Source organism: Variovorax sp. DAIF25, from assembly GCF_050711835.1.
GTDB lineage: Bacteria > Pseudomonadota > Gammaproteobacteria > Burkholderiales > Burkholderiaceae_C > Variovorax.
In genome coordinates, this window is record NZ_CP136636.1 from 2,757,091 (window position 1) to 3,201,156 (window position 444,066).

A 444,066-nucleotide genomic window follows, 5' to 3' on the forward strand; every position below is an offset into this window, starting at 1 on the left:
CGCGTTCGAGCGCCCCTTCACGCCCGAGGACATGGCCGCGATCGAGGCGCGCATGCGCGAGCTGATCGCGCAGGACTACGACGTGGTCAAGAAGATGACGCCGCGCGCCGAGGTGATCGAGGTCTTCAAGTCGCGCGGCGAGGACTACAAGCTGCGCCTGGTCGAGGACATGCCCGACGAGCAGGCCATGGGCCTGTACTACCACCAGGAATACGTCGACATGTGCCGCGGCCCGCACGTGCCTAACACGCGCTTCCTCAAGGTCTTCAAGCTCACGAAGCTGGCCGGCGCCTACTGGCGCGGCGATGCCAAGAACGAGCAGCTGCAGCGCATCTACGGCACGGCCTGGGCCGACAAGAAGCAGCTCGACCAGTACATCCAGCGCATCGAGGAAGCCGAGAAGCGCGACCACCGCCGCCTCGGCAAGGAACTCGACCTGTTCCACATCGACGAAGTGGCGCCGGGCGTGGTGTTCTGGCATCCCAAGGGCTGGGCGATCTGGCAGCAGGTCGAGCAGTACATGCGCGGCATCTACCGCGACACGGGCTACTGGGAAGTGAAGGGTCCGCAGATCCTCGACAAGAGCCTGTGGGAGAAGACGGGCCACTGGCAGAACTACCGCGACAACATGTTCACGACGGAGTCGGAGAAGCGCGAGTACGCGCTCAAGCCGATGAACTGCCCGGGCCATGTGCTGATCTTCAAGAGCGACCTGCGCAGCTACCGCGACCTGCCGCTGCGCTACGGCGAGTTCGGCCAGTGCCATCGCAACGAGCCGAGCGGCGCGCTGCACGGCATCATGCGCGTGCGTGGCTTCACGCAGGACGACGGCCACATCTTCTGCACGGAGGACCAGATCCTCGACGAATGCATCGCCTACACGGCGCAGCTGCAGAAGGTGTACGCGGACTTCGGCTTCACGGACATCCTCTACAAGGTCGCGACGCGGCCCGAGAACCGCGTGGGCTCCGACGAGCTCTGGGACAAGGCCGAGCACGCGGTGATGGAGTCGCTGCGCCGCTCGGGCGTGGAGTTCGTGATCGCCCCGGGCGATGGCGCCTTCTACGGACCGAAGATCGAGTACACGCTGCGGGATGCGATCGGCCGCCAGTGGCAGTGCGGCACGATGCAGGTCGACTTCAACACGGCCGAGCGCCTGGGCGGCGAGTACGTGACGGAGTCGAGCGGCCGCGCGCACCCGGTGATGCTGCACCGCGCGATCGTCGGCAGCCTCGAGCGATTCATCGGCATGCTGATCGAACACCATGCCGGCGCGATGCCCGCCTGGCTCGCGCCGGTGCAGGTGGCGGTGCTCAATATCAGCGAAGGACAGGCCGACTACGCTGCGCAAGTTGCGAAAACGCTGCAAAATCAAGGGCTTAGGGTCCAGCTTGATCTGCACAACGAGAAGATTACGTATAAAATACGCAAGCATTCGTTGCAAAAGCTCCCTTACATCGTTGTCGTGGGTGACAAGGAAAAGGAAGCTGGCGCCGTCGCAGTGCGCGCCCGGGGCAATCAAGACCTCGGTGCAATGTCCCTCGAATCGTTCGTGCAACGGGTCGTTCAGGACATTGCTGACAAGCGTTGATTTGTCGTCGAAACACCCCACATGTTTCTGTGCCAAATATACCGCTTGCCCGCGAGGACTGAGCGGCTTTCGCTACTTTTTTTGTAGCAAAACTTAGAGGATACCAACCATCGCTACTGCATTTCGCGACCGCCGCCACCGCGAGGAACGCCAACATCGCCTGAACCGGGAAATCATGGCCCCGGAAGTCCGCCTGATCGGCCCGGATAACGAGCAATTGGGTGTTGTGAGTCTTGCGGAGGCCTTGCGTCTCGCCGGTGAGCAGGACGTGGATCTGGTGGAGGTCGTCGCGGCGGCCAATCCGCCGGTGTGCCGCCTGATCGAGTACGGCAAGTTCAAGTACCACGAGCAGAAGAAGGCGGCCGAGGCGAAGTCCAAGCAGAAGGTCATCGAGGTCAAGGAAATCAAGTTCCGGCCCGGTACCGACGATGGCGACTACAACATCAAGATGCGCAACATCCGGCGCTTTCTTGAGGATGGCGACAAGTGCAAGATCACGCTGCGCTTCCGGGGGCGCGAGATCACGCACCAGGAACTCGGTCTGGCCCTGCTGCAGCGCATCCGCGACGAGCTCGGCGACACGATCCTCGTCGAGCAGTTTCCGAAGCTCGAAGGCCGGCAGATGATCATGATGATCGCGCCGGGCCGCAAGAAGCCCGGCAGCGCTCCGGCAAAGTCGGCGACGGAAGCCGCCGCGGCACCGACCACCGTCGGCGCCTGAGCGAAGGATCCGGCCGGGCCCGGCGGCGAAAGCCCCGGGTGCCGACGGAAGTGAGAATTTGAAGGGATTTCGCCGATCGCCGGCGCGCGCCGAAAGGCAAGCGCAGGCGGTGGCGGGATGAAGAAGTGTCTCGGGGCCAACAAGTCCATGGAGTTCATCCAAGGCGCCTCACGAGCACAAATTAAAGGAGCATTCACATGCCCAAAATGAAGACCAAGAGCAGCGCGAAGAAACGTTTCCGCGTTCGTCCCGGTGGCACCGTCAAGCGCGGTCAAGCCTTCAAGCGTCACATCCTGACCAAGAAGACCACCAAGAACAAGCGTCACTTGCGTGGTGCAGTGTCGGTGCACGAAACCAACATGGTTTCGATGGCCGCGATGCTGCCCGGCATGGGCATTTGATCAACTGACGAACAAGGAGTAATCACATGCCTCGCGTCAAACGTGGTGTAACGGCTCGCGCCCGCCACAAGAAAGTTCTCGCACTCGCCAAGGGTTTCCGCGGTCGCCGCGGCAATGTCTTCCGCATCGCCAAACAGGCGGTGATGAAGGCGGGCCAATACGCCTACCGTGACCGCCGCACCAAGAAGCGCGTGTTCCGTCAACTGTGGATCGCGCGTATCAACGCCGCCTCGCGTGAACTGGGCCTGACCTACAGCCAGTTCGCCAACGGCATCCGCAAGGCCGGGATCGAGATCGACCGCAAGATGCTTGCGGACATCGCCGTGCACGACAAGGCCGCTTTTGCGGGCATCGTGGAGCAGGTCAAGGCCAAGCTGGCTGCTTGATTCTGCACAGCGGGAGACTGTCCCCGGACAGTTTCCTGCGCCCACGGTACAAGGGCTGGCGCTTGAAAGAGCACCAGCCCTTTTTTATTTTTCCCCGAAGAAATCTGTTGTTGCTATGAACGAGTTGGACTCCCTGGTCGACACCGCACGTGCCGCCTTCGCGCAGGCGAAGACCCCCGCTGAGCTCGAGAACGCCAAGGCCCAGTTCCTGGGCAAGTCGGGCCGCATCACCGAGCTGATGAAGGGCATGGCCGCACTGAGCGTCGACCAGAAGAAGTCGCGCGGTGCCGCCATCAACGTGGCCAAGCAGGCGATCGAGTCCGCCCTCAACGAACGCCGCCAGCAACTGGCCGACGAGGAGCTCTCGCAGCAGCTGCGCGCCGAGGCGCTCGACGTGAGCCTGCCCGGCCGCCGCCGCATCCCCGGCGGCCTGCACCCGGTGAGCCGCACCCTCGAGCGCATCGAGGAGATCTTCTCGAGCATGGGCTTCGACGTGGCCGACGGCCCCGAGATCGAGAGCGACTGGCACAGCTTCACCTCGCTCAACAACCCGCCGAACCATCCGGCGCGTTCGATGCAGGACACCTTCTACGTCGACCTGAACGGCGAGGACGGCATCCCCTACAACCTGCGTCCGCACACCAGCCCGATGCAGGTGCGCTACGCCCACCAGCACATCAAGAAGTACGCGGCCGAGTTCGCGGCCGCGGCCGCCGACACCACCGGCACGGTCAAGGCGCCCGAGATCCGCGTGATCGCGCCGGGCCGCACCTATCGCGTCGACAGCGACGCCACCCATTCGCCGATGTTCCACCAGTGCGAAGGCCTGTGGCTCGGCGAGAACGTGAGCTTCAAGGACCTCAAGGTCGTCTTCACCGACTTCTGCCGCACCTTCTTCGAGCGCGACGATCTCGTGCTGCGCTTCCGGCCGAGCTTCTTCCCGTTCACCGAGCCCAGCGCCGAGATCGACATCCAGTTCCAGAGCGGTCCGCTGGCCGGCCGCTGGCTCGAAGTGTCGGGCTCGGGCCAGGTGCATCCGAACGTGGTGCGCAACATGGGCCTCGACCCCGAGCGCTACATCGGCTTCGCCTTCGGCATGGGCCCCGACCGCCTCACGATGCTGCGCTACGGCGTGAACGACCTTCGCCTGTTCTTCGACGGCGACCTGCGCTTCCTCTCGCAATTCCAGTGATCGGCTGACGCGCGAGACGAAACGAGACCTTCCACACCAGAAAAACAGATCGAGATCGAAGAGATGCAATTCCCGGAATCCTGGCTGCGCGAGTTCTGCAACCCGCCCATCGACAGCGCCGAACTGGCCGAGACCCTCACCATGGGCGGCTTCGAGGTCGAGGAGCGCCGGCCGGCGGCGCCGCCCTTCACGCGCATCGTGGTGGGCGAGATCAAGGAAGCCGTCCAGCACCCGAACGCCGATCGTCTGCGCGTCTGCCAGGTCGACGCGGGGCAGGGCGCCTTGCTCAACATCGTGTGCGGCGCGCCCAATGCGCGCGTCGGCATCAAGGTGCCGTGCGCGCTGGTGGGGGCCGAACTGCCGCCCGGCGAGGACGGCAAGCCCTTCCTCATCAAGCTCGGCAAGCTGCGCGGCGTCGAGAGCCAGGGCATGCTGTGCTCGGCGCGCGAACTGCAGCTGAGCGAAGACCATGGCGGCCTGCTCGAACTCGCGGCCGACGCGCCCATCGGTGTCGACGTGCGCGAAGTGCTCAAGCTCGACGACACGCTGCTCACGCTGAAGCTCACGCCCAACCTCGCGCACGGCCTCAGCGTCTACGGCGTGGCGCGCGAACTCGCCGCGCTGACCGGCGCGCCGCTCAAGCCGCGCACCGTGGCGCCGGTCGAGGTGGCCTTCGCCGACAAGCTGCCCGTGAAGGTCGAGGCGCCCGAGCTCTGCGGCCGTTTCTCGGGCCGCATCGTGCGCGGCGTCGACACCCAGGTCGCCACGCCGGCCTGGATGGTGGAGCGCCTCGCGCGCTGCGGCCAGCGCAGCGTCACGCCGCTGGTCGACATCTCGAACTACGTGATGTTCGAGTACGGCCAGCCCAGCCACATCTTCGACCTCGACAAGATCCACGGCGGCCTCACCGTGCGCTGGGGCAAGGCTGGCGAACAGCTCAAGCTGCTCAATGGCAACACCATCTCGGTCGACGACAAGGTGGGCGTGATCGCCGACGCGCGCGAAGTCGAATCGCTCGCGGGCATCATGGGCGGCGACGCCACCGCGGTCTCGGACGACACGCGCAACATCTACGTCGAGGCCGCGTTCTGGTGGCCCGAAGCGGTGCAGGGCCGCTCGCGCCGCTTCAACTTCTCGACCGACGCCGGCCATCGCTACGAGCGCGGCGTCGACCCGAGCCGCACCGTCGAGATCATCGAGCGCATCACGCAACTGATCGTCGAGATCTGCGGCGGCCAGGCCGGCGCCATGGACGACCAGATCCTGCGCGTGCCCGAGGCCCTGCCCGTGACGCTGCGCGTGGCGCGCGCCGCGCGCGTGATCGGCATGCCGCTGACCCAGGCCCAGTGCGTGGACGCGCTGCGTCGGCTGGGCTTCGCGCTGACCGAGGGCGATGGCACGCTGACCATCGCGCCGCCGCCGCACCGCTTCGATCTGCTGATCGAGGAAGACCTGATCGAAGAGGTCGCGCGCCTGATCGGCTTCAACAACCTGCCGACCACCGCGCCGCTCGCGCCGATCACCGCGCGCGTGCGTCCCGAGGCGCAGCGCAGCCGCTTCGCGGTGCGCCGCGGCCTCGCCGCGCTGGGCTACCAGGAAACCATCAACTTCAGCTTCGTCGAAGCCGACTGGGAAAAGGAGCTTGCAGGCAACGACAACCCGGTCAAGCTGCTGAACCCGATCGCGAGCCAGATGAGCGTGATGCGTTCGTCGCTGCTCGGCTCGCTGCTGCAGGTGCTCAAGTTCAACCTCGATCGCAAGGCGCCGCGCGTGCGCGTGTTCGAGGTGGGCCGCGTGTTCCTGCGCGACGACAGCGTGGCCACCACCGACAGCACCGTGCGCGGCGTGCATCAACCGATGCGCGTGGCCGGCCTCGCCTGGGGCGATACCGACGAGGCGCGCTGGGACGGCAAGGCGCAGCGCGTCGATTTCTACGACGTGAAGGGCGACGTCGAGGCGCTGCTCGCGCCGCTGGTCCCGCGCTTCGAGCCTGCCGAGCATCCGGCGCTGCATCCGGGCCGCTCGGCGCGCGTGACGATCGACGGCAAGGCCATCGGCTTCGTCGGCGAGCTGCATCCGCGCTGGCGCCAGAAGTGGGATTTCGCGCAGCCCGCCGTGCTGTTCGAACTCGACCTCGATGCGGTCACCGCGCGGCCCGTGCCGGTGGCGCAAGCCGTGCCCAAGCACCAGGCGGTCGAGCGCGACATTGCGGTGGTGGTGGCGGAAGCCGTCACGCACGATGCGCTGATCGACGCCATCCGTTCGACAGGTGCCGCGCAAGGCCTGCTGCGCGACGCCGTGCTGTTCGACATCTACCGTCCGCAGCCCGCGCGCGACGGCACGGTGGCCGCGGCCGGTGGCCTGCAACCCGGCGAGAAGAGCATGGCGGTGCGCCTGAGCTTCCAGGGCGACAGCGCCACCCTGACCGATGAGCAGGTCGAGCCGGCCGTGCGCGCCATCGTCGATCAACTGGCCGCGAAGGTGGGCGGACGCCTGAGAGGATGACCCGAATGAATGCCGTCGAATTCACGCTCGAAGCACTCGAGACGCCCGCGCTCACCAAGGCGCATCTGGCCGACCTGCTGTTCGAGCAGATCGGCTTGAACAAGCGCGAGTCCAAGGACATGGTCGAGGCTTTCTTCGACCTGGTCGCCAACAGCCTGATCGAAGGCACGGACGTGAAGATCTCGGGCTTCGGCAACTTCCAGATCCGCGTGAAGGCGCCGCGCCCCGGGCGCAATCCGCGTACCGGCGAAGCCATTCCGATCGGTGAGCGTCGCGTCGCGACCTTCCACGCGAGCGCGAAGCTCAAGGAACAGATTCACGGAAACATCGATCCGAACGCCGCACCCGAGGTCGAGTGGAGCCTGGGTTCCGAATAGGGCTTGTTCGTGCGCGCTTCCGTGGAGTAACCTCTGAGGTTTGCCGCGCGCAGACTTGATTTCAATGGAGAACATGGCCGACAAGGCACTCCCGCCCATTCCCGTCAAACGCTACTTCACCATCGGTGAGGTCGGCGAACTCTGCGGGGTGAAACCGCATGTGCTGCGCTACTGGGAGCAGGAGTTCACGCAGTTGCGCCCGATGAAGCGGCGCGGCAACCGGCGCTACTACCAGCATCACGAGGTGCTGATGATCCGCCGCATCCGCGACCTGCTGTACGACCAGGGCTTCACGATCAGCGGTGCACGCAACAAGCTGCAGGAACTGGTGCAGCACGAACGCGACCGCCGCAAGGCCGGCGAGGTTCCGCTCGAAGGCATGGAGGCCGTCGAGATCGATCACGAGGAGTTCGAGGCCGCGCTGCACGACGAAGAAGCTGCACCGAACGCGGCCCGCAGTGTCGACCTGTCGCAGTTGTTGCAGCTTCGCCGCGAGCTTTTTGAAATTCGTGAGTTGCTGACTGTCGGACGCTGAAAAGAGAAGGCTATAATCGAGAGCTTCGGTGTGTGGCGCAGCCTGGTAGCGCACTTGCATGGGGTGCAAGGGGTCGAAGGTTCGAATCCTTTCACACCGACCAACAATCATCGTCAGATGGAACAACGGGTCAGAGCCACAAGCTCTGGCCCGTTTTTCTTTGGTGCTTCCGAGAGGCGTGCGTTTCGCCAAGCCCGATCAGGCGGGCGATGAGTCCGGCGCGCTCAGCTCGCCGTTCCACGAATTGAACAGGTAGCCGCCCGTCGCATCTTGCAGCGTCGCCTGGACCTCGATCAGCGTGTTGATCTCGTCGAGCGTTTCGTCGAGGTCGTCGATGTCGATCTCGAAGCGTGCATTGCACCTGCTCATGCCGGCGGCATGCGCCGTGCCTTCGGCGATCTCGACGGCCTTCGCATTCACGTGCGGCGCGGCGGACAGCCTGATCCGAAGGGCGGGCCCGTCGTCCTCCCATTGAACGACGAGCGCCTCGCCATCGGCGGCGACATCAAGGCCTTGCTCGGTCAACAGGCGCGCGGCCTCGTTCAGATCGGGGCTGGAGGCGCTCGATGCGAAGAAGACCATGGAGACGTCGTCGGCCATAGGCGGAGGTTCCTCGGGACTGGGATGGGAGGTCATTGTGCCGGGCCGACCGAGCCCATCCCTCGAGCGCTATGCCGTCGCCCGAACCTCGAAGAACGCTTCGTCCGTATCGCCCAGATCGCGGAAGCCTGCTGTCCTGGCCGTGTCGTAGGCCTTGGCCCAGCGGCGCGCGAGCACGATGTCGGCTTTCGAGAGTTCGTTCTCGCTCGATTCGCTCGCGTTCTGGAAGGCGCGCAGCGCCGGCAGCACGTCGCTGCCCAGTTGCCGCTCGAGCTCGCGCTGGAAACGCCGCTGCGCCAGGCCGATGGCTTCGTCGCTGGCGTGGGCATAGTCGGCCAGGAGCACCTCGTAAGCGGCGGGAGGCTCGGTGTCGAGTTCCGTGGAAGACGGCGCGGGCCCGGCTTTCTGCCGCGCTGGCGGTGCTTCTTCGAAGGGCTCTGGAAGGGCGCCATCGACGATGGCCGGTTGATGGAACAGCTCAACTTGGGTCATGGGAAGAATCGGCGTGGAAATACTGTTTGAATATACAGTGATTTCGCGACGAACAGGTGTCTGAACGCGATAGGCCAACCCTTGCCGCCTGAAGCCGCGCGCCCGCGCGATATCGCCGCCAACCCTTTACCGACCGTCACAACTCCGCCGGCGCCTGACATGTTCCTGAGACCTTGTCGCGAGAATAATCCCGCACTCAAGAAAAAAATGGACATCCGATGCAGCACATCGAAATCCTCAAGAAGGGCGGCTTCGTTGCACGCCGCCACATCCAGGACCGAGAAAATGGCGAATGGCCCGCGTGGGTGACTTTCGAGAAGGAAGGCCAGGCCACTCGGCGCATCCGCCACGGCATCGGCACCTTCAGGTCCGAAGAAGAGCTTCTCTCGAATTGCGTCGCCTTTGCCCATCGCATGATCGACGAAGGAAAGACGGGCTTTCGCCTCTGAACCGCGGGGCCTCGACGCTGGGCCCTCGCACTCTCAGGCGGCGCGCAGGCTCACAGCGCCGCGTTTGACGCTCACCGAACCGCCGCCGGGCCTCTCAGAGGCTGCCGAAGCCGGTCTGGCCGATGACGACATGCTCGCGTTCGACCCGAGGCTTCGGCTGTCGTCGCGGCTTCTCCGCCCGCAGGATGGCCAGCATGGCCATGAGGGCAGCGCCGGCACCGATGCCGGCTATGAAAACGAAAGCGATAAAGAAAGGGTCGGATGCTCGCATGCGGTCCTAACGTAAGTTCGCACCCCACGGTTTACAGGGGGTTACACATATACGTTTGTACCGCAAGCCAGCAGGGACCGGAAGAGCAGAGCCCCCACCCGTGACGGGCGTGCTACAGAACCCTGGCCCGCTTGGGTGGGCCCCGGCGCGCAGGCTTCCTGCTGCTCAGGCTGGCGAGGGCCCGTTCCACGTCCCGCTGGGGCAGCAGCTGCGATTTGCCGCAGTTCTTGCAGCGGTAGGGTTTCAGCCACGGAAAGAAGCGCATCCAGGCCTGCTGCGGGCTGCTGTCCAGATGCTCGATGCTGCAGGGGCAGGGCGAAAACGGGTTGGCCATGAAATTCCCGGCGCGGGCGCGATGTTGCGTGGTCCCTGGGAGGCTCTCCGGCCATCCGCCGAGAATTGTTGCAGTGCATTGTTAAATCTCTCTTAGAGGCGCCCGCCGACATCAGACCTGTCCTTCCCGCTTCGAGCGCATCGGTGCTATGCGCCCCTGCACCAGGCTGCGCCAGGCCCATTCCAGGGGGCCGAGCCGGTAGCGCCGCAGCCACCAGCAGCTCGCGGCCGCTTGCAGTGCCAGGATCGCCATGCAGGCCACGGCGAGGCCCGCCACGCCGAACTTCGGGCACAGGCCCGGGCCGACGCCGTAGAACAGGCTCAGGCCCACCAGCATCTGCACGAGACCGTTGCTCCATGCCATGCGCCCCAGCGGTGTCAGCTTGCGCAGCCGGCGCCGCCAGGCGGCATGCTGGAACAGCAACACGAAGGCCGCGATGCAGAAAAGCCCCTGGGCCAGCGCCGCCGCCGCGTGCGGCAGGCCGGTCGTGAATCGGCCCGTTGGAACGTGCAGTGCGAGCAGCAAACCCGTCGCGAGGCTCGCCAGCAGCAGCCGGCGCCAGAACCGCCGATGAGCCACCGACTGCCGCAGCACCTCCGCATGGCCGAAGACAAAGCTGGTCAGCAGTGCCCCCAGCACGAGGAGCGGCCACGAGACGGCGGCGCCCGTGAAGTCGAGCGGCGAGAGGCCGCGCAGGTCCACGACCGGCACGCCGAACAACACGAAGCCGCGCAAGGCATCGACGAGTTCGAGCCGGCGCGGCCTGGCGGCTTCCGCGGTGGCGGCAGTGCGGGTCATCGGCCAGGTCGAGGAAAGAGGAAGAGGCGGCGTGGCGAGTCCGAGGGTCATCGATGTGCGGCAGGGTCTGCGAAGCGATGGAGGGAACCCGGCATGGCGCGGCAGGCCGCCAGGTGCGAGACGCCATGGCCGTGGGCGATGCGCGTCGGCCACCGATGCTAGGCCGGCGCATTGCCTCAACATTACGCAGGCTGCGTGGGGTCGTCGCCGCGTGGTAGAAACCGCCGCCCGCATCGCCTTCCGGTGCGTCCATCCCCTTGCCACACCCACCCGCTTCGTCCGCCTCTTTGCCCGCAGACCGCATCGGCCGCGCAGGGCCGATGCTCGTCCTCTGGCTCACGCTCGGTTTCGCGCTGCTGCTGGGCGGTTGCGCGGGCCTGCCCACCGAGGTCGCGCGCCGGTCGTCGGTGACGATCCCGAACGGCGCCGACACCACGCTCGGCCGCCTCGTGGCGGCGACCGCACCGCGCAGCGAAGACGAGCCGCTCAGCGGTTTCCGTCTGCTGCCGATGGCGCAGTTCTCGCTGCATGCGCGCATCGAGCTGATCCGCCGCGCCGAGCGTTCGATCGACGTGCAGTACTACCTGGTGCAGAACGACGAGACCGGCCGCTACCTGCTGCGCCACCTGCGCGACGCGGCGAAACGCGGCGTGCGTGTGCGCCTGCTGGTCGACGATCTCTACACGGCCGGTGCCGATCCGCTGTTCCGGGGCCTGGCCGCGTATCCGAACGTCGAAGTGCGGATGTTCAATCCGTTCCCTGCCGGGCGCGAGCACTTCGGCACGCGCTGGACCGCGTCGCTGCTCGACTTCAACCGCGTGCACCGCCGCATGCACAACAAGCTGTTCGTGGTCGACGACACGATGGCGGTGATGGGCGGGCGCAATATCGCCAACGAGTACTTCCTGCGCGACGGCGGCTCGAACTTCATCGACATCGACACGCTGGTGGCCGGGCCCGTGGTCCACAAGCTGTCATCGCTGTTCGACATCTACTGGAACAGCCCCTACGTCTATCCGATCGAGTCGCTGGTGTCGGCGGACGGCGCATCGCTGCAGGCACTGCGCTCGCGCTTCGACGAACTCACGAGCGGGCCGGGCACGCCCGAGCCCGAACAGCCCTCGGCCACCGACCTGCTGGGCCACCATCCGCTGGCCGCCGACCTCGACGCAGGCCAGCTGCAACTGGCCTGGGCGCGCGCCGAGGCTTACGCGGACGCGCCCGCCAAGGCGCTGGCACCCGAGGAGAGCCGCGGCGCGCCGGCCGACGTCTCGCCCGACAGCGTGCAGTTCAACCTGCAGCGCCACTTGCGCGGCGCGCGCACCGAGATCATGCAGACCACGCCCTACCTGATCCCGGGCCGCGGCGGCATGGAAACCATCCGGCATGTGCGCGGCAACGGCGTGGGCTACATCATGGTCACCAACTCGCTGGCGGCCACCGACGAGTCGCTGGTGCACATCGGCTACCGTCGCTACCGCGCCGAGATGCTGCGCCTGGGCGTGGCGCTCTACGAGCTCAGCCCCAAGCGGGTCGAGCAGAGCCGGCGCTTCGGCATGTACGAGACCTCGAGCGGCCGGCTGCACGGCAAGTCGGCGGTGATCGACGGGCGCACGGTCTTCATCGGCTCGATGAACTTCGATCCGCGCTCGGTGCTGCACAACACCGAGATCGGGCTCTTCATCTTCAGCCCGCAGATCGCGCAGCAGCTCAACAGCCTGATCGGCTTCATCCGGCTCGACGGCGCCTACCAGCTGCAGCTCGGGCCGCGCGGTGGCATCGAATGGGTGAGTCCGGCCGCGGGCGATGGTGCCGACACCATCCTGCACACCGAGCCCGAGACGAATTTCTGGGCGCGCTGGCGGCTCGAGCTGCTCGCGCCGCTGGTGCCCGAGAGCCTGCTGTGAGGCTCGCCTACTGCTGCAGCCGGCCGCTCAGGTAGGGCTCGGGATCGACGGCCACGCCGTTCTTGCGGATCTCGAAGCGCAGCTTCACGCGGTTGGCATCGCCGCCCGATCCCATCTCGGCGATCTTCTCGCCCTGGCGCACCACCGCGCCTTCCTTCACGAGGATGGTGCTCGCGTGGGCATAGGCGGTGAGGAAGGTCTCGTTGTGCTTGATGATGACCATGTTGCCGTAGGCGGCCAGCTCGTTGCCCACGTACACCACGCGGCCGTCGGCCGAGGCCACGATCGGGTCGCCGAGGTTGCCGGCGATGTCCACGCCCTTGTTGCGCACGCCGTCGAAGCGGCCGATGGTGGTGCCGGCGGCGGGCCGGATGAACATGGCCTGGCGTTGCGGCAGGGCCGTCGTGGTGCGACCGGGCTGCTGCATGGGCGGCAACGGCGTGGTCGTGCAGGCGGCGATGCCGGCGGCGAGCAGCGCCGCGGCGCCGATTCGGAAAACGGAAGTCTGAAGGTGCATGGCGCTCGGTTGGAACGGGGGCGTTCTGAAGGGTTCCTTCGGATCTCGGGGCCGGGTGGTCCCGGCCGGTCGATGCTAGCAAAGTCGCCGGCACGTTCCCATCGGGCCGGCAGGGACTTCCCGCGCGCGGAGGGCCGCGCGGCTTCAGGCGATCACTTCAGCGGGATCGGCGTGCCGCGGTCGATCGGCACCGCGGTGACGCTGTTCTTCGGCGAGCCGTCGATCAGCAGGTCGGAGTAGGTGAGGTAGACCAACGTGTTGCGCCGTGCGTCGACCATGCGCACCACGCGCAGCCGCTTGAACAGCACCGACAGCCGCTCGCTGTAGACCTCCTCGCGCTTGGGCAGCGGCTGCGTCACGTTCACCGGGCCGACCTGGCGGCAGGCGATCGAGGCCTCGGCCTTGTCCTCGGCCACGCCGAAGGCGCCCGCGATGCCGCCGGTCTTGGCGCGCGAGACATAGCAGGTCACGCCGTTGACCTTCGGGTCGTCGTAGGCCTCGATCACGATCTTGTGGTCGGGGCCGATCAGCTTGAAGGCGGTGTCGACCTCGCCCACGGTCTCGGCATGGGCCGCGGAGGCGGCCAGCAGGGCGGCGGCGAACGCGAGCGCCGCGCCGCGTCGAAGGGAGATGGCGTGCTTCATCGGTTCAGACGATGTCGATCGTGTGGACGCGGTCGAAGCTGCCGCGGCGCCGATCCTCGAAGTAGTGCTGCAGCGCCTCGCGCACCGTGCGGAAGGCGATCTCGTCCCAGGGAATCTCCTCTTCGGCGAAGAGCTTCGCCTCGATGGTCTCGTGGCCCGGATCGAAGCGATCGTCGAGCAGGCGCGCGCGGTAGAACAGGTGCACCTGTCCCACGCGCGGCACGCTCATCACCGCGAACAGGCCCTCGATCTCGAAATTCGCACCGGCTTCCTCGTCGGTCTCGCGTGCCGCGCCCTGGGCCGTGGTCTCCTCGAGTTCCATGAAGCCCGCCGGCAGCGTCCACTTGCCCCAGCGCGGCTCGATGTTGCGCTTGCACAGCAGCACCTTGTCGCCGAGCACGGGGATGGTCCCCACCACGTTGAGCGGGTTCTCGTAGTGGATCGTGTTGCAGGCCGGGCAGACGGCGCGTTCCTTGGTGTCGCCGTCGTCGGGCACGCGGTAGACCACCGCGGTGCCGCAGTTCTTGCAATGCTTGATGGGGATGCGCAGCAGCATGGGGCGGGCGTGCTCGCGGCCTCAGACGATCTTGACGGTCAGCACGGGCAGGCCGGCGACCTCGCCCACCAGCGTGTCGCCCGCGACCACCGCCGCCACGCCTTCGGGCGTGCCGCTGTAGATCAGGTCGCCGGGCTGCAGCTCCCAGGCGGCCGACAGGTGCTCGATGGTCTCGGCCACGTTCCAGATCAGCTTGCTCACGTTGCTGCGCTGGCGATCGCTGCCGTTCACCTGCAGCGAGATCTCGGCCTTCTCGGCGTCGCCGGCCTGCGCCACCGGCACGATCGGGCCGATCGGCGCGCTCTGCTCGAAGCCCTTGCCGATGTCCCAGGGGCGGCCCTGCTTCTTCATCTCGTTCTGCAGGTCGCGGCGGGTCATGTCCAGGCCCACGGCGTAGCCGAAGATGTGCTTGTGCGCGTCGGCGGCCGCGATGTTCTTGCCGCCGGTGCCGATCGCCACCACGAGTTCGATCTCGTGGTGCAGGTTCTTGGTCAGCGTGGGGTAGTCCACGGTGCCGGTCTGGCCGGCCTCGACCACCACGGCGGCGTCGGCCGGCTTCATGAAGAAGAACGGCGGTTCGCGGCCGGTGAAGCCCATTTCCTTGGCGTGATCTTCGTAGTTGCGGCCCACGCAGTAGATGCGGTGCACCGGGAAGCGGGCGGTCTGTCCGACGACGGGAACGGAAACGGTCGCAGGCGGGGCGAAGACGAACTCGGAGGCCATGGAAAAGTATCCTTTGGAGGCGAAGCGGGAGAGGGGGAAGCCGGCAGTGTGCCAGAGGCGCCGGCCGGCCGCCGGGCACCGGGGCCGGCCCATCGGGGTATGCGGGCCGAGGTGCCGCGTTCAGGGCGCAGAATACGGCCCGTTTTCCGCCCCGCCACCGCTTCGCTCCTCCCCATGCCCCTTCGATTCGGAAAAGCCGGCAAGGCCCAGGCCTGCAACGACCTCGGCAACACGCGCCAGGACGACGGCGACGAGGACGGCGCGCTGCAGGCCTATGCCGAGGCCAGCAGCCACCGTCCCGACTGGGCCGTGCCCTGGTACAACGCCGGCCTGATCCACAAGTACCGCGGCGACTGGGCCGCCTCGCTCGAGGCCAATGCGCGCGCCGTGCAGTGCGATCCGGGCAACGAGGGCGCGGTCTGGAACCTCGGCATCGCCGCCACCGCGCTCGGCGACTGGACCACGGCGCGGCGCGCCTGGCGCCTCTACGGCATCCCGCTGGCCGAGGGCGAGGGCCCGGTCGACCACTTCGCAGGCCTGACGCCGATCCGCGTGCACGGCGACGAGGCCAGCGAGGTGCTGTGGGCCGACCGCATCGATCCCGCGCGCGCCATCTTGCGCAACGTGCCGCTGCCGGGCTCGGGCCACCGCTACGGCGACCTCGTGCTGCACGACGGCGCGCCCAACGGCTACCGGCTGCACCAGGGGCGCGAGGTGGCGGTGTTCGATGCGCTCGCGCTGATCGCGCCTTCCGACTACGCCACCTTCGAGCTCTGGATCGAGGAGGCGTCGCAGGACGAGATCGACACCCTGATCGCGCGCTTCCACGCGGTAGGCGACGGCGCCGAGAACTGGAGCCTCGGCATCCGCATGCTGTGCGCGGCCTGTTCCGAAGGCCGGCCCTACGGCGACGGCGAGGGCCACGAACATCCGGCCGACCAGACCGTGGGCCCGCGCGGGCCCTGGCGCCTGGGCCTGGCCACGCGCGGGGAGGCTGCGGCGCGCGCCCTGCTCGACGTCTGGCAGCGGGAACATCCCGCGGCCGCCCCGCGCGACCTGCGCTGCGTGCTTGCCGCAGCGTCCCGCTCATGAATCGCACCGACGCTATCCTCGAAACCATGACCATGAAGCTGCACAACTACTTCCGCTCCTCCTCCTCGTTCCGCGTGCGCATCGCGCTCGAGCTCAAGGGACTCGACTACGAATACATCCCCGTGCACATCGCGCGCGGCGAGCACCGCACCGGCCCGTATGCGGCCATCTCGGCCGACAAGCTGGTGCCGATGCTGGAGGACGACGGCGAGCGCTTCTCGCAGTCGCTGGCGATCATGGAGTACCTCGACGAGGTGCATCCCGAGCCGCCGCTGCTGCCCAGCGATCCCGCGGGCCGCGCCCATGTGCGCGCGCTGGCGCAGTCGATCGCCTGCGAGATCCATCCGCTGAACAACCTGCGCGTGCTCAAGTACCTCGTGAAGGAACTCAAGCTCGACGAGGAAGCCAAGAACGCCTGGTACCGCCACTGGGTGCGCGACGGCATGCTGGCCTTCGAACGCCAGCTCGCGCTGCAGCCCGCCAGCACCTTCTGCTGGGGCGAGAAGCCCACGCTGGCCGACTGCTGCCTGGTGCCGCAGGTCTTCAACGGCCGCCGCTTCGACTGCGACTTCAGCGACCTGCCGCGCAGCATGGCCGCCTTCGACGCCTGCATGCAGCTCGACGCCTTCCAGCGCGCGCAGCCCTCGCAGTCGCCAGACGCGGAGGCCTGATGGCGCAGCCCTGGCTGGTGCCCGACTGGCCGGTGCCGGCCCATGTGCGCGCCGTCTGCACCACGCGCGAGGGCGGCGTCTCGCAGGGGCCTCAGGGGCGTTACGCCAGCTTCAACCTCGGCGACCACGTCGGCGACGACCCGGCCCATGTCGCGGCCAACCGCGCGCGGCTGCGCGAGGCGATCGGCACGCGGCCGGTGTTCCTGCAGCAGGTGCACGGCACGGGGCTGGTGTCGCTCGACGCGCCGGACGTGGCCGACGGCACCGCGGCCGATGCCTGCACTGCCACGGTGCCGGGCACGGCCTGCACGATCATGGTCGCCGACTGCCTGCCGGTGCTGTTCTGCGACAGCGCGGGCCACCGCGTGGCGGCCGCGCACGCGGGCTGGCGCGGGCTCGCGGGCGGCGTGCTGGAGCAGGCCTTCCGCGCCTTCCAGGACGACGGGCAAGCCGGCAGCGAGGTCATCGCCTGGCTCGGCCCCTGCATCGGCCCGTCGGCCTTCGAGGTCGGCGCCGAGGTCAAGGCCGCCTTCGAGGCCCATGTGCCCGAGGCCGCCGGCTGCTTCCGGCCGGGCGCCGCGCCGGGCAAGTGGCTGGCCGACCTGCCCGCGCTCGCGCGCCAGCGGCTGCGCGCGCTCGGCATCGATCGGGTCCACGGCAACGACGGCGGCGACGCCTGGTGCACCGTGCGCAATGCCTCAGGGTTCTTTTCGCACCGTCGCGACGGGGTCAGCGGGCGTTTCGCCGCGCTGGTCTGGAAGGTCTGAATGCCCGGCCTGCGCCGCCCGTTCCTCGGCGGCCGCGCGCCGCGCCGCCTCCTGCGCGGCCAGTTCCTTTTCCTTCAGCGCCCGGCGCCGCGCGGGCGTGCTCATCAGGTAAACCACCAGTGTCACGGGGGCGAGCCCGTACAGTAGAAAGGTGATGATGGCGCCGAGCACGGTGCCGGTGGTGTTGGTGGCCTCGGCCACCGCCATCATCAGCACCACGTAGAGCCAGCCGATCACGACGAGATGAATGAACATGGGGAAGGAGAGCGGGGCGAACGAAAGAGGAAGTAAAGCGTGTTTCCACACCGGCCGTGCGATGACGGCCACCGGGGTCCGGACCGCGCCGGCGCGGCGTTGTGAGCGTCTTGCGAATGCAGCATACTCAAACGACGCAAAGCCATCCGGATCGATTTCAGGCGAGGAGCAGGAGACACCATGACGAAAGCAACGGGGGCCGACGCGTTCGAACCCTTTCAACAGGCGCTCACCCAGGGGTGGCGCAAGGCGCTGGAGTCCTTCCAGCAGCCGGCCGGGCAGGGCGCCTGGACCGGCAATGGCAAGCCGCTGTGGCAGATGCCCGAAATGCCCGGCATCCCCGGCATGCCCCCCCTGGGCACGATGCCGGAACTGCCCAAGTTCTCGATCGATCCCGCGGCGCTGCAGGCCATCCAGCAGCAGTACATCGCCGAGGCCACCGCGCTCTGGGGCCAGGGCTTCCAGGCCAGGCCCGAGGGCGACCGGCGCTTCGCCGGCGAGGCCTGGAGCGGCAACCCGCTGTCGGCCTTCTCGGCCGCGATCTACCTGCTCAACGGCCGCACGCTGCTGAAGATGGCCGAGGCCATCGATGCCGATGAGAAGACCAAGGCGCGGCTGCGCTTCGCGGTCGAGCAGTGGATGGCGGCCTCGTCGCCGAGCAACTCGCTGGCCTTCAATGCCGAGGCGCAGAAGAAGGCCATCGAGACCCAGGGCGAGAGCATCGCCAAGGGCATCCAGAACCTGCTGCACGACGTGCGCCAGGGCCACCTGAGCATGACCGACGAGAGCGCCTTCGAAGTGGGACGCAACGTCGCCACCACCGAGGGCGCGGTGGTGTTCGAGAACGCGTTCTTCCAGCTGCTCGAGTACAAGCCGCTGACTGCCAAGGTCTACGAGCGCCCGTTCCTGCTGGTGCCGCCGTGCATCAACAAGTTCTACATCCTCGACCTGCAGCCCGAGAACTCGCTGATCCGCTATGCCAACGAGCAGGGCCACCGCGTGTTCGTGGTGAGCTGGCGCAATCCCGACGAATCGCTCGCGCAGGCCACCTGGGACGACTACATCGAGCAGGCAGCGATCGAGGCCATCCACCGCGTGCAGGAGATCAGCGGCAGCCCGCAGATCAACACGCTGGGCTTCTGCGTCGGCGGCACCATCCTGTCGACGGCGCTCGCGGTGCTGGCCGCGCGCGGCGAGAAGCCGGCCGCCTCGGTCACCTTGCTGACCACCTTCCTCGACTTCAGCGACACCGGCATCCTCGACATCTTCGTGGACGAACCCATGGTGCAGTACCGCGAGATGCAGCTCGGCAAGGGCGGCCTGCTGCCCGGCGGCGACCTGGCCTCCACCTTCAGCTTCCTGCGTCCCAACGACCTGGTCTGGAACTACGTGGTGGGCAACTACCTCAAGGGCGAGACCCCGCCGCCCTTCGACCTGCTCTACTGGAACAGCGACGCCACCAACCTGCCGGGCCCGTTCTACGCCTGGTACCTGCGCAACACGTACCACGAGAACAAGCTGGCCGAGCCCGATGCGCTCACGGTCTGCGGCGAGAAGATCGACCTGCGCCGCATCGACATCCCGGCCTACGTCTACGGCTCGCGCGAGGACCACATCGTGCCGATCGGTGGCGCCTACGCCTCGACCCAGATCCTGCCGGGCAAGAAGCGCTTCGTGATGGGCGCCTCGGGCCACATCGCGGGCGTGATCAACCCGCCGGCCAAGAACAAGCGCAGCCACTGGATCCGCGCCGACGGCAAGCTGCCGAAGACGCAGGCCGAATGGCTGGCCGGCGCGCAGGAGCATCCGGGCAGCTGGTGGACCGACTGGTCCCAGTGGCTCAAGGGCCACGCGGGCAAGCAGATCCCCGCGCCCAAGACCTACGGCAAGGGCAAGGCCTACCAGGCCATCGAGCCCGCCCCAGGCCGCTACGTCAAGGCCCGCGCATAACATGGCTCGCCCCCAGGCTTGCCCACTTCGTGTGGCCTCCAACCCCCTTCCGGGGGCAACACCAGCGGCCCGGCAAAGCCGGTTCCGCGGTGTTCCTGGCCTGAGGCCTTTGTGTGGCGTGGTTTGCGCCTGAAGCCGGCAAGCGATTTTTTATTTAGTTACCTCAACGGAGAACCTCATGGAAGACATCGTCATCGTTTCGGCCGCGCGCACCCCCGTCGGCAAGTTCGGCGGCTCGCTCGCCGGCATCGCGGCCACCGAACTGGGCGCCATCGTCATCAAGGAAGTGATCGCGCGTGCCAACCTCACGCCCGAGCAGGTCGGCGAAGCCATCATGGGCCAGGTGCTCGCGGCCGGTGCCGGCCAGAACCCCGCGCGCCAGGCGTGGCTCAAGAGCGGCGGCGCCAAGGAGACGCCCGCGCTCACGATCAACGCCGTCTGCGGCTCGGGCCTGAAGGCCGTGATGCTCGCGGCCCAGGCCGTGGCCACGGGTGACAGCGACATCGTCGTGGCCGGCGGCCAGGAGAGCATGAGCCTCGCACCGCACGTGCTGCCGAACTCGCGCAACGGCCAGCGCATGGGCGACTGGAAGCTGGTCGACACCATGATCGTCGACGGCCTGTGGGACGTCTACAACCAGTACCACATGGGCATCACGGCCGAGAACGTGGCCAAGAAGTACGGCATCGACCGCGCCGCGCAGGACGAACTGGCGCTCGCCAGCCAGACCAAGGCCGCCGCCGCGCAGGACGCCGGCAAGTTCAAGGACGAGATCGTTCCCGTCACCATCCCGCAGAAGAAGGGCGACCCGGTCGTCTTCGACAAGGACGAGTTCATCAACCGCAAGACCAGCGCCGAGGGCCTGGCCGGCCTGCGTCCCGCCTTCGACAAGGCCGGCGGCGTGACCGCGGGCAATGCCTCGGGCCTGAACGACGGCGCCGCCGCCGTGCTCGTGATGACCGCCAAGAAGGCGGCCGCCCTCGGCCTCAAGCCGCTGGGCCGCATCGCCAGCTACGCCACCGCCGGCCTCGACCCCGCGATCATGGGCATGGGCCCGGTGCCCGCCTCGACCAAGGCGCTGCAGCGCGCCGGCTGGAAGGCCGCCGACCTCGACCTGCTCGAGATCAACGAAGCCTTCGCCGCGCAGGCCTGCGCCGTGAACAAGGAAATGGGTTGGGACATCAACAAGGTCAACGTCAACGGCGGTGCCATCGCCATCGGCCATCCGATCGGCGCGTCGGGCTGCCGCATCCTGGTGACGCTGCTGCACGAGATGCAGCGCCAGAACGCCAAGAAGGGCATTGCCTCGCTGTGCATCGGCGGCGGCATGGGCGTGGCGCTCACCATCGAGCGCTGACCCCTCGGCGCGCCGTCGTCGTCGCTCAGAGCGACATCGACGGCCGCTGTGCCATCGCCGCGCGCCAGCGCACCAGCTCGGGGTGCTGTTCCCCGGGCTTCACGCGCACGATGCGCGCGAAATCCACCGCCACCACGGCGGTGATGTCGGCCAGGCTGAAGCGGTCGGTCGCGATGAACTCGCGGCCGGCCAGCCGGTCGTTCAGCGTCTCGAAGAAATGCTGCACCCGCGCCAGCCCGCGCTGCGCGAGTTCGGGGATCTGCGCGTAGTTCACCGGGCCCGGCAGCGCACGGTCGGCCATGGCCGGCGAGCCGTTGCGCAGGGTCTCGGCGATCGCCAGCAGCCCCTCGAATTCCACGCGCCAGTGCCAGCTCGCGACCTCGGCCTTCTCGGCCGGCGTGCGGCCCATCAGCGGCGGCTCGGGATGGCGCGCCTCGGCCCAGGCCGCGATGGCGGCGTTGTCGGTCAGCAGGCCGTCTTCCTCGGTGCGCAGCGCCGGCACCGTGCACTGCGGATTGATCGCGCGGTAGGCCGCGCCCATTTGCTCACCACGAACCAGGTCGACCTGCACCGTCTCGTGAGCAATGCCCTTCTCGGCCAGCAGGATGCGCGCGCGGCGCGGACTCGGCGCTGTGGCGCAGTCATAGAGAATGATCATCGTCTGTCCAACTCCTGGAACGCATTGCATGAATGGCACGACCGCCTATACGCCGCCCACCGTCTGGTCCTGGAGCAAGGAAAGCGGCGGCCGCTTCGCGAACATCAATCGCCCGATCGCGGGTGCCACCCATGAGAAGGACCTGCCGGTGGGACGGCATCCGCTGCAACTCTATTCGCTGGCGACGCCCAATGGCGTGAAAGTGACGGTGATGCTCGAGGAACTGCTGGCGCTGGGCCATGCGGGCGCCGAGTACGACGCCTGGCTGATCCGCATCAGCGAGGGTGACCAGTTCGGCAGCGGCTTCGTGGCCGTCAATCCCAACTCCAAGATTCCCGCGCTGCTGGACCGCAGCGGCGCCACGCCGATCCGCGTGTTCGAGTCGGGCGCGATCCTGCAGTACCTGGCCGAGAAGTTCGGCAATGCCTTCCTGCCGACCGAGCGCGCGGCGCGCGCCGAATGCCTGTCGTGGCTGTTCTGGCAGATGGGCAGCGCGCCCTACCTGGGCGGCGGCTTCGGCCACTTCTATGCCTATGCGCCGACCAAGATCGAGTACGCGATCGACCGCTTCGCGATGGAGGTCAAGCGCCAGCTCGACGTGCTCGATCGCCGGCTGGCCGAGAGCCGCTACCTCGCGGGCGACGACTACACCATCGCCGACATCGCGGTCTGGCCCTGGTACGGCGCGCTCGCCAAGGGGCAGCTCTACGAATCGGGCGAGTTCCTGCAGGTGAGCGAATACAGGAACGTGCTGCGCTGGAACGACGAGATCGCGCAGCGCCCCGCGGCGCAGCGCGGCCGCATGGTCAACCGGGCCTGGGGCCAGCCCGAGAGCCAGCTGCACGAGCGCCACGACGCGGGCGACTTCCAGACCCGCACGCAGGACAAGCTCGGCGCCAACCCGGGCTGAGCCTGTTCATCTTGTACACCGCCCGTTTTTTGAGCAAAGTGTGGAATTCCTTTATAAAACAATGACTTAAATTCGTTTTACAAGGCTCCACATGAGTTGTCCCCAAAGTTGTGCACAGAAAGTGGGGATGAAGCGGCGGAACTCAGGAGTCGCGCGCAAGTAGGCGCAGTCCCACGGAAAACCTCCCTCAGGCGCCGGCCGCATCGGCCGCGTAGTGGCGGCACAGCGTGTCCACCAGCGCCTGCGCATACACCGGCAGCGCCGCGCGCTCGCGCACCAGCAGGTAGCGCTCGCGCACGCACCAGGCATCGCTGAGCTCGATCAGCGCGAGCTTCATGCCCTCCTGGTTGCGGCGCGCGGCCGACTCGGGCACGACGCCGATGCCCACGCCGCTGCCGATCATCCGGCACATGGCGTCGAAGCTGCCGAGCTGGATGCGCAGCTTCTGGCGCTTGCCGATGCGGTCCGTGACCTGCCCCAGGAAGGCCTGCAAGGTGCTGCCCTGCTGCATGCCGATGGCGTCCTCGTCGAGGGTCTCGGCGAAGGCGATGGTGCGCAGGTGCGCGAAGCGGTGCTGGCGCGAGGTCACGAGCACCAGCCGGTCGGTGCTGAAGTGGATCGATTCCAGGCCCAGGGTGTCGACGCTGCCCGCGACGATGCCGATGTCGGCGCGCCCGTCGCGCACGCCGCGCGGGATCTGAGCGTTCGGTTTTTCTTGAAGGTCGACGTTGATGCGCGGATTGGCGGCGAGGAAGGCCGGCAGGATCTCGGGCAGGAAGTCGGTCACGGCCGTGGTGTTGGCGAACACGCGCAGGTGGCCGCGCAGGCCGCCGCCGTATTCGAGCAAGTCGGTGCGCAGCTGGTCGGTCTGGTTCAGCAGCAGCCGCGCGTGATGCAGGAAGGCCTCGCCCGGCGGCAGCAGGCGCACGCCGCGCGCCTCGCGCTGCAAGAGTTGAAGGCCGGCCTGGTTCTCAAGCGCCTTGATGCGCGCACTGGCCGCGGCCAGCGACAGGTGCTGCCGGTCGGCCGCGCGCGTGAGGCTGCCGAGCTCGGCCGTGGCCACGAACAGGCGCAGGTCGGTGAGGTCGAAAAGCATGGCCCGATGGTAGCAAGCGACCGCGAGGCTTCGGCAAGGCCGAAGGCTGGGTTCCGAAATCGGAGATTGCGCCGAGGTGGAGGCGCGGCGCACCATGCCGCCATGGCCGGGGAGCACCGCGGCCCTTACAACACACCGGAGACAGGCATGGGTTCTCGCGCAACGGCGCTTTCTTCTTCTCTTTTCTCGTGGTTCGCGGCGGCATCGATCGCCGTGCTGTCGGCCGGCGCCTCGGCGCAGCCGGCGGCCAGCACCTATCCCACGCGCCCGGTCACCTTGATCGTGCCGCAGGCCGCGGGCGGCACCAACGACATCGTCGGCCGGCTCGTGGGCCAGAAGCTCGGCGAGCTGCTCGGCGTCGGGGTGGTGGTCGACAACCGCCCGGGCGCGGGCGGCAACATCGGCACGCAGCTCGCGGCCAAGGCACCGAAGGACGGCCAGACCCTGTTGATGACCATCAGCAGCAGCCAGGCGATCAACCCCGCGCTCTATCGCAACCCGGGCTTCGATCCCGAGAAGGACTTCAAGCCCGTGGGCCTGATCGGCGCCGTGCCCAACGTGCTGCTGGTCAACCCCGGCTTCGCCGCCAAGACCCTGCCCGAGCTGCTGGCGCTCGCGCGGCAGAAGGGCGCGCACTACCAGTACGCCTCGGCCGGCAACGGCACGCTCAACCACCTGCTCGGCGAGATGCTCAACAGCATGGCCGGCCTTTCGCTCGAGCACGTGCCCTACAAGGGCGTGGCACCGGCCATCAACGACGTGCTCGGGGGCCAGCTGCCGATCGTGTTCGCGAGCCTGCCCTCGGCGCTGCCGCACATCAAGGCCGGCAAGCTGCGCGCGCTGGCCGTCAGCGGCGCGAAGCGTTCGCCGGCGCTGCCCGACGTGCCCGCCATCGCCGAGGCGGTGCCGGGCTATGACGGCACCCTGTGGATCGGCCTGTTCGCGCCCGCCGGCGTGCCGAGCGAGGTGCTCGCGAAGCTGCAGGACACCATGCACAAGGCGCTGGCCGCGAAGGACCTGCGCGAGAAGCTCGAGCAGCAGGGCGTGGAGGTCGCGCCGCCGACCTCGCCCGAGCAGTTCGCGGCGCTGCTGCACGACGACCTCGGCAAGTGGGCGCGCATCGTCAAGCAATCGGGCGCCTCGGTCGATTGACCCGGATTCAGGAGAACGGATGACCCCACACGACACCCCCGCCATCGACGCCGCCGCGCTCGCCGGCCTGCAGGCCTGGCAGGGCCGCAGCGAAAGCCTGCACGACCAGATCGTCGCGAGCCCGGTGCGCGCGCTCTCGGCCACGCTCGACCGCGACGATCCCGCGCCGACCGCCGGCACGCCGCTGCCCGCGCTGTGGCACTGGCTCTATTTCCTGCCGCACCACCGGCAGTCCGAGATCGGCCCCGATGGCCATGCGAAGCGCGGCGGCTTCCTGCCCCCGGTGCCGCTGCCGCGCCGCATGTGGGCCGGCGGCCGGCTGCACTGGGAGGCCGGCAATCCGCTGGCCGTGGGCGACACGGTGGAGCGGCGCTCGACCATCGTCTCGGTCGAGCACAAGACCGGCCGCAGCGGCGAGCTGGTGTTCGTGCTGGTGCGCCATGAGGTGCACAACGCGCGCGGCCTCGCGCTGACCGAGGAACACGACATCGTCTACCGCGCCGCGCCGCAACCCGGCGAGGCCGCGCCGGCGCCCAAGGCCGCGCCGAAGGACGCCGCCTTCAGCCGCGACATCGTGCCCGACGACGTGCTGCTGTTCCGCTACTCGGCGCTCACCTTCAACGGCCACCGCATCCACTACGACCGGCGCTACGTCACCGAGGTCGAGGGCTATCCGGGCCTGATCGTGCACGGCCCCCTGATCGCGACCCTGCTGGTCGACCTGCTGCGCCGGCACACGGGCGATGCGCCGCTCGCGCGCTTCGAGTTCCGCGCCGTGCGGCCCACCTTCGACATCGCGCCGTTCCGCGTGCATGGCAAGCCCGGCGCCGACGGTGGGAGCTTCGCGCTCTGGGGCGAGGACGCCGAGGGCTGGCTCACGATGCAGGCCACCGCGGTGTTGGCCTGAGCTTCTTCTTTTCTCGGGAAATCAAGCAATGACAAGACCCCTCGACGGGATCACGGTGGTGTCGCTCGAACATGCGATCGCGGCGCCTTTCTGCACCCGCCAGCTCGCCGACCTCGGCGCGCGCGTCATCAAGGTGGAGCGCCCGGGCGTGGGCGACTTCGCGCGTGCCTACGACCAGCGCGTGGCCGGCGAGGCCTCGCACTTCGTCTGGGTCAACCGCTCGAAGGAAAGCATCTCGCTCGACCTCAAGCAGCCCGCCGCGCTCGAGGTGCTGCAGGAACTGGTGGCCGGCGCCGACGTGCTGGTGCAGAACCTCGCGCCGGGCGCCGCGGCGCGCATGGGGCTGGGCGCGCCAGCGCTGCAGGCGAAATATCCGCGGCTCGTCGTCTGCGACATCTCGGGCTATGGCGAGGATGGCCCGTACCGCGACAAGAAGGCCTACGACCTGCTGATCCAGAGCGAAGCCGGCTTCCTCTCGGTCACCGGCACGCCCGAGGAGCCCTGCAAGTCGGGCAACTCCATCGCCGACATCGCCGCGGGCATGTATGCCTACACCGGCATCCTGGCCGCGCTGCTCCAGCGCGGCAAGACCGGCAAGGGCTCGCACATCGACGTCTCGATGCTCGAGTCGCTGGCCGAGTGGATGGGCTTCCCGATGTACTACGCCTACCAGGGCGCGACGCCGCCGCCGCGCAGCGCCGCCTCGCACGCCACCATCTATCCCTATGGCCCGTTCCCCGCGGGCGACGGCGGCACGGTGATGCTGGGGCTGCAGAACGAGCGCGAGTGGAAGCTGTTCTGCGAGAAGGTGCTGCTGCAGCCCGCGCTGGCCACCGATGCGCGCTTCGACAGCAATGCGCGGCGCAACGAGCACCGCGAGGAGCTGCGCGCCATCATCGTCGGCCTGTTCGGCGCGCTGAGCACCGCCCAGGTGCTCGAGCGCCTCGACGCCGCCCAGATCGCCAATGCGCGCATGAACGACATGGCCGGGCTCTGGGCGCATCCGCAGCTGCAGGCGCGCGAGCGCTGGCGCCAGGTGGACTCGCCGGCCGGGCCCATTCCCGCGCTGCTGCCGGCCGGGCGCCAGAGCGCCTTCGACTACCGCATGGACGCCATCCCCGCCGTGGGCGAGCACACCGACGCGATCCTGCGCGCGCTGGGCCGCAGCGAGGAACAGATCGCGGCGCTGCGCGAGGCCAAGGCCGTATGAGCGCCCAGGCCCTGGGGCTCGCGCGCACCTTCCTGTTCGTGCCGGCCGACCGGCCCGAGCGCCATGCGCGCGCGCTGGCCAGCGGCGCGGGCGCGGCCATCGTCGACCTCGAGGACGCGGTCGCACCCGAGCGCAAGGCCGCCGCGCGCGAGGCCTTGCCCGAGGTCTTCGCCGCGCTGCCCGCGGCCGACCGCGCGCGTCTGCTGTTGCGCATCAACGCGCCGGGCACGCCCTGGCATGCCGACGACCTCGCGCTGGTCGCGCGGCTCGCCGCGGCGCGCGCCATCGCGGGCGTGGTGCTGCCCAAGGCCGAAGGCGCCGACCAGTTGGCACGGCTGGCCGAGGCCGCCGGCCCTGAGGCCGTGCTGGTGCCGCTGATCGAATCGGCCGCGGGCCTCGCGGCCATCGATGCGATCGCCGCCGCGCCCCGGGTGCTGCGGCTGGCCTTCGGGCACCTCGATTTCCAGGCTGACCTCGGCATGGCCTGCGACGCGCAGGAGGCCGAGCTGGTGCCGGTGCGGCTCGCGCTGGTGCTGGCCTCGCGCCGCGCCAACCTGGCCGCGCCCATCGACGGCATCGCGACCGACTGGCGCGATACCGAGCGGCTCGCGGCCGAGGCGGCGCGCGCGCGGCGCGGCGGCTTCGGCGCCAAGCTCTGCATCCATCCCGCGCAGGTCGCTGCGGTGCATGCGGCGCTCGGGCCCGGCGCCGAGGAACTGGCGTGGGCGCGGCGCGTGGTCGAGGCCGTGGCGCTCGCCGGCGGCGGGGTCGTGAACCTCGACGGCCGCATGGTCGACGCGCCGGTGGTCAGGCTCGCGCAGCGCCTGCTCGCGCTCGATGCGCAGGCCTGAGCCTTCCCAGGACATTCATTCGTTCATCAACCCAAGGCAAGAAGAAGGAGACAAGAGACATGAATGCATCGAACCCCGCGCGCCAGCGCCGCCCCCTGCGCCTCGCCGCGGCCGCCGCCCTGGCCATCGGCCTCGTGGCCGCGCCCTGGAGCGCCTCGGCCCAGGGCGCCTGGCCCGACAAGCCGATCGTGATGGTGGTGCCGTACTCGGCCGGCGGCCCCACCGACGTGGTGGCGCGCATGCTCGCGGTGCCCATGGGCAAGTCGCTGGGCCAGACGGTGGTGGTCGAGAACACCGTGGGCGCGGGCGGCACCATCGCGCCGACGCGCGTGGCCAAGGCCGCGCCCAACGGCAACACCATCCTGATCCACCACATGGGCATGGCGACCGCGCCCGCGCTCTACAAGAAGCTCAACTACGACCCGCTCAAGGACTTCGAGTACATCGGCCAGGTGATGGACGTGCCGATGACCCTGCTGTCGCGCAAGGACTTCCCGGCCAACAACTTCCAGGAGCTGCTGGCCTACGTGAAGGCCAACCGCGACAAGGTCTCGCTCGCCAATGCCGGCATCGGCGCGGTCTCGCAGCTGTGCGGCATGCTGTTCGCGCACCAGATCGGCGTGCAGCTCACGACCGTGCCCTACAAGGGCGCCGGACCCGCGCTCAACGACCTGATGGGCGGGCAGGTCGACCTGCTGTGCGACCAGACCACGCAGACCGCGCCGGTGATCAAGGACGGCACGCGCGTGAAGGTGTTCGGCGTGACCACGCCCAAGCGGCTGTCGAGCATGCCCAACCTGCCCACGCTCGACGAGCAGGGCCTCAAGGGCTTCGACGTGAAGGTCTGGCACGGCATCTACGCACCCAAGGGCACGCCGCCGGCGGTGCTCGAGAAGCTCAACGTCGCGCTGCGCGCGGCCCTGCAGGACGACATGGTGAAGCAGCGGCTGGCCGAGCTGAGCTCGGAGATCGTGCCGCTCGACAAGCAGACGCCCGAGGGCCTGCGCACCCATCTGGTGGCCGAGATCGACAAGTGGGGCAAGGTGATCAAGGCGGCCGGGGTGCAGGCCGACTAAGGCATGAGGTAGGTCAGCCCGCGCGCAGCACCTGCTCGAACAGCGCGAGCAGGTGGCGCGCGAACAGGTCCATGTTCGCGGGCCGGTCGTTGCCGCCGGTCTCGATGGTGCGGCTCCGGGACACCGCGTCCGGCCCGCCGACCACCGCGAGGCACACCCGCCCGGGCGGATCGCCATAGGGGCTGCCCGAGGGACCGGCCGCGCCGCTCTCGGCGATGCCCCAGCCCGAATGGTGGTTGTCGCGCACGCGCTGCGCCACCAGCAAGGCATAGGGCTCGGTCTCGCCGCGCAGTCCGGTCATGTCCTCGGCCGTGAGCCCGAGCAGCGCGCGGCCCGCGCGCCGCGAATAGACCACCGCGCCGCCACGGAAGTAGGCCGAGGCACCGGGGATCGCGAGCAACGCGGCCGACACCAGGCCACCGGCCGAGGACTCGACCACGGCCACCGTCTGGCCGCGCTCGCGCAGCAACGCACCGACGCGCGCGGCGAGCACCGCGAGCGGCTCAGGGTTTGCCGCCTCGGGACTTACGCTGACATCGCCATTCATACTTTGGAACTCCTTCGAAACGAAGCGAACGCAAGAGCGTATCTGCCCGCGTGGAGAATGGATGGAACGCCGTACCGCGAATACATCGTGACACCCGATAAACACGGCGGGTCAGTGTTTTTCCCGAGACGGAGGGTGGTCCGAAACTCGCTAGAGTGAAGGCGGCCGTTCAAAGGCTTTCGACAAGTACACACAAGGAATTTCTCATGAGCAAGAAAGTTGCATATGTCACTGGAGGCATGGGTGGCATCGGAACAGCCATCTGCCAGCGTCTCCACAAGGACGGCTTCCGCGTCGTCGCCGGTTGCGGTCCCACCCGCGACTATTCGAAGTGGCTGGCCGAACAGAAAGCCCTGGGCTTCGAGTTTCACGCCTCGGTCGGCAATGTCGGCGACTGGCAATCCACGGTCGAGGCCTTCTCGGCCGCGAAGGCGGCGCACGGCGCCATCGACGTGCTGGTCAACAACGCCGGCATCACGCGCGACCGCATGTTCCTCAAGATGACGCCCGAGGACTGGAGCGCGGTCATCGAGACCAATCTCAACAGCATGTTCAACGTCACCAAGCAGGTGGTGGGCGACATGGTCGAAAAGGGCTGGGGCCGCATCATCAACATCAGCTCGGTCAACGGCGCCAAGGGCCAGGCGGGCCAGACCAACTACTCGGCGGCCAAGGCCGGCATGCACGGCTTCACGATGGCGCTGGCCCAGGAGCTCGCGGGCAAGGGCGTGACGGTCAACACCGTGAGCCCCGGCTACATCGGCACCGACATGGTGAAGGCCATCCGCCAGGAAGTGCTCGACAAGATCGTCGCCACGATCCCGGTCAAGCGCCTGGGCGAACCGAGCGAGATCGCTTCCATCATCGCGTGGCTGGCCACCGACGAGGGCGGCTACTCGACCGGTGCCGACTTCTCGGTCAACGGCGGCCTGCACATGCACTGAGCGAGCTTCGCGAGAAAACACAAACCCGCTTCGGCGGGTTTTTTCATGCCCGCAGCTTCCCAAGCGGACCACCGGAGCACAGCGCTTCCCGTGCACAGGGCACCGGGTACTCCCCGCAGCGAAATCAAGGAGGAGCCCGAAGGGCGGGGGACATTCGCGGAGGGGAGTACCCGGTGGCCTGTGCACGCGCCCCCGCCATACCCCGAGAAATGCAACCGCCTTGCATACGTGTAATGAAAGAACCTCCCACGTTCCTGCAAAATCGGCCGATGCCCCACAGCGTCTCACTCATCAACACGATCGCCGCCGGCCTCGGCCTGGCCCTGGTGTTCGGCTTTCTCGCCGCGCGCCTTCGCCTGCCGGCGCTGGTCGGCTACCTGCTGGCCGGCGTCATCATCGGTCCCTTCACGCCCGGTTTCGTGGCCGATGCCGGCATCGCCGCGCAGCTGGCCGAGATCGGCGTGATGCTGCTGATGTTCGGCGTGGGGCTGCATTTCTCGCTCGACGACCTGCTGGCCGTGCGCAAGATCGCGCTGCCCGGCGCGCTGGCGCAGATCACCGTGGCCACGCTGCTCGGTGGCGGGCTCGCGCTGTGGTGGGGCTGGAACCTGGGCGCGGCGCTGGTGTTCGGGCTGGCACTCTCGGTCGCTAGCACCGTCGTGCTGCTGCGCGCGCTCGAGAGCCTGGGCATCCTCGATTCCTTCACCGGCCGCGTCGCCGTCGGCTGGCTGGTGGTCGAAGACCTCGCCATGGTGCTGGTGCTCGTGCTGCTGCCCCCGCTCGCCGAAACCCTTGGCGGCCGCGCCGCCGGCACCGACGCCTCGCCGCTGTGGCAGACCCTGGGCCTCACGCTGCTGCAGGTCGGCGGCTTCGTCGCCCTGATGCTGATCGTCGGACGCCGCGTGTTCCCGTGGATCCTCTGGCAGGTCGCGCGCACCGGCTCGCGCGAGCTGTTCACCCTGTGCGTGGTGGCCGCCGCCGTCAGCATCGCCTTCGCCTCGGCCGCCCTGTTCGGCGTCTCCTTCGCCCTCGGCGCCTTCTTCGCTGGCATGGTGATGCGCGAGTCGCAGTTCAGCCACCGCGCCGCCCAGGAGTCGCTGCCGCTGCGCGACGCCTTCGCCGTGCTGTTCTTCGTCTCGGTCGGCATGCTGTTCGATCCCTCGGTGCTGATCGAGCGCCCGCTGCAGGTGCTGGCCGTGGTGCTGGTCATCGTGCTGGGCAAGTCGCTCGCGGCCTCCGCGCTGGTGCTGGTGCTGCGCTATCCGCTGGCCACCGCGCTCACCGTCAGCGCCAGCCTGGCGCAGATCGGCGAGTTCTCGTTCATCCTCGTGGGCCTAGGCGTCTCGCTCGGGCTGATGCCCGCCGAGGGCCAGAGCCTGATCCTGGCCGGCGCGCTGATCTCCATCGCCACCAACCCGCTGTGGTTCAGCCTGATCGCGCCGCTGCAGAAATGGCTGCATGCCCATTCCTCGTTCGCGCGCCGCCTCGAGGCGCGCGACGACCCGCTGGCCGAGCTGCCGATGAGCACCGAGGCGCGCTACCTCTCGCGCCAGGTGGTGCTGGTCGGCTATGGCCGGGTCGGGCGCCGCATCGCGGCCGAGCTCAAGGCGCACGACATCCCCTACGTGGTGGCCGAGCAGAACCGCGAGCTGGTCGAGAAGCTGCGCGAGGAGGGCGGTGCCGCCGTCTATGGCGACGCGGCCGATCCCGCCGTGCTGATCCAGGCCCACATCGCGCGCGCCCGCGTGCTGGTGGTGGCCACGCCGGCCGCGCTCAACGTGCGGCAGATGATCGAGACCGCGCGCACGCTCAACCCCAGCATCGAGACCGTGATCCGCAGCCACAACGAAGCGGAAGCCGATCTGCTCACGCGCGAGGTCTCGGCCACCGTGTTCCTCGGCGAGCACGAGCTGGCCCAGGCGATGGCGCGCGACGTGGTGCGCCGCGCCGTGGCGCCGCCCGCGCCCCATGGCGCGAACGGCGCGCCCACCGTGCCGGGCGCGCCGGCCTGAACGTGCGCTAGTTAGAGGTCCTCGATCACCAGCATGCGATAGCGCTGGGCGATCGAGTACGGCACCGTGCGCACCACCTCCATCATGCGTTCGGCATCGTCCTGTTCCTCGGTGCGCACCAGCAGTGCCGTGTGGCCTTCGCGCGCCAGCTTGGTGTAGGCACGCACCGTCGCGCCCTCGGTGCCCGCGGAGGGCAGGGGGTTGTCCGCATCGGCCACCGTGGGCGTGATCTCCGCCAGCACCGTCCGGGGCGGCAGCAGGAAGATGTCGTCCGCGCTCACGCCCTGCTCGACGAGCTGGCGGCCGACGCGCTCGGCGTCCTCGGCGCTGGCGAACATCACCACCGAGTAACCGGTGGGATAGAACGCGCCGCCAATGGTCGCTCGCATCGAGGGATCCAGGGTGAATCGCTTCATGGGGCCTCCTGTCGTCTGGGCTTGCGGCGTGCCGCGGGTGTTTGATCCATGGGCAAAACTTAGGTCGCGCACCAACGCCCGCCTGTAGGAGAAGCCCGGAAGCTGGGAACGGTCGGGGCCACCGCCTGCCGCAGGAAGCACACAGGGTTTTCGCCGGCGGTGAACGTGATGAAGTGCCCGCGCGTTGTGACAGGGCGTGTCTACGATTCCGGCGCTGCGCCGCTTTCGCCAACGCCCACCTTCCAGAGCTTCGCGTGAACACCATCCCCGCCACCCTGTCGCCGTCGCCCCGCAACCTCGCGCTGACCGTCCACGAGCTGGAGCCCGGCGAGTTCTACTGGGTGCTGATGGAGGCGGTCGACGATGCCGCGGGCGAGGGCGCGGTGCATTCCTACCTGCCGCTCGAGGCGGCCATCGAGCCGCATTCCAGCTATTCCAATGCGCTGGTGGCCGGCGTCAGCGTGCTGCGCCGGCTGTTCGGCACCGAAGGCCCGGGCCGGCCGCAGGACACCCGCACGCCGGACGTCCCCGGCGGCACCCGCTCCCTATAATCCCCGCCGTTCGGTGCAGTCTTTCTTCTAAAAACAAAGACCGCATCGGCACCACGGTTCGAAGGTGCCCCGCCAGCCATGCATGCCATGGCCACGGGGTTAAACGGGAAGCAGGTGCGACGCGTCGGTTCACGGATCGACGCCTCCATTCCTGCGCTGCCCCCGCAACGGTCAGCGGATCTGGAAGTCCTCACGCCATGCCTCCAGGGCATCGGCAGCCACTGCGCCCCCAAGGCGTGGGAAGGCGAGGGCTTCCGCAACGGCGCTGCAGTTTCGACTGCGCGCCGCTGCGCTCCGCGAGCCCGGATACCGGCCTTCGTCACCGCCTCGGACGCTGCGGGAGTGCGTGTCCGGGCCGCCGGCCGGCGAAGCGCTTGCTTTTCCCGCCGCCGGTCCCGGCCATCGAATGACTTCCCGCCGTGTCCACGTTCGGTCAGAGAGCCTGCGGGGACGCGGGCCGGAGGAGAAGTCACATGGATCACGCATCGCCGTCGGGCGATCGCGCGGGCGCGGCCGGCCGCCGCCCGCACCGCCACCGGGGTCGCCCCGCCGCCCGCCGCCTCGGCGGCATGTCCGCCGCCATCGGCCTGGCCTTCGGCGCCGGCAGCGGCTTCGCGCAGCAGGCCGCCACCAGCCTGCCGCCGGTGCAGGTCGAGGCCGGTGCCCAGGCCGCGCTGTCGCTCGCCGAGCCCACGCAGACCGGCAGCCGCCTCGGCCTCACGCCGCTCGAGACGCCCGCCAGCATCGAGGTGCTGACCGGCGAGACCATCCGCGCGCGCGGCGACGTCTCCGTCATCGAGGCCGCCACCCGCGCCACCGGCATCACGGGTTCGCCCGCGCCGGGCAACGGCAGCACCTCGATGGCCGCACGCGGCTTCTCGGGCCATGGCTCGGTGATGCAGCTGTTCGACGGCACGCGGCTGTTCGCGGGCGCGGGCACCGTCACCTTCCCGTTCGACACCTGGTCGGTCGACCGCATCGAGGTGCTGCGCGGCGCGGCCTCGGTCATGTATGGCGAAGGCGCGATCGGCGGCGCGATCAACGTGGTGCCCAAGAAGCCCACGCGCGGACCGATCCACAACGAGGCGCTGCTGAGCTACGGCTCCGACGCCACGCGCCAGGCCGCCTTCGGCAGCGGCGGCGCGATCAACGACAAGCTTTCGTACCGCTTCGACATCAGCCACCGCGCCACCAACGGCTTCATGGCGCGCGGCGAGGGCGAGAGCCTGGCCGTCGGTGGTGCGCTGCGGCTGGACGTCTCGCCCGAGCTGCAGTTCACCCTGTCGCACGACGAGGGCCGCCAGTCGCCGCAACGCTACCAGGGCGTGCCGCTGATCGACGGGCGCCTCGACGGCCGGACCCTGCGCCAGAACTACAACGTCGACGACGCCGAGCTCAAGTACGACGACAAGTGGACCCGCCTCGACGCGCTCTGGACGCCCAGCGATGCCGTCACCGTGCACAACCAGCTCTACCGGCTCGCGAGCCAGCGCCACTGGCGCAACAGCGAGACCTACACCTTCAATGCCGCCACGCGCCGCGTGACGCGCGGCGACTACCTCGAGATCGGCCACGACCAGGAGCAGGTCGGCAACCGCACCGACGCCACCTTCCGGCACGAGCTGTTCGGCATGAAGAACCAGGTGCTGGTGGGCTTCGACGTGAACCGTATCGACTTCCTGAACTCGAGCGACTCGCCCTACGGCGGTCGCTCGGTGGTCGATCCCTTCGTCTTCCTGCCCGGCTACTACCAGTCGCCGTCGCCCTACCTGCCGCGCTACCGGACCCGCACCAGCACCTATGCCGTGTTCGCCGAGGACAAGCTGGCCTTCGACGAGCGCTGGTCGCTGGTCACCAGCCTGCGCTGGGACCATGCCAAGGTGGCGCGCACCGACCTGTCCAACGCGGCCAACAGCCTCACGAAGACCTTCGAGTACGCCACCGGCCGCATCGGCGCGGTGTATGCGCCCGATGCCTCGCAGTCCTTCTATGCGCAGCTGGCGCACGCGGCCGATCCGCTGACCTCGCTGATCAGCACCTCGACCACGCAGGCGCCGTTCGACCTCAGCACCGGCAACCAGGTCGAGGTCGGCTACAAGCGCCAGCTGGCCGACAACCGCGGCGCCTGGACCGTGGCCGCCTACCGCATCGAGAAGAAGAAGCTGCTGTCGCGCGATCAGAACAACCCCACCGTCTCGCAGCAGGTCGGCAAGCAGTCGTCCGAGGGCATCGAGGCCACGCTCGACCTCGCGCTGACGTCCACGCTGCGGCTCGAGGCCAATGCGGCCAAGCTGCGCGCGCGCTACGACGACTTCAACGAGGTCGTGAGCGGCCGGCTGGTCTCGCGCGCCGGCAACACGCCGTTCGGCGTGCCCGAGGAAGCGGCCAACCTGTTCCTGCACTGGCATTTCCTGCCGCAGTGGGAGGCCGAGTTCGGTGTGCGCTACGTCGGTTCGCGCCAGGTCGACGCGGCCAACTCGCGCAAGATCGGCTCCTACACCGTGGCCGACGCCTCGGTGAGCTGGCAGGCCAACAAGTCGCTCAAGCTCGCGCTGCGCGGCTACAACCTCGGCGACCGCCGCTATCCGCTGTCGTTCTCGAACAGCGGCAACCAGTGGCTGCTGGGCCGTCCGCGCTCCTTCGAGCTGTCGGCGCTGGTGAACTTCTGAGATGACGCACGCCGCGCGCCGCGCCCGCGCCGACCGCACTGCCTGGCAGCGCGCGTGGCCGCTCGTGCGCCACTGGCTCTACTGGACCCACCGCTGGCTCGGCATCGGCGGCTGCCTGCTGTTCGTCATGTGGTTCGTCTCGGGCGTGGTGATGATGTACGTGGGCTATCCCACGCTCACCGAGGCCGAGCGGCTCGCGGGGCTGCGCGCGCTCGACGTCGGCCAGGCCAGGGTCTCGCCCGTGGCCGCGCTCGAGGCCCTGCCCGAAGCAGCGCGCCAGCAGCCGCCGCGCCGCGTCGCGCTCGAGATGCAGGGCGGCGCGCAGCCGCAGCCGGTGTGGCGCATCGTCGATGCGCGCGGCGGTCGCCATGCGGTGTCGGCGCGCGATGGCCGGCTGCTGGCCGGCACCGACGCCGCGCAGGCCGAGGCCGTGGCGCGCGACTTCTCGGGCCAGCCCGCGGCGCGCTGGGCCGAGACGCTCGAGCGCGACCAGTGGACCGTGCCGCAGGGCCTGAATCCGCTGCGCCCGCTGCACCGCATCGAACTGAACGACGCGGCGGGCACCGAGCTCTACGTGTCGGCGCGCACCGGCGAGGTGGTGCGCGACACCACGCGCTCCGAGCGCTTCTGGAACTGGCTCGGCTCGGTGCCGCACTGGATCTACTTCACGCCGCTGCGCGCCGACCCGCCACTGTGGCACGACGTGGTGGTGTGGCTCTCGGCCGCCTGCATCGTCTCGGCCGTGACCGGCATCGTGATCGGCATCCTGCGCCTCCGGCTGCGTCGGCGCTTCCGCAACGGCGCCGTCACGCCCTACACCGGCTGGATGGCCTGGCACCACATCGCGGGCCTGGTCGGCGGCTTCTTCGTGCTGACCTGGATCGTGAGCGGCTGGCTCTCGATGAACCCGAACCGCTGGTTCGAGCGCAACCCGGTCGACGCGGCCGCGATGACGCGCTACACCGGCGGCGAGATATCGACCTTTCCGTGGCCGCCCGCCATGCCGCCGGCAGGCGAGGGCGCCGCGGCACCGCGCGAGGCGCTGCTGCAATGGTTCGACGGCCGGCCGCTGCTGCAGCTGCGCGATGCGCAGGCACGCGTGCGCGTGGTCGATGCCGCGAGCGGCACGCCCGCCTCGATCGCGCGCGAGGACATCGTGCGCGCAGCCGCCCGGCTGCGCCCCGGCGCCACGGTGAGCGAGGCCGTGCTGCAGACCGCCTACGACTTCCACTGGTACGGCCACCACCGCGAGCGCGTGCTGCCGGTCTGGCGCCTCGCGTTCGATGACCCCGCGCGCACCCGGCTCTACATCGACCCCGCCAACGGCCAGCTGGCCGGCAGCAGCGACCGCAATGCGCGGCTGCGGCGCTGGCTGTTCAACGCCGCCCACAGCCTCGACTTCCCCTGGCTGATCCAGTACCGGCCGGCCTGGGACCTGGTGGTGTGGCTGCTGTCGATCGTCGGCGCCGTGGCCTCGGCCAGCGGCGTGGTGATCGGCTGGCGCCGGCTGCGGCCGCGCTCGCGTTCTCCCACCGTGGCGGGCGCGCGGCGCCTGCCGCAACGTTCATGACGCGGACCTGCCATCGCGGGTCCATGATCCAATCCACTTTCGCACTGCGGTGCCTTTCAGGAGCTGTCCCATGCACATCGAACCCGGTCTCGTCGACGGATCCAAGATCTTTCTCAGCTATGCCACCGGCGCCGCGGCGCTCGCCTACACCGGCAAGGTGGCGTTCGACACCCTGCTGAAGGACGGCCTGGCCGCCCTGGCATTGCGCTCGGCGATCGCCGTGGCGCTGGTGTTCTGCTTCTTCGAGGTGCTGCCGCACCATCCGGTGGGTGTGTCGGAAGTGCACCTGATCCTCGGCACCACCTTGCTGCTGGTGTTCGGGCTCGCGCCCGCGGCCATCGGCCTGGCGGGCGGGCTGCTGGTGCAGAGCCTGTTCTTCGAGCCGCAGGACCTGCCGCAGTACGGCATGAACGTCACGACCCTGCTGGTGCCGCTGTTCGCCACCGCAGTGCTCGCGCGCCGCATCATTCCCGAGAAACTGGCCTACGTGGACATCGGCTACCGCGAAGCCTTCAAGCTGTCGGTGGCCTACCAGGGCGGCATCGTGGTGTGGGTCGGCTTCTGGGCGCTCTACGGCCGCGGCACCGGGCTCGCGAACCTCGGCGAGATCGCCAGCTTCGGCGCCGCCTACATGACGGTGGTGCTGGTCGAGCCGCTGGTCGACCTCGGCGTGCTCGCCGGTGCCAAGGCCTGGCGCCGGCTGCAGGGCTCGGCCTTCGTCGAACGTCGCCTCTACACCGGCGCCTGAAAGAAATAGAAATCTCCATGACCACCAGCAACGCAAAAATCCCCGTCACAATCGTCACGGGCTTCCTCGGCAGCGGCAAGACCACCTTGATGCGCCACATCCTCGGCAACGCCGAAGGCCGCCGCATCGCGGTGATCGTCAACGAGTTCGGCGAGCTCGGCATCGACGGCGAGATCCTGCGCGGTTGTGGCATCGGCTGCGACGACGAGGGCAACGAGCGCGAGGGCGCGCTCTACGAACTCGCCAACGGCTGCGTCTGCTGCACCGTGCAGGAGGAATTCCTGCCCGTGATGCTGCAGCTCGCCGAGCGCCGCGACCAGCTCGATGCCGTGCTGATCGAGACCTCGGGCCTGGCGCTGCCCAAGCCGCTGGTGCAGGCCTTCCAGTGGCCCGACATCGCCAACGTCTTCACCGTCGACTCGGTCGTGACCGTGGTCGACGGCCCGGCCGCCGCGGCGGGCCAGTTCGCGGAGAACCCGGTGGCGGTCGACGCGCAGCGCCGCGCCGATCCCAACCTCGACCACGAGTCGCCGCTGCACGAGCTGTTCGAGGACCAGCTCTCGGCCGCCGACCTGGTGGTGCTCAACAAGGCCGACCTGCTCGACGAGGCCGCGCGCGCGCGCGTCGAGGCGCTGGTGCGCGAGGAGCTGCCGCCCGAGGTCAAGATCGTGACGGCCACCGAGGGCAAGCTGCCGCTCGCGCTGCTGCTGGGCCAGGGCCGTGCCGCCGAAACCACCATCCACCTGCGCGAGAGCCACCACGACCACGAGGAAGACCACGACCACGACGAGTTCGACTCGCTGGTGATCGACCTGCCCGCGATGGACCGCGAGCGGCTGCTGGCCGCGCTGGCCGCGCTGGTCGAGCGCCACACCATCTACCGCGTCAAGGGCTTCGTCGCCGTGCCGGGCAAGCCGATGCGCCTGCTGGTGCAGGGCGTGGGCCGGCGCTTCGACCATCACTTCGACCGCCGCTGGCGCGACGGGGAGGCGCCGCGCACGCAGCTGGTCTTCATCGGCGAGGACCTGGACGAGGCCGCACTGCGCGAGGTGCTCGAGGGCGCGGCGCTGCCGGCCTGACGATGCACCTGCTGAGCACCCAGCCCGGACGCTTCGTCGAGGACGATCCGGGCGTCGTCACCCGGCTCGACCAGACGCCGGGCGAGATCGTGGTGCTCAGCTCGGCCGATACCACGCTGGCCCTGCTGTCGGCCGCGCGCGGCGCGCTCGCGGCCAGCGATCCCGGCTATCCCTCGCTGCGGCTGGCCAACCTCATGTACCTGCGCCAGCCGGCCTCGTTCGACCTCTATGCCGACGAGGTGCTGCGGCATGCGCGCGTGGTGGTGGTCGACCACCTGGGCGCGGCCTCGGCCTGGCCCTACGGCCTGCAGCAGCTCGAGAAGCTCGCGCGCCGGCACGGCCAGCAGCTCGCCATCTTCTCGGGCGACCTGCAGGAGGATGAGGACCTGCTCGCGCGCAGCACCTCGCCGCGCGCCGTCTGTCACCGGCTGTGGCAGTACCTGCGCGCGGGCGGGCCGGCCAATGCGCTGCAGTTCCTGCGCGCGGTGGCCTTCCATGGCCTGCGCCATGGCGACGAGCCGCTGCCGCCGCGCAGCCTGCCGCAGGTGGCGCTGCATGTGCCGGGGCTGCCCGCCACGTCGGCCGTGCCCGGCATCGACGACCTGCGCGCGCGCTGGCGGCCCGGCGCGCCGGTGGTGGCGCTGGTGTTCTACCGCTCGCACCTGCTGTCGGGCAACACGGCCGCCTTCGATGCGCTGGCCGAGGCGCTGTCGGCCGAGGGCCTGAACCCGCTGCCGCTGGCGCTCGATTCGCTCAAGGACCCGCTGTGCCTGTCGGCGCTGCGCGAACTCTGCGCCACGCATGCGGTGCAGCTGGTGCTCAACACCACCGCCTTCGCGGCGCTGGGGCATGACGGCGGAGAGGGCGGTGAACCGGCGCTGGCCGGCGACGCGCCCGTGCTGCAGGTGATCGTGAGCGGCGGCAACCGCGAGGACTGGCTGGCCGACAGCCAGGGCCTGCGGCCGCGCGACATCGCGATGCAGGTCGCGCTGCCCGAGATGGACGGCCGCATCGTGACGCGCGCCGTGAGCTTCAAGGGCCTGCTGCATCGTTGCGAGCTGACGCAGACCGAGGTGGTCGGCTACCGCGCCGAGCCCGACCGCGTCGCCTTCGTGGCCGAGCTCGCGCGCCGCTGGTGCCGCCTGCGCAGCCTGCCGGCGGCCGACAAGCGGCTCGCGCTGGTGCTCGCCAACTACCCGGGCAGCGAGGGCCGTATCGGCAGCGGCGTGGGGCTCGACACGCCGGCCTCGGTGATCGCGATCCTCCAGACCTTGCGCGCCGAAGGCTATGCGCTCGGCGATCCGAAGGCGCTGCCGGCCGATGGCGACAGCCTGATGCAGACCCTGCAGCAGGGCATCGCCAACGACCCGCGCGAATGGCCCGCGCGGCCCGCCTGGCAGAGCTACGCGCTGGCCGACTACCGCGCGCGCCTGGCCGCGCTGCCCGAAGGCATGGCCGCGGCCATCGACGAACGCTGGGGCCCGCCCGAGCAGGACCCGATGCTGCGCCAGGGCCGCTTCATGATCGCGGGCCTGCGGCTGGGCCAGGTCTTCGTCGGCATCCAGCCCGCGCGCGCGCTGAACCTCTCGGGCTCGCAGGACTACGCGAGCTACCACGACGCCGAGGCCGTGCCGCCGCACGGCTACCTGGCCTTCTACTTCTGGCTGCGCGACATGTTCGGCATCGATGCGGTGGTGCATGTGGGCAAGCACGGCAACCTCGAATGGCTGCCGGGCAAGAGCATCGCGCTGACGCAGGCCTGCTGGCCCGACGCGGTGCTCGGGCCGCTGCCCAACGTCTATCCCTTCATCGTCAACGACCCGGGCGAGGGCGCGCAGGCCAAGCGCCGCACCCAGGCCGTGATCGTCGACCACTTGATGCCGCCGCTCACGCGCGCCGAGAACCACGGCCCGATGCAGGACCTCGAGCGCCAGGTCGACGAGTACTACGACGCGCTGCTGGTCGACGCGCGCCGCGCGCGCGTGCTGCGCGCGCAGATCCTCGCGGCCGTGCGCGCCCAGCACCTGGTCGACGAGCTCGACGCAGCGGGCGCCGAGGACGATGCCGTGCTCGCGCGCGTCGATGCCTACCTCTGCGAGCTCAAGGAAACCCAGATCCGCGACGGCCTGCATGTGTTCGGCGCCTCGCCCGAGGGCCGGCTGCGGCGCGACACGCTGCTGGCGCTGGCGCGCTATCCGGCGGGCGACGGCAGCGGTGCGGACGCGGGGTTGCTTGGTGCGCTGTCGCACGACCTGCTGCCCGGCGAGCATTTCGATCCGCTCGACATCGAGCCCGCAAAACCCTGGCAGGGCGCGCGGCCCGCGCTGCTGCAGGCGGTGAGCGACGACCCCTGGCGCCACCAGGGCGACACGCGCGAGCGGTTCGAGCTGCTGGCCACGCAACTCGTCGAAGCGGGCGAATGCCCGGCCGGCATGCCGCGCACCGCCGCCGTGCTGGGGCGCATCGCCAAGCGCCTCGCGCCCGCGCTCGATGCCTGCGGCACGCAGGAGCTGCTGCAGCTGTCGCGCGCGCTGCAGGGCCGCTTCGTGCCGCCCGGGCCCAGCGGCTCGCCTTCGCGCGGCCGCCCCGACGTGCTGCCGACCGGGCGCAACTTCTACGCGGTCGACACGCGCGCCATTCCCACCCCCACCGCCTGGATGCTGGGCCTCAAGTCGGCCGCCCAACTGGTCGAGCGCCACCTGCAGGAGCATGGCGACTATCCCGCGGGCATCGGCCTGTCGGTCTGGGGCACGGCCACCATGCGCACCGGCGGTGACGACCTCGCGCAGGCCTTCGCGCTGATCGGTGTGCGGCCGAAGTGGGCCGCGGGCAGCCAGCGCGTGGTCGACTTCGAGGTGCTGCCCACGGTCGGCCTCGGGCGCCCGCGCATCGACGTCACGCTGCGCATCTCGGGCTTCTTCCGTGATGCCTTTCCGGCCGCGGTGCAGATGTTCGACGCGGCCGTGCAGGCCGTGGCCGCGCAGGAGGACGAGGATGCCGAGCGCAACCCGATCCGCGCGCGCATCCTGCGCGAGGCCGCCGCGCTCGAGGCCGGGGGCCTGCCGGCCGAGGCCGCGCGCACCCAGGCCGGCTGGCGCGTGTTCGGCTCGGCGCCGGGCCATTACGGCTCGGGCCTGCAGCCGCTGTTCGACAGCGGCGACTGGCAGAGCGACGACGACCTCGCCGGCGCCTATGTCGGCGGCAGCGCGCATGCCTACGGGCAGGACAGCGAGGGCGTGCCCGCCACCGAGGCGCTGGTGCGGCGCCTCGGCGAAATGAACGTGGTGCTGCAGAACCAGGACAGCCGCGAGCACGACCTGCTCGACTCCAACGACTACTACCAGTTCCAGGGCGGCATGGCCGCCGCCGTGCGCCACCTGAGCGGGCGCCAGCCGGCCATGTACCACGGCGACCATGGCAATCCGCAGGCGCCGCGCGTGCGCACGCTCAAGGAGGAGATCGGCCGCGTGGTGCGCGCGCGCGTGGTCAATCCCAAGTGGATCGCGGGCGCGCGCCGCCATGGCTACAAGGGCGCCTTCGAGATGGCGGCCACGGTCGACTACCTGTTCGGCTTCGACGCCACCGCGCGCGTGGTCGGCGACCACCAGTACGCGATGGTGGCCGACGCCTACGTGCTCGATGCCGATAACCGCGATTTCGTCGACACGCACAATCCACGCGCGCTGCACGACATGCTGAGCCGCCTGCTCGAGGCCATGCAGCGCGGCCTCTGGCAGTCGCCCGGCGACTACCGCGAACGCATCGAGAACCTGCTGCTCGCGCACGAGCAGCGGATGGAAGGACATACGCGATGAACACACAGGCCGCGCCGCTGCCGGCGTCGTTCCCCTTTTCCGCCATCGCCGGCCAGCCGCTGCTGCGCGAGGCGCTGCTGCTGGCCGCGGCCGATCCCGCGCTCGGCGGCGTGCTGATCGAGGGCCCGCGCGGCACCGCAAAGACCACGGCCGCGCGCGCGCTGGCCGAGCTGCTGCCCGGCGCGCCCTTCGTCACCCTGCCGCTGGGCGCCAGCCTCGAGCACCTGGTCGGCACGCTCGACCTCGGCCAGGCGTTGGCCGGCCATGCGCTGAAGTTCGCGCCGGGGCTGCTCGCGCGCGCCCATGGCGGCGTGCTCTATGTCGACGAGATCAACCTGCTGCCCGATGCATTGATCGATTCGTTGCTCGATGCGGCCGCCAGCGGCGTCAACGCGGTCGAGCGCGACGGCATCTCGCACCGCCATGCCGCGCGCTTCGTGCTCGTGGGCACCATGAACCCGGAGGAGGGCAGCCTGCGCCCGCAACTGCTCGACCGCTTCGGCCTCTGCGTGCAGCTGCGCAACCTCGAGGACCGGGCCGAGCGCCAGGCCGTGGTGCGCGCGCGGCTGGCCTTCGACAGCGATCCCGAGGGCTTTCGTGCGCGGCATGCGGCGGCCGAGGCCGAGCTCGCCGCGTCGCTGCGGCGCGCGCGCGCGACGCTGGCCGATGCCACCGCGCTGCCGTATGGCGATGCGGTGCACGAGGCCGTGGGCGCGCTGTGCATCGCCGCGCAGGTCGATGGCCTGCGCGCCGACCTCGTGATGCTGCGCGCGGCGCGCGCGCTGGCCGCGCTCGAAGGGGCGGAGGCCATCGGCGAGCAGCATGTGCGGCGCGTGGCCGAGGCCGTGCTGCTGCACCGGCGCAAGCCGGGCGTGGAGGCGGCGCCGCCCGCGCAGGCGCCGAGCGCGCCGCCGCCCTCGGCCGCCGAGGGCGAGAGCGCCATCGATAACGGTGCCCATTCCGGTGACGGCGGCGACGGCGGCGACGGTGACTGGGGCGCGCTGCCGCCCGAGCCCGTCGGCGTCGCCCGCGTCAAGCCGCTGCGCCCGCTGATCCCGGCCGCCTCGCTCGCAAAAAAAGCCTGAGCCTCCGGAACACCGCACCCGCTGGCGCGCGCCAGGGTGACCGGAGGCAGGCGTCATCGGGACCGGGCCGCGAGGCTTGGCACGGCATCGCCGCCGCCGACGCGGCGCTCGACTGGCCACGCACGCTCGCCGCGCGCGGCGCCGGCCCGCTGCGCCGCGAGCACCTGCGCCGCCGCCCGCGCGAGACGCGCGAGGGTGCGCTGCACTGCTTCCTGCTCGATGCCTCGGCCTCGATGCGCAACGACGGCGGCCTCGCGCGTGCCAAGGGCCTGCTGCTCGCGCTGATGGACGAGGCCTACCGCCGCCGCGACCATGTCGCGCTGCTGTGCTTCGCGGGCTCGGTGGTCGAGCTGCGGCTGCCGCCGCGCCGCGCCAGCGCCTGGAACGACGACTGGATCGCGCCCATCGGCGCCGGCGGCGGCACGCCATTGGCGCTGGGAGTGCGGCGCGCCGACGAGCTGCTCGAGCGCCATGCCGATCGCCGGCGCTGGCTCTGGCTGCTGACCGATGGTCGCAGCGCCGAATCGCCCGCGCGGCCCGGGTCGGCCGACGTGGCCTGCGTGGTCGGTTTCGAGACCGCGCGCGTGCCGCTGCATCGCGCGCAGTCGCTGGCCGCGGCGTGGGACGCGCGCTACCTCGACGCGGCCGCGTTTGACCCGGCCCAGGCCTAGCGGCTAGGATGCCGGCCATGTCCACCCGTCCTTCCCTCCACATCGCCGGCACCTGCTGTCGCGCTCTGCCATGGGGAGATGGCGGCTAGAGCGACTTCGCGCGAACCCGCATGCCCGATGGCCACCCGTTGCAAGACCGGTGGCCTTTTTGTTTTCTGCAACGACCTCGAGAGTCCACACGCATGTCCCTCGTCCTCCACGACACCTGGTCGCGCTCCCTGCGCCCCTTCGTTCCGCGGCGCCCCGGCCCGGTGGGGCTCTACTGCTGCGGTCCCACGGTCTACGACCATGCCCACATCGGCAACCTGCGCACCTACGTGTTCGAGGACCTGCTGCGCCGCGTGCTCGAATTCGGCGGCCACGAGGTGCGGCACGTGGTCAACATCACCGACGTCGGCCACCTGGTCTCGGACGCCGACGAGGGCGAGGACAAGATGGAGAAGGGCAGCCGGCGCGCGGGCGAGTCGGCCTGGGCCATCGCCGAGCGCTTCACAGCGGCCTTCCGCGCCGACTGGCGCGCGCTGAACCTGCGCGAGCCCGCCGAATGGCCGCGCGCCACCGACCACATCCCCGAGCAGCTCGCCTTCATCGCCGAGCTCGAGCGCAAGGGCTTCACCTACCGCACCGCCGACGGCATCTACTTCGACACCTCGAAGCAGGACGACTACGGCCACCTCGCGCGGCTGGACAAGGCCGGCCTGCGCGCGGGCCAGCGCGTGGCGATGGGCGACAAGCGCGAGGCCACCGACTTCGCGCTCTGGAAGTTCAGCCCGCCGGGCACCCAGCGCCAGATGGAATGGGACAGCCCCTGGGGCCGCGGCTTCCCGGGCTGGCACATCGAGTGCTCGGCCATGTCGGCCCGCTACCTCGGGCCGTGGTTCGACATCCACTGCGGCGGCGAGGACCACATCGGCGTGCACCACAGCAACGAGATCGCGCAGACCCAGGCCTGCCATGGCACGCGCCTGGCCAACTTCTGGCTGCACGGCCATTTCCTCACGCTAGACGACGACGTGAAGATGTCGAAGTCCGACGGCGACTTCGTGCGGCTGCAGACGCTGGTCGACCGCGGCATCGATCCGCTGGCCTACCGCTACCTGTGCCTGGGCGCGCACTACCGCAGCAGCCTGCGCTTCAACGAGGCCGCGATCGCGGGCGCGCAGTCGGCGCTCGACCGGCTGCGCCGCGCCTATGCGGGCTGGCCGGTGGGCGGCACGGCCGACGCGGGCTTCGTCGCGCGCTTTCGCGCCGAGGTCGAGCAGGACCTGAACCTGCCGCGCGGCCTGGCCGTGCTGTGGGAGCTGGTGCGCAGCGACCTGCCGGCGGCGACGCGGCGCGCCACGGTCGATGTGTTCGAGGCGGTGCTGGGGCTGCGGCTGGCCGAGTGGCGCGAGGAGGGCGAGGTGGTGCCCGAGGCGATCGCGGCCCTGGCGCGCGAGCGGCTCGAGGCCCGTGCGGCCGGCGACTGGGCTCGGGCCGACCGCCTGCGCGAGGCCTTGCGCGCGCAGGACTGGCAGGTCGAGGACGGCGCCGCCGGGCCCCGGCTCAGCCGTGGACGCGGGTGACAGCAAGGCGACGCCCGCGGACCGACAATCGCTTCCCATGAACGCCACGCCGCCCAAGCCACGCCCGATACGCACCGCCGCCTCGCTGATCCTGTTGCGCGACGGGCCCGGCGGCCTCGAGGTGCTGATGCTGCGCCGGGCCGACAAGCCCGACGACCAGAACAGCGGCGCCAGCGTGTTCCCGGGCGGCGTGGTCGATGCGCACGACCGCGAGCTGCACACGCGCTGCGCGGGCCTCGACGATGCGGCCGCGAGCGCGCGACTCGCGCTGCCCGCAGGCGGCCTCGACTACTACGCCGCCGCGGTGCGCGAATGCTTCGAGGAGGCCGGCGTGCTGTTCGCGAGCGACGCCGACGGCGCGCTGGTCGCGCTCGATCGCGTCGATCCCGAGCGGCTGGCCGCGATGCGCGCCGCCGTGGCCGACAGCACCGAGGCGCTGCTCGCGCTGTGCGACGCTCAGGGCTGGCGGCTCGCGGTCGACCAGCTCGCCTACTTCAGCCACTGGCTCACGCCGCCCGGCATGCCGCGCCGCTTCGACACGCGCTTCTTCGTCGCGGCCATGCCCCCCGGGCAGGAGGTGCAGGTCGACGGCTTCGAGATCGTCGAGCACCGCTGGCTGCCGCCGGCCGAGGCCGCGAGCCCGGCACTCGGGCTCAAGCTGATGAACGTGACGCGGCGCGTGCTGCTGGAGCTCGCGGGCTTCGCCTCGGTGGCCGATTGCCTCGCGCAGGCGCGTGCCCGTGCGCGCGTGCGGCTCGACATGCCGCGGCTGGCCGACGGACCCGAAGGCCGGCGGCCCGTGAACGTGGACGAAGCGCCCTACGACGAGGTGGCGCTGGTCGATCCCGACGGGCAGGGCGGCGGGCGCTATGCGCACGAGGCGGGGCTGTCGATGCGGCTGTCGGCGCGCGTGTGGCGCGTGACGGGCGGCGATGGAACGCACAGCCATTTCGTGGGGGGCGACGAAGGCTGGGCGCTGATCGATCCGGTGCCGGGCGAGGCGCTGCGGACCGCGGCGCCGGGGCCGGTGCGCTGGGTGCTGGCCACGCGCGGCGAGGCAGCGGCCGCCGGCTGGCCCGAGGCGCGTGCGGTCGCGCCGAAGACCGGGGAGTCGCTGGACCTCGGCGGCGCGACGCTGCGGGTGCTGGGCGGCGACGAGGCCGCAGCGCGGCGCTTCCTGCTGGTCGAGGAGCGCCTGCTGTTCTCGGGCAGCGCGCAGGGCGCGGCCGTGGCGTGGCCCGAGGATGCGGCGGTCGAATGGATCGCGCCCGTGCGTGGATTCGTCGTGCGCCACGCGCCCGACTGAGCGCGACCCGCCGTCTCAGGAGCGCGGATCGCCGAGCCGCAGCAGGCAGTCGACGACCGCATCGGCCGCCTCGTCCAGCCGCGGACCGGGCCGCATCATCAGGTCGAAGCGCGCCGACGCGAAGCTGCAGACGCGGCCGCGCTTGATCGCGTTCATCGCCGACCAGCCGGGCCGCGCGGCCATCGCCGACAGCTCGCCGAGCGCCGACACCATCAGCACGTCGGGGTCGGCGCGCACCACGAACTCGGGGCTCATCTTCGGGAACGGCCCCAGCGTGCCGGGCACCGCGTTCGCGAGGCCCAGGCGCGCGAGCGTCTCGCCGATGAAGGAACTCTCGCTCGCGGCCGCCATGCCGCCATGCACCTCGAAGTAGACGCGCCGGCCCTGCCAGCCCGCGGGCACGCGCGCGCGCGCCGCGTCGAGACCGGCATCGAGCCGGCGCCAGTAGGCCTCGCCCTTGCCGGGCTGGCCGGTGGCGCGCGCCACGGTCTCCATCACGCGGCGCATGTCGGCATGGGTCTTGGCGTCGAGCGCCAGCACGCGGATGCCGAGCCGCTCGAGCGGTTCGGCGGCACGGCTGCGCGGGCGCAGCAGCACGAGGTCGGGCTTGAGCGCGACGATGCGCTCGATGTTCGCGTCGTCGATGCCGCCCACCTGCGGCAGCCGCTGCACCGCCGCCGGCCAGTTGGCATGGCGGTCGATGCCTACCAGCCGGTCGCAGGCATCGAGCGCGCAGACGGTCTCGGTCAGCGAGGGCATCAGCGAGACGATGCGCCGCGCGGGCGCCGGCAGCTCGAGCACGCTGCCGCGGTCGTCGTCGAGCCGCACGCCCGCATGGACCAGCGCCGGTCCGCCGAGCGCGAAGGCCGCGGCCAGCGAGAGCGCCGAGGCGAAGTGGCGCGCGGGACGCGGGGAGGGCGCGAGGTCGGGAGGCTGGAACATCGTGGAGGAGGGGGGCCGTGCTGCGCCGATTGTCGCCGCGGGGCTCAGGGCTCGCCCCGGTTCGCCAGCCGCTCGCGCCGGAGCGCCTCCTCGGCGCGCGCATCGTTGACCGCGCGCAGCACCTCGCCGAGGTCGACCGGCCCGGTGTCGCGCGGCGGCGCGCCGCTGAGCTGCGTCTCGGGCCGCAGCAGGCCGCGCTCGTAGAGATGCCAGATCTCCTCGCCATGGCGCGTCTGGTGCAGCTCGGGCGCGAAGCGGCCGAAGAACTCGCGCAGGTTCGCCAGGTCGCGCAGCAGCATGCGCTGCGCATGGTTGTTGCCCGCGGCATCGACGGCCTGCGGCAGGTCGATGATCACCGGGCCGCCGGCGCCGAGCAGCACGTTGAACTCCGAGAGGTCGCCGTGCACGATGCCCGCGCACAGCATGCGCATCACCTCGCGCACCAGCGTGGCGTGATGGCGCCGCGCATCGTCGGGCGTGAACTCGACGTCGTTGAGCCGCGGCGCGGCCGTGCCCTCGGCATCGGTCACGAGCTCCATCAGCAGCACGCCTTCCCAGAAGCCGAAGGGTTCGGGCACGCGCACGCCCGCGTCGGCCAGCCGGTGCAGCGCATCGACCTCGGCGCTCTGCCAGTGGCTCTCGGTCATGCGGCGGCCGAAGCGCGTGCCCTTGGCGATGGCGCGGCGCTCGCGCGAGTTGCGGATCTTGCGGTTCTCGGTGTAGTCCACGGCCTGGCGGAAGGCGCGCTTGTCGGCCTCCTTGTAGACCTTGGCGCAACGGGCTTCGTCGCCGCTGTGCACGACGTAGACCATCGCCTCCTTGCCGCTCATGAGCTGGCGGCTGACGCTGTCGATCAGGCCTTCGTCGACCAGGGGTTGGAGCCGGGGCGGGATCTTCATGGGGCCACCTCCTTCCTTGCGTGGGCGGGGAGGATGGCGATGCGGACGGTCGAGAGAAAAACGAAACGATGCCGCGCGTGGGCGGCTGCTGTATCGAGCATGGGTGTGGGCACCTTGATTCGGAAACGAAAGACCGGGCGCCGCACGCGATGGCGCGCGCGGCGGGCTTGGCGAATCTCGGGCGGGGCGGCGTCGCGTGCAGCGCGGGGGCTGCGACGCTCAGCGAGGCGAAGGCCTCAGCGGCGTGTGCGCAACGCGATCGAGCGGCCGGGCACCGAGACGGTGGTGGGGGCAAGGACTGGCTTGTTCATTGCGTACCTCCTATGGTGCGTGGTTGTCGAGGGATGCGAATGTAGTCGCATGCGCGCGAACTGTGAAGCCCATCGTTCGCGCGGGGCCGGCGCTGTGTTCGGCGCGCGACAGCGCCACTTAACGCACGCGGCTTAAGGATTCGACAAGGAATGCATGGTGCAGGCGCTTGAAAGCATCGTCTTCGCAGCAGGCAATTGCTAAACTGGCCGCGACAAGAAGATGCATGAGAAAGCACCGTCGCGTGCCACTTCTCCCGATCCGATCCGCATTGCTTTCGAGATCTTTTCAAATGACGCCTGAACAACGACTGGACCTGTGGCTCTCCGAGGAACGCGAGGTAGTCGAACTGCTTAATTCGGGTCCCGGTGTCGGTGTGGCACGGCCCGCGCAGCTCGTCGGCAAGAGCGGCCTCGAAGTGATGCACGCGATGATGAACGGCCAGCTTCCCTATGCGGAGTTCGCCAAGCACCTGACCTTCTATGCGATCGTCGCGCGCCCGGGCTCGGCCGTGTTCCAGGGCACGCCGCAGCGCGAGTACCTCAATCCCATGGGCACCATCCACGGCGGCTGGATGACCTCGATCCTCGATTCGGCGCTGGGCTGCGCGGTGCTCGCATCGCTGCCGCCGGGGCAGGTCTACACCACGGCCAGCCTCGAGACCCGTTACCTGAAAGGCCTCACGCTCGATGTGCGGCGCGTGCGCGCCGAGGCCACGGTCACGCGCATCGAAGGCCGCGTGGCGCTGGCCGAAGCCAGCCTCGTGGGTCCGGACGGCACGCTGTATGCCAAGGCCACCACCGAGTGCCGGCTGTTCGACATGCGTGCGCCGGCGCAGGCGCAGGCACCCGCGGTGGCATCGCGGCCGTCGACATCGGCCGCGTCCTAGAAGCGAATCGCCCTTCGGGGCGATTCTTCTTTTGGGGCCGGCCTTTTCAGGACCACATCTTGCGCAGCACCGCCGAGAGTCCAGAGCCGGCGATCAGCGCGATGAAGAAGCGCATCCAGCCGGCTTTGCGCTGGTAGATGTTGGCGACCCAGATCGCGCCCGTCACGAGGCCGATCAGCCAGGCATCGCGCAGCGACAGCAGGAAGCCCAGCACGTAGGTGCCCTGTATCGCGATGCTGACCCACAGGCCCAGCAGCGACAGCGCGCTGCGCGGCTTCGCGGGTTGCGCTGCCGTGGCGGGCTCGGCGGCGCGCGTGTCGTTGCGTGGCGGTGCCTGTTCGCGCCGCTGCGTGTCGTCGAGCGCGCGCTGGCGTTCGCGCTCGGCCTCGCGCTTCGCCTTCTTCTCGGCCGCGATCTGCTCGGGTGTCTTCTCGAGCACCGGCTCGGGCGCGCGCGCGGGCTGCCACCACGTGGGCAGGGGCGCGAGCCCGGCGGCCGACTGCTGGCGGAAGTGGCCCGCGGGCAGCGGCGCGCGGGCCGGTGCCGGCGCGACGGTGGGCGTCGACGCATGCTTCGCGGCCAGCGCCTTCACGCGCCGCAGATAGGGCTCGGCGCGCGCCGGGTCGGCCATCGCGATGAAGTTCGCATAGCCGCGCAGCGCGGCGATCAGGTCGTGCTGGCCGTTCCAGTGCAGACCCTGCGGGCCGTGGCGCTCGGCCTGGTGCAGCACGGCGCGAAAGCGCCGCAAGGTGTCGCGGTCGGTCGAGAGCTTGTCGTTGACCACGATGCCGGTCACGTGCTGCTGCTGGTGGCGGCGCATCACCTGCTGCTTCTCGGGATGCACCACGAGGCCTTCGCTGGCCACGATCTGCTTGGCGCGCCACAGCAGCTTGCCGACATCGCGGCCATGCTCGGCATCGGCCGAGAAGCTCAGGTCGTCGGCATAGCGCGTGTAGCGAAAGCCCAGCTTGGCGGCGCAGGCGGCCAGCCGCGCGTCGAGCCGGCGGCACAGCACGTTGGTGAGCATCGGGCTGGTGGGCGCGCCCTGCGGCAGCACGCGCTCGCCGCGCGCGACGAAGTAGCGCTCGCCGTCGAGCTCGACCTCGTCGGTCGGCGCCTCGGTCGCGAGCAGCGCGAACAGGGTCGCGACCTGCGGCGAGTAGCCGAGCTGGCGGAACACGCCGCGCACGCGGCGCAGGCCGATCGAGGGAAAGAAGTCCTTGAGGTCGAGGTTGACCACCACCGCCTGCCCCACGTGCGGCGCGGCATTGCTGAGGATCGAGCGGCCCGGCAGGAAGCCGTGCACCGCTTCGTGCACCGGCACCTTGGCCAGCACGTTGTCGAGCACCCAGTACTGCGCGCGCTTGAGCCGCGGCATCGGCGCCGAGATCCGGCGCTCGCCGCCGGTCTTCTTGGGCACGGTGAAGCGCTGGTAGTGGCTCACGCGCGCGACCTCGCGGTGCCAGGCCAGGAAGCGCAGCTCGCCCAGCTCCAGGCCCATGGCGCGCGCGAGGTCGGTGGCGTCGTGCAGCGCCGGCAGCGCATGGCGCGCGAGCGCCTGCTCGTCGCTGCGCGCCGCGTTGAGTCCGCCCGAGACGCCTTCGCCCAGGTACAGCAGTTCGCGCTGGCGCCGGCCATGCCAGTCGAGCGCGCGCGCATGGCGCTGTTGCGCGAGGCGCTGGCGGGTCTCTTCGCGACGTTCGCGCGCCCGCGCCATGCGCTCCTTGCGCATGGCCTTGAGCGCGGTCTCGCGGTCCTCGATGCCGCGCAGCTCGTCGCCGAGATCGCGCAGCGCGGTCTGCAGCTCGCCCTCGCGGCGGATCAGTTGCGCCTCGACCGTGGGCTGCGCCGTGTCGCGCGGCCAGAAGCCCAGGCGCTGCATCTCCTCGAGCACGACCTCCTGCTTGGAGCTCCCGCGGATGCGTGCGTAGAGTTCCTCGCGCGTGAGCGCCGAATCGGGTACGGAAGAGGGAGAGGGTGGGGTCATGGGCGGTGTGCGCCGCATGGACCGATGCACTGGAAGAAAAAGATGCGAACGGGACGGGAATCTCGTCGAAGAGCCTGAAGACTGGACAGCTCCACTCGACGCCGTACGCGCATGGTGGCGCGATGAGCTTCGAAGAAGCCGCACCGTCATCGCGCCACCATGCGCGTACGGCACAGTGAAGAGATGTCCAGTGAAGCCTGGGAAGTGCTGAGATCGAGGATGGCGATGCGCCATCCGGATTGCAAGAGCCTTCCCGCCCCGTTCGCAAAACCAGTGTATCAGCCGATGCTTGCAGTCCTTTCTTCCGAGTCGGTCGCGGGCGTCGGTACGCCCGCGGTGGTGCCAAGGGCCAGCGCGGCCGAGGCCGTGGCCAGGCGCAGCGCGAGCATGTGTTCGCACGGCCCCTTCGTCATGCGCAGGCGGATGAAGTGGTCGCACTGGCATTCGCCGGTGGCCACGCGCTGGTCGGCATCGAGCTGCAGCCGCACCTGGTACTGGCGCGAGGACTTGGTGCCGCACAGGCCGCTGAGCAGCAGCCCGCCATCGGCACGGGCCTCGACCTTCGTGTCCTTCAGGCGCCCGGCCTGCACCAGTTCGGCCGCGGCCGCTTCCTCGGGGCTGGCATGGCGCAGCCGTTCCATCGGCAGCGGTTCGCGGCTCAGCTCGCGCAGCCGCCACACGCCGTGCGCGATGTCGTACACCACGCGCCCGGCCTGCACATAGCCGCCGAGCGCCGACTCGACCGTGAGCGGCGAGAGCCCGGTGGCCGCAGCCAGTTCGGCGGTGGTGGCGCGCCAGCGCTCGCCGAGCGCCGCGAACACGCGCAGCAGGCTGTCCTGGTCGACGTCATGGCGCGGCTGCAGCAGCTCGAAGTGGCCGTTGCGCGACCAGTCGTTGGCGGTCCAGCCCGACAGGCCCAGCGTGAACTCCATGTCGGGCAGCCGCGCGACCCAGAAGCTCGGCATGCCGGTGCCCAGCAGGTGCACCGTGAAGCCCTGCGCCACCGGCACCAGCCGTTCGAGCTGCAGCAGCCGGCGCCGGCCCCAGACGCGGATGTCGATGTCGGCGGGCGCGTCGTGCGAGGAACGCGGGCACACCAGTTCATGGCCCCAGGGCTCGAACAGGATGCGCACCGGCTGCCCGGGCCGCAGGATGAAGCGCAGCGAGCGCGGACCCGCGCGCTCCTTGCGCCGCCTCAGCACCAGGCAGATGTTGTGCACGTCCATCGGGTGCAGCTGCAGCCTGTGCGCGGGCAACAGCATCGCGCTGCTGACCTGCAGGAAGCCGCGCACCCAGCTGTCGGGCACCTCGATCTTGGGTTCGTGGAAGGCCGGGTCGTTGCCGCTCTGTACCTGGAAGCCGCCGGGATCGATCGCCAGCCGCGTGGCCTTGTAGTCGCGGATCTTCTGGAACTCGTCGTAGAGCGACTCGGAGTAGTCGACGTTGGTGGTGCCGAAGGCATGGTCGCTCACGCGGTCGAAGACCTCGTGGCCGCAGGAGAACATGCCGTAGCTCGACTCGTCCTGGCTGAAGCACTCGAAGAACACGCGGTCGGGATGCACCGTGATCACCGGGTCGAGCACGAACCAGGCTTCGCGGTTGACCTTGTAGAGGTGGTCGAAGTAGCGCTTCTGCGCCTTGTAGAAGGGCTGCAGCATGGCCGACTTGCGCTGGCGCAGCACGTCGAGCTCCTCGCGCAGCGGCGCCATGCGGGCCTTGAGCTCGTCGCTGCGCGCCATGTATTGCGCGAGCAGCTCGCCTTCCTGGCTCGCGAGCCATTCGAGGTAGGCGCTCTTGTCGCGCGGCTGGAAGCGCAGGTCGCCCACCACCACGTCGTGCAGCGCCGACATGCCTTCGCGAAACGGCAGGTGCCGGTTGACCTCGCCGATGAAGTGCACGGGCGCGCGCAGGGTGTCCGGCGCGAACTGCAGCGCGGTGCTGGTGGGCGTCTGCTGCGCGCCCGAGTGGCCGAAATAGCGGTACTGGAACTTCATGCGGCGGGACCTCCGGCGACGGCGGCCCGGCGCGGCGCGACGGCGCGCACGGGCGCGGCCTGCAGCGGGTTCTCGAGCGCCGGATAGCGTTGCTGGATGCTGCGCAGTCCGGCCACGTAGCGGGCGCGCTCGGTGATGGCGCCGCTCACGGCCTGGCGCGCGAACACGCGCGCGACGATGCGCGCCGCCTGTTCGGACTGCTCGGCCTGCGCCGCGAGGAATTCGCTCACGCGCGCCTTTGCGAGCCGGCCGCGGTTGGCCTGCGACAGCACGGTGAGGAAGTAGGGCTCGAGCCGCGCCAGCACCTCGGGCTTGCCGCCCGCGGCGGCCGCCAGCCAGTTGGTCACGAACAGCTGCATGCCGCTCGAGGGATGCTGGCTCAGCTGCAGCATGTAGGTGGTGACGTCGGTGAGTTCGAAGTGCGCGGTCAGCAGCTCGCGGCCCAGGCGCTGCGCGCCGGGATCCTTGTGGTCGCACAGGCGCACCAGCAGCGCGGGCGTCCATTGCGGCGACTGGCCCTGCGCCGCGAACCACTGGCGCGCCCAGGCGAGCGCGTCGTCCCAGCGGCTGTCGAAGATGCGCAGCGCGTCATCGAGCTGCGCGAGCGTGCGTTCGGGCCGCGCGGCGAGCCGTTCGCAGGCCCATTGCCGCGCGGCGGCGGCATCGACCAGCCCCAGGCTCGCGGTCTGCAGCACGTCGAAGGCCTCGGCCGGCTGCTGCGGCAGCAGCCAGACGCCCAGCCGTTGCGCGCCCTTGCTGCGCGCCTCGAGCAGCCGCACGGTGGTGGCGCTGTCGCCCGCACGCGTGTGCTCGGCCAGCGGCCCGCACAGCCACTGCAGCAGCGAATCGAACACGCCCTCGGCGGCCTCGCTGCGGAACAGCTCGTCGCGCAGCATCGGCATCAGCGCCGCGCCGAAGTCCGGATGGCTGGGCAGCAGCTGCGCGAGCTTGGGCGCGACCGCGCTGCGCACGCGCGGCATCGGGCTGGCGCAGAACACGGCGAACAGCGCCGGCTGCGCGAGCAGCGTGTCGTCGGGCAGCGCGGTGAACAGGCGCACGCCGGCGCCGCGCAGCCGCTCGTCGTCCGACTGCAGCAATCGCGTCAGCACCTCGATCGGCAGGCCTTGCACGGACGCCGGATGCAGCAGCAGCCACTCGGCCGCGAGCGCCACCACGTCGGGGCTCGCGTGGTCGAACAGGGCCAGCAGCGCGGCCAGCGGCGCCTTCGCGCCGGCTTCGCGCAGCGGGTTCTGCAGCGCCCATTGCAGGTTCTCGCAGATGGGGGCGAGCTCGGGCGCCTGCGCATCGCAACGCGCGAGCCAGCCGAGCAGCGCGGTGCACAGTGCCTCGAAACCGTCGGCGGCCTCGGGCTGGCCGGCCGCGGCCTGCAGCAGCAGGCGCGAGGCGCGGCGCACCTCGGCGTCGGCCGAGACCAGCAGGCGCAGCAGCAGTTCGACGTCGCGGCTGTAGCGCGCCGGGTCCTCGGCGATCAGGTCGAGTGCATGGCGACGTGCTTCATCGAGTGGCGAATCGATCAGCGGCACGAGCCACGGGCCGGCCGGCTCGCCGGCCTCGATGCGCTCGCGCACCAGCGTCAACGCGAAGCGCGCCGTGTCGTTCCAGGCGCTCGCGAGCAGCTCGCGCAGGACTGCGCCATCGAGTGCCTGGCAGAAGGCGCGGTTGTCCTGCAGCGCGCGCGCCGCGAAGGCATGCACGCCGGCGCAGCGCGACTGCTGCATCAGCTGCAGCAGCGCCTCGGGATGGCGGTCCCAGCGTTCGGGCCAGGCCTCGCCGCGTTGCGCGCGGTGCTCGGCCGGCGGCGTCTCGCGGCGCCAGTAGAGGCCGCCGGCCAGCGCGGTCCATTCGGGGTCGTGGCGGTGCAGCAGCTGCATCACGACCAGCCAGCGGCTGTAGGGACCGCTGTGCCAGACGCGCGTCTCGCGGTTCCAGCCCGCATCCTCATGGCGCGCCGCGACGGCCGCATTCGCATCGTCGGCCGCGAGCAGCACGCCCATCGCGAGCCGCAGCCAGTCGCGCTCGTCGGCCGCGCCGCGCAGCGCGAGCCGGCGCAAGGTGCGCCAGGTGCGGCGGCGCAGGTAGTCGTGCGTGCGCTGGCTCAGCGCGAGCCGGCTGTCGGGGCGCACGATCTCCTTCGCGATGTCGACGTAGCGGCCGTTGAGCATGGCCCATTGGCTGGTGCCGCGAAAACCCGCGCGCTGCGTTTCGAGGCGCTGGTTCAGCAGGCCCAGCAGGCGGTAGTCGCCCGCGAACTCGGCACCCTTGTAGAGCCGGCGCCAGGCGCGGAAGCTGCCCGCGGCCAGCGACAGCTGCTGCGCCACGTCGTGCAGCGCACTGCGCGCCAGGCCGGCGGGCTGGTCCTCGTCGAGGCCTTCGAGCAGCGCGAGTTCGAACAGCTGTTGCGTCCAGTCGGTGTGCGCGAGGCTCTGCCAGTGCGCGGGGTCGGCGAGCCGCTCGCGCAGCAGCGCGGCGGCTTCGGCCACCGGCACGACCTGCGCGTCGGTCCAGGCGCGGCGCAGCGAGCCGGGCCAGTCGTCGACGATGCGCTCGGCCTCCGCGGCACGCCGTTCGGCCGGCCACAGTGCGAGCGCGGCCCAGCGCGCGATGCGCGTCACCTTGGGGTCGGTCGCGCGGCGCGAGAGTTCGACCATCGCCTCGAAGGCGCCCGCGTCGCCGCAGCGGCCGATGGCCCAGGCGATGCAGTAGTCGAGCATCGCGTCGCCGGTCTCGATCAGTTCGACCAGCCGCGGCACCGCCTGCGCGAGCCGGCGTTCGCCGAGGCGCCACACGGTGCGGCTGCGGCGCAGCGGCGGGAGCAGGCGCCAGGCATCGGGCGCGATGCGGTCTAGAAGAAGGGTGTCGGCAGGGGAAGGGGAAGCGGCGGCGATGGGCGCGGCCGGTGCCGATGCAACGATCGGCGCGCCTTCGAGCGCGAGGCCGCGCGCGAGCTGCGCGGCGAGCGCATCGCCGAACACCGCCATCGCCTTGTCGAGCGCGAGCGGCGCGGGCGTCAGCACGGTCTCGCGCCACTGCAGTCCGTCGCGGCTGCTGCTCAGGTGCACCACGTGCCCGGCATCGGCGGGCAGCTCGAACAGTTCGATGGTGACGTGTTCCGTGACCGTCGATGTCCCCGGTCTCGTTCGTGTGAGTTTCTCGGATCGAATGCGCTTCACGCGGAGGCCTCCCTGCCTTCGGTTGAATGCCCTCGATCACGCGGTGTGGCCGATCGGGGCATCCGCCTATCTTAGGCCCTGTGCCCGCATGCTTCGATGACGCGCGAATGAGCGGCGGCTCACCACGCCATCTGCCGCCAAGGGCTGTGCTCGTGCGAGAGCAGGTGGGCCGTGGCGCGCTGGAAGGTGTCGGTGTCCTCGGCGATGCGGTCGAGGTCGTGGGTGGCGAGCCAGAACGCGCGCCCGACCACGAAGCTGTCGCCGAAGTCGCGCCACGACTGGTAGGCGGGCTGCGCGAGGCGCGCCGCGCTCGCGATCGCGTTCCACGATTCCTCGGCGCGCAGCAGCCGTGCGTCCTGGATCAGCCGGTGCAGTTGCACCAGCCGGCCCATGTCCCAGGCCATGATGCTCGCGGGCAGCGGCCGCGGCAGCTTGTCGAACAGGCCTTCCTCGGCGGCCTCGTGCCAACTTTCGTAGTAGTCGCGCGTGCTCTCGAGATCGAGGCCGCGTGCCACGGCCTCGCCGGGCAGCGCCGCGAGGTTGGCTTGCGCGACCGCCGCCGCGTCGCTTCGGCTGCCGCGGTGGAGGCGCTCCACGCGCGGGTTCACCACCGCGTAGTGGGCGCGATGGCCTTGCGAGAGCAGCGACTCCGTGACCTCGCGCGCGCTGCCGGCACCGGTGACGCCCCAGGCCGAGGCCAGCAGCGCCACGGCGGTGGCGCGGTCGGATTCCGCGGTGAGCGCGTTGATCGGCAGGTAGGACTCGGCCGCATAGACCGCGCCGAGCGCGAGGCCGCGATGCTGCGCGGGCGTCAGCGGCGTGCCGTCCTCGAGCCGATTGAAACTGAATGAAAAAAGCTTGCGGACCTTGTCCAGAAATCCCATGGCGCCGTCCCCTTGTGTTCGCCTGTGCGGGCGTAGGCTAGGTGCGCCGGGCGCGCGGCACCAGTGCCTAAAGTCATTCGGCGGCGCGGCGCGTGCTGTGTAGCATCGCAGCGTCGTGCAATGCCACGGCGCCGTTCGTTCCATCGCATCCGCCGCCATGTCCAGCACCGAACCTCTCGCGCAATCCAGCTTCCTCTACTTCACGGGCCAGGGCTCCGACAAGGTCTACCAGGTCCACCTGCGGCCGAAGGACGAGGGCTGGGTGGTCGACTACGGCAATGGCCGGCGTGGCGGCACGCTGGCCACCGGCACCAAGACCAGCAGCCCGGTCGGCTACGAGGCCGCGCTCAAGATCTACCAGAAGGTGGTGAAGGAGAAGACCGGCAAGGGCTACACCACCGATGCCTCGGGCGCGCTCTACACCGCGTCCGAGTTCGCGGGTCGCAGAAGCGGCGAGCTGCCGCAACTGCCGACCCTCATCGCAGAGACGCAGCTCGCGCGCTACCTCGACGACCCCGGCTGGGGCCTGCAGGAAAAGGCCGATGGCGAGAACCGCATGCTGCTGATCGAGGAGGGCGCCGTGCGCGGCACCAACCGCCGCGGCCTGTTCGTCGACATCCCGCAGGCCTGGGTCGCGACCGCCGCGCTGCCGGCGGGCCGCGCGGTGATCGCGGGCGAACACGTGGGCGACGGCTTCCTGGCCTTCGACCTGCTCGAGGCCGGTGGCGAGGATCTGCGCGCGCAGGCTTTCGTCGAACGCTTCCGGCGGCTCGAGGCCTTCGCGACCGCATTGCCATGGATGGCCGTGCTGCCGCTCGAGACCGAGGCTTCGGCCAAGCACCGGCGCGCGGCCGAGCTGCGTGCCGCGCATGGCGAGGGCTTCGTGCTCAAGGCGCTGGCCGCGCCCTTCGCTGCGGGGCGCAGCAACGCGAGCCTCAAGTTCAAGTTCCAGCAGAGCGCGACCTGCGAGGTGCTGCGCGTCAATGCGCAACGCTCGGTGGCCGTGGGCCTGCGCGACGAGGCCGGCGTGCTGGTCGATCTCGGCAACGTGACCGTGCCGCCGAACGAGGCGCTGCCCGCGCCCGGCACGCTGGTCGAGGTGCGCTATCTCTATCGCTATGCGGGCGGCAGCTTCGAGCAGCCGGTCTATCGCGGGCAGCGGCCCGACATGGCGGCCGAAGATGCACTGCTGTCGCAGGTCACGCGCATCAAGGACCGTAGCGCCGTCGCGGAAGAAGAGCGCGACGACGGGAGCGAGGCCGCGTGAAGGGCGCGCATCGCATCGCCTGCGGCCTGGCCCTAACCGTCGCGCTCGCGGGCTGCGAGAAGCCCGCGCCGCCGCCGCCACCGCTGAGCAAGGAGGCACAGATCACGCGCGATGCGCCGCCCGAGCTGATGTTCCGCGGCACCTTTGCCGGGCGGCCGATCCACCTTGTCGTGAACGACTGCGAGGTCTACAGCGTGCGCAGCCTCGAGGGCGGCGAGGTCGAATGGACCTCGGTGCTCAAGCCCGACTTCTATCCCTTCTTCAGCGTCTGCCAGCGCGAGTCGCTGCAGGTCGAGGGCAGCGTGATGACGGCCCGACTGGGCCGCATGGCGGTCGGTGCCGGCGGTTGCTGCGCCACCGGCGGCACCTACCGTTCCACCGACGGCATCGCCTGGAAGCGGACCGGGTACTGACACCCGGCAGCCGCGTCGCGCCTCAGGCCACGACGATGCGGCCCGGGTCCGCCGAGCGCAGGATCTCGGCGCGATCGCCGGTGGGCGGATAGATCCACTCGGTGTTGATCTGGTGCTTGAGCGCCTTGGCCTCGGCACCTTCCATCTTCACTTCGCGCGACCAGCCTTCGGTGTACACGGCGCCCCAGGGACCGAGGTCCAGGCAGGTCACGTACTTCGGCTGCGAATAGGCGATCTTCGGCAGGCCCAGCAGATCGGCCGCGACGTTGTGGCCGGCCGAGCGGCCCAGCGCCATCGCGTGCTGGCACGACATCATCGCGACGTTGCCCTCGTCGTCGGTGGCGGCACGCGCTGCATCGCCCGTGACGAAGACGTGCGGAACGCCCGGCACCTGCAGGTTGCGGTCGACGAGGATCCGGCCCGCGGCATCGCGCTCGGCGGGGATCTGCTGCGTCAACGCGGTCGCGCGCATGCCGGCGGTCCAGATCACCGTCGCTGCCTCGATGCGCTCGCCGCCCGAGGTGGTGATTCCCTCGGCGTCGATGCTCTCGACCTCCACGCCCAGCCGCCAGCTGACGCCTTGCGACTTCAGCGCCTTCTCGATCACGGGCCGCGGGCCCGGTCCGAGGTCGGGGCCGATCGCATCGGCGCGCTCGACGACGATCACGCGCGGCTCGATATCGCTGCCCATGATCTCGCGCAGCCGCGCGGGCATCTCGGCCGCGGTCTCGATGCCGGTGAAGCCGCCGCCGACCACCACGATGGTGTTGCGCGCGAGCGAGGAGGGTTGCCTGGCGAGCGTGCGCAGGTGCGCATCGAGCGCCACGGCGTCCTCGTACTGGTCGACGCTCAGCGCGTGCGCATGCAGGCCGGGCACCGGCGGGCGGAAGAGCTGGCTGCCGGCCGCGAGCACCAGCCTGTCGTAGGAGAGCGTCTGGCGCGCGCGCGCGGCGTCGACCACGTCGACCTCCTGCGCATCGGTGCGGATGTGGTCTACGCGGGCCGCGAGAAAGCGCACGCCGACGGTATCGAACACGGACTGCAGCGGCGCCTTCATCGCCTCCTGCGGCACTTCGTAGAGGCGAGGGCGCACATGCAGCGTGGGCTCGGGCGCGACCAGCAGGATCTCCACGCCGTCGTTCGCATGGCCTGCCATGTCGAGGGCGCGCGCGGCGCTCAAGGCGCTCCACATGCCGGCAAAGCCGGCGCCTACAACCAGGATTCGTTGGGTCATTTGGGATGGTTCGGTTCTGTGAGGTTCACGTCCCGCGGCGCATCGCGAAGGGTGCGGTGCGCGCGGGGTCTTCAAGACGATCCGGTGTAGATCGCTTAACTACGACTATACTGGTCGTAGTAAAAAATTCAATCGCCGATTTCATGAACCGACCCCTCGCCATGCTGGGCGCGTACACGAACATCCTTCGATGCGAGTCCGCGATCGCGACGGGCGACGAGACCTGGCGCGCGATCGCCGCGCTGATGCTGCCGTGCTATCGCAACGTGCTGAAGGTGTTGGCCCAGGGGCTGAGCCCCGAGGAGCAGCGAACGTTCGAACGGCTGGTCGTCGATGTCCATGTCGACGGCGAATCCATGCGGGTCGCCGCCAACGACCCGAGTTAGACGCACGGCATCGGCTCGTGCATATCCGCAACGCCAACCCAAGGAAGACCTCTCATGAAAACTGCATCGCTCGCACTCGCTCTCTTCGCCTTCACCGCAGCAAGCACAGGCACCGCCGTCGCGGCACCGCCCGAGCCGCAGCGCGAAGTCATCGTTCCGGCCTTCGCCCACGCGATCGCCAACGTGCCCGGCAAGACGCTCACGGCGCTGGTCGTCAGCTATGCACCCGGCGCGAAGACGCCCGCGCATCGCCACGGCCAGGCCTTCGTGGTGGGCTATGTGCTGGAAGGCGCGATCCGCAGCAAGCTCGACAACGGCCAGGAGGTCGTCTACCGCGCGGGCGAGAGCTGGACCGAGCAGCCAGGTGCCCACCACGCGGTGAGCGACAACGCGAGCGCCACCGAGCCCGCGAAGCTGCTCGCGATCTTCGTGGCCGATTCGAAGGAGAAGAACCTGGTCACGCTCGACAGGAAGTGAGCGCCGCCGCGCGTCGCGCAGCGCGAGGGGTGGCTCAGTTACGATCCGCCCCTCCATTCCCACGGGAGCCAGCTTGAGCCACATCAGTGCCGGTGTCGAATACGGACTGCATTGCCTTCTCTATCTGTCGGGGCCTCCCACCGGAGGCACCGAGGCCAGCGTGCGCGACCTCGCCGAGCTCCAGGGCCTGTCGGTGGAGTTCGTGGCCAAGCTCTTCACCAAGCTGCGCAAGGCCGGCCTGACCGAGGCGACCGAGGGAAAGAACGGCGGCTTCCGCCTGGCCAGGCCCGCCGACCGGATCAGCGTGCTCGACGTGGTGGAAGCCATCGACGGACCGAAGGCGCTGTTCGAGTGCCGCGAGATCCGCGGACGCTGCGCGGTCTTCGACGGCGCGGCGCCGCGCTGGGCGATGGACGGTGTCTGCTCGATCCACGCGGTGATGCTCGAGGCCGAGGAGCGGATGCGCCAGGTGCTGTCCTCCCAGACGCTGGCCGACCTGGCCCGGCGCGTCGGCGCCAAGGCACCGCACAGCCATGCGGGCAAGATCGTGCATTGGATCGAGACGCGCAAGGAACAGGCTTGATGCCTTCCCGCTGAGTCCCCGGAAGAGAACCGGCGACCGAAGCCAGGCCCCCGCGAAAACGCGCTCCCCGCGCGCCGCACCGTGTCGCACAATGCGGGCCGACACGCCCCCAAGATCTAGGAGACACCCCGTGGGAGAACTTCTCTCGCTCCTGCGCTTCAGCGCCGGCTCGGGCCATATCTGGCTGGACGAGCAGCGCATGCTGCTCCTGCACGCGCGCGCCTTCGCCGAGCTGCGCAAGGAACTGCTCGACTCGCTCGGCATCGAGCGTGCGCGCGGCCTGCTGGTGCGCATGGGCTTCGCGTCGGGCCTGCGCGACGGCGAGGTGGCGGTGCGCGAGCGCCGCGCCGGCATGCGGGCCGAAGACGCCTTCATGCTCGGCCCGCGCCTGCATTCCATCGAGGGCATCGTCTCGGTGCAGAAGACGCAGCTCGAGTTCGACATCGCGACCAGGCAGTTCTATGGCGAATTCCTCTGGGAGAACTCGTGGGAGTGCGAGGCCCACGTGGCCGACTTCGGCTATGGCGAGGACCCGCAGTGCTGGTCGCAGATCGGCTATGCCTCGGGCTACACCACGGCCTTCATGGGGCGCATGGTGGTGTTCAAGGAGGTCGAGTGCACGAGCATGGGCGACAGCCGTTGCCGCATCGTGGGCCAACCGGCCGAGGACTGGCACGACGACCACTATCTCGACTACTTCCGCCAGCACCACGTGGCCGAGAACCTGATCGAGTTCAACCTCGGGCTGCAGCACATCCGCCGGCTGCAACCGCGGCGCGAATACGACCAGAAGCTGGTGGGCGTGTCGCCGGGCTTCCGCGCCGCCTTCGAGCTGATGCGCAGCGCGGTCGACAGCGCCATCACGGTGCTGCTGCTCGGCGAGACCGGCGTGGGCAAGGAGGTGTTCGCGCGCTGGCTGCACGACAACGGCCCGCGCGCGCGCCAGCCCTTCATCGCGGTGAACTGCGCCGCGATCCCGGCCGAGCTGATGGAGGCCGAGCTGTTCGGCGTGGAGAAGGGCGCCTACACCGGCGCCCACCATGCGCGCGCCGGCCGCTTCGAGCGCGCGCACGGCGGCACGCTGTTCCTCGACGAGGTCGGCGACCTGCCGCTGGCCGCGCAGGTCAAGCTGCTGCGCGTGCTGCAGACTGGCGAGGTCGAGCGCCTGGGCGCCGAGCAGCCGATCAAGGTCGACGTGCGCATCGTCGCCGCCACCAACGTCAATCTGCAGCAGGCGATGCAGGCCGGGCGCTTCCGCACCGACCTGTTCTATCGGCTCAACACCTTCCCGATCTCGATTCCGCCGCTGCGCGAGCGCACGGCCGACATCCCGGCGCTGGTGACGCGCTTCGTCGAGAAGTACAGCGCGCTCTATGGCAAGAAGCTGCGCGGCTTGACCGACAAGGCCGCGCGCGACGTGCAGAAGCACGCGTGGCCCGGCAACATCCGAGAGCTCGAGAACGTGGTCGAGCGCGCCGTGCTGCTGGCACCCGACCATGGCGACATCGAGGCCAGCCACCTGTGGATGTCGCCGCCCGGCACGCCCGACGGCAGCGGGCTCGATGCCAAGGGCCAGGTCGGCGCGCCGGCCGAGGCCGCGGGCGAGGGCAGCGAGCTCGACGCGCTGTGCCAGCGCGTGCTCGAGCAGAACATCGACATCGCCTCGCTCGAGCGGCGCCTGATGCAGACCGCGATGCAGCGCGCCAAGGGCAATCTCTCGCAGGCCGCGCGCCTGCTGGGCATCACGCGGCCGCAGCTGGCCTACCGCCTCAAGAAGGAAGGCCTGCCGGCCTCCTGAGCCGTTCGCGGCGTTTTCACCATTTGATCAAGCTGCACCGCAGCAAATGATCAAACGAGCATCCGGGACTACCCGGTGCTCGCGGCCCGCCGGCATCGTGGGCCTTTTCAAATCAATCACTTAGCCGTGCTGGCACGCCCGTTGCCCCTATAGGCACGGGCGGCGCCGTTGTCGTCCACCAAGTGATGGATTGAACAAGTGATGCCTTCGATGCCTGCGAGCCACCCCAGCGACAGCGCGGCCCGGATGACCGGCCAGCCCTGTTTCGTGCGCGTGACCGGTACCCGCGACGCCCGCTTCGTCGAGTTCGAGTTCGCCATCGGCGACCCCGAGCTCGCGGTCGAACTGGTGCTGCTGTTCGACCAGTTCCGCGAGTTCTGCGCCCGCCACGAGGTGCGCCACCTGACGACCGAGGAGGGCGCGCGCCTGGACTTCGAGCGCATGAAGTGGCGCTTCGGCGCGCCCGGCATCGAGCACTGACACGCCCACCCACCGTTTTCCCGAAGACAACCCAAGGAGACCCCACCGTGCAAGTCGACATCAAGACCTCGGACATCCGGCCGATCCGCCAGACCTTCTCGCACGTGGCGCGGCGGCTCGGCGACAAGCCGGCCTCGCGCTACCAGGAAGCCACGCTGGACATGCAGCCCACGGCCAACTTCCACTACCGGCCGCTGTGGGATCCGCAGCACGAGCTCTACGACAAGCGCCGCACCGCGATCGTCATGGCCGACTGGTATGCGTTCAAGGACCCGCGCCATTTCTATTACGGCGTCTACACGATGACGCGCGCGCGCCAGCAGGAGGGCGCCGACCGACAGTTCGAGTTCGCCGACAAGCGCCAGCTGCTGGCGCAGGCCGATGCCGGCGTGCGCGAGTCGCTGCAGCAGGTGCTGGTGCCGCTGCGCCACTACGAGTGGGGCGCCAACATGAACCACAGCTACTGCTGCGGCTACGGCTACGGCACCGCGATCACGCAGCCCTTCGTCTTCGCGGCCATGGACCGGCTCGGCATCGCGCAATACCTCTCGCGCATCGGCCTGCAGCTCGACGGCAACTCGGGCCAGGCGCTCGACGCGGGCAAGGAGGCCTGGATGTCGCACCCGGCCTGGCAGGGCGTGCGCCGCACGATGGAGAACCTGTTCGTCACGAAGGACTGGTTCGAGCTGTTCGTGGCGCAGAACCTGGTGTTCGACGGCCTGCTGTACCCGCTGGTCTATCGCCACTACGTGAACGCGCAGGGCGCGGCCACCGGCTATGCGCTGGCGATGCTCACCGAGTTCATGAACGAGTGGTTCGAAGAGAACGCGCGCTGGGTCGATGCCACGCTGAAGACCGCGGCCGACGAGTCGCCGGCCAATGCCCGGAAGCTCGCGACCTGGTACGCCGACTGGCGCGCGCAGATCGCCGAGGCGCTTGCGCCGCTGGCCGCGCTGGCGCTCGGCGCCCAGGGCGCACCGGCGCTGCAGGAACTCGCCACGGCGCTCGACGCCCGCTTCGCGCGCTCGGTGCGCACCGCCTGAATCACCACCGCAAGGAGACCCATCCCCATGACCACCGCCACCGCAGAACTCTCCCGCACGCCGGTCTTCATCGCGCTGCAGATCAGCGAGAGCGCCCGCGCCATCGTCGAGGCCATCGTGGCCGACAACCCCGAGGCAACCGTCAGCGAGTACCCCGCCATGGTCAAGATCGACGCGCCCGGCCGGCTCACGCTGCGCCGCGCCACGGTCGAGTCGCTGCTCGGCCGCCGCTGGGACCTGCAGGAACTGCACCTGAGCCTGATCTCGCTGTCGGGAAGCATCGAGGAGACCGACGACGAGTTCACGCTGCACTGGGGCGCCTGAGCGCGCGCACCCCGACGACCACCGCACCCACAACGACAACGCACAGGACGACAACGCCATGACGACCCCCAACAGCAGCACCGGCAAGCGCCTCGGCCTCAAGGAACGCTACGCCATGATGACCCGCGGCCTCGGCTGGGAGACCAGCTATCAGTCGATGGACGACGTGTTCCCCTTCGACCAGTTCGAGGGCATCAAGATCCACGACTGGGACCAGTGGGAGGACCCGTTCCGCCTCACGATGGATGCCTACTGGAAGTTCCAGGGCGAGAAGGAGAAGAAGCTCTACGCGATCATCGACGCGTTCCAGCAGAACAACGGCCAGTTCAACATCAGCGACCCGCGCTACCTGAACACGCTGAAGCTGTTCCTCACGGGCGTGTCGCCGCTCGAGTACGCAGCGCACCGCGGCTATGCGATGGCCGGGCGGTCGTTTCGCGGCGTGGGCGCGCGCGTGGCCTGCCAGATGCAGTCGATCGACGAGCTGCGCCATGCGCAGACGCAGTTCCACACCATCAGCCACTTCAACAAGTACTTCAACGGCCTGCACGATCCGCAGCACATGCACGACCGCGTGTGGTACCTGTCGGTGCCCAAGAGCTACTTCGAGGACGCGATGAGCGCCGGGCCCTTCGAGTTCGTGACCGCGATCTCGTTCTCGTTCGAGTACGTGCTGACCAACCTGCTGTTCATGCCCTTCATGAGCGGCGCCGCCTACAACGGCGACATGGCCACCGTGACCTTCGGCTTCTCGGCCCAGAGCGACGAGTCGCGCCACATGACGCTGGGCCTGGAGGTGGTGAAGTTCATCCTCGAGCAGGACCCGGGCAACGTGCCGATCGTGCAGAAGTGGGTCGACAAGTGGTTCTGGCGCGGCTATCGGCTGCTGACGCTGGTGTCGATGATGATGGACTACATGCTGCCCAAGCGGGTGATGAGCTGGTCCGAGGCCTGGGAGATGTACTTCGAGAAGAACGGCGGCGCGCTGTTCCAGGACCTCTCGCGCTACGGCATCCGCATGCCCAAGTACCACGAGGTGGCGAGCAAGGAGAAGGGCCGCCTCTCGCACGAGGCCTGGGCCATCTTCAACAACTACGGCCACGCGGCCAACATCAACGTGTGGGCACCGCGCCCCGACGAGATGGAGTGGCTGTCGGCCAAATACCCCGACACCTTCGATGCGCTGTACCGCCCGCGCTTCGAATGGCTGGCCGCGCAGGAGCAGCAGGGCAAGCGCTGGTTCAACAACACGCTGCCGATGCTGTGCCAGACCTGCCAGATCCCGATGGCCTTCACCGAGCCCGACGACCCCACGAAGATCTGCTACCGCGAGAGCAGCTACCACGGCATGAAGTACCACTTCTGCTCCGACGGCTGCAAGGACGTGTTCGACGGCGAGCCCGAGAAGTACGTGCAGGCCTGGCTGCCGGTGCACCAGATCTACCAGGGCAACTGCTTCCCCGAGGGCACCGACCCGACGGTCGAGGGCTTCAACCCGCTCGCGGCGGTGCTCGACTACTACCACATCAACGCGGGCGCGGACAACGGCGAGTTCAACGGCTCTCCGGACCAGGCGAACTGGGATCGGTGGACGGGACAGGACACCTCGACAGAGCGCCGCGCCCCGCCCGAGCAAGAGGCGATCGTCGCTTGAGCCACAAGGCGAAGCCGCGCTGCCGAAGCCGTCATTCATCCAGGAGAAAAAACATGTCCGTCATTGCACTCGCCCCGGGCTACACCGGCACCGTCGCCGATGCCGAGGAGCGCTTCCACGGCAACCGCCTGCTCTACATCGGCTGGGAAGACCACCTGCTGTTCTGTTCGCCCGTGTGCCTGCCGCTGCCCGCGGCCATGCCCTTCGGCGCGCTGCTGTCGCAGGTGCTGCCCGGCGTCTACGGCAGCCATCCCGATTTCGAACAGATCGACTGGACCACGGCCGAGTGGTTCGACTCGGGCAAGCCCTTCGTGCCCGATGCCGCGAAGTCGCTGGCCGACAACGGCCTGGTCCACAAGTCGGCGATCCGCTTCCGCACGCCGGGCCTGCGCGGCATCGAGGGCTCGTGCAGCTGAGGCCGCACACCGAGCAAGGAGCGATGCCATGAGCTTCCAGATCATGATCGAGCCGCTGGGCCAGGGCGTGGCGGCGCGCGACGGCCAGACGGTGCTCGATGCCTGCCTGCGCGCGGGCGTGTGGCTGCCGCACGCCTGCGGCCACGGGGTGTGCGGCACCTGCAAGGTACAGGTGCTCGAGGGCGAGTGCGACCACGGCGAGGCCTCGAACTTCGCGCTGATGGATTTCGAGCGCGACGAAGGCAAGATCCTGGCGTGCTGCGCGATGGCGCAGGCCGACCTGGTGATCGAGGCCGAGATCGACGAGGACCCCGACGCGCGCTTCCTGCCGCTCGAGGACTTCGACGCCGAGGTGGTGGAGGCTCGCATGCTGACGCCCACGATCCGCGGGCTGTGGCTGCGCACGGAACGCGCGGCCTCGTTCCAGGCCGGACAGTACGTGATGCTGCAGGTGCCGGGGGTGGAAGGGGAGCGCGCCTTCTCGATCGCGAATGCGCCAGGCGATGACCTGATCGAGCTGCACATCCGCCGCGTGCCCGGCGGCCGCGCGACGGGCTGGCTGCACGACGAGCTGCAGCCGGGCCAGCGGCTGCGCTTCACGGCCCCCAACGGCCGCTTCTTCGTGCGCAAGTCGGCGCGGCTGCCGATGATCTTCGTGGCCGGCGGCTCGGGGCTGTCGAGCCCGAAGTCGATGGTGCTCGACCTGCTGGCCGAGGGCTGCACCTTGCCGATCACGCTGATCCAGGGGGCGCGCAATGCCGAGGAGCTGTACTACCGCGAGCTGTTCGAGCAGCTGGCCGATGCGCATCCGAACTTCACCTATCTGCCGGTGCTGTCGGACCTGCCCGAAGGCTCGGACTGGGCCGGTGCGCGGGGCTATGCGCACGAAGCGTTGAAGGCGCATTTCGCGAACGACTTCCGGGGGCACAAGGCCTATCTGTGCGGTCCGCCGCCGATGACCGAGGCCTGTATCGCAACGCTGATGCAGGGGCGGCTGTTCGAGCGCGATATCTATACCGAGAAGTTCTTCACGGCGGCGGATGCGGCTTCTGCCGCGCCTCGCAGTCCCCTGTTCAAGGCGCTCTAGATGCCGTGGCTTCGTTTCATCGAGGAGACGTCGGGGCGGGCGCACGCCGACGGGGTACTCCCCTCCGCGAATGTCCCCCGCCTTCGGCTCCTCCTTGATTTCGCTGCGGGGAGTACCCCATCGACGTGCGCCTGGACGCGCCGGTTGTTGAACCGCCCGCACCACCGCAACGCCCACGTGCACAGGGCAGTGGGTGCTTCCCGCAGCGAAATCAAGGAGGAGGCCGAAGGCCGGGGGACATTCGCGGAGGGAAGTACCCGCTGTCCTGTGCACGCGCCCCGGCCTACCTCAAAAGAACAAGGACGAAAGATGGCAAATCCAGCGAGCTTCTCCGTAGCCATAGGCAACACCGGCGAACGCTACCCCTGCAAACCCGACCAGACCCTGCTCGGCGGCATGGAGCAACTGGGCCGCAAAGGCATCCCCGTCGGCTGCCGAGGCGGCGGCTGCGGCGTCTGCAAGGTCCGCATCGAATCGGGCCACGTGCGCCACGACCGCATGAGCCGCTGCCACGTCAGCGCCGCGGAAGAAGCCCAGGGCTACGTGCTCGCCTGCAGGGCCTATCCGCAAAGCGACCTCGCCTTGCGCGCCGTCGACAAGTTGGCCCGCTGCATCGAGCGGCATGCGGCAACGGCAACGGCTTCCAGAAATTCCAGTTCCCCCACCTGAAATCTTTTCAACCACCAAGGAGACTCTCATGGCAATCACCGGCGTCATCCGTCCCGGACACGTGCAACTGCGCGTGCTCGACATCGAGGCCGCGCTCAAGCACTACCGCGACGTGCTGGGCCTGATCGAAACCGCTCGCGACCCGCAGGGCCGCATCTACCTCAAGGCCTGGGACGAGCACGATCACCACAGCGTGGTGCTGCGCGAGGCCGACGAGGCCGGCATGGACTTCATGGGCTTTCGCGTCGACTCGCCCGCCACGCTCGAGAAGCTCGCGGCCGACGTCAAGGCCAGCGGCCTCGCGACCGAGCCGCAGTGGATCGAGGCCGGCGAGCACCTGCGCACCGGCCGGCGCTTCCGCTTCACCGTGCCCACCGGCCATGCGATCGAATTGTTCGCCGAGAAGGAGAAGGTCGGCAACGGCATGTCCTACGAGAACCCCGAGGTCTATCCCGACGATCTCAAGGGCATGGCGCCCTCGCGCTTCGACCATTGCCTGCTGTACGGCGACGACCTCGACGGCACCATGAAGCTGTTCATCGACGTGCTGGGCTTCCAGCTCGCCGAGAGCGTGGTGGCCGGTCCCGAGCGCATGTACATCGCGGCCTTCCTGACCTGCTCGACCAAGCCGCACGACATCGCCTTCATCCGCCATGCCGAGAAGAACAAGTTCCATCACGCCTCCTTCCTGCTCGACAACTGGGGCGAGGTGCTGAAGGCGGCCGACATCATCTCGAAGAAGCGCGTGTCGCTCGACATCGGTCCCACGCGCCACGGCATCACGCGCGGCGAGACCATCTATTTCTTCGACCCGAGCGGCAACCGCAACGAGGTGTTCTCGGGCGGCTACATCTACTACCCCGACAAGCCGCCGCTGGTGTGGACCGACGACGAGCTCGGGCGCGCGATCTTCTATCACGACCGCAAGCTCAACGAGAACTTCCTGAGCGTGCTGACCTGAGGAGCGGGCGATGAAGCAGTTCATGAACTTCATCGGCGGTGAGTTCGTCGCCGGCGCGAAGACCTTCGAGAACCGGGCGCCGGTCGACAACCGCCTGATCGGCCTGGTGCACGAAGCCGGCGCGGCCGAGGTCGATGCTGCCGTGCGCGCGGCCCGCGCCGCGCTCGACGGCGAGTGGGGCCGCATGAGCGTCGCGCGCCGCGTCGAGCTGCTGCATGCGGTGGCCGACGAGATCAACCGGCGCTTCGACGACTTCCTCGCCGCCGAGATGGCCGACACCGGCAAGCCGCATGCGCTGGCCTCGCATGTCGACATCCCGCGCGGCGCGGCCAACTTCAAGGTGTTCGCCGACATCGTGAAGAACGTGCCCACCGAGAGCTTCGAGATGGCCACGCCCGACGGTGGCCAGGCGCTCAACTATGCCGTGCGCTCGCCGCTGGGCGTCATCGGCGTCGTCTGCCCCTGGAACCTGCCGCTGCTCCTGATGACCTGGAAGGTCGGCCCCGCGCTGGCCTGCGGCAACACCGTCGTCGTCAAGCCCTCGGAGGAAACGCCCGCCACCGCCACCCTGCTCGGCGAAGTGATGAACGCCGTCGGCATTCCGCCGGGCGTCTACAACGTGGTGCACGGCTTCGGACCCGAATCTGCCGGCGAATTCCTGACCCGGCATCCGGGCGTGAACGGCATCACCTTCACCGGCGAGACCCGCACCGGCGAGGCCATCATGGCCGCGGCCGCCAAGGGCGTGCGGCCCGTGTCCTTCGAGCTCGGCGGCAAGAACGCCGGCATCGTGTTCGCCGATGCCGACTTCGACAAGGCCGTGGCCGGCATCACGCGCTCGGCCTTCGAGAACTGCGGCCAGGTCTGCCTCGGCACCGAGCGGGTCTATGTGCAGCGGCCGATCTTCGACAGGTTCGTCGCGGCGCTCAAGGCCAAGGCGGAGGCGTTGAAGCCAGGTCCTTCGGAAGAGCCCGGCGTCGGCCTCGGCCCGCTGATCTCGCGCGAGCACCAGCGCAAGGTGCTGTCGTACTACGAGAAGGCCGTGCAGGAGGGCGCCACCGTCGTCACGGGCGGCGGCGTGCCGGCCATGAAGGGTGCGCTGGCCGAGGGCAACTGGGTGCAGCCGACCATCTGGACCGGCTTGCCCGAAACGGCCGCCGTGATCCGCGAGGAGATCTTCGGCCCCTGCTGCCACATCGCGCCCTTCGACACCGAGGAGGAGGCGATCGCGCTCGCCAACGCCACCGACTACGGCCTCGCCACCACCGTGTGGACCGAGAACCTCGGCCGCGCGCACCGCGTCGCCAAGCGTGTCGAGGTCGGCATCTGCTGGGTCAACAGCTGGTTCCTGCGCGACCTGCGCACCGCCTTCGGCGGCGCCAAGGCCTCGGGCATCGGCCGCGAGGGTGGCGTGCATTCGCTGGAGTTCTACACCGAGCTCCGCAACGTCTGCATCAAACTCTGAGGACACGGCAGTGACCGATCCCGAGATCGCCCACAGCGTGCGCACCGGCGGCTTCGCCACCAACGTGCACGACCTGGGGCAGGGCGCGCCCGTGCTGCTGATCCACGGCTCGGGCCCGGGCGTCAGCGCCTGGGCCAACTGGCGGCTCGTGCTGCCGGTGCTGGCCGCGAGCCGGCGCGCGATCGCGCCCGACATGGCCGGCTTCGGCTTCACCGAGCGCGTACCGGGCGCGCGTTACGACATGGACGGCTGGGTGCGCCAGGCGCTCGACCTGCTCGATGCGCTCGACATCGAACGCACCGACCTGATCGGCAATTCCTTCGGCGGCGCGCTCGCGCTGGCGCTGGCCATCCGCGCGCCGCACCGGGTGCGCCGGCTGGTGCTGATGGGCAGCGTGGGCGTGCCCTTCGCGATCACGCCGGGCCTCGATGCCGTCTGGGGCTACACGCCCTCGTTCGAGAACATGCGCCGCATCATGGACGTGTTCGCCTTCGACCGCACGCTGGTCAGCGACGAACTTGCGCAGCTGCGCTACGAGGCCAGCATCCGGCCCGGCTTCCAGGAGTCCTTCGGCGCGATGTTCCCGGCGCCGCGCCAGCGCTGGGTCGATGCGCTCGCCAGTCCCGAGGCCGACATCCGCGCGCTGCCGCATCCCACGTTGCTGATCCACGGCCGCGAGGACCGCGTGATCCCGCTCGCCACCTCGCTGACCTTGTCCCAGTGGATCGCCGACAGCCAGCTGCACGTGTTCGGCCGCTGCGGCCACTGGACCCAGATCGAGCATGCCGCGCGCTTCGCGCGGCTGGTCGGCGACTTCCTGGCCGAGGCCGACTGATTTCTTCCATCCCAACGCAAAGAGAGACCATGGACCCCACACTGATCCAGCAGCTCGGCGACGAGCTCTACGAGGCGCTGCGCGCGCGCGGCGTCGTCGATCCGCTCACCAGCCGCCACGAGGGCATCACCGTGGCCGATGCCTACGGCGTGCAGCAGCGCATGATCGCGCGCCGCCTCGAGGCCGGCGAGCGCATCGTCGGCAAGAAGATCGGCGTGACCTCGCGCGCCGTGATGAACATGCTCGGCGTGTTCCAGCCCGACTTCGGCTACCTGCTCGACGGCATGATCGTCGGCGAGGGCGAGTCGATCGACAGCACCACGCTGATCCAGCCCAAGACCGAGGGCGAGATCGCCTTCATCCTCAAGCGCGACCTGATGGGCCCGGGCATCGGCAATGCCGACGTGCTGGCCGCCACCGAATGCGTGATGCCCTGCTTCGAGATCGTCGACTCGCGCATCCGCGACTGGAAGATCAGGATCGCCGACACCGTGGCCGACAACGCCTCCTGCGGCGTGTTCGTGCTCGGCGACAGCGCGGTCGATCCGCGCCGCGTCGACCTCTCGACCTGCGGCATGGTGCTCGAGAAGAACGGCGAGATCATCGCCACCGGCGCGGGCGCCGCCGCGCTCGGCTCGCCGGTCAATGCGGTCGCGTGGCTGGCCAACACCCTCGGCGCGCTCGGCATCGGCCTCAAGGCCGGCGAGGTGATCCTCTCGGGCGCGCTCGCCGCCATGTTCCCGGCCCAGGCCGGCGACAACTTCCGCGTCTCCATCGGCGGCCTCGGCGGCTGCTCGGTGCGCTTCCATTGACGGAGAAAAACCCATGACGAACAAGATCAAGTGCGCGCTGATCGGCCCGGGCAACATCGGCACCGACCTGCTCGCGAAGCTGCAGCGCAGCCCGGTGCTCGAGCCCGTGTGGATGGTGGGCATCGACCCCGGGTCCGATGGCCTGAAGCGCGCCCGCGAGATGGGCCTGAAGACCACCGCCGAGGGCGTGGACGGCCTGCTGCCGCACGTGAAGGCCGACGGCGTGCGGATCGCCTTCGATGCCACCAGCGCCTACGTGCATGCCGAGAACAGCGCCAAGCTCAATGCGCTCGGCGTACTGATGATCGACCTCACGCCCGCGGCCATCGGCCCGTTCTGCGTGCCGCCGGTGAATCTGCAGGCGCTGATGGCCGATGCCGGCGAACGGCCCGCCAACGTCAACATGGTCACCTGCGGCGGCCAGGCCACCATCCCGATGGTGGCGGCGGTGTCGCGCGTGCAGCCCGTGGCCTACGGCGAGATCGTGGCCACGGTGGCCAGCCGCTCGGTCGGCCCGGGCACGCGCAAGAACATCGACGAGTTCACCCGCACCACGGCCGGCGCGGTCGAGCGCGTGGGCGGCGCCGCGAAGGGCAAGGCGATCATCATCGTCAACCCCGCCGAGCCGCCGCTGATCATGCGCGACACGGTGCACTGCCTGACCGAGGACACGCCCGACGAGGCGCGCATCACCGCCTCGGTGCACGCCATGATCGCCGAGGTCCGGCGCTACGTGCCGGGCTACAAGCTGGTCAACGGGCCGGTGTTCGACGGCAAGCGCGTGTCGATCTACCTCGAGGTCGAGGGCCTGGGCGACTACCTGCCCAAGTACGCCGGCAACCTCGACATCATGACCGCCGCCGCGGCGCGCACGGCGGAGATGTTCGCCGAGGCGATGCTCTCCGGCGCCCCGCAACCCGAAGCCGTCGCGGCATAGGAGCACCCCCCATGAACACCAACACCCTCAAGGGCCGCCGCGTCACCGTGCACGACATGACCCTGCGCGACGGCATGCATCCCAAGCGCCACCTGATGACGCTCGAACAGATGAAGCACATCGCCACCGGCCTCGACGAGGCGGGCGTGCCGCTGATCGAGGTCACGCATGGCGACGGCCTGGGCGGCAGCTCGGTCAACTACGGCTTTCCGGCCCACTCCGACGAGGAGTACCTCGGCACCGTGATTCCGCTGATGAAGCGCGCCAAGGTCTCGGCGCTGCTGATCCCGGGCATCGGCACCGTCGACCACCTGCGCATGGCGCACGGCCTGGGCGTGCACACGGTGCGCGTGGCCACGCACTGCACCGAGGCCGACGTGTCGGAGCAGCACATCGCGATGGCGCGCAAGCTCGGCCTCGACACGGTTGGCTTCCTCATGATGGCCCACATGGCCTCGCCCGAGCTGCTGGTGCGCCAGGCGCTGCTGATGGAAGGCTATGGCGCCAACTGCATCTACGTGACCGACTCGGCCGGCCACATGCTGCCCGAGGACGTGAAGGCGCGGCTGGGCGCGGTGCGCGCGGCATTGAAGCCCGACACCGAGCTGGGCTTCCATGGCCACCACAACCTCGCGATGGGCATCGCCAACTCGATCGCCGCGGTGGAGGCGGGCGCGAACCGCATCGATGCCGCCGCCGCGGGGCTGGGCGCGGGCGCGGGCAACACGCCGATGGAGGTGTTCGTCGCGGTCTGCGACCGCATGGGCATCGAGACCGGCGTCGACGTGTTCGGCATCCAGGACGTGGCCGAGGACCGCGTCGTGCCGATCATGGACCACATGATCCGCGTCGACCGCGACTCGCTGACGCTGGGCTATGCGGGCGTGTACTCGAGTTTCCTGCTGTTCGCCAAGCGCGCCGAGAAGAAATACGGCGTGCCGGCGCGCGAGATCCTGGTCGAGCTGGGCCGGCGCGGCATGGTCGGCGGGCAGGAGGACATGATCGAGGACACGGCGATCACGCTGGCGCGCGAGCGCCGGGCGCCGGTGCCGGTGCCGGTGCCGGTGGCCGCCGAGGTCGTGCAGGAGGTGGCGGCATGAAGCTCGATGCGAAGACCATCGCCGCGCTCGCCGAGCACCTCGAGACCTGCGAGCTCGAGGCGCGCGACACGCCCAAGATCACCGACGAATACCCGCAGATGGACTGGGACGACGCCTATGCGATCCAGGACGAGATCCGCCGCCGCAAGACGTCGCGCGGCCTGCGCATCGTCGGCCTCAAGGCCGGCCTGACCTCGCACGCCAAAATGAAGCAGATGGGCGTGACCACGCCGGTCTTCGGCTTCATGGCCGAGAACTACGCCGTGCCCGAGGGCGGCGAGTGCCGGGTGAGCGAGCTGATCCATCCGAAGGTCGAGCCCGAGATCGCCTTCGTGACGAAGCGCGCGCTCAGGGGCCCGGGCTGCCACATCGGTGCGGTGCTCGCGGCCACCGACTTCGTGCTGCCGGGCATCGAGGTGATCGACAGCCGCTACCGCGACTTCAAGTTCGACCTCAAGAGCGTGGTGGCCGACAACACCTCGGCCTCGCGCTTCGCGGTCGGCGGCCGGGCCGTGCCCGCGAGCGAGGTCGACCTGCGCACCACGGGCATCGTGCTCGAGAAGAACGGCCAGCCCGTGGCCTTCGGCGCCGGCGCGGCGGTGCTCGGCCATCCGGCCGCGGCCATCGCGATGCTGGCCAACCACCTGGGCGCGCGCGGCGAGGAGATTCCTGCCGGCACGCTGATCCTGTCGGGCGGCATCACCGAGGCGGTGGCCGTGCAGGCGGGCGACGCGGTCACGCTCAAGGTGCAGGGCATGGGCAGCGTCGGGCTGCGCTTCGTCTGAACACGGAAGGAGCCGGACCATGCCGTTTGCACAGATCTACCTGATCGAAGGCCGCACCGAGGACCAGAAGCGCGCGCTCATCGAGAAGGTCACGGCCGCCATCGTCGAGGCCGTCAACGCGCCGAAGGAGAACGTGCGCGTGTGGCTGCACGACGTGCCGAAGGAGAACTGGGGGATCGCCGGGGTTTCGGCGAAGGACCTGGGCCGCTAGCAGCCTCGTCGTTGCCGGCGAGGGCACGGCGCAGCGCCGGCGCCTCGGCCTCGATGTGGGCCCAGAGCCGGCTCGCGACCGGCCCCGGCGAGCGGTCGCGCCGGCGCGCCGCCACCAGCTCCTCGACGCTGCCGGGCAGGTGGCGGCCCGCGATGGAGCGCAGCCGGCCGTCGCGCAGTTCCTCTTCGATCAGGAAGCGCGGCATGTGGCCCCAGCCCAGGCCCAGCAGGATCACCTCCTTCTTCATGAGCTGGTCGGCCACGGTGCACTGGTGCGCGCCCTCGATCAGGAAGTGGTCTTGGGGCGGCGTGTGGCGCGCGGTGTCGCGCATCACGCACTGGGTGTAGGCGCGCATGCGCTCGGGCCCCGGCGCGCGCGGCAGCGGCTGGGCCAGCAGGGCCGGCGCCACCACGGGCACGAAGGGCACCTTGCACAGGTCGATCCATTCGAGCCGCGGATCGCGCTTGTCGATGCCGTGCAGGATCAGGTCGGCCTCGCCGTCGAACAGCCGCTCGGCCGGACCGGCCACCGCCTCGAAGTACAGCGCGAGCCGCGTGCCCGGGCACTGCGCGAAGAAGCGCGCCAGCATCGCCAACACCTGCGGCCGCGGGCACAGGTCGCCGATCACCACGCGCAGCTCGCTTTCCTCGCCCACCGCGAGCTGGCGCGCATGGCCGCGCAGGCCCTCGAGCTCGCGCAGCAGCGACTGCGCGCGCGCATGGAAGGAGCGCCCGGCCTCGGTGGGCTGCACGCGGTAGCCGCCACGGTCGAGCAGCACCAGGCCCAGTTGCCGCTCTAGCTTGGCCACGGCCGCGAACACCGCCGGGTGCGAACGATGCAACTGCGTGGCGGCGGCCTGGAAGCCGCCCGCGCGCACCACCGCGTCGAAGCATTGGAGGTCGTGCAGGGTGAATTCGCTCATGTTCGATTTGCTGACAAGGATTGATCGAACTTTGTAATTTCTTTCGCCAAGGGGCGCAACTACGATTTGTGCCACGGTGATCGCCGTTGCAGGGGCCCGAGGCTCCGAAGCCATGCCAAGGAAAGCACGCCATGAGCCACTTCACCCACACCACCACCGCCGGCGACGGCGCCCGCATCGCCTACCGCTTCGATGGCGATGCCGGCAAGCCCGTGCTGCTGCTGTCGAACTCCATCGGCACCACGCTCTCGATGTGGGACGGCGAGGTCGAGGCGCTGGGCCGGCATTTCCACGTGCTGCGCTACGACACGCGCGGCCATGGCGGCTCGGGCGTCACGCCGGGCGCCTATTCGATGGACCGGCTCGGCCGCGACGCGATCGAGCTGCTCGACGCGCTGAAGATCGAGCGCGCGCATTTCCTCGGCCTCTCGCTCGGCGGCTTCATCGGCCAGTGGCTGGGCGTGCATGCGCCCGAGCGCATCGATCGGCTGGTGCTGGCCAACACCTCCTCGTGGCTCGGCCCGGCCAGCGTGTTCGACGAGCGCATCGTCGGCGTGCTCGCCGCCCCCGACATGAAGGAGACGGCCGAGGGCTTCCTGCGCAACTGGTTCCCCGAGCGGCTGCTGACCGAGAACGGCCCGGTGGTGCAGGCCTTGCGCCAGGTGCTGCTCGAGATCGACCCGCAGGGCCTGGCCGGCGCGCTCGCCGCCGTGCGCGACGCCGACCTGCGCCGGCCCATCGCGCTGATCGAGCGGCCCACGCTGGTGATCGCGGGCGAGTTCGACCCGGTCACGGCCGCGAGCCATGGCGAGCTGATCGCGGCCACCGTGCCGGGCGCGCGGCTGCTGACCTTGCCCGCGGTGCACCTGTCGAACGTGGAGTTTCCGAAGGAGTTCGTGGGCGCGGTGGTCGATTTCCTCGAGGACCGATGAAGAGGAGGCAGGAGGGGGCAGGCGGGGCGCGGGCGATCGATTGTTTCCTTCCCGTGAACGCCGCGGTTCCATTTGCCTAGGGTTTTTACCTAGGTTCGAGGCGCACAATTCATCTCACGGACCAGCCGCAGACTCCAAGACAAGCAGAAGGCAGCGACTGATCTGGGTGAACAGGCACTGACGAGGTGGCCGCCCCCGAAGGGACGGCGCCCCACCAAGACCGGTTCGAATCATCCAAAGTCAAGTCACAAGAATTGAAGGAATACTCAAATGAACGCCTCGAAGCTCCTCTCCGCCGTTGCCCTCTCCCTGCTGGCCGCTGCCGGTGCAGCCCATGCAGAAACCTATGAGGGTGTGCATCCCCTGACCTCGGCCGCCAGCCGCGCCGAAGTCGCCGGCCAAGCCGTCATCGCCGCTCGCAGCGCCGATCCCTATGCCGAAGGCGCCAACGCCGGCCCGGCCCAGGTGATCGTGTCGCAGACCAGCCGTGCTGCCGTGCGTGCCGAAGCCGTTGCCGCCGCACACAGCGACAACCCCTACGCCGAAGGCGCTTCGTCGGGCGTGGCCCCGCTGGTCGCCAGCACCGTGGACCGCAATGCCGTGCGCGCACAAGCCCGCGCTGCTGCCCGCGGCGACTCGCTGCCGCTGTAATCGGCGCATAGACCCAGGTCGCATCGCGGGGTCAGCCCCGCGTGAGGCCCGCGGTTCAGCCAACAAGAAGCCGGCCCTTGCGAAAGCAGGGGCCGGTTTTTCATTGGAGGCGCCCGCGCGCCGTGCGATTCACGCGCCCAGCTTGCGCGCGATCAGGTCCTTCATGATCTCGCTGGTGCCGCCGTAGATGCGCTGCACGCGCGCATCCGCATACATGCGCGCGATCGGGTACTCGACCATGTAGCCGTAGCCGCCGAACAGCTGCAGGCACTCGTCGGTCACCTTGCCCTGCTGCTCGGTGCACCACAGCTTGGCCATGTAGGCGGCCTCCTGGTCGAGGGTGCCGTCGACCAGGCGCTGGATGCAGTCGTTGACGAAGCTGCGCACCACGTGCGCGATGGTGGCGCACTCGGCGAGCTTGAAGCGCGTGTTCTGGAAATCGAACACGCTGTGGCCGAAGGCCTTGCGCTGCTGCGTGTATTCCACCGTCAGTTCCACCGCGCGCTCGATCACCGCTGCGGCCGGCACGCACAGGAACAACCGCTCGTACGAGAGCTGGCTCATGAGCTGGATGAAGCCGTCGCCTTCCTTGCCGCCGAGCAGATGGTCGGCCGGCACGCGCACGCCGTCGAAGAAGATCTCGGCCGTGTCCGACGCATGCTGGCCCAGCTTCTCGAGCCGCCGTCCCACGCGAAAGCCCGGCAGGTTTTCGGTCTCGAGCACGACCAGCGACACGCCGCGGCTGCCCGCCTCGCAGGTGCGCACCGCTACCACCAGCAGGTTGCCCGAGAAGCCGTTGGTGATGAAGGTCTTGGCGCCGTCGATCACGTAGTGCTCGCCTTCGCGCCGCGCGCGGGTGCGCAGCGCCTTGAGGTCCGAGCCGCAGCCGGGCTCGGTGAGCGCGATGCCGGCCAGCAGCTCGCCGCTCGCGAGCCGCGGCAGCCAGCGCTGCTTCTGCGCCTCGGTGCCGTAATCGAGGATGTAGTGCGCGGCGAGGTTGTGCACGCCGGTGTTGGCGGGGAACTCGGCCTTCGCCAGTTCGTCCTGCACCACCATCTGGTAGGCGAGCGAGGCACCGGCGCCGCCGTAGGCCTCGTCGATCTCGGGCAGCAGGAAGCCCATTTGGCCGAACGGGCGCCAGACCTCGCGCGGAATGAAGCCCTGGCGGCGCCAGCCTTCCAGTTGCGGCGAGAGCTCGGCCGCGATGTAGCGGCGCACCTGTTCGCGAAAGGCATCGATGTCTTCGTCCATCCAGCGATGGCGCAGCAGTTGGGGCAGCATGGTTCTTTCGGGTGTTCGTTCAGGCCCTGGCGCGCGCGAGGAAGCGCGCGCAGGCGTCGTTGAAGAATTCGCCGGCCACGTGCCGGCGCTGGGCCTCGCATTCGCCGGCCAGTTGCTCGGCCAGCGTGCGGTCGGTGGCCGCGTCGATCAGCTGGCGCGTGTCGCGCAGTGCCGCGGCCGATGCGTTGCCCAGCCGCCGGGCCAGCGCATGCGCCTCGTCGAGCAGGTCGGCATCGTCGACGCAGCGCCAGATCAGCCCCCATTGCTCGGCCCGCGCCGCATCGATGCGTTCGCCGAGCAGCGCGATGCCGAGCGCCCGGCTGCGCCCGACCAGCCGCGGCAGCGACCAGGTCGCGCCCAGGTCGGGCACCGCCCCGAGCTGCGCCACCTGCGGCACGAGGAAGTAGGCCGAGCGCGCCGCGATCACGACGTCGGCCGCCAGCGCGATGCCGACGCCCGCGCCCACGCAGGGCCCGTTGACGGCCACCACCACCGGCACCGCGCTGTCGGCGATGGCCTGCGCGATGGGGTTGCCCACCTGTTCCATGCCGCGGCCGATCTGCTCCTGCGCATGCTGCGGACCACCGGCCAGCACGTCGCCGAAGTAGCCGATGTCGCCGCCGCCCGAGAAGGCGCGGCCCGCGCCGGTCAGCACGATGGCACGCACCTGCGCGTCGACCTGGCAGGCGCGCAGCGCCGCCAGCAGCGCGTCGAGCAGCGGCGGGCCCAGCGCGTTGAGGGCCTCGGCCCGGTCGAGCACCAGGGTCGCGATGCCTTCGCGCACCTCGCTGCGCACAGCGGCAGCCATCGCTCAGAACCCCGTGAGGCCGCCGCTGCACACCAGCGTCTGGCCGCTCACGTAGTCCGATTCCGGAATGCACAGCAGGTACACCGCGCCGGCCGCTTCCTCGGGCGTGCCGCCGCGGCCCAGCGGAATGCCGCGCTCCATCGCGGCCATCAGGTCGGGGTTGACGCCCACCTTGATGTCGCGGCCGTCGATATGCGCCGTGCCGCCCTCGGCCGCATTGCCGGTCAGCCGGGTCTTGATCAGGCCGTAGGCCACGCAGTTGACGGTGACGTTCATGCGGCCCCATTCCTTGGCCAGCGTCTGCGTCATGCCGACGATGCCGGCCTTGCCCGCCGCGTAGTTGGTCTGGCCCGGGTTGCCGAACAGGCCCGCCATCGACGAGATGTTGACCACCTTGCGCATCACGCGCTGCCCGGCCTCGGTCTCGGCCTTGCCGAGCGCGCGGATCACCGGCTGCGCGGCGCGCAGGATGCGGAACGGCGCCGTCAGGTGGCAGTCGATCATCGCGTACCACTGCTCGTCGGTCATCTTCTGGATCACGTTGTCCCAGGTGTAGCCGGCGTTGTTGATGACGATGTCCAGGCCCTTGAATTCGCTCACCGCCGTGCCGACGAAGCGCTCGGCGAAGTCGGGCGCCGTCACGTTGCCCACGCAGGCCACGGCCTGGCCGCCAGCCTCGCGGATGGCCTGCACGGCCTCCTGCGCGGGTTCGGCGTCGAGGTCGTTGACGACGATGCGCGCGCCTTCGCTGGCGAGCTTGAGCGCGATCGAGCGGCCGATGCCGCGGCCCGAGCCGGTGATGAGGGCGACCTTGCCTTCGAGTTTGCGTGTCATGGTGTTCTCTTTTCTTTGCGGGGGATGGGATGTCAGGGCAGGGCGACGAAGGCTTCGCCGACGATCCTGGTCTGGCCGAACTGGTTGGTGCTCTGCAGCTCGATGCGCACGCCGCGTTCGCCGTTGCGCTCGGTCTTCTCGGCGATGCGGCCGCTGCAGCGCATGGCGTTGCCCAGGTGCGTGATGCCCTGGAAGCGCGCCTCGAAGTGGCGCAGCCGGCTCTGCGGCGCCCACTGCGTGAGCACGCGGCCGAGCCAGGCCATGCCCAGCATGCCCTGCGCGAACACGTCGGGCATGCCCGAGCGGCGCGCCATGTCGGTGTCGATGTGGATCGGGTTGTGGTCGCCCGAGGCGCCCGCGAACAGCGCGAGCGTGGTGCGGTTCACGGCCGGCAGCTGCACGGCGGGCAGCGCGTCGCCGACCTGCACGGTGTCGAAGGTGGGGGAGGTCATGGGCGTGTTCCTTCAGTTGCGGCAGACGATGACGGTGCGCAGTTCGGCCACCAGTTCGTTGCGCTGGTTGGTGGCGCGCGAGGTCTTCACCACGAACTCGAGCGCGCCGTTCTTCTTGTCGTAGATGTCGCCGATGGTGGAGCGCACCGTCACGGTGTCGCCCACGCAGGCGGGGCGGTGGTAGCTGAAGCTCTGCTCGCCATGCAGCAGCTTGGCCAGCGGAATCTGCAGGTCGGCCAGCAGCCGGTCGGACGCACCCGAGTCGAGTTCGGCCGCGAACAGGAAGGTGGGCGGTGCCGGCAGGTCGGGGTAGCCGGCATCGCGCGCGGCGGCGGCGTCGGTGTAGACCGGGTCGGTCTCGCCGATCGCCTTGGCGAAGAACTGCAGCCGGCTGCGCTCGATCGGCAGCACCGAGGCCGGCAGCTCGTGGCCGATCCATTTCTTGTCGATCATGGGAAGGTCTCCTTTGTCGTTGAGGGGGTTCAGACGCGTTCGTAGAGCGTGACCACGCAGGCACCGCCCAGGCCCAGGTTGTGCTGCAGCGCCAGCCGCGCGCCTTCGACCTGGCGCTTGTCGGCCGTGCCACGCAGTTGCTCGACCAGCTCGGTGCATTGCGCGAGCCCGGTGGCGCCCAGCGGATGGCCCTTGGACAGCAACCCGCCCGAGGGGTTGGTCACGACCTGGCCGCCATAGGTGTTGTCGCCATCGACCACGAACTTCTCGGCCCCGCCCACCGGGCACAGGCCCAGCGCCTCGTAGCTGATCAGTTCGTTGTGCGCGAAGCAGTCGTGCAGCTCGACCACGTCGATGTCCTGCGGGCCGACGCCTGCCGCCTCGTAGACCTTCTGTGCCGCCTCGCGCGCCATGCTGAAGCCGACCACTTCGCGCATGTCGCGCGCCTCGAAGCTCACCGGCTTGTCGGTGGTCATGGCCTGGGCCTTGATGCGCACGCTGCGGTTCAGACCATGGCGCTGCGCGAACTCGGCCGAGCAGACGATGGCGGCGGCCGCGCCGCAGGTCGGTGGGCAGGCCATGAGCCGTGTCATCACGCCGGGCCACATCACGGGCGTGGCGAGCACCTCGTCCTCGCTCACGACGTTGCGGAACAGCGCCACCGGGTTGTTGGCCGCATGGCGGCTGGCCTTGGCGCGGATCTTCGCGAAGGTCGAGAGCTTGGTGCCGTACTGCTGCATGTGGGCCAGCCCCGCGCCGCCGAAGTAGCGCAGCGCGAGCGGAATGCCGGCTTCCTCGACCAGCTCGTCGGTGGCCCGGTCGAAGCGCTCGAAGGGACTGGGCCGGTCCTTGAACACCGCGCCCAGCGCGCCCGGCGTCATCTGCTCGAAGCCCAGGGCCAGCACGCAGTCGGCGGCGCCGCTGGCCACGGCCTGGCGCGCCAGGAACAGCGCGGTCGAGCCGGTCGAGCAGTTGTTGTTGACGTTGACCACCGGGATGCCGGTCATGCCGACCGCGTAGAGCGCGCTCTGGCCCGCGGTCGAGTCGGCATAGACATAGCCTACGTAGGCCTGCTGCACCAGCTCGTAGCCGATGCCGGCGTCGGCCAGCGCGCGGCGCGTGGCTTCGGCCGCCATCGCCTGGTAGGACTCGCTGGCACCGGGCTTGGTGAAGGGGATCATGCCGACCCCGCTGACGAACACATCGTGATGCATGGAGATTTCCTGAAAGTGGAGAGGAAGGGGAGGGGTGAAAAGGCTCAGGCGACGTTGCGCTGGCGGCCTTGCCAGAACGGCTCGCGCAACTGGGTCTTGAGCACCTTGCCGGCGCCCGACATCGGCAGGGCATCGACGAAGGCCACGCTGCGCGGGCACTTGTAGCCCGCGATCAGCGCCTTGCAGTGGGCGATGACCTCGTCGCCGGTGACGCCGTGCCCCGGCTTGAGGATCAGCGCCGCGTGCACGCTTTCGCCCCACTCGTCGCTGGGGATGCCGATGACCGCGCAGGCCGCCACGGCCGGGTGCTGGGCGATGGCGTTCTCGACCTCGGCCGAGTAGACGTTCTCGCCGCCGCTGATGATCATGTCCTTGATGCGGTCGACCACGTAGATGTAGCCGCCGTCGTCCATCCAGGCACCGTCGCCGGTGTGCATCCAGCCCTCGCGCACCGCCGCGGCCGTCTGCTCGGGCTTGCCCCAGTAGCCCTGCATCACATTGGGACCGCGCACCGCCACTTCGCCCACCGTGCCGCGCGGCACCTCGATGCCCTCGGGGTCGAGGATGCGCACTTCCATGCACACGCTCGCGCGCCCCGCGGAGCGATGGCGGCCCATCGCGTGGCCCTCGGCCGTGTAGGAACTCGGCGGATTGATGGTGGCCAGCGGCGCCAGCTCCGTCATGCCGTAGCCCTGCACGAAGGCCACGTGGGGCAGCGCGGCCATCGCGCGTTCGAGCACGGCCTCCTGCATCGGCGAGGCGCCGTAGAAGATGCACTTGAGGCTCGAGAGGTCGCGCGGCTCCTTCATGCACGGGTGGTCGACCAGCATCTGGATCATGGTCGGCACCAGCAGCGTGTTGGTCACGCGGTCGCGCTCGATCGCATCGAGCACGCCCTGCGGGCTGAACATCGGGATGATCGTGTGCGTGTTGCCCGCGGGCCAGTGCGGCATCGCGAGGCCCATGTCGCCGAGGTGGAACATCGGTGCCGCATGCAGGTAGTTGCCGCCCGATGCCGCCAGCCCTTCGGCCTGCATCGCCATCGCCGAGCTGCACAGGTTGGCATGGCTCAGCATCACGCCCTTGGGAAAGCCCGTGGTGCCGCCGGTGTAGAAGATGCCGGCCAGGTCCTCGTCGCGCCGGACCGCGTCGGCGACGGGCGAGGCCGCCGCCAGCAGCGCCTCGTAGCCATGCATGCCGCGCGGCACCTCGCCGTCTTCCACGCCGCTGCCGCAATAGATCACTTCGCGCAGGCTGCCGGACTCGGCGCGCATCTTCTCGACCATCGGGCGGAAGGTCTCGTCGACCAGCAGCAGGGTCGAGCCCGAGTCCTCGAGCGAGTAGAGGATCTCCGCGGCCGACCAGCGGATGTTGCAGGGATTGAGCACGCCGCCGCCCCAGGGCACGGCCATCTGGTATTCGAGGTAGCGGTCGGAGTTGAGTGCCAGCATGGCCACGCGGTCGCCCGGCCGCATGCCGAGCTGCTGCAGCGCACCGGCGAGGCGGGCGACGCGCTCGACATAGGCGCCGAAAGTGCGCGTGCGGCCGGCGAAGCGCACCGCCACCTTGTCGGGGTGCTGCTGCACCGCGCGGTGCAGTGCCTGGGTCACGTACATGGCATCGTCTCCTTCTCGTGGGTCTTCGTTCGCGGGCTCATGCCCATGCCGCCAATGCTAGGAATCGATCGCCGTTTGCACGATGCCGCTTTGCGTTGTTCGGATGTCGGAAGACCTCAATCCGATGTCGCCCTCGTGCCCTCGTGCGGGTCGCGGCGCTTGCCTCGGCGGTGCCTGCCGGTGCACAGTCGATGCCGTTCCGTTCCAGCGCCTTGCCCTCGATGCTTCATCCTCCCCAGACGGTCTCCATCAGCTTCGTGCACGGCATGCTGTCGGGCGTCCGCGCCAGCGGCCGGCCCTGCGAGCCCTTCCTCGCCGCGGCCGGCATCGCCCCCGAACTGCTCGCGCAGGCCGATGCGCGCGTCACGGCGCAGCAGTACGCGAAGCTGTTCCGTGCGCTCACCGAAGGCCTGGACGACGACTTCATCGGCTTGCTGAGTCGCCCCCTCAAGCGCGGCAGCTTTGCGCTGATCGCGCGCTCGACGCTGGGCGCCCCGACCCTGGAGGTCGCCATCCGCCGCGCCACGCGAACCTTTCACCTGCTGCAGGACGATGTGGTGCTCGAGGCCGTGTGCAGGGACGACCTGGCCGGCGTGGTGATGCGCTTCAACGGTCCCGCCGCCCTGCGGACCGTGTTCCTGCAGGAGGTGCTGCTGCGCACCACCTGGCGCCTGATGGCCTGGGTGGTCGGCGGCCAGCTGCCGGTCGTGCGCTTCGACTTCGCGTTCGGTCCGCCCGCGCATGCCGGCGGTTACGGAAAGATCTTCCCCGCGCTGCAGCAGTTCGACAGCGAGCGCTCGGCCTTCTGGTTCGATGCCAGGCGCCTGAACGACGCCGTGCGCCGCGACGAGGCCGCGCTGCGCAGCTTTCTCACCGATGCGCAGCTCCACATGCTCGTGCCGCGCCGGGGCAGCGACGCGGTCAGTGCGCGCGTGCGGGCCCATCTTCAGTTCATGCAGCCCGCATGGTCCGACCTCGTGGCCACGGCGAACGCGCTGCATGTCACGGTCTCCACCCTGCAGCGGCGGCTCGCGCTGGAGGGGACTTCGTTCCAGGCGCTGAAGGACGAGCTGCGCCGCGACACGGCCATCGTCCGGCTCAGCACCAGCGCCGTTCCGCTGGCCGAGCTGGCCGACGAGCTTGGCTTCGCCAACAGCTCGGCGTTTCAGCGGGCCTTCAAGGTCTGGACCGGGAGCGCGCCGGGGGTCTATCGGCGGGGTGGGGGCGCGTGAGCCGTGCTGCGCGCTAGAAGATCGAGGAAGGTGGTCGGTCAGGACTTCGGGTAGTGTTCAAACCCGAACTTGGCCCCGTATTCTTCCGCAACCGTCTGCGCCAACTGGAAAAAGCGAAGCGCTTGTTCCGTGGGCTCGAACTTGCAGTAGACATCGATGGCAATGGGGTGGCCGATGGCCTGCGGATAGGCCTCTTCGATTTCGCCGTGTTCGATGAACCCGAGGTAGCGGTTGATCTTGTCCTGCAGGAGACGGAGGCTGTGCTCGCTCCAGGGCAGGTGGTTGAAGATGCTGAGACAGACATGCCCCGTCTTCTCGTTCATTCCGATGGCATCGATGATCGATGGATTTTCTATGGTCATACGGTGGATGAGCGCTGCTTCCGGCCTTGATCGTATGGGAATGCCTCAGCGTTTCCGGCTCTCGCAGCGTCTGGACGGCCCATTGGCACTGGCGAGCTGGGATGACCCTGCTGGTGGCTCACGCACGGCTTTGTCCACGGCGCTTGCTGTGGGTGATACGGTCATTCGCTGCTCCGAGAGCCGGACTTCTCCCTTGGCGTCCGGAAGGCGTTGCCCGCATCTGCGAATCTCCAGGTCTTTCATGTCGAACGTTCCTTCGAGAGCAGGCACCTCGAACTCGTAGATCGCATCCTGTTCGTAGACCGTGAAATCGAATGGCAAATGGGAACTGCCGGTCGACCACGAAGTTTCTCGGATTTCGACGACATGACCGCTTGCCATCTTCGGTCGCACGAACGCTTCGCGATCCAGGGTCTTGCCAGCTCTGAAAAAACACCCGCCAAGCATGAGGGCCATCGACAGCATGGCAAGGAGCGCGGCGCGTGAGGAGAAAGGGTTCACGAGATTTTCGTTTCCATGGGAATTGCTTGTCTGCCAGTGCTCAGGCTCCAACCGCGAGCTTGATGCAAACGGTGTGCTCGGAGTAAAGGGAGATACCTCCTCGCGCCGTTCCGGGTTCCTAGTCTCTGATGACGGCCCTCAGTTCCAACTGATGGCAGCGCTCGATGGCCGCCAGGGAACCGGAGAAAGGTGCCCCCATGTGACCCCTGTCTCGAGCGTTGTAGACGCCTTCGAGCCGGACATAGGTCATGCCCGGGCAGTCGATCGATGCGGTCGACGTTTTCCAGTTCGCGGGAAGGTGCAGGGCGATGCCATTGGACGGGATGCTCGCCCGGAAGTCGTCCACGTGAAGGTACAGGGCATGGCCTTCGAACTCAAGGCTGAGAAAACCCGCGACGACAACGCGTTTTCCGTCGAACTGCTCCGAGTTGGCGATCAGATCCACCAGCGATACGTTGTACCGGGTGCATGTGCCTTCCTTGGGCAAGAAGTCGGCGCAACGCGGGGCGGCGATGGCACTGCTTGCGAGCCACCCCGACAGCAGTGTCATGGCGATCCACTTGGCGGCCCGGCGCAGGGTCGAGGGTGCTCTGAGCGAGGGCGGGCGTTCCGGCTCAGGAGGCAGGGACGCGGTGCGACGATTCGCCCATGCCCCAGTGGATGAAACAACCGCCGCCTCCCTGGTGCACATGGCACGTCCTCCCTTGTTCGTGGCCCCGATGCTGGCTCATCGCCGGGGTTTTGCACAAGGGGGACGTTGCGGATCAGGCGAACAACTCAGCCCGCCCGCTCCTCGACCCCATCCACCCGATCCACATAAAACGCCACGTGGTCCTTGATCCCCGCCACCGCGTCATACGGCGACTCGTAGGTCCACACCGCGTTGACCGAGCGCTCCCCGCCGGCCGGGATGCTGAAGTAGTTGCACTCGCCCTTGTACGGGCAGTAGGTCGTGTGCGTGCTGCGCTCGAGCAGCGACATGTCGACGTCGGCGCGCGGGATGTATTGCACGGCCGGGTACGAGGCCTCGCGCAGGGTGAGGGCGGCGCGGGTGTCGGCGATGGTGCGGCCGCCAAGGGTCACGACCACGCGCGCGGGGTTGGGCGCGACGGTGATCGGATGGTCGGGGCCGGGGATCTTGATGCTTCGGGGGCTGTTCATGGGGCGGGCTCCTGAGGATGGCCGGCCATCTTGCCGCCGGCCGGGCGCGGGCCGCGCCGCCCGCGCGAATCCACCTGCCCGCGCCAAGGTCAAGGCGCGGGCCGCGAGCGCGCGCCGCTCAGGCTGCTGTGGCCGCCGCGTTCGCGTAGCGCGCCGCCGGCACGCTGCGCGACAGGTTCGGGCCCAGCGCCTGGCGCGCGGCGTCGAAACGCTGCCAGTCTTCCACGTCGGGCAGCGAGGGAATGGTGATCAGCTCGCCCGCGTCGAAGCCGGCCAGCGCGCTGTCGACCAGGTCCTCGGCCGACATCACGATCTCCTGCGGCAGGTGCTCGACCGGCACGCCCGCGATGCCCCAGAAGTCGGTGCGCGTGGCGCCCGGCAGCACGGTCTGCACCTTCACGCCCTTGGCGCCGAGCTCGTGGTGCAGCGACTGGCTCAGGTTGACCACGTAGGCCTTGCTGCCGCTGTAGCTGCCGTTGAGCAGCTCGGGCGAGAGCGCGACGATCGAGGCGATGTTGATCAGCGCGCCGCCGCCGCGCGCCACGAAGCCCGGCGCCACGGCGCGCGTGAGGCGCGTGAGCGCGACCACGTTGAGCTGGATCATGGTGTCGATCTGGTCGGGGTCGGAATCGAGCAGGGTCGCGGTGGCGCCGAGGCCGGCGTTGTTGAGCAGCAGGGTGATGCGTTCGTCGGTACGCAGCCGCTCCTCGACCCGGCGCAGGTCGGCGGTGGCCGTGAGGTCGGCCGCGAGCACCTCGACGCGGCGGCCGGTCTCCCGCACCAGCCGTTCGGCCAGCGCCTCGAGGCGCTCCTTGTTGCGCGCGACCAGCACGAGGTCGTGGCCGCGGCGCGCGAGGCGCTCGGCGTAGACGGCGCCGATGCCGGTGGAAGCGCCGGTGATCAGCGCGGTGCCCTTGCCGGGGGCGGAGATGGCGATGTCTTGCGAGCTCATGGGAAAGGTCCTTGGATGTCGAAGGGGATGAGGAAAGGTGGTTTGACAGCCAGGAGTTTGGGTCGGACACTGATGTCTCAAATGACATGTTTCCCTCCTTTAAAGACATCATGACCCAGCGCATCGGCCTCGTCGTCTTTCCCGGTTTCCAGATCCTCGACCTGGTGGCGCTCTCGGTCTTCGAGCTCGCGAACGCCGAGGCGGGGCGCACGGTCTACGAGCTCGAGGTGCTGTCGGAGCACGGCGGCCCGGTGGCCAGCACGGCCGGCGTCACGGTCGATTCGCGCGCCTTCGACCGGCGCCGCTTCGACACCCTGCTGGTCGCGGGCTCGACCACGGTGCCGCCGAGTTCGGGCGGGCTGCTCGATTTCCTGCGCCGCGCGCTGCCGCGCACGCGGCGCCTGGGCAGCATCTGCACCGGCGCCTTCGTGCTGGCCGAGGCCGGCCTGCTCGACGGTCGCCGCGCCACCACGCACTGGCATTTCGCGCGCGAGCTGCAGCGCGGCTTCCCGGCGATCAAGGTGGAGGAGGACGGCATCTTCATCCAGGACGGCCCGGTCTGGACCTCGGCCGGCATGACCGCCTGCATCGACCTCGCGCTCGCGCTGGTCGAGGGCGACCTGGGCCTCGAGCTGTCGCGCGCGGTGGCGCGCAAGCTGGTGATCTACCACCGGCGCGCGGGCGGGCAGTCGCAGTTCTCGGCGCTGCTCGAGCTCGAGCCGCGCACCGACCGCATCCAGCAGGCGCTCGACTATGCGAAGAAGAACCTGCACAAGAACCTCTCGGTCGACCAGCTCGCCGAGGTGGCGCACCTGAGCCCGCGCCAGTTCAGCCGCGCCTTCCTGGCCGAAACCGGCCAGTCGCCGGCGCGCGCGATCGAGAAGCTGCGCGTGGAGACCGCGCGCATCCTGATCGAGGAGGGCGGCCAGTCGGTCGATCGCATCGCGGCCCAGACCGGCTTCTCCGATCCCGAGCGCATGCGGCGCGCCTTCCACCGCGCCTTCGGCCAGCCGCCGCAGAGCCTGCGCCGCGCGGCGGCGCGCACGCACGCACCCGCGATGTAGATCGCGGCATCCGAAGCGCCGCGGCGCGCGTACCTGTTGCCATGACCGCCGTTCGGATCGCCAATTTCGTCGTGTTCCAGCTCGCCTGGTTCGCGGCCGTGCTCGGCGCGGCGCATGGCCATCCGCTGTGGGGCACGGCCTGCGTCGCGGCGGCGATAGCCTGGCACCTGTGGGTGTCGGCCCGGCCCGCGCAGGAGGCTTGGCTGGTGGCCATCGCCTGCGCGCTGGGCGTGGTGATCGAGACCGGCCATGCGCTCGGCGGGCTGGTGCGCTATCCCTCGGGGCAACCGGTCGCGCAGCTCGCGCCGTACTGGATGGTCGCGCTGTGGGGCCTGTTCGCGATCGCGCTCAACGTCACCTTGCGCTGGCTGCGGCGGCGCTACCTGCTCGCGGCGGTGCTGGGCGCGGTCTGCGGGCCGGCGTCGTTCGTGGCGGGCGTGAAGCTGGGCGCGGCCCAGTTCGTCGACCGGGGGCCGGCGCTCGCGGTGCTGGCCGTCGTCTGGGCGGTGGCGATGCCGCTGCTGGTGTGGCTCGCGCAGCGCTTCGACGGCGTGGGCGAGCCGCCGCGCTAGAAGTCGCGCGCGAGTGCGTCGGCTCGCGCCCTGGCGCGCGCGAGGGTGGCGGCCACCGCCTCGGGCGGCGCCAGCGTCGGCGCCACGGCCAGCTCCACCACGTCGACGATGCCGAGGAACTCGAGCCAGGTGCGCATGTACGGCTTCTGGAAATCGCGCGCATGCGAAGGCAGGCCCACCGGGTAGTCGCCCGCGCTCGAATAGATCAGCGCCGCGCGCTTGCCGTGCAGCAGGCCCGTGTAGCCCTCTTGCGCCGACCAGCGCCAGTTCTCGCCCGGCAGGGTCACGACGTCGATGTAGTGCTTCAGCCGGTAGGGCAGGCCGAAGTTCCACATCGGCAGGCTGAACACGTACTTGTCGGCCGCGTTGAACTCCTGCGCGAGGCGCACGGCGCGCTGCCAGTGCAGCCGCTGTTCGTCGGTGGCGGCTTGCGCGCGCAGCACCGCGAACTTGGCGTCGATCATGGTGGCGTCGAAGGGCGGCAGGTCGAGCGCCCAGACGTCGAGGGTGCGGATCTCGGCCGCGGGGTCGTGCTCGCGCAGCCGCTGCAGGAAATGTTGCGCCGTGTCGATCGAGCGCGAACGCGTGCCCGAGGGCGAGGCCTGGATGTGGAGGATCGTCGAAGCCATGCCGCTCAGCCCTCCAGCGTGCGCAGGCCGACGGTGCCCGCCACCACCAGCGCGATGCAGGCCATGCGCGGACCCGACAGCGCCTCGCCGAAGGCGAGCACGCCCATCAGCACCACCCCGACCGAGCCGATGCCGGTCCACACCGCATAGGCCGGGCCCAACGGCAGATAGCGCAGCGACCTGGCGAGCAGGAAGATGCTCAGCAGCGCGCTCGCCACGCCGACGACCGAGGGCCAGAGCCGGGTCCAGTCCTCCGAGCGCTTGAGCGCCGCGGCCATCGCGATCTCGACCAGGCCGGCCGCCAGCAGTAACAACCATCCCATGATCCGTTCCTCCGTCGTGTGCAGGGTTGATGTGGAAACGGATAATTCCGGCCCAGGCACCAAGCCACAAGTACGCACCTTCTGGTAACCATGGGAATCGCCATGCCCGCATCGAAGAAACCCGCCGCCGTGGCAGAGTCCGCGCCCGCCGACGTCTGGAGCGCCGGCTGCCCCTCGCGCCGCGTGCTCGAGCTCGTCGCCAACAAGTGGGCGCTGCTGATCATTCCGCTGCTGCGCGACGAGCCGCTGCGCAACAACGAGCTGCTGCGCCAGGTCGGCGGCATCTCGCAGAAGATGCTCACGCAGACCCTGCGCGATCTCGAGATCAATGGCCTGGTGCTGCGCGAGGACCACCAGACCGTGCCGCCACACGTCGAGTACCGGCTGAGCCCGCTGGGGCTGTCGCTGAGCCGCACGCTGATCGCGGTCGACCGCTGGGCCGAGGCCCACCATGCGGAGATCGACCGCGCGCGGCAGGCCGCGATCGCAGCGCTCTGAAGCTGGCGTTCAGAAGGTGTGAAGGAACCGTCGCGAGCGCCCCGAGGTCGCGTCGAGGACCGGAGCCGTACTCACGTACGGCGAGGACCGCAGATGCGAGATCGGGGCGCGCAGCAGGTTCATTCACTCCTTCTCAGTCGAGCGTGATGCCCACGCGCTTGATCACGCCGCCCCATTTCTCCGATTCGCTGCGCATCAGCCGCGCGAAGTCCTCGGGCGTGCCGGGCATCACGTCGCCGCCCGCGCCGGCCAGGCGCTGCGCCACGTCGGGCGCGGCCAGCACCTTCTGCAGCGAGGCATTGAGCCGCTGCACCACAGGCTGCGGCGTGCCCTTGGGCGCGAGGATGCCGAACCAGCCGATGGCCTCGAAGCCCGGGTAGCCCGACTCGGCCACGGTCGGCAGCTCGGGCGCGATCGGCGAGCGCGTGGCGCTGGTGACCGCCAGCGCATGCAGCCGGCCGGCCTTCACCAGCGGCATCGAGGTCACCATGGTGTCGAAGGCGAAGCTGACCTGGCCGCCCATCAGGTCGGTGAGCATCGGGCCCGCGCCCTGGTAGGGAATGTTCGAGACCTCGATGCCGGCCTGCGCCTTGAAGGCTTCCACCGCCAGGTGCGTGGTGCTCGCGCGCACGCCCGAGCCGTAGTTGATCTTGCCGGGCGCGGCCTTGGCGGCGGCCACCAGCTCCTTCATGTTCTTCGCGGCGAAGCGCGGATTGGCCACCACCATCAGCGGCGTACGCGCGGCCGTGCCCACGGGCACCAGGTCGTTGAACACGTCGAAGCGCATGTCCTTGTAGAGGAAGTGGTTCACCACCACCGCGGTGCTGCCCATCAGCAGCGTGTAGCCGTCGGCCGTGCTCTTGGCCACGTAGTCGGCCGCGATGTTCTGCGAGGCGCCGGGCCGGTTCTCGACCAGCACCGGCTGGCGCAGATCCTGCGCGAGCTTCTCGCCGACGATGCGCGCCGCGAGGTCGGCCGGCCCGCCGGGCGGGAAGCCCACCACGAGGTGGATCGGCTTCGAGGGATAGGCACCTTGCGCGATGGCGTGCAGGGGCGCGGCCAGCGCGAGGCCGGCGGCGAGCAGCAGCGCGCGGCGCGGCGAGGAAGGGCGATGGCGGAAAGTCATGGCATGTCTCCAGCAAGAGGGCGTGCGGATGCGCCCTCGGGTTCGTGTTCAGGGGATGTGGCTCGGATGCGCGGCGCTTGGCGAAGGCCAGTGCGCGCGCAGGAAGGGCAGCAGCTCGGCCAGCACCGCCTCGGGCGCTTCTTCCATCATCAGGTGGCCGCAGTCGATCTCGCCGCCGCCCACGGGCGTGCCTTCGGCCGCCGCGTCGCGCCAGATGTGGACCGGCGTGCGTTCGGCCGGGAAGCGCCCGCGCTCCCACAGCACATGCACCGGGCAGCGCACGCGCTCGCCGGCGGCACGGCCATGCTCGTCGTGTTCCAGGTCGATCGACGCGGCGGCGCGGTAGTCCTCGATCATCGCGTGGCGCACGCTCTCGCGCGAAAAGGCGCGCAGGTACTCGGCATGGGCCTCGGGCGTCACCGCGTCGAAGCGCCGCACCATGTTGCGCAGCGTCCAGTCGAGGAAGTAGCCCGGGTCGGCCGCGAGCAGGCGCTCGGGCAGGTCGAAGGGCTGGGCCAGCATGAACCAGTGCCAGCTCTTGAGGCCGAAGTCCTTGTTCGCGCGCGCCCACATCTCGACGGTGGGAATCACGGTGATCGAGCCGAAGGCCGCCACGCGTTCCGGATGGTCGAGGCACAGCCGGTGCGCCACGCGCGCGCCGCGGTCGTGGCCGATCACCGCGAAGCGCTCGAAGCCCAGCGCGCGCATCAGCGCCGCCTGGTCGGCCGCCACCGCGCGCTTGCTGTGCGCCGCGTGCAGCGGATCGCCGGGCGGCCCGAGGCTGTCGCCATAGCCGCGCAGGTCGGCCGCCACCACCGTGTAGTGGCGCGCGAGCACCGGCGCCACGCGGTGCCAGGCCGCATGCGTCTGCGGGTAGCCGTGGAGCAGCAGCAGGGGCGGGCCCGAGCCGCCGATCTCCGCGAAGATCCGGGCCTCGCCCACGTCGACGAGGCGCGGCTCGAAGCCGTCGATGAAGGCGCGCGTCATGCCGCCACCTCGAGCCGCTCGGGCGCGATCGCGAGGATCGCGGGTTCGAAGAAGTCGGCCATCAGCCCGAGCTGACGCTCCATCATGTGGCGGCCTTCGTGCGCGATGCAGCCGCGCTCGCGCGCCACCTGCAGCAGCGGCGTGACGGCCGGCGCCATGATGACCTCGGCCACCCAGAGGCCGGTGCGCAGCGCGCTGGTGGGCACGGGCAGTGGATCGTCCGCGCGCATGCCGACGGGCGTGGCGTTCACCAGCAGTTCGGCCTCGCCGGGCTCGCGGCCGTTCCAGGTGCCGGCTTCGGCGCCATGCAATTGCAGCTGCCGCGCGAGCGCCTCGGCCTTTGCCGCGTCGATGTCGCACACGCGCACCGAGCGCGCGCCGGCATCGGCGAGCGCGAAGGCAATGGCCGAGGCCGCGCCGCCCGCGCCCGCGATGCAGGCCGCGCGTCCGCGCGGATCGAAGCCCGCGGCGCGCAGTCCCGCCACGAAGCCGGTGCCATCGAGCAGTTCGCCCTGCCAGCCGCCCTGCGCGGTGCGGCGCACCACGTTGGCGGCGTTGGCACGCTCGGCACCGAGCAGCAGGCCGTCGCCGAGCAGGTCCGCCACGCGCTGCTTGTGCGGCACGGTGACGATGAAGCCCGCGAGGTTGTGCAGCGTGAGCAGTGCGGGCAGCAGGGCGGCCACGTCGTCGGCGCGCACATGCATCGGCACCAGCACGGCATTGAGGCCCACCTGCTGCAGCCGGGCCGTGAGCGGCGCGGGCGCCTTCACCTGCGCGACCGGGTCGCCGAGGATGCCGAGCACCGCGGTGCGGCCGTCGAGCCGCAGCGCGGGTTGAAGAGAGACGTTCGTGTCATTGGAGGGCATGTGCGTGTTCCTGCTGCGGTCGTGCGACGGCATCGAGCCAGCGCCTGGCCGTGGTGTACGCCAGTTCGGCGCGCCTTGCCATGCCGAGGTGATGGCGGCGCACGGCCGAGGGCGCTTCGATCGACAGCACGGCATCGGCCGCCACCGCATCGAGCACATCCGCCAGCGGCAGCGCGCCTTCGCCCGGCAGCAGGCGGTGCGCGCGTGCCTCCTCGCCGGGCGACAGTGCCGGATGGCGCCGCGCGGGCGCATCGCTGAACTGCGCCCAGCCGCGCGCGATTTCCGGCGTGGGCGCGATGCGATCGGCCGCCGCGCCGCTGCGAAAGAAGTGCAGCGTGTCGACCAGCACATGCACGTTCGATCGCCCGCTTTCGCGCACCAGCCGCAGCGCGGCATCGAGCGTGGGCACGGCCGTGTAGACCATGAACTCGAGCCCGAGCGAGAGGCCGTGCGCACCCGCGATCTCGCCGAGCGCCGCGAGGTGGGCGGTGGCCCGCGCGTGATCGTCGTCGTCGCCGTTCACCACCAGCCAGCGCGCGCCCAGCGACGCCGCCACCGCCAGCATCGGCTCGAAGCGCCGCGCCTCGAAGCCGGCCGACAGCCGCACCACCTCGACGTCGTGCACCGCCACGTCCAGCGCGTTCATCAGCGCGCGCGTCTCGGCCAGCATCGGCGAGCCTTCGTGCATCGGATGCGGCGCCTCGCCCGGCCGGGCCGGATGCAGGCGCAGGCCGACCGAGCGGAAGCCCGCCTCGCCGGCCGCGCGCACCAGCTCGGGCGGCGTGGCGTCGAGCAGGCTCAGGTGCGCGAGCGACAGCGTGCGGCCCACTACAGCGTCCCCTCGAGCACGGCGCCGTCGGCGATCAGCGTGCGGCGCAGTCGTGCGCGGTCCACGTCGCGCACGTCGCCGCTCCAGCCGTCGTCGAGCGCGCACAGCGCCGCCGCGGTGCCGGCGGCCTGGCCCATCGCCATGCAGGTGCCCATCACGCGCACCGAGCTCTGCGCCTCGCGCGTGCTCGAGATGCAGCGCCCCGCCACCAGCAGCCGGCGCTGGCCGCGCGGCACCAGGCATTCGTAGGGGATGTCGTAGGAGCCGCCCTCGGCGATGGTCTCGTGCCGGTGGCCGTCGACCGCGAGGATGTCGAGCTCGTGGCCGCCCTTGGCGATGCCGTCGGCGCGCTTGCGGCCCTGCATGATGTCGGCCTCGTCGAGCACGTGCTCGCCGAGGATGCGCCGCGTCTCGCGCACGCCGATCTTCGGCGCCACCGCGGCCAGCGCCGCCCGCTCGAAGCCCGGCACGCGCCGGCGCAGGAAGGCCAGGCCCTGCGACACCTGCGCCATCAACTGCGGCAGCGCCTCGCTCAGCGAGGCCGCGCGCGTGCCGTCCACGCCCGCGAGCTGGGTCGAGTTGATGCTGACCTCCTTGCGCGCGGTCGAGGTCGGCACGATCGCGAGCACCGAGGTCGGGTACATCTCGCCGGCATCGATCGCCTCCTTGAGCAGGCCCTGCGTGCCGCGCAGCAGCACCTTGGGCTGGCCCTGGGCGTACAGCGCCTCGGCGCACTGGCGCGCATCCATGCCCAGGCCCGGGTAGTCGCCGAGGCCGAAGTGCGCGGGGTTGTCGCGCACGAAGCGCAGCAGCGGCTCGGTCTCGACGCCGCACACGCGGTAGACCAGGCTCGGCGGCTGCAGCGCGCCGCTGCCGGGCGCGCCTTTCTCGCTCGGTGCGCCCGCGGCCACGGCCACGTCGCCGTCGCCCGAGCAGTCGATCACCACGCGCGCCGCGTACCAGGCCTCGCCGCCCTTGTGCATCAGCCGCACGCGGGTTTCATCGCCACCGGTCTCGATGCCGCAGAAGAAGGCTTGCACGCGCAGGTGCACGCCGGCCTCGGCCACGGCCTGCATCACGGCGATCTTCATGAGCTCGGTGTCGAAGCACACCAGGTGCAGCGCGCGGTAGTCGAACACCGGGCCGATGTAGCCGCCCAGCGGCTTGAGCCGGTCGAGCAGCTCGGTGACCACGCCGCCCACGATCCAGTCGCCGCGCGTCGAGAGGCAGCCGAGCATCGAGATGCCGCTGATCAGCTCGCCGCCGATCATCGGCGCCGATTCGACCAGCAGGGTGCGCGCGCCGCCGCGCGCGGCCGAGATCGCGGCCGCCACGCCGGCGCTGCCGCCGCCGATCACGATCACGTCGAAGCGGTTCTCGCCGGGGATGTCCTGTCTTTGCGTCATGCCTTCTTTCATTGCTTGGGAGCCGGCAGCGCCGGGAAGATCGTTTCCATGCCCATCGCGATCGCGAGCAGCGCGCGGTCGCTGTTCCACAGGCCGTCGATGGCCAGGCCGATCGGCAGGCCCTCGTCGGACAGCGCGATCGGCACCGTGACGCCCGGCAGCACGGCCGTGCTGGTGGGGCCGGTGTTGGCGATGTAGGCGGCCAGCGTGCTGGTGGTGCGGCCGTTGATCGTCACGCTCATCTCGGTGCCGCGGATCGGCAGCGCCGGCGCCAGCGTCACGGGGTAGAGCAGGGCGTCGAGCCGGTTGCTCTCGAACGCGCCGCGCAGCAGCGCCTGCAGCTTCGGCCGCTCGACCTTGAGCGCGGTCTCGTAGGCCTCGCGCGTCGGCGCGCTGGCCGACACGATGCGGTTGCGAAAGCCCGCTGCCACGTCGGGGCTCGCGATGTCGGCCACCAGCCGGTCGAGGCTCACGCCGGTCTTGTACTTCGCGAGAAAGGCGGCGATGCCCACGCGCGCCTCGTAGTCGGTGACCGGCGCGACCCTGGCCGCGACCTCGCGCAGCAGCGGGATCTCGATCTCGACGATCTGCGCGCCCGCGCCCTTGAGCTTGTCGAGCGCGGCGTCGAAGGCGCGTCGCGTCGCCTCGTCGGCGTTGTCGTAGAAGGCCGCGCGCGCCACGCCCAGGCGCAGGCCGGCGGGCGGCTTCGGCTGCACCTCGCCGCGGCTGCCCGAGAGGATTTCGTCGAGCAGCGCCAGGTCGGCCACGCTGCGTGCCAGCGGGCCGATGGTGTCGCGCGCGGTCGAGACCGGCAGCACGCCTTCGCCCGAATAGCGGCCCGCGGTCGGCCGCAGCCCCACGATGCCGTTGAGCGCGGCCGGGATGCGCACCGAGCCGCCGGTGTCGGTGCCGAGCGCGGCCGGCACGATGCGCGCGCCCACGGCCGCGCCCGAGCCGCCGCTGGAGCCGCCGGCGAAGCGGCTCGGGTCGTAGGCATTGCCCACCGCGCCATAGGCGAAGTTGTTGCCGGTGGCGCCGAAGGCCAGCTCGTGCAGGTTGAGCTTGCCGATCACGATCGCGCCCTCGGCGCGCAGCCGCGCCACGGCCGGCGCGTCCTGCGTCGCCACATAGCCCTGCAGCGCGCGCGTGCCGCCGGTGAAGGGCAGGCCCTTGACGAGGATGTTGTCCTTGATCGCGACCGGCACGCCATGCAGCCGCCCGAGCCTGCGGCCCTGCGCCACGGCGCGGTCGGCCTCGGCGCAGGCGCGGCGCGCGCCGACGCGGTCGATGGTGATGAAGGCGTGCAGGTCCTGGTGCAGGTCGGCCGCGTGCAGCGAGCGCTCGACCAGTTCGCAGCTGGTGGTGGTTTTCTCGCGGATCGCGGTGGCGGCCTCGAGCAGCGTGGGCATGGGCGCGGGCTGCGCGTGCGCGGCGCCGGCCAGCGCCAGGCAGGCGATCGCGGCGGCGGGTTGGGGAAGGAACTTCATGGGAGCAAGAGAAGGAGGTGAGGGGAATCAGGCATGCGCATCGAGCAGCCGCGCGATCGTGTCGGCGTGGTCGACCATCGCGTCGTGGCCGCCCTGCACCTCGACGAAGGTCCAGGCCGGGTCGTTGCGCAGCCGCGCCTTGTGCGCGTCGAACACCGGCATGGCGGGCGCCGAGGCCGCGATGTAGAGCCGCTTGCGCGCCGCCGCGCCGGGCGCGGCGCGCAGCGAGATCGGCTGCAGGTAGGTGCCGTTCGGGTGGTCGGTCAGGCGCGCGTCGACCCAGGCGATGTCGGCCGGATTGCCGAGGCCGAAGGCCTTGGCCGGCAGCTTGGGCCAGCGCGGATTGCCCGCGCGGTACGCGGCCTGCAGCTCGGCCTTGCCGGTGGCGTCGAGGTAGTCGAGCATGCGTTCGCCGTTGTGCGGCGCGAAGGCATCGAGGTACGCCATCGTGTCGATGCGGCGCTCGGCCGCGAGCCGGTCGAGCGCGCCCGTGATCGGGTAGCCGCCATAGCTGTGGCCCACCAGCACCACCTGGCGCAGGTCCTGGCTGCGGATGAAGCCGGTCACGTCGGCGATGTGGGTCTCGAGGTCGATCGCGGTCGAGATCTCGCCGATGCGTTCGCCGACGCCCGCGAGCGTGAGCACGCGCACCTCGTGGCCCCGGGCGCGCAGCAGCGGGGTCAGCCGCTCCCACGACCAGGCGCCGTGCCAGGCACCGTGCACCAGCACGAAGGTCTTGCCCGAGGGGCGCGGTGCCGGCGCGGCGCTGCTGCAGCCGGGCAGGGCGGTCGCGGCCGCCGAGGCGACCGTGGCCGCCGCCGCGGCACCGAGCGCGCCGCTGCTTTCGAGGAATCGTCTGCGTTCCATTGGGTTGTCTCCAGGTTCGAAGGTCATGAAAAAAGAAAAGGGGATTCAGCGCAGCGGCGACCAGTCGGCCGGCCGCAGCACCAGGCCGGTGTGCGTGCGTTCGTATTGCCGCGCGGCGCGCGCCCAGTCGGCCCAGCCGGGCACCGCATCGGGCCGCGCCTGCAACGCCGCGAGCGCGGCGAAGTCGTCGAAGGCCCACAGCACCAGCGCCTCGCTGCCGTTGCGCAGCGCGGTCTCGTAGGCGCCGAACAGGCGCGGCGCGCCCGGGCCCTCGATGCGCGCGGCGGCCTCGCCGAGCCGCGCGAGGTAGTCGGATGCGCCGCCGGCCTCGAGGCCGATGGTCTGCTGCAGCACCACCGGCGCGCGCACGCCCTCGGCCAGCAGCCGCGCGCGGTCGATGCTGTAGTCGGCCGCCACCAGCACGCGGTCGAAGCCGCCCGTGCGCTCGCCGTAGAAGCGCTCGAGCGGCTCGTGGAACAGGTCGGGAGTGGCATCGAAGTGGCGCCCGAAGCCCTCCCAGCCGCCCTGCATCTCCCAGAAGGTCACGATCTCGGGCCAGCGGCCCGTGAGGAACACCGGCACCCAGGCCGCCATGCAGCCGTTGCTGGCCGAGCCGCGCGCATTGCCCTCGGTGCGCACCAGGCGGCCCAGGGTCTCGAGGTAGCGGGTGTGGGCGCCGGGCTGGCGCACGGGGTCGAGGATCTCGTGGAAATAGAGGCGCTGCATAAGACGGCGAGGTGTTTCGATGCTTGAACGCGAGGTGGCCTGGAATCGGTGTTTGTTCATGTATATGAACTGTTCCAGAATATAAACACGCAAGTCGCGGCTGTCAAACACCCGGCGCATCGATCGATGGGACGCGGGCCGCGCGCTTCCTAGAATCGGCGCACCTCACAGCACAGGCACCCATGGACGCAGCAGACAGCAAGCCCCCCGAATCGGCCGCCGTGAAGTCGGCGGACCGGGTGCTCGACATCCTCCAGCTCCTCGCGCGCCAGGGCGGGGCGCTGACCCATCACGAGATCGGCATCGCGCTCGGCATTCCCAAGAGCAGCCTCACGCACCTGCTGCGCAACCTGGTGGCGCGCGAGTTCCTCGGCTTCGACGGCGCGCAGAGCACCTATGCGCTGGGCCCGGCCGTGTTCGAGCTGGTGCGCGGCAGCGGCCTGCGCGAACGGCTGATGGCGCAGGCGCGGCCCATCGTCGACTGGCTCGCGCGCACCGCGGGTGAGGCCACCTCGTTCTCGGTGCTGCGCGGCGACGAGGTCGAGCGCGCCTGCGTGGCCGAGTCGCGCGCGCCGCTGTCCTACCGCATGGCGGTGGGCGACAGCTTCCCGCTCTACTCGACCTCGGCCGGCAAGGCGATCCTCGCGGCCATGCCCGCGGCGCGGCGCCAGGCCTACCTCAAGAACGTGCGGCTGCAGGCCCAGACGCCCGCCACCGCCACCACGCTCGCGGTGCTCAAGCGCCAGCTCGACGAGGTCGGCGAAAGCGGCATCGCCTATTCGCGCGGCGAGCACACGCCGGGCGTGGTGGGCATCGCCATCGCCATCGATTCGGGCGACCCGGCCGCGCCCGCGGCCTTCAACATCGTGGTGCCCGACGTGCGCTACACGCCGGAGTTCGATGCGCGCTGCGTCGAGCTGCTGGGGCAGGCGCGCGAGCGCTTCCACGCGGCGTCGCCCGCGCGTTGAGACTGCCATGGCCCGCTTGCTCCACCGCCTCGCCGCGCTGCTGTGCGCCTGCACGCTGTCGCTGGGCGCGCAGGCCCAGGACTGGCCCGTGAAGCCCGTGCGCATCGTCGTGCCCGCGCCCGCGGGCAGCTCGCTCGACCTCATTGCGCGCACCCTGGCCGACCGCCTGCGCACCGTGTGGAAGCAGCCGGTGGTGGTCGAGACCAAGGCCGGCGCGGGCGGGCTGATCGGCATGGACGCGGTGGCGAAGGCGCCGCCCGACGGCCATGTGCTGGGCATCGGCTTCAATGGCCCGATCGCCTTCGGCCCCTACATGTACGCGCGCATGCCGTACGCACCGGCGCGCGACCTGCTGCCGATCGTGCTGACCACCTCGCAGCCCAACGTGCTCGCGGTGCAGGCCAGCAACCCGGCGAACACGCTGCCCGAGTTCATCGCCTGGGTGAAGGGGCAGCGCGACCGCTTCAGCTATGCCTCGGTGGGCGCGGGCAGTTCCTCGCACCTCACGATGGAGCTGCTGCGCAGCGTCACGCACATCGAGGCGGTGCACGTGCCCTACGCGGGTTCGCCGCCGGCCGGGCTCTCGCTGGCCTCGGGCGACACGCAGGCGCTGTTCACCGTGGCGCCCGCGCTGCTGCCGCTGATCCAGGGCCAGCGCGTGAAGCTGATCGCGATCACCAGTGCGCAGCGCTTCGAGCTCATGAAGGAGTTGCCGACGGTCGCCGAGTCGGGCTACCCGGGCTTCGAGTCGCTGGCCTGGAACGGCCTGTTCGCGCCCGCCGGCACGCCGGGCGAGGTGGTGCGCCGCATCAATGCCGACGTCAACGCCGTGCTGCGCGATCCCGCCGTGCGCGAGCTGCTCGCCAACCAGGGGCTGGCCGTGGGTGGCGGCTCGCCCGAGGAATTCAGGGCCTTCATCGACAGCGAAGGCCGCAAATGGGGCGCGATCATCGCCAAGGTCGGCATCCGGCTCGACCAATGATGGCGGCCCCCGATCCGTTTCCCCACCGCATCACGAACAACGAACAAGAGGAGTGCCCCATGGCCGATTTTCCGCAGGACATCTACACCGAACCCGAGCCCGATCCGCACACGCTCGCCAACCTCGGCCCGCTGACCGGCCTGGCCGGCATCTGGATGGGCACCATGGGCCACGACGTGAGCCCGAAGGAGGACGGCCCCGAGGCCGAGGCCTTCATCGAGCATGCCGAGTTCCAGCCGATCGACGCGCAGACCAACGGCCCGCAGATCTTCTACGGCCTGCGCTACCACCTGCGCATCGTGAAGCCCGACGATGTCGAGACCTTCCACGACCAGGTCGGCTACTGGCTCTGGGAGCCGGCCACCGGCGCGCTGGTGCAGACGCTGTCGATCCCGCGCGGCCTCACGGCCATGGCCACCGGCCAGGCCGCGCCCGATGCGCGCAGCTTCCGCCTCGAGGCCGTGCGCGGCGGCGACACCAACGGCATCGTCGCCAATCCCTTCCTCGAGCATGCGTTCAAGACCCTGCGCTACACCATCGACGTGACGATCCACGACGACGGCAGCTGGTCGTACGAGCAGACCACGCTGCTCGACGTGCGCGGCAAGCCCGAGCCCTTTGCGCACACCGACCGCAACACGCTGCGCAAGATCGGCGACCCGACGCCGAACCCGACCGCGCAGGCGGCGCTGGCCGAGGCCGCGGGATCGGTGGCTTCGGCGGTCGCTGCTGCCGAAGCAGGGGACACGATGATTCCGATTCCGCCCGCCGACGACAGCGTGAAGCCCGCGGTGCCGGGCGTGCCCGACGCGCTGGCCTGATTCGGCTAGGCCGTCGGCATCCGCTCGAAGGCCTGCAGCGCGGGATCGAGCGCATCCCACGCCAGCCCGCGCACGCGGTACGTGAGCACCTGCGGCGCGAAGCGTTCGGGTTCGTCGAGGCTGCCCGCATGCACCGCGATCAGCTCGGGCATGCCCGAGAAACGCACGAACAGCGGCGTGCCGCAGACCGGGCAGAAGGCATGGCGCTTCTGCTGGCCGCTGTCGGCCGCGATCGCCCATTCGCTGGCCGCGCCGGTGATCGCCATGTCGGCGCGCGCCGGAAAGGTCAGGTACGAGCCATGCCCGGTGCCGCTGCGCCGCCGGCAGTCGCTGCACTGGCAATGGTTCTGGAAGATCGGCGCATGCGGCGTGCTGTAGCGGATCGCGCCGCAGGCGCAACCGCCGGTGTAGGGCTGGGTCATGGCGTTTCTCCGGGTGCGCGGCCTCAGGCCGCCTTGGGCTTCGCGAAGACGTCGATGCCCTCGCCGGTCTCGAGCAGCGACTTGAGGCTCGACAGCACGATCGGCCAGCCCTGCTGGATGCCCTTGGCCATGCCGCTGCCGGCCTCGAGCTCGTCGTGCGTGACGGTGAGCCGCACCATGTCCTCGTACGGCACGATGTCGAAGGCCACGCGGCTGTAGGCCTGGGGATCGGCCGCCTGCGAGGCGCCGGCCCAGGTGATGACCAGCCGCGTCGGCGGCGCGATCTCGACCACCTGGCCCACCAGCTCGACCGGGCGCTCGTCGTTGGCGCGTACGTGCTGCCACGGCGAGCCGGGTTTCCAGTCGGAGACGTTCTCGTGGCCCCAGTAGCGCCGCGCGATCTCGGGCCGGGTGATGGCCTCGAACACCTTCTCGGGCGTCGAGCGGATGTAGGTCACGTAGACATAGCTGATCTTCTCTGGCTTCATCGTCACTCTCCTTCGAGTTCCTTCTTGAGGTCGTGCAGCAGCGTGAGCCGCTGATGTTCGAACTTGCGCACCCAACGCTCGTAGACCTCGTGCAGCGGCACCGGGTTGATGAAGTGCAGCTTCTCGCGGCCGCGCCAGACCGTGGTCACCAGGTTGGCCGCCTCGAGCAGCCCGATGTGCTGCGTGACCGATTGCCGCGCCATGTCCAGGTGCTCGCAGAGCTCGCCGAGCGTCTGCCCGTTGTGGTCGTGCAGCAGATCGAGCAGCTTCCTGCGGGTCGGGTCGCCCAGTGCCTTGAAAACCTTGTCAGCGTCCATTCGTCGTTGTTCGTGCGTGAGCGGATGATATGCAGGCAAATACCTGCATGTCAAGCCGACCCATGCCGCGACGATGGCCGAGGGGTTGTCTCAGGCGATCGCCGCTTCCACGTCCGCGTGGAACTTCGCCGAGCAGCACTCGGTCGCGCCGAGGTACAGCGAGGACTGCGCGCCGCTCGCGAGCGTGGACTGCACCGACACGCCGAGCGCGAAGTCCTCGGCCAGCGCGCCCCAGTACGAGTCGAGGTTGCGGCGCCAGTGCCGCTGCGCCTTCTCGTTCGCGGGCGGCTCGGGGATCAGCATGGTCGCGATCACGCGCGAGCGCTCGGGGGCCTCGGGCAGCACGGTGAAGGCGTTCGCATGGTCGCCCTCGTGCAGGATGAAGGTGGCCGGAAAGAAGTAGTAGATGACGTTCGAATGCGGCCCGAGCTGCCACTGGTCCTCGGGCAGCTCGCTCAGCCGCTCGATGCCGCGCTTGGGCAGGAAGAGGCGCTGGTGCGCGCCCTCGTGGTCGGCGATCAGCAGGTTGTCGTGGAACATCTGCGCGATGCTGTCGCGGTGCGCGTACTGGAAGTGGTAGGTCTCGAGGTTGGCCTCGAACGGGATCTTCCAGTTGGCGGCGTTCGCGAACTCGCGCTGGTCGAACGGCACCCAGCGGTCGTAGCCCCAGTGGCGCAGGTCGGCGCCGAAGCGGCCGAGCCAGCCTTGCATGTCGATGCGCGCATCGTCCTCGCCATCGGCCACGCGCGGAATCGCCCAGACGAAGCCCAGCGCCTCGGCCACCGGCACGCGCGCGAGCTGGCAGTCGGCGGCCGGCGCATGCGGAAAGTCGGCCTCGCCGGGCCGCCCGCGCAGGCTGCCGTCGAGCCCGTAGGTCCAGCTGTGGTACGGGCACACGAACACGCGCTGGTTCGACGCGCCGGCCGGCCGCAGCCGCGCGCCGCGATGGCGACAGGCGTTGACGAAGCCGCGCAGCTCGCCCTCGCGCGTGCGCACCAGCAGCAGCGGCATGCCGGCCGCGTCGATGGCCAGCGTGTCGCCGGGCCGCGCGAGCGCGGCCGAGGGGCACAGCGCCAGCGGATGGCGGCGGAAGATGCGCTCGACCTCGCGCGCATGGCGCTCGGGGTCGAGGTAGCGCGACACCGGGCTCAGCGAGGGTTCGCCGCGCTCGCTGCCGCCGCTGGCGATCAATGCCAGCGCGCGCCGGATCAGCGCCTTCTGTTCGTCATGCTGCATGCGCCTGTGCCATCGATGCGGCCTCCACGGGTGGGGGCTTCATTGTGGCCAGCGGTGGGCGGTTCGGCTTGTCTCAACTGGTCGAGGCTTCGTCGAATCCCTCGAAGCGCGCGAAGTCCTCGACCGCGCGCCGCGGCATCGCCATCCGGTTGACCTCGGCCGACGGATCGCCCCAGCCCATCGACATGCCGCAGGCCGTGACCTCCTCGGGAGGCATGCCCAGCCGCGCGGCGATCAGCGCATGGAAGGGCGCGAACGAGACCTGCGGGCAGGTGTCGATGCCGCGCGCCTTGGCCGCGATCATCACGTTCTGCACGAACAGGCCAAGGTCGAGCCAGCTGTGGCGCGCGAGCCGCGCATCGATGCCGAAGATCAGCCCGACCGGCGCGCCGAAGAAGCCGTAGTTGCGCCGCGTCTGCCGCGCGCGGGCCGCGGCGTCCGCGCGGTCGATGCCCAGCGCGCCGTAGTAGCACGCCGCGAAGGCCGACTGGTGATCGCAGAAGGGGCCGGGCAGCGGATCGGGAAAGTGCGCGGGCGCCTCGAAATCGCCCGCCACGAAGGCCGCGTCGAGCGCATCGCCGAGTGCCTTCAGCGGCGCGCCGGCGAGCACGTGCACGCGCCAGGGCTGGGTGTTCGAATTGCTCGGCGCCGTGGCCGCCACCTGCAGGATCTCGCGCACCAGCGCCTGCGGCAGCGGCCGTGGCGAATAGGCGCGCACCGAGCGGCGCGCGCGCAGCACCGCGTCGACATGGCGTGCGCTGGCGGTGGGAGCGTCGGCCCGCTGCATCGCTCAGTCCCGTGGCGCCGGGTGGTAGGCGATGCGCCCCGCCGGCAGGAAGAACAGCGCGATCACCGCGCCGCCGCGCGCCTCGGGGTAGTGGTGGCTGCCCGGCGCGGGCGCGGTCCAGCCGGCTTCGCACCAGCCGTTGGGTCCGTTGAGCGCGGCGCCGTCGTCGAGCGGCACCACCATGTTGAACTCGCCGTAGGGATGGGCGTGGTACTGGCCGCGGTAGGCGTGGCCGGGGTTGCCCTGCGTGTTGCCGGTGCTGTCCATGTAGACGGCCGTGATGCTGAAGCCCAAGGTGCGCTCCGAGGGCTCGGCGATGCGACTGCGGCGGTAGACCGGGCCGTCGAGCTCGACATTGGCGGCCCAGCCGTCGCGCACGCCTTGCCTCACCAGCCGCGCGAGCGACCGGTAGAGCGCGCTGTCGGGGCCATGGGTGCGGTTGAGCCACTGCTCGACCTCGGTGCCCGTGGTCATGTCCTTGATCTCCTCGAGGAAGGGAAGGCTTCGCTCGATCAGTGCCTCGCGGTCGGTGTGTGTCGTGCTCATGTCTTTGCTCGTGGGGTTGGAGGGTTCATTCATCCGAGCGGAAGCCCGAGGCCCGCACCACGGGTCCCCAGGCTTCGCGCTCGCGCCGGATCTGGCGTGCGTAGTCGTCGGGCGCCAGCGTGTGGACCTCGAGCCCGACCTGGTCGAAGGCCGCGCGCAGGCCCGGGTCCTTGCTGGCCACGACCATCGCCTCGTGCAGCGCGCGCACGCCGGCCTCGGGCGTGCCGGGCGGCGCGAACACGCCGTAGTTCTCGGCGCCGCGGATCTGCGCGAAGCCCTGCTCGGCGAAGGTGGGCACGGCCGGCATGAAGCGCGAGCGCTGCTCGCCGCTCACGGCGAGGATGCGCAGCTTGCCCTGCTGCAGGTAGGGCAGGAAGTCGGCCACGAAGCCGAGGTAGGCCGGGATCTGGCCGCCCAGCAGGTCCTGCATCGCCGGCGCCGAGCCGCGGTAGCCCACGTGCTGCAGCTTGAGCCCGCCGGCCTCCGACAGCTGCCAGCCGAGGAAGTGCGCCACCGATCCCGCGGCCGGCGAGGCGTAGCTGGCACCCGTGGGCGTGGCGCGCACCCACGCCACGTAGTCCTGCAGTGTCTTCACCGAGGCCGGCACCGCTGCGCTCACCGCGAGCGCGCAGGTCGCGATCACCAGCGGCGAGACCGGCACGAAGTCGGTGGCCGGGTCGTAGGCCAGCTTGCTGTAGACATGCGGGTAGATCGTGAGCGCCGAGGCCTGCGTGCACAGCAGCACGCTCGCATCGGGCTTCTCGCGCTTGAGCTGGCCACTCGCGATGCGCCCGGCCGCGCCTGCGCGGTTGTCGACGATGTAGTGCCGGCCCTGCTTGCGCCAGGCCTCGGCGAGCTGCCGCGCCGTGGTGTCGAGCGTGCCGCCGGCCGGGTAGCCGACCAGCAGCTTGCCCGGGCTGCCCTGCGACTGCGCGAAGGCGCGCGGCAGCCAGCCGGCGGCCGGAAGGGCGAGCGCGGCCTGCGTGAAGCGGCGGCGTGTGAGTGCGTTCATGGCGGGCCTCGTGGTGTGAAGTGGCTGAATGATCGGCCGGCCCCGAATTGAATGGAACTGGCGCTTTTGCAAGCGCAAAATGCACGGCATTCAACTCACGAAGAAGCGCGCCATGAGCATCGGACGCATGGACCTCAACCTGCTGAAGGTCTTCGACGCGGTCTTCGAGGACCGCAATCTGATCCTGGCCGGCCGCCGGCTCAACCTCAGCCAGTCGGCCGTGAGCCATGCGCTCACGCGGCTGCGCGAGCTGGTGGGCGACGAACTGTTCGTGCGCACCGGCAAGGGCATGCAGCCCACCGGCCGCGCGAGCGCGATGGCGCCCGCGCTGCGCGATGCGCTGCGCCGCATCGAGGCCACGCTCGGCGTCGAGCCCTTCGAGCCCGCGCTGTCGTCGCGCCGCTTCACGATCGCGGCCAACGACCACATCACGGCGGTCATCGTCGCCGGCCTCACGCGCGCGCTGCAGCAGGCCGCGCCCGGGGTCGACCTGGTGATCCGGCCGTCGACCCGGCTCGACCTCGCCGAGCAGATCGACCTGGGCCGCATCGACCTCGCGATCGGCACCTTCTCGCAGGTGCCGGCGCGGCTCAATGCGCGCACGCTGCTGTCGCAGGGCGAGGTGATCCTGATGCGAAAGGGCCATCCGGCGGCCAGGCGCAAGCTCGCGGTGCGCGACCTCGCGAAGTACGCGCTGGTCACCACCTCGCTCGGCGGGCAGGAGGAGGGCGCCGTCGACGGCTTCATCCTCGAGCGCGGCCTCGCGCGCCAGTCCGAGATGTTCGACCGCTCCGCGCTCGCCGAGGCCCTGGCCGCGATCGGCCAGGCGCCGCGCCTGCGCGTGACCGTGCCGCATTCGCTGGCCATTCCCGCGCTGCTGCGCGAGAGCGACATGCTGTCGATCGTGCCGGCCTCGCTCGGCGCCTACCTCGCGCGCGCCGGCGAACTGCTGCAGCGCCAGCCGCCGTACCGCGCCGCCACCGTGGTCACGCGCGCGGTCTGGCACGGGCGCAACGACCACGACGCCGCGCATGCCTGGCTGCGCGAGATGGTGGCCGCGGCGGCCAGGGCGGCCGGCGGCGAGGGCTGATCAGAAGTCGTCGAGCTTGAGCTTGCCCAGCCGCGCCACGATCAGGTCGTGCAGCGTCTGCGCCGCCACCGACAGGCTGCCCTCGCTGCGCTGCACCAGGTAGACCGTGCGCGTGAGCGCGGGCAGCGGCAGCGGCCGCGTCACCAGCGTCTCGCGCCGGAAGTGGAACAGCGTGAGCGCCGGCACCACGCTGATGCCGAGCCCGGCCTCGACCAGCCCCATCACCGTGGCCAGGTGCTCGACCTCGAACACCGCGTTGAGCCGCAGCGGATGCAGCGCCACGTCGAGCGCCTGCCGCACGCTGCTGTTGCGCGCCATCTGGATGAAGGGCCAGGGCGCGAGCTTCTTGGCCGTGAGCCGGGTCTCGCGCGCGAGCGGATGGTCGGTGCGGCACACCAGGTGGAAGCGGTCGGCGCACAGCCGCTGGCCGCGCAGGTCGCTGTAGGCCGCCTCGCCCGCGCCCGAGGCCGCGAGCGCAAAGTCGGCCTGGCCGCTGCGCACCAGCGCGATGCAGGCGTCGGACAGCGCATCGTCGAGATCGATGCGGATGCCGGGCCAGGCCTGCATGAACTCGGCGAACACGCTCGGCAGCCAGCCCGCGGCCAGCGAGGGCAGGGCGGCCACGCGCACCCGGCCCTTGCGGCGCTCCACGTGGTCGGCCAGGTCGGCCATGGCGCCGCCCATGTCGTCGAGCAGCCGGCGCGCCGAGCCCTCGAACAGCCGCCCCTCGGGCGTGAGCTGCACGCTGCGCGTGTCGCGGTCGAACAGCCGCGTGCCCACCGCGTCCTCGAGCGTGCGGATCAGCGCGCTGAAGGCCGGTTGCGACAGGTGGCTGGCCTGCGCCGCGCGCGTGAAGCTGCGCAGCTCGGCCAGCGCGAGGAAGGCGCGCAACTGGCGGGTCGAGAGATCGGGTGTCTTGCGCGCGGTGGCGCTGCTGGTGCTCATCGCTTGTCTCCGGGGCTCGGCCGTTGTTATTCGAAATCCAGATCAATCGATCTGAACTTTCGATTTTACGGATCAGGTACGGGTGCCTACAGTCGCCGGCCATGGACTCCCCCGCATCGCCGCCCCTCCTGATCGGATGCGCCGCCGGTTTCTCCGGCGACCGCACCGACGCCGCCGGACCGGTGGTCGACACCCTGATCGCGCGCCTGCGCCACGGCCCCGCCGGGCAGCGCGCCTTCCTGATCTTCGAGACGCTGGCCGAGCGCACCCTCGCGCTGGCCCAGCTGCGCCGCCGTGCCGACCCCGAGGCCGGCTACGAACCGCTGCTCGACGCCATGCTGCGCCCCGTGCTCGCGCGCTGCCTCGCCCACGGCATCCGCATCGTCAGCAACTTCGGCGCCGCCAACCCGCGCGCCGCCGCGCGCCACATCGCGCGCATGGCCCGCGAGCTCGGCGCGCCGGTGCCGCGCATCGCGGTGGTGGAGGGCGACGACCTCTCGGGCCCGGCCCACCGCGCGCTGCTGCGCGAGGCGCTCGGCGCCGCGATGGACGGGCTGCAGGTGGTCAGCGCCAATGCCTACATCGGCGCCGAGCCGATCGCCGCCGCACTCGACGCGGGCGCGCAGGTGGTGGTGTGCGGCCGCGTGGCCGATCCCTCGCTGACCGTCGGCCCCGTGCTGTCGCACTTCGGCTGGCGCGCCGACGACTGGCACCGGCTCGGCCGCGCGACCATGGCCGGGCACCTGCTCGAATGCGGCGCGCAGGTCTGCGGCGGCTATTTCGCCGACCCCGGCTACAAGGACGTGCCGGGCCTCGCGGCCGTGGGCTTTCCCATTGCCGAGATCGATGCCGATGGCCACTGCACCATCGGCAAGGCCGACGGCACCGGTGGCCTCGTGAGCGAGGCCACGGTGAAGGAGCAGCTGCTCTACGAGGTGCACGACCCCGCCGCCTACCTCACGCCCGACGTGGTGGCCGACATCGCCGAGGCCGAGGTGCATGCGCTGCCCGGGCCCGACCGCGTGGCATTCTCGGGCGTGCGCGGCCATGCGCGGCCCGCGCACTACAAGGTCAACGTCTGCCACGAGGGCGGCTGGCTCGCCGAGGGCGAGATCTCCTATGCCGGCCCGCGTGCCGAGGCACGGGCACGGCTCGCGGCGCAGGTGCTGCGCGAACGGCTCGAGGGGCTCGCGCTGCGCGTGGACCTGATCGGCGCGCTGAGCATCTTCGGCGACGACGCCGGCCAGGCGCTCGCGGCCACGCCCGACAGCGGATTGCGCGACGTGCGGCTGCGCGTGGCCGCCACCCATGCCGAGCGCGCGCAGGCCGAGCGGCTGGCACGCGAGGTCACGGCCCTCTACACCTGCGGGCCCGCGGGCGGCGGCGGCGTGCGCACCGCGCTCACGCCGCGGCTCAACACCATCTCGTGCCTGCTGCCGCGCGAGGCGGTGCCGGTGCGCTTCGAGCTGCTCGATGAAGGAGAGGGCGCATGAGCAAGCCCGTGTCTTTCTCCCTCCCCCTCTGGGGGAGGGCCGGGGTGGGGGCACCGGGCCTTCGCGACCGCCGTTGCCTCTCCACCGCCCGCTGCCCCCATCCCGACCTTCCCCCAGAGGGGGAAGGAGCCAAGCCATGAACCTCGAAGTCCCTCTTTACCGCGCCGCCCACGGCCGCACCGGCGACAAGGGCGATCGCTCGAACATCAGCGTCATCGCCTGGCATCCCGCGCTCTATCCCGTGCTCGCCGAGCAGCTCACGCCCGAGCGCGTGGCCGAGCAGTTCCGCCACCGCGCGCCCTCGCAGGTGCAGCGCTTCCTGCTGCCGAAGCTGCACGCCATGAACTTCGTGCTCGACGCCGTGCTCGACGGCGGCGTCAACGATGCGCTCAACCTCGACACCCACGGCAAGGCGCTCTCGTTCCTGCTGCTCGACATGCCCGTGCGCGTGCCGAGCGAGCTTGCGCACCATCTGGCCGGCCCCTGAGCGCCGAAGCAACCCTTCACCGAATTTCCAACCATCGATCCCGGAGACAACAAGACCATGAACCGACGTTCCCTCACCCTGCTCGGCGCCGCGCTGGCCCTGGCCCCGCTGCTGGGCCAGGCGCAGTCCTTCCCCGAGAAGCCGATCACCTTCGTCGTGCCCTTCGCGGCCGGCACCGCCACCGACCAGATCGCGCGTGCCCTCGGCAACGTCATCACGGCCGAGACCAAACAGGCCGTCGTCATCGACAACCGTGCCGGCGCCAGCGGCTTCATCGCCTCGCAGTTCGTCGCCAAGGCGCCGGCCGACGGCTACACCGTGCTCATCACCACCAACACCACGCACGCGGCCAACGAGCATCTCTACAAGAAGCTGCCCTACGACCCGGTGAAGGACTTCGCGCCCGTCGCCGGCCTGGGCAAGGGCGGGCAGATCATGGTGGTGAACCCGTCCTCGAACGTGAAGAGCGTGGCCGACTTCATCGCGCTCGCGAAGAAGGAGCCGGGCAAGCTGAGCTTCGGCAGCGGCAGTTCGTCGAGCCGCATGGCCGGCGAGTTGCTGCAGCAGATGGCCGACATCAAGCTGCTGCACGTGCCCTACAAGAGCAACACCCTGGCCGTGACCGACCTGCTCGGCGGCCAGATCGACATGATGATCACCGACACCGCCACCGGCCTGCCGCAGGTCAAGGGCGGCAAGCTGCGCGCGCTCGGCATGTCGAGCGCCAGCCGCTCGCCGCTCGCGCCCGACGTGCCCACCATCGCCGAGGCCGGCGTCAAGGGCTACGAGATGGGCTACTGGTTCGCCGCCTACGCGCCCGCGAAGACCCCGCCGGCCGTGGTCAAGCGCCTCAACGAACTGCTGGTGAAGGCCGCGAAGAGCGACAGCGCGAAAACCACCTTCTACGAGCCGAGCGGCACCGAGGTCTTCACCACCTCGCCCGAGGAACTGGCGAAGTTCCAGGCCGGTGAATCGCAGAAGTGGGGCCGCATCGTGAAGGCGGCCGGCATCGAGGCCGAGTAAACGAGTTCCAGGGCCGGGGTTTTCTTCCCCGGCTCCACGACACCCGCCGACCGGCTTGCCGGCCGCGCGGCGGCGGCGCGCATCGTGCCGCACACAGGCGCCCGGCGCCGATACATCACAACCACAGGAGACAGACATGAATCGATGGAGCCTCGCGGCTGCCAGCGCGGTCACGGCCGCGCTTTTCCTGACCGCCTGCGGCGGCAGCGGTGGAGGCGGCGGCGGCCTGCTGCTGCCCCCGCCCGCCAGCAACCCGCCCGCCAGCAACCCACCGCCCGCGGCCAGCGCGCCCAAGTACACGCTCTCGATCGCCAGGACCGAGGACGTGCCCGGCAGCTTCGGCAGCGCCGGCGCCTACGAGAAGATCACCGGCACCTTCACCGGCGAGGTCGACCCGAAGGACACGCACAACGCCATCATCCAGGACCTCGCGCTCGCGCCGACCAATGCCAACGGCAAGGTCGAGTACAAGTCCGAGTTCGTGCTCTTCAAGCCCAAGGACATGAGCAAGGCCAGCGGCGTGCTGCGCTACGACGCGCCCAACCGCGGCAACATCGTCAACCTCGATCCCTACTTCGCCTCGCGCGGCTACGTGTTCCTCACGGCCGCCTGGCAGGGCGACGTGCCCGCCGCGGCCGGCAAGGTCACGCTGACCGTGCCCGTGGCGAAGAACCCTGATGGCAGCACCATCACCGGCCCGTACCGCGCCGAGCTGCTGCCCACCGTGGCCACCGGCGATTCGCTGCCGCTGCCCGGCGGCCCGTTCAATGCCGCGATGCAGGCCTACGCCACCGCCAGCCTCGACAACACCAAGCCGGGCTACGTGCTCACGCGCCGCATCAACGAGGAAGACGCGCGCCAGCTCATCCCGGCCAGCGAATGGAAGTTCGCCAAGTGCGCTGCCGGCAACCCGTTCCCGGGCACGCCCGACGAGACCAGCGTGTGCCTCAAGGCCGGCTGGGACCCGGCCTACATGTACGAGCTCGTCTACGTCGCCAAGGACCCCAAGGTCATGGGCCTGGGCCTCGCGGCGCTGCGCGACATGATCGCCTTCTTCCACCACGAGGCCAGCGATGCCGCCGGCACCGCCAACCCCGTGGCCAGCGCCATCCGCAACACCATTGCATCGGGCGTGTCGCAGTGCGGCAACTTCATGAAGACCTTCGTTCATCTCGGCTTCAACGAGGACCGCGCGGGCCGCAAGGTGTTCGACGGCGTGTTCGCGCAGATCGCCGCGCGCCAGACCAACATCAACACCCGCTTCGCCATTCCGGGCGGCGGCGGTGGCGTGCGCAGCGACCACACCGCCTTCGGCCAGGCCGGCACGCGCGGCCTGTCGAAGGACTACGTCGACGACGTGGCCCAGCGCCGCGGCGGCATCCTGTCGCGCTGCGAAGCCACCGGCACCTGCCCCAAGCTCTTCATCGGCTTCAGCGGCACCGAGTTCTACGTGCTGCAGGGCTCGCCGCTCCTGACCGACGCCTGGGGCACCACCGACCTCGCGCAGCCCGCCAATGCGCGCGTGTACTACTACGCCAGCAGCCATCACCTGCTGGGCCTGCCATCGATGCCCGGCAGCGCGGCCGGCGCGCTCTACGCCACCAACGGCAATGCCGGCGTGATCCCGGTGGTGCGCGCGCTCTACCAGAACCTCGAGGACTGGGTCGTGAAGGGCACCAACCCGCCCGACAGCCAGGTGCCCAAGCTCGCCGACAGCACCCTGGTGCGGCCGCACCAGGTGAAGTTCCCGGCCATTCCGGGCGTGGGCTACACCGGCCTGGTCAACACCTTCTCGCTGCTCGACTGGGGCCCGAGCTACCGTCCGCAGGACGAGAGCGGCATCCCCAACCAGGTGCCGCCGGCCTACCTGGGCCGCGACTACGCCATCCTCGTGCCGCAGGTCGATGTCGACGGCAACGACATCGCCGGCATCCGCAGCCTCGACGTGGCCGTGCCCCTGGGCACCAACACCGGCTGGAACTACACCAGCAAGCCCGCCACCATCGACCAGGCCGGCCTGTTCGGCGCGTACTTCCCGTTCGCCAGGACCACGGCCGCGCGCACCGGCAGCGGCGATCCGCGCCTGTCGCTGCAGGAGCGCTACACCGACCAGGCGGGCTACGTGTCGGCCGTGACCGCCGCCGCCAACGACCTCGTCGCCCGGCGCTTCATGCTGCGCGTGGATGCCGACGCGGCGATCGCCGCAGCGGCTGCGACCCCCGTGCTGCCCTAAGCCTCGGCGGCAGCCTGGGTTTCGGCCGGTGCCTGGTGCACCCCGAAGCCCGAGCGGCCCGGCGCGATGTCGGGCCGCAGGGTGAGGGCGGGAATCTCGTAGTCGCCATGGTTCTGGCGGCGAAACGGGATCGGCGCCGTGCTGAACAGCGTGTCCATCCTCGCCCCCAGTTCCTGCTCGATGCGCGCATAGGCCGCCGCGTCGACCTTGCCCGTGCGATGCACCACGTAGGGCGGCAGCACCTCGAAGCCCGGGTAGTAGAGGATCCCGTGGTGGATCGGGAACAGCAGGTCGTCCATCGGCCCGTTGATGCCGCGCGGGGCGTAGTGCGAGGCCCAGCCGCCCGTCGTGGTGACCACCATCGCGCGCTTGCCCGCCATCGAGCCTTCGCCGAAGCGGTCGCCCCAGTGGCTGTCGGAATGCTCGCCCACCCCGTAGGCGAAGCCATAGGCATAGATGCGCTCGATCCAGCCCTTGAGGATCGCCGGCATCGAATACCACCAGAGCGGAAACTGCAGGATCACCGCGTCGGCCCACAGCAGCTTCTGCTGCTCGGCCTCGATGTCGGCCGCCTGCTTGCCGGTTTCGAAGGCGCGCAGCGAATCGAGCGCGGGGTCGAAGGGGGCGGCCGCGTCGCGTGCCGGAAAGTCCGCCGCTTCGAGCGTCGGCTTCCAGCGCATCGCATAGAGATCGGAAGTGCGCACCGAATGACCCTGCGCCTCGAGCCGTTCGCGCATGAAGCGATGCAGCGAGCCGTTGAGCGAGGCGGGTTCGGGATGCGCGAGCACGAGGAGTACGTTCATGGATTCACCTGAGGTCGGAAGAAAGGAAGAGGAGCGATGACCGCAGGTTAGGCAGCGTGGCGATATATTGGAAATGAATAGTTCGAATTCCAGGAATTGCCATGAACAATTTGAGCCGCCTCGACCTCAACCTGCTGCTCACCCTCGACACCCTGCTGGCCGAGCGCAACGTCACCCGCGCGGCCGAGCGACTGAACCTGTCGCAGCCTTCGGTGAGCGTGCAGCTCGCCAAGCTGCGCGAGGTGTTCAAGGACCCGCTGCTCGTGCCCGCCCAGCGCGGCATGCGGCCCACCGCGCGCGCCGACGAGTTGCGCGAGCCGCTGCGCGAGGCCCTCGAATCGCTGGGCCGCGCCGTCGCGCCCAGCAAGCCCTTCGACCCCGCCGAGGCCACCACCACCTGGCGCGTGGCCGCCGCCGACTATGCCGAGTCGGCCATCCTGTTGCCCGCGCTCGCCGCCATCCGCGCCGCCGCCCCCCACACCCGTCTGGCCGTGGTCGAGGCCGTGCCGCTGCGCATGGCGCGGCAGCTGGAGCAGGGCGAGGTCGACCTGTTCTTTCACACCAGCGTAGGAGCGCCGCCGGGCCTGCACCGGCGCGTGCTGTTCCACGAACGCTATGTGCTCGCCGGCCGCGCCGGCCATCCGCGGCTGAAGCGTCGCCCAACCCTCGCGCAGTTCTGCGCGCTCGAGCACGTCGTGGTGTCGCTCGGCGGCGGCGGCTTCAGCGGGCCCACCGACGAAGCGCTGGCCGAGAAGGGCCTCACGCGGCGCGTGGCGCTCTCGGTGCCGCACTTCCTTTTCATGATCTCGGTACTGCAGACCACCGACATGGTCGCGATGCTGCCCGAGCGGCTGGCGCGCGGGGCCGCGGGGCTACGCGTGGTGGAGGCGCCACTGGAGGTGCCTGGGTATGAGATGGCGATGCTTTGGCATGAGAGGAAGCATCGGGATGCGGGGCATCGGTGGGTGAGGGAGAGGGTGGTGGAGGGGGTGGGTGGACGGTGACGTGGGTTGCGCACCGACGAATCAGCATCAGTCGCCAGCGGCAAGAAATGGTCGATGGCCTCGTGATCAACGACGGAAAAAGGCGTGACGCATTTCTGATGCATGAAGACAGAATGTCGTGAGGAACAGCTCTTTCTGATCTACTTGGAGCTTCGAAGAAGCGATAGGAAAACCGTAATGCTGGCGAAGCTCCACCGGTCTCGAACGGGACTACATCTCATCTTTTCAATATGTCTGGCAGGTCTGGTGGCCGCATGCACCGGAGTCAACCCCGCTTCTCTGCGTAGACCCAGCTCTCCGAACGAGATGCTTCTGACGAAGCCTGCGGAGTGGACATACCAAGAGGCCCCGTTCCGCCCCCTCACATTTCGAGGAACGATTGCTTCGGGAAGCTACGTCGCCGAATACGAAAGCGCAGAGGGAACCTACTTCAAAGGGCCGCCAGGGTGCTTCAGCTACGAAGCCATCGCGGTTTCTGCGGATGATCAACGCATCGCGCTTGGAAAGATCTTCGAGCAGCCGTGCGGAATTTTTGTCTCTAAGGCGGGAAGCCCTGAAATGCAGTTTTACGTGTATCAGGGAGCGCAGCTAAAGCTCAGGAACGGGATCACTCAGAATTCAGCCCCGCCAGATCCAGGACTTATCGGAACTCAGTTGGCCTTGAATTCGCCTGCCGCCACTCCTTCATCTGTTGCAGGTGGAGCGATCGCCGGGGTCATGGTGGGTGCGCTCATTGACGCCGAACGAGGCAACCTCCGCATCTATCATCGGCAGCCACCTTCGGGGGTCCTGAATGAATCAATGCGTCGAATTCAAGCAGATACTTCAAAGTGACTGCTCGGTGTCGTGCTTCGAGATTTTTTTCTTTTTCCAACTCTTCTTTAACGAGCTTAGACAGGAAAAATTTGTCGGAAGTCGAAGAGCAAGAAGTGTTCGACGTTGGCGGCTGAGGATACGTGCGGCTGCCGGCCAGAGTTGGATGGTCGTCAACGAGATTCGGTTGGGCCGAATGGTTGTTTGGACTCACGAAGTGACTGAAAGGAGCGCCGGCCTTGCGAGCGGAACCTTTGAATGAGATTTCCGCCCTTCTGGAAGAACTGGACGCTTGCCAGGAGGACGGTTCGACACGATCGGCGCTCTTGATACGTCTGCTGGTCGAGGAGGGGCACGACCGGCACGAGGATATTGTGTTTGAGCTAGGGCTCATCGGTGACTCGGCTGCAGTGCCCGCCATCGCAAAGGCGGTCCATATGCCTTTTCCGGAACTGGTTCGCTGGCATAACCTTCACGCGTTTCAACGGAAATGTGCCTATGCGCTGGCCCGAATCGGGACGGAGGATTCGCGTCGAGTTTTGGAAGAGCTCGCAGCAGATGAGGATGAGTACCTTCGAGAGTACGGAAAGGAAGGGCTGGAGCACTGGCCCATGCCGTTCAAGGAGTGAACTTCGCTTCGGGCCGCTGATGGTGCGTCGGCTGCAGCCGGCTCCAACCAGACAGCCGCCTGCACCCATCGTTGCAACGTGATCAGGTTTCCGATCGTTGAAACAACTCCCTCGCTTCCCGGGCCAGCTCATAGGCCAACCAGATCACATTGTTGAGATGCGCTCCCTCTGCATCTTCACGCCACCGATTCCCACTTCCATGGCAGGACCAAAGCAGCGAGTTCAACTGCTCCAACTTGTTCTCCAGAAGATCCTTCGGCCCCGGTCCGGTGTAGGCGGGTGCTGCCGCGCTGCGAGATACCGGCGTGCGACGCCGGGCCATAATCCGTCTAGCCATTTGGTGTGCTCTCTTTCCAAAGTTGTGCACGTCATGTGGTTAGACGGCCAGGGTGTGTCAGCACCTTGGCCGTCGCCTTTTGTGCCCCACGTTCGCCGCGATGCCCGATGCATCGACGGCCCGCCGCGAGGCGAAGCGGTTGATTCGTTCATCCATCCGTTCAGCGTGTCGTGTGTGCTGCCTTCCTTGCCCACATAGCGGGTCGTTGGGGGAGAAGGGCATTTACTGTAGAGATTTACAGCGCGGAGAAGGTGGCCGAATGCAAACTCGGGGCGAAATTGCAAGAGTGGCTTGAAGGTAAGCGGGCCTCGCTCGGCAACGCACCGAGCCATCGCTGCGGCCGGAAGGAGTCGCATCGCCAGACCAGTGTCCGGCGCTTGGCCCCGGACTACCTGCTTGGTCGAAACGCCCCGTAGGTTTGGAGCATGTACGACTCGAACTCCTGCGGTCCTGTGATCTCCCAGTATGAGGAATCCACTGCCACAAGCTCGAAGATCGGCTTGCCGTCTCTCAAACCAACGAATTCCCCATCCACGGTTTGGTAGATGTCGCAATACAGGCTTCGGAACTCGGCATGGGACAGGGAAAGGCCTTGAGAAGACGCCGTTTCGATCTCTTCGGCTCTTGGCCCCATGCACCAATCCACGCAGATGTGCCAAGCCTCCGGCATACACAGTCTCTCGATGTCTGCGAAGAAAGCCGACAGGTCGAATAGCTCGCCCGCGGGTCCATGTTGTTGAATTGTCACCATCGAAAACTGGCTTCCATGTGGGTTGCGGTCTCGGGCCACCAGTGTCGGGTGGATTCGCCTGGACGGATTTGCAATCCGCCAATCCGCTCCGCGGTGCTGCAGGCTACGGCCCTTGGCGCGCTTCGTACTCAGCAACGTAGTAGCCGAGGAGCGGTGCGGTGCTGGTATGCAGTACCTCGCCTGAGTGGCGATGGACGATCAACGGTGCGTTGCCCTCGGAGCGCATACACGATATTGCCAGTTTCTCGGTGTAGACGAAAACCCAGCCGAAGGGCCGCTCGATGACCTTGCCCCTGGAATTCGTATCCCATAGCCGAGCTCATGAGTTGGCCTGCCTTGGCTGATTGGCAAGCCAGCCCTGCTCGAGCCGCAGAACAGCGCCTCGCTGCAAGCGTTGTCCCAGCAGTGAGTGGATCGTTGGGGGAGAGGGGCATCTACGGTAGAGACCTACAAGGCGGAAAAGGTGGCGGAATGCAAACTCGATGCGAAGTCACAAGATGGTCTGAAGGTCAATGGATGTGGTTCCATGAAGGCAGGCCTTCATCGCGTCTAACAACGCAGGAGCGTCAGCCGCGTACCCGTATCGCCTCTTTCGCGAGGTTGTAGAGTTCTTCGAGGGCGGAGTGCGCTTCCGCACCGTGGGTGGGAAGCAATGCTCTGTAGTGCGCAAAGTCATCCTCGAGCCAATCCATTCTTCCGCGAAGCACGTCGATGGCGAATGACACTGCCCGGTAGAGGTGGGCGCCAGATGCATTGCCCGGATGATTCAGAAGCGTCTCTCGAACATGTTCGGGGTGCTCGTGACGCGCAAGGTACGGCAGAACAATGTCTTCGACGACAGCAGCGATCTCCGGCCCAGCGAGCTGCAAGCCTTCGGAACCCGTGATGGGCCAGATCGCGTGTTCAGGTTGTCGCCATCGCGTGCTGTCCAGTCCCATGCTCCCGGTTCTCAGCCATATGGTGTTGGGGCTGTTCTTGACCTGAGTGCATGAAAAAAGGTGCTTCCTGATGTCCTCCACTGCATCGATGTTCGTGCCGAACTCGAGGGTCAGGACCATCTTGGAAACGCCGAGGATGATGTAGCTGGTTCCACCTTCAAATGGCCGTCGGTACTGGGCCATGCTGCTCATGTAGCGGAAGTCCGGGAGCACCCGCTCCAGCGCGGCCGGGATCGACCGCAATATGTGCTTCTTGCCGACGAATTCGCCACCGCTGTAGCGATCGAAGCTTGCGTCCACAACGCCGGGTGGATCGTTGCCCGGAACCCCTTGGGGGAGGACTGGCATTAAAAACCTTCCACTCGACCGCTCGACCGAACCGCATCGGGGAGGGTATCGCGTTCGATGTCGTAGACCACGGTCGAAGCCGAGCCGGGCAGCTCCTTCTGCATCTTCTCGAGACATGCCCGGAGCAGCTCGGCATCGAGCGGCAGGCGGTCTTTGAGAGTCTGCCATCCGAGCAGTCGTAGCTGATGCGGCATGTCCACCAAGCCGGTGATGGCGTCCCAGAAAGCGTCCCAGTTCTTACCGTACCAGTCCGGAAACTCGAGAGATCTCGAGAGCCGTTGCTGGAGTTCGAGTGGACTGGCTACGTCGCTCAGATCTATCGTCACTTCGCTCTTGCGATCATTCATCGTTGCTCCTGTTGGGCTCGGCTCCAGAGACCGCGGATCAATTCCAGGGACCATCATGGCCGAGTTTGCCGCCAGCGCGAACGGCTACTCTTGGCTGAGCTCCCTTTCGCAGCGGGGTAAGCGTCCCGAGAAGTCATGTTGACGTCTTCTGCCGTGGGTGGGTAGCGGTCGCACAATGGTCGCTCTCAAACGGTCTGATACGTGCAAATGCTTGATCTCCACGCCCCACTTGTACCCGGAACATCTGCCGCGGGATTCGAGATTGGGCAATCGCTGTCAAGTGTTGAATCCTTGCTGCATGGTGCAAGCAGGAAGGACCATGTACCGGGCTTTCACCTCGTGGCCGCGCTGGCAGAGAACAAGGGAGCTCTTGTTCTTCGGAACTTTGGCGACCCTGGGGAAACCGCCATATTCTTTGGTTCAGACGTCGTCCGGCTAGTGTTCTCTCCCGGTGGGGTGCTCAGGTGCATTTACGTCTTCGAGGGCTATCTTGGCGCCTACGAAGGAGTGCGGGTCGGTGACATGCTGTCGCTGCTGTCACCGACTATGGAGCTCGACTTCGACGGCGGAGACGAGATGTATTACCGCCTCGATGGCGAGGGCGAGTACATCCCAGGAATCGCGATAGTCGCTGTGGAGGCCGACGTGTCACAGCACGCCTCTACACCGGTCGTCGGTTACTGCGTTCACGACTGGACGATCTTCCGAACCCAAACATGACGGAGAGTTGCCTCCGTCACCACAACTACGCCTTGCCGTGACTAAGCCGCGTCCCAGCGATGTGGCAGGAGTTCCGCTATGTCGCGCGCCCGATGCGTTGGCAATCGCGTCATGACGTCCTTGAGGTAGGCGTAGGGGTCGTGGCCGTTGAGTTTGGCGGTCTGGATGAGGCTCATGATGGCGGCGGACCGCTGCCCGGCACGAAGGCTTCCGGCGAACAGCCAGTTGTTGCGGCCTACGGCGATCGGCCGGATCTGGTTCTCCACCCAGTTGTTGTCTGCAGGCAAGTTGCCGTCGTCCAGGTAGCGCGTCAGCGCGGCCCAGCGCTTCAGGCTGTAGTTCAGTGCTTTGGCTGTCCCTGAACCTTCTGGAACCTTGAGCCGCTGCGCGATCATCCAGGCATGCAGCGCCTCGGCGATCGGTCGACCCCGCGCTTGGCGTATCCGACGCCGCTCATCGGGGTCCAAGTGTTTCACCTCACGCTCGATCTCGTAGAGCCGAGTGAAGTACTGGATTCCGGCCTCGGCGATCTGGCTCTTGTTGGCTGTGTGCAGCTCGACGAACTTGCGCCGCGCATGGGCCAGGCAGCCAGCTTCGACAACGCCCTTGGCCAGCAGGGCCTTGTAGCCGGAGTAGTCATCACAGACCAGCGCGCCGCGCCAGCCGCCCAGGAAGTTCTGCGCATGCTGGCCAGCCCGGCTGTCGGCGAAGTCGTAAACCACCGCCTTCATGTCTTCGAAGGCGCCGGGCGTGTAGGCCCACAGATACGCACGGTGAGTCTTGCCGGTGCCGGGCTTGAGCATCGCTACCGGTGTCTCGTCGGAATGCAGAACGCGGTGAGCGAGGATCGCTTCCTTGAGTGCGTCCACCAGCGGTTGCAGGCGCACACCACAGGCGCCGACCCAGGCTCCGAGCGTTGAGCGAGGGATGGCCAGGCCAGCGCGCCCGAAGATCGCTTCCTGCCTGTACAGCGGCAGATGGTCAGCGTACTTGGCGACCATCACCTGTGCCAGGAGGCCGGCTGTCGGGATGCCCTTGTCGATCACCTGTGCGGGCACCGGCGCCTGGATCAGCGTCTGGCACTTCGCGCAGGCCCACTTACCTCGAACATGCCGCTCGACGGTGAACACGCCGGGAACGTAGTCGAGCTTCTCGGCCACGTCCTCACCGAAGCGCTTGAGGGCGCAGCCGCATGCACAAGTAGTCGACTCGGGTTCGTGGTGAATGTCGACGCGCGGCAGGTCTGCCGGCAGCGCCGTGCGACGCGGCTGCTGCTTGTCCTCAGTCTTGGGTGGCGGGCGGAGCTGCTTCAGCTCCTCTTCAATGGCGGCCAGGTCGGCATCGAGCGTCTCATCCAGAAGGCTGGCCTGCGCCGCGTCGAGCTTCTCGCTGCTCTTGCCGAAGCGCAGGCGCTTGTACTGCGCGAGTTCGTGGGTCAGCTGATCGACCTTGGCGGTCTTGAACGTGACCTCGCGCGTGAGCGTCTCGATCGAGCGGTCCTTGGCCTCAAGCTGGCTTTGCTGCTTTGTGCGGTCCTTGATGAGCCGGAGGGTCACCTCGCGCAGTTGCTCTGCGTTGAGGCCCTTCAGTTGTTCGGCATCCACCATGAGCACGTATGGTGCTGACCGAGCGCACGAATGTCATCGGCGTTTGCAGCAATTGCACCGCCGCCTGCGATCACACCACGGTGATGACGCCCGCTGCACCGACACGCTGCCAGGGCAGTCCAAGCACGAGTGCGTCAAGCTGCTCACGCGTCATAGCCATCTGCGTGCCCAGACTTGCGTTAGCCCAGAGGAAGCGGCCGTGGTGCAGCCGACGGGCACACAGCCAGATGCCGATGCCGTCGTGGACGAGGACCTTCATGCGGTTGGCCCGCCGATTGGCGAACAGGTACGCATGGTTCGGATGTGCGGCACCGAACACCTTCACGACACGCGCCAGCGCCGTCTCGGTGCCAGCACGCATGTCGATCGGCTCGGTGGCCAGCCACACCGCATCGATGCGGATCAACGCAGCCACTCGCGCAGCCAGGCTGCGCACGACGAGGCCGACTCCACTGGCCAGTGCACCACCGCAGTGGCGCTGCCTCTCTTAAGCTCGATGCGGATGTCGCGAATCGGCCTCTCGGCTTCGGGCTGCACATCGAGCGCGACAAAGGCTGGCGCCGGCAACTTGGGAACCTCAAGCGCCTTCGGCGCCGCTGCCTTGCGATCGTCGGCGCGCCACCTGTGCACCACGTTCGCGTTCAGGTTGTACAGCCTCGCGATCGCCGCAGCAGACGCATCCGGTTGGCGGCATGCCTCCAGAACCTCCGCCTTGAATCTCGCGCTGTGCTTGCGACGGGTGGCCCGCTTAACCACCCCATCTATTGCGTCCACATCATTCATCGCGGACACGATGCCTGCCGACTCTCAGGCTATCAAGATGACTTCACTGCGTGCTTACGCAGCGGGTTTCAAACGCGCCAAAGCGCACGAGGAAGAGACGCGACGCACATGGGCGTTGGAAAATGGCATTCGTCATGCAGTCTGGCCGGGTGCGCAAGCAGCCGAGCCGTGCCTTGGCCAGATTGAAGTCGTCGCGCTGGCGAAGATGAAACGGCGTCCAGCGGATCTTGCGATGGGCTCGCCGCGGTCGTCTCAACCGGCGATTCGAACCCGCACCCGTACCACATTGGACGAAAGCGCGCCTCTTTCGACATGCACCCGGTAGTCCGCATTCCTCTGGGGTAGGCGAAGTACCGCCATCAGGTCCAGGTCGAAGCGCATCTGTCCCGTCATTCCGGAAACCTCGTGCGGCTGCCGGGACGGGCGCTGCATGGGATTGGGTATCTCGCTGTCTTGCGGTGTCGGCGCGGGAACGGGGCCGGCGTAGCGCTGGCCGGTGGTGCTGTCCACCGCAACAAGCCTCATCTCGGGCGGGGTGGGCACGACGATGGGCATGACTGCCAGCCCGCACACCGACACCACGGCGGCCTGTCCAGGCTTCGTCCGGACCAGGGGAGGTGCGTCGATGACGATGCCTTGCCACCCCGGATCGCGAGGGGCGGCCGGCGCGCACGCCGATGTCTGGGACAACGGCATGCCCGTGATGCCCAGGCATATGGCTGCCAGAAGCCATCGGAATCTCTTGTGCGATGTCACAGCGCGTCACTGTGCGCACGGCGACCGTCGTGCGCCAGTATCGAAAGTCACACCGGCCTTTGCCGCCTAGCTGTTGCCTGAGGCCCAACGTGAGCAATGGCTGTAGGCCGCCGTTTTCAGCTTCGAGCCCAAGCGATGAGCTTCCATACCGCGATTGCCGCCGACACGACGAGGAGGGCGAGGGAGACCAGTGATGTCGTGATCAGCGCGCTGCCATAGCCGGAAACGGGATCGTTGCACTGAAAGCCACCGAAGCCGAAGGCGCAGTAGCGCTCGTAGATCGTGTTGGATGCGGTGAGAACGACGGCCAGGACCACCGTCACCGCAATGCTTATCGTGGGGAATCGCTTTGCACGCATCGGTGTGTGGCGTCAGTGCTTTCTTGTACTTGGCGCGAGGAATGATCGCCGCATCGGAACCATCGGACAAGGCCAACCGTGGCAGAACTCGCGAGTCGCACAGAGGAATGACTTTAGGCACTGGGAGGCTCATGAAAAAGAAGCTAGCTTCGTTGGTGCCCGAGAAGAGCGGGCTGCCTGAAGGTCCGCGGGGCGGCTGCCGCCTATGTCCGATCTGGCGAGAACATCGAGCCCGCCTTGCGCATCGTCAAGAACAGAGAGGATGAGGAGTTGGACGTCGACCCCGTGCCGCCGGCCCCATCTGGCGATGGGCTTGTCCTGTCGATGGATTCGATACGGCTGCAGACGCTGCCGCACGGCAACATGTCTTCGGCGATCAAGAGCATCGTTCTTTTTCTGGGGCTCATGCCGCTGGGGATCGCGGCGTGGTTCTGCTCGATGCTCGCCGACGCATTTCGACAAGACACGGCCGACACGGCCTTCGTGCTCATCATGTCGGTATCGATCGCGGTGTTTGCGCTGATTGCAGTTGCCGCGCTGGTGCAGGCAGTGACCGCGCCCTATGCGTTTCCTACGCTCTTCAATCGGGCGAACGACAGGGTCGTTCAGCTCAGGGGCAGAGAGCGCATCGAGGCGCCGTGGGCGCAACTGGTTCCCCAGGTGGACTCAATCACGGTGGGCGGCGCGCTGCGCTACCGTCTTTGCCTGAAGGGGCCAACGGAAGTCGGTGCCGCGCAGGTGCTCCTCGTGAGCAACGCAAACAACAGTCCCGCCGATTGCCTGGCGCACTACGAGTTTCTGCGCAGGTACATGGCAGGCGACTGGCAGTGGCTGCCGAAGGTCGAATGCCTGGAAGGCACCAGAAGGCCGCTGCTGCAGGAGTTCGGCAACAACCTGTGGACGCAGATGACGAACTATCTGCCATGGGATGAAAGATCCGTGCTGGGAAAGGTGCTGTCTTCGGCCGCGTTGCTGTTGATCTCGCTGCTCTGGTGGCCGATGCTGCTGCTGACGCTGATCGGCTCTGGTCTTGGAAGGCTGCCTCGCTTATCGGCGGCCGACCTGGGTACTTGTTCGGAGTCGCTGCAAGACGTTGCGCAAGAACCTCTCCCGGTGTGCATTCTTCCGGCGCCTGCATTGGGGGGCATGGAGCGGGCGGTCTATGTCGCGATTGCAGCGATCTCCACGGCGGCGTGGTGCTGGCCTGGTGCGGGTGTACTGGCGAGAATCGCGGACATGGCCCGCGCGCTGTAAGGTACTCGACCCACTGTCCACGCCGAACATGAAAACTCGCAAGCTTCTCGAGACCGACCTGCCAGCGTTGCTCGATCTCTACAAGCACCTTCACGAGACGGACGATCCACGGCCCGCCCCGGTTGTCGTCGAAGCAGTCTGGCAAGAGATCCTGGCAAGTCGTCACTTCCACTACTTCGGTGGATTCGAGGGCGCCGAGCTGGTCTCCAGCTGCAATCTGACCTTGATTCCCAACCTCACGCGTGGCTGCAGGCCCTACGGGGTCATCGAAAACGTGGTGACGCATGCGGGGTACCGCGGCAGAGGTTACGCAAAAGACTTGTTGGCCCAAGCACTCGACACGGCCTGGGCTGCAGGCTGCTACAAGGTGATGCTGATGACCGGTCGCAAGGACGAGGCGACGTTGAAGTTCTACGAATCGGCCGGCTTCGATCGACACGGGAAGCAGGCCTTCATCGCGAAGCCTCCTTGGAAGGCCGGTTAGTCTTCTCACGCAAAGTGCCGGCGGCCATCGCAGGTGTCTGCGACCCCACCTAGGTCAGATTCAACCCGCCGTCCGACAGCAGCACTTCGCCGGTGAGGTACTCCGAGGCAACCAGCATGGCCACGGCGTGCGCAATGTCGTCCGGGCTGGCGGCCCGGTGCATGGGCGCACGCTCGCGCCACAGCGCCTGTGCGGCGGTCCAGTCGGCGGTGAGCGGCGTGTCGACCAGACCTGGCGCGACGGCGTTGACGCGAATGTCCGGCCCCAACGACAGTGCGAGCAGGCGGGTCATGTGATTGAGCGCAGCCTTGCTGACTGCATAGGGAATGGATGCGCCCTTGGGGCGAACGCCCGCGTGTGAGCTGATGTTGACGACGCAGCCTGCTTGACAGCGCCGGGCGGCGTCGCGCAAGGCCGACTCGGCCAACGCAACCAGATGGAACGGCGCCACGACATTGACCTCGTGGAGTTCGTGCCACACCGCGGAAGTGGCGGCGGCGAGGTCTGCGTGCGGAATGACTCTGCTGATGCCGGCGTTGTTGACCAGCACGTCGAGTTGGCCCCACGCGGCGATTGCTTCGCTGACGAGCCGCACCCTGTCTGCTTCCGAGGAAAGGTCGGCTTGTACATAGATGGCCTGCTTCATCTCGGCAGCCATTGCGCGACCTGTCTCCGCGGAACTTCGAGAGTGAAGGACCACGGCGTAGCCCGCGTGATTCAGCTTGCGCGCGATGGCGGCACCGATGCCGGAAGTGGATCCGGTGACCAGCGCGACACGGAGCGTGGGGTCAGTTGTCGGATTGACGTTCATCTGGAAAACCTCAGTCTTGTTGCGATCGAATGCACCGCTGCCGCCGCTCCGAACGAGCGATGAGCACGGCGATGCCCAATGAGAGCAGCGACGTGGTCGACATCGCCGCGAGCAGGGCAGTGCGTGGATGGGCTTCGTCGACGAACAGCCCGGCCGCAAAGGCGATGGCACCGGCACCGATGGCCGTCATGGCCGAAGCCAGGCCCAAGGCGGTGCCTGCGAAGCCCGCGTGGAGCGACAGCACCCGGCCGTTGGCCGCGGGCATTGTCAATCCATTGCCGAGTCCCACGCACACGCAGGGACCGAAGAACGCGAGCGGATGAGCAATCCCCAGCACCGCCAACGCCACGGCCGCCAGCAGGCCAGCGCAGGTCAGCAACCGCCCGGCAACGATGAACCGGATGGGCTGCCACCGGTGCCCGCAGCGCGCGAGCGTGAAGCTTCCGACGATGAAGCCCGCGGGAACCAGTCCCATGTAGGCACCCACCATCGCGGCGGAGGTTCCATAGGCCTGCATGGCCACGGCAGGCGCGCCGCCGATGAAGACGTAGAGCGTGCCGATGGAAGAGGCCATGCAGAGCCCATAGGCCCAGAGCTGCGCGGAGCGAAGCAACTGGCCGTAGCCGCCGAGCTGCTTCGACATCGCCGTGGAGCGATGGTGGTGGGTCTCCGGCAGGTAGCGCAGCGCCAGGCAAAACGCCATGGCGCCCATGAGCGCGAAAGCGGCGAAGTTGGCGCGCCAGCCCAGCCAGCTGTCGAGAACGCCGCCCACGGTGGGGCCGAGCATCGGGGCGATCGCCCACGCGGAGGAGACATAGCCGATCTGACTGATCATCCGCTCGCCTGCCGTGTCCCGGATCGCGGCCAGCGACATGGCGTATCCGGCAATGGCGCTGCCCTGCAGCAGCCTGCAGGCCAGGAACACTTCGATGCTGTGCGCGAAGAAGCATCCGATCGAGCCGATCACGAAGACGAGCAGCGCGACGATCAGAACGGGCTTGCGCCCGAACCTGTCGGACAGCGCGCCGGCGATCAGGTGCGTCAACGCGGTGACGACGGCGTAGCCGGCCACGGCGACATTGACCGTCGCGAACTCGGCGTCGAACTCCCTCGCGATGCTCGGCAGGGAAGGAACGAACATGTTCAGCGGCAGAACGCCGAGCGCCGACAGCGCAATCAGCAGCCAGAGGGGTGGGGCGTTTCGATGATGAGGGGGCACGGGGCAACTCCTTTGCGCGCATTCCTCTTGCGGGGATGCGGTGACCTGACAACAAGAGCCATCCGTCGAGGATGGGTACGTGGTGGCTCTCGTCGGGTCAACAGGAGCTGGGGTTCATCGGGCCTTTGGGGCTGGATGAGGGTGCGTGCGATTTGCAGCGCGTCGAGTTTGTGGACTCGGGTGGGGGGACTCTACACGACGCGGGCGCGCTTGTTTCCCATCGTGGGCGTGCGCGGCCGGCGTCGGTCATCGCCGTCGAGCCGGACTACCGCCGGGTTGCGATGAATGTCGCAGGCAGTATCAACATTCATCTGTCCGCTCGCGTGGTTCGTACGCGGCGGGGATTACGTTCCATGAACCCGGACCATTGGGTTGCCAGGTCAGAAGGCCGATCAGGTCGCCTTCTTCGCTGTAGACACGGATGTTCGCGGGGTTCAGCGCAGTCGGTGCCCTATAAACTCCACCACCGATGAATCCCCATGATTCGATGAACCCGAAGTCGCATCCCTCGTGCTTGAACAAGGGCTGCGGGACATCCATGAACAAGTAGTTGGTCCCGCCGCAACAGAGCGAACGAGGTGGATGGCGGCGGAGAAGTCGCCACCGTAGATACGTTGCGACTTGCTCCTGCACAAGTGGCGGGTCCAGATGTCCTGTCTCGAGAGGGAACTCCACCGGCCGACCCGCGCGGACTGCTGCATAGGCCTCCTCGAACACGCGCACCGCTGGAATGTCCTCGGCAAATGCAACCGCTGCGCAGTCCTTGCACCAGCACGGCCTGACAGGGACCCTGTACAACTCGCTGGATGGAATCTGCGAGCCAAATGGAGTGCGATCGAAGTTGAAGTGATAGCAGCCGTCGCTAGGCGCGACATCGAACCGCTCGCGACAACTGCTGCATTGATAGAAGCTTCGTAGCATCATGAGGTTGAGCGTTGTGTCGGATCGTAGGTTTTCTCTCGGCGGACTCTATTCGAGCGAGACCCGTCAGCAACCTCAGCGGGACGTCTTTTCGTTGCTGCGGCGCGTACGCAACGCTCCAATTGCCGGCTTTCTAAAGCAGTGTTAGCCTTCGGTACCCAAACATTGATTCGCCATTGCGTTGCGGTAGGAAAAGCCGCACCAGAACACCATGAAGCAGTTCCCAACCACCGAACAAGCACCGAAGACCCGCGAAGCCGCGGCCGTCTCACTGCGTGCCGAATTCGCAGAACTGCTTTCCTAGAGCCTTTCACACCTGGAGGCTCGGCCTCCGTGTTCCACAAGACCCGGTAGGCCTCGAGCCACCGGGTTTTTTGTTTTTCGCCTGCCCCTTTTGGAGATCCGGACATGAGCCTCGAACGAGAACGTCTTCTTTCCGCCGCATTCGCTGCCGGCGCGGTGTCGTGCGTCGAGTCCGTGGAGTGGTTCGTGTAGAGCTTCCAGGCCCTCGTGTGCCTGGAGGTCCATCCTTCAGGCCGAAAAGAAAGCCTGTCGGGTGGTCCAACCCGGCAGGCTTTTTTTCGCCCGCATGGCGGGCATCGCGAGTTTGGTGCGCGCGCACCGACAACCCGCCGAGCGTTTCGCCTGGCCAGCGGATCGCATCGGCTTTTCAACTCTGAAAACTGGAGAAAAACATGATGAACAACAAGGTTCATGTGAATGTCGGAACCATCGGTCACGTCGACCATGGCAAGACGACGCTGACGGCTGCGCTCACCTTCGTGCAGGCCGCTCGTATCGGCGGCCGTGCGCTGTCTTACGGGCAGATCGACAACGCGAAGGAAGAGCGCGAGCGCGGCATCACGATCAATACCTCGCACGTCGAGTACGAGTCGGACGGCCGCCACTACGCACACATCGACTGCCCCGGGCATGCCGACTACATCAAGAACATGATCACCGGCGCCTCGCAGATGGACGGCGCGATCCTGCTGGTGGACGGCACCGAAGGCGCCGCGCGGCAGACCATCGAGCATGTGCTGCTGGCGCGCCAGGTGAACGTCGGCCACATGGTGGTGTTCGTGAACAAGATGGACCTGGTGGCCTCGAGCGACCGCGCGGAGATCGAGCAACTGATCGAGATGGAGATCGGCGCGCTGCTGGCGGCGCACGGTTACGACGATGCCCGCTTCGTCTTCGGCAGCGCGCTGAAGGCGCTGGCCGCCGCCGAACGTGGCGACCTCGCAGGTGCCGACGTGCAATGCATCGTCGAGCTCGTGAACGCGCTGGACTCGCGCATTCCGGATCCGGTGCGCGACTACGCCGCGCCGTTCATGATGCCCGTCGAAGGCGTGCACACGATCACGGGCCGCGGCACCGTGATCAGCGGCCGTGTCGAGCGCGGCGTGATCCGCGTGGGCGACAGCCTGGAGATCGTCGGGCTCAGCTCGGTGGGCGACGAGAAGGTGGTCGTCACCGGCGTGCAGTCCTTCCACAAGGACGTCGCCGAGGGGCGTGCCGGCATGAACGTCGGCCTGCTGCTGCGCGGGGTCAAGCGCGACGATGTCGTGCGAGGCCAAGTGGTCGTGAAGCCCGGTGCGCTGAAGCCGTACCGGACGGGGCGTGCGCAGGTCTTCGTGCTGAGCAAGGACGAGGGCGGCCGTCATACGCCGTTCGGTTCGGGCTACCAGCCGCAGTTCTTCTTCGGCACGACCGACGTGACGGGTGTCATCCGCGTCGACACCGAAACCGGCCTGGTCGAGCCGGGCGCGCAGGCGCAGATCAGCTTCGAGCTGAACAAGCCTGTGGCGATCGAGAACGGCATGCGGTTCGCGATGCGCGAAGGCGGCAAGACCGTCGGCGCGGGGATCGTGACCGAGGTGCCGGGCTGAAAGGCTGAGGCCTGTTTACCCCTGTCGTCCGCTTGGCGGGCGGCAGGGGGTTTTTATTTGGGCGCGCGTTGCGCCGCGACTACCCGAGCTGCTCGGCCAGCCCCACGATGATGCCCTCGGGCCCGCGAATGTAGGCGAGCCGGTACGACTCCCCGTACTGCATCTGGCCGATGACTTCGGCGCCATGGGCCTTGATGCGCGCAACGACATCATCGAGGCCATCGACGGCGAACATGACGCGGCGAAGACCCAGGGCGTTCACCGGCGTTGCCACGGGCCCGAACCTCACGGCCTCGGGCGTGTGGAACTTGTCGAGCTCGATGCCTTGCCCATCGGGCGTGCGCAGCATCGCGATGGTGGATTTCACGTCACCGAGCCCGACGAGCTTGCCGACGTCGGGCCCTTCCACCGTGGTCTGGCCCTCGAGCGCGAGGCCCAGTTCGATGAAGAAGGCCTTCACGGCTTCGAGATCGTCGACGACGATCAGGACGTTGTCCATTCGCTTGATGGTCATGGCTGGGGTTCCTTTGTCAGGCGTGCGCCTGTCTGGCGCGGTTCAGTTCGCTCAGGTAGGAGCCGGGCTTCTGCTCGATCTCGCTCTCGGGCCCCAGCACGGCGATGACGGGCCCGTTGATGTAGACCTGAAGGTCCGCCGGAACGGCGAAGAACTTCACCAGGTCCGGCCGGTCGATGGCCAGCTGATAGAGCGGGGTCTTCGTGAAGCGTGACGGGTCTTGAGAACCTTCCTTGTCGTCGAGATCGCTGAGCCACCAGCCCGAGTCGTTTGCGTCATCAGGCTCCGCGCGCGTGAGCAGGATGCGCGATGCGGTCTTGTATTGCACGTGCACCACGACGCTCTTCTGCAAGGAAGGGAAGTCCGGCGCGATCTCCGCGGCGAGGCTCTCGACGACGTCCTTCTGGTTGCGCAGGTGCATCAAGGTGCTGTCCACCGAATCGATGAAGCGCACGGGGATCTGCTGCATGTCCGGCTCGGTGATCCGCAGGAAACCGTCGTCGGTCTCCTCGATCATCGTGTACATCCAGCCGACCTGAAGGCTTTGGCCGCCGCTGAACTTCTCTCCCTCCGCCACCCGACTTTCGAGGAAGTGGAGGAACCAGGCGACGTCCGCATCGGGAATGGCCTTGTTGCCGACGCGAATGCGGAATTCGGGGTGGCCGAAGCGTTGGCAGCCTTGGGTCGTGTGAACCGCCTCGGCTTGGGGTTCGATGGGTTTGTTCTTGCCGAGCGATGAGAAGAGGGAGCGCAGGGACATGGGGATCTGTTCGGAGCGGGTGGTGCCGGCGCGAGCGCGGCAGACCAACGAATGAATCTCATGGTTTTCCGAGCCATGGCGCCCTCGGGAGGCGTTCTGCATCCTAGCTGACTCCACGCGCCGGATGACCATGTCGCCCGGTGCCGCGCGCTCGCGCATCGTGCGATGTCCGCTGGCGCGCCCCGTTCTTCGAACCTTCTTATTACCAACAACGTCGTCGCCTTTCAGGAGCACCGAGCGCTAGACTGCTCCTCCCTCTTTTTGCAGGAGACGACAGCATGTCCCGATTGCTCGTGCGCAGCTTCGGCGTTTCGCTCGACGGTTTCGCCGCCGGCCCCGATCAGAGCTTGCAGAACCCGCTGGGCGTTCGCGGTCCCGAACTCATGAGCTGGTTCATGCCCACGCAGGTCTGGCAGCGGATGCAGAAGGGGAGCGAGGCCAGGGGCGAGACCGGCGTCGACAACGAGATCGCCGAACAGGGCTTTGCTTCGATGGGCGCCTGGATCCTCGGGCGCAACATGTTCGGGCCGGTGCGCGGTCCCTGGCCCGACGAGAACTGGAAGGGCTGGTGGGGCGACGAGCCGCCGTACCACGTGCCGGTCTTCGTGCTGACCCACCATGCGCGCGCGCCGCTGACGATGCAAGGCGGCACCACCTTCCACTTCGTGACCGGTGGCATCCACGAGGCGCTGGCACTGGCGCGCGATGCGGCGGGCGGGCGCGATGTGCGTGTGGGCGGCGGTGTTGCCACCGTGCGCGAATACCTGAAGGCCGGGCTGCTCGACGAACTGCATCTGGCCGTGCGGCCGGTGCTGTTGGGCCAGGGCGAGGCGCTGTTCGAAGGGCTGGATCTTCCGGCGCTGGGCTACAGCTGCGAGCGGCAGGTGGCGGGGGAGCGGGCTACGCACATGTTTTTGCGGCGCAAGGCGGCTTGAGGCGGTCGAGCAATGTCTGTTCGCCAGCCAATATGAACGTCTCCAGGGGCAGTCAGGACTGCACCCCGTGGTACGTCGAGACCTCCACCCGCACCTCGAAGCCCAACTGCCGCGCAAGCTCCGCCGAGCGCTGGTTGTCGGACCAGCAGTCCCAGTTCGGGGTCAGGCCATGCTGCACGCAGTGATCGATGAAGGCGCGCGCCACCCGCGTGCCGAGCCCTTGGCCGCGATGGCCGTCGGCGGTCAGGATGTCGATGTCGTGGTGGCCATTCCAGGCAAAGGCCGTGTAGCACATGCTGACGATGGCATCCTGGTGCAGCACGCAGAAGCCCAGGCCGTGCTGTTCGAAATCCGCGGCGGACCTCCAGTAGCTGCGACTGTAGGGATTGGCGACGTCGCGTATTTGCTGCATCAGGGGTTCGTCGATGCGGCGAAGTTCGTAGCCTGTCGGCATCGGATTCTCCCGACGCTCGATCCCTGCAAATCTTGCGCGATCGAAATCGAAGTCGAGGCGTCGTCGTTTTCTCACCGAGTTCCCGAAGGTGCTGTCCAGCGCCGCCTCCCATGCCTGCGGAAAGGCGTAGAGGATGAAGTAGTCGGAGCCATGAAACTCGAGCAGCCACTGGCACGCGCGCTGGACGAAGACACGATCGTTGGCGCTCCCGGCGAGCGTGCAGGCGCCGTTGTTGTAGACGAGGGCGGCCGTCGGTCGTACCAGATCGTTCGCGAAGACCCTTCCATGGCCGATGCCGGCAATGACGGAGTTCGGGATGCTGGGGCCGTACGGAAGACTGGCGAAGAGGGGAGCGACGCGGTGGAATTCCGAGGGCTTCAGTTCGAGCATGGTTGCGATCGAGTCGGTCGGTTGAACGGTACTGCTAGCCCGGAGCCCTGCAGTAGAAGAATGACTCTTCCGCTCACGCTGCGTCTGTCGTCATCGCCTGCAAGCCGCATAGATGAGGCAGTCGCGCGGCTCGACATCGATGTTCGGATGAACCGTGAAGCGGGCGAGCCGGCCTTCCAGCAGGAAGCCGCTTTTCTCCAGCACCCGCGCCGACGCGCGGTTGTCGACATCGCAGGTCGCCTCGACACGGAATATCTCTGGCAGTCCTAGCGCCTCTGCCGTCAAGGCACGAACGGCTTCCGGCATCAGGCCCCGACCCCAATGATTGCGTGCAAGCACGTAGCCGACGTTCACGATGTGCCCCTTGGTACGCGCCTCGAGCATGCCCACGAGCTCACCGCTTGTCTTCAGGGTGATGACGTAGGGACGGGCTGAACCGGTGTGCCAATGAGCGACGCATGCAGCGACGAAATCGCGCGTTGCATCCTCGGATGCGTGGGGACGCCACACCATGTACCGCGCGACTTCCGCATCCTGCGTGTACGAGGCATACATCGCCGATGCGTCGGAAAGCTTGGGGGCACGGAGTTCGAGGCGCGCGGTCTGGATGCGGTCGGGAAGCGCGGGAGGAGTCGGGGTCATCGGTCATGCTCGCTGGGAGAACGGCAAATGGGTCAGTCGACCGCCTGGAACGGTGGGAACGCAAACCGTTTCTCGTGATCGTGGTAGTGGTTCCACATGAAAGCCTCGAAATCAACGTTGCAAAGATGAATGTCCGAGGCATCGAAGTCGTGCTCGTGGTTTCTCGCAAAGAGTTCTGGCGTTGCGTAGAGCGCGTCGGTGTAAGAAGCATCGGCCCACACGATCTCGTACGTTCTGCTCCCGGGCGTGAGATGCATGAGATAGAAATGGCAGTACTGCTGGTCCGATATGAATGGGATCAGATAGCCATGGGTCGTCGGACACCTGACGGGTTGCCGGCGAAGATCGAAGAAGCCGCCGTTCACGCTCCTGAATTTCTTCCACAGGCTGGGAGAATCCATGAAGAAGAGGAAACCCTGGGGCAACTCGAGTTGAAGCGCAGAACAGGATGCGCGAAGTGACTGCAGGTCGGCCGCCAACGTTTCTTCCCGTTCTGCTCCCATGTGATGCGCTTGAGTGGCGCTCTCTTTCAACCAGAAGTAGGGCGGCCCCTTGGGCAGCGGGGGGTGATCCGTTGGCCACGTGTCGAGCTTGAATGGGCTCCCGGCCATCTTTCGGAAATGGTGCGCTTCGTCGGGATCCGCGCGCCTGGCATCGAGCTCTGCGCTGAGGATGACCTGTGCTTCTTCCGCGAGGTCGTCGAGCTCGAAGCTCAGCAGCTCCTCGGTGGCCAGTTGCGCATAGTGCTTTCTCAAATGGGCGGTGTCTGCCACATGTCCTCCAATCGTCGAGCAAGACCCGCGTGATATCGGTGAGCGCAAGGTCTGCAATGGGCCGCATTGTGCCGGCACCGCGAACGACAGGCCGTGAGAGCCAGCAGCCCCGCGGGCTGCCGTCGATACCGTGATGGCCGATTCGCACTCGCGAGCCGCGCATCACATCCGTTGGGCGCTCGTCACACAACACCCCCGACAATCCGCCAACCCTTCACCACCCAGACTCGGAACCATGCGCCTCCCGCCCAAGTCGCTCCGTCCTCTCCTGCTCGCGGCCCTGCTGCTGTGCGCTCCGGCGCTTGCACCGCTGCCTGCGTTCGCACAGGCACAACAGGCCGCCGCACCCGCCACTCCCCCCAAGCCCGGCACCCCCGTACCCGCAGGCTCGCCGCTGCAAGCCGGCCCGGTCCACGCGCAGTTCGCGATCTACTACGCGCCGCGACCCAAGGCCGATCCCATGGCCGCGTTGCGCAGCCGGCTTGCCAAGCTCGGCGACGCTCCCAAGCTGCTGGCATCGATGCCGAAGCCTTCCGAGGTCGCCGCCCCCGTGCTGTTCGCGAACTGGAACACCACGACCGTGCAACAGACCTATCGCGCACCCGAGATGGAGATGCTGCAGCGCTTCGGCCATGGCATCACGCGTGAGCAGGCCGAGGCGCTGCAGGGCAGCAGCCAGGCGCTGATCATCGATTTCGCGCATCCCTCGAAGCTGGCGCTGTCGGCCATGCGCAAGGCGCTCGAACTCACGCTGCAGGTGGCGCGCGACACCAACGGCTTCGTCTGGGACGAGGAGACGCGCGAGCTGTTCACGCCCGACGAATGGCAGAAGCGGCGCGTCGACTCCTGGGCCGGTGGCATTCCCGACATCGCCTCGCAGATCGTGATCCATGCCTACCAGGCCGACAACAAGCTCGCGCGCGCCATCACGCTCGGCATGGGCAAGTTCGGCCTGCCCGATGTGGTGGTGAGCCAGTTCTCGTGGTCGATGAACGGGCCGATGGGAACGCTGGTCAACGGCTTCGCGCAGGCGATGGTGGAGGGCGCGCAGATCGCGCGGCCCGGCCAGTTCGACCTGGACCTGCGCACGCTCAAGCAGGGCGGCCTGCGCGACCCGAAGGACAAGGAGGCCAAGGGCACCACGCCCGCCAGGCTGTCGCTGGTGGCGGGCACCTGGGAGAGCGGCGATCCGCGCAACCGTCTCTACGAGATCGGCTTCGACCGCTACCCGGGCCCCGACCGCTCGGCGCAGCAGGTGGCCCTGCTCAAGAGCACCTTCGGCGCCGCCGACGATTCGGTGTCGCGCATCAAGCACAACGAGGAGATCCTCGCGGCCAGCAAGCTCGCCCGGGCGCAACTGCCCGCACTGCGCGACGCGTTCGCCAAGGGCCTCGCGCCCGGCGAATACATCCTCGTGAAGGCACCCTTCGTCACCCGCAGCGGGGGCAACGAGTGGATGTGGGTCGAGGTCACGGGCTGGAAGGGCGACGCGATCGACGGCATGCTGAAGAACGAGCCGGTCGAAGTGGCCGACTTGCACGCGGGGCAGATGGTGAAGGTGTCGCAGGCGAAGGTGTTCGACTACATGCGGCGCTATGCGGATGGACGGGAGGAGGGGAACGAGACGGGGAAGGTGATTCAGCGCGGGGCGGCGGGGAAGCGGTGAGCGCAGGCGCGCCCTACACCCGCCCCGCCTTGAACGCCTGCAACCGCTCCCGCCGCTCCGCATCGAACGACCCACTGAGCCGCGCAGACAGTTCCTCCCGCCGCATCTCCTTCCCGCACGACTGACAGGCCGGCCCCAGCCCCGGGTCCTGCCCGCAAGGGATGTGCGTGTAGCGAATCGCGACCTCCTCGTGCTCGCCCTTGCACCATGTCTCGCCCCAGGCGCGCAGTGCGAGGAACACCGGATGGAACGAGATGCCCATCGGCGTGAGGTGGTACTCGTGCCGCGGCGGGCGCTCGCTGTAGAGGCGGCGCTCGATCAGTCCTTCGGCCTCCAGTTTCTTGAGACGGCTCGCCACCATCTGCGGCGTGGCCTGGGTCTGCACCTGGATCTCCTCGAAGCGGCGATTGCCGAGGAACAGCTCGCGCAGCACGAGCACGGTCCAGCGGTCGCCGACGATGACCTGCGCGCGCGCGATCGGGCACAGGGTCGAATGCGCATGCGTCGCCTCGTGCTCGGCGGACGCGGGTGGGGGCGATTTCTTGGTCATTGCCGGCATCATACCGCTTGTAACTATGAAAATCATAGGTATATTCGCCACCGTTCGCGAGGCGACTTGAAACCGCCTCGCGCACCGCGGAGTCGATAGGACTTCCGCGAATGCAATCGACCCCATCGAAAGGCTTCTCATGTCTGAACCTGTCAAGTTGGATCTCGCTGCCATCGCCGATCGCTACGCCTCGGCCTGGCTCTCCCACGACCCCGAGGCGATCGTGGCGCTGCACGCGCCGGACTCGACCTTTCAGGCGCACGGCCGCGGCACGGCGGTGCGGGGCAACGACGCGTTGCTGAAGGAATTCACCGAAGTCTTCGAGCGCTATCCGGGCTTCGGCGTGGAAACGCGCCGCCTGCTGCTCGGCGACCGGCACTGGACGCTCGACTGGACGCTGACCTTCCAGCCGCCGGGCAAGGAGCGTCGCGGCTTCCATGCGCTGGACGTGGTCGAGGTGGACGGCGACGGACTCGTCACGCGCAAGGACACCTTCTTCGACTACGCCGAAATCAAGGCTGCCTTGAGCTGACCCATGAGCGCCATCCTCCACAAGCAGCCACTCCTCGAGCAGCCGTTGTTCGAAGCGCTGCCGATCCGCCATCTGTGCGACCTGCGGGTCGACCTCGAAACGCCGATCGTCGTGCCCACGCCGCGCGGCACGCTGGTGCCCTACATCGGCAAGGGCGGCCGGCTCGACGGGCCGAAGCTGCACGGCCAGTTCCTGCCGGGCAGCGTCGACTGGGTCGTGATCGGCGCGGATGGCATCAGCCGGCTCGACATCCGCGGTGCCTTGCGCACCGACGACGGTGCGCTCATCTACTTCGAGAGCAAGGGCATCGCCAGGCTGCCGCCCGACGGCAGGGCGCGGCTGGCCAAGGGCGAGCGGCTCGCTTTCGGCGAGACCTACCTGCGTACCACGCCCAAGCTCGAGACCTCGGACGAGCGCTACACGTGGGTCAACGACCTGGTGCTCGTGGGCTACAACGAGCTGTCGGCAGGGCGGGTCGACTTCCGCATCTATCAGCTGCTTTGATGCGTGCGGCCCCGCGCGAGCCATCGCACGGGGCCTTCGGCGCGGGCGCGCTACTTGCCGTCCGCAGTACCGAGATGGGGCCGAAGCTCCTTGACCCTGGCATCGAGGTTGGCCGGCGTGACCTGCCAGCGCCGAGGATCCTCGTACTCGAAATCCGCGCGGACCCGCCGCGTCTGCCGGTTGAATTGAAAGAGCATCTTGATGAGGCCCTTGTCGCCTTTCCTGCCCCCGTGCAGCAGCCAGTCGCGATAGGCCTTCACCTCGCGCTCGATCGGGTCCTCGAGAAAGGCGGCCGCATGGGCCTGGCCCTGGGCGTCGTAGACATAGCCGTAGCTGCCGTTGACATCGCCATCGGCATCGAGAGAGAAGATCGCGCAGACCTCGACCCAATCGACGCCTTGCGGCTCGCCGCTGTTCACGATCTCGCGGGCGATGGCGCCCATCAGTTCCATGTTCTGCGAGACAGGCTGAGCGGGCGCTGGCGCGACCATGCCGGCCACGGTGATTGCCGCGGTCAGGAATTTGGAGAAGGGGAGTTTCATGCGTCGATGCGTGCTGGCGGGTGGTGATCGCGAGGCAGGCGATCAGGTGTTCGAGGGAGGTCGTGTCTCGTACCGAGGCAAGGTGTCGGTGATCTCGAACCACGGCGCCTTCGACCCCACGTACACATGGCACAGCGGCCGCACACCCGGATCGCCATCGAGCACACCGAGCGCGACACCCAACACGGCCGGCTTCGCATCGAGCTTGCTGATCAGGCTCGAGCCGCACACCGAGCAGAAACCGCGGTGGTCGCCCGGCGAAGACTCGTAGAACCGGACCAGTTCCTCACCCCTGAGCCAGCGGAAGTCCTTCGCCAGGATCTTGCCGCGCGTGCCGCGCGCGCGAAAGGCGGTGCCGTGCGCCTTCTGGCACATCGAGCAGTGGCAGTACAGCGGGTCCTTGATCGTGCCGTCGATCTCGAACGCGACACCTTGGCAAAGGCAGCTTCCTCTCAGCATCGGTCACTTCCTTTGAACGCGTGTTTGGAGGTGGCGGTCAGTATAGGGATGGTGAACCTGCCCGGTCGCGTGCCGATGGCGCTCGGTTGAAATCTGAGAGACTTCGAAATCGCTCGAAATGGCATGATCGTTTTCAATGAGTTCCAGATCGTTTGGGAGGGATCATTTGATGTCAAAGGCCGATCCTCATCTTCGTGATCGACGAAAACTGTTCGCCGTCGTGGGCGCACTTTTCGTTGCGGACCTGCGCATTGCGCGAGCTGAAGAGGCAAAGAGCTTCTCTCGCACCGTGGCGGGCGCCGAGATCTCCTTTCCGGTGTTGCCGGGTTTTTCCAGTCCGGACTCGGTACCGTTGTACAAGCAACAATCCATTGCGCAGAACTATCGGGGTGCGCGACTGCTTGCTTTTTACCCCGCAGAGATGGATCTCAGTGGCGTGAGCCCTGCGGGGCGATTCATCTCAGTCATCACCAAGGTCGAACCTCCGACGTCGATCTCGGTTGCCGATGCCCGCAAGATGAGCGCAATGCTTCGACAGGCTGCGATGGACACCGTTCGCAAAGACTTGCGGCCGGATGCAGCGGAGACCGAGGTTCTGGCGGAGATGAAAAGACGCTTCGACGAGCCGATGCTCAAGATTCAGGATGGGGGCGATCAGATCCTGGGCGTTTTTGACGAGCAGCCATCCGCGAGCACGTTGGTTGTCGTCCAGAAAGCGCCTGGCGGGCAGCCCATCGCCATGGCGATGACCCAGGTCGTCAAGAAGGGCGGTCTGCTCAACGTCTATGCGACCTCACCCTATCGATCTCAACGGGACGTGCGCTGGGTATTGAATGTCACGCAGACCTGGCTTTCTCAATTCGAGGATCTCAATCCGGATTGAGGCGGGGCGAAACTGCTGTGGACCGGCAAGCGGGCCATGTTGGCGAGCCGAGGAATCTTCGGGCCGGAGCGACCTGCTACGGCCGAACGGCTCGTCATCCCGCAATGTCTGCCCAAAAGGCCGATAGCAGGCGCACCAACTCAGCGGGCTGTTCCTCGGGAATGAAGTGTCCGCAGTGGGCCACCACGCCACCCCGGACGTTCCCGGCGACGGTCGTCAGCAGTTCGCGCGTCTTGTCGCCAAAGCTCGCATCGCCTCCGAGGGCGAGCACCGGAACGCGAACCTTGTCGCGCATGAAGGGCTCGGTCTGCAACTGCGTTTCGAAGATCGCCCGGTAGACGCCGAGCACGCCGCTCACGCCACCTGGCGCGGCGAACGTGCGCATGGTTTCGTCGAAAGCCTCCTGCCCGATCGCGCGGGGATTGGCACTGTAGTTCTCGTAGAACCAGGTGAGCACTTCTCGCTCGTGTCCGGAGAACAGCATCTCCGCGAGTCCGGGCGCGAATGCCATCGGCCACCACCACAGGCCGCCCCGTACGGTGCCTTGGGGCGTGAACTGCATCAGCCGTGCGAGGCACTCGCCGGTGATGATGGGTTCGTCGAGGTAGGCCAGCGTACGAACTTCCTCGGGATGCTCGCCGGCCCAGACCAGCGCCGCCGGTGCACCCATGTCATGGGCCACGATGTGGAGCGGGCCGACGCCCAGATGCCGCAACAGCGCGCGGAAGTCCGCCGCCAGCGTGCGCGCGTCATAGCCTCGAGCCGGTTTGTCCGAATCGCCGAAGCCGCGCATGTCGGGCACGATCACGGTGTGGGTCTGGGCGAGAAGCGGAACGACCTTGTGCCAGGACTGCGACGTGCCCGGAAAGCCATGCCAGAGCAGCACGGGGTCGCCTTGGCCGGCAATGGTGTAGTGCAGGTGCACGCCGTTGACGCGTGTGGTTGCTCGAGTGGAGATCATGGCTTGCCTTGTCAGGAGAGGAACGTGCTGGTCGATCGATGACACAGCGCGGTCGATGCTAGTGACGCGACTTGCCTGCCGGTAGATGGCCGGGGTGCATCACGCTGTTGTCGTGCAGGCACCAAAGAAGCGAGCGAGGCAGAAAATCTCCGCTGCCGAGACGCTTCGGGCGCGGGCTCGAGCCGTGTCGTCGCGATGACTACACGGTGCCTTTGTCGATGCCCGGCCTACCGCGCTCTCTCTCACGGCACGGCGCCGCCGCCAACATGCGCGCGGCGCGCAGGAACGCCACCGGACCGACCCAGCTGGGATTCCAGTCGTCCCCCACCGGCACCTGCCGCTTGTGCGCAATGACCAGCTCGCGTTTTGGAACGACCAGGATGTACTGGCCGTGCACGCCCCACGCCATGTAGGCGCCGTGCAGCGGCGAGTCGGACGGCTCCTCGAGCAGCCACCACAGGTAGCCATAGCCGAAGCCGCGCCGTGCCGTGTGCGGCGGATGCATCTGGCTGGACGGCGTGGTTTCGCGCGTGATCTGCCCGATCCAGTCGGGCGGCACCAGTTGCTGCCCGCGCCAGTTGCCCTGGCGCAGCATCAGGTAGCCCAGGCGCGCCATGTCGCGCGTGGACAGGTAGAACGGATAGGCGAGGTGCCGGGACCGCCTCGCATTGCCGGTGCGGGCATGGCGGGCGGGATCGAAGTCCTCGAGCTGCAGCGGCGCCGCCAGGTCCTGCGAGAAGGCCTGGTAGATGCCCAGGCCGGTCAGGCGCTCGAAGGCCGTGCCGGCGGCGTTGAAGTCCCAGTTGTTGTAGAGGAAGTAGCTGCCGGGCGCCTGCGATCCACGTGGAGGCGCGGCGGCCGAGTCGTCTCCGCCATTGGCGGCGGGATGGTAGACACCCGAACGCGCGGCGAGCAGGTCGCGCAGCCTCGCTTGCCTTTCGATCGGCAGCAGGCCGCCGACGTCATCGATGCCCAGCTCGGCCAGCGTGCGGTCGAGGTCGATGGTGCCGTTGGCGACGTACTTGCCGTACATCATCGACAACACGCTCTTGCGCACCGAGAACACGATGCTCACGGCCTGGACCGGCCCTTCGCTGAACAGCACGCGGCCGTCCTGCACGGCCATGAGGGCGGTCGTGTCGAGTGTGCGGACGTAGGCGCGGGTGGCGTCGAGGCTGCGGCGGCAGGCGCTGGCTTCTCCGGGTTCGGGGGATGTTGCCCAGGAGGTCTCAGGAAAGATCGGCGGGGCTGCGGGCGGTGCAGTTGTGCATCCGCTGGCGAGCAGCAAGAAGAGGCTGCATGCGCACCACGAGACCCATGGACTCTTGGGCCGTCTTTGCATTGCAGGTTCTTCTTCGGGGTGCGAGGTGTTGGCCGTTGGCCAGGACGTGAGTCGGTGCAATCGGGTAGCAGGGGAGGCCAGGCCTTTCTTGTCGCTGTCGGGCTGCATGCGATCCAAGTCTATCGACGGAGTGTGTCGGGCGACTGTCGCATGACGGTTGTCCTCGTTCGTCGGTCCACGCAGCTCGGCCCGTCCTCCTGCGGGCTAGACTTTGGTGACAGGCCTACCACGGTCACAGGGAGGAACGGATCGATGGCAATCACCATGTACTGCTGGCGGCGCAAGATGGACATTCCGATGCTGACGGAAGAGGAATGGCAGCGGGTCCATCCGAACAGCTATATCGAGCAGTTGAAGAAATATCGGGAAGAGACAGGGCGCTCGCTCTCGCAGGCCAAGGAGGCGGGTCTTGGCCATCTTTCGCTGGCAGCCTATGAGCAGATCACCGGTTGCAAGGAGACGAATCCCCTTGCCCTTTTTCATCATCGCGCGAGTCTGTATGGCCCGCCTTGCCACGCATGCGGAAAGCCACTGCGTACGCCCATTGCCAACCATTGCGCGGCTTGTGGTGCGAAGCGGCCCGTTGATCTGTAGTTGGTTGGAGCATCACCGTATGAGACCGGAAGCCTATCCTGTGGTCGGAATATTCAAGAACGAAACCGCCGTCGCCATGACGCTGTATCTTGAAATGATCCCGGAGGAAGTGATCCTCGATCCAGGGGATGAGGTCGAGCTTCTTGCTCGCCCCAGCGATCGGCTGTTGCCCCTTGATGTGGCCCCGGTCGAGGGCGGCTTTCATGTGCATGCACACAAGGAGTGGGACCCGGACTGGCACGTCAGATTCCGGGGGGGAATCATCAAGGCCGGTCATCCGACGCGCCTCGCCGACTACCGTTGATCCTGACCTTGGTGGTCGTGAGGCAAACGGCCGAAGAAGAGGACGGCTCTTCTTGAAAGCGCGCCCTCAAGCTCATGCTGGACCCCAACAAAATTCCCCCCCTCCGTCGAGCTCGTCCTCTGTCTTTCGCCGACTTGGTCGAGCAGTTCGGAATCGCGGGCGATGGCGAACGAACCAAGGCATTGAAAGCCGCCTCCCGTCACGATTTGGACCGCCTTCGAAAGGCCGTCGAAGTTCACGCCGACGCGCTCGACGAGTGGTTGGCCGGTCCCGAAGCTATCGGCCCCGGCTGGACTGATGAGTACATCGCTTTCAGCGCCATGGGAATGGCCGCCGATGCGGCTGCGGGTCGTCATTGACGACGAAGTAGCTCTTGCTCCCGACGATCGGCGCGAAGCCCGATCTCTCCCTGAAAATTTCCAGGAATCATCGCGCCGTCCGAATCCCCCCACCCGACGATCCACCGGAACGCGGGCACTCCCCGTACTCCTTGCTGTTGCCCAGGCCCGGTTGGCACGCGCAGGCTTCCCGATCGCCGATGCAGCGCCCCGTCACGGGGTCGTAGGAGATGGTGGGCGTGCGTGGCGTGCTGCCGACGGTCGAGGCGTTGGCCGGCGGCGTGCTCGTCGCTCTTGCGGCGGTGTGAACCTGGGGCGTGCATCGGCGCCCTCCGGACTGCACTGCGTTGCAGGCGCTCTCCGCGGCCGCATATTGCTGCTGGCGCAGCTTGCGTTCCGCTTCGATCTGCGCGGGCGTCACGCCGGGTTCGGTGGGGCAGTTGCCGTCGATCATGTCGAGCACCGTCTTGGTCATGAACATCACGGTCTCCTGGCTGGCGGTGATCGAGGCGTTGGGCGGCACCTTGGTCGCGATGACGGTCTGCTTCATGGCCTCGCAGGCCTGGCTCGAGAGTCGACCTCCCGCGGGGCGGGCGGGAGCGGCGGAAGCGGTGCTCGTGCCGGCCGACGAACCGGTGCCGGCGCCGCCCGCCATCTGCTGCGCGGCGGTGGCGGCCAGCGGGTGGTCGGGGAAGCGGCTCACGAGGGTGCGCTGCACTTCGCGGGCACGCGCCTTGTCGCCCTGCGCATTGAGTTCGTCGGCGCGCGCGAAGAGTTGGCCGGGGTTCATGGCCTGCAGGCTGGTGCGGAACTGCTGTTCGGCCTGCGCGGCCTGCTCACGCGCGCGCTGCTGTTCTTCCTGCGCTGCCGTGCGGGCGGCGGCCGCGCGCTCGGCGGGAAGGTTGACGTCGGTGCGTGCGCCGGCTGCGTCGTAGCTGACGCCCACCGACAGCTTGCCGTCCTTTTCGAAACGGCCTTCCTCGGCCAAGGCGCCATCGGGGCGGTACTTCTTTCCTTCGAAGACGCCGTTGCGCCAGGTGCCGAGGTTCATGGCGCCATCCGGGGTCGCGGAGGCGGTATGGAATGTCGGGTCTCCGTGCACGTATTCGGTGATCATCCTGCCGCCGTTGGGCATGAGGATGTCCTGCCTGGCCTGTACGAGACCGTAGGTGTATTGCCCTCGCACCACCTTGCCGTTCGAATAGAAATACGTTCCCCAACCGTCTTCCTTGCCGTCCTTCGTCTGGCCGTAATAGGCCCAGGGGATCTTGTCGTAGCCCATACCCGTCAACGGGTCGCCGGCACCGACATTCCGCACCTGCGTGGCGATGTCCTCGATCCGTCGCTTCGCCTCGGGCAGCTTCTCCAGGTTGCGCGCGCCGCGTCTCTCCTCGTCGCTCAGTACGGCCGTGAAGATCGCATCGGGCGTCACCTCCTTGCGATGGCCGAAGAGCCCTCGCGTGCCTTCGCCGATCGCCGCCTGCAAGCGCCCGAGATAGCCCTTGGCCTGCGCACAGGTCTTCTGCACGTTCAGCACGAAGCGGCAGCCGATGTGGGCCGCGCAAAGGTCCGCCTGGGTGACGGTGGCCTCGTCCTTGAGTTCGCTGCAACTGGCGATCTCGGGATTGACCTGGGCCTTGGCTCCGACGGGAGCGAGGAGGGCGCAAGCCGACAGCAGGGCCGCGGCGAGGAGGGGGCGTTGCCATCGCGCCGCCGGCTGGATCGGCCTGCATGCCATGCGGCCGACGGGGTTGAGGGCGGGCTTCGGCGCGATGTTCGTCCGGGTCATGACGTCTCCTCGTCAATGTGGGCCCCAATCTAGCAAGAAATTCTGAAAACGAAATACCTCCATCGGCGTATGCACGGTGCGCGGATGACGCGGTGTTCTCCGCGGGGCTTTCGAGAAGGATTCCGAGGAAGGGGATGGCAGGCGCCTACAAGGCCGGTTGGCGCGGGCATCTATGAATGGCTGAAGACAACAAGGACTTCCAGCCATGACCCTCGAACACACGATCGACAAGTTCAAGCAGGTCGACGCCGCCCGCGCCGACTACCCCGGCGAGCACCTGATCGTGCTCGGTGCCGGTGTGTTGCTGCTGCTGGCCGCCGGCCGCAGCCGCTCGTTCCTCACGCGCATCGTCGCCGGTGCGGCAGGCGGCGCGCTGATCGGCCGGGCCGCGAGCGGCACGGGCGGCATCGCGAAGCTGGCGGGTGCATTGCAGTCCGGAGGTCTGGCATGGCCGCGCCGCTGATGGAATCGCTGCGCGCGGTTCGCGCGCCGAGGTACTGGGCGGTGGGGCTGGGCGTCGCCTTGCTCGCGGTGTTCCTGTTCTACCTCGCGCTCAGCAGCCTGGTGCACGAGAGCGCCGGGCGCGCGCCACGGCTGCCGCCGTCGATCATGCCGGAGCAGGCGAAGGCGCCCGCGCCGGCCATCGACAGCGCGCCGGCGGTCCAGCCGGTCCGCGCGTCCGTCGTGCCATCGATCGCCAGGCTGGACACCACGATGGCCAGCGCCGAAGCGGCCACGAAGAAGGCCGCCCCGGCCTTCATCGAGGTCCAGAAGTGCGTCATGCCCGAAGGCGATGCGGTCTACTCCGATGCGCCGTGTCCGCCCGATGCCCAGGCCAGCACCCTGCGCCTGCCGAGCCACCCGAACGCCGCGGCTCGTCTCTGAGCAGCAGAGCCGGCAGCGCTCAGCCCGCGAGGGGCGCGACCTCGCGCTCCAGCGGCAACCACAGCGTGAATCGCGTCCCCGCGCTCCCCGACTCCCACCCCACGGTCCCGCCGATCGCCCGCGCGCGCTGCTGCTGATTGCGCAGCCCGCGCCCGCCGCGTTGCAGCGCCTCGGCCACGTCGAAGCCCGGCCCGTTGTCCTCGATCGTCACGCACACGAGCTCGTCGGTGGCCGCGGTGCTCACGCGCAGGGTGGTGGCGCGCGTGTGGCGCATCACGTTGGCGATGCACTCCTGCATGATGCGCAGGATATGCAGCGCGCTGCCCGGGTCGAGCCAGGGCAGGGGCGGCACGGGCTGCACCTCCCAGCGCAGTGCGATGCCGGCGCCCTCGATGCGCGGCGCGAGCCGGAAGCGCAGGGTCGCGAGCAGCAGCAGCAGGTCGGCGTCGACGCTCTCCATCGAATCGATGGCGAGCTTGAGGTCGTCCATGCAGCCCTTGAGCATGTCGGCGATCCCGGCCTCGCTCATGCTGCCTTGCTCCACCGAGCGGATGGCGCCGATCAGCGAGGAACCCAGGCCGTCGTGCATGTCCTGCATCAGGCGGCGGCGCTCGGCGTTGAGCATCTGCTCGTTCTCCACCACGCGCAGCCGTTCGTAGCTCTGCTTGAGCTCGTCCTCGCGCTCGCGCAGCCGGTGCGCCAGGCCCTTGTTGAGCCGCGCCACCTCGGCGAAGGCGCCGGTGTAGCGCAGGAACATGATGTACGAGAAGACGAAGAACAGGCCGATGATGGCGTAGGGCGAGGTGTAGACGCTCTCGGGGCTCACGAGGTTGTTCTGCAGCAGGGCGTCGTAGCCGGTGAAGGCGACGGCGAACATGGTCCAGCCCGCCACCAGCCGGCCCTCGGGCAGTTGCGCGCGATAGGCCTTGCGCAGGTTCACCGAGAAGATCAGCACGGCCACCGGCAGCACGGCGAGGTTGAGCAGCGGGGTGAACAGGTAGAGACTGACGATCGATCGCGAGACGTGCGGCAGGGTCGCGAGGTTGCAGGCCAGCGTGAGGCCGACCGACAGCCACGTGAGCCAGGGCGAGGGCTGCCGGTGCAGGCGCTCGAGGAACAGGTGGACGAACAGGATCAGCCACAGCAGGCTGGCCACGGTCATCCATTCGAACCAGTCGTCCGACATCGGGATGTAGCTGCCACCCACGTAGTAATGGAGCATGCGCAGGAAGGCGGCCGCCGAGATGGCGAAGAACAGCAGGTAGAGCGGCTCGCGCCGCTTGCCCAGCCACACGGCGAAGGCGAAGGCGCCGACCGCGAGGAAGGCGGCGCTGCCCATGAACGGCAGTTGCACCTGCAGCAGATGGCGCGCCTGGTAGCGCCAGGACAGGTCGTCCTCATGGCCCACCCACACGGTCGAGACGCCGCTGCCGCTGTTGCGCAGCCGGTCGACGCGGATCAGCACCGACGCGGGCGTGGGTGCCTGGGCCGCGGGGTTGAGCGGCAGCAGCAGCGGATGGTTGTAGCCGTTGTGGATCGGGCTGCCGTGCGACTGGTAGATGAGCACGCCGTCGCCGTACACGGCGATGTGGCCCAGGGTCTTCCAGCGCGGCAGGTAGAGCAGGCGCGGCTGCGTCGAGGGCGGCAGCCTGCCGAGGTCGAGGCGGTACCAGTCGGTGACGGTGCGCATGCCACTGGAAGCGGTGGGCACGAGCTCGCGGTCGGCGGTGTAGGGCAGGCCGACCGGCTTCCAGCCGCCGCGCGGCAGTTCGGCATCGACGGCGAGCAGCGGCGGCGCCGAGAAGCCGGTGCCGGTCACCGACTGCAGTTCGGCCTCGGTGATGTGGAGGGCCTGGTCGTCCGGCTGCGCGGGCGCCGCGGCAGGGGTGCGCGCGCAGCACAGCAGCAGCACGATCAGCGGCAGCGCGCGCCAGAAGGCCGCGATCCCCCGACCGGCTCTCCCGCCGTCGTTGTTGCCCTGTCTCATCGAACGCTTGCGCCTTGGAACTCGCTGTCGGCTCGCGGCGCGCGCCGGACGGGCGCCGGCCGCTTGCAGCGAGGGGCGCACCCATGGGCCGCCGGTTTCTCCCCGATCGAACGGCCGCGCGCACCGGCGGCTCGTTCGCTGTCCCGTCTTCGCGGGTCGGGGGCGATTATCCCCGTGCCGATCGCGTCGCCGGCCCTTGCCCTCACATAGAACGCGGGCCAAAGGTGTGCGCGCGCCACATTGGAATCGGAGCCGACCGTGCCGAGACTCGTGGATGGTCGTCGGTCCCTGGGACCGGCGGCCATCACCACTGGAAAAAACAGGAGACTTCATGACGATTCGCCCTCTGCGCGCCGGTGCCGCCTGCGCCGTTCTCGCCCTGCTGCAACTCACGGCCTGCGGCGGCGGTGGAGGCGGCGGTGCCGGCTTCGTGGCCTTGCCCCCGCCCACGACGAGCAACCCGCCGCCCGACACGCCGCCCGCGCAGTCCCCGGTGCTGCGCACCACGGCCTACGGACCCGTGCAGGGCAACGACGACTCCGCGACCAACGGCACCTATAGCTGGAAGGGCGTGCCCTTCGCGAAGCCGCCGGTCGGCGCGCTGCGCTGGAAGGCGCCGGTCGACCCCGAGCCGTGGACCGCGACGAAGACGACGCAGAAGCTCGGCAATGCCTGCGCGCAGACGGGCCGGCTCTACGGCCCGGGCCAGAACAACCGCTACGACGAGACCATCGGCAGCTCGATCGGCAAGACCACGGGCTCCGAGGATTGCCTCTACCTCAACATCTGGACGCCCTCGACCGCGGCCGCGACCGACAAGCTGCCCGTCATCGTGTTCGTCTACGGCGGCAGCAACATCACGGGCTACACCGGCGATCCGGTCTACGACGGCGCGGCGCTCGCGAAGGCGGCCAACGCGGTGGTGGTGTCGATCAACTACCGGCTCGGCATCCTCGGCTTCCTGGCCTCGCCGCAGCTCAAGGCCGGCGTGGACGCGAACGACGACTCGGGCAACTACGCGATCCTCGACCTGATCAAGGGCATGAAGTTCGTCAACGCGAACATCGCGCGCTTCGGCGGCGACCCGGCCAATGTGACGCTGATGGGCCAGTCGGCCGGCGCCGTGAACATCTATGCGCTGATGGTCTCGCCGCTGGTGGTCAACACCAAGCCCGCGCTGTTCCAGCGCCTGGTGCCGCTGAGCGGCGGTGTCGCCACCGCGACCACGGTGCCGAACCAGAACAACGCGCTGCTGGCGGCGCTGCTGGTGGCCGACGGCACGGTGAAGGACACGGCCGCGGCCACCGCCTACATCGCGTCGCAGAGCAATGCCGACCTCGCGGCCTACCTGCGCTCGAAGAGCGCCGACACGCTGCTGCAGACCGTGCTGAACAAGCTGGCGCCGCAGGGGCTGTCGGCCTCGAATCCGCTCAACGACGGCGTGGTGGTGCCGACCAACCCGATCGCGGCGATCAACGCGGGCGAGTTCCTCAAGGTGCCGGTGCTGGCCGGCTACACGCGCGACGAGACCAAGCTGTTCCCGCAGAACCTCGCGACCTCGCCCGCCTTCGGCGGCATCAGCGGCCGGCTGCTCGACGACCCGACGGTGTTCTCGATGGCCTACAACTACGACCCGAACGCGGCGCCGACGACCTCGCTCGAGCAGTGGATCCCGGGCCAGTACCTGCCCGTGACGACCCCGGTGACCGGCTTCAACGCGCGCACCGACCTCTACAACCAGTACTTCTTCATCGCGCTGCGCAAGCAGATCTTTCCGGTGCTCGCGGCGCAGAAGGTGCCGCTGTGGTGGTACCAGTTCAACTGGGACAAGTCGCCGGCGCCGTTCAACGACATCTTCGGCGCGGCCCACACCTTCGACCTGCCGTTCGTGTTCGGCAACTTCGGGCCGTCGCTCTATTCGAAGTTCGCCAACTCGAAGGCCAACGAGCCGGGGCGGCTGCAGCTGTCGGACGCGATGATGAAGAGCCTGGCGGCGTTCGCGCGCGGCGGCGATCCGAACAACGCGGCGCTGGGCGTGAACTGGCCGCAGTATCCGGCGATGCTGAACTTCGATGCCTCGCTGACGGCGAAGGCGATCACGGTGCAGCAGTAAGGCCGCGGCGCGCGAGCGCCCGAGCCGCCCGGGGCCGGACCTGCCGGCCCGGGCGGCTTTTTTCCTTTCAGAGGATCGGCATGCTCGCTTCCTTCAGCACCCGCAGCACGAAGTGCGACTTGCTGTGCCGGATGCCGGGGATCTTGTAGAGCTTCTCGCGCAGCAGCCGCTCGTAGTCGCGCGTGTCGCGCACCGCGATCCGGATGTAGTAGTCGTAGTCGCCCGAGACCAGGTAGGCCTCCTGGATCTCGGGGATGGTGGCCAGGGTGCGGCCGAAGTCGTAGAGCGTCTCGTCGGTGTGGCTCTCGAGCGTGACCTGCACGATCACCGAGTCCTGGTAGCCGAGCTTGGCCGGATCGATGTCGACCGTGTAGCGCTTGATCACGCCCTGGGCCTCGAGCTTCTTGATGCGCGTCCAGCAGCTGGTGGGCGAGAGGCCGACCTCGGCGCTGATGTCCTGCAGGGTCTTGCGCGAATCGAGCAGCAGCACCCGGAGGATCGCCATGTCGATCTTGTCGAAAAGTCCTTCGTCATCTTGCGAAGATTTGCGATTGATTTTCATGTTTTAGGCCTGAATATCCAAAAATCAGAAGCAAATTCTGCCTCAAACCCGGAAGAATTGACGGCATGAGACTGCTCGACCTCCCCAACGACCTCGCCCTGACGCTGGATGCCGAAAATCTTTCGGACATCGGCGCGGCCACCGACCTGCCCCTCGATGCCGCGCTCGCCATCGACACCGCGCCGCGTGTGCGCAACGGCGCCGAGGCGCTGCTCGACACGCTGGTTGCCTGCGGCGTCGACACCCTCTTCGGCTACCCCGGCGGCGCCGCGCTGCCGCTGTACGACGCGCTGCACGGCGAGCCGCGGCTGCGCCATGTGCTGGTGCGCCACGAGCAGGCGGCCGTGCACGCGGCCGAGGGCTATGCGCGCACCACCGGCCGCGTGGGCGTGGTGCTGGTCACCTCGGGGCCGGGCGTGGGCAACACCATCTCGGGCCTGCTCGACGCGATCAGCGATTCGGTGCCGCTGCTGTGCATCAGCGGCCAGGTGTCGACCGCGGTGATCGGCACGCAGGCCTTCCAGGAGAGCGATGCGCTGGGCATGTCGCGCCCGGTCACCAAGTGGAACCACCAGGTGCGCACGCCCGACGAGGTGCCGACGATGGTGCGGCGCGCGCTCGAGATCGCGGCCGCGGGCCGGCCGGGCCCGGTGCTGCTCGACGTGCCGAAGGACGTGCAGCTCGCGCTGCCGGGGCAGGGCGCGCCGGTGCCCGTGCCGCGCCCGCTGCGCACGCACCGCTCGCCGGTGCCGCCGCGCGCCTGCATGCAGCGCGCGGCCGACCTGATCTCGACCGCGCGCCGGCCGGTGCTCTATGGCGGCGGCGGCCTCATCAACGCCGGCCCCGCGGCCTGCGAGGCCTTCACGCAGCTGGTGCGCAGGCTGCATGCGCCGTGCACGCTCACGCTGATGGGGCTGGGCGCGTTCCCGGCCTCCGACCCGGCCTTCCTCGGCATGCTCGGCATGCACGGCACGCTCGAGGCCAACCTCGCGATGCACGAGGCCGACCTCGTGGTCTGCGTGGGCGCGCGCTTCGACGACCGCGTGACCGGCAAGCTCGACCGCTTCTGCCCGCACGCACGCAAGATCCACATCGACATCGACCCGAGCAGCATCAACAAGGTGGTGCAGGTCGACGTGCCGATGGTGGGCGACTGCGCGGCCGTGCTCGAGGCGCTGCTCGCGCTGCTGCCCGAGCGCTTCGAGGCCGCGCGGCTCGCGCCCTGGTGGCAGCGCATCGAGCGCTGGCGCGCCGAGGACTGCCTGGGCTTCGCCCCGCGCGCCGACGCGATCCTGCCGCAACAACTCATGGCCTCGCTGCAGCAGGCGATCGGCGACACGGGAAGCGACACCATCGTCTCGACCGACGTGGGCCAGCACCAGATGTGGGTCGCGCAGTACCTGCGCTTCGACCGACCGCGCCGCTGGCTCACCTCGGGCGGCGCCGGCACCATGGGCTACGGCCTGCCGGCCGCGATCGGCGCGCAGGTGGCGCATCCCGAGGCGCTGGCCGTGTGCGTGAGCGGCGACGCCTCGGTGCTGATGAACATCCAGGAGCTGTCGACCGCGGTGCAGCACCGCGCGGCGGTCAAGCTGGTGCTGTGCAACAACGGCTACATGGGCATGGTGCGCCAGTGGCAGGAGCTCAACCACGGCAACCGCCTGAGCCACAGCTGGAACGAGGCGCTGCCCGATTTCGTGGCGCTGGCCAGGGCCTTCGGCTGGGGCGCGCGGCGCGTGAGCGACCCCACCGAGCTGCCCGCGGCGCTGGCCGAATGCCTGGCGAGCGAGGGACCGTTCTTCCTCGACGTGCAGGTGGCGGCGCAGGAGAACTGCTTTCCGATGATGCCGGCCGGCGCGGCGCACAACGAGGTGATGCTGGCCAAGGACCGCTGGTACGAACAGAAGGAGGCCTGAGCCCACGATCCTCCGCGCTGCGCTATCTTCCCCAACGCGCGCCGCTTACCCGCGGCGCGTGTTCCGCCCGCAGGCCGCTTACCGGTGGCCGAACGGGCATCTCTCGCGACTCTTACCGGAGCCTTCTTTCATGTCCCACGATCTCGCCAGCGTCTCGCTGGACGACAAGTACACCTCCACGTCCGGCCGCGTCTACCTGAGCGGCATCCAGGCATTGGTACGCCTCATGCTCGTGCAGCGATGGCGCGACCAGGCCAATGGCCTCGATACCGCCGGCTTCGTCTCCGGCTACCGCGGCTCGCCGCTCGGCGGGCTCGACGAGGCGCTGTGGAAGGCGCAGCCGCATCTCGATGCCAACCACGTCAAGTTCCTGCCCGGCGTGAACGAGGAACTGGCGGCCACCGCCGTCTGGGGCACGCAGCAGGTGCACCTGACCGGCGAGAGCGCGGTCGATGGCGTGTTCGCCATGTGGTACGGCAAGGCGCCCGGCGTGGACCGCTGCGGCGACGTCTTCAAGCACATGAGCCACGCGGGCACCTCGCCCCATGGCGGCGTGCTGCTGGTGGCGGGCGACGACCATGGCGCGTATTCCTCGACCCTGCCGAACCAGAGCGACCACCTGTTCGCGGCCTCGATGATCCCGATGCTCTATCCGCAGAGCGTGGAGGAGTACATCGAGCTGGGCCTGCACGGCTTCGCGATGTCGCGCTTCGCCGGGCTGCCCGTGGGCTTCAAGGCGCTGGCCGACACGGTGGAATCGTCGGGCTCGATCCCGGCCGACGCGCAGAACGTGCGCACCCTGCTGCCCGAGGATTTCGTGCCGCCCGCGGGCGGCATGCATGCGCGGCTGTCGACCGACACGCTGGGCGTGCAGGCGCGCAAGCAGGAGGCGCTGATGCAGGACGCGAAGATCTACGCGGCCATCGCCTATGCGCGCGCCAACCGGCTCAACCGCGTGACCATCGACGCGCCCTCGGCGCGGCTGGGCATCGTGGCCTCGGGCAAGTCGTACCGCGATGCGCTGGAGGCGCTCGAGGAGCTGGGCATCGACGCGGCCGAGGCGGCGCGCATCGGCATCCGCGTGTTCAAGGTGGCGATGCCCTGGCCGCTGGAGCCCGACTCGATCCGCGAGTTCGCCGACGGGCTCGACGAGATCCTGGTGATCGAGGAGAAGCGCCAGATCGTCGAGTACCAGCTCAAGGAGCATCTCTACAACTGGCGCGAGGACGTGCGCCCGCGCGTGATCGGCAAGTTCGACGAGCGCGGCGAATGGGGCGCGCATCCGCGCGGCCAGTGGCTGCTGCCGGCCACGGCCGACTTCTCGGTGGCGCAGATCGCGCGCGTGATCGCCGCGCGGGTGGCGCGCTTCCACACCAGCGACATGATTCGCACGCGGCTGGCGATCCTCGACGCCAAGGACGTGGTGCTCGGCAAGGCCGTGGCCACGCCGGCGCGGCCGGCCTGGTACTGCTCGGGCTGCCCGCACAACACCTCGACCAAGGTGCCCGAGGGCAGCCTGGCGCTGGCCGGCATCGGCTGCCACGTGATGGCGACCGCGATCTATCCCGAGCACAACCGCACCACGACCCACATGGGCGGCGAGGGCGCGCCCTGGCTCGGCCAGGCCTGGTTCTCGAAGCGCCACCACGTGTTCGCCAACCTCGGCGACGGCACCTACTACCACTCGGGCTCGATGGCGATCCGCGCCGCCGTGGCCGCGGGCGTGAACATCACCTACAAGATCCTCTACAACGACGCGGTGGCGATGACCGGCGGCCAGCCCGTCGACGGGCCCGTGAGCGTGCCGCGCATCGCGCACCAGGTGGCGGCCGAGGGCGTGCGCCGCATCGCGCTGGTGGCCGAAGACCCGACGCGCTGGCGCGACCGCTCGCCGCTGCCGGCCGATGGCGGCGGCTTCGTCCTCACCGTCCACCACCGCGACGAGATGGACGCGGTGCAGCGCACGCTGCGCGACTACGAGGGCGTGTCGGTGCTGATCTACGACCAGGTCTGCGCGGCCGAGAAGCGGCGGCGCCGCAAGAAGGGCGAGTTCCCGCAGGCCTCGCACCGCGTGTTCATCAACGAGGCCGTGTGCGAAGGCTGCGGCGACTGCGGCGGGCAGTCGAACTGCACCTCGCTGCTGCCGCAGCCCACGCCCCATGGCCTGAAGCGCCGCGTGGACCAGAGCGCGTGCAATGCCGACTACTCGTGCGTCAAGGGCTTCTGCCCAAGCTTCGTGAGCGTGGAGGGCGTGAAGCCGCGGCGCATCAAGCCGGTGGCCGCGCGCGGCGCCGAGGCCGACGCGGCGCTGCCCGAGCCGCCCGTGCATGCGATCGAGGGCATGCACAACATCCTGATCACCGGCATCGGCGGCACCGGCGTCATCACCATCGGCGCGCTGATCGGCATGGCCGCGCACCTCGAGGGCCAGGCCGCGAGCGTGCTCGACATGACGGGCATGTCGCAGAAGAACGGCTCGGTGACCTCGCACGTGCGGCTGGCGCGCGACGCGGCGCAGCTCAAGGCGCAGCGCATTCCCACCGGCGAAGCCGACCTGGTGCTGGGTTGCGACATGCTGACCGCGGGCGCGCCCGACGCCATCGCCAAGATGCGCCCGGGCCGCAGCTATGCGCTGGTGAACACCTTCGAGCAGCCGACCGGCCATTTCGCGCAGGACCCCGACTGGACCTTCCCGGCCGGCCAGGTGCGCGCGCTCATCGAGGAGTCGGTGGCCGGCAAGGTCGACTTCATCGACGCCACGGGCCTCGCGACCCGGCTCATGGGCGACGCCATCGCGGCCAACCTGTTCCTTTTGGGCTTCGCGTTCCAGAAGGGCTATGTGCCGCTGAGTTCGGCGGCGCTGCTGCGCGCGATCGAGATCAACGGCGTGGCCGTGAAGGCCAACCAGCAGGCCTTCCACTGGGGCCGGCGCGCCGCGCTCGACCTCGCGGCCGTGGCGCGCGAGGCCTCGCCCGCGCAGCCGGTGGCGCTGCAGCTGCCGCAGGGGCTCGACGCCTTGCTCGCGGACCGCACCGCCTTCCTCACGGCCTACCAGGACGCGGCCTATGCGCGGCGCTTCTCGGACTTCGTGGCGCGGGTGCGCGGCGTCGAGCAGGCCCGCGGCGGCGGCGACCGCTTCACGCGCGCGGTGGCGTCCAACCTGTTCAAGCTGATGGCCTACAAGGACGAGTACGAGGTCGCGCGCCTGTACACCGACGGCGCCTTCATGAAGAAGCTGCAGCAGGAATTCGAGGGCACGCCGAAGCTGCGCTTCCACCTCGCGCCGCCGATCCTCGGCCAGCGCGATGCGCAGGGCCGGCCGGTCAAGCGCGCCTTCGGGCCATGGATGCTGCAGGGCTTCCGCGTGCTGGCCGCGCTGCGCCGGCTGCGCGGCACGGCCTTCGATCCCTTCGGCCGCACCGAGGAACGCAGGACGGAACGCCGCCTGATCGAGGAGTACCGCGCGGGCATCGAGGACATCCTCGTGCGCTGGGACGAGGTCGATGCAGAGACGGCGCTGGCGCTCGCCAAGCTGCCCGAGCAGATCCGCGGCTACGGCCATGTGAAGGAAGCGAGCATCGCCGCCGCGCAGGTGAGGCGCGATGCGCTGCGCTCGCGGCTCGTGGCGCCGCGCGCCGAGGCGGGCCCGGTGGCGCGCGAGGCGGTGCCGGCCTGAGGGGGAAGGGCGAAGGCGAGTCCGGAATCACCTGTTTTGGACAGGGTGATCCGGAATCGCTAGACTCGCCCGCCATGGCCCGACCCAAAGCCTTCGACCGCAACGCCGCCCTGCAGGGCGCGATCGCCGTGTTCTGCGACCACGGCTACGACGGCACCTCGACCGAGATGCTGCTCGCCGCCATGGGCATCAGCCGCCAGAGCATGTACGACACCTTCGGCGACAAGCGCAGGCTCTATCTCGAGGCGCTGCAGCAGTACGCCGTGGGCCATGTGTCGCAGCACATCCGCGCGCTGCATGGCGCTGCCTCGCCGCGCGCGGGGCTAGCGGCCATGCTCGACGGCATGGCGACGCATTTCGGCGCGCGGGGCCAGCCGGGCTGCATGGGCATCGGCGCGCTCTGCGAATTCGGCCGCGGCGATGCCGAGGTGAGCCTGCTGACCGACACCGCGGGCCGCATGCTGCAGTCGGCCATCGAGGGCCGCATCGGCGAGGCCCAGGCCGCGGGCGAGATCGATGCCGCGCTCGCGCCGCGCGCGGCCGCGCAGTTCCTGATGGCCACGCTGTCGGGGCTCAAGCTCTCGGGGCGCGGCGGCGCTTCGGTCGAGGACCTGCGCGACATCGCGCGCATGGCGATGCGCGGCCTGCGTTGAATGTTTGTGCGCGCGCCCGGTTTCGGGTGCGCTTTTTTTTGCTCTATTCTGGATCGATCGATCCATTAAAAAAGGAAGTCGACATGACGAAATCCCTCTCCGGCAAGGCCGCCCTAGTGATGGGCGGCTCGCGCGGCATCGGCGCGGCCATCGTGCGGCGGCTCGCGAACGACGGCGCGGCCGTGGCCTTCACCTATGCGTCGTCGGACGCGGCGGCGCGCGCGCTCGTGGCCGAGATCGAAGGGCAGGGCGGCCGCGCGCTCGCGCTGCGCGCCGACAGCGCCGATGCGCAGGCCGTGCGGCAGGCGGTCGACGCCGCGGCCGAGGCCTTCGGCGGGCTGCACCTGCTGGTGAACAACGCCGGCATCCTGGTGGGCGGCATGGTCGAGGACTACGCGCTCGCCGACTTCGACCGCATGTTCGCGGTCAACGTGCGCTCGGCCTTCGTGGCGGTGCAGGCGGCGCTCAAGCACATGGAGCGTGGCGCGCGCATCGTCATCACGGGCAGCGTGGTGGCCGAGCGCGTGGGCTTCGCGGGTTCGTCGGTCTATGCGATGACCAAGGGCGCGGTGGCCTCGATGGCGCGCGGCCTCGCGCGCGACCTCGGGCCCAGGGGCATCACGGTGAACGTGGTGCAGCCCGGGCCGACCGACACCGACATGGCGCCGAAGTCCGAGTACGGCGAGCGGCTGGAGCCGTTGATGGCGCTGGGCCGCATGGGGCACGACAGCGAGATCGCCGGCATGGTCGCCTACCTCGCTGGACCCGACGCCAGCTTCGTCACCGGCGCGGCGCTGACGGTGGACGGCGGCTACCTGGCCTGATCAGGCCGGCGGGCGACCTGCGCGGTAGCCGCCCGGCGTGGTGCCGAAGCGGTCGCGGAAGGCGCGGCTGAAATGGCTGGGGTCGTTGAAGCCGTTGCGGAACGCGATCTCGGTCACGCTGAGTTGCGCGAGCCGCTCGTTGGCCAACTCCTCGGCCGCGCGCTCGAGGCGGCGCTCGCGCAGGTAGGCGCCGTACTGCGTCTGCTGCGTGGCGAACAGGCGGTGCACCAGCCGCTTGGAGATGCACAGCTCGCGCGCGATCGCCTCGACCGAGAGCTCGGGGTCGCAGAGGTTGGCCTCGACGTAGGCCGCGAGCCGCTGCCAGCGGTCGCGCTCGTGGCGCCTGGCCGCGCCGGCATCGCCGGCCTGCGGCGCGCCGGCCACCGCTTCGCAGTAGATGGCCGCGAGCAGCGAGACGAAGGACTGCTCCGAGAAATAGGCCAGCGCCGGATGCGGTTGCGCCTGCACCGCGAACAGGCGGTCGAGCTGCTGGCGCGCCGACTCGGCCAGCATCGAGCCGGGCTGCGCCAGCGAGGGCTCGAAGTGGTCGCGCAGGTCGGCATAGATGCCGAAGAAGCGCCCGGCCGGCAGCCGCAGTTGCACCAGCCGGCCCGATTCGTCGAGCGCGCAGGTCGAGGGCAGCCGCGTGGTGCGGAACACGATGTCGCCCTTGCGAAAGGGCAGCCGGCGGCCGGCCTGCTCGATGGTGCCCTGGCCGTCGACCGCGATCATCGCGAGCACCTCGCCCGCGCCGTCGTGGCCGGACTGGCCCGCCGCATGGCGCACCTGCATCGGCGTGGAATCGAAGCTGACCGCGATGCCGCCGCCCACGAGCCGGCAGGCCTCGAGGTTCATGCGCGGATGGCTGTGCTGCACGCTGAGTTCGCCGGGGTAGACCAGCGCGTCGAGCGTGGTCGAGTAGCCGCGCAGGTCGCCCGGGTAGAAGGGGCGCAGGTGCGGCGCGAAGCTCAGGTGCGGGGTCGGGTCGTGGTGCATGGTGGGGTGGGAGCCGGGCCGCGTGCATGGTTCGTGCCAAGGGCGGTCCGCGCCCGCAGTCTGGAGGGCGCGCCGCCGCGGCACATCGAGACTTTCCACTAGCGGGCGAGCTGCGGCCCCATCGCGTTGGCGCGCTGGATCAATGCGCGTGCGCGCAGGCGCAAGGCCCGGCGCCGCATCGCTTCCTACATTGGCGGCCATCGACCACCGATGAAGGAACCCCGCGTGAACCCCACCGTCACAGACGCCCCCTCCGCCGACGTGCCCCTGAAGCTCGACGGCCTCACCGTCGGCCACTGGAGCGATACCGAGAAGCTCGCGCTGAGCTGCCGCATCCTCGCGAAGGAGGGCCATTCCGAAACCCTGGCCGGCCAGATCACGGTGCGCCAGCCCGACGGCAGCTTCCTCACCACGCCGCTGGCGCATGCGTTCGGCGAGATCCGCGCGGGCTCGGTGATGCGCATCGACGATTCGCTGCGCGTGCTCGAGGGCCACGGCGTGCCGAACCCGGCCGTGCGCTTCCACCTCTGGGTGTACCGGCGCCGGCCCGACGTCAACTGCGTGATCCACACCCATCCGCCCTATGTGTCGGCGCTGTCGATGACCGGCGAGCCGCTGCAGGTCGCGCACATGGACGCCACGCCCTTCTTCGACGACTGCGCCTTCCTCGCCGAATGGCCGGGCCTGCCGATCGCCGACGTCGAGGGCGAGATCATCTCGGCCGCGCTCGGCGCCAAGCGCTGCGTGCTGCTGGCCAACCATGGCTTCCTGGCCGCCACCTCGAGCGTGGAGGAGTCGCTCTACCTCTCGGTGCTGATCGAGCGCGCCGCGCGCAACCAGCTGATCGCGCAGAGCGCCTACGGGCGGCTCAAGCTGGTCGATCCGGCGCTGGCCCGCGAATCGCACGACTTCCTGCTGCAGCCCAGCATCGTGAAAGCCAGCTTCGCGATGTTCGCGCGGCAACTCGACACCAAGGAGATCTGAGATGAGCGAGGACCTGCATTTCCTGGAACTGACCGAGGTGGCGCAGCGGCTGCGCGAGCGCGCGCTGTCGCCGGTGGAACTGACCGAGCGCATGCTGGCGCGCATCGAGGCCGTCGACCCCGCGCTGCATGCCTATGCGCGCACCATGCCCGAGAGCGCACGCGCCGAGGCACGCCGTGCCGAGGAGGAGATCGCGCGTGGCGGCTGGCGCGGTCCGCTGCATGGCGTGCCGGTGGCGGTCAAGGACAACTGCCATGCGGCCGGCGTGATCTGCGCCAACGGCACCGAGGTCTACGCCGACTTCAGGCCCGAGCGTGACTCGACCGTGGTGCGCAAGCTGCGCGAGGCCGGCGCCGTGATCCTCGGCAAGCTGCAGCACACCGAGGGCGCGTTCGCCGAGCACCACCGCAGCATCGTCGCGCCGGTCAATCCATGGAACGCGGACCAGTGGCCCGGCGCCTCCTCGAGCGGCTCGGGCGTGGGCACGGCCGCGGGCCTGTGCTTCGGCTCGCTGGGCACCGACACGGGCGGATCGATCCGCTTCCCCTGCGCGGCCAACAACCTCACGGGCCTGAAGCCGAGCTGGGGCCGCGTGTCGCGCTTCGGCGTGTTCGAGAACTCGGCCTCGCTCGACCACGTGGGGCCGATGACGCGCAGCGCGGCCGACGCCGCGGCGATGCTCGCCGCGCTGGCCGGTGCCGACGATGACGATCCCACGGCGCTGCCCGATGCCGTGCCCGACTACCTGGCGCTGTCGGCCCAGGGCGTGGCGGGGCTGCGCATCGGCATCGATGCCGACCACATCGCACGCGACGTCGATGCACCCACGCGCGCCGCGATGCAGGCGGCGCTGGCCACGCTCACCGGGCTGGGCGCCACGCTGCGCGAGGTGCGGCTGCCCGATCCGTCGGAGGTGATCGCGGGCTGGCTGCGCTTCTCGGCCGTGGAAATGGCGGCCGCGCACGAGGCCACCTATCCGGCGCAGAAGGAGCGCTACGGCCCGGTGCTCTCGGGCTTCATCGAGGTGGGCCGCGCGCAGTCGGGCATCGAGCTGCAGAAGCTGCTGATGCAGCGGCTGAACTTCCGCGGCGCGTTGACCAAGCTGTTCGGCGACATCGACCTGCTCGCGATTCCCGTCACCTGCGACGCGGGCTTCAGCAATGCGCGCGTGGCCACGCTGGGCACCGACGAGGGTGACCTGCTCAAGCTGCTGCGCTTCACCGCGCCCTACGACATGAGCGGCCATCCGACGCTGACCTTGCCCTGCGGCTTCACGCCCGAGGGCCATCCGATCGGCTTCCAGCTCGTGGCGGCGCATCTGCAGGAAGCCACGATGCTGCGCGCCGGCCGCGCCTACCAGGGCGCGACCGACTGGCACCGGCGCCATCCGGCATCGATTCAGGACCGCAACGAGGAGCACCCCGCATGAACACGATCGCCACACCGGTGGGCGCCGCCGCGCCCGCGGCCGCCAAGCCGCAGAGCGTCTGGAAGGTCGGCGCCGCCACCATGGCCGGCACCGCCATCGAGGGCTTCGACTTCCTGGCCTACGGCACGGCTGCCGCGCTGGTCTTCAACAAGCTGTTCTTCCCGAACTTCGATCCGGTGACCGGCACGCTCGCGGCCTTCGGCACCTTCGCGAGCGGCATGCTCGCGCGGCCGATCGGCGGCATCGTCTTCGGCCACTACGGCGACCGGCTCGGCCGCAAGGCCATGCTCACCTTGAGCCTGCTGATGATGGGCATCTGCACCGTGCTGATCGGCGTGCTGCCGACCTACGAATCGATCGGGCTCTGGGCCGCGGTGCTGCTGGTGCTGCTGCGCATCGGCCAGGGGCTGTCCTTCGGCGGCGAGCTCGGCGGCGCGATGCTGATGGCGGTCGAGCATGCGCCACCGCGCTGGCGCTCGCTGGTGGGCAGCATGCCGCAGATGGGCGCGCCGATCGGCGTGCTGCTGTCCTCGGGCGCCTTCGCGCTGGTCACGCAGCTGCCCGAGGACGCCTTCCTGCACTGGGGCTGGCGGCTGCCGTTCCTGGCCAGCGCGCTCTTGATCGCGGTGGGCATCTTCATCCGCACGCGCATCGACGAGTCGCCCGAGTTCGAGGCCGTGAAGGCGCACCGCAAGACCGCCGCGCTGCCCGCGCGCGAAGTGGTGCTGGCGCACTGGCGGCCGCTGCTGCTGACCATCGGCGGCAAGCTGGCCGAGGTCACGCTGATCTACACCCTCCTGGTGTTCTCGATCTCCTATGCGGTCACGCGGCTGGGCTTCTCGCGCGGCGATGCGCTGCATGCGCTGGTGCTGGGTTCGTCGCTGATGGTGCTGACCATTCCGCTGTTCGGCTGGCTGGCCGACCGTGTCGGCGCGCGGCGGCTCTACGTGTTCGGCGGCGCGCTGCTGGCCTTGATGGCGCTGCCGCTGTTCCAGGCCATCGGCAGCGGCTCGCTCACGGCCTACACGGTGGCGATGGTGGTGGCGCTCGCGCTCAACTACCCGCTGATGTTCGCGCCGCAATCCAACCTGTATGCGGCGCAGTTCCCGGCCGAGCTGCGCTACTCGGGCATCTCCATCGGCATCCAGATGGCGGCCGCGCTCGGCGGCGGGCTGGCGCCGATCATCGCGGCGACGCTGGTCGCGAAGTTCGGCAGCATCGTGCCGGTGGGAGCGTATGTGGCGGTGCTGGGGGCGGTGGCGGCGCTGTCGGCGTGGAAGATGCGGCCGGCGGCGAACGAGGGGTGACTCTTTTCTGGACTCCTTCCCCCTTTGGGGGAAGGTCGGGATGGGGGCACCGCGCGGCCGATGTTCGCGGGGCGATGGATGCGCCCGGTGCCCCCACCCCGGCCCTCCCCCAGCGGGGGAGGGTGAAAGTCAGGAGTGGCCGTCCACGCGCATCTGGAACAGGAAGTACGGCGGGATGCACGCCCCGCGCCCTTCGGGCTGGCCTTCGGCCTGCGCGCAGATGTAGTCGTCGCGGCAGGGCGCGGTGGCCGAGCAGCTGCGCAGGTTGCCGGGGCGCGTGTGCTTCGCGAGGCATTCGCCGAAGGGCCGCCTGGCCGCGAGGCACTGGTTGAAATCGCTGAGGATCGCGATGCCGCCGCACGTGCCGTTCGGGTCCTTGGGATCGCAGGGGCCCGAGCACATGCCGCCCGGGAAGCCGACCGAGGTCTTCTCGCAGACCGAGGCGGCGCCTTCGCAGGCGGTGCGCGGCATCTTCTCGGCGCGGTCGAGCCAGGGGTTGGCCGAGGCCGTGATGCGCGTGGGTTCGCAGCGCGCGCCGACGATTGCCGGCTCGGGTCGTGTGTTCGCATCGAGCGGCTCGGCGAGCGGCCGGAAGGGATCGGGCTTCGGCGTGGCCAACGCTGCCTGCAGGTAGCGTGCACGCCGCGCGAGTTCGTCCTGCAGATGCGGCGAGTGCGGCACCGCGAGCGCATTGCCGGGCGTGAAGCTGCGCGAGGCGCCGCGGCGATCGACGCCCAGCAGATGGAAGCCCGCGACCGCGCGGCTCTGATGGCAGCCCATGCAACTCAGGTCGTCGAGCCGGCGCAGCAGGGCGCGTGGCGACTGCAGCGTGCGACTGCCGGGCACGGCCTGCCATTCGCTTTCGGGGAAGAGCTGCTCGAACGGACGGTTGGCGAGGCGCTCGAGGCCGCGCGGCGCGACCGAGATGGCCTCGGTGGCGAGGAATCGCTCGGGAATCCTGAGCGTGGCTTCGTCGAGCGCGCGCAGGTTCCCGGGCTGGCGAATCCATTGCTCGAGTTCCTGGCGCAGCGGCGCGCTGGCCTTGAGCTTCGCGACGTCGGGCGTGTTCTCGAGCGGGCCCACGTCGTAGCGCTTCGCGGCTGTATTCCAGCGGAAGGCACGCAGCATGTATTCGGCATGGCCACCGAGGTCGGGCCGCACGGCCGAGGGCCAGCGCACGCTCTGCAGGTTCACCGTGAGTTGCGAGATGCGCGCGGGCGCGAGCCGCTGCGGCGCGAGCGGGCCGTCGGCCGACACCAGCCAGCGGCCCAGCGCCTCGTCGGCCATCGCGGCCTGCGGCGGCTGCCAGCGCTTCGCGGCCGAGGCGCAGCCGCCATCGGCATCGGGCGCGTCGCCGCGCAGCTCGACGTTGACGGTCATCGGCAGCCGCGACTGCATCGCGCTCGTGCGGTAGGCGAGGCGGTACACGAGCCGGGTCTCGCCGCAGGCGCCGTCCTGGAACGGGCGGCGGTCCATGCGGTTGGCCACGCCGACGAGTTCGAAGAAGGCATCGGGGCTCGCGAGCCAGCGCGCGTCGAACAGGCGGTGGGGGTACTTCGCGATGCCGACGCCGGCCTGCTTGTCGCGGCGCTGGATGGCCGCGAGGCTGGCGCCGAGGGGCTCGGCGATGGAGCGCCAGGCCTTCGAGCGCATCAGCGCCTCGTTGCTCGCGATGCCGTCGGCGCCCGGTGTTTCGGCCAGCCAGTGGGGGAAGTCGGCGCCGGATTTCTCGGCTGCCTGCAGCGCCGCGGGCGCGGTGACGAGCAGCAACGGCTCGGCCGCGTGGGCGGTGGCGAAGAGGGAGGGCAGCGCGAGGCCGGCGAACAGGCGGAGAAGAAGCGGCACGCGGACCATTGTGCCGCGACGGTTCAAGCGCTCGTGATGGTCTCCAGCCGCTCGCGCATCATCCGCGCCACGGCCACGCCCTGCGGCTCGCCGAGCCGTTCGAGCGCGGCGATCACGCCGCGCCGGTCTTCCTCCGAGCGGTCCTGGTTGAGCTTGAACTTGCCCTCGAGCGATTGCACGGGAATCTCCACCGCCGCGATCATGTCGAGCCGCGGCGCGACGAAGTCGAAGGGCATGGCGTCGAAGTCCCAACTGCCCGCGCATTCGGCGCGCAGCGGCGTGTCGTAGACCGCGACGGTGCGGCGCAGCACGGCGTGGATCGCCATGCGCTCCTCGATCACGCGCGGCGTGCCGCGCGCATGGATCGCGCTGTAGTTCCAGGTCGGAAATGTGCTCTGTTTGACGTACCAGCTCGGCGTGACGAAGGCATGCGGGCCCTGGAAGATCACCAGCGCCTCGCGGCCCGCGCGCAGGTCCTCGAGCTGCGGGTTCTTCCGCGCGAGATGGGTGGTGAGCAGGCCGGCCTCGCCGTCTCGCGCATCGAGCAGGAAGGGCAGGTGGGTGGCACTGGCGCCGGCCGGGCCGACGGTGACCAGGGTGGCGAAGCTCCAGGCGCGCATGCCTTCGTGCAGCGTCGCGAGCTCGGCCTCTGCATAGGGCTTGGGCGTGTACATGCGGCGGCTCAGCGCGTGGCGAGGTCGTGCAGCCAGCGCACCGAATCGTCGAAGGCGCGGCCGGCCACGTCGGCGACCGAGACCGCCTCGAGGAAGCCGTGGATGGTGCCGGGGTAGAGCGTCTCGCTGACCGCCACGCCGGCCTCGCGCAGTCGCGCGGCCATCAGCCGGTTGTCGTCGTACAGCGGATCGCATTCGGTGACCACCATGCAGGCCGGCGGCAGGCCCTCGAGCCGGGCCGAGAGGCTGTGCAGGCGCGGGTCGGCGAAGTCGGCGGGCCCGCGTGCATAGAGGCCGTAGAACCACAGCATCATGTGCAGCGACAGGCCGTATTCGCCCGCGCCGTAGCGCACCACCGATTCGCGGTAGAGCTCGGTGCTGTAGGCGCCGTAGTTCAGCAGCATGCCGCGCGGCAGCGCGTCGCCCTCGTCGCGCAGCACCAGGCAGGCGCCGACCGAGAGGTTGGCGCCGGCCGAGTCGCCGCCGATGAAGAGCTGCGCGGGATCGATGTCGAGCGTGCCCGCATGGGCGGCCAGCCAGCGCATCACGTCGACGCATTCGTCGTGCGGCTGCGGAAACCGCGCCTCGGGGGCGCGCGTGTAGTCGATGCCGATCACCGCGATGCCGGCGCGGCCCGCGTACTCGCGCATCACGCGGTCGTGGGTGTCGAGGCTGAACAGCACGAAGCCACCGCCGTGGATATAGACCAGCGCACCCTGCAGCGCGCGCTGCGCGGGGTAGTGCACACGGATGCGCACCTCGCCGTGGCGCGTGGGCACGCGGTGGTCGACGCTGCGCGCCATCTCGGGCCCGCCCTGCGTCCACGGCGCGCGCACCTTCTCGGCATTGGCGCGGCCCTCGGCGATGGGAATGGTGTGGCGCTTCGGATAGCGCGCGCCCTCGGCGCCCATGAGGCGCATGAACTCGACGATCTGCGGATCGAGCGGCGGCGGGGCGCTGGGATGCTGCCAGCTGTAGGGCAAGGGGGAGGTCACGCGAAGGCTTTCTCGGGAACGGGTTGGATGTCGATGGCGGGTTCGGCCAGCTCGTGCAGCGGCCGCGGCGTGGCCGCCAGCAGCGCCTGGGTGTAGGCATGGCGCGGCTGGTCGAACACCGCGTCGCGCGCGCCTTGCTCCACGATGCGGCCGCGCTCCATCACGATCACGCGGTCGGCGATCTGCTCGACGGCCGCGAGGTCGTGGCTGATGAACAGGCAGGCGAAGCCATGGTGCTGCTGCAGGCTCTGGAACAGGCGCAGCACCTGGGCCTGGATCGTCATGTCGAGCGCGGACACCGGCTCGTCGGCCACCACGAAGGCGGGCCGGCGCACCAGCGCGCGCGCGATCGCCACGCGCTGGCGCTGGCCGCCCGAGAGCTCGTGCGGATAGCGCGCGCCCAGGCCGTCGAGGCCGACCTCGTCGAGCGTCTCGGCCACGCGCCGAAGGCGTGCCGCCGCATCGAGCTCGGGCAGGTGGCGCAGCGGCTCGGCCACGATCTCCTGCACGCGCATGCGCGGGTCGAGCGAGGAGAAGGGATCCTGGAACACCAGCTGGCAGGCCAGCCGGAAGCGGTGCAGCGCAGCGCGGCCGGCGGTGCGCACGTCCTCGCCACGGAACAGGATCTGCCCGGCGTTCGAGGGCGCGAGCCGCAGGATGGCGCGGCCCAGCGTGGTCTTGCCCGAGCCGCTGCCGCCCACCAGCGCGACCATCTCGCCCGGGTGGATGTCGAGGTCGAGCGCATCGATGACGCGCACCGGCGGCTGGCGCTTGAAGAAGCCCAGGCGCGCGCCGGGGTAGCTCACGCCGAGGCCGCGCACCTGCAGCAGCGGCTGGCGCGTCTCGGTCGCCGCCGGCTTGGCGGCCTGGCGGCGCGGCAGCGCGTCGACCAGCTTGCGCGTGTAGGCCTGCTTCGGCGCGACCAGGATCGACGGCACCTCGCCGGTCTCGACCAGCCGGCCCTTCTCGAGCACGATCGCGCGCTGCGCATAGCGGCCCACCAGGCCGAGGTTGTGCGTGATCAGCAGCACGGCCGTGCCGTTGTCGCGCGCCAGTTCGACCATCAGGTCGAGCACCTCGCGCTGGCTCAGGGTGTCGAGCGCGGTGGTGGGCTCGTCGGCGATCAGCAGGCGCGGCTTCAGCAGCATCACGCTCGCGAGCATGATGCGCTGGCGCATGCCGCCCGAGAACTCGTGCGGATAGGCCTGCATGCAGCGCTCGGGGTCGGCGATCTGCACGCGGCGCAGCATCTCGAGGCTGCGCGCGCGGATCTCGGCGGCCGACAGCCGGTGGTGCATGCGCAGGCCCTCGGCCATCTGCTCGCCGATGCGGTGCACCGGGTTGAGCGAGACCATCGGCTCCTGGAACACCATGCCGATGCCCGGGCCGCGGATCGGCCGCATGGCCTGCGCGTCGTGCCGGCTCAGGTCCTGGCCGTCGAACAAAATGCGCCCGCCGGTCTGCGCGATGCCCGGCGGCAGCAGCTGCAGGATGGCGCGCGCGGCCATGGTCTTGCCGCTGCCCGATTCGCCGACCACGGCGAGGAATTCGCCGGGCCGGACCTCGAACGAGAGGTCGTGCACCAGCGGCTGGGTGCCGTGGCGCAGCGCGATCCTCAGGTGCTCGACCGAGAGGACGGGAGAAGTTGTGGAAGGCGCGTTCATGACTTCTCCGTCCGCGGATCGAGCCGGTCGCGCAGCGATTCGCCCAGCAGGTTGATGCCCAGCAGCGTGAGCGCGATGCACAGGCCCGGCACCACGCACAGCCAGACGGCCGAGACCATGTAGGGCCGCGCGCTCGAGAGCATGTTGCCCCAGGTGGGCGCCGGCGGCGGCACGCCCAGGCCCAGGAAGCTCAGCGCGCTCTCCGACAGCAGCACCCAGCCGAACATGCTGGTGGCCAGCACGGCGACCGGCGCCACGCAGTTCGGCAGGATGTGGCGCCACATGGTGTAGATCTCGCCGTTGCCGATCATGCGCGAGGCCTCGACGTATTCGCGCTCGCGCAGCGACAGCACGGTGCCGCGCACCACGCGCACCACCGAGGGCGCGTAGGCCAGGCTCAGCGCGAGCACGATGCCCCACTGGTTGGCGCCCACGATCACCATCACGGCCAGTGCCAGCAAGAGGCCCGGGAAGGCCAGCAGCGTGTCGTTGAAGGCCATCAGCACGCGGTCGGTCCAGCCGCGCACGAAGCCCGCGACCACGCCCACCACCAGCCCGATGGCGGTGGCCAGCGCGACCGTGAGCAGCGCCACCAGGCAGCTGGTGGAGGCGGCGCGCATGGCGCGGCTGGCCACGTCGCGGCCGAACTCGTCGGTGCCGAGCCAGTGCGCCATCGAGGGCGCCTGCAGCTTGGACTTGAGGTCGATGCCGACCGGGTTGTAGGGCGTCCAGACGGCCGCCACCACGGCCAGCACCAGCAGCGTGGCGATCAGCACGCCGCCCACCAGGGTATGGGTCTTGATCTTCATCACTGCACCGACACCCGCGGATCGAACAGGGGATAGCACATGTCCACGACCAGGTTGATGACCACATAGATGCAGGCGGTGAACAGCAGGCAGCCCTGCAGCACCGGGTAGTCGCGCGCGAAGATCGAATCGATCATCAGGCGCCCGAGGCCGGGCAGGGTGAACACCGTCTCGAGCACCGCGATGCCGCTGAGCAGGTGGCCGAGGATCAGCCCGATCATGGTCAGCGTGGGATTGAAGGCGTTGGGCAGCACGTGGCGGCGCAGCACCTGCGACTCGGGCACGCCCTTGGCGCGCGCATGCGTCACGTACTCGAGCCGCAGGATCTCGATGGTGCTGGCGCGCGACATGCGCGTGAGCACGCCGGTCTCGACCAGCACCAGCGTGACGATCGGCAGGATCACGTAGAGCACGCCCTGCGAGAAGCTCTCGGACAGCGGCACGTAGCCCACCACCGGCAGCCAGTGCAGGTACTGGCCGAAGAACATCAGGAGCAGCAGGCCGAGCCAGAAGCTCGGCACCGAGAGCATCAGCGTGGCCGCGCCGATGATGGCGAGGTCGGTGGGGCGGTCCTTGCGCCAGGCGGCGACCAGGCCGGCGGGCACGGCGATCAGCGAGGCCAGCGCCACCGCGACCAGCACGATGACGGCGCTGACCTGGAAGCGTTCCCAGACCAGCGGCAGCACCGGCAGGCCGTTGGTGGTGGAGACGCCGAGGTCGCCGCCCAGCGCCTGGCGCAGCCAGACCAGGTATTGCAGCGGCAGCGGCTGGTCCAGGCCCATCTGGCGGCGCATCGATTCGAGCTGGGCCGGGTCGGCCCCTTCGCCGAGCATCAGCAGCACCGGGTCGCCCGGGATCAGCCGCATCAGCGTGAAGACCGCGATGGAGACCAGCAGCAGCGTCGGGATCGTCATCGCGATCCGGCGCAGGAGGTAGGCGGGCATGAAGGCGCGGCCTCCGCTCAGCCGCCGGCGGCTGCCAGCCGCACGTTCCAGAAGCGCGGCTTGGCCGGCGCCCAGCCCTTGAAGCCGACCACGTTCTTGCGCATGGCGGTGGCGTCGCTGGCGTTGAACAGCACGATCATCGGCACGTCCTGCAGCATCTGCTGGTGCATCTCGTCGAACAGCACCTGGCGGCGCGCCTTGTCGCGCGAGACCATGGTCTCGGCCAGCCGGGTCTGGGCGAAGGCGCTGTCCCAGACCTTGCGCGGCTGCGCGGCCTTGTCGCCCGACACCATCTCGTAGTTGAGCGCGGGATCGATGCGCGCCGAGTAGACGAAGGCCATGCTCTGGTACTGGCCCTTGGTGTAGCGGTCGAGCTGGGTGGCCCAGTCGAGCACCTCGAGCTCGATGTTGATGCCGGCCTCGGTGGCCATGGCCTGCACCAGCACGGCGGCCGAGTAGAGCGCCTCGTAGCGCTTGTTGGCGATCATGCGGATCGGCTGGCCGCGGTAGCCGGCCTCGGCCAGCAGCTTCTTCGCGGCGGCGATGTCGCGCTTGAAGCCGCCGGCCTGCGCCGCGTCGTAGTAGGGGCTGGTCGAGGGCACGACCGAGTTGTTGACGGCCGACAGGCCCTCGGTGACCGAACGCGCGATCTCGGGCGTGTCGAGCGCCAGTGCCAGCGCGCGGCGGATGCGCACGTCCTTGAGCACCGGGTCGTTGGTCTGCAGCAGCAGCGCGACCATGGTCATCACCGGCGTGGTGTCCACGCGCACGTCGGCGCGGCCGCGCATCTCGATCACGTCCGACGGGCTGGGGCTGATGAAGGCGTCGATGCCGCCGCTGTAGAGCGCGGCCTTGGCCGCGGCCGAGTCGGGGATGACGACGAAGCGCAGGTTCTCGACCTCGGCCTTCTTGCCGCCCGTGAGGCCGTCGCGCGGCTCGGCGCGCGCGGTGTAGCCGTCGAAGCGGGTCAGTTCCACGTACTGGCCGCGCTTCCATTCCTTGAGCTTGTAGGGGCCGGTGCCCACCGGCTCCTTCCACTGGCCGTCGGCGCCGACCGAGCTGCGGTGCAGGATGGCCGCGCCGCCGCAGTCGGGCCGCGCCATCATGGTGAGGAACAGCGCGCTCGCGCGGTCGAGCTTGAACACCACCGTCTTCGGGTTCGGCGCCTCCACCGAGAGCACCTTGGTCATGCCCTTGCCGTCGAACTCGCTGAGGCAGCGCCAGCCGCTTCCGGGCTTGAGGTAGCGCTGCCAGCTCCAGACCACGTCGTCGGCCGTGAGCGTGGCGCCGTTCTGGAACTTCACGCCGTCGCGCAGGGTGAAGGTGTAGCTCAGGCCGTCGGCCGAGGTGTCGACCTTGCTCGCGAGCATGGGGCCGACCGAGGTGTCCTCGCGCAGCGCGACCAGGCCCTCGCCGACGTGCAGCAGCACGTTGTCGGTGTTGTCGTCGCGGTTGCCGCCGGGGTCGGTGCTGCGGATGTCCGAGTTGATCTGGATGCGCAGCGTCTGGCCGGCGCCGGGCGCGCCCTGGGCGAAGGCGGTGCCGGCGGCGAGGCCGAGCGCGAGCAGGGCGGCGGCGCGCGAGACGGAAGGCGGGCGGGCGGGGGGCACGGGTGGGTTCATGGCAAACACTCCTGGCGGGGGCTGGGCCGGTCGGGATCGGATCGGGAGGAACTCAGAGGGAATAGTCGGTGAAGCGGTGGGCCTTGAAGGGCGCCGGCGCGATGCGCATCTTCCGTGCCGCCGGGTCCATCACGATGGTCGCCACGGTGGCCGAGGAGGCGCCGCCCGGGCCCGCGCTCGGGCTGCGGCAGACCGCGCGCGGCGCGCCGAAGCGGTCCTGCAGCGCGTCGAGCACGTCCTGCTCGGTGAGGTCGCCGGCGCGCTTTCGCAGCGCCTCGGTCACGCGGCGGTCGCGGTAGAGCGAGTCGGGCGTGGTCTCGAGGCTGCGGTCGACCACGCGCGCCAGCGCGGCCGGCGTCTTGAAGTGGTTGGCATGCACCAGCACGCCGTCCTCGGGCTGCTGCCAGAACACCTGCTCGGGGCAGGTCTCGAGGCTCACGGCCTCGCCCTCGGCATGGGTCAGGATCATGTTGTTGGAGATCGAGCGCGCGCTGCGGCAGACCACGCCGAGCGCATTGGCGTAGAGCTCGGACTGCAGGATGCCGCGGCGGATCAGCGCCAGCGGCACGCCCTGCTGGCGGCCGTCGCTGTCGGCCTTGATGAAGTTGCCGGTGACCGCGATGCCCGCGCTGTTGAGCCCGGCGCGCGCCAGCGTGCCCGCCTCGGCGAAGGTCAGGATGGCCGGGCCCCTGGCCGGCTGGATGCGCAGCACCACGCCGAGCTCGAGGCTCTCGACGCGCCAGTCCCAGTTCTGCGCGTGGATCAGCCTGCCGTCGCGCGCGGCCGAGGGCATGACGACCACGCCGGTGCAGCCGTCGGGCGGCTCGGTGGCCTCGAGCTGCTGGAAGGCATAGAGCATCTCGCTGCGCGCGTTGAGTGCCACGATGTCCTCGGCCGGCACGCCCGCGCCCTCGGCCACGCCCTCGATCTCGCGCAGCATGCCGGCGTCGAAGGCCTCGACCAGCGGCATGAAGCGGCGCGCCAGCGCGCGCGTGCGTTCCCAGTTCAGGCCCACGCGCTCGAAGGCGGCGCGGTAGGTGCGCAGGCTCAGGTCGATGCGGTCGCCGGCCGCGCGGCCGTACTGGCGGCCGCACTGGGCGGCGTCGCCCTCGATGTCGTAGAGGGGGAAGGATTCGATGTCCATGGGGTGCGGTCCTCGGGAATTCAGGCGGGCGTGTCGGTGGGCTGGGCGGTCTGGGCGATGGCCTGGCGCAGGCTGTCGACGATCTGGTCGACGTGGCGGCGCTCGAGCGTGAACGGCGGCGACAGCGCGATCGTGTCGCCGACCGAGCGCACCAGCACGCCGGCGTCGAGGCAGTGCTGCGCCACGGCCTGGGCGTGCGTGCCCGGGCCGGCGGCCCAGGGCTGCAGCTCGATGCCGGCCAGCAGGCCGACGTTGCGCACGTCGATCACGCCGGGCAGGCCGCGCAGCGCGTGCAGGCCTTCCTCGAAATAGGGCGACAGCGCCGCGGCCTGGGCGATCAGGCCGTCGTGCAGGTAGGCGTCGAGCGTGGCCATGGCGGCCGCGCAGGCCAGCGGATGGCCCGAGTAGGTGTAGCCGTGCGAGAGCTCGACCGCGCTCACGCTGCCCTGCATGAAGGCGTCGTGCACCGCGTCGCGCATCAGCACCGCGCCCATCGGCACCGCGCCGTTGGTCAGGCCCTTGGCGGTGGTGATGAGGTCGGGCTTCACACCGAACAGGTCGGCCGCGAAGTTGGTGCCCAGGCGGCCGAAGCCGGTGATGACCTCGTCGAAGATCAGCAGCACGCCGTGCCGGTCGCAGATCTCGCGCAGGCGCTTCAGGTAGCCGCGCGGCGGCGGCAGCACGCCGGTGGAGCCGGCCACCGGCTCGACGATGACGGCGGCCACGGTCGAGGCGTCGTGCAGCGAGATCAGCGCCTCGAGCGCGTCGGCCTTGTCGAGGCCGTGCGGTGGCTCGCCGCGCGAGAAGGCGTTGCGCGCCAGGTCGTGCGTGTGCGGCAGGTGGTCGACGCCGTTGAGCAGCGGCCCGAAGGTGCTGCGCTGACGGCCGATGCCGCCGACCGAGATGCCGCCGAAGCCCACGCCGTGGTAGGCGCGCTCGCGGCCGATCAGGCGGTAGCGGCCGGCCTCGCCGCGCGCACGGTGGTAGGCCACCGCGATCTTCAGCGCGGTGTCGACCGACTCGGAACCCGAGTTGGTGAAGAACACGTGGTCCATGCCCTCGGGCGCCATCCGGGCGAGCCGCTCGGCCAGCGTGAAGGCGGCCGGGTGGCCGATCTGGAAGTTCGAGGCGTAGTCGAGCACGTCGATCTGCGCCTTCAGCGCGGCGCTGATGCGTGGGTTGCGGTGGCCGGCGTTCACGCACCACAGGCCGGCGATGGCGTCGAGCACGCGGCGGCCGTCGGCGAGGTCGTAGTAGAGGCCTTCGCTGCCGACGATCAGGCGCGGCGATTGCTTGAACTTGCGGTTGGGGGTGAAGGGCATCCAGAACGCGTCGAGAGACGCGGGCAGGGCGGGCAGGGCGGGCGACGCCGCGGCGGCGTCGGGGTTCGAAAGGGTGTCGGCTGCGGCCACGAGGGTTTTCTCCGTTGGGACGCGACCCGGCGCTCGGGTCGTCGTGGGCCGATCTTGGAGCGTGGATTGTATTTTTGTCGCAAGATGTACATGGTTTTTTGCGGTCAAAAATACAAAGTCGGCGCGATGATCGGCGCCGATCCCGCGATTCCTCCCCGGAGAACCTTGGATGGCCGAAGCACAGATGGACACGCCCCCGGCGCCGCCAGCGTCGCAGATTGCGCCGCTCGCGCAGCGCGTGAGCCGCTACATCCTCGACCAGGCCCTGGCCGGCGGCTACGAGAACGGCCGGCACATGACCGAGGCCGACCTCGCGAGCCGGCTCGGCATCTCGCGCACGCCGGTGCGCGCCGCGCTGCGCTTCCTGCACGAGCGCGCCTTGCTGGCCCACGTGCCCAACCGCGGCTACACGCTGGTGGCCGACCGCGAGGCGCTGGGCCGCGCGCGGCGCGAGATGCCCGAGGACGAGGAGAAGACCCTCTATTACCGGCTGCTGCGCGACCGCCTCGCGGGCAAGCTGCCGACGCGCGTCAACGAGCTCGAGCTGGCGCAGGCCTACGACGCGCCGCGGCCCCTGCTGCGTACCGTGCTGACCACGCTGCTGCAGGACGGCGTGCTGCGCGGGCGCCACTACCAGCGCTGGGAGTTCACCGAGACCCTCGACTCGGTCGAGAGCGAGCGCGAGAGCTACCGCTTTCGCCTGATCGTGGAGTGCGCCGCGCTGCGCGAGCCGGGTTTCCGCATCGACCATGAGCGGCTGCTGGCCTGCCGCGAGCGCCAGCAGAGCCTGCTGGCCCAGGCCGCGCGCTACAACTGGATGGACTTCTTCGAGGCCAACGCGCAGTTCCACGAGCTGCTGGCCAGCTTCTCGGGCAACCGCTTCGTGCTCGACACCGTGCAGCAGCAGAACCGGCTGCGCCGCATGTCGGACCTCTCGGACTATCCGCTCGTGAACGTCGACCTGTTGCACAAGTCCTGCCGCGAGCACCTCGAGATCCTCGACGCGGTCGAGGACGGCGACCTGGCCCGCGCCGCCGAAGGCATGCGGCTGCACCTGAGCCGCGCCAGCGACCTGCTGGAACGGCGGGTGATGGGCGTGCTCGGCGATTGACTGAATCCGCAACCCACCCTTTTTCTCTCCTCTTCTCATGACGCAAGACAACACAGCGCTGGCCGCCGGCTGGCGCGACGGATTCCCCACGGCCGGCGCGCCCGTCACGAGGCCGCGCGAATGCCCGGTGTTCCAGCCGCCGCACAACCGCTGGGCCTTCTCGCACCTGCGCGAGCTGCAGCCCACGCGCAGGGTGGGGCGCGGCGGCGCGCCGGTGGCCGAGTTGCCGCGCGCGATGCGCAGCGAGATCGATGCGCTGCCCTTCGCGCGCTTCGGCGATGGCGTGCCCACGACCTGGCTCGCGGCGCTCGAGGCCATCCATGCCGATGGCGCCGTGGTGCTGCACCGCGGGCGCATCGTCTACGAGCGCTACTTCGACGCGCTCGACGCGCAGGGCGAGCACATGGCGATGTCGGTCACGAAGTCGGTGGTGGGCACGCTCGGCGCCATGCTCGCGGCCGACGGCACGCTCGACGAGAACGCCTTCGTCACGCACTACATCCCCGAGCTGGCCGACAGCGCCTTCGGCAGCGCGACCGTGCGCCAGGTGATGGACATGACCACGGCCATCGACTATTCGGAGGAGTACGCCGACCCCGATGCGGGCGTGTGGAAGCACGCGCGCGCCGGCGAGCTGCTGCCGCGTCCGGCGGGCTACGCGGGCGCCGAGGGCTACCGGCAGTTCCTGCAGAGCGTGGGCGCCGCGCGCGACGGCACCGTGCACGGCCAGGCCTTCGCGTATCGCACCGTCAACACCGACGTGCTGGGCTGGCTGATCGCGCGCGCGGCCGGGCAATCGGTGGCCGGCCTGCTGGGCGAACTGATCTGGTCGCGCCTGGGCGCCGAGCAGGACGCCAGCTTCGCGCTCGATGGCCAGGGCGCCGAGTTCGCGGGCGGCGGCTTGTGCACCGGCCTGCGCGACCTCGCGCGCTTCGGCGAGGCGATGCGCCTGGGCGGTTTCTACAACGGCGCGCAGATCGTGCCCGAGGCCGTGGTCGCCGATATCCGCCGCGGCGCCGACCCGGCGCGCTTCGCGCTCGCGGGCTACACCCGGCTGGCGGGCTGGAGCTATCGCAACATGTGGTGGGTGGCGCACGACGCGCACGGCAGCTTCACCGCGCAGGGCATCCATGGCCAGGCGCTGCACATCGATCCGGTGGCCGAGATGGTGGTGGCGCGCTTCGCCTCGCATCCGCTGGCGGCCCATGCGCACCTGCCGACCTCGATGCCGGCCTTTCGCGCGCTGGCCGCGCACCTCATGGGCGCGGGCTGATCAGCCGGCGATCAGCGCGGCATCGACCACCCGCACGCGATGGTCGATGTAGTAGCCGCCGAACTCGGTGTAGCGCAGCACCAGCCGCGCGCAGGCGCTGCAGCGGTAGACGTCGCAGCGGTTGTACGGGAAGTGCGCGACCGAGATCGGTGCCTCGGGCGAGTCGTAGCGCGTGCCGGCGGGATGGAACTCCTCGAACGTGGGTTCGTAGGCCTCGGGGTCGCGCAGCGTGCCGACCTGCTCCATCAACGCCTTGGGCCAGCGTTCCTCGGTGATGCTCTCCCAGGCCCTGGCGTCCTGCAGGCGGCAGGCGCAGGTGGGACGCGTGGGCGGGGCGGCTTCGGCGAGCCGGCGGAGGGCGGGGGTGTCGAGCAGGGTCATGCGCGAAGGGAGTCTAGTGCGCGCGCCATGTCCGAGCGTGGCGCGGGCTCAAGGCGGGTCGTCGAGCAGCACCGCGCCCGGCCCCGCGGCGCCGAGCCTGTCGCCGGGATTGCGCAGCGGGCAGTCGGTCATCGACAGGCAGCCGCAGCCGATGCATTCGCCGAGGTCGTCGCGCAGCCGGGTCAGCACGCGGATGCGCGCGTCGAGCTCGTCGCGCCAGTGCGCGGACAGCGCCTTCCACTGCGCGGCATTGAGGATGCGCCCCTCGGGCAGCCGCGACAGCGAGTCGCGGATGGTCTCGAGCGGAATGCCCGTGCGCTGCGCCACGCGGATCACCGCGATGTGGCGCAGCACCTCTCGCGGATAGCGGCGCTGGTTGCCCTCGCTGCGCCAGCCCTTGATCAGCCCCTTCGATTCGTAGAAGTGCACCGTCGAGACGGCGACGCCGCTGCGCCGGGCGACCTCGCCGACGGTCAGGACCTTGGCGGGCTCGGCGGGATGGTTCTCTGGCATGACGGAAAGGCTCGGAGTCGGATCGGCGTCTTATAGGCGATATGGGCGATGTGGTGCTCAGCCGCCGAGTTGCCGCCGCAGGTGGCTCGCGATCGCCGCCGCGAGCAGCCCGCCGATGATGGAGACGTGCTCGAGCGCGAAGTACAGCGACAGCGTAGCGCGCGGTTCGGGCAGGGACCAGAAGCGATGCACGATCGCGATCGTGAGCAGCAGGAACACCGAGAGCGCGCCGGCGCCCAGCCACACGGCGCGGTCGACCAGCAGCAGCAGCGAGCCGGCCAGCAGCACGAAGATGGTGGCGACATTGAAGGCCCAGGCCGGCTCGAGGCCCACCGCGCGCATCTCGCCCACCCCGCCCGCGAAGTTCAGCGCCTTGGCGAGACCCGACGCGGCAAAGACCACGGCGAGCAGTATCCGGGCGGCCAGCCACAGCAGTTGGCTTTCCAACGCGGCATCGATCCACGACCTCATCAACATAGCTCCTGATTTCGGCGGGACATTCGTTGCCGCCATGGGTTCATCGGTGAAGCCCACGCGGGTATTCGGGTGAGCGCGGCGGACTGTAAAACCTCAACCAAACTTGAGGTCAAGCGCTGTCGGCACGGATCTAAATGGCCGGGTGCGCTACGCTCGCGCCCTGCGCGTTTGCAACCGAGAGAAGCGGCGGCGCCCAAAGAAATCGAATGACACCGAACGAGAACCCAGAAAACGCCGGGCCCGGGCCCGATCCAGTGCGAGGCCCTGAAGCGGCCCAGGCGCTCGAGGCGATGCGCCTGTCTGTCGCGCCGATGATGGACTGGACCGACCGCCATTGCAGGTATCTGCACCGCCTGCTGAGCCGCCACGCGCTGCTCTACACGGAGATGGTGACGACCGGCGCGCTGGTCCATGGCGACGTGCCGCGGCACCTGCGCTTCAACGCCGAGGAGCATCCGCTGGCGCTGCAGCTCGGCGGCAGCGAGCCGGCCGATCTGGCGCATTGCGCGAAGCTCGGCGAGCAATGGGGCTACGACGAGATCAACCTCAACTGCGGCTGCCCGAGCGAGCGCGTGCAGCGCGGCGCCTTCGGTGCCTGCCTGATGAACGAGCCGCAGCTGGTGGCCGACTGCGTGAAGGCGATGGTCGACGCGAGCAGCGTGCCGGTGACGGTGAAGCACCGCATCGGCATCGACAAGATCGAGAGCTACGAGTTCGTGCGCGACTTCGTGGGCCAGGTCAGCGAGGCCGGTTGCAAGACCTTCATCGTGCATGCGCGCAATGCCTGGCTCAAGGGCCTGAGCCCGAAGCAGAACCGCGAGATCCCGCCGCTGCGCTACGCGCTGGTGCACCGGCTCAAGCACGACTTTCCGGCGCTGAAGTTCTCGATCAACGGCGGCATCACGCTCAATGCTCAGGTGCATGAGCACCTGCGGCTGCTCGACGGGGTGATGGTGGGGCGCGAGGCGTACCACAACCCGTGGTGGCTGGCCGAGTGGGACGCGGAGTTCTTCGGCGCGGCGCCCTTGGAGCGCACGCGCGAGGAGGTCGAGACCCTGATGTGCGACTACATGGTGCGCGAGGCGGCCGAGCACGGCACGCCGTGGTCGAACATCGCGCGCCACATGCTGGGCCTGCGCAACGGGCTGCCGGGCGCGCGCCGCTGGCGCCAGGTGTGGAGCGACCACCGCATGAAGAGCAAATCGCCGCACGAGGTGATGGCGATCGCGCACGAGCCGGTGGCGCAGGCGGCCTGAGCCGCGCTCCCGCTTCTTCTCAGGCCGCCATCAGCGTGGCCTCGGGCACGTCCTCGATGGTGGTGCGGCGCAGCTCGCGGCGCTCGGCGATGTCGTAGCGCCGGCCGCGGTGCAGGGTGCTGCGGTTGTCCCACATCACGAGGTCGTGCACCTGCCATTCGTGGCGGTAGACGAACTCGCGCTGGGTCGCGTGCTCGAGCAGGTCCGACAGCCGCATGCGGGCCTCGGCCACGGGCCAGCCGACGATCTCGCGCGCATGCACGCCCACGAACAGCAGCTTGCGTCCCGAGCCCGGGTGCGTCTGCACCAGCGGCCAGGCGGCCGGCGGGATGGTCTTCTTCTGCTCGTCGGTGTAGGCCTCGTCGCCCAGCAGGATGCGCGTGTGCAGCGCGTAGTGCTCGGCGCTCAGGCCCTCGAGTTCGGTCTTGTCGCGCTCGGGCAAGGCGTCGTAGGCGGCGCGCAGGTCGGTGAACTCGGTGTTGCCGCCCCAGCTCGGCAGCACCAGCGCATGCAGCATCGAATAGGCGGCGCGCGGGTTCTGGAACGAGCTGTCGCTGTGCCAGAGCTGGTTGGCGAAGTTCGAGAGGTTCTTCGGCGAATCGCGGCGCGCGACGTTGCCTTGCGCATCGACGTTCGAGATGTCGATCAGGCGCTCGTCCTCGAGCCGCTCGGGGCGCTTGAACACCTTCTTGAGGCCGAGGTCGAGCGGCCCGAAGGCCTTGGCGAAATCGATCTGCTGCTGGCCCGTGAGCGGCTGGCCGCGCCACACCAGCACGGCGTAGCGATTCATCGCGGCGTTGATCTGCTTGACCTCGTCGCTCGAGAGCGGCCGGGCGATGTCGATGCCGCGCGCTTCGGCGACGAAATGTGGATGCAGGGGGGTGAGTGCTAGGGGCATGGGAAGGGTGTCCGGATGGAAGAGGGGCTCACTCGGGCTGGATGCCCGCGTCGGCGATGACGCGCGCCCAGCGCTTCATCTCCGACTGCATGAAGGCGTCGAACTGCGCGGGCGTGGAGGCGACCACCTCCATGCCCTGTTCCTCGACGCGCTTGCGCATCTCGGGGTCGAGCAGCACACGACGCGTGTCCGACTGGATCTTCTCGATGACCGCCGGCGGCGTGCCGTGCGGCGCGATGAAGCCAAGCAGCGCGTTGACATGGAAGCCGGGCAGGGTCTGCGCGACGGTCGGGTAGCTGAAGCCGGGCACCGGCTTGTCGCCGAGGGTGGCGATCAGCTTCATGCGGCCGGCCTTCACGAAGGGCAGCACCGAGAGGAAGGGGTCGACCACGAGGTCGATGCGCCCGCCCATGAGCTCGGTGTGCGCGGGCGAGCTGCCCTTGAAGGGCGCGTGCAGCATGTCGAAGCCGGCCTCGCGCTTGAGCAGCTCGGCCCCCAGGTGCGTGGTGCTGCCGGCGCCGGGCGTGCCGTAGGTCAGCTTGCCCGGGTTCTTCTTCGCATAGGCGATCAGCTCGGCCAGCGTGTTGAAGGGCGCGTCGGGCCGGGCCACGATGGCCAGCTGCAGGTTGGCGATCTGGGTGATGCCCGCGATGTCCTTGAGCGTGTCGTAGGGCAGGGTCTTGCGCAGCGAAGGGTTCACCGCGAACGAGGAATTCACCATGCCGATGGTCAGCCCGTCGGGCGGGGCCTTGGCGACGAAGTCGGCGCCGATCGCGGTGCCGGCGCCGGGCTTGTAGTCGACGATGACCGGCTGGCCCCAGCCCTCCTGCAGCTTCATGGCGATGAGCCGGCCGACGGTGTCGGTCGGCCCGCCGGGGGCGAACGGCACGATGAGCTTCACCGGTCCCTTGGGGAATGCGGCCGGCGCGGCGCCCCGCGCGAAGCCCGGAAGGCCGGCGCCGGCCAGCAGGCCGAGGCCGGTGCCAAGGAGCTCGCGGCGGCGCGGCGACGGCGGGGAGAAGTGGGGGTTTTGTCTCGTCATCTCATTATTTTGAAACTGTGTTCCGAAATAATGATCTCCCAAAGTTCTCGCGTCAACCCGTTTTTGCTGAAAAATGGCAACAAAGATCAATCAGGGAAGCAAAGGTTTCTAAAAATGAATGACGCGATTGGCGGCAGGGAAGAGGTGAGCGCGCTCGCCAGGGGACTGGCCCTGCTGAAGGTGATCGGGATGGCGGCGGCGCCGATGGGCAATCGCGAACTGGCGGATGCGACGGGCATTCCCAAGGCGACGGTGTCGCGGCTCACGGCCACCCTGGTCGGGGCGGGCTACCTGCGGCAGTCGCAGGACAGCGAGCGTTTCAGCCTGGGGCCGGCGCTGCTCGACATGAGCAGCCGCTACCTGCGGCACTTCGACCTGCGCACGGTGGCGCGCCCGCATCTCGCGGCGCTGTCGGATTTCGCGGGCGCGAGCGTGCACATGGGCGTGCGCGACGAGCTCGACATGCTGATCATCGATTCGCTGCGCCCGCGCTCGGTGATGATCAGCTCGCGCATCGAGGTCGGTTCGCGCATGACGATCGCCACCTCGGCCGCCGGACGGGCCTACCTGGCCTCGCTCGCGGCGCCCGAGCAGGAGGCGCTGCTGGCGCAGATCCGGCAGGAAAGCGGCGAGAACTGGCCGCGCATCGAGCCGGGGCTGATCGCCAGCATCGAGGAGTACGCGCGCGTGGGCTACTGCGGCTCGTTCGGCGAATGGCATCCGCACATCCACGCGCTGGGCTTCGCGCTGCGCGGTCCGCGCGGCGAGCGCTACGCGGTGAGCTGCGGCGGCCCGGCCTACCTGCTGCCCAAGGACACCATGCTCGCGCGCGTGGCGCCGCGGTTGCTCGAGACGGCGCAGCGCATCGCGGCCGAGGCGGGCACGGTCGATCTCGATTGAGTGAAGAGGCGCGGGCCGCCGCGCGGCCCCGCGGCGGACGCTAGGCCGCCGCTTCCAGCCCGTTGCTGAAGTGCTCGCGCATGCGCGCCATGGCGGCCTCGCCGTCGCGCGCCTCGATCGCGGCCATCACCGAGCGGTGCTCGGCCAGCGACTCCCCGATCCGCCCGGCCTTGAGCAGCGAGTTGTGGCGGTTGAGCTTCATCACCTTGCGCAGGTCGGCCACCATCTGGTCGCGCCACTTGTTGTTGGCGATGGCCAAGAGGCGCATGTGGAAGCGCTCGTTGACCGCGAAGAAATGCTCGCGGTCTTCGGGCGCGGCCGCGGCCTCGAGCTCGGCATGCAGCGCGCGCAGCTCGGCGAGCTGGGCCTCGGTGGCGCGCTCGGCCACCACGCCGGCGGCATCGCTCTCGAGCAATGACAGCAGGTGGTAGACGTCGGCCAGGTCCTGCTCCGACACCTCGGTCACATAGGCGCCACGGCGCACCTTCATCGTCACCAGGCCCTCGGCGGCCAGCACCTTCAACGCCTCGCGCAGCGGCGTGCGGCTGATGCCGTATTCCTCGGCGAGCTTGAGTTCGTCGATCCAGCTGCCCGGTTCGAGCTCGCGGCGGAAGATCCGCTGGCGCAGCAGCTCGGCCACCTCTTCATAGAGGGCGCGCGGGGTGAGGGTGACGGCGGACATGGGCGGGACTGTACTTCAAAAATCTCGTTTGAATTAATAATTATGGATCGGTTAGACTCGCGGCCGGCCTGCAAATCCCTGCGGACCCCCAGCGATTCCAGCGAATCCTTTCCTCCAGCAGCACACCCCCTGCACGACACACTGCGAAGCGGCGCCTCCATGAGCAGCAAACCCGAACCCTCCTTCAAGCCCGCCACTCTCGAGGCCTGGGCCAAGGCCGCCGCCAAGTCGGCCCCCGGCGGCGACGTCGCCGCGCTGAACTGGATCACGCCCGACGGCATCAGCGTCAAGCCGCTGTACACCGCAGCCGACCTGCAGGGCCTGAAGTACACCGACACGCTGCCGGGCTTCGAGCCCTACCTGCGCGGCCCGCAGGCCACGATGTACGCGGTGCGCCCGTGGACCATCCGCCAGTACGCCGGTTTCTCGACCGCCGAGGAGTCGAACGCCTTCTACCGCAAGGCGCTGGCCGCCGGCGGGCAGGGCGTGAGCGTGGCCTTCGACCTCGCCACCCACCGCGGCTACGACAGCGACCATCCGCGCGTGACCGGCGACGTGGGCAAGGCCGGCGTGGCGATCGATTCGGTCGAGGACATGAAGATCCTGTTCGACCAGATCCCGCTCGACAAGGTCAGCGTGTCGATGACCATGAACGGCGCGGTGCTGCCGGTGCTCGCGGGCTACGTGGTGGCGGCGGAAGAACAGGGCGTGGCGCAGGACCAGCTCAGTGGAACCATCCAGAACGACATCCTCAAGGAGTTCATGGTCCGCAACACCTACATCTTCCCGCCCGCGCCGAGCATGCGGATCATCGGCGACATCATCGAGTACACGGCGCAGAACATGCCGAAGTTCAACTCGATCTCGATCAGCGGTTATCACATGCAGGAAGCCGGCGCCAACCAGGCGCTGGAGCTGGCCTTCACGCTGGCCGACGGCAAGGAGTACGTGAAGACCGCGCTGGCCAAGGGCCTCGACGTCGACGGCTTCGCCGGGCGCCTGAGCTTCTTCTGGGCCATCGGCATGAACTTCTACCTCGAGGTGGCCAAGATGCGCGCGGCGCGCCTGCTGTGGTGCCGGATCATGAAGGAGTTCGAACCCAAGAACCCCAAGAGCCTGATGCTGCGCACCCACTGCCAGACCTCGGGCTGGAGCCTGACCGAGCAGGACCCCTACAACAACGTGGTGAGAACCACCATCGAGGCGATGGCCGCGGTGTTCGGCGGCACGCAGAGCCTGCACACCAACGCGCTCGACGAAGCCATCGCGCTGCCGACCGAGTTCAGCGCCCGCATCGCGCGCAACACGCAGCTCATCATCCAGGAAGAGACGCACATCACGAACGTGATCGACCCCTGGGCCGGCAGCTACATGATGGAGAAGCTCACGCAGGACATGGCCGACGCGGCCTGGACCATCATCGAGGAGGTCGAGGCCATGGGCGGCATGACCAAGGCGGTGGACAGCGGCTGGGCCAAGCTCAAGATCGAGGCCGCGGCCGCCGAGAAGCAGGCGCGCATCGACTCGGGCAAGGACGTGATCGTCGGCGTCAACAAGTACAAGCTCAAGAACGAGGACGCGATCGAGAGCCTCTCGATCGACAACGTGAAGGTGCGCGACCAGCAGGTGGCGCGGCTGCAGAAGATCCGCGCCGCGCGCGACGGCGCCAAGGTGCAGGCCGCGCTCGACGCGCTGACCGAGGCGGCCGAGAACGGCAGCGGCAACCTGCTGGCGCTGAGCATCGACGCGGTGCGCCTGCGCGCCACCGTCGGCGAGATCTCCGACGCGCTCGAGAAGTCCTTCGGCCGCCACCGCGCCGACACCCAGAAGGTGACCGGCGTCTACGCCGCCGCCTACGACTCCGCCGAGGGCTGGGAGAACCTCAAGACCGAGATCAACGCCTTCGCCGAGGAGCAGGGCCGCCGTCCGCGCGTGATGATCTCCAAGCTGGGCCAGGACGGCCACGACCGCGGCGCCAAGGTGGTGGCCACGGCCTTCGCCGACCTGGGCTTCGACGTCGACATGGGGCCGCTGTTCCAGACGCCCGAGGAGTGCGCGCGCCAGGCGATCGAGAACGACGTGCATGCGGTGGGCGTGAGCACGCTCGCGGCCGGCCACAAGACGCTGGTGCCGGCGATCATCGCGGAGCTGCGCAAGCAGGGCGCGGACGACATCATCGTGTTCGTCGGCGGCGTGATCCCGCGCCAGGACTACGACTTCCTCTACGAGGCCGGCGTGAAGGGCATCTACGGACCGGGCACGCCGATCCCGGCGAGCGCGAAGGACGTGCTGGAGCAGATCCGCGCGGCGGTCGCGGCCTGAGCAGCGTCGTGGGCGATCTCCTGTCGCGGCTGTCGCTGCAGCCCGTGGAATCCAGCGATTTCGAGGACATGCTGGCGCTGCGCATCGATGCGATGCGACCGAGCCTCGAGCGTGTCGGCCGCTTCGACCTCGCGCGCTCGCGCGAGCGGCTCAGCGCCGGCTTCGTGATCCCGTTCATGCACCACATCGTGCTCGACGGCGACGGGCGCATCGGCTTCGTCACGCTCAAGCCCGAGGGCGCCGATGCGCTGCGGCTCGACCACCTGTACCTGCGCACCGGCTTCCAGGGCCTGGGCATCGGCGAATGGGTGATGCGCTGGGCCAAGGCGCAGGCGCGCGCGCAGCAGCGCGACATCAAGCTCACGGCGCTGGTGCGCAGCGATGCCAACCGCTTCTACCTGCGGCACGGCTTCGTGCTCAAGGGCGAGGAGGGCGTCGACCTGCACTACCGCTGGCGCCTGGCCGTGGAGGCCGCGTGCTGAACACGGCCCAGGCGCTTGAGCGCGCGATCGCCGAGACGGACGGCATGGCCCAGCGCCGCGCCATCGCCAAGGCCATCACGCTGCTCGAATCCACCCGCGCCGACCACCGCGCGCAGGCCGACGAGCTGCTCACCGCGCTGCTGCCGCGTACCGGCAACTCGTTCCGGCTCGGCATCTCGGGCGTGCCCGGGGTGGGCAAGTCGACCTTCATCGAGACCCTGGGCCTGCTGCTGATCGACAAGGGCCACCGCGTCGCGGTGCTCACCATCGACCCCTCGTCCACCGTCTCGGGCGGCTCCATCCTCGGCGACAAGACGCGCATGGAACGGCTCTCGGTGCACGAGCGCGCCTACATCCGCCCCAGCCCCTCGAGCGGCACGCTCGGCGGCGTGGCCGAGAAGACGCGCGAGGCGATGCTGGTGTGCGAGGCCGCGGGCTACGACGTGGTGATCGTCGAGACCGTGGGCGTGGGTCAGAGCGAAACCGCGGTGTCGGGCATGACCGACATGTTCGTGCTGATGCAGCTGCCCAACGCCGGCGACGACCTGCAGGCGATCAAGAAGGGCGTGATGGAGATCGCCGACCTGGTCGTCATCAACAAGGCCGACATCGACAAGGACGCCGCCACGCGCGCGCAGGCGCAGATCACCTCGGCGTTGCGGCTGTTCGGCCAGCATGGCCATCCCGACCATGCGCGCCACGACGAGAGCTTCTGGCATCCACAGGCGATCCAGCTCAGCGCATTGCTGGGGCAGGGCGTCGACGCGTTCTGGGCGCAGGTCGAACGTTTTCGCGCGCTGCAGGGCGCCAACGGCCGGCTGATGGCGCGCCGCCAGCAGCAGGCCAAGTCGTGGATGTGGGACCGCATCGAAGCCGGGCTGCGCCACGCTTTCCGCCACCACTCTCGGGTGAAGGAAGAATTGCCGGCGCTGCTGGGGCAGGTGGGCGCGCTGGAGCTGGCGCCATCCACCGCGGCGCGCCGTTTGCTCGGCCTTTACGCAGGCGACGAGGCCGCATGGACTGGCTGAACCCCGAGAGCCTTGCGAGCGGCTTCGACACCGCGGCGGGCACCTTCCCCTGGGGCACGACCTTCGAGCAATTGGAGGCGTTGGGCGTGCGGCCTGCGTATGCGGAATTTGGCGTCAGCGTCTGGCACGTGCCGGGCGCGGATGTGCTCGGGTTGCGCAGCAGCCGCACGGAACTCATGGTGCCCTACAGGGGGCGTCCGGTGATGAGCGTGCGGCACCGGATCGATCTGCCCGAGGGCGAGTCGCACGTCAACTTCGTGCTGCGGGCGCACGCACAGCTCGTCTCGCAACTCGCTGTGCCCGACTACGGCGAAATGCAGCCGGCGCGCTTCAAGGAAGAGAACGCCTGGAATGTCGCCGTGAGCGCCGGGTGGCGCGTGGGCAATGTGAGTGTGGGCATCTCATGGTATGGCGCGCCACGCAATGACGAGGCCGAGGTGAAGACCAGCGGTGTTCTGTTCCTGGATTGGGACGACGAGATCGCCGCCGCCGCGCCGTGGCTCGATGCGTGGCAGCAGGAACAAGTGGCGCTCGAAGCGATGCTGCGCGAGGCCCACGCGGTGGCGAAGTTGCAAGCCGGCCCCGCGCATGAGCAGGCGCTGTACCGCGGCAACCCGAAGGACATCCGCGCACTGATCACGGCGCAGCGTGTGTTGCGCGGGCCGTCACTGCACTTCACCGTGCCCGACTTCGCGCTGCTGAAAGGCGATGCCGCCGCTGACCACCAGTTGGTGCTGTGGTCCGCGGCCTCCCTCGAGGCCTGGGGCGTATCGGACATCCACAACACCGTGTATTGCCGCCGCGGCGAAACACTGCGGGCGCAATGGGTGCAGGTGCTGCCGGCCAAGGGCGGCGGCAGCACCGATCTCTCGTTCGGCCCGCTCGCCAACACGTCGCCCTATCGCCCGCGCGAGCGGTGCGGCGCGATCGCGCAATTCATGGACATCCTGGCCACCATGCCGGGGGCATCGTTCCAGTACAGCGAAACCTATGACTGCTGATTTTTCAAAGAGGCTTTTCTCATGCAAGAACTGATCGACGAACTCGAAAAGCGCCGTGCGCAGGCCCGCCTGGGCGGTGGACAGAAGCGCATCGACGCGCAGCATGCCAAGGGCAAGCTCACGGCGCGCGAACGCCTCGAGCTGCTGCTGGACGACGGCACCTTCGAGGAATGGGACATGTTCGTCGAGCACCGCTCGACCGACTTCGGCATGGCCGACAACAAGATCCCGGGCGACGGCGTGGTCACGGGCTACGGCATGATCAACGGCCGCCTGGTGTTCGTCTTCAGCCAGGACTTCACCGTCTTCGGCGGCGCGCTCAGTGAAGCGCATGCCGAGAAGATCTGCAAGGTGATGGACCAGGCGATGAAGGTCGGCGCCCCGGTGATCGGCCTCAACGACTCGGGCGGCGCGCGCATCCAGGAAGGCGTGGCCTCGCTCGGCGGCTATGCCGACGTGTTCCAGCGCAACGTGATGGCCTCGGGCGTGGTGCCGCAGATCAGCATGATCATGGGCCCGTGCGCCGGCGGCGCGGTGTACTCGCCTGCGATGACCGACTTCATCTTCATGGTGAAGGACTCGAGCTATATGTTCGTCACCGGCCCCGAGGTGGTGAAGACCGTGACGCACGAGAGCGTGACGGCCGAGGAACTGGGCGGCGCCGTGACCCACACCACGCGCAGCGGCGTGGCCGACATGGCGTTCGAGAACGACGTCGAGGCGCTGATGATGCTGCGCCGCCTCTACAACTACCTGCCGCTGAACAACCGCGAGAAGCCGCCGGTGCGCCTGGGCAACAACGGCCAGGGCGACCCGGCCGACCGGCCCGACTATTCGCTCGACACGCTGGTGCCCGAGAACGCGAACAAGCCCTACGACATGAAGGAGCTGATCTTCAAGGTCGCGGACGACGGCGACTTCTTCGAGCTGCAGCCCGACTACGCGAAGAACATCGTGATCGGCTTCGCGCGCATGGAAGGCCAGACCGTGGGCATCGTCGCCAACCAGCCGCTGGTGCTGGCGGGCTGCCTCGACATCAAGAGCAGCATCAAGGCCGCGCGCTTCGTGCGCTTCTGCGATGCCTTCAACATCCCGGTCGTGACCTTCGTCGACGTGCCTGGCTTCATGCCCGGCACCGGCCAGGAGTACGGCGGCATCATCAAGCACGGCGCCAAGCTGCTCTACGCCTATGCCGAGTGCACGGTGCCGAAGATCACCGTCATCACGCGCAAGGCCTACGGCGGCGCCTACGACGTGATGGCCTCCAAGCACCTGCGCGGCGACGTGAACCTGGCCTGGCCGCGCGCCGAGATCGCGGTGATGGGCGCCAAGGGCGCGGTCGAGATCATCTTCCGCGAGGACAAGAACGATCCGGCCAAGCTCGCGGCGCGCGAGGCCGAGTACAAGGCCCGCTTCGCCAACCCGTACGTGGCGGGCGCGCGCGGCTACATCGACGACGTGATCCTGCCGCACGAGACGCGCAAGCGCATCTGCCGCTCGCTGGTGATGCTGCGCGAGAAGAAGCTCGAGAACCCGTGGCGCAAGCACGGCAACATTCCGCTTTGAGCCGCACGGAGAAGAACATGTTCAAGAAGATCCTGATTGCGAACCGCGGCGAAAGCGGCCGCAAGGCCGCTTCGGCGAAGCCAAATTGCATGGCGCGCGTAGCGCGCGCAGGCGATTTCCACGCGGAGACCCAGAATGTTTAAGAAGATCCTGATTGCGAACCGCGGGGAAATCGCCTGCCGTGTGATCCAGACCGCCAAGAAGATGGGCATCCTCACGGTCGCCGTCTATTCCGACGCCGACAAGGAAGCCCGCCACGTCGAACTGGCCGACGAGGCCGTGCACATCGGCGCCGCGCCCAGCCGCGAGAGCTACCTGCTGGCCGACCGCATCATCGAGGCCTGCAAGAAGACCGGCGCCGAGGCCGTGCATCCGGGCTACGGCTTCCTGTCGGAGAACGAGGGCTTCGCGAAGAAGGTCGAGGAAGAGGGCATCGCCTTCATCGGCCCCAAGCACTACTCGATCGCGGCCATGGGCGACAAGATCGCCTCGAAGAAGCTCGCCAACGAGGCCAAGGTCAACACCATCCCGGGCTGGAACGACGCCATCGAGACCGCCGAGCGCGCGGTGGAGATCGCGAAGGACATCGGCTACCCGGTGATGATCAAGGCCTCGGCCGGCGGCGGCGGCAAGGGCCTGCGCGTGGCCTTCAACGACAAGGAGGCCTTCGAGGGCTTCACCTCCTGCCGCAACGAGGCGCGCAACAGCTTCGGCGACGACCGCGTGTTCATCGAGAAGTTCGTCGAGGAGCCGCGCCACATCGAGATCCAGGTGCTCGGCGACTCGCACGGCCACGTGATCTACCTCAACGAGCGCGAATGCTCGATCCAGCGCCGGCACCAGAAGGTGATCGAGGAGGCTCCGTCGCCCTTCATCAGCGACGCTACGCGCAAGGCGATGGGCGAGCAGGCGGTGGCGCTGGCCAAGGCCGTGAACTACCAGAGCGCGGGCACGGTGGAGTTCGTGGTCGGCAAGGACCAGAGCTTCTACTTCCTCGAGATGAACACCCGCCTGCAGGTGGAGCATCCGGTGACCGAGTGCATCACGGGCCTCGACCTGGTGGAGCTGATGATCCGCGTGGCGGCCGGCGAGGAACTGCCGCTGACGCAGGAGCAGGTCAAGCGCGACGGCTGGGCCATCGAGTGCCGCATCAACGCCGAGGACCCGTTCCGCAACTTCCTGCCCTCGACCGGCCGGCTGGTGAAATTCCAGCCGCCGACCGAGACCATGTTCGCGAGCGACACCGAGCACCTGCAGGGCGTGCGCGTGGACACCGGCGTGTACGAGGGCGGCGAGATCCCGATGTACTACGACTCGATGATCGCCAAGCTCATCGTGCACGGCAAGGACCGCAACCACGCGATCGCCCGCATGCGCGAGGCGCTCAACGGCTTCGTGATCCGCGGCATCAGCAGCAACATCCCGTTCCAGGCGGCACTGCTCGCGCATCCGAAGTTCGTGGCCGGCGACTTCAACACCGGCTTCATCGCCGAGCACTACGGCAAGGGTTTCCACGCCGAGGACGTGCCGCACAGCGAGCCCGATTTCCTGATCGCGCTGGCGGCCTACGTGCACCGCCGCTACCGTGCGCGCGCCTCGGGCATCAGCGGCCAGCTCGAAGGCCACGGCGTGAAGGTGGGCGAGCAGTTCGTGGTGGTCGAGCTCGGCGCGCAGGGCGAGCACGTGCACCACCCGGTGACCGTGAGCGACTTCCACGGCAAGACCGGCGCGAGCGCGGTCACGGTCAACGGCAAGACCTACAAGATCGACAGCAGCCTCGCGCTGGGCGCGGTGCGCGTGCAGGGCATCGTGAACGACAAGCCCTTCACCGCGCAGGTGGAGCGCGGCGCCGGCAAGAATCCGCTGGCGCTGCGGGTGTCGAACGACGGCCGCCAGATCGAGGCCATGGTGCTGTCGCCGCTGGGCGCGCGCCTGCTCGCGCTGATGCCGCACAAGGCACCGCCGGACCTCAGCAAGTTCCTGATGTCGCCGATGCCGGGCCTGCTGGTCGAGGTGGCGGTGCAGCCGGGCCAGCAGGTGCAGGCCGGCGAGAAGCTCGCGGTGATCGAGGCGATGAAGATGGAGAACGTGCTGTTCGCCGCGCAGGACGGCGTGGTCGGCAAGATCTCCGCGGCCAAGGGCGAGTCGCTCGCGGTCGACCAGATCATCCTGGAGTTCAACTGATGGGGGCCAGCGACCTGCAGGCGGTGGTGCTGCACCGGCCCGCGAAGCCGGCGCCCGAGGGCCGCTGGTCGGTCGAGGCGATCCAGGCGCTGCTCGACAAGCCGCTGATGGAGCTGCTGTTCGAGGCCCAGACGGTGCATCGCCGGCACTTTCCCGCGGGCGACATCGAGCTGGCCACGCTGCTGTCGGTGAAGACCGGCGGCTGCCCCGAGAACTGCGGCTACTGCCCGCAGTCGGCCGAGTTCGACACCGGCGTGAAGGCGCAGAAGCTGATGGAGGTCGACGAGGTGCTGCGCGCCGCGCAGGCGGCCAAGGACGCGGGCGCCACGCGCTTCTGCATGGGCGCGGCCTGGCGCGCGCCCAAGGACCGCGACGTCGAGAAGGTGGCGGTGCTGGTCGAGGCCGTGAAGGGCCTGGGCCTGCAGACCTGCGCCACGCTCGGCATGCTCGAGCCGCACCATGCGCAGCAGCTCAAGGCCGCCGGCCTCGACTACTACAACCACAACCTCGACACCGCGCCCGAGTACTACACCGACATCGTCGACACCCGCAGCTACCAGGACCGGCTCGACACGCTGGCCCATGTGCGCAGCGCCGGCATCAGCGTGTGCTGCGGCGGCATCGTGGGCATGGGCGAGGCGCCGGTGCACCGCGCGGGGCTGATCGCGCAGCTGGCCAACCTCGATCCGTACCCCGAGTCGGTGCCGATCAACAGCCTGGTGCGCGTGCCCGGCACGCCGCTGGCCGACTCGGAACCGATCGATCCCTTCGACTTCGTGCGCATGATCGCGGTCGCGCGCATCACCATGCCGACCGCGCGCGTGCGCCTGTCGGCCGGCCGCCAGCAGATGGGCGAGGCGGTGCAGGCGCTGTGTTTCATGGCCGGCGCGAATTCGATCTTCTACGGCGACAAGCTGCTGGTCACGGGCAATCCCGACGTCGAGGCCGACGTGCAGCTGCTGCGCAAGCTGGGGCTGCGCTCGCACCGCACCTCGACCGAAACGAACCCGGAGTCCTGCCAATGACGAGCGCCATCCAACGTCCCTTCCGCGTGCTGGGCATCCAGCAGATCGCGATCGGCGGTCCCGACAAGACCCGGCTGCAGAAGCTCTGGGTCGACATGCTGGGGCTCGAGGTCACGGGCACCTTCCGAAGCGAGCGCGAGAACGTCGACGAGGACATCTGCGCGATCGGTACCGGCCCGTTCAAGGTCGAGGTCGACCTGATGCAGCCGCTCGATCCCGAGAAGAAGCCCGCGGTGCACGCCACGCCGCTCAACCACGTGGGCCTGTGGATCGATGACCTGCCGACAGCCGTCGAATGGCTGACGTCGCAGGGCGTGCGCTTCGCGCCCGGCGGCATCCGCAAGGGCGCGGCGGGCTTCGACATCTGCTTCCTGCATCCGAAGGCGAACGACGAGTTCCCGATCGCGGGCGAGGGCGTGCTGATCGAGATGGTGCAGGCGCCGCCCGAGGTGGTGAAGGCCTTCGACGCGCTCGCGGGCCGCTGAGCCCCGGCGCCTTCAGGCGTTCACGACCTTCCTGATCGGCGGCTTCACGTCCGAGCGGTGCGGCGGCAGCATCGGCTGGTGCTCGCGCGCCGGGTTCAGGATGATCGAGGTCGCGGTCTCGGTGAGGATGCAGAACTTGGTGACCACCGCATCGAGGTGGCTCACGTCGATCACCGCGATCTCGAGGATCCAGCTGTCCTCGCCGGTCACGTTGTAGGCATTCACGCACTCGGGCGTGTCCTGCACCAGCTTCACGACGCGGTCGTAGTCGGCGCGGCCGACGCGGATCATCGCGCGGATGCCGTAGCCCAGCTTGCCCAGGTTGACGGTGGCGCGGTAGCCGCTGATCACGCCCGCGGCCTCGAGCTTCTTCACGCGCTCGGTCACCGCCGGCTGGCTCAGGTGCACGCGGCGGCCGAGCTCGGCCATGGTGAGGCGCGCGTCCTTCTGCAGCTCGGCCAGGATGCGGGTGTCGTGGGCATCGAGCGTGGGGTTCAAGGTGGATTCCATCGAAGTCCTTCAAATCGACGGCCGCGAGCCGCCAGAACCGTGATTTGCGCATGGAAGCGCGGCGGCGGCCTTCATATCATGGAGCCGGCCAGGTTCACAACAACAGACACCCTCGACATGCTCTCGCTCGCCACTTCCACGCCGTCCGCGCGCGGCGGACTGCTGCCGATCATCTGGCTCTGCCTCGCCGCCACCTGGCTGGTCTGGGGCTCGACCTACCTCGCGATCAAGTACGCGCTGATCAGCTTCCCGCCCTTCCTGCAGATGGGCTCGCGCTTCCTGTTCGCGGGCCTCCTGCTCGCGGCCTGGATGCGCTGGCGCGGCGCGCCCTGGCCGAACCGGCTGCAGTGGCGCAACGCGCTGGTGGTCGGCACGCTGATGCTCGGCGGCGGCATGGGCGGCACCGCGCATGCCGAGGTCTCGGTGGGCTCGGGCCTGGTGGTGGCCTTCATCGCGGTGGTGCCGCTGATCATCGCGCTGCTCAACCTGATCTGGGGCATCGTGCCGACGAAGCTCGAGGCGATCGGCATCGCGCTGGGCCTGGTCGGCGTGCTGATGCTGACCCAGGGCAGTGGCTTCCAGGCCTCGCCGGCCGGGCTGGCCGCGATCTCCATCGCCTGCGTCTGCTGGTCGGCCGGCAGCGTGCTGAGCCAGCGCGCGCTGCCGCTCGCGCCGGGTGCGATGGGCTTCGCGAGCGAGATGGTCTGCGGTGGCGTGGTGCTGCTGGTGCTGGCTGTTGTCTCGGGCGAGAGCCTCGCGTGGCCGCCCGCGCCGCAGGCCACGGCGGCCTGGTTCTACCTGGTGGTGTTCGGTTCGCTGATCGCCTTCAACGCCTACATGCTGCTGCTGGCGCGCGCGCCGGCCGCGCTGGCGGCCAGCTACACCTTCGTCAATCCGGTGATCGCGATGCTGCTGGGCGTGTGGATCGCGGGCGAGACGGTCACGCGCTTCGAGTGGTACGCGGTGACGGTGATCCTGGCGGGCGTGCTGATGCTGCTGCTCAAGCGCTCGGCCAGGAACTGAGCGGGCCCGTGGTTCAGGCGCCCGGGCGGCGCCACACCGCGAGCGTGGCCGCCAGCAGCCACATGCCCACGGCGCAGCCGCGGTTCAGCGCCTTGAGGCCGCGCTTCGAGAGCCAGCGCACGGCCTGCGTGCCGGCGCCGGCATAGGCCAGCATCACGCAGGTGTCGAGCAGCACGAAGATGCCGCCCAGCAGCAGGTACTGCGGGCCCTGCGGCTGCGCGATGTCGACGAACTGCGGCAGGAAGGCCGCGAAGAACAGCAGCGACTTGGGGTTCGACAGCGCCACCGCGAGGCTGCGCAGCAGCGCGATGCGGCCGTGCAGCCGGCTCTCGGGCGAGGACTTCGCGAGCGCGGCGCCGAGGTCGGTGGCGTCGCTGCGCCAGAGCTTGATGCCGAGCCACACGAGGTAGGCCACGCCCGCCACGCGGATCGCGTTGAACAGCCATTCCGAGGCCGCCAGCAGCGAGCCCAGGCCCAGCGCGACGACGGCGATCACGATGCTGCTGCCGAGCGAGGCGCCGACGATGCCCCAGCTCGCGCGGCGCATGCCGCCGTCGATGCCGTTCGACAGCGCGAGCAGCATGGTCGGGCCCGGGATCACGGCGAGCGCGAGGGAGGCGAGCACGAAGACGAGCAGGGTGTCGAGGTTCATGGCTTGGGTGTGGAAGGACGTTGGGAGGCGGCACGGGCGCGCGCGAGCGCGGCCTCGACCACCGAGCGCTTGCGGGCCTCGGCGCTGGGCGCCGCGACCTCGACTTCGGGGCGCTTCTTGCCCTGGCGCGCATCGGTGGGCCGATGCTGGCCATGCAGGGCATAGCGCGCGCGGGCATGGGCCGCCTGCGCGGGCGACCAGGCCTGCCAGCCGGTGCGGCCCGGCGTGGCGTCCTCGAGCGAGATGCAGTCGACCGGGCAGACCGGGATGCAGAGTTCGCAGCCCGTGCAGTGCGCGTCGATCACGGTGTGCATGCGCTTGTTGATGCCGAGGATGGCGTCGGTCGGGCAGGCATCGAGGCACAGCGTGCAGCCGATGCACCAGGCCTCGTCGATCACCGCCAGCCTGCGCGGGCCCTCGGTGCCGAAGGCCGGATCGAGCGCCTGCGCGGGGCGGCCGGTGAGCTGCGCGAGCCGCTCGACGCCCTCGGCGCCGCCCGGCGGGCACTGGTTGATCTCGGCCTCGGCGCTCGCCACGGCCTGCGCATAGCCCTCGCAGTCCGGGTAGCCGCAACGGGTGCACTGCGTCTGGGGCAGTGCGTCGTGGATGCGTGCGGCCAGTCCGTTCACGGGAGGAGGAGGGCGCTCAGCGCGCCGCGGCGGCGGTCTTGCGCGCCACGGTCTTCTTCGGGGCGGGCGCGCGCTTCGCAGCGGCCGGTGCCGCCTTCTTGGCAGCCACGGCCTTCTTGGCGGGCGCCACGGTGGTGGTGGCGGCCAGCTTGCGGCCGGGCTTGACCTGGTCCTCGGCCGGCAGGCTCTCGCGCGCGCCGGCGCGGCTTTGCGGCTGGTCGTTGGCGGCGATGAACTTCTGCATCTTCGGGTAGACCAGTTCGCGCCAGCGGCGGCCGCTGAAGATGCCGTAGTGGCCGGCGCCCTTGACCTCGTAGTGCTCGCGCTTCGCATCGGCGATGCCGGTGCACAGCTCGTGCGCGGCCTCGGTCTGGCCCGAGCCCGAGATGTCGTCGAGCTCGCCCTCGACCGTGAGCAGCGCGGTGGCGCGGATGTCCTGCGGGCGCACGCGCTCGACCTCGCCCGTGGGGCTCTTCACGTCCCAGGTGCCGTTGACCAGGTCGAATTCCTGGAACACGGTGCGGATCGTCTCGAGGTAGTAATCGGCGTCCATGTCGAGCACGGCGTTGTACTCGTCGTAGAACTTGCGGTGCGCCTCGGCGCTCGCGTCGTCGCCCTTGATCAGGTCCTTGAAGTAGTCGTAGTGGCTGCTCGCGTGGCGGTCGGGGTTCATCGCGACGAAGCCCGTGTGCTGCAGGAAGCCCGGGTAGACGCGCCGGCCCGCGCCCGGAAAGCCCTGGGGCACGCGGTAGATCACGTTGTTCTCGAACCACTCGAAGCTCTTGTTCATCGCGAGGTTGTTGACCGCCGTGGGCGACTTGCGGGCATCGATCGGGCCGCCCATCATCGTCATGGTGAGCGGCAGCGCCTCGCCGCGGCTGGCCATCAGCGACACGGCGGCCAGCACCGGCACCGTGGGCTGGCACACGCTGACCACGTGGCAGTTGCCGTACTCGGCCTGCAGGCGGCGGATGAACTCCTGCACGTAGTTGATGTAGTCGTCGAGGTGGAACTCGCCGTCCGACAGCGGCACCAGGCGCGCGTTCTTCCAGTCGGTGATGTAGACCTTGTGGTCCTGCAAAAGGGTGCGCACCGTGTCGCGCAGCAGGGTGGCGTAGTGGCCCGACAGCGGCGCCACCACCAGCACCACGGGCTGGCTCTTGAGCGTCTTGAGGATGTGCGGTTCGTCGGTGAAGCGCTTGAAGCGCCGCAGCTGGCAGAACGGCTTTTCCAGCTCGATCACTTCCTGGATCACGACGTCGTCGCCGTCGACCTTGACCGACTTGATGTTGAACTCGGGCTTCTCGTAGTCCTTGCCGAGGCGGTAGAGCAGGTCGTAGCTCGCCGCCATGCGCTGCGCTCCGGGCAGCTGGCTCCAGACGGCGCCGGGGCTGTAGAGCTTGGAGGCGGCCTGGGCGAAGTCCGCGAACGGTTCCATGAGGGAACGCTGGGCTTCGTAGAGTTGGTAGAGCATCGCTGTGTCGAGTTGGAATGTTGCGGTGCAATATATCAGCGCATTTCGACACGCGCAGGGGGCCTAACCCTAGGCCCGGGAAGGCCCTCGGAGATGGCCGCGGGCTTCGTGAACAAGTTGTGTCGCGCAGGTGACTCGAGCGAGTCACCTGCGGCCGCAATCGCTCACGCGCCCGCGGCGCGGGGTCTCAAATGACCTTGGCGATCGACGCGCAGACGTGGTCGATGTTCTTGCTGTTGAGCGCGGCCACGCACATGCGGCCGGTGTCGGTGCCATAGACGCCGAACTCGTTGCGCAGGCGCACCATCTGGTCCTTGGTCAGGCCCGAGTAGCTGAACATGCCGATCTGGGTCGTGATGAAGCTCATGTCTTCCTTCACGCCGGCGGCCTTGAGGCCGTCGACCAGCTTCTGGCGCATGGCCTTGATGCGCACGCGCATCTCGCCCAGTTCCTTCTCCCACAGGGCGCGCAGCTCGGGGTTGCCGAGCACCGCGGCCACCACGGCGCCGCCGTGCGTGGGCGGGTTGCTGTAGTTGGTGCGGATCGCGATCTTGAGCTGCGACAGCACGCGCGCGGCTTCTTCCTTGTTCTCGCACAGCACCGACAGGGCGCCCACGCGCTCGCCATAGAGGCTGAAGCTCTTGGAGAACGAGGTCGAGACGAAGAAGGTCAGGCCGGCGTCGACGAACTTGGCGACGGCCGCGCCGTCTTCCTGCAGGCCATAGCCGAAGCCCTGGTAGGCCATGTCGAGGAAGGGCACCAGGCCCTTGGCCTTGACGGCGGCGACGACCTGGTCCCACTGCGCGGGCGTGATGTCGTAGCCGGTCGGGTTGTGGCAGCAGGCGTGCAGCACGACCACGGTGCCGGCCGGGGCGGCGTTGAGCGCGGCCAGCATGCCGTCGAAGTCGATGCCGCGCTTGGCGGCGTCGTAGTAGGGGTAGCTCTCGACCTCGAAACCGGCGTTGGTGAACAGCGCGCGGTGGTTTTCCCAGCTCGGGTCGCTGATCAGCACCTTGGCGGCGGGGTTGAGCTTCTTGAGGAAGTCGGCGCCGACCTTGAGGCCGCCGGTGCCGCCGATGGCCTGGATCGTGGCCACGCGGCCCGAGGTGACGGGTTCGCTGTCGGCGCCGAAGACCAGCACCTTGACGGCGTTGTCGTACGCCGCGATGCCGTCGATGGGCAGATAACCGCGCGCCGTGGGCGCTTTCATCATGTTCTGCTCGGCCGCCTGCACGCACTGGAGCAGGGGCAGCTTGCCGTTGTCGTCGTAGTAGACGCCGACGCCGAGATTGACCTTGCTGGGGTTGGTATCGGCGGCAAATTGCTCGTTGAGGCCGAGGATCGGATCGCGCGGTGCCATCTCGACCGCGGTGAACATAGACATGGAAAGGTCCTTTGGGATGAAAGCTTCGCTGGCAACCGCTCGAGGCTTTAAGCTTTGCGGTTGCCTTGAATTTTACCGGCGCCACGCCACCTGACGGGTACAGCCATGCCAGAGATCAACGAAGCCATAGCAGACTCGAACAACGCCGACCCCGTGGGCCCGGTTCCCCAGGGTGAATTCATCAGCTTCCCGGGCTCGCCTTTCGAGCTGTACCAGCCCTATCCGCCGGCCGGCGACCAGCCGAAGGCCATCGAGAAGCTGGTCGAGGGCGTGAGCGACGGCGAGGTGTTCCAGACCCTGCTGGGCGTGACCGGCTCGGGCAAGACCTTCACCATGGCCAACGTGATCGCCCGCACCGGGCGCCCGGCCATCGTGTTCGCGCCCAACAAGACCCTGGCGGCCCAGCTCTACAGCGAGTTCCGCGAGTTCTTCCCGAAGAACGCCGTCGAGTACTTCGTCAGCTACTACGACTACTACCAGCCCGAGGCCTACGTGCCGCAGCGCGACCTGTTCATCGAGAAGGACTCCTCGATCAACGAGCACATCGAGCAGATGCGGCTGTCGGCCACCAAGAGCGTGCTGGAGCGGCGCGACACCGTGATCGTGGCCACCGTGAGCGCGATCTACGGCATCGGCACGCCCGAGGACTACATGGAGATGCGGCTGATCGCGCGCGTGGGCGACAAGGTCGGCCAGCGCGACCTGATCGGCCAGCTGATCCGCATGCAGTACACGCGCAACGAGCAGGACTTCGCGCGCGGCACCTTCCGCGTGCGCGGCGACACCATCGATGTGTTTCCAGCCGAGCACAGCGAGCTCGCGATCCGCATCGAGCTGTTCGACGACGAGATCGAGTCGCTGCAGCTGTTCGACCCGCTGACCGGGCGCATCCGCCAGAAGGTGCCGCGCTTCACGGTCTACCCCTCGAGCCACTACGTGACGCCGCGCGACAAGGTGCTGGCCGCCGTGGAAACCATCAAGATCGAGCTCGACGGGCGGCTCAAGGAGCTGGTGGCTGCGGGCAAGCTGGTGGAGGCCCAGCGCCTCGAGCAGCGCACCCGCTTCGACCTCGAGATGCTGGCCGAGATCGGCCACTGCAAGGGCATCGAGAACTACACGCGCCACCTCTCGGGCGCGGCGCCCGGCGACCCGCCGCCCACGCTGACCGACTACCTGCCGAAGGACGCCCTGATGTTCCTCGACGAGAGCCATCAGATGATCGGCCAGCTCGGCGGCATGTACAACGGCGACCGGGCGCGCAAGACCACGCTGGTGGAGTACGGCTTCCGGCTGCCGAGCGCGCTCGACAACCGGCCGCTGAAGCTCGAGGAATTCGAGAAGCGCATGCGCCAGTGCATCTTCGTGTCGGCCACGCCGGCCGACTACGAGAAGCAGCACGCCGGCCAGGTGGTCGAGCAGCTGGTGCGGCCCACCGGCCTGATCGATCCCGAGGTGGAGGTCCGGCCGGCCACCCACCAGGTCGACGACGTGCTGCAGGAGATCCACGTGCGCGTCGAGAAGAACGAGCGCGTGCTGATCACCACGCTGACCAAGCGCATGGCCGAGCAGCTCACCGACTACCTGGGCGACAACGGCGTGAAGGTGCGCTACCTGCACAGCGACGTCGACACGGTCGAACGCGTGGAGATCCTGCGCGACCTGCGCCTGGGCACCTTCGACGTGCTGGTGGGGATCAACCTGCTGCGCGAAGGGCTGGACATTCCCGAGGTCTCGCTGGTGGCGATCCTCGATGCCGACAAGGAAGGCTTCCTGCGCGCCGAGCGCTCGCTGATCCAGACCATCGGCCGGGCGGCGCGCAACCTGAACGGCAAGGCCATCCTGTATGCCGACCGGATGACCGAATCGATGAAGCGCGCCATCGGCGAGACCGAGCGTCGGCGCGCGCGCCAGATCGCCCACAACGAAGCCAACGGCATCACGCCGCGCAGCATCGTGAAGCAGGTGCGCGACCTGATCGACGGCGTCTACAGCGAGAAGACTGGCAAGGAAATGGCCAAGCTGGACCTCGAGCGCGCCAAGGTCGAGGACATGAGCGAGAAGGACATCGCGCGCGAGATCAAGCGGCTCGAGAAGCAGATGCTCGAGCACGCCCGCAACCTCGAGTTCGAGAAGGCGGCGCGGGTGCGCGACCAGCTGGCGCTGCTGCGCGAGCAGGCCTTCGGCGCCGCGGGCAGCGACAACATCGCGATATCGCCGGCCAAGTAGGCCGAAGGTTTGCGCCGACGGCGCCCCTGATCGCCCGGAATCGGGTTTACCCGAGCAAACCCGGGGGGCTTCTGATATACTTGAGCGAAACACTCAACAAAAAAGAAACTTCGCGATGAAGGACCGACTCACAACCACTGGCTCACCAGTGTCAAGAGTCGGGCAGGGCGGAGACGAGATCACCGTGGCTCCCGGGCAACGGTGTCATTTCAACGGTAAGCGCTAAAAAGGAGCTTGCGATGCGTCTCACTACCAAAGGCCGTTTTGCGGTCACAGCCATGATCGATCTGGCTCTGCGTCAGAACACCGGTCCGGTCACGCTGGCCGCGATCAGCCAGCGGCAGCAGATTTCGCTGTCGTACCTCGAACAACTCTTCGGCAAGCTGCGCCGTCACGAACTCGTCGAATCCACCCGGGGTCCGGGCGGTGGCTACAGCCTGGGCCGCAAGGCCGCCGACATCACCGTGGCCGACATCATCGTGTCGGTCGACGAACCGATCGACGCCACCCAGTGCGGCGGCAAGGAAAACTGCCTCGGCGAACAAGGCCGCTGCATGACCCACGAACTCTGGGCCTCGCTGAACCAGCGCATGGTCGAGTTCCTCGATTCGGTCACCCTGCAGAAGCTGGTCGACGACCAGATCGCCAAGGGCGTGCAGATCGAGAACAAGCCGGTCGTCAAGCGCGCCATTTCCGCGCAGCCGGTGGTCAAGCCGATCCGCGTCAATGCACCGAACTCGGTGTTTGCCCTGGGCAACGTCTTCGCCAAGTCCTGAGGACCGCGCGACGCCGAAGCTTCGAGCCTAGACCGACGCGGCGCCCACCGGGCGCCGCCAGCGAACGAACAGCGACCAAGAACAACCCCCCCACGCCAGCACGAGCCAGCCATGGACGTAACTCCTCATTTCCCGATCTATCTCGACTACGGCGCGACCACGCCGGTCGACCCGCGTGTGGTCGACGCCATGATTCCCTGGTTGCGTGAGCACTTCGGCAACCCGGCGTCGCGCAGCCACGCCTGGGGCTGGGAAGCGGAAGAGGCGGTCGAGAAGGCCCGCGGCTACGTGGCCGAACTGATCGGCGCCGATCCGCGCGAGATCGTCTGGACCTCGGGCGCCACCGAGTCGAACAACCTCGCGCTCAAGGGCGCGGCGCAGTTCTACAAGGGCAAGGGCAAGCACCTGATCACGGTGAAGACCGAGCACAAGGCCGTGCTCGACACCATGCGCGAGCTCGAGCGCCAGGGCTTCGAGGTGACCTACCTCGATGTGCAGGAAGACGGTCTGCTCGACCTCGAGAAATTCAAGGCCGCGATCCGTCCCGACACGATCCTCGCGAGCGTGATGTTCGTGAACAACGAGATCGGCGTGGTGCAGGACGTCGTGGCGCTCGGCAACATCTGCCGCGAGAAGGGCGTGATCTTCCACGTCGACGCCGCGCAGGCCACCGGCAAGGTCGAGATCGACATCGCCAAGCTGCCGATCGACCTGATGAGCCTGGCGTCGCACAAGACCTACGGCCCCAAGGGCATCGGCGCGCTCTACGTGCGCCGCAAGCCGCGCGTGCGGCTCGAGGCCCAGATGCACGGTGGCGGCCATGAGCGCGGCATGCGCTCGGGCACGCTGCCCACGCACCAGATCGTGGGCATGGGCGAGGCCTTCCGCATCGCCAAGCTCGAGATGAAGGAAGACATCGCCAAGGCCGCGCGGCTGCAGAAGCGTCTGCTCGACGGCCTGAAGGACGTGGAACAGGTCTTCATCAACGGCGACCTCGAGCACCGCGTGCCGCACAACCTGAACATGAGCTTCAACTACGTCGAGGGCGAGTCGCTGATCATGGGCATCAAGGGCCTGGCGGTGTCGTCGGGTTCGGCCTGCACCTCGGCCAGCCTCGAGCCCAGCTACGTGCTGCGCGCCCTGGGCCGCAGCGACGAACTGGCCCACAGCAGCCTGCGCATGACCATCGGCCGTTTCACGACCGAGGAAGAGATCGACTACGCCATCTCGACCATCAAGCACAACGTGGCCAAGCTGCGCGAATTGAGCCCCCTGTGGGAAATGTTCCAGGACGGCGTCGACATCAGCACGATCCAGTGGTCGGCGCACTGAGGCAGTGACGCGAGATCGCTCCGAAGCTCCACGATTGAACACAGTTTGAGAGGTACACCATGGCATATTCTTCCAAGGTCATCGACCACTACGAAAACCCGCGCAACGTCGGCTCCTTCGAAAAGGGCGACGACTCGGTCGGCACCGGCATGGTCGGCGCGCCGGCATGCGGCGACGTGATGAAGCTGCAGATCAAGGTCAACCCCGAAACCGGCGTGATCGAAGACGCGCGCTTCAAGACCTACGGCTGCGGCTCGGCGATCGCCTCGTCGTCGCTCGTGACCGAATGGGTCAAGGGCAAGACGCTCGACGAAGCCGCCGCGCTCAAGAACGCGCAGATCGCCGAGGAACTGGCGCTGCCGCCGGTCAAGATCCACTGCTCGATCCTCGCCGAGGACGCGATCAAGGCGGCCGTGAACGACTACAAGGCCAAGCACGGCGCGAAGAGCGCCGAAGCCGCAGCAGTGCACTGAGATGGCCGTCACGCTGACAGAAGCCGCCGCGCGCCATGTGAATCGCTACCTCGGCAAGCGAGGCAAGGGCGTGGGCGTGCGGCTGGGCGTGAAGACCACGGGCTGCTCGGGCTTGGCCTACAAGCTCGAGTACGTGGACGAATTGACGCCCGAGGACGTGGTGTTCGAGGACCACGGCGTGAAGGTGCTGGTGGACCCGAAGAGCCTGGCCTACATCGACGGCACGCAGCTGGACTTCGTGCGCGAGGGCCTCAACGAGGGCTTCAAGTTCAACAACCCGAACGAGCGCGACCGCTGCGGTTGCGGCGAAAGCTTCCGCATCTGATGCGCAGTCGCTGACCGCGACAACAGCCGCCACCATGTCATGTGCTGGCGGTTTTTTCATGCCATGAACCTGAACGACACCGACTTCGAGCTGTTCGCCGTCCCCGCGACTTTCGCGCAGGACCGCGCGGCGCTGGACGCGCGCTGGAAAGAGCTGCAGCGCGAAGCTCATCCCGACCGCTTCGCGGCGCAGGGCGCGGCCGCGCAGCGCGTGGCCATGCAATGGTCGGTGCGCATCAACGAGGCCTACCAGCGGCTCAAGGACCCGGTGCGGCGCGCGAGCTACATCTGCGAGCTGCACGGTGCCCCGGTCAATGCCGAGAACAACACGGCGATGCCGCCCGACTTCCTGATGCAGCAGATGGAATGGCGCGAGGCGCTCGACGAGGTCGAGACCGTCGCCGCGCTCGACAAGCTGCAAGCCGAGGTCGACGCGGGCCGCGCCCGCGCGCTCTCGTCGCTCGACTGGCTGATCGACGAGAAGGGCGACTACCCCGCCGCCGCGCAGCAGGTGAGAGCCCTCATGTTCATTGAGCGCTTCGGCCACGACGTCGAAGCCAAATCGGATCAATTAGGACAATAAGGGCATGGCTCTCCTCCAGATTTCAGAACCCGGCCAGGCGCCCGACCCGCATCAGCGCCGCATCGCCGTCGGCATCGACCTCGGCACCACGCATTCGCTGGTGGCCTCGGTGCGCAACGGTGTGGCCGAATGCCTGCCCGACGACCAGGGCCGCGTGCTGTTGCCCTCGGTGGTGCGCTACCTCGACAAGGAGCGCCGCCAGATCGGTTTCGACGCGGTCGCCGCGCGCGCGCAAGACCCCTCGAACACCATCACCTCGGTCAAGCGGCTCATGGGCCGCGGGCTGGCCGACGTGACCCACCGCGAAGCGATGTCCTACGCCATCGGCGGTGGCGACGGCGGCATGGTGCGGGTGCACACCGCAGCGGGCGACAAGTCGCCGGTCGAGATCAGCGCCGAGATCCTCGCGACGCTGCGCTACCGCGCTGAGGACACTTTCGACGACGAGCTCTACGGTGCGGTCATCACCGTGCCCGCCTATTTCGACGAGGGCCAGCGCCAGGCCACGAAGGACGCGGCGCAGCTGGCCGGCCTCAACGTGCTGCGGCTGATCAGCGAGCCCACCGCGGCCGCCATCGCCTACGGCCTCGACAATGCGAGCGAGGGCGTCTACGCGGTCTACGACCTGGGCGGCGGCACCTTCGACATCTCCATCCTGCGGCTCACGCAAGGCGTGTTCGAGGTCATCGCGACCGGTGGCGACTCGGCGCTCGGCGGTGACGACTACGACCATGCGCTGGCCGATTTCGTGCTGGCGCAAAGCGGCGTCCAGACCGCGAGCGAGACCGACAAGGCCGCCGTGCTCGTGGCGGCACGCGCCGCCAAGGAAGCGCTGACCGATGCCGACACCGTGACCTTCGCCGCGGACGTGGGCGGCCAGCCGCTTCGCTTCGCGCTGCAGCGCGCGCAGTTCGATGCGGCCACCAAGGCGCTCACCGACCGCACCCTGGCCGCCGTGCGCAAGGCGCTGCGCGACGCCAGGCTCAAGGCCGACGACCTGCAGGGCATCGTGCTGGTGGGCGGGTCGACGCGCATGCCGCAGGTTCGCGAGGCCGTTGCCGAGTTCTTCGGGCGCGAGCCGCTGGTCAACCTCAACCCCGACGAGGTCGTCGCGCTCGGCGCCTCGATCCAGGCGAACCAGCTGGCCGGCAACAATGGCGCGGGCGAGCTGCTGCTGCTCGACGTGATTCCGCTGTCGCTGGGCCTCGAGACCATGGGCGGGCTGGTCGAGCGCATCGTGCCGCGCAACCAGACCATCCCGACCGCGATGGCGCAGGACTTCACCACCTACCAGGACGGCCAGACCGCTCTGGCGCTGCACGTGGTGCAGGGCGAGCGCGACCTGGTGGCCGATTGCCGCAGCCTCGCGCGCTTCACCTTGCGCGGCATTCCGCCGATGACCGCGGGCGCCGCGCGCATCCGCGTGACCTTCACGGTCGATGCCGACGGCCTGCTGAGCGTGAGCGCCAAGGAGCAGATGAGCGGCGTCGAAGCCAGCGTCACCGTCAAGCCTTCCTACGGCCTGTCCGACGACCAGATCGCGACCATGCTGCAGGAGAGCTTCTCGACCGCACAGCAGGACATGCAGGCGCGCGCGCTGGTCGAGGCCCGCGTCGATGCCGAACGCATGCTGCTCGCGACGAAGAGCGCGCTCGATGCCGACGGCGACCTGCTCGACGCGCAGGAGCGCGCGGCCATCGATGCGTCGATGAGCGCGCTGCGCCTGGGCGCCCAGGGCAGCGACGCGGCCGCGATCGAGGCCGCGACCAAGGCGCTGGCCGAGATCACCGAACCCTTCGCCGCGCAGCGCATGAATGCCGGCATCGCCCGCGCGCTCTCGGGGCGCAAGGTCGAATCGCTTTAGTCCACGGTCCAGAACACCGCAAGAACGACAACGCAGCACTGCATGCCCACGATCAAGATTTATCCGCACCCCGAGTACTGCCCGCAAGGCGCCGAGATCACCGCGCCCGCGGGCACCTCGATCTGCGAGGCCCTGCTCGACAATGACATCAACATCGAGCACGCCTGCGAGATGAGCTGCGCCTGCACCACCTGCCACGTGATCGTGCGCGTGGGCGGGGGCTCGCTCAACGAGGCGGAGGAGGGCGAGGAAGACCTGCTCGACCGCGCCTGGGGCCTGGAGCCGCAATCGCGCCTGAGTTGCCAGGCGATCCTGGCGCAGGAGAATGTGACGATCGAGATTCCGAAGTACTCGATCAACCACGCGAAGGAAAACCACTGATGAGTCGTCTGATCGTTCTCGATACGGAAACCACGGGCCTGTCGGCCGAGAACGGCGACCGCGTCATCGAGCTGGGTTGCGTGGAGCTGTTCAACCGCAAGCTCACCGGCAACGACCTGCACATCTACTTCAACCCCGAGCGCGAGAGCCACGAGGACGCGCTCAAGGTGCACGGCCTGACGACCGACTTCCTGCGCGACAAGCCGAAGTTCGCCACCCTGGCCAACGACATCGTCGAGTACCTGCGCGGTGCCGAGCTGATCATCCACAACGCGGCCTTCGACGTGGGCTTCCTCAACAAGGAATTCGAGCGCGCCGGCCTGCCGCCGCTCAAGACCTTCGTGAGCGAAGTGACCGACACGCTGGCCATGGCCAAGCAGGTGTACCCGGGCAAGCGCAACTCGCTCGACGCGCTGTGCGACCGCTTCGGCGTCGACCGTTCGAACCGGACCTTCCACGGCGCCAAGCTCGACGCCCAGTTGCTGGCCGACGTCTACATCAATCTCACGCGCGGCCAGGACGCGCTGCTGATCGACGTGGCCACCACCGAGCCCGAAGTGGGCACCACGATGATCGCCATCGACCTCCGCAGCATCGAGCTGCCGGTGCTGGTGGCAACCGAGCACGAACTGGCCGAGCACGACGCCGTGTTGTCGCAGCTCGACAAATCGAGCAACGGTCGCACACTCTTTCGCCAAAACGCTTGAAAAGCTGTGGCATAATTTAAGGCTTCGCAGAACGCGATTCATCCAGGCGCTGAAGCCCATCGAAAAGATCGGGCAGAGGCGTCAGGGGCGGTTAGCTCAGGGGTAGAGCACAGCATTCACACTGCTGGGGTCGGAGGTTCGAAACCTCCACCGCCCACCATTTTCCCGGTTCCATTTCTCTTTTCCGTCGGCGCATCGGCCCCGACGGCATTGCCGTTGGCCTGTCGGTGCGCACCGACGCCAACTGCCGTCGCGGGCTGCTGGTTTCGCATGCCTTCGCGCCTAGAACCGATGGCACGACCGCAACCCAGGAGAACAGATCATGGCGACCGCTCCCGATCTTCCGACGCCGATCACGCCCACGCCGGGCCTGCCCGTGGAGCCCGACGAAGGGCCGGGCACGCCGCCCGACGAGCCCACCGATCCCGAGCCGCCGCCGACCGCGACCTGATCTCCCCGAGCGCGGCGGCCGCGCTAAGCTCGCCGCATGGACGATCTCGATTGCGCCGTCATCGGCGGTGGTGTGGTGGGTTTGGCCGTGGCGCGCGCACTCGCGCTCGCGGGCCGTGAAGTGATGGTGCTCGAGGCCGAAGGCGCCATCGGCACCGGCACGAGTTCGCGCAACAGCGAAGTCATTCATGCGGGGATCTACTACCCGCAAGGCTCGCTGAAGGCGACGCTGTGCGTCGAGGGCAAGCAACTGCTGTATGCCTACGCCGAAGCGCGCGGCGTGCCGCACCGGCGCTGCGGCAAGCTGATCGTCGCGACCTCGGCCGAACAGGTGGCGGAGCTCGAGGCGATCCGTCTCAAGGCTGCGGCCAATGGTGTCGACGACCTCGAACAGATTTCGGCGGCGCAGGCCGTCGCGCTGGAACCGCAACTGCGCTGCATGGCCGCGCTGGTCTCGCCGAGCACGGGCATCGTCGACAGCCATGCACTGATGCTGAGCCTGCTCGGCGATCTCGAGAATGCGGGCGGCATGCTGGCGTTGAAGTCGGCCGTGACGCGGGCTGAGCTGGAGGAGGGTGGCATCGTCTTGACGGCGCAAGACGGCACGCGGTTGCGCTGCCGCAGCGTGGTCAACGCAGCCGGCCTGGGTGCGCCCGATCTGGCGCGCCACTTCGGAGGACTCGCCACCGAGACCGTGCCCACCGCTCATTTCGCGAAGGGCAACTACTTCACCCTGTCGGGCCGCGCGCCCTTCGGCCGGCTGGTCTATCCGGTGCCCGAGCCCGGCGGCCTCGGCGTGCACCTGACGATCGACCTCGGCGGGCAGGCCAAGTTCGGACCCGACGTGCAATGGGTGAGCTCGCCCGACGACCTGGTGGTGGACCCGGCGCGCGGCGATGCCTTCTATGCCGAGGTGCGCAAGTACTGGCCCGCGCTGCCCGATGGCGCGTTGATCCCGGGCTATGCAGGCATGCGGCCGAAGATTTCCGGCCCTGGCGATCCCGCGGCCGACTTCCGCATCGACGGACCGCGCGCGCATGGCGTGCGAGGCCTCGTGAACCTGTTCGGCATCGAATCGCCGGGGCTCACGAGCAGCCTCGCGATCGGCCGCCACGTGGTGGACCTGCTCGCGGCCGAGGACTGAATTCCGCGTCGATCGCGAACGATCTCTTGCAGAACTCTTTGTGGATGCAGGCCTGTGTGGCCGATGGAGCCTGTAACATGACAGCACGCCATTTGTAGGCGTGAAGCCGCCGGCGCGGTGCCGGTGTCATCACGGAGGAAGGTTTCCAATGAGTGCATCCAAGAATCTCGAGGCGGCAGCCGAGGACATCGCGAGCGACGTGCGTGGCGTGCTCGCCAGCAAGGACCTGGATTCGGTTCCCCACATCAAGGCGCTGCGCCAGCGCATCGACACCAAGCTCGCGATCGCCCGCGAGCTCGCCGCCGAGAAGAGCCGCCTTGCCGCCAAGAAGGCCCGCGAAGCCGCCTCGGCCACCAACGCCTATGCCCACGACGAACCCTGGCAGATCGCCGCAGGCGCGCTGGCCGTCGGTGTGCTGGTGGGCCTGCTGCTTGGTCGCCGCTGACCGAACCATGATGACGGGGGGCTGCCGATGAGGTTGCTCTCCCTGCTCGGACTGGACCGGCGCCTGCGCCGGCTGCGCATTGCCGCAGCCGAGGGCGCGATGGCCGCCGAAGACCGTGTGCAGCTGCTGCGCATGGCCTGGGAGGAGGAGAAGCAGCGGCTCAAGCTGGTGCTGGTCCTCGCGATCGTGCTGCTGGGCCTGACGACGATCGCCGTCGCGCTGCTGTCCGTGGCCGTCGTGGTCCATTTCTGGGACACGCCGCAGCGCACCACCGCCGCCTGGTCGGTGGCCGCGCTCTGGATCGTGCTGTGGCTCGCGGCCGCCTGGGGCCTGTGGACCCAGCTGCGCGGTGCCTCGAACAGCTTCACGCCGACCCGCGAGGAACTGGCGCGCGACTGGACCTGGGTGCAGGAGCGCTTCGGGCTCGGCGACGAGCCCGGTGAAGAGGACGAGCCGGCGCCCCGCCGCCCGGCCACGCGCGAGGAACTGATCGAACGCATCGAACGCCAGCGCCTGCGCATCGCGACCTTGCAGGGTGGCGGTACCGCCGCTGCGCACGGTGTGGAGCAGTCTGCGCCTCCGCCGCCCGACGAAACCCCGACCGCCACGGCGTTGCGCATCGCGCGCGAGCATCCGGTTGCCACGGGTGTGGCCGTGGCGGCGGCGCTGGTGGTGGTCCGCCCGAAGCGCCTGCTGCGCTGGGCGACCTTCGTCGCGCCGATCCTCTGGCGCATGCGCTGAAACAGCCGGCGAGCCACGCTCGCCAGATATCCCGCTGAAAAAACTCAGGCGCTGCCGCGATCCCGCTGCAGCGCCTGCGCCGTTTCATGGACCAGTGCCGGGCCGCGGTAGATCAGGCCGGTGTAGATCTGCACCACGTCCGCGCCCGCCGCGATCTTGGCCTTGGCATCGGCCGCGCCCAGGATGCCGCCCACGCCGACGATCGGGAAGTCCGCGCCCAATGCGGCGCGCAGCTGGGCGATCACGCGGTTGCTCGATTCGCGCACCGGCGCGCCCGACAGGCCACCGGCTTCCTTCGCATGCTGCAGTCCCTCGACCGCGTCGCGCGCCAGCGTGGTGTTGGTGGCGATCACGCCATCCATGCCGTGGCGGCGCAGCGTGGCGGCGATCACCGCCACCTGGGCCTCGTCGAGGTCGGGCGCGATCTTCACGAACAGCGGCACGCGGCGCGGCGCACCGCCGAGGGGCTGGCGCGCCAGCGTCTCGCGCCGCTCGGCCACGGCGCCCAGCAGCGCGTCGAGCGCTTCGTCGCTCTGCAGGCTGCGCAGGTTGGCGGTGTTGGGGCTCGAGATGTTGATCGTCACGTAGTCGGCATGCGGGTACACGCCGTCGAGGCAGGCGATGTAGTCGTCCACCGCGCGCTCGATCGGCGTGGCGGCGTTCTTGCCGATGTTCAGGCCCAGAAGCATCGGCGTCTTCGCGCGGCCCGCGTTGCGGCGGAAGCGCGCCTTCTGCACGTTGGCCAGGAAGGCGGCCAGCCCGTCGTTGTTGAAGCCGAGCCGGTTGATCAGCGCCTGGCGTTCGGGCAGGCGGAACATGCGCGGGCGCGGATTGCCGGGCTGGCCCTTGGGCGTGACGGTGCCGACCTCGACGAAGCCGAAGCCCATGGCGGCGAAGGCATCGATGCAGCGCGCGTTCTTGTCGAGGCCGGCGGCGAGGCCGACGCGGTTCGGGAACTGCAGGCCGGCCAGGGTGACGGGATCGTCGACGCGCGGCGCCGAATAGGCGCAGGCCAGCGGCGTGTTCTGCGTGCGCGCGAGCCCGTCGAGCGTCAGTTCATGGGCGTGCTCCGGGTCGAAACCGAACAGGAAAGGGCGGGCCAGGCCGTAGAGCGAGGAGGGCAGCAGGGACATCGTCGGATAATTCGGGGCTTCAATGAGCCCAGGATTCTCCGCGATGACCGCACCCCTTCCTTCTTCTTCCGCCGCAGCCGCCACCATCTCCCAGGACGAACTCAAGGCCCAGGTGGGCCGCGCCGCCCTGGCCTACGTGGTGAAGAGCGAGATCGTGGGCGTGGGCACCGGCTCGACGGTCAACAAGTTCATCGACGCGCTGGCCACGATCAAGGACCAGATCCGCGGCGCCGTCTCGAGCTCGATCGCCTCCACCGAGCGCCTGCGGGCGCTGGGCATCCAGGTGTTCGACAGCAACGAGGTCGAGGAGCTGGGCGTCTACATCGACGGCGCCGACGAGATCGACCCGCGGGGTTTCATGGTGAAGGGCGGCGGTGCCGCGCTCACGCGCGAGAAGATCATCGCGGCCCAGTCGCGCCGCTTCGTCTGCATCGCCGATGCCTCGAAGCTGGTCGACACGCTCGGGGCCTTTCCGCTGCCGGTCGAGGTGATCCCGATGGCGGCGCGCCGCGTGATGCGGCAGTTCGCGGCGCTGGGCGGCCAGGCCCAGGTGCGCGAGAAGGACGGGCTGCCGCTGGTCACCGACAACGGCCAGCACATCGTCGACGTGACGGGCCTGAAGATCGCCGATCCGCTGGCCTTCGAATCCGAGGTGAGCCAGTGGCCCGGCGTGGTCACCGTCGGCGTGTTCGCGCACCAGAAGGCGCATGTGTGCCTGCTCGGCACGCCCGAGGGCGTGCGCACGCTGGACTTCGCCTGATCAGAACTTGATGCCGGCCGGGTTTTCCGGCGTCGGGCCGCTCGGCGGTGCCGCGGGCAGTGGTTGCTCGTCGGGCGCCGCGCGCGGGGCGGCGGGTGCGGGCACCGGTGCGCGCGTGACCTGCGCGACCATCGGCTGCGCCGGCGGATTGCGGTAGCCGCTGGGCAGGCCGTTGCTCCTGGGATAGCCGGCCGCGTCGAGGTACTGCGCCCACTGCGTGTCGGAAAAGCCGGGCAGTTGCTGCGTGCCGATGGTCAGCAGCGGCAGCGAGTTCTGGCCGCTGAGCTTCTGCAGCGCCTCCACGTCCTGGTTGCCGTTCACCGTGCGTTCCTGGAACGGGATGCCGCGCGTGGTGAGCAGCGTGCGTGCCATCGCGCAGGGGCTGCAATCGTCGCCGCTGTAGAGCGTGACGGGATAGCGCTGCGCGATCTGGCGCAGCTCGTAGGGCAGGCCCGCGTTGGCGCCCGTGGCGGGCGCCGGCTGCGCATTGGCGGCGGGTTCGGTGCTGGCGGTGGGGGCGCGGTCCGAGAAGGTGACCCGGCCGTTCTTGTCGACCTGCCGGTAGACCGGTTGCGCCATCGCGCCCGCGACGGCGAGCAGGAGGACGAAACCGGTCAGGCGACTTGGTGAGAATTTGTAAATCGGGCGCATGGCCCGAGTATCTCAAGCTTCAGCGCCGCATCAAGCCGGCTGCGGCTCGGCCATGCCCTGGTGTCGCAGCAGCGCATCAAGCTGGGGTTCGCGGCCGCGGAAGGCCTTGAACGATTCCATCGCGCTGCGGCTGCCGCCAGCCTCGAGGATGGCCTGGCGGTACTTGCGGCCGGTCTCGATGCTCGGCTCGCCGTTGGCGCCCACGGTTTCCTCGAAGGCCGCGTAGGCGTCGGCGCTCAGCACCTCGGCCCACTTGTAGCTGTAGTAGCCGGCTGCATAGCCGCCCGAGAAGATGTGGCTGAAGGTGTTCGGCGTGCGGCTGAAGGGCGGCGAGGGCATCACGGCCACCTCGGCGCGCACCTGGGCCAGCAGCGCGAGCACGTCGCCGGGCTTCGCGGCCGCGGCGTGGTACTCGGTGTGCAGCAGCATGTCGAACAGCGAGAACTCGATCTGGCGCAGCGTCTGCAGGCCGCTCTGGAAGTTCTTGGCCGCGGTCATCTTGTCGAACAGCGCGCGCGGCAGCGGCTCGCCGGTGTCGACGTGGGCCGTCATGTGGCTCAGCACGTCCCACTCCCAGCAGAAGTTCTCCATGAACTGGCTCGGCAGCTCGACTGCGTCCCATTCGACGCCGCTGATGCCCGAGACGTCGCGCTCGTTCACCTGCGTGAGCATGTGGTGCAGGCCATGGCCGAACTCGTGGAACAGCGTGGTCACGTCGTCGTGCGTGAGCAGCGGCGGCTTGCCGCCCACGCCCTCGGCGAAATTGCAGACCAGTTGCGCGATCGGCGTCTGCAGCCGGCCGTCGTCGGGCCGCAGCCAGCGGGCGCGCACGTCGTCCATCCAGGCGCCGCCGCGCTTGGCGGCACGCGCGGAGGGGTCGAGATAGAACTGGCCGACCTTCTGGCCGGCGCGCTCGATGCGATAGAACTCGACGCTCGGATGCCAGGTCGGCGCGCTGTCGCGGCGGATCGAGACCTCGAACAGCGTCTCGACGATCTTGAACAGGCCCGCCATCACCTTGGGCGCCGGGAAGTACTGCTTGACCTCCTGCTCGCTGAAGGCGTAGCGCGCTTCCTTGAGCTTCTCGCCGACGTAGCTCCAGTCCCAGGGCTGCGGATCGGCCAGGCCCAGCTGGGTGGACGCGAAAACGCGCAGGTCGGCGAGGTCGCGCTCGCCGTAGGGGCGGGCCTTGGCGGCGAGGTCGCGCAGGAACTTCACCACCTGCTCGGGCGACTCGGCCATCTTCGGCACCACCGAGAGCTCGCCGAAGTTGCGGTAGCCCAGCAGCTTGGCCTCTTCCTCGCGCAGCGCGAGGATCTCGCCGATCAGCGCCGTGTTGTCGAAGGCCGGGTCGCCGAGTTCGCTGGCGCGCGTGACGTAGGCGCGGTAGAGCGTCTCGCGCAGCGCGCTGCTCTTGGCGAACTGCATCACCGGCAGGTAGCAGGGCATCTTGAGCGTGAGCTTGTAGCCATCCTTGGCCTCGGCTTCGGCCGCGGCGCGCGCGGCATTGACCACGTCCTCGGGCACGCCCTCGAGCTCGCCGAACTGCGCGTAGTAGGCGAAGGCATCGGTCGCGTCGAGCGCGTTCTCGCTGAACTTCTGGCTCAGTTCCGCCTGGCGTTCCTGGATCTCGGCGAAGCGCTGCTTGGCCTCGCCCTGCAGCTCGGCGCCGCCGAGCACGAAGTTGCGCACCGCGTTGCGATGCGCCTGGCGCTGCTCGGCATCGAGCGTAGTGACGTCGATCGCCTTGTACTTCGCGTACAGGCGCTCGTCGGAGCCCAGGCGGGTCCAGAACGCGGTGACGCGCGGCATCGCCTCGTTGTAGGCGGCGCGCAGCTCGGGCGTGTCGGCCACGGCGTTGAGATGGCCGACCGCGCTCCAGGCGCGGCTGAAGCGCTCCGAAGCCACGTCGAGCACCTTGGAGATCGCGCTCCAGCTCGCGGGGAAGTCGGGGGCCGTCACCGTCTGCAGCGCGGTCTCGGCATCGGCGAGCAGCACGTCGACCGCGGGGGCGACGTGTTCGGGCCGGATGCGGTCGAACAGCGGGAGGTCGGTGAAATCGAGGAGGGGGTTGTTCGAGGTGGCCATGGTGTTCACTTGGCGACGCGTTCGGCCGCTTCAAGGGTGTTGGCGAGCAGCATGGCGCGCGTCATCGGGCCGACGCCGCCGGGCACCGGCGTGATCCAGCCGGCGACTTCCTTCACGCCGTCGAAGTCGACGTCGCCCGCGAGCTTGCCGTCTTCCTTGCGGTTCATGCCGACGTCGATGACCACCGCGCCGGGCTTGACCATGTCGGCCGTGAGGAGGTTGAGCTTGCCGACGGCCGCGACGATCACGTCGGCCTGGCGAGTGATGGCGCCCAGGTCCTGCGTGGCGCTGTGGCAGATGGTCACGGTGGCGCTCTTGGCCAGCAGCATCATGGCCATCGGCTTGCCGACGATATTGCTGCGGCCGATCACCACCGCGTGCTTGCCGCGCAGGTCGTAGCCGATGGACTCGAGCATCTTCATGCAACCGAAGGGCGTGCAGGGCCAGAAGCCCGGCGCGCCGGTCATCAGCGCACCGGCGCTGGCGACGTGGAAGCCGTCGACGTCCTTCGCGGGCGAGATGGTCTCGATGACCTTCTGGCTGTCCATGTGCTTGGGCAGCGGCAATTGCACCAGGATGCCGTGCACCGCCGGGTCGTCGTTGAGCACGCGGATGCGCGCGAGCAGGTCGGCCTCGCTCAGGTCGGCCGGGTAGGTCTCGAGCGTGGCCGAGAGACCGGTCTGCGTGCTGTCGTTGACCTTGTGCTTGGTATAGACCTGGCTGGCCGGGTCCTCGCCCACGAGGATGATGGAAAGGGCCGGGTTCACGCCGCGGGCCTTGAGCGCCGCGGTGCGGCCGGCGACTTCGGCGCGGATGGTTTTGGCGAGGGCGTTGCCGTCGATCAGTTGGGCGGTCATCGGTTTCGATTTTCCAAGTAAAAACGCCCGCTTGCGCAGGCGTGGGAGTCATGCATCGCTATCGAACAGATAGCCGGCGTCTAGGCCTTGGCAGCGGGCGCCGCCTGTCCGAGCGCGATCTTCAGCAGATCGGCCACGGTGTTGGCGTTGAGCTTCTCCATGATGTTGGCGCGATGCGCCTCGACGGTCTTGATGCTGATGCCGAGGTCGTCGGCGATCTGCTTGTTGAGGCGGCCGGCGACGATGCGCTCGAGCACCTGCGCCTCGCGGCCCGTGAGCTTGGACAGCAGCGCATCGCGGCTGGCCGACTGCTGGTGCTGCGTGAAGGCGCCGCGCGCGTGTTCGAGCATGCGCTCGACCAGCGCGACGAGTTCCTCGTCGTTGAAGGGCTTCTGGATGAAATCCATCGCGCCCTTCTTCATGCTGTCGACGGCCATCGGCACGTCGCCGTGGCCGGTGATGACCACGATCGGCAGCGGCGAGCGGCGCTCGATCAACCGGTCCTGCAGCTCCAGACCCGTCATGCCACCCATGCGGATGTCGACGATCAGGCAGGCCACCTCGCGGGGGTCGTAGCGGGAGAGGAAGGATTCGGCGGAATCGAAACAGCGGACCCGGTAGTCCTTGCCTTCGAGCAGCCATTGGAGCGAATCGCGTACCGCTTCGTCGTCATCGACGACATACACAGTGCCCTTTTTCGGAATCAAACTCATGCAGGTACCTTTACCTCGTCACTTGCTAGGGAACTGATAGCGTCCAACACCGGAATCCAGAAGGAAAAACGGCATCCGATCACATCCGGGCCATTGTAGATGTTCTCCGCCTGCATCCGGCCGCGGTGCGACTCGACGATGGTGCGGCACAGGTTCAGCCCGATGCCCATGCCCTCGGGCTTGGTCGAGAAGAAGGCCTCGTAGAGCCGGTCCATGACCTCGGGCGCGAGGCCCTTGCCGGTGTCCTGCACCGAGAACTCGATCGCGTTGTGGCCCTCGATCACCTTCGGCAGCACGCGCAGTTCGACGCTGCGCCGCGCCAGCGGGCGCTCGGCGAGGTCGATCGACTCGGCCGCGTTCTTCAGCAGATTGACCATCACCTGCTCGATCAGGATCGGGTCGACGCGCACCATCGGCAACCGCGCGGCCACGTAGTGGTTCAGGCGCACGTTGCGCCGGCGCAGCTCGATGCCGGCCAGCTCGACCGCCTCGCTGACCATGGTCGCCACGTCGGCCGGCGTGCGGTTGGGTTCGCTGCGCTTCACGAAGGAACGGATGCGCTGGATGATCTGGCCCGCGCGCTGGGCCTGCTTCGAGGTCTTCTCGAGCGCGGCCAGCAGCGCATCGTTGTCGATCGACTGGCTCTTGATGCGCGACATCATCCCGTTGCAGTAGTTGCTGATCGCGGTCAGCGGCTGGTTGAGCTCGTGCGCCACGCTCGAGGCCATCTCGCCCATGGTGATCAGCCGGCTCGCGGACTGCGCGCGGTCGGCCTGCGCGGCCGCCTGTTCCTCGGCATCGCGGCGCGGCGTGATGTCGGTGGCGATCACCAGTTGCGCCAGGCGCCCGTCGACCCAGGTCAGGTAGCGCGAGCGCACCTCGAGCCACTTGCCGAGCTCGGGCACGAAGATCTCGTTGTTGGCCGCTTGCGCCGCCGTCAGCGTGTCGATCGGCAGGCCGGCGTAGGGGTCGACGTCGTCCAGACCTTCGTCGTGCGCGTTCGAGGCCGGCACGCCGGCCTGCGCCACCATGCCCAGGTGGCCGACGGTGTCGGAGCCGAACCACAGGCGGTAGAGCTTGTTGGCGAACAGCAGCTCCTCGCTGCCGATCGGCGCCACCGACACCGCGGCGTCGAGCGCCTCGAGCACGGTGGTGAAGCGCTCGTACGAGGCCGAGAGCTGCTCGCGAATCCGGGTGGGCTCGGTGATGTCGGTCATCGAGGTCATCCAGCCGGTCTGGTGGCCGCGCGCGTCGATCAGGGGCGAGACGTACAACCGCGCGTCGAACACGCTGCCGTTCTTGCGCTTCACGCGCACCTGGAAGCCGCCGGGCAGGGCGCGGCCGTGCAGTTCCTCCTCGAGCCGCTCGTTCATGATCTCGCGGTCGGACTCGAGCCAGTAGGGGAAGGGCGGTGTCTGGCCGACCAGCTCCTCCTCGGCCCAGCCGGTCATCGCGCAGAAGGCGGCGTTGACGTAGGTGATGCGGCCCTGCAGGTCGAGCACCCGCATGCCGGTCAGCATCGAGTTCTCCATCGCGCGGCGGAAGTTGGTCTCGGCCACCAGCCGCTGCTGCGCCTGCAGCCTGCGGCGCGTGTGGCGCCAGGTGCCGATCAGCATCCAGCTGGTGAGCACGCTGAGCGCGCAGACCAGCCAGAACAGCCCGTTGCCGACCACGCCCTGCGAGGTGCGGTAGGCCTGGGCACGCAGCACCAGCGCGTTGCCCACGGGCGAGACCGGCACCTCGTATTCGTTGGTGCGTTCGCTCCAGGGCAGGAGGCGCGCGCCGGTCTCGCGCAGGTTGGCGGTGTTGCCCGCGATCACCTTGCCCTTGGCGTCGAGCAGCGACACCGCATAGCGCGCCTGCACCTCGGACGGCATGCCGTAGCGCAGCAGGCCGTCGACCGAGAACTCGCCGAGCACCACGCCCGCGAACAGGCCCTGGTCGAACAGCGGGATGTGCAGCTGCAGCATGGCCGGCGGATCGCCGCCGGCCGAGGGCTGGGAGAACACCGGCTGGCGCAGCTCGCGCGCCAGCGCGTAGTTGCTCTCGATGTCGCCGGGGCGCAGCACGTCGCCGATCAGGTGCTGCTGCGCCGGATGCACGCTGGGCGCGGCATAGCCGGCCTTGAAGCGGCGACGGTCGTCGATCCACGTGATGGTCTGCAGCTCGGGGAACTGGCTGACCAGCGATTCGGCGCGGCTGGTGAACTCGATCGGGTCGATCTCGCGGTTGGAGGCATCGCGCGCGATGCGCATCAGTTGCTCCTGGCGTTCCAGCAACCGCAGCCGCAGGCGCTGCTGGGCGTACTCGACGTCGCGGCGCACCGATTCCTGCTCGCGCTCGACCTCCTCGGTGCGCAGGTACCAGAAGGCGGTGACGATCGCCGCGAGGAACAGCAGCACGGCGGCCATCGGGGCCAGCATCGCGACGGCGTCCTGCAGCACCGGGGTCTGGCGGCGCCACCAGCGGCGCCACCACGACAGCGGCGAGGCGTTGACGGCACTGCGGGCCACGGCCAGCGGGGAGGAAAAAGGCATTGCGGGAGTTTATTAGGTGGCGGGCTTCCCAAGGCCCGGGTTATCGACGGTGGCACTGGTCCCGGCACGGTCTAGGGCCGGCTGAAAATCGTCAAAATGTCACATTAAGAAATCTATACGCACTATTTGAAATCTCATTATTTCTGTGCGACACTCCGCGCGCTCACACGCAGAGCGCCTAAATTACGCCCACAGCCCCAAAAGGAGAGACAAGCATGTCGGCAAATCCCGAGAAGCAATTCGGCCCGGCCGCGAACGACGCGGATTCCCAGGAAACGCGCGAGTGGATGGATGCCCTGTCCGCCGTGATCCAGAGCGAGGGCCCCGAGCGTGCGCACTTCCTGCTCGAACAGCTTCTGGAACACGCCCGCCAGAACACGGTCGACATGCCGTTCTCTGCCAACACGGGCTATGTCAACACCATCGAAACCTCGCAGGAAGCCCGCAGCCCCGGCAACCTCGAGATCGAACAGCGCCTGCGCGCCTACATGCGCTGGAACGCGATGGCGATGGTGGTCAAGGCCAACCGGCACCACCCGGCCGAAGGCGGCGACCTCGGCGGCCACATCGGCTCCTTCGCCTCGCTGGCCAGCATGTTCGGCGCCGGCTTCAACCATTTCTGGCACGCCGAGAGCGAAAACCACGGCGGCGACCTGCTCTACATCCAGGGCCACGTCTCGCCCGGCATCTATGCCCGCGCCTACCTCGAAGGCCGCCTGACCGAGGAGCAACTGCTCAACTTCCGCCAGGAAGTCGACGGCAAGGGCCTGTCGAGCTACCCGCACCCCAAGCTGATGCCCGAGTTCTGGCAGTTCCCCACGGTGTCGATGGGCCTGGGCCCGCTGATGGCGATCTACCAGGCACGCTTCCTCAAGTACCTGCATGCCCGCGGCATCGCCAACACCGAGAACCGCAAGGTCTGGGTCTTCTGCGGCGACGGCGAGATGGACGAGGTCGAATCGCTGGGCGCGATCGGCCTGGCGGCGCGCGAGAACCTCGACAACCTGATCTTCGTCATCAACTGCAACCTGCAGCGCCTCGACGGCCCGGTGCGCGGCAACGGCAAGATCATCCAGGAGCTCGAAGGCGAGTTCCGCGGCGCCAACTGGAACGTGGTCAAGCTGATCTGGGGCAAGGGCTGGGACGCGCTGCTCGAGAAGGACCATGACGGCGCGCTGCGCAAGATCATGATGGAGTGCAACGACGGCGACTACCAGTCGTTCAAGGCCAACGACGGCGCCTATGTGCGCAAGAACTTCTTCGGCCGCGATCCGCGCACCTTGAAGATGGTCGAGCACCTGAGCGACGACGAGGTCTGGAACCTGCAGCGCGGCGGCCACGACTCGCAGAAGGTCTACGCGGCCTTCCACTCGGCCCAGAACCACAAGGGCCAGCCCACGGTGCTGCTCGTCAAGACCGTCAAGGGCTTCGGCATGGGCAAGATCGGCGAGGGCAAGAACACGGTCCACCAGACCAAGAAGCTCAACGACGACGACATCCGCGCCTTCCGCGACCGCTTCAACATCCCGATCCCCGACAGCCAGATCGCCGAGCTGCCGTTCTACAAGCCGGCCGACGACACGCCGGAAATGCGCTACCTGCACGAGCGTCGCAAGGCGCTGGGCGGCTACCTGCCGCACCGCCGCGTCAAGGCCGAGGAGAGCTTCACCGTGCCCGCGCTCGACACCTTCAAGGCGGTGCTCGAACCCACCGCCGAAGGCCGCGAGATCTCGACCACGCAGGCCTACGTGCGCTTCCTCACGCAGCTGCTGCGCGACCAGGCCCTGGGCCCGCGCGTGGTGCCGATCCTCGTGGACGAGGCGCGCACCTTCGGCATGGAAGGCCTTTTCCGCCAGATCGGCATCTACAACCCGCACGGTCAGCAGTACACCCCGGTCGACAAGGACCAGGTCATGTACTACAAGGAAGACAAGGCCGGCCAGATCCTGCAGGAAGGCATCAACGAGGCCGGCGGCATGTCGAGCTGGATCGCGGCGGCGACCTCGTACAGCACGAACAACCGCATCATGGTGCCGTTCTACGTGTACTACTCGATGTTCGGCTTCCAGCGCATCGGCGACCTGGCCTGGGCGGCCGGCGACATGCAGGCGCGCGGCTTCCTGCTCGGCGGCACCTCGGGACGCACCACGCTGAACGGCGAAGGCCTGCAGCACGAGGACGGCCACAGCCACATCCTGGCCAACACCATCCCGAACTGCGTGAGCTACGACCCGACCTTCGCGCACGAGGTCGGCGTGATCCTGCACCATGGCTTGAAGCGCATGGTCGAGAAGCAGGACAACGTCTACTACTACATCACGCTGCTCAACGAGAACTACCCGATGCCCGGCCTGCAGCCCGGCACCGAGGAACAGATCATCAAGGGCATGTACCTGACGCGTCAGGGCCCGGCGATCAAGGCGGCCAAGGGCAAGGAAGCGCCGACCGTGCAACTGCTCGGCAGCGGCACCATCCTGCGCGAGAGCTTCTTCGCGCAGGAGCTGCTCGAACAGGACTGGGGCGTCTCGGCATCGGTGTGGAGCTGCCCGAGCTTCAACGAGCTGACGCGCGACGGCCAGGACGCCGACCGCTGGAACCTGCTGCACCCGACCGAGGAGGCGCGCGTGCCCTTCGTGGCGCAGCAGCTCGCAGCGAGCACCGGCCCGGTGGTCGCCTCGACCGACTACATGAAGGCCTACGCCGAGCAGATCCGTCCCTTCATCCCCAAGGGCCGCAACTACAAGGTGCTGGGCACCGACGGCTTCGGCCGCAGCGACTTCCGCAACAAGCTGCGCGAGCACTTCGAGGTCAACCGCCACTACATCGTGGTGGCCGCGCTCAAGGCCCTGGCCGAGGACGGCGTGCTGCCGGCCGCCAAGGTGGCCGAGGCGATCAAGAAGTACGGCATCAATGCCGACAAGGTGAACCCGCTCTACGCGTAATCACGATTCCCCACAACCAGGACGCGCCTTCCGGCGGGAGACAAACGATATGGCAGCAGTGGAAGTCAAGGTACCCGACATCGGCGATTTCGATGAAGTCGCGGTGATCGAGGTGTTGGTGAAAGTGGGCGACACGGTCAAGCCCGAGCAGTCGCTCATCACCGTGGAGTCGGACAAGGCCTCGATGGAGATTCCGTCGTCGTCCGCCGGCGTGGTCAAGGAACTCAAGGTCGAGGTCGGCAGCAAGGTGAAGGAAGGTTCGGTGGTGCTGGTGCTCGAGGCCGAAGGGGCCGGCCAGGCCGCCGCGCCGGCGCCCGCGGCCAGTGCTCCGGCACCCGCGGCCAGCGCGCCGGCACCGGCCGCTGCGGCACCCGCACCCGCTGCGGCGGCTGCACCGACCGCCGCCGCCGCCGGCCCGGTCGACGTGAAGGTGCCCGACATCGGTGACTTCAAGGACGTCGCGGTGATCGAGGTGCTGGTCAAGCCCGGCGACACCATCAAGGTCGAGCAGTCGCTGATCACGGTCGAATCGGACAAGGCCTCGATGGAGATCCCGTCGTCGGCCGCCGGCACGCTCAAGGAACTCAAGGTCAAGGTCGGCGACGTCGTCAACATCGGCGACCTGATCGCGGTGATCGAAGGCGCTGCCCCCGCTGCAGGCGCCGCACCCGCACCGGCGCCGGCTCCCGCGGCTGCAGCCGCCGCTGCGCCCGCTACCGCGTCGGCCTCCGCGCCCGCACCGGCTCCGGCTGCTCCCGCGCCGGCTGCCGCCGCGCCGCACGATCCGACCAAGAGCCCGTCGGCCGGCCTGCCGCACGCCTCGCCCTCGGTGCGCAAGTTCGCGCGCGAGCTCGGCGTGCCGCTCGAGGAGGTCAAGGGTTCCGGTCCCAAGGGCCGCATCACGCAGGAAGACGTCCAGGGCTTCACCAAGGCCGTGATGAGCGGCCAGGCCACCACCAAGGCTTCCGCCGCGGCCAAGCCCGCGGCCGGTGGCGGTGCCGACGGCGCCGCGCTGGGCCTGCTGCCCTGGCCTAAGGTCGACTTCACGAAGTTCGGCACGGTCGAGCGCAAGGACCTGTCGCGCATCAAGAAGATCAGCGGCGCGAACCTGCACCGCAACTGGGTGATGATCCCGCACGTCACGAACAACGACGATGCCGACATCACCGAGCTCGAAGCCTTCCGCGTTGCCACCAACAAGGAGAACGAGAAGTCGGGCGTGAAGGTCACGATGCTGGCCTTCGTGATCAAGGCAGTGGTCTCGGCGCTCAAGAAGTTCCCCGAGTTCAACACCAGCCTCGACGGGGACACGCTGGTCTACAAGCAGTACTTCCACATCGGCTTCGCGGCCGACACGCCCAATGGCCTGGTGGTGCCCGTGCTGCGCGATGCCGACAAGAAGGGCATCCTGCAGATCAGCCAGGAGATGGGCGAGCTCGCCAAGAAGGCGCGCGACGGCAAGCTCGGCGCGGCCGACATGCAGGGCGGCTGCTTCTCGATCAGCTCGCTCGGGGGCATCGGCGGCACGCACTTCACGCCGATCATCAATGCTCCCGAAGTGGCCATCCTCGGCCTCTCGAAGAGCGCGATGAAGCCGGTGTGGGACGGCAAGCAGTTCGTGCCGCGCCTGACGCTGCCGCTGTCGCTGTCCTACGACCACCGCGTCATCGACGGTGCCTCGGCGGCGCGTTTCAACGCCTACCTGGGGCAGGTGCTCGCCGACTTCCGCCGCGTGCTGCTATGAGCGCCCAGGCTGCTTCGGCGGCCTCGGCGCCCCTGGCGAACCGGCGCGAGGCTCCATGACCACGGTCGTGGCCGTCCGCAAGAACGGCCAGGTCGCCATGGCGGCCGACGCGCTCGTGACCTTCGGGGACACGCGGCTCACGCACCGGCAGGAGGCGAACCAGAAGATCTTCTCGATCGAGGACGCCGCCGGCCACAGCCTGTTCGCGATGGCCGGCGCCGCGGCGCACTTCCTGGTGCTGCAGCATGCGCTGGCCGCGCAGCCGCGCGAGTCGCTGCTGTTCGGCAGCAAGCACGAGGTGTTCCGCACCTTCACGATGCTGCATCCGGTGCTCAAGAGCTCGTTCTTCATGGAGACCAAGGAAGACGACCACGAGCCCTACGAGTCGAGCCAGTTCACGATGCTGCTGGCCAACGCGAGCGGAATCTACGGCATCTACAGCTACCGCGAGGTGTTCGAGTTCAAGCAGTTCTGGAGCATCGGCTCGGGACGCAGCTTCGCGCTCGGCGCCATGCATGCGGTGTACGACCAGAAGTCGCGCTCGGCGCGCGACGTGGCGGAGGCGGGGATCGCCGCCGCCTGCGAATTCGATCGCAATTCGGCCGGACCGGTCGACTCTCTCACACTCAAACTGAAAGTGTCCAAATGAGCGAACAACAAATCAAGGTGCCCGACATCGGCGACTTCGACGAAGTGGCGGTGATCGAGGTGCTGGTGAAGGTGGGCGACACGGTGAAGGCCGAGCAATCGCTGATCACGGTCGAATCGGACAAGGCCTCGATGGAGATTCCGTCGTCCGCGGCCGGCGTGGTGAAGTCGCTGGCGGTGAAGGTGGGCGACAAGGTCAAGGAAGGCTCGGTGGTGCTGACGCTGGAGGCGGATGCCGCCGCCGCGCCTGCGCCGGCTGCATCGGCCCCGGCGCCTGCCGCCGCGGCGCCCGCGCCCAAGGCCGCGGCGCCCGCACCGGTCGCGGCGCCCGCGGCTTCCAGCTATGCCGGCAAGGTCGACCTCGAATGCGACGTCATCGTGCTCGGCGCCGGCCCCGGCGGCTACTCGGCCGCCTTCCGCGCCGCCGACCTCGGCCTGAAGGTCGTGCTGATCGAGCGCTACGCCACCCTCGGCGGCGTCTGCCTCAACGTCGGCTGCATCCCCTCGAAGGCGCTGCTGCACGTGGCCTCGGTGATGGACGAGGTCAAGCACTTCGCCGACCTCGGCGTGAGCTTCGCCGCGCCCACGGTCGACCGCGCCAAGCTGCTGGGCCACAAGAACAAGGTGGTGAGCAAGCTCACGGGCGGCCTCACGGCCATGGCCAAGATGCGCAAGGTCGCGGTGCTGCGCGGCGTCGGCAACTTCGTCGACCCGCATCACATCGAGGTCGAGGAGACCTCGGGCACTGGCTGGGACACCACCGGCAGCAAGCAGACCGTGAAGTTCCGCAGCGCAATCATCGCCGCCGGCTCGCAGGCCGTGAGCCTGCCCTTCATGCCGAAGGACCCGCGCGTGGTCGACTCCACCGGCGCGCTCGAGCTCGGCACCGATCCCAAGCGCATGCTGATCCTGGGCGGCGGCATCATCGGCCTCGAGATGGGCACGGTGTATTCCTCGCTCGGCGCGCGCCTCGACGTGGTCGAGATGCTCGACGGCCTGATGCAGGGCGCCGACCGCGACCTGGTGAAGGTCTGGCAGAAGATGAACGCGCCGCGCTTCGACAACCTCATGCTCAAGACCAAGACGGTCGGCGCCGAGGCCACGAAGGAGGGCATCAAGGTCACCTTCGAGGGCGAGAACGCGCCCAAGGAACCGCAGGTCTACGACCTGGTGCTGCAGGCCGTGGGCCGCAGCCCCAACGGCAAGAAGATCGGCGCCGAGAAGGCCGGCGTGGCCGTCGGCGAGCGCGGCTTCATCCCGGTCGACATCCAGATGCGCACCAACGTGCCGCACATCTTCGCCATCGGCGACATCGTCGGCCAGCCGATGCTGGCCCACAAGGCGGTGCACGAGGCGCACGTGGCGGCCGAGGTGATCGCGGGCGAGCTCAAGGGTGACAAGGAACTGGCGAGCGCGGCCTTCAATGCCCGCGTGATCCCGAGCGTGGCCTACACCGACCCCGAGGTGGCGTGGGTGGGCCTCACCGAGGACCAGGCCAAGGCCGAGGGCGTGAAGGTCAAGAAGGGCCTGTTCCCCTGGACCGCCTCGGGCCGCGCCATTGCCAACGGCCGCGACGAGGGCTTCACCAAGCTGCTGTTCGACGCCGAGACGCACCGCATCCTCGGCGGCGGCATCGTCGGCACCCATGCCGGCGACATGATCGGCGAGATCGCGCTGGCCATCGAGATGGGCGCCGACGAGATCGACATCGGCAAGACCATCCATCCGCATCCCACGCTGGGCGAGAGCATCGGCATGGCGGCGGAAGTGGCGCACGGCACCTGCACCGATCTGCCGCCGCAAAAGCGCTGAACGATCGGAGGCCGCCTCGCGGCCTTCGCCCCAAACAAAAAATCCCGCGGCTGCGGGATTTTTTTCGTCCCGGCCCCAGTGCGAAGTGGGCCGAAGGAGGGGAATTCAGTCGCCGGTGCGGGCCGACGCCGCAGCGGCGCGGATCTCGTCGTTCGATCCGCCGCCGAGCACGCGGCGGGCGCCGTCGAAGCGGCGGCTCCAGTAGCTGCCGTTCATGTCTTCCACGCGCACCTGGGCGCCCGAGCGCGGCGAGTGGATGAACTTGCCTTCGCCGACGTAGATGCCGACATGGCTGAAGGCGCGGCGCATGGTGTTGAAGAACACGAGGTCGCCGGGCTTGAGTTCGCTGCGGTCGATCTTCTCGGTGGCGGCGGCCTGTTCTTCCGCGCGGCGCGGCAGCATGTGGCCGACCGTCTGGTTGTACATGGCGCGCACGAAGCCGCTGCAATCGAAGCCGGTGTCTTCCGAATTACCGCCGCGGCGGTACGGAACACCGAGGAAACCGATGGCAGTCATCACGAGGTCGGAGGTGCGCTCCGTGACGGTCTGGCGGACTTGCCTCAGTTGCCCCACCAGGCCCTTTTCGGCCAGCAGTTGGCCGACTTCGTCGGACCGGTCCGGTGGTTGGGGAGCTGCGTGGGCAGCGACGGCAATCAGGAGGGACGCGGGTAGGACGAAAAAACGCATGGCGCGTAGGATATTGATGACGGCGGGCACTGTCAATTTGATCTGAATTAGAGATTGTGCCGCCAACCCGTTGATTTACTTGAAAAATTTGAATCATCGGACAACTAAAATGTAACGGCCGACCGGTGATGCCGGATAAACAGTTCGGCCTCCAAGACCCTTCGAAGTCGACAACTGTCTTCATGTGGGTTTGAAAAACCGCCAAGATCATTCGTTTTGCGGGGAAAACACATGAAATCGCTGTCAGAGACTTCCCGGCGCGTCCTCGGCCGTGTTTTCGTCATGTCGGGTTTGATCTTTGGCGCGGCCGCCATGGCGCAGGGGCGATCTGAGACGGTGGCCTCGGGGCTCGAGAGCCCCTGGGGCGTGGGCTTCCTGCCGGGCGATCGTTTCGTGGTGACCGAGAAGCCGGGACGCATCCGCATCGTGGCGAAGGACGGCAAGCCGGGCGCGCCGCTGGCGGGCCTGCCGCCCATTGCGGCGGGCGGGCAGGGCGGCCTGCTCGACGTGCTCGTCGACACGGACTTCCGCAGCAACCGCACGCTGTACTTCTGCTTCTCGGAGCCCGATGCCGGCGGCAGCGCCAACAGCACGGCGCTCGCGCGGGCGCGGCTGTCGTCCGACGACACGCGGCTCGAGAACCTGCAGATCATCTTCAGCCAGAAGCCCAAGGTCGCGAGCCGCGCCCACTTTGGCTGCCGCATCGTCGACGGCGGCGACGGCACGCTCTACCTCACGCTCGGCGACCGCTTCAGCCGCAAGGAAGACGCGCAGCGGCTCGACAACCATCTCGGCAAGATCGTGCGCATCCGCAAGGACGGCAGCGTGCCCGACGACAACCCCTTCGCCGGCCGGCCCGGTCCGCTGCCCGAGATCTGGAGCTACGGCCACCGCAACGGCCAGGGCGCCACGCTCGGGCCCGACGGCCGCCTGTGGATGACCGAGCACGGCCCGCAGGGCGGCGACGAGATCAACGTCGTGCAGGCCGGCCGCAACTACGGCTGGCCCGTCATCACCTACGGCGAGAACTACGGCGGCGGCAAGATCGGCGACGGCATCACGGCCAAGGAGGGCATGGAGCAGCCGCTGCACTACTGGGTGCCGTCGATCGCGACCTCGGGCATGGCCTTCCTGACCAGCGACCGCTATGGCGCCGCGTGGAAGGGCAATCTCTTCGTCGGCTCGCTGAAGTTCGGCTACCTCGACCGCATCGAACTCAAGAACGGCAAGGTGGTGGCCGAGCACAAGCTGCTCGAGGACGGACGCGCGCGCATCCGCGACGTGAAGCAGGGGCCCGACGGCCTGCTCTACGTGCTGACCGACGAGTCGAACGGCAAGCTGCTGCGGTTGCGGCCGAACTGAGCGTCAGCCGGGGCAGCCGGGCAGCGACAGCGTCGGCAGCATCCGCTGCCACAGGCGCCGCCATTCGGGCCAGTCGTGGCCGCCCTCGGTGGTGAAGACGCGCGGCGCCGGCAGCACGCCGGCCAGCAGCCGGTGGCTGAAGGCGAAGCGGTCGTCGAGGCCATAGCCCAGGTACAGCGGCGGGCGTGCGCCTGCCGTCTGCGTGTGGCCCGCGTAGCCGCGCAACCATTGCCACAGCTGGGTTTCGTTCGGCGTGCGCGGGGGCGCGGTGGCCGTGTCGAGCGGCCCGTTCCATTTCGCGAGTCCGCCCGCGTTGGCGATGTCGGTGCTCAGCGTGCGTTCGCCCAGGTAGGGCGCGATCGCCACCACGCCGGCCAGCTCGCCCGGATGCGTCTGCGCATAGAGCAGGCCGCCGAAGCCGCCGAGCGAGATGCCGACGATCCAGATCTGGCGGTAGCCCTGGCGCCGCGCGGGTGCGATGACGTCGGCGTTCAGCCGCTCGAGCACGGTCCTGTCGTTGTAGTAGCCCAGGTGCGCGTCGACCAGCATCACGTCGACCGCGAGCCGGTTCTCGCGCACCGCCTCGACGAAGCCTTCGCGCTCGAATTCGTCGGGCGTCGAATAGGCGCCCGGCAGCATCACGAGCAGGGTGTCGGCCTGCCGCGTGCAGCGCTGGGTCTCTAGCACGTTCGCCAGCGGCACGGTGCTCTTGCGCACGCCGCCGCAGCCGGCCAGCAGCAGCGCGGCGCCCACGCCGAGGGCCGCGAGGCAGAGCCGCTTCGTCAGGACTTTCATCCCGCCGAGTCTAGGCGGCGCGATGAGGCTTGGGCAGTTCGACCATCACCGGCTGCCCGGGCGTCGTGCAGCCCGTGTCGCAGCACTTGCCGGGCTGGCGGTTGCGCGTGATCGCGCGCTGCGGATCGTGCGGCGCGGCCGCGGGCGAGCCGTCGGCGGCGATGCCGCGCTCGAGCAGCCGCTCGACCAGCTCCACCTTCGAGCCCACCGGGTAGTGGCGCCAGATCTCCTGCTTCATCGCCGCCGGCGAGCCACCGCCATGCAGGCTGATCACGCTGTACCAGCCGCCCTGGTAGCCGGCCGTCAGGTCCTCGATGAAGCGGGCCGCCTCGATGCGTTGTTCGTAAGGCACGGCCGGATTGGCGCGCAGCACGTCCGACAGCCGCGCCGCGGTCTCGGGGTTGTGGTCCTCGTCGGGGCCGGGCAGGGTGACGATAAGGCCGCCGCTCACGGTGTGGGCGATGCGGTGCATGTCGTAGATCTTGGTTGCCAGCAGCAGCTTGCCGATGTTGCTGAACACCGGGTCGGGCATGAAGACCGGGCAGTGCTCGTCGGCCTTGCCGTAGACGCTGGCCGCCACGCCGCAGGCGAAGAAGCCCTCGGTGATGCTGATGAGCTCGACCATCTGCTCGCGCAGATGGCTCTCCTTGCCCGGGTCGAAGCCGTTGGCCTCGCACATCAGCGCGCCGGCACCGATCAGCAGGTCGCCGAAGCCCGCGCGCGCGCCGATGCAGCTGTGGCGGTGGTGGGTGGCGTAGCTGTAGGTGAGGTGGCCCGAATGTTCCCAACTGCCGTCGGAGCCGTCGTAGAACACGCGCTCCCAGGGCACCAGCACCCGGTCGAAGATGCACACGCCGGTGCTCTGGCCGTACTTGCGGCTGAACAGGGCGTCGCCATGCTCGAGCTTCTCGCCGGGTCGCCCGGCCGGGCGCGCCACGATGGTCAGGCCCGGCGCGTCGAGCGGCACCGCGCAGCAGACGGCGAAGTCGGCGTCCTCGCGGCCCATGTTGCGGCAGGGCATGACAAGCAGCTCGTGCACGTAGGGCGCGCCGGTCACGATGGCCTTGGTGCCCGAGATCACGATGCCGCGCGCGTTGCGTTCCACCACGTGCACATAGCTGTCGACGTTGGCCTGCTCGTGCGGCCGGCGGCTGCGGTCGCCCTTGGCGTCGGTCATGGCCACGCCCAGGGTCAGGTCCTGGTCCTGGACGCGGTGCAGGTATTCATGAAAGCGCGCCGTGTGCTCGCCGCCGCCGCGCGCGTCGTCGATGCGCGCCGACACCTGGGCGATCGCGTTGAGCGCGTCGTGCGTGAGGTAGCGCTGCGCGCAGCCGGTTTCCTGGCACACCAGCCGCACCGCCTCGAGCTTGTTGAGCAGGTCGCCGGCGCTGGTGTTGATGTGCGAGAGCCGGTTCACGCGCTTGCCGCTGGTGTGCTGCACCGCGGTCATCAGCGGTTCGTACTGCGCCTTCAGCGCATGGTCGTAGGTCAGGGTGATGGCGTTGATGCCGGGGCGGAACGCGGGCTCGTCGGCCACGCTCTCGACCCGCCGGCCGTCGACGTAGACGACGGGCTTGTAGCGGCGCAGCGATTCGCGGTAGTCGGCGCCGGACATCAGCGCGGCCGAGGGGAGCGGGGCGTTCATCGTGGGTGTCTCCGGTGGTTGTCGTGCAGGCCGGAACGGGCCGGCTTCGTGAAATTTAAACACTGTTCAAAAAATTGATCAACCGTTAAGAAAAATGAGCAACACTTAAAAGAAGGGCTACAGTCCAGCCCATGCAGGCCAAGCTCCAACGACGACAGACCCTGAGCGACGCGCGCCGCGCGCTGGTGCTCGACGCGGCGCGGGCCGTGTTCTCCGAGGCCGGCATCGAGGGCGCGAGCATTCGCGAGATCGCGCGCCGCGCCGGCTACACGCCCGGCGCCATCTATTCGTACTTCGAGAGCAAGGAGGCGATCTACGCCGCGCTGCTCGACGAATCGCTGCTGCGCCTGTGCACCGCGGTGGCCGAGGCCGAGGCCTTCGCGGACCGGCCCGCGCTGACATTGGCGTCCAAGGCGCGGGCCTGGTTCGGCTTCTACGCGGCCCATCCGCGCGAGCTCGACCTCGGCTTCTACCTGGTGCACGGCATGAGGCCGCGCGGCCTGACCAGCGAGCTCGATCACGCACTCAACGACCAGTTGAAGGAGGCCCTGAACCCCTGCGAGGAAGCGCTGCGCGCCATGGGCCTCGATGCCGCCGACGCGCTGCGCGAGAACACCGCGCTGTTCGCGCACGGCGTGGGCCTGCTGCTGATGCGGCACACCGGGCGCATCCGCATGTTCGGGCAGTCGGCCGATGCGCTGTTCGAGGCCTACATCGGGCAGCTCGTGGCCCGCGTCGGGGCGCCGGCCGCCTGAGCCGGTCCGCGCGCCGGTGCTTTGGTGTTAGTTTCCAGGGTTTCGGGCGCACGGCCGCCCCGCAACCCTCGTCAGAAGAAAGAACCCCGCCCATGCTGCTCGACGCATCCCAATCCCAACTCGTGCTGGTCGACTATCAGGCTCGACTGATGCCGGCGATCTTCGAGTCGGAGGCGGTGGCGCAGAACGCGGTCCGCCTCGGCAAGATGGCCCGGCTGTTCGACGTGCCCGTCTTCGGAACCGAGCACAACCCGTCCAAGCTCGGCGAGAACCTGCCCGACATCCGCGCGCTGTGCCGCCGCACGCTGCCGAAGATGCACTTCAGTGGCGTCGAGGAAGGCCTGGGCGAATGGCTGCGCGTGCCGGCCAAGGCGCCGCAGGGCAATGCGCGCAGCCTGCCCAAGCACCTGCAGAAGCCAGCCGCGGCCGCCGAGGAGCGCAACACCATCGTCATCGCCGGCTGCGAAGCCCATGTCTGCCTGCTGCAGACGGCGCTCGACCTGCTGGAGGACGAGTTCGAGGTCTGGGTCGTCACCGATGCCTGCGGTTCGCGCACCGAGCGCAACCGCGACGCCGCCTTCGACCGCCTGGCCGGCGCGGGCGCCGAGCTGGTGACGACGGAGATGGTCGGCTTCGAATGGCTGCGCACGGCCGAGCATCCGGCCTTTCCGGAGCTGCTCGCGCTGGTGCGCTGAGAGGGCGGGGCGCCCGCCACCCCCGCCACTAGAGAGGCCGCTCGCCGGCCGACCCCGGTCTCATCCGCTTGTGGCGCGTGTCAGCCTGCTGCAAGATCGGTCTCCATAATTATGAATTCAGTTTTGGCGTCGCCCTTTGCCGAGCGGTGCCGGACCGATTTCCCAAGATCAGGAGACAACACCGATGAGCCGCTACGAAGAATTCCACCGCCAGTCCATCGACGCGCCCGAGGCCTTCTGGGCCGAGCAGGCCCGGCTCATCGACTGGCAGAGCCCGCCGCAGCAGATCCTCGACGCCAGCCAGCCGCCGTTCGCGCGCTGGTTCGTCGGCGGCACCACCAACCTGTGCCACAACGCCGTCGACCGCCACCTCGCCGAGCGCGGCGACCAGCCGGCGCTGATCTTCGTCTCGACCGAGACCGGCACCGAGAAGAGCTACAGCTTCCGCGAGCTGCATGCCGAGGTGCAGCGCACCGCCGCCAGCCTGATCGACCTGGGCGTGGGCCGTGGCGACCGCGTGCTGATCTACATGCCGATGATTCCCGAGGCCGCGTTCGCGATGCTGGCCTGCGCGCGCATCGGCGCCATCCACTGCGTGGTGTTCGGCGGTTTCGCCAGCGGCTCGCTGGCCACGCGCATCGAGGACGCCGAGCCCAAGGTGGTCGTGAGCGCCGACGCCGGCTCGCGCGGCGGCAAGGTGATCGCGTACAAGCCGTTGCTCGACGAGGCGATCCGCCTGTCGAAGCACAAGCCCGACGCGGTGCTGCTGACTGACCGCGGCCTGGCCCCCATGGCGCTGGTGGCGGGGCGCGACCATCTGGCGAGCGAACTGCGGCAAAAGCACCTCGACGCGCAGGTGCCCTGCACCTGGCTCGAGTCGACCGAGATCAGCTACACCATCTACACGAGCGGCACCACCGGCAAGCCCAAGGGCGTGCAGCGCGACGTGGGCGGTTACGCGGTGGCGCTGGCCGCGAGCATGAAGCACATCTTCGACGGCCGGCCCGGCGAGACCTACTTTTCCACCAGCGACATCGGATGGGTCGTGGGCCACAGCTACATCGTCTACGGCCCGCTGATCGCCGGCATGGCGACGGTGATGTACGAGGGCCTGCCCACGCAGGGGCTCGACGGCCAGCCCGACGGCGGCATCTGGTGGCGGCTGGTCGAGAAGTACAAGGTGACGGTGATGTTCAGCGCGCCGACCGCGGTGCGCGTGCTCAAGAAGCAGGACCCGGCGCTGCTCAAGAAATATGACCTGTCCACCTTGCGCGCGCTGTTCCTGGCCGGCGAGCCGCTCGACGAGCCCACGGGCCGCTGGATCGCCGAGGGCCTGGGCGTGCCGATCATCGACAACTACTGGCAGACCGAATCGGGCTGGCCGATCATCACCATCGCCAACGGCATCGAGAAGAAGCCCAGCAAGTTCGGCAGCCCCGGCGTGCCGATGTACGGCTACAAGGTGAAGATCCTGCACGAGTCGACCGGCGAGGAACTCACGGCGCCGAACGAGAAGGGCGTGGTCGTCGTCGAGGGGCCGACGCCGCCGGGCTTCATGCAGACCATCTGGAAGGACGACGCGCGCTTCGTCAACACCTACTGGAAGAGCGTGCCCGGCAAGATGGTCTATTCGACCTTCGACTGGGGCATCCGCGACGAGGACGGCTATTTCTACATCCTCGGGCGCACCGACGACGTGATCAACGTGGCCGGCCACCGGCTCGGCACGCGCGAGATCGAGGAAAGCATCTCGGGCCACGCGGGCGTGGCCGAAGTGGCGGTGGTGGGCGTGGCCGATGCGCTCAAGGGCCAGGTCGCGATAGCCTTCGTGGTGCCCAAGGACGGGCAGGCCGTGAGCGACGACGCCGTGGCGCTGAAGCTCGAGGGCGAGATCATGAAGACCGTGGCCGACCAGCTGGGCGCGCTGGCCCGGCCGGCGCGGGTGCGCTTCGTGGGCGGGCTGCCCAAGACCCGCAGCGGCAAATTGCTGCGCCGCGCCATCCAGGCGGTCTGCGAGGGCCGCGATCCGGGCGACCTGACGACCATCGACGACCCCGCCACGCTGCAGCAGATCAAACTGTTACTGACCCGGGGCTGATCTCTTCCCGATGGGGGGTTGTGCATCCCCTTCGAACCGTCATATGGTTGGCGTGGCACAATCGCCCGGTACTCAGGCCCTTCCCAGCCACAGTCGCATCCGCCAATCGGTTCAGCCGTGTCGCGGAAGGTTTCTTAAACCAGCTCGTGCTTCCCACAGGGAAGCGAAGGTCAGCGCAATATGAGCGATTCATCGACTCCATCGGTGTATGCCGCCTACCAAGGCAACACCTATCTCTTCGGCGGCAACGCGCCCTATGTCGAGGAGATGTACGAAAACTACCTCGCCAACCCCGGCAGCGTGCCCGACAACTGGCGCACCTACTTCGACGCGCTGCAGCACGTCCCCGCCGCCGACGGCACCAACACCCGCGACGTTCCGCACCAGCCGGTCATCAACGCTTTTGCCGAACTGGCGAAGCAGGGCACGACCAAGGTCGTGCAGGCCAGCGGCGCCGACTCCGAACTCGGCCGCAAGCGCACCGCCGTCCAGCAGCTGATCGCCGCCTACCGCAACGTCGGCGCCCGCTGGGCCGACCTCGATCCGCTCAAGCGCGCCGAGCGTCCCGCCATTCCCGAACTCGAGCCCTCGTTCTACGGCTTCACCGACGCCGACCTCGAGACGGTGTTCAACACCAGCAACACCTTCTTCGGCAAGGACACCATGTCCTTGCGCGACCTGCTCAACGCACTGCGCGAAACGTACTGCGGCACCATGGGTGCCGAGTACATGTACACCACCGACCAGAACCACAAGCGCTGGTGGCAGCAGCGGCTCGAAAGCGCCCGCACCAACCCCAAGCTCAGCGCCGAGCAGAAGAAGCACGTGCTCAACCGCCTGACCGCGGCCGAGGGCCTCGAGCGCTTCCTGCACACCAAGTACGTCGGCCAGAAGCGCTTCTCGCTCGAAGGCGGCGAAAGCTTCATCGTCTCGATGGACGAGCTGATCAACCAGGCCGGCGCCAAGGGCGTGCAGGAAATCGTGATCGGCATGGCCCACCGCGGCCGCCTCAACGTGCTGGTCAACTCGCTCGGCAAGATGCCGGCCGACCTGTTCGCCGAGTTCGACCACACCGCGCCTGAAGACCTGCCCAGCGGCGACGTCAAGTACCACCAGGGCTTCAGCTCGGACGTGACCACCCCCGGCGGCCCGGTCCACCTGAGCCTCGCGTTCAACCCCTCGCACCTCGAGATCGTGAATCCCGTGGTCGAAGGCTCGGTGCGCGCGCGCATGGACCGCCGCGCCGACCCGCTGGGCAAGCAGGTGCTGCCCGTGATCGTGCACGGCGACGCCGCCTTCGCGGGCCAGGGCGTCGTGATGGAAACGCTGGCGCTGGCCGAGACCCGTGGCTACTCCACGGGCGGCACGGTGCACATCGTCATCAACAACCAGATCGGCTTCACCACCAGCGACCCGCGCGACAGCCGCTCGACGCTGTATTGCACCGACATCGTCAAGATGATCGAGGCGCCGGTGCTGCACGTGAACGGCGACGATCCCGAAGCCGTGGTGCTCGCCACCCAGATCGCGCTGGACTTCCGCATGGAATTCCAGAAGGACGTGGTCGTGGACATCATCTGCTTCCGCAAGCTGGGCCACAACGAGCAGGACACCCCCTCGCTGACCCAGCCGCTGATGTACAAGAAGATCGCCCAGCATCCCGGCACGCGCAAGCTGTACGCCGACAAGCTGGCCGCGCAGGGCCTGGGCGACACGCTCGGCGACGACATGGTCAAGGCGCAGCGCGCCGCCTTCGACGAAGGCAAGAACACCGTCGACCCGGTGCTGACCAACTTCAAGAGCAAGTACGCCGTCGACTGGAGCCCGTATCTCAACAAGAAGTGGACCGACGCCGGCGACACCGCGATTCCCTCGAGCGAGTGGAAGCGCCTGGCCGAGAAGATCACCACCGTGCCGCAAGGCTTCACGGTGCATCCGCTGGTCAAGAAGGTGCTCGACGACCGCGCCGCCATGGGCCGCGGCGACGTGAACGTCGACTGGGGCATGGGCGAGCACATGGCCTTCGCCTCGCTGGTGGCCAGCGGCTACCCGGTGCGCCTGTCGGGCGAGGACTCGGGCCGCGGCACGTTCACGCACCGCCACGCCGTGCTGCACGACCAGAACCGCGAGAAGTTCGACGAGGGCACCTACACGCCGTTGCAGAACGTGGCCGACAACCAGGCCCCGTTCGTCGTGATCGACTCGATCCTGTCGGAAGAAGCGGTGCTCGCGTTCGAATACGGCTACGCCTCGAACGACCCGAACACGCTGGTGATCTGGGAAGCCCAGTTCGGCGACTTCGTGAACGGCGCGCAGGTGGTGATCGACCAGTTCATCGCCTCGGGCGAAGTCAAGTGGGGCCGCGTCAACGGCCTCACGATGATGCTGCCGCACGGCTACGAAGGCCAGGGTCCCGAGCACAGCTCGGCGCGCCTCGAGCGCTTCATGCAGCTGAGCGCCGACACCAACATGCAGGTGGTGCAGCCGACCACGGCCAGCCAGATCTTCCACGTGCTGCGCCGCCAGATGGTGCGCAACCTGCGCAAGCCGCTGATCATCCTCACGCCCAAGTCGCTGCTGCGCAACAAGGACGCGACCTCGCCGCTGGCCGAGTTCACCAAGGGCAGCTTCCAGACCATCATTCCGGAAAGCAAGGCGCTCAAGGCCGAGAAGGTCAAGCGCCTGGTCGCCTGCTCGGGCAAGGTCTACTACGACCTTGCCAAGAAGCGCGAGGAACGCGGCGACGACGACGTGGCGATCATCCGCGTCGAACAGCTCTATCCGTTCCCGCACAAGGCCTTCGCGGCCGAGATCAAGAAGTACCCGAACCTCGTCGACGTGGTGTGGTGCCAGGACGAACCGCAGAACCAGGGCGCCTGGTTCTTCGTGCAGCACTACATCCACGAGAACATGCAGGAAGGCCAGAAGCTCGGCTACGCCGGCCGCGCGGCCTCGGCCTCGCCGGCCGTCGGCTACTCGCACCTGCACCAGGAACAGCAGAAGGCACTGGTCGATGCCGCCTTCGCCAAGCTCAAGGGCTTCGTGCTGACCAAGTAATAGAACGATCCTTTTTCAACACGAACAACCCGCTCGGGCGCATGTGGCACGGCCACATCGCCCGATCCCCCACGAGGGGCGGGCCGGGCGAACCCCGGCCCCAGGGGCACACACAAATCAAAGCGGAGCAAACTCCAAATGTCTATCGTAGAAGTCAAAGTCCCTCAGCTGTCCGAATCGGTGGCCGAAGCCACCATGCTCACCTGGAAGAAGAAGGCCGGCGAAGCCGTCGCCATCGATGAAATCCTGATCGAGATCGAGACCGACAAGGTCGTGCTCGAAGTGCCGGCGCCCGCCGCCGGCGTGCTGGCCGAGATCGTGCAAGGCGACGGCGCCACCGTCGTGGCCGACCAGCTGATCGCGAAGATCGACACCGAAGGCAAGGCCGGCGCCGCGGCTCCTGCCGCCGCGCCCGCCGCTGCCGCCCCGGCACCCGCCGCCGCGCCCGCGGCAGCCGCTGCTGCTGCCACCGGCGGTGCCAAGTCCGACGTCGCCATGCCCGCCGCCGCCAAGCTGCTGGCCGACAACAACCTCAAGACCAGCGACGTGGCCGGCACCGGCAAGGACGGCCGCGTGACCAAGGGCGACGTGCTCGGCGCCGTGGCTTCGGGCGCCACCGCCAAGGCCGCGCCCGCCGCGATCCCCGCGCCGGCCGCCAAGCCCGCGCTGCCGCAGGTCGCCGCGCCCACCAGCGCGCCGGACCTGGGCGAGCGCCCCGAACAGCGCGTGCCGATGAGCCGCCTGCGCGCCCGCATCGCCGAGCGCCTGCTGCAATCGCAGTCGACCAACGCCATCCTCACGACCTTCAACGAGGTCAACATGGCGCCCGTCATGGAACTGCGCAAGCGCTTCCAGGACAGCTTCACCAAGGAACACGGCGTGAAGCTCGGCTTCATGAGCTTCTTCGTGAAGGCCGCGGTGCACGCGCTCAAGAAGTACCCGGTGATCAACGCCTCGGTCGATGGCAACGACATCCTGTACCACGGCTACTTCGACATCGGCATCGCCGTCGGTTCGCCGCGCGGCCTGGTGGTGCCGATCCTGCGCAATGCCGACCAGATGAGCTTCGCCGACATCGAGAAGAAGATCGCCGAGTACGGCAAGAAGGCACAGGACGGCAAGCTGGGCATCGAAGAGATGACCGGCGGCACCTTCTCGATCTCGAACGGCGGCACCTTCGGCTCGATGCTCTCGACCCCGATCATCAACCCGCCCCAGTCCGCGATCCTCGGCGTGCACGCCACCAAGGACCGTGCCGTGGTCGAGAACGGCCAGATCGTCATCCGCCCGATGAACTACCTGGCGATGAGCTACGACCACCGCATCATCGACGGCCGCGAAGCCGTGCTGGGCCTGGTTGCCATGAAGGAAGCGCTCGAGGATCCGTCGCGCCTGCTGTTCGACATCTGAGGAGAAAGAACCAGATGGCCAACAAACAATTCGACGTCATCGTCATCGGCGGCGGCCCCGGCGGCTACATCGCCGCCATCCGCGCGGCGCAGCTCGGCTTCAACGTCGCCTGCATCGACGAGTGGAAGAACGGCAAGGGCGGCCCGGCACCGGGCGGCACCTGCACCAACGTCGGCTGCATCCCCTCGAAGGCGCTGCTGCAGTCGTCGGAGCACTACGAGCAGGCGAACCACCACTTCGCCGACCACGGCATCAAGGTCGAGGGCCTCGGCATCGACCTCGCCAAGATGCTGGCCCGCAAGGACCAGGTCGTGAAGCAGAACAACGACGGCATCCTGTACCTGTTCAAGAAGAACAAGATCAGCTTCTTCCACGGCCGTGGCGCGTTCGAGAAGGCCGGCGACGCCGGCTACGACATCAAGGTGACCGGCGCCGCCGAGGAAACCATCACCGGCAAGCACATCATCGTCGCCACCGGCTCCAACGCCCGTGCGCTGCCCGGCGCGGCCTTCGACGAGGAGAACATCCTCTCGAACGACGGCGCCCTGCGCATCGGCGCGGTGCCGAAGAAGCTGGGCCTGATCGGCTCGGGCGTCATCGGCCTCGAGATGGGCTCGGTGTGGCGCCGCCTCGGCGCCGAAGTCACGGTGCTCGAAGCGCTGCCGACCTTCCTCGGCGCGGTCGACGAGCAGATCGCCAAGGAAGCCAAGAAGGCCTTCGACAAGCAGGGCCTGAAGATCGAGCTCGGCGTGAAGGTCGGCGAGATCAAGTCGGGCAAGAACGGCGTGAGCGTGGCCTGGACCAACGCCAAGGGCGAAGCCCAGACGCTCGAGGTCGACAAGCTGATCGTCTCGATCGGCCGCGTGCCCAACACCATCGGCCTGAACGCCGAAGCGGTGGGCCTGAAGCTCGACGAGCGCGGCGCCATCGCCGTGGACGACGACTGCAAGACCAGCCTGCCGAACGTGTGGGCGATCGGCGACGTGGTGCGCGGCCCGATGCTCGCGCACAAGGCGGAAGAAGAGGGCGTTGCCGTGGCCGAGCGCATTGCCGGCCAGCACGGGCACGTCAACTTCAACACCGTGCCGTGGGTGATCTACACCAGCCCCGAGATCGCATGGGTCGGCCAGACCGAGCAGCAGCTCAAGGCCTCGGGCCGCGCCTACAAGGCCGGCACCTTCCCGTTCCTGGCCAACGGCCGCGCGCGTGCGCTCGGCGACACGACCGGCCTGGTCAAGTTCCTGGCCGACGCGACCACGGACGAGATCCTGGGCGTGCACATCGTCGGCCCGCAGGCCAGCGAACTGATCTCCGAAGCCGTGGTGGCGATGGAGTTCAAGGCCAGCGCCGAGGACATCGCGCGCATCTGCCATGCGCACCCCTCGCTGTCGGAAGCCACCAAGGAAGCCGCCCTGGCGGTGGACAAGCGCACGCTGAACTTCTGATCCAGCGGCGACCACGCTGCGGGCGGCCATTCGCTGGTCGCCCGCAGCCCCCAACACCTAGCATTCCGATCCCTTGAGCGTCAAACAGGCCTACGAAGCGGAACTCGCCACACGCGGGTTCAAGAGCGATCCCGCACAGCTGAGGGCCGTCGAGGCGCTCGATCGCTGCGCCACGGAATGGGCCGCGTACAAGTCGCAGCGTTCCAATGCGCTGAAGAAGCTCATCAACCGGCCCGAGCTGCCGCGCGGCGTCTACATGTACGGCGGGGTGGGGCGCGGGAAGAGCTTCCTGATGGACCTCTTCTTCAACGCCGTGCCGCTGCGGCGCAAGACGCGCCTGCACTTCCACGAGTTCATGCGCGAGGTGCACCGCGAGCTGCGCGAGCTGCAGGGCACCGTCAACCCGCTCGACGAGCTGGGCCTGCGCATCTCGAAGCGCTACAAGCTGATCTGTTTCGACGAGTTTCACGTCGCCGACATCACCGACGCGATGATCCTGCATCGGCTGCTGATGGCGCTGTTCGAGAACGGCGTGGGCTTCGTCACCACTTCCAATTTCAAGCCCGACGACCTCTATCCCGGCGGGCTGCACCGCGACCGCATCCTGCCCGCCATCGAGCTGCTGAACCAGAAGCTCGAGGTGCTCAGCGTGGACAACGGCACCGACTACCGGCGCCGCACCATGGAGCAGCTGCGCATGTACCTGACGCCGAACGATGCCGGCGCCGAGAAGGAGATGCGCAAGGCCTTCGAGAAGCTGGCCGAGACGGCCGACGAGAACCCGGTGCTGCACATCGAGTCGCGCGAGATCCGCGCGCGCCGCAAGGCCGGTGGCGTCGTCTGGTTCGACTTCAAGACGCTGTGCGGCGGGCCGCGTTCGCAGAACGACTACCTCGAGATCGCGAGCCAGTTCCACACCGTGCTGCTGTCCGACGTGCCGCACATGCCGGTGCGCATGGCCTCGGAGGCACGCCGCTTCACCTGGCTGGTCGACGTGCTGTACGACCGCCGCGTCAAGCTCATCATGTCGGCCGAGGTACCGGCCGAGGCGTTGTACACCGAGGGGCCGCTGGCGCACGAGTTTCCGCGCACGGTCTCGCGGCTCAACGAGATGCAGTCGGCCGAATTCCTCGCGCTGGAACGCCGCATCGTCGACACTCGCCTCACATGAAGAAAACCCTCGTCCTTGCCCTGTGGATGTCGTTGGCCGGCCTGCCGGCCTGGGCCCAGTCCAGCGCCGCTGCCGGCGTCGCCGATCTCGAGGCCGAGCGCAACCGCCTGGCCAGCGAGCGCGCCGCCATCGAGGCGCGCTACGAGAACGAACGCAAGGCCTGCTACGCCAAGTTCGCGGTCGAGGACTGCCTGCGCGACAGCCGCGCGCGCCGCCGCACCGAGAACGACCACATCAAGCGCCAGGAATCGTCGATCAACGACATCGAGCGCCAGCGCCGCGGCGCCGCCGAGCTGCGCAAGCTCGACGAGAAGAAGACCACCGAACGCCCGCAGGATTCCGCGCAGCAGCGCGAGCAGTCCCAGCAGAACCAGCGCGAACGCGAACAGCGTGCCGCCGACCATGCCGAAGGCCGTGCCGCGACGGCTGCGGAAGCGCCCGAGCGCCAGCGCCAGTTCGACCAGAAGCAGAGCAACCAGGCTGCCGAGCAGGCCAAGGCCGCGCAGCGCCGCGCCGAGGCGCCCGCGCAGGCCCAGCGCTACGAGGAAAAGCAGCGCAAGGCCGAGGAGCACCGCGCCAGCCGCGAGCGGCAGAACACCAACCGCACCAAGCCGCGCGGCGCGCCCCTGCCGCCCGCGGAGCCGGCTGCGAAGCCCTGACCGCCGCGCAACGGCCCGCGCAGGCCGCGGAGATTTCAGGCCGCCGGCAGGGGCTCGAGCTTGAGCACCGCGATCGAGATGTTGTCGCCCGTGCCATGCGCCCGGCGGCGTGCTTCGCCCACCAGGATCTCGACCGCATCGCGCGGCGGCTGCGCATGGAGCACGCTCGCGAGTTCTTCGGGAGTGAAGTAGTGCCACAGGCCGTCGCTGCAGGCCATCAGCAGGTCGCCGGGCTGCATCCTCGGCACCTGGTCGGGTGCGATCGGCGGCGGCGTCGAGCGCATGCCCAGGCAGCCGAGCAGGATGTTGCCCTGCGGATGCACGTTGGCCTCGGCCTCGGTGATCTCGCCGCGGTCGATCAGCGTCTGCACGTACGAATGGTCGCGCGTGCGCTTGATCAGCCGGCCGTCGTGGAAGTGGTAGATGCGCGAATCGCCCGCGTGGATCCAGGCGCAGTCGCCGGTCGGGTTCATGAGGAAGGCGGCCAGCGTGCTGTGCGGTTCCTGCTCGCTCGACACGGCCGTGAGCTTGATCACCGTGTGCGCGTCCTCGAGCAGCTGGCGCAGCAGCGCCTCGGCCTCGTCGCGCGCCGGGTTGTAGCGCGCGAAGAGCTGGCGCGCGGTCATCAGCACCTGGTCGGAGGCCTTGCGTCCGCCGCTGCGCCCGCCCATGCCGTCGGCCACCACGGCGAGCACGCAGCCCGGCGTGCGCGGATGCGCGATCAGCAGCACCTGGTCCTGCTGGTAGGGGCGGTCGCCCTTGTGCAGGCCGGTGGCGGCAACGAGTCGAAAGCCTTGGGTCATGAGCGCGAATGCGCCGATGCAGCGCCGCCTGTCTTCTCTGGAGTTCGGATCACGACGTATTATCGAATGAACCCGAGCCCGAGCCGCGCAGAAGATGCGTCCGCTTCTCCCACGTTGGACTCCAATCTCCACTCCCTTTCCCGCCAACTGATCGAGCTGCGCATCGAGCATGCGGACCTCGACGCGTCCATCGACGGCCTGAGCGAGGTCGTGCCGCGGGACGAGCTGCTGCTGCGCCGCCTCAAGAAGCGCCGCCTCGCGCTGCGCGACCAGATCGTGCGGCTCGAGAACGCGATCGATCCGAAGGAGCCCGCATGAGCGCGGTGGGCATGGAAGACACGCTCGCATCGAAGGTGCTGGAAGCTTTCTCCGAGGGCGGCGTGCTCTCGCGCGCGGCCGAGCAGTTCCGCGAACGCTCGGGCCAGACCGAGATGGCGATGGCCGTGGCGCGCACCATCGAGCAGGGCGGCATGCTGGTGGTCGAGGCGGGCACCGGCGTCGGCAAGACCTTCTCGTACCTGGTGCCCGCGCTGCTGAGCGGCGAGCGCGTGCTGCTCTCGACCGCCACCAAGGCGCTGCAGGACCAGCTCTTCGGCCGCGACCTGCCGCGACTCGTGGAAGCGCTGGGCCTGCCGGTGCGCACCGCGCTGCTCAAAGGCCGCGGCAGCTACCTCTGCCTGCACCGGCTCGACATGGCGCGCCACGACGCCTCGCTGCCCGAGCGCGGCAGCCTGCGCACGCTGGCGAAGATCGAGCAATGGTCCAAGGCCACGCGCACCGGCGACCTCGCCGAACTGCCGGGGCTCGACGAGCGCTCGCCGCTGATCCCGCTGGTGAGCTCCACGCGCGAGAACTGCCTGGGCGCGCAGTGCCCGCAGTTCAAGCCCTGCCACGTCAACCTCGCGCGGCGCGAGGCGCTGGCGGCCGACGTGGTGGTCATCAACCACCACCTGTTCTTCGCCGACCTCGCGGTGCGCGAGACCGGCATGGCCGAGCTGCTGCCGAGCGTCAGCGTGGTGGTGTTCGACGAGGCGCACCAGCTCAACGAGACCGGCGTGCAGTTCCTCGGCACTAACCTCGGCACCGGGCAGGCGCTCGACTTCGCGCGCGACGTGCTCGCGGCCGGCCTCACGCATGCGCGCGGGCTGGTCGACTGGCAGGGCATCGTGGCCGGGCTCGAGCGCGCGGCGCGCGAGCTGCGGCTGGCGGTGGGCAAGCAGTGGCCGGGCGCGAAGCTGCGCTGGGCCGGGCCCTCGCCCGAGGGCATCGGCGAACACGAATGGCAGGGTGCGCTCGACACGCTGCAGATCGCCTTCGAGGAAGCGGCCGAAGGGCTCGACACCGTCAGCGAGCTGTCACCCGATTTCGTGCGGCTGCTCGAGCGCGCGCGCGAACTCGCGAAGCGCGCCGCCAAGTTCGCGCGCGCCTGCGCGCCGGAATCGGTGCGCTGGGTCGACGTGGGCACGCAGTTGCGGCTGGTGGAGTCGCCGCTCGACATCGCCGAGGCGATGCGCACGCGCGTGCTCAAGATCGCCAAGCCACGCGACGACGAGGCGCCGGCGCCCGGCGCCCGCGAGGCCGTCGACGACTACGACGCCTGGCTCGATGCGCAGGGCGGCGGCGACGACGATGACGACGAGCCGCCGCGCGCGCACGAGCCCGAACCCGCGGCCACCGAGCGCCGCCGCCGGGCCTGGGTCTTCACCTCCGCCACGCTCGGCGACGACCCCACGCTGCGCTGGTTCACCGAACCCTGCGGCCTCGAGGACGCGGAGGTGCTGCGCGTGCGCAGCCCCTTCGACTACGCCGCGCAGGCCGCGCTGTACGTGCCGCGCGCCTTCCCCAAGCCCAACGAGCCCTCGCACAGCCTGCGCGTGGCGCAACTGGCCGCGCGCGGCGCCGGCGCGCTCGGCGGCCGCACGCTGGTGCTGACGACCACGCTGCGCGCGCTGCGCACCGTGGGCGACGAGATCCGCCAGCAGATCGAGCGCCTGGGCATCGAGCGGCGGCCCGAGGTGCTGGTGCAGGGCGAACTGCCCAAGCGGGTGCTGATGGACCGCTTCCGCGAGGGCGACACGATGGGGCGACCCGGCTGCGTGCTGGTCGCCTCGGCCTCGTTCTGGGAAGGCTTCGACGCGCCCGGCGATGCCCTGCAGCTGGTGGTGATCGACAAGCTGCCGTTCCCGCCGCCCAACGATCCGCTGGTCGAGGCGCGCTCGCAGCGGCTCGAGGCGCAGGGCCGCAGCTCCTTCGGCGACTACTCGCTGCCCGAGGCCGCGGTGGCGCTCAAGCAGGGGGCGGGGCGCTTGATCCGGCGCGAGACCGACAGCGGCGTGCTCGTGATCTGCGACACGCGCCTGGTCGCGATGGGCTATGGCCGGCGCCTGCTCGGGGCGCTGCCGCCGATGCGGCGGCTCGAGACCGAGGCCGACCTCGACGCGGCGATCGCGGAGCTGGCCGTGCCGGTGCAGGACTGAGGTTCGCGCCGCGCGGGCGATAAAAAAGCCCGAGGGCTCGCGCCGTCGGGCTTTTCGTGTCTCTCGGGTCAGCCGAACCGGCTGGCCGCCGCCATCACCACATCTTCCACCAGGGATCGTCCTTGGTCTTGAAGCCCTGGGTCAGGTAGGTGCTCTGCGGGTAGTTGGAGGTCAGCACGCGCTGCGCGTCGTCGCGCAGGTCGTTCATGCCGAGCGCGTCGTACGAGCGCACGATGATGTAGAGCGCTTCCTCGACGGCGGGCACTTCGCGGTAGTCGGCGATCGCGCTCTGGGCGCGGTTGATGGCCGCCAGGTAGGCGCCGCGCGAGTAGTAGTAGCGCGCCACGTGAACCTCGTACTGGGCGAGCGAGTTCACGATGTAGTTCATGCGCTGGCGCGCATCGGGCGTGTAGCGCGAGTCGGGGAAGCGGGTGACCAGTTCCTTGAACGACTCGAACGACTCCTTGGCCGCCTTCTGGTCGCGCTCCGACAGGTCCTGGCGCGTGAGGAACGCGAACATGCCGAGGTCGTCGTTGAAGTTGACCACGCCCTTGAGGTACAGCGCATAGTCGAGCGCGGGGCTGGCGGGATGCAGCTTCAGGAAGCGGTCGATGGTGGAGACCGCGGCGGCCTTGTCGCCACCCTTGTACTGGGCGTAGGCCTTCTCGAGCTGGGCCTGCTGGGCCAGGGGTGTGCCGGCGGCGCGGCCCTCGAGCTTCTCGTACAGCGGCACGGCCTTGTCGTAGGCGCCGGAACCGGCCTCGTCCTTGGCTTCGGCGTAGATCCGGTTGGGGCTCCAGGTCGCGGTCTTGTCGTCCTTGGTGCTCGAACAGCCGGCGAGCAGCGCGAGGGCGCCGAGCGCCATCCAGGCTGGGACCGATAATTTGGCGCGAATCATCACATGCGGCTTTCGTGAAACAGTTGCCCTCAATTATATCGACCGACCCCCGCGACAACTCCCCGGAGGCGGCCGAGCTCGACGAGGGCGCCGATCCGTCCGAAGCCAGCGAGTGGCGGGATTTCGTCGTCGACCCCGCGCAGCACGGACTGCGACTGGATCGCGCGCTGGCCGCGTTGGTTCCCGAGTTCTCGCGCAGCTACCTGCAGCAACTGATCGAGGCCGGCGCCGTCGAGCTGCAGGGCCGCGCCGCCACCAAGGCCTCGGCGGCCGTGCGGGCCGGGCAGGCGGGGCGCATCGAACTGCGGCCCACGCCCCAGAGCCAGGCCTTCCGGCCCGAGCCCATGGAGATCGTCACCGTCTACGAGGACGAGCACCTGCGCGTGATCGACAAGCCGGCCGGCCTGGTGGTGCATCCCGCCCCGGGCCACTGGAGCGGCACGCTGCTCAACGGCCTGCTCGCGCTCGATCCCAAGGCGCTGCTGCTGCCGCGCGCGGGCATCGTGCACCGGCTCGACCGCGACACCAGCGGGCTGATGATGGTCGCGCGCACCCGCGCCGCCATGGACGCGCTGGTGGCGCTGATCGCCGCGCGCGAGGTCAAGCGCCAGTACCTGGCGCTGGGCCACAAGCCCTGGACCGGCCCGGCCGCGCGCCAGGTCGACGCCGCCATCGGCCGCGATCCGCGCAACCGGCTGCGCATGGCGGTGGTCGACCTGCAGCAGCACGCCGGCAAGACCGCGCGCACCCTGATCGAGCGCCTGGACAGCGAGGAGCGCGGCTGCGTGGTGCGCTGCACCCTCGAAACCGGCCGCACGCATCAGATCCGCGTGCACATGGCATCGATCGGCCATCCGCTGGTGGGCGACACGCTCTACGGCGGCACGGCCGCCGCGGGCCTCGCGCGGCAGGCGCTGCATGCGTTCCGGCTGGCCTTCGTCCATCCGGTCACCAAGGCGCCGATCGCGCTGCATTCGGCCTTGCCGGCCGATCTCGCCGAGGCCTTGCGGGCCTGGGGGCTGGACTACAATCGGGCCTGACGGCCCCCAGGGCCGCCGCGCCGGCCACTGCTTGATGCCGGCCCCGCGTTGCACTCGCCGCGTGCCGGCAACGCCTCCTTCCATCCTTCTGAACAAAAAAAGCGTCCTCCAAGGCGCCTTTTCCCGGACAACGCGAACCATGAATACGGCGGATGCCAAGCGCATTCTCGAAACCGCCTTGATCTGTTCGAGCCAGCCGCTGCCGGTGCGCGAATTGCGCGTGCTGTTCGACGACGCACTGGGTGTGGACACGATCAAGTCGCTGCTTCTCGAGCTGCAGGAAGACTGGACGCAACGCGGCCTCGAACTGGTCAGCGTGGGCAGTGGCTGGCGCTTCCAGAGCCGGCCCGAGATGCGCGACCACCTCGACCGCCTGCACCCCGAGAAGCCGCCGCGCTATACCCGTGCGGCGCTCGAGACGCTGGCCATCATTGCCTACCGCCAGCCGGTCACGCGCGGCGACATGGAGGACATCCGCGGCGTCACCATCAACTCGCTGATCCTCAAGCAGCTCGAGGACCGCAACTGGGTCGAGGTGATCGGCCATCGCGAGACCGTCGGGCGTCCGGCGCTGTACGCGACCACGCGCCAGTTCCTCGATGACCTCGGCCTGGCCTCGCTCGACCAGCTGCCGGTGATCGAGACGCCGGCGCAGCAGGCGGCGCTGGTCGATTCGCTCGAGCGCGCGGGCGGCGGCAACCAGCCGGCGCTGCCGATCGATGAGCCCGCCGCCGACGATGCAGCGGTTGCCGTGGCGGTGGAAGAGGCGCAGACTGCGCCCACCACCCCGGCAGAACAACAGCAGCCCGAAGCCCTGCAGGCGGTCGCTGACGCAGCGTCGCCCGACACGGCGCCCGAGCCCGGCGATGCCGTCGCCCTCGACGAGCGAGGCAACGGCGACGCCGAACAGCCAGCCCCCGCGGAAGCCCAGGCTTCCGCCGATACCGAACCCTCCGAAGAACCCCGCATCGATCCCGACGCTCCACCGCCGGACGCGACCGATCCTGACGCAGTCCTCCCCGGAAAGACCTCATGAGCTCATCCGACCCCGACCAAGCGGCGATCCTGCCGATCGACCCCTTGTCCAATGAAAACACGCCGGAAACCACCGGCCAGTCCGCGGGCGATGCTGCGAAAGCCGTAGCGACGGCGGAGGAGGGCGCGGCACCGAAGCGGCGTCCGCGGCGCAAGAAGGAGGCCGTGGAGGCCGCCGAGGCGCCGGCCGCGGCCGAACCCGAAGCGGCCGTGGCCGTCGAGAGCGCCGAGGAGCCGGCCAAGCCCGCCAAGCCCAAGCGCCCGCGCAAGCCGAAGGCTGTGGTCGAAGCGGCGCCCGAGGAGCCCGCAGCCGAATCCGGGCCGCCCGCGCTCGAAGCGGCACCCGAGCCCGTCGCGGCACCGGTGCCCCAGCCGGAGCCCGAACCCGCGCGTGCCGAACCGGCGCGGCTGCAGCCCCGGGACGAGGAAGATTCGGACGACCGTTCCGAGGACGAAGAGGACGAGGAAGACCCCGACGACGAGGAGGACGACCTCGACCGCGCGCGCCGCGCCGCCGAGCGCGAGCAGCGCAATGCGCCGCCGCCCGAGCCGATCCGCTTCGCCGACGTCATCTCGGGCCAGTTCGACGCCGACGAGGACAGCCCCGAGGTGCCGCCGCTCAAGCGCGTGCTGCTGCCCGAGGCCGATTCGCCCAAGCTGCACAAGGTGCTGGCGCAGGCCGGGCTCGGCTCGCGCCTCGAGATGGAGCAACTGATCCTGCAGGGGCGCATCTCGGTCAACAACGAGCCGGCCCACATCGGCCAGCGCATCCAGTACGGCGACCAGGTCAAGATCAACGGCAAGCCGATCCGCTACCGGATCGCGCCGCCGCCGCCGCGCGTGATCGCCTATCACAAGCCCGTGGGCGAGGTCGTCACGCACGACGATCCGCAGAACCGTCCGACCGTGTTCCGCAAGCTGCCGCGCCTGCACCAGGGCAAGTGGCAGTCGGTCGGCCGGCTCGACCTGAACACCGAAGGCCTGCTGCTGTTCAGCAGCTCGGGCGACCTGGCCAACCAGCTGATGCATCCGCGCTTCGGCCTGGAGCGCGAGTACGCGGTGCGCGTGCTGGGCGCGATCAGCAGCGAAGAACGGCAGAAGCTGCTCGACGGCGTGCGCCTCGACGACGGCATGGCGCAGTTCGGCACCATCGAGGACGGTGGCGGCGAAGGCTCCAACTGCTGGTACCGCGTCACCATCTCCGAAGGCCGCAACCGCGAGGTGCGCCGGCTGTTCGAGTCGGTGGGCCATGCGGTCAGCCGGCTGATCCGCATCCGCTACGGCGCGATGGTGCTGCCGCGCGGCCTCAAGCGTGGCGCCTGGATGGAGCTCGACGAGCGCGACATCCGCGCGCTGTTCCAGGCCTCGGGTGGCGCGCAGGCGCGTCCGGGCCCGCCGCAGCAGCGCGGCCAGGGTCCCGATGGCGGCGGTGGCGGCCGGAACGGCCGCAACAAGAAGCGCCGCGGCGGCCGCAACGGCGGTGGTGCCCAGGCGCGCGACGACAACCGCGAGCCGCCGATCCCCAGTCCGCTGGGCGACGGCCGTCCGCCGCGCGGCCCGCGCAACAACCGCGGCCCCGGCGGCGGCAACGGCGGTCCGCCGCAACAGCAGCAGGGCCGGCGCAACAACGGCACCAACAACGCCGGCAACCGCAACCGGCAGGGCGGCGACGACCGTCCGCCGAGCGGTGCCAACCAGCCCGATCCGATGAAGACCTCGCTGGGCTACATCGGCGCCGACAGCTTCACGCGCCAGCGCAAGGAACAGCGCCAGGGCGGTTCCGGCCGCCGTGGCGGTGGGGGCGGCGGGGGCGGTGGTGGAGGCGGCGGCTTTGGCGGGCAGGGCGGCGGCGGTGGCCGGCGCCGCGGCCGCTGAACAAAAACAGCCGCGCCCGCGCGGCCTTTCGCGGGGTTTTCACCAAGGTGGTGAATCCCGCCGGTTAAAATCGCGGGCTTTGTCGGGATACAGCGCAACAATATCGTTGCAGTTGTGACAAAAAACTTCAGAATCAAGCAAGCTCAGAAAGCACTTCCATGGCTATCGAACGTACCCTCTCCATCATCAAGCCCGACGCCGTCGCCAAGAACGTCATCGGCAAGATCGTTTCCCGCTTCGAGGCCGCCGGCCTGAAGATCGTGGCCGCCAAGCTGGTCCACCTCTCGCGCAACGAAGCCGAGCAGTTCTACGCCGTGCACAAGGAACGTCCCTTCTTCAAGGACCTGGTCGAGTTCATGATCTCGGGCCCGGTGTTCGTGCAAGTGCTCGAAGGCGAGAACGCGATCGCCAAGAACCGTGACCTGATGGGCGCCACCGACCCGAAGAAGGCCGCCGCCGGCACCATCCGCGCCGACTTCGCCGACAGCATCGACGCCAACGCCGTGCACGGTTCGGACGCTCCCGAAACCGCCGCCAACGAAGTGGCGTTCTTCTTCGCCGGCCTCAACGTCTACGCACGCTGAAGCCGCATCTCGACCGAATCCATGACCACGGCCAACCTGCTCGATTTCGATCTCGAGGGGTTGGCTGCGTTCTGCGAAAAACTCGGCGAGAAGAAATTCCGCGCCACGCAGCTGTTCCGCTGGATCCACCAGCGTGGCGCCAGCGACTTCTCCCAGATGACCGATCTGGCCAAGTCGCTGCGCGAGAAACTCGCGACGACCGCGCGCGTCGAGGCGCTGCCGGTCATCACCCAGCACGAATCCAAGGACGGCACGATCAAGTGGCTGTTCGACGTCGGTGACGGCAATGCCGTCGAAGCCGTCTTCATTCCCGAGGACGACCGCGGCACGCTGTGCGTGTCGTCCCAGGCCGGCTGCGCGGTCGGCTGCCGCTTCTGCTCGACCGGCCACCAGGGCTTCAGCCGCAACCTGAGCACGGGCGAGATCGTCGCCCAGCTCTGGTTCGCCGAGCACTTCCTGCGCAAGCACCTCAAGCGCGACGAGCGCGTCATCTCCAACGTGGTGATGATGGGCATGGGCGAGCCGCTGCAGAACTATTCGGCGCTGGTGCCCGCGCTGCGCACCATGCTCGACGACAACGGCTATGGCCTCTCGCGCCGCCGCGTCACGGTCTCGACCTCGGGCGTGGTGCCGATGATCGACCGCCTGGGCACCGACTGCGCGGTGGCGCTCGCCGTCTCGCTGCACGCGCCCAACGACCCGTTGCGCGACGACCTGGTGCCGCTGAACCGCAAGTACCCGATCGCCGAGCTGCTCGAGGCCTGCAAGCGCTACCTCGCGCACGCGCCGCGCGACTTCATCACCTTCGAGTACTGCATGCTCGACGGCGTCAACGACCAGCCCGAGCATGCGCGCCAGCTGATCGAGCTGGTGCGCACGCACGGCGTGTCGTGCAAGTTCAACCTGATCCCGTTCAACCCCTTCCCGGCATCGGGCCTGCTGCGTTCGCCGCAGCCGCGCGTGCTGGCCTTCGCGAAGATGCTGAGCGAAGCCGGCCTGGTGACCACGGTGCGCAAGACGCGCGGCGACGACATCGACGCCGCCTGCGGTCAGCTGGCCGGCGACGTCAAGGACCGCACCCGCGCGGCCGAGCGCATGGCGCAGCGCCGCCTGGCGTCTTCTGCCTCGGGAACGGAGCGAACGGTCGTGTTGCATCCGGTCCGCAAGGCCGCTTCCACCGCCTCCCAGGAGCATTGAACCGATGAGCATGGCTTTTCCGACGGCGAGTGCCGGGCTGCAACGCGTGCTGGTGGCCAGCTTCGCGGGCCTCGCGGCGCTGCTGCTCTCGGCGGGGTGCGTGAACACCCGCACCACGACCACCAGCCTCGATTCGGCCAGCTCGTCCTCGGGCCCGCAGCTCGTCACCGAGTCGGACGAGTCGAACGCCCGTCGCCGCGCCCGCCTGCGCATGGAACTCGCGGCCGGCTATTTCGAGCATGGCCAGAACACCGTCGCGCTCGACGAGATCAAGCAGGCGCTCAACGCCGATCCCAGCTATGCCGATGCCTTCGCGCTGCGCGGGCTGGTCTACATGCGCATGGAAGACGCCGGCCTGGCCGAGGACAGCTTCCGCCGCGCGCTGGCGCTCAACCCGCGCGACGGCAACACGCGCCACAACTACGGCTGGCTGCTGTGCCAGCAGAACCGCTACCGCGACGCCGCCCAGCAGTTCACCGAGGCGCTGGCCACGCCGGCCTACACCGAACGCGCCAAGACGCTGATGACGCAGGGCCTGTGCGAGATGCGCGCGGGCCAGCCCGTCGAGGCCGAGCGCTCGCTGCAGGCGGCCTACGAGATCGATGCCGGCAATCCGGTGGTCGGCTTCAACCTCGCCTCGCTGCTCGCGAAGCGCGGGGAATGGTCGCGCGCGCAGTTCTACGTGCGCCGCGTCAACAACGGTCCCTCGGCCAACGCCGAAACCCTGTGGCTGGGGATCAAGATCGAGCGCAGTCTCAACAACCGCGAGGCGGTCGCGCAGCTGGGCGGGCAGCTGCAGCGCCGCTTCCCGCAGTCGCGCGAAGCTTCGGCGTTCGAGCGCGGGAATTTCAATGACTGAACGGGTTTCCGAATTCGGCACTTCCGCGGTGATTCCGCTCGAGGAAGCCGACAACACGAACAAGTCCGCCGGCACCATGCTGCGCGAGGCGCGCGAAGCGCACGGCCTGCACATCGAGATGGTCGCGGCCGCGCTCAAGGTGCCGGCGCAGAAGCTGCTGGCGCTCGAGGCCGACGACATCGCCGCCTTGCCCGATCCGGTGTTCGCGCGCGCGCTGGCCAGCAGCGTCTGCCGCGCGCTGCGCGTCGATCCGGCACCGGTGCTCGCCAAGCTGCCGGGCGCGCCCAAGGCCGCCGTGGCGGTGGCCGACCGCAATCTCAAGACCCACATCGTCTCGGGCACCTCGCGCTGGGGCAGCGGCCGTTCGGGCGGGCTGCCGTCGCGCGCGCTGCTGACCGTGGTCGCGCTGCTGCTGGTCGGCGCGGCCGCGATCTTCTGGCTGCCGCAGTCGGTGTTCGACCGCATCGGCAGCACGGTGTCGCGCATCACCGCGCGCGGTGCGGCCGAGATCGGACCGAACGCCGGCGAGGCGCCTGCCGCCCCCGGCACCACGCCGGGCGTCGCGACCGAGAACGTGCCGGTCCCGGCCGCGGCCGTCGGCACCGCCACGCCGGCACCGGCCGTTGCGGCTGCACCGGCGACACCGGCCGCGGCAACGCCCGCCGCCCCCGCGACGGCCACGCCGCCGGCCGCCGCCGACGCGAGCGGCCAGGCGTTGGTCTTCGTGGCGCGCGAGGAATGCTGGATCACCGTCACCGATTCGGCGGGCAAGCAGTTGCTGCGGCGCAGCCTGCTGGCCGGCGAAACGGTCGCGCTGTCGGGGGCGCTGCCGCTCTCGGTGGTGGTCGGGCGCGCATCGAGCGTCGATGTGCAGGTGCTCGGCAAGCCCTTCGATCTCAAACCCTTCACGCGCAACGGCGGCGTTGCGCGCTTCGAGGTGAAATCGTGAGCGAACCCCTGCCGATCGAATCCGCGGCGCCCAAGGCGCGCCGCTCGCGCCAGGCCCGCGTGGTCTGGGGCCCGCGCGTGGTCACGGTCGGCGGCGATGCGCCGGTGCGCGTGCAGTCGATGACCAACACCGACACCGTCGACGCGATCGGCACCGCGATCCAGGTCAAGGAACTGGCCCAGGCCGGCTCCGAGATGGTCCGCATCACGGTCAACACGCCCGAAGCCGCGGCGCAGGTGCCCTACATCCGCGAGCAGCTCGACCGCATGGGCATCGACGTGCCGCTGGTCGGCGACTTCCACTACAACGGCCACCGGCTGCTGACCGACTATCCGGCCTGTGCCGAGGCGCTGAGCAAGTACCGCATCAACCCCGGCAACGTGGGCAAGGGCGACAAGAAGGACCGTCAGTTCGGCCAGATGATCGACGCGGCGATGCGCTGGAACAAGCCGGTGCGCATCGGCGTGAACTGGGGCAGCCTCGACCAGGAACTGCTGGCCAGCCTGATGGACACCAACAGCCTGCGTGCGCAGCCCTGGGATGCCAAGCAGGTCATGTACGAGGCGCTGATCACCTCGGCCATCGAATCCGCGAAGCTGGCCGAATCCATGGGCATGGCCGGCGAGCAGATCATCCTGTCGTGCAAGGTCAGCGGCGTGCAGGACCTGATCTCGGTCTACCGCGAACTCGCGCGGCGCTGCGACTATCCGCTGCACCTGGGCCTGACCGAGGCCGGCATGGGCACCAAGGGCACGGTGGCCTCGGCCACCGCGCTGTCGATCCTGCTGCAGGAAGGCATCGGCGACACCATCCGCGTGTCGCTCACGCCGCAGCCGGGCGAGTCGCGCACGCAGGAGGTGGTGATCGCCTCCGAGATCCTGCAGTCGCTGGGCCTGCGCATCTTCGTGCCGAGCGTCACCGCCTGCCCGGGGTGCGGCCGCACCACCAGCACCACCTTCCAGGAACTGGCCAAGCAGATCGACGACTACCTGCGCCTGCAGATGCCGGTCTGGCGCAAGAAATACCCGGGCGTCGAGACGATGAAGGTGGCCGTGATGGGCTGCATCGTCAACGGCCCCGGCGAGAGCAAGCACGCGGACATCGGCATCAGCCTGCCCGGCACCGGCGAGGCCCCCGCCGCGCCGGTCTTCATCGACGGCGAAAAGGCCCTCACGCTGCGCGGCGACAATATCGCCAACGAGTTCCATCAGCTCGTCGAAACCTACATCGAAAAGCGCTTCGGCCAGCCCCAGGCTGCCGACGTCGCCTGACCACTCCTCTCCCATGGCTGACAAGATCAATGCCGTCAAAGGCATGAACGACATATTGCCGGCGAGCGTGCCGCGCACCGACCGCCTCCCCGACTCGGCCCTGTGGTCGTGGTTCGAGCAGACGGTGCGCGGGCTGCTCGCGCGCTACGGCTACCAGTACATCGTGACGCCGGTGGTCGAACCCACGGCGCTGTTCGTGCGCGGCCTCGGCGAGGTGACCGACATCGTCGAGAAGGAGATGTACTCCTTCACCGACTCGATGAACGGCGACAAGCTCACGCTGCGCCCCGAGGCCACCGCCGGCATCGTGCGCGCGATGGTCGAGCACAACGCGCTCTACAACGGACCGCTGCGCCTGTGGACCCTGGGCGCGATGTTCCGCCACGAGCGGCCGCAGAAAGGCCGCTACCGCCAGTTCCACCAGCTCGACGTCGAGGCGCTGGGCTTCGCCGGCCCGGACGTGGATGCCGAGCTGATCCTCATGGTGCGCGCGCTGTGGCGCGAGCTCGGGCTGCTCGAGGGCCAGCACGTGCGGCTCGAGATCAACAGCCTGGGCCAGCCGGCCGAGCGCCAGGCGCATCGCGAGGCGCTGATCCGCCACTTCGAGGCGCATGCCGAGCTGCTCGACGCCGATGCGCAGCGCCGGCTGCACAGCAATCCGCTGCGCATCCTCGACACCAAGAATCCCGCCATGCAGGCGATGGTCGAGGCCGCGCCGCAGCTGATGGACTTCCTCGGCGAGGAGTCGCGCGCGCACTTCGCCGCGGTGCGCGCGGTGCTCGACGCCGCGGGCCTGGGCTACCACGTCAACCCGCGCCTGGTGCGCGGCATGGACTACTACAACCTGACCGTGTTCGAGTGGGTCACCGACCAGCTCGGCTCGCAGGGCACCGTGTGCGGCGGCGGCCGCTACGACGGCCTGATTGGCCAGATGGGCGGCAAGCCCGCGCCGGCCGTGGGTTTCGGCCTGGGCATCGAACGGCTGCTGCTGCTGATCCAGGAACTCGGCCTGCCGGTGCCCGGCAGCGAACCCGCGGCCTACGCCATCGTGCCCTCGGCCGCGGCGCTGCCGCAGGCGATGGTCGTGCTCGAGCAGTTGCGCGCGATCGGCGTGGCCGTGGTGCAGCATGCGGGCGGCGGCGGCATGAAGGCGCAGTTCAAGAAGGCCGATGCGAGCGGCGCGCGCTTTGCGCTGATCTTCGGCGAGGACGAACTCGCGCGTGGCGAGGTCACCGTGAAATCCTTGCGCGATGGCAGCGGTTCGCAGGTGGCCCGCCCGCTCGCGGACGTGGCCGGCTGGGCCGCCACCCTACAATCGCCGGCTCCCGGGGAATCATCGGACCGTTCCTGAGTCTTTCAGCCTCACGGAGGCACAGAATCAAAACACACGGGCGCACCCGGCGCACCGCGGCCTCGAGTCCTTCCAACCACTGACAGCGCATGGCAACCCATCTCGATCTCGAAGAACAGGAACAGCTCGACCAGCTCAAGCATTTCTGGAACACCTACGGCACCCTGATCACCTGGGTCGTGCTGCTCGTCGCCGGCGCCTTCGTGGCCTGGAACGGCTGGCAGTATTTCCAGCGCACCAAGGCAGCCCAGGCGGCGGCGCTGTACGACGAGGTCGAGCGCAGTGCCCAGTCGGGCGATGCCGCCCGCATCGAGCGCGTGTTCAACGACATGAAGGAGCGCTTCGCGGGCACCGCCTATGCGCAGCAGGCCGGCCTGCTGGCCGCCAAGACTCTCTACGACAAGGGCAATGCCGAAGCCTCGCGCGCCGCGCTCGGCTGGGTGGCCGACAAGGCCACCGACCCCGGCTACCAGGCCATCGCCAAGCTGCGCCTCGCGGCCGAACTGCTCGACGCCAAGTCCTACGACGACGCGATCAAGCAGCTCTCGGGCAACGTGCCGAAGGAATTCGAGCCGCTGGTGGCCGACCGCAAGGGCGACATCTACCTGGCCCAGGGCAAGCGCGACGAGGCGCAGGCCGAGTACCGCAAGGCCTGGACCGGCCTGGGTGCCGCTTCCGAATACCGCCGGCTGGTCGAATTCAAGCTCAATGCGGTCGGCGTCGACCCCAAGAGCCTGGCGCCCGTCATCACCGTCACCCCCGCAGTTCCTGCCAAATCCTGATCGCCAGCCATCATGAATTTCATGCGTTTCATGCCTGAATCGACCGCCGTGCGTGCGGGGTCTGCTCTTGTTTTGGTAGCGGTCCTGGCCGCGTGCTCGGGCACCTCCAAGCCGAAGCCGGCCGAATTGCCGACCAATGCCTCGCTGATCGGCGTGCGCCAGGCCTGGAGCGTGAAGATCCCGGCGGTCAAGTTCCCGCTCACCACCGACATCAGCGGCGACATCGTGACCGTGGCGGCCGCCGACGGCACCGTGGTCGGCATCGATGCCCGCGCGGGCCGCGAAACCTGGCGTGCCAGCGTCGGCGCACCGCTCACGGCGGGCGTGGGCAGCGACGGCAGCATCACCGCGGTGGTCACCACCAACAACGAGCTGGTCGCGCTGCAGGGCGGCAAGGTGATCTGGAAGCAGCGCCTCACGGCGCAGGCCTTCACCGCACCGCTGGTGGCCGGCCGCCGCGTCTTCGTGCAGACCGCCGACCGCAACATCAGCGCCTGGGACGGCGAGAGCGGTCGCCGCCTCTGGTCGCAGCAGCGCACCGGCGAGAACCTCGTGCTCAAGAAGCCGGGCGTGCTGCTCGCCGTGGGCGACACCCTGGTGGCCGGCATCGGCGGCCGCCTCGCGGGCATCAACCCGTCGAACGGCACCTCGCGCTGGGAATCGCCGATCGCGGCGCCGCGCGGCACCAACGACGTCGAGCGCTTGGTCGACCTGACCGGCAGCGTGAGCCGCGTGGGCGACACCGTCTGCGCGCGCGCCTACTATGCCAGCGTCGGCTGCGTCGACACGCTGCGCGGCACGCTGGTCTGGAGCAAGGCGGCCTCGGGCGCCGAAGGCCTCGGTGGCGACGACGGTTTCGTCTACGGCACCGAAGCCGATGGCAGCGTCACCGCCTGGCGCCGAGCCGACGGCGAACGCGCCTGGCAGACCACCACCTTCAAGAACCGCACGCTGACCGCGCCGCTGGCCGTGGGCCGCTCGCTGGTCATCGGCGACAGCACCGGTCTGCTGCTGTTCGTCTCGCGCGAGAACGGCGGCCTGCTGAACCGCGTCACGCCCGATGGCTCGGCCATCGAAACCGCTCCGGTGGTCGTGGGCAACACGGTGGTGGTCGTCACGGCCAACGGCGGCGTCTTCGGCTACCGTCCAGACTGATATTTTTTCCAGGGCATGGCCATGAATTGCGAATCCGCGAAGGAGCGGCCATGAAACCCGTCATGGCCCTGGTGGGCCGTCCCAACGTCGGCAAGTCGACCCTGTTCAACCGCTTGACCCAGACGCGCGACGCCATCGTGGCGGACTTCGCCGGGTTGACGCGCGACCGCCACTACGGCAACGGCCGCCTGGGCAAGCACGAGTTCATCGTCATCGACACCGGCGGCTTCGAGCCCGACGCGGGCAGCGGCATCTTCAAGGAGATGGCCAAGCAGACGCGCCAGGCCGTGGCCGAGGCCGACGTGGTGGTGTTCGTGGTCGACGCCCGCGAAGGGCTGTCGGCACAGGACCACGACATCGCCAACGAGCTGCGCCGCCTGGGCAAGCCCTGCGTGCTGGTGGCCAACAAGTCCGAAGGCATGCACGACGGCTCCAAGCTGGTCGACTTCTACGAGCTGGGTCTCGGCGAGGTGCATGGCGTGTCGGCCGCGCACGGGCAGGGCATCCGCGGCCTGGTCGAACTCGCGCTCGAGTCGCTGAACCTGCCCGAGCCCGAAGAGGACGAGGACGGCGAGGACGATGTCAACAAGCCGATCAAGCTCGCGGTGGCGGGGCGCCCGAACGTCGGCAAGTCCACGCTGATCAACACCTGGCTCGGCGAAGAGCGTCTCGTGGCCTTCGACATGCCCGGCACCACGCGCGATGCGATCTCGGTGCCCTTCGAGCGCAACGGCCAGCGCTTCGAGCTGATCGACACCGCCGGATTGCGCCGCAAGGGCAGGGTGTTCGAGGCGATCGAGAAGTTCTCGGTGGTCAAGACGCTGCAGGCCATCGAATCGGCCAATGTGGTGCTGCTGCTGCTCGATGCCACCCAGGGCGTGACCGACCAGGACGCCCACATCGCGGGCTACATCCTCGAGAGCGGCCGCGCGGTGGTGATCGCCATCAACAAATGGGACGCGGTCGACAGCTACCAGCGCGAGCAGATCCAGCGCCAGATCGAGACCCGGCTGGTGTTCCTCAAGTTCGCCGCGCTGCATTTCATCTCGGCCATCAAGCGCCAGGGCCTGGGCCCGCTGTGGCAGGCGATCGCGCAGGCCCACAAGTCGGCCACCCGCAAGATGTCGACGCCGGTGCTGACCCGGCTCTTGCTCGAGGCGGTGCAATTCCAGACGCCCAAGCGCACCGGCATGTTCCGGCCCAAGCTGCGCTATGCGCACCAGGGCGGCATGAATCCGCCGCTGATCGTGATCCACGGCAATTCGCTCGAGCATGTGACCGACGCCTACAAGCGCTTTCTCGAAGGGCGGTTCCGCAAGGAATTCGACCTGGTGGGTACACCATTGCGAATCGAATTCAAGAGCTCCCACAATCCCTACGCCGACAAGGACGAGTGAGTCTTGGGCACCGTTGGCGGCCGATGAGCGGCCGCCGGAACGGAAGTTCCGTCTTTTGAGAACCGTTATTTTTCAAAGGCTTTTGGCGCGGAATGCTGCAGCGCGGGAGGCCTGTGTTAAGGTCCCTTTTCCAACAACTACTCTTGAACACGGAGAATATCGTGAGCAATAAAGGGCAACTTCTACAAGACCCGTTTCTGAACACACTGCGTCGCGAGCATGTGCCGGTTTCCATTTATTTGGTGAACGGTATCAAGCTGCAGGGTCAGATCGAGTCTTTCGACCAGTACGTCGTGTTGCTTCGCAACACGGTGACACAGATGGTCTACAAGCACGCCATTTCCACCATCGTGCCGGGTCGTGCCGTCAACTTCTCGGCCAACGAGAACGACGACGCCGCAGCCTGATCGGCGCGGAGCGCGGCGGTGTCAAACCCGCCGCGCTTTTCCCCTTTTCTGATACCGCTTGTCTGAACTGAATTCCCGCCAGGAAGGCGCCGTCGTTCTCGTCGGCGTCGACTTCGGGCTGCCCCATTTCGACAGCGAACTCGAAGAACTCGGCCTGCTCGCGCAAACCGCGGGCCTCTCGCCCGTGGCGCGCCTCGTGTGCAAGCGCAAGGTGCCCGACGCGGCGCTTTTCGTCGGCAGCGGCAAGGCCGACGAGATCAAGGAGCTCGCCGCGATGCATCGCGCGAGCGAGGTCATCTTCGACCAGTCGCTGAGCCCGGCCCAGCAGCGCAACCTCGAGCGCCAGCTCGACGTCGCGGTGTACGACCGGACCTTCCTCATCCTCGAGATCTTCGCGCAGCGCGCGCGCTCGCATGAAGGCAAGCTGCAGGTCGAGCTCGCCCGCCTGCAGTACCTGAGCACGCGCCTCGTGCGCCGCTGGTCCCACCTGGAGCGCCAGACCGGCGGTGCCGGCGTGCGCGGCGGCCCGGGCGAGAAGCAGATCGAGCTCGACCGGCGGATGATCGCCGAGTCGATCAAGCGCACGCGCGAGCGCCTGGCCAAGGTGCAGAAGCAGCGCGGCACGCAGCGGCGCCAGCGCGAGCGCCGCGAGACCTTCAACATCTCGCTGGTGGGCTACACCAACGCGGGCAAGTCCTCGCTGTTCAATGCGCTCGTGAAGGCCCGTGCCTACGCAGCCGACCAGCTGTTCGCCACGCTCGACACCACCACGCGCAACCTCTACCTGGGCGATGCGCGCCGGCAGGTGTCGATCTCCGACACCGTGGGCTTCATCCGCGACCTGCCGCACGGCCTGGTCGACGCCTTCAAGGCGACCCTGCAGGAGGCGGTCGATGCCGACCTGCTGCTGCACGTGGTCGATGCCTCGAACCCGCACCATCCCGAGCAGATGGCCGAGGTGCAGACGGTGCTGCGCGAGATCGGCGCCGACACCGTGCCGCAATTGCTGGTCTTCAACAAGCTCGATGCCCTTGAAAGCACGCAACGTCCGCTGCATCTGCAGGACGACATGGACATCGACGGCGTGCAGGTTCCGCGCATCTTCCTGAGCGCCCGCAGCGGCGAGGGCTTGCCCCTGCTGCGCGCCGAGCTGGCCCGACTCTCGGGCTCGATCGCCGATACCATGACCCCTGAGGGTGACGCTGAATTGCACGGTGCCACCCATTGATTGGGCACAATCCCGCCACTGACAAGAGAACGACGCGAATGAATGCAAAGCCAGTGTGGAAAGGGTTCTTGGGCATGTTCAACCTGAACGATGGCCGATGGGGGCGTGGCGACGATTCGTCCTCCTCCAATGGCGATCGCCCTTCGGGCAACAGGCCTCCCGACGCCGATCCTCCGGGTGCCCCCACGCCCCCGCCTTCGGGCAACAACGGCAACAACAACCGCCCGCGCGGCCAGGGCCCGAACCAGGGGCCGCCGGACCTCGATGAACTCTGGCGCGATCTCAACCGCAAGCTCGGCGGCTTCTTCGGCGGTGGCCGAGGCAACAACAACCGTCCCAGCGGCGGCAACGGTGGCGGCAATGGCTACAAACCCGACATGAAGAACGCCGGCTTCGGCATCGGCCTGGTGGCCATCGTCGCCGTGCTGATCTGGCTCGGTACCGGCTTCTTCATCGTGAACGAAGGCCAGCAGGCCGTCATCACCCAGTTCGGCCGCTACAAGACCACCGTGGGCGCGGGCTTCAACTGGCGCCTGCCGTACCCGATCCAGCGCCACGAGACCGTGGTCGTCACGCAGATCCGCTCGACCGACGTGGGCCGCGACGCCATCGTGCGTTCCACCGGCCTGCGCGAATCGGCCATGCTGACCGAGGACGAGAACATCGTCGAGATCAAGTTCGCCGTGCAGTACCGCCTGAGCGATGCGCGCGCCTGGCTCTACGAGAGCAAGACGCCCGCCGACACGGTGGTGCAGGTGGCCGAGACCGCCGTGCGCGAAGTCGTCGGCAAGATGAAGATGGACGCGGCCCTCGCCGAGGAACGCGACCAGATCGCGCCGCGCGTGCGCCAGCTGATGCAGAACATCCTCGACCGCTACCAGGTCGGCGTCGAAGTGGTCGGCATCAACCTGCAGCAGGGTGGCGTTCGTCCGCCCGAGCAGGTGCAGGCCGCCTTCGACGACGTGCTCAAGGCCGGCCAGGAACGCGAGCGCGCCAAGAACGAGGCGCAGGCCTATGCCAACAACGTGGTGCCGCTGGCCACCGGTACCGCTTCGCGGCTGAAGGAAGAGTCCGAAGCCTACAAGGCGCGCATCGTGGCCCAGGCCCAGGGTGATGCCGGCCGCTTCGCCTCGGTGCTGACCGAGTACCAGAAGGCGCCGCAGGTCACGCGCGACCGCATGTACATCGACGCCATGCAGCAGATCTACGCCAGTACGACCAAGGTGCTGGTCGACAGCAAGCAGGGCTCCAATCTGCTGTACCTGCCGCTCGACAAGCTGATCCAGCAGACCGGCAGCAACCAGTCCACCCCGGTCGATGCCGCCAGCCCGAGCGTCGCCGGCACCGCGCCGGTGCAGTCCTCGGTGATCCCGGTCGCGCCGACCAACGACATGCGTGCCCGCGACGGCCGCTCGCGTGACCGCGACGTGCGTTGAACCTGGAAGGCAACAAGAACATGAACAGAATCGGATTCATCGCCTCGTCGATCCTCGTGCTGCTGGTGCTGCTGAGCTCGACCCTCTTCGTGGTCGACCAGCGCCAGTTCGGCGTGGTCTACGCCCTGGGCCAGATCAAGCAGGTCATCACCGAGCCCGGCCTCAACTTCAAGCTGCCGCCGCCGTTCCAGAACGTGTCGTACATCGACAAGCGGCTGCTCACGCTGTCGAGCCTCGACACCGAGCCCATGCTCACGGCCGAGAAGCAGCGCGTGGTGATCGACTGGTACGTGCGCTGGCGCATCACCGACCCGCAGGCCTACATCCGCAACGTCGGCCTCGACGAGAACGCCGGTGCCATGCAGCTCAACCGCGTGGTGCGCAACGCGTTCCAGGAAAACATCAACAAGCGCACCGTGCGCGACCTGATCTCGGTGCGCCGCGAGGCCCTGATGGCCGACGTGCAGCGCGAGGTGCTGACCGTGGTGAAGGGCGCCAAGCCCTGGGGCGTCGACGTGGTGGATGTGCGCATCACGCGCGTCGACTACGTGGAAGCCATCACCGAATCGGTCTACCGCCGCATGGAAGCCGAGCGCAAGCGCGTGGCCAACGAGCTGCGTTCCACCGGCACGGCCGAAGGCGAGAAGATCCGCGCCGACGCCGACCGCCAGCGCGAAGTGATCGTTGCCAACGCCTATCGCGACGCGCAGAAGATCAAGGGCGAGGGCGATGCCCAGGCCGCTTCGGTCTACAGCGAGTCCTTCGGCCGCGATCCGCAGTTCGCGCAGTTCTATCGCAGCCTCGAGGCCTACAAGCAGAGCTTCAACAAGAAGAGCGACGTGATGGTGGTCGATCCCTCGTCGGACTTCTTCCGCGCGATGCAGGGCGCGGGTTCGTCGGCCGGCGCGCCGCGCCGTTGACGCCTGCGTTCGCAGCAGTTTCGGGAACGTGAGTTCCGACACCTTCTGGAGCGCGCTGGCGCTGGTGCTGGTGATCGAGGGCATCCTGCCCTTCGTGTCGCCCGGCGGCTGGCGCCGCGGCTTCGGCCAGCTGATGCAGCTGCGCGACGGGCAGCTGCGCTTCTTCGGCCTGTGCTGCATCGTGCTCGGGCTGTGCCTGCTCTGGCTGCTGGCCTGAGGCCGGCAGCGCCGCTTTTCGACCGCCCCGCCGCCCGCTTCGAGCGGGCACCGCCGGGGCGCTTTTCGGCTGCCGGTAGAATTCCGGTTTAACCACGCCCCCGATCCCCATGTCCGCCTGGGTCCTCCCGGATCACATTGCCGATGTGCTGCCCTCCGAGGCGCGCCACATCGAAGAACTTCGCCGCCAGTTGCTCGACACCGCCCGCAGCTACGGCTACGAGCTGGTGATGCCGCCGCTGCTCGAGCATCTGGAGTCGCTGCTCTCGGGCACCGGCGAGGCGCTCGACCTGCAGACCTTCAAGCTGGTCGACCAGCTCTCGGGCCGCTCGATGGGCCTGCGGGCCGACACCACGCCGCAGGTCGCACGCATCGATGCCCACCTGCTCAACCGCGATGGCGTGGCACGGCTGTGCTACTGCGGCCCGGTGCTCCACACCCGCCCCGACCGCCCGCACGCCACGCGCGAGCCGCTGCAGTTCGGCGCCGAGATCTACGGCCACGCCGGCCTCGAGGCCGACACCGAAGTCCTGCTGCTCGCGCTCGACTGCCTCGACGCGGCCGGCCTGCGCGAGGGCGTGATCGTCGACCTCGCCGATGCCCGCATCGTGCGCGCGCTGTTCGCCGGCGTGCCGGTCGACGCGGCCGTGCTGGCGCGCGTGCATGCGGCGCTGGCCGCCAAGGACGCGAGCGAGCTGCGCGCGCTGACGCGCGATTTCCCCGCGGCTTCGCGCGAAGGCCTGCTGGCCCTGATCCAGCTCTACGGCGACGCCGCCGTGCTCGACGAGGCCGCCCGGGCGCTGCAGAGCACGCCCGCGGTGCGCGCGGCGCTGTCCGACCTGAAGCTGCTGGCCGCCGGCCTCGACGGCGTGGCGGGGCGCAAGATCAGCTTCGACCTGGCCGACCTGCGCGGCTATGCCTACTACAGCGGCATGCGCTTCGGCATCTACGTGCCGGGCGCGGCCGATTCGCTGGTGCGCGGCGGCCGCTACGACGAGGTGGGCGCCGTGTTCGGCCGCAACCGTCCGGCGGTCGGCTTCAGCCTCGATGTGCGCGAGCTGGTCGGCGTGCTGCCGAAGCGTCCGTTGCGCGCGGCGATCCGCGCGCCCTGGAGCGACGAAACCGGCCTGCGTCAGGCCATCGCCGGGCTGCGCAAGGCCGGCGAAACCGTGGTGTGCGTGCTGCCGGGCCATGGCAGCGAAATCGATGAGTTCCACTGCGACCGCGAGCTCGTCGAGCAGGCCGGCCAGTGGCAAGTCCGAACGATCTGAATTTTTAGCAATGGAACGAGCATGAGCGTAACCACCGGAAGAAACGTGGTCGTCGTCGGCACCCAATGGGGCGACGAGGGCAAAGGCAAGCTGGTCGACTGGCTGACCGAGAGCGCCCAGGGCGTGGTCCGCTTCCAGGGCGGCCACAACGCGGGCCACACGCTCGTGATCAACGGCGTGAAGACCGCGCTGCACCTGATCCCCAGCGGCATCATGCGTCCCGGCGTGAAGTGCTACATCGGCAACGGCGTGGTGCTGTCGGCGGCCAAGCTGTTCGAGGAGATCGAAGGGCTCGAGAAGGCCGGCGTGGAAGTGCGTTCGCGCCTGCGCATCAGCGAGGCCTGCCCGCTGATCCTGCCGTTCCACTCGGCGCTGGACATCGCGCGCGAGGCCTACCGCGAAAAGGGCGGCGTCGAGAAGATCGGCACCACCGGCCGCGGCATCGGCCCGGCCTACGAAGACAAGATCGCGCGCCGCGCGCTGCGCGTGCAGGACCTCAAGCACCCCGAGCGCTTCGCGGCCAAGCTGCGCGTGCTGCTCGACCTGCACAACCACGTGCTGACCGAGGTGCTCGGCTCGACCGCGATCGACTTCGACACCGTGTTCGACGAAGCCATGCGCCACGCCGCGCTGCTCAAGCCGATGATGGCCGACGTGTCGCGCGAACTGAACGACGCCCATCGCGACGGCGCCAACCTGCTGTTCGAAGGCGCGCAGGGCACGCTGCTCGACGTCGACCACGGCACCTATCCGTACGTCACCTCGAGCAACTGCGTGGCCGGCAACGCCGCCGCCGGTTCGGGCGTGGGCCCGGGCATGCTGCACTACATCCTCGGCATCACCAAGGCCTACTGCACGCGCGTGGGCGGCGGTCCGTTCCCGACCGAGCTCGACTGGGCCACGCCCGGTACCCCCGGCTATCACATGAGCACCGTGGGCGCAGAGAAGGGCGTGACCACGGGGCGCAGCCGCCGTTGCGGCTGGTTCGATGCCGCGCTGCTCAAGCGCTCGGCGCAGGTCAACGGCCTGTCGGGCCTGTGCATCACCAAGCTCGACGTGCTCGACGGCCTCGAGAAGCTCGAGCTGTGCACCGGCTACGAGCTGGATGGCGAGACCACCGACATCCTGCCGATGGGCGCCGACGAGATCGAACGCTGCACCCCGATCTATGAAACCCTCGAGGGCTGGAGCGAAAGCACGGTCGGCGTGACGCAGTACGACAAGCTGCCGGTCAACGCGCGCCTGTACCTGCAGCGCATCGAGCAGGTCACCGGCGTGCCGATCCACATGGTGTCGACCAGCCCCGACCGCGATCACACGATCATGATGCGCCACCCCTATCTGGCCGACTGATTTCCCGGCTCGACGACAACCCCAAAAAGAAGCCCCCTGCGCCCGCTGACCCGGGCGACATCCGCTATTCATCCAGGAGCCCATCCCCCATGTTGACCGAAGACGGCAAGCACCTCTACGTGAGCTACGACGAGTACCACAACCTGATCGAGAAGCTCGCGATCAAGGTGCACCAGTCGGGTTGGGAGTTCGACACCATCCTGTGCCTGGCCCGTGGCGGCATGCGCCCGGGCGACGTGCTGTCGCGCATCTTCGACAAGCCGCTGGCGATCATGTCGACCAGCTCCTACCGGGCCGATGCCGGCACCATCCAGGGCCATCTCGACATCGCGCGCTACATCACCACGCCCAAGGGCGAGATCGCCGGCAAGGTGCTGCTGGTCGACGACCTGGCCGACTCGGGCCACACGCTGCATGCGGTGATCAACATGCTGCGCAACAACTACGCGCCGATCACCGAGCTGCGCAGCGCGGTGCTGTGGACCAAGGCGCTCTCGACCTTCACGCCCGACTACTCGGTGGAGTTCCTGCAGACCAATCCGTGGATCCACCAGCCCTTCGAGGGCTACGACTCGCTGCGGCCCGAGAAGCTGATCGAGAAGTGGTCGGTCTGAGGCCCGTCTCCAGACGCGTCCGCCAGACCTCGACGCCCCGGCTTGCCGGGGCGTTTTTCATGGTGCGTCAGCAGGCGCCGTCGCCGTTCTCGAACATCGCCGTGTAGCGCCGCTGCATCTCCTCGGGCGACAGCTTCTCGATGCTGTGGCCCACGTTCCAGCGGTGGCCGAAGGGATCGCGGAACACGCCCGAGCGCTCGCCGTAGAAGCGGTCCTCGGTCGGCATCTCGAGCGTGGCGCCGGCCGCCACCGCGCGCGCGACCACCGCGTCGGCATCGTCCACGTGCAGGTGCAGGGTGACCGCGCTGCCGCCCAGCGTCTTCGCGCTCGGGATGCCGTACTCGGGGTACTCGTCCGAGATCATCAAGATCGCGCCGTTGTGGAAGTCGAGCTCGACGTGGCCGATGCGGCCGCTGGGCTCGACCAGCCGGAAGATCTCCTTGACCTGGAACACCTCGCAGTAGAAGTCGACCGCGGCCTTGGCATCGTGGACGCAGATGTAGGGGAAGAGCTCGTGGATCGCCATGGGGTGCCTCTCGTCGTGGTTCGTGGAAGAAATCGCGTGTCGGCGCCGATTCTGGAAGGCTTCAGCGCGGCCGTCTTGAACGAATTTGACCGTTGGCGGCGTTCGCGGGTGCCGCCACGTGGCGCGGCGACGTGGCGCCGGTGCGCCGCCAGGCCTGCGGCGCCATGCCCGCGAGCGCCGAGAACTCGCGGCTCAGGTGCGCCTGGTCGGCATAGCCGGCCTCGAACGCGATCTCGGCCCAGGGCCGCGCCGGATCGGCCGCCAGCGCCAGCGCGCGGTCGAAGCGCATCACGCGCGCGTACTCCTTCGGTGTGAGCCCGATGGCGCCGCGGAACAGCGCGATGAAGCGCCGGTGGCTGTAGCCGCTGTCGGCCACCAGCGCGCCGATGGCCGGGTTCTCGCCCGCGAGCGGCCCGAGCGCCGCCGCGATCGCCGGATGCAGCCCGCGCAGGCCGGCGCGCAGCGCGAGCGCCAGCCGCGCCGACAGCATCGCTTCGAACAAGGCGAGCTGCCGCGCCAGGTCGGCCTCGGCATGCAGCCGCTCGAGCGCATCCGCCGCCTCGCGCGTGCCCCAGAGCGCGTCGAGCGGCGTGTGCTGGCCCGACAACGCGTCTTCCGGCGCGCCCAGCAGCGCGCGCGCCGCGCCGGGCTGCAGCTGGGCGCCGACCGAGCGCGTGGCCACCGAGACGTCGCGCAGGTAGAAGCTGCTGCGCGCGCCGCCGACGATGGCATGGCCGTAGGTCCGACCCTCGGTGTCGGCCGCGTGGCCGAACAGCTTGAGCGGCGGCCCCGAGAGCCGGAACACCAGGTGCATGCCGCCCGTGGGCAGCACATGTTCGCGCGCGCCGGGGCGTTCGGCCCCGGCGCCCTCGGCGCCGGGCGCCCAGGCCCAGACCTGCTGCACGAAGGGTCGCAGGTGCGGCACGGGCGCGCGCGTCAGTTGCCGCATCTCAGGCCTGGGCATCCGCGTGCAGCGCGTAGACCGGGTCGGGCCAGCGCTCGGGCGCCATGCCGGCCAGCTGCGCCGCCAACTGCTCGACGAAGCGCATGTCGACATCGGGCGCCATGCTGGCCGGCCCGCGGCCGAAGGCCTCGCGCAGGCGGCGTACGGCATTGGCGGTGCCGCGCAGCACGCCCTCGGGCTGGCCGGACTGCTCGAAGACCAGCACGTTGGCCAGCAGGTGGAGGAACGAGGCCACCACGGTCGCCTCCGTGCGCTGCGTGCCGTCCAGCGCCGCCATCACCAGCTCGAGCCAGTCGACCACTTCCTGCGGAATGCCTTGGGCCGCCAGCGCGGCATAGGTGGTCGGCCAGGCGCTGACCGGTGCCTTGCGCAGCCAGGCGCCGAGTGCGCGCGGCGTGCCCGCCGGGGCCATCGCCGCGGCCTCGGCGGGCGAGTTCGCCTGCATCTTCATCATTCGCCGGGGCGCGCCGCCGGCGGCGGCCGCCACCGGCAGGCCGCGCGTGCGCATCAGCATCGGCGCCGACGCCGGTGCGGCGAGCATGGCGTCGAACTGCACGGAGCCGGCGCCGCCCCAGCCGGCCGGCACCATCTGCGCGACCTTGCGCAGTTCGGGCATGTCGGTCGCGCGCTCGCCTTCGGCGCGTTCGACCACGAGCAGGTAGTTGGTCAGGTCGGTCACGAGCTGGTAGGCCACGGCGAGGCGGCGGGCTTCCGCCACGTCCTCCGTGCCGAACTCGGCCACCCGTGCGTGCGCGGCGATCCGGCCGAGCGCGTCGATCGGTTCGGCCACGGCATTCACGCGCGCGCTGCCGATCGCTTCCTCGGCCGCGTCGCCCTCCGCGCGCACGCCGAGCAGCCGCACCTCGCCCACGGGCACCGCGTCGAACAGCGCGAACACGTTCACCGTGTCGGAGCCGAACACCGAGACCGGCAGCGCCGACGTCCACTGCGGCCGCGCGTCGCCCGGCCATTCGACGCGCAGCGCATCGAGCCGCGGCGAACGCAGGCGCGCGAACATGCGCAGCACGGCCGGCTCGACCGCCTCGCCGGGCGCGACGAAGTCGCAGGCCCCGCCCGTGGCCTCGGCCAGGCGCCGCAGGTGGCTCTCGGCCGGGCTGCTGCCGATACCGACCACGAACACGCGATGCCCCGAGGCGCGGGCCGATTCGACGGTCGCGTCGATGGCGCTGATCTCGCCGTCAGTGACCACCAGCACGTCGCTCGACGCGCCGGTGCCCAGCGCGAAGGTGGAGGCCAGCGCGCTTTCCATCTCGGTGCCGCCCAGGTCGGCCTGCAGCGCACCGATCCAGCGCTGCGCGGCCAGGCGCGTGACCTCGGTGAGCTGCCACAGGCCGCGCGAACGGTGCTCGACCGTGCTGCCGAAGCGCGAGAGCGAGAAGCGGTCGCCCGCGCCCATCTGCGAGACGATCGATTGCAGCGCGCGCCGGGCGGCATCGATGCTGTCGCCGGCCATCGAGCCCGAGCAGTCGACGAGCAGCTGCACGTCGGTGGTGGCCGGGCCGCGCGCCGGCACCCGCGGGCAGAAGCTCGCGAGCGCGACGATGCCGCCGGGCGCGACGCCATCGGGCGCCGCCACGGCCATCGAGGCCTGCTCGAGCTGGTCGACCACCAGCACGAAGTCGCGGTCGAGCGCGCCGCGGCGCGCCAGCGACACCTGCAGCAGCCCGCTTTCGGGCCGCATCGCCACGCCCACCGGATGGCTGGGCGAGGCCACGCGTGCTCGTGCCAGTTCGCCATGCAGGCGCAGTTCGATGTCGAAGGGGTAGGCCGCCACCGGGCTGTGCACGGGCGCCTGGTGCGGCTGCAGCCCGCCGTCGGCGACCGGGTCGCCGTAGCGCGGCGCGATCACTGTCGGGATCAGCAGCCGCAAGCCCTGCTGCTCGAAGGCCAGCGTCTGCGCATAGCGCAGGGTGACGATGCAGGCCTCGCTCGCCGCGAGGTTGCCGAGGTTCAGCGTGTAGCTGCGGTCGTGGTTCTTCTCCAGCATGATGGCCGCGTGGCCCTCGGCCAAAGCGCCTTCGTAGGCGGCCTCGGCCTCGGCCTTCTCGACCACCGTGCCGCACAGACGCCGCTCGCCGAGCTTCACGTCGACGCCCAGCAGCACCGCGCCCCACGGCAGCGGAAAGCCGTAGACCACCTCGACGTTCGAGGCGCTCGGGTTGCGGAAGCGCTGCTCGACCGTCATCTCGAGCAGCACGCCGCGCAGGTCGCCGCTGGCCTTCACGCCCTCGAGCAGCATGCTGTCGCCGTTCGCGGTCGTCATGCGTGCGTGTTCCTGATAGCTCATGGGATTGCCCTTTCCTGTGTCGTCAGTTCTTCTTCGGAACGTCGGCGGCGGGGCCGTCGACGGGGGAGGGGGGCGCAAGCCGCGGCGAAGGCCGCCATCACGCCCTGGATGAAACCGCGCACCTGCTCCGGCGACAGCCCGGCCCGGCCGGGTTCGATCACCACCTCGACGCCGTCGGCCACCGTCAGGTGGCTGCGCACCTCCACCGAGCCGGCCATGCGCGGGCGCGCCGGCACCGGCGCCTCCTGGCCCTGCAGCAGCTCGCGGATGCGCTCGAGCGAGACGCCGGCCGCCGTCCACTTCCTGATCAGCAGCAGCTGCTCGAGGTGACGCGCGCCGTAGCGCGCCGCGCGGGTCTCGCCCTCGGGCCGGTCGACGATGCCGATCTGCACGTAGTAGCGCACCGTGCGCGGCGGCAGGTCGGCCAGCACGCACAGGTCCGCGAGCGCATAGGAGGCCGCCGGGGAGGGTGGGTTCGATTTCATACACTTGATTTAAACACAAGAACTGTTTTTAAAAAAGCACACGAAAGCTCGGCCCATGGGGGCGCGCTAGCATCGACCGCATGAGCAAGCCTTCCACGACCCTGATCCACCACCCCTACGTGCCGCCCGCCACCTTCGACGCGCCCCAGCCCGGCGTCTACAAGGCCTCGACGGTGTTTTTCGCCGACGTGGCCGCGATGCGCGCGCGCGACTGGAAGACCAAGGCCGGCTACACCTACGGCCTGCACGGCACGCCCACCACCTTCACGCTCGAGGAGCGCCTGGCCACCCTCGAGGGCGGCACCGAATGCCTGCTGGTGCCCAGCGGCCTGGCGGCGATCTCGCTCGTGGCCTTCGCCTTCCTCAAGACCGGCGACGAGGTGCTGATCCCCGACAACGCCTACGGCCCTAACAAGGCGCTGGCCACCGGCGAGCTCGCGAACTTCGGCATCGCGTACCGCCTGTACGACGCCATGAACCCCGAGGACCTCGCGGCGAAGATCTCGCCGCGCACGAAGCTGGTGTGGCTTGAGGCTGCGGGCTCGGTGACGATGGAGTTCCCGGACCTGCCCGCGCTCGCGGCCGCCTGCCGCGCGCGCGGCGTGCTCAGCGCGCTCGACAACACCTGGGGCGCGGGCCTGGCCTTCGCGCCCTTCGACTTCAACGGCAGCGGGCAGGGCGTCGACATCTCGGTGCACGCGCTCACCAAGTACCCGAGCGGCGGCGGCGACGTGCTCATGGGCAGCGTGGTCACGCGCGACGAGCGGCTGCATCGCGCGCTCAAGCTCACCCACATGCGCATCGGCTTCGGCGTCGGCGTGGGCGATGTAGAGACACTGCTGCGCTCGCTGCCGAGCATCGGGCTGCGCTATGCGGCGCACGACCGCGCGGCGCGCGAGCTCGCGCGCTGGCTCACCGACCGCGACGAGGTCGCGCAGGTGCTGCATCCGGCGATCGAGAGTTCGCCCGGCCACCGCCACTGGCGTGCGCTGTGCGGCGAGACCGACCTCGCGGCGGGTCTGTTCTCGATCGTCTTCGACGAGCGCTACGGCACCGAGCAGGTCGACCGCTTCTGCGACAGCCTGCAGCTGTTCCGCCTCGGCTACTCGTGGGGCGGGCCGATCAGCCTGGTGGTGCCCTACGACATCGGCTTGATGCGCGACCCCGGCGTGGCGCCCTGGCCCTACAAGGGCACGCTGGTGCGCTTCTCGATCGGCCTGGAGGACGTGGACGACCTGCGCGCGGACCTGCAGCAGGCGCTCGCGCGGATGGCCTGACCGGCCTTCGCAGGAGGCGCTCCGGTTATCGCTTACAGTACCCCGACGCGCAGTCGTTCGACTGCTTCGCCTGAAGGAGAGATCAGTGGCAACACCGAATTACGGTTACGAGAAGCGGCAGAAAGAGCTGGCTCGCAAGAAGAAGAAGGAAGAAAAGCTCCGCGAAAAGGCGAACCGCAAGCTTTCCCCGAGCAGCGACGGCCTCGCGCCGGGCGATCCGGAAGACGACGTGGCCTCGCTCGAACGCGATCCGCCGACCGTTCCCGAACTGCCTACCAAGAACGGTTGAACGCTGCACCGTCCGGATTCTTTCTGTTCTGAATGACGAAGCCGCTGGGGGCCTGCCGGTCCCGCAGCGGCTTTTTGTTGGCGCACGATCGGCGCAGGGCCCGGCCCTTCGGCCCTACTTGGCGGCGAGCAGCTTGCGCAGTTCGGGCCAGACGTTGTCGAGCAGTTGCGGCTGCGCCGCCGCGGTCGGATGGATGCGGTCGGCCTGGAACAGCGACATCGCATTCGGCGCGTCGGCCACGCCCTTGAGCAGGAAGGGCACCAGCGCGGACTTGGTGGTGGACGCCACCTTGGCGAACACCGCCTCGAAGCGCCGCGTGTAGTCGCCGCCGTAGTTGGGCGGCACCTGGATGCCCACGATCAGCACCTTGGCGCCCGCGGCCTGCGCGGACTGCGTGATCTGCAGCAGGTTGGCCTCGGTGTCCGTGAGCGGCAGGCCGCGCAGCGCATCGTTGGCGCCGAGCTCGAGCACCACGTGGCTGGGCTTGTGCTGCGCGAGCAGCGCCGCGAAGCGCGCGCGTCCGCCCGAGCTGGTGTCGCCGCTGATGCTGGCGTTGACCACGGTGGCGTCGACCTTCTGCTGCGCGAGGCGCTTCTCGAGCAGCGGCACCCAGCCTTCGCCGCGCTTCAAGCCGTACTCGGCGCTCAGCGAATCGCCGAGCACCAGGATCACCGGCTTGCGCGCGGCGGCGTTCTGCGCCATCGCCCCACGCCATGCCCCGGAACTGCCGAGCGCGGCAGTGGTCAAGATAAAGTCACGTCGATTCAAAACCAAAGCCTTTCCATGTCCCAACCCCCGTCCCCAGCGATTGTCACCGTCGAGCATGTGTTCAAGTCCGTCACCGACTCGACCGGTACCCTGGACATTCTGCAGGACATCGATTTCACCCTCGGGGCACGGGAAACCGCGGCCATCGTGGGTGCCTCGGGGTCGGGCAAGAGCACCTTGCTGTCGATCGTCGCCGGGCTCGACACGCCCACGCGCGGCACGGTGAAGCTGGCCGGCGACGACATCTTCGCCATCGACGAGGACGACCGGGCCGCCTTGCGCGCGCAGCGCGTGGGCTTCGTGTTCCAGAGCTTCCAGCTGCTGGGCAACCTCAGCGCCCTCGAAAACGTGATGCTGCCGCTGGAACTGGCCAACCGCAAGGATGCCCGCAAGGCCGCGACCGAAATGCTGGGCCGCGTCGGCCTGGGCCAGCGGCTCAACCACTATCCCAAGGTGCTGTCGGGCGGCGAGCAGCAGCGCGTGGCGCTGGCGCGGGCCTTCGTGGTGCAGCCCGCCTTGCTGCTGGCCGACGAACCCACGGGCAGCCTCGACTTCGCCACCGGCGAGCAGGTGATGCGGCTGATGTTCGACCTCAACCGCGAGCTCGGCACCACGCTCGTGCTGGTGACGCACGACCGCGGCATCGCGGCCCAGTGCGAGCGCCGCATCATGATCGAGGCTGGGCGCGTGATCCTCAACGAGAAGAACGCCGACGCGACGGCCTGAGCGCTTCGGGTACAACCGGTCCTGCAGGAGGAGATTCGAGATGCAGGACGAGCTACCCCCCGATGCCCGACTCGCGCTGCAGCGCGGCAACCTGATCGAGGCCATCAAGATCGTGCGCGACCGCACCGGCCTGGGTCTCAAGGAGTCCAAGGAACTGGTCGAGCGGCATGCCAATGCGGTGGAGGGCGAACCCGCGCCCGAGACCGACGAATGGAACCGGCTGCTGAGCGGCGGCGCGCAGGGCCTGCCGGCCGAGGCGATCGCGGCGTTGGCGCAGGGCCGCAAGGTCGAGGCCGTGAAGATCGTGCGCGAGGCCACCGGCCTCGGCCTGGCCGAATCGCTGAAGCGGGTCGACGACCACATGCACGGCGAGCGCGGCCAGCCCGCGCCGCACGGCGCCTTCGATCCGATGGCCGAGCCCGGCCGCGTGCCTTCGGGTGGCGGCGCCAAGTGGCTGGCGTTCGTGCTGGTGGTCGCGGTGGTGGCCGCGGTGTTCTTCTTCGTCAGCACCTGAGCCCGATGATCGTTCCGCAGTTCTGGGCCGAAGGCCGCATCCAGCAACGCATCGACGGCCGCCAGATCACGGTGCGCCGCTTCGGCTGGTCCGACGACAGCCCGGTGGCCGCGCAGGCCCATGCCGACCAGCGCACGCGCGAGGCCTTCGAGCGCATCGCCGGCGGCGAGAAACTCGAGCGCTGCGAGCGCAAGGTGGCCTACAACGGCGCCGACGGCATGCCGATCCGCGAGGAGATCGTCGAGCGTCATGGCGAGGACATCGTCACGCGCAACGGCTATGGCGCGCGCTGCCTCAACACGCCCGACGTGCTGTTCGTCGACGTCGACTTCGAGGACGCGCAACGCGGCAATGGGCGCGGGCTCACCGTCATCGGCGCTGCCCTCATCGGCGCGCTGGTCGCGGGCTATGCCAGCAAGTCGTGGGTGCTGGCCGTGGTGGCGGCCGTGCTGGTGGCGGGCTTCGGCTTCTGGCGCGTGCGCGCCGAGGGGCTGCGTCTGGCCGAACCTCAGAGCGACCCACTCGCGGCCGTGCGCGCGCGCATCGAGCGCTTCATCCACCAGCATCCCGACTGGCACCTGCGGCTGTACCGCACCCCCGCGGGCCTGCGCGCGCTCGCCATGCACGACGTGTTCGCGCCTTCCGATGCCGCGGTCGCCGACGTGTTCCAGGCGCTGGGCGCCGACAAGGTCTATGCGCGCATGTGCCGCAACCAGAACTGCTTTCGTGCGCGCGTGAGCGCCAAGCCCTGGCGCATCGGCATCGGCGATCCGCTGCGGCCGCGCCCCGGCGTCTGGCCGGTGGCGCCCGAGCGTCTCGCGCAGCGCGAGGCCTGGGTGGCGCGCTACGAGCAGATGGCCGACCGCTTCGCGGCCTGCGAGTACCTCGAGAGCGTGGGCAACCTGCAGCGGGTGCATCCGCGCGCGCTCGCGGTGCAGCAGCTGCACGACGAACTGGCGCAGGCGCGCGGCGGCCTCCCGCTGGGCTGAGAGCGAATGAGGACGGACAAGGGCGGGCTCCCTCGATAATCGCCGCATGTCTTCTCCCAAAGTGATCTTCGGCTTCCATGCCGTGGGCGTGCGCATCAAGACCGCGCCCAAGTCCGTGCTCGAGGTGCTGTTCGACGCCAGCCGGCGCGATGCGCGCATGAAACAGTTCATGGCGCGGGCCCAGGATGCCGGCGTGCGGCTGGTCGAGGCCGACGGCGCGCGGCTCGCCAAGCTCAGCGGCAGCCACGGCCACCAGGGCGTGGTGGCGCGCGTGGAGCCTGCCGCTCAGATCCATTCGCTCGACGAACTGCTCGAGGGCCTGGAGGAGGCCGGCACCGTGCCGCTGCTGCTGGTGCTCGACGGCGTGACCGATCCGCACAACCTCGGCGCCTGCCTGCGCGTGGCCGACGGTGCCGGTGCCCATGCGGTGATCGCGCCCAAGGACCATGCGGCCGGCATCAACGCCACCGTGGCCAAGGTGGCCAGCGGCGCAGCCGAGACGGTGCCCTATTTCATGGTGACCAACCTCGCGCGCACGCTCAACGAGCTCAAGGAGCGCAGCATCTGGTGCGTGGGGACCAGCGACGACGCACCCGGCACCATCTATCAGAGCGACTTCAAGCGCCCGCTGGCGCTGGTGCTCGGTGCCGAGGGCGAGGGCATGCGCCAGCTCACGCGCAAGACCTGCGACGAACTGGTCAGCATCCCGATGGCGGGCGCGGTCGAGAGCCTCAACGTCTCGGTCGCCAGCGGCGTGTGCCTCTACGAGGCGATGCGCCAGCGCGGCGCCTGAACGCCGCGCCGCGGCCTTACTGAGACGGGTCCTTGCCGCGGGTGCGGCCCACCGCGCTGAAGATGCCGATGCCCAGCAGGATCAGCGAGCCGATGCCGATGTAGAGCGTGGGCACGCCGGCCACCGAGGCGCCCCAGATCAGGCCGGCCATGAAGATCAGAAAACCGATCATGTAGAGCGCGAACGACATGCGTGTTCCTCCGAAGCTGTGATGTCTCGCAGTATCTGGAGCGCGCGGGCCGCCCGCACCGGCCGGTGCCGCCAGCGGCTGTGGGAGCGGGCCTACTGGGGGCGCAGGTCCTGGTCGGCCACCAGCAAGTAGCGGCAGCCGCCGTCGCCCAGCGCCTCGAACACCAGCGCGCGGTCGACCCCGAAATCCAGGCAGTCGCCGCTCGCGAGCCGGAAGCGCTCCTCGCCGTAGTCGACCTGCAGTTCGCCCTCGAGCAGCCACAGGCACTGCCGGTACGGCTTGCCGCTCCAGCGCGGATAGGCGACCCGCGCCGCGCGCGGCAGCTCGACCTCGACCAGCTCGATGCCGCCGGCCGCGCCGCGCTCGAGCACCTGCCGGCGCAGGTAGCCCGCGCCCGGGTCGCGCCACACTGCCTGCGCCGCGCGGGGACGCAGCCGCTGCGTGTCGCGGCCCTCGTCCTGCGTCAGCAACTGCGCCAGCGGCACGCCCAGCCCCGCGGCCACCCGCCCCAGCAGCACGGCCGTGGGGCTGCTCTGCGCACGCTCGACCTTGGAGATCATCGCCTTGCTCACGCCCGAGCGCTCGGCCAGTTCCGCCAGGCTCAGGCCCTGCGCCTGCCGCAGCGCCAGCAGCCGCCGGGCGATCAGCGCATCGATGGGCTCGGCCGGTTCCGTGGCGGAAGAGGATGCGTCGTTTCTCATAAGAGACTATTATTCTCCTATAGTGAACAACCGCGCAATGCCGCAAAGGAGCCCCATGCGCCTGATCCCCTGCACCGAGGAAGCCCACGCCGGCACCATCCTCGCGATCCTCAACGACGCCATCGTCACCTCGACCGCGCTCTACGACTACAAGCCGCGCACGCCCGAGCAGATGGCCGGCTGGTTCGCCACCAAGCGCGCCAACGGCTTCCCGGTGATCGGCGCGGTGGACGACGACGGCCGGCTCATGGGCTTCGCGAGCTACGGCACGTTCCGCGCCTTCCCGGCCTACAAGTACACGGTCGAGCACTCGGTGTACGTCGATGCCGCCGACCGCGGCAAGGGCCTGGGCCGCACGCTGCTCGAGGCGATCGTGGCCGAGGCGCAGGCGCGCGAGGTGCACGTGCTGGTCGGCGCCATCGACGCCCAGAACGCCGGCAGCATTGCGCTGCACGAGCGCCTGGGCTTCGAGCACGCGGGCACGGTGCGGCAGGCGGGCTTCAAGTTCGGCCGCTGGCTCGACGTGGCCTTCTACCAGCGCATCCTGGCCACGCCCGCCGAGCCGGTCGACGGCTGATCGTCAGTTCACTGCCCAGAAGCGCATCACCACCTGGGCCGGCCGGCGCACCCCGGCGCCGAGGAACAGCCGTTCGGCGATCCAGGCCAGCGCGGGCGAGGCGGTCTCGAAATGCGGCGTGCAGCGGAAATACACCTGCGCCGGATCGACCGGCTCGCCGCGCAGCAGCCGCGCCATGGTCTCGCGCGAGGCGCTGCGGATCGCATGGTTCTGCACGTAGACGAGGTCGCCCGCATCGGTCTCGAGGCCATAGCGCGCATCGAGCACCGAGAGGGTCTCGCCCACGATCAGCTGGAAGTCGCTGCCGCCCGGCAGCACGCGCGCGGTCCAGCCATGGCCCTGCGCCTGGCCGCCGGTGATCGGCACCACGCGGCGCAGGCCGCCCGGCCCCTGGCCCAGCACCTGGGGGTCGCCGACCTCCACGCGCAGGTCGGCGAAGTGCTCGAGCGAAGGCGCCGCGATGGCTTCGAAGTCGCTCATCGCCGCGTCCTCAGGCGGCCGCCTTGCCTTCTTCCTCGCTCGCGCGGTCGAGCATCGCGATCGTGCCCGCGTCGAGCTTGAGCTGGGTGGCGGTCACCAGTTCGTCGAGCTGGGCGATCGAGGTCGCGCTCGCGATCGGCGCGGTCACCGAGGGCCGCGCGATCTGCCAGGCGATCGCCACCTGGCCCGGCTTCGCGTTGTACTGCTGGGCCACCTTGTCGAGCGCCTCGAGGATGCGCAGCCCGCGCGGGTTGAGGTACTTCTTGGTGGTGCTCGCGCCGCGCGCGCTCTTGGCCGCGTCGGCCTCGGTGCGGTACTTGCCGGTGAGGAAGCCGGCGGCCAGCGCGTAGAAGTTGATCACGCCGACCTCGCGCTTCAGGCACAGCGGCTCGAGGTCGTCCTCGAACACGGCGCGGTCGTAGAGGTTGTACAGCGGCTGCAGGCTCTCGTAGCGCGCGATGCCCAGGCGCTCGGAGACGTCGAGCGCCTCGGCCAGCCGCGGCGCGGTGAAGTTCGAGGCACCGATGGCGCGCACCTTGCCGGCCTTCACGAGGTCGTCGAAGGCGCCCAGCGTGTCCTCGAGCGGCGTGTTGGCGTCGTCGTCGTGCGACTGGTAGAGGTCGATGTAGTCGGTCTGCAGGCGCTTGAGCGAGGCCTCGACCGCCTCGCGGATGTAGGCCGGCGAGAGCCCGACCTTGCCTTCGCCCATCGACTTGCCGAGCTTGGTGGCCAGCACCACGCGGCTGCGCTTGCCGCTCTGCTTGAGCCACTTGCCGATGATGGTCTCGGACTCGCCGCCGCTGTGGCCGGGCACCCAGTACGAGTAGACGTCGGCGGTGTCGACGAAGTTGAAGCCGGCGTCGAGCCAGGCGTCGAGCAGCTTGAACGAGGCGGCCTCGTCGACGGTCCAGCCGAACACGTTGCCGCCGAAGGCGAGCGGGGACACCTGGAGGCCGGAGCGGCCGAGGGGGCGAAGTTGCGACATGGGAAAGCTCCTGAGGAAGGAAGAAGAGGGAGGAGGAAGGGGGCGAAGGTCAGACGAAACCGATGGCGCCGAGCGCCGCGCCGGCGCCCAGCAGCCACAGCAGGTGGATGCGCGTGCGCCAGACGATGAGCGCGGCCACGCCGGTCAGGAGCCACAGGTGCCAGGCCGGTGCGTTGCCCACGTGGTTGCCGGCGGCCAGCACCCAGCCGGTGGCGATCAGCAGGCCCACCACCACGGGCGCCATGCCCTGCTTGAAGGCGCGCACGCCGCGGCGGCTGCGGTTGCGGTGGCCCCAGCGGGTGGCGAAGTAGGTGAGGGTGGTGCTCGGCAGCATGATGCCGACCATGGTCACGGCCAGCCCGAACAGGCCGAGCAGCCAGGCCGAGGGCCCGCCGCCGATGCCGCCGCCCGCGTTGAGGCCGACGTTCCAGCCCATCAGCCCGACGAACAGCACGTTGGGCCCGGGCGCGGCCTGCGCGATGGCGACCGAGGAGGTGAACTGCGCATCGGTGAGCCAGCCATGCTGCGCCACCAGGTAGCGATGCATGTCGGGCACGGTGGTGATGGCGCCGCTGATCGAGAGCATCGACAGCAGCATGTATTGGCCGAACAGCGCGAGCCAGTCGTGCCAGTGCATGACGATGGTCATTGAAGTACCTCCGTGCGTCGCACTGCGGTGCGAGCTTGCTTGGGGCGGCCCGGCGCGGCGCTCATGGCGCGATCTTCTTCCAGGTCCAGCCGCAGGCCACGCCGCCGAGCACCAGCAGCACCCAGCCCAGCGGGATGCGCGCCCAGGCGATGGCGCCGAACACCAGCGCCACGAACGCCAGGCAGGTGGCGAAGCCCAGCGGATGCTTGCGCAGTTGCGGGATCAGCTTGATGCCGGTGGCCGCGATCAGCCCGCCCGACACCGCGCCCATGCCGCGCAGCGCGCCCGCGACCTGCGGGTTGCCCGCGTAGTGCGCGTAGAGCACCGCGAGCGCGAGGATCACGAACAGCGGCACCGTGAGCATGCCGGCCACCGCGGCGAGCGCGCCGCGCAGCCCGAAGTAGCGGTCGCCGATCATCAGCGCGAGGTTGATCACGTTGGGCCCCGGCATCACCTGGGCCACGGCCCAGTCCTCGAGGAACTGCTCGGGCGTGAGCCACTTCTTCTTCTCGACCATCTCGCGCTGCACGATCGCCAGCACGCCACCGAAGCCCTGCAGCGCCAGGAAGGTGAAGGACACGAAGAGGTCGCGCGGCGACTGCGGGTGCGAGGGCGCGGACGGCGCCGCCGCGCCGGAGGCTGGGGGAGACGGTTGCATGTTTCAGCGATTATCGTAGGCAGACGGCAAGATGCCGGGTGCCGCTCCGACAGGACGGTGCCGCCACCGACAGGAGACTTTCCGCCATGTACCTGCGACCCCTCTTCGATCTCTGCCGCCGCGCCGTCGCCTCCTGGTCGAACGACTACGCCCCGAGCATGGGTGCCGCGCTCGCCTACTACACCGTGTTCTCGATCGCGCCGCTGCTGCTGATCGTGATCGCCGTCGCCGGGCTGGTGTTCGGGCAGGAGGCCGCGCGCGGCGAGATCCTCGCGCAGCTCTCGGGCCTGATGGGCGAGCAGGGCGCGGCCGCGGTGCAGAGCATGCTGCAGGCGGTCAACAAGCCGCGCGAGGGCATCGTCGCCACCCTGATCGGCATCGCGCTGCTGGTGGTCGGCGCCACCACCGTGTTCGGCGAGCTGCAGGACGCGCTCGACCGCATCTGGCGCGCCCCCGCGCGTGCCAAGAGCAGCGGCATCTTCAACCTGCTGCGCGTGCGCCTGCTGTCCTTCAGCATGGTGATGGGCATCGGCTTCCTGCTGATGGTGTCGTTGGTGGCGAGCGCCGCGCTGGCCGCGCTCGGCAAGTGGTGGTCGCCGATGTTCGGTGCCTGGGAGACGCTGGCCCAGTGGGTCAACTTCGGGTTCAGCTTCGGCATGGTCACCGTGATCTTCGCGATGATCTACAAGATCATGCCGCGCGCGAAGGTGCAGTGGCGCGACGTGTGGGTGGGCGCGGCGGTGACGGCGCTGCTGTTCACCATCGGCAAGCACCTGATCGGCCTGTACATCGGCAAGAGCAGCGTGGCCTCGGGCTACGGCGCCGCGGGCTCGCTGGTGGTGGTGCTGGTGTGGGTCTACTACTCGGCGCAGATCTTCCTGCTGGGCGCCGAGTTCACCTGGGTCTATGCGCGCAGCTACGGCTCGCTCAAGCACTCCGACGTCGGCATCGGCGCCGGCAAGGACGATCACGTGCCGGCGCGCACGCGCTCGGGCGGCGATCTCTGAACGCGCTCAGCCCTTGAAGCCGCCCTCGGCGAGAAACTTCTCTTCCTCGGGCGTGCTCGTGCGGCCCAGCATCCGGTTGCGGTGCGGAAAGCGGCCGAAGCGCGCCACGATGTCCCGGTGCAGCACCGCGAAGCGCTGGGTGTTGGCATCGAGCGCGCTGCAGTGCACGACCGAGCGTTCCTGCTCGGCCAGCACTTCGGAGTGCATGAAGGGCATGTAGAAGAAAGGCCGCAGCACCTCCTCGAGCTGGCGGTCGAAGCCGGCTTCGACCGCATGGTGCGCAACGGCCAGCGCCTTGCCGTCGGTGGCCAGCATGTGGGCGTTGTCGCGCCAGGCGTTGCGCGGCAACTGGTCGAGCAGCACGAGGAGCGCGAGCGTGCCTTCGGCATCGTTCATCCAGGCGTCGAGCTCGCCGCGCGCGGCGGCATGGTGGGCTTCGACGAAGCGATGGGCGAACTCGGCATCGAAGGCCTCGTCCTTGGCGAACCAGCGCTTGGGGCCGGCCTCGCGCCAGAACTGCACCACATCGTGTGCAGAGGGCAGGGCGGGGGAGCTTGAGGGTGCGGGAGCGGAAATCATCGCGGCATTGTCTTCTTTCAATCGGCTTTCAATGCCAGGGCTGGCGCCGCGTGCACGGCGAATTCGGGGTGGTGGCCGACAAGGGATTGCGAATGCCCTGCCTATGCTGGTCCGCATCCATTCACGATCAGGAGACTTCCCATGAACCGATACGGCACCCTCTTGCGCGCCGCCCTCGTCGCCGGCGCGGCCAGTGCGGCACTGGCCGGCTGCGGCATGATGTCCAAGGCCAATGTCGCGAGCTTCAGCGGCACCATGAACGCGGCCAGCGAGGTGCCACCGAACATGACGCGCGGCAGCGGCATGGCCGAGGCCTGGCTCAACCGCGACACCAACGTCCTCAAGTACAAGATCACCTACACGGGCCTCAGCGGCCCGGCCACCGCGGCCCACTTCCATGGACCGGCACCGGCCGGCGCCAATGCCGGCGTGGTGCTGCCGTTCTCGAATGCGGCCAGCCCGATCGAGGGCGAGGCCACGCTCACGCCGGCGCAGGCCGCCGACCTCAGCGCGGGCAAGTGGTACGCCAACGTCCACACGGCCGCGAATCCGGGTGGCGAGATCCGCGGGCAATTGCTGCCGAAGATGTGAAACAGGTCCGCTGAACGCGGCTTCGAGTGCCCCCTGGTCAGTCGGGGGTCACGGGGCTGATGTCAAATGGGCGCATGACGACGTCCCCGAAGAAGCCCCGTTCCTCCTCTGTCTCGACTCCCTCCCGTTCCCCGTCTCCCCCCGCCCGCCGCAAGAGCCAGGCCGCTTCCGCGGCGCGCAAGCTCGAAGCCTTCGCGGCGCGGCGCGAGGACATGCGCTCCGCGCGCAAGGCGCTGGTGCTGCAGGGCGGTGGCGCGCTCGGCGCCTACCAGGCCGGGGTCTACGCGGCGCTCAGCGAGACCGAGCTGCAGCCGCACTGGATCGCGGGCGTGTCGATCGGCGCGATCAATGCCGCGCTGATCGCGGGCAATGCGCCCGAGCACCGCGTCGACCGGCTGCGCGAGTTCTGGCACCTCGTGTCCTCGGGGCCCTCGCAGCGCCTGCCGTCGTGGTTCGGCGACCGCAGCACGCAGAACCAGTGGAGCGCGACCATGGCCTCGCTGGTGGGCATTCCCGGCTTCTTCGAGCCGCGCTATTCGCCGGCCCTGCTGCTCGGCGGCGCGGCGCCGCTCCTGAGCTACTACGACACCTCGCCGCTGAAGGCCACGCTCGAGCGCCTGGTCGATTTCGACCGCATCAACCACTGCGAGGCGCGCTTCAGCGTGGGCGCGGTCAACGTGCGCACCGGCAACTCGGTGTATTTCGACAACACGCGCCAGCGCATCGGCCCCGAGCACATCATGGCCAGCGGCGCGCTGCCGCCGGGCTTCGCGCCGGTGCACATCGACGGCGACGACTACTGGGATGGCGGCATCGTCTCGAACACGCCGCTGCAGTACGTGCTCGACCTGCATCCGCGCAGCGAGCCGCTGGTGGTGCTGCAGGTCGACCTGTTCAATGCGCGCGGCGAGATGCCGCACACGCTGTCGGGCGTGATGGAGCGGCAGAAGGACATCACCTATTCGAGCCGCACCCGCATGAACACCGACGCACTGGCGGCCAACATGAACCTGCAGCAGGCGATCGCCGACCTGATCGAGAAGCTGCCGCCGCACCTGCGCCGCGACCCCGCGGTCGAGGCGGTGCAGGCCGAGCTCACGCACCACCCGATCGACATCTTCCACCTGATCTACCGCGACAAGCCTTACGAGCTCGAGTCGAAGGACTACGAGTTCTCGCGCGCGGCGGTCGAGGAGCACTGGGAGTCGGGCGCGCGCGACATGCGCCGCGTGCTCGCGCATCCCGAGACGCTGCGCAGCGATGCCGCGGTCAACGGCGTCACCACCTTCGACCTCGGCGAGGGCGGCAGCGGCCGCGTGAAGCGGCCCGGTCTGTCACGCTGACGAGAAGAATCGCCCTCACGATTCAGCCCCGGCTAAGAAACCGGCACGAGACTGGTTGCCGGATTCAAGATGCTTCAAAGGAGGAATGTCGTGAACATTGAAGACGTGCGGCGCCAGGCTTTCGCCATGCCGCTGACCAGCCCCGCCTTTCCGCCCGGACCGTACCGCTTCATGCGGCGCGAGTTCATGGTGATCACCTACCGCACCGACCTCGACGCCTTGCGCGCCGTGGTGCCCGAGCCGCTCGAGGTGGTCGAGCCGCTCGTCAAGTACGAGTTCATCCGCATGCCCGACTCCACCGGCTTCGGCGACTACACCGAGTCGGGCCAGGTCATCCCGGTGCAACTGCGCACCGCGCGCGGCCTGGAGCAGGGCGCCTACGTGCATGCGATGTACCTCAACGACCATCCGCCGATCGCGGGCGGGCGCGAGCTCTGGGGCTTTCCGAAGAAGCTGGCCTCGCCGCAGTTCGACTACGAGACCGACACCATCGTCGGCACCCTCGACTACGGCAAGCTGCGCGTGGCCAAGGCCACCATGGGCTTCAAGCACCGCGCGCTCGAGCCCGGCCCGATCCTTGCAGGCATCGCGCAGCCCAACTTCCTGCTCAAGATCATTCCGCACGTGGATGGCACGCCGCGCATCTGCGAGCTGGTGCGCTACCACATGGTCGACGTCACGCTGCACGGCGCCTGGACCGGCCCGGCCTCGCTCGAGCTGCATCCGCATGCGCTCGCGCCGGTGGCCGAGCTGCCGGTGCGCAAGGTCGAATCGGCCGTGCACTACATCGCCGACATGACGCTCGCGCTCGGCACGGTCGAGCTCGACTACCTCGCTGCTTCCTCTTCTTCGTCTTCTTCGCAACCCTAACCCAAGGAACCACCATGCAACTCAAGGACAAGGTCGCCTACATCACCGGCTCGGCCAGCGGCATCGGCAAGGAGATCGCGATCCTCTTCGCGCAGGAAGGCGCGAAGATCGTCATCGCCGACCTCAACAAGGACGCCGCCGACGCCACCGCGGCCGAGCTCAAGGCCACGGGCGCGCAGGCCATCGGCGTGGCGGTCGACGTGACCGACGAGGCACAGGTCGACGCCTCGGTCGAGGAGGCCGCCAAGGCCTTCGGCGGCATCGACATCCTGGTGAGCAACGCCGGCATCCAGATCGTGCATCCGGTCGAGGAGTTCAGCTTCGCCGACTGGAAGAAGATGCTCGCGATCCACCTCGACGGCGCCTTCCTCACGACCAAGGCCTGCCTCAAGCACATGTATGCGCAGGGCCGTGGCGGCAGCGTGATCTACATGGGCTCGGTGCACTCGAAGGAAGCCTCGCTGCTCAAGGCCCCCTACGTGACGGCCAAGCACGGCCTGATCGGCCTCGCGAAGACGGTGGCCAAGGAAGGCGCCAAGCACGGCGTGCGCGCCAACGTGATCTGCCCGGGCTTCGTGCGCACGCCGCTGGTCGAGAAGCAGATCCCCGAGCAGGCCAAGACCCTGGGCATCAGCGAGCAGGAAGTGATCAAGAACGTGATGCTCAAGGAAACGGTGGATGGCGAATTCACCACCACCGACGACGTGGCGCGCGTGGCGCTGCTGTTCGCGGCCTTCCCGACCAATGCGCTCACCGGCCAGTCGCTGGTGGTGAGCCATGGCTGGTACATGCAGTGAGTCTTCTCCCTCCCCCGCTGGGGGAGGGCAGGGGTGGGGGCACGGGCGCTCGCAAGGCGCCGCGGCGGTGGAAACGCCCGGTGCCCCCATCCCGACCTTCCCCCAGAGGGGGAAGGAGCAAGGCAGGATCAGAGCTTCAGCGACCAGGTCTCGCCGACCAGTTGCTGGCCGAAGCCCTCGTAGGCTTCGGTCTTCTCGAGTTCGAAGCCGCGCTTGGCGTAGATCGCACGCGCGGCCGTGAGGCAGCTGTTGGTCCACAGCACCATCTTGCGGTAGCCCTTGGCGCGCGCGAAGGCGATGCACTCGTCGGTGAGCCGGCTGCCCAGGCCCAGGCCGCGCGCGGCGGGCGTGAGCAGCAGCAGCCGAAGCTGTGCGATGGTGGCCGACTTGCGCACCACGAAGATCGCGCCCACGCGCTCGCCGTCGAGCTCGGCGATCCAGCCCTTTTCCCATTCGGGCTGGAGCTTGCGGAGGTACTGCGCCACGATCTCCGCGACCAGCGCCTCGAACTCGCTGTTCCAGCCGTATTCGCGCGCATAGAGCTCGCCGTGCTGCTGCACCACCCAGCCCATGTCGCCGGGCTTGGGATCGCGCAGCACCACCGTGCGCGTGGGCGCGCGCGGTGCCGCGGGGTCGAGCAGGCGTTCGATCCGCCCCATGGCCTCGACCACCTGCTCGCGTTCGCGTGGCGGCAGCGGTGCGAGCAGGGCGGCGGCTTCCTCGCGCGACTTCTGCTGCAGCGGCGCGAAGGCGGCATGGCCGGCCTCGGTCAGGGTCAGCAGGCTCTGGCGCGCATCGCGCGGGCTCGGCGAACGCACGATCCAGCCCTCGGTCTCGAAGCGCTTGAGGATGCGGCTCAGGTAGCCGCCGTCCAGGCCCAGTTCGCGCGCGAGATCGGTCGCGACCAGCGCGTCGCGGTGCGCGAGTTCGTAGAGCACGCGCACTTCGGTCAGCGGCAGCGCGCCGCCGAGGTAGGGCTCGAGCACGCCGGCCTGGCGCGTGAAGAAGCGGTTGAAACGGCGCACGGCCTTGACGGCTTCGACAGGAACAGCGGGAACGGCGGGGGATTCGGTGGTCGGCATGGGGGCGACTATCCGTCAATTGATTGACAAAAGCAAGCAATTGAATGACTGAGGCTTTCAATGCCGGCATGGCAAGGCGGTGCCTTCCCTGGGCCGATGCCCCTAATCCCGAAGCCGCGCCACCGCTTTCACGGGACAGGAAGGGTGGAAAACCCTAAAATCGCGGGTTACCCATCGCAGCCGCATCTCTCGTTTCCGTTCGAGGCCGCCTGCCGCACCACCCCCATTTGATGAACGCCCCCGTCGACGTCTCCTTTTTCGCGCGCGCCGCCAAGCCGCTGACCAGCTACCGCAAGTACTGGGCAGCCCGCTTCGGCACGGCGAAGTTCCTGCCGACCTCGCGCCAGGAGATGGAGGCGCTCGGCTGGGACAGCTGCGACATCGTGATCGTCACGGGCGACGCCTACGTCGACCATCCGAGCTTCGGCATGGCGGTGATCGGCCGCATGCTCGAGGCGCAGGGCTTCCGCGTGGGCATCATCGCCCAGCCCGACTGGCAGAGTGCCGAGCCCTTCAAGGCGCTCGGCAAGCCGAACCTGTTCTTCGGCGTCACCGCCGGCAACATGGATTCGATGATCAACCGCTACACCGCGGACCGCAAGATCCGCAGCGACGACGCCTACACGCCCGGCGACGTCGGCGGTTCGCGGCCCGACCGCGCGGCCATCGTCTATTCGCAGCGCTGCAAGGAAGCCTGGAACGACGTGCCGATCGTGCTCGGCGGCATCGAAGGCAGCCTGCGCCGCATCGCCCACTACGACTACTGGCAGGACAAGGTCCGCCGCTCGATCGTGGTCGACTCCAAGTGCGACCTGCTGCTGTACGGCAACGCCGAGCGCGCCATCGTCGAGATCGCCCATCGTCTCGCCGCGCGCGAGCCGGTGCACCAGATCGACGACGTGCGCGGCACCGCCTACGTGCGCCGCGAAACGCCCGAAGGCTGGTTCGAGATCGACTCCACGAGCGTGGACGAGCCGGGCCGCGTCGAGGCGCACGTCAATCCCTACCTGATGGTCTCGGACCAGGCCAAGGCCAACGGCGCGAGCTGCGCGCGCGAGGACGAGGCCGAGGCCGTCGCGAAGGCGGCCGAGGTCGCCGGTTCGCCGGCCGCAGCGGCAGCCGCCGCCGCGGTGGTGAACCCCGCCATCAAGCCGCTGCAGTTCGTGCCCAACCCCGCGCTGCAGGGCCGCGGCAAGACCAAGGTGCCGCCGCGCGACCGCTCGGTGATCCGCCTGCCCTCGTACGAGCAGGTGCGCGCCGACCCGGTGCTCTATGCGCACGCCAACCGCGTGCTGCACCTCGAGACCAACCCCGGCAATGCGCGCGCACTGGTGCAGGCGCATGGCGAGGGCACGACCGCGCGCGACGTCTGGATCAACCCGCCGCCGATCCCGCTGACCACGGCCGAGATGGACCACGTGTTCGACCTGCCGTATGCGCGCAGCCCGCATCCGCGCTATGCCGACGAGAACGGCAGCCACGACGGCGCGACCAAGATCCCGGCCTGGGAGATGATCCGCTTCAGCGTGAACATCATGCGCGGCTGCTTCGGCGGCTGCACCTTCTGCTCGATCACCGAGCACGAGGGCCGGATCATCCAGAGCCGCTCCGAAGACTCGATCATCAAGGAGGTCGAGGCCATCCGCGACAGCGTGAAGGGCTTCACCGGCACCATCTCCGACCTCGGCGGCCCCACGGCCAACATGTACCGCATCGGCTGCAAGTCGCCCGAGATCGAGGCCGCCTGCCGCAAGCCCAGCTGCGTGTACCCGGGCATCTGCCAGAACCTGAACACCAACCACGATCCGCTGATCAAGATCTACCGCCGCGCGCGTGCGCTGCGCGGCATCAAGAAGATCCTGATCGGCTCGGGCCTGCGCTACGACCTCGCCGTGCAGTCGCCCGAGTACGTCAAGGAACTGGTGCAGCACCACGTGGGCGGCTACCTGAAGATCGCGCCCGAGCACACCGAGCAGGGCCCGCTCAGCAAGATGATGAAGCCCGGCATCGGCAGCTACGACAAGTTCAAGCAGATGTTCGAGAAGTACTCGGCCGAGGCGGGCAAGAAGCAGTACCTGATCCCGTACTTCATCGCCGCGCATCCGGGCACCAGCGACGAGGACATGATGAACCTCGCGATCTGGCTCAAGAAGAACGGTTTCCGCGCCGACCAGGTGCAGACCTTCTACCCGAGCCCGATGGCCACGGCCACGACCATGTACCACAGCAACCGCAACCCGCTGCGCAAGATCACGCGCGAGAGCGAGACGGTGGACATCGTGCGCGGCGAGAAGCGGCGCCGGCTGCACAAGGCCTTCCTGCGCTACCACGACGCCAACAACTGGCCGCTGCTGCGCGAGGCGCTCAAGGCCATGGGCCGCGCCGACCTGATCGGCAACGGCAAGCACCACCTGATCCCGACCTGGCAGCCGCTGACCGACGGCGGCTACACCAGCGCGCGCCGCAAGAACTCGACCAGCGCGCCCCCGGTGAAGACCGCCAAGGCGGCGCCGTCGGTGAAGCTGCCGATGGTCAAGCCCTCGAAGGGCCGCATCCTTACGCAGCACACCGGGCTGCCGCCGCGCGACACCGGTTCGGGCCGCCCCTCGGCCAAGCCCGCCGGCGCCAAGCCCTCGGCGCGCAAGGTGCGCTGAAGCGGCGGGCGATCCGGCTCCGGTGATCGCCCCGGCCGCCATGGCGCAGCAACGCATCCTCCTGGTCGCCGACCCGCGCTGGCGCGTCGAGCGCGTGCGTTCGCACGCGACCGCGCCGCAATGGAGTCCCGTCTACACCGCGCCCTCGGGCCGGCTGGTGCTGCCCTTCGATGCCGCCGCGATGGAGTTCCGCGGCGACGACGGCCACGGTGCCTGGATCGATGCGCTGACGGCCCTGCGCGTGGCGCCTGCGCAGCGCTACCAGTTGCGCCCCCAGGCGCGCGAGCCGCGCTGCAGCGTGGTCGTGAGCGCCACCGACGGCGTGGCCGATGCGCCCTGGACTGGCGACGGCGCCCAGCGCCTGCTGTCGCCACGCGCCCTGTACCGGCTGCGCCTGCACTGGCGCCGCCTCGAGGCGGGGCTCGATGCCGTCGATGCCACGCCGCGACTGATCGCCGAGGCCCTCGCGGCCGGCGGCGCCGCGCACAGCGAGGGCGCGGTGGGCCGTGCACGGCGCTGCCTGGCGGCGGAGGCCGTCGACGGCCGTGCGCTGTCGCTGCACGAACTGGCCGAGGCGGCCAGCAGTTCGCCGTTCCATCTGGCGCGCAGCTTTCGCCGCCGCACCGGCCTGAGTCCGCACCAGTACCGGCTGCACCTGCGGCTGGCCGCCGCGCTCGCGCAGCTCGATGCCGGCGAACGCGACCTCGCGGGCCTGGCGCACGCGCTCGGCTTCTGCAGCCAGAGCCACCTGGGCGCGCTGTTCCTGCGCGAGGTCGGCGTGACGCCCGGCGAGGCGCGCCGCGCGCTGCACGCCGCGTAAGTCCGCACGCAGCTGCGCAGGATCTTGATAGCGCCGCCGGGCGCGCACGGCCAGACTGGCCGCATGAACCGATCCCTTCCCTGGACAGGCGTGCTCGCCGCGCTCGCCACCGCGCTGATCGGCAGCGGCTGGCAGATCGCCTCGCGCCATGGCGTCACCACCTCGCTCGGCCCGCTGGAGCTCGCGGTGCTGCGCTATGCGATTCCCGCGCTGGTGCTGCTGCCGGTGGCATGGGCCTCGCGCGCGGCGCTGCGCGCGCTGCCGGCGCGGCAGGGCGCGCTGCTGGTGCTCGGCGGCGGCCTGCCGTTCGGGCTGGTGGTGATGGCCGGCGCGCAGTGGGCGCCGGCCGCCCACATGGGCGTGTTCGTGGCCGGCAGCGTGCCGCTGTTCACCGCGCTCGGCAGCTGGTGGCTCGATGGCGAGCGGCCCGCGCGCTCGCGCTGCCTCGGGCTGGCGCTGATGGCCGCGGGGCTCGCGGTGTCCGGCCTCGGCGGCTTGGCCGCGGCCGCCTCGGCATGGCGCGGCGACCTGCTGTTCCTGCTTGCCGCGCTGCTGTGGTCGGGCTACACCCTGGCGCTGCGCCGCAGCGGCCTCACGGCCTGGCAGGGCGCGGCCGCGATCAACCTCGGCTCGACGGTGCTGCTGCTGCCGCTGCTGTGGTTCGCGGGCGCGCCGAAGCTGCTGAGCGCGCCGCTGCGCGAGGTGGCGCTGCAGGCCGTGGGGCAGGGGCTGTTCGCGGGCCTGCTGGGGCTGGCGCTCTACGGCCTGGCCGTGGCGCGGCTGGGCGCGGCGCGTGCCTCGCTTTCGGGCGCGCTGGTGCCGCTGATGACCGCCGTGGGCGCGGCCTGGCTGCTGCGCGAGCCGCTCACGGCCTCGACCTGGATCGCGCTCGCGCTGGTGCTGCCGGGCGTGGCATTGGCCGGCGGCGCCTGGGCTACGCGTACTGCATCTCTCCGTTTCCGAACGACCAGTTCTCCTTGACCACCTCGACCAGGCTGATGAACACGTCCTCGCGCCGGATGCCGAGCTTCTCGTGCAGCCCGTCGGCCACGCCCCGGTAGAAGGCTTTCTTCATCTCGATGCTGCGGCCCTGGTTCAGCGTGATCTGGATCAGCACGAAGCGCGCCGAATACTCGATGCCCAGGTAGCTGCGCGGATGCACGAGCTGCCCCGGCGGATGGCGCGCGATGACCTGGAACTTGTCGTCCTTGGGGACGTTGATGGTCTCGGTCATGACCTGGTAGATGAGATCGCCGATGGCCGGACCGAGCGTCTCGGGAGCGGTGTCGGGGAGGTCGATGCGGACGAGGGGCATGGTGTCTTCCTTGGCGAGCGGGAGGCGCTCGGCGCGATTGTGGGTGCGTCCGCGCCGGCGCGCACGGGGCAAGGGCGCGGGAAGCGCCCGAGCACGCGAAAGGCCGCGCCGTTGTATGGTGTGGTCCGATGAGCATTTCGTTCTACCGGCCGGGCCCCGGCATGTTCTCGCCAGCGCGGCACCTGTGGCGTGCCTGCGGCGCCGCCCTGTGCGGCTGGCTCCTGGCGGGCAGTCTCCAGGCCGGCGCCGCGCCCACGGCCAGCGAGCCGGCAGCCGGCGAAGCGCCCGCGCAGGCGCTGCGTGCCCGGCACAAGCAGATCAAGGACAAGCTCGAGCGCAGCAGCTTCGGCCGCCCGGTGCAGCTCGATTCGATCGAGACGCCCGACGGGCTGCAGGGCGACGTCTACGCGGTGGTGGAGCATCCGCTGTCGGAGGTCGGCAGCGCGCTCAAGGGCTCGGCCAACTGGTGCGAGCTGATGCTGCTGCACGTCAACAACCGGCGCTGCCGCGTGAGCGGCGCGCCGGGCCGCGAGACGCTCACGCTCTACGTGGTGCGGCGCTACGACAAGCCGGTCGACCAGGCCTTCGAGCTGCCCTTCGCCTACCGCGTGGCGAGCGCGACGCCCGAGCACCTGATGATCGACCTGTCGGCCGCCAGCGGCCCGTTCGGCACCAGCAACTACCACGTCACCTTGGAGGCGGTGGCGCTCGACGAGCACAAGAGCTTCCTGCACTTCAGCTACAGCTACGACCACAGCCTGATGGTGAAGCTCGCCACCCAGGCCTACCTCGCGACCTTCGGGCGCGACAAGGTCGGCTTCACGGTGGTGGGGCAGACGCCCGACGGCAAGCCCGAGTACATCCGCGGCATGCGCGGGCTGGTGGAGCGCAATGCGATGCGCTACTTCCTCACGCTCGATGCCTACCTCGCGGCCGAGGCCAAGGGCCAGTCCGAGCAGCGGCAGCGCCACTGGTTCGCGGCCGCCGAGCAGTTCCCGCGCCAGCTGCACGAGATCGACCTCGACACCTACCTCGCGCTCAAGCGCGAGGACCGGCAGCGCGAAGGGCTGGGCCGCTGACGCGGCCGCTCAGGTCCGGTCCAGGGTCAGCGGTGCCGCGGCGGCCTTCGCCGGCGGCATCCGCAGATGCCGCGTGGCGCCGGCCGTGCGCATCACGGCCGACAGCAGCGAGCGGAACCACACGTGGCCCGGCGCGCGCTGGTGGCGCGCATGCCAGAGCTGGTAGAAGCGCATCGGCGGAAAGTCGAGCGGCGCCGGCACGATCGCCAGCGGCAGCAGCGCGGCGTAGTGCTGCGCGAAGTGCCGGCTGGTGGTGAAGATCAGGTCGGTGCCGGGCAGGAGCTGCGGCGCCATCGAGAAGTAGGGCACCGTCACGGTCGGCGTGCGCGCCAGGCGCAGCGTGGCGAGGTGGCTCTCGACCACGCCGCGCTGCAGGGTGCTGTAGAGCTGCGGCACCACGTGGGCGCCGTGCAGGTAGTCGCTCAACGCGAGGCCCTGCGCGCCCGGGTGGTCGCGGTCGACCAGGCAGACGATCTCGTCCTCCATCAGCAAGGTGGTGTGCAGGTGCTCGGGCGGCTGCGGCCAGTTGCCGACCACCACGTCGAGCGAACCGTCGGCCAGCGCGGCCTCGACATCGAACTCGGGCCCGAGCGGATGCATGAACAGGCGCGCGCCCGGCGCGGTGCCGCGCAGGTACTGCACCACCGCGGCCATCAGCGGCGGCGCCAGGTAGTCGGGCGTGCCGAGATGGAAGGTCAGCCGCGTGGTCGCGGGATCGAAGCTGTCGGCCGGCGCGAGCAGGGCGTCGATCTCGCCGAGCACCACGCGCACCGAGGCTTCGAGCCGCAGCGCGCGCTCGGTCGGCACCATGCGCTGCTTGTCCTTCACCAGCAACGGGTCGCCGAAGATCTCGCGCAGCCGCTTGAGCGCGGTGCTCACGGCCGGCTGCGACTGGTTGAGGCGGGTGGCGGCGCGCGAGACGCTGCGCTCGGCCAGCAGCACGGCGAAGACGCGCAGCAGGTAGGTGTCGAAAGGATCGTTGGCGCGGGACATGGAGGGAAGGGCGCTGCACAGCTTTGGTGCCAGGCCATCGTGCAGGCCCGGCGCTTTGCTATGCCGCGCATAAGGCGCTAGCGATTGGCGTGCCATGGGCGCGTTCCTAGAGTGCGGGCATTGCTCTTGCTGGACCGCGCCATGACTTCCACCGCCCCCTCCCTCGTCCGTCCCACGCGCCGCGGCGCACTGCAGCTGCTGGCGGCCGGCGCCGCCGCGCTCGCGCTGCCGGCCTTCGCGCAGTGGCCCGACCGGCCGATCAGGATCGTCGTGACCTTCCCGCCGGGCGGCTCGAGCGACATCCTGGCGCGCGTGATGGGCGAGCAGCTCGCGCGCCGGCTCGGACAGGCGGTGGTGATCGACAACAAGCCCGGCGCGGGCGGCACCATCGGCGGCGCCCAGGTGGCGGCCGCGGCGCCCGACGGCTACACGCTGATGCTCGCGAACACCACGCCGATCGCGCTCGGCCCGTTCACGCTCGACAAGCAGCCCTACGACCCGGTCGCGGCCTTCAGCCACATCGCCGCGCTGGGCTCGGCGCCGCTGGTGGTGATGGCCAGCAAGGGCTCGGGCATCGCGAGCTTCGCCGACCTCGAAGCCCGCGCGCGCAAGGACGGGCGGCTGGACTTCGGCTCGGGTGGCCCAGGCTCGATCGGCCATATCCACGGCGAGTTGATCCGCCGCGTGACCGGGCTGCACCTGGAGCATGTGCCCTATCGCGGCGGCGCGCCGATGACCACCGACCTGATCGCCAACACCATTCCCGTGGGGATCGACGTGATCACCGCCTACGTGCCGTACTTCAAGAGCGGCCAGCTGGTGCCGCTGGCGGTCACGGGCAGCGCGCGCTCGCCGCTGATGCCCGAGGTGCCGGCCATTGCCGAAGTCGGGCAGCCCAAGCTGGTGCTCGAGAACTTCTTCGGCCTCAGCGGTCCCGCGAAGCTGCCGCCCGAGGTGGTGGCGCGCCTCCACGCCGCCTGCAACGAGGTGCTGGCCATGGCCGAGGTGCAGAAGAAGCTGATCGAGCTGGGCATCGTCGCCAAGCCCGAGACGACGGCCCGCTTCGAGGGCATCGTGAAGGAGCAGGTGGCGGTGCTCGGGCCGACGGTGAAGGCGGCGGGCATCAAGCTCTGAGGTCCGCCGGCCCTGCGGGCTTCAGTCCGCCAGCGTGAGCAGCGGCACGTCGCGCTCGCGCGCCATCGCCTCGAGTTCGGCGCGGCTGCGCTGTGCGATCCAGGCCGCCACGCCCTCATGCGTGGCCGGCGCCATCATGTCGCGCGAGGCCAGGCCCGCGGCCTCGCACAGCCGGGCGGCGAAATGCGGCTCGAGCGCGGCCACCGCCACGCGGCCGTTGGCGCAGGGATAGACGCGGTAGCCCGCATGCGCGCCGCCGACCGCGCCCTGCGGCTGCGTCAGGCCCCAGGTGCGCGGCAGCGCGAGCCAGTCGGCCGAGACATTGAGCGCGACCTCGAGGTACACGCCCTCGGCCGTGGCGCCGCGCGCGCGCAGCAGCAGGGCCTTGAGCACCGCCTCGCTCGCGAGCAACGCGCCGCCCATGTCGGCGAACAGCGTGGCCGGCAGCGCAGTGCCGGTGACCAGGCCGCTCTCGGCGAGGTAGGTCAGGTCGTGGCCTGGCTCCTCGGCGCGCTCGCCGTGGGCGCCGACGATCGCCACCTGCGACAGCGCCGGATGGCGCGCATGCAGCGCGTTCCAGTCCAGCCCGAGCTTGGCCAGCGCCGAGGGACGGAACGAGGTCAGCAGCACGTCGGTGCGCGCGAGCGCCTCGTGCAGCGCGCGCTGGCCGGCCTCGCTCTTGAGGTCGGCCGTCTCGATGGCGATGCCCTCGTGCAGCGCGGCATAGGCCGCCTGGTTGTAGAGCGCCATCGGGTCGCCCGCGGGCGGCTCGAGCTTCAGGCAATCGGCGCCCATGCGGCGGCAGCGCAGCAGCGCGGCCGGGCCGGGCAGGTTGAGCGCGAGGCTCAGGATGCGCACGCCGGCGAGCGGCTGCGAGGAGGCGTCGATGGAGTCGGGCATGGCGCCATTCTCGCCCCAGCCCCGCGTCGCGCCCGCGACCCGGCCCCCGATGCGCGCGGCGCCCGCCGCGCGTAGCATGGCCGCCGTCAGGCAAACCTCCAGGAGACGACGCATGTTCCAACCTTCCCTCATGAGCGGCCAGCGCATCCTCGTGACCGGCGGCGGCACCGGGCTCGGCCGCGCGATGGCCGAGCGCTTCCTCGGCCTGGGCGCCGACATCGCGATCTGCGGCCGGCGCCAGTCGGTCTGCGAGGAGACCGCGGCCGAATGGCGCCAGCAGTTTCCCGAACGGCGCATCGACACCTTCGGCGTCGACATCCGCGTTGCCCAGAGCGTGGACGAGATGGTCGAGAGCCTCTGGCAGAGCGGCGGCCTCACCGGCCTGGTGAACAACGCGGCCGGCAACTTCGTCTCGCCGACCGAGAGCCTCTCGCCGCGCGCCTTCGACGCGATCGCGAACATCGTCTTCCACGGCAGCTTCTACGTCACGCAGGCCGTGGGCAAGCGCTGGGTGGCCGAGGCCAAGTCGGGCCAGTGGAAGGCCGGCGATGCCTTCCGCAGCGTGATGAGCATCATCGTGACCTGGGTCGACAACGGCAGCCCCTACGTGGTGCCCTCGGCGATGAGCAAGGCCGGCATCGAGGTGATGACCAAGTCGCTCGCGGTGGAGTGGGCGCGCTACGGCGTGCGGCTCAATGCCGTGGGCCCGGGCGAGATCCCGACCGAGGGCATGAGCAAGCGCCTGAACCCCGGCGAGGAGCCCGGCGCGCGCACCATCGCGATGAGCCCGATGGCGCGCACCGGCCGCATGAGCGAGCTGCAGAACCTCGCGGCCTTCCTGATGTCGCCGGGCCAGTGCGACTGGCTCACGGGCCAGAGCATCATGATGGACGGCGCCAACGCGCTGGCCAACGGCGGCAACTTCTACGAGCTGCGCCAGTGGAGCGACGGCGACTGGCTGGCCGCGCGCGAGCGCATCGAGGCGCAGAACCAGAAGGACAAGACGCAGCGCTGAGCCTGCGCGCTACTTCCTCGGCGGCTTCGCCGCGTGCACGGTGACGTGCTTGTTCACGGGGCTCGACAGCACCAGCGAGGTGGTGACCGCGCCGTCGACCGCGAGCGCGTCCACCACGCGCTCGAGGTCGGCCGGCTCGGCGATCGCGCAGCGCACGATGAAGCAGTCCTCGCCGGTCACGCGGTCGGCGCTCAGCACCTCGGGCATCTGCTCGAACAGCTTCAGGTAGCGCGCGATGCCCGCATGCGTGGTGTCGATGCGGATGATGGCCTGCAGCCCCACGCCGAGCGCGCGCAGGTTGACGCGCGCGCCGTAGCCCTCGATCACGCCCGCGTCCTCGAGCTTGCGCACGCGCTCGCTCATGGCCGGCTGCGACAGGCCGATGCGCTTGCCCAGCGCCGCGAGGCTTTGGCGCGCGTCGGCCTGCAGGGCTTCGAGGATCAGGCGGTCTTTCTTGTCGATGTCCATGCGCGATGAGCGGAAGGGTTCGCCGATGGTCCATCGGCCGGGAGCGCCGATTTTCGATGAATGCCCGTGGCCCGCGCGCGCAGGCGCCGCTAAGGTCGTGGCTTCGTTCAAGACAAGAAGGAGGACCCCTCGATGCAACTCGTCGGCATGCTCGACTCGCCCTATGTGCGCCGCACCGCCGTCTCGCTGCGGCTGCTGGGCATTCCCTTCGAACACCGCTCGCTCTCGGTGTTCAGCACCTTCGAGCAGTTCCGCGCGATCAACCCGGTGGTCAAGGCGCCGACGCTGGTGCTCGACGACGGCGCGGTGCTGATGGATTCGACCCTGATCGTCGAGTACGCCGAGTTCCTCGCCGGCCGCAGCCTGTGGCCGGCCGAAGCGGCGGCGCGGCTGCGCGCGCTGCGCCTCACCGGGCTCGCGCTCGCGGCCTGCGAGAAGACGGTGCAGATCGTCTACGAGCGCAACCTGCGCCCGGCCGAGAAGCTGCACCAGCCCTGGGTGGACCGGGTGCTGGGGCAATTGCTGGCGGCCTATGACGAACTCGAGCGCGAGGTGGCGGTGGCGCCGTGGACCGCCGAAGAAACGGCGCTGACGCAGGACGCCGTGTCGGCGGCCGTCGCCTGGTCGTTCACGCAGCTGATGCTGCCCGAGCTGGTGGTGCCGGCCCGTTGTCCGGCGCTCGCGGCCCATGCCGCGCGCGCCGAGGCCCTGCCGGTGTTCGCGGCGCTGCCGCAGCTCTGATCAGGCCGCGATGTCGGCGCCGCGCTCGGCCAGCAGGCCGCGCAGCAGCGAGCGGTGGCAGCGCGACTCGTCCTCGCAGTAGCAGCCTACGGCCAGCGCGGTCTGGTGCGAAAGCGCCGCGAGCAGGTCGAGGCTGCGGCTCGCGTCGGCCTCGGCCATCTCGGCCTTGTACTTGCGCATGAACACATTCCACTCGGCCGGCGTCTGCGCGGCCTGGCCCAGCTTCATGGTCTCGGTCGAGGGCGCGAGGTTCGGGTACCAGACGTCGTACCAGTCCTGCGACGCGAATTCGCTCTTGGGCACACCGCGCGGCGGACGCCGCACGGTGCCCACGCGCAGGCCTTCGCCGGGGCTGCGCGGCGTGCCGAGTCGAACGATGCGGATGCTCATGGGTGGTCTCCTCTAGGTACCGACGATGCCGCCGTCGCGCCGCCGGATCACCAGCGTGGCCGAGCGCGGCCGCGCGCTGCCCGGTGCGGTGCCGTCGGGCCAGGCGCTGTTGTGGGTGGCGCTGCCGTCGTCGCGCGACTCGCCCGGATGCTGGACGTTGACGAACAGCGCGCGGCGGTCGGGCGCGACCACGCAGCCCGTGATCTCGCAGCCGCTGGGTCCGGTCAGGAAGCGCTTGATGCGGCCCGTGGCCGGGTCGGCCACCAGCATCTGGTTGTTGCCCAGGGCGGTATAGGGCGGCTTGCCGATCAGCTGGCCGCTCATGTCGGTCTGGATCCACAGCAGGCCGCCGCTGTCGAAGTGCAGGCCGTCGGGGCTGCCGAACAGGTCGGCATCGGCGCTCGGGTAGCGCGCGCCGCTGCCGGGCTGCGCGGTGTCGCCCGCGAGCACGAAATGCTCCCAGGCGAAGCCCGCGCTCGCCGCGTCGCCGTCGTCCTCGCGCCAGCGCAGGATGCCGCCGAACAGGTTGTCTGCGCGCGGGTTCGCGGCATCGGGGCCGGGCTTGCCGAGGTCGCCGCGCTGGCTGTTGTTGGTGAGCGTGACGTAGACCTCACCGCCGGGGCTGATCGCGATCCACTCGGGGCGGTCCATCTTCGTGCCGCCCACCACGTCGGCCGCGAGCCGCGCATGGACCAGCACCTCCGCCTGGTCGGCGAAGCCGGCCGTGGCATCGAGCCCGTGGCGGCCGTGCACGAGCTCGATCCAGCGGCCGCGGCCGTCGGCGTCGAAGCGCGCGACGTACAGCGTGCCCTCGTCGAGCAGCCGCGCATTGGCCGCCGCGCGCGAGCCCTCGCCGGCGGGCGCGATGCGGTCGGTGCTCAGGTACTTGTAGATGTATTCGAAGCGCGCGTCATCGCCCATGTAGACCGCCACGCGGCCGTCCCTGGTCACGGTGCAGGTCGCGCTCTCCTGGCGCTTGCGGCCCAGCGCGGTGCGCTTGACGGGCTTCGCGGCGGGGTCGAAGGGATCGATCTCGACCACCCAGCCGAAGCGGTGCGGCTCGTTGGGATGGCGGCTCAGGTCGAAGCGCTCGTCGAAGCGCCAGTACTCGACCCACTGCGAGCCCGCCACCGTGCCGTAGCGGCGCTGCGCGGGCGTGGCCTCCTTGGCCGCCTCCTTCGGGCCGCCGAAGTAGCCGTGGAAGTTCTCCTCGCAGGTCAGGTAGGTGCCCCAGGGCGTGACGCCCATCGCGCAGTTGGCGAAGGTGCCTAGCACCTCGGTGCCGGCCGGATCGAGCGCGGTGCGCAGGCGCGGCGAACCCGCGGCCGGGCCGGCGATGCGCATCGGCGTGTTGCCGTGCACGCGGCGGGCATAGGGCGAGGGCAGCACCTGGCGCCAGCCGCCCTCGGGCGTGCGCGCGATCTCGATCACCGACACGCCCATTGCATGCAGCGACTTGCGCACCTTCTGCGCGTTCCATTCCTTCGCGCCGTCGGCATGCAGCAACTGCTCGTCGGTGTACTCGTGGTTCATCACGAGCAGCGCGCGCCCGGGCGTGGCGAGCGGAAAGAAATGCATGCCGTCGTGATGCATGCCGGCCTGCAGCGCCTGGTCGGCGGCGCTGTTGCCGCCGTCGGGCGCGAAGGCGGGCATCGGCTGGCCCGCGATGCCGGTGGGCGTGCCCCAGGGGTAGAGCAGCTGCCATTCGTACTCGGGCGGCACCACGACCGCGTCGCGCAGCGAGGCCGACACGGCCGTGAAGCCCAGTGCTTCTCCGCCTTCGATGGACACCGTGGGCTTGGTGGCCCCCGCAGGGTGCTGGGCCAGCAGCGCCACCACGGCGGCGGTGCCCGATTGCAGGAAGCGGCGGCGGTCGAGGGACATGGACGGCGGTTCGGGTGTTGGGTCGGCGACAGCCGCCATCATCGCCGAGCACCGCGGCGCGCGATACTTTGCCCACGACCCCAGGAGACACACCGCATGACCGAACGCATCGAAACGATCCGCCACCCCGACGGCGTGGTGGAACTGCAGCTGGACCGCGCCGACAAGATGAACGCGCTCGACCCCGCGATGTTCGATGCGCTGATCGCCGCCGGCGAAGCGCTGCGCGCCGACGCCACGGTGCGCGCGGTGGTGATCGCCGGGCGCGGCAAGGCCTTCTGCGCGGGGCTGGACATGGCCTCGTTCCAGCGCATGGAGCAGGGCGCGGCCGGCGAGGTGCTGGGCCAGTCGGCCGGCGGCGCCGGGCTGGTGGCACGCACGCACGGCCTCGCGAATGCCGCGCAGCAGGTCGCGATGGTGTGGCGCGAGGTGCCGGTGCCGGTGATCGCCGCGGTGCACGGCGTGGCCTTCGGCGGCGGCCTGCAGGTGGCGCTGGGCGCGGACATCCGCATCGTCGCGCCCGACACCAGGCTGTCGGTGATGGAGATCAAGTGGGGCCTGGTGCCCGACATGGGCGGCATGGTGCTGATGCGCGAACTGGCGCGCAGCGACGTGGTGCGCGAGCTCACCTACACCGGCCGCGTGTTCTCGGGCGAGGAGGCGCTGCAGCTCGGTTTCGCCACGCGCCTCGCGGCCGATCCGCTGGCCGAGGCGCTCGCGATGGCGCACGAGATCGCCGGCAAGAGCCCCGATGCGATCCGCGCCGGCAAGCGGCTGCTCAATGCCTCGCTGGCGCACAGCGCGGCCGAGCTCTTGATCGCCGAGTCGGTGGAGCAGCAGGCGCTGATCGGCAGCCCGAACCAGGTCGAGGCGGTGCGCGCCAACATCGAGCGGCGCGCGCCGCGTTTCACCGCGCCCGACTGAGCGGCGCCGGGCTCAGGCGCCGACAGCGCACGTCCGCCTCGCGCGGCGCCGTCGAGCCCTTCCGTACGCATCGTCATTGCAGGTACATGCCGAGGCCGGCCCATGGCGGCGCGGCCGCGCCGGCTCGTCGTCGCGCGGGATGACAACGCCATGAACGTGCATGCGTCACATCTTTACGAATGAATTAAGTAACAAATGGACGCCTTTGCGACACAAAGATTTACGAACATGTAAAATGTAAGTATTCGTTTTGAATGCGACGGCACTGTTTGGGACGGTTTGTGTGCAGAAGGTCACGGCCGGGTGTCGTGAGCTCTGCCGCCATGGGAAATCCTTCGCATCACACTCATCAACAATTAAAAGCTTTGCCACGCGGCAGCGATCCTGCATGTCGACGACCACGTTTTTCTGCAACCTCAACGTCCCCATCCTGGTGGGCGAGGATCGCTACAAGTACGTCCCGATCGTGGGTGTGTTCCGCACCATCGCGATGGACGACGTCGATGCCTGGGTGATGCATGCCGACGGCCGTCCGCGCAGCGATCGCGAGCTCGCGGCCGAGGTGCTGGTCGAGATCCGCAAGCCGCTGGGCGCCACCGGGCGCACCGCGCCGCATGCCTTCGACGTGGCCGACATCCTGCAGCTCGACCGCGCGGCCGCGATCGTGGTGTCGACCTACCTGGCCGCCTTGCCGCGCGTCTGAGCGGCCTTCTTCCTCTTCTTCTTCAGCGCTTCCCGCGCGCATCCACCGGCCAGATGGCGACCAGCGTGTCGTCCTCGACCACGTGGTAGACGTCGTGCAGGTTCACGGTCGGGTCGCAGTGCGGCGTCACGAACTCGACACGCGCGCCCAGCGCCGGGCGCTCGTCGGCCGGCACCAGCAGCTTGCCGTGCTCGTCGCCGAAGAAGGCATAGCGGCTGCCCGCGCCGGCGCCGCGCGCCACCAGCGGCACGCCGCTGTCGGTGGCGAAGCACTTGCTGCCGCCGTCCACCGTCACCCAGTCGGCCGCCTGCGTGCTGACCACGGCGGTCTGCACGAACAGCGAGACCTCGAACTCCTGGCCGGGCGCATTGCCGGCCAGCACCTGCGCGTACTCGGCATCCATGAACACGTACGAGCCGGCCTGCAGCTCGGTGAAACCGTCGCCCTGCGCATCGAGGTCGTGGGTGCCGGTGCCGGCGCCGGTCACGATCTCGAAGCGGATGCCCTGGCGCTCCGCCGCAGCCACGATCTGTGCCACCGTTCTGCGCAGGCCCGCGGCCGAGGCGCTGCGATGTTCGCGCTCCACGATGTGCTGCAGGTTGCCCGCATAGGCCTGCAGTCCGCGCAGCCGCAGCCGCGGCTCGGCCGCGATCGCCGCGGCCAGCGCCAGCACCTGGGCCTCGGTGGCGGCGCCGGTGCGGTTGTAGCCCGCGCCGTAGTCGACCAGCACGTCGAGCGGATGGGGCAGGGCGGCGGCCGCGCGCGCGAGCTCGGCGGCATTGCGCGGATCGTCGATCACCACCATCAGTCCGCCGGGGCCGGCCTGGCGCGCGAGCTTGAGCACGCGCGCGATCTTGCTCGGCGTGACCGCGGGCGAGGTCAGCAGCACGCCCGGGATGCCGCCCGCGACCATCACCTCGGCCTCGCCCACCGTCACGCAGCTCACGCCGATGGCGCCGGCCGCGACCTGCATGCGCGCGATCGCCACCGACTTGTGCGTCTTCACGTGCGGCCGCAGGCCCACGCCGCGCGAGCGCGCGAAGGCGGCCATGCGCTCGATGTTGCGCGTCATCGCGCTCAGCTCGATCAGAAGCGCCGGCGTGTCGAGCTGCTGGCGGCCGCCGGGCACGCCGATCAGCGGCGCATTGACGGGGGAGTGGGTTTCGAGGGACACGGGATGTCTCTTTCTGTGGAGGGTCGATGTGCCGCGCCGGAACACGCGGGCGAATGCCTTGTGAAATGATCGCATCGAAATGAGCGCGCCTTCCATCGTCCCCACCGATCCCCCAGCCTTCGACGGGCGCGCGCCATGAAGGCGCTCGACATCGAGGCCGTGCAGGCCTTCGTGCTGGTGGCCGACCTGCGCAGCTTCACGCGCGCGGCCGAGGCGCTCGACGGCACCCAGTCGGCCGTGAGCCTGCGCATCAAGCGGCTCGAGGACGGGCTGGGCCGCCGGCTGCTCGAGCGCACGCCGCGCCGCGTGCGGCTGTCGGCCGAGGGCGATGCCTTCCTGCCCTTCGCGCGCAACCTGCTGGCCGCGCACAGCGGCGCGCTCGATGCCTTCGCGGCGCCGCGCCGCAGGCTGGTGGTGGGCCTGAGCCACCACATCGTCGGCGCCGAGCTGCCGCTGCTGCTGCGCCGCGTGAAGCAGGCCGAGCCCGGCGTGGTGATGGAGGTGCGCATCTCCACCTCGCGCGAACTGCTCGAGGCCTTCGACCGCGGCACGCTCGATGCCGTGCTGGTGCTGCGCCACGACAGCCGCCGGCTCGACGGCGAGGTGCTGTTCGAGGAGCCCTTCGGCTGGATGGCCGCGCCCGACTTCATCCACCGCTCGGGCGAGCCGCTGCCGCTGGCGACGCAGGCCGAGCCCTGCAGCGTGCGGCAGATGGCCGTCACGGCGCTGGCGCAGGGCGGCGTGCCGTGGTCCGAGGTGTTCGTGGGCGGCGGCATCCTCACGGTGGGCGCGGCCGTCTCGGCCGGACTCGCGGTGGCCGCGCTCGGGCGCCGCGTGGCGCCGGCCGGCACGATCGAGGTCGGCCCGGTGCTGGGCCTGCCGCCGCTGCCCGCGCGCGACGTGGTGCTGCATGCGGGCGTCTCCGATGCGCCGGCGCGGTGCGCCCTGAAGTCGCTGTCGGACGCGATGCGCGCGACGGCCGGCAGGCTCACGCGCTGAGCGCGCGCAGGGCGATGGCCGCCACGGCGGTGGCCATCGCCAGCACGGCGGCGCTCGAGAGCACGGCCAGCAGATGGCCCGCGAGCAGGTCGAAGGCGGTGCTCATGGCAGCGTCTCCAGGCCCGGCTGCGCGAGGTGCAGCACTTCGTAGATCGCGTCGCCATCGCCTGCATCGGGCGCATCGGGCGCATCCGTCAGCAGCGTGAAGCGCACGATCCGCCAGGCGGCCAGGTCGAGCGCGCTCCAGGTCGCGACCACGCCCGCCTCTGGCTCGCGGGCCTGCGCGGCGAACACCGCCGCGCGGTCGGCATCGGCATCGAGCGCGCGCTCGCTGCGCCGCAGCCAGGTCGCGCGTTCTGTGCGAGCCGCGCCGGCGCGCGCATCGAGCGGCAGCCAGCTCTCCACGCGCGGCCGGCCGAAGCTGTCGATCACGTTCTGAAAGCGCTCGCCCATCAGGAACGAAGCCGCGGCCGCGGGCTCGCGCCACAGGTAGACCGAGGCGTAGAGGTGGCCGACCGCACGGTGCCGGCCGCGTTCCTGCGCGACGAAGGCCTTGAACACCAGGCCCTCGGTGTGGTCCCACAGCGGGCCGCGCTGCGCCGCGCGGCGGCGAATGGCTTCCATGTCGTGCCTGGCCGGCAGCCGGTGCGAGTACTGCATCGCGAACATCGTGTCGCTCCTTGCATGCTTTGTTGAAGATGCAGCGAGCTTGCGATGCCGGGCGGGCCGGTTGAAGGGGCCGCGCGATATAGCTGTGATGTGGCGGCGTAATCGTCGCGTCGTTGCCGCGTCGTTGCCGCGCAGCTATGCGCGGCGCTTCGCGGCCTTCGGCGCCTGCGCGCGCAGGCCCTCGACCAGCAGGCGCCCCGTGGTCTGCAGATGCTCCGTGATCAGCGCCTGCGCGGCCTGCACGTCCTTGCCGAGCACCGCGTCGACCAGCGCCTGGTGCTCGCCGCGCACGTCGCGCCGGTCGCCGCCCAGCGGCGCCGACAGCTGCCGGTAGCGCTCGCTCTGCTGGTAGAGCATCAGGTGCATGCGCAACAGCCAGCCGTTGGGGCAGCCGCTCACCAGCGCATGGTGGAACTCGGCATGGGCGGCGGTCCAGTCCTCGCTCAGCAGGGTCTGCGGCAGCTCGTGCTGCAGTTCGGCCAGCCGCGACAGCCGGTGGTGGGCCGACACCACGCGGCCTTCCCATTCGAGGCCGCCATGGCGGATCGCCTCGGCCAGGCAGAGCTTCTCGATCTCGATGCGCGCCTGCACCAGGTCCTCGAGCTCGGGCTCGGAGATCGGGCTGACCCGGAAGCCGCGCGCGGGCTCCGACACCACCAGCGATTCGGCCTCGAGCATCGCCAGCCCCTCGCGCACCGCGCCCGCGCTCACGTCGAGCTCCTCGGCCAGCGCGGCGATGTTGAGCTTGGCGTCGGGCAGCAGGCGGCCGCCGACGATCGCGGCGCGCAGGTGGGTGAACACCAGCCGCGTCTGGCTCATGCCCTTGGTCTTCTCGTTCATCGCGTCCTTTCGCGCCGTGGCGTTGCTTCGGCTCAGATCATACTTGGCAGGCTTTTAAATCTATGATTCAATAAATAATATATTTTTCGAACAAGAAACCACGGATCCCCCCGTCCACCGGAGACAAGCCGCCATGACCGCTTCCTCGCTTCGCACCGTCAAGAACCCGCCGCGCGCCGCGCTGCAGGCCGTGCATTCGCTCGACCGCTTCGTGTTCACCGTGCCCGACCTCGCCGAGGCCGAGCGCTTCTATGCCGCCTTCGGCCTTGATCCGCGCCGCGATGGCGGCCGGCTCGACCTCCACACCGTCGGCCATCCGCAGGCCTGGGGTTCGCTCCACGAAGCGCCGGGCCAGCCCAAGAAGCTGCAGTACCTGCGCTTCGGCTGCTTCGCGGAGGACTTCGACGCCATCGCCGCGCGCGCGCAGCAGCTGGGCCTGCCGCGCTGCGCGGCCCATCCGCTGAGCGCGGGGCAGGGCGGCGAGGCCGGTCTCTGGCTGTTGCATCCCGACGGCTTCCCGGTGCAGGTCGTGGTGGCGGCCAAGAGCTCGCCCGAGGCCGCGGGCGAGCGGGTGCTCGCGCCGCGTCCGCCGCCGGGCGTCGGCGCGTCGCTCAACCGCGCGCGCATCCCGAAGGTGCACCCGCGCCGGCTCTCGCACGTGCTGCTGTTCAGCGCGAAGGTGCCCGAGGCGGTGCGTTTCTTCGAGGAGGCGCTGGGCCTGCGCGTCTCCGACCGCTCGGGCGACCTGATCGTGTTCATGCACGGCGTGCACGGCAGCGACCACCACCTGGTCGCGATGGCCAAGTCGGGCGGGCCCGGGCTGCACCACCTGAGCTGGGACGTGGCCGACATCGACGAGGTCGGCCGCGGCATGGAGCAGATGCTGGCCGCCGGCCATGTGCGCGGCTGGGGCGTGGGGCGCCACGTGCTGGGCTCGAACTACTTCCACTACGTGCGCGATCCCTGGGGCAGCTATTCGGAATATTCGTACGACATCGACTTCGTGCCCGGCGACTTCGACTGGCCCGCCGCCGACCATCCGCCCGAAGACTCCTTCTATGCCTGGGGCCCGCGCGTGCCCGAGGACTTCGTCACCAACTTCGAGATCGAGCCCGTGCCGCCGGCCGCCGATCCCGCCGCCTGATCGTTTCGCGTTTCTCTTCCTCTTTCACCCACCACAAGGAACTCCCATGCGCCTCCTGGCCTTTCAAAGCAGCGGCAAGCCCGCCCTCGGTCTTCGTCTTGGCGACGAAGTCGTGAACCTCAGCGCCGAAGGCCTGCCCGCCACGCTCGACGAGCTGCTGCGCGCCGGCCCCGAGGGCCTGGCCGCCGCGCGCCGCGCCGGCGAGAGCGCGCGCAGCCGGCTGCCGCTGGCCGGCCTCGACTGGCTGCCGCCCGTGCAGTCGCCCGCCAAGGCGATCGCGGTCGGCCTCAACTACATCGACCATGCGGCCGAGAGCAAGTTCGACCCGCCGACCTACCCCGTGCTGTTCCACCGCTTCGCCTCTTCGTGGGTGGGCCACGGCAAGGCGCTCGAGCGCCCGCACGTCTCGACCCAGTTCGACTACGAGGGCGAGCTGGTCATCGTGATCGGCAAGGCCGGCCGCTACATCGGCAAGGACCAGGCGCTCGACCACGTGGCCGGCTACTCGGTGTTCAACGACGGCTCGATCCGCGACTACCAGTTCAAGTCGGCGCAATGGATGATGGGCAAGAACTTCGACCGCTCGGGCTCGTTCGGCCCCGAGTTCGTGACCGCCGACGAGCTGCCCGCGGGCGCCGCCGGCCTCAAGCTGCAGACCCGGCTCAACGGCCAGGTGCTGCAGGACGCCAACACGCGCGACATGATCTTCGACGTGGCGACGCTGGTGTCGGTGTGCTCCGAGCCCTTCGCGCTGCAGCCCGGCGACATCATCATCGCGGGCACGCCCTCGGGCGTGGGCCTGGCGCGCAAGCCGCAGGTCTTCATGAAGGCCGGCGACGTCTGCGAGGTCGAGATCGAGGGCGTGGGCCTGCTGTCGAACCCGGTGGTCGACGGCGCCTGAGCCGAGGTCCGGGCGCGCTACACCGAGCAGTAGCGCTCCTGGATCTCGCGGTCGGCCAGCAGCTCGGCCGCGCCCGCGTGGTGCGCGATGCAGCCCTGGTCGACGATGTAGGCGCGGTCCGCGATCGACAGCGCCAGTTCGACGTTCTGCTCCACCAGCAGCAGCGTCTTGCCGGCGCGCTTCCAGGCCGCGAACAGCGCGAACATCTCGTCCACCAGCACCGGCATGATCCCCTCGCTGGGCTCGTCGAGCATCACCAGCTTGGGGTGCGCCACCATCGCGCGCGCGATCGCCAGCATCTGCTGCTCGCCGCCCGACATCGTGACCGCCACCTGCGCGAGCCGCTCCTTGAGGCGCGGGAAGGTCTGCGCCACCTCGTCGATCAGTTCCTGCTCGCGCGCGCGCCGGCCCGAGGCCAGGATGCCCAGGCGCAGGTTCTCGAGCACCGTGAGCCCGGGCACGATGCGGCGCTCCTCGAACACGTAGGCCAGCCCCTGGTGGAAGCGCCGGTGCGGCGGCAGGCCCAGCAGCGACACGCCGTCGAACAGCACGCTGCCGCGCGTGCGGCCCATCAGGCCCATGATGCTGCGCATGATCGTGGTCTTGCCCGCGCCGTTGCGCCCGATCAGGCAGACGATCTCGCCCGCGTGCACCTCGAGGTCGATGCCTTGCAGGATGTGGCTGCGGCCGTACCAGGCCTCGAGCTTCTGCACCGCGAGCAGCGGCGGTTGCGTTGGGGTCATCGGTGTTGCCCTCCATGGCCGAGGTAGACGCGCTGCACGTCCTCGTTGGCGCGGATCTCCGCGGGGCTGCCCTGGGCCAGCAGGCGGCCCTGGTGCAGCACCACGATGCGGTCGCTCACGCCCATGATCAGTTTCATCTTGTGCTCCACCAGCGCCACCGTGCGCTCGGCCACCAGCGCGAGGATCAGGTCCATCACCGAGCGCGTCTCCTCGGGGCTCATGCCGGCCGTGGGCTCGTCGAGCAGCAGCAGCTTCGGGTCGCTCGCCAGCGCCACCGCGATCTCGAGCGCGCGCTGCTCGCCGTGCGAGAGCCGCTCGGCGCGAAAGCCGCGCTTGTCCTGCAGCTGCACCCGCTCGAGCAGCCGCTCGGCCTTCTCGATCCAGTCGCGGCGCGCGGCGCGCGGGCGCCAGCAGTCGAAGCCGCTGTCGAGCGCCTGCACCGCCACGCGCACGTTCTCCAGCACCGTGAGCTCGGGGAACAGGTTGGTCACCTGGAACGACTTGGCGATCCCCAGGTGCGCGAAGCGGTGCTGGGCCAGCCCGGTGATGTCGCGGCCGTCGAAGCGGATCTCGCCCGCGCTCGGCGCGAAGGCGCCCGAGACCATGTTGAAGAAGGTCGACTTGCCCGCGCCGTTGGGACCGATGATCGCGGTGAGCTGCCCGCGCGGGAAGCTCACGCCGATGTCCTCGTTGGCGGTGAACTGGCCGAAGCGCTTGGTGAGGCCGCGCGTCTCGAGGATGGCGTCCCGATGCGTGGTCGTCATCGTTCCATCCTCGCGAGCAGCGTGCCCCAGATGCCCTTCGGGAAGAACAGCACCAGCGCGATGAAGATCACCCCGACGATCAGCTGCCAGCGCTCGGTCACGGCCGTCAGCGCATGCTCCATCGCGAGGAACACGCCGGCGCCCACGAAGGGCCCGAAGAAGGTGCCCATGCCGCCGAGCAGCGTGACCATCATCACCTGGCCCGAGGTGTGGTACGACAGGGTGTCGATGCCCACGGTGGCGAGGTTGATCGCCGTCAGCGCGCCGGCCAGCCCGCAGAACAGGCCCGAGATCACGAAGGACAGCAGCTTGGCGCGCTCCACGTCGAAGCCCGAGGCGCGGGCGCGCTGCTCGTTCTCGCGCACCGCCTCGAGCACTGCGCCGAACGGCGACTGCAGGATGCGCGACAGCAGCCACACGGCCAGCGCCACGAAGCAGAGCATGAAGTAGTAGCGGTTCAGCGGCTGCAGCAGGTCGACCTGCCAGCCGCCGAGGCGCAGCGTGGGCACGTTCACGCCGCGCAGGCCGTTGTCGCCGCCGGTCAGCGAGGTCGCGTGGAAGGCCGCGAAGTACACGCACTGCGCGAGCGACAGCGTGACCATCGCGAAGTAGATGCCGCGCGTGCGGATCGCGAGCGCGCCGATGGCCAGCGCCACCAGCCCGCCGAGCGCGATGCCCGCCGCCACGGCCAGCGGCCAGGGCAGGCCGTGGCTGGCGATCAGGATGCCGCAGGCGTAGGCACCGCTGCCGTAGAAGGCCGCGTGGCCGAACGACAGCTTGCCGGTGTAGCCGAAGGTCAGGTTGTAGCCCGCGGCGAACAGGCCGAACAGCAGGATGTTGATCGCCATCGCGTGGAACGGAACGACCAGCGGGAACAGCGCGAGCACCGCGATGCTCAGCGGCACGCGGTGGCGCGTGGCCGCCTCGCGCAGCCGTCGCGCGCCCGGGGCCGCGGCGGCTTCGGCGCGCGGCGCGCGCAGCGGGGGCGGGGAGGAGGAAGTGGTGGTGGACATGGTCTGGAAAGCGTTGGAAGCGAAGGGCGCGCCTTCAGTCGCGCGCGCCGAACAGCCCGTTGGGCCGCAGGATCAGCACCGCGGCCATCAGCGCGAAGATGGCGAGTTCGGCGAGTTCGGGCTGGAACAGCGTGGTCATCGCCACCACCACGCCCACCAGCAGGCCGGCCACGATGGCGCCGACCAGCGAACCCATGCCGCCGATCACGGTGACCACGAAGGCCTCGATCAGCACCGAGCCGCCCATCTCGGGATTCACCCCGCGCAGCGGCGCCGCCAGCAGCCCGGCCAGGCCCGCGAGCGCGGTGCCGAGGCCGAAGATCAGGAGCCACACGCGGCCCACGTCGATGCCCAGCACCTTGAGCACCAGTGGGTCGCGCGCACCGGCGCGGATCACCAGGCCCAGGCGCGTCTTCTCGATGAACAGCCACAGCGCCAGCAGCAGTGCCGCGCACAGGCCGAGCAGGAACAGCCGGTAGAGCGGGAACACGCCGAAGCCCAGGTCGACCGCGCCGCGCAGCGCCTCGGGCGTGGCGAAGGCCTCGCCCTGCACGCCCCAGACCATGCGCACGCCGTCGACCAGCACGTAGGCCAGGCCGAAGGTCAGCAGCAGCGGGTAGTCCACGCCGCGGCCGTACAGCGGCCGGATCAGCCAGCGTTCGGCCACCAGCCCCAGCAGGCCGACCGCGAGCGGCACCAGCAGCAGGCACCACCAGAAGCTGCCGGTGAGGCCGTAGGCGTAGACCGCCACGTAGGCGCCCAGCATGTAGAAGGCGCCGTGCGCGAAGTTGACCACGCCCAGCAGCCCGAAGATGAGCGACAGGCCGACGGCCACCAGCACGTAGATGGCACCGAGCGCCAGGCCCACGAAGAGCTGCTGGAGCAGCAGGGAGACGGAGAGTTCCACGGCGAGGCTCTCAGGCGTGGCCCAGCTCGGCGCAGCTGCGCATGCGCGCCTCGTCGGGTGCCTCGGTGGCGACGATGCGGAAGATGTCGTCCTTGCCCTTGGCCTGCGCGGCGGGCTTCGATTCCACGATCAGCACCGACTGCACCGACTGGTGGTCGCAGGCGCGGTAGTAGGTCGGCCCCTTGTAGGCGTCGCTCCTGAGGGCCTGCAGCGCCTCGGCCACGCGGTCGCTGTCGGTGCTTCCGGCCTGCTTCGCCGCGGCCAGCAGGTTGCGCACGCCCGCATAGCCCAGGCCCGCGTAGTCGGTCGGCGCGGTGCCGCCGTTGGCCGCGCGAAACGCCGTGTTGAAGGCGCGCGCCGAGGGCGTGCTCTCCTCCATGCCCCAGTAGTAGCCGGTGCCGCCGATGATGTCGGCATACACCTCGTGGCCGTCGACCATGCGGCCCGAGTGCATCAGGAGCGGCGCGATGATCTTCGACTTCTGCTTGACGCCGAAGTCGCCGGCCTGGCGGAAGGCGATCGACTGGTCGCGGCCGAAGTTGCAGACCACCAGCACGTCGGGCTTGAGCGCGAGGATGCGCGGGAAGTAGCTCGAGAAATCGGTCTGGCCCAGCGGATGGCGGATGTCGGCCAGCACCTCGATGCCGAAGGCCTTGCCGGCCGCGAGGAAGCCGCGCGACATCTCGTGGCCGTAGGCGTAGTCGGCCGTGAGGAACACCACGCGCTTGCCCATCTTCGGGAAGGCGTAGCGCGCCACCGCGCCCGCGGTCATGTGCGGGTTCAGGCATTCGTGGAAGGTGTACTTGCTGAAGTCCTTGGCCTCGTTGATCGAGTCGGATTGGCTCACCGAGTTGTAGATGATCTTGCGCTGCCTGGTCGCGTTGTTGACCGACAGCTGCACCGCTGCCGACACCGAGCCCACGATGAAGTGCGCGCGGTCCTTCTCGATCAGCTCGACCGTGCGCGTGACGGCCTCCTGCGGGTTGAGCTTGTCGTCGCGCACCAGCAGCTCGGCGCGCCGGCCGCCGGCCGCGTTGAATTCCTTGACCGCGAGCTCGGCGCCTTGCTGCACCGCGCGCGCCTCGGCCGCGAAGGGCCCGGTCAGCGGGATCGGCAGGCCGACGCGGAACGGTTCGTTCTGCGCCAGCGCGCGCAGCGGCAGCGCGGCACCCGAGGCCAGCAGGGCGCCGCCGGCGGCCTGCAGCACGGTGCGCCGGCGCAGCGAGGGGGAGGGAAGGTCGAGGGGCGAGGTCATGGCGTGTCTCCTTGTCGTTCGGGTCAATGCAAGCGATGAAGGCGCGGGCCCGGGGGCGCCCGCGCGGCCGGAAATCAGATGCGCCCGAGGGCGCGCAGAACTTTCTCGGGGGTCACGGGCTGTTCCGACACGTGGGCGCCGAAGGGCCGCAGTGCGTCGTTGATCGCGTTGAGCACGGCGGCTGGCGCACCCGCCGTGCCGGCCTCGCCCGCGCCCTTGGCGCCGAGCTGCGAGGTGCGCGTGGGGGTCTCGATGTGGGCCACCTCGATGTCGGGCATCTCGAAGGCCATCGGCACCAGGTAGTCGGCCATGCTGCCGTTGCGCATCAGGCCGTGGTCGTCGTAGAGGCATTCCTCGTAGAGGGCGCCGCCGATGCCCTGCACCACGGCGCCGCGGATCTGCTCGTCGACCAGCATCGGGTTGAGCACGCGCCCGCAGTCCTCCACCACCCAGTGGCGCAGCAGCCGCACGAAGCCGGTATCGACGTCGACCTCGACATACGAGGCCTGCACGCCGTTGGTGAAGACGAAGGGATAGTCGCGCTGCGCATAGTGGCGCGTGACCACCAGCTCGGGCTGGAAGCCCGCGGGCAGCAGGTCGGGGCGGAAGTGCGCGAGCCGGCCGAGCTCGGCCAGGTCGGACAGCGTGTCGCCCGTGGCCAGGCAGCGCACCTCGCCGTGCGCGATCGTCAGGCCCTCGGCCGGCCGCTTCAGGTGCGCGGCCGCGAGCGCCAGGATGTGGCGGCGCAGGTCGCGGCTCGCGAGCAGCACGGCCTCGCCGCCGATGCCCGCGCCGCGCGAGGCCCAGGTGCCGCCGCCGTAGGGCGTGGCCGCGGTGTCGCCGGTCAGCACGCGCACCGAGGCCATCGGCAGGCCCAGCGTGTCGGCCACGATCTGCGCGAAGATGGTCTCGGTGCCCTGGCCCTGTTCGCCCACGCCGGTGGCGCAGTGCACCACGCCGGTGGGATCGAGCCGCACGGTCGCGCCGTCCTGCGCCGCGATGCGCGCGCCGCCCACGCCGTAGAAGGCCGGGCCGGGATTGGTCAGCTCGATCAGCGCCGCCAGGCCGATGCCGCGGTGCACGCCGCGCTCGCGCAGCGCGGCCTGCTCGCGGCGCAGCGCGCCGTAGTCCATCAGCGTCTCGATGCGGTCCAGGCAGGCCTGGTGCGACAGCCCCTCGAGCAGGATGCCCGAGGCACCCTGGCGCGGATAGCTGCCGTCCTCCATCACGTTGCGGCGGCGCAGTTCGAGCGGGTCGATGCCCAGCTTTGCGGCGGCGAGATCGACCAGCCCCTCCGTCACGGTGCAGGCGATCGGATGGCCGACGCCGCGGTACTGGCTGGTCTGCACCTTGTTGAGGAAGGCGACATCGAGCGTGGCCTTGTAGTGCGCATGCTTGTAGGGGCCGCCCGTGATGTTGATGACCTGGTTGCCCTCGATCGCGCTGGTGCGCGGGAACATCGAGAACGGGCCGATGCCCGTGAGGTCGTCGATCTGGAACGCCAGCATGCGGCCGTCGCGCGCCAGCGCGAGCCGTGCCTTCACGCGGTGCTCGCGCGCATGCACGTCGGTGACGAAGGACTCGAGCCGGTCGGCGACGAACTTGACGGGCCGCCCCAGCAGCACCGACAGCGCCACCGTCGCGAAGTCGTCGGCATAGGCATGCACCTTGATGCCGAAGGAACCGCCGACGTCGCGGCAGACCACGCGCACGTCGGCCTCCTGCAGGCCGAGCTGGCGCGCATAGAGGTCGGCCATCATGTGCGGCGCCTGGTGCGAGTGGTGCACCACGAGGCGCCGGCCGGTGGGCGTGAAGTCGGCCAGCACGGCGCGCGGCTCCAGCGTCACGCCGGTGTGGCGGCCGAAGCGGAACTCGTCCTCGACCACCACGTCGGCGCCCTCGAACACCGCCTCCACGCCGCCGGTGTCGATCTCGCGGTGGAAGCACAGGTTGCTGCCGAGCTCGGGATGGATCACCGGCGTGGCGGCATCGAGCGCGGTGTCCATGTGCACCGCGGCGGGCAGCGGCTCCCATTCGACCTGGACCGCGTCGAGCGCGTCCTCGGCCAGCGCCCGGGTGCGGCCGAGGATGGCGAGCACCGCCTCGCCCTGCCAGGTGGCGCGCTCGATCGCCAGCGCATGCTGCGGCGGCGAGCGCATGCCCGCCAGGTGCTTGAGCGTGCCGACCCAGGGCGCGCAGACCGCCGCGAGCTGGCGGCCGTCGACGATGGCCGCGATGCCCGGCATGCGGCGCGCCGCCTCGGCATCGATGCGCACGATGCGCGCATGCGCGTGCGGGCTGCGCAGGTAGACCACGTGCAGCATGCGCGGCAGCTCGAGGTCGTCGACGTAGTTCGCGCGGCCCTGGGTGAGCCGCTGCATGTTGGGCCGCTCGACCGACTGGCCGATGTAGCGCTGCGCCTCGATCTCGCGCACCGGTGCGGGGAGGGTGAGGTCGTTCATGCCGCGCTCCCCGCGGGGCCGGTACAGCCGCCGCAGCGCGCCTGCCGTTCCTGCCCGGCCAGCGCGATCGCGTCGACGATCGCGTGGTAGCCCGTGCAGCGGCAGTAGTTGCCCGAGATCTGTTCGCGGATCGTGTCGCGGCCCGGGCAGGGCGTGCGTTCGAGCAGCGCGTGCGCGGTCAGCAGCATGCCCGAGGTGCAGGCGCCGCACTGCGCGGCATTGCGCGCCGAGAAGCTGCGCTGCAGGTCGGCGAGCGTGCCGGCGTCGGACAGGCCCTCGATGGTCTCGATGCGCCGGCCGTCGGCCTGCACCGCGAGCACCAGGCAGCCGCGCGCGATCTCGCCGTCGATCAGCACCGTGCAGGCGCCGCACACGCCGTGCTCGCAGCCCACGCGCGTGCCCTTGAGGCCGAGCTCGTCGCGCAGCCAGTCGACCAGGTGCTGGCGCGGCTCCACGCGGCAGGCGTGCACCTCGCCGTTGACCTCGATGCGCACCGCGAGCTGGAGGTCGTGGGTGTCGGTGGTGTCCATCACTGGGCGGTCTCCGGTTGCAGCACGCGCTCGACCGCGCGCCGCAGCAGCACGCCGGCCAGGTGGCGCTTGGCCGCGGCGCTGCTGTGCAGGTCGGCATCGGGCTGCATGTCCTCGTCGAGGCTCAGCACGGCGGCCTCGAGCGTGCCTTCGTCGGCCTGGGTGCCGGCCAGCCGGGTCTCGGCGCCGAGCGCGCGCATCGGCGTGTTGCCCATGCCGAAGAAGGCGATGCGCAGGTCGGACAGCCGGCCCTCGTGCACGTCGGCGGCCAGCGCGATGCCCACGATGGCGTAGTCGCCGTGGCGCCGCGCCAACTCGGCGAAGGCGAAGCGGCGCGCCGGGCCCGGCAGCGGGAACTCGAGCGCCACCAGCACCTCGTGCGCGCGCAGGTCGGTCTGGTAGAGGTCGATGAAGAAGTCGCCGGCCATCACGCGGCGCTCGCGCTGGCCGTCGCTCACGATCAGCTCGGCATCGGCCGCGAGCGCGCAGGCCGGCCATTCGGCCGCGGGATCGGCGAAGGCGATCGAGCCGCCGAGCGTGCCGCGGTTGCGGATCGCCGCATGCGCCACGTGCGGCGCGGCCTGCGACAGCAGCGGCAGCCGCTGCGCGATCAGTTCCGAGCATTCGATGTCGACGTGTCGCACCAGCGCGCCGATGCGCAGGAAGTCGCCGCGCAGTTCGATGCCGCGCAGCTCGGGCAGGGCGGCGATGTCGATCAGCAGTTGCGGCTTCGACAGCCGCATGTTGAGCGTGGCCAGCAGGGTCTGGCCGCCGGCCAGCACGCGGGCCGCGTCGCCGTGCTCGCGCAGCAGGGCCGAGGTCTGGGCCAGGCTCTGCGCGCGCAGGTAGGAGAAGGCGGGGGCTTTCATCGCGGGCTTTCCTGGCTCAGAACACGCGGCTCGCGAGCCAGCCGATGCCGCTGCCGATCGCGAGCCACAGCAGGCGCTGCAGTTCGCCGGACCAGGGGCCGAAGCCGGCCGATGCGGTGGCGGCGCGCACCGGTGCCGCCAACGTGGGGGCCGGGTCGCGCCGTGCCTCGGGCCTGTCCGTCGCGGCTTCGAGCACCTGCGCCGCGGGCTTGGGCGCGAGCTGCTCGTTGAGCGCGAGAAAGAACTCGTCGGCCATCTTGCGTGCCGAGGCATTCACGAGCCGGCCGCCGATCTGCCCGAGCTTGCCGCCGACGGCCGCCTCGACCGTGTAGGTCAGCCGCGTGCCGTTGCCCTCGGTGGCGAGCGTGACGCGCGATTCGCCCTTGGCCATGCCGGCCGCGCCGCCGCTGCCCTCGAAGGCGATGCGGCAGCTCTGCGGCTCGACCACGTCGAGCCGGCGGATGCGGCCGCTGAAATGCGCGCGCACCGGGCCGATCTTGGCGAGCAGCCGCGCCTCCATCTCGTTCTCGCCGAGCCGGCGGATCTCCTCGCAGCCGGGCACGCAGCGTGCCAGCAACTCGGGATCGTCGAGGGCGCGCCAGACCGTCTCGCGGCCCGCGGGAATCCACTGTTCGCCTTGCAGTTCCATCCGTCGTCTCTTTCTTCGGTGGCGCACCGGGAGCCGGTGCCGTTCGCATGGGTCGGAGTATTTAACGATTGGTCAATAAGATCATTGGTACTTACCATGAGGTAAATTGCGACCCTCCAACGACAACACCGAAGACAACAGCCGTTTCATGAAAGACGCATCCGAAGACCCGAAGAACGTGGCCGTCAAGCCCGCGCGCCAGCGGCTCTCGACCGAGGACCGCGAGCGCCAGATCCTCGACGGCGCGATCGCCTTCTTCTCGGAGCGCGGCCTCGACGGCCAGACGCGCGAGCTGGCGCAGCAGATCGGCATCACGCATCCGCTGCTCTATCACTACTTCCCGAACAAGCGCGCGCTGATCGAGCGCGTGTACGAGGAGGTCTACCTCGAGCGCTGGCAGCAGGAGTGGGAGGAGTGGCTGTCCGACCGCTCCACGCCGCTCGAGGCGCGGCTGGTGCGCTTCTACGGCGCTTATGCGCGCGCGATCCTCACCAAGGAGTGGGTGCGCATCCTGGTGTTCTCGGGGCTGTCCGACGGCTACGTGCCGGGGCAGTACATGGAACTGCTCAAGGAACGGCTGTTCCCGCACATCTGGCGCGAGATGCGCCACGAGCTCGGCCTCACGGGGCGCGCCAAACCCACCGAGCGCGAGCGCGAACTGATGTGGGGCATGCACGGCGGGATCTTCTACATCGGCGTGCGGCGCTGGATCTACGCCGAGGCCATGCCCGAGGACCTCGACGCGGTGCTGGCCGACCGCGTGCGCGCCTTCATGCTGGTGGCGCCCGAGGTGTTCGGCCGCAAGGGCGCGAAGCCCTCGGCCTGATCGCGCCGAAGCGGCTGCCGCTTTCAGATGCATTGGTCATAGCCATATCGCAAACGCTTCGTTGGTGAGCGCGTGGCGACTCCCTAAAGTGCGGCCTGCACTTTTCACAAGGAGTTACGCATGTCGATCCTGAGCCGCTGGTGGCGAGCCGCCTCCCTTGCCACGCTGACCTTCATCGCGAGCGCCCCCGTGGCCGTCGCCCAATCCGCGGCCGAAGCCGGCGAGGCGCTGGTGTCGACCGAGTGGCTCGAGAAGAACCTCAGGAACGCCAAGGTGCGCGTGATCGAGGTCAGCGTGAACCCCGGCCTCTACGAGCGCGGCCACATCCCCGGCGCGGTCAACTTCTCGTGGCACAACGACCTCAACGACCGCGTGCGCCGCGACATCGTGAGCCAGGCCCAGTTCGAGAAGCTGCTGTCGGCCGCGGGCGTCGACAAGGACACCACCATCGTGCTGTACGGCGACAACAACAACTGGTTCGCGGCCTGGGGCGCCTGGGTGTTCGAGCAGTACGGATTGAACAACGTCAAGCTGCTCGACGGCGGCCGCAAGAAGTGGGAGGCCGAGAACCGCACGCTCGAGAACCGCACGCCCGAGTACGCCGCCACCGCCTTCAAGGCGAGCCGGCCCGACCCGGCGCTGCGCGCGCGCCTGACCGACGTGGTGGCGGTGGCCGACGGCAAGTCGGACACCCGCCTGGTCGACATCCGCTCGGCCGACGAATACAGCGGCAAGATCTTCGCGCCGCCGGGCGCGGCCGAACTCGCGGTGCGCGCGGGCCACATCCCCGGCGCGGCCAACGTGCCCTGGGGCCGCGCGGTCAACGAGGACGGCACCTTCAAGTCGCCGGCCGAGCTGAAGGCGCTCTACGCCGCCGCGGGCATCGACGGCAGCAAGCCGGTCATCACCTACTGCCGCATCGGCGAGCGCTCGAGCCACACCTGGTTCGCGCTGCACCGCATCCTCGGCTACAAGAACGTGCGCAACTACGACGGCTCGTGGACCGAGTACGGCAATGCGGTCGGCGTGCCGGTGAACAACCCGAGCGGCACCGTCTGGGCGTCGAAGTGATTCGAGGAGAGGAGAAGAACGAGGAGGGTGCGTGAGCGCCGCGCCGGGCCGCCCCAAGCAAGCTCGCACCGTAGTGCGAAGCACGAAGGTACTTCAATGAGTCACCAGGAGTTGGGTGGCCGTCCGCCGGAAGCGCGGACGGCATTGGGCGAGCCTTCGGGCTCGTTTTTTTTGGATGGCACGGGCGCGGCGCGCTGGCCCGCGCTGGCCACGGCGTCGGTCGTGCTGGTGCTGCTCGCGGCCGGCGTGCACCTGCTCGGCGAGCGCAGCGGCGGCCGCGCGCTGGCCTTCGCGCTCGGCATCGGCGCGGTGCTCGGCATCGTGCTGCAGCGCTCGCGCTTCTGCTTCTATTGCCATGCGCGCGACTACTTCGAGCGCGGCGACGCGCGCGGCCTGCTCGCGATCGTCGCGGCGCTCGCGGTGGGCACGCTCGGCATGCACGTGGTGATGAGCGGCTGGCTGCCCGTGCCGCAGCCGGGCCGGCTGCCGCCCGATGCCCACATCGGCCCGGTGAGCTGGGCACTGGTGCTCGCGGGCCTGGCCTTCGGCGCGGGCATGGTGGTGTCGGGCTCGTGCATCAGCGCGCACTGGTACCGGCTCGGCGAGGGCTCGCCCACCGCGCCCTTCGCGCTCGCGGGCGCCGCGCTGGGCTTCGTGCTCGGCTTCAACACCTGGAACCCGCTCTACAGCGCGACCATCGCCACCGCGCCCGTGCCCTGGCTGCCGCATCACCTCGGCTATGCGGGCTCGGCCGCGCTGCAGCTCGCGGTGCTGGCGCTCGCGAGCGCGCTGCTGTGGCGACGCCTGCCGCCCGCGCAGAACGCCGCGGTGCCCGCGAGCTTCGGCGCCGCGCTGCGCGCGCTGCTGCGAGGACGCTGGCCCTACGTCTGGGGCGGCCTCGCGGTGGGCGCCATCGCCGTGATCGTGGTGCTGCGGCTGCGGCCGCTGGGCGTGACGGCCGCGCTCGGCAGCGCGGCGCGCGCGGCCGGCGAAGGGCAGGGCCTGCTGCCGCAGCGGCTCGAGGGCCTCGACGGCTTCGCGGGCTGCGTCACGGCCGTGGCGCAGAGCCTGTGGCAGACGCCGAACGCGCTGCTGGTCGGCGGCCTCGTCGCCGGCGCCTTCGCGGCCGCGCTCGCGAGCGGGCAGTTCAGTCCCGCGTGGCCGCGGCCGGCGCAGGTCGCGCGCGGGCTCGGCGGCGGCCTGCTGCTCGGCTGGGGCGCGATGACCGGCCTGGGCTGCACCGTCGGCAACCTGCTGTCGGGCACCATGGCCGGCGCGCTCTCGGGCTGGGTGTTCGGCGCGGCCGTGCTGCTGGCGGTCTGGGCCGGCCTCAAGCTGCGCTGGGGCAACTGAGCGGCATTCCAGGGCCGCGCATATCGAAGCACGCATTCCTTCTTTGTGCCGCGCCCGCGCCGTTGATACGGTCGGTCCTCTTTTCTTTCTTTGCAGCAGAGGACACGCGACATGGGCGCCAGGGATTTCGAGCGGCAGCTTCTTTCGGGCGCCGATGGCGGCACGCGCCACGAGGCCGACGTGCTGGTGATCGGCGGCGGCCCGGCCGGTGCCTGGGCCGCGGTGAGCGCGGCCGCGCGCGGCGCGCGCGTGCTGCTGGCCGACAAGGGCTTCTGCGGCACCTCGGGCGCCACCGCGCCCTCGGGCACCGGCCTGTGGCACGTGCCGGCCGAAGGCACGGCGCGCGAGGAGGCCAAGGCCAGCCGCTTCGCGATGGGCGGCCAGCTGGCCGAGCACGCCTGGATGGACCGCGTGCTCGAGCAGACCTGGACCAACGTCGAGACGCTCAAGGAATGGGGCTATCCGTTCCCGGTCGACGACCAGGGCGCGCTGCGCTGCACCTCGCTGCAGGGCCCCGAATACATGCGGCTGATGCGCAAGCGCGTGAAGGCCGCGGGCGCGCGCATCCTCGACCACAGCCCGGTGCTCGAGCTGCTGGTCGACGAGCACGGCACCGTCTGCGGCGCCACCGGCGTGAACCGGCAGACCGGCGAAAGCTGGGTGGCGCGCACCGGCGCCGTGGTCATCGCCACCGGCGGCTGCGCCTTCCTGAGCCGCGCGCTCGGCTGCAACGTGCTGACCGGCGACGGCCAGCTGATGGCGGCCGAGGTCGGCGCGGCCCTGTCGGGCATGGAGTTCTCCAATGCCTACGGGCTCGGGCCGGCCTTCTCGTCGGTCACCAAGTCGCTGTTCTACAACTGGGCCACCTTCTACACGGCCGACGGCGTGGCGATCGAGGGCGCGGGCTCGTCCAAGGGCCGCGGCGTGATCGCGCAGACGCTGCAGGCGCAACCCGTCTACGCCTGCCTCGACCGTGCCGACGCGCAGATCCGCGCCTGGATGCGCACCGCGCAGCCGAACTTCTTCGTCTCCTTCGACCGCCAGGGCATCGACCCGTTCACGCAGCACTTCCCGGTCACCCTGCGGCTCGAAGGCACGGTGCGCGGCACCGGCGGCCTGCACCTGGTGGACGACAGTTGCGCCACCACCGTGGCCGGCCTCTACGCCGCGGGCGACGCGGCCACGCGCGAGCTGATCTGCGGCGGCTTCACCGGCGGCGGCAGCCACAACGCGGCCTGGGCGCTGTCCTCGGGTTTCTGGGCCGGCGCCGGCGCGGCCGACTTCGGGCGCGATGCGCGCGCGCGTTCGCAACGCGCGGCCCTGCGTGCCGGCGGCGTCGCGCTGGCCACGCGCGGCGCGCAGGCCTGGGACAGCCAGGCCGTGGTGCGCGCGGTGCAGGCCGAGGTCTTCCCCTACGAACGCAACTGGTTCCGCGAAGGCGACGCGCTGCGCGATTCGCTCGCGCGGCTCGACGCTTTGTGGGAGCGCCTGCGTCAGGGCGCGCCGGCGGCCAGCGCGGCCGACGCGGTGCGCGCGCGCGAAGCGGCCGCCATGCTGGCCACCTCGCGCTGGATGTACCGCAGCGCGCTGCAGCGCACCGAGACGCGCGGCATGCACCGCCGGCGCGAGCATTCGGCCATCGACCCGACCCAGCGCCATCGCCTGCTGAGCGGCGGGCTCGACGAGGTCTGGGTGCAGCGCCACGCCGTGCAACGGCGCGCCGAGGAAGAGGTGGCCGCATGATCGAACTCATCAGCGCCGAACGCTGCACCGCCTGCAACATCTGCGTGAGCGCCTGCCCGACCAACGTGTTCGAGGCCGTGCCCGGCGGCCTGCCGCGCATCGCGCGCCAGGACGATTGCCAGACCTGCTTCATGTGCGAGCTCTACTGCCCCGAGGACGCGCTCTACGTCGCGCCGATCGCCGACCGCGGCGCCACCGCCGAGGAGCGCGACGTGGCCGCCCAGGCGCTGATGGGCAGCTACCGCCGCGACATCGGCTGGGGGCGCGGCCGCCAGTCGACGGCCTCGGCCGACGCCAGCTTCGAACTGCTGCGGCGCGCGCACTGATGGCCGCGCCTGTCGATACCGGCCGCCGGCGGCTGCTGCGCGGCGCCGTCGCCGCAACCGCCGCCACGCTGCCGCTGTTCTCGATTGCGCAGGGCGCATCGGGCGCAGGCGTGCTGCGCCTGGGCTACATCGGTCCGGGCAAGAAGCCCGCGGCCGCCACCGGCTGGGCGCTGCGCCAGGGCCTGTTGCAGCGCGAGCTCGCGCCGCTGGGCTTCAAGGAGGTGGTCACGCGCAACTTCCCGAACGGACCCGACCTCAACGAAGCCTTCATCTCGGGCGTGCTCGACGTCGGCATCTACGGCGACACGCCCGCCGTGGTCGCGCGCTCGCGCGGGCTCGATGCGCGGCTGATCGGCTTCGACACCGTGGGCATGAACGTCTGGCTGCTCACGCCGCGCGACGGCGTGCGCAGCGTGCGCGAGCTCGAGGGCCAGGCGATCGGCGTGGCGCGCGGTTCCTACATGCACCGCTACGTGCTGGGCCTGCTCAAGGAACATGGCCTGCAGAAGTCGGTGAAGGTGATCCACATGTTCCCGCGCGACGGCGAGGCCGCGCTCGACCAGCGCTCGATCGCCGCCTTCGCGGCCCAGATCGACGTCGGGCCGCTGCTCGCATCGCGCGGCTACCCCGTGATCGACGAGGCCGACCGCCATCCCACCCTGCGCGGCACCTCGGTGATCGTCGCCTCGTCGAAGCTGCTCGCCACCGCACCCGGCCTGCCGGCCGCCTGGACCCGCGCGCGCCGCGCGGCCATCGCCGAGATGCGCGCCGACAGCGCGGCCTACTACGCCTTCCATGCCGAGGTCAGCGGCTTCCCGCTCGAGGCGGTCAAGGCCTCGCATCCGCTGAGCCAGTATCCCGAGGCCGCCTATCCCGCCGAGGGGCTGGGGCTGATCGAGGAGGTGAAGAAGTTCCTGCTGGCGGAGAAGCTGGTGACGCAGGACTTCGCGTTGGCGCAGTGGCAGTGGGCGGGTGAGGGTTAGAAGGCGGGCCGCCGAACGCAGAAGTCGCGAAGGTTTCGCAGAAGTCGCAGAAGAAAAGCCATTTGTGGATTTCCTTCTGCGACTTCTGCGCTTCCTTGGTCTTCCTTCTGCGTTCGGCTGTCCGCTTTCCGTTCCGCTCACGAGTGGCAGACCAACCCATCCTTCAACAACGTGATCTCGAACTGCAGATTCCCCGCACGCGCCCCCCGCGCCTGCGCGAGCGTGCCGTCGGCGCGCCAGCGCCGCAGCGCGGCGGCGATGTAGTCGCGCGACACGGCGTCTCCGGCCGCGAGCCGCACGGCCGCGTCGGCCGGTGCGCGCAGGTCCTGCGCCACCGGCTTGTAGAAGCGCCATTCCTCGTTGCCCATCAGCCGCTCGAGCACCTGCGCGTCTTCGGCCAGCGCCGCGCATTCGCCGGCCATGAAGGCCGAGGCCGCATGCACCGCCGAGGGATAGTTGCGTGGCTGCGCGCCATAGCGCAGCGCCACCGCGCCCGCGTAGCCCGAGCCTTCGCCGACGCAGACCGAGGCGCCGCGCAGCGCCTCCTCGTCCTGCACGCGGCCGCGGCGCAGCGCGACCACCTGGCCGCGACCGGTGTCGTAGCTGCCGGGCGCGGCATCGATGCCGGCGCCGCCTTCGTCGGTGCGCGCGCCCTGGCCCTGCGTGGGCACGCCGGCCACCAGCAGGTCGACACGGCCGTCGCGCAGCGCCTCGTCGCGCTCGTCGGGCGCCAGGCCGACCAGCACGGCCTTCACGCCCAGCGAGGCCGCGAGCTCGCGTGCCAGCGTGGCGTCGAAGGCATCGGGTTCGGGCGGCGTGGGCGAGCCGGGCGGGGCAGGGCGCGGATAGCGCCGCACGCCGACGACCAGTTCGCCGCGCGCGATCGCGCGTGCGAGCACCGGGCCCTTGGGCAACTGATTCAGCGGCGTGGCCAGCGCGGGCACGGCCAGCGGCGGCAGCCATGCGAGCCAGGTCGCGGGGCCCGACAGGCCGCGCTCGCGCGGTGCGTTGTCGGCATTCGGCCAGGCACCGCCGGCGGCGGCCAGCACGGCGACCACCGCGAGCACCGGACCGGCCGCGACCAGGCTGGGCCAGCGGCCGATGCCGTCGAGCAGGCCGGCCACGGCCGAGGAGGAAGAAGGGCGCGGGTTCTCACTCATCGAGGCTCAACCCGCGCCGCCAGCGCAGCAGCCGGCGCTCGAGCAGCGCCAGCAGGTAATTCAGCAGCAGCCCGAGCACCGCCAGCAGCAGGATGCCGGCATACATGGTCGGGATCTGGAAGGTCTCCTGCGAGTTGAGCGTGAGGAAGCCCAGCCCCGAGTGCGCGCCGATCATCTCGGCCGCCACCAGCGCCGTGATGCTGTAGGCGCCCGCGAGCCGCACGCCCGTGAAGATCGAGGGCAGCGAGGCCGGCAGCACCACCTTGAAGAAGACGAAGCGGCGCGAGGCGCCCATCGACAGCGCGGAGTTCACGAGCAGCCGGTCGACCTGCTTCACGCCGCTCACCGTGCTCAGCAGCACCGGCCAGAACGAGGCCCAGAAGATGATCGCCACCTTCGACAGCTCGCCGATGCCGAGGAACAGGATGAAGACCGGGAACAGCGCGAAGGCCGAGGTCTGGCGGAACAGCTGCAGCACCGGGTCGACGATGGCCGCGAGCCGGCGGAAGCCGCCGACCAGCAGGCCCAGCAGCACGCCCGCGCTGCTCGCGAGAACCAGGCCCCATAGCGAGCGCTGCAGGCTCGCGGCCACGTGCTTCCAGAGCTGGCCGTTGTCGAGCAACTGGCCGATGCTCGCGAGCACGGCCGAGGGCGGGCTCAGGTAGGCGTCGCTCACGATGCCAAGGCGCGGCAGTGCTTCCCACAGCGCGAGGAACAGCACGATGCCGGCGGCGCGCTCGGCGAAGCGGCCCGCGAATCGGGCGAAGCGCGCCAGCGTGCGGCGCGGCGCGGGCGCGGCGGGCGCGCCTTCGAGCACGGCGCTCACGAGACCACCCCCAGGTTCACGCCTTCGAGCGAACGCGGCTTCAGCCCGATCTGCACCTCGTCCTTCAACACCTCCCAGGCGCGCTGGCGCAGGGCCGCGAACTCGGGCGAATGGCGCAGCTCGGCCGAGCGCGGCCGCGCGAGCGGGATGTCGATGATCGCCTTGATGCGGCCGGGCCGCTGCGTCATCACGGCCACGCGGTCGGACAGGTAGACCGCCTCCTCGAGGCTGTGCGTGATGAAGACGATGGTCTTGCGGTACTGCTCCCAGATGCGCAGCAGCTCGCCCTGCAGGATCTCGCGCGTCTGTGCGTCGAGCGCGGCGAAGGGCTCGTCCATCAGCAGCACGTCGGGCCGGTAGGCCAGCGAGCGCGCGATCGCCACGCGCTGCTTCATGCCGCCCGAGATCTCGTGCGGATAGCGTTCGCCGAAGCCGTGCAGGCCCACGAGCTCGAGGTATTCCTGCGCGGTGCGGCGGCGCGCGGCCTTGCCGATGCCGCGGATCTCGAGGCCCACCGCGATGTTGTCGAGCACCGTGAGCCACGGGAACAGCGCATAGCCCTGGAACACCACGCCCTGGTTGCGGTGCACGCCCGCGACCGGCTGGCCGTCGATGGCGATGCGACCGCCGGTGCGCTCGGTGAGCCCGGCCAGGATGCCGAGGAAGGTCGACTTGCCGCAGCCCGAGGGGCCGAGCACCGAGAGGAACTCGCCTTCGCGCACGTCGAGGTCGAAGCCCTCGAGCACGCGCACGCGCTCGCTCGCGCCGCGCGCCGCGTAGTCCATGCGCACGTCGCGCGCCGAGATCTTGATGCCGCTCATGCGCGCGCCGCTCAGGTCTTCGCCGCGGCGGGCTGCGAGGGCGCCTGCGCGAAGGGGTTGAACTCGTTGGTGTAGACGTCCTTCACCGCCACCTTGCCGGCCGGGATCTTGCCCTCGGACTGCAGGATGTCGACGTAGTACTCGATCGGCGGCTCGGTCACCACCAGGTCCTCGACGTAGGCGTAGCGGTCCACGTTCTGCAGGTCCATGTTGATGCGCTTGGCGACCAGCTTGCGCGCTTCCTCGGGATTCGCGTTGACCCAGTTGCCGGCCTTGGCCAGTGCCGTCACCACGTCGCGCACCGCCTCGGGATGCTCGCGGATGAAGCGGCCGTGCGCGCTGTAGGGCGCCATGCCGCCGAGGCCGCCGTCGAGGTCGAAGTCGCTCCACAGCCGCACCAGTGCGTCGGCATGGTCGGCGCGGCCCGAGAAGGGCGCGTGGATGATCGCGAGGTCGGTGTTGCGCGTGACCAGCGTCTGCTCGGCCTGCTCGTCGGGCACCACCACGAAGTTGATCTTGTTCACGTCCACGCCATGCTGGCGCAGGTACTTCTTGGTCACGAACTCGGCGCAGGCGCCGAAGCTGTTGAAGCCGATGGTCTTGCCCTCGAGGTCCTTGGGTTGGAGGATGCCCGAGTCCTTGCGCACGAAGTACTTCATGTGCGGCGCCTCCTGCAGCGTCTTGCCGCCGGCGGCCACCACCTTGAGGTCGGCGCCCGAGGCGATGGCCGAGATCACCAGCGGCACCATGCGGCTGCCGAAGTCGATCTCGCCGGTGCCCACGAGCGGAATGATCTGTGGTGCCGCGATCTTGCCCACGTACTGCGGCCGCGTGTTCGTGCCCTCGAAGTAGCCGAGCTGGTCGGCCAGGTAGATCAGGTCGAACGAGGGGTTGTCGGGGTACTTGAACGCGACCTTGTCGCCGGTCTTTTTGACGATGGCCGGCGCGTCGGCCGAGGCCAACTTGGCCTCGTCGCGCGAGCAGCCCACGAGCGCGGCCGCGCCGAGCCCGCCGAGGCTGCCCACCGTGCCCAGCGAGACGAGGGTTTGCAGCAGGCCGCGGCGCGAGGGCGCGCGCAATGCGACGGTTGCGGATTCGCGGGAGGGGGAGAGCTTCTCGATGGACATGGCGACCGGCAGCGGAACTGCCTCTGAACAGGGATGGCCGATGCTAGGAAGCGGCCGGTGCCGGACCAACGAAGAAATCCATGCATGGATATGCGGGGAGTGGGGAAAGCGGGGACGCCGGGCGGCATCGACTGGAGGTATGGTGCGCGGCATGCGCGTCTTCCTGCTCGCCCTCGTCCTCTTCAGTCAACTCGCCATGGCCGCTCCACCTTCGCCTTCCACGCCGCCGGGCCCCCAGGCCCGGGCGCTGTCCGCATTCATCGCCAAGAAGAAGTTCTTGCCGGAAACCCTGTACCCGGGCGCGATGAACGAGCCGGAGCGCCTGCGCTTCGAGGCCACGATCAATGCGCTGGCCGTGCAGTTGCAGCCGCTCGCGGACCGGCCGAATCCCAAGGAGAAGCTCATGGCCGCGTTCAAGGCCGCCTATCCCGCCTGGGAGAACGAGGACACCGAGGAACGCGAGCGCGCGGTGGGCTACTTCGAGGAGCTGATGGGCATTCTGGGCGTGGAGAGTTCGAACGGCGTGCTGAATCGCCTGCTCTACGGATTCGATCCGGGGCAGTCGCCGGCGGCGAGGAACGCGCAGGCCCTGGCGGCGATGACGGCCGAGGAGCGGGTCTTCGCGGCGAAGCTCGAGGCGCTGCGCGTCGAGAACGCCGAGGCTTTTCTCGTGGCGGCCCTCGGCCCGCCGACGACCGTGGCGGGTGGCATGCAGCTGTGGATGAAGCCGAACGATCCAGGGTTCATGCTGTCGTTGACGAGGCAGCCGAAGGGGGCGATCGTCTGGATGGTGAAGGATCGCTTTCTCTATACGAAGGCCTTGTGAAATCCGAGCGCTGGGGTGCTCGGCGCGGCTGCTTCCTTCCGCGCCGGCGGTCGCTTCGCATTGCTTGCGAAAATGCGGCATGCACAGCCTTCTCGCTTCCGACCCGGCAGCCGTTTCTTCCGTCCCCGACCCCCTCGCACTCCAGACGCTGCTCGAGCAACGCGGCTCGACCCGCGGCTTCACCGACCAGCCCCTGCCCGAGGGCTGCCTCGAGCAGCTCCTGGTCCAGGCGCGCCGTGCCCCCAGCGGCGCAAACCTGCAGCCCGGCGAGTTCGTCTCGCTCGAAGGCGATGCCCGCGCGCGCCTGAGCGCGGCGCTGGTGGGCGCATTCCGCAACGGCGAGCAGGAAGCCGAGGACTACAGCTACTTCCCGCGCCCGATGCCCCACAGCCTGCGCCGGCGCCAGGTCGCGGCGGCGCAGGCGCTCTATGGCGCGCTGGGCGCGGCACGCGAGGACCGGGCGGCGCGCGATGCGCAGTTCGAGCGCAACTTCCGCTTCTTCGATGCGCCCGTGGCGCTGCTGGTGGTGATCGATGCGCGCATGGGCAGCGGCTGCTACATGGACCTGGGGATGTGCCTGTTCGCGCTGATGATGGCCGCGAACGCCCAGGGCATCGGCAGTTGCGCGATCGGCGCGATCGCGTCCTATCCGGGCCTGGTGCGTTCGACGCTGGGGCTGGGCGATGAGCACCACGTCGTCTGCGGCCTGGCGCTGGGTTATGCCGATCCGCAGGCGCCCGAGAACGCCGTGCGGACCGCGCGGCGGCCGCTCGACGACTTCTTCCGCGTGATGCGCTAGCTAGAGCCGCTGCACCAGCCCCGCCGCGCCCAGACCACCCGCGCCGGCAATCGCCGCGAGGCCGTGCGCGCCCGATGGGGCATCGTGCTGCATGTCGGCGAGCAGGCGCACCAGGCTGACCGCGCCCGAGGCGCCGATCGGATGCCCGCGGCCCAGGCCGCCGCCGCCGCGGTTCAGGCGCGAGGGCTGCAAACCCAATGCCTGGATGAAAGACAACGCCTGCACGGCAAAGGCTTCGTGCAGCTCCGCGCCCCAGAGCGCGCCCGCATCGAGGCCGGCACGGCGCAGCAGCGCGTCGGCGGCGGTGGAGGCGCCGAGCATCGGCATCTCCGGCGCCACGCCGATCGAGGTGCCGCCCAGCCAATGGAAGCGCGGCGCGATCTTCAACGCGGCCGCGGCCTGTGGCGTGGCGAGCAGCACGAAGGCGGCGCCGTCGGCGCGCGGCGCGATCGCGAGGCGGCTGACGGCCGTCTCGTGGGCGACGACCGGGTCGGACAGCATGTCGGCGACCGCCTCGATCGGCATGCGCGCCATGCGCGAGGCCGTGAGTTCGCGCGCATAGCTGTCGTGCGTGGCATCGCCGATGGGCACGATCTCCCGCGACATGCGTTCGCGCCATGCAAGCGTCTTCGCATGGCTTTCTGCGGCGAAAGCATCCTGCTGCGCGCGGCCGATCGAATGCAGCGCGGCATGGCGCGCTGCGGCGAGCAGCAGGTCGGGATCGCGCGCCGGATCGGGCGCGAAGGCGGGACGGTCGTAGGGCACGGGCGCCTCGCCGGCATCGCGCGGGCGATGCTGGCGGATGGGAGCGCGGCTCCAGGCCTCGACGCCGCCCGCGATCGCGATGGCGGCATTGCCGCTGGCCAGCAGGCCGGCGGTGAGGGTCACGGCATCGAGGCCCGCGCAGCACTGGGTATCGACCGACAGCGCGGCGACGCGGTCCGGCAGGCCGGCCGCCAGCGCGACCATGCGCGCGGGATTGCCGCCCGCGCCCAGCGCGTTGCCGGCGACGACCGCATCGACCGCTTGCGCGGGAACGCCGGAGCGCGCCAGCAAGGCCTGCAGCACCGGCGCGCCGATCTCGTGCGCCGCCAGGGCGCCGAGCGCACCGCCGACCGGTACCACCGCGCTGCGAGCCCAGCCCAGGATCACGGGTGGATTCACAGCCGGCTCCATGGCGCCGCGGACGCATCGGCCAACTGTCGCGCGAGAGCGGCGTGATCCGTCTTGCCGCTCGGCGTGCGAGGCCAGGCGTCGACGCGGTAGAAGCGCCGCGGCAGCTTGAAGGGTTCGAGCCGGTCACGGCACCAGGCCTGCAATTCCTCGCGGGAGAGCGTTGCCGACAGCGCGAGCAAGGCCACGGCCTCCATGCCGCGCAGCGGATGCGGCAGTCCCTGGATCGAGGCGGCCGCGATGGCCGGATGCCCGGCCAGCACGTTCTCGACTTCCTCGGGGAACAGGTTCTTGCCCTGCACGAGCAGCATGCGCTGCTGCCGGCCGACCAGGTGCAGGAAGCCGTCCTCGTCCACATGGCCCATGTCGCGCACCGAGAGCCAGTCGCCGTCGCGCAGCACCGCGGTGCCGTCTTCCTCGGCCGTCAGCGTCACGTAATCGCTGAACACCATCGGGCTGCGCACGTAGATCAGTCCGGGCAGGGGCGGCTCGATCCTGAGCTCGACGTTGGCGAAGGGCCGGCCGACCACGTCGTCGGGCAGCGCCTCGTCGCTGTCGGTCCAGGCGATGAACGAGGTTTCCGACGCGCCATAGAACTCGATGATGCGTGCCTCGGGAAACAGCGCGCGCAGCGCCGCGGTGCGCGCGCGCGGCCACGGGGCGCCGCTGATCATCACGAGGCGCGTGCCCGTCACGGGCGCCACGCCGTGGCGCTGCGCATGCTCGAGCATCAGCAGCAACTGGCTGGGCACCGCGACCAGGCTGCCCGCGAGGCCGCGCTGCAGCGTCTCGAGCGCGGCGGCCGCCGAGAACTGGCGCTGCAGGCGCATGCCCGCGCCGGTCCACAGGCCCAGCAGCGCGCCGAACAGGAACAGCGAATGCGAGAGCCGTCCCGGCACCAGCACGGTGGTGCCGGTGGCGGGGCCGAAGCTCTGGACGCAGATCTCGAAGCTGTGGGTCCACGATCCGTGCGTGCGCCGGAAGCCCTTGGGCACGCCGGTGCTGCCCGAGGTGAAGCCGATGTAGAAGGGCGTGCTCGCGTCCGCTTCCTCGATGTCGGCGGCCGCGCCCAGGTGCTGCGCCATGCGCGCCTGCACCTTGTCCCTGACGGGCTGCGGCCAGTCGGGATCGCCGACGGCCGCGGTGCGGTTGCTCGCGAGGATCGCGAGGAAGCTCGCGAGCTGGTCGGCCGGAGAGGCGCTCGCGCTGGCCCAGGCGACCGTCGGCGTGGCCGCCTCGTTCAATGCGGCAGCTTCGGCCGCCACGCGTGCCGCGAGCTCGGCGAAACTCAGTCGCGTGTGGCCATCGTCGAGCGCGAGCGCATCGGGCGTGTGCCGCGCCCACCAGGCGAGCGGCGCATGGACGGTCCGGAAATCGGGCGCCGGGCCGGTCATCAGTCGCGATCGAGACGCCAGCTCGGAAGGCCGCGTGCCACCGTCTGCACCACCAGCGCGCACACCACGCACTTGACGAGGTCGCCCGGCACGAAGACCAGGCTCGCGAGCGCCGCCTTCTGCAGCGGCAGGTGGGCCACCAGCGACAGCCCCGCGATGCCGAACAGGTAGACCACGACGATGCCGCCGATGAACGAGGCGGCCAGCGCCGCGGCGAACAGCGTGCGTCCGCGCGCGGCGGCGAAGCGCCGCATGATCCAGCCGCAGGCGAAGGCGCCGAACAGCCAGCCCACGAGGAAGCCCGCGGAGGGCGTCACGAACGCGCCCGGTCCGCCGCGGCCACCGGACAGCAGCGGCAGGCCGAGCGCCACGCCCACGAGCAGCAGCGCCACCGCGAGAAAGCCGCGGCGCGGGCCGAGCAGGCAGCCCGCGAGCATCACGCCGAGGGTCTGCAGCGTGATCGGCACGCCCAGGGCCAGGTCGATGCGCGGAACGGCGCCCAGGGCGGCGATCAGCGCGGCGAAGAGCGCGACGTAGGACAGCGTGCGGGAGGAGGTGATCGGGGTGGAGGTGGACATGGAAATGGAATGTCGGGGAAGGTTGCGCTGCAGGCCGTGGCCTTGGCTTCCTTGCGTGGCGGACGGGCCGCGGGTGGCTGGGCCTCCACTGCCTGCACGGGGGCGGGCAGGAGGGCGCCCGAGAGCGTAACACCGTCGCCGCCGGGCCCGCGCTGGTACGCTATCCGTTCGATTTCGAACCCAGGCGCGAGGAGGCGCCGCCCCATGAAACAACAGATCTCGCGACTCTCACCGCATCAGAATGGCAAGGTGTTCGGCGTCATGATGGCGGCCACCTCGCTGGTGTTCCTCGTGCCCTTCGCGCTGCTGTTCGCGCTGGTGCAGCCGGCCGGCAAGAGCGGGCCGTCGCTGCTGCTCCTGCTGCTCGCGCCGCTCATGTACCTGGTCTTCGCCTACTGCGCGGTGGCCATCGGCTGCCTGATCTACAACTTCCTGCAGAAGTTCGTCGGCGGCATCGAGTTCGAGACCTCGACCCCCGCGAATTCGCAGTAGGCGCAGGCCCGAGCCAGGGCCTGGCGGCCAACGAAGGCCTCAGGCCTTGTCGGCTTCCGACTTCTTGTCGATCGCCGCCTGCAGTTCCCTGGCGTATGCCAGCAGCTGGTCGCGCATGGCATCGGCGCCCTGCAGCAGCGCATCCGACGTGGGCTGGCCCAGCAGGATGCCCGCCTGCTGGTTGCCGAATCGTTCCATCCGGTCGAACAGCAGTTTGGGATTGGGGTGCGAGGACATCAGGGCCAGGCAGAAGCTCTTGAGCGCGGCCACTTGTCCCTGGAGGTAGTCGAGGCGTTCTTTGTCGGTCATGGGAGAGGAGTGCGGTTGCAAGGGAGCCGTGGTGGACTCGGGCAGGGACCCCGGGGTTCCGGGTCCGGCGACGGGCCGCATTATGAGCCGCCGGCCGGCGTGGCCGGCGTGGCCGGATGACGGGCGCGCCGCCTACGCGAGGCTGCGCCAAGTGCTGCCGCACGCGGGCACGGGGGGCACGGAGACTTTGCCGTCCCTTCCCACAAACCCCAGCCCGATCACCCATACGCCATGGCCGACACCCCTCACGTTCCGACCCCCTTGACGGTACTCGAAGGCACCGCGCACCCGCTCGGCGCCAGCTTCAACGGCGATGGCGTCAACTTCGCCGTGTTCTCGGCGCATGCCACGCGGGTCGACGTCTGCATCTTCGACGAGGCCGGCATCACGCAGGTCGGCTGCGTCACCCTGCCCGAGTACACGGACGAGATCTGGCACGGCTTCGTGCCCGGCCTGCAGCCCGGCGCGCGCTACGGCCTGCGCGTGCACGGTCCCTACGAGCCCGAGAAGGGCCATCGCTTCAACCACCACAAGCTGCTGCTCGACCCCTATGCCAAGGCCTACATGGGCACGCTGAAGTGGGGCCCCGAGCTGTTCGGCTACACCGTGGGCCATGCCGACGGCGACCTGAGCTTCGACGAGCGCGACAGCGCGCCGCTGGTGCCCAAGTGCGTGGTGGTCGACTCGCGCTTCGAGTGGACGCAGACCGATGCGCTGCGCGTGCCCTGGCCCGAGACCGTGTTCTACGAGACCCATGTGCGCGGCTTCACCATGCAGCATCCGCAGGTGCCCGAGCAGTTCCGCGGCACCTTCGCGGGCATGGCGCGCGACGAGGTGCTGGCGCCGATCCGCGCGCTCGGCGTGACCAGCGTGGAACTGCTGCCGGTGCAGATGTTCCTGAACCAGTCCTCGCTGCTCGAGAAGGGCCTGACCAACTTCTGGGGCTACGACACCATCGGCTTCTTCGCGCTCGATCCGCGCTACATGGACGGGCCGCAGATCGACGAGTTCAAGCACATGGTCGACCGCTTCCATGCGCACGGCCTCGAGGTGATCCTCGACGTGGTCTACAACCACACGCCCGAGGGCAACGAGCTCGGCCCCACGATCTCGTTCAAGGGCATCGACAACGCGAGCTACTACCGGCTGCTGCCCGACACGCCGCGCTACTACATCAACGACACCGGCACCGGCAACACCGTGAACCTCAGCCATCCGCGCGTGCTGCAGATGGTGACCGACAGCCTGCGCTACTGGGTGACCGAGATGCGCGTGGACGGCTTCCGCTTCGACCTCGCGACCATCCTCGCGCGCGAGCCGCACGGTTTCGACGAGGGCGGCGGCTTCCTCAAGAGCTGCCGGCAGGACCCGGTGCTCTCGAGCGTGAAGCTGATCGCCGAGCCCTGGGACATCGGCCCCGGCGGCTACCAGGTCGGCGGCTTCCCGCCCGGCTGGGCCGAATGGAACGACCAGTTCCGCGACACCGTGCGCGCCTGGTGGAAGGGCGAGGAGGGCACCGCGGGCAAGCTCGCGCAATGCCTCACCGCGAGCGGCGAGCGCTTCAACCACCGCGGGCGCCGGCCCTGGGCCAGCGTCAACTTCATCAGCGCGCACGACGGCTTCACGCTGGCCGACACCGTGAGCTACAACGACAAGCACAACGAGGCCAACGGCGAGGACAACCGCGACGGTCATTCGGACAACCGCTCGTGGAACTGCGGCGTCGAGGGCCCCACCGACGACGAGGCCGTGCTCGCGCTGCGCGCGCGCCAGCAGCGCAACCTGCTGGCCACGCTGCTGCTGTCGCAGGGCACGCCGATGCTGCTGGCCGGCGACGAGTTCGGCCGCACGCAGCAGGGCAACAACAACGCCTACTGCCAGGACAACGAGATCTCGTGGGTGGACTGGGCCGCGGCCGGCGGCGAAGCGGGGCGTGGACTCAGCGAATTTGCGGCCCGCCTGCTCGCGCTGCGAAAGGAGTTCCCGGTGCTGCGGCGCAACCGTTTCCTGGCCGGCGCCTGGTTCGAGGACATCGGCGCCAAGGACTCGACCTGGTTCACGCCGGCCGGCGAGGAGATGCAGCCCTCGCACTGGGACGACCCGCAGACGCGCTCGTTCGCGCTGCTGCTCGACGGCCGCGCGCCGGTGTCGGCGATTCCGGTGGCGGCGCACGACGCGAGCGTGCTGCTGGTGTTCAACGCCTGGCACGAGGCCGTGCCTTTCACGCTGCCGGCCGCGCCGGCCGGCGCGTGGACGCTGGTGCTCGACAGTGCCGACCCGGCACTGGGCGTGGGCGATGACGCGGCGCGTGGCGACTATCTGGCGACGGGGCGCTCGGTGCTCGTGTTCGCGAGCCGCTGAGTCCGTGGCATTTCGGTGACGGAAGGAAAGACCGCGCGCGCCCTCGCGGGGCCGCGCGAATAGCACTTCCACGCCCGCGCGGCGCGGTGAAAACCCTCGGTAAAAAAATCACATCCGGTTGAACTCGCGGCCCGTACTCATCCAGAGCCGACGTTCGCGTCGGACGAGTCGTGCCTGCCGAATCCACCATTTACACCGAGGTGATGCCGATGAGATTCTCCCTACCGCCCGCAAGGGCCTGTGTCCTCGTGCTCAGTGCCGTGACCGCCGTGGGTGCCATCGCATCCAGCCACCGGGAGGCACCGTCGATCGCGGGCATGCCCAAGCTCGATGCCACGGACTTCTACATGTTCCGCAGCTACGAAGCCGGCCGCCAGGACTTTGTGACGCTGATCGCCAACTACCAGCCCGACCAGAGCCCGTACGGCGGTCCCAACTACTTCACCATGGACCCGAACGGCCTGTACGAGATCCACCTCGACACCGACGGCAACGCGGTCGAGGACATCACCTTCCAGTTCAGGTTCAAGAACACGCTGCGCGACATCCAGCTGCCGATCGCGGGCAAGCAGGTGTCGATCCCGCTGGTGCAGGCCGGTGGCATCAGCGGGCCGAACCAGGCCACGAGCAACCTGCGCGAGACCTTCACGCTGAACATCGTGCGCGGCGACCGCCGCAAGGGCAAGGTCGAGGCCGTGACCAAGGCCGGCGGCGGCACCGAGTTCGACAAGCCCACCGACAACATCGGCGACAAGACCTTCGGCGGGCCGACCGGTTACGCCAGCTATGCGAACCAGCACCTCTACACGGTCAACATCCCGGGCTGCGCCACGCAGGGCCGCGTGTTCGTCGGCCAGCGCAAGGACCCGTTCAGCGTGGCCCTGGGCCAGGTGTTCGACCTGATCAACCTCAATCCGCTGGGCTCGAGCTCGGCCAACCCCGACGCGCTGGCCGACAAGAACGTGACGACGATGGCGCTCGAGGTGCCGATCTCGTGCATCACGACCGCCGGCCATCCGATCGTGGGGGGTTGGACCACGGCTAGCGTGCGCCAGGGCCGCCTGATCGCCAGCCCGCCCAAGAGCGGCCACGGCACCACCGCGATCAACGGTGGCGCCTGGGCCCAGGTCTCGCGACTGGGCATGCCGCTGGTCAACGAGGTGGTGATCGGCCTGAAGGACAAGGACCGCTTCAACAGTTCCAAGCCGCAGGACGATGCGCAGTTCGCCGACTACGTGACCAACCCGACCTTGCCGGCGCTGGTGCAGACGCTGTTCTCGGCGCCCGCGCCCACCAACTTCCCGCGCACCGACCTGGTCGCGGCCTTCCTCACGGGCGTGGAGGGCGTGAACAAGCCGGCCAACGTCAAGGCGTCGGAAATGCTGCGGCTGAACACGTCCATCGCGCCGACGGTGAAGGCGAACCAGAGCAACCTCGGCGTGCTCGGCGGCGACAACGCGGGCTTCCCGAACGGACGCCGGCCGGGCGACGACGTGGTCGATGCCGAGTTGCGCGTGGCGATGGGCGTGCTGTGCGTGGCCACGGGTGCCAACGACACCTTCAAGGTCGGCTGCAAGCCGGCCGACGCGCCCGCGGGTGGTGCCCCTCTGACCGATGGCACCGCGCAGAGCCCCACGCAGTTCCCCGACGCCTTCCCGTACCTCAACACGCCGCTGCCGGGTTCGACCTCGGCCTCGGCCGCGCGCTGAGGAGGATGCCGGCATGAACCGCAACATCCCTCGCATCGCCGGCCTGCTGCTGGTGACCGCCTTCCTCGCCGGCTGCGGCGGGGGCGGCGGCGGTGGCGCCGTGTTCTATCCGTTCCCGCCGGTGAGCGGCAACCCGCCGGAGAACCCGCCGCCGCAAGCCGACGCCTACGACAGCTTCATTGCCTACGTGCAGTCGCTGGTCGCCTCGGTGCTCGACACGGCGGAGCCGGCCAACGTGGCCGCCTTCGATCCGGCGCCGACGTCGGAGACCAAGGACCCCGTCGCCACGCAATGAAGCAGGCGCAGCGTGCCGCGCGGCGGGCCGCGAACCGGCTGGCCCGCGCGGCGGCGCTGTGGTTGTTGCTGCTGGGTACGGCCGGGGTGGCGCTCGCGGCGCCCCGGGTGCCGGCCAGCGACGACGAGGTGGTCGAGAAACTGCCCGTGATCGCCGGCTGGCTCGATGCGCAACGCAAGCTGCGCCGCGAGCTGGCCCAGCGGCCCGGCGACGAGGCCACCGCGATCGAGGCCGCGACCACCTACCTCGACCTCGCGCGCTCGCAGGGCGATGCGCGCTATGCCGGCCAAGCCGTGGCCGCTCTGCAGGCCTGGGAGGCCACGCCCATCGCGCAGACGCCGCCCGCGGTGCTGGTGATGCGCGCCACCGTGGCCCAGTTCCTGCACGATTTCGATGGCGCCGAAACCCTGTTGAAAGCGGCGCTGGCGCGCCGGCCCGCCGATCCCCAGGGCTGGATCACGCTCGCGACCGTGCTGCGCGTGCGCGGGCGCTACGACCAGTCCGATGCCGCCTGCCGTGCGCTGGGCCGCGTGGGGCCGGCGCTCTATGGCGTGGCTTGCCTGGCGGAGAACGCGGGCCTGCGCGGCAACCATGCCGCCGCGCGCGATGCGCTGCGAGGCCTGCTGGCCGACCCCGCGCTGGCCGGTGCGCCACAGGCCGGAACGCGGCAATGGCTGTGGACCTCGATCGCCGAGATCGAGGAGCTCGCGGGCCGGCCCGCCGAGGCGGATACCGCGTACCGCAAGGCGCTCGCGGCCGAGCGCTCCGGCTATCTGCTGCTGGCGTACAGCGATTTCCTGCAGCGTGCGGGTCGCTCCGGAGAGATCCCCTCGTTGCTCGCGAAGGAAGCGCGCAGCGATGCGGTGCTGCTGCGCCTGGCCATTGCGCACACGCAGGCGGGCAAGCCGCAGGCACCGCGTGCCGTGGTCCCCGAAGCCGAGGAACTGCGCGAGCGCTTCGAGGCCGCCGCGCTGCGGCCCGGCACCACCGCACAGCACGCACGCGAGGAGGCGATGTTCGCGCTCGATGTGCAAGGCGATGCGAAGCGCGCCGTCGAACTGGCCCGCCTCAATGTGCGCCTGCAGCGCGAACCGATCGATCTGCTGGTGTTCGCGCGTGCGGCGTCGGCCGCCGGCGATGCGGCCGCGCGCGATGAAGCGAAGGCGCTGATGCGCGAGATCGGATTGAAGGACGCACGTGTCGATGCCATTCCCTGAACGTCGCCGCGCCGGGCTGGCCACCGCCTTGCTGTTCGTGCTGGCGCTGTTCCTGGCGCTCGCGCCGGGTGCCGCACGTGCCCACAAGGCGAGCGATGCCTACCTGCAGATCCAGCGCGATGCCGAGGGCCTGGATCTGCGCTGGGACATCGCGCTGCGCGATCTCGATGCGACGCTCGAGCTCGATCGCGATGGCGACCGTCGGCTGCGCTGGGGCGAGGTGCGCTCGCGGCTCGACGACATCCGTGCCTATGCGCTCGCGCGGCTCCAACTGCAGCAGGGCCGGTGTGCACTGGCCGAGGCCCAGCCGCCGGCGATCGAGGACCGCGTCGACGGTGCCTACCTCGTGCTGCAACTGCACGCGCGATGCGATACGGGGTCCACGCTCGAGATCGACTACCGGTTGTTTCGCGAGATCGATCCGACGCATCGCGGTTTGCTGCGGCTCGCTTCGGACGGCGGTGCCTCGCCCGCAGTGCACTCGCTCGATCCCGCCGCCGGCAGCGTGACGCTGCCATGGCCGGGCGCGGCGGCGGGGCCTTCCACGCCCGCCGCGAACGCCGAGAGCGACAGCCCCGGCTTCTTCCGCGACGGCATCCATCACATCCTGATCGGCTACGACCACATCCTGTTCCTGCTGTGCCTGCTGCTGCCCGCGGTGCTGCTGCGGCGCGGCGATGGCGGCTGGACACCGGTGAGGCATTGGCGCGACGCGATCTGGCCGATGCTCGGCATCGTCACCATGTTCACCATCGCGCACTCGATCACGCTGGCGCTGGCCGGGCTGAAGATCGTGAGTCTCTCGCCGCGCATCGTCGAGCCGGGCATCGCGATCACGATCATCCTCGCGGCCGTGGACAACCTGCGGCCGCTGCTGCGCGGCCGGCGCAAGCTCTTCAGCTTCCTGTTCGGCCTGATCCACGGCTTCGGTTTCGCGGGCGCGCTCGGCGAACTCGACCTGCCGCTGCGCGGCTTCGTGCTCGCGCTGCTGCAGTTCAACCTCGGCGTGGAAGCGGGCCAGCTCATGGTGGTGGCCGTGGCACTGGTCGTGCTGCTGTCGTTGCGTGGCTGGCGCGGCTATGCGCCGGTGGTGCTGCGCGGCGGCTCGGTCGTGGCCGTGGCGGTGGCGGCCATCTGGTTCTGCGAGCGCGTGTTCGACGTGAAGATCCTGCCGTTCGCCTGAGCGGGCGGCGGCGCGGCCGCATGGCGTGAAAGAAAAAAAAGCCCCGATCGATGTCGGGGCTCCGGAGCGTTTCGAGCAGCCCACGCAGCTTGCGCGGGCGGGTGCGCGATGGATTACTTGGGCAGCAGCACCTTGTCGACGACATGGATCACGCCGTTCGACTGGTACACGTCGGCGATGGTCACGGTCGCGGAACCGCCTTTCTCGTCGGTGATCATGACCTTGCCGCCGCTGGACTTGGCCGTGAGGCTGCCGCCGGCCACGGTCTTGAGCGTCGCCGAGCCCTTGCCGTCCATGATCATCTTGGTCAGCGCGGCCGCATCGATCTTCCCGGGCACGACGTGGTAGGTCAGGATGCCCGTCAGCATCGTCTTGTTCTCGGGCTTCAGCAGCGTATCGACAGTGCCCGCGGGCAGGGCGGCGAAGGCTGCATTCGTCGGCGCGAACACGGTGAACGGGCCTGGACCCTTCAGCGTCTCGACCAGGCCCGCTGCCTTGACCGCGGCGACGAGCGTGGTGTGGTCTTTCGAATTCACAGCGTTGTCGATGATGTCCTTGGTGGCATACATCGGTGCACCGCCGACGGTGACCTGCGCGAGCGCGGCGAACGAGCCCAAGCTCAGCGAGACGGCCAAGGCGACCGTGGCCATGCGATTGAATCTGTTCTTCATGCGAGTACTCCTGGTGAGGATGCCGGCGCGAATTGCGCATCGACTGCTGCAACTACGGGCCGGGCCACGATACAGATTCAATCTCGAGGCAAGGCGCGCGCTTTCTTTCGTTCAGAAGGTCCAGCGCGCGCTGACCCGCGCGCTGCGCGGCTCCATCGGATGGATGTGGCGCCCGTCGATGCCGTCGCCGCAGGCACCGCGCGCCACCTCGCCCGCGCTGCACGAGGCGTAGAAGTACTCGATGTCGTTGCCCTTGCGGCCCGCGAGGTTGAACACGTCCAGGCCCAGCGTGAGCTGCTTGTTGACCGCATAGCGCGCGCCGAAGTTCAGCAGCGTGGTGGCGCGCGAGCGCACCGTGTTCAGCGTGTCGAGCGCGCGCGGGCCCATGTAGCGCAGGCGAAGCGAGGCCGTCAGCGGGCCTTCGGTGTAGATGACGCCCGCGGCGAACACGCGCTCCACCGCGTTGTCGATGTAGTTGCCTTCGCCCTCGGGCGCCAGGCCCCGGAAGCGCGCGCGCGAGATCGCCGCATCGGCCTCGAAGCGCCAGCGCGAACCGAGCTTCCAGCGCAGCGTGGCCTCGATGCCGCGGCGGCTGCTGGCGCGGCCGGGCTCGGTGGTGCCGGCGTCGCCGACATAGACCAGCTCCGAATCGAGCCGCAGCTGCCACAGCGCCGTGGTGAGGCTGAAGTCTTCATCGGGCTGGAAGCGCCAGCCGATCTCGACACCGCGCCCCTTCACGAGCGCGGGCACGCGCTCGGCGGGCAGGCCGCTTGTCGGGTCGACATTGATCGTCGCGCCACGCACGTCGTTGCTGTGGAAGCCCGTGCCGACGTTGAGGTAGAGCTCGTGGGCGGGTGTCACGGTGAAGGCCAGGCCGGCCTTGGGGCTCACGAGGGAGTCGTGGCCGCGTCCGCTGTTGACCGGGCCATAGAGCGGCTCGCGCCCCTGCACGTCGTAGCGCAGCAGGTCGCCGCGCAGGCCCACGTAACCGCGCCAGCGCTCGCTGAAGTTCACGAGTTGCTGGGTGTGAACGGAGAACAGGTCCTGCTGAACCTTGTCGTTGCGCACGGTCGAAATCCGCTCGCGCGCCGCTGTGTTGTACAGGCCCACCTCGCCGATGCGATCGCCGCGCCAGCTGCCTCCGAAGCTCAGGACGCCATCGAGCCCTCCAATTTGGTTGGGACGGCTGTGCGTGCCCTGCAGCCCAAAGACCCGACGACGATCGGTCTGCTCGAACTGGTCGCCCTGCTCGGGGTTGTTGAGAAAGTAGGTGAAGTCCGAGAACAGATCGAAGCGGTAGTCGATGACATAGCCACTCAGTTGCGTCTGCCCCTCGGGGCTGTTGTCGAACCACTTGCCCGACAGGCTGAGGCGGCGCGTCTTGCCGCCATCGGTGGTGTTGAGGGAGCCGAAGCGCGAGAGCTCGCCTCTGCCGACCAGCCGCTCGGGGATCTGGTCGGTGGAGTTCCAGCGGCTCTGGTAGGCCATGGCCGTGATGCTGAGCCCGCGCACCGGCGAGCCCTGCGAATAGCGCAGCACCGCGTTGGCCTTGCGCAGCCGTTCGGGCGTGTCCCAGGGCCCGTTGTTGCCCTCGAGCTCGATCGCACCGAGCCAGGTCTGGTCCTGCACGGTGCGCGAGCCGGCCGCGAGCAGGCGGCGGAAGTTGTTCGCGCCCAGCGTGACTTCGGCAAAGGGCGCATCGAGCGCGCTCACGTAGTCGAGCGATGCCGTGCCCGCGAGCGCGAAGTCGCCGCCATCGGCGAAGTAGGGCCCCTTGCGGTAGCGCACGCCCGAGACCAGGTCGGGAATCAGGAAGTTGAGGTCCGCGAAGCCCTGGCCATGGCCGTGCGAGGGCATGTTGACGGGCATGCCGTCGACGGTGATCGCGAAGTCGGTGCCGTGGTCGAGGTTGAAGCCGCGCAGGAAGTACTGGTTGGCCTTGCCGTCGCCCGAGTGCTGGGTGGCGACCACGCCGGGCACGGCCTCGACGATGTCGCCGGGGCGCAGCTTGGGGCGGGCCTGGAACGAGGCTTTCTCCACCGCGCCTTCGCTCGCGCTGTCGGCCGTGCCGATGGCTGCGTCGCGCGGACCACTCACTTCAATGGGCGGCAGGTGGACGGGCTGAGCCCAGGCCGCGGCACTGCCGAGCAGGGCGCCGAACATCCAGGGTTGGCGCGCGAGGCGGATCGAAGCTTTCATGGGTCTCCCGCGTCTTCGATGTCCGCGCGGAGCGGGAATGCTCGTTGCCATGACGCGCCATTGATACGCGCGCAAGCCCGTTTCGGATTCGGCGCGCTGTCAGGGCTTTCGAGGCTGCAGCAAGCCCGAGTAGCACGCGGGAATCTTTTCGTCGCCCTGCACGCAGTCGGAGTGCCTGTACAAGGCCTCGATCTCGATCACCGGCACCGGCTTGCCCAGGAACATCCGCTGCCCGGCCACGCGGCCGTCGAAGCTCACCAGCGTGTATAGGGCCACGAGGTCCCGGTCGTAGTCCCCCGCGCCGCAGGCGATGAACTGCTGTTCGTCGCGGGGCCACTGCAGCACGTTCTGTGCATCGAAGGTGGCGTGCAGCAGGGTGAAGCACTGGCGAGCGCCTTCCTGTGCTTCGATGGCGTTGATGCCGCCGCTCCAGTGGATGCGTTTGCCTTGGGCTTGCGGGGTCAGGGCTTGGGCGGGGGAGAGGGTGGTGGCTTGGGGTTTGGTCGTGCCCACAGTTTGATCGGCTTGACGATCGGAAGGCGTGCTGCAGGCGCTCGCGAGGGCCGCGGCAGATAGCAGGGCAATGGCGTGTCGGTTTCGGTGGAGGGGCATCGCTTCATCGTAGCGTGGCCGCATGCTTCAACCCGGGAGGTGAGATGGCGCTGGATCATGCGGCGCAACCCGAGGTACAGGCTTTCGGTACCTGTCGAGCAAGCTGACAGTCGTTGCTGGCGTCATTCATAGACTGGACGCTCTTCATTGCCAGGGGCGCAGAGTGATTCCTTCGATATCGGCCAATGCGTGCCCTTCGGTGCGTAGAGCGCGCAGACCGTGGCCGTTCGTCGTTGCGCTCCTCATCTTCACGATTGCAGCGGCGTGTACCGCTCTGGATTCGTACGCTCAAGGACCAGGGGGCGCCGCAGGCCGGCCGCGACTGATCGATCTCCATTTCGATCGCCCAGCCACAGTGACCAACCCGGAAACCGTCGATGCTTTCCTCGAAAGAACGCGCCAAGCCATCGACGCGGGCGCCGACATCGAAGCCGAGGACGAGTATGGAAACACGCCGCTGCTGAACGTTGTCAGCTGGGCCGGATGGTCAGGGAGCGACTGGGGTGCCAATCGGATCGTGGCACTTCTGCTCGAGCGCGGTGCGGACCCGAGGCGGGCCCACAGGCTTTTATACGGAATGACCCCGCTTCATATCACTGCGTTCTCGCTCTGGCCGAATATCGAGCTGATCGAGATGCTGTGCGCAGCGGGCGCCGATTCGAAAACGCCCGTGGCGAGCGATGGCTTCGGGACGCCCTATGAAATGAGCTTTCGCATGGATCATCCCCTGCAGCCAGGGCCTCGCGCCTCGGTCCAGTCGGCATTGGAACGTTGCGGAAAGCGGTAGCTTTTCGAGGCGGCCGTCAGGGCGCTGCGCTCGGAGAGGGAGTTCCTGCAAGAAGAAAGCAGGCTTGAGATTGGCCTGCCCGGAGGGGATCGAACCCCCGACAACCTGCTTAGAAGGCAGGTGCTCTATCCAACTGAGCTACGGGCAGATTCCAGGCGGAACAGAAAGCAAAGCAGGAAAGAAGATTCTTGGTCGGGGCGAAAGGATTCGAACCTTCGACCCTCTGGTCCCAAACCAGATGCGCTACCAGGCTGCGCTACACCCCGACAAGCCTTCTATTCTAGCCCGAATATGAGGCGGTCTCAGCGCTTCTCGTACTGGGTCTTGCCGAAAAGCACTTCGCGCGCCTTGTCGTCGGTGATGGGCTTGCGCAGATCGGCCAGCACCTTCACGCCGCGCTGCACGGCGGGGCGCTCGGCGATGCCGTCGAACCAGTCCTTCAGGCGCGGGTAGTCCTCGAGGGTGATGCCCTGGTTCTGCCAGCTGCGCAGCCACGGGAAGATGGCGATGTCGGCGATGCTGTAGTCGGGGCCGGCGATGAAGCTGTGCTTCGACAGCTGCTTGTCGATCACGCCGTAGAGGCGCCTGGCCTCGTTGGTGTAGCGGTCGATGGCATAGGCGATCTTCTCGGGCGCGTAGAGGCGGAAGTGATGCGCCTGGCCGAGCATGGGGCCGACGCCGCCCATCTGGAACATCAGCCACTGCAGCACGTCGTAGCGCGCGCGGTCGCCCTGGGGCAGGAATTGGCCGGTCTTGCCGGCCAGGTAGACGAGGATGGCGCCCGATTCGAACAGCGAGATGGGCGCGCCGTCGGGACCGTCGGGGTCGGTGATGGCGGGGATCTTGTTGTTGGGGCTGATCTGCAGGAAGTCGGGCGCGAACTGGTCGCCCTTGCCGATGTCGATGGGATGCGCGCGGTAGGGCAGGCCGCACTCCTCGAGCATGATGTGGATCTTGTGGCCGTTGGGCGTGGGCCAGGAATAGACCTCGATGGTCTTCGGTTCGGGCATGTTGTCGAGTCTCCGGTCTGGATGGGGGCGGCGAAGAGGGGCTCTTCGGCGCGGCAGCCAGCATATACAGACGGCCGCGCGGGCGTGCGCCGCATGGCCAATGACCGGCGCGCGCCTCAGCCCACCTGTCGCTCGTGCGCGTTGCACCACATCCAGTCCTCGCCCGGTTCGAGCGACTGGATCACCGCATGGCCCTCGGTCTGCGAGTGGCGCGTGGCATGCCGGTTCTTCGACGAATCGCAGCAGCCGACGTGGCCGCAGTGCACGCACAGGCGCAGATGCACCCAGCTGTCGCCGGTCTTGAGGCATTCCTCGCAGCCGCGCAGGGTGTGGGGCGCGGCGATCTCCGCGGGGACGTGTTCGCAGGGCTTGAGGCGCATGCGCGGGTTCTCCTGGATGAATGGTGGAGGGATCGGGGACTCAGGCCACCGCCGAGTTGGAGGCCAGGTGCTGATGGATCAACGCGACCACCGCCGCACCTTCGCCGATCGCGCCGCCCACGCGCTTGACCGAGCCCGAGCGCACGTCGCCGACGGCGAAGACGCCGGGCACGCTGGTCTCGAGCGCGGTGGCCGGGCGCGCCGGAAAGCCGGCGCTGGCGTCGGGACCGGTCTGCACGAAGCCGTGCTTGTCGACCGCGACGCCGCAGCCCGCGAGCCAGTCGGTCTCGGGCTCGGCGCCGACGAACAGGAAGATGTTGCGCGCGGGGCAGTCGTGCTCGGCGCCCGTGCTGTGGCAGCGCCAGGTGGCACCGGTGAGGCCGTCGTCGGGATCGCCGTGCAGCCGTACCAGTTCGGTATGCGGCTGCAGCGAGATGTTGGGCGTGGCCTCGATGCGGTCGATCAAATAGCGCGACATGCTGGCCGCGAGCGAGGGGCCGCGCACCAGCACGTTGACCTTGGCCGCATGGTGCGAGAGGAACACGGCGGCCTGGCCGGCCGAGTTGCCGCCGCCGACCAGCGCGACCTCCTGTTGCGCGCAGAGCTTGGCCTCGATGGCCGAGGCCCAGTACCAGATGCCGCGGCCCTCGAATTCGTGCAGCCTGGGCACGCCGGGCCGGCGGTAGCGCGCACCGCTGGCAACGACGACGGTGCGCGCCGAAATGCGGCGCCCGTCGGCCAGCGCGATCGCGAGGCTGCCGTCGGCGTTGGTGCGCGCGCAGTCGAGCGAGGCCACCTTGGCCGGGATCAGCATCTCGACGCCGAACTTCTGCGCCTGCACGAAGGCCCGGCCGGCCAGCGCCTGGCCCGAGATGCCGGTGGGAAAGCCCAGGTAGTTCTCGATGCGCGCGCTGGCGCCGGCCTGGCCGCCGAAGGCGCGGCAGTCGAGCACGATCACGCGCAGTCCCTCGGAGGCCGCGTAGACGGCGGTCGCGAGGCCGGCCGGGCCGGCGCCGACCACGGCCACGTCGTAGAGCTCGTCGTGCGCCGCGGCATCGACCATGCCCAGGCACAGCGCCAGCGCGTCCTCGGCCGGGTTCACCAGCACCGAGCCGTTGGGGCACACGGCCAGCAGCTGGTGGCCGCCGTACTGCGCCAGCAGCGCGGCGGCGTCGGGGTCCTGGTCGGCATCGACCAGGTGATAGGGATGGCCGTTGCGGCGCAGGAAGTTCTCGAGCCGCGCCATGTCGGGCGACTGCGGCTGGCCGATCAGCACCGGGCCGGCGGCGCCCGATTCGATCAGCGCCACGCGCCGCAGGATCAGCGCGCGGGTGATGCGCTCGCCGAGGTCGGCCTCGGCCACCAGCAGGGCGCGCAGTTGCGCGGGCGGCAGCACCAGCGCCTCGACGTCCTCCTCGGCATGGCCGTCGACCAGGGCGGGGCGGCCGCTGAGCTGGCCGACCTCGGCCAGGAATTCGCCCGGCCCCTGGCGCACGATCGGCACCACGTGGCCCAGGCCGTCGCGCTGGGTGACCGAGACCACGCCCTTGAGCAGCACGAACATGCCGGCGCCGACCTCGCCGGCGGTGAACAGCCGGCTGCCGCGCGCGAAGTGCTGCACGCTGCCGAAACGCGCGATGCGCGCGATCTCGCTGTCGTTGAGTACCGGAAAGGTCTGCAACTGTCGGTTACCGCCGGCGGGAGCCGGTGCGGCGGTGGAAGCGTCGGTGAGGGCCATCGGGCGAGGACTCCAGGTCGGTGCGGGTTCGGCGATGAAAGCCATTAGACGTCAAAGAAGCGGCGGCGGAGCACCCCGAAAGGAAGGCCGGCGGCCCGTCACATCGTCATGCAATTGCCACGGCCATGACACGCGCTTTTCACCACGGGTGCCGAGACTCGCCCAGCAGAAAGGGTTTCCACATGAAAGAACTGCCCAACCCGACATTTCCGCTGTCGCAGATCGGGCTCCGCGCAGCCCTCTGGCCCGCGCCCGTTGTCGCCGGCACCGCCGCCGCCGTCATCGCGACGCCCAAGGTCCCCGCTGCCGTCAGCCCCGCGGTCGTCGTGCCGGCCCCCGTCATCGAGGCCAAGCAGGGCATCACCGTCGGTTGGGCCCGTCACCAGGACGATGTGCGCGCGGCCCAGCGCCTGCGCTATGAAGTGTTCGTCGGCGAGATGGGTGCCCGCATCTCCACCTCGCTGCCCGGCCACGACGTGGACCTGTTCGACGACTTCTGCGAACACCTGCTGGTGCGCGACGAACTGACGCAGCAGGTGATCGGCACCTACCGCGTGCTGACGCCGGCCCAGGCGCGCCGCGTGGGCAGCACCTACAGCGACACCGAATTCGACCTGACCCGCCTGCGCGACCTGCGCGAGCGCATGGTCGAGCTGGGCCGCAGCTGCGTGCACCCCGAGCACCGCCAGGGCGGCGTGATCCTGGCGCTGTGGGGCGCGCTGGCCGGTTTCATGCACCGCAACAAGCTCGACACGATGATCGGCTGCGCCAGCATCCCGATGTCGCACAACGGCGTGACCTGCGGCGACGCGGCGGCCAGCATCTGGCGCCAGCTCTCGGCCAGCCACATGGCGCCGATCCAGTACCAGGTGCAGCCGCGGCTCGCGCTGCCGGTCGAGCGCCTCGACGGCAGCCTCGACGTGGAACCGCCCGCGCTGATCAAGGGCTACCTGCGCCTGGGCGCCAAGGTGCTCGGCGCGCCGGCCTGGGATCCGGACTTCAACACCGCCGACCTGCCGATGCTGATGCGCATCGACGATCTGCCGGCGCGCTACCGCAAGCATTTCCTGGGCGCATGAAACCAGCGGTCGTCCGACCCGCGAACGGGTCGTCCGTCCTGCCGCCGGACGGGGAAGAGCAGTCGAAAGTAGGCATGTCGACGGCGTCACGGGAAAGTCATGCAAATGTCACAAACCCGCATGACACTGTCACATTCCCTTTATCGAGCACGGCCATGGTGCCGCTTGTTCCAGAATCCGTGTCCATGCCTTCCGATCCGGCCGATTCGCTGCCTTCCGTGGCCGAGACGCCGAAATTCACCTTGCTTGACCGCGACCACAGCATCCTGTCGTTCAACGAGCGGGTGCTCGACTGGGCGCACCGCCCCGAGGTGCCGCTGATCGAGCGCCTGCGCTACCTGTGCATCGTCTCGTCGAACCTCGACGAGTTCTTCGAGGTCCGCGCCGCACCGCACCTGATCGCGGGCAGCGCCGACGACCACAAGGGCACCTACACGGTCGAGTCCTTCCGCCGGCTGGCCGAGGCGGTCCACACGCTGGTGGCGCGCCAGTACGCGCTCTACAACGACGAGCTGATGCCGACCTTCGGCACGCACGGCATCCACATCATTTCGCACGGCGAGCGCAACCCCGCGCAGCGCAAGTGGGTGGCCGAGTATTTCGAGCGCGAGGTGCGCCCGCTGCTGCTGCCGGTGGGGCTCGACCCCTCGCATCCGTTCCCGCAGGTCGCGAACAAGTCGCTCAACTTCATCGTGCGCCTGGGCGGCAAGGACGCCTTCGGGCGCGAGAACCCGATCCAGATCGTGAAGGTGCCGCGCGTGCTGCCGCGGCTGATCAAGATGCCGGCCAAGGTGTCGGACGGCAAGACGCTGTTCGTGGCGCTGTCGAGCGTGGTGCGCGCGCACCTGTCCTCGATGTTCACGGGGCGCGAGGTCGGCGACTTCTCGCAGTTCCGCGTCACGCGCCATTCCGACCTCGCGGTGGACGAGGAGGACGTGAAGAACCTGCGCACCGCGCTGCGCCAGGGCCTGCAGCACCGGCACTTCGGCCAGGCGGTGCGCCTGGAGGTGTCGGCCAGCTGCGCCGAGTCGCTCGCGAGCTTCCTGCTCGAGCAGTTCAACCTGCCGCCCGAGGCGCTGTACCGCGTGCACGGCCCGGTCAACCTGGCGCGCTTCACGCAGCTGGCCGACCTGCTCGACGAGCCGAAGCTGCGCTTCAAGCCCTACCAGGCCTCCTACCCGATCACGCTGTCGCCCGCGCAGTCCTTCTTCGAGCGGCTGCAGCGCGGCGACGTGCTGATCCACCAGCCCTTCGAGAGCTTCGAGGGCGTGCTGGCCTTCCTGCGCGAGGCGGTGCACGACCCGCAGGTGCTGGCGATCAAGCAGACCATCTACCGCACCGGCGCCGACTCCGAGCTGATGGAGCTGCTGCGCGAGGCGGTGCGCCGCGGCAAGGAAGTCACCGTGGTGGTGGAGCTCAAGGCGCGCTTCGACGAAGAGGCCAACATCAACTGGGCCGAGATGCTCGAGTCGATCGGCGCCCAGGTGGTGTACGGCGTGGTGGGCCTGAAGACCCACGCCAAGATGCTGCTGGTGACGCGCCGCGAGGGCAAGCAGATGCGCCGCTACGGCCACCTGTCGACCGGCAACTACAACCCGCGCACCGCGCGCCTGTACACCGACATCAGCCACCTCACGGCCGACCCGCTGCTGACCGCCGACATGGAAGCGGTGTTCGTGCACCTCGCGAGCCAGAGCAAGCTGCCCAAGCTCAACCGCGTGTGGCTCGCGCCCTTCGACCTGCACAGCAACATCCGCGCGCAGATCGCCACGCTGGCCGCGGCCGCCGAGCGCGGCGAGCCCACGCGCATCGTCGCCAAGATGAATGCGCTGACCGACGAGGAACTGGTCGCGGCGCTGGTGCACGCGGGGCAGAAGGGCGTGAAGATCGACCTGATCGTGCGCGGTGCCTGCACGCTGCCGGCCCAGGTGCCGGGGCTGACCGACAACATCCGCGTGCGCTCGGTGATCGGCCGCTTCCTCGAGCATTCGCGGGTGTTCTATTTCCGCCATGGCGAGGACGAGTCGCTCTACCTGTCGAGCGCCGACTGGATGAACCGCAACATGATGCGGCGCATCGAGCTCGCCTGGCCCGTGACCGACCCGGTGCTGCGCCAGCGCCTCATCGACGAGTGCCTGGTCGCCTACCTGCACGACGGCCGCGATGCCTGGGACTTGGGCGCCGATGGCGTCTACACCCGCATCGACCACGACACGCACCCCGGCGAGGCCGGCGCGTCGCGTGCGATCGAGGCGCACGGCGCGCAGGCCGCCCTGATGAACCGCTATGCAGCGCGAGGGCCCCGTGACGTCGCATCCGGCGAATGAAGCCGAAGTTCGAAAGACGATGACCATGGACCTGATCTTCTGGCGCCATGCGGAAGCCGATGACTGGACCGAGGGCTGCGACGACATGCAGCGCTCGCTCACCGCGCGCGGCGAGAAGCAGGCCAAGCGAATGGCCAGCTGGCTCGACCGCCAGCTGCCCGACGGCACGCGCATCATCAGCAGCCCCGCGCGGCGCTGCGAGCAAACCGCGCTGGCGCTCGGGCGCAAGTACAAGCTGCGCAGCGAACTCGCTCCCGACACCACCGCCGATGCGCTGCTGGCCTCGGCCGGCTGGCCCAACGGCAAGTCGGTGGTGCTGATGATCGGCCACCAGCCTTCGCTGGGGCAGGCGATCTCGCTGCTGCTGGGCTTGAAGCAGGACAGCTGCCCGGTGCGCAAGGGCGCGCTGTGGTGGATCCGCACGCGCGAGCGCGATGGCGACGTGCAGACCGTCGTGGTGACGGTGCAGTCGCCCGAACTGCTCTGAGGCTGCGCGCGGCCACGCCGCTCGTTCGGTGTCAACGCCGCGGGCGGAGGTGCCGGCTGTCCGCCGGCCATCCGGCCGGGCGGCTCAGCAGCCCGCCAGGTCCACGCGCCAGGTACTGATCTTCTGCCAGGCCAGCACCTCCTCGCGCAGCAGGTGGGCCGACTGCGGGAAGGCCTCGGCCCAGTCGGGCGCGCAGGCGATCGAGAAGGTGCGGGTGCCGAGCGTCGACAGGTGCAGCGCGTCGGGCGCGGGGTCGCGGCGCGCGTGGCACAGGATCACCGCGAGCCGCAGCGCCAGCAGTTGCATCACGAAGGTCTCGTCGTCGAGCGAGGCCTCGAGCTTGCGCAGCTTGCCGCGCTGGCCTAGCACCAGCTGGGCGAGGGCGTGCAGCTCGTTCACCGCGAAGCCGGGCGCGTCGGTGTTGTCGAGGATGTAGGCGCCGTGCTTGTGGTAGTCGCTGTGCGAGACCAGCGCGCCGATCTCGTGCAGCTGCGCGGCCCAGCCGAGCTTGCGCAGCGCGCGGCCGGCGCGGCTGGTGGTGCTGCCGCCGCGCGCGGCCGGCGCCAGCTGCACGAACAGGGCGGCGGCCGTGTCGCCCACGCGGCGGGCCTGGGTGGGGTCGACCGCGAAACGAGTGGCGAGGCGCGCGACCGTGGTGGTGCGCATGTCGGCCACGCTATCGTCGCGTTCGAGCAGTTCGTAGAGCACGCCGTGGCGCAGCGCGCCCTGGGCCACCTTCATCTCCTCGATGCCCAGCAGGTCGAACACCGCGCGCAGCACGCTGAGGCCGCCGCCGATGACCGCCTTGCGGTCCTCGCGCATGCCTTCGATGCGCAGCTTGTCGGCGCCGCCGGCCTTGAGCAGCCGGTCGAGCAGCCAGTCGAGGCCCTCGCGCCTGACCACGCCGGGCTCGCCGCCGGCCGCGGCCAGCACGTCGCCGACCGCGCCGATCGTGCCCGAGGCGCCATAGGCCACGTCCCACTGGTCGCGCGTGTAGCTGCCGAGCGCGTCGTCGAGCACCGCCTTGGCCGCGACCTCGGCGGCCCGGAAGGCGGCGGCGGTGAACTGGCCCTCGGGGAAGTGCTTCATCGACCAGGCGACGCTGCCGACGCGGTACGACTCCATCAGCTCGGCCTCGAGGGCCCGGCCGATGATCATTTCGGTGGAGCGCCCGCCGATGTCGATCACCAGCCGGCGTTCGCGGTCGGAGGCGTCGTTGTGGGGCAGCATGTGCGCCACGCCCTGATAGATCAGGCGGGCTTCCTCGCGCCCGGGGATCACGTCGATGCCGAAGCCCAGGATGGTGCGCGCGCGCAGCAGGAATTCCTCGCGGTTGCGCGCCTCGCGCAGCGTCTGGGTGGCGACGGCCCGTACCTGCGAGCGCTTGAAGCCGGCCAGCCGCTCGCCGAAGCGGGCGAGGGCGTCCCAGCCGCGCTGCATGGCTTCTGGCGTGAGGTTGCGTGCGCTGTCCAGGCCGTTGCCCTGGCGCACGGTCTCCTTCAGGTATTCGGTGCGGTGGATCTGGCCGTGATCGACCTGGCCGATTTCGAGCCGGAAGCTGTTGGAACCGAGATCGACCGCTGCGAGGCGGGTGCCGTTTTGCATGTTGTAGTAAAGAAGGCGGAGCCTGATTCGTATGTCGTTGACGGTTTCCCCAACCGCCTCCAAACCCCACCGCAGCGAGGTTCGAGAGGCTAGTTCGGGCGCATGACGGTTGTGTGACAGCGTCACAGAGCCGGAGGGCTCCGCGGCCCCATTTTCCCTCGACAGAGGGGTGTCACATCGATGTCACACAAGCTTTCTAGAGTCCGTCGCAAGCCCGAAAGGGGACTACTTCTTACTTCTAAAGGAAGCTTCATGAAAACGACGTTCAAATTTGCAACCGCCGGCCTCGTCGCCGCGGTTTTCGCTCTTCCCGCGTTCGCCCAGGACGTGACCGGTGCCGGCGCCAGCTTCCCCGCCCCGCTGTATGCCAAGTGGGCTTCGGACTTCAACAAGGCCACCGGCGTCAAGATCAACTACCAGTCGGTCGGTTCGGGCGCCGGCCTGAAGCAGATCGAAGCCAAGACCGTCGACTTCGGCGCGTCGGACGCTCCCCTGAAGGACGACGAACTCCAGGCCAAGGGCCTGATGCAGTTCCCCACCGTCATCGGCGGCGTGATCCCGGTCGTGAACATCCAGGGCATCAAGCCCGGCGAACTCAAGCTCAGCGGCCAGGTGCTGGGCGACATCTACCTCGGCAAGATCACGAAGTGGAACGACCCCGCGATCAAGGCCCTGAACGGTTCGCTGAACCTGCCCGACGCTGCCATCGCCCCGGTTCGCCGCGCCGACGGTTCGGGCACCAGCTTCCTGTTCACCAACTACCTGTCGAAGGTCAATGCCGAGTGGAAGAGCAAGGTCGGCGAAGGCACGGCCGTGAACTGGCCCACCGGCGCGGGCGGCAAGGGCAATGAAGGCGTCGCCGCCTTCGTGGGCCGCCTGCCGAACTCGATCGGCTACGTGGAATACGCCTACGTCAAGCAGAACAAGATGACGTACGCCCAGCTGCAGAACGCGGCCGGCAACTTCGTCTCGCCCGACGACACCGCCTTCAAGGCCGCCGCCGCCGGTGCCGACTGGAACAAGAGCTTCTACCAGGTGCTGACGAACCAGTCGGACAAGGGTGCATGGCCGATCACCGGCGCCACCTTCATCCTGCTGCACAAGACGCAGGACAAGCCGGCCAACGCCACCACCGTGCTGAAGTTCTTCGACTGGGCCTACAAGAGCGGCGACAAGACGGCCGACGACCTGGACTACGTGCCGATGCCCGACGCCGTGAAGGCCACGATCGCCAAGGCCTGGGGTGAGGTCAAGGACGCTTCGGGCAAGCCCGTCGCGTTCAAGTAAGCCTCCTTCTTCTCCCTGATCAGAAAAAGAAAACACGGCGCGCCAATGAGCAGCAATCCGCTCGATGGCGCGCCGCTTTCGTCCTTGCCGGAGCGACACGTGTCATCCACTTTCCCCGCCGCCGCCACCGCGCTCGATCTTTCCGCCGAGCAGGGCCGCACCACCGCACCGCCGCCGATGAAGGCATCGCGCTCCGGTCCCATGGTCGATCGCCTGTTCGGCCTGGCCGCCAAGGGTGCCGCACTGCTGACGCTGGCGATGCTGATCGGCATCCTGCTGTCGCTGATCGTCGGCGCCTGGCCCGCCATCACCAAGTACGGCCTCGGCTTCCTCACGAGCAGCGTGTGGGACCCGGTCCAGAACGAATACGGCGGCCTCGTGATGATCTACGGCACGCTGGCCACCTCGGCCATCGCCCTGGTGATCGCGGTGCCCGTGAGCTTCGGCATCGCGCTCTTCCTCACCGAACTCTCGCCCGGCTGGCTCAAGCGCCCGCTGGGCACCGCCATCGAGCTGCTGGCTGCCGTGCCGTCGATCGTCTACGGCATGTGGGGCCTGCTGGTGTTCGGCCCCATCCTCTCGAGCTGGGTCCAGCAGCCGCTGCAGAAGCTGCTGGCCGGCGTGCCCTACCTCGGCGCGCTGGTGTCCGGTCCCCCGGTGGGCATCGGCATTCTCTCGGCGGGCATCATCCTCGCGATCATGATCATCCCGTTCATCGCCTCGGTGATGCGCGACGTGTTCGAGGTCACGCCCCCGCTGCTCAAGGAATCGGCCTACGGCCTCGGTTCCACCACCTGGGAGGTCGTCTCCAAGGTCGTGCTGCCCTACACCAAGGCCGGCGTCGTCGGCGGCATCATGCTCGGCCTGGGCCGCGCGCTCGGCGAGACCATGGCCGTCACCTTCGTGATCGGCAACATGAACCAGCTGAACTCGCTCTCGGTGTTCGAGGCGGCCAACAGCATCACCTCGGCGCTCGCCAACGAGTTCGCCGAAGCCGGCGCCGGCCTGCACCAGGCCGCGCTGATGTACCTGGGCCTCGTGCTGTTCTTCATCACCTTCGTCGTGCTGTCGCTGTCGAAGGTGCTGCTGGCGCAGATGAAGAAGAGCGAAGGAAAGAAGTCGTGAGCACAAGCCAATCCCTCATCAACGCCAAGACCCTGGCCGAAACCCGCCAGGCCCGGTTCGCCTCGCGCAACCGCGTCAACAAGATCGCCCTCACGCTGTCGCTCGCCGCGATGGTGTTCGGCGTGTTCTGGCTCGTCTGGATCCTCTGGGAGACCCTGCGCCTCGGTATCGGCGGCCTGTCGATCATGGCCTTCACCGAGATGACCCCGCCGCCGAACGAGCCGGGCGGCATCCTGAACGCCATCTTCGGCTCCTTCGTGATGGTGCTGCTGGCGACCTTCGTCGGCACGCCGATCGGCATCATGGCCGGCATCTACCTGGCCGAGTACAACCCCAAGGGCCTGCTGTCCTCGATCACGCGCTTCGTCAACGACATTCTGCTGTCGGCGCCGTCGATCGTGATCGGCCTGTTCGTCTACGCGGTGGTCGTGGCCTACTTCAAGAACTTCTCGGGCCTGGCCGGTGCGCTGTCGCTCGCGCTGATCGTGATCCCGGTCGTGATCCGCACCACCGAGAACATGCTGCAGCTGGTGCCCCCGGGCCTGCGCGAAGCCGCCTACGCCCTCGGCACGCCGAAGTGGAAGGTGATCCTGAGCATCACGCTGCGCGCCGCGCGCGCCGGTGTCGTGACCGGCATCCTGCTGGCCGTGGCCCGCATCGCCGGCGAGACCGCGCCGCTGCTGTTCACGGCCCTGAACAACCAGTTCTGGACCGCCGACGTGACGCAGCCGATGGCCAGCCTGCCGGTGACGATCTTCAAGTTCGCCATGAGCCCCTACGAGAACTGGCAACAGCTCGCCTGGGCCGGCGTGTTCCTGATCACCGTCGCGGTGCTCGCCCTCAACATCCTGGCGCGGGTCCTCACGCGCTCCAAGCACTGAACCCGAAGCGGCTTCCACGCAACCCGCACAGAACGAACAAGAGAAACGCAACATGGCACCCATCACCGCTCCCACCGCCGCCGCATCGCCCGCGAAGATCTCGGTCAAGAACCTGAACTTCTACTACGGCAAGTTCCACGCGCTCAAGGGCATCAACCTCGAGATCCCCGAGAACAAGGTCACGGCCTTCATCGGCCCCTCGGGCTGCGGCAAGTCGACGCTGCTGCGCACCTTCAACCGCATGTTCGAGCTCTATCCCGAGCAGCGCGCCGAGGGCGCCATCGAGCTCGACGGCGAGAACCTGCTGACCAGCAAGCAGGACGTGGCGTTGATTCGCGCCAAGGTCGGCATGGTGTTCCAGAAGCCGACGCCGTTCCCGATGTCGATCTACGACAACATCGCCTTCGGCGTGAAGCTGTTCGAGAATCTCTCGGCCAGCGACATGGACGACCGTGTCGAATGGGCGCTGAAGAAGGCGGCCCTGTGGACCGAAGTGCGCGACAAGCTGCAGCAGAGCGGCTCGGGCCTCTCGGGCGGCCAGCAACAGCGCCTGTGTATCGCGCGCGGCATCGCGATCAAGCCCGAAGTGCTGCTGCTCGACGAACCCTGCTCGGCCCTGGACCCGATCTCGACCGCCAAGATCGAGGAACTGATCGCCGAGCTGAAGAACGAATACACGGTGGTCATCGTGACCCACAACATGCAGCAGGCGGCCCGCTGCAGCGACTACACCGCCTACATGTACCTGGGCGACCTGATCGAGTTCGGTGCCACCGAGCAGATGTTCTTCAAGCCGCAGCGCAAGGAGACCGAGGACTACATCACCGGCCGCTTCGGCTGATGCAACAACGCAAAGAGGACGACACCATGACTGAAAAACACCTCTCCAGCCAGTTCGACAGCGAACTCAACGGCGTCTCGTCGCGCGTGATGGAACTCGGCGGCATGGTCGAGTCGCAGATCCACCAGGCGATCTACGCGCTGCTGCAGTTCGATTCGGACGCGGCCGACCGCGTGATGGAAACCGAGCACCGCGTGAACGCGATGGAAATCGAGATCGACCGCGAGCTGTCGTCGATCATCGCGCGTCGCCAGCCGACCGCGCGCGACCTGCGCCTCTTGATCGCGATCTCCAAGACCACCGCCAACCTCGAGCGCGTGGGCGACGAGGCCAACAAGATCGCGCGCATGGTCAAGTCGATCATCGAGAGCGGTGCTTCGCGCGTGCTGCCGACCACCGAGCTGCGCATCGCGGCCGACCTGGCGTCGAACCTGCTGCGCACCGCGCTCGACGCGTTCGCGCGCCTCGACACCGCCGCGGCGCTGTCGATCCTCAAGGACGACGACCTGATCGACAAGGAGTTCGATGGCTTCGTGCGCAAGCTGGTCACCTACATGATGGAAGACCCGCGCACCATCTCCGCGAGCCTCGACCTGCTGTTCCTGGCCAAGGCCATCGAGCGCATCGGCGACCACGCCAAGAACATCGCCGAGTTCATCATCTACATCGTCAAGGGGGCCGATGTGCGGCACACTTCGATGCAGGAAATCGAGTCGGCGCTGCAGTAACGACACCAGTACGACTGCGGCAAGACTCCCAAGAAAGCATGAAAAAACCCCGAGTCCTGATCGTCGAAGACGAGTCCTCGATCGCCGAGCTGATCGCCGTCAACCTCCGCCACAACGGCTTCGAGCCGATCTGGTCGGAGGATGGCGCGGCGGCCCAACGCGAGATCGATGCCTTCCTGCCGGACCTGATCCTGCTCGACTGGATGCTGCCGGGCCAGAGCGGCCTGCAGCTCGCGCGCCAGTGGCGCAAGGACCCCCGTACCAAGGCCGTCCCGATCCTGATGCTGACCGCGCGCGGCGACGAGCCCGACAAGGTGGCCGGCCTCGACGCCGGCGCCGACGACTACATCACCAAGCCCTTTTCCACCCAGGAAATGCTCGCGCGCATCCGCGCCGTGCTGCGCCGCCGCGCGCCCGAGGTGGTGACCGAGCGCGTCGAGATCGGCGAGCTCGCGCTCGACACCGCCACCCACCGCGTGACCTGGCAAGGCAATGCGCTGAAGGTCGGCCCGACCGAGTTCAAGCTGCTGGCCTACCTGATGCAGCACGCCGAGCGCGTCCACAGCCGGGCCCAGCTGCTCGACAAGGTGTGGGGCGACCACGTCTACATCGAGGAGCGCACGGTCGACGTGCACGTCAAGCGCCTGCGCGAATCGCTCGGTGCGGCGTCCCCGATGGTCGAGACGGTGCGCGGCGCCGGCTACCGACTGACGGCCCAAGCCACCGTTTGACCGCCGTGAGCGTCTCCGCCCGCGGGCGCGGATAATCGCCCGCCATGCCGTTTCGCATTGCTACTTTTTTAATAGCGTCTCTCCTTGGTGGAGCGGGCGTTACAGCCTTTTTTGGCTGGAAGCTCGGCTGGATCGGCGCCTGGGGCGGCGCGGTGGTCTGGCTGGCCTTCGACGGCTGGCGTGCCAAGCGGCTGCTGCAGATCCTGCGCAACGACGCGGTGGGGTTGCCCAGCCGCGGCGTCGGCATGTGGGGCGAGCTGGCCGAGCGCATCCGCAAGCTGCTGCGCGACCGCGAACAGCAGATCCGCCAGGCCGAGGACCGGCTGCAGGAATTCCTGGCCGCCATCCAGGCCTCGCCCAACGGCGTGGTGCTGCTCGACGAGCAGGGCCGCATCGAGTGGTGCAACCAGACCGCGGCGGCGCAGTTCGGCATCGATGCCGAGCGCGACCTGCTGCAGCACCTGGCCAACCTCGTGCGCGATCCGGCCTTCGTCGCCTACCTCGCGTCGTGGAACTACAGCCGCGACGTCGTCATCGACGGCCATGGCCCGGGCTCGCAGCAGCGCAGCCACACGGTGCGGCTGTCGGTGCAGGTGCATCCCTACGCGGGCAACCGCCGCATGCTGCTCACGCGCGACATCACCGCGCTCGAGCAGGCCGAGGCGATGCGGCGCGACTTCGTGGCCAACGTCTCGCACGAGATCCGCACGCCGCTCACGGTGCTCGCGGGCTTCGTCGAGACGCTGCAGAACCTGCCGCTCGATGCCGACGAGCGCGCGCGCTATCTCGGGCTGATGGGGCAGCAGTCGCACCGCATGGAGACGCTGGTCAACGACCTGCTGACCCTGTCGCGCCTCGAGGGCAGTGCCGCGCCCGGTGGCACCCAGTGGACCCGCATCCGCGCCTTGCTCGCGCAGTGCGAGGACGAGGGGCGCGGCCTGTCGGGCCGGCTCTCGCCGCAGCTGGGCCACAAGCTGTCGTTCACCATCGATGCCGATTCGGAGATGTCCGGCGCCGCCACCGAGCTGCAGAGCGCGATGTCGAACCTGCTGAGCAACGCGATCCGCTACACGCCCGGCGGCGGCGAGGTGGCCGTGAGCTGGCGCGTGTTGCCCGACGGCCGCGGCGAGTACGCGGTGAAGGACACCGGCCCGGGCATCGCGGCCGAGCACATCCCGCGGCTGACCGAGCGCTTCTATCGCATCGACCGCAGCCGTTCGCGCGAGACCGGCGGCACCGGGCTCGGGCTGGCGATCGTCAAGCACATCGCCCAGCGCCATGGCGCGGAGCTGCGCATCGAGAGCACGGTGGGCAAGGGGTCGCGCTTCACGCTGCTGTTCCCGGCCACGCGCGTGCGCGAGGCGCGGGTGCTGGCGCGGCTGCAGGCCTGAACGGCCGCGCCGCTTTCGCCGCCCAGTCGTTCGCTCAGCCGCGCACGCGGTGCGCCATGGTCCAGCGCAGCAGCGCACCGAACAGCAGCGCCGTGACGGCCAGCGCGGCGGCACCCATGATCCAGAACGCCAGCGGCGACTGCATGGCCGGCCAGGGGCCGAGCCCGCGGTAGGCCAGCAGGTAGCTGCCGCCCAGGCCCACCACCCACAGCAGCGTGCAGTAGATCGCCAGCGGCGCGAGCGTGACGCGGTAGCAGCGCAGCACGAACACGCACAGGGTCTGCAGCGCGTCGGCGAAGTGGTAGAGCGCCACCACGAGCAGCAGCGCGCCCGCGAGCGCGATCACGGCCGGCTTGTCCGAATACACGGCCGCGAGCTGGAAGCGCAGCCCCCACATGGCGAGCGCGAACAGCAGCGCGCACAGCACGGTCAGCTCGAAGCCGGTGCGGCAGGCGCGCCGCGCCAGTGCCGGATCGCCGGCGCCGAGCCAGAAGCTCACGCGCGCGCTGGTGGCGATCGCGAGCGACAGCGGCACCATGTAGGCCACGGCCAGCAGGTTGGCGGCGATCTGGTGCGCCGCGGCCGCGGTCGTGCCCAGGCGCGCGATGAACAGCGCCATCAGCGTGAACGAGGTGACCTCGACCAGCACCGCGAGGCCGGCCGGCACGCCCAGGCGCGCGAACTGGCCGATCTGCGCCCAGTCGGGCTTCTCGATCGGTTGCCAGAGCCGGTAGCCGCGGTAGAACGGGCTGGCGCGCAGCAGCCACACGGCGCAGCCGAGCATCGCCCAGTTGACGACCAGCGTGGCCCAGCCGCAGCCGACCAGGCCCATGGCCGGCAGCCCGGCACCGCCGAAGGTGAACCAGACCGACAGCGGCAGCTTGATCGCCAGCGAGCCGAGCTGCAGCCAGGTCACGAGCTGCGGCTTGCCCAGGCTCTGGCTCAGGGTGCTGAACAGGCGGAACAGCAGCGCGGGTGCGAGCCCGAAGGCCAGCACCATCAGGTAGGCCTCGACCTCGCCGCGCATCGCGGGCGGCACCTGAGTCCATTGCAGGGCCGGGCCCGGCAGCAGCAGCAGCGCCATGCCCACCACGATCGCCAGTCCCGCGAGGTAGAGCGACTGCCGCACAGAGCGGCCCACCTCGGTGCCGCGGCCGCCGCCGTGCAGCTCGGCCCAGACCGGCAGCAGGGCCTGCAGCACGCCCATGAGCGAGACGTAGACGCTGACGAAGATGGCGGCACCGACCGAGAGGGCGGCCAGCGCGTCCTCGGAATAGCGGCCGGCCACGATGGTGTCGGTCACGCCGAAGGCCATCACGGCGAGCTGGCCGACCAGCACCGTGCCCGCGTGGCGGGCGATCAGTCCGCGTTCGCCCCTCACCGCGGTGCGATCTTCTCGTACAGCAGCAGGTCGTCGGAGGGACTGCTGGGGCGGCGCAGGGTCCCCGCGAAGCGCCATTGGTCGAGCGAGATGATGGTGTGCAGCCGCTCGATGGTCTCGGGGGCCACCAGCAGCCACGGGCAGTCGGTGCCCAGCAGCAGCGGCTGCAGCTCGAAGTGGCCGTGGTATTGCAGCGCCGCGATGTGGGCGCGGCTCAGCGCGAGCTCGGCCACGCACTTGGGATGGCCCACGCGCTCGCTCACCGCGCGCACCTGCGGCGCGTAGCTGCGCGCATAGTCGATCGGTGGCAGCCACAGCGTCATCAGCAGCATCCAGCACAGCGCGGTGCCGCCGGCCGGCAGCACCAGCGTCTTCCAGAGCGCCGCGCGGTGGCGGCCGGTGCGCCAGCGCACCAGCCAGCACCAGGCGATGGTGGCGGCGAGCGCGAGCACGAAGGCGATCGGCGAGAACTCGGGCACGAAGCCCGGCACCAGCCGCGCCACGCTGGCCGCGGGCTTGGGCGGGTAGCCGGTCTGCATCGCGATCCAGTAGATCCAGCCCAGCAGCGCGAGGCCGCTGAAGAAGAGCAGGGTGAACCAGTCGACCAGCGCCGCCACGCTGCGCCGGAAGGTCGGCAGCGCGAAGGCCGCGAGCGTGGCCATCGCGGGCAGCGCCAGCATCAGCGAGCGGTCGGAGTAGTCGGTGGTCCAGGTGGCGGCCAGCGGCACCAGCGCGAACCAGAACGGCAGCGCCACGTGGCGCGCCGCGAGCTGGCGGCGCCAGCGCCACAGCGTCCACAGCGCGAGCGGCCAGGCCGGCCAGGTGAACCACAGCAGCAGCCGGGCCTGGCTGCGGATGTCGCTCGCGATCGAGGTGCCGGGATGGGCGCCGGGCAGGTCGATCTTCCATTGCAGCAGGCCGAGGCCGATCGCGAGCGCCGCGGCCAGCAGCGTCACGCCGGCCATGGTGAACAGCGCACCGCGCGTGTAGCCCGGGCCTTCGTCCTCGCCCACGCCCGACCAGCCGGTGCTCGCGGGTTCGGCGGCGCGGCGCATGCGGCGGCGCTCGTAGGCGATGAACAGCACGCTGCCGGTGGCGAGAGCCAGGCCGACGGTCGGGCCGCCGCTGAGCGTCATGCCCAGCGTGCCGACCACCAGCGCGATGACCGGCCCGGCGCGCCGGTAGGGCAGGGCGGCCACGCCGTAGAACAGGTGCGAGGCGAAGTAGAGCTGGGCCAGCGCGGGCGTGGTTTCATGGCCGAGCTGCGCCAGGCCCAGGCAGGCGATCAGCGCGAGCAGGGCGCCGTCGGCCATGGCGCGCGCGTAGTCGGTCGGCCGGGCCTCGCCGCCGAAGGCGAAGGCCACGGGCTGGGCGCGCGCGGTGCGCGCCAGGTAATAGACCGCGTACCAGGTCGCGGTGAAGGTGCCCCACAGCAGCAGCGCGAACACGATGCGCACCGCGAAGTCGGGATGCAGCCAGGCGGGCGCGATCTTGATCGCCAGCGCGCCGATCCAGTACGGCACCAGCGCGGGCGTTTCGGGCGCGATGCCCAGCAGGCGCGGATCGAACCAGCGGGCGATGCCCTCGGTGCTGCGCGCCAGTTCGGCCATGTAGCCGAAAGCCGTGATGTCGGCGCTCTTCCAGGGTCCCCGGCCGACCAGCCCCGGCAGCAGATAGGCGGCGCACAGCAGCAGCAGCGCGATGCGCGGCAGCCGGCGCACGGCATTCTGGGCAACGATCGCGGGCGTGGGCTGGTTCAAAGGGCGATGGGCGGCAACGGGTGGGGGAAACAAAAAGGGCAGCGCGGTAAACCGGGCTGCCCTCGACGCCAGGCCTGAGCCTGGGTGCGTGCCTTACTTGGAGGCAGCGGCGCCGGTCGTCTTGCCGAAGCGGTTGCGGAACTTCTCGACGCGACCGCCCATGTTGTCGACCGACTTCTGGGTGCCGGTGTAGAACGGGTGCGATTCGCTGGTCGTGTCCAGCTTGAACAGGGGCAGCTCGCGGCCGTCGTCCGCCTTGGCGGTTTCCTTCGTGTTCACGCAGGAACGGGTCACGAACTTGAAGCCGTTCGACATGTCGACGAACAGGACTTCGCGGTAATTCGGGTGGATGCCTTCTTTTGCCATGGTCTTTCCTTGGGGGTCGATGCGAGAGCCACTGGCGGGCAGGACGCCGGCCGCACTTTTCGCGAAGCCGTCGATTATCGCATACTGGGCCGATGGCGGCCAGTTCGGCCCGTCCCCAGCCAAATCGGGCCTCCCATGACCTCCAGACCCCTGCGCGCCGGCCTCGTCGGCTACGGCTTTGCCGGCCAGACCTTCCATGCCCCCGTGCTGTCGGCCGTGCCCGGGCTCGAACTGGCGGCCGTGGCCAGTTCCCAGCCGCACAAGGTGCATGCCGACTGGCCCGGCGTGGCCGTGGTGCCCGACACGGCGGCGCTGGTCGCGCGGCAGGACATCGATCTCGTCGTGGTCGCCACGCCGAACGCCCAGCACCATCCGGTCGCGAAGACGGCGCTGCTGGCCGGCAAGCACGTGGTGGTCGACAAGCCGTTCACGCTCGATGCCGGCGAGGCGCGCGAGCTCAAGCTGTTGTCCGAACGCAACGATCGGGTGCTCGCGGTCTACCAGAACCGCCGTTTCGACGCCGATTTCCTGACCCTGAAGGAACTGCTGGCCAGCGGCGAGCTGGGCCGCCCGGTCTATTTCGAATCGCATTTCGACCGCTACCGACCCGAGGTGCGCGAGCGCTGGCGCGAGCAGAAGGTGCCGGGCGCGGGCATCTGGGTCGACCTGGGCGCGCACCTGGTCGACCAGGCGGTGCAGCTGTTCGGCATGCCCGACACCCTGCAGCTCGACACCGCCGTGCTGCGCGATGGCGCCCAGGTCGAGGACTATTTCCACGCGGTGCTGCGCTACGAGTCGGGGCCGCATGCGCCGCTGCGCGTGGTGCTGCACTCGACCACGCTCGCGGCCCATGCGGCGCCGCGCTACCTCGTGCACGGCACGCGTGGCAGCTACGTCAAGCACGGCGTAGATCCGCAGGAGGATGCGCTGCGCGCCGGCCAGCGACCGCCGATGGCGGGGTGGGGCGCCGATCCGCTCGATGGCGAGCTCGTGCTGCCCGTTGCCGACGGCACGGTGGCGAAGCGCGCCTGGCCCACGCGCGCGGGCGACTACGTCGCGTACTACGCGGCCGTGCGCGACGCGATCCTCGGCCAGGGGCCGAATCCCGTGCCGCCCGTGCAGGCGGTGGCGCTGATGGAACTGCTCGATCTCGGCCGGCGCAGTGCCGAGGAAGGTCGCGCGCTGCCCGTCGCGCGCCCATGAAAAAAGCGCGCTGCATCTTGCGATGCAACGCGCTTTTTGGGGAGGCGAGCTTCGGTCGAAGACCGGCTCAACCCCCGCGACGCATCATGTCGAAGAACTCGACATTGGTCTTCGTCGCCTTCATGTTCTTGAGCATCAGCTCCATCGACTCGATCTCGTCCATGTTGTACATGAGCTGGCGCAGGATGCGGGTCTTCTGCAGGATCTCGGGCGCGAGCAGCAGCTCTTCGCGGCGCGTGCCGCTGCGGTTGAGCTGGATCGAGGGGAATACGCGCTTCTCGTAGAGGCGGCGGTCGAGGTGGATTTCGGAGTTGCCGGTGCCCTTGAACTCTTCGAAGATCACTTCGTCCATGCGGCTGCCGGTGTCGATCAGCGCGGTGCCGATGATGGTCAGCGAGCCGCCTTCCTCGACGTTGCGAGCGGCACCCAGGAAGCGCTTGGGACGCTGCAGTGCGTTGGCATCGACGCCGCCGGTCAGCACCTTGCCCGACGAGGGCACGACGTTGTTGTAGGCGCGTGCGAGGCGGGTGATCGAGTCGAGCAGGATCACCACGTCCTTCTTGAGCTCGACCAGACGCTTGGCGCGCTCGATCACCATCTCGGCCACGTGCACGTGGCGCGCGGCGGGCTCGTCGAAGGTGGAGGCGATGACTTCGCCCTTCACCGTGCGCTGCATTTCGGTCACTTCTTCGGGGCGCTCGTCGACGAGCAGCACCATCATGTGGACCTCGGGGTAGTTGGCGCTGATCGCGTGCGCGATGTGCTGCATCATCACCGTCTTGCCGCTCTTGGGCGGTGCCACGAGCAGGGCGCGCTGGCCCTTGCCGATGGGCGCGATGATGTCGATCACGCGACCGGTGATGTTCTCTTCGCCCTTGATGCCGTCGCGCTCGAGGCGCATCTGTTCCTTGGGGAACAGCGGCGTCAGGTTTTCGAACATCACCTTGTGCTTGTTCTGCTCGGGCGGTCCGCCGTTGACGGCGTCGAGCTTGGTCAGCGCGAAGTAGCGCTCGCCGTCCTTCGGAATGCGCACCTCGCCCTCGATCATGTCGCCGGTGTGCAGGTTGAAGCGGCGCACCTGGCTCGGGCTGATGTAGATGTCGTCGGTGCTGGCGGTGAAGCTGGTGTCCGGGCTGCGCAGGAAGCCGAAGCCGTCGGGCAGGATTTCGAGCACACCGTCGGCGAAGACCTGTTCGCCGGCCTTCGCGCGCTTCTTGATGATCGCGAACATCAGCTCCTGCTTGCGCATGCGGCCGACGTTTTCGATCTCAAGGGCTTCGGCCTGCTTGAGGACTTCAGACACGTGGAGTGCCTTGAGTTCGTTTAAGTGCATGGAACGACCCCTTGCGGGGGCAATCGAGGAGAAACGGAGAACAGGGGGGTGGTTCGATGTGAGACGAGAACTGCCTCACTGACCGGGGAACTCGAACCGGCTACCTGAAAGGGCCGGCGATCTGCTAAGGATTATGACAGGAAAAACGCGCCGGCCAACGCGTTGCGCGCTGGCCGGTTTGAAAGCACTCAGGCGAGTTGCTGGTCGATGAAGGCGGTGAGCTGGGCTTTGCTCATGGCGCCGACCTTGGTGGCGGCGAGCTGGCCGTCCTTGAACAGCATCAGCGTGGGGATGCCGCGGATGCCGAACTTGGCGGGGATGTCGCGGTTCTCGTCGACGTTGAGCTTGGCGATCTGCAGCTTGCCTTCGTAGGCGCTCGACACTTCGTCGAGGATCGGGGCGATCATCTTGCAGGGGCCGCACCATTCGGCCCAGTAGTCGACCAGCACGGGCTGGCTGGACTTGAGCACGTCGGCTTCGAAGGAGGAATCGGAGATGTGTTTGATCAGCTCGCTGGCCATGATGGAGTCCTTGTGCGCGGGGAGTTTCGGTGCAGCTACAGTGCGGGTCATTGTGACAGAAACCAAGGGGTGACGTGGCATGCACGAAGGCTATGGCGCCGATAGCCAGAGCCCTCGTCGCGACCCGGCCCCGCTACCGAATCCCCCGCGACAGAACATGAACGAAGGCCATCCCGTCCAGGCCCTGTGGTGCGACCCTGCCGATGGTGTGGTCGCGCGCATCGTGCGCGTGCTCGCCGAACGCCAGGCGCATGCGGCGCGCACGATGGTGCTGGTGCCCTATGCGCAGCTCATGGGCGTGGCGCAGGCCATGTGGGCGCGCTGCGGCTCGCCGGGCTTCGTGCCGCGCTTCGAGACCACGCGCAACTGGGCGCGCAGCGCGGGCGGCTTCGTCCCTTCGGGCTACGACATCGCCTTCGACATGGCGCGCGACCTCGTGACCGCGCAGGGCCTGCTCTCGCAGACCGGCTTCGGCGCCGAACGCTTCGCGCTCGCGGGCCGCGTGGTCGAGCTGGCCTACCAGCTCGCGCCGCTCGCGGCCGCGGTCGCGCCCGAGGAGCGCGGCAGTGCCTGGGCCGAGCGCGCCGCGGGCGTGGCCGATGCGGGCAGCGAGTCGGAGTGGTTCCGCATCGAGAGCGCGCTGATCCGTATCGCGGTCGCCTGGGCCGCGAACGCGAGCTATGCCACCGACGTGCTGCTGCGCGAGCCCGCGCGTGCGCAGATCGACGTGCTGATCGTGCTCGAGGGCTTCCAGACCGACCCCTTGACGCAGACCCTGTGCAGCCTGTGGGGCGAGCGCGCCGTTCGCCTGTCGCTGGTGCCGGCCATCGCGCCACTCGGGCAGTCCGCGGCCCATGTCGCGATCGATCCCGAGGACGAGGCCGAGCTCGCCGCGGCCTGTGCGCTGCGCCACCTGGCCGAGGGCCGCAGCCCGGTTGCGCTGGTCGCCACCGACCGCGCGCTCACGCGCCGCATCGGCGCGCGGCTCAAGGGGCAGGGCGTCACGGCGCAGGACGAGACCGGCTGGAAGCTCTCGACCACGCGCGCGGCCGCCATGCTGATGAGCGCGCTGCGCGCCTGCGCGCACGACGCCGGCAGCGACCAGGTGCTCGACTGGCTCAAGAGCGGCGACGACGGCGATGCACTCGCGGTGCAGGGACTCGAGTCGAGATTGCGGCGCGAGGGCGTGCGCGACTGGTCGGCCTGGTGCGCGCAGGCCGCGCACAGCGAGAAGCCGCAGGACGTCGCGCTGATGCCCTTCACGAACGAGATCGAGGCCCGCCGCGCGCCGATGGCGCGGGCGCGCCCGCTGGCCGAATGGCTGGTCGCATTGCGCGCGCTGCTCGAGGCGGCCGGCCAGTGGGAGCCGCTCGAGGCCGACCTCGCGGGCGGCAAGGTGATCTCGGCACTGTGGCTCGATGCCGGCGCGCACGGCGACGACGAGGCTTTTCCAGGCGGCCGTCACACGCTGTCCGAGTTCACGGCCTGGGTGCGCGACGTGCTCGAGGACGCGAGCTTCGTGCCGCCCGTCAATGGCGAGATACCGCAGGTGATCGTGCTGCCCTTGCACCAGCTGCTGGGCCGGGCCTTCGGCGCGATCGTGATCCCGGGCTGCGACGACCGCCGCCTGCCGGCATCGCCCGAGCCGCCCGGCAACTGGAGCGCCGCGCAGCGGCTCGAGCTCGGCCTGCCTTCGCGCGAGGCGCTCGAGGCGGCGCAGCGCGCGGCCTGGAACGCGGCCCTGTGCAATCCCTGGTGCGAACTGCTGTGGCGCAGCGCCGATGCCAGCGGCGAGCCCGTGCGGCCCAGCCCGCTGGTGCAGGGCCTCGAGCTCGACCATGCGCTCGCGTTCACCGACGATCCGCGCACGCGGCGCGAAGTGCCCGTGCGTCCCACCCTCTATCCGACGCCCTCGGGCGCGCTGCTGCCGCTGCGCAACGTGTCGACCAGCGTCTACGAGGACCTGCGCCGCTGTCCCTATCGCTTCTTCGCGCTGCGCCAGCTCGGCCTGCGCAGCGCCGACGAGCTCGATGCCGAGGTCGACAAGCGCGACTTCGGTAACTGGCTGCATGCGGTGCTCGGCCATTTCCACGAGACGCTGCAGCAGACGCCCACGCGCGACGCCGGCGAGCGCCTGCGCTTCATCGAGGACGCTGCCGTGCGCGCCACGCGCGAGTACGGCCTGTCGGACGCCGAGTTCCTGCCCTTCGCCGCGGCCTGGCCCGCGGTGCGCGATGGCTACCTCGACTGGCTAGCGGGCCACGAGGCCGCGGGCGCGATCTTCGTCGAGTCGGAACCCTGGAAGGAACAGCCGCTGGGCGCGCTGCAGCTGGTGGGCCGGCTCGACCGCATCGACCGCATGCCCGATGGCCAGCCCTTCGTGATCGACTACAAGACCGAGTCCTCGGCCGTGACCAAGGAGCGCGTGAAGGAACCGACCGAGGACACGCAGCTCGCCTTCTATGCCGCGCTGGTGGCCGACGACACGCTGCGCGCGGCCTACGTCAACGTGGGCGAGAAGTCCTCGGGCACGCAGACGGTGGAGCAGCCGGTGGTGGTGCAGGCGCGCGATGCGCTGGTGGCCGGCATCCTCGACGACTTCCGGCGCATCGCCGAAGGCACGCCGCTGCCGCCGCTGGGCGAGGGCACGGTGTGCGAGCACTGCACCGCGCGCGGCCTGTGCCGCAAGGATTTCTGGAGCGACGATGCCGGCGCCGCCGTGCTGCAGGGGAGCACGCCATGAACGGCGCCGCCTACGAACACAACGGCCAGCGCGTGCCGCGCGAGGCCTTCTACACCGTCGCCTGCGATCCGCGGCGCTCGGTGGCGGTCGAGGCCTGCGCGGGCGCGGGCAAGACCTGGATGCTGGTGTCGCGCATCGTGCGCGCGCTGCTCGACGATGGCGCCAATGCCTGCCAGCCGCACGAGATCCTCGCCATCACCTTCACCAAGAAGGCCGCCGGCGAGATGCGCGAGCGGCTCGACCAGTGGCTCGAGGCCTTCGCCGAGCGCGAGCCTGAAGAGCTGGTCAAGGAACTGGTGATGCGCGGCATGCCGCCGGTCGAGGCGCTGGCCGCCGCGCCGCGCCTGAAGGGCCTGTACCGGCACCTGCTCGAAGGCGGCCGGCCGGTGCAGTTCCGCACCTTCCACGCCTGGTTCGCGGGCCTGTTGCGCAATGCGCCGCTGGCGGTGCTGCGCGAGCTCGGCCTGCCGTCGAACTACGAACTGCTCGAGGACGATGCCGAGGCGCGCTCGCGCACCTGGCGTCCGTTCTTCGAGGCCGTGACGGCCGACCCCGACGCGCTGGCCGACTACTACGCGGTGGTCGCCACCTACGGCCGCTCGCAGACCGCCAAGGCGCTCGGCGAGGCGCTCACGCGGCGCGTGGAGTTCTCGCTCGCCGAACCGGCCGAGGCGGTGCGGCATTTCGCCGACCTGCATCCGGCGCTGGCCGGCTTCGACACGCCGACCGACGCGCTGCGCGGCGAGGCCGTGCGCCGGCGCTGGCTCGACCGCGCCGCCGCGCTCGGCCGCGAGACCAACAAGACGCCGCAGAAGGCGGCCGAGGCCGTCATCGACATCTTCGGCACCGGCGAGCCGGCCGAGTCCGCGCTGCCGGCGGCGCTCGCGCTGCTGCGCAAGAGCTTCTTCGTCGCGACCGAAGACCGGCTCAACAAGAACCTGCAGAAGTACCCGGCCGCGCAGGAGGCCGAGGTCGAGCTGCAGCTGCTGTGCGCCGCGCAGGCCCAGCACGCGGCCTGGCTCTACCAGCAGCGCATGACGCGGCTCACGCGCCTGCTGATCGATGCCTTCGCGGGCGTCAAGCGGGCCCATGGCTGGGTCGACATGAACGACGTCGAGCAGGCCGCGCAACTGCTGCTGGGCCAGTCGGCGCTCTCGGGCTGGGTGCAGGAGCGGCTCGATGCGCGCATCGCACACCTCTTGATCGACGAGTTCCAGGACACCAACCCGCTGCAGTGGCAGGCGCTCTACGGCTGGCTCAGCGCCTACGTGGGCGCGGGCGGCAGCGCGCCGCGCGTGTTCGTCGTGGGCGATCCGAAGCAGAGCATCTACCGCTTCCGCCGCGCCGAGCCGCAGGTCTTCATCGCCGCGAAGAAGTTCGTGCGCGAGGGCCTCGGCGGCGAGCTGCTCAACTGCGACCACACGCACCGCAATGCGCGCGCCGTCGTGGGCCTGGTCAACCAGGCCATGCTGGCCGCGCAGGAGGCCGGCGAGTTCGACGGCTTCCGTGCCCACACCACCGAGCGCAGCGACGAGGGCGCGCTGCTGAAGCTGCCGGCCATCGAGCGCGATGCCGCCGAGGCCGCGGCCGAGGCGGCTCCGGCCGACGACGGCATGCTGCACTGGCGCGACAGCCTGGTCACGCCGCGCGTGCTGCCCGAGGAGCAGCTGCTGCAGAAGGAGTGCGAGCAGGCCGCGCGCTGGATCGCGCAACTGATCGCCGACGGCACGCCGCCGCGCCAGATCATGGTGCTGTCGCGCCGCCGCAGCCGGCTCGCCGCGATGCAGGACGCGCTGCGCCAGCGCCACATCCCGGTGCAGCAGCCCGAGAAGAACGAGCTGCACGATGCGCCCGAGGTGCAGGACATGGTGGCGCTGATCGACGCGCTGGTCTCGCCCGCGCACGATCTCTCGCTGGCGCGCGCGCTCAAGTCGCCGCTGTTCGGCATCGGCGACGACGACCTTGTGCAGTTGGCGCTGCGTCAGCGCGCGCTGCCGGGCTGGAGCTGGTTCCGGCTGCTGCAGACCGGCGAGGACCTGCCGGCCGCGCTGGCCGAGGCCGCGCCGCGTCTCAAGCGCTGGCAGCGCTGGTTGGCCACGCTGCCGCCGCACGATGCGCTCGACGCGATCTTCCACGACGGCGACGTGCTCGCGAAGTTCGGCGCGGCCGTGCCCGCCGCGCTGCGCCAGGGCGCGCTGGCCAACCTGCGCGGCCTGCTGGCCGCGTCGCTCGACATCGACGGCGCGCGCTTCGTCACGCCCTATGCGCTGGTGCGCGCGCTGCGCGCCGGCGGCGTCCGCGCCCCGTCGGTGGCCGCGCCCGAGGCGGTGCAGTTGCTGACGGTGCACGGCGCCAAGGGGCTCGAGGCCGACACTGTGCTGATGCTCGACTGCGACGCGCCGCCGCCGCGCGCCCAGACCATGGGCGTGCTGGTCGAGTGGAAGGGCGGCGACCGCGTGCCGACGCGCTTCGTCTTCCTCGCGAGCGAGAAGACGCCGCCGGCCTGCGCGGCATCGCTGCTGCTCGACGAGCAGCGCGCGCGCCACCGCGAGGAGCTCAACGGCCTCTATGTCGCGACCACGCGCGCCCGCGCGCGGCTGGTCCTGTCGTCGGTGCGCCCCGCGCGCGCCAACGAAGGCAGCTGGTGGGCGCGGCTGGCCGAGGCCTGCGAGACCGTCGATGCCGACGAGCCGCTGGTGGCTCCGATCGTGGCGCAAGCGCAGGCCGTCTTCGCGATCCACGAGCTGCCGGCGTTCGCTTCCGCGACGCCGCCGGTACCCGTCGTGCGCAAGGAAAAGGCGGCCACCCTCGACGCGCGCGCCGCGGCCTTCGGCCAGGCGATGCATCGCTTGCTCGAATGGTCGGTGCCCGGCGAGCCCTTGGCCGCGGCCCATGTGCGCGCGGCGGCGCAGGAGTTCCTGCTCGACGCGCAGCAGGCGCGCGGCGCCGCGGCGCTGGCCGCGCGCATCCGCGCCGGCGCGGGTGCCTGGGCCTGGGACCTCGAGCGGATCGACTGGCACGGCAACGAGGTCACGCTGGTGCACGAAGGCGACACGCTGCGCATCGACCGGCTGGTGCGCGAGCGCGCCAGCGGCACCTGGTGGATCCTCGACTACAAATCGGCCGCAAGGCCCGAGCGCGATGCCGCGCTCATCGCACAGATGCAGCGCTACCGCGCGGCCGTGCAGCAGGCCCATCCCGGTGCCACGGTACGCGCCGCGTTCCTGACCGGGCAGGGCGAACTGGTGAACCTCGAATGACCTCTTCTCCCACCGTCGCCGTGATCGGCGGCGGCCCCGCCGGCCTGATGGCGGCGGAAATCCTATCCGCGGCCGGTGCGAACGTGCACCTCTACGACGCCATGCCCTCGGTGGGGCGCAAGTTCCTGCTCGCGGGGCGCGGCGGGCTCAACCTCACGCACTCCGAGCCCTTCGAGGCCTTCGTGGGCCGCTTCGGCGAACGCCGCGCCGAACTCGAGCCGATGCTCGCGGCCTTCGGTCCCGCGCAACTGCGCGAATGGGCCGCGGGCCTGGGCATCGGGACCTTCGTCGGCAGCTCGGGCCGCGTGTTTCCCACCGACATGAAGGCCGCGCCGCTGCTGCGTGCCTGGCTGCACCGGCTGCGCGAGGCCGGCGTGCAGTTCCACATGCGACACCGCTGGATTGGCGATGCCGCGGTCTCGCCCGGCGTGCTGCGCTTCGACACGCCCGCGGGCGAGGTCGAGGCCTCGGCCGACGCGGTGGTGCTCGCGCTCGGCGGCGCGAGCTGGGCGCGGCTCGGTTCCGATGGTGCCTGGGCGCCGCGGCTGCAGGCGCAGGGCGTGGCGGTGGCGGACCTGCAGCCTGCCAACTGCGGCTTCGACGGCAGCGGCTGGAGCGCGCATTTCTCGGAGCGTTTCGCGGGCCAGCCCTTCAAGTCGGTGGCCGTGTCGTTCACCGACAGCCGCGGCCGGCAGTTCGCGCGCAAGGGTGAGTTCGTCGCCACGGCGGGCGGCATCGAGGGCAGCTTGGTCTATGCCGTCTCGGCCCTGCTGCGCGACGAGATCGCCGCGAACGGCAGCGCCACATTGCTGCTCGACCTGCTGCCCGACCGCAGCGCCGAGCAGGTGCTGGCCGCGGTCAAACATCCGCGCGGCGCGCGTTCGCTCGGCAGCCATCTCAAGAGCCGGCTCGGCCTCGAGGGCATCAAGGCCGGCGTGCTCTACGAGGTGCTGAGCCGCGAGGCGATGCACGATCCGCTGCAGCTCGCGCAGGCGATCAAGGCCGTGCCGCTGCGGCTGCTGGCCGCGCGCCCGGTCGACGAGGCGATCAGCACCGCGGGCGGCGTGCGCTTCGAGGCGCTCGATGCGCAGCTGATGGCGAGCGCGCTGCCCGGCGTGTTCGTGGCGGGGGAGATGCTCGACTGGGAAGCGCCGACCGGCGGCTACCTGCTCACGGCCTCGATGGCCAGCGGCGTCGCGGCCGCGCGCGGCGTGCTTGCGCGGCTGGGTCTTGCGTGAGACCCAGGCCGTGATCGATGGAACGAGGAGCGGTTGGCGCGGCTCCCGTTTCGAGCCGAAACGAAAGCGCTGAAGAAGTTGACGAGCCTTACCCCTGGCACTGACTACGCAGTTAGGGCTGCTTGGTTCCCCACCTGACCCGGTTGGCCACTTCACCATGCAGGGAGGCCCGTCAGCGGCGATTCTAACCTCGCTCGCGTTGCCCCCTTCGTCGGGGCGGTGAATCGATCGATGAGAAACATCGAAGAGGCGGACGCCGAAGGCCCCCTTCGCGGCTTTTAGAATGGGCGCAATGTCCTATATCGTGCTCGCCCGCAAGTTCCGTCCGAAAACCTTCGCTGAGATGGTCGGTCAGGGGCACGTGGTGCAGGCGCTCGAGAACGCGCTCACCACCCAGCGCCTGCATCACGCCTACCTGTTCACCGGCACGCGCGGCGTGGGCAAGACCACCGTCTCGCGCATCCTGGCCAAGTCGCTCAACTGCCAGGGCCCGGACGGGCAGGGCGGCATCACCGCCACGCCCTGCGGCGTGTGCCAGGCCTGCCGCGACATCGACGCCGGCCGCTTCGTCGACTACACCGAGCTCGACGCGGCCTCGAACCGCGGCGTGGACGAGGTGCAGTCGCTGCTCGAGCAGGCGGTCTACAAGCCGGTGCAGGGCCGCTTCAAGGTCTTCATGATCGACGAAGTGCACATGCTGACCAACACCGCGTTCAACGCGATGCTGAAGACGCTCGAGGAGCCGCCCGAGTACCTCAAGTTCGTGCTGGCCACCACCGATCCGCAGAAGGTGCCGGTCACGGTGCTGTCGCGCTGCCTGCAGTTCAACCTGCGCCCGATGGCGCCCGAGACGGTGCTCGAGCACCTGACCTCGGTGCTGCAGACCGAGCAGGTGCCGGCCGAGCCGCAGGCGCTGCGCCTGCTCGCGCGCGCGGCGCGCGGCTCGATGCGCGACGCGCTCTCGCTGACCGACCAGGCGATCGCCTTCGGCAACGGCGAGCTGGTCGAGGCCGGCGTGCGCCAGATGCTCGGCAGCGTCGACCGCGGCCATGTGTTCCGCCTGATCGAGGCGCTCGCGCAGGGCGACGGCAAGACCGTGGTCGAGACCTCCGAGGCGCTGCGCATCGACGGCATGTCGGCCGCTTCCACGCTCGAGGAAATGACGGCGGTGCTGCAGGCCATGGCGGTGCTGCAGGCCGTGCCTTCGCGCGCCGAGGCCGCCACGTCCGCCACCGATCCCGACGCGGCCGACACCGCGCGGCTCGCGCTGCTGATGCCGGCCGACGAGACCCAACTGCTCTACAGCCTGTGCCTGCACGGCCGCGGCGAGCTCGGCCTCGCGCCCGACGAATACGCCGCGCTCACGATGGTGCTGCTGCGGCTGCTGGCGTTCAAGCCTTCTCAGAACGCGGCCGGCTCGGCCTCCGCGGAAAAAAAAACTCTGAATGAAGCCCCGGCGGCGGCGCCGGCCCCCGTTGCCGCCCCCGCGCAGCCGCCGCGGCCGATCCCGGTGCGCAGCATGTCGGCCGAGGCGCCGCGTCCGGCGCCCGTGTCCGATGCCGCGCCCATGCAGCCGCCGGCCCACGCGCCCGCGGGCCACCGCCTGCCGGTCGTCGACCAGCCCGTGCGCCGGCCCGAGGCGCGTCCGCCCGAGGACGCCCCCGAGCCCGATCCCGCCCAGGTGGTCGCCGTGCCGATGCGCGTGCAGCCGCCGCCCGGCGCGCGCGACACGCCGCGCGACGGCGCCCAGGCCCCGGCCGCGCCGATCCCGCCGAGCGAGGAGGGCGACTTCTGGTTCGCCACTGTCACGCAGCTGATCGCGGCCGAGAGCATCGCCGCGCTCACGCGCGAACTGGCGCTGCAGTCGCAGCTCGTGGCGCGCGACACCGACCAGTGGCTGCTGCGCATCGAGCGCGAGTCGCTCAACCAGCCCTCGAGCCGCGAGAAGCTGATCGCCGCGCTGGCCGCGATCGGCCACGAGGTCAAGCTCGCGATCGAGGTCGGCGGCGTGGTCGACAGCCCGGCACGCCGCAACAAGGCCGCCGCCGACGAGCGCCAGCGCATCGCCGAGGAGGCGATCCGCAGCGATCCCGAGATCCAGGCCCTGATGCGCGACTTCGACGCGAGGATCGTCCCGGGCTCGCTCAAACCGGCCTGAGCGCAGCGGGCCACGCGCAGCGGCGACAATCGGCCGTGGCCCTTGCGGCGGCGAGGCTTCGCCGCCATCTGCGCTTCCATCTCTTATCCTTCTCCATCCACCCAACCGATCCACAGGACCAACGATGTTCAACAAAGGACAACTGGCCGGCCTCATGAAGCAGGCGCAGGCAATGCAGGACAACCTCAAGAAGGCCCAGGAAGAACTGGCCCACATCGAGGTCGAGGGCGAATCGGGCGCCGGCTTGGTCAAGGTCGTGATGACCTGCAAGCACGACGTCAAGCGCATCACCATCGACCCGAGCCTGCTGGCCGACGACAAGGACATGCTCGAGGACCTCGTGGCCGCCGCCTTCAATGCCGCCGTGCGCAAGGCCGAGGAGACCAGCGAGCAGAAGATGGGCAAGCTGACCGCCGGCATGCCGGGCCTGCCCCCGGGCATGAAGCTGCCGTTCTGATGCCGCTGCGCCACCAAGGCTGACGTGTCCGACGCCGGTTCCCTCGACGCGCTCGTCGATGCGCTGCGCCGCCTGCCGGGCGTGGGCGTCAAGTCGGCCTCGCGCATGGCCTTCCACCTGCTGCAGCACGACCGCGAGGGCGCGCAGCTGCTCGCACGCGCCCTGCAGCAGGCGGCGGGGCAGGTGCGCCATTGCGAGCGCTGCAACACCTTCACCGAGATGCCGGTGTGCAACGTCTGCCTCGACGTGCGGCGCGACGCGACCAAGCTCTGCGTGGTCGAGACGCCGGCCGACCAGGCCGCGCTCGAGCGCACCAATGCCTTCCGCGGCTACTACTTCGTGCTGATGGGCAAGCTCAGTCCGCTCGACGGCATCGGTCCCAAGGACATCGGCCTGCAGAAGCTGTTCGAGCGCGCGCTCGACGGCACCGTGGCCGAGGTGATCCTCGCGACCAACTTCACGGCCGAGGGCGAGGCCACGGCGCACGTCATCGGCGATGCGCTGCGCCAGCGCGGTCTCACGGTCACGCGGCTCGCGCGCGGCGTGCCCGCGGGCAGCGAGCTCGAGTACGTGGACCTCGGCACCATCGCGCACGCGCTGGTCGACCGGCGCTGATCCCGCGGCGGCCACCGCCGCTGCGCGGCGCATCCAAGAGATTCCGGAGACACCCATGACCCTGTCGCTGCTCACCGTCGCCTACTGGTGCGTCTTCATCGCCTGCGGCCTGCCGTACCTCGCGGCCTGGATCGCCAAGGCCGGCGCGTTCCGGCCCAGCGACAACGCGCAGCCGCGCGATTGGGCCGCCAGGCAGGCGGGCTGGCGTGCGCGCGCCAATGCCGCGCAGGCCAACAGCTTCGAAGGCCTGCCGTTCTTCATCGGCGCGGTGCTCATCGCGCACCAACTGGGCGCCGCGCAGCTATGGATCGACCGCCTCGCGATCGCCTACGTGCTGTTGCGCGTGGCCTATCTCGCGCTCTACATCAAGGGCATTCCGGCGCTGCGCAGCGCGGTCTGGGCGGCTGCGTTCGTGGTCAACATCGCGATCCTGTTCCTCGCGAAATAGCGCGGACTAATCCGGCCTTTTTCACTCTGTGAGAGGCCTTCATGCTTACGTGAAAACCCGCACGGGATGACCCCGATGCAGCGACCCTGCGCGCGCCCCTAAGCTCGATTCAGTTTCGACGCATCCCAGAGCCACCCCAAGCCGCCGCAGGCCACGTTCCATGCTTCACCGCCGCACCCTCATCTCCGCCTCGGCCATCGCCGCCGCCACCATCGCGTTGCCGCGGGTGTTTGCGCAGCCGAAGCTGGAGAAAACCAAGATCTCGATCGCGGTCGGCGGCAAGGCGGCGTTCTACTACCTGCCACTCACCATCTCCGAGCAGCTCGGCTACTTCAAGGCCGAGGGGCTCGACGTCGAGATCTCCGACTTCGCGGGCGGCGCTCGCGCGCTGCAGGCGGTGGTCGGCGGCTCGGCCGACGTGTGCTCGGGCGCCTACGAGCACACCATCAACCTGCAGGCCAAGAACCAGTTCTTCCAGGCCTTCGTGCTGCAGGGCCGCGCGCCGCAGATCGCGATGGGCGTGTCGACCAAGAACATGTCGAGCTATGCCGGCATCGCCGACCTCAAGGGCAAGAAGATCGGCGTCTCGGCGCCGGGCTCGTCGACCAACATGGTGGCCAACCTCGTGCTCTCGCGCGGCGGCCTCAAGGCCAGCGACGTGAGCTACATCGGCGTCGGCGTCGCCGCCGGCGCGCTCACCGCGCTGCGCTCGGGCCAGATCGACGCCATCAGCAACACCGACCCGGTGATGACCATGCTCGAGCAGAAGGGCGACGTGAAGATCATCAGCGACACGCGCACGCTCAAGGGCACGCAGCAGGTGTTCGGCGGGCCGATGCCGGCCGCCTGCCTCTACGCGCCGGTCGACTTCGTGCAGAAGAACCCCAACACCTGCCAGGCGCTGGCCAACGCGATCGTGCACGGCCTCAAGTGGCTGCAGACCGCGGGCCCGGGCGACATCATCAAGACCGTGCCCGAGACCTACCTGCTCGGCGACCGCGCGCTCTACCTCGCCTCGTTCGACAAGGTGCGCGAATCGATCGCGCCCGACGGCATCGTGCCGTCCGAGGGACCCAAGACCGCGCTGGCGGCGATCGCGAGCTTCGACACCTCCGTCAAGGCCGACAAGATCGACCTGGCGAAAACCTACACCAACGATTTCGCACGGCGAGCGAAGGACAGGTTCAAGGCCTGACCTCGATGTCCCGCGACCCGGCTTCGGCCGGGTTTTTTCTGGGGGACGCGCATCGCCCGCCAGCCATCCAGTTCCGCCATGTCCGACCACGCACTCGAACTCCTCTCGATCAGCTGCATCTTCCATTCGAAGGACGACCCCGGCCAGCGCTATACCGCGGTGGCCGACACCACCTTGCGCGTGCGCGCCGGCGAGTTCGTGTCGGTGGTCGGTCCCACGGGCTGCGGCAAGTCGACCCTGCTCAACATCGGCGCGGGGCTGCTGCAGCCCTCGTCCGGCACGGTCAAGGTATTCGGCCAGCCGCTCGCGGGCATCAACGCGCGCGCGGGCTACATGTTCCAGACCGAGGCGCTGATGCCGTGGCGCAGCGCCATCGACAACGTGATGGTGGGACTGCAGTACCGCGGCGTGCCTGATGCCGAAGCGCGCCGCGAGGCCGAGGCCTGGCTCGCGCGCGTGGGCCTCTCGGGCTTCGGCGACCGCTATCCGCACCAGCTCTCGGGCGGCATGCGCAAGCGCGTGGCGCTGGCGCAGACGCTGGTGCTCGACCCCGACATCATCCTGATGGACGAGCCCTTCAGCGCGCTCGACATCCAGACCCGGCAATTGATGGAGAACGAGGTGCTCGATCTCTGGAGTGCGAAGAAGAAGGCCGTGCTGTTCATCACCCATGACCTCGACGAGGCCATCGCGATGAGCGACCGCGTGGTGGTGCTCTCGGCCGGGCCCGCCACCCATCCGATCGGCGAGTTCGAGATCGACCTGCCGCGCCCGCGCGACGTGGCCGAGGTGCGCACCCAGCCGCGCTTCGTCGAGCTGCACACCCAGATCTGGGAGGTGCTGCGCGACGAGGTGCTCAAGGGCTACGCGCAGCAACTGAAGAAGGCCGCATGATGTCGCGCCTGGCCCTCAACGAACGCAACGCGCGCTTCTGGCAGCTGGTGCTGCTGGTGGTGATCCTCGTGGGCTGGCACCTGGCCTCGCGCAACCAGCAGGTGGCCTTCTTCCTCGGCGAACCGATCCAGGTGGCTGGGCGCATCTGGAGTTGGTTCCTGCCCTTCGAGGTGCCGGCGAACCCGCTGTTCCCCGACGGGCTCAAGGGCAATGCCGACATCTACCTGCACCTGGGCACCACGCTGCTCGAGACCGTGCTGGCCTTCGGCATCGGCACCGTGCTGGGCCTGGGCTGCGGCCTGTGGCTCGCGCTCGCGCCCACCGCGAGCCTGATCCTCGACCCCTACATCAAGGCCGCCAACTCGATGCCGCGCGTGATCCTCGCGCCGATCTTCGCGCTGTGGTTCGGGCTCGGCATCTGGAGCAAGGTGGCGCTGGCGGTCACGCTGGTGTTCTTCATCGTGTTCTTCAACGTCTACCAGGGCGTGCGCGAGGTGAGTCCGGTGGTGCTGGCCAATGCGCGCATGCTGGGCGCCAACCAGCGCCAGCTGCTGCGCACCGTCTACCTGCCGAGCGCCACCAGCTGGGTGTTCTCGAGCCTGCACACCTCGGTGGGCCTGGCCTTCGTGGGCGCGGTGGTGGGCGAGTACCTGGGCTCGGCGCGCGGCGTCGGCTACCTGATCCTGCAGGCCGAGGGCACCTTCGACGTCAACACCGTGTTCGCGGGCATCGTGGTGCTGACGGCTTTCGCGCTCGCGCTCGACGCGCTGGTGGGCCTGATCGAGAAGCGGCTCATGAAGTGGCAGCCGCGCAGCGGCGAGACCGAGAAGCTCTGAACCGCGCGGCGGCCCGAGAACGAGCTCGGGCGCGCTCAGGCGTTCTTGCCGTGCGCCTCGGTGTTGACCTGCACCAGCGCGCGGCCCGCGAAGATGCCGCCGGCCATCTCGAGCACCAGGCGCTCCGCGTCGCGCCGCCGCAGCTCGTCGATCACCTCGTCGGCCTCGGTGTCGGAGGCGCCTAGCGCCAGCACGCCCTGGCGGCCGAAGGCCATCGCCGATTCGAAGGTCTCGCGGATCTGGAAGTCGACGTTGAGCTTGCCGATCTCGAGCATGTGCTCGCGGTCGTAGGCGCGCACCAGCAGCTGCGCATGCGGGAACTCGGCCTTGAGCAGCTCGACGATGCGCGTGGTGGCGGCCTTGTCGTTCACGCAGACCATGATGACGCGCGCGCTGTGGGCGCCGGCGGCATGCAGCACGTCGGCGCGCGAGCCGTCGCCGTAGTAGACCTTGAAGCCGAACAGGGCGGCATCGCGGATCACCTGGGTGTCGGTGTCGATGATCGCGATCGAGGCGCCGCGCGCCAGCGCGCCCTGGATCGCGATCTGGCCGAAGCGGCCGAAGCCGATCACCAGCACGTTGCCGACCAGGTCCTCGGCCTTGTCGATGCCGTCCATCGACTCGGCCACGGCCGGCGCGAAGCGGCGGTGCGCGAGCACCACCAGCGGCGTGAGCGCCATCGAGAGCACCACCACCGCCGTCATGTTGGCGTTGACCACCGGGCTGATGACGCCCGCGGCGAGCGCCGAGGAGAACAGCACGAAGGCGAACTCGCCGCCCTGGGCCATCAGCACCGCGCGGTCGAGCGCGTCGGTGCGCGAGCTCTTCGCGAGCCGCGCCACCGCGTAGATGCACAGCGACTTCACCACCATCATCGACAGCACGCCGGCCAGGATCAGCTGCCAGTTGCGCGCCACCACCGCGAGGTCGAGCGACATGCCCACGCCGATGAAGAACAGCCCGAGCAGCAGGCCGCGGAAGGGCTCGATGTCGGCCTCGAGCTGGTGGCGGAAGGTGGATTCGGACAGCAGCACGCCCGCGATGAAGGCGCCCATGGCCATCGAAAGGCCACCGAGTTGCATCAGCAGCGCGGCGCCCAGCACCACCAGCAGCGCGGCGGCGGTCATGACCTCGCGCGCCTTCGAGTTGGCGAGCACGCGGAACAGCGGGTTCAGCAGCCAGATGCCGGCGGCCACCAGCGCCGCGAGGGCGGCCAGCGCGATGCCCACGCCGATCCAGCGCGAGCCGGCCTCGACCACGTGCTGCGTGGCGTCGGGCGGCGCGATGAAGGCCACGATGGCCAGCAGCGGCACGATCAGCAGGTCCTCGAACAGCAGCACGGCGACGATCTTCTGGCCGCGCGGCGCCGCGATGTCGCCGCGTTCCCCGAGCAGCTGCATCACGATGGCGGTGGAGGTCAGCACGAAGCCCATCGCGCAGACGAAGGACACGGCGAGCGGGAAGCCGAAGGCCATGCCCACGCCGGTCAGCAGGATGCCGCAGACCACCACCTGCAGGCTGCCGAGGCCGAAGATGTCGCGCCGCATGCTCCACAGGTGCGAGGGCCGCATCTCGAGGCCGATCACGAACAGGAACATCACGACGCCGAGCTCGGCCGTGTGCAGGATGGTCTGGGGATCGGTGAAGAGGCCGAAGCCGAACGGGCCGATGGCCAGCCCCGCGGCCAGGTAGCCCAGCACCGAGCCGAGCCCGATGCGCTTGAACAGGGGCACCGCGACCACCGCGGCACCCAACAGCGTGACGACCTTGACGAGATCGCCCGCACTTCCTTCCACTGCCATGTCATGGCCCTCCTGATCTCGTTATTCGTGGCCGGCGCCGCGAAAGGTGTTGCGCCGGTCGTGCCGCCATCTCGGCGCTTCTTCAGCGCTTCTTCTTCGAGGGCGTGCCGCCGCGCTTCTCGCGCACCACCTGCTTGCTGGGCGCGCTGGCCGGCACCTTGCTCACGTTGCTGCCGCGCTTGACCTGCGCGACCGGGCGGGCGCGCGGACCGGCACCGCTGCCGACGCGCGCGGCCGGGGCTGCGCGCACCGGCAGGTAGACCACCACGCTGATGCCGCGCTTGAAGGCATGGTTGGGCTTGACGTCGTTCCACTCGGCGACGTTCGCGGGCCGCAGGTTGTAGCGCCGCGCGATGCTCGCCACGTTGTCGCTGCGCCCGGCCTTGACGGTGGTGCGGCGCGTGACGATCTCGGGCTGGAAGCTCAGGTGGCCGCTGTCGGCCACCACCGCCGCCACGTCCTCCTTGACGCGCGCGCCGCGCGGCACGATCAGCGTGGAGCCGGCCTTGATCAGCATGCGCGGCGGCACGTTGTTGAGCGCGCGCAGGTCCGACTCGCTCATGCCGGCGCGCTGCGCGGCATCGGCCACGGTCATGGTGTTGGGCACGACCCAGGCGGTCCAGCTCGCGTACTGGCCCTGCGTGTAGGCGTCGAAGTTGCGCTGGAACACGGCGGCGTTGTCCCAGGGCAGCAGGATCTCGGAGGTGCCGGCGGCGATCAGCACCGGCTTGTGGGCCGCCGGGTTGAGCGCGCGGAAGTCCTCGATGCGTACGTCGGCGAGCTTGGCGGCCAGTTCCACGTCGAGGTCGCGCGTGAGCGGCACGGTCTGGAAGTAGGGGTGGTTGGCGATCACCGGCAGCTCGGCGTTGAAGGCCTGCGGGTTGGCCACGATGTTCTTCACCGCCTGCAGCTTGGGCACGTACATGCGGGTCTCGGCCGGCATCGTGAGGTCGCTGTAGGTGGTGGGCAGGCCCAGGCGCTGGTTCTTGGCGATGGCGCGGCTCACGCTGCCTTCGCCCCAGTTGTAGGCGGCCAGCGCGAGCTGCCAGTCGCCGAACATGTTGTAGAGCTTCTGCAGGTAGTCGAGCGCGGCGCGCGTGGAGGCGACCACGTCGCGGCGGTCGTCGCGGAAGATGTTCTGCTTGAGGTCGAAGTCGGTGCCGGTGGCCGGCATGAACTGCCACATGCCGGCGGCGCGCGCGCTCGACACGGCCTGCGGGTTGAAGGCGCTCTCGATGTAGGGCAGCAGCGCCAGCTCGGTGGGCATGTTGCGCCGCTCGAGTTCCTCGACGATGTGGAAGATGTACTTGTTCGAGCGCTCGGTCATGCGCTGGATGTAGTCGGGCCGGCTCGCATACCACTGCTCGCGGTCGCGCACCAGGTCGCTGTCGAGGTCGGGCATCTTGAAGCCGCGGCGGATGCGGTCCCACATGTCGGCCGGCGGGGCCAGCGTGACCACGCTCTGCGAACGCGCCTCGCTGCTGGCGATCGGGGCGAGCTGGCCGCTCGGGTAGATGGGCGCGGCCCGGCTGGCGGCGGCGCCGCCGGCGGGGGGAGAGGAGGGGGAAGGGGAGGAAGACGAGGAAGAGGGGGTGCCGGTGCCCGCGCAGCCGGCGAGCAACAGGATGCCTGCAAGGCAGGCGGCAGCGGTGAGTTTCATCGGAAGTCGTTTTTCCATTGGCGCAGCGCCGCGAACACGTCGGCTTCGCCCGCGTCGGGGGACAGCTCGGCATGCGCGCGCACCGCTCGAAGGACAGTGGCTTCGCGGCTGCGAAGAAAGGGGTTGATCCGGCGTTCGAGGGCCAGCTGCGATGGCAGCGTGGGCTCGCCCTGGGCGCGCAGGCTTTCGCAATGCGCCCGGTACTGAGTCAGGTCGGTGTTGCCGGGTTCCACCGCCTGGGCGAAGCGCAGGTTAGAAAGTGTGTATTCGTGGGCGCAGCATACGCGGGTGTCGCCGGGCAGCGCGGCGAGCGCGTCGAGCGAGGCCAGCATCTGCGCGGGCGTGCCCTCGAACAGGCGCCCGCACCCGCCCGAGAACAGGGTGTCGCCGCAGAACAGCAGCGGCGCACGGCCCTCGGCGGCCGGCAGGAAGTAGGCGATGTGGCCGGCCGTGTGGCCCGGCACGTCGATCACCTCGAAGCGCAGGCCCAGCGCCTCGGCCCGGTCGCCCTGCACCAGCGGGGCATAGGGCTCGGGGATGCGCTCGTGCCTGGGACCCCACACCGCGGCGCCGGTGGCGGCGCGCAGCTCGGCCACGCCGCCCGTGTGATCGGCGTGATGGTGCGTGACTAGAATCGCGGCCAGTTGCAGCTTGCCGCTTGCCAGTGCGTCGAGCACCGGCCGGGCATCGCCCGGGTCCACCACGATCGCGTTGGACCCGTCCTGCAGCATCCAGATGTAGTTGTCGGCGAAGGCGGGCAGCGGAACGAGGGTCATGAGCGGTCAAATTATAGGTTTGCAGGAGTGGTTCGCGACCCCCCCCGGACGCTACCTTCTCGCCTGGGAACAAGCCCAGTTCGACCAGGCCGTGGCCGACGTTTTCGGCTACCACGCGCTGCAGCTCGGGGCCGCCCAGGTCGAGGGCCTGCGCGCCAACCGCATGCCCCACCGCTGGCTGGCGCTCGACGACCCGGCGCACCTCGCGCATGCGCCGCAGGCCGTGCTGCTGACCGATTTCGCGGCGCTGCCGTTCGCGGCCAACAGCCTGGACCTGGTTGTGCTGCCGCATGCGCTCGAGCTCAGCCCCGATCCGCACGCCACCCTGCGCGAGGTCGAGCGGGTGCTGGTGCCCGAGGGCCGGGTGGTGATCTGCGGGCTCAACCCGACCAGCCTCTGGGGCATGCGGCAGCGCCGCGCGCACCTGTACCGGCGCCTGGGCTTCGGCGAACTCTTCCTGCCCGAGGGCGGCGAGTTCATCGGCTACTGGCGCATGCGCGACTGGCTGCGCCTGCTGAGCTTCGAGGTCGAGTCGGGCCGCTTCGGCGTCTACCGGCCGTCCGCGCGCAGCGAGGCCTGGCTCGAGCGCAGCCGCTGGATGGACGTGGCCGGCGAGCGCTGGTGGCCGATCTTCGGCGCGGCCTACTTCCTGGTGGCGGTCAAGCGCGTGCGCGGCATGCGCCTCTTGAGCCCCGAATGGCGCCGCGCCAGCGCCCGCGCCACGGCGCCGGTGCCGATCGCGGGCAAGGTGCACCGGCAGGGACGCCGCGCCGACGGCGAATGACGTGAATGAATATCGACAGTGAAGAAATGAAGGAACAGAGAGCTTGAACGAAGTCGTGATCTACACCGATGGTGCCTGCAAGGGCAATCCCGGCCCCGGGGGCTGGGGCGCCTGGCTCAAGTCGGGCGCCACCGAGAAGGAGCTGTTCGGCGGCGAGCTGAACACCACCAACAACCGCATGGAGCTCACGGCCGTGATCGAGGGCCTGGCCGCGCTCAAGCGGCCCTGCAAGGTCACGCTCTACCTCGACAGCCAGTACGTGCGCCAGGGCATCACCGAGTGGATCCGCGGCTGGAAGGCCAAGGGCTGGCTCACCTCGACCAAGCAGCCGGTGAAGAACGTCGAACTCTGGCAGCGGCTGGACAAGCTGGTGCAGGAGGGCGGCCACGCCATCGAGTGGCGCTGGGTCAAGGGCCATTCGGGCGACCCGGGCAACGAGCGCGCCGACATGCTGGCCAACAAGGGCGTGGACAAGGCGCTGGGCCGCGGCTGAACACGCGGAGACTACGGGTCAGCCCTCAGAGGGAAGCGGGGCCCGCACGCTAGAGTGCGCGGGCAGGCCTCGGCAAGGGCATGGATGTTGCTTGAGGCGTTGCGATGGCCATCGCGAGATGGTTTCCAACCCTTCGCTCGCAGCATGCACCTCGACTACTCCACCGACACGGTCGACGACGCCCAGCGCTTTGCGTACTGGAGCGACGTGGTGTGCCAGCACCTGATCCCGGCCAAGAGCGTGGTGCCCGACCGCCAGCATTTCAACGCGCGCTTCAGGTTGCGCTCGCTCGGCAAGCTCGCGCTGGCCGAGATGTCGTCGCCGCGCCATGTCTGGGAGCGCGATGCCCAGCACCTGCGCAGCGGTCCCAACGAGGACTTCATGCTGAGCCTGATGGTGTCGGGCCACGGCGTGCTCTCGCAGTCGGGGCGGGAAGTGGTGCAGCGCAACGGCGACATCGTGCTCTACGACGCCGCGCGGCCCTTCAGCTTCGACCTCGCGCCCGAGTCCACGCTGCTGGTTCGCATTCCGCGCCGGCAACTGCTGTGCCGCTTTCCCGAGGCCCACAACCTCACGGCGATGCACCTGGCCGAGGGCCATCCCACGGCGCGGCTGCTCGGCCACATGATCCGCGAGGCGGCGAGCCTCGAGCTCTCGGGCAGCGAGGCCATGGAGGCCAGCCTCGCGGGCTCGATGCTCGACATGCTCTCGGCCGTGCTGCAGGTGCAGAGCGACGGCGCCGAGGCCGCGCTGTCCTCGCATGCCCAGCTCTACCAGCGCACGCGCGAGTACATCGCCGCGCACCTCGACGACTGCGAGCTCGACGTGGAGCAGATCGCCGCGGCGCAGCACGTGTCGGCGCGCACGCTGGCGCGCGTGTTCGCCGAGTACGGCAGCACGCCGATCCAGCACCTGTGGAAGCAGCGGCTCGAGGCCAGCCATGCGGCGCTCAGCGAAGGCCGGGTGCGGCAGGTCACGCAGGCCGCGTTCCAGCACGGCTTCAGCGACCTCTCGCATTTCTGCCGCGTGTTCAAGAAGGCCTACGGCGTGACGCCGCAGACCCTGCTGCGCCGCCACTGAGCACGGCCGTCCGCCGCGGCTGGCGGTTCCAGCCCATCGCGATGGCAGGCGCAGCCAAGCCGCGAACCGCGTCGTTGCCTATCGTGAAGCCAGCCCCCAGACGGGCGCTTCACGCAAGGAAACGACGATGCCTTCCTCCACCTCCGATCCATCCGGTACCCCGCCGGCGATCGACACCGCCGCGCTGGCGCGCTGCGCCGGCCTCGACCTGAGCCCCGAGCGGCTGGCCGCAGTCGATGCCGTGCTGCAGGCCTGGATCCCCGCCGCCAATGCGCTCAGCGCGCAGATGAGCGATCCCGCGCGGCAGGCGCTGATGCCGGTCACGGCCTTCACGCATGCGCACGAGCTGCCGGAGGAGGGGGCATGAGCGCCGCGCCGGGCCGCCCCAAGCAAGCTCGCACCGCAGTGCGAAGCACGGAGGTACTTCGATGAACGACATCGCGAACCTGGGCCTCGCCGAAGCCGCGCGCCTGGTGCGCGCGCGCAAGGTCTCGCCGGTGGAGCTGGTCGAGGCCTCGCTCGCGCGCATCCGTGCCCACGACGGCGTGCTCAGGTCCTTCATCACCGTGTTCGAGGAACAGGCGCTGCAGGTCGCGCGCGCGGCCGAGATGCTGTCGGCAGCGGGCCACGAGCTCGGCCCGCTGCATGGCTTGCCGCTGGCGCTCAAGGACAACGTCGCGCTGCGCGGCAGCCGCACCACGGCCGGCAGCAAGCTGCTGGCCGACTGGGTGCCCGAGGCCGACGCCACTGTCGCCACGCGGTTGCGCCAGGCCGGCGCGCTGTTCATCGGCAAGACCAACATGCACGAGTTCGCCTGGGGCGGCACCTCGGCCAACCCGCACTACGGCGCGGTGCGCAACCCCTGGGACACCGATCGCTTCCCGGCCGGCTCCAGCGGCGGCTCGGCCGTGGCGGTGGCCGCGCGCCTGTGCTTCGGCGCCATCGGCACCGACACCGGCGGCTCGATCCGGCTGCCCTCGGCCATCAACGGCATCGTCGGGCTGCGGCCCACCTATGGCCGGGTCAGCAACCACGGCGTGATCCCGCTGGCCTGGAGCATGGACACGGTGGGCCCGATGGCCCGCAGCGTGGAGGACTGCGCGCTGATGTTCGGCGCCATCGCGGGCTTCGATCCGAAGGACGCGGCCAGCGCGCCGCGCGCTGTGGACGACTACCTGCAGGACCTCGAGGGCGGCTGCCGCCACCTGCGCATCGGCATCGTGCCGGGCTACTTCTTCGAGCACCTGCAGGCACCCGTGCACGACGCAGTGAAGGCGGCGCTCGCGGCCTTCGTCGAACTGGGCGCGCAGGTGGTCGAGGTCGACATCGGCCACATCCACGGCAACATCTCGGCCCAGCTCACCATCGAGTCGGCCGAGCCCAGCGCCTACCACCAGCGCAACCTGCGCGAGCGGCCCGGCGACTACGGCGACGACGTGCGCACCCTGCTCGAGGCCGGCGAGATGCTGCTGGCCACCCACTACCTGCAGGCGCAGCGCTACCGCGCGCTGCTGCGCGCCGAGTTCCTCGAGGCCTTCCGCCGCGTCGACGTGTTCGTCTGTCCCTCGCTGCCCTTCGCGGCCACACGCATCGGCGAAACCAGCGTGGAGATCGAGCCGGGTCGGCCCGAGGACATGCTGTCCGCGATCATGCAGTTCACCGGCGTGGCCAGCCTCACGGGGCTGCCCTCGCTCAACGTGCCCTGCGGCTTCGATCCCGACGGCCTGCCGATCGGCATGCAGCTGATCGGCCGGCCCTTCGCCGAGGCCGCGCTGCTGCGCGCGGGCCATGCGTTCCAGCAGGCCACCGATTTCCACCGCCGCGCGCCCGCGCTGGCCTGAAAGCGCCAACCCACCCACCGACTGGCCGCGCCAGCACATCGCGATGGCGCTGCGAGCCAAGCCGCGAAGGCGGTGCTTCTATACCTTCGACGTCGGCGTCTTCCTACAGGCCGACCCCTTTTCCATCCACAACGAACGGAGCCTCCACACCATGCCGAACACCGATCTGCACTACCTCGAACTGCTCGAAGTCGGCCGCCTGATCCAGTCGAAGGAACTCTCGAGCGTCGAGGTCACGCAGGCCCAGCTCGACCGCATCGGGCAGGTCGACGGCGGCCTGCGCAGCTATGTGCGCGTGATGGCCGACTCGGCGCTGGCCGAGGCCAAGCGCGCCGACGCCGAGATCGCGCGCGGCGAATCGCGCGGCCCGCTGCACGGCGTGCCGGTGGCGGTCAAGGACCTGTGCTGGACCGCGGGCGTGCCCACGGCCGCCGGCATGACGCTCTACCAGGACTTCGTGCCCGAGGTCGACGGCACCGTGGTGCGCAAGCTGCGCGAGGCCGGCGCGCCGATCCTCGGCAAGCTGCAGCTCACCGAGAGCGCCTATGCCGACCACCATCCGAGCGTGTCGCCGCCGGTCAATCCGTGGAACGCGGCGCACTGGCCGGGCGTGTCCTCCAGCGGCTCGGGCGTGGCCACCGCCGCGGGCCTGTGCTACGGCTCGCTGGGCACCGACACGGGAGGATCGATCCGCTTTCCCTCGGCCGCCAACGGCCTCACGGGCCTGAAGCCGACCTGGGGCCGCGTGAGCCGCCATGGCGCCTTCGAGCTCGCCGCCACGCTCGACCACATCGGCCCGATGACGCGCAGCGCCGCCGATGCCGGCGCGATGCTCGGCGTCATCGCTGGCGCCGACGCGAACGATCCCACCGCCAGCCTGCTGCCGGTGCCCGACTACCTGGCCGACATCGGCAAGGGCCTGGCCGGGCTGCGCGTGGGCATCGACATGCGCTGGGCCACCGAGGGCGTGGACGCGCCGACGCGCGAGGTCTTCGATGCAGCCGTCGCCGCGGTGAAGACGCTGGGCGGCGAACTGCGCGAGGTGCGCTTTCCCGATCCGGCGCAGGCGCTGGCCGACTGGTTCCCGCTGTGCGGCATCGAGGCCGCGGTGGTGCACGAGAAGACCTATCCGGCACGCAAGGAGATGTACGGCCCGGCCGTGGCCGGCCTGATCGAGCTGGGCCTGGCGCAAAGCGGCACCGACTACCAGAAGATCGTGCTGCACCGCCACGACTTCAGCGGCCGCGTGCGCGCGATGTTCGAGGACATCGACCTGCTGCTGATCCCGGCCACAGGCATCGCCTCGCCGACCATGGAGCGCATGGCGCAGATGGGTGTAGACGCCGAGCTGATGGCCGCGATGCTGCGCTACACCTGCCCCTTCGACATGACCGGCAGCCCCACGATCACGCTGCCCGGCGGCTTCACGCCCGCGGGCATGCCGGTGGCCTTCCAGTTCGTGTCGCGCCACTTCGACGAGGCGCTGCTGGTGCGCGCCGGCGCGGCCTTCCAGCAGCTCACCGACTGGCACCGCCGCCATCCCGCGCTCTGAGCGCCGCGGGCTTCCCGTTTCCTCGCTCTCCCTCGTTCTTCCCTCGTTCTTTTTCTCTTCCCTCGAAAGCACCACCATGACACTACGCAATGCGCTTCTCTCCCTGGGCTGCACGCTGGCGCTGGCCACCTCGGCAATGGCCGCCGATCCGCTGAAGATCGGCCTGATGGAAGACGTCTCGGGCGACCTCGCCGTGCTCGGCAAGCCCAAGCTCAACGGCTCGCTGCTGGCCGTGGAGGAGATCAACAAGGCCGGCGGCATCATGGGCCGGCAGATCGAGCTGATCCATCTCGATCCGCAGGGCGACAACGCGCGCTACCAGGAGTTCACGCGGCGCCTCCTGAGCAAGGACAAGGTCGACCTGCTGATCGGCGGCATCACCTCGGCCTCGCGCGAGGCGGTGCGCCCGATCGTCGACCGCACGCAGACGCCGTACTTCTATACCAACCAGTACGAGGGCGGCGTGTGCGACGCCAACATGATCAGCATGGGCGCGGTGCCCGAGCAGCAGTTCTCCACGCTGATCCCCTACATGGTCCAGACCTTCGGCAAGAAGGTCTACGTGGTGGCGGCCGACTACAACTTCGGCCAGATCTCCGCCGAGTGGAACCGGACCATCCTCAAGGACCTGGGCGGCACCGTGGTGGGCGAGGAGTTCATCCCGCTGGGCGTGTCGCAGTTCGCGCAGACGATCCAGAACATCCAGAAGGCCAAGCCCGACTGGCTGCTGATGCTCAACGTGGGCGCGGCGCAGGACTCCTTCTTCGAGCAGGCCGCGGCCGCCAAGCTGAACCTGCCGATGGGCTCGTCGGTGAAGGTGATGCTGGGCTTCGAGCACAAGCGCTTCGCGCCGCCTGCGCTCAACCGCATGCACGCCACGGCCAACTGGTTCGAGGAGATCGACACGCCCGCGGCCACCGAGTTCAAGAAGCGCTGGCACGCCAAGTTCCCGAACGAGCCCTACATCAACGACATGGGCTACAACGCCTACAACACGCTCTACATGTACAAGACCCTGGTCGAGAAGGCCAAGTCGACCAAGCTGGCCGACCTGCGCAAGGTGATCGCCGCCGGCGACGCCTGCATCGAGGCGGCCGAGGGCAAGATCTGCATCGATCCCAAGAGCCAGCACGTGTCGCACCAGATGCGGCTGATCTCGGTCGACGACAAACATGCGGTGAAGGTGCTCAAGGACTACGGGACCATCCAGCCCTACTGGCTCGGCCAGATCGGCTGCGACCTGACGAAGAAGAACGACCGCAAGCAGTACACGCCCTCGGACCTGCCGAAGAAGTCCTGAGCGCGTTTGCAGCAGCCAGCCACTGACCGGGAGCCGCGGTGTTCGCCGAAATCTTCTCCTTCCTCTACCAGTTCGCCGACGTGTTCGCGTTCCTCATCCTCTCGGCGGCCGGCCTGGCCGTGGTGTTCGGGATGATGGGCGTGATCAACATGGCGCACGGCGAGTTCATCATGTGCGGCGCCTACGTCACCGTGGGCCTGGTGCATGGCGGGCTGCCGCTGCCGCTCGCGCAGCTGTGCGGCACGCTCGCGGCCGGCCTGATCGGCATGGCCGTGGAGTGGAGCCTGGTGCGCAAGCTCTACAAGCGGCCGCTCGACTCGCTGCTCGCCACCTTCGGCCTGAGCCTGATCGTCACGCAGGGCATGCTGCTGGTGTTCGGCTCCACGCTCGCGGGCGTGGGCACGCCCGAGGGCAGCTTCAGCGTGGGCGGCTACAGCTTCTCGGTCTACCGGCTGGTGCTGTTCGCGGCCGCGGTGGCGGTGCTCGGCGGCATCTACCTGGTCTTCATGCGCACCCGCTTCGGCGTGCATGCGCGCGCCACCATGCAGAACGCCTCGATCGCGCAGGCCACCGGCGTGCGCGTGGGCCGCGTGTATGCGCTGAGCTTCGGCATCGGCGCCGGCCTCGCGGGGCTGTGCGGCGCGCTCTATGCGCCGACCATGACCCTGATCCCGACCATGGGCGCGGCCTTCCTGGTCGAGAGCTTCGTCACGGTGGTGGTGGGCGGCGCCAACGTGCTGCTGGGCACCGCGCCGGCCGGCATCCTGCTCGCGGTCATCCGCACCGGCCTCAACGGCTGGGGCGGCCAGATCGTGGGCCAGATCGGGATGCTGCTGGCGGTGATCGTGGTGATCCGCATCCTGCCCGAAGGGGTGTCGGGCTGGCTGGCCCGGCGCACCCGCTGACCGGCGTCTTCCCCTGCACGGAGTCCTTCTCGCATGTTCCAACTCATCAACGGGCCGCAGACGCTGGGCGCCAGCCGCGTCTTCTGGCTTCCCTTCCTCGCCGTGCTGGTCCTGGTGCTCGCGTACCCGGCCGTCGCCGATTCGTACGACGTCGGCAACATGGCCTACCTGCTGACCTGGACCTTCATGGCCATGGGCCTGTGCCTGGTCTGGGGCTACGGCGGCATGCTGTCCTTCGGCCAGACCTTCTTCTTCGGTGTGGCCGGCTACGGCTACGGCGTGCTGGCCACCAACCTGGGCGGCGAGTCGGGCACCACCTTCCTCGCGCTGGCGTTGGCCCTCGGCCTGGCCGCGCTGGCGGCGGCGGTGCTCGGCTACTTCATGATCTGGGGCCGCGTGGGCGGCGTGTTCTTCGGCATCGTCACCTTGTCGGCCACGCTGGTGCTGGCCTTCTTCCTCGGCCAGACGGCCGGGCCCGAATGGCACATCGGCAACGCGCGGCTCAACGGCTTCAACGGCATGAAGGACATGGCGCCGCTGAACATCCCGTGGTTCGGCGGCGAGCAACTCTTCTTCGAGGGCGTGGCGCTGTACTACCTGGTGGTGGCGCTGATCCTCGTGGTCTACCTGGGCCTGCGCATCCTGCTGAACTCGCGCTTCGGCAACGTGGTGGTGGCGGTGCGCGAGGACCCGCAGCGCGCCGAGCTGCTCGGCTACGACGTGCGCAAGTACCAGCTCGCCACCTTCGTGATCGGCTCCGCGCTGGCGGGCCTCAGCGGCGTGCTCTACACCTCCTGGGGCCAGTTCATCACGCCCGCGAGCATCGGCCTGCCGGCCGCGGCGATGCCGATCGTCTGGGTCGCGTTCTCGGGCCGCGGCGACATCACGGCCACGCTGGTCGGTTCCTTCCTCGTGCTCTGGGCCTTCCAGGCGTTGACGGTCTACAGCCAGCAGGCGGCGCTGCTGCTGATGGGCGCGATGCTGCTGTGCACCGTGATGGTGGCGCCGCAGGGCTTCGTGATCGGCGTGGCGAACGCGGCGCGGCGGCTGTTCGCGCGGCGCGGTGCAACCAAGGCCGCGGCGCCGTCGAAGCTGCCCGAAGCCACGACCGCGGAGGTGCGCGCATGAGCGATGTCTTGTTGCAGACCCACGGCCTGTCGAAGCGCTTCGGCGGCCATGCGGCGGTGTCGGAGGTCGACCTCTCGGTGCGCCGCGGCGAGATCCATTGCCTGATCGGGCCCAACGGCGCGGGCAAGAGCACGCTGTTCAAGCTGATCGTCGGCACCCACGAAGCGAGCGAGGGCCGCATCGAGTTCCAGGGCCGCGAGGTGACCGGCGAGCGGCCCTACCAGCGCGTGCAGCAGGGCATGAGCATCAAGATGCAGGCGCCCAGCGTGTTCCGCGAACTGCCGGTGCGGCAGAACATCCACATCGCGCTGCAGCACCATGCGCGGCTGGCCGAGCTGCGGCGCGAGGAGGACCGGCTGCTCGAGCTGCTGGACCTCGCGGCCGATGCCGACAAGCCCGCGGGCGAGCTGGCCCACGGCCAGCAGCAGTGGCTGGAGATCGGCATGGCGCTGGCGCTCAAGCCGGTGCTGCTGCTGATGGACGAGCCCACGGCCGGGCTGTCGCCCGAGGAGACCTTCAAGACCGGCGAGCTGATCCAGAAGCTCAATGCCGAGGGCATGACGGTGCTGGTGGTCGAGCACGACATGGCCTTCATCCGCCAGATCGCGCAGCGCGTGACCGTGCTGCACTTCGGCAAGGTGTTCGCCGAGGGCTCGATCGCCGAGGTGATCGCCGATCCGCGCGTGGCCGAGATCTACCTGGGGAAGACGCATGAACACCACTGAGACCGTGCTCGAGATTCGCGGCCTGCAGGCCGGCTACGGCGCCACGCCGATCCTCCAGGGCGTCGACCTGACAGTGGGCAAGGGCGAGATCGTGGCGCTGATCGGGCGCAACGGCGTGGGCAAGACCACCACCATGCGCTGCCTGATGGGCCTGCTGCGCACGCGCGGCGGCGGCATCCGCTTCCTGGGGCGCGACATCGAGACCCTGGCCAGCGATGCACGCGCACGGCTGGGCATCGGCTACGTGCCGCAGGGGCGCGAGGTGTTCCCGCGCATGACGGTGGCCGAGAACCTGATGGTGGGCGAGCTGATCGGCGGCCCGCGCGGCCGCAAGCAGCCCGAGCTGGTCTACCAGTACTTCCCGCGCCTGGCCGAGCGGCGCGACCAGCTCGCGGGCACCATGTCGGGCGGCGAGCAGCAGCAGCTCGCCATCGGCCGCGCGCTGGTGGGCAACCCGGCGCTGATGCTGCTCGACGAACCCTCGGAAGGCATCCAGCCTTCGATCGTGCAGCTGATCTGCGACGTGCTGCGCGCGATCCGGCGCGACCTCGGCACCACCATCCTGTTCGTCGAGCAGAACCTCGACACCATCCTCGACGTGGGCGAGCGCGCCTACGTGATGGAGAAGGGCCGCATCGTCGGGCGCATCGAGCCCGGCGCCATGAACGCGCAGGCGGTGCGCGAGCACCTCTCGCTGTGAAGCAACCATCAAGGAGACACATCCCATGAGCTGGCTCGAACGATCGATCATGCAGACGCGCGGCGAGGGCCGTGCGCGCAGCGTGGCCACCCATGAACTCACCGAGGCGAAGCAGGGCACCTACCACTTCACCATCGGTCCCTACACCCAGCCCGTGCTGACGGTGAAGCCCGGCGACCGCATCGTGGTCGAGACGCGCGATGCCTTCGACGGCAAGGTCAAGACCGAGCAGGACCTGCCGTCGAAGGTGCTGACCATGCCCTTCGTCAACCCGCAGAACGGCCCGATCATGGTCGAGGGCGCCGAGCCCGGCGACGCGATCGCGGTGCACATCGAATCGATGGCGCCGCGCGGGCCCAATCCGCGCGGCACCTGCTGCATGATCCCGGACTTCGGTGCGCTGAGCGGCACCGCCTTCACCGCGCTGCTGAACCAGCCGCTGCCCGAGACCGTGCGCAAGATCGACGTGGACGAGGAGGGCGTGTACTGGAGCAAGCGCGTCACCCTGCCGTACCGCCCGCACATCGGCACCCTGAGCTGCTCGCCCGAGCTCGATTCCATCAACAGCCTCACGCCCGACCAGCACGGCGGCAACATGGACCTGCCCGACATGGGCCCGGGCAGCATCACCTACCTGCCGGTGCGCACGCCGGGCGGGCGGCTGTTCATCGGCGATGCCCATGCCTGCCAGGGCGACGGCGAGGTCTGCGGCACCGCGGTCGAGTACCAGAGCCTCACGACCATCCGCGTCGACCTGATCAAGGGCTGGAAGCTCGAGTGGCCGCGCCTGGAGACCGAGGCCATGATCATGGCCATCGGCAGCGCGCGGCCGCTCGAGGACGCGACCCGCATCGCCTACAAGGAGCTGGTGCTGTGGATGGAGGCCGAGTACGGCTACGACCGCTGGGACGCCTACATGATGCTGAGCCAGTGCGGCAAGGTGCGGCTGGGCAACTTCGTGGATCCGAAGTACACGGTGGGGGCGGGGATCTCGAAGGAGTATCTGGCGCCTTGAACCGGTCGTTCAGTCCACGGCGACGCCCGGCGTGATCGGCATCGCCGTCTCGCGCATCACGGCCTCGGGCGAGCGGTGGCGCTCGGCCATCGCTCGCTCTTCGGCGGTCTGCAACTGCGCCTGCATGTAGGCGCCGAGCGCGCGGGCATGCGCAACGATGCGCGTGCCCTCGGGCTGGCGCCTGTGCTCGTAGGCCTGCAGCGCTTCGGCGACCGGGGCCGTGCACGCGAGTGCCTCGGCCAGCGCGCTCGCGTCGTCGGCCGCCTTGCTCACGCCCATGCCGCAATGCGGCCGTGCGACGAAGGCCGCATCGCCGAGCAGCGCGACGCGGCCGAAGGCCAGGCGCGGGCTCTCGAGGTCGAAGATCGGCTGGAAGAACAGGTTGGCGGCCTTGGCGATCACCTCGGCGCACTGCGGTGACAGCACCTCGGCCGCGGCGCGGCGCGCGGCCGCGAGCACCTCGGGCCGTACGCGCGGCGGCGGTATGCCTTCGGGCCAGTGGCGGCCCTCGGCATCGGTCAGCAGGTCGCGCAGCGCGCCGTGCTCGTCGGCCGGGCGATACCAGACGAAGTTGAAGCGGCGCCGGCCGGGCACGACGCTGTTGTCGGCGCCCGCGATCGGGTAGGCGACCAGTTGCTCGTGCGGCGGCAGGTCGAAGACGAAATGCGGGAACACGCGCTCACGCACCGGCGCCGACAGCACGGCCTCGTCGACCATGCCGCGCCAGGCGACGTAACCCGCATAGCGCGGCTCGGCGCCGGGCAGCAGGCGCTTGCGGATCGCGGAGCGCAAGCCGTCGGCGGCCACCAGCAGGGCGGCTTCCTCCTCGTGGCCGTTCGAGAGGCGGATGCGCACGCGCTCGTCGTCCTGCTCGAAGCCCACGACCTCGCTGCTCGAGCGGTAGCAGTCGTCGGGCAGCGCCGTGCGCAGCAGGTGGAACAGGCGCGACCAGGCCGTCAGCAGCTGCGGCACCTCGCGATGGCCGCGCACGCTGCCGTCGCGCGCCAGCACGATCCGCTGGGCCACGCGCACGCCGAGCGAATCGTCGGCCGGCAGGCCGAGCGCGCGCAGAGCCTCGAGCAGCGCGGGATGGGTCACGATGCCGGCGCCGCGGCCCTGCAGTGCCTGCTCGACGCGCTCGTGCACTTCCACGGTCCAGCCCCGGCGCCGCAGCATGTGGGCCGCGAACAGGCCGCCGAGCGAACCGCCCGCGATCACCGCCTTCATCGGGTCTCCACCGCTTCGGCGGCCTCGTAGTTGAGCTCGATCGTCAGGCCCGACGGGTCGGCCACGAAGAGCTGGTGCAGGCCCATCGCGGGCACGGTGCGTTCGGTGAACGGCAGGCCGGCGCCGCGCAGCCGCGCGCGCATGCCGGCCAGGCCGCTGGCGAGGAAGGCGAGGTGGTCGATCGCGCCCGAGCCGTGCAGTTGCGCCTCGGGCTTGTCGCCGAGGTAGGCGGCCAGGCCCTCGGGATGGTCGCGGTCGATGCCGATCAGGTGGACCACGCCGTAGTCGGCCTGGTCGCCGTCGCGGTAGAGCCAGGCGCCCGGAAAGTCGAACGGCGGCCGTTGGCCCTCGCGCAGGCCGAGGATGTCGACGTAGAAGCGCAGCGAGGCCGCGAGGTCGGGCGTGCGGATCGAGCAGTGGTCGAGCTTGCGGATCGTCATGCGCGGGCCTCCCGCGCGAGGCGGCTCAGGCGCCGCGCTCGGCCTTCAGCACCGCCGGCACGCCCGAGAGAAAGGCACGCACGCGCAGGTCGATCACGCGCTCCACCTCGCGCGGGGTGGGCAACTGGTAGATCCACTTGCGCACGCCGAGGTAGAACACGCTCGAATGCATGGCCCAGATCAGCTCGATCTCCTCGTCGAGCGCGGCCTGGTCCTTCGGCTCGGGGATGCCGAAGGTCTGGCGCATTTCGCGCGCGATCAGCACGAAGTGGCGCTCGCGCAGCCGCGCCAGGTACTTCTGGTTGATGCCCTCGCGGCTCAGGCCGGCCTGGATGAAGATGCGCACGAAGTCGCTGCGCAGCACGAAGCGGCCGTAGTCGACCAGGTAGCGCTGGAGCCGCGCCTCTAGCGGCACCGCGCGGTCGGCCAGCCACTCTTCCCATTCGGGGTTCCAGCGCCGCACGAAGATCTCCTCGTACACGCTGTCGATCAGCGACTCCTTGGTCGGGAAGTAGCGGTAGAGCAGCGGCTGGGTGATGCCGATCTCGCTGGCGAGGTCGCGCGTGCTGGCCTCGAAGCCATGGCGCGCGAAGAAGGCGATGGCCGCCTGCAGGATCTGCTCCTGCCGGTCTTCGGGCGCCAGCCGCCGCCGCGGGGCACGCTCGGTCGCGATGGAAGGGGAGGATTTCTCGGGCATGAAAAACGAAAGGGCGGTGCACGCGGCCGACGGGCCGGCGCGTGGCCTGGGTTGCCGGAGTCATCCTACCTCCTTCGCGGCTTCGGGCACGACGGGCAGCAGCAGCCAGGCCGGGTCGGCCGGATCGAGGTGCAGCGTGCAGACGGTGTCGAACACGGCCGGCGGCCGGTCGTCGGCATCGTCGTGCACGAAGGGGCCGCAGCCGCGCATCGGGTTCTTCATGTTCGACAGCGCCGCGCTGTCCTGGCCGTGCTCGTAATCGCGCCCGAGCAGCGTGAGCGCGACGCTCCAACCCTTGGGCACCACCACCGAGGTGGGCCAGATCTCGACGTCGAGGTCGACCGGCTCGCCGGGCGCGAGCGGCTGCAGCTCGTCGTGCGTGTGGTAGGGCCGCCAGGGCGTGCTGCGCGCGGCGTCGAGCTTGCGGTGCGAGGCGCGCAGCCAGCCCTGGCCGACCGGCGTCTTGGGATCGAGCGCGCCGTAGAACAGCAGCTCCTTCCCCGCGGGATCGAACACGCGCAGCACGGCGAACAGGTCGGCATCGCGCGTGCGCGAGGACAGGCGCAGGCGCAGCGCGCTCGGGCCGGTGATCTCGGTCTCCTCGGCCATCGGGGCCGAGCGGAAGCTGAGGCCTTCGCCCATCGTGTCGTAGTCGAGCGTGGCGGCGGCGGTGGGCGGCTCGGGGCGCAGCGCCATGCCCTCGGCATGCAGGTACAGGCGGGTCCAGCGGGTGCGCGCGAGCGGCCATTCGTGCTCGGCGCGCTGCACGAAGCCGTCGACACGGCGCACGTTGAGCAGCACCGGCGGCTCGCGGTCCCAGCCGTTGTCGATGCCCTTGAGGAAGTGGTCGAAGAAGCGCCGCTGCAGCCCGATGCCGTAGTCGGTGTAGTACTCGACCCAGTGCGTGCCGCCATGCACCTCGAGCCATTTGCGCTGCGAGCCGGCCGCGAGGAAGCCCTCGATGTTGCCGCGCAGGTGCAGGCCCTGGCCGCCCCAGTTGGCGGCCGACAGCAGCGGCACCTCGATGCGCTCGGGCAGGCCGCTGCGGTCGCGGTAGTTGTCGTCGTCGAGCGGCCGGTTGATCAGCGAGGGCCAGGCATCGACGCGCAGCTTCGCGAGTTCCTCGTCGGGCACGGTCTCGGGGCCGCACACCAGTTCGCCGGTGACGGCGCTGCGCGCCCCGCGTTCGCCGCGGCCATGCTGCAGCGGCTTGACCTGCATCTCGAGCCAGTTCTTCGAGAACGAGCAGGCGATGCCGCCATGGCGCGAGGCCTCGCGGTAGCGGTCGACCGCGCCTTCCCAGATCATCAGCGCCGCCAGGTGGCGCGGCCGCAGCGCGGCCACGCGCCACTGGTTCATCGCGTAGTAGGAGATGCCGCTGAGACCTACCTTGCCACTGGACCAGGGCTGTTCGCCGGCCCATTCGATGCATTCGCGGAAGTCCTCGGTCTCGCGCAGCGAATGGCAGTCGAGCACGCCCGGCGAGCGGCCCGCGCCGCGCGAGTCGACGCGGATGCAGACGTAGCCGTGCGGCACCCACTTCTCGGGATCGCAGACTTCCCACTGCTGGTACTTGTTGCTGCTGCCCTCCAGCACCTCGGGCTTCTGCGCGGCCATGATGGTCCAGGCGGTCGAATAGCCTTCCTGGAACGCGAGTCCCTTGCCGTAGGGGCCGTAGCTTATGAGCACCGGGTAGCGGCCTTCGCCGACCGGACGGAACACGTCGGCCCGCAGCACGAGGCCGTCGGACATCTCGATCGGCGCATCCCAGTCGATGCGCATGCCGTCTCTTGTTTCGCTGTGCATGGTGTCTCTCCTTAGTCGAGGCTGATGTGGAGCGGTGCCAGCTGCTGCCTGTAGCGCTGCACCTCGGAACGGATGTAGGCCGCGAACTGCGCGGGCGTGGAGACCACCGGCGTCACGCCCTGGATCTTCATGCTGGCCTGGTAGTCGGGCAGCTTCACGGCGCTGGCCAGGTCCTTCTGCAGGCCGTCGGCCATCGCGGCGGGCATGCCGGCCGGACCGAGCAGGCCCGACCAGGCGGGCACGTCGACGTTGCGGATGCCGAGTTCCTCGAGCGTGGGCACCTCGGGCAGGCTGGCCACGCGGTGCGGGTTGGTGATGGCGAGCGCGCGCACCTTGCCTTCCTGCAGCAGCGGCTGCGCCAGCGAGGTGCCGAGGAAGGTGAGCTGCACGTGGCCGCCGAGGAAGTCCGTGAGCGGCGAGCCCTTGTAGGGCACGTGCAGCAGGCTGACGTTGGCCGAGCGCGAGAACAGCTCGCCCACCAGGTGCGTGGTGTTGCCGGTGCCCCAGGAGCCGTAGCTCACCGAGCCGGGCTTGGCGCGCGCGGCCTGCAGCACGTCGGCCACGCTCTTGTAGGGCGAGTCGGCGCGCACCAGCAGCACGAAGCCGTCGGCCTTGTGGATCTGCGTGATCGGCGTGAAGTCGGCCAGCGTGTCGTAGGGCAGCTTGTTGTAGAGCACGGCGTTGGTGGTGTGGCCGCCGGTGGTGAACAGCAGTACCGAGCCGTCGGGCTTGGCGCGCGCCACCTCGGCCGTGCCGATCAGGCCGCCGGCGCCGGGCTTGTTGTCGACGATGAACTGCCGTTGCGTGACTTGCGACAGGCTCTGCGCGAGCACGCGCGCCGAGGTGTCGAGCGGGTTGCCGGCGCCGAAGGGCACGACGATGCGCACCACCGCCGGGCCGTCGGCGGCCAGCGCGGCGAGCGGGAACGCGGGTAGCAGCAGGGCGGCCAGCGCGGCGGACAGTCGGTGGAAGGCTCTTCGGTCAGGCTGCATCTTGTCTCCTTTAAATAATCGTTTGATCAATAACTGGGCGAAGCATAGCCCGCGAGAAATAAGAATTTCTCGGTGTTAACCCGAAGGGAGTAGGAGAGGTGGGGAGAGGAGTTGCAGCTCTTTATTTATCAACTGCAACGATTTGGCGGCAGGCCGCCCGGCGGGCGCGCTAGACGATCCCGTCGAACATCATCACGTCGACCTCGTCGCCCGCGGCCACCGGGCCCTGGTCGTGGTGCAGCACCACGAGGCCGTTGGCCTCGACCATCGAACTCAGAACGCCCGAGCCCTGGTTGCCCGCCACCCGCACCTCGGGCAGCGCGCCGGGCACCGACTGCACGAAGCCGCGCTGGTACTCGGTGCGGCCCGGCTTCTTGCGGATCGGCCCGAGGCTGCGCGCGCGCAGCAGCGGCGGGTGCGCGGCAGCGGCGGCATGGCAGCCCATCATGCGCAGCAGCGCGGGCCGCACGAAGGCGAGGAAGGTGACCATCACGGCGACGGGATTGCCGGGCAGGCCGAACAGCACGGCCGATTCGTGGCCCTGGGGCTCGCGCGGGATCAGGCCCACGGCCATCGGCCGGCCCGGGCGCATCGCGACGCGCCAGAAGGCGATGTCGCCGAGCTGCTGCATCACGTCGCGCGTGTGGTCGGCCGCGCCGGCGCTGACGCCGCCGCTGGTGACGATGGCATCGGCCTCGCGCGCCGCACGCTGCACGGCGGCGGCCAGCGAGGCGGGATCGTCGCGCACCAGGCCGAGGTCGATGACCTCGCAGCCCAGCCGTTCGAGCAGGGCGGTGACGGTGTAGCGGTTGCTGTCGTAGACCGCGCCCTCGCGCGGCGCGTCGCCGATCTCGAGGATCTCGTCGCCGGTCGACAGGCAGGCCACGCGCAGGCGCCGCAGCACCGGCACGCCGGTCAGGCCCAGGCTCGCGACCATGCCGAGCGCGGCGGGCGACAGCCGCTGGCCGCGACGCAGGGCGGGCTGGCCCTGCATCAGGTCCTCGCCGGTGAGGCGGCGGTTGTCGCCGCGGCGCACCACGCGCGCGGGGAAGCTCAGGCGATCGTCCTCGACGCGGCAGAATTCCTGCGGGATCACGGTGTCGAGTCCGGCGGGCATGACGGCGCCGGTCATGATGCGCACCGCGTCGCCCGGGGCCAGCGCGCCGCGCCAGGTGGCGCCGGCCAGCGCGGTGCCCACGATGCGCAGCGAGACCGAGGCATCGCTGGGCGCATCGTCGCGCAGCAGCGCGCCGTCGAAGGCGAAGCCGTCCATGGCGGAGTTGTCGTGCGGCGGCACGCTGACGGGCGAGACGATGTCCTCGGCCAGCACCCGGCCGAGCGCTTGGCGCAGGCCGAGCTGTTCATGCTGCGCGACGACGGCGCCCTCGACCAGCCGCTCGATGAAACCGCGCACGCCGTCGACGCCGAGGTCCTGGGGGTCGTGGCAGGCGAGGCCGGCGGCGATGTCGGCGATGCGGCCCATCGGTGCGCTCATCCGCCGATGTAGCTCATCTCGACGCGGCGCTGCGTCTTGGCGCCGCCGTCGTCGGGGCCGCGCAGCGCGCGCAGTTCCGAGTAGCGGTCGGCGCGGCCCTGCCAGACATGGCCGATGGCCGAGGCGATCTCCTCGTCGCTGGCACCGCCGCGCAGCAGCGGGCGCAGGTCGTGGCCGGCGCTCGCGAACAGACACAGGTAGAGCTTGCCCTCGGTCGACAGCCGCGCGCGGCTGCAGTCGTGGCAGAAGGCCTGCGTGACGCTGCTGATGACGCCGATCTCGCCGCGGCCGTCGGCATAGGCCCAGCGCTGGGCGGTCTCGCCGGCCACGCTGGCCTCGAGCGGGCGCAGCGGGAATTCGGCGCCGATGCGCGCGACCACCTCGGCCGAGGGCAGCACCTCGTCCATGCGCCAGCCGTTGGTGGCGCCGACGTCCATGTACTCGATGAAGCGCAGCACGACCTTGCCGTCGAGCTGGTCGCGGAAGTGGCGCGCCATCGGCAGGATCTCCTGCTCGTTGGTGCCGCGCTTGACCACCATGTTGACCTTGATCGGGCCCAGGCCCGCGGCATGCGCGGCCTCGATGCCGGCCAGCACGTCGGCGACCGGGAAGTCGACGTCGTTCATGTGGCGGAACACGGCATCGTCGAGGCTGTCGAGGCTCACGGTCACGCGCTGCAGGCCGGCGGCCTTGAGCGCGGCGGCCTTGCGCTTGAGCAGCGAGCCGTTGGTGGTGAGCGTGAGCTCGAGGGGCTCGCCCGCGGGCGTGCGCAGCGCGGCCAGCTGCTCGATCAGGCCCTCGATGTTCTTGCGCAGCAGCGGCTCGCCGCCGGTCAGCCGGATCTTGCGCACGCCGTGCGCGGCGAACAGGCGGGCCAGCCGCGTGATCTCCTCGAAGCTCAGCAGCGCGCTGTGCGGCAGGTACTGGTAGTCCTTGTCGAACACGTCCTTCGGCATGCAGTAGCTGCAGCGGAAGTTGCAGCGGTCGGTCACGCTGATGCGCAGGTCGGTCAGCGGCCGGCCCAGGCGGTCGTGCAGCACGCCGGTGGCGGGCACCGCGACGCCGGGCACGGCGAGGGCCGCGCGCGCGCGGCCGATCTCGGCGATCGGGATGACGGTGCTGGAGCTGCTGCGGTTGTTCATGGGGCGAGGGGTCCGATTTTGCGCCATGGCCCAAGGGCCTGTGCCGCGCAGGCTACTGGATCGCGCCGCGGCGGACCTTGCCCGCGGTCAAGCTTCGGCGATACGGGGCCGTTCAACCGCGGCAGAGCTTGAGGTTGGTGCGGGTGGCGCGCACCACCGGCAGGTAGATCTCGGCGTCGGCCGGCGGGTATTCCTCCTGGATCTTCTCGTCGCTCTTGCCCGCGCTCTCGGCCAGCGGCGCCAGGGTCTGCAGGCAGGCGGCGCGGTCGCCGAGCTTGTACTGGGTCAGCGCGAGGTCGTTGCGCATCCAGCCCTTGCTGATCCAGTCGAGGGTCTTGTCGCACTCGGTGAGCACCGGTGCCAGCGTGGTGAGGGCGGCGGCGTAGTCGCGCGCGTCGTAGCGGCGCTTGAAGCCCTGGCGCGAGGCGGCCACGGCCTTGTCGGTGCAGGCCGGGGCCGGGCGAGTGTAGGTGCCCTCGAAGGTGGCGCGCGCGCCGCAGCTGTCGCGGCACTGGTCGGCGCCGTTGCTGCCGACCTTGACCGTGCCGCCGTTGACGGTGAAGTTCACCACGCAGCTCGAGTCGTCGAGCTTCGCCGTGCCGCGCGCCACGTTGCCGTCGAGCGCGCAGGTGTGGGCGTTGGCGCCGATGGTTGTGATGTCGAAATGGCCGTTGGGCTTGACGCGCAGCGCGCCGTTGCCGCCCTGGTAGATGTACTCGCCGGGCGGCGGCGAGGCGAACTCGGCGTGGGCGAGGCCGGCGGCGGCGAGCGCCAGCACGGGGAGGAGGCGGACGAAGGGCAGGGGGCGTGGAGCGTTCATCGGGCGTTCTTTGCGCAGGCGGCGACGGCCCGGCCAGTGTATCGGCCGCGCCCCGCCTGGCGGGTTCTCGCCATTCCCATGCAGCCTGTCTGGACATTGACAATGCGAACAATTATCATTTGTACGCCTGAGTACGTAGCGAATGGACGACGCAAAGGGCTTCTTTCAACCAGGAGCTTTGTCATCGTGCCCTACGTTCTTCCCGCCTTGCCCTATGCCTTCGACGCGCTCGAGCCCTACATCGACGCCCAGACGATGGAAATCCACCACGGCAAGCACCACCAGACCTACGTCAACAACCTCAACGCCGCGCTGAAGGACACGCCGCACGAAGGCCAGCCGGTCGAGGCGCTGATCGCCGGCGTCGAGCAACTGCCCGAAGCCCTGCGCGCGCCGGTGCGCAACAACGGCGGCGGTCATGCCAACCACGGCCTGTTCTGGACCGTGATGGCGCCCGTGGGCCAGGGCGGCGGCGGCCTGCCCGAGGGCGAGCTCGCCAAGGCCATCGATGCCGACCTCGGCGGCTTCGAGGCCTTCAAGGAGGCCTTCACCAAGGCCGCGCTCACGCGCTTCGGCAGCGGCTGGGCCTGGCTCACGGTCACGCCCGCCGGCAAGCTCGCGGTGGAGAGCAGCGGCAACCAGGACAGCCCGCTGATGCGCGGCATCGGCTCGGGCAACGTGCCGATCCTCGGGCTCGACGTGTGGGAGCACGCCTACTACCTCAAGTACCAGAACCGCCGCCCCGAATACATCGCGGCCTTCTACAACGTCGTGAACTGGGCCGAAGTGGCCCGTCGCCATGCCGCGGCGCTGCGCGGCGGAAATTCCGGCGCATGAACCCCGACAGCTCCGAGCAACCGGCAGCGGCCCCCGCCATGCACGGCCCGCGTCCCGCCCGCAGCGCGCGCGAATGGCTCGGGCTGGCGATCGTGGCGGCCGGCGCGGTCGTCGTGGTGGCGCATTTCTGGCGTTTCGTGACAGCCGACCCGGTGGTCTGGAACGCGTTCCTCGGCGGCTCGGTGGCGGCCTTCGCCACGGCGCTGGGCACCACGCCGGTGATCTTTTCGCAGCGCCTGCCCGGCCGCGTGCAGGACACGCTGTTCGGCTTCGGCGCCGGCGTGATGCTCGCGGCCTGCGCCTTCTCGCTGATCATTCCGGGCCTCGAGGCGGCCAAGTCGATCGGCGTCTTCGGCGGCGGCGACTGGGCGGCCGGCGGCGTGATCGGCGGCGCGATCCTGCTCGGCGGCATCGCGCTGATGGTGATGGACCGCGTGCTGCCGCACGAGCATTTCATCAAGGGCCGCGAAGGGCAGGCGGCGCGCCAGATCCGGCGCACCTGGCTCTTCGTGTTCGCGATCGCGCTGCACAACGTGCCCGAGGGGCTGGCGATCGGCGTCGGCTACGCGGCCAACAACGGCCTGCGCGCCGACGCGCTGGCCACCGGCATCGCGATCCAGGACGTGCCCGAGGGCCTGGTGGTGGCGGTGGCGCTGCTGGCCGCGGGCTACAGCCGCAGCTTCGCCGTGCTGATCGGCATGGCCTCGGGCCTGGTCGAGCCGCTGGGCGCGGTGCTCGGCGCGGCCGTGGTCGGCCATTCGGCGATGCTGCTGCCCTGGGGGCTCGGCTTCGCGGCGGGCGCGATGCTGTTCGTGATCAGCCACGAGATCATTCCGGAGTCGCACCGCAAGGGGCACGAGGCCTTCGCCACCGGCGGGCTGATGGTCGGCTTCGTGCTCATGATGTTGCTCGATACGGCGCTGGGCTGAGCGGCTTCGAGCCCCAAGAAAAAACGCGGCAGGCCTTTCGGTCCGCCGCGTTTTTTCTTGAAGGGGGCGATCTCAGCCGTGCTTCACCGCCACCGTCTTCAGCGTGGTGAAGCCGTACAGCGCCTCGAAGCCCTTCTCGCGGCCATAGCCCGAGGACTTGACGCCGCCGAAGGGCAGCTCGACGCCGCCGCCGGCGCCGTAGTTGTTGATGAACACCTGGCCGCTGCGCACACGCTTGGCCATGCGGAACTGGCGCGCGCCGTTCTCGGTCCAGATGCCGGCGACCAGGCCGAACTGGGTGGCGTTGGCGAGCGCGACGGCTTCGTCCTCGTCGGCGAAGGCCATGGCGGCGAGCACCGGGCCGAACACTTCCTCCTGCGCGAGGCGGTGGTTCACCGGCACGTCGCGCAGCAGCGTGGGCGCCTGGTAGAAGCCGGTCTCGGGTGCTTCGTCGACCACGATGCCCTGCGCCACCATCGGGATGCCGGCCACCTGCGCGTCGCTCAGGAAGTCCCACACGCGCTGCTGCTGGGTCTGGCGGATCAGCGGGCCGACGTCGAGGTCCATCGCTGCCGGGCCCACGCGCAGCGCCTCGAAGGCATGGCCCAGGCGTTCGAGCAGCGGTTCGTAGATGGCCCGCTCGACCAGCACGCGCGAGCCGGCCGAGCAGGTCTGGCCGGCGTTCTGCACGATGGCGTTGATCAGCACCGGGATCGCCGCGTCGAGGTTGGCATCGGCGAAGATGATCTGCGGGCTCTTGCCGCCGAGCTCGAGCGTGACCGGGCAATGACGCTCGGCCGCCACCTGCTGGATCAGCGTGCCGATCTTCGGGCTGCCGGTGAAGCTGATGTGGTCGATGCCCTCGTGGCGCGCGAGCGCGTCGCCCACCTCGTGGCCGTAGCCCGTGACGATGTTGAGCGCGCCGGCCGGGAAGCCCACTTCGGCCGCGAGTTGCGCCACGCGGATCAGCGACAGGCAGGCGTCCTCGGCCGGCTTGACCACGCAGACGTTGCCGGCCGCGAGCGCGCCGCCCACGCTGCGCCCGAAGATCTGCATCGGATAGTTCCAGGGGATCACGTGGCCGGTCACGCCGTGCGGCTCGCGCCAGGTGAAGACGCTGTAGCCGTCCTGGTAGGGGATGGTCTCGCCGTGCAGCTTGTCGCAGGCGCCGGCATAGAACTCGAAGTAGCGCACCAGCGCGAGCGCATCGGCGCGCGCCTGCTTCACGGGCTTGCCGCAGTCGCGCTGCTCGATCGCCGCGAGCTCGTCGACGTGTTCGGCGATCTTCAGCGAGAGCTTGAACAGCAGCCGGCCGCGGTCGGCCGCGCTGACCTTGTGCCACACGCCCTCGAAGCAGTCGCGCGCGGCGCGCACCGCGCTGTCGATGTCGGCGGCATTGCTGCGCTGGATCTCGTCGTAGGGCTGGCCGTCGGAGGGGTCGATGACGGGGAGGGTGCGGCCGGAGGCCGAGGGAACGTCGGCGTTGGCGATGAAGTTGAGCTGCATGGGCCGGGATTTTGCGCGAAGCGGCGAAACCCCGCGCGGCGCCTACCGTGCGGCCCTGGGCAACGCCTTCACCGCATTGAGCATGCGCTCGACATGCTTGTCGGGATTGAGGTTCTGGTAGTACGAGGCGACCTTGCCGTCGGGCGCGATCACATAGGACAGCCGGTTGGCGAAGTCGGGCCGGGTCTGCATCACCGCGTCGAAGGACTGGATCACGGCCTTCGATTCGTCGGAGGCCACGGGAAAGCGGCTCTGGCAGGACTTGACCGAGAACTTCGACAGCGTGTCGATGTCGTCGGCCGAGACGCCGATCACCGTCGCGCCCAGGGCCGCGAACTGGTCGATGGCCTCGGCGAAGGCATGGGCCTCGATCGAGCACTCGTTCGAGTCGGCGGCCGGAAAGAAGTACAGCACGACCGGCCCCTTGGCGAGCGCATCGGCCAGCGAGTAGCGGAAGGTCTTGCCGCCGAGCGCGGCGGTGGCGGTGAAGCGGGGCGCGGGGTCGCCGATGTCGAGCGCGGCGCGCGCGGGTGCGCAGAGTGCCGCCGCGGCCAGGACGAGGGTTCCGAATGCCGCGCGCGAGAAGGTCGGAAGTTGCATGGCGGTGTGCTCCGGTCGCTGTGGGGGCGGATTCTAGGACGATGCAGCCGCTGAAACCGGCGCGGCGTGCGCTCCGTACTTGCTGCAGGGGGCAGCGCTCGAAAAGAGGGAAGATGCGGCCCCGGGAGCGCGCTCATCGCGCCGATGGTGGGGAAGGACGGAAGAAATGACGAATGCCTGGATCCGGCGCGCGCTGCGCCTCGTGTACGCCCTCGGCCTGGCCGCGACGCTCGCCGCCTGCGGTGCGCTGCCACCCGCGCGCGAACGGCCCGTCGAGCATGCCGCGGCCTTCGATCCCTCGACCCGGCTGGCGAAGATCGCCGAGGCCTCGACGCCGCCCGGCGAGCACTCGGGCTTCCGGCTGATGCCGCTGGGCGTGTATTCGCTCGACGCGCGCATCCAGCTCGCGCAGCGAGCCCAGCGTTCGCTCGTGGTGCAGTACTACCAGCTCGAGAACGACGCCACCGGCCGGCTGCTGCTGCGTTCGCTGCGCGAGGCGGCCGCGCGCGGCGTGCAGGTGCGCCTGCTGGTCGACGACCTCTACACCATGAAGAGCCAGCAGCTGCTGCTGGCGCTGGCCGCCGTGCCCAACGTGCAGGTGCGGCTGTTCAATCCCTTCTGCTGCGGGCGCGGCGGCGGGCTGCTGTCGCGCTTCGCGGCCTCGCCGCTGGAGATCGCGCGGCTCAATCACCGCATGCACAACAAGCTGTTCATCGCCGACGGCGCGATGGCCGTGGTGGGCGGGCGCAACATCGCCGATGAGTACTTCGTGCTCAGCGAGGCGCAGAACTTCATCGACATGGACGCGCTGGTGGTCGGCAAGGTGGTGCCGCAGCTCGAATCGATCTTCGACACCTACTGGAACAGCCGGCAGGTCTGGCCCGTGGCCGACATCGTGACGGGCGAGGGCGGCCGTGCGCCGGCGGCCGCCGATTTCGACGCCTGGATCGGCATGGCCGCGCCGCCCCCGAAGATCGTGCTGCCGCCGGTCGACATCCTCGGCTACGGACCGATCGCCGAGGAGCTCGACGCGGGCCGCATGGGCCTCCTGTGGGGCGAGGCGCGCGCCATCGCCGATCCGCCGACCAAGCCGACCACCATGACCGCCGAGGAGGCCATCGCCACCAGCGTGACGATGAAGGTCTGGACCCTGATGCTCGATGCGCAGAGCGAGGTCGACCTGACCTCGCCCTACCTGGTGCCGGGCGAGCGCGGCATGGCCGCCTTCGAGGAGCTCACGAAGCGCAAGGTCAAGCTCACGCTGCTGACCAACTCGCTGGCCGCCAACGACGAGCCGCTGGTGCACACCGGCTACGCGCGCTACCGCGAGCGGCTGCTGCGCAGCGGCGCCGATGTCTACGAGCTGAGCCCCAAGCGCACCAGCGCGGGCGAGCGCTTCGGCATGTTCGGCAAGTCGCTGGGCCGGCTGCATGCCAAGACCGCGGCCATCGACAAGCGCCGCATCTTCATCGGCTCGATGAACCTCGATCCGCGCTCGGCCAGCCAGAACACCGAGATGGGCGTGGTGGCCGACAGCCCGCAGCTCGCGCGCGAGATGCTGCGCGTGATCAACATCAGCAAGCTGCAGAACTCCTACCGGCTGCGGCTGGCCAAGGGCACGGGCACCCTGGAATGGCTCACGACCGACGGCGAGAAGGAGCTGATCCTGACCGCCGAGCCCGAGTCGGATTTCTTCCAGCGCTTCTACAACATGCTGATCGCCCCGATCGTGCCCGAGATGCTGCTGTAGCCTCGGGGGATGGCGCAGACCTTCACGTCCCTTTCCGCCCCGCAGGTGATGCTGTGGGGGCTGCTGTTCTTCGGCGGCATCTACCTAGGCTTCGGCGCGCTCAATGCCCTGCTGACCCGGCGCGTGCTGCCGGCGCTGGGCATCGGCCGGGTGCTCGACCCGCGGCCGCTGCAGCCCGGGCAACTGCGGCGCGAGCTCACGCAATCGGGCATCTCGGTGCTGATCTTCGGGCTCGGCATGGTGTTTCCCTGGGGGCTGCTGCAGCTGGGCTGGGCGCGGCTCGATCCCGATGCGGGCTGGCGCCAGGTCGTGCTGGAGATCGTGGTGCTCGCGCTGTGGAACGACGTGCATTTCTGGCTCAACCACCGGCTGCTGCACACGCGCTGGCTGCGGCGCTTCCACGGGCCGCACCACCGCTCCTTCGTGACCACGCCCTGGGCCACCTACAGCTTCCATCCGCTGGAGGCCGCGATGCTCGGCAACGTGATCCTGCTGCCGATGGTGCTGCACGACTTCAGCTTTTGGTCGCTGGCCTCGGTGCCGGTGTTCAGCCTGTTCTTCAACAGCGTCGGGCATTCGAACTACGACTTCTTCCCGCACGTGTCGTACAGCCACTGGTTCGCGGCCAGCCGGCGCCACCACCTGCACCACGCCTGCCACAACGGCAACTACGGCTTCCAGTTCACCTTCATGGACCGGCTCTTCGGCACCCGCATCGCGGCCGACGCGGCAGAGCCGCTGTTCCGGGGCTTTCGCGACAGGCAGCGCGGCCGTGCGGCCACGCACGATGGCAGGCCGGCCTGAGATGCCGCGGCTGCGTCACTGGCGCGACTGGCAGAGCCTGTTCTACCTGGCGGCCTTGCCGGCGCTCGCCGCCTGGCAATGGGTGCATGGGTTCAGCCTCTGGCTCTATGCGCCGATGCTGTTCCTCACGCTCGGCGTCGGCGTGATCCATCACAACCACGTGCACCTGCGCATGTGGCGCGGCCGGCGCATGAACCGGCTGACCGACTTCTGGATCACGCTGCTGCAGGGCCATCCGACCTTCGTGTTCTGGCCCGCGCACGTGGCGAACCACCACCGCCATCGCCATGGCCCGAAGGACGTGGCGCGCACCTACCGCTTCGGCGGCGACACCAACCACCTGCGCGGCTACCTGCTGCATCCGTTCCAGGCCGTGTGGGTGCTGTTCCCGCTGTTCATCGCGTGGCTGGGGCGGCTGCATCGCCATCGGCGCGGGGCCTGGCGCTACTGCATGGCGCAGTACGCGCTGTGGCTGGCGAGCTGGGCCATGCTGCTCTCGCTCGACTGGCGCAAGGCGTTGCTGTTCGTGATCCTGCCGCAGCTGCACGGCCTGCACTGGCTGCTGGCCACCAACTACCTGCAGCACGCGCATGCCGACGGTCGCCGGCCCGAACGAGGGGCGCGCGGTGATACCTCGGGTACCCCGCTGAACTACGCGCGCAATTTCGAGGGCTGGGTCAATCCGCTGCTGTTCAACATCGGGCTCCACACGGCGCACCACGAGAACCCGCATGCCCATTGGTCCGAGCTCAAGCATCTGCATCGCACGCATTACCGCGCGAGGGTCGATCCGTCGCTCAACGAGGGCGGGCTGGTGCCGTACATGGCGCGCGTGTTCGTGCTCGGCGCGGTCTGGCCGCGATGGCGCAGCCGACCGCTGATGCCGGGCGATTCCTTCACTTCCTGACACATGCCAGTTCCCTTCCAACGCGTCTACCTCGAAAGCGCCGGCTACTTCATGCCGGGCGACCCCGTGCCCAACGAGCGCATGGACGATTTCATCGCACCGCTCAACCGGATGTCCGAGCGCATCAAGCGCCGCATCCTGGCCGAGAACGGCATCCGCACGCGCCACTACGCGATCGATGCCGAAGGCGCGACGCGCCACACCAATGCGCAGATGGCGGCCGGCGCGATCCGCGACTGCCTGCGCCGCGGCGGCGCCGAGCTGTCGCGCGTGTCGCTGCTGGCCAGCGGCTCGTCGGGCGGCGACACGCTGATGCCCGGCTTCGCCAACATGATCCAGGGCGAGCTCGCGGCGGCGCCGATGGAGACGCTCGCGGTGCACGGCATCTGCGCGGCCGGCGTGTCGGCGATCCAGGCCGCCGCGCAGGGCATCGAGCTGGGCGCGCACCGCTCGGCGCTCGCGGTGGCCAGCGAGATGCCCTCGCGCCTGTTCAAGCGCTCGCGCTTCGCGGCGCGCGGCTACGAGACCGACTTCGACTCGCATTTCCTGCGCTGGATGCTGTCGGACGGCGCCGGGGCGCTGCTGCTGTCCGACGGCGCGCCCGCGCTGGCCGGTTCGCCGGGCCTGCGGCTGCGCCTGAAGTGGGTGCACCAGCGCTCGTTCTCGGGCGACTACCCGGTCTGCATGCAGCTGGGCCTGACCGAGGACCGGGCGCGCGGCCACCTCGACTTCGCCTCCTGGTCCGAGGCCGAGGCGGCCGGCGCGCTGTCGCTGCGCCAGGACATCCGGCTGCTGCCGCACCTGTTCGACATCGGCATCCACGAGTACGCGGGGCTGGTGCGCGACGGCTGGGTCGATCCCAAGCGCGTCGACCATTTCCTCTGCCACTACTCGTCGGAGAAGTTCATCCCGGTGGTCGAGGACCTGATGGCCAAGGCCGAGCTGTCGATCCCGCGCGAGCGCTGGTGGAGCAACCTCGCATGGCGCGGCAACACCGGGGCGGCGTCGATCCTGGTGATGCTGGCCGAGTTCCTCCATACCCGCGCGCTGAAGCCCGGCGAGCAGGTCTTCTGCTACGTGCCGGAGTCGGGGCGCTTCATGGCGGCCTACATGCTGTTCGAGGTCGAGGCGGTGGAGGCGCCGCCCGTGATGGTCGCGCCGCGCACTACCGTGGCTACGGCCGACGACGAGCTCGTGATCGCGCCGCCGCACGACCCGGCCGCCGCGCCCGAGGGCCTGGGCGCGCTGCTGACCGAGCTGGCCGCCATCTGGCACGACTACCGCTCGCGCGTCTGGCGTACGCCGCTCGTGCGGCAGATCCGCGAGCGCCGCTTCGCGGTGCCCGACTACCTGAACTGGATGGAGCAGTGGGTGCCGCAGGTGCGCGAAGGCAGCCTCTGGATGCGCGAGGGCGCGGCCTCGCTGAGCGAACCGTACCAGGCGCTGTCTTCGCTGATCGGCGTGCATGCGGGCGAGGAGCAGAACGACTTCCAGATCCTGTTCAGCGACTACCGCAAGGCCGGCGGCACGGTCGAGCGCATCGAGGACCTGCGCCGCAATCCGGGCGGCGAGGCGCTCAACGCCTACCTGCATGCGCTGGCCGCCACGCGCGACCCGATCGGCCTGCTGGGCGCGATCTACATCATCGAGGGCACGGGCCAGCGCATCGTGCCGGCGCTGCTGCCGCTGCTCAAGGCCAGCCTGCGGCTGCCGCCCGATGCCTTCCGCTTCCTCGAATACCACGGCCACAACGACGAGAACCACCTGAACCGCTGGCTGCTCGCGGTCGAGATGGTGATGGCCGTCGAGGGCCAGGCCCGCGCCGCGCGCCAGATCGCCGACACGGCGCGCCACACGGCCGCCCTCTACCTGATGCAGTTCCAGCACATCACCGAGCGGATTTCCCATGCGAACGCCTGAATTCCTGGCCCGCGGGCACGACGAGCGCGATCCCAGCCCCTGGCTGGCGCTCTACCTCGACCAGAGCACGCCGCTGCCCGACGAGGTCAAGGCGGCCTGGCTCGCCGATTCGAGCTCGGGCTCGCGGCAGTACCTGCTGCCGTTCCTGCGGCCGATCGCGCGCGCCACCATCATCCTGATCCAGGTGGTGAAGGTGTTCGTGCCGCGCAACTGGTCTCACTCGCGGCTGCTGCACCGCATCCTGGCCTGGGGGCTCCAGCATTTCGTGTCGCCCGAGGCCAACTGGCTGATCCTGCGGCACTTCCACCTGGGCTCGCAGGTGCTGGCCTTCATCGGGCGCAATTCGCCGGCGCCGGTCGCCACCTCGCCGCTGGAGCCGCCGGACATCGAGGCGCTGAAGGACGACATGTTCCTCAAGCACGACCTGAACCTGTTCAATTTCGTGATCCGGCTGAACCAGGCGCTGCGCGACCGCGGGCTGGCGCTGGGCAAGGCGGAGGCACCCGATTTCTCGATGATTCGGGAGCCCGCGTTGCGCCTGGAGGACATGCCGCGCGGCCGCCTCAACTTCCTGGACCTGCAGAGCGCCATCGAGCTGTTCACGCCGCTCTACCAGCTGATGCTGACCGACAACGACTTCTGGCGCGCCGCCAATTCGCTGCAACTGGATGAAACCATCGGCATCTATGCCGCCACCATCCTCGCGGCGCCCGAGCACCTGATCCTGGTCAACAACAAGCATCCGCTGGTGCCGCTGTCGACCCTGCGGGCCGGGCACCGGCTGGTGATCCATGGGCTCTCGACCGAAATGCTGCACAGCCTGCTGCAGCGCATGAAGGCCGCAAGGGCCGGCGAAGGCGGCGAATCCGGCTTCGTCCCGGCCGGGGAAGGGGCTTCGGCCGACACCCCGCCACTTGCATAGGGGTATGCTGTCCCCAGATGCAGACCATGAACACGACCCACACTCCGTCCCCCAAGACCGATCTGTCGGTGACCCATGTGCTGGCCCAGTTGCTCGAGCGGCTGGAGCACAGCAAGGTGCCCGTCGGTGCCGAGCAGTACCGCTCGGTGGTCGCGCACCTGGTGCACGAGTTCGAAGACGTCGAATCGGGCGCCGACCTCAGTCGCCTGCTCGACGCCTATCCGGCCGCCGCCGAGGTGTACGAGAACCTCAACTACCAGCACGCCGGCCTGTGCCGCTCCGCGCTCGACGCCTCGCTGGCGGCCGAGACCCGCGCCAGGGAAGCGATCGCGCGCGCCATGCGCCGCCCCGAACCGAAGAAGAAGGAAGAAACCGATGGCCAAGGCTGAGGTGAAGACTGCCGTCCTGGAAGACGGCCTGCGCTACAAGTCGAAGACGCCGGGGTCCCCGTTCCGCGCCTCCGCGTCGTTCAGCGGCGCCACCATGTCGTGCTTCATGTGCGGCAAGCACCGCGTGCGCTCGCAGCTGCGCACCCGCCAGGTGCTCGGCAAGTCCCAGACCGTCTGCGCGCCGTCCTGCAAGGCGCTCGACGAGGCGCTGGAAGCCGCCGCGGCCGCGCCGTCGTCGCCCGAATGACGCAGCGCCCGCCAGGGCGTTTTTCCGCGAGCCTCGTCTAGCACGGCGGGGCGACGCCTTGGCGACATGCCCGTGCGGGCATCGCGTCGTCCGACTTCCACAGCGGCCGCAATAGTTATACAGTTAGAAACAATTGATGCATGTAATTGCATTGGTCAAAAAGTTCTAATTTCAGGCCGACATCAGATGATTTGCAGCAAGGCAATGGGTGCTTTTGGCGTAGTGCGGCTGTCCGCGCGCGCAAAAGGAAGCTGCCGTGGCTAAACCGCGTCACGTCGTCATGCAGGTGGTCAAGCGGTCTTCGGGCAGCGCGTCGCACCATGTGGAATTCGTGATGGACGACAACTTCGCCGAGCGCCTGCGGCAGTTGCGTTCGCTGGTGCCGCCGCTGGGCAGCCTCAACAAGCAGCGCGACCTGGTCATCGACAAGGTGCGGGTGCGGCTGCCCAACGCCATCTGGCGCTCGGGCCACGGCACCGACAGCAGCGTGGACGGCTCGTGCATCGTGATCGCGGCCGAGGGCTCGTTCAACTGCGGCGGCAAGGACCGCCTGACGCGCGAGAAGCTGGTGACCTACAACTTCTCGATCGCGCGCCTGGTCGAGCTGCACGGCGAGCGTCCCGAAGGCGAGACCTTCTACATCCGCGACGGCACCTTCGCCAACGACGAGCCGGCCGAGTCGCCGGCCGGCCGCTGGGTGGCTTCGATGCACGAGCTCGAGGCCGTGATGCGCGTGCCCGATGCGCCCTCGGACTTCGACACCCTGCACGAGGTGCCGCTGCGCGTCGACCCGCAGCAGCAGGCCGGCGGCACGGTGCCGCAGCACCGCACCAGCTTCTTCTGAGGGGCCGCGCTCAGGTCAGGCTGCGGCGGTGTCCGGCTGCGTCGCGGCCGCGCCGACCGGCACATAGGCCGCGCGGTTGTCCACCAGCCAGCGTTCCGACAGGCTGCTGTCCTGCTGCGCCGGATGGAAATCGGCGCGCAGGTAGCGGCGCCACATCGCGTAGTTGCCGCGCAGCAGCCCGTCGCGCGCGAGCAGGATGCGCGCGGCGCTCTTCCAGGTCGACCATTTCCACAGCTGCTTCTCGTGCCGCAGGTTGGCCAGCGTCTGGTGCATCAGGTCGCCGAGGAACATCAGCGTGACGCGGCGGAACCAGCGCGTGCGCCATTCGTCGGAACCGCCCGCGGTCCGGTAGACGTCGAAGGCCACGCTCTTGTGCTCGAGCTCCTCGGCGCTGTGCCACAGCCACATGGTGCGCAGCCGGGGCTCGGCGCCGTCGAGGATCTGCGGATGCGCGAGCAGCCACTCGGCGAACATGGCCGTGAAGTGCTCGGTGGCGGCCGTCACCGCGAGCGCGTGGCGAGGATCGGCGCCTTCCATCAGCGACAGCCGCTTGCTCGCGCGCTCGGTCCAGCGGTCGACCAGGCCCTGCTTCTCGAGATGGGCGTTGAACAGCGAATGGATGCGCCGGTGCGTCGCTTCCTGGCCGATGAAGCCGCGCACCTCGGCGCGGTACTTGTCCTGCGTCTCGGGCGGCAGGGTGGCGACGGCATCGCGCACCGCGTCGATGAAGAACTGCTCGCCGAAGGGAAAACTCATCGACAGGGCGTTGAAGAAGGCGGTGGAGAATGCATCACCGCCGCACCAGTCGCGGGCAAACGGGGCCTGGAGATCGATCAGAAGGCGGCGGACGACGAGTTCGGTGCTCATGAAGACAATCCTCGTGAATCGGAATGGTGGTGGCAAGGGGGCGTGGTACAGATGCGTACCGCAATGCCTGCATGGTGCCTCCGGGTGCTTGGTACTGTCAAGTACCAGGGCGTAGGAAAATGTTCCATTCATGAGTGCCGTCACCGACAACACCTCCCAGACTCCGGTCGAATCGCGCAACGAGCACTACCACCGGCTGCTCGAGGGCATGGCCCGCGCGGTGGCCGCCAAGGGCTACGCCGACACCACCATCGCCGACATCGTGCGCGAGGCCGCGGTGTCGCGCCGCACTTTCTACGAGCACTTCGCGACCAAGACCGAATGCCTGATCGCGCTCTACGAGGCGGCCAGCCACCTGGCGTTGCAGGCGGTCAGCGAGGCCTTCGATCCGGTGCAGCCCTGGCATGCGCAGGTGGAGCGCGCGATCACGGCCTATTTCGACTACCTCGCGCAGGACCCGGTGCTGCTGCGCACGCTGTTCGTCGAGATCCTCGGCCTGGGCATGCCGGGGCTGGTGGCGCGGCGCCGGGTCAATGACGAGATCGCGAACTTCATCCAGGCCGCGATCAACAGCAGCGGCACGACCGGCCCGGGCCCGCAGGCGCACCTGACGAGCGAGATGGCGATGACGGTGGTCGGCGGCATCAACGAGCTGGTGCTGCAGGCCATCGAGCAGGAGCGCGCGGGCGACCTGCGCGAGCTGGTCGCGCCGGCCACGCGGCTGGTGCGCGCGGTGGCGGCGGAGAGCCAGCGCTAGGCGGGTGCCGCGCGCCGCGGCGTCGCCGCGAGCCACAGCGTCAGCAGGCCGGCGAGCAGCAGGGCCAGCAGCACGCCCAGGTGCGGCAGCACGTCGTGCAGCGGCGCGCCCATCTGGTTGAGCCGCAGCGAGGCCTGGATGCCGGCCGTGCTCGGGAACAGCCAGCGCAGGGCCTGCAGCGGCGCGGGCAGGGCCTCGACCGGCCACGAGAAGCCCGACAGAAAAGCCATCGGCAGGGCCGTGAACAGCAGCACCTGCAGCGCCCGTTCGCGGTCGCGGAACCAGCAGCCCAGCAGCAGGCCCAGCGTGCAGATCGCGGGCACGTAGAAGGCCAGCAGCACCAGCGCGCCGAAGGGGTTGCCGCCGCGCGGATAGTCCTGCAGGAAGAACACCCAGCCGAAATAGAAGATGCCGCTGAGCACGCCGAAGCCCGACAGCGCCGCCAGCCGGCCCAGCCAGGCGCTCATCGAGGCGCGCAGCCGCCGCGCCTCGGCCCAGGTGCCGGCCAGCATGGCGGTGCCCATCAGCAGCGTCTGCTGCAGGATCAGCAGCGCCACCGCCGGCACCACGTAGCTGCCGTAGCCCTCGGTGGGGTTGAACAGCGCCACCAGTTGCGTGACCAGCGGGCTGCGGCTGCGCGCGGCCTGCACGGCGCTCTGGCCGCCGGCCTGCAGCTTGCGGATCTCGACGCCGGCCGAGACCGTGCCCACCGCCTCCGAGAAGCCGTAGAGCACCGCCTTGTTGAGCAGCGCATAGGCGCCGTTGCCCTCGATGCTCACCACCGCCGGCAGTCCGCGCAACACGCTGCGCTTGAGATCGGCCGGCAGCAGCGCATAGCCCTCGATCTCGCCGCGCCACAGGGCCTGCTGCGCCTCGTGCACGTCGGCCGTGACCAGGCGCACGTCCAGCCGCGGATTGGCCATCGCGAAGCGTGCGATCTGGCGCGACAGCCCGGTGTGGTCCTGGTCGACCACCGCCACCGGCACCCGGGTCACGGCCTGCGAGCCGTAGGGCCAGGGGTAGAAGAAGCCGTAGATGATCGGCGCCAGCAGCATGATCAGCAGCACGCCCTTGTCGCGCAGAACGGCCAGCGCGGTGTCGCTCCAGGCGGCGCCGAAGCGGGCGAGGGCGCGCTGCCGGTCCATCAGCGGCCGCCCCACGAATCGGGCGCGCGTGCGGCGCGGCCCAGCGCGGTGGCCGTCGCGGCCAGCAGCACGGCGCTGCCCAGCACCATCCACAGCGGCGTCGCGGCCGAATAGGCCAGCGGCGCGCCCATCTGCAACTGCTCCATCTGCACGCGGATGTAGTGGGTGTAGGGCAGCAGCGCGGCCCACAGCTGCGCCAGCGCGGGCATGGCCACCAGCGGGAAGCCCACGCCGCCGAACGCGAAGGCCGGCGCGGTGATGAAGCCGGTGGCCGACAGCGCGGTGCGCAGCGAGCGCGTGAGTGCCGCCACGAAGCCGCCGAGCGCGATCGACAGCGCGAGGAACACCACCAGCGCGAACAGCGTCCAGCCGAGCGAGCCCACCGGGTGCCAGCCGCGCCCGGCCGTGATCCACAGCATGGCGGCGATGCCGACCAGCGACAGGCTCGCGAACGGCAGCGCGAGCTTGCCCGCGAGCGCGGCCAGCGCCTCGTGCCAGCGCGGCGCGGCGCCGAGCCAGCCGCCGATGCTGCGGTCGCGCAGCTCGCGGCCCACGGCCCAGGCGCCGGCAGTCATCGCGAGGATGTGCAGCAGCGCCGGGATCAGCGCGGCGCCGAGGAACTGCTCGTAGTCGCCCGAGGTGTTGAAGAGCGCGACGGTGCTGGCCTTCAGCGGCTCCATGGTCGCGCGCGCGGCGATCATCGATTCGCCGCGCTTGTTGCGCACCGCGAGCTCGACCCCGCCCGAGACCGTGGCGACCACGGTGCGCACGTCGCGCTGGATCAGGCTCGAATGGGTGCCGAGCTGGGCGTTGTGCAGCAGCACGACCTGGCCCGTGCGGCCCTGCTTGACCTCGCGGTCGAGATCGCGCGGCAGCTGCACCGCGGCATCGACCGCGCCGCTGGTGAGTGCGCGCGCCATCGCGCCTTCGTCGTCGAAGCGCTGCACCACGCGCAGGCCCGGCGTGGCATCGAGGAAACGCACGATCTGGCGCGACAGCGCCGAGCGGTCCTGGTCGAGCACGCCGATCGGCAACCGCTCGGGCAGGCCGGCCGAGAAGATCCACCAGATCAAGAGCACCGCGAGCAGCGGCACCCAGGTGATCATCGCGAGGTCCCAGGGCCGCGTGCGCAGCAGCGCGAACTCGCGCCGTGCGCTGGCGGAGGAGAAGCCGCGAAGGCTCATGTTCTAGTCGACCAGCACGCTCATGCCGGGCCGCGCACCCTCGATCGGCTGCAGCGGCCGCGCGCGGACCTCGAAGGTGCGCACGTCGAAGCCGGCGCCGCCGCGGGTGGCGCGCCAGGTCGCGAAGTCGGGCAGCACGCCGCTGTAGTAGACCTTGAAGCGCGCCGTGCGCCGGTCCTCGGCCAGCGCGGGCAGGCGGGCCTCGAACTCGCTGCCCATCGCGAAGCGCGGCAGCCGGTCCTCGCGCACGTTGAGCACCACCCACTGGTCGGCCAGGTCGACCACCGTGACCACCGCCACGCCCTGCGGCGAGAGTTCGCCGACCTTGGCCAGCACCTTGGCCACCTCGCCGGCCACCGGGCTGCGCAGCTCGGTCTCGGCCCTGGCGGCCTCGGCTTCCGCGACCACGCCGGCCACCTGGCGCGCCTGCGCGCTGGCCGCGGCCTGGTCCTCGGGGCGTGCGCCGGCACGTGCCATGTCGTACTGCGCCCTGGCGGCGATCGCCGCGTCGCGCGAGGCCTTCCAGTTGGCCTCGGCCTCGTCGCGCTTCTGGTCGGCCACCAGGCCTTCGCGCGCGAGGCCGTCGACGCGGCGGAACGAGGTCTGCGCGAGCTGGGCCGCGGTCTCGGCGCGCTGCCACTGCATGCGCGCCATCTCGATCTCCTGCGGCCGCGCGCCGTTCTGCGCCTTCTGGGCCACGGCCTGCGCGGCCTGCTCGGCGGCGGTGGCCTGCGCGAGCTTGGCGCGCACCTCGGGGCTGTCCATGCGCACCAGCACCGCGCCGGCCTGGATGCGGTCGCCTTCCTTCACCAGCACCTCGGCCACGCGCGCCGTCACCTTGCCGGCCACGTCGGTCTCGCGCGCCTCCATCTGGCCCTGGAACACCTCGGGCGCGGGCCGCGAGGCGCGCCAGAAGCCCCAGGCCAGCAGCGCCAGCACGAGCAGCGCGGCCAGGATCGCGATCAGTTTGCGGGTCTTGGCACTCATCATTCAGTTCACCTTCACGTCGGCACGCGCGATGTAGTCGGAAAAGCGGTCGGACAGGCCCGCGCTCTCGAGCAGCTGGGCCAGCGCCTGCACGTACTCGTTGGCGGCCTGCGCGCGCTCGGTCAGCACCTTGGCCTGGTTGGTCTCGGCATCGATCAGGTCGAGCGTGGTGCTGGTGCCTTCGCGCAGGCCCGAGGTGCGCAGCTTCAGCACCTCGCGCGCCAGTTCCACCGAGGCCTGCATCTCGAGGTACTGGCGGCGCGCGTTGTCGAGCGCGCGCCAGTTGCGTTCCACCAGCAGCGAGATGTCGCTGCGCGCCTGCGCGCCGGTGCGTTCGGCCTGCTCGACCTGCTTTTGCGACGCGGCCGAGAGCGCATCGCGGTCGACCGAGTCGTACAAGGTCCAACGCACGCCCAGGCCCGCGACCCAATCGGCATTGCCGCTCTTGAGCTGGCGCGTGCCGAAGGCGATCACCTGCGGGCGCCGCAGCGCTTCCTCGCCCTCGTGCAGCTGTTCGGCCTGCGACTTCTTGGCCGCGACCTTCTCGAGGCCGGGATGGCGGTTGAGCGCCGAATCGATGAACCAGCCCAGCGGCTCGATCGGCGCGCTGATCACGAACAACGGCGTCTGCGGCGCCACGCGGCCCTCGGCGCGCACCGTGCGCGCCAGCGCCACGGCCGCGAGCGCGGCGTCGTTCTCGGCCTTGCGCGCGTTGCGCCGCGCCTCCTCGTAGGCCGCGCTGGCCTGCAGCCGTTCGACGCGCGAGATCACGCCGGCCGCGAGCATCTTCTGCGCCGCCGCGTCGTGCTGCGCGATGGTGCGCTCGGCCTGCGCGCGCAACTGCGCCGCGCGCTGCGCGAGCTGGGCGCCGAAGTAGCGCTGCACCAGCAGCGTGTCGACCTCGTGGCTGGCCTGTTCGGCATCGGCCTCGGCCTCGCGCGTCTGCGCCGACACGAAGCCGCGCACCGCATCGGTGGCGCCGCCCAGGTAGATCGGCCAGACCGCCGACACCGAGGCGTTGGAGCCGGTGTCGTGCCGGTTCAAGGTGTAGCTGTTGGGCAGTTGCGGGATCGGCACGCGCGCGATGAAGCTCTGGATCGAGGGCGGCAGCGCCTGTCCGATCTGGCCGAGCTTCTGGTTGAGCGGATCGAGGTCGAGGTTCAGGTTGGCGTTGTACGCATAGGCCAAGCCCGACACGCTGACCACCGGGCCGCCGAGCCGCTTGAGGCCATCGCTCTGCAACTGCTTGGCCTCGACCGCGGCGCGCGCGGCGGCCAGCTTGTCGGAGCGGTCGAGCATGCGGGCACGCGCGGCATCGAAGCTCATCGCGGTGGCATCGTCGGCTGGCGCGGGGGCCTGCGCGAAGGCCGCGCCGCCGGTGGCCGCGAGCAGCAACGGGGCCAGGGCCTGGAGGAGGGCGTTGCGAAGGTGAAGGTGTGTCATCGGATTCGAAATGCCTTGCGCGCAAGCGTAGCGGGCCGGCGCGGCCCGGTCACGCGAAACGTGGCGCGCGCACCTCGCTTCGATGGCGGGTGTTCCCGAAGGCGCAAGAAAAACGGGGCGACGCCGATGCAGCGTCGCCCCGTGCGGAATGGCGTTTCAGTCGGGCGCGAGCCTCAGGACTTCACTTTCACCTCGACGCGCCGCGCTTCGCCCGCGGGGCCGTCGGCCTGGGTCTGCTCGGGCTTGGCGAGCTCGATCTTGTCCTCGGGCGCGCCCGCGGCCTTGAGCGCATCGCCGACCGCCATCGCGCGCTGCTTGGCGAGCTCGGCGTTCTTCGCGGCGTCGCCGGTGGCGTCGTGGTAGCCGCTCACCAGCACCGTGTTGCCGCTCTGCACCGCCTTGATCACGTCGGCCAGCGCTTCCCTGGCATTGGGTGCGACCTCGGCGCTGCCGGTGGCGAAGTAGAACTTGACCACGCCGTTCTCGACCTTGACCGCGGCGGCTTCGGCCGCGGTCACCGCGCCCGAGGCCACGGCGCCGGCCGGCGTGCTGACCGCGGCCGGTGCCGTGGCGGCCACCGGTGCCGGGGGCGGCACGGCCGCCGTCGCATCGCCGGCATGGAACTTCACCACCAGCGGCACGATGAGCAGCGCCACGATGTTGATGATCTTGATCAGCGGGTTCACGGCCGGGCCGGCCGTGTCCTTGTAGGGATCGCCCACGGTGTCGCCGGTGACGGCGGCCTTGTGCGTCTCGCTGCCCTTGCCGCCGAAGTGGCCGTCCTCGATGTACTTCTTGGCGTTGTCCCAGGCACCGCCGCCGGTGCACATGGAGATGGCGACGAACAGGCCCGTGACGATGGTGCCCATCAGCAGGCCGCCCAGAGCCTTCGGTCCGAGCAGCAGGCCGACCACGATCGGCACCAGCACCGGCAGCAGCGAGGGGATCATCATCTCCTTGATGGCCGCGCCGGTCAGCATGCTCACGGCCTTGCCGTACTCGGGCTTGGCGGTGCCTTCCATGATGCCGGGGATGTCGCGGAACTGCCGGCGCACTTCCTCGACCACCGAGCCCGCGGCGCGGCCCACGGCTTCCATCGCCATCGCGCCGAACAGGTAGGGGATCAGGCCGCCGATGAACAGGCCGACGATCACCATCGGGTCGCTGAGGTTGAACGTGATGTTCAGGCCGAAGCTCTCGAGCTTGTGCGTGTAGTCGGCGAACAGCACCAGCGCCGCGAGGCCGGCCGAGCCGATGGCGTAGCCCTTGGTCACGGCCTTGGTGGTGTTGCCCACCGCGTCCAGCGGGTCGGTGATGTCGCGCACGCTCGCGGGCAGCTCGCTCATCTCGGCGATGCCGCCGGCGTTGTCGGTGATGGGGCCGTAGGCGTCCAGCGCCACCACGATGCCGGCCATGCTGAGCATGGAGGTCGCGGCCACCGCGATGCCGAACAGGCCGGCCAGCGCGTACGAGGCCAGGATGGCGATGCACACGAAGATCACGGGCCAGGCCGTCGAACGCATCGACACGCCGAGGCCCGCGATGATGTTGGTGCCGTGGCCCGTGGTGGAGGCCTGCGCGATGTGCTGCACCGGCTTGTACTGCGTGCCCGTGTAGTACTCGGTGATCCACACCAGCGCCGCCGTCAGCGCCAGGCCCACGAAGCAGGCGCCGAACAGCTTGAGCTGGCTGCCGCTGGCCGCGATCGCGTTGTCGGGGATGAGCCAGCTGGTGACGAACCAGAACGCGATCAGCGACAGGATGCCCGCCACCGCCAGGCCCTTGTAGAGCGCCGGCATCACGTTGGTCATGCCCGGCGAGGCCTTGACGAAGAAGCAGCCGATGATCGACGCGATGATCGACACGCCGCCCAGCGCCAGCGGATAGAGCACCGCGTTGACCGGCGCCGCCGTGACCATCAGCGCACCGAGCACCATGGTGGCGATCAGCGTCACCGCGTAGGTCTCGAACAGGTCGGCCGCCATGCCGGCGCAGTCGCCGACGTTGTCGCCCACGTTGTCGGCGATCACCGCGGGGTTGCGCGGATCGTCCTCGGGGATGCCGGCCTCGACCTTGCCCACCAGGTCGGCGCCGACGTCGGCGCCCTTGGTGAAGATGCCGCCGCCCAGCCGCGCGAAGATCGAGATCAGCGAGGAGCCGAAGGCGAAGCCGATCAGCGGATTGAGCAGCGCCGCCAGCGCATGGTTGCCGCTCGGCAGGCCTCTGGAGGCCAGGAACCAGTAGAAGATCGACACGCCCAGCAGGCCCAGCCCGACCACCAGCATGCCGGTGATGGCGCCGCCGCGGAAGGCCACGTCGAGCGCCGGCCCGATGCCTTGGGTGGCGGCCTGCGCGGTGCGCACGTTGGCGCGCACCGAGACGTTCATGCCGATGAAGCCGCAGGCGCCCGAGAGCACCGCGCCGACCACGAAGCCGACCGCGGTCGTGAGGTCGAGGAAGAGGGCGATCAGGATCGCGAGCACCACGCCCACGATGGCGATGGTGCGGTACTGCTTGGCCAGGTAGGCCGCCGCGCCCTGCTGGATCGCCGCCGCGATCTCCTGCATGCGCGCGTTGCCCGCGTCCTTGGCGAGGATCCAACTTCGGGCCCAGATGCCGTAGGCCACGGCCACGAGGCCGCAGACGATGGCGAGGATGAGGGGGGTGTTGCCATTCATGCGTTGCTTCTCCATTCGTTCGTTGTGACGTGGAGACGGAAAGCGCGAGGATCCGTTGCGTGCAACGCGCGGGAGTCGAGATTTCCGCCGCGTTGCTTCCTCGAAGCTCGCTGCATCCCGGGGAGCCGGGGTGCGGAGCCGATTGGCCAACGGCTGCAATTTACAGGCAAAAACGAAATCGCGTGCGACGGGTCCGTGACACGGAAAGTAAACTTCGGGTTTGTCCGCATCCCTCTCATACTTTTCAACTACTCGAAAAACGTCATGTCCTTCGACAAAGTCTCCCCCGGCAAGAACGTCCCCGATGCCTTCAACGTCGTGATCGAAATCCCGATGAATGCCGACCCGATCAAGTACGAGGTCGACAAGGAATCGGGCGCGATCTTCGTCGACCGCTTCATGACCACGGCCATGTACTACCCGGCCAACTACGGCTACGTGCCGCAGACGCTGTCGGGCGACGGCGACCCGGTCGACGTGCTGGTGATCGCGCCGTACCCGCTGCTGCCGGGCGTGGTCGTGCCCTGCCGCCCGCTGGGCATCCTGATGATGGAAGACGAAGCCGGCGTGGACGGCAAGGTGCTGGCCGTGCCGACCGACAAGGTGCTGCCGATCTACAGCCACTGGAAATCGGTGGACGACGTGAACCCGATGCGCCTGAAGGCCATCAGCCACTTCTTCGAGCACTACAAGGACCTCGAGGCCGGCAAGTGGGTCAAGGTGCTGGGCTGGGAAGGCATCGACGCCGCCCGCAAGGAAGTCCTCGACGGTATCGCCGCCTACAAGAAGTGATCGGGCGGGGCGTGTCGGTCGCCCGGGCAGTCACTCCTGCTCGAACGGCGACCGGCGCGCATCGCGCACGAAGGTGCCGGCCGTCGACGGGCTCGCGCATTCCGCGGCGCCCGCGGGCGTGTCGGTCACCACGATGCGGTCGGTGCTGAATTGCAGGGTGCGGGTGCAACGCCCGCCGAACGGCACCACCAGCCGCTGCCGCTCGTCGAGCCGGCCGCCGCCCTGCAGCAGCATGTTGCCGCGCGCATCGGGGCAGACGTAGAGCTCGATGTCGAGCGCGCCGTCGTTCGACGGCGTCACGTCCAGGAAACGCCCGTCCTTCGGACAGCGGCCCTCCACGTAGCGGCCGGTCCAGTGCAGCAGCGGCTCCACCAGATAGCGGATGCGCCGCTCGTAGTCTTCCCGCAGGCATTTCACGTCGGCCTTGCAGTGCCGGTTGCGCACCGCGAGCCAGTCGCGCTGGTCGCGCCTCAGGTAGGTGGCCCATTGGCCCGCATCGGGTATCGCGAGCTGCTTGCGATAGAGGTCGGCCATGCTCTCGTCCTGCAGCGAGAGCGCGGGCGTGGCGCAGATGGTCTTCTCGGTGGGGTTCGAGGCCTTGGCGCAGTCGAAGCTGGCGCCATGGGCCGGGACGCAGGCGAGGGCCGCGAGGCCCAGGGCCAGCGCCCAGGGGAAGAGGGGGCGGATCGATGCGGGCATGCGGTGCTCTCCTGTGCGCCGGGCTTGCGCGATGGCCGCATGCTCGTTCCCGCGCCGGCCGCTGTCGATCTGCCGAACGGCAGGGCCGGCTATGCCCTTGGTCGGGGCCTCGGGCTCGACCTCAGCCGCGGGCCGCGTCGCCGGCCAGCCGCATCCATTCGCGGTTGACCGAGCGGGCGTGCGAATTCCAGTGGCGCGCGGCCTGCTGGAGCTCGTCCCACTGGCGCTGCGCGGCGGCGCTGTCGCCCTGCTGCGCGAGCCAGGCCACGTAGCGCGCACGCGCCTCGACGGTGTTGTAGAGGCTCAGGGTCGATTCGAAGGCCTGGCGCGCTTCGTCGTGGCGGCCCTCGGCGGCCAGGGCGCGGGCCACCAGCAGCGCGACCTCGTCCTTGCGGTAGTCGTCGCGGGTCGAGCGCAGGCTTTGCAGCGCCTGCATCGCTTCGCCGCCCGCGCCGGGACCGCCCGCGGCCAGCAGTGCGCTCGCGAGGCCGAACTGCAGCTCGGGATCGGAGGCCAGCGGGCCCTTGAGCGCATCGCGGTAATGCCCGACCGCCTCGCCGGCCTGGCCGCGGTCGAGCGCGGCCTTGGCGAGACGCAGCTTGTTCTGCGCCGTCGGCGCGAGGTCGTAGGCCTGCTCGGCCGCGCGGTATTCGCGCTCGGGATCGATGAAGCCGATGGCCGCGCTCGCGACCTTGCCCGCGGTGCGCTGCATGCGCGAGGCGGGCAGGTACTCGACCACGAAGTAGACGATGCTGCCCAGCAGCGGAAAGCTGAACAGGATCAAGAGCCAGTACATCTGCTTGCCGTGGCGCATCGCGTGCACCGCGAAGAACAGCGCGATCAGGATGTGCAGACCCAGGCCGACGAATGGCATGACTTTTCCCCTTGTTGTTGGCGATCTGCCGGGGTTTATAGCAGCCGTGTTTGGCCGTGGCCTGACGCGGGCCCGCCGTCGCGCTCAGGCGGCCTTGAACGGGCTGCGCTCGCCGAGGTGGTCCATGTAGTTCTCGATGCCTTCGCCCTCGCGCTCGAGGAAGCGCTCGACCGCGTCGGCGAAGGCCGGATGCGCGAGCCAGTGGGCGCTGGTGGTCTTCACGGGCATCAGGGCGCGCGCCATCTTGTGCTCGCCCTGCGCGCCACCCTCGAAGCGCTGCACGCCGTGCGCGATGCACCAGGCCAGCGGCTGGTAGTAGCAGGCCTCGAAGTGCAGGCAGTCGACGCGCTCGACCGCGCCCCAGTAGCGGCCGTAGGCCACGAGCGGGCTGCCGGTGCTCTCGTCGGTGGCCAGTGCGATCAGGCTGGCGGCGATCGGCTTGCCCTCGCGCTCGGCGATGAACAGCAGCCAGGCCTCGGGCAGCGTGTCGGCCATGCGATGGAAGAAGTCGCGCGTGAGGTAGGGCGGGTTGCCGTGCTCGCGGTAGGTGCGCGCATAGCAGCGGTAGAAGAAGTCCCAATCGGCGCGCGAGATGTCGGCCCCGCGCGACCAGCGGAAGCGCACGCCGGCATCGGCGACCTTGCGGCGCTCCTGGCGGATCTTCTTGCGCTTGTCGTGCGAGAGGCTCGCGAGGAAGGCCTCGAAGTCCGCGTAGCCGGGCGCCGGGTTCTGCCAATGGAACTGCACCGTGTGCCGCAGCATAAGCCCGGCCTCGGTGCAGGCCTCGATGTCGGCCGCGGCACCGAACAGCAGGTGCAGCGATGAGAGCTCGCTCTCCTTGCACCAGGCCACCAGCGCCTGGGCCAGCAGCGCGCGCCCGGCCGCGTCGCGCGCGAGCAGCCGCGCGCCGGGCACGGGCGTGAACGGCACCGCGACCGTCGCCTTCGGGTAGTAGGCCAGGCCGTGCTGCTGGTAGGCGTTGGCCCAGGCCCAGTCGAACACGTACTCGCCATAGGAATGGTCCTTGACGTAGACCGGGCAGGCGGCCTCAAGCGTGTCGCCGCGCCAGAGGGTGAAGAACTGGGCCGTCCAGCCGCTCTCGGGCGTGGCGCTGCCGCTCTCGTGCAGCGCGGCCAGGTACTCGTGGCGCATGAAGGGCGAGGGTTCGGCCTGCGCGGCGAGCAGCGCGTTCCAGGCCTGCGGGCTCACGTCCGACGGCGACGCGACAACCCGAATGACATAATCGTTCAAGCCTGTTTCTTCCTTCCGTATGACGCTCAAGCTCGCCATCGCGCAACTCAATTTCGTGGTGGGCGATCTCCCCGGCAATGCCCGAAAAATCGTGGCGGCCGCGCGCGAGGCCCATGCCCAGGGCGCTCGCCTTCTGCTGACGCCCGAACTCTCGATCGCCGGCTATGCGGCCGAGGACCTGTTCCTGCGGCCCGCCTTCACCGAAGCTTGCGATGATGCCGTGAAAGGCATCGCCGCCGCTCTGGCCGACCTCAAAGACATGGTCGTGGTGGTGGGGCATCCGAGCGGCGGCAGCCTGCGCGGGCGCTCCGTGTCGGTGCAGCTGCGCCACAACGCGGCCAGCGTGCTCAAGGAAGGCCGCATCCTCCAGACCTACGCCAAGCGCGAGCTGCCCAACTACCAGGTGTTCGACGAGCGCCGCTACTTCGCGCCGGGGCAGGGCACCTGCGTGTTCGAGGCCGGCGGCGTGTCGGTCGGGCTGCTGATCTGCGAGGATGCCTGGTTCGACGCGCCGGCCGAGCTGGCACGCGCCGCCGGCGCCGAGGTGCTGGCTGTCATCAATGCCTCGCCCTACCACGTGGGCAAGGAGGGCGAGCGCGTGGCGCGCATGGCCGATCGCGCGCGCGCCGTGGGGCTGCCGCTGGTCTATGCCCACCTCGTGGGCGGGCAGGACGAGGTGGTGTTCGACGGCGCCTCCTTCGCGCTGCAGGCCGATGGCGCGCTCGCCATGCAGGCGCCGGGCTTCGAGGAGAAGCTGGTGCTGGCCGAGCTCGAGCGTGCACCGTCGCAGGGCGTGCGCTTCCTGCCCGAGCCCATCGCCGCGCCGCGCGACGCCGAGGCCCAGCTCTGGGATGCGCTGGTGCTCGGCGTGCGCGACTACGTCGGCAAGAACGGTTTTCCGGGCGCGATCCTCGGGTTGTCGGGCGGCATCGATTCGGCGCTGGTGCTCGCGATCGCGGTCGACGCGCTCGGCAAGGACAAGGTGCGCGCGGTGATGATGCCCTCGCCCTACACGGCCGACATCAGCTGGATCGATGCGCGCGACATGGCGGGTCGCCTGGGCGTGCGCTACGACGAGATCTCGATCCGGCACACCTTCGAGTCGTTCAAGGCGGCGCTGGCCCCCGATTTCGCGGGCCGGGCCGAGGACACGGCCGAAGAGAACATCCAGGCCCGCATCCGCGGCACGCTGCTGATGGGGTTGTCGAACAAGTTCGGCTCGATCGTTCTCACCACGGGCAACAAGAGCGAGATGGCCACCGGCTACTGCACGCTCTACGGCGACATGGCGGGCGGCTTCGCGGTCATCAAGGACCTGCTGAAGACGACAGTGTTCGCGCTCGCGCGTTGGCGCAATGCCCACGATCCCTACGGTACCGGCACCGAGCCGATCCCCGAGCGCATCATCACGCGGCCCCCGAGCGCCGAGCTGCGGCCCGACCAGACCGACCAGGACAGCCTGCCGCCCTACGACATCCTCGACGCGATCCTGGCACGCTACATGCAGGACGACGAGGGCATCGACGAGATCATCGCCGCGGGCTACGACCGCGCGGTGGTCGAGCGGGTGGCACGGCTCATCAAGATCAACGAATACAAGCGGCGCCAGGCGCCGGTAGGCATCCGGGTGACGCACCGCAGTTTTGGCAAGGATTGGCGTTACCCTATCACCAGCAAATTCAACGAAACCGCCGGAGCACGCAAACCATGAAGCAGATCACCGCCATCGTCAAACCCTTCAAGCTCGAGGACGTACGCGAGGCCCTGGCCGAAGTGGGCGTCACCGGACTCACCGTGACCGAGGTCAAGGGCTTCGGCCGCCAGAAGGGCCACACCGAGCTGTACCGCGGCGCCGAGTACGTGGTCGACTTCCTGCCGAAGATGAAGGTCGAAGTCGTCGTCAACGAGGGCGACGTCGAGCGCTGCATCGAGGCCATCGTGAACTCGGCGCGCACCGGCAAGATCGGCGACGGCAAGATCTTCGTCACGGCCGTCGAGCGCATCGTGCGCATCCGTACCGGCGAAGAGAACGAGAACGCGGTCTGAGCTGAACCGCAGGGGCCGGCGCTCGCCGGCCTTTCACCAGAGGCTCAGAGGTTCTCGGCCAGCCGGTCGTCGCGCGGATGGCGCGGCACCTCGGCACGCAGGGCCGCGAGCAGCGGCTCGGCTTCGGTGCCGGTGCGCACCAGGCTCATCTGCCAGTCGCCCATCAGGCCGTCGCGCACGCTCTGGCCGAGGAAGTCGAGCAGCTTGTCGTAGTAGCCGGCGCTGTTGAGGATGCCGACCGGCTTGTCGTGGTAGCCGAGCTGGCGCCAGGTCCAGATCTCGAACAGCTCCTCGAAGGTGCCGATGCCGCCGGCCATGGCCAGGAAGGCGTCGGCGCGCTCGCCCATCATCGCCTTGCGCTCGTGCATGGTGTCGACCACGTGCAGCTCGTCGCACAGCGGGTTGGCCAGTTCCTTGTCGACCAGTGCCTTGGGGATGATGCCGACCACGCGTCCGCCCGCGGCGCGCGTGGCCTCGGCCACGGTGCCCATCAGGCCGGTGCGGCCGCCGCCGTAGACCAGCTGGCCGCGCTGCTGGCCGATCCAGCGGCCGACCGCCGTGGCGGCTTCAGTGAACTCGGGACGCTCGCCGGGGCGCGAGCCGCAATACACGCAAATCGAAAATTCAGGGGTCATCCCCCGATCATGCCTCGCGCGGCGGGCCCGCTCATGACACGAAGCGCGTCCACAGGGCGGCGGCCCAGATGCAGGTGCACAGCGAGAGCGACAGCAGCACCGCGGCGCTGCCCATGTCCTTGGCGCGCTTGGAGAGGTCGTGCCATTCGGGGCCGATGCGGTCGATGGCCGCTTCCACCGCCGTGTTGAGCAGCTCCACGATCATCACCAGCACCGCGCTGCCCGCGAGCAGGGCGATTTCGACCCAGCTGCGGCCGAGCCAGAAGGCGGCGGGGATCATGACCATCGACAGGATGGCTTCCTGCCGGAAGGCCGGCTCGCCCCAGCCGGCGCGCAGGCCGTGCAGCGAGATCAGCGTGGCGTGCCAGACGCGATCGAAGCCCTTGCGGGCCTTCTGCGGATTGACGGCGGGATCGGGAAGTTCGGGCAGGGCGCTCATCGGCGGCTCATGGGCTTGGAGGTGATGAGCCGGGTGCCGGCCCAGGCGTCATGCCAGAACTGGCGTTGCGGATGGAAGCGTGCCAGCAGGGCCCAGATGGCCACCCAGCCGAAGACGAGCACCGTGACTTCGGGACCCGACAGCTTGAAGGGCGCGACGGCGGCGAGCGGCGGCAGGAACCAGATCCAGCTCAGCAAATAGCGCGCGAGCGCGCGGCGCTGGCTGACCGGGTGGCCGTGCGCGTCGACGATGCGGATGTTCCAGGTCTTCATCGCGAGCGTCTGGCCCTTGGCCCAGAACCAGACGAAATAGACGCCGAACACCACGAAGAGGAAGCCCTGGAACAGGTGGCGCCGCGAATCCATGGCGTCGCGCATCTGGCCCAGCGTGCTGAAGAGCCAGCCCGAAACGAACACCACCGCGAACAGCAGCATGCCTTCGTAGAGCCAGCAGGCCATGCGGCGCCAGAGTCCCGGAACCGGGTCCTGTGCCGTGGAAGAAGAAACGTCAGACGCAGGAGGGACGAGCGAAGCAGGCGAATCCGACTCCGAAACCTCGGAAGAGCTGGAAACCATCGAGACCTTGGGTCAGGGGGCGGCCGAGGGTTGCTCGAGCGTGCGCCCCGCAGAAGTGGAAGACGGTGTGGAGGATACCGAAGTCGACGGGCCGGACGATGAAGAGTACGGAGACGGCACCTGGGCTTCTGCCGGCACCGGCTGGGGCGTGAAGGTGGCGGGGGCCGCGGCCGAGGGCGTCGCCGGGGTGACGGTGGCCGCAGCCGTGCCGGACGATGCGGCTGGCGGAGTCGTGACGACGGCCGCCGCGGGCACGATGGCCGGCGTCGCGGGCGCCATCGGCGGCGCGAGCTGGATGCGGGGCGTGTGCTGCCCGGGCGGCGTGACCGTGGGCACGGCCACGAGCTTTTGGGACGACACCGGCCGTACCGGGATGGCGGCGCCCTTGGGCTTGGCCGGCGCACGCTCGGCGAGCTTGCGCTTCTCTTCTTCGCTCAGCGCCTGGTACTGCTCCCACTTGGCCTTGCGCTCGTCGGCCGGCACGCGCTTGACCTCGGCGAAGTTCAGGCGCGCCTGGACGCGCTGCTGGTTGCTGAGCGCGGCCCACTCGATCATGCGGCTGCGCAGCGTGATCTGGTCTTCTGCCGGCAGCGAGGCGTAGTTGCGCGACAGCGCGAGCCACTTGCGCTTCTGGCCGACGTTGAGGGTGTTCCAGTGCGGCGCCAGCGGTTGCAGGGCCTGCTGCTGCTCGGCGGTGAGCTCGGCCCACAGCGGCTTGGTGAGGGTGGGCGGCTTGGCGGCCGCGGACGCGGCCATGGTGCCGGTCGGCGCGGCCTTGGGCGTCTCCGCGCGAACGGCTTCCGAGCGAGCGGGCGTGGTCTGCGCGGCCGCGATCGTCAGTCCCAGTGCCGCGGCGGCCACGGTGCCGGCCCCGGCGAGACGAGCCGCCACGCCTTGCGACCACGAGCGCGAGGAGCGGGGCGAAATCGCGGGGGGCAGGGTGCGGCGTGGCATTCGGATGATCGGTCGGATGGAGGCTTCGGACAGGCGGGAAGGTCTAGGCGGCAGACGGGAGCGGCGAAGCCGGGCGCGGGGCTGGGAGGGCGGGTGAGGCCCTCGTCAGTCGGAGGCGCCGTCGGACTTGAGGAACTGCGCGAAGCCCGGGTCGGTGTAGGCCGCTGGCGGCAGGTCGCCGGTGAGCAGCGCGGAATCGACCTCGGCCAGCTCGCTGGCGCGGTCCTCGTCCTGCATCACGCTGATGGTGATCAGGCCGGCCACCAGGGCCACGAGCGGCACCACGGTGCCGATGCGCGTCCACCAGCCCCAGCCACCACCGCCGCCCAATGCGGCGGTGTTGCCCGCCTGCACCACGGCGGGCGCGGCGCGCAGCTGCGGGGCCTGCTTGCGCTGGGCCACGGCTTGCGCGCGCGCCACGCGCAGGCGTTCGCCGATGTCGTGCGGCAACGCCTGGTTGCCGGCGGACAGGCGCGCGGCCACGCGTTGACCGAATTCGTTTTCGGCGACGGAAGAAAGAGGAACCTTAGTGTTCATAGCGAAATTCCCTTGGCTTTGAGCGCCTTGCTCAGAGCGTGGACGGCGCGCGAGCAGTGGGTTTTGACGCTGCCCTCGGAGCAGCCCATTGCGGCGGCCGTCTCTGCGACGTCCATTTCTTCCCAGTAACGCATCAGGAAAGCCTCGCGTTGACGGCCCGGCAATGCCGCGATCTGTTCTTCGATCTCATGCAGGACCTGTGCCCGGCGCGTGGTGTCCTCGGCGCTCTCGGTTTCTCTGGAGTCGGTCGGCGAGGCGAAGTTCTCGAGCAGATCGAAATCGCCGTCGTCGTCGGTGGCCTCGAAATCGCTGAGGTTCGAGAACAGGGCGCGGCGGGTCTTCTGGCGGCGGAACCAGTCGAGCGTGCAGTTCGACAGGATGCGCTGGAACAGCATCGGCAGCTCGGCGGCCGGCTTGTCGCCGTAGTGCTGGGCCAGCTTCATCATGCTGTCCTGCACGATGTCGAGCGCCGCTTCCTCGTCTCGCACGTGATAGACCGACCGCTTGAAAGCGCGGCGTTCGACGCTTTTCAGGAAATCGGAGAGTTCTTGTTCGGTGGCCAAGCGTGAGAGGGGCGCCGGGCGCCGCGTGGGAATGGATGTCGGGCGGGAATGCCTCGTTGTTGGCCGCGAATTATGCCCGCCGCTCCTGACGAATCGTGTTGCGGGGCGATACGGGCTCGGCGGAACGCCGCGTCGGTGTCATAATCGCGGTCGCAAGTCAAAAGGCAAACGGGTCACGGTCCGGCGGAACAATCAGTCCGCTCATGGCTTTGGCCTCAAGTCCTGGCGCGGCCCCACAAGGGTTGGCAAGGGGCACCCAAGGTTTTTCGTTCCCGAAAAAACTCCAAAGGTTGATCATGGAAATCTCGAAGGCGGAACTCGCTTCCGCAGCAGCCGCGTCCTCCGGCGCCGGCAATCACACGCAAGAACTCATGGGCGCCGAAGTGCTGGTCAAGGCACTGCAGGCCGAAGGCGTCCAGTACGTCTGGGGCTACCCCGGTGGCGCGGTTCTCTACATCTACGACGCGTTCTACAAGCAGGACACCATCCAGCACGTGCTGGTGCGCCACGAGCAGGCAGCGGTCCACGCGGCCGACGGCTATGCGCGCGCCACCGGCGAGGTGGGCGTGGCGCTGGTCACCTCGGGCCCGGGCCTGACGAACGCGGTCACGGGCATTGCGACGGCCTACATGGACTCGATCCCGATGGTGATCATCTCGGGCCAGGTCCCCACGGCGGCGATCGGCCTGGATGCCTTCCAGGAATGCGACACCGTCGGCATCACGCGCCCGATCGTCAAGCACAACTTCCTCGTCAAGGATCCGAAGGACCTGGCGATGACGATGAAGAAGGCCTTCCACATCGCACGCAGCGGCCGTCCGGGCCCCGTGGTGGTTGACGTGCCCAAGGACGTCTCGTTCAAGAAGGTGGCCTATGCCGGCTATCCCGAGAAGATCGAGATGCGCTCGTACAACCCGGTGCGCAAGGGCCACGGCGGCCAGATCCGCAAGGCGCTGCAGCTGCTGCTCAACGCCAAGCGCCCCTACATCTACACCGGCGGCGGCGTGCTGCTGGGCAATGCCACCAACGAGCTGCGCACGCTGGTCGACATGCTCGGCTACCCGGTCACCAACACGCTGATGGGCCTGGGCGCCTATCCGGCGAGCGACCGCAAGTTCCTCGGCATGCTCGGCATGCACGGCACCATCGAAGCCAACAACGCGATGCAGAACTGCGACGTGCTGCTGGCCGTGGGCGCGCGCTTCGACGACCGCGTGATCGGCAACCCCAAGCACTTCGCGCAGAACGAACGCAAGATCATCCACGTCGACATCGACCCGTCGAGCATCTCCAAGCGCGTGAAGGTCGACATCCCGATCGTGGGCGACGTCAAGGACGTGCTCACCGAACTGATCTCGATGATCCGCGAGAGCACGACCAAGCCCGATGCCGGCGCGCTCGCCAACTGGTGGACCACCATCGAAGGCTGGCGCTCGCGCGACTGCCTCAAGTACGACCGTGGCAACAAGGACGTGATCAAGCCGCAGTTCGTCGTCGAGACGCTGTGGAACATGACCAAGGACGCCGACGCGTACATCACGTCCGACGTCGGCCAGCACCAGATGTGGGCCGCGCAGTACTACCGCTTCGACGAGCCGCGCCGCTGGATCAACTCCGGCGGCCTGGGCACCATGGGCGTGGGCATTCCCTACGCCATGGGCATCAAGCTCGCGAAGCCGGAGTCGGAAGTCTTCACCATCACGGGCGAAGGCTCGGTGCAGATGTGCATCCAGGAACTGTCGACCTGCCTGCAGTACAACACGCCGATCAAGATCTGTTCGCTGAACAACCGCTACCTCGGCATGGTGCGCCAGTGGCAGGAGATCGAGTACTCCGGCCGCTACAGCCACAGCTACATGGATGCGCTGCCCAACTTCGTGAAGCTCGCCGAGGCCTATGGCCACGTCGGCATGCTGATCGAGCGGCCGCAGGACGTGGAGCCCGCGCTGCGCGAAGCGCGCAAGCTCAAGGACCGCACCGTGTTCATGGATTTCCGCACCGACCCCACCGAGAACGTGTTCCCGATGGTCAAGGCCGGAATGGGCATCACCGAGATGCTGCTGGGGTCCGAGGATCTCTGATCCCTCGGCCTGTTTTCGACCGTTCGTTCTCAACCTTTCACTGACGAATCTATTGCCCGCCGAGCCCGCGCATTACCGTGCGCGGGGGAGGGCGGCGAAAGCGAAAGCTTCCGCGCTGGCGAAAAGAGGAGTCACGCACACATGAAACACATCATTGCCGTTCTGCTGGAAAACGAGCCCGGTGCTCTTTCCCGCGTGGTGGGCCTGTTCTCGGCCCGTGGCTACAACATCGAGTCGCTGACCGTCGCGCCCACCGAGGATGCGAGCCTGTCGCGCATGACCATTGTCACCGCCGGTTCGGACGACGTGATCGAGCAGATCACCAAGCACCTGAACCGCCTGATCGAGGTGGTCAAGGTGGTCGACCTGACCGAAGGCGCCTATACCGAGCGCGAGCTCATGATGGTGAAGGTGCGCGCGGTCGGCAAGGAGCGCGAGGAGATGATGCGCATGGCCGAGATCTTCCGCGGCCGCATCATCGACGTCACTGACAAGAGCTACACCATCGAGCTTACCGGCGACCATGGCAAGAACGACGCCTTCCTCGAGGCGATCGATCGCAGCGCCATCCTTGAGACCGTGCGCACCGGCGCCAGCGGCATCGGCCGCGGCGAACGCATCCTGCGGGTCTGACCCGATGAAAACGGAGCTCGGTCGCTGCCCGTTCGGGCCGAGCTTGTCGAAGCCTCCGCGCGAGCGGGGACTGCATTGAGCCCTTCGACAGGCTCAGGACGAACGGCACAACACACTGCAACTCGCATATCTATCTGGAGAACATCATGAAGGTTTATTACGACAAGGACGCGGACCTGAGCCTGATCAAGGGCAAGACGGTGGCCATCATCGGTTACGGCTCGCAAGGCCACGCGCACGCGCAGAACCTCAACGACAGCGGCGTCAAGGTCGTGGTCGGCCTGCGCAAGGGCGGCGCTTCGTGGGACAAGGTCGGCAAGGCCGGCCTCCAGGTCGCCGAAGTGGCCGATGCCGTGAAGTCCGCCGATGTCGTCATGATCCTGCTGCCCGACGAGCAGATCGCCAACGTCTACAAGAACGACGTGGCGCCGAACATCAAGGAAGGCGCTTCGCTGGTCTTCGCACACGGCTTCAACGTGCACTACGGTTTCGTGCAGCCGCGCGCCGACCTCGACGTGTGGATGGTCGCTCCCAAGGCCCCGGGCCACACCGTGCGCAGCACCTACACCCAAGGCGGCGGCGTGCCCCACCTGGTGGCCGTGCACCAGGACAAGAGCGGCAAGGCGCGTGACCTCGCGCTGAGCTACGCCACCGCCAACGGCGGCGGCAAGGCCGGCATCATCGAGACCAACTTCCGCGAAGAAACCGAGACCGACCTGTTCGGCGAACAAGCGGTTCTGTGCGGCGGCACGGTCGAGCTGATCAAGGCCGGTTTCGAAACGCTGGTGGAAGCCGGCTACGCGCCCGAAATGGCGTACTTCGAATGCCTGCACGAACTGAAGCTGATCGTCGACCTGATCTATGAAGGCGGCATCGCCAACATGAACTACTCGATCTCGAACAACGCCGAATACGGCGAGTACGTCACGGGCCCGCGCATCGTGACCGACGAGACCAAGAAGATCATGAAGCAGGTGCTCAAGGACATCCAGACCGGCGAATACGCCAAGAGCTTCGTGCTCGAAGCCGCTGCCGGCCAGCCCACGCTGATCAGCCGCCGTCGCCTGGGTGCAGAGCACCAGATCGAAGTGGTTGGCGAAAAGCTGCGCGCGATGATGCCCTGGATCAAGAAGAACAAGCTGGTCGACCAGACCCGCAACTGATCTCCCGGCGAGCAGGGCGCTCCGGCGCCCGATTCCCCCCAAGGGCCACCCTCGCGGTGGCCCTTTTGCTTGGAGGGCGGGCGTGCCCCTGAACTACACTCCCGGGGATGCGATCCAGTGACCGAATTGCTATCGAAGAGATAGCTGAGCCGACAATGCCCATGAGGGACGGAGACCTATCCAATGCATGACGACACCGTCCCCGACGAGGTCCAGCCGCGCAAGCGGCGAAAGGGCATCTACGTCCTGCCGAACCTGTTCACGCTGGCCGCGCTGTTCGGCGGCTTCTATTCGGTCGTGATGGCGATGAACGCGCGCTTCGACCTCGCCGCGCTGGGCGTCTTCGCGGCCATGGTGCTCGACAGCCTCGACGGCCGCGTGGCGCGCATGACCAACACGCAGAGCGCGTTCGGCGAGCAGATGGACTCGCTGTCCGACATGGTCTCGTTCGGCGCGGCGCCCGCGCTGATCGCCTACGAGTGGTCGCTCAAGGGACTGGGCCGCTGGGGCTGGATCGCGGCCTTCGTCTATTGCGCCTGCGCGGCGCTGCGGCTCGCGCGCTTCAACGTCAACACCGGCGTGGTCGACAAGCGCTGGTTCCAGGGCCTGCCGTCGCCCGCGGCGGCGGCGCTGGTGGCCGGCTTCATCTGGCTCATGACCGAATGGGGCAAGCGCGGCGGCGAGGTGCTGTACCTCTCGTGGACCCAGATCACCTGGATCACCTTCGCCTTCACGCTCTATGCGGGCCTCACGATGGTGACCAACGCGCCGTTCTACAGCTTCAAGGACGTGCAGATGAAGAAGAGCGTGCCCTTCGCCGTGATCGTGCTGATCGCGCTCGGCATCGCGGTCATCAACATCCATCCGCCGACGGTGCTGTTCGGCCTGTTCGTGGTCTACGGCCTGAGCGGCTACGTGGTCTATGCATGGCGCAAGGCCAAGGGGCAGCAGACCAGCGTGATCAGCACCTCGACCGAGGAACCCGACGAGCGCGGTTTGCACAACTGAGACAGGCATTGCGGCACCGTCTTCACAAAGTCTCGAAGCCTGTGCTAAATTCGCAACCCTCATGACGAAGATGATTTCGCTGCTGGCCCTACTAGCTCTCCCTCACGGGCGGAGACGGTAGCGCACGCGCAAATCCATCACCACGGCCCGTTCGCACCAGCAACGGGCCGTTTGTTTTTGGGGTTGCTGGTTGATCACCAACCATCACAGCAGAGAAATCGACATGTTGAAGCAACCTCAAGCCAAATACCGTGCGTTCGCGCCCATCGGTCTCAAGGACCGCACCTGGCCCGACGCCGTGCTGACCAAGGCGCCGATCTGGCTGTCGACCGATCTGCGTGACGGCAACCAGGCCCTGGTCGAGCCGATGGACATCACGCGCAAGATGCGTATGTTCGAGACCCTCGTGGCCATCGGCTTCAAGGAGATCGAGGTCGGCTTTCCCTCGGCGTCGCAGGTCGAGTTCGACTTCGTGCGCAAGCTCATCGAGGAAGACCGCATTCCCGACGATGTGACGATCCAGGTGCTGACGCAGGCGCGCGACCACCTGATCGCCCGCACCTTCGAGGCCTTGCAGGGCGCACCGCGCGCCATCGTCCATCTCTACAACGCCGTGGCGCCCGTGATGCGCCGCGTGGTGCTCGGCATGGACGAGGACGGCATCGTCGAGCTCGCCGCCTCGCATGCGCGCATGTTCAACGAGATGGCCGCGAAGCAGCCCAACACGCGCTGGACCTTCCAGTACTCGCCCGAGATGTTCTCGGGCACCGACCTCGCGTTCTCCAAGCGCGTGGTCGACGCGGTCACCGCGGTATGGGCGCCGACGCCCGAGCGCAAGTGCATCGTCAACCTGCCGTCGACGGTCGAGCACTCCACGCCGAACATCTTTGCCGACATGATCGAGTGGATGCACCGCAACCTCGAACGTCGCGATGCGATCGTGCTCTCGGTGCATCCGCACAACGACCGCGGCACCGGCACCGCCGCCGGCGAGTTCGCATTGATGGCCGGCGCCGACCGCATCGAAGGCTGCCTGTTCGGCAACGGCGAGCGCACCGGCAACCTCGACCTCGTCAACGTGGCGCTCAACCTCTACACGCAGGGCGTTTCGCCCGAACTCGACTTTTCGAACATCGACGAGATCCGCGCCACGGTCGAGCACTGCAACCAGATCCCCGTGCATCCGCGCCACCCCTACGTGGGCGACCTGGTCTACACCTCGTTCTCGGGCTCGCACCAGGACGCGATCAAGAAGGCCTTCTCGGCGCGCAAGGACGGCGACATCTGGGACATGCCCTATCTGCCGATCGATCCGAAGGACGTCGGCCGCAGCTACGAGGCCGTGATCCGCGTCAACAGCCAGTCGGGCAAGGGCGGCATCGCCTACCTGCTCGAGAGCGAGTACGGCATCGAGATGCCGCGCCGCCTGCAGATGGAATTCAGCCAGACGGTGCAGCGCGTGATGGACGTCGCGGGCAAGGAACTCACGGCCGCGGACCTCTGGCAGCTCTTCGTGCGCGAGTACGGCATCGAGTCG

Annotated in this window: 430 protein-coding genes, 4 tRNA genes, 1 other RNA gene, 2 pseudogenes and 1 riboswitch (2 of these 438 cut by a window edge); of the genes and pseudogenes, 250 read left to right on the forward strand and 187 right to left on the reverse strand. The window is 69.3% G+C overall.

The features are described 5' to 3' along the window. The 9 genes from thrS to R0232_RS12670 form a co-directional block, all read left to right on the forward strand. On the forward strand, window positions 1–1,591 hold the 3' portion of the coding sequence (gene thrS, locus R0232_RS12630; RefSeq protein ID WP_208509700.1) for a threonine--tRNA ligase. It extends 317 nt beyond the left edge of the window; 1,591 of the gene's 1,908 nt are visible here — the last part of the coding sequence; its start codon lies beyond the left edge, outside the window; it ends in the stop codon at window positions 1,589–1,591. 100 nt (window positions 1,592–1,691) lie between these two features. Then, window positions 1,692–2,312: a translation initiation factor IF-3 gene (gene infC / locus R0232_RS12635; protein WP_093342892.1), complete on the forward strand. Its 621-nt coding sequence runs from the start codon at window positions 1,692–1,694 to the stop codon at window positions 2,310–2,312. A gap of 197 nt (window positions 2,313–2,509) precedes the next feature. Continuing rightward, window positions 2,510–2,713, forward strand: a complete 204-nt coding sequence (rpmI, locus tag R0232_RS12640; RefSeq protein ID WP_057596107.1) for a 50S ribosomal protein L35 — start codon at window positions 2,510–2,512, stop codon at window positions 2,711–2,713. A gap of 26 nt (window positions 2,714–2,739) precedes the next feature. Further along, entirely contained in the window at window positions 2,740–3,099 is a 360-nt protein-coding gene (rplT, locus tag R0232_RS12645; RefSeq protein WP_012747009.1) for a 50S ribosomal protein L20, read from the forward strand. 115 nt (window positions 3,100–3,214) lie between these two features. Next, entirely contained in the window at window positions 3,215–4,291 is a 1,077-nt protein-coding gene (pheS, locus tag R0232_RS12650; protein ID WP_431512301.1) for a phenylalanine--tRNA ligase subunit alpha, read from the forward strand. Between the two features lie 63 nt (window positions 4,292–4,354). Next, window positions 4,355–6,796, forward strand: a complete 2,442-nt coding sequence (gene pheT, locus R0232_RS12655; RefSeq protein WP_431512302.1) for a phenylalanine--tRNA ligase subunit beta — start codon at window positions 4,355–4,357, stop codon at window positions 6,794–6,796. A 5-nt stretch (window positions 6,797–6,801) separates the two neighbouring features. Continuing rightward, window positions 6,802–7,173 (forward strand): integration host factor subunit alpha, encoded by a 372-nt coding sequence (locus R0232_RS12660; protein WP_093342889.1) that lies wholly within the window; start codon window positions 6,802–6,804, stop codon window positions 7,171–7,173. A gap of 73 nt (window positions 7,174–7,246) precedes the next feature. Then, on the forward strand, window positions 7,247–7,708 hold the full coding sequence (locus tag R0232_RS12665; protein WP_431512303.1) for a MerR family transcriptional regulator: 462 nt from the start codon (window positions 7,247–7,249) through the stop codon (window positions 7,706–7,708). 26 nt (window positions 7,709–7,734) lie between these two features. After that, window positions 7,735–7,811: transfer RNA gene (locus R0232_RS12670), tRNA-Pro, on the forward strand. Window positions 7,812–7,906: 95 nt separating this feature from the next. Here R0232_RS12670 and R0232_RS12675 read toward each other — a convergent pair. Together R0232_RS12675 and R0232_RS12680 are read right to left on the reverse strand one after the other, a co-directional pair. Next, window positions 7,907–8,308, reverse strand: coding sequence for a hypothetical protein (locus R0232_RS12675; RefSeq protein ID WP_431512304.1), 402 nt, complete (start codon window positions 8,306–8,308; stop codon window positions 7,907–7,909). 69 nt (window positions 8,309–8,377) lie between these two features. After that, window positions 8,378–8,878 (reverse strand): hypothetical protein, encoded by a 501-nt coding sequence (locus tag R0232_RS12680; protein ID WP_431512305.1) that lies wholly within the window; start codon window positions 8,876–8,878, stop codon window positions 8,378–8,380. 140 nt (window positions 8,879–9,018) lie between these two features. Here R0232_RS12680 and R0232_RS12685 point away from each other — a divergent pair, with 140 nt between their 5' ends. Then, entirely contained in the window at window positions 9,019–9,249 is a 231-nt protein-coding gene (locus R0232_RS12685; protein ID WP_093342886.1) for a hypothetical protein, read from the forward strand. Window positions 9,250–9,965: 716 nt separating this feature from the next. On the opposite strand, the gene R0232_RS12690 is transcribed toward R0232_RS12685, so the two are convergent. Continuing rightward, window positions 9,966–10,703: a DUF418 domain-containing protein gene (locus R0232_RS12690; protein WP_431512306.1), complete on the reverse strand. Its 738-nt coding sequence runs from the start codon at window positions 10,701–10,703 to the stop codon at window positions 9,966–9,968. Window positions 10,704–10,972: 269 nt separating this feature from the next. Here R0232_RS12690 and R0232_RS12695 point away from each other — a divergent pair, with 269 nt between their 5' ends. After that, window positions 10,973–12,559 carry a phospholipase D family protein gene (locus R0232_RS12695; protein ID WP_431512307.1) on the forward strand — a complete coding sequence of 529 codons (1,587 nt, stop codon included), beginning with the start codon at window positions 10,973–10,975 and terminating at the stop codon, window positions 12,557–12,559. Window positions 12,560–12,566: 7 nt separating this feature from the next. On the opposite strand, the gene R0232_RS12700 is transcribed toward R0232_RS12695, so the two are convergent. The 4 genes from R0232_RS12700 to R0232_RS12715 all read right to left on the reverse strand — a co-directional run bounded on the left by R0232_RS12700 (window position 12,567) and on the right by R0232_RS12715 (window position 14,999). After that, window positions 12,567–13,076 (reverse strand): murein hydrolase activator EnvC family protein, encoded by a 510-nt coding sequence (locus R0232_RS12700; protein WP_431512308.1) that lies wholly within the window; start codon window positions 13,074–13,076, stop codon window positions 12,567–12,569. Between the two features lie 152 nt (window positions 13,077–13,228). Further along, a complete protein-coding gene (locus R0232_RS12705) occupies window positions 13,229–13,720 on the reverse strand; it encodes a CreA family protein (RefSeq protein WP_431512309.1) in 492 nt (163 codons plus the stop codon). 4 nt (window positions 13,721–13,724) lie between these two features. Further along, the gene (locus R0232_RS12710; protein ID WP_093342880.1) at window positions 13,725–14,276 is read right to left on the reverse strand and encodes an NUDIX hydrolase; all 552 of its coding nucleotides are present in this window, start codon (window positions 14,274–14,276) and stop codon (window positions 13,725–13,727) included. A 21-nt stretch (window positions 14,277–14,297) separates the two neighbouring features. Then, window positions 14,298–14,999 (reverse strand): fumarylacetoacetate hydrolase family protein, encoded by a 702-nt coding sequence (locus R0232_RS12715; RefSeq protein WP_208509969.1) that lies wholly within the window; start codon window positions 14,997–14,999, stop codon window positions 14,298–14,300. A 174-nt stretch (window positions 15,000–15,173) separates the two neighbouring features. Here R0232_RS12715 and R0232_RS12720 point away from each other — a divergent pair, with 174 nt between their 5' ends. Genes R0232_RS12720 through pgeF form a run of 3 tightly spaced genes read left to right on the forward strand, consistent with a single transcriptional unit; the run spans window position 15,174 to window position 17,529 of the window. Next, complete coding sequence (locus tag R0232_RS12720) at window positions 15,174–16,091, forward strand: tetratricopeptide repeat protein (protein ID WP_431512310.1); 918 nt, start codon at window positions 15,174–15,176, stop codon at window positions 16,089–16,091. A 32-nt stretch (window positions 16,092–16,123) separates the two neighbouring features. Continuing rightward, window positions 16,124–16,762, forward strand: coding sequence for a maleylacetoacetate isomerase (gene maiA / locus R0232_RS12725; RefSeq protein WP_431512889.1), 639 nt, complete (start codon window positions 16,124–16,126; stop codon window positions 16,760–16,762). Beyond that, window positions 16,762–17,529: a peptidoglycan editing factor PgeF gene (pgeF, locus tag R0232_RS12730; protein ID WP_431512311.1), complete on the forward strand. Its 768-nt coding sequence runs from the start codon at window positions 16,762–16,764 to the stop codon at window positions 17,527–17,529. Before maiA ends, pgeF begins: the two co-directional genes overlap by 1 nt. On the opposite strand, the gene R0232_RS12735 is transcribed toward pgeF, so the two are convergent. After that, on the reverse strand, window positions 17,461–17,784 hold the full coding sequence (locus tag R0232_RS12735) for a hypothetical protein (protein WP_431512312.1): 324 nt from the start codon (window positions 17,782–17,784) through the stop codon (window positions 17,461–17,463). The two genes, pgeF and R0232_RS12735, sit on opposite strands and share 69 nt — an antisense overlap. A 180-nt stretch (window positions 17,785–17,964) precedes the next feature. Here R0232_RS12735 and phaC point away from each other — a divergent pair, with 180 nt between their 5' ends. Further along, the gene (phaC, locus tag R0232_RS12740) at window positions 17,965–19,734 is read left to right on the forward strand and encodes a class I poly(R)-hydroxyalkanoic acid synthase (RefSeq protein WP_431512313.1); all 1,770 of its coding nucleotides are present in this window, start codon (window positions 17,965–17,967) and stop codon (window positions 19,732–19,734) included. Between the two features lie 178 nt (window positions 19,735–19,912). Then, window positions 19,913–21,091, forward strand: a complete 1,179-nt coding sequence (locus tag R0232_RS12745; RefSeq protein ID WP_431512314.1) for an acetyl-CoA C-acetyltransferase — start codon at window positions 19,913–19,915, stop codon at window positions 21,089–21,091. A gap of 25 nt (window positions 21,092–21,116) precedes the next feature. On the opposite strand, the gene R0232_RS12750 is transcribed toward R0232_RS12745, so the two are convergent. Beyond that, window positions 21,117–21,749, reverse strand: a complete 633-nt coding sequence (locus R0232_RS12750; RefSeq protein WP_431512315.1) for a glutathione S-transferase family protein — start codon at window positions 21,747–21,749, stop codon at window positions 21,117–21,119. A gap of 28 nt (window positions 21,750–21,777) precedes the next feature. Here R0232_RS12750 and yghU point away from each other — a divergent pair, with 28 nt between their 5' ends. Next, complete coding sequence (gene yghU / locus R0232_RS12755; protein ID WP_431512316.1) at window positions 21,778–22,659, forward strand: glutathione-dependent disulfide-bond oxidoreductase; 882 nt, start codon at window positions 21,778–21,780, stop codon at window positions 22,657–22,659. A gap of 187 nt (window positions 22,660–22,846) precedes the next feature. Here the strand turns inward: yghU and R0232_RS12760 are convergent, their stop codons facing one another. Then, on the reverse strand, window positions 22,847–23,755 hold the full coding sequence (locus R0232_RS12760) for a LysR family transcriptional regulator (RefSeq protein ID WP_431512317.1): 909 nt from the start codon (window positions 23,753–23,755) through the stop codon (window positions 22,847–22,849). A gap of 147 nt (window positions 23,756–23,902) precedes the next feature. On the opposite strand from R0232_RS12760, the gene R0232_RS12765 reads away from it, so the two are divergent. Genes R0232_RS12765 through R0232_RS12785 form a run of 5 tightly spaced genes read left to right on the forward strand, consistent with a single transcriptional unit; the run spans window position 23,903 to window position 28,951 of the window. After that, window positions 23,903–24,907, forward strand: a complete 1,005-nt coding sequence (locus tag R0232_RS12765; RefSeq protein ID WP_431512318.1) for a tripartite tricarboxylate transporter substrate binding protein — start codon at window positions 23,903–23,905, stop codon at window positions 24,905–24,907. A gap of 19 nt (window positions 24,908–24,926) precedes the next feature. Further along, window positions 24,927–25,814 (forward strand): FAS1-like dehydratase domain-containing protein, encoded by an 888-nt coding sequence (locus tag R0232_RS12770; protein ID WP_431512319.1) that lies wholly within the window; start codon window positions 24,927–24,929, stop codon window positions 25,812–25,814. Window positions 25,815–25,842: 28 nt separating this feature from the next. Next, window positions 25,843–27,024, forward strand: coding sequence for a CaiB/BaiF CoA transferase family protein (locus R0232_RS12775; RefSeq protein WP_208507526.1), 1,182 nt, complete (start codon window positions 25,843–25,845; stop codon window positions 27,022–27,024). Then, window positions 27,021–27,875 carry an HpcH/HpaI aldolase/citrate lyase family protein gene (locus R0232_RS12780; protein WP_431512320.1) on the forward strand — a complete coding sequence of 285 codons (855 nt, stop codon included), beginning with the start codon at window positions 27,021–27,023 and terminating at the stop codon, window positions 27,873–27,875. The genes R0232_RS12775 and R0232_RS12780 overlap by 4 nt, the downstream gene beginning before the upstream one ends. A gap of 59 nt (window positions 27,876–27,934) precedes the next feature. After that, window positions 27,935–28,951, forward strand: a complete 1,017-nt coding sequence (locus tag R0232_RS12785) for a tripartite tricarboxylate transporter substrate-binding protein (protein WP_431512321.1) — start codon at window positions 27,935–27,937, stop codon at window positions 28,949–28,951. Between the two features lie 13 nt (window positions 28,952–28,964). Here R0232_RS12785 and R0232_RS12790 read toward each other — a convergent pair whose 3' ends face one another. After that, window positions 28,965–29,498 carry a CinA family protein gene (locus R0232_RS12790; protein ID WP_431512322.1) on the reverse strand — a complete coding sequence of 178 codons (534 nt, stop codon included), beginning with the start codon at window positions 29,496–29,498 and terminating at the stop codon, window positions 28,965–28,967. A gap of 206 nt (window positions 29,499–29,704) precedes the next feature. On the opposite strand from R0232_RS12790, the gene phbB reads away from it, so the two are divergent. After that, window positions 29,705–30,442 (forward strand): acetoacetyl-CoA reductase, encoded by a 738-nt coding sequence (phbB, locus tag R0232_RS12795; protein WP_093342858.1) that lies wholly within the window; start codon window positions 29,705–29,707, stop codon window positions 30,440–30,442. Between the two features lie 269 nt (window positions 30,443–30,711). Beyond that, the gene (gene ybaL, locus R0232_RS12800; RefSeq protein ID WP_093342856.1) at window positions 30,712–32,454 is read left to right on the forward strand and encodes a YbaL family putative K(+) efflux transporter; all 1,743 of its coding nucleotides are present in this window, start codon (window positions 30,712–30,714) and stop codon (window positions 32,452–32,454) included. An 11-nt stretch (window positions 32,455–32,465) separates the two neighbouring features. Here the strand turns inward: ybaL and R0232_RS12805 are convergent, their stop codons facing one another. Beyond that, window positions 32,466–32,870 (reverse strand): hypothetical protein, encoded by a 405-nt coding sequence (locus R0232_RS12805; RefSeq protein ID WP_431512323.1) that lies wholly within the window; start codon window positions 32,868–32,870, stop codon window positions 32,466–32,468. Window positions 32,871–33,124: 254 nt separating this feature from the next. Between R0232_RS12805 and R0232_RS12810 the strand changes: the two genes are divergently transcribed. From R0232_RS12810 to R0232_RS12855, 10 genes are all read left to right on the forward strand, one after another. Beyond that, window positions 33,125–33,421, forward strand: coding sequence for a hypothetical protein (locus R0232_RS12810; RefSeq protein WP_281078545.1), 297 nt, complete (start codon window positions 33,125–33,127; stop codon window positions 33,419–33,421). Between the two features lie 46 nt (window positions 33,422–33,467). Beyond that, a riboswitch (cobalamin riboswitch) is annotated at window positions 33,468–33,753 on the forward strand. A 141-nt stretch (window positions 33,754–33,894) separates the two neighbouring features. After that, entirely contained in the window at window positions 33,895–36,090 is a 2,196-nt protein-coding gene (locus tag R0232_RS12815) for a TonB-dependent receptor (RefSeq protein ID WP_431512324.1), read from the forward strand. Between the two features lies 1 nt (window position 36,091). Then, a complete protein-coding gene (locus R0232_RS12820) occupies window positions 36,092–37,660 on the forward strand; it encodes a PepSY domain-containing protein (RefSeq protein WP_431512325.1) in 1,569 nt (522 codons plus the stop codon). A 70-nt stretch (window positions 37,661–37,730) separates the two neighbouring features. Further along, window positions 37,731–38,408, forward strand: coding sequence for an energy-coupling factor ABC transporter permease (locus tag R0232_RS12825; protein ID WP_431512326.1), 678 nt, complete (start codon window positions 37,731–37,733; stop codon window positions 38,406–38,408). Between the two features lie 17 nt (window positions 38,409–38,425). Beyond that, on the forward strand, window positions 38,426–39,487 hold the full coding sequence (cobW, locus tag R0232_RS12830) for a cobalamin biosynthesis protein CobW (protein ID WP_296777596.1): 1,062 nt from the start codon (window positions 38,426–38,428) through the stop codon (window positions 39,485–39,487). Window positions 39,488–39,489: 2 nt separating this feature from the next. Further along, window positions 39,490–43,302 (forward strand): cobaltochelatase subunit CobN, encoded by a 3,813-nt coding sequence (gene cobN / locus R0232_RS12835; RefSeq protein ID WP_431512327.1) that lies wholly within the window; start codon window positions 39,490–39,492, stop codon window positions 43,300–43,302. Further along, complete coding sequence (locus R0232_RS12840; RefSeq protein WP_431512328.1) at window positions 43,299–44,387, forward strand: ATP-binding protein; 1,089 nt, start codon at window positions 43,299–43,301, stop codon at window positions 44,385–44,387. The genes cobN and R0232_RS12840 overlap by 4 nt, the downstream gene beginning before the upstream one ends. Window positions 44,388–44,620: 233 nt before the next feature. Beyond that, window positions 44,621–45,058, forward strand: a complete 438-nt coding sequence (locus tag R0232_RS12845) for a vWA domain-containing protein (RefSeq protein WP_408908738.1) — start codon at window positions 44,621–44,623, stop codon at window positions 45,056–45,058. Window positions 45,059–45,240: 182 nt separating this feature from the next. Then, entirely contained in the window at window positions 45,241–46,623 is a 1,383-nt protein-coding gene (cysS, locus tag R0232_RS12850; protein WP_431512329.1) for a cysteine--tRNA ligase, read from the forward strand. Window positions 46,624–46,660: 37 nt separating this feature from the next. Continuing rightward, window positions 46,661–47,929 (forward strand): NUDIX domain-containing protein, encoded by a 1,269-nt coding sequence (locus tag R0232_RS12855; RefSeq protein ID WP_431512330.1) that lies wholly within the window; start codon window positions 46,661–46,663, stop codon window positions 47,927–47,929. 15 nt (window positions 47,930–47,944) lie between these two features. On the opposite strand, the gene R0232_RS12860 is transcribed toward R0232_RS12855, so the two are convergent. Both R0232_RS12860 and R0232_RS12865 read right to left on the reverse strand, forming a co-directional pair. Beyond that, window positions 47,945–48,871 carry an ABC transporter substrate-binding protein gene (locus R0232_RS12860; RefSeq protein ID WP_431512331.1) on the reverse strand — a complete coding sequence of 309 codons (927 nt, stop codon included), beginning with the start codon at window positions 48,869–48,871 and terminating at the stop codon, window positions 47,945–47,947. Window positions 48,872–48,915: 44 nt separating this feature from the next. Beyond that, window positions 48,916–49,770, reverse strand: coding sequence for a PA4780 family RIO1-like protein kinase (locus tag R0232_RS12865; RefSeq protein ID WP_431512332.1), 855 nt, complete (start codon window positions 49,768–49,770; stop codon window positions 48,916–48,918). A 601-nt stretch (window positions 49,771–50,371) separates the two neighbouring features. Here R0232_RS12865 and R0232_RS12870 point away from each other — a divergent pair. Continuing rightward, on the forward strand, window positions 50,372–50,968 hold the full coding sequence (locus R0232_RS12870; protein WP_093342839.1) for a PaaI family thioesterase: 597 nt from the start codon (window positions 50,372–50,374) through the stop codon (window positions 50,966–50,968). A gap of 46 nt (window positions 50,969–51,014) precedes the next feature. Here the strand turns inward: R0232_RS12870 and R0232_RS12875 are convergent, their stop codons facing one another. The 4 genes from R0232_RS12875 to R0232_RS12890 all read right to left on the reverse strand — a co-directional run bounded on the left by R0232_RS12875 (window position 51,015) and on the right by R0232_RS12890 (window position 59,024). Next, window positions 51,015–52,955: a reverse transcriptase domain-containing protein gene (locus R0232_RS12875; protein ID WP_431512333.1), complete on the reverse strand. Its 1,941-nt coding sequence runs from the start codon at window positions 52,953–52,955 to the stop codon at window positions 51,015–51,017. 278 nt (window positions 52,956–53,233) lie between these two features. Continuing rightward, on the reverse strand, window positions 53,234–54,949 hold the full coding sequence (locus tag R0232_RS12880) for an SWIM zinc finger family protein (protein WP_431512334.1): 1,716 nt from the start codon (window positions 54,947–54,949) through the stop codon (window positions 53,234–53,236). Then, complete coding sequence (locus tag R0232_RS12885; RefSeq protein WP_431512335.1) at window positions 54,946–58,140, reverse strand: hypothetical protein; 3,195 nt, start codon at window positions 58,138–58,140, stop codon at window positions 54,946–54,948. Before R0232_RS12885 ends, R0232_RS12880 begins: the two co-directional genes overlap by 4 nt. Window positions 58,141–58,259: 119 nt before the next feature. Further along, window positions 58,260–59,024 (reverse strand): DUF1266 domain-containing protein, encoded by a 765-nt coding sequence (locus tag R0232_RS12890; protein WP_431512336.1) that lies wholly within the window; start codon window positions 59,022–59,024, stop codon window positions 58,260–58,262. 157 nt (window positions 59,025–59,181) lie between these two features. On the opposite strand from R0232_RS12890, the gene R0232_RS12895 reads away from it, so the two are divergent. Both R0232_RS12895 and R0232_RS12900 read left to right on the forward strand, forming a co-directional pair. Beyond that, window positions 59,182–60,291 carry an ATP-dependent DNA ligase gene (locus tag R0232_RS12895; RefSeq protein ID WP_431512337.1) on the forward strand — a complete coding sequence of 370 codons (1,110 nt, stop codon included), beginning with the start codon at window positions 59,182–59,184 and terminating at the stop codon, window positions 60,289–60,291. After that, window positions 60,288–60,704: a hypothetical protein gene (locus R0232_RS12900; protein ID WP_431512338.1), complete on the forward strand. Its 417-nt coding sequence runs from the start codon at window positions 60,288–60,290 to the stop codon at window positions 60,702–60,704. The genes R0232_RS12895 and R0232_RS12900 overlap by 4 nt, the downstream gene beginning before the upstream one ends. Before the next feature lie 22 nt (window positions 60,705–60,726). On the opposite strand, the gene R0232_RS12905 is transcribed toward R0232_RS12900, so the two are convergent. Continuing rightward, a complete protein-coding gene (locus R0232_RS12905) occupies window positions 60,727–61,938 on the reverse strand; it encodes an NAD(P)/FAD-dependent oxidoreductase (protein ID WP_431512339.1) in 1,212 nt (403 codons plus the stop codon). 143 nt (window positions 61,939–62,081) lie between these two features. Between R0232_RS12905 and R0232_RS12910 the strand changes: the two genes are divergently transcribed. The 19 genes from R0232_RS12910 to R0232_RS13000 all read left to right on the forward strand — a co-directional run bounded on the left by R0232_RS12910 (window position 62,082) and on the right by R0232_RS13000 (window position 77,961). Then, window positions 62,082–62,324, forward strand: a complete 243-nt coding sequence (locus R0232_RS12910; RefSeq protein WP_431512340.1) for a hypothetical protein — start codon at window positions 62,082–62,084, stop codon at window positions 62,322–62,324. Window positions 62,325–62,378: 54 nt separating this feature from the next. Then, window positions 62,379–62,801 (forward strand): cupin domain-containing protein, encoded by a 423-nt coding sequence (locus R0232_RS12915; protein ID WP_431512341.1) that lies wholly within the window; start codon window positions 62,379–62,381, stop codon window positions 62,799–62,801. 73 nt (window positions 62,802–62,874) lie between these two features. Beyond that, entirely contained in the window at window positions 62,875–63,384 is a 510-nt protein-coding gene (locus R0232_RS12920) for an RrF2 family transcriptional regulator (protein WP_431512342.1), read from the forward strand. Between the two features lie 91 nt (window positions 63,385–63,475). Further along, a complete protein-coding gene (locus tag R0232_RS12925) occupies window positions 63,476–65,182 on the forward strand; it encodes a sigma 54-interacting transcriptional regulator (RefSeq protein WP_431512343.1) in 1,707 nt (568 codons plus the stop codon). 201 nt (window positions 65,183–65,383) lie between these two features. Then, entirely contained in the window at window positions 65,384–65,662 is a 279-nt protein-coding gene (locus R0232_RS12930; protein ID WP_431512344.1) for a phenol hydroxylase subunit, read from the forward strand. A gap of 47 nt (window positions 65,663–65,709) precedes the next feature. Beyond that, a complete protein-coding gene (locus R0232_RS12935; protein WP_431512345.1) occupies window positions 65,710–66,705 on the forward strand; it encodes an aromatic/alkene monooxygenase hydroxylase subunit beta in 996 nt (331 codons plus the stop codon). 27 nt (window positions 66,706–66,732) lie between these two features. Then, the gene (locus R0232_RS12940) at window positions 66,733–67,029 is read left to right on the forward strand and encodes an MmoB/DmpM family protein (protein ID WP_431512346.1); all 297 of its coding nucleotides are present in this window, start codon (window positions 66,733–66,735) and stop codon (window positions 67,027–67,029) included. 58 nt (window positions 67,030–67,087) lie between these two features. After that, window positions 67,088–68,683 (forward strand): aromatic/alkene/methane monooxygenase hydroxylase/oxygenase subunit alpha, encoded by a 1,596-nt coding sequence (locus R0232_RS12945; RefSeq protein ID WP_093342815.1) that lies wholly within the window; start codon window positions 67,088–67,090, stop codon window positions 68,681–68,683. 53 nt (window positions 68,684–68,736) lie between these two features. Beyond that, the gene (locus R0232_RS12950; protein WP_093342814.1) at window positions 68,737–69,099 is read left to right on the forward strand and encodes a phenol hydroxylase subunit P4; all 363 of its coding nucleotides are present in this window, start codon (window positions 68,737–68,739) and stop codon (window positions 69,097–69,099) included. Between the two features lie 28 nt (window positions 69,100–69,127). After that, window positions 69,128–70,186, forward strand: coding sequence for an NADH:ubiquinone reductase (Na(+)-transporting) subunit F (locus tag R0232_RS12955; protein ID WP_431512347.1), 1,059 nt, complete (start codon window positions 69,128–69,130; stop codon window positions 70,184–70,186). A gap of 309 nt (window positions 70,187–70,495) precedes the next feature. Continuing rightward, window positions 70,496–70,855 (forward strand): 2Fe-2S iron-sulfur cluster binding domain-containing protein, encoded by a 360-nt coding sequence (locus R0232_RS12960; protein WP_431512348.1) that lies wholly within the window; start codon window positions 70,496–70,498, stop codon window positions 70,853–70,855. 28 nt (window positions 70,856–70,883) lie between these two features. Next, window positions 70,884–71,816, forward strand: coding sequence for a catechol 2,3-dioxygenase (locus tag R0232_RS12965; RefSeq protein WP_431512349.1), 933 nt, complete (start codon window positions 70,884–70,886; stop codon window positions 71,814–71,816). Between the two features lie 10 nt (window positions 71,817–71,826). Then, the gene (locus R0232_RS12970) at window positions 71,827–73,281 is read left to right on the forward strand and encodes a 2-hydroxymuconic semialdehyde dehydrogenase (protein ID WP_431512350.1); all 1,455 of its coding nucleotides are present in this window, start codon (window positions 71,827–71,829) and stop codon (window positions 73,279–73,281) included. Between the two features lie 10 nt (window positions 73,282–73,291). Continuing rightward, entirely contained in the window at window positions 73,292–74,116 is an 825-nt protein-coding gene (locus tag R0232_RS12975; RefSeq protein WP_431512351.1) for an alpha/beta fold hydrolase, read from the forward strand. Between the two features lie 29 nt (window positions 74,117–74,145). Continuing rightward, a complete protein-coding gene (gene dmpE / locus R0232_RS12980) occupies window positions 74,146–74,928 on the forward strand; it encodes a 2-oxopent-4-enoate hydratase (RefSeq protein ID WP_431512352.1) in 783 nt (260 codons plus the stop codon). Between the two features lie 13 nt (window positions 74,929–74,941). Beyond that, window positions 74,942–75,865, forward strand: a complete 924-nt coding sequence (locus R0232_RS12985) for an acetaldehyde dehydrogenase (acetylating) (RefSeq protein ID WP_431512353.1) — start codon at window positions 74,942–74,944, stop codon at window positions 75,863–75,865. Between the two features lie 11 nt (window positions 75,866–75,876). Beyond that, entirely contained in the window at window positions 75,877–76,965 is a 1,089-nt protein-coding gene (dmpG, locus tag R0232_RS12990; protein WP_431512354.1) for a 4-hydroxy-2-oxovalerate aldolase, read from the forward strand. Next, on the forward strand, window positions 76,962–77,750 hold the full coding sequence (gene dmpH, locus R0232_RS12995; RefSeq protein WP_431512355.1) for a 2-oxo-3-hexenedioate decarboxylase: 789 nt from the start codon (window positions 76,962–76,964) through the stop codon (window positions 77,748–77,750). Before dmpG ends, dmpH begins: the two co-directional genes overlap by 4 nt. 19 nt (window positions 77,751–77,769) lie before the next feature. Next, window positions 77,770–77,961: a 2-hydroxymuconate tautomerase gene (locus R0232_RS13000; RefSeq protein WP_057597602.1), complete on the forward strand. Its 192-nt coding sequence runs from the start codon at window positions 77,770–77,772 to the stop codon at window positions 77,959–77,961. 19 nt (window positions 77,962–77,980) lie between these two features. On the opposite strand, the pseudogene R0232_RS13005 reads toward R0232_RS13000, so the two are convergent. After that, a pseudogene (locus R0232_RS13005) lies at window positions 77,981–78,883 on the reverse strand (LysR family transcriptional regulator); the annotation flags it as partial. A gap of 131 nt (window positions 78,884–79,014) precedes the next feature. On the opposite strand from R0232_RS13005, the gene R0232_RS13010 reads away from it, so the two are divergent. Together R0232_RS13010 and R0232_RS13015 are read left to right on the forward strand one after the other, a co-directional pair. Continuing rightward, on the forward strand, window positions 79,015–79,815 hold the full coding sequence (locus tag R0232_RS13010) for an alpha/beta fold hydrolase (RefSeq protein ID WP_431512356.1): 801 nt from the start codon (window positions 79,015–79,017) through the stop codon (window positions 79,813–79,815). Window positions 79,816–80,085: 270 nt separating this feature from the next. Further along, window positions 80,086–80,466 carry a hypothetical protein gene (locus tag R0232_RS13015; RefSeq protein WP_057598380.1) on the forward strand — a complete coding sequence of 127 codons (381 nt, stop codon included), beginning with the start codon at window positions 80,086–80,088 and terminating at the stop codon, window positions 80,464–80,466. 129 nt (window positions 80,467–80,595) lie between these two features. Here the strand turns inward: R0232_RS13015 and R0232_RS13020 are convergent, their stop codons facing one another. Genes R0232_RS13020 through R0232_RS13050 form a run of 7 tightly spaced genes read right to left on the reverse strand, consistent with a single transcriptional unit; the run spans window position 80,596 to window position 87,124 of the window. Then, window positions 80,596–81,747: an acyl-CoA dehydrogenase family protein gene (locus R0232_RS13020; RefSeq protein WP_431512357.1), complete on the reverse strand. Its 1,152-nt coding sequence runs from the start codon at window positions 81,745–81,747 to the stop codon at window positions 80,596–80,598. Between the two features lie 19 nt (window positions 81,748–81,766). Continuing rightward, window positions 81,767–82,555 (reverse strand): enoyl-CoA hydratase/isomerase family protein, encoded by a 789-nt coding sequence (locus R0232_RS13025; RefSeq protein WP_431512358.1) that lies wholly within the window; start codon window positions 82,553–82,555, stop codon window positions 81,767–81,769. 3 nt (window positions 82,556–82,558) lie between these two features. Continuing rightward, window positions 82,559–83,389, reverse strand: a complete 831-nt coding sequence (locus R0232_RS13030) for an SDR family NAD(P)-dependent oxidoreductase (RefSeq protein ID WP_431512359.1) — start codon at window positions 83,387–83,389, stop codon at window positions 82,559–82,561. A gap of 32 nt (window positions 83,390–83,421) precedes the next feature. Next, on the reverse strand, window positions 83,422–83,841 hold the full coding sequence (locus R0232_RS13035) for a MaoC/PaaZ C-terminal domain-containing protein (protein ID WP_431512360.1): 420 nt from the start codon (window positions 83,839–83,841) through the stop codon (window positions 83,422–83,424). Between the two features lie 12 nt (window positions 83,842–83,853). Further along, a complete protein-coding gene (locus R0232_RS13040) occupies window positions 83,854–84,294 on the reverse strand; it encodes a MaoC family dehydratase N-terminal domain-containing protein (RefSeq protein WP_093342793.1) in 441 nt (146 codons plus the stop codon). 29 nt (window positions 84,295–84,323) lie between these two features. Then, entirely contained in the window at window positions 84,324–85,508 is a 1,185-nt protein-coding gene (locus tag R0232_RS13045) for a lipid-transfer protein (protein ID WP_431512361.1), read from the reverse strand. A 44-nt stretch (window positions 85,509–85,552) separates the two neighbouring features. Beyond that, window positions 85,553–87,124 carry a long-chain-fatty-acid--CoA ligase gene (locus R0232_RS13050; protein WP_431512362.1) on the reverse strand — a complete coding sequence of 524 codons (1,572 nt, stop codon included), beginning with the start codon at window positions 87,122–87,124 and terminating at the stop codon, window positions 85,553–85,555. 221 nt (window positions 87,125–87,345) lie between these two features. Here R0232_RS13050 and R0232_RS13055 point away from each other — a divergent pair, with 221 nt between their 5' ends. Next, window positions 87,346–88,356: an AraC family transcriptional regulator gene (locus R0232_RS13055; protein WP_431512363.1), complete on the forward strand. Its 1,011-nt coding sequence runs from the start codon at window positions 87,346–87,348 to the stop codon at window positions 88,354–88,356. 38 nt (window positions 88,357–88,394) lie between these two features. Here the strand turns inward: R0232_RS13055 and R0232_RS13060 are convergent, their stop codons facing one another. From R0232_RS13060 to R0232_RS13080, 5 genes are all read right to left on the reverse strand, one after another. Then, on the reverse strand, window positions 88,395–88,718 hold the full coding sequence (locus R0232_RS13060; protein ID WP_431512364.1) for a DUF6572 domain-containing protein: 324 nt from the start codon (window positions 88,716–88,718) through the stop codon (window positions 88,395–88,397). Between the two features lie 45 nt (window positions 88,719–88,763). Then, window positions 88,764–89,219 (reverse strand): hypothetical protein, encoded by a 456-nt coding sequence (locus R0232_RS13065; protein WP_431512365.1) that lies wholly within the window; start codon window positions 89,217–89,219, stop codon window positions 88,764–88,766. A gap of 118 nt (window positions 89,220–89,337) precedes the next feature. After that, complete coding sequence (locus tag R0232_RS13070) at window positions 89,338–89,769, reverse strand: hypothetical protein (protein WP_431512366.1); 432 nt, start codon at window positions 89,767–89,769, stop codon at window positions 89,338–89,340. A gap of 227 nt (window positions 89,770–89,996) precedes the next feature. Beyond that, a complete protein-coding gene (locus R0232_RS13075) occupies window positions 89,997–90,380 on the reverse strand; it encodes a DUF427 domain-containing protein (protein ID WP_208513494.1) in 384 nt (127 codons plus the stop codon). Between the two features lie 118 nt (window positions 90,381–90,498). After that, window positions 90,499–91,332: an SDR family NAD(P)-dependent oxidoreductase gene (locus R0232_RS13080; RefSeq protein WP_431512367.1), complete on the reverse strand. Its 834-nt coding sequence runs from the start codon at window positions 91,330–91,332 to the stop codon at window positions 90,499–90,501. Between the two features lie 110 nt (window positions 91,333–91,442). Here R0232_RS13080 and R0232_RS13085 point away from each other — a divergent pair, with 110 nt between their 5' ends. Beyond that, complete coding sequence (locus R0232_RS13085) at window positions 91,443–92,396, forward strand: GlxA family transcriptional regulator (protein ID WP_209540817.1); 954 nt, start codon at window positions 91,443–91,445, stop codon at window positions 92,394–92,396. Between the two features lie 41 nt (window positions 92,397–92,437). Further along, a complete protein-coding gene (locus R0232_RS13090) occupies window positions 92,438–92,968 on the forward strand; it encodes a DUF2878 domain-containing protein (RefSeq protein ID WP_431512368.1) in 531 nt (176 codons plus the stop codon). On the opposite strand, the gene R0232_RS13095 is transcribed toward R0232_RS13090, so the two are convergent. Next, window positions 92,965–93,597: an FMN-dependent NADH-azoreductase gene (locus tag R0232_RS13095; RefSeq protein ID WP_431512369.1), complete on the reverse strand. Its 633-nt coding sequence runs from the start codon at window positions 93,595–93,597 to the stop codon at window positions 92,965–92,967. The two genes, R0232_RS13090 and R0232_RS13095, sit on opposite strands and share 4 nt — an antisense overlap. A 5-nt stretch (window positions 93,598–93,602) precedes the next feature. Then, window positions 93,603–93,920, reverse strand: coding sequence for a DMT family transporter (locus R0232_RS13100; RefSeq protein WP_057596317.1), 318 nt, complete (start codon window positions 93,918–93,920; stop codon window positions 93,603–93,605). Window positions 93,921–94,022: 102 nt separating this feature from the next. Here R0232_RS13100 and R0232_RS13105 point away from each other — a divergent pair, with 102 nt between their 5' ends. Then, window positions 94,023–94,418, forward strand: a complete 396-nt coding sequence (locus R0232_RS13105; protein ID WP_431512370.1) for a winged helix-turn-helix transcriptional regulator — start codon at window positions 94,023–94,025, stop codon at window positions 94,416–94,418. 133 nt (window positions 94,419–94,551) lie between these two features. Here the strand turns inward: R0232_RS13105 and R0232_RS13110 are convergent, their stop codons facing one another. Genes R0232_RS13110 through R0232_RS13145 form a run of 8 tightly spaced genes read right to left on the reverse strand, consistent with a single transcriptional unit; the run spans window position 94,552 to window position 102,712 of the window. Then, window positions 94,552–95,544, reverse strand: a complete 993-nt coding sequence (locus R0232_RS13110; protein ID WP_431512371.1) for a tripartite tricarboxylate transporter substrate binding protein — start codon at window positions 95,542–95,544, stop codon at window positions 94,552–94,554. Between the two features lie 48 nt (window positions 95,545–95,592). After that, a complete protein-coding gene (locus R0232_RS13115; RefSeq protein ID WP_431512372.1) occupies window positions 95,593–96,531 on the reverse strand; it encodes an alpha/beta fold hydrolase in 939 nt (312 codons plus the stop codon). After that, a complete protein-coding gene (locus tag R0232_RS13120; RefSeq protein ID WP_431512373.1) occupies window positions 96,528–97,397 on the reverse strand; it encodes a shikimate dehydrogenase family protein in 870 nt (289 codons plus the stop codon). Before R0232_RS13120 ends, R0232_RS13115 begins: the two co-directional genes overlap by 4 nt. Next, the gene (locus tag R0232_RS13125) at window positions 97,384–98,226 is read right to left on the reverse strand and encodes a sugar phosphate isomerase/epimerase family protein (RefSeq protein WP_431512374.1); all 843 of its coding nucleotides are present in this window, start codon (window positions 98,224–98,226) and stop codon (window positions 97,384–97,386) included. The genes R0232_RS13120 and R0232_RS13125 overlap by 14 nt, the downstream gene beginning before the upstream one ends. Then, complete coding sequence (locus R0232_RS13130; protein WP_431512375.1) at window positions 98,226–99,632, reverse strand: FAD-dependent oxidoreductase; 1,407 nt, start codon at window positions 99,630–99,632, stop codon at window positions 98,226–98,228. Before R0232_RS13130 ends, R0232_RS13125 begins: the two co-directional genes overlap by 1 nt. Before the next feature lie 8 nt (window positions 99,633–99,640). Continuing rightward, entirely contained in the window at window positions 99,641–101,119 is a 1,479-nt protein-coding gene (gene iaaH / locus R0232_RS13135) for an indoleacetamide hydrolase (protein ID WP_431512376.1), read from the reverse strand. A gap of 27 nt (window positions 101,120–101,146) precedes the next feature. After that, a complete protein-coding gene (locus R0232_RS13140) occupies window positions 101,147–101,986 on the reverse strand; it encodes an alpha/beta hydrolase (RefSeq protein ID WP_431512377.1) in 840 nt (279 codons plus the stop codon). Window positions 101,987–102,031: 45 nt separating this feature from the next. Then, complete coding sequence (locus R0232_RS13145) at window positions 102,032–102,712, reverse strand: NIPSNAP family protein (RefSeq protein WP_431512378.1); 681 nt, start codon at window positions 102,710–102,712, stop codon at window positions 102,032–102,034. A gap of 182 nt (window positions 102,713–102,894) precedes the next feature. Here R0232_RS13145 and R0232_RS13150 point away from each other — a divergent pair, with 182 nt between their 5' ends. From R0232_RS13150 to R0232_RS13160, 3 genes and pseudogenes are all read left to right on the forward strand, one after another. Next, the gene (locus R0232_RS13150) at window positions 102,895–103,680 is read left to right on the forward strand and encodes an IclR family transcriptional regulator (protein ID WP_431512379.1); all 786 of its coding nucleotides are present in this window, start codon (window positions 102,895–102,897) and stop codon (window positions 103,678–103,680) included. A gap of 7 nt (window positions 103,681–103,687) precedes the next feature. Next, the gene (locus tag R0232_RS13155; RefSeq protein ID WP_208509831.1) at window positions 103,688–104,662 is read left to right on the forward strand and encodes a Bug family tripartite tricarboxylate transporter substrate binding protein; all 975 of its coding nucleotides are present in this window, start codon (window positions 103,688–103,690) and stop codon (window positions 104,660–104,662) included. Window positions 104,663–104,721: 59 nt separating this feature from the next. Further along, a pseudogene (locus R0232_RS13160) lies at window positions 104,722–105,354 on the forward strand (FABP family protein); the annotation flags it as partial. Window positions 105,355–105,488: 134 nt separating this feature from the next. Here R0232_RS13160 and R0232_RS13165 read toward each other — a convergent pair. The 7 genes from R0232_RS13165 to R0232_RS13195 all read right to left on the reverse strand — a co-directional run bounded on the left by R0232_RS13165 (window position 105,489) and on the right by R0232_RS13195 (window position 110,291). Next, entirely contained in the window at window positions 105,489–105,905 is a 417-nt protein-coding gene (locus R0232_RS13165; protein ID WP_398496652.1) for a GFA family protein, read from the reverse strand. Window positions 105,906–105,928: 23 nt separating this feature from the next. Further along, the gene (locus R0232_RS13170) at window positions 105,929–106,393 is read right to left on the reverse strand and encodes an SRPBCC family protein (RefSeq protein ID WP_208509834.1); all 465 of its coding nucleotides are present in this window, start codon (window positions 106,391–106,393) and stop codon (window positions 105,929–105,931) included. Between the two features lie 2 nt (window positions 106,394–106,395). Then, a complete protein-coding gene (locus R0232_RS13175; protein WP_431512380.1) occupies window positions 106,396–106,710 on the reverse strand; it encodes an ArsR/SmtB family transcription factor in 315 nt (104 codons plus the stop codon). A 90-nt stretch (window positions 106,711–106,800) separates the two neighbouring features. Continuing rightward, complete coding sequence (locus R0232_RS13180; RefSeq protein ID WP_431512381.1) at window positions 106,801–107,946, reverse strand: aromatic ring-hydroxylating oxygenase subunit alpha; 1,146 nt, start codon at window positions 107,944–107,946, stop codon at window positions 106,801–106,803. Window positions 107,947–108,019: 73 nt separating this feature from the next. After that, the gene (locus tag R0232_RS13185) at window positions 108,020–108,733 is read right to left on the reverse strand and encodes a nitroreductase (protein WP_431512382.1); all 714 of its coding nucleotides are present in this window, start codon (window positions 108,731–108,733) and stop codon (window positions 108,020–108,022) included. 3 nt (window positions 108,734–108,736) lie between these two features. Further along, window positions 108,737–109,279: a DUF4863 family protein gene (locus R0232_RS13190; protein ID WP_431512383.1), complete on the reverse strand. Its 543-nt coding sequence runs from the start codon at window positions 109,277–109,279 to the stop codon at window positions 108,737–108,739. Between the two features lie 25 nt (window positions 109,280–109,304). Next, the gene (locus R0232_RS13195) at window positions 109,305–110,291 is read right to left on the reverse strand and encodes a tripartite tricarboxylate transporter substrate-binding protein (RefSeq protein ID WP_431512384.1); all 987 of its coding nucleotides are present in this window, start codon (window positions 110,289–110,291) and stop codon (window positions 109,305–109,307) included. 112 nt (window positions 110,292–110,403) lie between these two features. On the opposite strand from R0232_RS13195, the gene R0232_RS13200 reads away from it, so the two are divergent. After that, on the forward strand, window positions 110,404–111,381 hold the full coding sequence (locus tag R0232_RS13200) for a LysR substrate-binding domain-containing protein (protein ID WP_209540799.1): 978 nt from the start codon (window positions 110,404–110,406) through the stop codon (window positions 111,379–111,381). Here R0232_RS13200 and R0232_RS13205 read toward each other — a convergent pair whose 3' ends face one another. Then, entirely contained in the window at window positions 111,382–112,326 is a 945-nt protein-coding gene (locus R0232_RS13205) for a LysR family transcriptional regulator (RefSeq protein WP_431512385.1), read from the reverse strand. A 101-nt stretch (window positions 112,327–112,427) separates the two neighbouring features. Here R0232_RS13205 and R0232_RS13210 point away from each other — a divergent pair, with 101 nt between their 5' ends. The 4 genes from R0232_RS13210 (at window position 112,428) to R0232_RS13225 (ending at window position 117,562) form a co-directional block, all read left to right on the forward strand. Next, on the forward strand, window positions 112,428–113,819 hold the full coding sequence (locus R0232_RS13210) for an acyclic terpene utilization AtuA family protein (RefSeq protein WP_431512386.1): 1,392 nt from the start codon (window positions 112,428–112,430) through the stop codon (window positions 113,817–113,819). A gap of 136 nt (window positions 113,820–113,955) precedes the next feature. Further along, window positions 113,956–114,306, forward strand: a complete 351-nt coding sequence (locus R0232_RS13215; protein WP_296775390.1) for an AtuA-related protein — start codon at window positions 113,956–113,958, stop codon at window positions 114,304–114,306. Window positions 114,307–114,363: 57 nt separating this feature from the next. After that, the gene (locus tag R0232_RS13220; RefSeq protein ID WP_431512387.1) at window positions 114,364–115,329 is read left to right on the forward strand and encodes a Bug family tripartite tricarboxylate transporter substrate binding protein; all 966 of its coding nucleotides are present in this window, start codon (window positions 114,364–114,366) and stop codon (window positions 115,327–115,329) included. A 136-nt stretch (window positions 115,330–115,465) separates the two neighbouring features. After that, entirely contained in the window at window positions 115,466–117,562 is a 2,097-nt protein-coding gene (locus R0232_RS13225) for an alpha/beta hydrolase domain-containing protein (RefSeq protein ID WP_431512388.1), read from the forward strand. Here the strand turns inward: R0232_RS13225 and R0232_RS13230 are convergent. Beyond that, entirely contained in the window at window positions 117,559–118,365 is an 807-nt protein-coding gene (locus tag R0232_RS13230; RefSeq protein WP_431512389.1) for an NAD(P)H-dependent oxidoreductase, read from the reverse strand. The two genes, R0232_RS13225 and R0232_RS13230, sit on opposite strands and share 4 nt — an antisense overlap. A 101-nt stretch (window positions 118,366–118,466) precedes the next feature. On the opposite strand from R0232_RS13230, the gene R0232_RS13235 reads away from it, so the two are divergent. The 3 genes from R0232_RS13235 to R0232_RS13245 all read left to right on the forward strand — a co-directional run bounded on the left by R0232_RS13235 (window position 118,467) and on the right by R0232_RS13245 (window position 120,811). Further along, window positions 118,467–119,369, forward strand: a complete 903-nt coding sequence (locus tag R0232_RS13235; protein WP_431512390.1) for a LysR family transcriptional regulator — start codon at window positions 118,467–118,469, stop codon at window positions 119,367–119,369. A gap of 306 nt (window positions 119,370–119,675) precedes the next feature. Further along, a complete protein-coding gene (locus R0232_RS13240) occupies window positions 119,676–120,203 on the forward strand; it encodes a hypothetical protein (protein ID WP_431512391.1) in 528 nt (175 codons plus the stop codon). A gap of 218 nt (window positions 120,204–120,421) precedes the next feature. Next, window positions 120,422–120,811 carry a HEAT repeat domain-containing protein gene (locus tag R0232_RS13245; protein ID WP_431512392.1) on the forward strand — a complete coding sequence of 130 codons (390 nt, stop codon included), beginning with the start codon at window positions 120,422–120,424 and terminating at the stop codon, window positions 120,809–120,811. A gap of 1,654 nt (window positions 120,812–122,465) precedes the next feature. Here R0232_RS13245 and R0232_RS13250 read toward each other — a convergent pair. Both R0232_RS13250 and R0232_RS13255 read right to left on the reverse strand, forming a co-directional pair. Next, window positions 122,466–123,185: a hypothetical protein gene (locus R0232_RS13250; protein ID WP_431512393.1), complete on the reverse strand. Its 720-nt coding sequence runs from the start codon at window positions 123,183–123,185 to the stop codon at window positions 122,466–122,468. Then, the gene (locus R0232_RS13255; protein WP_431512394.1) at window positions 123,185–123,532 is read right to left on the reverse strand and encodes a barstar family protein; all 348 of its coding nucleotides are present in this window, start codon (window positions 123,530–123,532) and stop codon (window positions 123,185–123,187) included. Before R0232_RS13255 ends, R0232_RS13250 begins: the two co-directional genes overlap by 1 nt. A gap of 207 nt (window positions 123,533–123,739) precedes the next feature. On the opposite strand from R0232_RS13255, the gene R0232_RS13260 reads away from it, so the two are divergent. Beyond that, window positions 123,740–124,252, forward strand: coding sequence for a hypothetical protein (locus R0232_RS13260; RefSeq protein ID WP_296779176.1), 513 nt, complete (start codon window positions 123,740–123,742; stop codon window positions 124,250–124,252). A 41-nt stretch (window positions 124,253–124,293) separates the two neighbouring features. On the opposite strand, the gene tnpC is transcribed toward R0232_RS13260, so the two are convergent. The 5 genes from tnpC to R0232_RS13285 all read right to left on the reverse strand — a co-directional run bounded on the left by tnpC (window position 124,294) and on the right by R0232_RS13285 (window position 127,721). Beyond that, the gene (tnpC, locus tag R0232_RS13265) at window positions 124,294–125,859 is read right to left on the reverse strand and encodes an IS66 family transposase (RefSeq protein WP_431512395.1); all 1,566 of its coding nucleotides are present in this window, start codon (window positions 125,857–125,859) and stop codon (window positions 124,294–124,296) included. A gap of 70 nt (window positions 125,860–125,929) precedes the next feature. Further along, window positions 125,930–126,265 carry an IS66 family insertion sequence element accessory protein TnpB gene (gene tnpB, locus R0232_RS13270; RefSeq protein WP_431512396.1) on the reverse strand — a complete coding sequence of 112 codons (336 nt, stop codon included), beginning with the start codon at window positions 126,263–126,265 and terminating at the stop codon, window positions 125,930–125,932. Further along, window positions 126,262–126,642 carry a transposase gene (locus R0232_RS13275; protein WP_431512397.1) on the reverse strand — a complete coding sequence of 127 codons (381 nt, stop codon included), beginning with the start codon at window positions 126,640–126,642 and terminating at the stop codon, window positions 126,262–126,264. The genes tnpB and R0232_RS13275 overlap by 4 nt, the downstream gene beginning before the upstream one ends. 252 nt (window positions 126,643–126,894) lie before the next feature. Then, a complete protein-coding gene (locus R0232_RS13280; RefSeq protein WP_431512398.1) occupies window positions 126,895–127,338 on the reverse strand; it encodes a hypothetical protein in 444 nt (147 codons plus the stop codon). A gap of 176 nt (window positions 127,339–127,514) precedes the next feature. Continuing rightward, window positions 127,515–127,721, reverse strand: a complete 207-nt coding sequence (locus R0232_RS13285; RefSeq protein WP_431512399.1) for a hypothetical protein — start codon at window positions 127,719–127,721, stop codon at window positions 127,515–127,517. A 273-nt stretch (window positions 127,722–127,994) separates the two neighbouring features. On the opposite strand from R0232_RS13285, the gene R0232_RS13290 reads away from it, so the two are divergent. Further along, window positions 127,995–129,011, forward strand: coding sequence for a hypothetical protein (locus tag R0232_RS13290; RefSeq protein WP_431512400.1), 1,017 nt, complete (start codon window positions 127,995–127,997; stop codon window positions 129,009–129,011). A gap of 28 nt (window positions 129,012–129,039) precedes the next feature. After that, the gene (locus R0232_RS13295; protein ID WP_431512401.1) at window positions 129,040–129,495 is read left to right on the forward strand and encodes a GNAT family N-acetyltransferase; all 456 of its coding nucleotides are present in this window, start codon (window positions 129,040–129,042) and stop codon (window positions 129,493–129,495) included. Window positions 129,496–129,544: 49 nt separating this feature from the next. Here R0232_RS13295 and R0232_RS13300 read toward each other — a convergent pair whose 3' ends face one another. Together R0232_RS13300 and R0232_RS13305 are read right to left on the reverse strand one after the other, a co-directional pair. After that, entirely contained in the window at window positions 129,545–130,306 is a 762-nt protein-coding gene (locus R0232_RS13300; protein WP_431512402.1) for an SDR family NAD(P)-dependent oxidoreductase, read from the reverse strand. 10 nt (window positions 130,307–130,316) lie between these two features. Beyond that, window positions 130,317–131,525: a multidrug effflux MFS transporter gene (locus R0232_RS13305; protein WP_431512403.1), complete on the reverse strand. Its 1,209-nt coding sequence runs from the start codon at window positions 131,523–131,525 to the stop codon at window positions 130,317–130,319. A 1,616-nt stretch (window positions 131,526–133,141) separates the two neighbouring features. On the opposite strand from R0232_RS13305, the gene tuf reads away from it, so the two are divergent. After that, a complete protein-coding gene (gene tuf / locus R0232_RS13310; RefSeq protein WP_431512404.1) occupies window positions 133,142–134,338 on the forward strand; it encodes an elongation factor Tu in 1,197 nt (398 codons plus the stop codon). Window positions 134,339–134,417: 79 nt separating this feature from the next. On the opposite strand, the gene R0232_RS13315 is transcribed toward tuf, so the two are convergent. Further along, entirely contained in the window at window positions 134,418–134,852 is a 435-nt protein-coding gene (locus R0232_RS13315; protein ID WP_431512405.1) for a VOC family protein, read from the reverse strand. 16 nt (window positions 134,853–134,868) lie between these two features. Beyond that, window positions 134,869–135,771, reverse strand: coding sequence for an immunity protein Imm33 domain-containing protein (locus R0232_RS13320; RefSeq protein ID WP_431512406.1), 903 nt, complete (start codon window positions 135,769–135,771; stop codon window positions 134,869–134,871). Between the two features lie 119 nt (window positions 135,772–135,890). Here R0232_RS13320 and R0232_RS13325 point away from each other — a divergent pair, with 119 nt between their 5' ends. Next, a complete protein-coding gene (locus R0232_RS13325) occupies window positions 135,891–136,547 on the forward strand; it encodes a dihydrofolate reductase family protein (RefSeq protein ID WP_431512407.1) in 657 nt (218 codons plus the stop codon). Window positions 136,548–136,599: 52 nt separating this feature from the next. Here R0232_RS13325 and R0232_RS13330 read toward each other — a convergent pair whose 3' ends face one another. From R0232_RS13330 to R0232_RS13340, 3 genes are all read right to left on the reverse strand, one after another. After that, on the reverse strand, window positions 136,600–137,391 hold the full coding sequence (locus R0232_RS13330; protein ID WP_431512408.1) for a GNAT family N-acetyltransferase: 792 nt from the start codon (window positions 137,389–137,391) through the stop codon (window positions 136,600–136,602). Window positions 137,392–137,481: 90 nt separating this feature from the next. Further along, a complete protein-coding gene (locus tag R0232_RS13335; protein WP_431512409.1) occupies window positions 137,482–138,033 on the reverse strand; it encodes a GNAT family N-acetyltransferase in 552 nt (183 codons plus the stop codon). Window positions 138,034–138,065: 32 nt separating this feature from the next. Continuing rightward, window positions 138,066–138,806 (reverse strand): hypothetical protein, encoded by a 741-nt coding sequence (locus R0232_RS13340; protein ID WP_431512410.1) that lies wholly within the window; start codon window positions 138,804–138,806, stop codon window positions 138,066–138,068. Window positions 138,807–139,041: 235 nt separating this feature from the next. Here R0232_RS13340 and R0232_RS13345 point away from each other — a divergent pair, with 235 nt between their 5' ends. After that, a complete protein-coding gene (locus R0232_RS13345; RefSeq protein WP_431512411.1) occupies window positions 139,042–140,472 on the forward strand; it encodes a DUF2314 domain-containing protein in 1,431 nt (476 codons plus the stop codon). Window positions 140,473–140,485: 13 nt separating this feature from the next. Here R0232_RS13345 and R0232_RS13350 read toward each other — a convergent pair whose 3' ends face one another. Then, on the reverse strand, window positions 140,486–141,022 hold the full coding sequence (locus R0232_RS13350; protein WP_093343445.1) for a winged helix-turn-helix transcriptional regulator: 537 nt from the start codon (window positions 141,020–141,022) through the stop codon (window positions 140,486–140,488). 157 nt (window positions 141,023–141,179) lie between these two features. On the opposite strand from R0232_RS13350, the gene R0232_RS13355 reads away from it, so the two are divergent. Beyond that, window positions 141,180–141,554 carry a nuclear transport factor 2 family protein gene (locus tag R0232_RS13355; RefSeq protein ID WP_431512412.1) on the forward strand — a complete coding sequence of 125 codons (375 nt, stop codon included), beginning with the start codon at window positions 141,180–141,182 and terminating at the stop codon, window positions 141,552–141,554. A gap of 3 nt (window positions 141,555–141,557) precedes the next feature. Further along, entirely contained in the window at window positions 141,558–142,058 is a 501-nt protein-coding gene (locus tag R0232_RS13360; RefSeq protein ID WP_431512413.1) for a DUF3237 domain-containing protein, read from the forward strand. Window positions 142,059–142,108: 50 nt separating this feature from the next. Here R0232_RS13360 and R0232_RS13365 read toward each other — a convergent pair whose 3' ends face one another. Further along, complete coding sequence (locus R0232_RS13365; RefSeq protein ID WP_431512414.1) at window positions 142,109–142,600, reverse strand: hypothetical protein; 492 nt, start codon at window positions 142,598–142,600, stop codon at window positions 142,109–142,111. Window positions 142,601–142,642: 42 nt separating this feature from the next. Continuing rightward, window positions 142,643–143,059, reverse strand: a complete 417-nt coding sequence (locus R0232_RS13370) for a GFA family protein (RefSeq protein WP_431512415.1) — start codon at window positions 143,057–143,059, stop codon at window positions 142,643–142,645. Window positions 143,060–143,228: 169 nt separating this feature from the next. On the opposite strand from R0232_RS13370, the gene R0232_RS13375 reads away from it, so the two are divergent. Then, window positions 143,229–143,942 (forward strand): hypothetical protein, encoded by a 714-nt coding sequence (locus tag R0232_RS13375; RefSeq protein ID WP_431512416.1) that lies wholly within the window; start codon window positions 143,229–143,231, stop codon window positions 143,940–143,942. A gap of 94 nt (window positions 143,943–144,036) precedes the next feature. Here R0232_RS13375 and R0232_RS13380 read toward each other — a convergent pair whose 3' ends face one another. Both R0232_RS13380 and R0232_RS13385 read right to left on the reverse strand, forming a co-directional pair. Beyond that, window positions 144,037–144,903, reverse strand: a complete 867-nt coding sequence (locus R0232_RS13380; protein WP_431512417.1) for an alpha/beta fold hydrolase — start codon at window positions 144,901–144,903, stop codon at window positions 144,037–144,039. A 199-nt stretch (window positions 144,904–145,102) separates the two neighbouring features. Continuing rightward, window positions 145,103–146,029 carry a serine hydrolase domain-containing protein gene (locus R0232_RS13385; RefSeq protein WP_431512418.1) on the reverse strand — a complete coding sequence of 309 codons (927 nt, stop codon included), beginning with the start codon at window positions 146,027–146,029 and terminating at the stop codon, window positions 145,103–145,105. A 468-nt stretch (window positions 146,030–146,497) separates the two neighbouring features. Here R0232_RS13385 and R0232_RS13390 point away from each other — a divergent pair, with 468 nt between their 5' ends. The 3 genes from R0232_RS13390 to R0232_RS13400 all read left to right on the forward strand — a co-directional run bounded on the left by R0232_RS13390 (window position 146,498) and on the right by R0232_RS13400 (window position 147,502). Further along, complete coding sequence (locus R0232_RS13390; RefSeq protein WP_431512419.1) at window positions 146,498–146,839, forward strand: hypothetical protein; 342 nt, start codon at window positions 146,498–146,500, stop codon at window positions 146,837–146,839. A 19-nt stretch (window positions 146,840–146,858) separates the two neighbouring features. Beyond that, the gene (locus tag R0232_RS13395; RefSeq protein WP_431512420.1) at window positions 146,859–147,143 is read left to right on the forward strand and encodes a hypothetical protein; all 285 of its coding nucleotides are present in this window, start codon (window positions 146,859–146,861) and stop codon (window positions 147,141–147,143) included. 74 nt (window positions 147,144–147,217) lie between these two features. After that, window positions 147,218–147,502 carry a hypothetical protein gene (locus R0232_RS13400; protein WP_431512421.1) on the forward strand — a complete coding sequence of 95 codons (285 nt, stop codon included), beginning with the start codon at window positions 147,218–147,220 and terminating at the stop codon, window positions 147,500–147,502. Between the two features lie 67 nt (window positions 147,503–147,569). On the opposite strand, the gene R0232_RS13405 is transcribed toward R0232_RS13400, so the two are convergent. Next, window positions 147,570–149,270 carry a hypothetical protein gene (locus R0232_RS13405; protein ID WP_431512422.1) on the reverse strand — a complete coding sequence of 567 codons (1,701 nt, stop codon included), beginning with the start codon at window positions 149,268–149,270 and terminating at the stop codon, window positions 147,570–147,572. A gap of 205 nt (window positions 149,271–149,475) precedes the next feature. Between R0232_RS13405 and R0232_RS13410 the strand changes: the two genes are divergently transcribed. Further along, entirely contained in the window at window positions 149,476–149,733 is a 258-nt protein-coding gene (locus R0232_RS13410) for a hypothetical protein (protein WP_208514054.1), read from the forward strand. Continuing rightward, a complete protein-coding gene (locus tag R0232_RS13415; protein WP_431512423.1) occupies window positions 149,718–150,155 on the forward strand; it encodes a hypothetical protein in 438 nt (145 codons plus the stop codon). Before R0232_RS13410 ends, R0232_RS13415 begins: the two co-directional genes overlap by 16 nt. A 19-nt stretch (window positions 150,156–150,174) precedes the next feature. Here the strand turns inward: R0232_RS13415 and R0232_RS13420 are convergent, their stop codons facing one another. Beyond that, the gene (locus tag R0232_RS13420) at window positions 150,175–152,142 is read right to left on the reverse strand and encodes an ATP-binding protein (RefSeq protein WP_431512424.1); all 1,968 of its coding nucleotides are present in this window, start codon (window positions 152,140–152,142) and stop codon (window positions 150,175–150,177) included. A 331-nt stretch (window positions 152,143–152,473) separates the two neighbouring features. Between R0232_RS13420 and R0232_RS13425 the strand changes: the two genes are divergently transcribed. Next, window positions 152,474–154,255, forward strand: coding sequence for a carboxylesterase/lipase family protein (locus R0232_RS13425; RefSeq protein WP_398496136.1), 1,782 nt, complete (start codon window positions 152,474–152,476; stop codon window positions 154,253–154,255). Window positions 154,256–154,322: 67 nt separating this feature from the next. Here R0232_RS13425 and R0232_RS13430 read toward each other — a convergent pair whose 3' ends face one another. After that, entirely contained in the window at window positions 154,323–154,760 is a 438-nt protein-coding gene (locus R0232_RS13430; protein ID WP_057595424.1) for an Lrp/AsnC family transcriptional regulator, read from the reverse strand. Between the two features lie 122 nt (window positions 154,761–154,882). On the opposite strand from R0232_RS13430, the gene ilvB reads away from it, so the two are divergent. The 4 genes from ilvB (at window position 154,883) to R0232_RS13450 (ending at window position 161,886) form a co-directional block, all read left to right on the forward strand. After that, window positions 154,883–156,733, forward strand: coding sequence for a biosynthetic-type acetolactate synthase large subunit (gene ilvB, locus R0232_RS13435; RefSeq protein ID WP_431512425.1), 1,851 nt, complete (start codon window positions 154,883–154,885; stop codon window positions 156,731–156,733). 130 nt (window positions 156,734–156,863) lie between these two features. After that, window positions 156,864–160,409 carry an indolepyruvate ferredoxin oxidoreductase family protein gene (locus tag R0232_RS13440; protein WP_431512426.1) on the forward strand — a complete coding sequence of 1,182 codons (3,546 nt, stop codon included), beginning with the start codon at window positions 156,864–156,866 and terminating at the stop codon, window positions 160,407–160,409. A 74-nt stretch (window positions 160,410–160,483) separates the two neighbouring features. After that, complete coding sequence (locus tag R0232_RS13445) at window positions 160,484–161,062, forward strand: TetR/AcrR family transcriptional regulator (protein WP_431512427.1); 579 nt, start codon at window positions 160,484–160,486, stop codon at window positions 161,060–161,062. An 83-nt stretch (window positions 161,063–161,145) separates the two neighbouring features. Further along, window positions 161,146–161,886 carry a 3-oxoacyl-ACP reductase family protein gene (locus R0232_RS13450; protein ID WP_431512428.1) on the forward strand — a complete coding sequence of 247 codons (741 nt, stop codon included), beginning with the start codon at window positions 161,146–161,148 and terminating at the stop codon, window positions 161,884–161,886. Here the strand turns inward: R0232_RS13450 and R0232_RS13455 are convergent, their stop codons facing one another. Next, complete coding sequence (locus tag R0232_RS13455) at window positions 161,887–162,882, reverse strand: AraC family transcriptional regulator (protein WP_431512429.1); 996 nt, start codon at window positions 162,880–162,882, stop codon at window positions 161,887–161,889. A 225-nt stretch (window positions 162,883–163,107) separates the two neighbouring features. Between R0232_RS13455 and R0232_RS13460 the strand changes: the two genes are divergently transcribed. From R0232_RS13460 to R0232_RS13470, 3 genes are read left to right on the forward strand one after another with little or no spacing between them, the layout of a single operon-like run. Next, window positions 163,108–163,866, forward strand: coding sequence for an aldolase (locus tag R0232_RS13460; RefSeq protein ID WP_431512430.1), 759 nt, complete (start codon window positions 163,108–163,110; stop codon window positions 163,864–163,866). Between the two features lies 1 nt (window position 163,867). Then, the gene (locus R0232_RS13465) at window positions 163,868–165,295 is read left to right on the forward strand and encodes an amidase (RefSeq protein ID WP_431512431.1); all 1,428 of its coding nucleotides are present in this window, start codon (window positions 163,868–163,870) and stop codon (window positions 165,293–165,295) included. Next, window positions 165,292–166,602, forward strand: a complete 1,311-nt coding sequence (locus R0232_RS13470) for an MFS transporter (protein ID WP_208510711.1) — start codon at window positions 165,292–165,294, stop codon at window positions 166,600–166,602. Before R0232_RS13465 ends, R0232_RS13470 begins: the two co-directional genes overlap by 4 nt. A gap of 129 nt (window positions 166,603–166,731) precedes the next feature. On the opposite strand, the gene R0232_RS13475 is transcribed toward R0232_RS13470, so the two are convergent. The 9 genes from R0232_RS13475 to R0232_RS13515 are packed head-to-tail and all read right to left on the reverse strand — an operon-like array spanning window position 166,732 to window position 177,711. Next, entirely contained in the window at window positions 166,732–168,456 is a 1,725-nt protein-coding gene (locus R0232_RS13475; RefSeq protein ID WP_431512432.1) for a hypothetical protein, read from the reverse strand. A 14-nt stretch (window positions 168,457–168,470) separates the two neighbouring features. After that, window positions 168,471–169,121 (reverse strand): FMN-binding negative transcriptional regulator, encoded by a 651-nt coding sequence (locus R0232_RS13480; RefSeq protein ID WP_431512433.1) that lies wholly within the window; start codon window positions 169,119–169,121, stop codon window positions 168,471–168,473. 8 nt (window positions 169,122–169,129) lie between these two features. After that, a complete protein-coding gene (locus R0232_RS13485) occupies window positions 169,130–170,116 on the reverse strand; it encodes an alpha/beta hydrolase fold domain-containing protein (RefSeq protein ID WP_431512434.1) in 987 nt (328 codons plus the stop codon). Next, entirely contained in the window at window positions 170,113–171,780 is a 1,668-nt protein-coding gene (locus R0232_RS13490) for an ABC transporter ATP-binding protein (protein ID WP_431512435.1), read from the reverse strand. Before R0232_RS13490 ends, R0232_RS13485 begins: the two co-directional genes overlap by 4 nt. After that, window positions 171,777–172,589: an ABC transporter permease gene (locus R0232_RS13495; RefSeq protein ID WP_057595421.1), complete on the reverse strand. Its 813-nt coding sequence runs from the start codon at window positions 172,587–172,589 to the stop codon at window positions 171,777–171,779. The genes R0232_RS13490 and R0232_RS13495 overlap by 4 nt, the downstream gene beginning before the upstream one ends. Beyond that, the gene (locus R0232_RS13500; protein ID WP_431512436.1) at window positions 172,589–173,533 is read right to left on the reverse strand and encodes an ABC transporter permease; all 945 of its coding nucleotides are present in this window, start codon (window positions 173,531–173,533) and stop codon (window positions 172,589–172,591) included. Before R0232_RS13500 ends, R0232_RS13495 begins: the two co-directional genes overlap by 1 nt. Before the next feature lie 17 nt (window positions 173,534–173,550). Further along, entirely contained in the window at window positions 173,551–175,155 is a 1,605-nt protein-coding gene (locus R0232_RS13505; RefSeq protein WP_431512437.1) for an ABC transporter substrate-binding protein, read from the reverse strand. 52 nt (window positions 175,156–175,207) lie between these two features. After that, window positions 175,208–176,299, reverse strand: coding sequence for a C45 family autoproteolytic acyltransferase/hydolase (locus R0232_RS13510; RefSeq protein WP_431512438.1), 1,092 nt, complete (start codon window positions 176,297–176,299; stop codon window positions 175,208–175,210). 20 nt (window positions 176,300–176,319) lie between these two features. Beyond that, the gene (locus tag R0232_RS13515; RefSeq protein ID WP_431512439.1) at window positions 176,320–177,711 is read right to left on the reverse strand and encodes an aspartate aminotransferase family protein; all 1,392 of its coding nucleotides are present in this window, start codon (window positions 177,709–177,711) and stop codon (window positions 176,320–176,322) included. Between the two features lie 169 nt (window positions 177,712–177,880). Here R0232_RS13515 and R0232_RS13520 point away from each other — a divergent pair, with 169 nt between their 5' ends. Next, window positions 177,881–178,822 (forward strand): GntR family transcriptional regulator, encoded by a 942-nt coding sequence (locus tag R0232_RS13520; protein WP_057593630.1) that lies wholly within the window; start codon window positions 177,881–177,883, stop codon window positions 178,820–178,822. Between the two features lie 37 nt (window positions 178,823–178,859). Beyond that, window positions 178,860–180,095 (forward strand): serine hydrolase domain-containing protein, encoded by a 1,236-nt coding sequence (locus R0232_RS13525; protein WP_431512440.1) that lies wholly within the window; start codon window positions 178,860–178,862, stop codon window positions 180,093–180,095. On the opposite strand, the gene R0232_RS13530 is transcribed toward R0232_RS13525, so the two are convergent. From R0232_RS13530 to R0232_RS13540, 3 genes are read right to left on the reverse strand one after another with little or no spacing between them, the layout of a single operon-like run. Beyond that, entirely contained in the window at window positions 180,096–180,476 is a 381-nt protein-coding gene (locus R0232_RS13530) for a hypothetical protein (protein ID WP_431512441.1), read from the reverse strand. Between the two features lie 48 nt (window positions 180,477–180,524). Beyond that, the gene (gene soxR / locus R0232_RS13535) at window positions 180,525–180,989 is read right to left on the reverse strand and encodes a redox-sensitive transcriptional activator SoxR (protein ID WP_057593633.1); all 465 of its coding nucleotides are present in this window, start codon (window positions 180,987–180,989) and stop codon (window positions 180,525–180,527) included. A 57-nt stretch (window positions 180,990–181,046) separates the two neighbouring features. Continuing rightward, a complete protein-coding gene (locus tag R0232_RS13540) occupies window positions 181,047–181,460 on the reverse strand; it encodes a DoxX family protein (protein ID WP_208512248.1) in 414 nt (137 codons plus the stop codon). Between the two features lie 296 nt (window positions 181,461–181,756). Between R0232_RS13540 and dusA the strand changes: the two genes are divergently transcribed. Next, entirely contained in the window at window positions 181,757–182,722 is a 966-nt protein-coding gene (dusA, locus tag R0232_RS13545) for a tRNA dihydrouridine(20/20a) synthase DusA (protein WP_431512442.1), read from the forward strand. A 19-nt stretch (window positions 182,723–182,741) separates the two neighbouring features. Here the strand turns inward: dusA and R0232_RS13550 are convergent, their stop codons facing one another. Together R0232_RS13550 and R0232_RS13555 are read right to left on the reverse strand one after the other, a co-directional pair. Beyond that, complete coding sequence (locus tag R0232_RS13550; protein ID WP_431512443.1) at window positions 182,742–183,620, reverse strand: TauD/TfdA dioxygenase family protein; 879 nt, start codon at window positions 183,618–183,620, stop codon at window positions 182,742–182,744. Window positions 183,621–183,648: 28 nt separating this feature from the next. Then, the gene (locus R0232_RS13555; RefSeq protein ID WP_431512444.1) at window positions 183,649–184,662 is read right to left on the reverse strand and encodes a tripartite tricarboxylate transporter substrate binding protein; all 1,014 of its coding nucleotides are present in this window, start codon (window positions 184,660–184,662) and stop codon (window positions 183,649–183,651) included. A 114-nt stretch (window positions 184,663–184,776) separates the two neighbouring features. Between R0232_RS13555 and R0232_RS13560 the strand changes: the two genes are divergently transcribed. After that, entirely contained in the window at window positions 184,777–185,562 is a 786-nt protein-coding gene (locus R0232_RS13560) for an IclR family transcriptional regulator (RefSeq protein WP_057593637.1), read from the forward strand. 40 nt (window positions 185,563–185,602) lie between these two features. Here R0232_RS13560 and R0232_RS13565 read toward each other — a convergent pair whose 3' ends face one another. Next, entirely contained in the window at window positions 185,603–186,244 is a 642-nt protein-coding gene (locus R0232_RS13565; RefSeq protein ID WP_057593638.1) for a GntR family transcriptional regulator, read from the reverse strand. A 159-nt stretch (window positions 186,245–186,403) separates the two neighbouring features. Between R0232_RS13565 and scpA the strand changes: the two genes are divergently transcribed. The 9 genes from scpA to R0232_RS13610 are packed head-to-tail and all read left to right on the forward strand — an operon-like array spanning window position 186,404 to window position 196,337. Beyond that, window positions 186,404–188,566: a methylmalonyl-CoA mutase gene (gene scpA, locus R0232_RS13570; protein ID WP_093342684.1), complete on the forward strand. Its 2,163-nt coding sequence runs from the start codon at window positions 186,404–186,406 to the stop codon at window positions 188,564–188,566. An 8-nt stretch (window positions 188,567–188,574) separates the two neighbouring features. Next, window positions 188,575–189,048 (forward strand): GNAT family N-acetyltransferase, encoded by a 474-nt coding sequence (locus R0232_RS13575; RefSeq protein ID WP_431512445.1) that lies wholly within the window; start codon window positions 188,575–188,577, stop codon window positions 189,046–189,048. Next, complete coding sequence (meaB, locus tag R0232_RS13580) at window positions 189,042–190,076, forward strand: methylmalonyl Co-A mutase-associated GTPase MeaB (protein ID WP_431512446.1); 1,035 nt, start codon at window positions 189,042–189,044, stop codon at window positions 190,074–190,076. Before R0232_RS13575 ends, meaB begins: the two co-directional genes overlap by 7 nt. After that, window positions 190,064–191,077, forward strand: a complete 1,014-nt coding sequence (locus R0232_RS13585; protein WP_431512447.1) for a hypothetical protein — start codon at window positions 190,064–190,066, stop codon at window positions 191,075–191,077. Before meaB ends, R0232_RS13585 begins: the two co-directional genes overlap by 13 nt. A 21-nt stretch (window positions 191,078–191,098) precedes the next feature. Next, complete coding sequence (locus R0232_RS13590) at window positions 191,099–192,643, forward strand: acyl-CoA carboxylase subunit beta (RefSeq protein ID WP_261210948.1); 1,545 nt, start codon at window positions 191,099–191,101, stop codon at window positions 192,641–192,643. A gap of 17 nt (window positions 192,644–192,660) precedes the next feature. Continuing rightward, window positions 192,661–192,786: a hypothetical protein gene (locus tag R0232_RS13595; RefSeq protein WP_281078450.1), complete on the forward strand. Its 126-nt coding sequence runs from the start codon at window positions 192,661–192,663 to the stop codon at window positions 192,784–192,786. Further along, window positions 192,779–194,827, forward strand: coding sequence for an acetyl-CoA carboxylase biotin carboxylase subunit (locus R0232_RS13600; protein ID WP_431512448.1), 2,049 nt, complete (start codon window positions 192,779–192,781; stop codon window positions 194,825–194,827). Before R0232_RS13595 ends, R0232_RS13600 begins: the two co-directional genes overlap by 8 nt. Next, on the forward strand, window positions 194,827–195,852 hold the full coding sequence (gene bioB / locus R0232_RS13605; RefSeq protein WP_431512449.1) for a biotin synthase BioB: 1,026 nt from the start codon (window positions 194,827–194,829) through the stop codon (window positions 195,850–195,852). The genes R0232_RS13600 and bioB overlap by 1 nt, the downstream gene beginning before the upstream one ends. Further along, the gene (locus R0232_RS13610; RefSeq protein WP_057593644.1) at window positions 195,849–196,337 is read left to right on the forward strand and encodes a VOC family protein; all 489 of its coding nucleotides are present in this window, start codon (window positions 195,849–195,851) and stop codon (window positions 196,335–196,337) included. The genes bioB and R0232_RS13610 overlap by 4 nt, the downstream gene beginning before the upstream one ends. 12 nt (window positions 196,338–196,349) lie before the next feature. Here R0232_RS13610 and R0232_RS13615 read toward each other — a convergent pair whose 3' ends face one another. Continuing rightward, on the reverse strand, window positions 196,350–196,847 hold the full coding sequence (locus tag R0232_RS13615) for an Lrp/AsnC family transcriptional regulator (protein ID WP_057593645.1): 498 nt from the start codon (window positions 196,845–196,847) through the stop codon (window positions 196,350–196,352). A gap of 117 nt (window positions 196,848–196,964) precedes the next feature. On the opposite strand from R0232_RS13615, the gene yedA reads away from it, so the two are divergent. Further along, window positions 196,965–197,870 (forward strand): drug/metabolite exporter YedA, encoded by a 906-nt coding sequence (gene yedA, locus R0232_RS13620; RefSeq protein ID WP_431512450.1) that lies wholly within the window; start codon window positions 196,965–196,967, stop codon window positions 197,868–197,870. A gap of 13 nt (window positions 197,871–197,883) precedes the next feature. Here the strand turns inward: yedA and R0232_RS13625 are convergent, their stop codons facing one another. The 4 genes from R0232_RS13625 to R0232_RS13640 all read right to left on the reverse strand — a co-directional run bounded on the left by R0232_RS13625 (window position 197,884) and on the right by R0232_RS13640 (window position 202,009). Beyond that, complete coding sequence (locus R0232_RS13625; RefSeq protein ID WP_208512238.1) at window positions 197,884–198,522, reverse strand: LysE family translocator; 639 nt, start codon at window positions 198,520–198,522, stop codon at window positions 197,884–197,886. Further along, window positions 198,519–199,151: an RnfABCDGE type electron transport complex subunit B gene (locus R0232_RS13630; RefSeq protein ID WP_431512451.1), complete on the reverse strand. Its 633-nt coding sequence runs from the start codon at window positions 199,149–199,151 to the stop codon at window positions 198,519–198,521. Before R0232_RS13630 ends, R0232_RS13625 begins: the two co-directional genes overlap by 4 nt. 16 nt (window positions 199,152–199,167) lie before the next feature. Continuing rightward, a complete protein-coding gene (locus R0232_RS13635; protein WP_431512452.1) occupies window positions 199,168–200,625 on the reverse strand; it encodes a polyhydroxyalkanoate depolymerase in 1,458 nt (485 codons plus the stop codon). A 187-nt stretch (window positions 200,626–200,812) separates the two neighbouring features. Then, complete coding sequence (locus R0232_RS13640; RefSeq protein ID WP_093342670.1) at window positions 200,813–202,009, reverse strand: amino acid aminotransferase; 1,197 nt, start codon at window positions 202,007–202,009, stop codon at window positions 200,813–200,815. A 105-nt stretch (window positions 202,010–202,114) separates the two neighbouring features. Here R0232_RS13640 and uvrB point away from each other — a divergent pair, with 105 nt between their 5' ends. From uvrB to R0232_RS13710, 14 genes are all read left to right on the forward strand, one after another. Continuing rightward, window positions 202,115–204,235 carry an excinuclease ABC subunit UvrB gene (gene uvrB, locus R0232_RS13645; protein WP_431512453.1) on the forward strand — a complete coding sequence of 707 codons (2,121 nt, stop codon included), beginning with the start codon at window positions 202,115–202,117 and terminating at the stop codon, window positions 204,233–204,235. A gap of 239 nt (window positions 204,236–204,474) precedes the next feature. Continuing rightward, entirely contained in the window at window positions 204,475–205,011 is a 537-nt protein-coding gene (iscR, locus tag R0232_RS13650; protein ID WP_056580055.1) for a Fe-S cluster assembly transcriptional regulator IscR, read from the forward strand. Window positions 205,012–205,122: 111 nt separating this feature from the next. Continuing rightward, a complete protein-coding gene (locus R0232_RS13655) occupies window positions 205,123–206,343 on the forward strand; it encodes an IscS subfamily cysteine desulfurase (RefSeq protein ID WP_208512235.1) in 1,221 nt (406 codons plus the stop codon). A gap of 59 nt (window positions 206,344–206,402) precedes the next feature. Further along, window positions 206,403–206,816 carry a Fe-S cluster assembly scaffold IscU gene (iscU, locus tag R0232_RS13660; RefSeq protein ID WP_208512234.1) on the forward strand — a complete coding sequence of 138 codons (414 nt, stop codon included), beginning with the start codon at window positions 206,403–206,405 and terminating at the stop codon, window positions 206,814–206,816. A 1-nt stretch (window position 206,817) separates the two neighbouring features. Further along, complete coding sequence (iscA, locus tag R0232_RS13665; protein ID WP_057593654.1) at window positions 206,818–207,141, forward strand: iron-sulfur cluster assembly protein IscA; 324 nt, start codon at window positions 206,818–206,820, stop codon at window positions 207,139–207,141. A 63-nt stretch (window positions 207,142–207,204) separates the two neighbouring features. Further along, on the forward strand, window positions 207,205–207,723 hold the full coding sequence (gene hscB, locus R0232_RS13670; protein WP_431512454.1) for a Fe-S protein assembly co-chaperone HscB: 519 nt from the start codon (window positions 207,205–207,207) through the stop codon (window positions 207,721–207,723). A gap of 4 nt (window positions 207,724–207,727) precedes the next feature. Continuing rightward, window positions 207,728–209,587, forward strand: a complete 1,860-nt coding sequence (gene hscA / locus R0232_RS13675) for a Fe-S protein assembly chaperone HscA (protein ID WP_431512455.1) — start codon at window positions 207,728–207,730, stop codon at window positions 209,585–209,587. A 42-nt stretch (window positions 209,588–209,629) separates the two neighbouring features. After that, window positions 209,630–209,968 (forward strand): ISC system 2Fe-2S type ferredoxin, encoded by a 339-nt coding sequence (gene fdx / locus R0232_RS13680; protein ID WP_093342663.1) that lies wholly within the window; start codon window positions 209,630–209,632, stop codon window positions 209,966–209,968. Next, complete coding sequence (gene dnaQ, locus R0232_RS13685) at window positions 209,968–210,675, forward strand: DNA polymerase III subunit epsilon (RefSeq protein WP_208512231.1); 708 nt, start codon at window positions 209,968–209,970, stop codon at window positions 210,673–210,675. Before fdx ends, dnaQ begins: the two co-directional genes overlap by 1 nt. Before the next feature lie 85 nt (window positions 210,676–210,760). Then, a tRNA-Val gene (locus R0232_RS13690) sits at window positions 210,761–210,835 on the forward strand. Between the two features lie 162 nt (window positions 210,836–210,997). Beyond that, window positions 210,998–211,126 carry a stereocilin gene (locus tag R0232_RS13695; RefSeq protein WP_261210940.1) on the forward strand — a complete coding sequence of 43 codons (129 nt, stop codon included), beginning with the start codon at window positions 210,998–211,000 and terminating at the stop codon, window positions 211,124–211,126. A gap of 36 nt (window positions 211,127–211,162) precedes the next feature. Beyond that, entirely contained in the window at window positions 211,163–212,269 is a 1,107-nt protein-coding gene (locus tag R0232_RS13700) for an NAD(P)/FAD-dependent oxidoreductase (protein ID WP_431512456.1), read from the forward strand. Window positions 212,270–212,417: 148 nt separating this feature from the next. Continuing rightward, entirely contained in the window at window positions 212,418–212,714 is a 297-nt protein-coding gene (locus R0232_RS13705; RefSeq protein WP_057593661.1) for a glycine zipper domain-containing protein, read from the forward strand. A 27-nt stretch (window positions 212,715–212,741) separates the two neighbouring features. Then, on the forward strand, window positions 212,742–213,455 hold the full coding sequence (locus R0232_RS13710; RefSeq protein WP_296789019.1) for a phage holin family protein: 714 nt from the start codon (window positions 212,742–212,744) through the stop codon (window positions 213,453–213,455). A 44-nt stretch (window positions 213,456–213,499) separates the two neighbouring features. Here the strand turns inward: R0232_RS13710 and R0232_RS13715 are convergent, their stop codons facing one another. Then, the gene (locus R0232_RS13715; protein WP_431512457.1) at window positions 213,500–214,588 is read right to left on the reverse strand and encodes a quinone-dependent dihydroorotate dehydrogenase; all 1,089 of its coding nucleotides are present in this window, start codon (window positions 214,586–214,588) and stop codon (window positions 213,500–213,502) included. 43 nt (window positions 214,589–214,631) lie between these two features. Between R0232_RS13715 and rpiA the strand changes: the two genes are divergently transcribed. After that, the gene (gene rpiA / locus R0232_RS13720) at window positions 214,632–215,348 is read left to right on the forward strand and encodes a ribose-5-phosphate isomerase RpiA (protein ID WP_431512458.1); all 717 of its coding nucleotides are present in this window, start codon (window positions 214,632–214,634) and stop codon (window positions 215,346–215,348) included. Here rpiA and R0232_RS13725 read toward each other — a convergent pair whose 3' ends face one another. The 5 genes from R0232_RS13725 to R0232_RS13745 form a co-directional block, all read right to left on the reverse strand. Continuing rightward, window positions 215,349–215,999 (reverse strand): glutaredoxin family protein, encoded by a 651-nt coding sequence (locus R0232_RS13725; protein ID WP_431512459.1) that lies wholly within the window; start codon window positions 215,997–215,999, stop codon window positions 215,349–215,351. A 30-nt stretch (window positions 216,000–216,029) separates the two neighbouring features. Continuing rightward, window positions 216,030–218,087 carry a M3 family metallopeptidase gene (locus R0232_RS13730; protein WP_431512460.1) on the reverse strand — a complete coding sequence of 686 codons (2,058 nt, stop codon included), beginning with the start codon at window positions 218,085–218,087 and terminating at the stop codon, window positions 216,030–216,032. A 5-nt stretch (window positions 218,088–218,092) separates the two neighbouring features. Next, window positions 218,093–218,944, reverse strand: coding sequence for a bifunctional methylenetetrahydrofolate dehydrogenase/methenyltetrahydrofolate cyclohydrolase FolD (gene folD / locus R0232_RS13735; protein ID WP_296797854.1), 852 nt, complete (start codon window positions 218,942–218,944; stop codon window positions 218,093–218,095). Between the two features lie 80 nt (window positions 218,945–219,024). Then, window positions 219,025–219,657 carry a response regulator transcription factor gene (locus tag R0232_RS13740; protein ID WP_057593667.1) on the reverse strand — a complete coding sequence of 211 codons (633 nt, stop codon included), beginning with the start codon at window positions 219,655–219,657 and terminating at the stop codon, window positions 219,025–219,027. Continuing rightward, window positions 219,654–222,194, reverse strand: coding sequence for a PAS domain-containing sensor histidine kinase (locus R0232_RS13745; RefSeq protein WP_431512461.1), 2,541 nt, complete (start codon window positions 222,192–222,194; stop codon window positions 219,654–219,656). Before R0232_RS13745 ends, R0232_RS13740 begins: the two co-directional genes overlap by 4 nt. A gap of 215 nt (window positions 222,195–222,409) precedes the next feature. Here R0232_RS13745 and aceE point away from each other — a divergent pair, with 215 nt between their 5' ends. From aceE to lpdA (R0232_RS13765), 4 genes are read left to right on the forward strand one after another with little or no spacing between them, the layout of a single operon-like run. Further along, window positions 222,410–225,136, forward strand: a complete 2,727-nt coding sequence (gene aceE / locus R0232_RS13750) for a pyruvate dehydrogenase (acetyl-transferring), homodimeric type (protein ID WP_208512224.1) — start codon at window positions 222,410–222,412, stop codon at window positions 225,134–225,136. Between the two features lie 49 nt (window positions 225,137–225,185). Further along, window positions 225,186–226,880 (forward strand): dihydrolipoyllysine-residue acetyltransferase, encoded by a 1,695-nt coding sequence (gene aceF, locus R0232_RS13755; RefSeq protein WP_296789029.1) that lies wholly within the window; start codon window positions 225,186–225,188, stop codon window positions 226,878–226,880. A gap of 55 nt (window positions 226,881–226,935) precedes the next feature. Continuing rightward, window positions 226,936–227,529, forward strand: coding sequence for an MFS transporter (locus R0232_RS13760; RefSeq protein ID WP_057593671.1), 594 nt, complete (start codon window positions 226,936–226,938; stop codon window positions 227,527–227,529). Then, window positions 227,526–229,340, forward strand: a complete 1,815-nt coding sequence (lpdA, locus tag R0232_RS13765) for a dihydrolipoyl dehydrogenase (RefSeq protein ID WP_431512462.1) — start codon at window positions 227,526–227,528, stop codon at window positions 229,338–229,340. Before R0232_RS13760 ends, lpdA (R0232_RS13765) begins: the two co-directional genes overlap by 4 nt. Before the next feature lie 105 nt (window positions 229,341–229,445). On the opposite strand, the gene R0232_RS13770 is transcribed toward lpdA (R0232_RS13765), so the two are convergent. Further along, window positions 229,446–230,027, reverse strand: coding sequence for a C40 family peptidase (locus R0232_RS13770; RefSeq protein WP_093342645.1), 582 nt, complete (start codon window positions 230,025–230,027; stop codon window positions 229,446–229,448). 282 nt (window positions 230,028–230,309) lie between these two features. On the opposite strand from R0232_RS13770, the gene R0232_RS13775 reads away from it, so the two are divergent. After that, the gene (locus tag R0232_RS13775) at window positions 230,310–231,389 is read left to right on the forward strand and encodes a PQQ-dependent sugar dehydrogenase (RefSeq protein WP_208507793.1); all 1,080 of its coding nucleotides are present in this window, start codon (window positions 230,310–230,312) and stop codon (window positions 231,387–231,389) included. Between the two features lie 3 nt (window positions 231,390–231,392). On the opposite strand, the gene R0232_RS13780 is transcribed toward R0232_RS13775, so the two are convergent. Continuing rightward, window positions 231,393–232,184, reverse strand: a complete 792-nt coding sequence (locus tag R0232_RS13780; RefSeq protein ID WP_431512463.1) for an alpha/beta fold hydrolase — start codon at window positions 232,182–232,184, stop codon at window positions 231,393–231,395. A gap of 10 nt (window positions 232,185–232,194) precedes the next feature. Then, window positions 232,195–233,829, reverse strand: coding sequence for a 4-hydroxyphenylacetate 3-hydroxylase family protein (locus R0232_RS13785; protein ID WP_431512464.1), 1,635 nt, complete (start codon window positions 233,827–233,829; stop codon window positions 232,195–232,197). Window positions 233,830–233,960: 131 nt separating this feature from the next. Between R0232_RS13785 and R0232_RS13790 the strand changes: the two genes are divergently transcribed. The 8 genes from R0232_RS13790 to R0232_RS13825 all read left to right on the forward strand — a co-directional run bounded on the left by R0232_RS13790 (window position 233,961) and on the right by R0232_RS13825 (window position 245,119). Further along, window positions 233,961–234,584, forward strand: coding sequence for a TetR/AcrR family transcriptional regulator (locus tag R0232_RS13790; protein ID WP_209540735.1), 624 nt, complete (start codon window positions 233,961–233,963; stop codon window positions 234,582–234,584). A gap of 92 nt (window positions 234,585–234,676) precedes the next feature. Beyond that, window positions 234,677–235,279, forward strand: a complete 603-nt coding sequence (locus R0232_RS13795) for an isochorismatase family protein (protein ID WP_093342637.1) — start codon at window positions 234,677–234,679, stop codon at window positions 235,277–235,279. A gap of 184 nt (window positions 235,280–235,463) precedes the next feature. Next, window positions 235,464–237,377 carry a propionate--CoA ligase gene (locus R0232_RS13800; protein ID WP_431512465.1) on the forward strand — a complete coding sequence of 638 codons (1,914 nt, stop codon included), beginning with the start codon at window positions 235,464–235,466 and terminating at the stop codon, window positions 237,375–237,377. Between the two features lie 180 nt (window positions 237,378–237,557). Then, window positions 237,558–240,434, forward strand: coding sequence for a 2-oxoglutarate dehydrogenase E1 component (locus R0232_RS13805; protein ID WP_093342634.1), 2,877 nt, complete (start codon window positions 237,558–237,560; stop codon window positions 240,432–240,434). Window positions 240,435–240,572: 138 nt separating this feature from the next. Continuing rightward, complete coding sequence (odhB, locus tag R0232_RS13810; RefSeq protein WP_431512466.1) at window positions 240,573–241,844, forward strand: 2-oxoglutarate dehydrogenase complex dihydrolipoyllysine-residue succinyltransferase; 1,272 nt, start codon at window positions 240,573–240,575, stop codon at window positions 241,842–241,844. Between the two features lie 14 nt (window positions 241,845–241,858). Further along, window positions 241,859–243,289, forward strand: coding sequence for a dihydrolipoyl dehydrogenase (lpdA, locus tag R0232_RS13815; RefSeq protein WP_431512467.1), 1,431 nt, complete (start codon window positions 241,859–241,861; stop codon window positions 243,287–243,289). A 73-nt stretch (window positions 243,290–243,362) separates the two neighbouring features. Further along, on the forward strand, window positions 243,363–244,460 hold the full coding sequence (gene zapE / locus R0232_RS13820; protein WP_093342630.1) for a cell division protein ZapE: 1,098 nt from the start codon (window positions 243,363–243,365) through the stop codon (window positions 244,458–244,460). After that, window positions 244,457–245,119 (forward strand): hypothetical protein, encoded by a 663-nt coding sequence (locus R0232_RS13825; protein ID WP_093342628.1) that lies wholly within the window; start codon window positions 244,457–244,459, stop codon window positions 245,117–245,119. The genes zapE and R0232_RS13825 overlap by 4 nt, the downstream gene beginning before the upstream one ends. 35 nt (window positions 245,120–245,154) lie before the next feature. On the opposite strand, the gene R0232_RS13830 is transcribed toward R0232_RS13825, so the two are convergent. Beyond that, complete coding sequence (locus tag R0232_RS13830; protein WP_093342626.1) at window positions 245,155–245,922, reverse strand: PP2C family protein-serine/threonine phosphatase; 768 nt, start codon at window positions 245,920–245,922, stop codon at window positions 245,155–245,157. Window positions 245,923–246,036: 114 nt separating this feature from the next. On the opposite strand from R0232_RS13830, the gene R0232_RS13835 reads away from it, so the two are divergent. Both R0232_RS13835 and R0232_RS13840 read left to right on the forward strand, forming a co-directional pair. Beyond that, complete coding sequence (locus R0232_RS13835) at window positions 246,037–246,240, forward strand: YdcH family protein (RefSeq protein ID WP_203205541.1); 204 nt, start codon at window positions 246,037–246,039, stop codon at window positions 246,238–246,240. 11 nt (window positions 246,241–246,251) lie between these two features. Next, window positions 246,252–248,399 carry an ATP-dependent DNA helicase gene (locus R0232_RS13840; RefSeq protein WP_431512890.1) on the forward strand — a complete coding sequence of 716 codons (2,148 nt, stop codon included), beginning with the start codon at window positions 246,252–246,254 and terminating at the stop codon, window positions 248,397–248,399. 94 nt (window positions 248,400–248,493) lie between these two features. Here the strand turns inward: R0232_RS13840 and R0232_RS13845 are convergent, their stop codons facing one another. Further along, window positions 248,494–249,297, reverse strand: coding sequence for an outer membrane protein assembly factor BamD (locus R0232_RS13845; RefSeq protein WP_203205542.1), 804 nt, complete (start codon window positions 249,295–249,297; stop codon window positions 248,494–248,496). Window positions 249,298–249,311: 14 nt separating this feature from the next. On the opposite strand from R0232_RS13845, the gene R0232_RS13850 reads away from it, so the two are divergent. From R0232_RS13850 to R0232_RS13945, 20 genes are all read left to right on the forward strand, one after another. After that, complete coding sequence (locus tag R0232_RS13850; protein WP_431512468.1) at window positions 249,312–250,337, forward strand: RluA family pseudouridine synthase; 1,026 nt, start codon at window positions 249,312–249,314, stop codon at window positions 250,335–250,337. Between the two features lie 139 nt (window positions 250,338–250,476). Then, the gene (gene scpB, locus R0232_RS13855; RefSeq protein ID WP_431512469.1) at window positions 250,477–251,373 is read left to right on the forward strand and encodes an SMC-Scp complex subunit ScpB; all 897 of its coding nucleotides are present in this window, start codon (window positions 250,477–250,479) and stop codon (window positions 251,371–251,373) included. Then, window positions 251,370–253,247 (forward strand): pseudouridine synthase, encoded by a 1,878-nt coding sequence (locus R0232_RS13860; protein ID WP_431512470.1) that lies wholly within the window; start codon window positions 251,370–251,372, stop codon window positions 253,245–253,247. Before scpB ends, R0232_RS13860 begins: the two co-directional genes overlap by 4 nt. A gap of 158 nt (window positions 253,248–253,405) precedes the next feature. Then, a complete protein-coding gene (ndk, locus tag R0232_RS13865) occupies window positions 253,406–253,831 on the forward strand; it encodes a nucleoside-diphosphate kinase (RefSeq protein WP_019653122.1) in 426 nt (141 codons plus the stop codon). A gap of 21 nt (window positions 253,832–253,852) precedes the next feature. Further along, window positions 253,853–255,028 (forward strand): 23S rRNA (adenine(2503)-C(2))-methyltransferase RlmN, encoded by a 1,176-nt coding sequence (gene rlmN, locus R0232_RS13870; protein ID WP_093342618.1) that lies wholly within the window; start codon window positions 253,853–253,855, stop codon window positions 255,026–255,028. Window positions 255,029–255,032: 4 nt separating this feature from the next. Beyond that, window positions 255,033–255,887, forward strand: a complete 855-nt coding sequence (gene pilW, locus R0232_RS13875; protein WP_208511459.1) for a type IV pilus biogenesis/stability protein PilW — start codon at window positions 255,033–255,035, stop codon at window positions 255,885–255,887. Continuing rightward, the gene (locus R0232_RS13880; RefSeq protein WP_296792899.1) at window positions 255,880–256,836 is read left to right on the forward strand and encodes a helix-turn-helix domain-containing protein; all 957 of its coding nucleotides are present in this window, start codon (window positions 255,880–255,882) and stop codon (window positions 256,834–256,836) included. The genes pilW and R0232_RS13880 overlap by 8 nt, the downstream gene beginning before the upstream one ends. A gap of 8 nt (window positions 256,837–256,844) precedes the next feature. Then, window positions 256,845–258,107, forward strand: coding sequence for a flavodoxin-dependent (E)-4-hydroxy-3-methylbut-2-enyl-diphosphate synthase (ispG, locus tag R0232_RS13885; protein ID WP_281077512.1), 1,263 nt, complete (start codon window positions 256,845–256,847; stop codon window positions 258,105–258,107). Between the two features lie 13 nt (window positions 258,108–258,120). Then, entirely contained in the window at window positions 258,121–259,458 is a 1,338-nt protein-coding gene (hisS, locus tag R0232_RS13890; protein ID WP_431512471.1) for a histidine--tRNA ligase, read from the forward strand. An 89-nt stretch (window positions 259,459–259,547) separates the two neighbouring features. Further along, complete coding sequence (locus R0232_RS13895) at window positions 259,548–260,240, forward strand: YfgM family protein (RefSeq protein WP_208509376.1); 693 nt, start codon at window positions 259,548–259,550, stop codon at window positions 260,238–260,240. Window positions 260,241–260,252: 12 nt separating this feature from the next. Continuing rightward, on the forward strand, window positions 260,253–261,395 hold the full coding sequence (gene bamB, locus R0232_RS13900) for an outer membrane protein assembly factor BamB (RefSeq protein ID WP_093342611.1): 1,143 nt from the start codon (window positions 260,253–260,255) through the stop codon (window positions 261,393–261,395). 50 nt (window positions 261,396–261,445) lie between these two features. After that, window positions 261,446–262,792, forward strand: coding sequence for a ribosome biogenesis GTPase Der (der, locus tag R0232_RS13905; protein ID WP_208509375.1), 1,347 nt, complete (start codon window positions 261,446–261,448; stop codon window positions 262,790–262,792). 161 nt (window positions 262,793–262,953) lie between these two features. Then, complete coding sequence (gene hfq, locus R0232_RS13910) at window positions 262,954–263,199, forward strand: RNA chaperone Hfq (protein WP_056582504.1); 246 nt, start codon at window positions 262,954–262,956, stop codon at window positions 263,197–263,199. A gap of 58 nt (window positions 263,200–263,257) precedes the next feature. Then, on the forward strand, window positions 263,258–264,427 hold the full coding sequence (gene hflX / locus R0232_RS13915) for a GTPase HflX (protein WP_093342608.1): 1,170 nt from the start codon (window positions 263,258–263,260) through the stop codon (window positions 264,425–264,427). 74 nt (window positions 264,428–264,501) lie between these two features. Then, window positions 264,502–265,863 carry an FtsH protease activity modulator HflK gene (gene hflK, locus R0232_RS13920; RefSeq protein WP_093342607.1) on the forward strand — a complete coding sequence of 454 codons (1,362 nt, stop codon included), beginning with the start codon at window positions 264,502–264,504 and terminating at the stop codon, window positions 265,861–265,863. A 20-nt stretch (window positions 265,864–265,883) separates the two neighbouring features. Beyond that, window positions 265,884–266,783, forward strand: coding sequence for a protease modulator HflC (gene hflC, locus R0232_RS13925; RefSeq protein WP_093343425.1), 900 nt, complete (start codon window positions 265,884–265,886; stop codon window positions 266,781–266,783). Window positions 266,784–266,811: 28 nt separating this feature from the next. Then, window positions 266,812–267,000 carry a DUF2065 domain-containing protein gene (locus R0232_RS13930; protein ID WP_093342605.1) on the forward strand — a complete coding sequence of 63 codons (189 nt, stop codon included), beginning with the start codon at window positions 266,812–266,814 and terminating at the stop codon, window positions 266,998–267,000. Window positions 267,001–267,109: 109 nt separating this feature from the next. Continuing rightward, the gene (locus R0232_RS13935) at window positions 267,110–268,270 is read left to right on the forward strand and encodes an ATP phosphoribosyltransferase regulatory subunit (RefSeq protein WP_208509374.1); all 1,161 of its coding nucleotides are present in this window, start codon (window positions 267,110–267,112) and stop codon (window positions 268,268–268,270) included. A 21-nt stretch (window positions 268,271–268,291) separates the two neighbouring features. Further along, on the forward strand, window positions 268,292–269,623 hold the full coding sequence (locus tag R0232_RS13940) for an adenylosuccinate synthase (protein ID WP_093342602.1): 1,332 nt from the start codon (window positions 268,292–268,294) through the stop codon (window positions 269,621–269,623). A gap of 89 nt (window positions 269,624–269,712) precedes the next feature. Next, window positions 269,713–270,237: a phosphoribosyltransferase gene (locus R0232_RS13945; RefSeq protein WP_057594725.1), complete on the forward strand. Its 525-nt coding sequence runs from the start codon at window positions 269,713–269,715 to the stop codon at window positions 270,235–270,237. Between the two features lie 67 nt (window positions 270,238–270,304). On the opposite strand, the gene R0232_RS13950 is transcribed toward R0232_RS13945, so the two are convergent. The 4 genes from R0232_RS13950 to R0232_RS13965 form a co-directional block, all read right to left on the reverse strand. Next, window positions 270,305–270,763, reverse strand: a complete 459-nt coding sequence (locus tag R0232_RS13950; protein ID WP_208509373.1) for a VOC family protein — start codon at window positions 270,761–270,763, stop codon at window positions 270,305–270,307. 61 nt (window positions 270,764–270,824) lie between these two features. Continuing rightward, window positions 270,825–271,712, reverse strand: a complete 888-nt coding sequence (locus tag R0232_RS13955; protein ID WP_431512472.1) for a helix-turn-helix domain-containing protein — start codon at window positions 271,710–271,712, stop codon at window positions 270,825–270,827. 1 nt (window position 271,713) lies between these two features. Continuing rightward, the gene (locus R0232_RS13960) at window positions 271,714–274,011 is read right to left on the reverse strand and encodes a VIT domain-containing protein (protein ID WP_431512473.1); all 2,298 of its coding nucleotides are present in this window, start codon (window positions 274,009–274,011) and stop codon (window positions 271,714–271,716) included. Window positions 274,012–274,031: 20 nt separating this feature from the next. Continuing rightward, complete coding sequence (locus tag R0232_RS13965) at window positions 274,032–274,520, reverse strand: MerR family transcriptional regulator (RefSeq protein WP_431512474.1); 489 nt, start codon at window positions 274,518–274,520, stop codon at window positions 274,032–274,034. 80 nt (window positions 274,521–274,600) lie between these two features. Between R0232_RS13965 and R0232_RS13970 the strand changes: the two genes are divergently transcribed. Both R0232_RS13970 and R0232_RS13975 read left to right on the forward strand, forming a co-directional pair. Next, the gene (locus tag R0232_RS13970) at window positions 274,601–275,797 is read left to right on the forward strand and encodes a PLP-dependent transferase (protein WP_296792921.1); all 1,197 of its coding nucleotides are present in this window, start codon (window positions 274,601–274,603) and stop codon (window positions 275,795–275,797) included. Window positions 275,798–275,882: 85 nt separating this feature from the next. Then, window positions 275,883–276,086, forward strand: a complete 204-nt coding sequence (locus R0232_RS13975; protein ID WP_057594731.1) for a hypothetical protein — start codon at window positions 275,883–275,885, stop codon at window positions 276,084–276,086. 114 nt (window positions 276,087–276,200) lie between these two features. Here R0232_RS13975 and R0232_RS13980 read toward each other — a convergent pair whose 3' ends face one another. After that, the gene (locus tag R0232_RS13980; protein ID WP_296792923.1) at window positions 276,201–276,788 is read right to left on the reverse strand and encodes an arylesterase; all 588 of its coding nucleotides are present in this window, start codon (window positions 276,786–276,788) and stop codon (window positions 276,201–276,203) included. A gap of 81 nt (window positions 276,789–276,869) precedes the next feature. On the opposite strand from R0232_RS13980, the gene R0232_RS13985 reads away from it, so the two are divergent. The 4 genes from R0232_RS13985 to rlmB are packed head-to-tail and all read left to right on the forward strand — an operon-like array spanning window position 276,870 to window position 279,876. Beyond that, window positions 276,870–277,580, forward strand: a complete 711-nt coding sequence (locus R0232_RS13985) for an ABC transporter ATP-binding protein (RefSeq protein WP_208508098.1) — start codon at window positions 276,870–276,872, stop codon at window positions 277,578–277,580. A 40-nt stretch (window positions 277,581–277,620) separates the two neighbouring features. Beyond that, complete coding sequence (locus R0232_RS13990) at window positions 277,621–278,094, forward strand: ribosomal protein L7/L12 (protein WP_431512475.1); 474 nt, start codon at window positions 277,621–277,623, stop codon at window positions 278,092–278,094. 5 nt (window positions 278,095–278,099) lie between these two features. Beyond that, a complete protein-coding gene (locus tag R0232_RS13995; RefSeq protein ID WP_431512476.1) occupies window positions 278,100–279,083 on the forward strand; it encodes a hypothetical protein in 984 nt (327 codons plus the stop codon). A 46-nt stretch (window positions 279,084–279,129) separates the two neighbouring features. Further along, window positions 279,130–279,876 carry a 23S rRNA (guanosine(2251)-2'-O)-methyltransferase RlmB gene (gene rlmB / locus R0232_RS14000; protein ID WP_093342589.1) on the forward strand — a complete coding sequence of 249 codons (747 nt, stop codon included), beginning with the start codon at window positions 279,130–279,132 and terminating at the stop codon, window positions 279,874–279,876. A gap of 16 nt (window positions 279,877–279,892) precedes the next feature. On the opposite strand, the gene R0232_RS14005 is transcribed toward rlmB, so the two are convergent. Then, complete coding sequence (locus R0232_RS14005) at window positions 279,893–280,066, reverse strand: hypothetical protein (protein WP_057594737.1); 174 nt, start codon at window positions 280,064–280,066, stop codon at window positions 279,893–279,895. Window positions 280,067–280,158: 92 nt separating this feature from the next. Beyond that, window positions 280,159–280,767: a helix-turn-helix domain-containing protein gene (locus R0232_RS14010; protein ID WP_431512477.1), complete on the reverse strand. Its 609-nt coding sequence runs from the start codon at window positions 280,765–280,767 to the stop codon at window positions 280,159–280,161. Between the two features lie 55 nt (window positions 280,768–280,822). Here R0232_RS14010 and R0232_RS14015 point away from each other — a divergent pair, with 55 nt between their 5' ends. Then, window positions 280,823–281,344, forward strand: a complete 522-nt coding sequence (locus R0232_RS14015) for a GNAT family N-acetyltransferase (protein ID WP_093342586.1) — start codon at window positions 280,823–280,825, stop codon at window positions 281,342–281,344. Between the two features lie 3 nt (window positions 281,345–281,347). Here R0232_RS14015 and R0232_RS14020 read toward each other — a convergent pair whose 3' ends face one another. From R0232_RS14020 to R0232_RS14035, 4 genes are all read right to left on the reverse strand, one after another. Then, on the reverse strand, window positions 281,348–281,824 hold the full coding sequence (locus tag R0232_RS14020; protein WP_431512478.1) for a DUF3237 domain-containing protein: 477 nt from the start codon (window positions 281,822–281,824) through the stop codon (window positions 281,348–281,350). 10 nt (window positions 281,825–281,834) lie between these two features. Continuing rightward, complete coding sequence (locus R0232_RS14025; RefSeq protein WP_057594741.1) at window positions 281,835–282,809, reverse strand: aldo/keto reductase; 975 nt, start codon at window positions 282,807–282,809, stop codon at window positions 281,835–281,837. Window positions 282,810–282,858: 49 nt separating this feature from the next. Next, window positions 282,859–283,458, reverse strand: a complete 600-nt coding sequence (locus R0232_RS14030; protein WP_431512479.1) for a chromate transporter — start codon at window positions 283,456–283,458, stop codon at window positions 282,859–282,861. 61 nt (window positions 283,459–283,519) lie between these two features. Then, window positions 283,520–284,116 carry a chromate transporter gene (locus tag R0232_RS14035; RefSeq protein WP_431512480.1) on the reverse strand — a complete coding sequence of 199 codons (597 nt, stop codon included), beginning with the start codon at window positions 284,114–284,116 and terminating at the stop codon, window positions 283,520–283,522. An 86-nt stretch (window positions 284,117–284,202) separates the two neighbouring features. Between R0232_RS14035 and R0232_RS14040 the strand changes: the two genes are divergently transcribed. Beyond that, entirely contained in the window at window positions 284,203–285,123 is a 921-nt protein-coding gene (locus tag R0232_RS14040) for a YihY/virulence factor BrkB family protein (protein ID WP_256222480.1), read from the forward strand. Window positions 285,124–285,129: 6 nt separating this feature from the next. Here R0232_RS14040 and R0232_RS14045 read toward each other — a convergent pair whose 3' ends face one another. After that, on the reverse strand, window positions 285,130–285,702 hold the full coding sequence (locus R0232_RS14045; protein WP_431512481.1) for a DUF924 family protein: 573 nt from the start codon (window positions 285,700–285,702) through the stop codon (window positions 285,130–285,132). Window positions 285,703–285,843: 141 nt separating this feature from the next. On the opposite strand from R0232_RS14045, the gene R0232_RS14050 reads away from it, so the two are divergent. The 4 genes from R0232_RS14050 (at window position 285,844) to R0232_RS14065 (ending at window position 289,303) form a co-directional block, all read left to right on the forward strand. Next, on the forward strand, window positions 285,844–286,293 hold the full coding sequence (locus R0232_RS14050; protein ID WP_093342577.1) for a CHRD domain-containing protein: 450 nt from the start codon (window positions 285,844–285,846) through the stop codon (window positions 286,291–286,293). A 212-nt stretch (window positions 286,294–286,505) separates the two neighbouring features. Beyond that, on the forward strand, window positions 286,506–287,636 hold the full coding sequence (locus R0232_RS14055; protein WP_177239304.1) for a patatin-like phospholipase family protein: 1,131 nt from the start codon (window positions 286,506–286,508) through the stop codon (window positions 287,634–287,636). 90 nt (window positions 287,637–287,726) lie between these two features. Then, on the forward strand, window positions 287,727–288,506 hold the full coding sequence (locus tag R0232_RS14060) for an acetoacetate decarboxylase (protein ID WP_093342574.1): 780 nt from the start codon (window positions 287,727–287,729) through the stop codon (window positions 288,504–288,506). 14 nt (window positions 288,507–288,520) lie between these two features. After that, window positions 288,521–289,303, forward strand: coding sequence for a 3-hydroxybutyrate dehydrogenase (locus R0232_RS14065; protein ID WP_431512482.1), 783 nt, complete (start codon window positions 288,521–288,523; stop codon window positions 289,301–289,303). Between the two features lie 128 nt (window positions 289,304–289,431). Here the strand turns inward: R0232_RS14065 and R0232_RS14070 are convergent, their stop codons facing one another. After that, window positions 289,432–290,385: a bifunctional helix-turn-helix transcriptional regulator/GNAT family N-acetyltransferase gene (locus tag R0232_RS14070; protein ID WP_431512483.1), complete on the reverse strand. Its 954-nt coding sequence runs from the start codon at window positions 290,383–290,385 to the stop codon at window positions 289,432–289,434. Between the two features lie 230 nt (window positions 290,386–290,615). Here R0232_RS14070 and R0232_RS14075 point away from each other — a divergent pair, with 230 nt between their 5' ends. The 3 genes from R0232_RS14075 (at window position 290,616) to R0232_RS14085 (ending at window position 294,840) form a co-directional block, all read left to right on the forward strand. Continuing rightward, a complete protein-coding gene (locus tag R0232_RS14075; RefSeq protein ID WP_431512484.1) occupies window positions 290,616–293,039 on the forward strand; it encodes a YgiQ family radical SAM protein in 2,424 nt (807 codons plus the stop codon). Window positions 293,040–293,061: 22 nt separating this feature from the next. Continuing rightward, window positions 293,062–293,859, forward strand: coding sequence for a helix-turn-helix domain-containing protein (locus R0232_RS14080; protein WP_431512485.1), 798 nt, complete (start codon window positions 293,062–293,064; stop codon window positions 293,857–293,859). Window positions 293,860–293,922: 63 nt separating this feature from the next. Then, window positions 293,923–294,840: a DMT family transporter gene (locus tag R0232_RS14085; protein WP_431512486.1), complete on the forward strand. Its 918-nt coding sequence runs from the start codon at window positions 293,923–293,925 to the stop codon at window positions 294,838–294,840. On the opposite strand, the gene R0232_RS14090 is transcribed toward R0232_RS14085, so the two are convergent. Beyond that, window positions 294,794–295,174: a tautomerase family protein gene (locus R0232_RS14090; RefSeq protein WP_431512487.1), complete on the reverse strand. Its 381-nt coding sequence runs from the start codon at window positions 295,172–295,174 to the stop codon at window positions 294,794–294,796. The two genes, R0232_RS14085 and R0232_RS14090, sit on opposite strands and share 47 nt — an antisense overlap. Before the next feature lie 128 nt (window positions 295,175–295,302). Here R0232_RS14090 and R0232_RS14095 point away from each other — a divergent pair, with 128 nt between their 5' ends. Continuing rightward, window positions 295,303–296,253, forward strand: coding sequence for a hypothetical protein (locus R0232_RS14095; RefSeq protein WP_431512488.1), 951 nt, complete (start codon window positions 295,303–295,305; stop codon window positions 296,251–296,253). A 9-nt stretch (window positions 296,254–296,262) separates the two neighbouring features. Here R0232_RS14095 and R0232_RS14100 read toward each other — a convergent pair whose 3' ends face one another. Then, window positions 296,263–297,246, reverse strand: coding sequence for a LysR family transcriptional regulator (locus R0232_RS14100; RefSeq protein ID WP_431512489.1), 984 nt, complete (start codon window positions 297,244–297,246; stop codon window positions 296,263–296,265). Window positions 297,247–297,387: 141 nt separating this feature from the next. Between R0232_RS14100 and R0232_RS14105 the strand changes: the two genes are divergently transcribed. Further along, window positions 297,388–298,380 carry a Bug family tripartite tricarboxylate transporter substrate binding protein gene (locus R0232_RS14105; protein WP_431512490.1) on the forward strand — a complete coding sequence of 331 codons (993 nt, stop codon included), beginning with the start codon at window positions 297,388–297,390 and terminating at the stop codon, window positions 298,378–298,380. A 21-nt stretch (window positions 298,381–298,401) separates the two neighbouring features. On the opposite strand, the gene R0232_RS14110 is transcribed toward R0232_RS14105, so the two are convergent. Then, window positions 298,402–299,280 (reverse strand): CoA transferase, encoded by an 879-nt coding sequence (locus tag R0232_RS14110; RefSeq protein ID WP_431512491.1) that lies wholly within the window; start codon window positions 299,278–299,280, stop codon window positions 298,402–298,404. A gap of 112 nt (window positions 299,281–299,392) precedes the next feature. Here R0232_RS14110 and R0232_RS14115 point away from each other — a divergent pair, with 112 nt between their 5' ends. After that, the gene (locus R0232_RS14115; protein WP_057594274.1) at window positions 299,393–300,295 is read left to right on the forward strand and encodes an SDR family oxidoreductase; all 903 of its coding nucleotides are present in this window, start codon (window positions 299,393–299,395) and stop codon (window positions 300,293–300,295) included. A gap of 9 nt (window positions 300,296–300,304) precedes the next feature. Here the strand turns inward: R0232_RS14115 and R0232_RS14120 are convergent, their stop codons facing one another. Then, on the reverse strand, window positions 300,305–300,763 hold the full coding sequence (locus R0232_RS14120; protein ID WP_057594273.1) for an Lrp/AsnC family transcriptional regulator: 459 nt from the start codon (window positions 300,761–300,763) through the stop codon (window positions 300,305–300,307). Between the two features lie 132 nt (window positions 300,764–300,895). Here R0232_RS14120 and R0232_RS14125 point away from each other — a divergent pair, with 132 nt between their 5' ends. Beyond that, complete coding sequence (locus R0232_RS14125; RefSeq protein ID WP_431512492.1) at window positions 300,896–301,504, forward strand: glutathione S-transferase; 609 nt, start codon at window positions 300,896–300,898, stop codon at window positions 301,502–301,504. Here the strand turns inward: R0232_RS14125 and R0232_RS14130 are convergent, their stop codons facing one another. Beyond that, window positions 301,505–301,894: a DUF488 domain-containing protein gene (locus R0232_RS14130; RefSeq protein WP_093342554.1), complete on the reverse strand. Its 390-nt coding sequence runs from the start codon at window positions 301,892–301,894 to the stop codon at window positions 301,505–301,507. It lies immediately after the preceding gene. A gap of 12 nt (window positions 301,895–301,906) precedes the next feature. Beyond that, window positions 301,907–303,778 (reverse strand): PhoX family protein, encoded by a 1,872-nt coding sequence (locus R0232_RS14135; RefSeq protein WP_431512493.1) that lies wholly within the window; start codon window positions 303,776–303,778, stop codon window positions 301,907–301,909. Window positions 303,779–303,874: 96 nt separating this feature from the next. On the opposite strand from R0232_RS14135, the gene R0232_RS14140 reads away from it, so the two are divergent. Both R0232_RS14140 and R0232_RS14145 read left to right on the forward strand, forming a co-directional pair. After that, window positions 303,875–304,702: a crotonase/enoyl-CoA hydratase family protein gene (locus R0232_RS14140; RefSeq protein ID WP_431512494.1), complete on the forward strand. Its 828-nt coding sequence runs from the start codon at window positions 303,875–303,877 to the stop codon at window positions 304,700–304,702. A 388-nt stretch (window positions 304,703–305,090) separates the two neighbouring features. Then, window positions 305,091–305,405, forward strand: coding sequence for a hypothetical protein (locus tag R0232_RS14145; RefSeq protein ID WP_093342549.1), 315 nt, complete (start codon window positions 305,091–305,093; stop codon window positions 305,403–305,405). A 22-nt stretch (window positions 305,406–305,427) separates the two neighbouring features. Here R0232_RS14145 and R0232_RS14150 read toward each other — a convergent pair whose 3' ends face one another. Next, window positions 305,428–306,579 (reverse strand): DSD1 family PLP-dependent enzyme, encoded by a 1,152-nt coding sequence (locus tag R0232_RS14150; RefSeq protein ID WP_431512495.1) that lies wholly within the window; start codon window positions 306,577–306,579, stop codon window positions 305,428–305,430. A gap of 135 nt (window positions 306,580–306,714) precedes the next feature. Between R0232_RS14150 and R0232_RS14155 the strand changes: the two genes are divergently transcribed. Beyond that, window positions 306,715–307,578, forward strand: coding sequence for a LysR family transcriptional regulator (locus R0232_RS14155; RefSeq protein ID WP_431512496.1), 864 nt, complete (start codon window positions 306,715–306,717; stop codon window positions 307,576–307,578). Window positions 307,579–307,680: 102 nt separating this feature from the next. Here R0232_RS14155 and R0232_RS14160 read toward each other — a convergent pair whose 3' ends face one another. Together R0232_RS14160 and R0232_RS14165 are read right to left on the reverse strand one after the other, a co-directional pair. After that, window positions 307,681–308,247, reverse strand: coding sequence for a DUF4865 family protein (locus tag R0232_RS14160; RefSeq protein ID WP_431512497.1), 567 nt, complete (start codon window positions 308,245–308,247; stop codon window positions 307,681–307,683). A gap of 135 nt (window positions 308,248–308,382) precedes the next feature. Then, complete coding sequence (locus R0232_RS14165; protein ID WP_413763776.1) at window positions 308,383–309,087, reverse strand: GntR family transcriptional regulator; 705 nt, start codon at window positions 309,085–309,087, stop codon at window positions 308,383–308,385. 133 nt (window positions 309,088–309,220) lie between these two features. On the opposite strand from R0232_RS14165, the gene R0232_RS14170 reads away from it, so the two are divergent. Both R0232_RS14170 and R0232_RS14175 read left to right on the forward strand, forming a co-directional pair. Then, a complete protein-coding gene (locus tag R0232_RS14170; RefSeq protein ID WP_431512498.1) occupies window positions 309,221–310,231 on the forward strand; it encodes a VOC family protein in 1,011 nt (336 codons plus the stop codon). A gap of 46 nt (window positions 310,232–310,277) precedes the next feature. After that, entirely contained in the window at window positions 310,278–311,132 is an 855-nt protein-coding gene (locus R0232_RS14175; RefSeq protein WP_296794321.1) for a fumarylacetoacetate hydrolase family protein, read from the forward strand. Between the two features lie 17 nt (window positions 311,133–311,149). On the opposite strand, the gene R0232_RS14180 is transcribed toward R0232_RS14175, so the two are convergent. The 9 genes from R0232_RS14180 to R0232_RS14220 form a co-directional block, all read right to left on the reverse strand. Further along, a complete protein-coding gene (locus R0232_RS14180) occupies window positions 311,150–311,875 on the reverse strand; it encodes an ABC transporter ATP-binding protein (RefSeq protein ID WP_256222476.1) in 726 nt (241 codons plus the stop codon). Continuing rightward, window positions 311,872–312,639, reverse strand: a complete 768-nt coding sequence (locus tag R0232_RS14185) for an ABC transporter ATP-binding protein (RefSeq protein ID WP_431512499.1) — start codon at window positions 312,637–312,639, stop codon at window positions 311,872–311,874. Before R0232_RS14185 ends, R0232_RS14180 begins: the two co-directional genes overlap by 4 nt. Then, window positions 312,636–313,652: a branched-chain amino acid ABC transporter permease gene (locus R0232_RS14190; protein WP_093342540.1), complete on the reverse strand. Its 1,017-nt coding sequence runs from the start codon at window positions 313,650–313,652 to the stop codon at window positions 312,636–312,638. The genes R0232_RS14185 and R0232_RS14190 overlap by 4 nt, the downstream gene beginning before the upstream one ends. A 34-nt stretch (window positions 313,653–313,686) precedes the next feature. Beyond that, window positions 313,687–314,559 carry a branched-chain amino acid ABC transporter permease gene (locus R0232_RS14195; protein WP_057594262.1) on the reverse strand — a complete coding sequence of 291 codons (873 nt, stop codon included), beginning with the start codon at window positions 314,557–314,559 and terminating at the stop codon, window positions 313,687–313,689. Window positions 314,560–314,569: 10 nt separating this feature from the next. Then, the gene (locus R0232_RS14200; RefSeq protein ID WP_431512500.1) at window positions 314,570–315,814 is read right to left on the reverse strand and encodes an ABC transporter substrate-binding protein; all 1,245 of its coding nucleotides are present in this window, start codon (window positions 315,812–315,814) and stop codon (window positions 314,570–314,572) included. A gap of 74 nt (window positions 315,815–315,888) precedes the next feature. Further along, entirely contained in the window at window positions 315,889–318,276 is a 2,388-nt protein-coding gene (locus R0232_RS14205; RefSeq protein WP_431512501.1) for a xanthine dehydrogenase family protein molybdopterin-binding subunit, read from the reverse strand. Further along, window positions 318,273–318,806, reverse strand: coding sequence for a (2Fe-2S)-binding protein (locus tag R0232_RS14210; protein WP_431512502.1), 534 nt, complete (start codon window positions 318,804–318,806; stop codon window positions 318,273–318,275). Before R0232_RS14210 ends, R0232_RS14205 begins: the two co-directional genes overlap by 4 nt. Then, on the reverse strand, window positions 318,806–319,675 hold the full coding sequence (locus R0232_RS14215; RefSeq protein ID WP_431512503.1) for an FAD binding domain-containing protein: 870 nt from the start codon (window positions 319,673–319,675) through the stop codon (window positions 318,806–318,808). Before R0232_RS14215 ends, R0232_RS14210 begins: the two co-directional genes overlap by 1 nt. 16 nt (window positions 319,676–319,691) lie before the next feature. Continuing rightward, window positions 319,692–320,324: a CoxG family protein gene (locus R0232_RS14220; protein ID WP_431512504.1), complete on the reverse strand. Its 633-nt coding sequence runs from the start codon at window positions 320,322–320,324 to the stop codon at window positions 319,692–319,694. A 148-nt stretch (window positions 320,325–320,472) separates the two neighbouring features. On the opposite strand from R0232_RS14220, the gene R0232_RS14225 reads away from it, so the two are divergent. The 6 genes from R0232_RS14225 to R0232_RS14250 all read left to right on the forward strand — a co-directional run bounded on the left by R0232_RS14225 (window position 320,473) and on the right by R0232_RS14250 (window position 326,626). Beyond that, complete coding sequence (locus tag R0232_RS14225) at window positions 320,473–321,150, forward strand: TetR/AcrR family transcriptional regulator (RefSeq protein ID WP_064262322.1); 678 nt, start codon at window positions 320,473–320,475, stop codon at window positions 321,148–321,150. 120 nt (window positions 321,151–321,270) lie between these two features. Next, window positions 321,271–322,221 carry a sulfurtransferase gene (locus tag R0232_RS14230; protein ID WP_431512505.1) on the forward strand — a complete coding sequence of 317 codons (951 nt, stop codon included), beginning with the start codon at window positions 321,271–321,273 and terminating at the stop codon, window positions 322,219–322,221. A gap of 96 nt (window positions 322,222–322,317) precedes the next feature. Next, window positions 322,318–323,574, forward strand: a complete 1,257-nt coding sequence (locus tag R0232_RS14235) for a YeeE/YedE family protein (protein WP_431512506.1) — start codon at window positions 322,318–322,320, stop codon at window positions 323,572–323,574. A gap of 111 nt (window positions 323,575–323,685) precedes the next feature. Beyond that, window positions 323,686–325,317, forward strand: coding sequence for an FAD-dependent oxidoreductase (locus R0232_RS14240; RefSeq protein WP_431512507.1), 1,632 nt, complete (start codon window positions 323,686–323,688; stop codon window positions 325,315–325,317). Beyond that, entirely contained in the window at window positions 325,314–325,643 is a 330-nt protein-coding gene (locus R0232_RS14245; RefSeq protein ID WP_057594253.1) for a 4Fe-4S binding protein, read from the forward strand. Before R0232_RS14240 ends, R0232_RS14245 begins: the two co-directional genes overlap by 4 nt. Beyond that, complete coding sequence (locus R0232_RS14250; protein ID WP_431512508.1) at window positions 325,643–326,626, forward strand: ABC transporter substrate-binding protein; 984 nt, start codon at window positions 325,643–325,645, stop codon at window positions 326,624–326,626. Before R0232_RS14245 ends, R0232_RS14250 begins: the two co-directional genes overlap by 1 nt. 137 nt (window positions 326,627–326,763) lie before the next feature. Here R0232_RS14250 and R0232_RS14255 read toward each other — a convergent pair whose 3' ends face one another. From R0232_RS14255 to R0232_RS14270, 4 genes are read right to left on the reverse strand one after another with little or no spacing between them, the layout of a single operon-like run. Continuing rightward, the gene (locus R0232_RS14255) at window positions 326,764–327,786 is read right to left on the reverse strand and encodes a substrate-binding periplasmic protein (RefSeq protein WP_431512509.1); all 1,023 of its coding nucleotides are present in this window, start codon (window positions 327,784–327,786) and stop codon (window positions 326,764–326,766) included. Further along, window positions 327,779–328,612, reverse strand: coding sequence for an ABC transporter permease (locus tag R0232_RS14260; RefSeq protein WP_216087372.1), 834 nt, complete (start codon window positions 328,610–328,612; stop codon window positions 327,779–327,781). Before R0232_RS14260 ends, R0232_RS14255 begins: the two co-directional genes overlap by 8 nt. Continuing rightward, window positions 328,609–329,433 (reverse strand): ABC transporter ATP-binding protein, encoded by an 825-nt coding sequence (locus R0232_RS14265; protein WP_093342525.1) that lies wholly within the window; start codon window positions 329,431–329,433, stop codon window positions 328,609–328,611. The genes R0232_RS14260 and R0232_RS14265 overlap by 4 nt, the downstream gene beginning before the upstream one ends. A gap of 11 nt (window positions 329,434–329,444) precedes the next feature. Beyond that, window positions 329,445–330,560: an ABC transporter substrate-binding protein gene (locus R0232_RS14270; RefSeq protein ID WP_431512510.1), complete on the reverse strand. Its 1,116-nt coding sequence runs from the start codon at window positions 330,558–330,560 to the stop codon at window positions 329,445–329,447. Window positions 330,561–330,711: 151 nt separating this feature from the next. On the opposite strand from R0232_RS14270, the gene R0232_RS14275 reads away from it, so the two are divergent. Continuing rightward, entirely contained in the window at window positions 330,712–331,386 is a 675-nt protein-coding gene (locus tag R0232_RS14275; RefSeq protein WP_431512511.1) for a DUF4844 domain-containing protein, read from the forward strand. Between the two features lie 79 nt (window positions 331,387–331,465). Next, on the forward strand, window positions 331,466–332,185 hold the full coding sequence (locus R0232_RS14280) for a nitroreductase family protein (RefSeq protein WP_431512512.1): 720 nt from the start codon (window positions 331,466–331,468) through the stop codon (window positions 332,183–332,185). On the opposite strand, the gene R0232_RS14285 is transcribed toward R0232_RS14280, so the two are convergent. From R0232_RS14285 to R0232_RS14295, 3 genes are read right to left on the reverse strand one after another with little or no spacing between them, the layout of a single operon-like run. Further along, window positions 332,186–333,349, reverse strand: coding sequence for an acetyl-CoA C-acyltransferase (locus tag R0232_RS14285; protein WP_431512513.1), 1,164 nt, complete (start codon window positions 333,347–333,349; stop codon window positions 332,186–332,188). Then, window positions 333,346–334,752 carry an AMP-binding protein gene (locus R0232_RS14290; protein ID WP_431512514.1) on the reverse strand — a complete coding sequence of 469 codons (1,407 nt, stop codon included), beginning with the start codon at window positions 334,750–334,752 and terminating at the stop codon, window positions 333,346–333,348. The genes R0232_RS14285 and R0232_RS14290 overlap by 4 nt, the downstream gene beginning before the upstream one ends. Then, window positions 334,752–335,330 (reverse strand): biotin transporter BioY, encoded by a 579-nt coding sequence (locus tag R0232_RS14295; RefSeq protein ID WP_093342518.1) that lies wholly within the window; start codon window positions 335,328–335,330, stop codon window positions 334,752–334,754. The genes R0232_RS14290 and R0232_RS14295 overlap by 1 nt, the downstream gene beginning before the upstream one ends. Window positions 335,331–335,534: 204 nt before the next feature. Here R0232_RS14295 and R0232_RS14300 point away from each other — a divergent pair, with 204 nt between their 5' ends. Continuing rightward, window positions 335,535–335,822 carry a hypothetical protein gene (locus tag R0232_RS14300; RefSeq protein WP_431512515.1) on the forward strand — a complete coding sequence of 96 codons (288 nt, stop codon included), beginning with the start codon at window positions 335,535–335,537 and terminating at the stop codon, window positions 335,820–335,822. Between the two features lie 39 nt (window positions 335,823–335,861). Here the strand turns inward: R0232_RS14300 and R0232_RS14305 are convergent, their stop codons facing one another. After that, a complete protein-coding gene (locus tag R0232_RS14305) occupies window positions 335,862–336,131 on the reverse strand; it encodes a hypothetical protein (protein ID WP_431512516.1) in 270 nt (89 codons plus the stop codon). A gap of 231 nt (window positions 336,132–336,362) precedes the next feature. Here R0232_RS14305 and glgX point away from each other — a divergent pair, with 231 nt between their 5' ends. The 5 genes from glgX to R0232_RS14330 all read left to right on the forward strand — a co-directional run bounded on the left by glgX (window position 336,363) and on the right by R0232_RS14330 (window position 342,896). Next, the gene (glgX, locus tag R0232_RS14310) at window positions 336,363–338,492 is read left to right on the forward strand and encodes a glycogen debranching protein GlgX (RefSeq protein WP_431512517.1); all 2,130 of its coding nucleotides are present in this window, start codon (window positions 336,363–336,365) and stop codon (window positions 338,490–338,492) included. Between the two features lie 209 nt (window positions 338,493–338,701). Then, entirely contained in the window at window positions 338,702–340,201 is a 1,500-nt protein-coding gene (locus R0232_RS14315) for a DUF4331 domain-containing protein (RefSeq protein WP_431512518.1), read from the forward strand. Between the two features lie 13 nt (window positions 340,202–340,214). After that, window positions 340,215–340,496 (forward strand): hypothetical protein, encoded by a 282-nt coding sequence (locus R0232_RS14320; protein WP_296789143.1) that lies wholly within the window; start codon window positions 340,215–340,217, stop codon window positions 340,494–340,496. Further along, a complete protein-coding gene (locus R0232_RS14325; protein WP_431512519.1) occupies window positions 340,493–341,713 on the forward strand; it encodes a hypothetical protein in 1,221 nt (406 codons plus the stop codon). The genes R0232_RS14320 and R0232_RS14325 overlap by 4 nt, the downstream gene beginning before the upstream one ends. After that, complete coding sequence (locus R0232_RS14330) at window positions 341,700–342,896, forward strand: HupE/UreJ family protein (protein WP_431512520.1); 1,197 nt, start codon at window positions 341,700–341,702, stop codon at window positions 342,894–342,896. The genes R0232_RS14325 and R0232_RS14330 overlap by 14 nt, the downstream gene beginning before the upstream one ends. A 113-nt stretch (window positions 342,897–343,009) precedes the next feature. Here R0232_RS14330 and R0232_RS14335 read toward each other — a convergent pair whose 3' ends face one another. From R0232_RS14335 to R0232_RS14345, 3 genes are all read right to left on the reverse strand, one after another. Then, complete coding sequence (locus R0232_RS14335) at window positions 343,010–343,567, reverse strand: fasciclin domain-containing protein (RefSeq protein ID WP_208507864.1); 558 nt, start codon at window positions 343,565–343,567, stop codon at window positions 343,010–343,012. Window positions 343,568–343,678: 111 nt separating this feature from the next. Next, a complete protein-coding gene (locus R0232_RS14340) occupies window positions 343,679–345,766 on the reverse strand; it encodes a TonB-dependent receptor (protein ID WP_431512521.1) in 2,088 nt (695 codons plus the stop codon). 99 nt (window positions 345,767–345,865) lie between these two features. Continuing rightward, window positions 345,866–346,378 carry a hypothetical protein gene (locus R0232_RS14345; RefSeq protein ID WP_431512522.1) on the reverse strand — a complete coding sequence of 171 codons (513 nt, stop codon included), beginning with the start codon at window positions 346,376–346,378 and terminating at the stop codon, window positions 345,866–345,868. A gap of 355 nt (window positions 346,379–346,733) precedes the next feature. Here R0232_RS14345 and R0232_RS14350 point away from each other — a divergent pair, with 355 nt between their 5' ends. Beyond that, entirely contained in the window at window positions 346,734–347,165 is a 432-nt protein-coding gene (locus R0232_RS14350) for an ankyrin repeat domain-containing protein (RefSeq protein ID WP_431512523.1), read from the forward strand. 71 nt (window positions 347,166–347,236) lie between these two features. Here R0232_RS14350 and R0232_RS14355 read toward each other — a convergent pair. The 5 genes from R0232_RS14355 to R0232_RS14375 form a co-directional block, all read right to left on the reverse strand. Beyond that, a tRNA-Arg gene (locus R0232_RS14355) sits at window positions 347,237–347,313 on the reverse strand. Window positions 347,314–347,354: 41 nt separating this feature from the next. Continuing rightward, a tRNA-Pro gene (locus tag R0232_RS14360) sits at window positions 347,355–347,431 on the reverse strand. Window positions 347,432–347,467: 36 nt separating this feature from the next. Further along, a complete protein-coding gene (locus tag R0232_RS14365) occupies window positions 347,468–348,175 on the reverse strand; it encodes a glutathione binding-like protein (protein ID WP_431512524.1) in 708 nt (235 codons plus the stop codon). A 116-nt stretch (window positions 348,176–348,291) separates the two neighbouring features. After that, complete coding sequence (locus tag R0232_RS14370; protein WP_431512525.1) at window positions 348,292–348,555, reverse strand: UBP-type zinc finger domain-containing protein; 264 nt, start codon at window positions 348,553–348,555, stop codon at window positions 348,292–348,294. Window positions 348,556–348,595: 40 nt separating this feature from the next. Beyond that, window positions 348,596–350,293: an FAD-dependent oxidoreductase gene (locus R0232_RS14375; protein WP_208507868.1), complete on the reverse strand. Its 1,698-nt coding sequence runs from the start codon at window positions 350,291–350,293 to the stop codon at window positions 348,596–348,598. 182 nt (window positions 350,294–350,475) lie between these two features. On the opposite strand from R0232_RS14375, the gene R0232_RS14380 reads away from it, so the two are divergent. From R0232_RS14380 to R0232_RS14390, 3 genes are all read left to right on the forward strand, one after another. Then, window positions 350,476–351,372, forward strand: coding sequence for a GNAT family N-acetyltransferase (locus R0232_RS14380; RefSeq protein WP_431512526.1), 897 nt, complete (start codon window positions 350,476–350,478; stop codon window positions 351,370–351,372). 185 nt (window positions 351,373–351,557) lie between these two features. Next, on the forward strand, window positions 351,558–353,699 hold the full coding sequence (ppk1, locus tag R0232_RS14385) for a polyphosphate kinase 1 (RefSeq protein ID WP_093341297.1): 2,142 nt from the start codon (window positions 351,558–351,560) through the stop codon (window positions 353,697–353,699). A 25-nt stretch (window positions 353,700–353,724) separates the two neighbouring features. Then, window positions 353,725–354,186 (forward strand): SixA phosphatase family protein, encoded by a 462-nt coding sequence (locus R0232_RS14390; protein WP_057594239.1) that lies wholly within the window; start codon window positions 353,725–353,727, stop codon window positions 354,184–354,186. An 84-nt stretch (window positions 354,187–354,270) separates the two neighbouring features. Here the strand turns inward: R0232_RS14390 and R0232_RS14395 are convergent, their stop codons facing one another. Beyond that, window positions 354,271–355,791, reverse strand: coding sequence for an exopolyphosphatase (locus R0232_RS14395; protein WP_431512527.1), 1,521 nt, complete (start codon window positions 355,789–355,791; stop codon window positions 354,271–354,273). A gap of 252 nt (window positions 355,792–356,043) precedes the next feature. On the opposite strand from R0232_RS14395, the gene pstS reads away from it, so the two are divergent. From pstS to phoR, 7 genes are read left to right on the forward strand one after another with little or no spacing between them, the layout of a single operon-like run. Continuing rightward, entirely contained in the window at window positions 356,044–357,078 is a 1,035-nt protein-coding gene (gene pstS, locus R0232_RS14400; protein WP_208510271.1) for a phosphate ABC transporter substrate-binding protein PstS, read from the forward strand. Window positions 357,079–357,123: 45 nt separating this feature from the next. Beyond that, complete coding sequence (gene pstC / locus R0232_RS14405; RefSeq protein ID WP_208510272.1) at window positions 357,124–358,203, forward strand: phosphate ABC transporter permease subunit PstC; 1,080 nt, start codon at window positions 357,124–357,126, stop codon at window positions 358,201–358,203. Further along, on the forward strand, window positions 358,200–359,084 hold the full coding sequence (gene pstA, locus R0232_RS14410) for a phosphate ABC transporter permease PstA (RefSeq protein WP_208510273.1): 885 nt from the start codon (window positions 358,200–358,202) through the stop codon (window positions 359,082–359,084). The genes pstC and pstA overlap by 4 nt, the downstream gene beginning before the upstream one ends. Window positions 359,085–359,136: 52 nt before the next feature. Next, complete coding sequence (gene pstB / locus R0232_RS14415) at window positions 359,137–359,925, forward strand: phosphate ABC transporter ATP-binding protein PstB (protein WP_208510274.1); 789 nt, start codon at window positions 359,137–359,139, stop codon at window positions 359,923–359,925. A 26-nt stretch (window positions 359,926–359,951) separates the two neighbouring features. Further along, window positions 359,952–360,653, forward strand: coding sequence for a phosphate signaling complex protein PhoU (gene phoU / locus R0232_RS14420; RefSeq protein WP_057594226.1), 702 nt, complete (start codon window positions 359,952–359,954; stop codon window positions 360,651–360,653). Window positions 360,654–360,691: 38 nt separating this feature from the next. Beyond that, window positions 360,692–361,384, forward strand: a complete 693-nt coding sequence (gene phoB, locus R0232_RS14425; RefSeq protein WP_057594225.1) for a phosphate regulon transcriptional regulator PhoB — start codon at window positions 360,692–360,694, stop codon at window positions 361,382–361,384. Window positions 361,385–361,428: 44 nt separating this feature from the next. Then, window positions 361,429–362,775, forward strand: a complete 1,347-nt coding sequence (phoR, locus tag R0232_RS14430) for a phosphate regulon sensor histidine kinase PhoR (RefSeq protein WP_431512528.1) — start codon at window positions 361,429–361,431, stop codon at window positions 362,773–362,775. A 34-nt stretch (window positions 362,776–362,809) separates the two neighbouring features. On the opposite strand, the gene R0232_RS14435 is transcribed toward phoR, so the two are convergent. The 3 genes from R0232_RS14435 to R0232_RS14445 form a co-directional block, all read right to left on the reverse strand. Further along, window positions 362,810–364,156 (reverse strand): MATE family efflux transporter, encoded by a 1,347-nt coding sequence (locus tag R0232_RS14435; RefSeq protein WP_431512529.1) that lies wholly within the window; start codon window positions 364,154–364,156, stop codon window positions 362,810–362,812. After that, on the reverse strand, window positions 364,153–365,916 hold the full coding sequence (locus R0232_RS14440) for a hypothetical protein (RefSeq protein WP_431512530.1): 1,764 nt from the start codon (window positions 365,914–365,916) through the stop codon (window positions 364,153–364,155). Before R0232_RS14440 ends, R0232_RS14435 begins: the two co-directional genes overlap by 4 nt. A gap of 93 nt (window positions 365,917–366,009) precedes the next feature. Next, window positions 366,010–366,282 carry a type B 50S ribosomal protein L31 gene (locus R0232_RS14445; protein ID WP_093341315.1) on the reverse strand — a complete coding sequence of 91 codons (273 nt, stop codon included), beginning with the start codon at window positions 366,280–366,282 and terminating at the stop codon, window positions 366,010–366,012. 135 nt (window positions 366,283–366,417) lie between these two features. On the opposite strand from R0232_RS14445, the gene R0232_RS14450 reads away from it, so the two are divergent. Next, the gene (locus R0232_RS14450) at window positions 366,418–367,485 is read left to right on the forward strand and encodes an oxidoreductase (protein WP_431512531.1); all 1,068 of its coding nucleotides are present in this window, start codon (window positions 366,418–366,420) and stop codon (window positions 367,483–367,485) included. 67 nt (window positions 367,486–367,552) lie between these two features. Here the strand turns inward: R0232_RS14450 and rho are convergent, their stop codons facing one another. Together rho and trxA are read right to left on the reverse strand one after the other, a co-directional pair. Next, the gene (gene rho / locus R0232_RS14455) at window positions 367,553–368,818 is read right to left on the reverse strand and encodes a transcription termination factor Rho (RefSeq protein WP_057594219.1); all 1,266 of its coding nucleotides are present in this window, start codon (window positions 368,816–368,818) and stop codon (window positions 367,553–367,555) included. A 188-nt stretch (window positions 368,819–369,006) separates the two neighbouring features. Then, complete coding sequence (gene trxA, locus R0232_RS14460) at window positions 369,007–369,339, reverse strand: thioredoxin TrxA (RefSeq protein WP_057594218.1); 333 nt, start codon at window positions 369,337–369,339, stop codon at window positions 369,007–369,009. Window positions 369,340–369,496: 157 nt separating this feature from the next. On the opposite strand from trxA, the gene R0232_RS14465 reads away from it, so the two are divergent. From R0232_RS14465 to R0232_RS14475, 3 genes are read left to right on the forward strand one after another with little or no spacing between them, the layout of a single operon-like run. Next, entirely contained in the window at window positions 369,497–372,082 is a 2,586-nt protein-coding gene (locus R0232_RS14465) for a PD-(D/E)XK nuclease family protein (RefSeq protein WP_431512532.1), read from the forward strand. Then, window positions 372,079–375,342 carry a UvrD-helicase domain-containing protein gene (locus R0232_RS14470; RefSeq protein WP_431512533.1) on the forward strand — a complete coding sequence of 1,088 codons (3,264 nt, stop codon included), beginning with the start codon at window positions 372,079–372,081 and terminating at the stop codon, window positions 375,340–375,342. The genes R0232_RS14465 and R0232_RS14470 overlap by 4 nt, the downstream gene beginning before the upstream one ends. Then, entirely contained in the window at window positions 375,339–376,580 is a 1,242-nt protein-coding gene (locus tag R0232_RS14475; protein ID WP_431512534.1) for a TIGR03862 family flavoprotein, read from the forward strand. The genes R0232_RS14470 and R0232_RS14475 overlap by 4 nt, the downstream gene beginning before the upstream one ends. Window positions 376,581–376,657: 77 nt before the next feature. Here the strand turns inward: R0232_RS14475 and ffs are convergent. Continuing rightward, an RNA gene (gene ffs / locus R0232_RS14480) (signal recognition particle sRNA small type) lies at window positions 376,658–376,754 on the reverse strand. Window positions 376,755–376,872: 118 nt separating this feature from the next. Here ffs and dnaX point away from each other — a divergent pair. The 7 genes from dnaX to R0232_RS14515 all read left to right on the forward strand — a co-directional run bounded on the left by dnaX (window position 376,873) and on the right by R0232_RS14515 (window position 383,183). Continuing rightward, entirely contained in the window at window positions 376,873–378,738 is a 1,866-nt protein-coding gene (gene dnaX, locus R0232_RS14485) for a DNA polymerase III subunit gamma/tau (RefSeq protein WP_431512535.1), read from the forward strand. Window positions 378,739–378,862: 124 nt separating this feature from the next. Beyond that, window positions 378,863–379,195, forward strand: coding sequence for a YbaB/EbfC family nucleoid-associated protein (locus R0232_RS14490; RefSeq protein WP_007836669.1), 333 nt, complete (start codon window positions 378,863–378,865; stop codon window positions 379,193–379,195). 24 nt (window positions 379,196–379,219) lie between these two features. Continuing rightward, window positions 379,220–379,810: a recombination mediator RecR gene (gene recR / locus R0232_RS14495; RefSeq protein WP_093341325.1), complete on the forward strand. Its 591-nt coding sequence runs from the start codon at window positions 379,220–379,222 to the stop codon at window positions 379,808–379,810. Window positions 379,811–379,865: 55 nt separating this feature from the next. Further along, complete coding sequence (locus tag R0232_RS14500) at window positions 379,866–380,258, forward strand: MAPEG family protein (RefSeq protein ID WP_208513568.1); 393 nt, start codon at window positions 379,866–379,868, stop codon at window positions 380,256–380,258. Between the two features lie 160 nt (window positions 380,259–380,418). Beyond that, a complete protein-coding gene (locus R0232_RS14505) occupies window positions 380,419–381,453 on the forward strand; it encodes an ABC transporter substrate-binding protein (RefSeq protein WP_057594211.1) in 1,035 nt (344 codons plus the stop codon). Between the two features lie 78 nt (window positions 381,454–381,531). Then, window positions 381,532–382,347 carry an ABC transporter ATP-binding protein gene (locus R0232_RS14510; protein WP_093341331.1) on the forward strand — a complete coding sequence of 272 codons (816 nt, stop codon included), beginning with the start codon at window positions 381,532–381,534 and terminating at the stop codon, window positions 382,345–382,347. Next, a complete protein-coding gene (locus R0232_RS14515; protein ID WP_057594209.1) occupies window positions 382,344–383,183 on the forward strand; it encodes an ABC transporter permease in 840 nt (279 codons plus the stop codon). The genes R0232_RS14510 and R0232_RS14515 overlap by 4 nt, the downstream gene beginning before the upstream one ends. A 35-nt stretch (window positions 383,184–383,218) precedes the next feature. Here the strand turns inward: R0232_RS14515 and R0232_RS14520 are convergent, their stop codons facing one another. From R0232_RS14520 to gloB, 3 genes are all read right to left on the reverse strand, one after another. Then, complete coding sequence (locus R0232_RS14520) at window positions 383,219–384,985, reverse strand: monovalent cation:proton antiporter-2 (CPA2) family protein (protein ID WP_431512536.1); 1,767 nt, start codon at window positions 384,983–384,985, stop codon at window positions 383,219–383,221. Window positions 384,986–385,067: 82 nt separating this feature from the next. After that, window positions 385,068–386,645, reverse strand: a complete 1,578-nt coding sequence (locus R0232_RS14525) for a transglycosylase SLT domain-containing protein (RefSeq protein WP_431512537.1) — start codon at window positions 386,643–386,645, stop codon at window positions 385,068–385,070. Beyond that, a complete protein-coding gene (gene gloB / locus R0232_RS14530) occupies window positions 386,642–387,421 on the reverse strand; it encodes a hydroxyacylglutathione hydrolase (RefSeq protein ID WP_398498283.1) in 780 nt (259 codons plus the stop codon). Before gloB ends, R0232_RS14525 begins: the two co-directional genes overlap by 4 nt. Here gloB and R0232_RS14535 point away from each other — a divergent pair. The 12 genes from R0232_RS14535 to R0232_RS14590 all read left to right on the forward strand — a co-directional run bounded on the left by R0232_RS14535 (window position 387,420) and on the right by R0232_RS14590 (window position 398,944). Further along, a complete protein-coding gene (locus tag R0232_RS14535) occupies window positions 387,420–388,205 on the forward strand; it encodes a class I SAM-dependent methyltransferase (protein ID WP_256222384.1) in 786 nt (261 codons plus the stop codon). The genes gloB and R0232_RS14535 overlap by 2 nt on opposite strands. A gap of 43 nt (window positions 388,206–388,248) precedes the next feature. Further along, on the forward strand, window positions 388,249–388,698 hold the full coding sequence (gene rnhA, locus R0232_RS14540; RefSeq protein ID WP_398498285.1) for a ribonuclease HI: 450 nt from the start codon (window positions 388,249–388,251) through the stop codon (window positions 388,696–388,698). Window positions 388,699–388,842: 144 nt separating this feature from the next. Then, entirely contained in the window at window positions 388,843–389,778 is a 936-nt protein-coding gene (locus R0232_RS14545) for a helix-turn-helix domain-containing protein (RefSeq protein ID WP_177239264.1), read from the forward strand. A gap of 127 nt (window positions 389,779–389,905) precedes the next feature. After that, entirely contained in the window at window positions 389,906–390,145 is a 240-nt protein-coding gene (locus tag R0232_RS14550) for a hypothetical protein (protein WP_431512538.1), read from the forward strand. Between the two features lie 61 nt (window positions 390,146–390,206). Next, window positions 390,207–391,619: an amidase gene (locus R0232_RS14555; protein WP_431512539.1), complete on the forward strand. Its 1,413-nt coding sequence runs from the start codon at window positions 390,207–390,209 to the stop codon at window positions 391,617–391,619. Between the two features lie 151 nt (window positions 391,620–391,770). After that, a complete protein-coding gene (locus tag R0232_RS14560) occupies window positions 391,771–393,171 on the forward strand; it encodes an amidase (RefSeq protein ID WP_431512540.1) in 1,401 nt (466 codons plus the stop codon). A 76-nt stretch (window positions 393,172–393,247) separates the two neighbouring features. Beyond that, the gene (locus R0232_RS14565; protein WP_431512541.1) at window positions 393,248–394,471 is read left to right on the forward strand and encodes an urea ABC transporter substrate-binding protein; all 1,224 of its coding nucleotides are present in this window, start codon (window positions 393,248–393,250) and stop codon (window positions 394,469–394,471) included. Between the two features lie 38 nt (window positions 394,472–394,509). After that, window positions 394,510–395,376 carry an ABC transporter permease subunit gene (locus R0232_RS14570; protein WP_057592524.1) on the forward strand — a complete coding sequence of 289 codons (867 nt, stop codon included), beginning with the start codon at window positions 394,510–394,512 and terminating at the stop codon, window positions 395,374–395,376. 33 nt (window positions 395,377–395,409) lie between these two features. Further along, the gene (locus R0232_RS14575) at window positions 395,410–396,504 is read left to right on the forward strand and encodes a branched-chain amino acid ABC transporter permease (RefSeq protein ID WP_431512542.1); all 1,095 of its coding nucleotides are present in this window, start codon (window positions 395,410–395,412) and stop codon (window positions 396,502–396,504) included. Further along, window positions 396,501–397,229, forward strand: coding sequence for an ABC transporter ATP-binding protein (locus tag R0232_RS14580; RefSeq protein WP_431512543.1), 729 nt, complete (start codon window positions 396,501–396,503; stop codon window positions 397,227–397,229). Before R0232_RS14575 ends, R0232_RS14580 begins: the two co-directional genes overlap by 4 nt. Continuing rightward, on the forward strand, window positions 397,216–397,929 hold the full coding sequence (locus R0232_RS14585) for an ABC transporter ATP-binding protein (protein WP_203205638.1): 714 nt from the start codon (window positions 397,216–397,218) through the stop codon (window positions 397,927–397,929). The genes R0232_RS14580 and R0232_RS14585 overlap by 14 nt, the downstream gene beginning before the upstream one ends. A gap of 25 nt (window positions 397,930–397,954) precedes the next feature. Continuing rightward, window positions 397,955–398,944, forward strand: a complete 990-nt coding sequence (locus R0232_RS14590) for an acetamidase/formamidase family protein (protein WP_431512544.1) — start codon at window positions 397,955–397,957, stop codon at window positions 398,942–398,944. Between the two features lie 9 nt (window positions 398,945–398,953). On the opposite strand, the gene R0232_RS14595 is transcribed toward R0232_RS14590, so the two are convergent. The 8 genes from R0232_RS14595 to R0232_RS14630 form a co-directional block, all read right to left on the reverse strand. Next, window positions 398,954–400,171, reverse strand: a complete 1,218-nt coding sequence (locus R0232_RS14595; RefSeq protein ID WP_431512545.1) for an FAD binding domain-containing protein — start codon at window positions 400,169–400,171, stop codon at window positions 398,954–398,956. Continuing rightward, window positions 400,168–400,611, reverse strand: coding sequence for a VOC family protein (locus R0232_RS14600; protein ID WP_208513579.1), 444 nt, complete (start codon window positions 400,609–400,611; stop codon window positions 400,168–400,170). Before R0232_RS14600 ends, R0232_RS14595 begins: the two co-directional genes overlap by 4 nt. Window positions 400,612–400,636: 25 nt before the next feature. Further along, window positions 400,637–401,308, reverse strand: a complete 672-nt coding sequence (locus tag R0232_RS14605; protein WP_093341362.1) for a TetR/AcrR family transcriptional regulator — start codon at window positions 401,306–401,308, stop codon at window positions 400,637–400,639. Window positions 401,309–401,368: 60 nt separating this feature from the next. After that, window positions 401,369–403,114, reverse strand: coding sequence for a CocE/NonD family hydrolase (locus tag R0232_RS14610; RefSeq protein WP_431512546.1), 1,746 nt, complete (start codon window positions 403,112–403,114; stop codon window positions 401,369–401,371). Window positions 403,115–403,125: 11 nt separating this feature from the next. Beyond that, the gene (locus R0232_RS14615) at window positions 403,126–404,106 is read right to left on the reverse strand and encodes a Bug family tripartite tricarboxylate transporter substrate binding protein (RefSeq protein WP_431512547.1); all 981 of its coding nucleotides are present in this window, start codon (window positions 404,104–404,106) and stop codon (window positions 403,126–403,128) included. Between the two features lie 169 nt (window positions 404,107–404,275). Then, window positions 404,276–405,589: a molybdopterin molybdotransferase MoeA gene (moeA, locus tag R0232_RS14620; RefSeq protein ID WP_431512891.1), complete on the reverse strand. Its 1,314-nt coding sequence runs from the start codon at window positions 405,587–405,589 to the stop codon at window positions 404,276–404,278. An 8-nt stretch (window positions 405,590–405,597) separates the two neighbouring features. Further along, complete coding sequence (moaA, locus tag R0232_RS14625; protein WP_431512548.1) at window positions 405,598–406,743, reverse strand: GTP 3',8-cyclase MoaA; 1,146 nt, start codon at window positions 406,741–406,743, stop codon at window positions 405,598–405,600. 112 nt (window positions 406,744–406,855) lie between these two features. Continuing rightward, entirely contained in the window at window positions 406,856–407,563 is a 708-nt protein-coding gene (locus R0232_RS14630; RefSeq protein ID WP_431512549.1) for a hypothetical protein, read from the reverse strand. 186 nt (window positions 407,564–407,749) lie between these two features. On the opposite strand from R0232_RS14630, the gene R0232_RS14635 reads away from it, so the two are divergent. Both R0232_RS14635 and R0232_RS14640 read left to right on the forward strand, forming a co-directional pair. Beyond that, window positions 407,750–408,400, forward strand: coding sequence for a superoxide dismutase (locus R0232_RS14635; protein ID WP_431512550.1), 651 nt, complete (start codon window positions 407,750–407,752; stop codon window positions 408,398–408,400). Between the two features lie 38 nt (window positions 408,401–408,438). Beyond that, entirely contained in the window at window positions 408,439–409,329 is an 891-nt protein-coding gene (locus tag R0232_RS14640) for a ZIP family metal transporter (RefSeq protein WP_208510108.1), read from the forward strand. Between the two features lie 72 nt (window positions 409,330–409,401). Here the strand turns inward: R0232_RS14640 and R0232_RS14645 are convergent, their stop codons facing one another. Both R0232_RS14645 and R0232_RS14650 read right to left on the reverse strand, forming a co-directional pair. Further along, a complete protein-coding gene (locus R0232_RS14645) occupies window positions 409,402–410,835 on the reverse strand; it encodes an aldehyde dehydrogenase family protein (RefSeq protein ID WP_093341372.1) in 1,434 nt (477 codons plus the stop codon). Window positions 410,836–410,877: 42 nt separating this feature from the next. After that, window positions 410,878–411,435 (reverse strand): peroxiredoxin, encoded by a 558-nt coding sequence (locus tag R0232_RS14650; RefSeq protein WP_431512551.1) that lies wholly within the window; start codon window positions 411,433–411,435, stop codon window positions 410,878–410,880. A 166-nt stretch (window positions 411,436–411,601) separates the two neighbouring features. Here R0232_RS14650 and R0232_RS14655 point away from each other — a divergent pair, with 166 nt between their 5' ends. The 8 genes from R0232_RS14655 to R0232_RS14690 all read left to right on the forward strand — a co-directional run bounded on the left by R0232_RS14655 (window position 411,602) and on the right by R0232_RS14690 (window position 419,218). Continuing rightward, window positions 411,602–413,185: a phospholipase D family protein gene (locus tag R0232_RS14655; protein ID WP_431512552.1), complete on the forward strand. Its 1,584-nt coding sequence runs from the start codon at window positions 411,602–411,604 to the stop codon at window positions 413,183–413,185. A 9-nt stretch (window positions 413,186–413,194) separates the two neighbouring features. Next, window positions 413,195–413,989: a sterol desaturase family protein gene (locus tag R0232_RS14660; RefSeq protein WP_431512553.1), complete on the forward strand. Its 795-nt coding sequence runs from the start codon at window positions 413,195–413,197 to the stop codon at window positions 413,987–413,989. Beyond that, window positions 413,973–414,896, forward strand: coding sequence for a fatty acid desaturase (locus tag R0232_RS14665; protein ID WP_431512554.1), 924 nt, complete (start codon window positions 413,973–413,975; stop codon window positions 414,894–414,896). Before R0232_RS14660 ends, R0232_RS14665 begins: the two co-directional genes overlap by 17 nt. A gap of 3 nt (window positions 414,897–414,899) precedes the next feature. Next, window positions 414,900–416,816: an iron-containing redox enzyme family protein gene (locus tag R0232_RS14670; protein ID WP_431512555.1), complete on the forward strand. Its 1,917-nt coding sequence runs from the start codon at window positions 414,900–414,902 to the stop codon at window positions 416,814–416,816. Then, a complete protein-coding gene (locus R0232_RS14675; protein ID WP_398498969.1) occupies window positions 416,803–417,738 on the forward strand; it encodes a DUF6999 family protein in 936 nt (311 codons plus the stop codon). Before R0232_RS14670 ends, R0232_RS14675 begins: the two co-directional genes overlap by 14 nt. Before the next feature lie 17 nt (window positions 417,739–417,755). Next, window positions 417,756–418,127: a hypothetical protein gene (locus tag R0232_RS14680; RefSeq protein WP_208511219.1), complete on the forward strand. Its 372-nt coding sequence runs from the start codon at window positions 417,756–417,758 to the stop codon at window positions 418,125–418,127. Continuing rightward, window positions 418,114–418,374 carry a hypothetical protein gene (locus tag R0232_RS14685; protein WP_057592505.1) on the forward strand — a complete coding sequence of 87 codons (261 nt, stop codon included), beginning with the start codon at window positions 418,114–418,116 and terminating at the stop codon, window positions 418,372–418,374. Before R0232_RS14680 ends, R0232_RS14685 begins: the two co-directional genes overlap by 14 nt. 256 nt (window positions 418,375–418,630) lie before the next feature. Further along, on the forward strand, window positions 418,631–419,218 hold the full coding sequence (locus tag R0232_RS14690) for a hypothetical protein (RefSeq protein ID WP_093341385.1): 588 nt from the start codon (window positions 418,631–418,633) through the stop codon (window positions 419,216–419,218). 15 nt (window positions 419,219–419,233) lie between these two features. Here the strand turns inward: R0232_RS14690 and R0232_RS14695 are convergent, their stop codons facing one another. Further along, window positions 419,234–420,085, reverse strand: a complete 852-nt coding sequence (locus R0232_RS14695) for a metal-dependent hydrolase (protein WP_431512556.1) — start codon at window positions 420,083–420,085, stop codon at window positions 419,234–419,236. 130 nt (window positions 420,086–420,215) lie between these two features. Here R0232_RS14695 and R0232_RS14700 point away from each other — a divergent pair, with 130 nt between their 5' ends. After that, entirely contained in the window at window positions 420,216–420,842 is a 627-nt protein-coding gene (locus tag R0232_RS14700) for a TetR/AcrR family transcriptional regulator (protein WP_209540631.1), read from the forward strand. Here R0232_RS14700 and R0232_RS14705 read toward each other — a convergent pair. The 5 genes from R0232_RS14705 to R0232_RS14725 all read right to left on the reverse strand — a co-directional run bounded on the left by R0232_RS14705 (window position 420,839) and on the right by R0232_RS14725 (window position 428,279). Next, window positions 420,839–421,987 carry an ABC transporter permease gene (locus R0232_RS14705; RefSeq protein WP_431512557.1) on the reverse strand — a complete coding sequence of 383 codons (1,149 nt, stop codon included), beginning with the start codon at window positions 421,985–421,987 and terminating at the stop codon, window positions 420,839–420,841. The two genes, R0232_RS14700 and R0232_RS14705, sit on opposite strands and share 4 nt — an antisense overlap. Continuing rightward, on the reverse strand, window positions 421,987–423,171 hold the full coding sequence (locus R0232_RS14710) for an ABC transporter permease (RefSeq protein WP_431512558.1): 1,185 nt from the start codon (window positions 423,169–423,171) through the stop codon (window positions 421,987–421,989). Before R0232_RS14710 ends, R0232_RS14705 begins: the two co-directional genes overlap by 1 nt. A gap of 3 nt (window positions 423,172–423,174) precedes the next feature. Continuing rightward, complete coding sequence (locus R0232_RS14715) at window positions 423,175–424,161, reverse strand: HlyD family secretion protein (protein WP_431512559.1); 987 nt, start codon at window positions 424,159–424,161, stop codon at window positions 423,175–423,177. Continuing rightward, window positions 424,162–425,601, reverse strand: coding sequence for a TolC family protein (locus tag R0232_RS14720; RefSeq protein ID WP_431512560.1), 1,440 nt, complete (start codon window positions 425,599–425,601; stop codon window positions 424,162–424,164). A gap of 173 nt (window positions 425,602–425,774) precedes the next feature. Next, on the reverse strand, window positions 425,775–428,279 hold the full coding sequence (locus R0232_RS14725) for a sodium-translocating pyrophosphatase (protein WP_093342400.1): 2,505 nt from the start codon (window positions 428,277–428,279) through the stop codon (window positions 425,775–425,777). A gap of 264 nt (window positions 428,280–428,543) precedes the next feature. Here R0232_RS14725 and ppa point away from each other — a divergent pair, with 264 nt between their 5' ends. Beyond that, complete coding sequence (gene ppa / locus R0232_RS14730) at window positions 428,544–429,071, forward strand: inorganic diphosphatase (RefSeq protein WP_208509953.1); 528 nt, start codon at window positions 428,544–428,546, stop codon at window positions 429,069–429,071. A 30-nt stretch (window positions 429,072–429,101) separates the two neighbouring features. On the opposite strand, the gene R0232_RS14735 is transcribed toward ppa, so the two are convergent. From R0232_RS14735 to R0232_RS14745, 3 genes are all read right to left on the reverse strand, one after another. Then, window positions 429,102–429,770, reverse strand: coding sequence for a lysozyme inhibitor LprI family protein (locus R0232_RS14735; protein ID WP_431512561.1), 669 nt, complete (start codon window positions 429,768–429,770; stop codon window positions 429,102–429,104). 121 nt (window positions 429,771–429,891) lie between these two features. Beyond that, window positions 429,892–430,644, reverse strand: a complete 753-nt coding sequence (locus tag R0232_RS14740; RefSeq protein WP_296798273.1) for a hypothetical protein — start codon at window positions 430,642–430,644, stop codon at window positions 429,892–429,894. A gap of 84 nt (window positions 430,645–430,728) precedes the next feature. Further along, on the reverse strand, window positions 430,729–431,895 hold the full coding sequence (locus R0232_RS14745) for a GNAT family N-acetyltransferase (RefSeq protein WP_431512562.1): 1,167 nt from the start codon (window positions 431,893–431,895) through the stop codon (window positions 430,729–430,731). Window positions 431,896–431,914: 19 nt separating this feature from the next. Between R0232_RS14745 and R0232_RS14750 the strand changes: the two genes are divergently transcribed. Further along, the gene (locus R0232_RS14750) at window positions 431,915–433,606 is read left to right on the forward strand and encodes an NAD+ synthase (protein ID WP_431512563.1); all 1,692 of its coding nucleotides are present in this window, start codon (window positions 431,915–431,917) and stop codon (window positions 433,604–433,606) included. Then, window positions 433,603–433,941, forward strand: coding sequence for a P-II family nitrogen regulator (locus R0232_RS14755; RefSeq protein ID WP_013540975.1), 339 nt, complete (start codon window positions 433,603–433,605; stop codon window positions 433,939–433,941). Before R0232_RS14750 ends, R0232_RS14755 begins: the two co-directional genes overlap by 4 nt. A gap of 44 nt (window positions 433,942–433,985) precedes the next feature. Here R0232_RS14755 and R0232_RS14760 read toward each other — a convergent pair whose 3' ends face one another. The 6 genes from R0232_RS14760 to R0232_RS14785 all read right to left on the reverse strand — a co-directional run bounded on the left by R0232_RS14760 (window position 433,986) and on the right by R0232_RS14785 (window position 437,644). Then, on the reverse strand, window positions 433,986–434,576 hold the full coding sequence (locus R0232_RS14760; protein WP_093341403.1) for a TIGR00730 family Rossman fold protein: 591 nt from the start codon (window positions 434,574–434,576) through the stop codon (window positions 433,986–433,988). Between the two features lie 31 nt (window positions 434,577–434,607). Beyond that, window positions 434,608–435,015: a diacylglycerol kinase gene (locus R0232_RS14765; RefSeq protein WP_057592491.1), complete on the reverse strand. Its 408-nt coding sequence runs from the start codon at window positions 435,013–435,015 to the stop codon at window positions 434,608–434,610. After that, entirely contained in the window at window positions 435,012–435,590 is a 579-nt protein-coding gene (locus tag R0232_RS14770; RefSeq protein ID WP_431512564.1) for an RDD family protein, read from the reverse strand. The genes R0232_RS14765 and R0232_RS14770 overlap by 4 nt, the downstream gene beginning before the upstream one ends. Window positions 435,591–435,602: 12 nt before the next feature. Then, window positions 435,603–436,544 carry a DUF3106 domain-containing protein gene (locus tag R0232_RS14775; protein ID WP_431512565.1) on the reverse strand — a complete coding sequence of 314 codons (942 nt, stop codon included), beginning with the start codon at window positions 436,542–436,544 and terminating at the stop codon, window positions 435,603–435,605. A 105-nt stretch (window positions 436,545–436,649) separates the two neighbouring features. Continuing rightward, window positions 436,650–437,081 (reverse strand): DUF3619 family protein, encoded by a 432-nt coding sequence (locus tag R0232_RS14780; RefSeq protein WP_208511880.1) that lies wholly within the window; start codon window positions 437,079–437,081, stop codon window positions 436,650–436,652. Further along, window positions 437,078–437,644: an RNA polymerase sigma factor gene (locus tag R0232_RS14785; protein ID WP_208511881.1), complete on the reverse strand. Its 567-nt coding sequence runs from the start codon at window positions 437,642–437,644 to the stop codon at window positions 437,078–437,080. Before R0232_RS14785 ends, R0232_RS14780 begins: the two co-directional genes overlap by 4 nt. Before the next feature lie 296 nt (window positions 437,645–437,940). Between R0232_RS14785 and R0232_RS14790 the strand changes: the two genes are divergently transcribed. The 5 genes from R0232_RS14790 to leuA form a co-directional block, all read left to right on the forward strand. Further along, entirely contained in the window at window positions 437,941–439,725 is a 1,785-nt protein-coding gene (locus tag R0232_RS14790) for an acetolactate synthase 3 catalytic subunit (RefSeq protein ID WP_296789226.1), read from the forward strand. Window positions 439,726–439,866: 141 nt separating this feature from the next. After that, window positions 439,867–440,358: an acetolactate synthase small subunit gene (ilvN, locus tag R0232_RS14795; protein WP_012747479.1), complete on the forward strand. Its 492-nt coding sequence runs from the start codon at window positions 439,867–439,869 to the stop codon at window positions 440,356–440,358. A gap of 146 nt (window positions 440,359–440,504) precedes the next feature. After that, complete coding sequence (ilvC, locus tag R0232_RS14800) at window positions 440,505–441,521, forward strand: ketol-acid reductoisomerase (RefSeq protein WP_296789229.1); 1,017 nt, start codon at window positions 440,505–440,507, stop codon at window positions 441,519–441,521. Between the two features lie 183 nt (window positions 441,522–441,704). Then, window positions 441,705–442,529, forward strand: a complete 825-nt coding sequence (gene pssA / locus R0232_RS14805; protein WP_057592484.1) for a CDP-diacylglycerol--serine O-phosphatidyltransferase — start codon at window positions 441,705–441,707, stop codon at window positions 442,527–442,529. Window positions 442,530–442,752: 223 nt separating this feature from the next. Next, window positions 442,753–444,066: the 5' portion of a 2-isopropylmalate synthase gene (leuA, locus tag R0232_RS14810; RefSeq protein ID WP_431512566.1), read on the forward strand. It continues 393 nt past the right edge of the window; the window shows 1,314 of its 1,707 coding nt (coding positions 1–1,314); the start codon lies at window positions 442,753–442,755; its stop codon lies beyond the right edge, outside the window.

Excerpts from the sequence above, each read along its gene's own strand:
- R0232_RS14180 (WP_256222476.1), bottom strand. The coding sequence starts at position 311,875 with ATGACCCCAACGCAACCGCCGCTGCTCGCGGTGCAGAAGCTCGAGGCC.
- R0232_RS13205 (WP_431512385.1), bottom strand. The coding sequence starts at position 112,326 with ATGAGCACCAGCAGCGCCACCGCGCGCAAGACACCCGATCTCTCGACC.
- R0232_RS14605 (WP_093341362.1), bottom strand. The coding sequence starts at position 401,308 with ATGCCCGAGAAATCCTCCCCTTCCATCGCGACCGAGCGTGCCCCGCGG.
- fdx (WP_093342663.1), top strand. The coding sequence starts at position 209,630 with ATGCCCACGATCAAGATTTATCCGCACCCCGAGTACTGCCCGCAAGGC.
- R0232_RS13655 (WP_208512235.1), top strand. The coding sequence starts at position 205,123 with ATGGACGTAACTCCTCATTTCCCGATCTATCTCGACTACGGCGCGACC.
- R0232_RS14025 (WP_057594741.1), bottom strand. The coding sequence starts at position 282,809 with ATGTCGCAACTTCGCCCCCTCGGCCGCTCCGGCCTCCAGGTGTCCCCG.
- R0232_RS13090 (WP_431512368.1), top strand. The coding sequence starts at position 92,438 with ATGACCGCCGTTCGGATCGCCAATTTCGTCGTGTTCCAGCTCGCCTGG.
- R0232_RS14670 (WP_431512555.1), top strand. The coding sequence starts at position 414,900 with ATGCCAGTTCCCTTCCAACGCGTCTACCTCGAAAGCGCCGGCTACTTC.
- rpmI (WP_057596107.1), top strand. The coding sequence starts at position 2,510 with ATGCCCAAAATGAAGACCAAGAGCAGCGCGAAGAAACGTTTCCGCGTT.
- R0232_RS13315 (WP_431512405.1), bottom strand. The coding sequence starts at position 134,852 with ATGACCATCAAGCGAATGGACAACGTCCTGATCGTCGTCGACGATCTC.
- R0232_RS14560 (WP_431512540.1), top strand. The coding sequence starts at position 391,771 with ATGCCGAACACCGATCTGCACTACCTCGAACTGCTCGAAGTCGGCCGC.
- R0232_RS13600 (WP_431512448.1), top strand. The coding sequence starts at position 192,779 with ATGTTTAAGAAGATCCTGATTGCGAACCGCGGGGAAATCGCCTGCCGT.
- R0232_RS13775 (WP_208507793.1), top strand. The coding sequence starts at position 230,310 with ATGTCGGGTTTGATCTTTGGCGCGGCCGCCATGGCGCAGGGGCGATCT.
- R0232_RS13940 (WP_093342602.1), top strand. The coding sequence starts at position 268,292 with ATGAGCGTAACCACCGGAAGAAACGTGGTCGTCGTCGGCACCCAATGG.
- cobW (WP_296777596.1), top strand. The coding sequence starts at position 38,426 with ATGACCACCAGCAACGCAAAAATCCCCGTCACAATCGTCACGGGCTTC.
- R0232_RS13965 (WP_431512474.1), bottom strand. The coding sequence starts at position 274,520 with ATGAAATCGAACCCACCCTCCCCGGCGGCCTCCTATGCGCTCGCGGAC.
- R0232_RS14135 (WP_431512493.1), bottom strand. The coding sequence starts at position 303,778 with ATGTCCCTCGACCGCCGCCGCTTCCTGCAATCGGGCACCGCCGCCGTG.
- R0232_RS13970 (WP_296792921.1), top strand. The coding sequence starts at position 274,601 with ATGAGCAAGCCTTCCACGACCCTGATCCACCACCCCTACGTGCCGCCC.
- R0232_RS13110 (WP_431512371.1), bottom strand. The coding sequence starts at position 95,544 with ATGACTTTCCGCCATCGCCCTTCCTCGCCGCGCCGCGCGCTGCTGCTC.
- R0232_RS14465 (WP_431512532.1), top strand. The coding sequence starts at position 369,497 with ATGAACGAAGGCCATCCCGTCCAGGCCCTGTGGTGCGACCCTGCCGAT.
- R0232_RS13495 (WP_057595421.1), bottom strand. The coding sequence starts at position 172,589 with ATGAAGATCAAGACCCATACCCTGGTGGGCGGCGTGCTGATCGCCACG.
- R0232_RS13635 (WP_431512452.1), bottom strand. The coding sequence starts at position 200,625 with ATGCTCTACCAACTCTACGAAGCCCAGCGTTCCCTCATGGAACCGTTC.
- R0232_RS12690 (WP_431512306.1), bottom strand. The coding sequence starts at position 10,703 with ATGACCCTCGGACTCGCCACGCCGCCTCTTCCTCTTTCCTCGACCTGG.
- R0232_RS13420 (WP_431512424.1), bottom strand. The coding sequence starts at position 152,142 with ATGAGACAGGGCAACAACGACGGCGGGAGAGCCGGTCGGGGGATCGCG.
- R0232_RS12985 (WP_431512353.1), top strand. The coding sequence starts at position 74,942 with ATGACGAACAAGATCAAGTGCGCGCTGATCGGCCCGGGCAACATCGGC.
- dmpG (WP_431512354.1), top strand. The coding sequence starts at position 75,877 with ATGAACACCAACACCCTCAAGGGCCGCCGCGTCACCGTGCACGACATG.
- R0232_RS13320 (WP_431512406.1), bottom strand. The coding sequence starts at position 135,771 with ATGCGCGAGCGCGCGGCACCGGGCGACATGGTCATCCGGCGCGTGGAG.
- R0232_RS14685 (WP_057592505.1), top strand. The coding sequence starts at position 418,114 with ATGGCCAAGGCTGAGGTGAAGACTGCCGTCCTGGAAGACGGCCTGCGC.
- R0232_RS13455 (WP_431512429.1), bottom strand. The coding sequence starts at position 162,882 with ATGCACCACGACCCGACCCCGCACCTGAGCTTCGCGCCGCACCTGCGC.
- R0232_RS14045 (WP_431512481.1), bottom strand. The coding sequence starts at position 285,702 with ATGATTTCCGCTCCCGCACCCTCAAGCTCCCCCGCCCTGCCCTCTGCA.
- R0232_RS13150 (WP_431512379.1), top strand. The coding sequence starts at position 102,895 with ATGGACGCAGCAGACAGCAAGCCCCCCGAATCGGCCGCCGTGAAGTCG.
- R0232_RS13095 (WP_431512369.1), bottom strand. The coding sequence starts at position 93,597 with ATGGCTTCGACGATCCTCCACATCCAGGCCTCGCCCTCGGGCACGCGT.
- R0232_RS14715 (WP_431512559.1), bottom strand. The coding sequence starts at position 424,161 with ATGATGAGTGCCAAGACCCGCAAACTGATCGCGATCCTGGCCGCGCTG.
- R0232_RS13525 (WP_431512440.1), top strand. The coding sequence starts at position 178,860 with ATGACGCAAGACAACACAGCGCTGGCCGCCGGCTGGCGCGACGGATTC.
- R0232_RS13155 (WP_208509831.1), top strand. The coding sequence starts at position 103,688 with ATGGCCCGCTTGCTCCACCGCCTCGCCGCGCTGCTGTGCGCCTGCACG.
- R0232_RS14725 (WP_093342400.1), bottom strand. The coding sequence starts at position 428,279 with ATGAATGGCAACACCCCCCTCATCCTCGCCATCGTCTGCGGCCTCGTG.
- R0232_RS13995 (WP_431512476.1), top strand. The coding sequence starts at position 278,100 with ATGATCGTTCCGCAGTTCTGGGCCGAAGGCCGCATCCAGCAACGCATC.
- ndk (WP_019653122.1), top strand. The coding sequence starts at position 253,406 with ATGGCTATCGAACGTACCCTCTCCATCATCAAGCCCGACGCCGTCGCC.
- R0232_RS13980 (WP_296792923.1), bottom strand. The coding sequence starts at position 276,788 with ATGGCGCAGAACGCCGCCGCGCGCAAGCCGGTGATCCTGGTGCTCGGC.
- R0232_RS14615 (WP_431512547.1), bottom strand. The coding sequence starts at position 404,106 with ATGCAGCCTGACCGAAGAGCCTTCCACCGACTGTCCGCCGCGCTGGCC.
- R0232_RS14700 (WP_209540631.1), top strand. The coding sequence starts at position 420,216 with ATGAGTGCCGTCACCGACAACACCTCCCAGACTCCGGTCGAATCGCGC.
- R0232_RS14740 (WP_296798273.1), bottom strand. The coding sequence starts at position 430,644 with ATGCCATTCGTCGGCCTGGGTCTGCACATCCTGATCGCGCTGTTCTTC.
- R0232_RS14165 (WP_413763776.1), bottom strand. The coding sequence starts at position 309,087 with ATGAACGAGAAGACCAAGGGCATGAGCCAGACGCGGCTGGTGTTCACC.
- rplT (WP_012747009.1), top strand. The coding sequence starts at position 2,740 with ATGCCTCGCGTCAAACGTGGTGTAACGGCTCGCGCCCGCCACAAGAAA.
- R0232_RS13770 (WP_093342645.1), bottom strand. The coding sequence starts at position 230,027 with ATGCGTTTTTTCGTCCTACCCGCGTCCCTCCTGATTGCCGTCGCTGCC.
- ilvC (WP_296789229.1), top strand. The coding sequence starts at position 440,505 with ATGAAGGTTTATTACGACAAGGACGCGGACCTGAGCCTGATCAAGGGC.
- R0232_RS13480 (WP_431512433.1), bottom strand. The coding sequence starts at position 169,121 with ATGTACACGCCCAAGCCCTATGCAGAGGCCGAGCTCGCGACGCTGCAC.
- R0232_RS13640 (WP_093342670.1), bottom strand. The coding sequence starts at position 202,009 with ATGTCTATGTTCACCGCGGTCGAGATGGCACCGCGCGATCCGATCCTC.
- R0232_RS12720 (WP_431512310.1), top strand. The coding sequence starts at position 15,174 with ATGCCCCTTCGATTCGGAAAAGCCGGCAAGGCCCAGGCCTGCAACGAC.
- cobN (WP_431512327.1), top strand. The coding sequence starts at position 39,490 with ATGCACCTGCTGAGCACCCAGCCCGGACGCTTCGTCGAGGACGATCCG.
- R0232_RS14660 (WP_431512553.1), top strand. The coding sequence starts at position 413,195 with ATGGCGCAGACCTTCACGTCCCTTTCCGCCCCGCAGGTGATGCTGTGG.
- R0232_RS13405 (WP_431512422.1), bottom strand. The coding sequence starts at position 149,270 with ATGACCCGGACGAACATCGCGCCGAAGCCCGCCCTCAACCCCGTCGGC.
- R0232_RS13210 (WP_431512386.1), top strand. The coding sequence starts at position 112,428 with ATGGACTCCCCCGCATCGCCGCCCCTCCTGATCGGATGCGCCGCCGGT.
- R0232_RS13080 (WP_431512367.1), bottom strand. The coding sequence starts at position 91,332 with ATGAGCTCGCAAGACATCGCCATCTCCGCCCCCGGCAAGGGCACCGCG.
- lpdA (WP_431512462.1), top strand. The coding sequence starts at position 227,526 with ATGAGCGAACAACAAATCAAGGTGCCCGACATCGGCGACTTCGACGAA.
- uvrB (WP_431512453.1), top strand. The coding sequence starts at position 202,115 with ATGCCAGAGATCAACGAAGCCATAGCAGACTCGAACAACGCCGACCCC.
- R0232_RS14555 (WP_431512539.1), top strand. The coding sequence starts at position 390,207 with ATGAACGACATCGCGAACCTGGGCCTCGCCGAAGCCGCGCGCCTGGTG.
- R0232_RS13055 (WP_431512363.1), top strand. The coding sequence starts at position 87,346 with ATGCTTCATCCTCCCCAGACGGTCTCCATCAGCTTCGTGCACGGCATG.
- R0232_RS13145 (WP_431512378.1), bottom strand. The coding sequence starts at position 102,712 with ATGCAGCGCCTCTATTTCCACGAGATCCTCGACCCCGTGCGCCAGCCC.
- R0232_RS13060 (WP_431512364.1), bottom strand. The coding sequence starts at position 88,718 with ATGACCATAGAAAATCCATCGATCATCGATGCCATCGGAATGAACGAG.
- R0232_RS14520 (WP_431512536.1), bottom strand. The coding sequence starts at position 384,985 with ATGGCAGTGGAAGGAAGTGCGGGCGATCTCGTCAAGGTCGTCACGCTG.
- R0232_RS14340 (WP_431512521.1), bottom strand. The coding sequence starts at position 345,766 with ATGAAAGCTTCGATCCGCCTCGCGCGCCAACCCTGGATGTTCGGCGCC.
- R0232_RS14710 (WP_431512558.1), bottom strand. The coding sequence starts at position 423,171 with ATGAGCCTTCGCGGCTTCTCCTCCGCCAGCGCACGGCGCGAGTTCGCG.
- R0232_RS14545 (WP_177239264.1), top strand. The coding sequence starts at position 388,843 with ATGCACCTCGACTACTCCACCGACACGGTCGACGACGCCCAGCGCTTT.
- R0232_RS13400 (WP_431512421.1), top strand. The coding sequence starts at position 147,218 with ATGCTGGACCCCAACAAAATTCCCCCCCTCCGTCGAGCTCGTCCTCTG.
- R0232_RS12705 (WP_431512309.1), bottom strand. The coding sequence starts at position 13,720 with ATGAAGCACGCCATCTCCCTTCGACGCGGCGCGGCGCTCGCGTTCGCC.
- R0232_RS14500 (WP_208513568.1), top strand. The coding sequence starts at position 379,866 with ATGACCCTGTCGCTGCTCACCGTCGCCTACTGGTGCGTCTTCATCGCC.
- R0232_RS14365 (WP_431512524.1), bottom strand. The coding sequence starts at position 348,175 with ATGCCCGAACCGAAGACCATCGAGGTCTATTCCTGGCCCACGCCCAAC.
- R0232_RS12765 (WP_431512318.1), top strand. The coding sequence starts at position 23,903 with ATGGGTTCTCGCGCAACGGCGCTTTCTTCTTCTCTTTTCTCGTGGTTC.
- R0232_RS13030 (WP_431512359.1), bottom strand. The coding sequence starts at position 83,389 with ATGACACGCAAACTCGAAGGCAAGGTCGCCCTCATCACCGGCTCGGGC.
- R0232_RS14290 (WP_431512514.1), bottom strand. The coding sequence starts at position 334,752 with ATGACCGGCCCGGCGCCCGATTTCCGGACCGTCCATGCGCCGCTCGCC.
- der (WP_208509375.1), top strand. The coding sequence starts at position 261,446 with ATGAAACCCGTCATGGCCCTGGTGGGCCGTCCCAACGTCGGCAAGTCG.
- R0232_RS13300 (WP_431512402.1), bottom strand. The coding sequence starts at position 130,306 with ATGAACGTCAATCCGACAACTGACCCCACGCTCCGTGTCGCGCTGGTC.
- R0232_RS13510 (WP_431512438.1), bottom strand. The coding sequence starts at position 176,299 with ATGGACATCGAATCCTTCCCCCTCTACGACATCGAGGGCGACGCCGCC.
- R0232_RS13195 (WP_431512384.1), bottom strand. The coding sequence starts at position 110,291 with ATGAACGCACTCACACGCCGCCGCTTCACGCAGGCCGCGCTCGCCCTT.
- R0232_RS14100 (WP_431512489.1), bottom strand. The coding sequence starts at position 297,246 with ATGTCCCGCGCCAACGATCCTTTCGACACCTACCTGCTGCGCGTCTTC.
- R0232_RS14585 (WP_203205638.1), top strand. The coding sequence starts at position 397,216 with ATGAACACCACTGAGACCGTGCTCGAGATTCGCGGCCTGCAGGCCGGC.
- R0232_RS14255 (WP_431512509.1), bottom strand. The coding sequence starts at position 327,786 with ATGAGTGAGAACCCGCGCCCTTCTTCCTCCTCGGCCGTGGCCGGCCTG.
- rpiA (WP_431512458.1), top strand. The coding sequence starts at position 214,632 with ATGACCGCACCCCTTCCTTCTTCTTCCGCCGCAGCCGCCACCATCTCC.
- R0232_RS12760 (WP_431512317.1), bottom strand. The coding sequence starts at position 23,755 with ATGCTTTTCGACCTCACCGACCTGCGCCTGTTCGTGGCCACGGCCGAG.
- R0232_RS13795 (WP_093342637.1), top strand. The coding sequence starts at position 234,677 with ATGCTGCTCGACGCATCCCAATCCCAACTCGTGCTGGTCGACTATCAG.
- R0232_RS14550 (WP_431512538.1), top strand. The coding sequence starts at position 389,906 with ATGCCTTCCTCCACCTCCGATCCATCCGGTACCCCGCCGGCGATCGAC.
- phoR (WP_431512528.1), top strand. The coding sequence starts at position 361,429 with ATGCCGTTTCGCATTGCTACTTTTTTAATAGCGTCTCTCCTTGGTGGA.
- R0232_RS13935 (WP_208509374.1), top strand. The coding sequence starts at position 267,110 with ATGTCCGCCTGGGTCCTCCCGGATCACATTGCCGATGTGCTGCCCTCC.
- R0232_RS13415 (WP_431512423.1), top strand. The coding sequence starts at position 149,718 with ATGGCCGCGCCGCTGATGGAATCGCTGCGCGCGGTTCGCGCGCCGAGG.
- R0232_RS14245 (WP_057594253.1), top strand. The coding sequence starts at position 325,314 with ATGATCGAACTCATCAGCGCCGAACGCTGCACCGCCTGCAACATCTGC.
- pstC (WP_208510272.1), top strand. The coding sequence starts at position 357,124 with ATGAGCAGCAATCCGCTCGATGGCGCGCCGCTTTCGTCCTTGCCGGAG.
- R0232_RS13010 (WP_431512356.1), top strand. The coding sequence starts at position 79,015 with ATGAGCCACTTCACCCACACCACCACCGCCGGCGACGGCGCCCGCATC.
- R0232_RS14695 (WP_431512556.1), bottom strand. The coding sequence starts at position 420,085 with ATGAGCACCGAACTCGTCGTCCGCCGCCTTCTGATCGATCTCCAGGCC.
- R0232_RS13035 (WP_431512360.1), bottom strand. The coding sequence starts at position 83,841 with ATGACCTCCCCCACCTTCGACACCGTGCAGGTCGGCGACGCGCTGCCC.
- R0232_RS14775 (WP_431512565.1), bottom strand. The coding sequence starts at position 436,544 with ATGCCACGCCGCACCCTGCCCCCCGCGATTTCGCCCCGCTCCTCGCGC.
- R0232_RS12960 (WP_431512348.1), top strand. The coding sequence starts at position 70,496 with ATGGCAAATCCAGCGAGCTTCTCCGTAGCCATAGGCAACACCGGCGAA.
- R0232_RS14325 (WP_431512519.1), top strand. The coding sequence starts at position 340,493 with ATGAAGCAGGCGCAGCGTGCCGCGCGGCGGGCCGCGAACCGGCTGGCC.
- R0232_RS14490 (WP_007836669.1), top strand. The coding sequence starts at position 378,863 with ATGTTCAACAAAGGACAACTGGCCGGCCTCATGAAGCAGGCGCAGGCA.
- R0232_RS14040 (WP_256222480.1), top strand. The coding sequence starts at position 284,203 with ATGTACCTGCGACCCCTCTTCGATCTCTGCCGCCGCGCCGTCGCCTCC.
- R0232_RS12915 (WP_431512341.1), top strand. The coding sequence starts at position 62,379 with ATGAAAACTGCATCGCTCGCACTCGCTCTCTTCGCCTTCACCGCAGCA.
- R0232_RS14505 (WP_057594211.1), top strand. The coding sequence starts at position 380,419 with ATGCTTCACCGCCGCACCCTCATCTCCGCCTCGGCCATCGCCGCCGCC.
- R0232_RS13385 (WP_431512418.1), bottom strand. The coding sequence starts at position 146,029 with ATGGCCGTGCAGGACGGCCGCGTGCTGTTCAGCGAAGGGCCGGTCCAG.
- R0232_RS14105 (WP_431512490.1), top strand. The coding sequence starts at position 297,388 with ATGACTTCCACCGCCCCCTCCCTCGTCCGTCCCACGCGCCGCGGCGCA.
- R0232_RS14565 (WP_431512541.1), top strand. The coding sequence starts at position 393,248 with ATGACACTACGCAATGCGCTTCTCTCCCTGGGCTGCACGCTGGCGCTG.
- R0232_RS13590 (WP_261210948.1), top strand. The coding sequence starts at position 191,099 with ATGCAAGAACTGATCGACGAACTCGAAAAGCGCCGTGCGCAGGCCCGC.
- R0232_RS12945 (WP_093342815.1), top strand. The coding sequence starts at position 67,088 with ATGACGACCCCCAACAGCAGCACCGGCAAGCGCCTCGGCCTCAAGGAA.
- R0232_RS14155 (WP_431512496.1), top strand. The coding sequence starts at position 306,715 with ATGAAGGCGCTCGACATCGAGGCCGTGCAGGCCTTCGTGCTGGTGGCC.
- R0232_RS13115 (WP_431512372.1), bottom strand. The coding sequence starts at position 96,531 with ATGACGCGCGCCTTCATCGACGGCTTCGAGCCGCGCCTCGTCGACGTG.
- R0232_RS13165 (WP_398496652.1), bottom strand. The coding sequence starts at position 105,905 with ATGACCCAGCCCTACACCGGCGGTTGCGCCTGCGGCGCGATCCGCTAC.
- R0232_RS12875 (WP_431512333.1), bottom strand. The coding sequence starts at position 52,955 with ATGACCCCACCCTCTCCCTCTTCCGTACCCGATTCGGCGCTCACGCGC.
- tuf (WP_431512404.1), top strand. The coding sequence starts at position 133,142 with ATGATGAACAACAAGGTTCATGTGAATGTCGGAACCATCGGTCACGTC.
- R0232_RS12785 (WP_431512321.1), top strand. The coding sequence starts at position 27,935 with ATGAATGCATCGAACCCCGCGCGCCAGCGCCGCCCCCTGCGCCTCGCC.
- R0232_RS12860 (WP_431512331.1), bottom strand. The coding sequence starts at position 48,871 with ATGTTCCAGCCTCCCGACCTCGCGCCCTCCCCGCGTCCCGCGCGCCAC.
- pheS (WP_431512301.1), top strand. The coding sequence starts at position 3,215 with ATGAACGAGTTGGACTCCCTGGTCGACACCGCACGTGCCGCCTTCGCG.
- R0232_RS13260 (WP_296779176.1), top strand. The coding sequence starts at position 123,740 with ATGCTTGATCTCCACGCCCCACTTGTACCCGGAACATCTGCCGCGGGA.
- R0232_RS13745 (WP_431512461.1), bottom strand. The coding sequence starts at position 222,194 with ATGCCTTTTTCCTCCCCGCTGGCCGTGGCCCGCAGTGCCGTCAACGCC.
- R0232_RS13255 (WP_431512394.1), bottom strand. The coding sequence starts at position 123,532 with ATGAATGATCGCAAGAGCGAAGTGACGATAGATCTGAGCGACGTAGCC.
- R0232_RS12870 (WP_093342839.1), top strand. The coding sequence starts at position 50,372 with ATGACGCCTGAACAACGACTGGACCTGTGGCTCTCCGAGGAACGCGAG.
- R0232_RS14650 (WP_431512551.1), bottom strand. The coding sequence starts at position 411,435 with ATGCAACTTCCGACCTTCTCGCGCGCGGCATTCGGAACCCTCGTCCTG.
- R0232_RS13070 (WP_431512366.1), bottom strand. The coding sequence starts at position 89,769 with ATGACACTGCTGTCGGGGTGGCTCGCAAGCAGTGCCATCGCCGCCCCG.
- R0232_RS13780 (WP_431512463.1), bottom strand. The coding sequence starts at position 232,184 with ATGAAAGTCCTGACGAAGCGGCTCTGCCTCGCGGCCCTCGGCGTGGGC.
- R0232_RS14085 (WP_431512486.1), top strand. The coding sequence starts at position 293,923 with ATGAACCGATCCCTTCCCTGGACAGGCGTGCTCGCCGCGCTCGCCACC.
- ppk1 (WP_093341297.1), top strand. The coding sequence starts at position 351,558 with ATGCCTTCCGATCCGGCCGATTCGCTGCCTTCCGTGGCCGAGACGCCG.
- R0232_RS13250 (WP_431512393.1), bottom strand. The coding sequence starts at position 123,185 with ATGCCAGTCCTCCCCCAAGGGGTTCCGGGCAACGATCCACCCGGCGTT.
- R0232_RS14005 (WP_057594737.1), bottom strand. The coding sequence starts at position 280,066 with ATGTCGTTCGCGCTCTACATGATCGGTTTTCTGATCTTCATGGCCGGC.
- R0232_RS12660 (WP_093342889.1), top strand. The coding sequence starts at position 6,802 with ATGAATGCCGTCGAATTCACGCTCGAAGCACTCGAGACGCCCGCGCTC.
- R0232_RS13805 (WP_093342634.1), top strand. The coding sequence starts at position 237,558 with ATGAGCGATTCATCGACTCCATCGGTGTATGCCGCCTACCAAGGCAAC.
- R0232_RS14760 (WP_093341403.1), bottom strand. The coding sequence starts at position 434,576 with ATGACCCCTGAATTTTCGATTTGCGTGTATTGCGGCTCGCGCCCCGGC.
- R0232_RS14445 (WP_093341315.1), bottom strand. The coding sequence starts at position 366,282 with ATGGCAAAAGAAGGCATCCACCCGAATTACCGCGAAGTCCTGTTCGTC.
- R0232_RS13740 (WP_057593667.1), bottom strand. The coding sequence starts at position 219,657 with ATGAGTTTGATTCCGAAAAAGGGCACTGTGTATGTCGTCGATGACGAC.
- R0232_RS13180 (WP_431512381.1), bottom strand. The coding sequence starts at position 107,946 with ATGCAGCATGACGAACAGAAGGCGCTGATCCGGCGCGCGCTGGCATTG.
- R0232_RS12685 (WP_093342886.1), top strand. The coding sequence starts at position 9,019 with ATGCAGCACATCGAAATCCTCAAGAAGGGCGGCTTCGTTGCACGCCGC.
- hscA (WP_431512455.1), top strand. The coding sequence starts at position 207,728 with ATGGCTCTCCTCCAGATTTCAGAACCCGGCCAGGCGCCCGACCCGCAT.
- iaaH (WP_431512376.1), bottom strand. The coding sequence starts at position 101,119 with ATGAAGTTCCTTCCCCAACCCGCCGCCGCGATCGCCTGCCTGGCGCTG.
- bioB (WP_431512449.1), top strand. The coding sequence starts at position 194,827 with ATGGGGGCCAGCGACCTGCAGGCGGTGGTGCTGCACCGGCCCGCGAAG.
- R0232_RS13880 (WP_296792899.1), top strand. The coding sequence starts at position 255,880 with ATGACTGAACGGGTTTCCGAATTCGGCACTTCCGCGGTGATTCCGCTC.
- iscR (WP_056580055.1), top strand. The coding sequence starts at position 204,475 with ATGCGTCTCACTACCAAAGGCCGTTTTGCGGTCACAGCCATGATCGAT.
- R0232_RS14665 (WP_431512554.1), top strand. The coding sequence starts at position 413,973 with ATGGCAGGCCGGCCTGAGATGCCGCGGCTGCGTCACTGGCGCGACTGG.
- R0232_RS13045 (WP_431512361.1), bottom strand. The coding sequence starts at position 85,508 with ATGCATCACGATGTGTTCGTCAGCGGGGTCGGCATGATCCCCTTCACC.
- R0232_RS12865 (WP_431512332.1), bottom strand. The coding sequence starts at position 49,770 with ATGAAGATCCCGCCCCGGCTCCAACCCCTGGTCGACGAAGGCCTGATC.
- R0232_RS13715 (WP_431512457.1), bottom strand. The coding sequence starts at position 214,588 with ATGTCCCTGCTGCCCTCCTCGCTCTACGGCCTGGCCCGCCCTTTCCTG.
- R0232_RS14680 (WP_208511219.1), top strand. The coding sequence starts at position 417,756 with ATGCAGACCATGAACACGACCCACACTCCGTCCCCCAAGACCGATCTG.
- R0232_RS12965 (WP_431512349.1), top strand. The coding sequence starts at position 70,884 with ATGGCAATCACCGGCGTCATCCGTCCCGGACACGTGCAACTGCGCGTG.
- R0232_RS12905 (WP_431512339.1), bottom strand. The coding sequence starts at position 61,938 with ATGACCCAACGAATCCTGGTTGTAGGCGCCGGCTTTGCCGGCATGTGG.
- cysS (WP_431512329.1), top strand. The coding sequence starts at position 45,241 with ATGTCCCTCGTCCTCCACGACACCTGGTCGCGCTCCCTGCGCCCCTTC.
- R0232_RS13610 (WP_057593644.1), top strand. The coding sequence starts at position 195,849 with ATGACGAGCGCCATCCAACGTCCCTTCCGCGTGCTGGGCATCCAGCAG.
- R0232_RS12805 (WP_431512323.1), bottom strand. The coding sequence starts at position 32,870 with ATGAAGCGATTCACCCTGGATCCCTCGATGCGAGCGACCATTGGCGGC.
- R0232_RS13330 (WP_431512408.1), bottom strand. The coding sequence starts at position 137,391 with ATGCTCGAACTGAAGCCCTCGGAATTCCACCGCGTCGCTCCCCTCTTC.
- aceE (WP_208512224.1), top strand. The coding sequence starts at position 222,410 with ATGTCGGCAAATCCCGAGAAGCAATTCGGCCCGGCCGCGAACGACGCG.
- R0232_RS14010 (WP_431512477.1), bottom strand. The coding sequence starts at position 280,767 with ATGAGAAACGACGCATCCTCTTCCGCCACGGAACCGGCCGAGCCCATC.
- R0232_RS13225 (WP_431512388.1), top strand. The coding sequence starts at position 115,466 with ATGAATCGATGGAGCCTCGCGGCTGCCAGCGCGGTCACGGCCGCGCTT.
- R0232_RS14110 (WP_431512491.1), bottom strand. The coding sequence starts at position 299,280 with ATGCCCGACTCCATCGACGCCTCCTCGCAGCCGCTCGCCGGCGTGCGC.
- maiA (WP_431512889.1), top strand. The coding sequence starts at position 16,124 with ATGAAGCTGCACAACTACTTCCGCTCCTCCTCCTCGTTCCGCGTGCGC.
- R0232_RS12715 (WP_208509969.1), bottom strand. The coding sequence starts at position 14,999 with ATGGCCTCCGAGTTCGTCTTCGCCCCGCCTGCGACCGTTTCCGTTCCC.
- R0232_RS13825 (WP_093342628.1), top strand. The coding sequence starts at position 244,457 with ATGAAGAAAACCCTCGTCCTTGCCCTGTGGATGTCGTTGGCCGGCCTG.
- R0232_RS14220 (WP_431512504.1), bottom strand. The coding sequence starts at position 320,324 with ATGGAACTGCAAGGCGAACAGTGGATTCCCGCGGGCCGCGAGACGGTC.
- lpdA (WP_431512467.1), top strand. The coding sequence starts at position 241,859 with ATGGCCAACAAACAATTCGACGTCATCGTCATCGGCGGCGGCCCCGGC.
- yedA (WP_431512450.1), top strand. The coding sequence starts at position 196,965 with ATGCTCTCGCTCGCCACTTCCACGCCGTCCGCGCGCGGCGGACTGCTG.
- R0232_RS13955 (WP_431512472.1), bottom strand. The coding sequence starts at position 271,712 with ATGCGGCAACTGACGCGCGCGCCCGTGCCGCACCTGCGACCCTTCGTG.
- R0232_RS13695 (WP_261210940.1), top strand. The coding sequence starts at position 210,998 with ATGGCGACCGCTCCCGATCTTCCGACGCCGATCACGCCCACGCCGGGC.
- R0232_RS12790 (WP_431512322.1), bottom strand. The coding sequence starts at position 29,498 with ATGAATGGCGATGTCAGCGTAAGTCCCGAGGCGGCAAACCCTGAGCCG.
- R0232_RS13425 (WP_398496136.1), top strand. The coding sequence starts at position 152,474 with ATGACGATTCGCCCTCTGCGCGCCGGTGCCGCCTGCGCCGTTCTCGCC.
- R0232_RS14095 (WP_431512488.1), top strand. The coding sequence starts at position 295,303 with ATGAGCATTTCGTTCTACCGGCCGGGCCCCGGCATGTTCTCGCCAGCG.
- R0232_RS14265 (WP_093342525.1), bottom strand. The coding sequence starts at position 329,433 with ATGAGCGGCATCAAGATCTCGGCGCGCGACGTGCGCATGGACTACGCG.
- R0232_RS13325 (WP_431512407.1), top strand. The coding sequence starts at position 135,891 with ATGTCCCGATTGCTCGTGCGCAGCTTCGGCGTTTCGCTCGACGGTTTC.
- ilvB (WP_431512425.1), top strand. The coding sequence starts at position 154,883 with ATGAGACTGCTCGACCTCCCCAACGACCTCGCCCTGACGCTGGATGCC.
- R0232_RS14720 (WP_431512560.1), bottom strand. The coding sequence starts at position 425,601 with ATGACACACCTTCACCTTCGCAACGCCCTCCTCCAGGCCCTGGCCCCG.
- R0232_RS14120 (WP_057594273.1), bottom strand. The coding sequence starts at position 300,763 with ATGGACATCGACAAGAAAGACCGCCTGATCCTCGAAGCCCTGCAGGCC.
- R0232_RS12895 (WP_431512337.1), top strand. The coding sequence starts at position 59,182 with ATGTCCAGCACCGAACCTCTCGCGCAATCCAGCTTCCTCTACTTCACG.
- yghU (WP_431512316.1), top strand. The coding sequence starts at position 21,778 with ATGAATGGCACGACCGCCTATACGCCGCCCACCGTCTGGTCCTGGAGC.
- R0232_RS14390 (WP_057594239.1), top strand. The coding sequence starts at position 353,725 with ATGGACCTGATCTTCTGGCGCCATGCGGAAGCCGATGACTGGACCGAG.
- R0232_RS13595 (WP_281078450.1), top strand. The coding sequence starts at position 192,661 with ATGTTCAAGAAGATCCTGATTGCGAACCGCGGCGAAAGCGGCCGCAAG.
- R0232_RS14675 (WP_398498969.1), top strand. The coding sequence starts at position 416,803 with ATGCGAACGCCTGAATTCCTGGCCCGCGGGCACGACGAGCGCGATCCC.
- R0232_RS14125 (WP_431512492.1), top strand. The coding sequence starts at position 300,896 with ATGCAACTCGTCGGCATGCTCGACTCGCCCTATGTGCGCCGCACCGCC.
- dusA (WP_431512442.1), top strand. The coding sequence starts at position 181,757 with ATGCGCCTGTCTGTCGCGCCGATGATGGACTGGACCGACCGCCATTGC.
- R0232_RS13830 (WP_093342626.1), bottom strand. The coding sequence starts at position 245,922 with ATGACCCAAGGCTTTCGACTCGTTGCCGCCACCGGCCTGCACAAGGGC.
- odhB (WP_431512466.1), top strand. The coding sequence starts at position 240,573 with ATGTCTATCGTAGAAGTCAAAGTCCCTCAGCTGTCCGAATCGGTGGCC.
- R0232_RS12925 (WP_431512343.1), top strand. The coding sequence starts at position 63,476 with ATGCGGGCCGACACGCCCCCAAGATCTAGGAGACACCCCGTGGGAGAA.
- R0232_RS14090 (WP_431512487.1), bottom strand. The coding sequence starts at position 295,174 with ATGCCCCTCGTCCGCATCGACCTCCCCGACACCGCTCCCGAGACGCTC.
- R0232_RS12955 (WP_431512347.1), top strand. The coding sequence starts at position 69,128 with ATGAGCTTCCAGATCATGATCGAGCCGCTGGGCCAGGGCGTGGCGGCG.
- R0232_RS12970 (WP_431512350.1), top strand. The coding sequence starts at position 71,827 with ATGAAGCAGTTCATGAACTTCATCGGCGGTGAGTTCGTCGCCGGCGCG.
- R0232_RS13790 (WP_209540735.1), top strand. The coding sequence starts at position 233,961 with ATGCAGGCCAAGCTCCAACGACGACAGACCCTGAGCGACGCGCGCCGC.
- R0232_RS13410 (WP_208514054.1), top strand. The coding sequence starts at position 149,476 with ATGACCCTCGAACACACGATCGACAAGTTCAAGCAGGTCGACGCCGCC.
- dmpH (WP_431512355.1), top strand. The coding sequence starts at position 76,962 with ATGAAGCTCGATGCGAAGACCATCGCCGCGCTCGCCGAGCACCTCGAG.
- R0232_RS14510 (WP_093341331.1), top strand. The coding sequence starts at position 381,532 with ATGTCCGACCACGCACTCGAACTCCTCTCGATCAGCTGCATCTTCCAT.
- R0232_RS13985 (WP_208508098.1), top strand. The coding sequence starts at position 276,870 with ATGTCCCAACCCCCGTCCCCAGCGATTGTCACCGTCGAGCATGTGTTC.
- R0232_RS13430 (WP_057595424.1), bottom strand. The coding sequence starts at position 154,760 with ATGGCGATCCTCCGGGTGCTGCTGCTCGATTCGCGCAAGACCCTGCAG.
- ppa (WP_208509953.1), top strand. The coding sequence starts at position 428,544 with ATGTCCTTCGACAAAGTCTCCCCCGGCAAGAACGTCCCCGATGCCTTC.
- R0232_RS14190 (WP_093342540.1), bottom strand. The coding sequence starts at position 313,652 with ATGTCCACCACCACTTCCTCCTCCCCGCCCCCGCTGCGCGCGCCGCGC.
- R0232_RS14145 (WP_093342549.1), top strand. The coding sequence starts at position 305,091 with ATGTCGACGACCACGTTTTTCTGCAACCTCAACGTCCCCATCCTGGTG.
- hscB (WP_431512454.1), top strand. The coding sequence starts at position 207,205 with ATGAACCTGAACGACACCGACTTCGAGCTGTTCGCCGTCCCCGCGACT.
- R0232_RS13350 (WP_093343445.1), bottom strand. The coding sequence starts at position 141,022 with ATGACCAAGAAATCGCCCCCACCCGCGTCCGCCGAGCACGAGGCGACG.
- R0232_RS12890 (WP_431512336.1), bottom strand. The coding sequence starts at position 59,024 with ATGGGATTTCTGGACAAGGTCCGCAAGCTTTTTTCATTCAGTTTCAAT.
- R0232_RS14275 (WP_431512511.1), top strand. The coding sequence starts at position 330,712 with ATGCGCGTCTTCCTGCTCGCCCTCGTCCTCTTCAGTCAACTCGCCATG.
- hflC (WP_093343425.1), top strand. The coding sequence starts at position 265,884 with ATGAACAGAATCGGATTCATCGCCTCGTCGATCCTCGTGCTGCTGGTG.
- R0232_RS13565 (WP_057593638.1), bottom strand. The coding sequence starts at position 186,244 with ATGTCCGCCGTCACCCTCACCCCGCGCGCCCTCTATGAAGAGGTGGCC.
- R0232_RS13945 (WP_057594725.1), top strand. The coding sequence starts at position 269,713 with ATGTTGACCGAAGACGGCAAGCACCTCTACGTGAGCTACGACGAGTAC.
- R0232_RS14640 (WP_208510108.1), top strand. The coding sequence starts at position 408,439 with ATGCACGGCCCGCGTCCCGCCCGCAGCGCGCGCGAATGGCTCGGGCTG.
- R0232_RS14590 (WP_431512544.1), top strand. The coding sequence starts at position 397,955 with ATGAGCTGGCTCGAACGATCGATCATGCAGACGCGCGGCGAGGGCCGT.
- R0232_RS13785 (WP_431512464.1), bottom strand. The coding sequence starts at position 233,829 with ATGAACGCCCCGCTCCCCTCGGCCGCGCTGATGTCCGGCGCCGACTAC.
- R0232_RS13475 (WP_431512432.1), bottom strand. The coding sequence starts at position 168,456 with ATGGTCCGCGTGCCGCTTCTTCTCCGCCTGTTCGCCGGCCTCGCGCTG.
- phoU (WP_057594226.1), top strand. The coding sequence starts at position 359,952 with ATGACTGAAAAACACCTCTCCAGCCAGTTCGACAGCGAACTCAACGGC.
- R0232_RS14770 (WP_431512564.1), bottom strand. The coding sequence starts at position 435,590 with ATGGTTTCCAGCTCTTCCGAGGTTTCGGAGTCGGATTCGCCTGCTTCG.
- R0232_RS13950 (WP_208509373.1), bottom strand. The coding sequence starts at position 270,763 with ATGGCGATCCACGAGCTCTTCCCCTACATCTGCGTCCACGATGCCAAG.
- R0232_RS14450 (WP_431512531.1), top strand. The coding sequence starts at position 366,418 with ATGACCTCCAGACCCCTGCGCGCCGGCCTCGTCGGCTACGGCTTTGCC.
- R0232_RS12750 (WP_431512315.1), bottom strand. The coding sequence starts at position 21,749 with ATGATCATTCTCTATGACTGCGCCACAGCGCCGAGTCCGCGCCGCGCG.
- R0232_RS14475 (WP_431512534.1), top strand. The coding sequence starts at position 375,339 with ATGACCTCTTCTCCCACCGTCGCCGTGATCGGCGGCGGCCCCGCCGGC.
- folD (WP_296797854.1), bottom strand. The coding sequence starts at position 218,944 with ATGACCGCCCAACTGATCGACGGCAACGCCCTCGCCAAAACCATCCGC.
- pstB (WP_208510274.1), top strand. The coding sequence starts at position 359,137 with ATGGCACCCATCACCGCTCCCACCGCCGCCGCATCGCCCGCGAAGATC.
- R0232_RS12815 (WP_431512324.1), top strand. The coding sequence starts at position 33,895 with ATGGATCACGCATCGCCGTCGGGCGATCGCGCGGGCGCGGCCGGCCGC.
- R0232_RS13445 (WP_431512427.1), top strand. The coding sequence starts at position 160,484 with ATGGCCCGACCCAAAGCCTTCGACCGCAACGCCGCCCTGCAGGGCGCG.
- pssA (WP_057592484.1), top strand. The coding sequence starts at position 441,705 with ATGCATGACGACACCGTCCCCGACGAGGTCCAGCCGCGCAAGCGGCGA.
- R0232_RS14380 (WP_431512526.1), top strand. The coding sequence starts at position 350,476 with ATGAAAGAACTGCCCAACCCGACATTTCCGCTGTCGCAGATCGGGCTC.
- R0232_RS14035 (WP_431512480.1), bottom strand. The coding sequence starts at position 284,116 with ATGCAACCGTCTCCCCCAGCCTCCGGCGCGGCGGCGCCGTCCGCGCCC.
- R0232_RS14375 (WP_208507868.1), bottom strand. The coding sequence starts at position 350,293 with ATGGCCCTCACCGACGCTTCCACCGCCGCACCGGCTCCCGCCGGCGGT.
- R0232_RS13710 (WP_296789019.1), top strand. The coding sequence starts at position 212,742 with ATGAGGTTGCTCTCCCTGCTCGGACTGGACCGGCGCCTGCGCCGGCTG.
- R0232_RS12880 (WP_431512334.1), bottom strand. The coding sequence starts at position 54,949 with ATGAAGTTCCAGTACCGCTATTTCGGCCACTCGGGCGCGCAGCAGACG.
- R0232_RS12770 (WP_431512319.1), top strand. The coding sequence starts at position 24,927 with ATGACCCCACACGACACCCCCGCCATCGACGCCGCCGCGCTCGCCGGC.
- R0232_RS13500 (WP_431512436.1), bottom strand. The coding sequence starts at position 173,533 with ATGCCCGCCTACCTCCTGCGCCGGATCGCGATGACGATCCCGACGCTG.
- R0232_RS12855 (WP_431512330.1), top strand. The coding sequence starts at position 46,661 with ATGAACGCCACGCCGCCCAAGCCACGCCCGATACGCACCGCCGCCTCG.
- R0232_RS13050 (WP_431512362.1), bottom strand. The coding sequence starts at position 87,124 with ATGTACGTGACCCAGGCACTGCACCGCGCGGTGCAGCAGCACCCCGAC.
- R0232_RS13015 (WP_057598380.1), top strand. The coding sequence starts at position 80,086 with ATGAACGCCTCGAAGCTCCTCTCCGCCGTTGCCCTCTCCCTGCTGGCC.
- R0232_RS13120 (WP_431512373.1), bottom strand. The coding sequence starts at position 97,397 with ATGCCCTCCAATGACACGAACGTCTCTCTTCAACCCGCGCTGCGGCTC.
- pstS (WP_208510271.1), top strand. The coding sequence starts at position 356,044 with ATGAAAACGACGTTCAAATTTGCAACCGCCGGCCTCGTCGCCGCGGTT.
- R0232_RS12840 (WP_431512328.1), top strand. The coding sequence starts at position 43,299 with ATGAACACACAGGCCGCGCCGCTGCCGGCGTCGTTCCCCTTTTCCGCC.
- R0232_RS13585 (WP_431512447.1), top strand. The coding sequence starts at position 190,064 with ATGGACTGGCTGAACCCCGAGAGCCTTGCGAGCGGCTTCGACACCGCG.
- R0232_RS13725 (WP_431512459.1), bottom strand. The coding sequence starts at position 215,999 with ATGCGCCCGATTTACAAATTCTCACCAAGTCGCCTGACCGGTTTCGTC.
- R0232_RS13375 (WP_431512416.1), top strand. The coding sequence starts at position 143,229 with ATGTCAAAGGCCGATCCTCATCTTCGTGATCGACGAAAACTGTTCGCC.
- rlmB (WP_093342589.1), top strand. The coding sequence starts at position 279,130 with ATGTCTTCTCCCAAAGTGATCTTCGGCTTCCATGCCGTGGGCGTGCGC.
- R0232_RS13465 (WP_431512431.1), top strand. The coding sequence starts at position 163,868 with ATGAGCGAGGACCTGCATTTCCTGGAACTGACCGAGGTGGCGCAGCGG.
- R0232_RS13550 (WP_431512443.1), bottom strand. The coding sequence starts at position 183,620 with ATGCCCCTAGCACTCACCCCCCTGCATCCACATTTCGTCGCCGAAGCG.
- R0232_RS12940 (WP_431512346.1), top strand. The coding sequence starts at position 66,733 with ATGACCACCGCCACCGCAGAACTCTCCCGCACGCCGGTCTTCATCGCG.
- R0232_RS13760 (WP_057593671.1), top strand. The coding sequence starts at position 226,936 with ATGACCACGGTCGTGGCCGTCCGCAAGAACGGCCAGGTCGCCATGGCG.
- R0232_RS14790 (WP_296789226.1), top strand. The coding sequence starts at position 437,941 with ATGGAAATCTCGAAGGCGGAACTCGCTTCCGCAGCAGCCGCGTCCTCC.
- R0232_RS14655 (WP_431512552.1), top strand. The coding sequence starts at position 411,602 with ATGACGAATGCCTGGATCCGGCGCGCGCTGCGCCTCGTGTACGCCCTC.
- R0232_RS14735 (WP_431512561.1), bottom strand. The coding sequence starts at position 429,770 with ATGCCCGCATCGATCCGCCCCCTCTTCCCCTGGGCGCTGGCCCTGGGC.
- phbB (WP_093342858.1), top strand. The coding sequence starts at position 29,705 with ATGAGCAAGAAAGTTGCATATGTCACTGGAGGCATGGGTGGCATCGGA.
- R0232_RS14185 (WP_431512499.1), bottom strand. The coding sequence starts at position 312,639 with ATGACGACCACGCATCGGGACGCCATCCTCGAGACGCGCGGCCTCACC.
- R0232_RS14030 (WP_431512479.1), bottom strand. The coding sequence starts at position 283,458 with ATGACCATCGTCATGCACTGGCACGACTGGCTCGCGCTGTTCGGCCAA.
- R0232_RS13345 (WP_431512411.1), top strand. The coding sequence starts at position 139,042 with ATGCGCCTCCCGCCCAAGTCGCTCCGTCCTCTCCTGCTCGCGGCCCTG.
- R0232_RS14765 (WP_057592491.1), bottom strand. The coding sequence starts at position 435,015 with ATGAGCGCCCTGCCCGAACTTCCCGATCCCGCCGTCAATCCGCAGAAG.
- R0232_RS14210 (WP_431512502.1), bottom strand. The coding sequence starts at position 318,806 with ATGGACACCACCGACACCCACGACCTCCAGCTCGCGGTGCGCATCGAG.
- R0232_RS14600 (WP_208513579.1), bottom strand. The coding sequence starts at position 400,611 with ATGACGATCCGCAAGCTCGACCACTGCTCGATCCGCACGCCCGACCTC.
- rho (WP_057594219.1), bottom strand. The coding sequence starts at position 368,818 with ATGCACTTAAACGAACTCAAGGCACTCCACGTGTCTGAAGTCCTCAAG.
- R0232_RS12665 (WP_431512303.1), top strand. The coding sequence starts at position 7,247 with ATGGCCGACAAGGCACTCCCGCCCATTCCCGTCAAACGCTACTTCACC.
- gloB (WP_398498283.1), bottom strand. The coding sequence starts at position 387,421 with ATGACCCTCGTTCCGCTGCCCGCCTTCGCCGACAACTACATCTGGATG.
- R0232_RS14250 (WP_431512508.1), top strand. The coding sequence starts at position 325,643 with ATGGCCGCGCCTGTCGATACCGGCCGCCGGCGGCTGCTGCGCGGCGCC.
- R0232_RS13175 (WP_431512380.1), bottom strand. The coding sequence starts at position 106,710 with ATGGACGCTGACAAGGTTTTCAAGGCACTGGGCGACCCGACCCGCAGG.
- R0232_RS14140 (WP_431512494.1), top strand. The coding sequence starts at position 303,875 with ATGACCGAACGCATCGAAACGATCCGCCACCCCGACGGCGTGGTGGAA.
- R0232_RS13490 (WP_431512435.1), bottom strand. The coding sequence starts at position 171,780 with ATGAACGCGCCTTCCACAACTTCTCCCGTCCTCTCGGTCGAGCACCTG.
- R0232_RS14225 (WP_064262322.1), top strand. The coding sequence starts at position 320,473 with ATGAAAGACGCATCCGAAGACCCGAAGAACGTGGCCGTCAAGCCCGCG.
- R0232_RS14320 (WP_296789143.1), top strand. The coding sequence starts at position 340,215 with ATGAACCGCAACATCCCTCGCATCGCCGGCCTGCTGCTGGTGACCGCC.
- R0232_RS14170 (WP_431512498.1), top strand. The coding sequence starts at position 309,221 with ATGACCGCTTCCTCGCTTCGCACCGTCAAGAACCCGCCGCGCGCCGCG.
- R0232_RS12825 (WP_431512326.1), top strand. The coding sequence starts at position 37,731 with ATGCACATCGAACCCGGTCTCGTCGACGGATCCAAGATCTTTCTCAGC.
- R0232_RS12700 (WP_431512308.1), bottom strand. The coding sequence starts at position 13,076 with ATGCACCTTCAGACTTCCGTTTTCCGAATCGGCGCCGCGGCGCTGCTC.
- iscA (WP_057593654.1), top strand. The coding sequence starts at position 206,818 with ATGGCCGTCACGCTGACAGAAGCCGCCGCGCGCCATGTGAATCGCTAC.
- R0232_RS12695 (WP_431512307.1), top strand. The coding sequence starts at position 10,973 with ATGCTCGTCCTCTGGCTCACGCTCGGTTTCGCGCTGCTGCTGGGCGGT.
- R0232_RS14175 (WP_296794321.1), top strand. The coding sequence starts at position 310,278 with ATGCGCCTCCTGGCCTTTCAAAGCAGCGGCAAGCCCGCCCTCGGTCTT.
- R0232_RS14235 (WP_431512506.1), top strand. The coding sequence starts at position 322,318 with ATGAGTCACCAGGAGTTGGGTGGCCGTCCGCCGGAAGCGCGGACGGCA.
- R0232_RS14205 (WP_431512501.1), bottom strand. The coding sequence starts at position 318,276 with ATGAACGACCTCACCCTCCCCGCACCGGTGCGCGAGATCGAGGCGCAG.
- scpA (WP_093342684.1), top strand. The coding sequence starts at position 186,404 with ATGAGCAGCAAACCCGAACCCTCCTTCAAGCCCGCCACTCTCGAGGCC.
- R0232_RS13220 (WP_431512387.1), top strand. The coding sequence starts at position 114,364 with ATGAACCGACGTTCCCTCACCCTGCTCGGCGCCGCGCTGGCCCTGGCC.
- R0232_RS14055 (WP_177239304.1), top strand. The coding sequence starts at position 286,506 with ATGCGCTCCGCGCGCAAGGCGCTGGTGCTGCAGGGCGGTGGCGCGCTC.
- R0232_RS14115 (WP_057594274.1), top strand. The coding sequence starts at position 299,393 with ATGTTCCAACCTTCCCTCATGAGCGGCCAGCGCATCCTCGTGACCGGC.
- R0232_RS14330 (WP_431512520.1), top strand. The coding sequence starts at position 341,700 with ATGCCATTCCCTGAACGTCGCCGCGCCGGGCTGGCCACCGCCTTGCTG.
- R0232_RS13540 (WP_208512248.1), bottom strand. The coding sequence starts at position 181,460 with ATGAGGTCGTGGATCGATGCCGCGTTGGAAAGCCAACTGCTGTGGCTG.
- R0232_RS13395 (WP_431512420.1), top strand. The coding sequence starts at position 146,859 with ATGAGACCGGAAGCCTATCCTGTGGTCGGAATATTCAAGAACGAAACC.
- R0232_RS13295 (WP_431512401.1), top strand. The coding sequence starts at position 129,040 with ATGAAAACTCGCAAGCTTCTCGAGACCGACCTGCCAGCGTTGCTCGAT.
- R0232_RS13240 (WP_431512391.1), top strand. The coding sequence starts at position 119,676 with ATGCTTCTGACGAAGCCTGCGGAGTGGACATACCAAGAGGCCCCGTTC.
- hisS (WP_431512471.1), top strand. The coding sequence starts at position 258,121 with ATGGCTGACAAGATCAATGCCGTCAAAGGCATGAACGACATATTGCCG.
- R0232_RS14370 (WP_431512525.1), bottom strand. The coding sequence starts at position 348,555 with ATGCGCCTCAAGCCCTGCGAACACGTCCCCGCGGAGATCGCCGCGCCC.
- R0232_RS14705 (WP_431512557.1), bottom strand. The coding sequence starts at position 421,987 with ATGGACCGGCAGCGCGCCCTCGCCCGCTTCGGCGCCGCCTGGAGCGAC.
- R0232_RS12735 (WP_431512312.1), bottom strand. The coding sequence starts at position 17,784 with ATGTTCATTCATCTCGTCGTGATCGGCTGGCTCTACGTGGTGCTGATG.
- dnaQ (WP_208512231.1), top strand. The coding sequence starts at position 209,968 with ATGAGTCGTCTGATCGTTCTCGATACGGAAACCACGGGCCTGTCGGCC.
- R0232_RS13140 (WP_431512377.1), bottom strand. The coding sequence starts at position 101,986 with ATGGAACGCAGACGATTCCTCGAAAGCAGCGGCGCGCTCGGTGCCGCG.
- R0232_RS13370 (WP_431512415.1), bottom strand. The coding sequence starts at position 143,059 with ATGCTGAGAGGAAGCTGCCTTTGCCAAGGTGTCGCGTTCGAGATCGAC.
- R0232_RS14305 (WP_431512516.1), bottom strand. The coding sequence starts at position 336,131 with ATGACCGACAAAGAACGCCTCGACTACCTCCAGGGACAAGTGGCCGCG.
- pilW (WP_208511459.1), top strand. The coding sequence starts at position 255,033 with ATGAGCATGGCTTTTCCGACGGCGAGTGCCGGGCTGCAACGCGTGCTG.
- R0232_RS14240 (WP_431512507.1), top strand. The coding sequence starts at position 323,686 with ATGGGCGCCAGGGATTTCGAGCGGCAGCTTCTTTCGGGCGCCGATGGC.
- R0232_RS13990 (WP_431512475.1), top strand. The coding sequence starts at position 277,621 with ATGCAGGACGAGCTACCCCCCGATGCCCGACTCGCGCTGCAGCGCGGC.
- R0232_RS14065 (WP_431512482.1), top strand. The coding sequence starts at position 288,521 with ATGCAACTCAAGGACAAGGTCGCCTACATCACCGGCTCGGCCAGCGGC.
- R0232_RS12675 (WP_431512304.1), bottom strand. The coding sequence starts at position 8,308 with ATGGCCGACGACGTCTCCATGGTCTTCTTCGCATCGAGCGCCTCCAGC.
- R0232_RS13085 (WP_209540817.1), top strand. The coding sequence starts at position 91,443 with ATGACCCAGCGCATCGGCCTCGTCGTCTTTCCCGGTTTCCAGATCCTC.
- R0232_RS14630 (WP_431512549.1), bottom strand. The coding sequence starts at position 407,563 with ATGAACGCTCCACGCCCCCTGCCCTTCGTCCGCCTCCTCCCCGTGCTG.
- moaA (WP_431512548.1), bottom strand. The coding sequence starts at position 406,743 with ATGAACAACCGCAGCAGCTCCAGCACCGTCATCCCGATCGCCGAGATC.
- R0232_RS13235 (WP_431512390.1), top strand. The coding sequence starts at position 118,467 with ATGAACAATTTGAGCCGCCTCGACCTCAACCTGCTGCTCACCCTCGAC.
- R0232_RS13615 (WP_057593645.1), bottom strand. The coding sequence starts at position 196,847 with ATGGAATCCACCTTGAACCCCACGCTCGATGCCCACGACACCCGCATC.
- R0232_RS14075 (WP_431512484.1), top strand. The coding sequence starts at position 290,616 with ATGAACGCCCCCGTCGACGTCTCCTTTTTCGCGCGCGCCGCCAAGCCG.
- phaC (WP_431512313.1), top strand. The coding sequence starts at position 17,965 with ATGACGAAAGCAACGGGGGCCGACGCGTTCGAACCCTTTCAACAGGCG.
- R0232_RS13625 (WP_208512238.1), bottom strand. The coding sequence starts at position 198,522 with ATGAACCTCGACACCCTGCTCGTCTTCGTGCTCGCCTCCCTCGCGCTC.
- ilvN (WP_012747479.1), top strand. The coding sequence starts at position 439,867 with ATGAAACACATCATTGCCGTTCTGCTGGAAAACGAGCCCGGTGCTCTT.
- R0232_RS13215 (WP_296775390.1), top strand. The coding sequence starts at position 113,956 with ATGAACCTCGAAGTCCCTCTTTACCGCGCCGCCCACGGCCGCACCGGC.
- aceF (WP_296789029.1), top strand. The coding sequence starts at position 225,186 with ATGGCAGCAGTGGAAGTCAAGGTACCCGACATCGGCGATTTCGATGAA.
- R0232_RS14535 (WP_256222384.1), top strand. The coding sequence starts at position 387,420 with ATGAGCGGTCAAATTATAGGTTTGCAGGAGTGGTTCGCGACCCCCCCC.
- R0232_RS14270 (WP_431512510.1), bottom strand. The coding sequence starts at position 330,560 with ATGTCCATCGAGAAGCTCTCCCCCTCCCGCGAATCCGCAACCGTCGCA.
- R0232_RS13800 (WP_431512465.1), top strand. The coding sequence starts at position 235,464 with ATGAGCCGCTACGAAGAATTCCACCGCCAGTCCATCGACGCGCCCGAG.
- R0232_RS13365 (WP_431512414.1), bottom strand. The coding sequence starts at position 142,600 with ATGAAACTCCCCTTCTCCAAATTCCTGACCGCGGCAATCACCGTGGCC.
- soxR (WP_057593633.1), bottom strand. The coding sequence starts at position 180,989 with ATGCCAGAGAACCATCCCGCCGAGCCCGCCAAGGTCCTGACCGTCGGC.
- R0232_RS13075 (WP_208513494.1), bottom strand. The coding sequence starts at position 90,380 with ATGAACAGCCCCCGAAGCATCAAGATCCCCGGCCCCGACCATCCGATC.
- phoB (WP_057594225.1), top strand. The coding sequence starts at position 360,692 with ATGAAAAAACCCCGAGTCCTGATCGTCGAAGACGAGTCCTCGATCGCC.
- scpB (WP_431512469.1), top strand. The coding sequence starts at position 250,477 with ATGAATACGGCGGATGCCAAGCGCATTCTCGAAACCGCCTTGATCTGT.
- R0232_RS13730 (WP_431512460.1), bottom strand. The coding sequence starts at position 218,087 with ATGGCCACCTCGAACAACCCCCTCCTCGATTTCACCGACCTCCCGCTG.
- R0232_RS13380 (WP_431512417.1), bottom strand. The coding sequence starts at position 144,903 with ATGATCTCCACTCGAGCAACCACACGCGTCAACGGCGTGCACCTGCAC.
- R0232_RS14780 (WP_208511880.1), bottom strand. The coding sequence starts at position 437,081 with ATGAACACTAAGGTTCCTCTTTCTTCCGTCGCCGAAAACGAATTCGGT.
- R0232_RS13555 (WP_431512444.1), bottom strand. The coding sequence starts at position 184,662 with ATGACGAGACAAAACCCCCACTTCTCCCCGCCGTCGCCGCGCCGCCGC.
- R0232_RS14395 (WP_431512527.1), bottom strand. The coding sequence starts at position 355,791 with ATGCAAAACGGCACCCGCCTCGCAGCGGTCGATCTCGGTTCCAACAGC.
- R0232_RS13170 (WP_208509834.1), bottom strand. The coding sequence starts at position 106,393 with ATGAAGCCAGAGAAGATCAGCTATGTCTACGTGACCTACATCCGCTCG.
- R0232_RS13530 (WP_431512441.1), bottom strand. The coding sequence starts at position 180,476 with ATGACCCTGCTCGACACCCCCGCCCTCCGCCGGCTCGCCGAAGCCGCC.
- R0232_RS13280 (WP_431512398.1), bottom strand. The coding sequence starts at position 127,338 with ATGCCGTTGTCCCAGACATCGGCGTGCGCGCCGGCCGCCCCTCGCGAT.
- R0232_RS14750 (WP_431512563.1), top strand. The coding sequence starts at position 431,915 with ATGACGCTCAAGCTCGCCATCGCGCAACTCAATTTCGTGGTGGGCGAT.
- R0232_RS14070 (WP_431512483.1), bottom strand. The coding sequence starts at position 290,385 with ATGCCGACCACCGAATCCCCCGCCGTTCCCGCTGTTCCTGTCGAAGCC.
- R0232_RS14575 (WP_431512542.1), top strand. The coding sequence starts at position 395,410 with ATGTTCCAACTCATCAACGGGCCGCAGACGCTGGGCGCCAGCCGCGTC.
- R0232_RS14015 (WP_093342586.1), top strand. The coding sequence starts at position 280,823 with ATGCGCCTGATCCCCTGCACCGAGGAAGCCCACGCCGGCACCATCCTC.
- glgX (WP_431512517.1), top strand. The coding sequence starts at position 336,363 with ATGGCCGACACCCCTCACGTTCCGACCCCCTTGACGGTACTCGAAGGC.
- R0232_RS13845 (WP_203205542.1), bottom strand. The coding sequence starts at position 249,297 with ATGATTCGCGCCAAATTATCGGTCCCAGCCTGGATGGCGCTCGGCGCC.
- R0232_RS13130 (WP_431512375.1), bottom strand. The coding sequence starts at position 99,632 with ATGACGCAAAGACAGGACATCCCCGGCGAGAACCGCTTCGACGTGATC.
- R0232_RS12930 (WP_431512344.1), top strand. The coding sequence starts at position 65,384 with ATGCCTTCGATGCCTGCGAGCCACCCCAGCGACAGCGCGGCCCGGATG.
- R0232_RS13560 (WP_057593637.1), top strand. The coding sequence starts at position 184,777 with ATGAATGACGCGATTGGCGGCAGGGAAGAGGTGAGCGCGCTCGCCAGG.
- R0232_RS13190 (WP_431512383.1), bottom strand. The coding sequence starts at position 109,279 with ATGAGCACGACACACACCGACCGCGAGGCACTGATCGAGCGAAGCCTT.
- R0232_RS12820 (WP_431512325.1), top strand. The coding sequence starts at position 36,092 with ATGACGCACGCCGCGCGCCGCGCCCGCGCCGACCGCACTGCCTGGCAG.
- R0232_RS14755 (WP_013540975.1), top strand. The coding sequence starts at position 433,603 with ATGAAGCAGATCACCGCCATCGTCAAACCCTTCAAGCTCGAGGACGTA.
- R0232_RS12775 (WP_208507526.1), top strand. The coding sequence starts at position 25,843 with ATGACAAGACCCCTCGACGGGATCACGGTGGTGTCGCTCGAACATGCG.
- R0232_RS12745 (WP_431512314.1), top strand. The coding sequence starts at position 19,913 with ATGGAAGACATCGTCATCGTTTCGGCCGCGCGCACCCCCGTCGGCAAG.
- R0232_RS14335 (WP_208507864.1), bottom strand. The coding sequence starts at position 343,567 with ATGAAGAACAGATTCAATCGCATGGCCACGGTCGCCTTGGCCGTCTCG.
- R0232_RS12780 (WP_431512320.1), top strand. The coding sequence starts at position 27,021 with ATGAGCGCCCAGGCCCTGGGGCTCGCGCGCACCTTCCTGTTCGTGCCG.
- R0232_RS14470 (WP_431512533.1), top strand. The coding sequence starts at position 372,079 with ATGAACGGCGCCGCCTACGAACACAACGGCCAGCGCGTGCCGCGCGAG.
- R0232_RS14645 (WP_093341372.1), bottom strand. The coding sequence starts at position 410,835 with ATGCAGCTCAACTTCATCGCCAACGCCGACGTTCCCTCGGCCTCCGGC.
- R0232_RS14595 (WP_431512545.1), bottom strand. The coding sequence starts at position 400,171 with ATGAAGGCGGTGATCGCGGGCGGTTCGCTCGGCGGCCTGTTCGCGGCC.
- R0232_RS14610 (WP_431512546.1), bottom strand. The coding sequence starts at position 403,114 with ATGCACAGCGAAACAAGAGACGGCATGCGCATCGACTGGGATGCGCCG.
- R0232_RS14280 (WP_431512512.1), top strand. The coding sequence starts at position 331,466 with ATGCACAGCCTTCTCGCTTCCGACCCGGCAGCCGTTTCTTCCGTCCCC.
- rlmN (WP_093342618.1), top strand. The coding sequence starts at position 253,853 with ATGACCACGGCCAACCTGCTCGATTTCGATCTCGAGGGGTTGGCTGCG.
- R0232_RS13185 (WP_431512382.1), bottom strand. The coding sequence starts at position 108,733 with ATGCAGCGGGCCGACGCTCCCACCGCCAGCGCACGCCATGTCGACGCG.
- R0232_RS12710 (WP_093342880.1), bottom strand. The coding sequence starts at position 14,276 with ATGCTGCTGCGCATCCCCATCAAGCATTGCAAGAACTGCGGCACCGCG.
- R0232_RS14160 (WP_431512497.1), bottom strand. The coding sequence starts at position 308,247 with ATGTTCGCGATGCAGTACTCGCACCGGCTGCCGGCCAGGCACGACATG.
- R0232_RS14580 (WP_431512543.1), top strand. The coding sequence starts at position 396,501 with ATGAGCGATGTCTTGTTGCAGACCCACGGCCTGTCGAAGCGCTTCGGC.
- R0232_RS13100 (WP_057596317.1), bottom strand. The coding sequence starts at position 93,920 with ATGGGATGGTTGTTACTGCTGGCGGCCGGCCTGGTCGAGATCGCGATG.
- R0232_RS14295 (WP_093342518.1), bottom strand. The coding sequence starts at position 335,330 with ATGTCCACCTCCACCCCGATCACCTCCTCCCGCACGCTGTCCTACGTC.
- R0232_RS13840 (WP_431512890.1), top strand. The coding sequence starts at position 246,252 with ATGGAAGACACGCTCGCATCGAAGGTGCTGGAAGCTTTCTCCGAGGGC.
- dmpE (WP_431512352.1), top strand. The coding sequence starts at position 74,146 with ATGGACCCCACACTGATCCAGCAGCTCGGCGACGAGCTCTACGAGGCG.
- R0232_RS14525 (WP_431512537.1), bottom strand. The coding sequence starts at position 386,645 with ATGAAACTCACCGCTGCCGCCTGCCTTGCAGGCATCCTGTTGCTCGCC.
- dnaX (WP_431512535.1), top strand. The coding sequence starts at position 376,873 with ATGTCCTATATCGTGCTCGCCCGCAAGTTCCGTCCGAAAACCTTCGCT.
- R0232_RS13860 (WP_431512470.1), top strand. The coding sequence starts at position 251,370 with ATGAGCTCATCCGACCCCGACCAAGCGGCGATCCTGCCGATCGACCCC.
- R0232_RS13440 (WP_431512426.1), top strand. The coding sequence starts at position 156,864 with ATGTCCCACGATCTCGCCAGCGTCTCGCTGGACGACAAGTACACCTCC.
- R0232_RS13360 (WP_431512413.1), top strand. The coding sequence starts at position 141,558 with ATGAGCGCCATCCTCCACAAGCAGCCACTCCTCGAGCAGCCGTTGTTC.
- R0232_RS13390 (WP_431512419.1), top strand. The coding sequence starts at position 146,498 with ATGGCAATCACCATGTACTGCTGGCGGCGCAAGATGGACATTCCGATG.
- trxA (WP_057594218.1), bottom strand. The coding sequence starts at position 369,339 with ATGGCCAGCGAGCTGATCAAACACATCTCCGATTCCTCCTTCGAAGCC.
- R0232_RS13335 (WP_431512409.1), bottom strand. The coding sequence starts at position 138,033 with ATGACCCCGACTCCTCCCGCGCTTCCCGACCGCATCCAGACCGCGCGC.
- moeA (WP_431512891.1), bottom strand. The coding sequence starts at position 405,589 with ATGGGCCGCATCGCCGACATCGCCGCCGGCCTCGCCTGCCACGACCCC.
- R0232_RS13705 (WP_057593661.1), top strand. The coding sequence starts at position 212,418 with ATGAGTGCATCCAAGAATCTCGAGGCGGCAGCCGAGGACATCGCGAGC.
- hflK (WP_093342607.1), top strand. The coding sequence starts at position 264,502 with ATGTTCAACCTGAACGATGGCCGATGGGGGCGTGGCGACGATTCGTCC.
- R0232_RS13895 (WP_208509376.1), top strand. The coding sequence starts at position 259,548 with ATGGCAACCCATCTCGATCTCGAAGAACAGGAACAGCTCGACCAGCTC.
- R0232_RS12910 (WP_431512340.1), top strand. The coding sequence starts at position 62,082 with ATGAACCGACCCCTCGCCATGCTGGGCGCGTACACGAACATCCTTCGA.
- R0232_RS14215 (WP_431512503.1), bottom strand. The coding sequence starts at position 319,675 with ATGAAAGCCCCCGCCTTCTCCTACCTGCGCGCGCAGAGCCTGGCCCAG.
- R0232_RS14130 (WP_093342554.1), bottom strand. The coding sequence starts at position 301,894 with ATGAGCATCCGCATCGTTCGACTCGGCACGCCGCGCAGCCCCGGCGAA.
- iscU (WP_208512234.1), top strand. The coding sequence starts at position 206,403 with ATGGCATATTCTTCCAAGGTCATCGACCACTACGAAAACCCGCGCAAC.
- R0232_RS13275 (WP_431512397.1), bottom strand. The coding sequence starts at position 126,642 with ATGAATGATGTGGACGCAATAGATGGGGTGGTTAAGCGGGCCACCCGT.
- R0232_RS14515 (WP_057594209.1), top strand. The coding sequence starts at position 382,344 with ATGATGTCGCGCCTGGCCCTCAACGAACGCAACGCGCGCTTCTGGCAG.
- R0232_RS14020 (WP_431512478.1), bottom strand. The coding sequence starts at position 281,824 with ATGAGCGACTTCGAAGCCATCGCGGCGCCTTCGCTCGAGCACTTCGCC.
- R0232_RS13105 (WP_431512370.1), top strand. The coding sequence starts at position 94,023 with ATGCCCGCATCGAAGAAACCCGCCGCCGTGGCAGAGTCCGCGCCCGCC.
- R0232_RS13020 (WP_431512357.1), bottom strand. The coding sequence starts at position 81,747 with ATGCTGCCCCAACTGCTGCGCCATCGCTGGATGGACGAAGACATCGAT.
- ybaL (WP_093342856.1), top strand. The coding sequence starts at position 30,712 with ATGCCCCACAGCGTCTCACTCATCAACACGATCGCCGCCGGCCTCGGC.
- R0232_RS13025 (WP_431512358.1), bottom strand. The coding sequence starts at position 82,555 with ATGGCTGCCGCTGTGCGCAGCGAGGTGCGCGAAGGCATCGCGACCCTG.
- R0232_RS14345 (WP_431512522.1), bottom strand. The coding sequence starts at position 346,378 with ATGCCCCTCCACCGAAACCGACACGCCATTGCCCTGCTATCTGCCGCG.
- R0232_RS14300 (WP_431512515.1), top strand. The coding sequence starts at position 335,535 with ATGAAACAACAGATCTCGCGACTCTCACCGCATCAGAATGGCAAGGTG.
- R0232_RS14315 (WP_431512518.1), top strand. The coding sequence starts at position 338,702 with ATGAGATTCTCCCTACCGCCCGCAAGGGCCTGTGTCCTCGTGCTCAGT.
- R0232_RS13960 (WP_431512473.1), bottom strand. The coding sequence starts at position 274,011 with ATGACGACCGCGAACGGCGACAGCATGCTGCTCGAGGGCGTGAAGGCC.
- pheT (WP_431512302.1), top strand. The coding sequence starts at position 4,355 with ATGCAATTCCCGGAATCCTGGCTGCGCGAGTTCTGCAACCCGCCCATC.
- R0232_RS12950 (WP_093342814.1), top strand. The coding sequence starts at position 68,737 with ATGTCCGTCATTGCACTCGCCCCGGGCTACACCGGCACCGTCGCCGAT.
- R0232_RS13230 (WP_431512389.1), bottom strand. The coding sequence starts at position 118,365 with ATGAACGTACTCCTCGTGCTCGCGCATCCCGAACCCGCCTCGCTCAAC.
- R0232_RS13505 (WP_431512437.1), bottom strand. The coding sequence starts at position 175,155 with ATGAACCCACCCGTGCCCCCCGCCCGCCCGCCTTCCGTCTCGCGCGCC.
- R0232_RS12845 (WP_408908738.1), top strand. The coding sequence starts at position 44,621 with ATGCGCAACGACGGCGGCCTCGCGCGTGCCAAGGGCCTGCTGCTCGCG.
- R0232_RS13450 (WP_431512428.1), top strand. The coding sequence starts at position 161,146 with ATGACGAAATCCCTCTCCGGCAAGGCCGCCCTAGTGATGGGCGGCTCG.
- R0232_RS13000 (WP_057597602.1), top strand. The coding sequence starts at position 77,770 with ATGCCGTTTGCACAGATCTACCTGATCGAAGGCCGCACCGAGGACCAG.
- pgeF (WP_431512311.1), top strand. The coding sequence starts at position 16,762 with ATGGCGCAGCCCTGGCTGGTGCCCGACTGGCCGGTGCCGGCCCATGTG.
- tnpC (WP_431512395.1), bottom strand. The coding sequence starts at position 125,859 with ATGGTGGATGCCGAACAACTGAAGGGCCTCAACGCAGAGCAACTGCGC.
- R0232_RS13520 (WP_057593630.1), top strand. The coding sequence starts at position 177,881 with ATGGCCGAAGCACAGATGGACACGCCCCCGGCGCCGCCAGCGTCGCAG.
- R0232_RS13470 (WP_208510711.1), top strand. The coding sequence starts at position 165,292 with ATGAACACGATCGCCACACCGGTGGGCGCCGCCGCGCCCGCGGCCGCC.
- R0232_RS13700 (WP_431512456.1), top strand. The coding sequence starts at position 211,163 with ATGGACGATCTCGATTGCGCCGTCATCGGCGGTGGTGTGGTGGGTTTG.
- R0232_RS14230 (WP_431512505.1), top strand. The coding sequence starts at position 321,271 with ATGTCGATCCTGAGCCGCTGGTGGCGAGCCGCCTCCCTTGCCACGCTG.
- bamB (WP_093342611.1), top strand. The coding sequence starts at position 260,253 with ATGAATTTCATGCGTTTCATGCCTGAATCGACCGCCGTGCGTGCGGGG.
- R0232_RS13200 (WP_209540799.1), top strand. The coding sequence starts at position 110,404 with ATGAGCATCGGACGCATGGACCTCAACCTGCTGAAGGTCTTCGACGCG.
- R0232_RS14200 (WP_431512500.1), bottom strand. The coding sequence starts at position 315,814 with ATGACCTCGCCCCTCGACCTTCCCTCCCCCTCGCTGCGCCGGCGCACC.
- R0232_RS14050 (WP_093342577.1), top strand. The coding sequence starts at position 285,844 with ATGAACCGATACGGCACCCTCTTGCGCGCCGCCCTCGTCGCCGGCGCG.
- R0232_RS13040 (WP_093342793.1), bottom strand. The coding sequence starts at position 84,294 with ATGATCGACAAGAAATGGATCGGCCACGAGCTGCCGGCCTCGGTGCTG.